Source organism: Shouchella rhizosphaerae (genome assembly GCF_900142675.1).
Taxonomy (GTDB): Bacteria; Bacillota; Bacilli; order Bacillales; family Bacillaceae_D; genus Shouchella; species Shouchella rhizosphaerae.
On the sequence record NZ_FRBS01000001.1, the window covers coordinates 345,144 to 801,830 of the forward strand.

At 44.6% G+C, this 456,687-nt stretch carries 483 protein-coding genes, 5 tRNA genes, 2 other RNA genes, 4 pseudogenes, 5 riboswitches and 1 other annotated feature (2 of these 500 running past the window's edge); of the genes and pseudogenes, 330 read left to right on the top strand and 164 right to left on the bottom strand.

What is annotated here, in order from left to right; all coding sequences use genetic code 11:
• The 8 genes from hrcA to BUC05_RS01765 all read left to right on the top strand — a co-directional run.
• A protein-coding gene (hrcA, locus tag BUC05_RS01730; protein WP_011246501.1) for a heat-inducible transcriptional repressor HrcA crosses the window boundary here: on the top strand, positions 1 to 997 show its 3' portion. Its footprint begins 32 nt before the window's first position; the window shows 997 of its 1,029 coding nt (coding positions 33–1,029); its start codon lies beyond the left edge, outside the window; its stop codon occupies positions 995 to 997.
• Between the two features lie 104 nt (positions 998 to 1,101).
• On the top strand, positions 1,102 to 1,680 hold the full coding sequence (grpE, locus tag BUC05_RS01735) for a nucleotide exchange factor GrpE (protein ID WP_011246502.1): 579 nt from the start codon (positions 1,102 to 1,104) through the stop codon (positions 1,678 to 1,680).
• Between the two features lie 18 nt (positions 1,681 to 1,698).
• Complete coding sequence (gene dnaK / locus BUC05_RS01740) at positions 1,699 to 3,534, top strand: molecular chaperone DnaK (protein ID WP_011246503.1); 1,836 nt, start codon at positions 1,699 to 1,701, stop codon at positions 3,532 to 3,534.
• 158 nt (positions 3,535 to 3,692) lie between these two features.
• Positions 3,693 to 4,811: a molecular chaperone DnaJ gene (dnaJ, locus tag BUC05_RS01745; RefSeq protein WP_035203938.1), complete on the top strand. Its 1,119-nt coding sequence runs from the start codon at positions 3,693 to 3,695 to the stop codon at positions 4,809 to 4,811.
• A gap of 23 nt (positions 4,812 to 4,834) precedes the next feature.
• Positions 4,835 to 5,782, top strand: a complete 948-nt coding sequence (gene prmA / locus BUC05_RS01750; protein WP_035203940.1) for a 50S ribosomal protein L11 methyltransferase — start codon at positions 4,835 to 4,837, stop codon at positions 5,780 to 5,782.
• Between the two features lie 14 nt (positions 5,783 to 5,796).
• Positions 5,797 to 6,543: a 16S rRNA (uracil(1498)-N(3))-methyltransferase gene (locus BUC05_RS01755; protein WP_035203944.1), complete on the top strand. Its 747-nt coding sequence runs from the start codon at positions 5,797 to 5,799 to the stop codon at positions 6,541 to 6,543.
• A gap of 11 nt (positions 6,544 to 6,554) precedes the next feature.
• Positions 6,555 to 7,892 (top strand): tRNA (N(6)-L-threonylcarbamoyladenosine(37)-C(2))-methylthiotransferase MtaB, encoded by a 1,338-nt coding sequence (mtaB, locus tag BUC05_RS01760; protein ID WP_035203947.1) that lies wholly within the window; start codon positions 6,555 to 6,557, stop codon positions 7,890 to 7,892.
• Positions 7,893 to 8,006: 114 nt separating this feature from the next.
• Positions 8,007 to 8,771, top strand: a complete 765-nt coding sequence (locus tag BUC05_RS01765) for a class I SAM-dependent methyltransferase (RefSeq protein WP_035203950.1) — start codon at positions 8,007 to 8,009, stop codon at positions 8,769 to 8,771.
• Between the two features lie 46 nt (positions 8,772 to 8,817).
• On the opposite strand, the gene BUC05_RS01770 is transcribed toward BUC05_RS01765, so the two are convergent.
• Positions 8,818 to 10,068: a dicarboxylate/amino acid:cation symporter gene (locus tag BUC05_RS01770; protein WP_035203952.1), complete on the bottom strand. Its 1,251-nt coding sequence runs from the start codon at positions 10,066 to 10,068 to the stop codon at positions 8,818 to 8,820.
• A 157-nt stretch (positions 10,069 to 10,225) separates the two neighbouring features.
• Here BUC05_RS01770 and deoC point away from each other — a divergent pair, with 157 nt between their 5' ends.
• Complete coding sequence (gene deoC, locus BUC05_RS01775; RefSeq protein WP_035203955.1) at positions 10,226 to 10,900, top strand: deoxyribose-phosphate aldolase; 675 nt, start codon at positions 10,226 to 10,228, stop codon at positions 10,898 to 10,900.
• A gap of 111 nt (positions 10,901 to 11,011) precedes the next feature.
• On the opposite strand, the gene BUC05_RS01780 is transcribed toward deoC, so the two are convergent.
• Positions 11,012 to 11,944 (bottom strand): aldo/keto reductase, encoded by a 933-nt coding sequence (locus tag BUC05_RS01780; protein ID WP_011246511.1) that lies wholly within the window; start codon positions 11,942 to 11,944, stop codon positions 11,012 to 11,014.
• An 87-nt stretch (positions 11,945 to 12,031) separates the two neighbouring features.
• A complete protein-coding gene (locus BUC05_RS01785) occupies positions 12,032 to 12,958 on the bottom strand; it encodes a Na/Pi symporter (RefSeq protein WP_035203958.1) in 927 nt (308 codons plus the stop codon).
• Between the two features lie 187 nt (positions 12,959 to 13,145).
• Between BUC05_RS01785 and rpsU the strand changes: the two genes are divergently transcribed.
• The 25 genes from rpsU (at position 13,146) to BUC05_RS01910 (ending at position 36,091) form a co-directional block, all read left to right on the top strand.
• Complete coding sequence (gene rpsU / locus BUC05_RS01790; protein WP_011246513.1) at positions 13,146 to 13,319, top strand: 30S ribosomal protein S21; 174 nt, start codon at positions 13,146 to 13,148, stop codon at positions 13,317 to 13,319.
• Positions 13,320 to 13,340: 21 nt separating this feature from the next.
• A complete protein-coding gene (locus tag BUC05_RS01795) occupies positions 13,341 to 13,799 on the top strand; it encodes a GatB/YqeY domain-containing protein (protein WP_011246514.1) in 459 nt (152 codons plus the stop codon).
• A gap of 158 nt (positions 13,800 to 13,957) precedes the next feature.
• Positions 13,958 to 15,322, top strand: coding sequence for an NfeD family protein (locus BUC05_RS01800; protein ID WP_011246515.1), 1,365 nt, complete (start codon positions 13,958 to 13,960; stop codon positions 15,320 to 15,322).
• 3 nt (positions 15,323 to 15,325) lie between these two features.
• Positions 15,326 to 16,348, top strand: coding sequence for a flotillin-like protein FloA (gene floA, locus BUC05_RS01805; protein ID WP_011246516.1), 1,023 nt, complete (start codon positions 15,326 to 15,328; stop codon positions 16,346 to 16,348).
• A gap of 16 nt (positions 16,349 to 16,364) precedes the next feature.
• Positions 16,365 to 16,919: a hypothetical protein gene (locus BUC05_RS01810; protein WP_035203961.1), complete on the top strand. Its 555-nt coding sequence runs from the start codon at positions 16,365 to 16,367 to the stop codon at positions 16,917 to 16,919.
• Between the two features lie 128 nt (positions 16,920 to 17,047).
• Entirely contained in the window at positions 17,048 to 17,341 is a 294-nt protein-coding gene (gene yqfC / locus BUC05_RS01815; protein ID WP_011246518.1) for a sporulation protein YqfC, read from the top strand.
• An 18-nt stretch (positions 17,342 to 17,359) separates the two neighbouring features.
• Positions 17,360 to 18,547 (top strand): sporulation protein YqfD, encoded by a 1,188-nt coding sequence (gene yqfD, locus BUC05_RS01820; RefSeq protein WP_035203964.1) that lies wholly within the window; start codon positions 17,360 to 17,362, stop codon positions 18,545 to 18,547.
• A 5-nt stretch (positions 18,548 to 18,552) separates the two neighbouring features.
• Positions 18,553 to 19,518 (top strand): PhoH family protein, encoded by a 966-nt coding sequence (locus BUC05_RS01825; RefSeq protein WP_011246520.1) that lies wholly within the window; start codon positions 18,553 to 18,555, stop codon positions 19,516 to 19,518.
• Between the two features lie 37 nt (positions 19,519 to 19,555).
• Positions 19,556 to 21,727: an HD family phosphohydrolase gene (locus BUC05_RS01830; RefSeq protein ID WP_035203967.1), complete on the top strand. Its 2,172-nt coding sequence runs from the start codon at positions 19,556 to 19,558 to the stop codon at positions 21,725 to 21,727.
• On the top strand, positions 21,724 to 22,206 hold the full coding sequence (gene ybeY / locus BUC05_RS01835; RefSeq protein WP_035203969.1) for an rRNA maturation RNase YbeY: 483 nt from the start codon (positions 21,724 to 21,726) through the stop codon (positions 22,204 to 22,206). Before BUC05_RS01830 ends, ybeY begins: the two co-directional genes overlap by 4 nt.
• Positions 22,181 to 22,570 carry a diacylglycerol kinase family protein gene (locus BUC05_RS01840; RefSeq protein WP_011246523.1) on the top strand — a complete coding sequence of 130 codons (390 nt, stop codon included), beginning with the start codon at positions 22,181 to 22,183 and terminating at the stop codon, positions 22,568 to 22,570. Before ybeY ends, BUC05_RS01840 begins: the two co-directional genes overlap by 26 nt.
• 18 nt (positions 22,571 to 22,588) lie before the next feature.
• A complete protein-coding gene (gene cdd / locus BUC05_RS01845; protein WP_011246524.1) occupies positions 22,589 to 23,005 on the top strand; it encodes a cytidine deaminase in 417 nt (138 codons plus the stop codon).
• Complete coding sequence (gene era / locus BUC05_RS01850) at positions 22,980 to 23,891, top strand: GTPase Era (protein ID WP_011246525.1); 912 nt, start codon at positions 22,980 to 22,982, stop codon at positions 23,889 to 23,891. Before cdd ends, era begins: the two co-directional genes overlap by 26 nt.
• A gap of 199 nt (positions 23,892 to 24,090) precedes the next feature.
• Entirely contained in the window at positions 24,091 to 24,234 is a 144-nt protein-coding gene (locus BUC05_RS01855; protein ID WP_073304015.1) for a YqzL family protein, read from the top strand.
• Between the two features lie 28 nt (positions 24,235 to 24,262).
• The gene (gene recO, locus BUC05_RS01860) at positions 24,263 to 25,033 is read left to right on the top strand and encodes a DNA repair protein RecO (RefSeq protein WP_035203973.1); all 771 of its coding nucleotides are present in this window, start codon (positions 24,263 to 24,265) and stop codon (positions 25,031 to 25,033) included.
• 311 nt (positions 25,034 to 25,344) lie between these two features.
• A complete protein-coding gene (gene glyQ, locus BUC05_RS01865) occupies positions 25,345 to 26,232 on the top strand; it encodes a glycine--tRNA ligase subunit alpha (RefSeq protein WP_035203976.1) in 888 nt (295 codons plus the stop codon).
• On the top strand, positions 26,225 to 28,306 hold the full coding sequence (gene glyS / locus BUC05_RS01870) for a glycine--tRNA ligase subunit beta (RefSeq protein WP_035203979.1): 2,082 nt from the start codon (positions 26,225 to 26,227) through the stop codon (positions 28,304 to 28,306). The genes glyQ and glyS overlap by 8 nt, the downstream gene beginning before the upstream one ends.
• 27 nt (positions 28,307 to 28,333) lie before the next feature.
• On the top strand, positions 28,334 to 28,978 hold the full coding sequence (locus tag BUC05_RS01875; RefSeq protein ID WP_011246530.1) for a transcriptional regulator CcpN: 645 nt from the start codon (positions 28,334 to 28,336) through the stop codon (positions 28,976 to 28,978).
• A gap of 24 nt (positions 28,979 to 29,002) precedes the next feature.
• Positions 29,003 to 29,818, top strand: coding sequence for a pyruvate, water dikinase regulatory protein (locus BUC05_RS01880; protein WP_011246531.1), 816 nt, complete (start codon positions 29,003 to 29,005; stop codon positions 29,816 to 29,818).
• Positions 29,819 to 30,076: 258 nt separating this feature from the next.
• The gene (locus BUC05_RS01885; RefSeq protein WP_011246532.1) at positions 30,077 to 30,541 is read left to right on the top strand and encodes a YaiI/YqxD family protein; all 465 of its coding nucleotides are present in this window, start codon (positions 30,077 to 30,079) and stop codon (positions 30,539 to 30,541) included.
• Positions 30,542 to 30,559: 18 nt separating this feature from the next.
• The gene (dnaG, locus tag BUC05_RS01890) at positions 30,560 to 32,371 is read left to right on the top strand and encodes a DNA primase (protein WP_011246533.1); all 1,812 of its coding nucleotides are present in this window, start codon (positions 30,560 to 30,562) and stop codon (positions 32,369 to 32,371) included.
• A 32-nt stretch (positions 32,372 to 32,403) separates the two neighbouring features.
• Positions 32,404 to 33,525 (top strand): RNA polymerase sigma factor RpoD, encoded by a 1,122-nt coding sequence (gene rpoD / locus BUC05_RS01895; protein ID WP_011246534.1) that lies wholly within the window; start codon positions 32,404 to 32,406, stop codon positions 33,523 to 33,525.
• A gap of 264 nt (positions 33,526 to 33,789) precedes the next feature.
• Positions 33,790 to 34,173 (top strand): c-type cytochrome, encoded by a 384-nt coding sequence (locus BUC05_RS01900; protein WP_011246535.1) that lies wholly within the window; start codon positions 33,790 to 33,792, stop codon positions 34,171 to 34,173.
• A 95-nt stretch (positions 34,174 to 34,268) separates the two neighbouring features.
• Complete coding sequence (locus BUC05_RS01905) at positions 34,269 to 34,973, top strand: tRNA (adenine(22)-N(1))-methyltransferase (RefSeq protein WP_035203982.1); 705 nt, start codon at positions 34,269 to 34,271, stop codon at positions 34,971 to 34,973.
• A complete protein-coding gene (locus BUC05_RS01910) occupies positions 34,970 to 36,091 on the top strand; it encodes a Nif3-like dinuclear metal center hexameric protein (protein WP_011246537.1) in 1,122 nt (373 codons plus the stop codon). Before BUC05_RS01905 ends, BUC05_RS01910 begins: the two co-directional genes overlap by 4 nt.
• Before the next feature lie 50 nt (positions 36,092 to 36,141).
• Here the strand turns inward: BUC05_RS01910 and BUC05_RS01915 are convergent, their stop codons facing one another.
• The 3 genes from BUC05_RS01915 to vrrA form a co-directional block, all read right to left on the bottom strand.
• Positions 36,142 to 37,086 carry a 4-hydroxy-3-methylbut-2-enyl diphosphate reductase gene (locus BUC05_RS01915; protein WP_011246538.1) on the bottom strand — a complete coding sequence of 315 codons (945 nt, stop codon included), beginning with the start codon at positions 37,084 to 37,086 and terminating at the stop codon, positions 36,142 to 36,144.
• A gap of 144 nt (positions 37,087 to 37,230) precedes the next feature.
• The gene (locus BUC05_RS01920; protein WP_035203984.1) at positions 37,231 to 37,722 is read right to left on the bottom strand and encodes a CarD family transcriptional regulator; all 492 of its coding nucleotides are present in this window, start codon (positions 37,720 to 37,722) and stop codon (positions 37,231 to 37,233) included.
• Between the two features lie 106 nt (positions 37,723 to 37,828).
• Positions 37,829 to 38,374 carry a VrrA/YqfQ family protein gene (gene vrrA, locus BUC05_RS01925; RefSeq protein WP_160162509.1) on the bottom strand — a complete coding sequence of 182 codons (546 nt, stop codon included), beginning with the start codon at positions 38,372 to 38,374 and terminating at the stop codon, positions 37,829 to 37,831.
• Between the two features lie 248 nt (positions 38,375 to 38,622).
• Here vrrA and BUC05_RS01930 point away from each other — a divergent pair, with 248 nt between their 5' ends.
• Together BUC05_RS01930 and BUC05_RS01935 are read left to right on the top strand one after the other, a co-directional pair.
• On the top strand, positions 38,623 to 39,984 hold the full coding sequence (locus BUC05_RS01930; RefSeq protein WP_011246541.1) for a DEAD/DEAH box helicase: 1,362 nt from the start codon (positions 38,623 to 38,625) through the stop codon (positions 39,982 to 39,984).
• Positions 39,985 to 40,000: 16 nt separating this feature from the next.
• A complete protein-coding gene (locus BUC05_RS01935) occupies positions 40,001 to 40,879 on the top strand; it encodes a deoxyribonuclease IV (protein WP_011246542.1) in 879 nt (292 codons plus the stop codon).
• An 86-nt stretch (positions 40,880 to 40,965) separates the two neighbouring features.
• Here BUC05_RS01935 and BUC05_RS01940 read toward each other — a convergent pair whose 3' ends face one another.
• The gene (locus BUC05_RS01940; protein ID WP_011246543.1) at positions 40,966 to 41,232 is read right to left on the bottom strand and encodes a DUF2624 domain-containing protein; all 267 of its coding nucleotides are present in this window, start codon (positions 41,230 to 41,232) and stop codon (positions 40,966 to 40,968) included.
• A 172-nt stretch (positions 41,233 to 41,404) separates the two neighbouring features.
• On the opposite strand from BUC05_RS01940, the gene BUC05_RS01945 reads away from it, so the two are divergent.
• The 6 genes from BUC05_RS01945 to BUC05_RS01970 all read left to right on the top strand — a co-directional run bounded on the left by BUC05_RS01945 (position 41,405) and on the right by BUC05_RS01970 (position 46,176).
• Positions 41,405 to 42,544, top strand: coding sequence for a sensor histidine kinase (locus BUC05_RS01945; protein ID WP_011246544.1), 1,140 nt, complete (start codon positions 41,405 to 41,407; stop codon positions 42,542 to 42,544).
• 237 nt (positions 42,545 to 42,781) lie between these two features.
• A complete protein-coding gene (locus tag BUC05_RS01950; RefSeq protein ID WP_011246545.1) occupies positions 42,782 to 43,498 on the top strand; it encodes a lytic transglycosylase domain-containing protein in 717 nt (238 codons plus the stop codon).
• Positions 43,499 to 43,721: 223 nt separating this feature from the next.
• Positions 43,722 to 44,495, top strand: coding sequence for a metal ABC transporter ATP-binding protein (locus BUC05_RS01955; protein WP_011246546.1), 774 nt, complete (start codon positions 43,722 to 43,724; stop codon positions 44,493 to 44,495).
• Positions 44,488 to 45,363 carry a metal ABC transporter permease gene (locus BUC05_RS01960; RefSeq protein WP_011246547.1) on the top strand — a complete coding sequence of 292 codons (876 nt, stop codon included), beginning with the start codon at positions 44,488 to 44,490 and terminating at the stop codon, positions 45,361 to 45,363. Before BUC05_RS01955 ends, BUC05_RS01960 begins: the two co-directional genes overlap by 8 nt.
• A gap of 46 nt (positions 45,364 to 45,409) precedes the next feature.
• Entirely contained in the window at positions 45,410 to 45,826 is a 417-nt protein-coding gene (locus BUC05_RS01965; protein WP_011246548.1) for a Fur family transcriptional regulator, read from the top strand.
• Positions 45,827 to 45,951: 125 nt separating this feature from the next.
• The gene (locus BUC05_RS01970) at positions 45,952 to 46,176 is read left to right on the top strand and encodes a DUF1540 domain-containing protein (RefSeq protein ID WP_011246549.1); all 225 of its coding nucleotides are present in this window, start codon (positions 45,952 to 45,954) and stop codon (positions 46,174 to 46,176) included.
• A 173-nt stretch (positions 46,177 to 46,349) separates the two neighbouring features.
• Here BUC05_RS01970 and BUC05_RS01975 read toward each other — a convergent pair whose 3' ends face one another.
• The gene (locus tag BUC05_RS01975; protein ID WP_011246550.1) at positions 46,350 to 46,934 is read right to left on the bottom strand and encodes a 5' nucleotidase, NT5C type; all 585 of its coding nucleotides are present in this window, start codon (positions 46,932 to 46,934) and stop codon (positions 46,350 to 46,352) included.
• 96 nt (positions 46,935 to 47,030) lie between these two features.
• On the opposite strand from BUC05_RS01975, the gene BUC05_RS01980 reads away from it, so the two are divergent.
• Positions 47,031 to 47,453, top strand: a complete 423-nt coding sequence (locus BUC05_RS01980) for a DUF4190 domain-containing protein (protein ID WP_011246551.1) — start codon at positions 47,031 to 47,033, stop codon at positions 47,451 to 47,453.
• A 41-nt stretch (positions 47,454 to 47,494) separates the two neighbouring features.
• Here BUC05_RS01980 and ispG read toward each other — a convergent pair whose 3' ends face one another.
• Complete coding sequence (gene ispG / locus BUC05_RS01985) at positions 47,495 to 48,598, bottom strand: flavodoxin-dependent (E)-4-hydroxy-3-methylbut-2-enyl-diphosphate synthase (RefSeq protein ID WP_011246552.1); 1,104 nt, start codon at positions 48,596 to 48,598, stop codon at positions 47,495 to 47,497.
• Positions 48,599 to 48,697: 99 nt separating this feature from the next.
• On the bottom strand, positions 48,698 to 49,054 hold the full coding sequence (locus BUC05_RS01990; RefSeq protein ID WP_073304017.1) for a hypothetical protein: 357 nt from the start codon (positions 49,052 to 49,054) through the stop codon (positions 48,698 to 48,700).
• Positions 49,055 to 49,148: 94 nt separating this feature from the next.
• On the opposite strand from BUC05_RS01990, the gene BUC05_RS01995 reads away from it, so the two are divergent.
• The 14 genes from BUC05_RS01995 to BUC05_RS02060 all read left to right on the top strand — a co-directional run bounded on the left by BUC05_RS01995 (position 49,149) and on the right by BUC05_RS02060 (position 60,354).
• Positions 49,149 to 50,303, top strand: a complete 1,155-nt coding sequence (locus BUC05_RS01995; protein WP_011246554.1) for an MFS transporter — start codon at positions 49,149 to 49,151, stop codon at positions 50,301 to 50,303.
• A gap of 105 nt (positions 50,304 to 50,408) precedes the next feature.
• Complete coding sequence (locus tag BUC05_RS02000) at positions 50,409 to 51,293, top strand: DUF1002 domain-containing protein (protein ID WP_011246555.1); 885 nt, start codon at positions 50,409 to 50,411, stop codon at positions 51,291 to 51,293.
• 99 nt (positions 51,294 to 51,392) lie between these two features.
• Positions 51,393 to 52,064 carry an NfeD family protein gene (locus tag BUC05_RS02005; protein ID WP_011246556.1) on the top strand — a complete coding sequence of 224 codons (672 nt, stop codon included), beginning with the start codon at positions 51,393 to 51,395 and terminating at the stop codon, positions 52,062 to 52,064.
• Positions 52,065 to 52,118: 54 nt separating this feature from the next.
• The gene (locus BUC05_RS02010; protein WP_011246557.1) at positions 52,119 to 53,168 is read left to right on the top strand and encodes an LLM class flavin-dependent oxidoreductase; all 1,050 of its coding nucleotides are present in this window, start codon (positions 52,119 to 52,121) and stop codon (positions 53,166 to 53,168) included.
• A 382-nt stretch (positions 53,169 to 53,550) separates the two neighbouring features.
• Positions 53,551 to 55,182: a Na/Pi cotransporter family protein gene (locus BUC05_RS02015; protein WP_035203988.1), complete on the top strand. Its 1,632-nt coding sequence runs from the start codon at positions 53,551 to 53,553 to the stop codon at positions 55,180 to 55,182.
• A gap of 112 nt (positions 55,183 to 55,294) precedes the next feature.
• A tRNA-Asn gene (locus BUC05_RS02020) sits at positions 55,295 to 55,369 on the top strand.
• A 2-nt stretch (positions 55,370 to 55,371) separates the two neighbouring features.
• Positions 55,372 to 55,448, top strand: a tRNA-Met gene (locus tag BUC05_RS02025).
• 30 nt (positions 55,449 to 55,478) lie between these two features.
• A tRNA-His gene (locus tag BUC05_RS02030) sits at positions 55,479 to 55,554 on the top strand.
• A 17-nt stretch (positions 55,555 to 55,571) separates the two neighbouring features.
• Positions 55,572 to 55,645 (top strand) — tRNA-Ile (locus BUC05_RS02035).
• 4 nt (positions 55,646 to 55,649) lie between these two features.
• A tRNA-Ser gene (locus tag BUC05_RS02040) sits at positions 55,650 to 55,739 on the top strand.
• Positions 55,740 to 55,908: 169 nt separating this feature from the next.
• A complete protein-coding gene (gene sodA / locus BUC05_RS02045) occupies positions 55,909 to 56,517 on the top strand; it encodes a superoxide dismutase SodA (RefSeq protein ID WP_011246559.1) in 609 nt (202 codons plus the stop codon).
• A 119-nt stretch (positions 56,518 to 56,636) separates the two neighbouring features.
• Positions 56,637 to 57,929, top strand: a complete 1,293-nt coding sequence (locus BUC05_RS02050) for an MFS transporter (protein WP_073304019.1) — start codon at positions 56,637 to 56,639, stop codon at positions 57,927 to 57,929.
• Between the two features lie 50 nt (positions 57,930 to 57,979).
• A non-coding RNA gene (gene ssrS, locus BUC05_RS02055) (6S RNA) lies at positions 57,980 to 58,161 on the top strand.
• 90 nt (positions 58,162 to 58,251) lie between these two features.
• Positions 58,252 to 60,354, top strand: a complete 2,103-nt coding sequence (locus tag BUC05_RS02060; RefSeq protein ID WP_063609093.1) for a peptidoglycan D,D-transpeptidase FtsI family protein — start codon at positions 58,252 to 58,254, stop codon at positions 60,352 to 60,354.
• Positions 60,355 to 60,523: 169 nt separating this feature from the next.
• On the opposite strand, the gene BUC05_RS02065 is transcribed toward BUC05_RS02060, so the two are convergent.
• Positions 60,524 to 61,000, bottom strand: a complete 477-nt coding sequence (locus BUC05_RS02065) for an MltG/YceG/YrrL family protein (RefSeq protein WP_063609092.1) — start codon at positions 60,998 to 61,000, stop codon at positions 60,524 to 60,526.
• On the bottom strand, positions 60,990 to 61,373 hold the full coding sequence (locus BUC05_RS02070) for a hypothetical protein (RefSeq protein WP_011246563.1): 384 nt from the start codon (positions 61,371 to 61,373) through the stop codon (positions 60,990 to 60,992). The genes BUC05_RS02065 and BUC05_RS02070 overlap by 11 nt, the downstream gene beginning before the upstream one ends.
• Positions 61,374 to 61,977: 604 nt before the next feature.
• Here BUC05_RS02070 and BUC05_RS02075 point away from each other — a divergent pair.
• The 9 genes from BUC05_RS02075 to BUC05_RS02115 all read left to right on the top strand — a co-directional run bounded on the left by BUC05_RS02075 (position 61,978) and on the right by BUC05_RS02115 (position 70,536).
• Positions 61,978 to 62,670 (top strand): hypothetical protein, encoded by a 693-nt coding sequence (locus tag BUC05_RS02075; protein WP_011246564.1) that lies wholly within the window; start codon positions 61,978 to 61,980, stop codon positions 62,668 to 62,670.
• Positions 62,671 to 62,744: 74 nt separating this feature from the next.
• Positions 62,745 to 62,894 carry a 50S ribosomal protein L33 gene (gene rpmG, locus BUC05_RS02080; RefSeq protein WP_003323811.1) on the top strand — a complete coding sequence of 50 codons (150 nt, stop codon included), beginning with the start codon at positions 62,745 to 62,747 and terminating at the stop codon, positions 62,892 to 62,894.
• 61 nt (positions 62,895 to 62,955) lie between these two features.
• Positions 62,956 to 63,519 carry a 5-formyltetrahydrofolate cyclo-ligase gene (locus BUC05_RS02085; RefSeq protein WP_063609090.1) on the top strand — a complete coding sequence of 188 codons (564 nt, stop codon included), beginning with the start codon at positions 62,956 to 62,958 and terminating at the stop codon, positions 63,517 to 63,519.
• A complete protein-coding gene (locus BUC05_RS02090) occupies positions 63,516 to 64,316 on the top strand; it encodes a DUF92 domain-containing protein (protein WP_063609089.1) in 801 nt (266 codons plus the stop codon). Before BUC05_RS02085 ends, BUC05_RS02090 begins: the two co-directional genes overlap by 4 nt.
• A gap of 54 nt (positions 64,317 to 64,370) precedes the next feature.
• The gene (locus tag BUC05_RS02095; RefSeq protein ID WP_073304021.1) at positions 64,371 to 65,384 is read left to right on the top strand and encodes a ThiF family adenylyltransferase; all 1,014 of its coding nucleotides are present in this window, start codon (positions 64,371 to 64,373) and stop codon (positions 65,382 to 65,384) included.
• Between the two features lie 267 nt (positions 65,385 to 65,651).
• Positions 65,652 to 67,037 (top strand): Na+/H+ antiporter NhaC, encoded by a 1,386-nt coding sequence (gene nhaC / locus BUC05_RS02100; RefSeq protein ID WP_073304022.1) that lies wholly within the window; start codon positions 65,652 to 65,654, stop codon positions 67,035 to 67,037.
• 19 nt (positions 67,038 to 67,056) lie between these two features.
• Positions 67,057 to 67,272, top strand: coding sequence for a hypothetical protein (locus tag BUC05_RS02105; protein WP_035204007.1), 216 nt, complete (start codon positions 67,057 to 67,059; stop codon positions 67,270 to 67,272).
• A gap of 84 nt (positions 67,273 to 67,356) precedes the next feature.
• Positions 67,357 to 68,928 (top strand): rhomboid family protein, encoded by a 1,572-nt coding sequence (locus BUC05_RS02110; protein ID WP_011246569.1) that lies wholly within the window; start codon positions 67,357 to 67,359, stop codon positions 68,926 to 68,928.
• 153 nt (positions 68,929 to 69,081) lie between these two features.
• Positions 69,082 to 70,536, top strand: a complete 1,455-nt coding sequence (locus tag BUC05_RS02115) for a spore germination protein (protein WP_011246570.1) — start codon at positions 69,082 to 69,084, stop codon at positions 70,534 to 70,536.
• Positions 70,537 to 70,548: 12 nt separating this feature from the next.
• On the opposite strand, the gene BUC05_RS02120 is transcribed toward BUC05_RS02115, so the two are convergent.
• Complete coding sequence (locus tag BUC05_RS02120; protein WP_011246571.1) at positions 70,549 to 70,944, bottom strand: YueI family protein; 396 nt, start codon at positions 70,942 to 70,944, stop codon at positions 70,549 to 70,551.
• A gap of 113 nt (positions 70,945 to 71,057) precedes the next feature.
• On the opposite strand from BUC05_RS02120, the gene BUC05_RS02125 reads away from it, so the two are divergent.
• The 12 genes and pseudogenes from BUC05_RS02125 to BUC05_RS22000 all read left to right on the top strand — a co-directional run bounded on the left by BUC05_RS02125 (position 71,058) and on the right by BUC05_RS22000 (position 79,615).
• Entirely contained in the window at positions 71,058 to 71,567 is a 510-nt protein-coding gene (locus tag BUC05_RS02125; protein WP_011246572.1) for a hypothetical protein, read from the top strand.
• 18 nt (positions 71,568 to 71,585) lie between these two features.
• Positions 71,586 to 71,798: a YqgQ family protein gene (locus BUC05_RS02130; protein ID WP_011246573.1), complete on the top strand. Its 213-nt coding sequence runs from the start codon at positions 71,586 to 71,588 to the stop codon at positions 71,796 to 71,798.
• On the top strand, positions 71,791 to 72,771 hold the full coding sequence (locus BUC05_RS02135) for an ROK family glucokinase (protein WP_073304024.1): 981 nt from the start codon (positions 71,791 to 71,793) through the stop codon (positions 72,769 to 72,771). The genes BUC05_RS02130 and BUC05_RS02135 overlap by 8 nt, the downstream gene beginning before the upstream one ends.
• Positions 72,772 to 72,790: 19 nt before the next feature.
• Positions 72,791 to 74,203, top strand: coding sequence for an aspartate ammonia-lyase (gene aspA / locus BUC05_RS02140; protein WP_011246575.1), 1,413 nt, complete (start codon positions 72,791 to 72,793; stop codon positions 74,201 to 74,203).
• Between the two features lie 55 nt (positions 74,204 to 74,258).
• A riboswitch (TPP riboswitch) is annotated at positions 74,259 to 74,370 on the top strand.
• A gap of 71 nt (positions 74,371 to 74,441) precedes the next feature.
• Positions 74,442 to 75,071, top strand: coding sequence for a thiamine phosphate synthase (gene thiE / locus BUC05_RS02145; protein WP_011246576.1), 630 nt, complete (start codon positions 74,442 to 74,444; stop codon positions 75,069 to 75,071).
• Positions 75,068 to 75,265, top strand: a complete 198-nt coding sequence (gene thiS, locus BUC05_RS02150; RefSeq protein WP_011246577.1) for a sulfur carrier protein ThiS — start codon at positions 75,068 to 75,070, stop codon at positions 75,263 to 75,265. The genes thiE and thiS overlap by 4 nt, the downstream gene beginning before the upstream one ends.
• A gap of 2 nt (positions 75,266 to 75,267) precedes the next feature.
• Positions 75,268 to 76,059, top strand: coding sequence for a thiazole synthase (locus BUC05_RS02155; RefSeq protein WP_063609086.1), 792 nt, complete (start codon positions 75,268 to 75,270; stop codon positions 76,057 to 76,059).
• Positions 76,060 to 76,064: 5 nt separating this feature from the next.
• A complete protein-coding gene (gene thiO, locus BUC05_RS02160) occupies positions 76,065 to 77,171 on the top strand; it encodes a glycine oxidase ThiO (RefSeq protein ID WP_011246579.1) in 1,107 nt (368 codons plus the stop codon).
• A 20-nt stretch (positions 77,172 to 77,191) separates the two neighbouring features.
• The gene (gene thiD, locus BUC05_RS02165) at positions 77,192 to 78,010 is read left to right on the top strand and encodes a bifunctional hydroxymethylpyrimidine kinase/phosphomethylpyrimidine kinase (protein ID WP_011246580.1); all 819 of its coding nucleotides are present in this window, start codon (positions 77,192 to 77,194) and stop codon (positions 78,008 to 78,010) included.
• Positions 78,007 to 78,564 (top strand): hypothetical protein, encoded by a 558-nt coding sequence (locus BUC05_RS02170; protein ID WP_011246581.1) that lies wholly within the window; start codon positions 78,007 to 78,009, stop codon positions 78,562 to 78,564. Before thiD ends, BUC05_RS02170 begins: the two co-directional genes overlap by 4 nt.
• A gap of 106 nt (positions 78,565 to 78,670) precedes the next feature.
• Positions 78,671 to 79,219 (top strand): annotated as a pseudogene (locus BUC05_RS21995) (DUF1385 domain-containing protein); the annotation flags it as partial.
• A gap of 78 nt (positions 79,220 to 79,297) precedes the next feature.
• Positions 79,298 to 79,615 carry an MTH1187 family thiamine-binding protein gene (locus BUC05_RS22000; RefSeq protein ID WP_041824573.1) on the top strand — a complete coding sequence of 106 codons (318 nt, stop codon included), beginning with the start codon at positions 79,298 to 79,300 and terminating at the stop codon, positions 79,613 to 79,615.
• A 22-nt stretch (positions 79,616 to 79,637) separates the two neighbouring features.
• Here BUC05_RS22000 and BUC05_RS02180 read toward each other — a convergent pair whose 3' ends face one another.
• From BUC05_RS02180 to BUC05_RS02190, 3 genes are all read right to left on the bottom strand, one after another.
• Entirely contained in the window at positions 79,638 to 80,096 is a 459-nt protein-coding gene (locus BUC05_RS02180) for a GNAT family N-acetyltransferase (RefSeq protein ID WP_011246583.1), read from the bottom strand.
• A gap of 6 nt (positions 80,097 to 80,102) precedes the next feature.
• Entirely contained in the window at positions 80,103 to 80,618 is a 516-nt protein-coding gene (locus BUC05_RS02185) for a YjcG family protein (RefSeq protein WP_011246584.1), read from the bottom strand.
• An 85-nt stretch (positions 80,619 to 80,703) separates the two neighbouring features.
• Positions 80,704 to 81,435 carry an alpha/beta hydrolase gene (locus BUC05_RS02190; RefSeq protein ID WP_073304028.1) on the bottom strand — a complete coding sequence of 244 codons (732 nt, stop codon included), beginning with the start codon at positions 81,433 to 81,435 and terminating at the stop codon, positions 80,704 to 80,706.
• Positions 81,436 to 81,588: 153 nt separating this feature from the next.
• On the opposite strand from BUC05_RS02190, the gene BUC05_RS02195 reads away from it, so the two are divergent.
• On the top strand, positions 81,589 to 81,780 hold the full coding sequence (locus BUC05_RS02195; protein ID WP_011246586.1) for a hypothetical protein: 192 nt from the start codon (positions 81,589 to 81,591) through the stop codon (positions 81,778 to 81,780).
• A 6-nt stretch (positions 81,781 to 81,786) separates the two neighbouring features.
• Here the strand turns inward: BUC05_RS02195 and BUC05_RS02200 are convergent, their stop codons facing one another.
• Positions 81,787 to 82,092: a helix-turn-helix domain-containing protein gene (locus tag BUC05_RS02200; RefSeq protein ID WP_011246587.1), complete on the bottom strand. Its 306-nt coding sequence runs from the start codon at positions 82,090 to 82,092 to the stop codon at positions 81,787 to 81,789.
• 153 nt (positions 82,093 to 82,245) lie between these two features.
• Between BUC05_RS02200 and BUC05_RS02205 the strand changes: the two genes are divergently transcribed.
• A complete protein-coding gene (locus tag BUC05_RS02205; RefSeq protein ID WP_011246588.1) occupies positions 82,246 to 82,470 on the top strand; it encodes a helix-turn-helix domain-containing protein in 225 nt (74 codons plus the stop codon).
• A gap of 99 nt (positions 82,471 to 82,569) precedes the next feature.
• Here the strand turns inward: BUC05_RS02205 and fumC are convergent, their stop codons facing one another.
• The 3 genes from fumC to msrA form a co-directional block, all read right to left on the bottom strand.
• The gene (fumC, locus tag BUC05_RS02210; protein ID WP_011246589.1) at positions 82,570 to 83,958 is read right to left on the bottom strand and encodes a class II fumarate hydratase; all 1,389 of its coding nucleotides are present in this window, start codon (positions 83,956 to 83,958) and stop codon (positions 82,570 to 82,572) included.
• A gap of 115 nt (positions 83,959 to 84,073) precedes the next feature.
• Positions 84,074 to 84,508 carry a peptide-methionine (R)-S-oxide reductase MsrB gene (gene msrB, locus BUC05_RS02215; protein ID WP_011246590.1) on the bottom strand — a complete coding sequence of 145 codons (435 nt, stop codon included), beginning with the start codon at positions 84,506 to 84,508 and terminating at the stop codon, positions 84,074 to 84,076.
• On the bottom strand, positions 84,505 to 85,041 hold the full coding sequence (gene msrA, locus BUC05_RS02220; protein ID WP_035204028.1) for a peptide-methionine (S)-S-oxide reductase MsrA: 537 nt from the start codon (positions 85,039 to 85,041) through the stop codon (positions 84,505 to 84,507). Before msrA ends, msrB begins: the two co-directional genes overlap by 4 nt.
• Before the next feature lie 513 nt (positions 85,042 to 85,554).
• On the opposite strand from msrA, the gene BUC05_RS02230 reads away from it, so the two are divergent.
• The 3 genes from BUC05_RS02230 to BUC05_RS02240 all read left to right on the top strand — a co-directional run bounded on the left by BUC05_RS02230 (position 85,555) and on the right by BUC05_RS02240 (position 88,220).
• Positions 85,555 to 86,520 (top strand): sensor histidine kinase, encoded by a 966-nt coding sequence (locus BUC05_RS02230; protein WP_073304032.1) that lies wholly within the window; start codon positions 85,555 to 85,557, stop codon positions 86,518 to 86,520.
• Between the two features lie 169 nt (positions 86,521 to 86,689).
• Positions 86,690 to 87,673 carry an aromatic acid exporter family protein gene (locus tag BUC05_RS02235; protein WP_063609079.1) on the top strand — a complete coding sequence of 328 codons (984 nt, stop codon included), beginning with the start codon at positions 86,690 to 86,692 and terminating at the stop codon, positions 87,671 to 87,673.
• A 31-nt stretch (positions 87,674 to 87,704) separates the two neighbouring features.
• Positions 87,705 to 88,220, top strand: coding sequence for a L,D-transpeptidase (locus BUC05_RS02240; protein WP_011246594.1), 516 nt, complete (start codon positions 87,705 to 87,707; stop codon positions 88,218 to 88,220).
• A 206-nt stretch (positions 88,221 to 88,426) separates the two neighbouring features.
• Here BUC05_RS02240 and prli42 read toward each other — a convergent pair whose 3' ends face one another.
• Positions 88,427 to 88,525 carry a stressosome-associated protein Prli42 gene (gene prli42, locus BUC05_RS21380; protein WP_152024044.1) on the bottom strand — a complete coding sequence of 33 codons (99 nt, stop codon included), beginning with the start codon at positions 88,523 to 88,525 and terminating at the stop codon, positions 88,427 to 88,429.
• A 71-nt stretch (positions 88,526 to 88,596) separates the two neighbouring features.
• Between prli42 and BUC05_RS02245 the strand changes: the two genes are divergently transcribed.
• Complete coding sequence (locus BUC05_RS02245; RefSeq protein WP_073304035.1) at positions 88,597 to 89,010, top strand: VOC family protein; 414 nt, start codon at positions 88,597 to 88,599, stop codon at positions 89,008 to 89,010.
• A gap of 34 nt (positions 89,011 to 89,044) precedes the next feature.
• Positions 89,045 to 90,184, top strand: a complete 1,140-nt coding sequence (locus tag BUC05_RS02250) for a M20/M25/M40 family metallo-hydrolase (RefSeq protein WP_063609077.1) — start codon at positions 89,045 to 89,047, stop codon at positions 90,182 to 90,184.
• A 291-nt stretch (positions 90,185 to 90,475) separates the two neighbouring features.
• Here BUC05_RS02250 and BUC05_RS21385 read toward each other — a convergent pair whose 3' ends face one another.
• Entirely contained in the window at positions 90,476 to 90,652 is a 177-nt protein-coding gene (locus BUC05_RS21385; RefSeq protein ID WP_156323104.1) for a hypothetical protein, read from the bottom strand.
• Between the two features lie 149 nt (positions 90,653 to 90,801).
• On the opposite strand from BUC05_RS21385, the gene BUC05_RS02255 reads away from it, so the two are divergent.
• Together BUC05_RS02255 and BUC05_RS02260 are read left to right on the top strand one after the other, a co-directional pair.
• Positions 90,802 to 91,236: a YaaR family protein gene (locus BUC05_RS02255; protein ID WP_011246597.1), complete on the top strand. Its 435-nt coding sequence runs from the start codon at positions 90,802 to 90,804 to the stop codon at positions 91,234 to 91,236.
• An 11-nt stretch (positions 91,237 to 91,247) separates the two neighbouring features.
• Positions 91,248 to 91,703, top strand: coding sequence for an SRPBCC family protein (locus BUC05_RS02260; protein ID WP_011246598.1), 456 nt, complete (start codon positions 91,248 to 91,250; stop codon positions 91,701 to 91,703).
• Between the two features lie 41 nt (positions 91,704 to 91,744).
• Here the strand turns inward: BUC05_RS02260 and cbpB are convergent, their stop codons facing one another.
• Entirely contained in the window at positions 91,745 to 92,185 is a 441-nt protein-coding gene (gene cbpB / locus BUC05_RS02265) for a cyclic-di-AMP-binding protein CbpB (protein WP_011246599.1), read from the bottom strand.
• A gap of 148 nt (positions 92,186 to 92,333) precedes the next feature.
• On the opposite strand from cbpB, the gene BUC05_RS02270 reads away from it, so the two are divergent.
• Positions 92,334 to 92,582 carry a hypothetical protein gene (locus BUC05_RS02270; RefSeq protein WP_011246600.1) on the top strand — a complete coding sequence of 83 codons (249 nt, stop codon included), beginning with the start codon at positions 92,334 to 92,336 and terminating at the stop codon, positions 92,580 to 92,582.
• Positions 92,583 to 92,630: 48 nt separating this feature from the next.
• On the opposite strand, the gene BUC05_RS02275 is transcribed toward BUC05_RS02270, so the two are convergent.
• The 3 genes from BUC05_RS02275 to BUC05_RS02285 form a co-directional block, all read right to left on the bottom strand.
• Positions 92,631 to 94,406: a S8 family peptidase gene (locus BUC05_RS02275; RefSeq protein WP_073304037.1), complete on the bottom strand. Its 1,776-nt coding sequence runs from the start codon at positions 94,404 to 94,406 to the stop codon at positions 92,631 to 92,633.
• Complete coding sequence (locus BUC05_RS02280) at positions 94,403 to 95,203, bottom strand: divergent polysaccharide deacetylase family protein (protein ID WP_073304039.1); 801 nt, start codon at positions 95,201 to 95,203, stop codon at positions 94,403 to 94,405. Before BUC05_RS02280 ends, BUC05_RS02275 begins: the two co-directional genes overlap by 4 nt.
• 101 nt (positions 95,204 to 95,304) lie before the next feature.
• A complete protein-coding gene (locus BUC05_RS02285) occupies positions 95,305 to 95,607 on the bottom strand; it encodes a MerR family transcriptional regulator (protein WP_011246603.1) in 303 nt (100 codons plus the stop codon).
• Positions 95,608 to 95,810: 203 nt separating this feature from the next.
• Between BUC05_RS02285 and BUC05_RS02290 the strand changes: the two genes are divergently transcribed.
• From BUC05_RS02290 to BUC05_RS02295, 3 genes are all read left to right on the top strand, one after another.
• Positions 95,811 to 96,104, top strand: a complete 294-nt coding sequence (locus tag BUC05_RS02290; RefSeq protein ID WP_011246604.1) for a hypothetical protein — start codon at positions 95,811 to 95,813, stop codon at positions 96,102 to 96,104.
• Between the two features lie 53 nt (positions 96,105 to 96,157).
• Complete coding sequence (locus BUC05_RS21390; RefSeq protein ID WP_011246605.1) at positions 96,158 to 96,334, top strand: hypothetical protein; 177 nt, start codon at positions 96,158 to 96,160, stop codon at positions 96,332 to 96,334.
• Positions 96,335 to 96,564: 230 nt separating this feature from the next.
• Positions 96,565 to 97,923 carry an aspartate kinase gene (locus BUC05_RS02295; RefSeq protein WP_073304041.1) on the top strand — a complete coding sequence of 453 codons (1,359 nt, stop codon included), beginning with the start codon at positions 96,565 to 96,567 and terminating at the stop codon, positions 97,921 to 97,923.
• 45 nt (positions 97,924 to 97,968) lie between these two features.
• Here the strand turns inward: BUC05_RS02295 and BUC05_RS02300 are convergent, their stop codons facing one another.
• The 4 genes from BUC05_RS02300 to proB all read right to left on the bottom strand — a co-directional run bounded on the left by BUC05_RS02300 (position 97,969) and on the right by proB (position 102,086).
• Complete coding sequence (locus BUC05_RS02300) at positions 97,969 to 98,748, bottom strand: ion transporter (RefSeq protein WP_011246607.1); 780 nt, start codon at positions 98,746 to 98,748, stop codon at positions 97,969 to 97,971.
• Between the two features lie 109 nt (positions 98,749 to 98,857).
• Positions 98,858 to 99,709, bottom strand: a complete 852-nt coding sequence (proC, locus tag BUC05_RS02305; RefSeq protein WP_011246608.1) for a pyrroline-5-carboxylate reductase — start codon at positions 99,707 to 99,709, stop codon at positions 98,858 to 98,860.
• Between the two features lie 11 nt (positions 99,710 to 99,720).
• Positions 99,721 to 100,968: a glutamate-5-semialdehyde dehydrogenase gene (locus tag BUC05_RS02310; protein ID WP_011246609.1), complete on the bottom strand. Its 1,248-nt coding sequence runs from the start codon at positions 100,966 to 100,968 to the stop codon at positions 99,721 to 99,723.
• On the bottom strand, positions 100,968 to 102,086 hold the full coding sequence (gene proB, locus BUC05_RS02315) for a glutamate 5-kinase (RefSeq protein ID WP_011246610.1): 1,119 nt from the start codon (positions 102,084 to 102,086) through the stop codon (positions 100,968 to 100,970). Before proB ends, BUC05_RS02310 begins: the two co-directional genes overlap by 1 nt.
• Positions 102,087 to 102,760: 674 nt before the next feature.
• Here proB and asnB point away from each other — a divergent pair.
• The 4 genes from asnB to BUC05_RS02335 all read left to right on the top strand — a co-directional run bounded on the left by asnB (position 102,761) and on the right by BUC05_RS02335 (position 106,630).
• Positions 102,761 to 104,611: an asparagine synthase (glutamine-hydrolyzing) gene (asnB, locus tag BUC05_RS02320; protein ID WP_011246611.1), complete on the top strand. Its 1,851-nt coding sequence runs from the start codon at positions 102,761 to 102,763 to the stop codon at positions 104,609 to 104,611.
• Between the two features lie 201 nt (positions 104,612 to 104,812).
• Positions 104,813 to 105,766: an acetylxylan esterase gene (locus BUC05_RS02325; protein ID WP_011246612.1), complete on the top strand. Its 954-nt coding sequence runs from the start codon at positions 104,813 to 104,815 to the stop codon at positions 105,764 to 105,766.
• A 76-nt stretch (positions 105,767 to 105,842) separates the two neighbouring features.
• Positions 105,843 to 106,322, top strand: coding sequence for a VanZ family protein (locus BUC05_RS02330; RefSeq protein ID WP_235360790.1), 480 nt, complete (start codon positions 105,843 to 105,845; stop codon positions 106,320 to 106,322).
• Complete coding sequence (locus tag BUC05_RS02335) at positions 106,322 to 106,630, top strand: MGMT family protein (protein ID WP_050748967.1); 309 nt, start codon at positions 106,322 to 106,324, stop codon at positions 106,628 to 106,630. Before BUC05_RS02330 ends, BUC05_RS02335 begins: the two co-directional genes overlap by 1 nt.
• Positions 106,631 to 106,705: 75 nt before the next feature.
• Here BUC05_RS02335 and BUC05_RS02340 read toward each other — a convergent pair whose 3' ends face one another.
• Both BUC05_RS02340 and BUC05_RS22005 read right to left on the bottom strand, forming a co-directional pair.
• Positions 106,706 to 107,251: a GbsR/MarR family transcriptional regulator gene (locus BUC05_RS02340; RefSeq protein ID WP_063609338.1), complete on the bottom strand. Its 546-nt coding sequence runs from the start codon at positions 107,249 to 107,251 to the stop codon at positions 106,706 to 106,708.
• A 196-nt stretch (positions 107,252 to 107,447) separates the two neighbouring features.
• Positions 107,448 to 107,546, bottom strand: coding sequence for a YjcZ family sporulation protein (locus BUC05_RS22005; protein ID WP_073304043.1), 99 nt, complete (start codon positions 107,544 to 107,546; stop codon positions 107,448 to 107,450).
• A gap of 223 nt (positions 107,547 to 107,769) precedes the next feature.
• Here BUC05_RS22005 and BUC05_RS02350 point away from each other — a divergent pair, with 223 nt between their 5' ends.
• The 3 genes from BUC05_RS02350 to BUC05_RS02360 all read left to right on the top strand — a co-directional run bounded on the left by BUC05_RS02350 (position 107,770) and on the right by BUC05_RS02360 (position 110,291).
• The gene (locus BUC05_RS02350; protein WP_011246616.1) at positions 107,770 to 108,267 is read left to right on the top strand and encodes a PTS sugar transporter subunit IIA; all 498 of its coding nucleotides are present in this window, start codon (positions 107,770 to 107,772) and stop codon (positions 108,265 to 108,267) included.
• 148 nt (positions 108,268 to 108,415) lie between these two features.
• Positions 108,416 to 108,976, top strand: a complete 561-nt coding sequence (locus BUC05_RS02355; protein ID WP_011246617.1) for a DUF2179 domain-containing protein — start codon at positions 108,416 to 108,418, stop codon at positions 108,974 to 108,976.
• Between the two features lie 190 nt (positions 108,977 to 109,166).
• Positions 109,167 to 110,291 (top strand): 2,3-diketo-5-methylthiopentyl-1-phosphate enolase, encoded by a 1,125-nt coding sequence (locus BUC05_RS02360; protein WP_011246618.1) that lies wholly within the window; start codon positions 109,167 to 109,169, stop codon positions 110,289 to 110,291.
• A gap of 54 nt (positions 110,292 to 110,345) precedes the next feature.
• Here the strand turns inward: BUC05_RS02360 and BUC05_RS02365 are convergent, their stop codons facing one another.
• Positions 110,346 to 111,179 carry an undecaprenyl-diphosphate phosphatase gene (locus BUC05_RS02365; protein WP_011246619.1) on the bottom strand — a complete coding sequence of 278 codons (834 nt, stop codon included), beginning with the start codon at positions 111,177 to 111,179 and terminating at the stop codon, positions 110,346 to 110,348.
• 92 nt (positions 111,180 to 111,271) lie between these two features.
• Here BUC05_RS02365 and BUC05_RS02370 point away from each other — a divergent pair, with 92 nt between their 5' ends.
• Positions 111,272 to 111,790 (top strand): TlpA family protein disulfide reductase, encoded by a 519-nt coding sequence (locus BUC05_RS02370; protein ID WP_011246620.1) that lies wholly within the window; start codon positions 111,272 to 111,274, stop codon positions 111,788 to 111,790.
• Position 111,791: 1 nt separating this feature from the next.
• Here the strand turns inward: BUC05_RS02370 and mciZ are convergent, their stop codons facing one another.
• On the bottom strand, positions 111,792 to 111,956 hold the full coding sequence (gene mciZ, locus BUC05_RS02375; protein ID WP_082111943.1) for a Z-ring formation inhibitor MciZ: 165 nt from the start codon (positions 111,954 to 111,956) through the stop codon (positions 111,792 to 111,794).
• Positions 111,957 to 112,029: 73 nt separating this feature from the next.
• Between mciZ and BUC05_RS02380 the strand changes: the two genes are divergently transcribed.
• The 11 genes from BUC05_RS02380 to BUC05_RS02430 all read left to right on the top strand — a co-directional run bounded on the left by BUC05_RS02380 (position 112,030) and on the right by BUC05_RS02430 (position 121,247).
• A complete protein-coding gene (locus BUC05_RS02380) occupies positions 112,030 to 112,569 on the top strand; it encodes an NUDIX domain-containing protein (RefSeq protein WP_011246621.1) in 540 nt (179 codons plus the stop codon).
• Between the two features lie 53 nt (positions 112,570 to 112,622).
• Positions 112,623 to 113,267 (top strand): stage II sporulation protein M, encoded by a 645-nt coding sequence (gene spoIIM, locus BUC05_RS02385; RefSeq protein ID WP_011246622.1) that lies wholly within the window; start codon positions 112,623 to 112,625, stop codon positions 113,265 to 113,267.
• Positions 113,268 to 113,387: 120 nt separating this feature from the next.
• Positions 113,388 to 113,879: a ferric iron uptake transcriptional regulator gene (gene fur, locus BUC05_RS02390; protein ID WP_063609339.1), complete on the top strand. Its 492-nt coding sequence runs from the start codon at positions 113,388 to 113,390 to the stop codon at positions 113,877 to 113,879.
• A gap of 234 nt (positions 113,880 to 114,113) precedes the next feature.
• Positions 114,114 to 114,335: a YqzK family protein gene (locus BUC05_RS02395; protein ID WP_011246624.1), complete on the top strand. Its 222-nt coding sequence runs from the start codon at positions 114,114 to 114,116 to the stop codon at positions 114,333 to 114,335.
• A gap of 29 nt (positions 114,336 to 114,364) precedes the next feature.
• Complete coding sequence (gene xerD, locus BUC05_RS02400; RefSeq protein ID WP_035204243.1) at positions 114,365 to 115,252, top strand: site-specific tyrosine recombinase XerD; 888 nt, start codon at positions 114,365 to 114,367, stop codon at positions 115,250 to 115,252.
• An 89-nt stretch (positions 115,253 to 115,341) separates the two neighbouring features.
• Positions 115,342 to 116,526, top strand: coding sequence for a phosphopentomutase (gene deoB / locus BUC05_RS02405; protein ID WP_011246626.1), 1,185 nt, complete (start codon positions 115,342 to 115,344; stop codon positions 116,524 to 116,526).
• Positions 116,527 to 116,633: 107 nt separating this feature from the next.
• The gene (locus tag BUC05_RS02410) at positions 116,634 to 117,941 is read left to right on the top strand and encodes a pyrimidine-nucleoside phosphorylase (protein WP_073304045.1); all 1,308 of its coding nucleotides are present in this window, start codon (positions 116,634 to 116,636) and stop codon (positions 117,939 to 117,941) included.
• Between the two features lie 176 nt (positions 117,942 to 118,117).
• Positions 118,118 to 118,531 (top strand): organic hydroperoxide resistance protein, encoded by a 414-nt coding sequence (locus tag BUC05_RS02415; protein ID WP_011246628.1) that lies wholly within the window; start codon positions 118,118 to 118,120, stop codon positions 118,529 to 118,531.
• A gap of 15 nt (positions 118,532 to 118,546) precedes the next feature.
• A complete protein-coding gene (locus BUC05_RS02420; protein ID WP_070104800.1) occupies positions 118,547 to 119,338 on the top strand; it encodes a VLRF1 family aeRF1-type release factor in 792 nt (263 codons plus the stop codon).
• A gap of 243 nt (positions 119,339 to 119,581) precedes the next feature.
• Positions 119,582 to 120,970 (top strand): MDR family MFS transporter, encoded by a 1,389-nt coding sequence (locus BUC05_RS02425; RefSeq protein WP_011246630.1) that lies wholly within the window; start codon positions 119,582 to 119,584, stop codon positions 120,968 to 120,970.
• Positions 120,971 to 121,049: 79 nt separating this feature from the next.
• The gene (locus BUC05_RS02430; protein WP_035204066.1) at positions 121,050 to 121,247 is read left to right on the top strand and encodes a DUF2188 domain-containing protein; all 198 of its coding nucleotides are present in this window, start codon (positions 121,050 to 121,052) and stop codon (positions 121,245 to 121,247) included.
• Positions 121,248 to 121,401: 154 nt separating this feature from the next.
• Here BUC05_RS02430 and BUC05_RS02435 read toward each other — a convergent pair whose 3' ends face one another.
• A complete protein-coding gene (locus BUC05_RS02435) occupies positions 121,402 to 121,761 on the bottom strand; it encodes a hypothetical protein (RefSeq protein ID WP_011246632.1) in 360 nt (119 codons plus the stop codon).
• A 144-nt stretch (positions 121,762 to 121,905) separates the two neighbouring features.
• On the opposite strand from BUC05_RS02435, the gene BUC05_RS02440 reads away from it, so the two are divergent.
• The 13 genes from BUC05_RS02440 to BUC05_RS02500 all read left to right on the top strand — a co-directional run bounded on the left by BUC05_RS02440 (position 121,906) and on the right by BUC05_RS02500 (position 132,383).
• A complete protein-coding gene (locus tag BUC05_RS02440) occupies positions 121,906 to 122,379 on the top strand; it encodes a metal-dependent hydrolase (RefSeq protein WP_035204069.1) in 474 nt (157 codons plus the stop codon).
• A 70-nt stretch (positions 122,380 to 122,449) separates the two neighbouring features.
• Positions 122,450 to 123,214 carry a polysaccharide deacetylase family protein gene (locus tag BUC05_RS02445; protein ID WP_050748968.1) on the top strand — a complete coding sequence of 255 codons (765 nt, stop codon included), beginning with the start codon at positions 122,450 to 122,452 and terminating at the stop codon, positions 123,212 to 123,214.
• Between the two features lie 165 nt (positions 123,215 to 123,379).
• Positions 123,380 to 124,546: a D-alanyl-D-alanine carboxypeptidase family protein gene (locus BUC05_RS02450; protein WP_011246635.1), complete on the top strand. Its 1,167-nt coding sequence runs from the start codon at positions 123,380 to 123,382 to the stop codon at positions 124,544 to 124,546.
• A gap of 106 nt (positions 124,547 to 124,652) precedes the next feature.
• The gene (spoIIAA, locus tag BUC05_RS02455; protein ID WP_011246636.1) at positions 124,653 to 124,997 is read left to right on the top strand and encodes an anti-sigma F factor antagonist; all 345 of its coding nucleotides are present in this window, start codon (positions 124,653 to 124,655) and stop codon (positions 124,995 to 124,997) included.
• 1 nt (position 124,998) lies between these two features.
• Positions 124,999 to 125,439 carry an anti-sigma F factor gene (spoIIAB, locus tag BUC05_RS02460; RefSeq protein ID WP_011246637.1) on the top strand — a complete coding sequence of 147 codons (441 nt, stop codon included), beginning with the start codon at positions 124,999 to 125,001 and terminating at the stop codon, positions 125,437 to 125,439.
• Positions 125,440 to 125,451: 12 nt separating this feature from the next.
• On the top strand, positions 125,452 to 126,216 hold the full coding sequence (gene sigF, locus BUC05_RS02465; protein WP_011246638.1) for an RNA polymerase sporulation sigma factor SigF: 765 nt from the start codon (positions 125,452 to 125,454) through the stop codon (positions 126,214 to 126,216).
• A 336-nt stretch (positions 126,217 to 126,552) separates the two neighbouring features.
• Complete coding sequence (gene spoVAC / locus BUC05_RS02470; RefSeq protein ID WP_011246639.1) at positions 126,553 to 127,026, top strand: stage V sporulation protein AC; 474 nt, start codon at positions 126,553 to 126,555, stop codon at positions 127,024 to 127,026.
• A gap of 14 nt (positions 127,027 to 127,040) precedes the next feature.
• Positions 127,041 to 128,045 (top strand): stage V sporulation protein AD, encoded by a 1,005-nt coding sequence (spoVAD, locus tag BUC05_RS02475; protein WP_011246640.1) that lies wholly within the window; start codon positions 127,041 to 127,043, stop codon positions 128,043 to 128,045.
• Between the two features lie 3 nt (positions 128,046 to 128,048).
• Positions 128,049 to 128,405, top strand: coding sequence for a stage V sporulation protein AE (gene spoVAE, locus BUC05_RS02480; protein ID WP_011246641.1), 357 nt, complete (start codon positions 128,049 to 128,051; stop codon positions 128,403 to 128,405).
• Positions 128,402 to 128,989, top strand: coding sequence for a stage V sporulation protein SpoVABEA (locus BUC05_RS02485; protein WP_011246642.1), 588 nt, complete (start codon positions 128,402 to 128,404; stop codon positions 128,987 to 128,989). The genes spoVAE (BUC05_RS02480) and BUC05_RS02485 overlap by 4 nt, the downstream gene beginning before the upstream one ends.
• The gene (locus tag BUC05_RS02490; RefSeq protein ID WP_035204073.1) at positions 128,979 to 130,439 is read left to right on the top strand and encodes a spore germination protein; all 1,461 of its coding nucleotides are present in this window, start codon (positions 128,979 to 128,981) and stop codon (positions 130,437 to 130,439) included. The genes BUC05_RS02485 and BUC05_RS02490 overlap by 11 nt, the downstream gene beginning before the upstream one ends.
• A 104-nt stretch (positions 130,440 to 130,543) precedes the next feature.
• A complete protein-coding gene (lysA, locus tag BUC05_RS02495) occupies positions 130,544 to 131,875 on the top strand; it encodes a diaminopimelate decarboxylase (protein ID WP_011246644.1) in 1,332 nt (443 codons plus the stop codon).
• 73 nt (positions 131,876 to 131,948) lie between these two features.
• Positions 131,949 to 132,383: a peptidylprolyl isomerase gene (locus BUC05_RS02500; protein WP_011246645.1), complete on the top strand. Its 435-nt coding sequence runs from the start codon at positions 131,949 to 131,951 to the stop codon at positions 132,381 to 132,383.
• A 63-nt stretch (positions 132,384 to 132,446) separates the two neighbouring features.
• Here the strand turns inward: BUC05_RS02500 and BUC05_RS02505 are convergent, their stop codons facing one another.
• Complete coding sequence (locus tag BUC05_RS02505; protein ID WP_011246646.1) at positions 132,447 to 133,319, bottom strand: LysR family transcriptional regulator; 873 nt, start codon at positions 133,317 to 133,319, stop codon at positions 132,447 to 132,449.
• 461 nt (positions 133,320 to 133,780) lie between these two features.
• Between BUC05_RS02505 and BUC05_RS02510 the strand changes: the two genes are divergently transcribed.
• From BUC05_RS02510 to BUC05_RS02540, 7 genes and pseudogenes are all read left to right on the top strand, one after another.
• Positions 133,781 to 134,893 (top strand): DUF3810 domain-containing protein, encoded by a 1,113-nt coding sequence (locus tag BUC05_RS02510; RefSeq protein WP_011246647.1) that lies wholly within the window; start codon positions 133,781 to 133,783, stop codon positions 134,891 to 134,893.
• An 83-nt stretch (positions 134,894 to 134,976) separates the two neighbouring features.
• Positions 134,977 to 135,261 (top strand): annotated as a pseudogene (locus tag BUC05_RS21675) (IS30 family transposase); the annotation flags it as partial.
• Positions 135,262 to 135,769: 508 nt separating this feature from the next.
• Positions 135,770 to 136,891: a citrate synthase gene (gene mmgD / locus BUC05_RS02520; protein ID WP_011246648.1), complete on the top strand. Its 1,122-nt coding sequence runs from the start codon at positions 135,770 to 135,772 to the stop codon at positions 136,889 to 136,891.
• Positions 136,892 to 136,913: 22 nt separating this feature from the next.
• Complete coding sequence (locus BUC05_RS02525) at positions 136,914 to 138,347, top strand: bifunctional 2-methylcitrate dehydratase/aconitate hydratase (RefSeq protein ID WP_035204078.1); 1,434 nt, start codon at positions 136,914 to 136,916, stop codon at positions 138,345 to 138,347.
• A 19-nt stretch (positions 138,348 to 138,366) separates the two neighbouring features.
• Complete coding sequence (prpB, locus tag BUC05_RS02530) at positions 138,367 to 139,275, top strand: methylisocitrate lyase (protein ID WP_011246650.1); 909 nt, start codon at positions 138,367 to 138,369, stop codon at positions 139,273 to 139,275.
• A gap of 196 nt (positions 139,276 to 139,471) precedes the next feature.
• Positions 139,472 to 140,377, top strand: coding sequence for an NAD(P)-dependent oxidoreductase (locus tag BUC05_RS02535; protein WP_011246651.1), 906 nt, complete (start codon positions 139,472 to 139,474; stop codon positions 140,375 to 140,377).
• Positions 140,374 to 141,834, top strand: coding sequence for a CoA-acylating methylmalonate-semialdehyde dehydrogenase (locus BUC05_RS02540; RefSeq protein ID WP_011246652.1), 1,461 nt, complete (start codon positions 140,374 to 140,376; stop codon positions 141,832 to 141,834). Before BUC05_RS02535 ends, BUC05_RS02540 begins: the two co-directional genes overlap by 4 nt.
• 197 nt (positions 141,835 to 142,031) lie before the next feature.
• Here BUC05_RS02540 and BUC05_RS02545 read toward each other — a convergent pair whose 3' ends face one another.
• A complete protein-coding gene (locus BUC05_RS02545; RefSeq protein WP_050748969.1) occupies positions 142,032 to 143,084 on the bottom strand; it encodes an enoyl-CoA hydratase/isomerase family protein in 1,053 nt (350 codons plus the stop codon).
• Between the two features lie 579 nt (positions 143,085 to 143,663).
• Positions 143,664 to 143,814: riboswitch (FMN riboswitch) on the top strand.
• Positions 143,815 to 143,946: 132 nt separating this feature from the next.
• Between BUC05_RS02545 and ribE the strand changes: the two genes are divergently transcribed.
• Genes ribE through ribH form a run of 3 tightly spaced genes read left to right on the top strand, consistent with a single transcriptional unit; the run spans position 143,947 to position 146,280 of the window.
• On the top strand, positions 143,947 to 144,591 hold the full coding sequence (gene ribE / locus BUC05_RS02555; RefSeq protein ID WP_011246654.1) for a riboflavin synthase: 645 nt from the start codon (positions 143,947 to 143,949) through the stop codon (positions 144,589 to 144,591).
• A 13-nt stretch (positions 144,592 to 144,604) separates the two neighbouring features.
• A complete protein-coding gene (locus BUC05_RS02560) occupies positions 144,605 to 145,798 on the top strand; it encodes a bifunctional 3,4-dihydroxy-2-butanone-4-phosphate synthase/GTP cyclohydrolase II (RefSeq protein WP_011246655.1) in 1,194 nt (397 codons plus the stop codon).
• An 11-nt stretch (positions 145,799 to 145,809) separates the two neighbouring features.
• Positions 145,810 to 146,280, top strand: a complete 471-nt coding sequence (ribH, locus tag BUC05_RS02565; protein ID WP_011246656.1) for a 6,7-dimethyl-8-ribityllumazine synthase — start codon at positions 145,810 to 145,812, stop codon at positions 146,278 to 146,280.
• Between the two features lie 87 nt (positions 146,281 to 146,367).
• Here ribH and BUC05_RS02570 read toward each other — a convergent pair whose 3' ends face one another.
• Positions 146,368 to 146,832, bottom strand: coding sequence for a DUF309 domain-containing protein (locus BUC05_RS02570; RefSeq protein ID WP_011246657.1), 465 nt, complete (start codon positions 146,830 to 146,832; stop codon positions 146,368 to 146,370).
• Positions 146,833 to 146,985: 153 nt separating this feature from the next.
• On the opposite strand from BUC05_RS02570, the gene BUC05_RS02575 reads away from it, so the two are divergent.
• Genes BUC05_RS02575 through BUC05_RS02585 form a run of 3 tightly spaced genes read left to right on the top strand, consistent with a single transcriptional unit; the run spans position 146,986 to position 148,915 of the window.
• The gene (locus BUC05_RS02575; protein ID WP_011246658.1) at positions 146,986 to 147,756 is read left to right on the top strand and encodes a segregation/condensation protein A; all 771 of its coding nucleotides are present in this window, start codon (positions 146,986 to 146,988) and stop codon (positions 147,754 to 147,756) included.
• On the top strand, positions 147,737 to 148,318 hold the full coding sequence (gene scpB, locus BUC05_RS02580; protein WP_011246659.1) for an SMC-Scp complex subunit ScpB: 582 nt from the start codon (positions 147,737 to 147,739) through the stop codon (positions 148,316 to 148,318). Before BUC05_RS02575 ends, scpB begins: the two co-directional genes overlap by 20 nt.
• Before the next feature lie 24 nt (positions 148,319 to 148,342).
• Entirely contained in the window at positions 148,343 to 148,915 is a 573-nt protein-coding gene (locus BUC05_RS02585; protein WP_011246660.1) for a DUF2087 domain-containing protein, read from the top strand.
• Positions 148,916 to 149,022: 107 nt separating this feature from the next.
• Here the strand turns inward: BUC05_RS02585 and adh are convergent, their stop codons facing one another.
• Positions 149,023 to 150,543, bottom strand: coding sequence for an aldehyde dehydrogenase (gene adh / locus BUC05_RS02590; protein WP_011246661.1), 1,521 nt, complete (start codon positions 150,541 to 150,543; stop codon positions 149,023 to 149,025).
• 177 nt (positions 150,544 to 150,720) lie between these two features.
• On the opposite strand from adh, the gene BUC05_RS02595 reads away from it, so the two are divergent.
• Complete coding sequence (locus BUC05_RS02595; protein ID WP_011246662.1) at positions 150,721 to 151,587, top strand: superoxide dismutase; 867 nt, start codon at positions 150,721 to 150,723, stop codon at positions 151,585 to 151,587.
• A 37-nt stretch (positions 151,588 to 151,624) separates the two neighbouring features.
• Here the strand turns inward: BUC05_RS02595 and cls are convergent, their stop codons facing one another.
• From cls to BUC05_RS02615, 4 genes are all read right to left on the bottom strand, one after another.
• Positions 151,625 to 153,091 (bottom strand): cardiolipin synthase, encoded by a 1,467-nt coding sequence (gene cls / locus BUC05_RS02600; RefSeq protein ID WP_095254705.1) that lies wholly within the window; start codon positions 153,089 to 153,091, stop codon positions 151,625 to 151,627.
• A 28-nt stretch (positions 153,092 to 153,119) separates the two neighbouring features.
• Positions 153,120 to 154,784 carry an ABC1 kinase family protein gene (locus BUC05_RS02605; protein WP_035204084.1) on the bottom strand — a complete coding sequence of 555 codons (1,665 nt, stop codon included), beginning with the start codon at positions 154,782 to 154,784 and terminating at the stop codon, positions 153,120 to 153,122.
• Positions 154,785 to 154,817: 33 nt separating this feature from the next.
• Positions 154,818 to 155,135, bottom strand: coding sequence for a phasin family protein (locus BUC05_RS02610; RefSeq protein ID WP_235360792.1), 318 nt, complete (start codon positions 155,133 to 155,135; stop codon positions 154,818 to 154,820).
• Between the two features lie 173 nt (positions 155,136 to 155,308).
• Positions 155,309 to 155,995, bottom strand: a complete 687-nt coding sequence (locus BUC05_RS02615) for a DUF421 domain-containing protein (RefSeq protein WP_011246666.1) — start codon at positions 155,993 to 155,995, stop codon at positions 155,309 to 155,311.
• Between the two features lie 181 nt (positions 155,996 to 156,176).
• On the opposite strand from BUC05_RS02615, the gene BUC05_RS02620 reads away from it, so the two are divergent.
• The 19 genes from BUC05_RS02620 to BUC05_RS02700 all read left to right on the top strand — a co-directional run bounded on the left by BUC05_RS02620 (position 156,177) and on the right by BUC05_RS02700 (position 171,605).
• Positions 156,177 to 156,608, top strand: coding sequence for a YhcN/YlaJ family sporulation lipoprotein (locus BUC05_RS02620; RefSeq protein ID WP_035204085.1), 432 nt, complete (start codon positions 156,177 to 156,179; stop codon positions 156,606 to 156,608).
• Positions 156,609 to 156,615: 7 nt separating this feature from the next.
• A complete protein-coding gene (gene spoVAC, locus BUC05_RS02625) occupies positions 156,616 to 157,086 on the top strand; it encodes a stage V sporulation protein AC (protein WP_011246668.1) in 471 nt (156 codons plus the stop codon).
• On the top strand, positions 157,086 to 158,102 hold the full coding sequence (spoVAD, locus tag BUC05_RS02630; RefSeq protein WP_011246669.1) for a stage V sporulation protein AD: 1,017 nt from the start codon (positions 157,086 to 157,088) through the stop codon (positions 158,100 to 158,102). The genes spoVAC (BUC05_RS02625) and spoVAD (BUC05_RS02630) overlap by 1 nt, the downstream gene beginning before the upstream one ends.
• Entirely contained in the window at positions 158,099 to 158,449 is a 351-nt protein-coding gene (spoVAE, locus tag BUC05_RS02635) for a stage V sporulation protein AE (protein ID WP_011246670.1), read from the top strand. The genes spoVAD (BUC05_RS02630) and spoVAE (BUC05_RS02635) overlap by 4 nt, the downstream gene beginning before the upstream one ends.
• A 146-nt stretch (positions 158,450 to 158,595) precedes the next feature.
• Complete coding sequence (locus tag BUC05_RS02640) at positions 158,596 to 159,738, top strand: D-alanyl-D-alanine carboxypeptidase family protein (protein ID WP_035204256.1); 1,143 nt, start codon at positions 158,596 to 158,598, stop codon at positions 159,736 to 159,738.
• On the top strand, positions 159,735 to 160,334 hold the full coding sequence (locus BUC05_RS02645) for a nucleoside recognition domain-containing protein (protein ID WP_011246672.1): 600 nt from the start codon (positions 159,735 to 159,737) through the stop codon (positions 160,332 to 160,334). Before BUC05_RS02640 ends, BUC05_RS02645 begins: the two co-directional genes overlap by 4 nt.
• The gene (locus tag BUC05_RS02650) at positions 160,331 to 160,861 is read left to right on the top strand and encodes a spore maturation protein (protein ID WP_011246673.1); all 531 of its coding nucleotides are present in this window, start codon (positions 160,331 to 160,333) and stop codon (positions 160,859 to 160,861) included. The genes BUC05_RS02645 and BUC05_RS02650 overlap by 4 nt, the downstream gene beginning before the upstream one ends.
• 175 nt (positions 160,862 to 161,036) lie before the next feature.
• Positions 161,037 to 161,765, top strand: a complete 729-nt coding sequence (locus BUC05_RS02655) for a pseudouridine synthase (RefSeq protein ID WP_011246674.1) — start codon at positions 161,037 to 161,039, stop codon at positions 161,763 to 161,765.
• 78 nt (positions 161,766 to 161,843) lie between these two features.
• On the top strand, positions 161,844 to 162,377 hold the full coding sequence (gene resA / locus BUC05_RS02660) for a thiol-disulfide oxidoreductase ResA (protein ID WP_011246675.1): 534 nt from the start codon (positions 161,844 to 161,846) through the stop codon (positions 162,375 to 162,377).
• A 21-nt stretch (positions 162,378 to 162,398) separates the two neighbouring features.
• Entirely contained in the window at positions 162,399 to 164,033 is a 1,635-nt protein-coding gene (gene resB, locus BUC05_RS02665) for a cytochrome c biogenesis protein ResB (RefSeq protein ID WP_035204086.1), read from the top strand.
• An 18-nt stretch (positions 164,034 to 164,051) separates the two neighbouring features.
• A complete protein-coding gene (gene ccsB / locus BUC05_RS02670) occupies positions 164,052 to 165,251 on the top strand; it encodes a c-type cytochrome biogenesis protein CcsB (protein WP_011246677.1) in 1,200 nt (399 codons plus the stop codon).
• A 124-nt stretch (positions 165,252 to 165,375) separates the two neighbouring features.
• Positions 165,376 to 166,092 carry a response regulator transcription factor gene (locus BUC05_RS02675; protein ID WP_011246678.1) on the top strand — a complete coding sequence of 239 codons (717 nt, stop codon included), beginning with the start codon at positions 165,376 to 165,378 and terminating at the stop codon, positions 166,090 to 166,092.
• Positions 166,092 to 167,885, top strand: coding sequence for an ATP-binding protein (locus BUC05_RS02680; RefSeq protein ID WP_035204258.1), 1,794 nt, complete (start codon positions 166,092 to 166,094; stop codon positions 167,883 to 167,885). The genes BUC05_RS02675 and BUC05_RS02680 overlap by 1 nt, the downstream gene beginning before the upstream one ends.
• Positions 167,882 to 168,058, top strand: a complete 177-nt coding sequence (locus tag BUC05_RS21395) for a hypothetical protein (RefSeq protein ID WP_156323103.1) — start codon at positions 167,882 to 167,884, stop codon at positions 168,056 to 168,058. The genes BUC05_RS02680 and BUC05_RS21395 overlap by 4 nt, the downstream gene beginning before the upstream one ends.
• A complete protein-coding gene (locus BUC05_RS02685) occupies positions 168,025 to 169,095 on the top strand; it encodes a FecCD family ABC transporter permease (RefSeq protein ID WP_011246680.1) in 1,071 nt (356 codons plus the stop codon). Before BUC05_RS21395 ends, BUC05_RS02685 begins: the two co-directional genes overlap by 34 nt.
• Complete coding sequence (locus BUC05_RS02690; RefSeq protein WP_011246681.1) at positions 169,092 to 169,871, top strand: ABC transporter ATP-binding protein; 780 nt, start codon at positions 169,092 to 169,094, stop codon at positions 169,869 to 169,871. The genes BUC05_RS02685 and BUC05_RS02690 overlap by 4 nt, the downstream gene beginning before the upstream one ends.
• Before the next feature lie 70 nt (positions 169,872 to 169,941).
• The gene (locus tag BUC05_RS02695; RefSeq protein ID WP_011246682.1) at positions 169,942 to 170,493 is read left to right on the top strand and encodes a cob(I)yrinic acid a,c-diamide adenosyltransferase; all 552 of its coding nucleotides are present in this window, start codon (positions 169,942 to 169,944) and stop codon (positions 170,491 to 170,493) included.
• A gap of 110 nt (positions 170,494 to 170,603) precedes the next feature.
• Entirely contained in the window at positions 170,604 to 170,747 is a 144-nt protein-coding gene (locus BUC05_RS21400; RefSeq protein WP_011246683.1) for a hypothetical protein, read from the top strand.
• 96 nt (positions 170,748 to 170,843) lie between these two features.
• Positions 170,844 to 171,605 (top strand): TerC family protein, encoded by a 762-nt coding sequence (locus BUC05_RS02700; RefSeq protein ID WP_011246684.1) that lies wholly within the window; start codon positions 170,844 to 170,846, stop codon positions 171,603 to 171,605.
• Positions 171,606 to 171,744: 139 nt separating this feature from the next.
• Here BUC05_RS02700 and BUC05_RS02705 read toward each other — a convergent pair whose 3' ends face one another.
• The 3 genes from BUC05_RS02705 to BUC05_RS02715 all read right to left on the bottom strand — a co-directional run bounded on the left by BUC05_RS02705 (position 171,745) and on the right by BUC05_RS02715 (position 175,694).
• Positions 171,745 to 173,124: an FAD-dependent oxidoreductase gene (locus tag BUC05_RS02705; RefSeq protein ID WP_011246685.1), complete on the bottom strand. Its 1,380-nt coding sequence runs from the start codon at positions 173,122 to 173,124 to the stop codon at positions 171,745 to 171,747.
• 287 nt (positions 173,125 to 173,411) lie between these two features.
• Positions 173,412 to 175,013, bottom strand: coding sequence for a phosphoglycerate dehydrogenase (gene serA / locus BUC05_RS02710; protein ID WP_011246686.1), 1,602 nt, complete (start codon positions 175,011 to 175,013; stop codon positions 173,412 to 173,414).
• A 429-nt stretch (positions 175,014 to 175,442) separates the two neighbouring features.
• Entirely contained in the window at positions 175,443 to 175,694 is a 252-nt protein-coding gene (locus BUC05_RS02715) for a ferredoxin (protein ID WP_011246687.1), read from the bottom strand.
• 136 nt (positions 175,695 to 175,830) lie between these two features.
• Here BUC05_RS02715 and BUC05_RS02720 point away from each other — a divergent pair, with 136 nt between their 5' ends.
• From BUC05_RS02720 to BUC05_RS02740, 5 genes are read left to right on the top strand one after another with little or no spacing between them, the layout of a single operon-like run.
• Positions 175,831 to 176,871 carry a YpbB family protein gene (locus tag BUC05_RS02720; RefSeq protein WP_035204088.1) on the top strand — a complete coding sequence of 347 codons (1,041 nt, stop codon included), beginning with the start codon at positions 175,831 to 175,833 and terminating at the stop codon, positions 176,869 to 176,871.
• Complete coding sequence (locus BUC05_RS02725) at positions 176,865 to 178,367, top strand: RecQ family ATP-dependent DNA helicase (protein WP_011246689.1); 1,503 nt, start codon at positions 176,865 to 176,867, stop codon at positions 178,365 to 178,367. The genes BUC05_RS02720 and BUC05_RS02725 overlap by 7 nt, the downstream gene beginning before the upstream one ends.
• Entirely contained in the window at positions 178,367 to 178,942 is a 576-nt protein-coding gene (locus tag BUC05_RS02730) for a CPBP family intramembrane glutamic endopeptidase (RefSeq protein ID WP_011246690.1), read from the top strand. The genes BUC05_RS02725 and BUC05_RS02730 overlap by 1 nt, the downstream gene beginning before the upstream one ends.
• A gap of 12 nt (positions 178,943 to 178,954) precedes the next feature.
• Positions 178,955 to 179,149 carry a hypothetical protein gene (locus BUC05_RS02735; protein WP_011246691.1) on the top strand — a complete coding sequence of 65 codons (195 nt, stop codon included), beginning with the start codon at positions 178,955 to 178,957 and terminating at the stop codon, positions 179,147 to 179,149.
• Positions 179,150 to 179,193: 44 nt separating this feature from the next.
• Positions 179,194 to 179,607 (top strand): YpbF family protein, encoded by a 414-nt coding sequence (locus BUC05_RS02740; RefSeq protein ID WP_011246692.1) that lies wholly within the window; start codon positions 179,194 to 179,196, stop codon positions 179,605 to 179,607.
• 160 nt (positions 179,608 to 179,767) lie between these two features.
• On the opposite strand, the gene BUC05_RS02745 is transcribed toward BUC05_RS02740, so the two are convergent.
• Entirely contained in the window at positions 179,768 to 180,088 is a 321-nt protein-coding gene (locus BUC05_RS02745; RefSeq protein ID WP_011246693.1) for a helix-turn-helix domain-containing protein, read from the bottom strand.
• Between the two features lie 145 nt (positions 180,089 to 180,233).
• On the opposite strand from BUC05_RS02745, the gene BUC05_RS02750 reads away from it, so the two are divergent.
• From BUC05_RS02750 to BUC05_RS03060, 63 genes are all read left to right on the top strand, one after another.
• Positions 180,234 to 180,500, top strand: a complete 267-nt coding sequence (locus BUC05_RS02750; RefSeq protein ID WP_011246694.1) for a helix-turn-helix transcriptional regulator — start codon at positions 180,234 to 180,236, stop codon at positions 180,498 to 180,500.
• An 874-nt stretch (positions 180,501 to 181,374) separates the two neighbouring features.
• On the top strand, positions 181,375 to 182,595 hold the full coding sequence (locus BUC05_RS02760; RefSeq protein WP_011246695.1) for a glycosyltransferase family 4 protein: 1,221 nt from the start codon (positions 181,375 to 181,377) through the stop codon (positions 182,593 to 182,595).
• The gene (locus BUC05_RS02765) at positions 182,592 to 183,629 is read left to right on the top strand and encodes a glycosyltransferase family 4 protein (protein ID WP_011246696.1); all 1,038 of its coding nucleotides are present in this window, start codon (positions 182,592 to 182,594) and stop codon (positions 183,627 to 183,629) included. The genes BUC05_RS02760 and BUC05_RS02765 overlap by 4 nt, the downstream gene beginning before the upstream one ends.
• Entirely contained in the window at positions 183,622 to 184,683 is a 1,062-nt protein-coding gene (locus BUC05_RS02770; protein WP_011246697.1) for a lysylphosphatidylglycerol synthase transmembrane domain-containing protein, read from the top strand. The genes BUC05_RS02765 and BUC05_RS02770 overlap by 8 nt, the downstream gene beginning before the upstream one ends.
• A 288-nt stretch (positions 184,684 to 184,971) precedes the next feature.
• Positions 184,972 to 186,159 carry a M20 metallopeptidase family protein gene (locus BUC05_RS02775; RefSeq protein ID WP_035204099.1) on the top strand — a complete coding sequence of 396 codons (1,188 nt, stop codon included), beginning with the start codon at positions 184,972 to 184,974 and terminating at the stop codon, positions 186,157 to 186,159.
• 146 nt (positions 186,160 to 186,305) lie between these two features.
• Positions 186,306 to 187,088, top strand: coding sequence for a metallophosphoesterase (locus BUC05_RS02780; RefSeq protein WP_035204101.1), 783 nt, complete (start codon positions 186,306 to 186,308; stop codon positions 187,086 to 187,088).
• Positions 187,089 to 187,102: 14 nt separating this feature from the next.
• Positions 187,103 to 188,014, top strand: coding sequence for a MerR family transcriptional regulator (locus BUC05_RS02785; RefSeq protein ID WP_050748971.1), 912 nt, complete (start codon positions 187,103 to 187,105; stop codon positions 188,012 to 188,014).
• A 111-nt stretch (positions 188,015 to 188,125) separates the two neighbouring features.
• Positions 188,126 to 188,728, top strand: a complete 603-nt coding sequence (locus tag BUC05_RS02790) for a genetic competence negative regulator (protein ID WP_011246701.1) — start codon at positions 188,126 to 188,128, stop codon at positions 188,726 to 188,728.
• A gap of 138 nt (positions 188,729 to 188,866) precedes the next feature.
• Positions 188,867 to 189,553, top strand: a complete 687-nt coding sequence (locus tag BUC05_RS02795; protein ID WP_011246702.1) for a response regulator transcription factor — start codon at positions 188,867 to 188,869, stop codon at positions 189,551 to 189,553.
• Between the two features lie 20 nt (positions 189,554 to 189,573).
• Positions 189,574 to 190,992 (top strand): sensor histidine kinase, encoded by a 1,419-nt coding sequence (locus tag BUC05_RS02800; protein ID WP_041823796.1) that lies wholly within the window; start codon positions 189,574 to 189,576, stop codon positions 190,990 to 190,992.
• Positions 190,989 to 192,005: a LolA family protein gene (locus BUC05_RS02805; protein WP_011246704.1), complete on the top strand. Its 1,017-nt coding sequence runs from the start codon at positions 190,989 to 190,991 to the stop codon at positions 192,003 to 192,005. The genes BUC05_RS02800 and BUC05_RS02805 overlap by 4 nt, the downstream gene beginning before the upstream one ends.
• Positions 192,006 to 192,092: 87 nt before the next feature.
• Positions 192,093 to 193,349 carry a Glu/Leu/Phe/Val family dehydrogenase gene (locus tag BUC05_RS02810; protein ID WP_035204112.1) on the top strand — a complete coding sequence of 419 codons (1,257 nt, stop codon included), beginning with the start codon at positions 192,093 to 192,095 and terminating at the stop codon, positions 193,347 to 193,349.
• A gap of 89 nt (positions 193,350 to 193,438) precedes the next feature.
• Complete coding sequence (locus BUC05_RS02815) at positions 193,439 to 194,407, top strand: YpdA family putative bacillithiol disulfide reductase (RefSeq protein WP_035204113.1); 969 nt, start codon at positions 193,439 to 193,441, stop codon at positions 194,405 to 194,407.
• Positions 194,408 to 194,412: 5 nt separating this feature from the next.
• Positions 194,413 to 195,372: an asparaginase gene (locus BUC05_RS02820; protein WP_035204115.1), complete on the top strand. Its 960-nt coding sequence runs from the start codon at positions 194,413 to 194,415 to the stop codon at positions 195,370 to 195,372.
• Positions 195,373 to 195,458: 86 nt separating this feature from the next.
• On the top strand, positions 195,459 to 196,106 hold the full coding sequence (gene prsW / locus BUC05_RS02825; protein WP_035204116.1) for a glutamic-type intramembrane protease PrsW: 648 nt from the start codon (positions 195,459 to 195,461) through the stop codon (positions 196,104 to 196,106).
• 111 nt (positions 196,107 to 196,217) lie between these two features.
• Entirely contained in the window at positions 196,218 to 196,382 is a 165-nt protein-coding gene (locus BUC05_RS21405) for a hypothetical protein (protein ID WP_011246709.1), read from the top strand.
• Positions 196,383 to 196,517: 135 nt separating this feature from the next.
• Positions 196,518 to 196,617, top strand: a riboswitch (SAM riboswitch).
• An 83-nt stretch (positions 196,618 to 196,700) separates the two neighbouring features.
• The gene (locus BUC05_RS02830) at positions 196,701 to 197,807 is read left to right on the top strand and encodes a methionine biosynthesis PLP-dependent protein (protein WP_073304047.1); all 1,107 of its coding nucleotides are present in this window, start codon (positions 196,701 to 196,703) and stop codon (positions 197,805 to 197,807) included.
• A gap of 11 nt (positions 197,808 to 197,818) precedes the next feature.
• Complete coding sequence (locus tag BUC05_RS02835) at positions 197,819 to 199,684, top strand: bifunctional homocysteine S-methyltransferase/methylenetetrahydrofolate reductase (RefSeq protein WP_035204119.1); 1,866 nt, start codon at positions 197,819 to 197,821, stop codon at positions 199,682 to 199,684.
• Positions 199,681 to 203,127, top strand: coding sequence for a methionine synthase (metH, locus tag BUC05_RS02840; protein WP_035204123.1), 3,447 nt, complete (start codon positions 199,681 to 199,683; stop codon positions 203,125 to 203,127). The genes BUC05_RS02835 and metH overlap by 4 nt, the downstream gene beginning before the upstream one ends.
• Before the next feature lie 131 nt (positions 203,128 to 203,258).
• Complete coding sequence (sleB, locus tag BUC05_RS02845; protein ID WP_011246713.1) at positions 203,259 to 204,149, top strand: spore cortex-lytic enzyme; 891 nt, start codon at positions 203,259 to 203,261, stop codon at positions 204,147 to 204,149.
• A gap of 18 nt (positions 204,150 to 204,167) precedes the next feature.
• On the top strand, positions 204,168 to 205,514 hold the full coding sequence (gene ypeB / locus BUC05_RS02850; RefSeq protein ID WP_011246714.1) for a germination protein YpeB: 1,347 nt from the start codon (positions 204,168 to 204,170) through the stop codon (positions 205,512 to 205,514).
• Positions 205,515 to 205,680: 166 nt separating this feature from the next.
• Complete coding sequence (cmk, locus tag BUC05_RS02855; protein ID WP_035204260.1) at positions 205,681 to 206,358, top strand: (d)CMP kinase; 678 nt, start codon at positions 205,681 to 205,683, stop codon at positions 206,356 to 206,358.
• Complete coding sequence (locus BUC05_RS02860) at positions 206,355 to 206,945, top strand: lysophospholipid acyltransferase family protein (RefSeq protein ID WP_011246716.1); 591 nt, start codon at positions 206,355 to 206,357, stop codon at positions 206,943 to 206,945. The genes cmk and BUC05_RS02860 overlap by 4 nt, the downstream gene beginning before the upstream one ends.
• Positions 206,946 to 207,037: 92 nt before the next feature.
• Complete coding sequence (rpsA, locus tag BUC05_RS02865) at positions 207,038 to 208,192, top strand: 30S ribosomal protein S1 (RefSeq protein WP_035204124.1); 1,155 nt, start codon at positions 207,038 to 207,040, stop codon at positions 208,190 to 208,192.
• A gap of 90 nt (positions 208,193 to 208,282) precedes the next feature.
• Positions 208,283 to 208,906, top strand: a complete 624-nt coding sequence (locus BUC05_RS02870; RefSeq protein WP_035204126.1) for a YphA family membrane protein — start codon at positions 208,283 to 208,285, stop codon at positions 208,904 to 208,906.
• A 78-nt stretch (positions 208,907 to 208,984) separates the two neighbouring features.
• Complete coding sequence (gene der / locus BUC05_RS02875) at positions 208,985 to 210,298, top strand: ribosome biogenesis GTPase Der (RefSeq protein ID WP_035204261.1); 1,314 nt, start codon at positions 208,985 to 208,987, stop codon at positions 210,296 to 210,298.
• Positions 210,299 to 210,320: 22 nt separating this feature from the next.
• A complete protein-coding gene (gene plsY / locus BUC05_RS02880; protein WP_011246720.1) occupies positions 210,321 to 210,938 on the top strand; it encodes a glycerol-3-phosphate 1-O-acyltransferase PlsY in 618 nt (205 codons plus the stop codon).
• 12 nt (positions 210,939 to 210,950) lie between these two features.
• Positions 210,951 to 211,973 carry an NAD(P)H-dependent glycerol-3-phosphate dehydrogenase gene (locus BUC05_RS02885; RefSeq protein WP_035204127.1) on the top strand — a complete coding sequence of 341 codons (1,023 nt, stop codon included), beginning with the start codon at positions 210,951 to 210,953 and terminating at the stop codon, positions 211,971 to 211,973.
• A gap of 99 nt (positions 211,974 to 212,072) precedes the next feature.
• On the top strand, positions 212,073 to 212,339 hold the full coding sequence (locus BUC05_RS02890) for a stage VI sporulation protein F (RefSeq protein ID WP_011246722.1): 267 nt from the start codon (positions 212,073 to 212,075) through the stop codon (positions 212,337 to 212,339).
• A gap of 210 nt (positions 212,340 to 212,549) precedes the next feature.
• The gene (locus tag BUC05_RS02895; RefSeq protein WP_011246723.1) at positions 212,550 to 212,756 is read left to right on the top strand and encodes a DUF2768 domain-containing protein; all 207 of its coding nucleotides are present in this window, start codon (positions 212,550 to 212,552) and stop codon (positions 212,754 to 212,756) included.
• A gap of 25 nt (positions 212,757 to 212,781) precedes the next feature.
• Entirely contained in the window at positions 212,782 to 213,501 is a 720-nt protein-coding gene (locus BUC05_RS02900; protein ID WP_035204130.1) for a hypothetical protein, read from the top strand.
• Positions 213,502 to 213,747: 246 nt separating this feature from the next.
• Positions 213,748 to 215,226, top strand: a complete 1,479-nt coding sequence (spoIVA, locus tag BUC05_RS02905) for a stage IV sporulation protein A (RefSeq protein ID WP_011246725.1) — start codon at positions 213,748 to 213,750, stop codon at positions 215,224 to 215,226.
• 185 nt (positions 215,227 to 215,411) lie between these two features.
• Positions 215,412 to 215,981, top strand: coding sequence for a GTP cyclohydrolase I FolE (folE, locus tag BUC05_RS02910; protein ID WP_011246726.1), 570 nt, complete (start codon positions 215,412 to 215,414; stop codon positions 215,979 to 215,981).
• 2 nt (positions 215,982 to 215,983) lie between these two features.
• Complete coding sequence (mtrB, locus tag BUC05_RS02915) at positions 215,984 to 216,211, top strand: trp RNA-binding attenuation protein MtrB (protein ID WP_011246727.1); 228 nt, start codon at positions 215,984 to 215,986, stop codon at positions 216,209 to 216,211.
• 98 nt (positions 216,212 to 216,309) lie between these two features.
• Positions 216,310 to 217,056 (top strand): heptaprenyl diphosphate synthase component 1, encoded by a 747-nt coding sequence (locus BUC05_RS02920; protein ID WP_035204132.1) that lies wholly within the window; start codon positions 216,310 to 216,312, stop codon positions 217,054 to 217,056.
• Between the two features lie 5 nt (positions 217,057 to 217,061).
• Positions 217,062 to 217,769, top strand: coding sequence for a demethylmenaquinone methyltransferase (gene menG, locus BUC05_RS02925; protein ID WP_011246729.1), 708 nt, complete (start codon positions 217,062 to 217,064; stop codon positions 217,767 to 217,769).
• A 33-nt stretch (positions 217,770 to 217,802) separates the two neighbouring features.
• A complete protein-coding gene (locus tag BUC05_RS02930; RefSeq protein WP_011246730.1) occupies positions 217,803 to 218,690 on the top strand; it encodes a UbiA-like polyprenyltransferase in 888 nt (295 codons plus the stop codon).
• Between the two features lie 11 nt (positions 218,691 to 218,701).
• Positions 218,702 to 219,559, top strand: a complete 858-nt coding sequence (locus tag BUC05_RS02935; RefSeq protein WP_035204135.1) for a menaquinone biosynthesis protein — start codon at positions 218,702 to 218,704, stop codon at positions 219,557 to 219,559.
• Positions 219,560 to 219,584: 25 nt separating this feature from the next.
• Positions 219,585 to 220,556, top strand: coding sequence for a heptaprenyl diphosphate synthase component II (gene hepT, locus BUC05_RS02940; RefSeq protein WP_011246732.1), 972 nt, complete (start codon positions 219,585 to 219,587; stop codon positions 220,554 to 220,556).
• 129 nt (positions 220,557 to 220,685) lie between these two features.
• Entirely contained in the window at positions 220,686 to 221,129 is a 444-nt protein-coding gene (ndk, locus tag BUC05_RS02945; protein WP_011246733.1) for a nucleoside-diphosphate kinase, read from the top strand.
• A 181-nt stretch (positions 221,130 to 221,310) separates the two neighbouring features.
• The gene (locus tag BUC05_RS02950) at positions 221,311 to 222,099 is read left to right on the top strand and encodes a CheR family methyltransferase (protein ID WP_306344765.1); all 789 of its coding nucleotides are present in this window, start codon (positions 221,311 to 221,313) and stop codon (positions 222,097 to 222,099) included.
• Between the two features lie 88 nt (positions 222,100 to 222,187).
• Positions 222,188 to 223,360, top strand: a complete 1,173-nt coding sequence (gene aroC / locus BUC05_RS02955) for a chorismate synthase (protein WP_011246735.1) — start codon at positions 222,188 to 222,190, stop codon at positions 223,358 to 223,360.
• 3 nt (positions 223,361 to 223,363) lie between these two features.
• Positions 223,364 to 224,440: a 3-dehydroquinate synthase gene (gene aroB / locus BUC05_RS02960; RefSeq protein ID WP_011246736.1), complete on the top strand. Its 1,077-nt coding sequence runs from the start codon at positions 223,364 to 223,366 to the stop codon at positions 224,438 to 224,440.
• The gene (gene aroH / locus BUC05_RS02965; protein WP_063609373.1) at positions 224,437 to 224,802 is read left to right on the top strand and encodes a chorismate mutase; all 366 of its coding nucleotides are present in this window, start codon (positions 224,437 to 224,439) and stop codon (positions 224,800 to 224,802) included. The genes aroB and aroH overlap by 4 nt, the downstream gene beginning before the upstream one ends.
• Before the next feature lie 263 nt (positions 224,803 to 225,065).
• Entirely contained in the window at positions 225,066 to 226,562 is a 1,497-nt protein-coding gene (trpE, locus tag BUC05_RS02970; protein ID WP_011246738.1) for an anthranilate synthase component I, read from the top strand.
• Positions 226,559 to 227,584, top strand: coding sequence for an anthranilate phosphoribosyltransferase (gene trpD / locus BUC05_RS02975; RefSeq protein WP_063609375.1), 1,026 nt, complete (start codon positions 226,559 to 226,561; stop codon positions 227,582 to 227,584). Before trpE ends, trpD begins: the two co-directional genes overlap by 4 nt.
• Positions 227,577 to 228,344, top strand: coding sequence for an indole-3-glycerol phosphate synthase TrpC (gene trpC / locus BUC05_RS02980; RefSeq protein WP_063609376.1), 768 nt, complete (start codon positions 227,577 to 227,579; stop codon positions 228,342 to 228,344). Before trpD ends, trpC begins: the two co-directional genes overlap by 8 nt.
• On the top strand, positions 228,341 to 228,994 hold the full coding sequence (locus BUC05_RS02985; protein WP_073304049.1) for a phosphoribosylanthranilate isomerase: 654 nt from the start codon (positions 228,341 to 228,343) through the stop codon (positions 228,992 to 228,994). Before trpC ends, BUC05_RS02985 begins: the two co-directional genes overlap by 4 nt.
• On the top strand, positions 228,972 to 230,171 hold the full coding sequence (trpB, locus tag BUC05_RS02990; protein WP_073304051.1) for a tryptophan synthase subunit beta: 1,200 nt from the start codon (positions 228,972 to 228,974) through the stop codon (positions 230,169 to 230,171). The genes BUC05_RS02985 and trpB overlap by 23 nt, the downstream gene beginning before the upstream one ends.
• A complete protein-coding gene (gene trpA / locus BUC05_RS02995) occupies positions 230,164 to 230,973 on the top strand; it encodes a tryptophan synthase subunit alpha (protein ID WP_063609379.1) in 810 nt (269 codons plus the stop codon). The genes trpB and trpA overlap by 8 nt, the downstream gene beginning before the upstream one ends.
• A 68-nt stretch (positions 230,974 to 231,041) precedes the next feature.
• The gene (gene hisC / locus BUC05_RS03000) at positions 231,042 to 232,151 is read left to right on the top strand and encodes a histidinol-phosphate transaminase (protein WP_073304054.1); all 1,110 of its coding nucleotides are present in this window, start codon (positions 231,042 to 231,044) and stop codon (positions 232,149 to 232,151) included.
• A 24-nt stretch (positions 232,152 to 232,175) separates the two neighbouring features.
• The gene (locus BUC05_RS03005) at positions 232,176 to 233,273 is read left to right on the top strand and encodes a prephenate dehydrogenase (RefSeq protein ID WP_011246745.1); all 1,098 of its coding nucleotides are present in this window, start codon (positions 232,176 to 232,178) and stop codon (positions 233,271 to 233,273) included.
• Positions 233,274 to 233,284: 11 nt separating this feature from the next.
• On the top strand, positions 233,285 to 234,577 hold the full coding sequence (aroA, locus tag BUC05_RS03010) for a 3-phosphoshikimate 1-carboxyvinyltransferase (RefSeq protein ID WP_073304056.1): 1,293 nt from the start codon (positions 233,285 to 233,287) through the stop codon (positions 234,575 to 234,577).
• Between the two features lie 406 nt (positions 234,578 to 234,983).
• Positions 234,984 to 236,243 carry a tetratricopeptide repeat protein gene (locus tag BUC05_RS03015; protein WP_035204267.1) on the top strand — a complete coding sequence of 420 codons (1,260 nt, stop codon included), beginning with the start codon at positions 234,984 to 234,986 and terminating at the stop codon, positions 236,241 to 236,243.
• 128 nt (positions 236,244 to 236,371) lie between these two features.
• Positions 236,372 to 236,917 (top strand): ReoY family proteolytic degradation factor, encoded by a 546-nt coding sequence (locus tag BUC05_RS03020; protein ID WP_011246748.1) that lies wholly within the window; start codon positions 236,372 to 236,374, stop codon positions 236,915 to 236,917.
• 62 nt (positions 236,918 to 236,979) lie between these two features.
• The gene (locus tag BUC05_RS03025) at positions 236,980 to 237,447 is read left to right on the top strand and encodes a YpiF family protein (protein WP_011246749.1); all 468 of its coding nucleotides are present in this window, start codon (positions 236,980 to 236,982) and stop codon (positions 237,445 to 237,447) included.
• Positions 237,448 to 237,578: 131 nt separating this feature from the next.
• Positions 237,579 to 238,070, top strand: coding sequence for a Rieske (2Fe-2S) protein (locus tag BUC05_RS03030; RefSeq protein ID WP_011246750.1), 492 nt, complete (start codon positions 237,579 to 237,581; stop codon positions 238,068 to 238,070).
• Positions 238,071 to 238,084: 14 nt separating this feature from the next.
• Positions 238,085 to 238,756: a menaquinol-cytochrome c reductase cytochrome b subunit gene (gene qcrB / locus BUC05_RS03035; RefSeq protein ID WP_011246751.1), complete on the top strand. Its 672-nt coding sequence runs from the start codon at positions 238,085 to 238,087 to the stop codon at positions 238,754 to 238,756.
• Positions 238,757 to 238,795: 39 nt separating this feature from the next.
• Positions 238,796 to 239,572, top strand: coding sequence for a menaquinol-cytochrome c reductase cytochrome b/c subunit (locus tag BUC05_RS03040; RefSeq protein ID WP_011246752.1), 777 nt, complete (start codon positions 238,796 to 238,798; stop codon positions 239,570 to 239,572).
• Between the two features lie 59 nt (positions 239,573 to 239,631).
• Positions 239,632 to 240,234: a DUF1405 domain-containing protein gene (locus BUC05_RS03045; RefSeq protein WP_011246753.1), complete on the top strand. Its 603-nt coding sequence runs from the start codon at positions 239,632 to 239,634 to the stop codon at positions 240,232 to 240,234.
• A 55-nt stretch (positions 240,235 to 240,289) separates the two neighbouring features.
• A complete protein-coding gene (gene ypjB / locus BUC05_RS03050) occupies positions 240,290 to 241,063 on the top strand; it encodes a sporulation protein YpjB (RefSeq protein WP_011246754.1) in 774 nt (257 codons plus the stop codon).
• Between the two features lie 117 nt (positions 241,064 to 241,180).
• Positions 241,181 to 241,879 carry a zinc metallopeptidase gene (locus tag BUC05_RS03055; protein WP_011246755.1) on the top strand — a complete coding sequence of 233 codons (699 nt, stop codon included), beginning with the start codon at positions 241,181 to 241,183 and terminating at the stop codon, positions 241,877 to 241,879.
• Between the two features lie 221 nt (positions 241,880 to 242,100).
• Positions 242,101 to 243,321 carry a Bcr/CflA family efflux MFS transporter gene (locus tag BUC05_RS03060; RefSeq protein WP_011246756.1) on the top strand — a complete coding sequence of 407 codons (1,221 nt, stop codon included), beginning with the start codon at positions 242,101 to 242,103 and terminating at the stop codon, positions 243,319 to 243,321.
• 99 nt (positions 243,322 to 243,420) lie between these two features.
• Here the strand turns inward: BUC05_RS03060 and BUC05_RS03065 are convergent, their stop codons facing one another.
• A complete protein-coding gene (locus tag BUC05_RS03065) occupies positions 243,421 to 244,293 on the bottom strand; it encodes a YitT family protein (protein WP_011246757.1) in 873 nt (290 codons plus the stop codon).
• A gap of 159 nt (positions 244,294 to 244,452) precedes the next feature.
• Here BUC05_RS03065 and BUC05_RS03070 point away from each other — a divergent pair, with 159 nt between their 5' ends.
• The 6 genes from BUC05_RS03070 to BUC05_RS03095 all read left to right on the top strand — a co-directional run bounded on the left by BUC05_RS03070 (position 244,453) and on the right by BUC05_RS03095 (position 248,264).
• Entirely contained in the window at positions 244,453 to 244,773 is a 321-nt protein-coding gene (locus tag BUC05_RS03070) for a nucleotide pyrophosphohydrolase (RefSeq protein WP_372513899.1), read from the top strand.
• Positions 244,770 to 245,564 carry a 4-hydroxy-tetrahydrodipicolinate reductase gene (gene dapB, locus BUC05_RS03075; RefSeq protein WP_073304058.1) on the top strand — a complete coding sequence of 265 codons (795 nt, stop codon included), beginning with the start codon at positions 244,770 to 244,772 and terminating at the stop codon, positions 245,562 to 245,564. The genes BUC05_RS03070 and dapB overlap by 4 nt, the downstream gene beginning before the upstream one ends.
• A 12-nt stretch (positions 245,565 to 245,576) precedes the next feature.
• Positions 245,577 to 246,005, top strand: a complete 429-nt coding sequence (gene mgsA, locus BUC05_RS03080; RefSeq protein ID WP_011246760.1) for a methylglyoxal synthase — start codon at positions 245,577 to 245,579, stop codon at positions 246,003 to 246,005.
• 29 nt (positions 246,006 to 246,034) lie between these two features.
• Positions 246,035 to 246,535, top strand: coding sequence for a GNAT family N-acetyltransferase (locus tag BUC05_RS03085; protein WP_073304060.1), 501 nt, complete (start codon positions 246,035 to 246,037; stop codon positions 246,533 to 246,535).
• On the top strand, positions 246,528 to 247,757 hold the full coding sequence (locus BUC05_RS03090; RefSeq protein WP_073304062.1) for an RtcB family protein: 1,230 nt from the start codon (positions 246,528 to 246,530) through the stop codon (positions 247,755 to 247,757). The genes BUC05_RS03085 and BUC05_RS03090 overlap by 8 nt, the downstream gene beginning before the upstream one ends.
• 264 nt (positions 247,758 to 248,021) lie before the next feature.
• On the top strand, positions 248,022 to 248,264 hold the full coding sequence (locus BUC05_RS03095) for a hypothetical protein (protein ID WP_011246763.1): 243 nt from the start codon (positions 248,022 to 248,024) through the stop codon (positions 248,262 to 248,264).
• A gap of 43 nt (positions 248,265 to 248,307) precedes the next feature.
• Here BUC05_RS03095 and BUC05_RS03100 read toward each other — a convergent pair whose 3' ends face one another.
• Positions 248,308 to 248,739 (bottom strand): GNAT family N-acetyltransferase, encoded by a 432-nt coding sequence (locus BUC05_RS03100; protein WP_073304065.1) that lies wholly within the window; start codon positions 248,737 to 248,739, stop codon positions 248,308 to 248,310.
• Between the two features lie 249 nt (positions 248,740 to 248,988).
• Between BUC05_RS03100 and BUC05_RS03105 the strand changes: the two genes are divergently transcribed.
• Entirely contained in the window at positions 248,989 to 249,741 is a 753-nt protein-coding gene (locus BUC05_RS03105) for a class I SAM-dependent methyltransferase (protein WP_063609383.1), read from the top strand.
• A gap of 184 nt (positions 249,742 to 249,925) precedes the next feature.
• Here the strand turns inward: BUC05_RS03105 and BUC05_RS03110 are convergent, their stop codons facing one another.
• Entirely contained in the window at positions 249,926 to 250,231 is a 306-nt protein-coding gene (locus BUC05_RS03110; RefSeq protein WP_011246766.1) for a hypothetical protein, read from the bottom strand.
• Between the two features lie 603 nt (positions 250,232 to 250,834).
• On the opposite strand from BUC05_RS03110, the gene zwf reads away from it, so the two are divergent.
• Positions 250,835 to 252,322 (top strand): glucose-6-phosphate dehydrogenase, encoded by a 1,488-nt coding sequence (gene zwf / locus BUC05_RS03115; protein ID WP_011246767.1) that lies wholly within the window; start codon positions 250,835 to 250,837, stop codon positions 252,320 to 252,322.
• A gap of 149 nt (positions 252,323 to 252,471) precedes the next feature.
• Complete coding sequence (locus BUC05_RS03120) at positions 252,472 to 252,999, top strand: ClbS/DfsB family four-helix bundle protein (protein WP_011246768.1); 528 nt, start codon at positions 252,472 to 252,474, stop codon at positions 252,997 to 252,999.
• A 147-nt stretch (positions 253,000 to 253,146) separates the two neighbouring features.
• On the opposite strand, the gene gndA is transcribed toward BUC05_RS03120, so the two are convergent.
• The gene (gene gndA / locus BUC05_RS03125; RefSeq protein WP_011246769.1) at positions 253,147 to 254,556 is read right to left on the bottom strand and encodes an NADP-dependent phosphogluconate dehydrogenase; all 1,410 of its coding nucleotides are present in this window, start codon (positions 254,554 to 254,556) and stop codon (positions 253,147 to 253,149) included.
• A 93-nt stretch (positions 254,557 to 254,649) separates the two neighbouring features.
• Complete coding sequence (locus BUC05_RS03130; RefSeq protein WP_011246770.1) at positions 254,650 to 255,369, bottom strand: class I SAM-dependent methyltransferase; 720 nt, start codon at positions 255,367 to 255,369, stop codon at positions 254,650 to 254,652.
• A gap of 431 nt (positions 255,370 to 255,800) precedes the next feature.
• Between BUC05_RS03130 and BUC05_RS03135 the strand changes: the two genes are divergently transcribed.
• Both BUC05_RS03135 and BUC05_RS03140 read left to right on the top strand, forming a co-directional pair.
• On the top strand, positions 255,801 to 256,889 hold the full coding sequence (locus BUC05_RS03135) for a peptidoglycan-binding protein (RefSeq protein WP_011246771.1): 1,089 nt from the start codon (positions 255,801 to 255,803) through the stop codon (positions 256,887 to 256,889).
• Between the two features lie 234 nt (positions 256,890 to 257,123).
• Positions 257,124 to 258,107 carry a peptidoglycan-binding domain-containing protein gene (locus BUC05_RS03140; RefSeq protein ID WP_041824584.1) on the top strand — a complete coding sequence of 328 codons (984 nt, stop codon included), beginning with the start codon at positions 257,124 to 257,126 and terminating at the stop codon, positions 258,105 to 258,107.
• A gap of 155 nt (positions 258,108 to 258,262) precedes the next feature.
• Here BUC05_RS03140 and BUC05_RS03145 read toward each other — a convergent pair whose 3' ends face one another.
• The gene (locus tag BUC05_RS03145; RefSeq protein WP_011246773.1) at positions 258,263 to 259,141 is read right to left on the bottom strand and encodes a cation diffusion facilitator family transporter; all 879 of its coding nucleotides are present in this window, start codon (positions 259,139 to 259,141) and stop codon (positions 258,263 to 258,265) included.
• Positions 259,142 to 259,546: 405 nt separating this feature from the next.
• Between BUC05_RS03145 and BUC05_RS03150 the strand changes: the two genes are divergently transcribed.
• The 7 genes from BUC05_RS03150 (at position 259,547) to BUC05_RS03180 (ending at position 265,790) form a co-directional block, all read left to right on the top strand.
• A complete protein-coding gene (locus BUC05_RS03150; protein ID WP_011246774.1) occupies positions 259,547 to 260,629 on the top strand; it encodes a branched-chain amino acid aminotransferase in 1,083 nt (360 codons plus the stop codon).
• Positions 260,630 to 260,647: 18 nt separating this feature from the next.
• On the top strand, positions 260,648 to 261,451 hold the full coding sequence (locus tag BUC05_RS03155) for an HAD family hydrolase (protein WP_011246775.1): 804 nt from the start codon (positions 260,648 to 260,650) through the stop codon (positions 261,449 to 261,451).
• Between the two features lie 34 nt (positions 261,452 to 261,485).
• A riboswitch (TPP riboswitch) is annotated at positions 261,486 to 261,585 on the top strand.
• Between the two features lie 101 nt (positions 261,586 to 261,686).
• Positions 261,687 to 262,292: an ECF transporter S component gene (locus tag BUC05_RS03160; RefSeq protein ID WP_011246776.1), complete on the top strand. Its 606-nt coding sequence runs from the start codon at positions 261,687 to 261,689 to the stop codon at positions 262,290 to 262,292.
• Positions 262,285 to 263,754: an ABC transporter ATP-binding protein gene (locus tag BUC05_RS03165; RefSeq protein WP_073304067.1), complete on the top strand. Its 1,470-nt coding sequence runs from the start codon at positions 262,285 to 262,287 to the stop codon at positions 263,752 to 263,754. The genes BUC05_RS03160 and BUC05_RS03165 overlap by 8 nt, the downstream gene beginning before the upstream one ends.
• Positions 263,723 to 264,520, top strand: a complete 798-nt coding sequence (locus tag BUC05_RS03170; protein WP_011246778.1) for an energy-coupling factor transporter transmembrane component T family protein — start codon at positions 263,723 to 263,725, stop codon at positions 264,518 to 264,520. The genes BUC05_RS03165 and BUC05_RS03170 overlap by 32 nt, the downstream gene beginning before the upstream one ends.
• Positions 264,521 to 264,572: 52 nt before the next feature.
• Positions 264,573 to 265,175 carry a DNA-3-methyladenine glycosylase gene (locus BUC05_RS03175; RefSeq protein WP_011246779.1) on the top strand — a complete coding sequence of 201 codons (603 nt, stop codon included), beginning with the start codon at positions 264,573 to 264,575 and terminating at the stop codon, positions 265,173 to 265,175.
• A 24-nt stretch (positions 265,176 to 265,199) separates the two neighbouring features.
• A complete protein-coding gene (locus tag BUC05_RS03180; RefSeq protein ID WP_211182874.1) occupies positions 265,200 to 265,790 on the top strand; it encodes an LOG family protein in 591 nt (196 codons plus the stop codon).
• 76 nt (positions 265,791 to 265,866) lie between these two features.
• Here BUC05_RS03180 and BUC05_RS03185 read toward each other — a convergent pair whose 3' ends face one another.
• From BUC05_RS03185 to BUC05_RS03195, 3 genes are all read right to left on the bottom strand, one after another.
• On the bottom strand, positions 265,867 to 266,790 hold the full coding sequence (locus BUC05_RS03185) for a C40 family peptidase (protein WP_011246781.1): 924 nt from the start codon (positions 266,788 to 266,790) through the stop codon (positions 265,867 to 265,869).
• A gap of 353 nt (positions 266,791 to 267,143) precedes the next feature.
• Entirely contained in the window at positions 267,144 to 268,349 is a 1,206-nt protein-coding gene (locus BUC05_RS03190) for a GNAT family N-acetyltransferase (protein ID WP_035204152.1), read from the bottom strand.
• Positions 268,350 to 268,381: 32 nt separating this feature from the next.
• Complete coding sequence (locus tag BUC05_RS03195) at positions 268,382 to 268,969, bottom strand: TetR/AcrR family transcriptional regulator (protein ID WP_073304069.1); 588 nt, start codon at positions 268,967 to 268,969, stop codon at positions 268,382 to 268,384.
• A gap of 133 nt (positions 268,970 to 269,102) precedes the next feature.
• Here BUC05_RS03195 and BUC05_RS03200 point away from each other — a divergent pair, with 133 nt between their 5' ends.
• From BUC05_RS03200 to BUC05_RS03255, 13 genes are all read left to right on the top strand, one after another.
• Positions 269,103 to 270,101 (top strand): LLM class flavin-dependent oxidoreductase, encoded by a 999-nt coding sequence (locus tag BUC05_RS03200; RefSeq protein WP_011246784.1) that lies wholly within the window; start codon positions 269,103 to 269,105, stop codon positions 270,099 to 270,101.
• A 132-nt stretch (positions 270,102 to 270,233) separates the two neighbouring features.
• The gene (locus BUC05_RS03205; protein WP_011246785.1) at positions 270,234 to 270,986 is read left to right on the top strand and encodes a type II toxin-antitoxin system SpoIISA family toxin; all 753 of its coding nucleotides are present in this window, start codon (positions 270,234 to 270,236) and stop codon (positions 270,984 to 270,986) included.
• A gap of 80 nt (positions 270,987 to 271,066) precedes the next feature.
• A complete protein-coding gene (locus BUC05_RS21410) occupies positions 271,067 to 271,213 on the top strand; it encodes a hypothetical protein (protein ID WP_156323101.1) in 147 nt (48 codons plus the stop codon).
• Between the two features lie 98 nt (positions 271,214 to 271,311).
• Positions 271,312 to 272,316: an LLM class flavin-dependent oxidoreductase gene (locus BUC05_RS03210; protein WP_011246786.1), complete on the top strand. Its 1,005-nt coding sequence runs from the start codon at positions 271,312 to 271,314 to the stop codon at positions 272,314 to 272,316.
• Between the two features lie 119 nt (positions 272,317 to 272,435).
• Positions 272,436 to 273,362, top strand: coding sequence for a PLP-dependent cysteine synthase family protein (locus BUC05_RS03215; protein WP_011246787.1), 927 nt, complete (start codon positions 272,436 to 272,438; stop codon positions 273,360 to 273,362).
• The gene (locus tag BUC05_RS03220) at positions 273,359 to 274,495 is read left to right on the top strand and encodes a bifunctional cystathionine gamma-lyase/homocysteine desulfhydrase (protein ID WP_011246788.1); all 1,137 of its coding nucleotides are present in this window, start codon (positions 273,359 to 273,361) and stop codon (positions 274,493 to 274,495) included. Before BUC05_RS03215 ends, BUC05_RS03220 begins: the two co-directional genes overlap by 4 nt.
• A 240-nt stretch (positions 274,496 to 274,735) precedes the next feature.
• Positions 274,736 to 275,077: an antibiotic biosynthesis monooxygenase family protein gene (locus BUC05_RS03225; protein ID WP_011246789.1), complete on the top strand. Its 342-nt coding sequence runs from the start codon at positions 274,736 to 274,738 to the stop codon at positions 275,075 to 275,077.
• A gap of 124 nt (positions 275,078 to 275,201) precedes the next feature.
• The gene (locus BUC05_RS03230) at positions 275,202 to 277,019 is read left to right on the top strand and encodes an IucA/IucC family protein (RefSeq protein WP_011246790.1); all 1,818 of its coding nucleotides are present in this window, start codon (positions 275,202 to 275,204) and stop codon (positions 277,017 to 277,019) included.
• Positions 276,991 to 278,733 carry an IucA/IucC family protein gene (locus BUC05_RS03235; protein WP_050748973.1) on the top strand — a complete coding sequence of 581 codons (1,743 nt, stop codon included), beginning with the start codon at positions 276,991 to 276,993 and terminating at the stop codon, positions 278,731 to 278,733. The genes BUC05_RS03230 and BUC05_RS03235 overlap by 29 nt, the downstream gene beginning before the upstream one ends.
• Positions 278,727 to 279,965 (top strand): AMP-binding protein, encoded by a 1,239-nt coding sequence (locus BUC05_RS03240; RefSeq protein ID WP_011246792.1) that lies wholly within the window; start codon positions 278,727 to 278,729, stop codon positions 279,963 to 279,965. The genes BUC05_RS03235 and BUC05_RS03240 overlap by 7 nt, the downstream gene beginning before the upstream one ends.
• Positions 279,962 to 280,228, top strand: a complete 267-nt coding sequence (gene asbD / locus BUC05_RS03245; RefSeq protein ID WP_011246793.1) for a petrobactin biosynthesis protein AsbD — start codon at positions 279,962 to 279,964, stop codon at positions 280,226 to 280,228. Before BUC05_RS03240 ends, asbD begins: the two co-directional genes overlap by 4 nt.
• Entirely contained in the window at positions 280,221 to 281,195 is a 975-nt protein-coding gene (locus BUC05_RS03250; protein WP_035204161.1) for a DUF6005 family protein, read from the top strand. The genes asbD and BUC05_RS03250 overlap by 8 nt, the downstream gene beginning before the upstream one ends.
• A complete protein-coding gene (locus BUC05_RS03255) occupies positions 281,192 to 282,022 on the top strand; it encodes a sugar phosphate isomerase/epimerase family protein (RefSeq protein ID WP_011246795.1) in 831 nt (276 codons plus the stop codon). Before BUC05_RS03250 ends, BUC05_RS03255 begins: the two co-directional genes overlap by 4 nt.
• Before the next feature lie 10 nt (positions 282,023 to 282,032).
• Here BUC05_RS03255 and BUC05_RS03260 read toward each other — a convergent pair whose 3' ends face one another.
• Positions 282,033 to 282,578, bottom strand: a complete 546-nt coding sequence (locus BUC05_RS03260) for a D-glycero-alpha-D-manno-heptose-1,7-bisphosphate 7-phosphatase (RefSeq protein WP_041823808.1) — start codon at positions 282,576 to 282,578, stop codon at positions 282,033 to 282,035.
• A 143-nt stretch (positions 282,579 to 282,721) separates the two neighbouring features.
• On the opposite strand from BUC05_RS03260, the gene BUC05_RS03265 reads away from it, so the two are divergent.
• The 5 genes from BUC05_RS03265 (at position 282,722) to BUC05_RS03285 (ending at position 287,638) form a co-directional block, all read left to right on the top strand.
• Positions 282,722 to 284,044 carry a D-serine ammonia-lyase gene (locus BUC05_RS03265; protein WP_011246797.1) on the top strand — a complete coding sequence of 441 codons (1,323 nt, stop codon included), beginning with the start codon at positions 282,722 to 282,724 and terminating at the stop codon, positions 284,042 to 284,044.
• A 107-nt stretch (positions 284,045 to 284,151) separates the two neighbouring features.
• Positions 284,152 to 284,934: an exodeoxyribonuclease III gene (locus BUC05_RS03270; protein ID WP_011246798.1), complete on the top strand. Its 783-nt coding sequence runs from the start codon at positions 284,152 to 284,154 to the stop codon at positions 284,932 to 284,934.
• A 191-nt stretch (positions 284,935 to 285,125) separates the two neighbouring features.
• Positions 285,126 to 285,842: a YebC/PmpR family DNA-binding transcriptional regulator gene (locus BUC05_RS03275; protein WP_035204166.1), complete on the top strand. Its 717-nt coding sequence runs from the start codon at positions 285,126 to 285,128 to the stop codon at positions 285,840 to 285,842.
• A gap of 235 nt (positions 285,843 to 286,077) precedes the next feature.
• Positions 286,078 to 286,680, top strand: a complete 603-nt coding sequence (locus BUC05_RS03280) for a hypothetical protein (RefSeq protein ID WP_035204168.1) — start codon at positions 286,078 to 286,080, stop codon at positions 286,678 to 286,680.
• Positions 286,681 to 286,753: 73 nt separating this feature from the next.
• Positions 286,754 to 287,638 carry a DMT family transporter gene (locus tag BUC05_RS03285; protein ID WP_035204169.1) on the top strand — a complete coding sequence of 295 codons (885 nt, stop codon included), beginning with the start codon at positions 286,754 to 286,756 and terminating at the stop codon, positions 287,636 to 287,638.
• A 46-nt stretch (positions 287,639 to 287,684) separates the two neighbouring features.
• Here the strand turns inward: BUC05_RS03285 and BUC05_RS21415 are convergent, their stop codons facing one another.
• From BUC05_RS21415 to BUC05_RS03305, 5 genes are all read right to left on the bottom strand, one after another.
• On the bottom strand, positions 287,685 to 287,858 hold the full coding sequence (locus BUC05_RS21415) for a hypothetical protein (RefSeq protein WP_156323100.1): 174 nt from the start codon (positions 287,856 to 287,858) through the stop codon (positions 287,685 to 287,687).
• A gap of 171 nt (positions 287,859 to 288,029) precedes the next feature.
• Positions 288,030 to 288,365 (bottom strand): metal-sulfur cluster assembly factor, encoded by a 336-nt coding sequence (locus tag BUC05_RS03290; protein ID WP_011246803.1) that lies wholly within the window; start codon positions 288,363 to 288,365, stop codon positions 288,030 to 288,032.
• Positions 288,366 to 288,516: 151 nt separating this feature from the next.
• Positions 288,517 to 288,633 (bottom strand): methionine/alanine import family NSS transporter small subunit, encoded by a 117-nt coding sequence (locus tag BUC05_RS03295; RefSeq protein ID WP_073304071.1) that lies wholly within the window; start codon positions 288,631 to 288,633, stop codon positions 288,517 to 288,519.
• 2 nt (positions 288,634 to 288,635) lie between these two features.
• Positions 288,636 to 290,135 (bottom strand): sodium-dependent transporter, encoded by a 1,500-nt coding sequence (locus tag BUC05_RS03300; protein WP_011246804.1) that lies wholly within the window; start codon positions 290,133 to 290,135, stop codon positions 288,636 to 288,638.
• A 529-nt stretch (positions 290,136 to 290,664) separates the two neighbouring features.
• A complete protein-coding gene (locus tag BUC05_RS03305; RefSeq protein WP_063609571.1) occupies positions 290,665 to 291,525 on the bottom strand; it encodes an AraC family transcriptional regulator in 861 nt (286 codons plus the stop codon).
• A gap of 460 nt (positions 291,526 to 291,985) precedes the next feature.
• On the opposite strand from BUC05_RS03305, the gene BUC05_RS03310 reads away from it, so the two are divergent.
• The 16 genes from BUC05_RS03310 (at position 291,986) to BUC05_RS03395 (ending at position 304,438) form a co-directional block, all read left to right on the top strand.
• Positions 291,986 to 292,498: a PadR family transcriptional regulator gene (locus BUC05_RS03310; RefSeq protein WP_011246806.1), complete on the top strand. Its 513-nt coding sequence runs from the start codon at positions 291,986 to 291,988 to the stop codon at positions 292,496 to 292,498.
• Positions 292,495 to 292,959, top strand: coding sequence for a DUF4188 domain-containing protein (locus tag BUC05_RS03315; protein ID WP_035204175.1), 465 nt, complete (start codon positions 292,495 to 292,497; stop codon positions 292,957 to 292,959). The genes BUC05_RS03310 and BUC05_RS03315 overlap by 4 nt, the downstream gene beginning before the upstream one ends.
• Positions 292,960 to 293,399: 440 nt before the next feature.
• Entirely contained in the window at positions 293,400 to 294,611 is a 1,212-nt protein-coding gene (locus BUC05_RS03320) for an MFS transporter (protein WP_011246808.1), read from the top strand.
• Between the two features lie 209 nt (positions 294,612 to 294,820).
• A complete protein-coding gene (locus tag BUC05_RS03325; RefSeq protein WP_063609570.1) occupies positions 294,821 to 295,558 on the top strand; it encodes a hypothetical protein in 738 nt (245 codons plus the stop codon).
• A gap of 226 nt (positions 295,559 to 295,784) precedes the next feature.
• Positions 295,785 to 296,549 carry an aminoglycoside adenylyltransferase domain-containing protein gene (locus BUC05_RS03330; RefSeq protein ID WP_063609569.1) on the top strand — a complete coding sequence of 255 codons (765 nt, stop codon included), beginning with the start codon at positions 295,785 to 295,787 and terminating at the stop codon, positions 296,547 to 296,549.
• Between the two features lie 155 nt (positions 296,550 to 296,704).
• Positions 296,705 to 297,271: a hypothetical protein gene (locus tag BUC05_RS03335; RefSeq protein ID WP_073304073.1), complete on the top strand. Its 567-nt coding sequence runs from the start codon at positions 296,705 to 296,707 to the stop codon at positions 297,269 to 297,271.
• A gap of 318 nt (positions 297,272 to 297,589) precedes the next feature.
• Positions 297,590 to 297,793, top strand: coding sequence for a PLD nuclease N-terminal domain-containing protein (locus tag BUC05_RS03340; RefSeq protein ID WP_011246812.1), 204 nt, complete (start codon positions 297,590 to 297,592; stop codon positions 297,791 to 297,793).
• A complete protein-coding gene (locus BUC05_RS03345; RefSeq protein ID WP_035204180.1) occupies positions 297,793 to 298,707 on the top strand; it encodes an ABC transporter ATP-binding protein in 915 nt (304 codons plus the stop codon). The genes BUC05_RS03340 and BUC05_RS03345 overlap by 1 nt, the downstream gene beginning before the upstream one ends.
• Positions 298,704 to 299,483, top strand: a complete 780-nt coding sequence (locus tag BUC05_RS03350; protein ID WP_063609567.1) for an ABC transporter permease subunit — start codon at positions 298,704 to 298,706, stop codon at positions 299,481 to 299,483. Before BUC05_RS03345 ends, BUC05_RS03350 begins: the two co-directional genes overlap by 4 nt.
• Positions 299,484 to 299,542: 59 nt before the next feature.
• Positions 299,543 to 300,073 carry an RNA polymerase sigma factor SigY gene (gene sigY, locus BUC05_RS03355; RefSeq protein WP_035204184.1) on the top strand — a complete coding sequence of 177 codons (531 nt, stop codon included), beginning with the start codon at positions 299,543 to 299,545 and terminating at the stop codon, positions 300,071 to 300,073.
• On the top strand, positions 300,060 to 300,440 hold the full coding sequence (locus tag BUC05_RS03360; RefSeq protein WP_011246816.1) for a YxlC family protein: 381 nt from the start codon (positions 300,060 to 300,062) through the stop codon (positions 300,438 to 300,440). The genes sigY and BUC05_RS03360 overlap by 14 nt, the downstream gene beginning before the upstream one ends.
• An 840-nt stretch (positions 300,441 to 301,280) precedes the next feature.
• Complete coding sequence (locus BUC05_RS03375) at positions 301,281 to 301,691, top strand: NUDIX hydrolase (protein WP_035204189.1); 411 nt, start codon at positions 301,281 to 301,283, stop codon at positions 301,689 to 301,691.
• A 162-nt stretch (positions 301,692 to 301,853) separates the two neighbouring features.
• Positions 301,854 to 302,777, top strand: a complete 924-nt coding sequence (locus BUC05_RS03380; RefSeq protein WP_063609566.1) for an alpha/beta fold hydrolase — start codon at positions 301,854 to 301,856, stop codon at positions 302,775 to 302,777.
• 36 nt (positions 302,778 to 302,813) lie between these two features.
• Positions 302,814 to 303,269, top strand: a complete 456-nt coding sequence (locus BUC05_RS03385; RefSeq protein WP_063609565.1) for a PH domain-containing protein — start codon at positions 302,814 to 302,816, stop codon at positions 303,267 to 303,269.
• A 217-nt stretch (positions 303,270 to 303,486) separates the two neighbouring features.
• Positions 303,487 to 303,795: a hypothetical protein gene (locus BUC05_RS03390; protein WP_063609564.1), complete on the top strand. Its 309-nt coding sequence runs from the start codon at positions 303,487 to 303,489 to the stop codon at positions 303,793 to 303,795.
• Between the two features lie 127 nt (positions 303,796 to 303,922).
• Positions 303,923 to 304,438, top strand: a complete 516-nt coding sequence (locus BUC05_RS03395; RefSeq protein WP_011246820.1) for a HEAT repeat domain-containing protein — start codon at positions 303,923 to 303,925, stop codon at positions 304,436 to 304,438.
• A gap of 362 nt (positions 304,439 to 304,800) precedes the next feature.
• Here BUC05_RS03395 and BUC05_RS03400 read toward each other — a convergent pair whose 3' ends face one another.
• The 3 genes from BUC05_RS03400 to BUC05_RS03410 all read right to left on the bottom strand — a co-directional run bounded on the left by BUC05_RS03400 (position 304,801) and on the right by BUC05_RS03410 (position 306,628).
• The gene (locus BUC05_RS03400) at positions 304,801 to 305,448 is read right to left on the bottom strand and encodes a type A-10 chloramphenicol O-acetyltransferase (RefSeq protein WP_035203840.1); all 648 of its coding nucleotides are present in this window, start codon (positions 305,446 to 305,448) and stop codon (positions 304,801 to 304,803) included.
• Between the two features lie 178 nt (positions 305,449 to 305,626).
• Positions 305,627 to 306,217 (bottom strand): YdeI/OmpD-associated family protein, encoded by a 591-nt coding sequence (locus BUC05_RS03405; protein WP_073304075.1) that lies wholly within the window; start codon positions 306,215 to 306,217, stop codon positions 305,627 to 305,629.
• 120 nt (positions 306,218 to 306,337) lie between these two features.
• On the bottom strand, positions 306,338 to 306,628 hold the full coding sequence (locus BUC05_RS03410) for an RNA polymerase alpha subunit C-terminal domain-containing protein (protein ID WP_035203837.1): 291 nt from the start codon (positions 306,626 to 306,628) through the stop codon (positions 306,338 to 306,340).
• A 207-nt stretch (positions 306,629 to 306,835) separates the two neighbouring features.
• On the opposite strand from BUC05_RS03410, the gene BUC05_RS03415 reads away from it, so the two are divergent.
• Positions 306,836 to 307,522 carry a GOLPH3/VPS74 family protein gene (locus tag BUC05_RS03415; RefSeq protein WP_051881195.1) on the top strand — a complete coding sequence of 229 codons (687 nt, stop codon included), beginning with the start codon at positions 306,836 to 306,838 and terminating at the stop codon, positions 307,520 to 307,522.
• A gap of 96 nt (positions 307,523 to 307,618) precedes the next feature.
• Here BUC05_RS03415 and BUC05_RS03420 read toward each other — a convergent pair whose 3' ends face one another.
• On the bottom strand, positions 307,619 to 308,473 hold the full coding sequence (locus BUC05_RS03420) for a YitT family protein (RefSeq protein WP_035203838.1): 855 nt from the start codon (positions 308,471 to 308,473) through the stop codon (positions 307,619 to 307,621).
• Positions 308,474 to 308,655: 182 nt separating this feature from the next.
• Between BUC05_RS03420 and motA the strand changes: the two genes are divergently transcribed.
• From motA to ytvI, 3 genes are all read left to right on the top strand, one after another.
• Positions 308,656 to 309,462, top strand: coding sequence for a flagellar motor stator protein MotA (gene motA, locus BUC05_RS03425; protein WP_011246826.1), 807 nt, complete (start codon positions 308,656 to 308,658; stop codon positions 309,460 to 309,462).
• Positions 309,440 to 310,198, top strand: coding sequence for an OmpA family protein (locus BUC05_RS03430; RefSeq protein ID WP_011246827.1), 759 nt, complete (start codon positions 309,440 to 309,442; stop codon positions 310,196 to 310,198). Before motA ends, BUC05_RS03430 begins: the two co-directional genes overlap by 23 nt.
• A gap of 115 nt (positions 310,199 to 310,313) precedes the next feature.
• Positions 310,314 to 311,450 carry a sporulation integral membrane protein YtvI gene (ytvI, locus tag BUC05_RS03435; protein WP_011246828.1) on the top strand — a complete coding sequence of 379 codons (1,137 nt, stop codon included), beginning with the start codon at positions 310,314 to 310,316 and terminating at the stop codon, positions 311,448 to 311,450.
• An 18-nt stretch (positions 311,451 to 311,468) separates the two neighbouring features.
• Here the strand turns inward: ytvI and BUC05_RS03440 are convergent, their stop codons facing one another.
• Complete coding sequence (locus BUC05_RS03440; RefSeq protein ID WP_063609559.1) at positions 311,469 to 311,993, bottom strand: TraR/DksA family transcriptional regulator; 525 nt, start codon at positions 311,991 to 311,993, stop codon at positions 311,469 to 311,471.
• Positions 311,994 to 312,246: 253 nt separating this feature from the next.
• On the opposite strand from BUC05_RS03440, the gene BUC05_RS03445 reads away from it, so the two are divergent.
• Positions 312,247 to 312,597, top strand: coding sequence for a DUF2200 domain-containing protein (locus tag BUC05_RS03445; protein WP_011246830.1), 351 nt, complete (start codon positions 312,247 to 312,249; stop codon positions 312,595 to 312,597).
• Between the two features lie 83 nt (positions 312,598 to 312,680).
• Here the strand turns inward: BUC05_RS03445 and parC are convergent, their stop codons facing one another.
• The 6 genes from parC to fadH form a co-directional block, all read right to left on the bottom strand.
• A complete protein-coding gene (gene parC / locus BUC05_RS03450) occupies positions 312,681 to 315,104 on the bottom strand; it encodes a DNA topoisomerase IV subunit A (protein WP_073304076.1) in 2,424 nt (807 codons plus the stop codon).
• Entirely contained in the window at positions 315,105 to 317,075 is a 1,971-nt protein-coding gene (gene parE / locus BUC05_RS03455) for a DNA topoisomerase IV subunit B (RefSeq protein ID WP_035202509.1), read from the bottom strand.
• 225 nt (positions 317,076 to 317,300) lie between these two features.
• On the bottom strand, positions 317,301 to 317,708 hold the full coding sequence (locus BUC05_RS03460) for a CoA-binding protein (protein WP_011246833.1): 408 nt from the start codon (positions 317,706 to 317,708) through the stop codon (positions 317,301 to 317,303).
• A gap of 6 nt (positions 317,709 to 317,714) precedes the next feature.
• Entirely contained in the window at positions 317,715 to 319,274 is a 1,560-nt protein-coding gene (locus BUC05_RS03465) for an ABC transporter permease/substrate-binding protein (protein WP_235360810.1), read from the bottom strand.
• 91 nt (positions 319,275 to 319,365) lie between these two features.
• Positions 319,366 to 320,400: an ABC transporter ATP-binding protein gene (locus tag BUC05_RS03470; RefSeq protein ID WP_073304078.1), complete on the bottom strand. Its 1,035-nt coding sequence runs from the start codon at positions 320,398 to 320,400 to the stop codon at positions 319,366 to 319,368.
• Positions 320,401 to 320,522: 122 nt separating this feature from the next.
• A complete protein-coding gene (gene fadH, locus BUC05_RS03475; RefSeq protein WP_035202514.1) occupies positions 320,523 to 321,314 on the bottom strand; it encodes a 2,4-dienoyl-CoA reductase in 792 nt (263 codons plus the stop codon).
• A 561-nt stretch (positions 321,315 to 321,875) separates the two neighbouring features.
• Between fadH and BUC05_RS03480 the strand changes: the two genes are divergently transcribed.
• Positions 321,876 to 322,469 carry a MarC family protein gene (locus tag BUC05_RS03480; protein WP_011246837.1) on the top strand — a complete coding sequence of 198 codons (594 nt, stop codon included), beginning with the start codon at positions 321,876 to 321,878 and terminating at the stop codon, positions 322,467 to 322,469.
• Between the two features lie 37 nt (positions 322,470 to 322,506).
• Here the strand turns inward: BUC05_RS03480 and BUC05_RS03485 are convergent, their stop codons facing one another.
• Complete coding sequence (locus BUC05_RS03485; protein WP_011246838.1) at positions 322,507 to 324,009, bottom strand: carboxypeptidase M32; 1,503 nt, start codon at positions 324,007 to 324,009, stop codon at positions 322,507 to 322,509.
• Between the two features lie 109 nt (positions 324,010 to 324,118).
• Here BUC05_RS03485 and BUC05_RS03490 point away from each other — a divergent pair, with 109 nt between their 5' ends.
• Positions 324,119 to 324,427: an iron-sulfur cluster biosynthesis family protein gene (locus BUC05_RS03490; protein ID WP_063609553.1), complete on the top strand. Its 309-nt coding sequence runs from the start codon at positions 324,119 to 324,121 to the stop codon at positions 324,425 to 324,427.
• Positions 324,428 to 324,596: 169 nt separating this feature from the next.
• On the opposite strand, the gene BUC05_RS03495 is transcribed toward BUC05_RS03490, so the two are convergent.
• The 6 genes from BUC05_RS03495 to BUC05_RS03525 form a co-directional block, all read right to left on the bottom strand.
• On the bottom strand, positions 324,597 to 325,157 hold the full coding sequence (locus BUC05_RS03495; protein ID WP_063609552.1) for a class I SAM-dependent methyltransferase: 561 nt from the start codon (positions 325,155 to 325,157) through the stop codon (positions 324,597 to 324,599).
• Positions 325,158 to 325,330: 173 nt separating this feature from the next.
• Entirely contained in the window at positions 325,331 to 326,584 is a 1,254-nt protein-coding gene (locus BUC05_RS03500) for an MFS transporter (protein ID WP_082111968.1), read from the bottom strand.
• Positions 326,585 to 326,650: 66 nt separating this feature from the next.
• Positions 326,651 to 326,907: a binding site (T-box leader), on the bottom strand.
• A gap of 212 nt (positions 326,908 to 327,119) precedes the next feature.
• Positions 327,120 to 327,398, bottom strand: coding sequence for a DUF2564 family protein (locus tag BUC05_RS03510; RefSeq protein ID WP_011246842.1), 279 nt, complete (start codon positions 327,396 to 327,398; stop codon positions 327,120 to 327,122).
• Between the two features lie 78 nt (positions 327,399 to 327,476).
• Entirely contained in the window at positions 327,477 to 328,997 is a 1,521-nt protein-coding gene (locus BUC05_RS03515; RefSeq protein WP_167369557.1) for a gluconokinase, read from the bottom strand.
• 126 nt (positions 328,998 to 329,123) lie between these two features.
• Positions 329,124 to 329,417: a hypothetical protein gene (locus BUC05_RS03520; protein WP_062746792.1), complete on the bottom strand. Its 294-nt coding sequence runs from the start codon at positions 329,415 to 329,417 to the stop codon at positions 329,124 to 329,126.
• Between the two features lie 271 nt (positions 329,418 to 329,688).
• On the bottom strand, positions 329,689 to 330,039 hold the full coding sequence (locus tag BUC05_RS03525) for an SH3 domain-containing protein (protein WP_062746790.1): 351 nt from the start codon (positions 330,037 to 330,039) through the stop codon (positions 329,689 to 329,691).
• Positions 330,040 to 330,310: 271 nt separating this feature from the next.
• Here BUC05_RS03525 and BUC05_RS03530 point away from each other — a divergent pair, with 271 nt between their 5' ends.
• From BUC05_RS03530 to BUC05_RS03540, 3 genes are read left to right on the top strand one after another with little or no spacing between them, the layout of a single operon-like run.
• Positions 330,311 to 331,831 carry a spore germination protein gene (locus BUC05_RS03530; RefSeq protein ID WP_063609549.1) on the top strand — a complete coding sequence of 507 codons (1,521 nt, stop codon included), beginning with the start codon at positions 330,311 to 330,313 and terminating at the stop codon, positions 331,829 to 331,831.
• Between the two features lie 16 nt (positions 331,832 to 331,847).
• A complete protein-coding gene (locus BUC05_RS03535) occupies positions 331,848 to 332,963 on the top strand; it encodes a GerAB/ArcD/ProY family transporter (RefSeq protein WP_063609548.1) in 1,116 nt (371 codons plus the stop codon).
• On the top strand, positions 332,960 to 334,033 hold the full coding sequence (locus tag BUC05_RS03540) for a Ger(x)C family spore germination protein (protein WP_063609547.1): 1,074 nt from the start codon (positions 332,960 to 332,962) through the stop codon (positions 334,031 to 334,033). The genes BUC05_RS03535 and BUC05_RS03540 overlap by 4 nt, the downstream gene beginning before the upstream one ends.
• Positions 334,034 to 334,074: 41 nt before the next feature.
• On the opposite strand, the gene BUC05_RS03545 is transcribed toward BUC05_RS03540, so the two are convergent.
• The 17 genes and pseudogenes from BUC05_RS03545 to BUC05_RS03630 form a co-directional block, all read right to left on the bottom strand.
• Positions 334,075 to 334,284 (bottom strand): hypothetical protein, encoded by a 210-nt coding sequence (locus tag BUC05_RS03545; RefSeq protein ID WP_035202542.1) that lies wholly within the window; start codon positions 334,282 to 334,284, stop codon positions 334,075 to 334,077.
• A 447-nt stretch (positions 334,285 to 334,731) separates the two neighbouring features.
• Positions 334,732 to 335,961 (bottom strand): methyl-accepting chemotaxis protein, encoded by a 1,230-nt coding sequence (locus BUC05_RS03555; RefSeq protein WP_073304084.1) that lies wholly within the window; start codon positions 335,959 to 335,961, stop codon positions 334,732 to 334,734.
• A 27-nt stretch (positions 335,962 to 335,988) separates the two neighbouring features.
• Positions 335,989 to 336,366, bottom strand: coding sequence for a hypothetical protein (locus tag BUC05_RS03560; RefSeq protein WP_011246850.1), 378 nt, complete (start codon positions 336,364 to 336,366; stop codon positions 335,989 to 335,991).
• A 63-nt stretch (positions 336,367 to 336,429) separates the two neighbouring features.
• Positions 336,430 to 336,801, bottom strand: coding sequence for a carboxymuconolactone decarboxylase family protein (locus tag BUC05_RS03565; RefSeq protein WP_011246851.1), 372 nt, complete (start codon positions 336,799 to 336,801; stop codon positions 336,430 to 336,432).
• 17 nt (positions 336,802 to 336,818) lie between these two features.
• Positions 336,819 to 338,453 carry a thiamine pyrophosphate-binding protein gene (locus tag BUC05_RS03570; protein WP_063609855.1) on the bottom strand — a complete coding sequence of 545 codons (1,635 nt, stop codon included), beginning with the start codon at positions 338,451 to 338,453 and terminating at the stop codon, positions 336,819 to 336,821.
• 396 nt (positions 338,454 to 338,849) lie between these two features.
• Positions 338,850 to 339,833, bottom strand: coding sequence for a Gfo/Idh/MocA family protein (locus BUC05_RS03575; RefSeq protein ID WP_063609854.1), 984 nt, complete (start codon positions 339,831 to 339,833; stop codon positions 338,850 to 338,852).
• Positions 339,834 to 339,897: 64 nt separating this feature from the next.
• On the bottom strand, positions 339,898 to 341,037 hold the full coding sequence (locus BUC05_RS03580; protein ID WP_011246854.1) for a THUMP domain-containing class I SAM-dependent RNA methyltransferase: 1,140 nt from the start codon (positions 341,035 to 341,037) through the stop codon (positions 339,898 to 339,900).
• Positions 341,038 to 341,070: 33 nt separating this feature from the next.
• Positions 341,071 to 341,334 carry a hypothetical protein gene (locus tag BUC05_RS03585; RefSeq protein ID WP_011246855.1) on the bottom strand — a complete coding sequence of 88 codons (264 nt, stop codon included), beginning with the start codon at positions 341,332 to 341,334 and terminating at the stop codon, positions 341,071 to 341,073.
• A 162-nt stretch (positions 341,335 to 341,496) separates the two neighbouring features.
• Entirely contained in the window at positions 341,497 to 342,603 is a 1,107-nt protein-coding gene (locus tag BUC05_RS03590) for an RNA-guided endonuclease TnpB family protein (protein WP_011246856.1), read from the bottom strand.
• Positions 342,604 to 342,614: 11 nt separating this feature from the next.
• Positions 342,615 to 342,909 (bottom strand): annotated as a pseudogene (locus BUC05_RS03595) (IS200/IS605 family transposase); the annotation flags it as partial.
• Positions 342,910 to 343,099: 190 nt separating this feature from the next.
• Positions 343,100 to 343,481, bottom strand: an RNA gene (rnpB, locus tag BUC05_RS03600) — RNase P RNA component class B.
• Positions 343,482 to 343,539: 58 nt separating this feature from the next.
• A complete protein-coding gene (locus tag BUC05_RS03605; RefSeq protein WP_011246857.1) occupies positions 343,540 to 343,941 on the bottom strand; it encodes an RNase H family protein in 402 nt (133 codons plus the stop codon).
• Positions 343,941 to 344,258, bottom strand: coding sequence for a cell division regulator GpsB (gpsB, locus tag BUC05_RS03610; protein WP_011246858.1), 318 nt, complete (start codon positions 344,256 to 344,258; stop codon positions 343,941 to 343,943). The genes BUC05_RS03605 and gpsB overlap by 1 nt, the downstream gene beginning before the upstream one ends.
• A gap of 104 nt (positions 344,259 to 344,362) precedes the next feature.
• Entirely contained in the window at positions 344,363 to 344,929 is a 567-nt protein-coding gene (locus BUC05_RS03615) for an SLOG family protein (protein WP_011246859.1), read from the bottom strand.
• Positions 344,930 to 344,967: 38 nt separating this feature from the next.
• The gene (locus tag BUC05_RS03620; protein WP_011246860.1) at positions 344,968 to 345,459 is read right to left on the bottom strand and encodes a spore coat protein; all 492 of its coding nucleotides are present in this window, start codon (positions 345,457 to 345,459) and stop codon (positions 344,968 to 344,970) included.
• Positions 345,460 to 345,649: 190 nt separating this feature from the next.
• Positions 345,650 to 346,852 (bottom strand): ribonuclease H-like domain-containing protein, encoded by a 1,203-nt coding sequence (locus tag BUC05_RS03625; protein ID WP_011246861.1) that lies wholly within the window; start codon positions 346,850 to 346,852, stop codon positions 345,650 to 345,652.
• 34 nt (positions 346,853 to 346,886) lie between these two features.
• Positions 346,887 to 349,157: a DEAD/DEAH box helicase gene (locus BUC05_RS03630; protein ID WP_035202548.1), complete on the bottom strand. Its 2,271-nt coding sequence runs from the start codon at positions 349,155 to 349,157 to the stop codon at positions 346,887 to 346,889.
• Between the two features lie 159 nt (positions 349,158 to 349,316).
• On the opposite strand from BUC05_RS03630, the gene pepF reads away from it, so the two are divergent.
• From pepF to BUC05_RS03650, 4 genes are all read left to right on the top strand, one after another.
• Positions 349,317 to 351,110, top strand: coding sequence for an oligoendopeptidase F (gene pepF, locus BUC05_RS03635; protein ID WP_063609853.1), 1,794 nt, complete (start codon positions 349,317 to 349,319; stop codon positions 351,108 to 351,110).
• 139 nt (positions 351,111 to 351,249) lie between these two features.
• Positions 351,250 to 352,683: a spore germination protein gene (locus BUC05_RS03640; RefSeq protein WP_011246864.1), complete on the top strand. Its 1,434-nt coding sequence runs from the start codon at positions 351,250 to 351,252 to the stop codon at positions 352,681 to 352,683.
• 2 nt (positions 352,684 to 352,685) lie between these two features.
• Positions 352,686 to 353,774, top strand: a complete 1,089-nt coding sequence (locus BUC05_RS03645) for a GerAB/ArcD/ProY family transporter (protein WP_011246865.1) — start codon at positions 352,686 to 352,688, stop codon at positions 353,772 to 353,774.
• Complete coding sequence (locus tag BUC05_RS03650; RefSeq protein ID WP_011246866.1) at positions 353,771 to 354,901, top strand: Ger(x)C family spore germination protein; 1,131 nt, start codon at positions 353,771 to 353,773, stop codon at positions 354,899 to 354,901. Before BUC05_RS03645 ends, BUC05_RS03650 begins: the two co-directional genes overlap by 4 nt.
• A gap of 16 nt (positions 354,902 to 354,917) precedes the next feature.
• Here the strand turns inward: BUC05_RS03650 and BUC05_RS03655 are convergent, their stop codons facing one another.
• The 5 genes from BUC05_RS03655 to BUC05_RS03670 form a co-directional block, all read right to left on the bottom strand.
• Positions 354,918 to 355,634, bottom strand: coding sequence for a hypothetical protein (locus BUC05_RS03655; RefSeq protein WP_142237508.1), 717 nt, complete (start codon positions 355,632 to 355,634; stop codon positions 354,918 to 354,920).
• A 107-nt stretch (positions 355,635 to 355,741) separates the two neighbouring features.
• The gene (locus BUC05_RS03660) at positions 355,742 to 356,362 is read right to left on the bottom strand and encodes an alpha/beta hydrolase (RefSeq protein WP_011246868.1); all 621 of its coding nucleotides are present in this window, start codon (positions 356,360 to 356,362) and stop codon (positions 355,742 to 355,744) included.
• A 7-nt stretch (positions 356,363 to 356,369) separates the two neighbouring features.
• Positions 356,370 to 357,332: a ring-cleaving dioxygenase gene (locus BUC05_RS03665; protein ID WP_011246869.1), complete on the bottom strand. Its 963-nt coding sequence runs from the start codon at positions 357,330 to 357,332 to the stop codon at positions 356,370 to 356,372.
• Positions 357,333 to 357,524: 192 nt separating this feature from the next.
• Positions 357,525 to 357,689 carry a hypothetical protein gene (locus BUC05_RS21420; RefSeq protein ID WP_156323135.1) on the bottom strand — a complete coding sequence of 55 codons (165 nt, stop codon included), beginning with the start codon at positions 357,687 to 357,689 and terminating at the stop codon, positions 357,525 to 357,527.
• Positions 357,690 to 358,022: 333 nt separating this feature from the next.
• Complete coding sequence (locus BUC05_RS03670) at positions 358,023 to 358,892, bottom strand: Cof-type HAD-IIB family hydrolase (RefSeq protein ID WP_051881139.1); 870 nt, start codon at positions 358,890 to 358,892, stop codon at positions 358,023 to 358,025.
• A gap of 134 nt (positions 358,893 to 359,026) precedes the next feature.
• On the opposite strand from BUC05_RS03670, the gene BUC05_RS03675 reads away from it, so the two are divergent.
• The 3 genes from BUC05_RS03675 (at position 359,027) to dapA (ending at position 361,051) form a co-directional block, all read left to right on the top strand.
• Complete coding sequence (locus BUC05_RS03675) at positions 359,027 to 359,542, top strand: hypothetical protein (RefSeq protein WP_073304086.1); 516 nt, start codon at positions 359,027 to 359,029, stop codon at positions 359,540 to 359,542.
• Between the two features lie 125 nt (positions 359,543 to 359,667).
• On the top strand, positions 359,668 to 359,823 hold the full coding sequence (locus BUC05_RS03680) for an aspartyl-phosphate phosphatase Spo0E family protein (RefSeq protein ID WP_073304090.1): 156 nt from the start codon (positions 359,668 to 359,670) through the stop codon (positions 359,821 to 359,823).
• Positions 359,824 to 359,874: 51 nt separating this feature from the next.
• Positions 359,875 to 360,052, top strand: a riboswitch (Lysine riboswitch).
• Positions 360,053 to 360,145: 93 nt separating this feature from the next.
• Positions 360,146 to 361,051, top strand: coding sequence for a 4-hydroxy-tetrahydrodipicolinate synthase (dapA, locus tag BUC05_RS03685; protein WP_073304092.1), 906 nt, complete (start codon positions 360,146 to 360,148; stop codon positions 361,049 to 361,051).
• 53 nt (positions 361,052 to 361,104) lie between these two features.
• On the opposite strand, the gene BUC05_RS03690 is transcribed toward dapA, so the two are convergent.
• From BUC05_RS03690 to gltB, 5 genes are all read right to left on the bottom strand, one after another.
• Positions 361,105 to 361,473, bottom strand: coding sequence for a kinase-associated lipoprotein KapB (locus BUC05_RS03690; protein ID WP_011246874.1), 369 nt, complete (start codon positions 361,471 to 361,473; stop codon positions 361,105 to 361,107).
• A 197-nt stretch (positions 361,474 to 361,670) separates the two neighbouring features.
• Complete coding sequence (locus BUC05_RS03700; RefSeq protein WP_011246875.1) at positions 361,671 to 361,925, bottom strand: hypothetical protein; 255 nt, start codon at positions 361,923 to 361,925, stop codon at positions 361,671 to 361,673.
• 142 nt (positions 361,926 to 362,067) lie between these two features.
• Positions 362,068 to 362,679: a YpjP family protein gene (locus BUC05_RS03705; RefSeq protein ID WP_011246876.1), complete on the bottom strand. Its 612-nt coding sequence runs from the start codon at positions 362,677 to 362,679 to the stop codon at positions 362,068 to 362,070.
• 94 nt (positions 362,680 to 362,773) lie between these two features.
• Complete coding sequence (locus BUC05_RS03710; protein WP_035202557.1) at positions 362,774 to 364,258, bottom strand: glutamate synthase subunit beta; 1,485 nt, start codon at positions 364,256 to 364,258, stop codon at positions 362,774 to 362,776.
• A gap of 55 nt (positions 364,259 to 364,313) precedes the next feature.
• Positions 364,314 to 368,882: a glutamate synthase large subunit gene (gene gltB / locus BUC05_RS03715; protein ID WP_084140028.1), complete on the bottom strand. Its 4,569-nt coding sequence runs from the start codon at positions 368,880 to 368,882 to the stop codon at positions 364,314 to 364,316.
• Between the two features lie 536 nt (positions 368,883 to 369,418).
• On the opposite strand from gltB, the gene BUC05_RS03720 reads away from it, so the two are divergent.
• From BUC05_RS03720 to BUC05_RS03730, 3 genes are all read left to right on the top strand, one after another.
• Positions 369,419 to 370,426, top strand: a complete 1,008-nt coding sequence (locus BUC05_RS03720; protein ID WP_073304096.1) for a toxic anion resistance protein — start codon at positions 369,419 to 369,421, stop codon at positions 370,424 to 370,426.
• Positions 370,427 to 370,445: 19 nt separating this feature from the next.
• A complete protein-coding gene (locus BUC05_RS03725) occupies positions 370,446 to 371,369 on the top strand; it encodes a hypothetical protein (RefSeq protein ID WP_142237509.1) in 924 nt (307 codons plus the stop codon).
• An 84-nt stretch (positions 371,370 to 371,453) separates the two neighbouring features.
• Complete coding sequence (locus BUC05_RS03730) at positions 371,454 to 372,458, top strand: DUF2777 family protein (protein ID WP_011246881.1); 1,005 nt, start codon at positions 371,454 to 371,456, stop codon at positions 372,456 to 372,458.
• A gap of 78 nt (positions 372,459 to 372,536) precedes the next feature.
• On the opposite strand, the gene BUC05_RS03735 is transcribed toward BUC05_RS03730, so the two are convergent.
• The 4 genes from BUC05_RS03735 to BUC05_RS03750 are packed head-to-tail and all read right to left on the bottom strand — an operon-like array spanning position 372,537 to position 375,880.
• Entirely contained in the window at positions 372,537 to 374,006 is a 1,470-nt protein-coding gene (locus BUC05_RS03735) for a PH domain-containing protein (protein WP_011246882.1), read from the bottom strand.
• Positions 373,999 to 374,481 (bottom strand): PH domain-containing protein, encoded by a 483-nt coding sequence (locus BUC05_RS03740; RefSeq protein ID WP_011246883.1) that lies wholly within the window; start codon positions 374,479 to 374,481, stop codon positions 373,999 to 374,001. The genes BUC05_RS03735 and BUC05_RS03740 overlap by 8 nt, the downstream gene beginning before the upstream one ends.
• Positions 374,482 to 374,527: 46 nt before the next feature.
• On the bottom strand, positions 374,528 to 374,746 hold the full coding sequence (locus BUC05_RS03745; RefSeq protein WP_011246884.1) for a hypothetical protein: 219 nt from the start codon (positions 374,744 to 374,746) through the stop codon (positions 374,528 to 374,530).
• A gap of 15 nt (positions 374,747 to 374,761) precedes the next feature.
• Positions 374,762 to 375,880 (bottom strand): conserved virulence factor C family protein, encoded by a 1,119-nt coding sequence (locus tag BUC05_RS03750; RefSeq protein WP_011246885.1) that lies wholly within the window; start codon positions 375,878 to 375,880, stop codon positions 374,762 to 374,764.
• 149 nt (positions 375,881 to 376,029) lie between these two features.
• On the opposite strand from BUC05_RS03750, the gene BUC05_RS03755 reads away from it, so the two are divergent.
• A complete protein-coding gene (locus BUC05_RS03755) occupies positions 376,030 to 376,755 on the top strand; it encodes a metallophosphoesterase family protein (protein ID WP_011246886.1) in 726 nt (241 codons plus the stop codon).
• 39 nt (positions 376,756 to 376,794) lie between these two features.
• On the opposite strand, the gene BUC05_RS03760 is transcribed toward BUC05_RS03755, so the two are convergent.
• From BUC05_RS03760 to ilvA, 6 genes are read right to left on the bottom strand one after another with little or no spacing between them, the layout of a single operon-like run.
• Positions 376,795 to 377,205, bottom strand: coding sequence for a TlpA disulfide reductase family protein (locus tag BUC05_RS03760; RefSeq protein WP_011246887.1), 411 nt, complete (start codon positions 377,203 to 377,205; stop codon positions 376,795 to 376,797).
• A gap of 45 nt (positions 377,206 to 377,250) precedes the next feature.
• The gene (locus BUC05_RS03765) at positions 377,251 to 377,688 is read right to left on the bottom strand and encodes a BrxA/BrxB family bacilliredoxin (protein ID WP_011246888.1); all 438 of its coding nucleotides are present in this window, start codon (positions 377,686 to 377,688) and stop codon (positions 377,251 to 377,253) included.
• Positions 377,672 to 377,998 (bottom strand): thioredoxin family protein, encoded by a 327-nt coding sequence (locus tag BUC05_RS03770; protein ID WP_011246889.1) that lies wholly within the window; start codon positions 377,996 to 377,998, stop codon positions 377,672 to 377,674. Before BUC05_RS03770 ends, BUC05_RS03765 begins: the two co-directional genes overlap by 17 nt.
• Entirely contained in the window at positions 377,991 to 378,929 is a 939-nt protein-coding gene (gene rnz, locus BUC05_RS03775; protein ID WP_073304098.1) for a ribonuclease Z, read from the bottom strand. Before rnz ends, BUC05_RS03770 begins: the two co-directional genes overlap by 8 nt.
• Before the next feature lies 1 nt (position 378,930).
• On the bottom strand, positions 378,931 to 379,455 hold the full coding sequence (locus BUC05_RS03780; protein WP_011246891.1) for a type 1 glutamine amidotransferase domain-containing protein: 525 nt from the start codon (positions 379,453 to 379,455) through the stop codon (positions 378,931 to 378,933).
• Positions 379,456 to 379,513: 58 nt separating this feature from the next.
• The gene (gene ilvA, locus BUC05_RS03785; RefSeq protein ID WP_073304101.1) at positions 379,514 to 380,758 is read right to left on the bottom strand and encodes a threonine ammonia-lyase IlvA; all 1,245 of its coding nucleotides are present in this window, start codon (positions 380,756 to 380,758) and stop codon (positions 379,514 to 379,516) included.
• A 197-nt stretch (positions 380,759 to 380,955) separates the two neighbouring features.
• On the opposite strand from ilvA, the gene BUC05_RS03790 reads away from it, so the two are divergent.
• On the top strand, positions 380,956 to 381,156 hold the full coding sequence (locus BUC05_RS03790) for a hypothetical protein (RefSeq protein ID WP_035202566.1): 201 nt from the start codon (positions 380,956 to 380,958) through the stop codon (positions 381,154 to 381,156).
• Between the two features lie 80 nt (positions 381,157 to 381,236).
• Here BUC05_RS03790 and BUC05_RS03795 read toward each other — a convergent pair whose 3' ends face one another.
• Together BUC05_RS03795 and racA are read right to left on the bottom strand one after the other, a co-directional pair.
• Positions 381,237 to 381,611 (bottom strand): YppE family protein, encoded by a 375-nt coding sequence (locus tag BUC05_RS03795; protein WP_063609846.1) that lies wholly within the window; start codon positions 381,609 to 381,611, stop codon positions 381,237 to 381,239.
• 43 nt (positions 381,612 to 381,654) lie between these two features.
• On the bottom strand, positions 381,655 to 382,170 hold the full coding sequence (gene racA / locus BUC05_RS03800; protein ID WP_063609845.1) for a chromosome-anchoring protein RacA: 516 nt from the start codon (positions 382,168 to 382,170) through the stop codon (positions 381,655 to 381,657).
• Between the two features lie 200 nt (positions 382,171 to 382,370).
• Here racA and BUC05_RS21610 point away from each other — a divergent pair, with 200 nt between their 5' ends.
• Positions 382,371 to 382,484 carry a spore protein gene (locus tag BUC05_RS21610; RefSeq protein ID WP_193760040.1) on the top strand — a complete coding sequence of 38 codons (114 nt, stop codon included), beginning with the start codon at positions 382,371 to 382,373 and terminating at the stop codon, positions 382,482 to 382,484.
• A 62-nt stretch (positions 382,485 to 382,546) separates the two neighbouring features.
• Here BUC05_RS21610 and BUC05_RS03805 read toward each other — a convergent pair whose 3' ends face one another.
• Complete coding sequence (locus BUC05_RS03805) at positions 382,547 to 383,449, bottom strand: DUF2515 family protein (protein WP_073304103.1); 903 nt, start codon at positions 383,447 to 383,449, stop codon at positions 382,547 to 382,549.
• 163 nt (positions 383,450 to 383,612) lie between these two features.
• On the opposite strand from BUC05_RS03805, the gene recU reads away from it, so the two are divergent.
• The gene (gene recU, locus BUC05_RS03810) at positions 383,613 to 384,236 is read left to right on the top strand and encodes a Holliday junction resolvase RecU (RefSeq protein ID WP_011246897.1); all 624 of its coding nucleotides are present in this window, start codon (positions 383,613 to 383,615) and stop codon (positions 384,234 to 384,236) included.
• Between the two features lie 3 nt (positions 384,237 to 384,239).
• Complete coding sequence (locus BUC05_RS03815) at positions 384,240 to 387,047, top strand: penicillin-binding protein 1A (protein ID WP_073304105.1); 2,808 nt, start codon at positions 384,240 to 384,242, stop codon at positions 387,045 to 387,047.
• A 193-nt stretch (positions 387,048 to 387,240) separates the two neighbouring features.
• Here BUC05_RS03815 and BUC05_RS03820 read toward each other — a convergent pair whose 3' ends face one another.
• From BUC05_RS03820 to BUC05_RS03845, 6 genes are all read right to left on the bottom strand, one after another.
• The gene (locus BUC05_RS03820; RefSeq protein ID WP_244153285.1) at positions 387,241 to 390,819 is read right to left on the bottom strand and encodes a dynamin family protein; all 3,579 of its coding nucleotides are present in this window, start codon (positions 390,817 to 390,819) and stop codon (positions 387,241 to 387,243) included.
• A 66-nt stretch (positions 390,820 to 390,885) separates the two neighbouring features.
• Complete coding sequence (gene nth / locus BUC05_RS03825) at positions 390,886 to 391,545, bottom strand: endonuclease III (RefSeq protein ID WP_011246900.1); 660 nt, start codon at positions 391,543 to 391,545, stop codon at positions 390,886 to 390,888.
• An 11-nt stretch (positions 391,546 to 391,556) separates the two neighbouring features.
• Positions 391,557 to 392,258, bottom strand: a complete 702-nt coding sequence (locus tag BUC05_RS03830; protein WP_011246901.1) for a DnaD domain-containing protein — start codon at positions 392,256 to 392,258, stop codon at positions 391,557 to 391,559.
• 100 nt (positions 392,259 to 392,358) lie between these two features.
• Positions 392,359 to 393,651, bottom strand: coding sequence for an asparagine--tRNA ligase (gene asnS, locus BUC05_RS03835; protein ID WP_011246902.1), 1,293 nt, complete (start codon positions 393,649 to 393,651; stop codon positions 392,359 to 392,361).
• 101 nt (positions 393,652 to 393,752) lie between these two features.
• Entirely contained in the window at positions 393,753 to 394,244 is a 492-nt protein-coding gene (locus tag BUC05_RS03840; protein ID WP_073304110.1) for a cell wall elongation regulator TseB-like domain-containing protein, read from the bottom strand.
• Between the two features lie 10 nt (positions 394,245 to 394,254).
• Positions 394,255 to 394,434: a YpmA family protein gene (locus BUC05_RS03845; RefSeq protein ID WP_011246904.1), complete on the bottom strand. Its 180-nt coding sequence runs from the start codon at positions 394,432 to 394,434 to the stop codon at positions 394,255 to 394,257.
• A gap of 125 nt (positions 394,435 to 394,559) precedes the next feature.
• On the opposite strand from BUC05_RS03845, the gene BUC05_RS03850 reads away from it, so the two are divergent.
• Complete coding sequence (locus BUC05_RS03850) at positions 394,560 to 394,739, top strand: hypothetical protein (RefSeq protein ID WP_035201187.1); 180 nt, start codon at positions 394,560 to 394,562, stop codon at positions 394,737 to 394,739.
• Between the two features lie 61 nt (positions 394,740 to 394,800).
• On the opposite strand, the gene BUC05_RS03855 is transcribed toward BUC05_RS03850, so the two are convergent.
• From BUC05_RS03855 to bshB1, 10 genes are all read right to left on the bottom strand, one after another.
• A complete protein-coding gene (locus BUC05_RS03855) occupies positions 394,801 to 396,105 on the bottom strand; it encodes an amidohydrolase family protein (protein WP_035201189.1) in 1,305 nt (434 codons plus the stop codon).
• Positions 396,102 to 398,930 carry an ATP-dependent DNA helicase DinG gene (gene dinG, locus BUC05_RS03860; protein ID WP_011246906.1) on the bottom strand — a complete coding sequence of 943 codons (2,829 nt, stop codon included), beginning with the start codon at positions 398,928 to 398,930 and terminating at the stop codon, positions 396,102 to 396,104. Before dinG ends, BUC05_RS03855 begins: the two co-directional genes overlap by 4 nt.
• 23 nt (positions 398,931 to 398,953) lie before the next feature.
• Positions 398,954 to 399,886: a tetratricopeptide repeat protein gene (locus BUC05_RS03865; protein WP_011246907.1), complete on the bottom strand. Its 933-nt coding sequence runs from the start codon at positions 399,884 to 399,886 to the stop codon at positions 398,954 to 398,956.
• Between the two features lie 73 nt (positions 399,887 to 399,959).
• The gene (gene panD / locus BUC05_RS03870) at positions 399,960 to 400,343 is read right to left on the bottom strand and encodes an aspartate 1-decarboxylase (protein ID WP_011246908.1); all 384 of its coding nucleotides are present in this window, start codon (positions 400,341 to 400,343) and stop codon (positions 399,960 to 399,962) included.
• Complete coding sequence (panC, locus tag BUC05_RS03875) at positions 400,294 to 401,202, bottom strand: pantoate--beta-alanine ligase (RefSeq protein ID WP_011246909.1); 909 nt, start codon at positions 401,200 to 401,202, stop codon at positions 400,294 to 400,296. Before panC ends, panD begins: the two co-directional genes overlap by 50 nt.
• On the bottom strand, positions 401,199 to 402,038 hold the full coding sequence (panB, locus tag BUC05_RS03880) for a 3-methyl-2-oxobutanoate hydroxymethyltransferase (protein ID WP_011246910.1): 840 nt from the start codon (positions 402,036 to 402,038) through the stop codon (positions 401,199 to 401,201). The genes panC and panB overlap by 4 nt, the downstream gene beginning before the upstream one ends.
• Before the next feature lie 213 nt (positions 402,039 to 402,251).
• Entirely contained in the window at positions 402,252 to 403,217 is a 966-nt protein-coding gene (locus BUC05_RS03885) for a biotin--[acetyl-CoA-carboxylase] ligase (RefSeq protein ID WP_063608393.1), read from the bottom strand.
• Complete coding sequence (locus BUC05_RS03890) at positions 403,214 to 404,344, bottom strand: CCA tRNA nucleotidyltransferase (protein ID WP_073304112.1); 1,131 nt, start codon at positions 404,342 to 404,344, stop codon at positions 403,214 to 403,216. The genes BUC05_RS03885 and BUC05_RS03890 overlap by 4 nt, the downstream gene beginning before the upstream one ends.
• A complete protein-coding gene (gene bshA / locus BUC05_RS03895) occupies positions 404,341 to 405,483 on the bottom strand; it encodes an N-acetyl-alpha-D-glucosaminyl L-malate synthase BshA (RefSeq protein WP_073304114.1) in 1,143 nt (380 codons plus the stop codon). The genes BUC05_RS03890 and bshA overlap by 4 nt, the downstream gene beginning before the upstream one ends.
• Before the next feature lies 1 nt (position 405,484).
• Positions 405,485 to 406,186 (bottom strand): bacillithiol biosynthesis deacetylase BshB1, encoded by a 702-nt coding sequence (gene bshB1 / locus BUC05_RS03900; protein ID WP_011246914.1) that lies wholly within the window; start codon positions 406,184 to 406,186, stop codon positions 405,485 to 405,487.
• Positions 406,187 to 406,420: 234 nt separating this feature from the next.
• Between bshB1 and BUC05_RS03905 the strand changes: the two genes are divergently transcribed.
• The 3 genes from BUC05_RS03905 to BUC05_RS03915 all read left to right on the top strand — a co-directional run bounded on the left by BUC05_RS03905 (position 406,421) and on the right by BUC05_RS03915 (position 408,954).
• Positions 406,421 to 406,723, top strand: a complete 303-nt coding sequence (locus BUC05_RS03905; protein WP_035201668.1) for a phage holin family protein — start codon at positions 406,421 to 406,423, stop codon at positions 406,721 to 406,723.
• A gap of 265 nt (positions 406,724 to 406,988) precedes the next feature.
• Positions 406,989 to 407,789, top strand: coding sequence for a nucleotidyltransferase domain-containing protein (locus BUC05_RS03910; RefSeq protein WP_073304116.1), 801 nt, complete (start codon positions 406,989 to 406,991; stop codon positions 407,787 to 407,789).
• 310 nt (positions 407,790 to 408,099) lie between these two features.
• A complete protein-coding gene (locus tag BUC05_RS03915; RefSeq protein WP_011246917.1) occupies positions 408,100 to 408,954 on the top strand; it encodes a manganese catalase family protein in 855 nt (284 codons plus the stop codon).
• Between the two features lie 123 nt (positions 408,955 to 409,077).
• Here the strand turns inward: BUC05_RS03915 and BUC05_RS03920 are convergent, their stop codons facing one another.
• Positions 409,078 to 410,190: an N-acetylmuramoyl-L-alanine amidase gene (locus BUC05_RS03920; RefSeq protein ID WP_073304117.1), complete on the bottom strand. Its 1,113-nt coding sequence runs from the start codon at positions 410,188 to 410,190 to the stop codon at positions 409,078 to 409,080.
• Positions 410,191 to 410,894: 704 nt separating this feature from the next.
• Here BUC05_RS03920 and BUC05_RS03925 point away from each other — a divergent pair.
• Positions 410,895 to 411,533: a CPBP family intramembrane glutamic endopeptidase gene (locus BUC05_RS03925; protein ID WP_073304118.1), complete on the top strand. Its 639-nt coding sequence runs from the start codon at positions 410,895 to 410,897 to the stop codon at positions 411,531 to 411,533.
• A gap of 185 nt (positions 411,534 to 411,718) precedes the next feature.
• Here the strand turns inward: BUC05_RS03925 and BUC05_RS03930 are convergent, their stop codons facing one another.
• Complete coding sequence (locus BUC05_RS03930) at positions 411,719 to 412,432, bottom strand: GntR family transcriptional regulator (RefSeq protein ID WP_073304119.1); 714 nt, start codon at positions 412,430 to 412,432, stop codon at positions 411,719 to 411,721.
• A gap of 308 nt (positions 412,433 to 412,740) precedes the next feature.
• Here BUC05_RS03930 and BUC05_RS03935 point away from each other — a divergent pair, with 308 nt between their 5' ends.
• From BUC05_RS03935 to BUC05_RS03950, 4 genes are all read left to right on the top strand, one after another.
• Positions 412,741 to 414,066: a 6-phospho-alpha-glucosidase gene (locus tag BUC05_RS03935; protein ID WP_011246921.1), complete on the top strand. Its 1,326-nt coding sequence runs from the start codon at positions 412,741 to 412,743 to the stop codon at positions 414,064 to 414,066.
• Between the two features lie 58 nt (positions 414,067 to 414,124).
• The gene (gene chbG / locus BUC05_RS03940) at positions 414,125 to 414,871 is read left to right on the top strand and encodes a chitin disaccharide deacetylase (protein ID WP_073304120.1); all 747 of its coding nucleotides are present in this window, start codon (positions 414,125 to 414,127) and stop codon (positions 414,869 to 414,871) included.
• Between the two features lie 29 nt (positions 414,872 to 414,900).
• On the top strand, positions 414,901 to 416,298 hold the full coding sequence (locus BUC05_RS03945) for a PTS transporter subunit EIIC (protein ID WP_011246923.1): 1,398 nt from the start codon (positions 414,901 to 414,903) through the stop codon (positions 416,296 to 416,298).
• Positions 416,299 to 416,731: 433 nt separating this feature from the next.
• Positions 416,732 to 416,986 (top strand): hypothetical protein, encoded by a 255-nt coding sequence (locus BUC05_RS03950; RefSeq protein WP_073304122.1) that lies wholly within the window; start codon positions 416,732 to 416,734, stop codon positions 416,984 to 416,986.
• A 111-nt stretch (positions 416,987 to 417,097) separates the two neighbouring features.
• Here BUC05_RS03950 and BUC05_RS03955 read toward each other — a convergent pair whose 3' ends face one another.
• Both BUC05_RS03955 and BUC05_RS22010 read right to left on the bottom strand, forming a co-directional pair.
• Positions 417,098 to 417,313: a hypothetical protein gene (locus BUC05_RS03955; RefSeq protein WP_035201202.1), complete on the bottom strand. Its 216-nt coding sequence runs from the start codon at positions 417,311 to 417,313 to the stop codon at positions 417,098 to 417,100.
• Between the two features lie 228 nt (positions 417,314 to 417,541).
• A complete protein-coding gene (locus tag BUC05_RS22010; protein ID WP_073304124.1) occupies positions 417,542 to 417,724 on the bottom strand; it encodes a DUF4177 domain-containing protein in 183 nt (60 codons plus the stop codon).
• A gap of 505 nt (positions 417,725 to 418,229) precedes the next feature.
• Here BUC05_RS22010 and BUC05_RS21425 point away from each other — a divergent pair.
• The 3 genes from BUC05_RS21425 to BUC05_RS03965 all read left to right on the top strand — a co-directional run bounded on the left by BUC05_RS21425 (position 418,230) and on the right by BUC05_RS03965 (position 419,585).
• Complete coding sequence (locus BUC05_RS21425) at positions 418,230 to 418,370, top strand: hypothetical protein (protein WP_167369558.1); 141 nt, start codon at positions 418,230 to 418,232, stop codon at positions 418,368 to 418,370.
• Positions 418,371 to 418,469: 99 nt separating this feature from the next.
• A complete protein-coding gene (locus BUC05_RS21430; RefSeq protein ID WP_011246927.1) occupies positions 418,470 to 418,607 on the top strand; it encodes a hypothetical protein in 138 nt (45 codons plus the stop codon).
• 240 nt (positions 418,608 to 418,847) lie between these two features.
• Entirely contained in the window at positions 418,848 to 419,585 is a 738-nt protein-coding gene (locus BUC05_RS03965) for a MurR/RpiR family transcriptional regulator (RefSeq protein WP_073304126.1), read from the top strand.
• 74 nt (positions 419,586 to 419,659) lie between these two features.
• Here BUC05_RS03965 and BUC05_RS03970 read toward each other — a convergent pair whose 3' ends face one another.
• Complete coding sequence (locus tag BUC05_RS03970) at positions 419,660 to 421,033, bottom strand: class-II fumarase/aspartase family protein (protein WP_073304128.1); 1,374 nt, start codon at positions 421,031 to 421,033, stop codon at positions 419,660 to 419,662.
• Between the two features lie 20 nt (positions 421,034 to 421,053).
• Positions 421,054 to 422,604, bottom strand: a complete 1,551-nt coding sequence (locus tag BUC05_RS03975; protein ID WP_063608386.1) for a PTS transporter subunit EIIC — start codon at positions 422,602 to 422,604, stop codon at positions 421,054 to 421,056.
• A 314-nt stretch (positions 422,605 to 422,918) separates the two neighbouring features.
• Between BUC05_RS03975 and BUC05_RS03980 the strand changes: the two genes are divergently transcribed.
• Positions 422,919 to 423,659, top strand: coding sequence for a Cof-type HAD-IIB family hydrolase (locus BUC05_RS03980; RefSeq protein WP_073304130.1), 741 nt, complete (start codon positions 422,919 to 422,921; stop codon positions 423,657 to 423,659).
• Positions 423,660 to 423,751: 92 nt separating this feature from the next.
• Positions 423,752 to 424,117, top strand: coding sequence for a hypothetical protein (locus BUC05_RS03985; RefSeq protein WP_073304132.1), 366 nt, complete (start codon positions 423,752 to 423,754; stop codon positions 424,115 to 424,117).
• Between the two features lie 166 nt (positions 424,118 to 424,283).
• On the opposite strand, the gene BUC05_RS03990 is transcribed toward BUC05_RS03985, so the two are convergent.
• The 3 genes from BUC05_RS03990 to BUC05_RS04005 all read right to left on the bottom strand — a co-directional run bounded on the left by BUC05_RS03990 (position 424,284) and on the right by BUC05_RS04005 (position 427,061).
• Positions 424,284 to 424,796, bottom strand: a complete 513-nt coding sequence (locus BUC05_RS03990) for a DinB family protein (RefSeq protein ID WP_035201670.1) — start codon at positions 424,794 to 424,796, stop codon at positions 424,284 to 424,286.
• Positions 424,797 to 425,459: 663 nt separating this feature from the next.
• The gene (locus BUC05_RS04000; RefSeq protein ID WP_073304136.1) at positions 425,460 to 425,723 is read right to left on the bottom strand and encodes a hypothetical protein; all 264 of its coding nucleotides are present in this window, start codon (positions 425,721 to 425,723) and stop codon (positions 425,460 to 425,462) included.
• Positions 425,724 to 425,744: 21 nt separating this feature from the next.
• Positions 425,745 to 427,061, bottom strand: a complete 1,317-nt coding sequence (locus tag BUC05_RS04005) for a P-loop NTPase family protein (protein ID WP_073304138.1) — start codon at positions 427,059 to 427,061, stop codon at positions 425,745 to 425,747.
• A gap of 596 nt (positions 427,062 to 427,657) precedes the next feature.
• Between BUC05_RS04005 and BUC05_RS04010 the strand changes: the two genes are divergently transcribed.
• On the top strand, positions 427,658 to 427,906 hold the full coding sequence (locus BUC05_RS04010) for a hypothetical protein (RefSeq protein WP_063608381.1): 249 nt from the start codon (positions 427,658 to 427,660) through the stop codon (positions 427,904 to 427,906).
• Between the two features lie 78 nt (positions 427,907 to 427,984).
• Positions 427,985 to 429,514 (top strand): glycosyltransferase, encoded by a 1,530-nt coding sequence (locus BUC05_RS04015; protein ID WP_073304140.1) that lies wholly within the window; start codon positions 427,985 to 427,987, stop codon positions 429,512 to 429,514.
• A gap of 305 nt (positions 429,515 to 429,819) precedes the next feature.
• Here the strand turns inward: BUC05_RS04015 and BUC05_RS04020 are convergent, their stop codons facing one another.
• On the bottom strand, positions 429,820 to 430,161 hold the full coding sequence (locus BUC05_RS04020) for a hypothetical protein (RefSeq protein WP_011246935.1): 342 nt from the start codon (positions 430,159 to 430,161) through the stop codon (positions 429,820 to 429,822).
• A 304-nt stretch (positions 430,162 to 430,465) separates the two neighbouring features.
• On the opposite strand from BUC05_RS04020, the gene BUC05_RS04025 reads away from it, so the two are divergent.
• Positions 430,466 to 431,131, top strand: coding sequence for a hypothetical protein (locus BUC05_RS04025; protein ID WP_073304142.1), 666 nt, complete (start codon positions 430,466 to 430,468; stop codon positions 431,129 to 431,131).
• Between the two features lie 746 nt (positions 431,132 to 431,877).
• On the opposite strand, the gene BUC05_RS04035 is transcribed toward BUC05_RS04025, so the two are convergent.
• Positions 431,878 to 432,624, bottom strand: coding sequence for a DUF1129 domain-containing protein (locus BUC05_RS04035; protein ID WP_073304144.1), 747 nt, complete (start codon positions 432,622 to 432,624; stop codon positions 431,878 to 431,880).
• Between the two features lie 15 nt (positions 432,625 to 432,639).
• Positions 432,640 to 432,960, bottom strand: a complete 321-nt coding sequence (locus tag BUC05_RS04040; RefSeq protein ID WP_063608377.1) for a PadR family transcriptional regulator — start codon at positions 432,958 to 432,960, stop codon at positions 432,640 to 432,642.
• A 163-nt stretch (positions 432,961 to 433,123) separates the two neighbouring features.
• Here BUC05_RS04040 and BUC05_RS04045 point away from each other — a divergent pair, with 163 nt between their 5' ends.
• Together BUC05_RS04045 and BUC05_RS04050 are read left to right on the top strand one after the other, a co-directional pair.
• The gene (locus tag BUC05_RS04045) at positions 433,124 to 433,600 is read left to right on the top strand and encodes a hypothetical protein (RefSeq protein WP_073304146.1); all 477 of its coding nucleotides are present in this window, start codon (positions 433,124 to 433,126) and stop codon (positions 433,598 to 433,600) included.
• Positions 433,601 to 433,736: 136 nt separating this feature from the next.
• Entirely contained in the window at positions 433,737 to 433,985 is a 249-nt protein-coding gene (locus tag BUC05_RS04050; protein ID WP_011246939.1) for a hypothetical protein, read from the top strand.
• Positions 433,986 to 434,025: 40 nt separating this feature from the next.
• Here the strand turns inward: BUC05_RS04050 and BUC05_RS22015 are convergent.
• Positions 434,026 to 434,142, bottom strand: a pseudogene (locus BUC05_RS22015) (peptidoglycan-binding domain-containing protein); the annotation flags it as partial.
• 123 nt (positions 434,143 to 434,265) lie between these two features.
• Here BUC05_RS22015 and BUC05_RS04060 point away from each other — a divergent pair.
• Together BUC05_RS04060 and BUC05_RS04065 are read left to right on the top strand one after the other, a co-directional pair.
• Positions 434,266 to 434,898, top strand: coding sequence for a hypothetical protein (locus BUC05_RS04060; RefSeq protein ID WP_073304148.1), 633 nt, complete (start codon positions 434,266 to 434,268; stop codon positions 434,896 to 434,898).
• A gap of 481 nt (positions 434,899 to 435,379) precedes the next feature.
• Complete coding sequence (locus BUC05_RS04065) at positions 435,380 to 436,774, top strand: hypothetical protein (RefSeq protein ID WP_063608374.1); 1,395 nt, start codon at positions 435,380 to 435,382, stop codon at positions 436,772 to 436,774.
• 67 nt (positions 436,775 to 436,841) lie between these two features.
• On the opposite strand, the gene BUC05_RS04070 is transcribed toward BUC05_RS04065, so the two are convergent.
• Entirely contained in the window at positions 436,842 to 437,993 is a 1,152-nt protein-coding gene (locus BUC05_RS04070) for an acyl-CoA dehydrogenase family protein (RefSeq protein ID WP_063608373.1), read from the bottom strand.
• A gap of 252 nt (positions 437,994 to 438,245) precedes the next feature.
• Complete coding sequence (locus BUC05_RS21865) at positions 438,246 to 438,380, bottom strand: hypothetical protein (protein ID WP_259406022.1); 135 nt, start codon at positions 438,378 to 438,380, stop codon at positions 438,246 to 438,248.
• Positions 438,381 to 438,493: 113 nt separating this feature from the next.
• Between BUC05_RS21865 and BUC05_RS04075 the strand changes: the two genes are divergently transcribed.
• Entirely contained in the window at positions 438,494 to 438,904 is a 411-nt protein-coding gene (locus BUC05_RS04075; protein ID WP_011246944.1) for a DUF2188 domain-containing protein, read from the top strand.
• Here BUC05_RS04075 and BUC05_RS04080 read toward each other — a convergent pair.
• Positions 438,901 to 439,677, bottom strand: a complete 777-nt coding sequence (locus BUC05_RS04080) for a S1C family serine protease (protein WP_073304150.1) — start codon at positions 439,675 to 439,677, stop codon at positions 438,901 to 438,903. The two genes, BUC05_RS04075 and BUC05_RS04080, sit on opposite strands and share 4 nt — an antisense overlap.
• Positions 439,671 to 439,796, bottom strand: coding sequence for a hypothetical protein (locus tag BUC05_RS21870; RefSeq protein ID WP_257006657.1), 126 nt, complete (start codon positions 439,794 to 439,796; stop codon positions 439,671 to 439,673). Before BUC05_RS21870 ends, BUC05_RS04080 begins: the two co-directional genes overlap by 7 nt.
• Positions 439,797 to 439,976: 180 nt before the next feature.
• On the opposite strand from BUC05_RS21870, the gene BUC05_RS04085 reads away from it, so the two are divergent.
• From BUC05_RS04085 to BUC05_RS04095, 3 genes are read left to right on the top strand one after another with little or no spacing between them, the layout of a single operon-like run.
• Positions 439,977 to 440,327, top strand: coding sequence for a YojF family protein (locus tag BUC05_RS04085; RefSeq protein WP_073304152.1), 351 nt, complete (start codon positions 439,977 to 439,979; stop codon positions 440,325 to 440,327).
• A 24-nt stretch (positions 440,328 to 440,351) separates the two neighbouring features.
• Positions 440,352 to 441,020: a bacillithiol biosynthesis deacetylase BshB2 gene (bshB2, locus tag BUC05_RS04090; protein WP_011246947.1), complete on the top strand. Its 669-nt coding sequence runs from the start codon at positions 440,352 to 440,354 to the stop codon at positions 441,018 to 441,020.
• 54 nt (positions 441,021 to 441,074) lie between these two features.
• Complete coding sequence (locus BUC05_RS04095; protein ID WP_073304154.1) at positions 441,075 to 441,983, top strand: 5'-3' exonuclease; 909 nt, start codon at positions 441,075 to 441,077, stop codon at positions 441,981 to 441,983.
• Between the two features lie 9 nt (positions 441,984 to 441,992).
• Here the strand turns inward: BUC05_RS04095 and BUC05_RS04100 are convergent, their stop codons facing one another.
• Positions 441,993 to 442,532, bottom strand: a complete 540-nt coding sequence (locus BUC05_RS04100) for a GNAT family N-acetyltransferase (RefSeq protein WP_035201347.1) — start codon at positions 442,530 to 442,532, stop codon at positions 441,993 to 441,995.
• An 89-nt stretch (positions 442,533 to 442,621) separates the two neighbouring features.
• On the opposite strand from BUC05_RS04100, the gene BUC05_RS04105 reads away from it, so the two are divergent.
• Entirely contained in the window at positions 442,622 to 443,101 is a 480-nt protein-coding gene (locus BUC05_RS04105) for a hypothetical protein (RefSeq protein ID WP_011246950.1), read from the top strand.
• A gap of 252 nt (positions 443,102 to 443,353) precedes the next feature.
• Here BUC05_RS04105 and ytxJ read toward each other — a convergent pair whose 3' ends face one another.
• Together ytxJ and recQ are read right to left on the bottom strand one after the other, a co-directional pair.
• Positions 443,354 to 443,692: a bacillithiol system redox-active protein YtxJ gene (ytxJ, locus tag BUC05_RS04110; protein ID WP_011246951.1), complete on the bottom strand. Its 339-nt coding sequence runs from the start codon at positions 443,690 to 443,692 to the stop codon at positions 443,354 to 443,356.
• A 78-nt stretch (positions 443,693 to 443,770) separates the two neighbouring features.
• Positions 443,771 to 445,879, bottom strand: coding sequence for a DNA helicase RecQ (gene recQ, locus BUC05_RS04115; RefSeq protein WP_035201351.1), 2,109 nt, complete (start codon positions 445,877 to 445,879; stop codon positions 443,771 to 443,773).
• A gap of 207 nt (positions 445,880 to 446,086) precedes the next feature.
• On the opposite strand from recQ, the gene BUC05_RS04120 reads away from it, so the two are divergent.
• Together BUC05_RS04120 and BUC05_RS04125 are read left to right on the top strand one after the other, a co-directional pair.
• Positions 446,087 to 446,911, top strand: coding sequence for an aldo/keto reductase (locus BUC05_RS04120; RefSeq protein WP_011246953.1), 825 nt, complete (start codon positions 446,087 to 446,089; stop codon positions 446,909 to 446,911).
• Positions 446,912 to 447,128: 217 nt separating this feature from the next.
• A complete protein-coding gene (locus BUC05_RS04125) occupies positions 447,129 to 448,715 on the top strand; it encodes an ABC-F family ATP-binding cassette domain-containing protein (protein ID WP_011246954.1) in 1,587 nt (528 codons plus the stop codon).
• Positions 448,716 to 448,773: 58 nt separating this feature from the next.
• Here the strand turns inward: BUC05_RS04125 and BUC05_RS04130 are convergent, their stop codons facing one another.
• The 5 genes from BUC05_RS04130 to BUC05_RS04150 all read right to left on the bottom strand — a co-directional run bounded on the left by BUC05_RS04130 (position 448,774) and on the right by BUC05_RS04150 (position 454,894).
• The gene (locus BUC05_RS04130; protein ID WP_011246955.1) at positions 448,774 to 448,974 is read right to left on the bottom strand and encodes a DUF6501 family protein; all 201 of its coding nucleotides are present in this window, start codon (positions 448,972 to 448,974) and stop codon (positions 448,774 to 448,776) included.
• An 83-nt stretch (positions 448,975 to 449,057) separates the two neighbouring features.
• Complete coding sequence (odhB, locus tag BUC05_RS04135) at positions 449,058 to 450,320, bottom strand: 2-oxoglutarate dehydrogenase complex dihydrolipoyllysine-residue succinyltransferase (RefSeq protein ID WP_011246956.1); 1,263 nt, start codon at positions 450,318 to 450,320, stop codon at positions 449,058 to 449,060.
• Positions 450,321 to 450,334: 14 nt separating this feature from the next.
• On the bottom strand, positions 450,335 to 453,166 hold the full coding sequence (locus BUC05_RS04140) for a 2-oxoglutarate dehydrogenase E1 component (protein WP_011246957.1): 2,832 nt from the start codon (positions 453,164 to 453,166) through the stop codon (positions 450,335 to 450,337).
• A gap of 225 nt (positions 453,167 to 453,391) precedes the next feature.
• Positions 453,392 to 453,706: a hypothetical protein gene (locus BUC05_RS04145; RefSeq protein WP_011246958.1), complete on the bottom strand. Its 315-nt coding sequence runs from the start codon at positions 453,704 to 453,706 to the stop codon at positions 453,392 to 453,394.
• 99 nt (positions 453,707 to 453,805) lie between these two features.
• The gene (locus BUC05_RS04150; RefSeq protein ID WP_051881088.1) at positions 453,806 to 454,894 is read right to left on the bottom strand and encodes a class I SAM-dependent methyltransferase; all 1,089 of its coding nucleotides are present in this window, start codon (positions 454,892 to 454,894) and stop codon (positions 453,806 to 453,808) included.
• Positions 454,895 to 455,051: 157 nt separating this feature from the next.
• Here BUC05_RS04150 and BUC05_RS04155 point away from each other — a divergent pair, with 157 nt between their 5' ends.
• Positions 455,052 to 455,684 (top strand): lytic transglycosylase domain-containing protein, encoded by a 633-nt coding sequence (locus BUC05_RS04155; protein WP_011246960.1) that lies wholly within the window; start codon positions 455,052 to 455,054, stop codon positions 455,682 to 455,684.
• A 32-nt stretch (positions 455,685 to 455,716) separates the two neighbouring features.
• Here the strand turns inward: BUC05_RS04155 and BUC05_RS21435 are convergent, their stop codons facing one another.
• The 3 genes in view from BUC05_RS21435 to BUC05_RS04165 are tightly spaced (each overlapping or abutting the next) and all read right to left on the bottom strand, a layout consistent with a single transcriptional unit that may run on beyond the window.
• Positions 455,717 to 455,887, bottom strand: a complete 171-nt coding sequence (locus BUC05_RS21435; protein ID WP_156323128.1) for a hypothetical protein — start codon at positions 455,885 to 455,887, stop codon at positions 455,717 to 455,719.
• Entirely contained in the window at positions 455,880 to 456,326 is a 447-nt protein-coding gene (locus BUC05_RS04160) for an OsmC family protein (protein WP_011246961.1), read from the bottom strand. Before BUC05_RS04160 ends, BUC05_RS21435 begins: the two co-directional genes overlap by 8 nt.
• Positions 456,323 to 456,687 carry the 3' end of a type IA DNA topoisomerase gene (locus BUC05_RS04165; protein ID WP_011246962.1) on the bottom strand. 1,783 nt of this gene lie beyond the right edge of the window, so 365 of the gene's 2,148 nt are visible here — the last part of the coding sequence; its start codon lies off the right edge, out of view; it ends in the stop codon at positions 456,323 to 456,325. The genes BUC05_RS04160 and BUC05_RS04165 overlap by 4 nt, the downstream gene beginning before the upstream one ends.

The window sequence follows — 456,687 nt, forward strand, 5'->3', positions numbered from 1 at the left end:
TGCGATCGTTGACGACTATGTTCGCTCTGCTGAGCCGGTTGGTTCGCGCAGCATCTCGAAACGAGAGGATATCCCATACAGTCCAGCAACGATTCGGAACGAAATGGCTGATCTCGAAGAACTGGGATTTTTGGAAAAACCCCATAGTTCAGCTGGCCGTGTCCCCTCTCAACAAGGGTACCGGTACTATGTCGACCATTTATTGTCGCCGCACCGTTTGACTGTAGCTGAGCGAGCTGGCCTTTCCAGGCTGACAACAGCCAGGCTCCAGGCAATGGAAGAGGTGTTCCAAGAATCGGCGCGGATTTTGTCAGAAATGACTAGCTATGTGTCGATTGTACTTGGCCCAGAATCGATAAATGAACGTTTGCGCCATATACAAATCATCCCGATGAGCAACCAAAAGGCTGTTGTGATCCTTGTAAGCGAAAACGGGCATGTTGAAAACAGGCTTGTCCAAGTGGATGAAAATGTGACGCCTTCCGATTTAGAGCGGACGGTCAATTTGTTAAATGAGCGCCTTGTTGGCACGCCGTTGTCTTCTTTGCAACGGAAGTTGAATACAGAGCTTGCCCAACTTTTTAAAGCGCATATCAATAACTACGAACATATTCTCCATATGCTTCAGCAGTCAATGGTTCCTGCTTCAGGAGAGAAACTATTCTTTTCAGGGAAAACCAATTTAATGGAACAGCCTGAATTTCAAGATGTTGAGAAAATGAGGCTTCTCTATAAAGCACTTGAAGAGGAAAATTTATTGCAAAAGTGGCTGCGCGCACAACAAACAGATGGGCTCCATGTTTCGATTGGCCAAGAAAACGAACTGGAAGCGTTCGAGTCTTGCAGTGTCATTACAGCATCTTATGCCATTGACGGCCGCCATGTCGGGACGCTAGGCGTGATCGGACCGACAAGAATGGAATATAAGCGGATGATTAAAGTGGTTGACTCCTTGTCGAAAGACTTGACAAAACGGTTAACTGGTTTTGAACGTTAGTATTTCGTATACGCAGCAGTCCTCTGCTGCTATACATAGAAGGCGCGGGCAAATGTCCAAAGCCCGCAAGCTATAGACGATGATTTTACAGGAGGTGAACAAACGTGGCAGAAGAGAAGAACGAGGAACTGCAAACAGAAGAAACAGAACAAACAAAAGAAGACGGCCACGGCGATTCCGCTGAGCAAGAAGAGACTGAAAACAATAGCGGAACTGAAGTTGAAGAACAAGAAGAGCCAGAGGTTCACCCTCTTGAAATAGAGCTAAATGAATTGAAAGACCGTCTCGCTCGCGTTCGTGCTGATTATGAAAATTTTCGCCGTCGCACAAAAGAGGAGAAAGAGGCGCAGGCAAAATACCGCGCCCAAGGCTTTATTGAAAAACTGCTCCCTGCGCTTGATAACTTCGAACGCGCTTTGTTGGTCGAACCTAAACATGAAGAAGCAAAGCAATTGCTCCAAGGAATGGAAATGGTGTACCGCCAAGTAGAAGAAGCATTAAAACAAGAAGGGGTAGAACCGATTCCTACAGAAGGTGAGCTGTTCGACCCACATCTCCACCAAGCAGTGATGCAAGTGTCAGAGGAAGGCTATGAGCCGAACCAAATTGTTGAGGAACTTCAAAAAGGGTACAAACTAAAAGACCGAGTGATTCGACACTCAATGGTGAAAGTAAATCAATAGGACTTGGAGGAACGACGCATGAGCAAAATTATTGGTATTGACTTAGGGACAACAAACTCTTGTGTGGCCGTAATGGAGGGCGGCGAAGCCACGGTTATCCCAAACCCAGAAGGCAACCGGACAACGCCTTCTGTAGTCGCTTTTAAAGACGGAGAGCGTCTCGTGGGCGAAGTGGCAAAGCGCCAAGCGATCACTAACCCAAATACGGTCATTTCCATTAAACGTCATATGGGTACTGATTACAAAGTAGACATTGAAGGGAAAAGTTACTCCCCTCAAGAAATTTCAGCGATTATTTTACAAAAGTTAAAAGCCGATGCAGAAGCATACCTTGGCGAGAAAGTTACCAAAGCGGTCATTACGGTTCCAGCTTATTTTAATGACTCCCAACGTCAAGCGACAAAAGACGCAGGCAAAATTGCTGGCCTTGAAGTGGACCGCATCGTCAATGAGCCGACAGCTGCAGCTCTTGCATATGGTCTTGAAAAAGAAGATGACCAAACGATTCTGGTTTATGACCTTGGCGGCGGTACGTTCGACGTTTCCATCCTTGAACTAGGCGACGGCTTCTTCGAAGTAAAAGCTACTTCTGGTGACAACAAACTAGGCGGCGATGATTTTGATGAAGTGATCATGGATCATCTTGTAGCAGAGTTTAAAAAAGAAAACGGCATCGACTTGTCGCAAGATAAAATGGCGATGCAACGTCTGAAAGACGCTGCTGAGAAAGCGAAGAAAGATTTATCTGGCGTTACGCAAACGCAAATTTCGCTGCCATTTATTACTGCCGATGCCACAGGTCCTAAGCACTTAGAGTTAACATTGACTCGTGCGAAATTCGATGAGTTGTCTGCCGACCTCGTAGAACGGACGCTTGGCCCAACACGCCGTGCGCTCTCTGATGCTGGTCTGTCCGCATCAGACATCGACAAAGTCGTCCTTGTTGGTGGATCGACTCGTATTCCGGCTGTACAAGAGGCAATTAAAAAGCTAACAGGCAAAGACCCTCATAAAGGCGTCAACCCTGACGAAGTAGTAGCGCTTGGAGCTGCAGTGCAAGCAGGTGTGTTGACTGGTGATGTTAAAGACGTTGTGCTTCTTGACGTTACACCATTGTCTCTTGGAATTGAGACGATGGGCGGCGTATTCACCAAACTAATTGAACGCAACACAACGATTCCTACATCAAAATCACAAGTGTTTTCAACAGCTGCTGACAATCAGCCTTCTGTTGATATTCATGTGCTTCAAGGGGAACGGGAAATGGCTGCCGACAACAAAACGCTTGGCCGTTTCCAATTAACAGACATTCCGCCAGCACCACGGGGAGTGCCGCAAATTGAAGTGACATTTGATATTGACGCTAACGGTATTGTCAATGTTAAGGCGAAAGATCTTGGAACCAACAAAGAACAATCGATTACAATCACGTCTTCTTCAGGCCTATCAGAAGAAGAAATTGATAAAATGGTACAAGAAGCCGAAGCAAATGCAGAAGCAGACAAAAAGCGTCGCGAGCAAGTAGAACTGCGTAACGAAGCAGACCAGCTCGTCTTTTCAACTGAAAAAACGCTAAAAGATTTAGGCGACAATGTTGATCAAGCAGAAAAAGACAAAGCCGAAGCAGCAAAAGACAAGTTGAAAAAAGCACTTGAAGCCGACAACACAGACGACATTAAAGCTGCCAAGGACGAACTTCAAGAAATCGTCACTGCTTTGACGACAAAGTTGTATGAGCAAGCAGCACAAGCGGCACAAGCTCAACAAGACGGCGGCAATGAAAGTGCGGATAAGCAAGACGACAACGTTGTTGACGCAGATTACGAAGAAGTGAACGACGACGACAAAAAATAAGCTTGCTTAATGGAAGAAAGTCAAAGTCAGTAGTGGCTTTGGCTTTTTTCTCTGAAAAAAGCGTCGAGATTGCAACCGCGCTTTATATGGTGGTATGATGAACGTTATGTGAGAAAACGTGAAGCGACAGACAGCTTCAGTCGGGAGGGAAACTACACGTGAGCAAACGAGATTACTATGAAGTGCTTGGCGTAGACCGGAATGCATCAGTAGAAGAAGTAAAAAAAGCATATCGAAAACTAGCACGAAAATATCACCCTGATGTCAACAAGGAAGAGGACGCTGAGGCGAAATTTAAGGAAGTAAAAGAAGCCTATGATACATTGAGCGATCCACAAAAGAAAGCCCGTTATGACCAGTTTGGCCATGCCGATCCAAACCAAGGATTTGGAGGAGCCGGCGCAAGTGGCGATTTTGGTGGTTTTAGCGACATTTTTGATATGTTTTTTGGCGGTGGAGGTGGGCGCCGCAATCCAAATGCCCCGCGCCAAGGGGATGACCTTCAATATACGATGACATTGGAGTTTAAAGAAGCAGTATTTGGCAAGGAAACCGAAATTGAAATCCCCCGTGAGGAAACATGCGGTACGTGCCATGGATCAGGGGCCAAACCAGGTACAAAGCCAGATACTTGTTCCCATTGCGGTGGGTCAGGTCAACTGAATGTTGAACAAAACACGCCATTTGGCCGCGTTGTTAATCGCCGTGTTTGTAACTATTGTGAAGGAACTGGGAAAATCATTAAGCAAAAATGTGCTACATGCAGCGGCAAAGGCAAAGTGCGGAAACGCAAAAAAATCAATATCAAAGTGCCAGCAGGGATTGATAATGGGCAACAACTCCGCGTAGCTGGACAAGGTGAAGCTGGGGCAAACGGGGGTCCTCCAGGCGACCTTTACGTTGTCTTCCAAGTGAAGCCACATGAATTTTTTGAACGTGATGGAGAAGACATTTATTGTGAAGTACCGCTCACTTTTCCACAAGTTGCTCTAGGGGATGAAATTGAAGTGCCAACTTTGACAGGAAAAGTTAAATTAAAAATTCCAGCAGGCACGCAAACAGGCACTAGTTTCCGCCTGAGAGGAAAAGGAGTGCCGAATGTGCATGGGCGCGGCCAAGGCGATCAGCATGTGCAAGTTCGTGTCGTAACGCCGAAAAATTTAACTGAAAATGAAAAAGAATTGATGCGTGAATTTGCCGGTATGAGCGGCGGAAGGCCAGAGGAGCAAAATGACGGATTTTTTGACAAACTGCGCCGTGCGTTCAAAGGCGATTGAAATCAAGCGAGGTGGCCGAACAAATGAAATGGGCTGAATTTCGCGTCCATACGACGCAGGAAGCGGTGGAGCCTGTATCAAATATTCTCCATGAATTAGGTGCCGCAGGCGTAGCGATTGAGGATCCCCAGGACCTTGTGACAGAGTGGAGTGTAAAGTATGGGGAAGTGTATGAGCTCTCCCCGGAGGATTACCCCGATGAAGGTGTGATGGTTAAAGCCTATTTTCCAATGGGCGCCACTTTTAAGGAAACGATTGCTGAAGTAAGAAGGCGCGTCCATAATCTCGTTTCCTTTCAAATTGACATTGGCCACGGGACAATGGATTATACAGAAGTAAAAGAAGAGGACTGGGCAACGGCATGGAAAAGCTTTTACCACCCTGTTCAAGTAACGGAGCAAGTCACCATTGTGCCGACATGGGAAGAGTATAGCGCCCGTCCAGGGGAAATCGTCATCGAATTAGATCCAGGGATGGCGTTTGGCACTGGGACACATCCAACAACGATTCTGTCGCTTCAAGCACTTGAGCATGCGGTCAAGCAAGGGGATGCAGTCATCGATGTTGGCACCGGTTCAGGTATACTTGCAATTGCTGCATGGAAATTCGGCGCCGAGTCTATTACAGCGTTGGACTTGGATGAGGTTGCTGTGAATAGCGCGAAGGCGAATGTCGCCCTAAACAGCGCTAGTGACTTCGTGCATGTGCAGCAAGGCAACCTCCTAGACGATGTTGCTAGCGAAAGCGCTGATGTGCTTGTTAGCAACATTCTAGCAGAAGTCATTTTGCAGTTTACGGCCGATGCTTACCGTGTTGTCAAACGAGGCGGGCTCTTTTTAACTTCTGGAATCATCTCTAGCAAAAGAGAAGCTGTCGAAGGGGCATTAAAGGCAGTAGGTTTTCTGATTCAGGAAGTGAACGAATTGGACGACTGGGTAGCGATTGTTGCGCAAAAACCCAGCCAAGCGTAGGTAGGTGCAAAGGCATGCAGCGTTACTTTATTAAAAATGAACAGTTGACAAATGAAGTTGTCGAAATAACTGGCGACGACGCCGCGCACATTACAAAAGTGATGCGTATGCAAGCAGGCGATGAAGTCATTTGCGTCAATGAAGACGGCAAAGCCGTGCTTGTTCAGCTTTCGCAATTCGACCCATCTAGCGTCAAAGGCACCGTTCTCAACGAAATGGACAACGAGACAGAATTGCCAATCCGTGTGACGGTCGCGCAAGGCCTGCCGAAAGGCGATAAGCTTGAAACCATCGTCCAAAAAGGAACAGAACTCGGCGCGTACGCATTCGCGCCTTTTTCTGCGAGTCGATCTATAGTAAAATGGGATGAAAAGAAGGGCACAAAAAAAGCGGAGCGTTTGCAAAAGATTGCTAAGGAAGCCGCAGAACAAGCACATCGCCTTTTCGTGCCAAATGTGGCCAAGCCTGTGCCGCTAAAAGTGGTTGCCGAGGCCCTTACTCATTACGATGTCTGCATTGTTTGTGATGAAGAAGAAGCGAAGCAAGGTGAAAAGGCAAACTTAAAGCGCGCTTTTGCTATGCTCAAACCAGGCATGTCTCTTTTGGTTATTGTCGGTCCTGAAGGCGGGCTGACTCGTGAGGAAGTAGCGCTTTTGTCGGCGAAGGGCGCGGTCTCTTGCAGCATAGGCCCTCGCATTGTCCGTACTGAAACGGCTGCTATGTACGTGTTAGCTGCTCTTTCGTACCAATTTGAATTATGAGGTGAATCCAGTTGTCAACTGTTGCGTTTCATACATTAGGCTGTAAAGTAAACCATTACGAGACGGAAGCGATTTGGCAGCTGTTTAAACAAGAAGGCTATGAAAAAGTCGAGTTTGAACAGACTGCAGACGTCTATGTCATTAATACATGTACGGTCACCAATACAGGTGACAAAAAAAGCAGGCAAGTCATTCGCCGCGCGATTCGCAAAAACCCAGACGCTGTTATTTGCGTAACTGGCTGTTATGCGCAAACGTCTCCTGCTGAAGTGATGGCCATTCCTGGGGTCGATATTGTTGTCGGTACGCAAGACCGCTCGAAAATGCTTGGTTACATCGACCAATATAAAAAAGAGCGGCAGCCAATCAACGCTGTCGGCAATATTATGAAATCACGGGTATATGAAGAATTGGATGTGCCTTCATTTACGGATCGGACACGGGCGTCTTTAAAAATTCAAGAAGGCTGTAACAATTTCTGCACATTTTGCATTATTCCTTGGGCGCGAGGGTTGATGCGTTCCCGCGATCCACAAGAAGTCGTGCGCCAAGCCCAGCAACTTGTTCATGCTGGCTACAAAGAAATCGTGTTGACTGGCATTCATACTGGCGGCTATGGCGAAGATTTGAAGGATTATAGCCTTGCCCGCTTGTTAGAGGATTTGGAAAAGGTAGAGGGGCTGAAACGGCTTCGTATTTCGTCGATTGAGGCGAGCCAATTAACCGACGAGGTCATTGCGGTGATCGGCAAATCAAGCAAAGTGGTCCGCCATATGCACATTCCGCTCCAATCTGGATCGGATACGGTGCTGAAACGGATGCGCAGGAAGTATACGATGGCCGCTTATGAAGAACGGATTGAAAAGTTAAAACAAGCCCTTCCACGGCTTGCGATTACGTCCGATGTCATTGTTGGGTTTCCTGGCGAGACAGAAGAAGAGTTCCAAGAAACATACGACTTTATCGCCAAACATAAGTTCAGTGAATTGCATGTCTTTCCTTATTCGATGCGCACAGGTACGCCAGCTGCTCGGATGACAGACCAAATCGATGAGGCCATAAAAAATGAACGTGTGCACCGCTTAATTGAACTGTCAAACCAATTAGCGAAAGAATATGCCTCAAGTTTTGAGAATGAAGTGCTTGAAGTCATTCCAGAAGAGCGAGATAAAGACAACCCTGAAAGTGGCTTGTTTGTCGGCTATACAGATAACTATTTAAAAGTAAAACTAGAAGCTGATGAAACGATGATTGGAAAATTGGTGCGCGTAAAAATCAAAGAGGCGGGCTATCCATATAACCATGGCGAATTCGTCCGCGTTTTAGAAGATTACAAGCAAATTGTGTAAAAAACGCATTCCGGAAAATTCCGGGATGCGTTTTTTTTATAGAGGGTGATCATTTATTCCGAATATCTTTCCCTACCAGCGCGTTTTATACTAAAAGCAAAAGGAGGGGAAGGCATGACACAAAAAGCAAGAGATACGTTTGGACCGAATGCGAATGCCTATGTAACAAGCAAGAATCACGCAAAAGGAGAAGATTTGGAACTGCTAAAGGCGCTTATTAGCAACAGCAAAGCGAAGACGGCACTTGATATCGCGACCGGGGCGGGGCATGCTGCTAAAACGATTGCCCCTTATGTGCAAAACGTCATAGCTGTCGATGTGACGCCAGAAATGCTAGCTGCCGCTCAAAACGTAGCAGCAACAAATCGCTTAACCAATATTGAATTTGTCGAGGCTACTGCTGAAAAGCTACCATTTTCCGCTTTTGCATTTGATCTAGCCGTTTGCCGCATTGCCGCCCACCATTTTGACGAAGTCTCTGCTTTTTTAAGGGAAGCTTACAGAGTCCTCAAAGAAGGAGGACGGCTCTATTTGCTCGATAATGTTGCCTTAGAGGAAGACGCCCTTGACCGCTTTTATAATAAGCTTGAAACATACCGCGATCCGAGCCATGTTCGCGCTTATAAAAAATCAGAATGGTTAAAAATGGCAGAAGAAGCGGGTTTTACCGTTAAACAGCTGCACACGTTTTGCAAGCAATTTGATTTTCATGACTGGACAGCGAGGGTGCAGTTGAATGGAGCAAAAAAACGTGATCTAGGAAAGTGGATGTTAGCGGCAGGAGAAAGAGAGAAACAAGCATATGCGATCAAAGAAGTAGACGGAGCGGTCTCTACTTTTTGTGGGCAATCGATTTTGCTTGAGCTTCAAAAAAACTAAAAAGCAGCATGGCGCAAGGGGATCCTTGCGCCATGCTCGTATGCACTTATGATCGCTGGGTACTGAGCCATTGTCGCCCTTCAACAAAACGGGCAGTCAACATCGAACAAACGGTGTTGCCACATGAGTTAAGCAGTGTAGCCGGGGCGTCAATAATCGTTGAAATGACAGCAATTAGCGGCAATGCTTCTGGTGGAAAGCCAAAAATGCTAAGAATAAGCATTTCACCAACAAGGCCGCCGCCAGGAATAGCTCCCATCACGGCGCCAACTAAAAAAGCGACTGCCAAGATGCTTAAAACCGCGGTAGGGCTTGCCATCTCCTTACCAAATAGCGTAAAGAGAAAGACAATCTTTAAAACACCGCCAATCACAGACCCGTCTTTATGGGTATTAGCTCCTAAGGGAATCACTGTTTCAGCAATGTCCTTGGGGACGCCCATCCGTTTTGCTGCCTGCAAATTAACGGGAATGCTCGCTGCACTTGAACATGTGGCCAGTGCAGTTGTCGATGGGGCGACTGCATGTTTCCAAAATGTCTTGGTGCCAAGCTTGCCGCTGGCAACGTATGCATATAAAGTAAAAAAGCCAAAAAAATAAACCGCTGTAATGCCGATATATAGGAGGAGTACGCGTAAATATCCACCAAGAAGTTGGCTTCCGAGTTCGCCAATAATTGCGGCAAAATAACATCCTAAACCGATCGGAGCGTAATACATAATATAAGAAATAATTTTCATCATGACAGCCTGACCTGAACGCAAAAATTGGGCGAACGGCTTGCCCTGTTCACCAATGGCTGTAGTGGCCAAACCAACAAATACAGATAGAACAATCAATTGTAGCATGTTGCTTCGCGAAAAGAGATCGGCGAAGTCTGGGACTGTGACTGTTTGGACAAGCTCTTCAAGCAAATTGAACTCTTCATTCGCCTCTTCAGGCGTATAAGAAGAGAGCTCTCCTTGCAACGAAGCTGTTTCAGTCTCTGATAAAGGCGGGACAAGGGAAGACCCAAAAAGTGCCAAAACGCCGGCAATTGCCGCTGTCACAAAAAAGACTGCAAACATAGTGCCCATGATTTTTCCTAAGCGCTTCATCCCGTTCATCGTTGCAATCGCTGAGGAGATGCTGAAAAACACAAGTGGGACGATCATCATAAACATGAAGTTTAAAAATAAATCGCCAAATGGGCGAACGATTGTCGCATCTTCCCCAAAATAAAGGCCACATGCCCCTCCTATAGCAACGGCTCCTAGTAAAATCAGTGAAAAGCGGTACTGCTGTAAAAATTGTCTCATCATCATTTCTCCTTACAAATGTACATGGCTGCTCTCTAATCATACATAGGAAAAGACAAAACGACAATCGCCAATTGCTCGTCTAGTTGGCTGTTCGTTTTGTCTTTTTTCATGGTATGATAGCTAGGCACGTACAAATCAGGAAAGGGTGGGTTCAATGGCAACCGATATCGCAAGGTTGATTGACCATACACTGCTTAAGGCAGATGCGACAAAGGAACAAATTCTCCAATTATGCAAAGAAGCACAAACATACCAATTTGCCTCAGTCTGCATTAACCCCTATTGGGTAAAACTCGCCGCTGAACAATTGAAAGAGGACAAACATGTTGCAGTTTGTACAGTAATTGGCTTTCCTCTAGGCCAATCAACGCCTGAAACGAAAGCGTTTGAAACAAAAAACGCGATTGCCAATGGCGCCACTGAAGTCGATATGGTTATCAATGTTGCGGCTCTTAAAGATAAACAAGACCAAATGGTGTTAAATGATATTCGAGCGGTTGTCGATGCTGCAAAAGATAAAGCACTGACAAAAGTCATTCTCGAAACATGCTTGTTGACGAACGAAGAAAAAGAGCGTGCATGTGCACTTGCTGTTCAAGCAGGAGCCGATTATGTCAAAACGTCTACAGGCTTCTCAACAGGAGGAGCTACGGTGGAAGATATTGCGTTAATGCGCCGAGTTGTCGGTGCGGATGTCGGTGTGAAAGCTTCCGGGGGTATTCGTGATTTAGCAGCTGTGAATGCGATGGTAGAAGCAGGTGCCACTCGTATTGGCGCAAGTGCAGGGGTAGCGATCGTAACAGGTGCCACAGGAAGTAGCGGCTACTAATACACAAAGGCGCTAAGTGCTCTAACGGATATGCCTGTCCAATGATGAAGTATACGAGCATTTGTCTACAGTCTGAAAGGCGGAGAGATACTCCGCCTTTGTTGTGTCTTTTTAAGAAAACAAGTCGCTTATAAACGCTTTTTCTGTGTCTGTTAACTGGATGTCAGCGGCCTTTTTGTTAGCTATCCATTGTTCAGCACGTTTTGCTCCAGGGATGACAACATCAATTTCTGGACGCGTCAAATACCAAGCCAGCACTACATGGGCGATGTCGGCGCCATGGTTGTCGGCGATAGGCTGTAGTTTGTTGACCTTGTCGATGTTTTCCTTAAACGTTTCTCCTTGGAAATGCTTTTGTGAATTGCGCAAATCGCCGCTAGGAAAAGTGGTTTCTTTATTATATTTACCAGCAAGCAAGCCTGATACGAGTGGAAAATAAGGGACGAATGAAATTCGGTGCTCTGTGACGTACGGAAAAATCGTCTCTTCTGCCTCCCGGTTCAGTAAATTGTATTCGCCTTGGTAAACATCGACATCCCCGTTTTTATTTGCCTCTTTTAATTGTTCCAAACTAAAGTTCGACACACCTATTGCTCGAATTTTCCCTGCCTTTTTTAATTCAGCCAATGCTTGGACGGCCTCATCTTTTGGTGTTGATTCATCAGGGAAATGAATATAAAACAAATCAATATAATCCGTTTGCAGCCGTGTTAACGCCTCATCGACTGATTTTATTAAAAAGGACGGAGAATGATCAAATACGTAATCGTTGCCTTGTTTTTTATGGGCAGCTTTGGTGGCAATAATGACATCGCTTCGCTTAAACTCTTGCAGAACTTCACCAATTAATTCTTCTGAGCGCCCTTCGCCATAAATAAATGCTGTATCAAGAAAATTGCCGCCATGTTCAATGCTTTGTCGCACCAAGTCTTTACCAGCGTTTTCATTTAAGTTCGGGTAAAGGTTGTGCCCGCCAACAGCATTGGTGCCAAGACCAATCGGATAGACGCGTAGCCCTGATTTTCCGAGAATCGACTGTTTCATTCAATCTCCTCCTTAAAAATAGTTCTTTCATGCTATTTCCCTTATAATCGCCCCTTAAAACGAAGACATGGACATGCAAGAAAGAAGTCATCCTTTTGCCACATGTTCGACAAACTGGGCAAATTTAGCTGTGAAAGGGAGGACAAGGAGTGAGCAAGCAATATTGTACAACGTACTTGCATGGGCCAATTGGACGCTAGCCGTTTTTGCAAGCAAATAGGACACATCGGCCAAGTAAGGGATCAAAGCATAAAACAAAACCGCCCCCAATAAGTTGAGCCAAATGTGGGCATGGGCTACAAGCCTAGCCGTGTGCCCTGCGCCGATGCTTGCAATGTATGCGGTTAAGCAAGTGCCGATATTGGCGCCGAGCATAATAGCGATTCCAGATTCCATTGAAAGTCCTTGATCTTGGATAAAGCCCATTGCCATGCCGATGGTAGCTGTACTGGACTGAATGATGGTCGTCACAATAGCACCGACTCCGATGCCTGTTAAGTGGCTGTCGTTTGTCCATTGAAAAAAGTGATGAGTGACAGGGAAAGAGGCGAGTGGATCTGCCAATGATTCTAGCCCTGTCATCGCTAAAAAAATGCAGCCAATTCCAAATGAAACACATCCTGCTGTGTAGGAGGCCGCACTTTTGAACATAAGCAAAACGAGCCCGAATAGCAGCAGCGGCACTGCCAGGTCGGATAGTTGGAAGGCAACCAGTTCTAATGTAAAGCAAGAGCCGATATTTGTCCCTAAAATGACACCGATCGTTTGCCTGAATGAAATGATGCCAGCAGCAACAAGCCCAACTAAAAGCACCATTACAACAGAACTTGACTGAAAAAGCGCTGTGATAAGTGTACCTGCAATCAGCCCTTTCCAAGGGGAGTCAGTCGCTTTCAACAAAAGCGTTTGGACTTTTTCTACCCCTATCTGTAATAATCCGGCTCGCAAGATGAACATGCCGAACAGAAAAAGCGTAATAAATACAGCCATGACTGTAAACAGTTCTTTTCCCATGCAACCACCTCGTCCTTACACTATATGGACAAGTGAAAATAACATGACAGCAACTTTTGCTGGGATAGGCGAAAGCGGAAGTTTGCGGATTGCAGTTGACTTAAAAAGAGCCACTGTATTATAATGTTAAGCAGACGTGCTTTATGTACGTGTTGAGTTTGGTTGTTTTCGGAGGGAGGGAAATAAAATGGCAGAAACTCGTGTTCGCAAAAACGAATCGATTGATGCTGCACTTCGTCGCTTTAAGAGATCACTCTCTAAAGAAGGAACGTTAGCTGAGGTAAGAAAACGCAAGCACTTTGAAAAGCCAAGTGTAAAACGTAAAAAGAAATCTGAAGCGGCTCGTAAACGCAAGTTCTAATTTTTGAGAGGGTGGTTTCCCTTGGATCTTCTTGAGAGGTTAAACCTAGATATGAAGACTGCGATGAAGAATAGAGATAAAGACAGGCTTTCTGTCATCCGTATGGTGAAGTCCTCATTGCAAAACGAGCAAATTAAGCTTGGGCGCGATTTGGCTGAAAGCGAGAGCTTAGCTGTTCTTAGCCGGGAAGTCAAACAGCGTAAAGAATCCCTCCATGAATTTCAACAAGCGAATCGTGAAGATCTAGTAAAAAAGCAGGAAGCGGAGCTATCCGTGCTGAACGAATATATGCCTGCGCAATTGTCAGACGATGAATTAGAAGCAATTGTAAAAGAGACAATTGCACAAACAAATGCTACCTCAAAAGCTGATATGGGGAAAGTCATGGGCGCAATCATGCCAAAAGTAAAAGGCAAAGCCGATGGTGCCCTCGTTAATCGCCTGGTTATCAAGCATTTAACGAATGAATCGAACCAATAAAACCTCTGCTGTTAAGCAGAGGTTTTTTACTATCCTAATAATAGAATTGTTTGGTTTTCTCATGATGGCGTGATACACTTTTTTATGAAGGAACTGAAACCTTTAGGCGAATGGAATCGTACATAAAGTAATACCTGGAAAAGGAGGAGGATAGACGAGTGGGCAAGTGGATGAAATTCGCCTTAGTGTCCTGGCTGCTGGCGTGTGTGCTTTTGCCGTTTCAGGTGCTTGCCAACCAAGCCGACTCAAAGAACGCGTCCATTTATGTAATTCCGATTGAACAAACGGTCGAACGGGGCCTTGAAGCCTTTCTTGAGCGCTCATTTTCAGAGGCTGAAGAAAACGGGGCGGACCATATCATTCTGAATATTAACACCCCAGGAGGCGCTGTCGACGCAGCTGGCCATATCGCCAATATTATTAATAGCACTGATATTCCTGTTACTGCCTTTATCAATAGTGAAGCCATTTCAGCAGGCGCTTATATTGCTTTAAATGCAGATGAAATCATCATGGTACCGAATGGCCAAATTGGGTCTGCTGGCGTGATTGATGGGGCTGGCAATGCAGCAGAAGAGAAAACCCAGTCTCTTTGGATCAGCCGCATGAAGACTGCCGCTAGTGAACATGGCCCTGAAGGCGGGCGGAATCCTGATTATGCCGAGGCGATGGCAAATGCTGAATTTGATGTAGAAGGGTTCCCTTCCGGTTATCTGACGCTAAACGCCAAACAGGCATATGAAGTTGGCTATGCTGAAGCCATTAAGGATGATTTAGCAGGTGTACTTGATTATTTGGGCTACGATGAAGAGGAAGTCCATGTGACAGAAGCGAATGTGAGCATTGCTGAACAGATTGCTAGGTTTGTGACGAATCCAATTGTCATTCCGATCTTGCTTTCGATTGGCAGTTTAGGCTTAATTATGGAACTGTATTCGCCAGGGTTTGGCATTCCTGGCACTATGGGGATTAGCGCACTGCTACTGTTCTTTTTTGGCCACATGGTTGCCGGTTTTGCTGGCTGGGAGTCCCTCATTTTAGTTGTTATCGGAGCAGTGCTACTTGGTGTGGAATTTATGGCGCCAGGGTTCGGCATATTTGGCCTTCTAGGAATTGGTTTAATTGTCGGCGGATTCTTTATGGCCTCTTTTTCGACGACGGTCATGGTTTTTTCAGTCGGCATTGCCTTGTTTGTGTCTATAGTGGCGGTCATTGTCTTGTTCGTATTCTTTGGGGACAAAGGACCTTGGAAAAAGCTTGTCTTATCCGCCCAAACGACAGCAGCAGAAGGGTATCTCTCTGCAGAAACGAACAAAGCACTTATTGGAATGGAAGGCAAAGCGCTCAGCGTCCTTCGACCAGCTGGCATTGCTCTAATTGGAGACGAGCGGCTTGACGTGGTTTCTGAAGGGGGCTATATTGAGAAAGGCAGTTCACTTAAAGTGATTCATGTATCCGGTGCCCGTGTTGTTGTGCGGAAAGTAGAGCCGGTACAGTCATTAAAGAAGGAGGAGACAGACTAGATGATGAACGATTCAACGATTTTCGTTTTGATTGCCATTGCACTTGCAATCATTTTAATTGCGATCTTGTTTACGTTTGTGCCAGTCGCACTGTGGATATCCGCCATTGCGGCAGGAGTGAAAATCGGTATTTTTGAACTTGTAGGGATGAGGCTTCGTCGGGTTGTGCCAGCGCGTGTCGTAAACCCGCTCATTAAAGCAGTGAAAGCGGGCCTTGATTTGGATACATCCCGATTGGAAGGGCACTATTTGGCAGGGGGGAACGTCGACCGTGTCGTTAATGCCTTGATTGCAGCCCAGCGTGCCAATATTGATTTAAGTTTTGAACGTGCAGCAGCAATTGACCTTGCTGGACGTGACGTTCTTGAAGCTGTGCAAATGAGTGTAAACCCGAAAGTCATTGAAACGCCGTTTATTGCCGGTGTAGCAATGGATGGAATTGAAGTGAAAGCGAAAGCGAGAATCACTGTTCGTGCCAACATTGATCGCCTCGTCGGTGGCGCCGGTGAAGATACGGTTATTGCCCGTGTCGGCGAAGGCATTGTTTCAACGATCGGTTCACAAAACGATCATAAAAAAGTGCTTGAAAATCCTGACATGATTTCTCAGACCGTTCTTTCAAAAGGGCTTGATTCAGGAACAGCTTTTGAAATCTTATCGATTGATATTGCGGATATTGATATCGGCAAAAACATCGGTGCAGAATTGCAAACAGACCAAGCGCAAGCAGACAAAAACATTGCTCAAGCGAAAGCAGAAGAGCGCCGTGCAATGGCTGTAGCGAAAGAGCAAGAAATGAAGGCCCGCGTCGAAGAAATGCGTGCGAAAGTGGTGGAAGCAGAGGCAGAAGTGCCAATGGCTCTTTCCGAAGCACTCCGTCAAGGCCATATGGGCGTCATGGATTATATGAATTACCAAAATGTAATGGCGGATACGGATATGAGAGATTCGATCAGCAAAGCATCTGGAACGAAAGAGGAACAGCATTCGAAAAATGACCCTCGCAACCGCAACGTCGACAAATAAACAGGAGGGGAATTGAATGTCCGGTTTATTTGATTTTCTGTTTGCCAATCCGTTCCTTGTGATTATACTTGTTGGTGGACTGGTCAGCCTTTTCTCGCGAATCGGTCAGGCGACTCAACAACAGAACAATAGAGGCGAAGAATCAGAACAGCCTCCTGTCGAACAACGGCCGCAACGAGAACCGGTACAAACGCAGCCTCGCGTCGATCATAGACAGCCGAAGCAGCAGGAAATACGCTGGGAAGACTATTTTCCGCAAGAATCTGCTCCGCCTGCTCAACCAAAACCAGACATTCAACCTGCACGTGTTGAAGCAAGTGAGCGCGCCCTGGAGAAAACAGAAAAACTCCAGGAGCGCAGACGCCAATTGCAAGAACGTGTCAACAGGTTTAAAGAGGCTGAACAGGATTTAGCTTCTAAAAAAAGGGACGAGGCGAATGCTGGTGATCCCCTTGATTTAAATCTGTCTCATCTTTCTGGTAAGGAAGCGATGAAAGCAGTTGTTTTGGCGGAAATTTTAGGCCCGCCTAAAGGAAGGAAATTGGCAAAATACCCTCGTAGACAGTATTAATAAACAGCATTTCAGCTTGATATTGTCGACTTTGTCGGCAACCTCGCCGCAGCCCCCTATAGGGCTGCGGTTTTTTGTGCTATTTCCCTTCATTGATTCATAGACTCGTTAGGAGAGGGGGCTGCCAAATGAAAAAGATGACGAGCCGAATGAAAAACTGGATTGCCCATCACATGCAGCTTCCTGCTGATGTCCTCATGGATTTGCCGCGAATCACAATGATCGGCCAGCTGCATATCTACATTGAAAACCATCAAGGTGTACTCCGTTTTTCGAACCAGGAGCTTCGCCTTCTTTTAAAGCAAGGTCAGTTGCTAATAAAAGGAGATGGGTTTGTATTAAAAACGATTTTGCCCGAAGAGTTATTGTTGGAAGGGCGGATCGATGAAGTGCTGTTCATTGATGACAAAAAGAACCGTTAAGAAAGGAGCCAGACGGAGATGCGAAATGATTTCCTTAAATCATTTATTGGGTCTGTTACGGTAGAAGTGGCTGGCCAATATCCAGAAAGGCTACTGAATGCATGCCTAAAGAACAACATCCATGTCTGGAATGTCCGGCATGGAGGCAATGACAACATTCAGTTTGATGTAGCGTTGAACGATATTGCAAAAATCCGTGTTCTCTTTCGGCATTCTGGATGTAAGACAACCTTTACAAAACGATCTGGTTTGCCTTTTTTTATGAAAAAAGTAAAAATCCGCGCCGGGTTTGCCATTGGGATGGTGGCCTTTTTCATGCTCATGTTGTTTTCGTCGAGCATGGTATGGGGGATTCACATTAAAGGAGCGTCCCCCCACGTCGAACAAGAGCTGAGGGAAGTGATCGACGAAATTGGCATTAAACGAGGCGCTTTTCAGTTTAAATTACCCCAACCCGACGAAGTGCAACGCATTGTAACGGAGTATATCGATGAGGCCACATGGATTGGAGTGCGCAAAAAAGGGACGACCTTTGAATTTGAGGTAGTCGAGCAAGTACGCCAAGAAGCGCCTGAGTTGTTGAGTCCCCGTCATCTTGTTGCCGCAAAGAAAGCGGTCATCCATAAAATGTTTGTTGAAGATGGCAAAGCGGTGAAAAAAACCAATGATTTTGTAGAAGAAGGCGAATTGCTTGTATCCGGATTTATTGGCGCTGAAGGAAAAGAACAGACTGTAGCGGCAAAAGCATCGGTAATCGGTGAAATATGGTATACTTCTTCTGTAACTGTTCCACTCGAAAACACATTTGCTTCTTTGACAGGCGAGCAACAAAGCAAGCGTATGCTTGTATTAGGGGACATAGAGATTCCTTTTTGGAACATAAAAGAACCGGATTATGAGACGTATGAGACGTTTGAACAGAAGACGGAGTGGTCTTTGTTTGGCTATCGTTTGCCGATTCAGTTCCGTACGATCGATCAGCGTGAAACTTTGGAATTTACTCGCACGTATACAAAAGAGGAAGCTGTTGCAGTCGCGAAAGAGGAAGCGCGCCGGGAGTTAAGAGAGAAAATTCCAGAAGATGCGGAAATCATGTCTGAACATGTTTTGCAAGAAGCGGTCGAAAATGATAAAGTTTCTTTAATGATTCATTACCAAGTTCTAGAAGAAATTGCACGTGAAAAACCAATTATCCAAGGAGACTGAGGCGATTGTCTGAAACATCTTTAATCCAGCTAGGCGCAAAAGACGCTCGTATTACACAAGCGCTATACGGGCCAAATGACCAGCATTTGAAACGATTGGAGGAAGAGTTGTCGATCCAACTTGTTACAAGAGGCGAAGCAATATTAGCGATTGGTGAAGCAAGTGAAATCGAGCGTGCCGCCAATGTCCTTCAAGCGCTTGAACAAGTGGTGGAACGGCAACAGCAAATAAGTGAGCGTGATGTCTTGTATGCTGTACAGCTAGAAGCGGCTGGCAAGCTGGAGGAACTTCATGATTTATACGACGAAAATATTGCAACGACTGTAAAAGGGAAAAATATCCGCGCAAAATCACTTGGCCAAAGGCACTATGTATCGACGATTAAAAAGCATGACATGGTTTTTGGTGTCGGCCCAGCGGGGACGGGCAAAACCTATTTAGCTGTCGTCATGGCTGTTGCTGCCTTAAAAGAGGGCCATGTGCAACGAATTGTTTTGACTAGGCCTGCTGTTGAAGCCGGAGAGAGCCTTGGTTTCTTGCCAGGGGATTTGAAAGAAAAAGTGGACCCTTACTTGCGTCCCATTTATGACGCACTCCATGAAGTTTTAGGCGTGGAGCATACAGCAAGGTTAATGGAAAGAGGGACGATCGAGGTTGCGCCGCTTGCCTATATGCGAGGGCGTACACTGGATGATGCATTCGTCATTTTGGACGAGGCCCAAAACACAACCGAAGAGCAAATAAAAATGTTTGTTACTCGGTTAGGTTTTGGTTCGAAAATGGTTATAAACGGGGACTTGACACAAGTGGACTTGCCAAAAGGCAAGCGGTCTGGCTTACAAGCAGCATTGGCAAAGCTGAAAACCGTGAAAGGCATCGGTTTCGTTTACTTGCAAGCAAGCGACGTGGTCAGGCATTTGCTTGTCCAACGAATCCTTGAGGCGTATGAACATACAGAAAACGAGCAGTAACCAAAACGTTTTTGGGTAGAAAGCGAGGTGACCAGCTATGGCTGCAGACAAACGTAAAGCGCCTTCCACTCGTGCATGGTGGCGAAAAATAAAACACCAACCTTATATTCGTGTAACCATTCTTGCAATACTAGGCGTTCTGATTTATGTATCGATGTTAGACAACGTCATACCAGAGCGGCTAAACGTAAATTTGTCCGAGCCAGCGGAGCAAGATATTCGTGCACCTATGACGGTAGTGGACCAAGCGGCAACGGAGCAGCGAAGGACAGAAGCGATCGCCAGCATTGATTCCCAAATGAAGCACAATACAAAATACGAAGAAGACAGAGTTCAGCAAGTCAATGATATCTTTAGCGTAATTGGAAGTGTGAGGGGAGACTCAGCCGAGCTGGAAGGAGAGGAGGACAGCGATGACCAGGACGTGCCTCTTGAAGATCAAGTTGAACGTGTGCGCGCTGATTTCTCTGATACCACAAATGCTGATTTGCAAGATGAAACGATCGTCGCCTTGCTTGAGGCTACGGATGCCCAATTTCAATTAGCCCTTGACACCTCGGTAAATACAGTTCATGAAACCATGAGCCAACAAATTCGCGTTGGCGATTTGCAGGAGGTAAAACAAGAAGCGCGAGACCAAATTGATAGCATTTCGACGCTCGTTTCTGATGTGCGCCATGCTGTCGCTGAAATTGTTGACATGGCAATTGTGTTCAATGTTACATATGATGCTGAAGCAACACAACGATTAAGGCAGGAAACATCTGAAGCGATCGAGCCTGTTCTCATTCGCGAGGGGGAGCTAATTGTAAAACAAGGGGACATCGTTAACCATCAAGTTTACGAACAGCTCCGCCTTGTCGGCTTGCTTGATGATTCTTTAATCATTTATCCATACATAGGGCTAGCCCTATTTGTTTGCATTTTGATCGCGGTTTTAGCCTATTTTTTAAACGATTCGCAAACGACCGTTGCCACTGACAACTCCCATTTGCTCATGTATGCGATCGTCTTTACCGTGATTGTGGCATTAATGAAAACATCGAGTTACTTAGAGAGCCTATTGATGATAAACGGATTTGGGTTTGTTGTCCCAGCTGCAGCAGGAGCAATGCTCCTTACATTATTGTTGCAGCCAAAAATCGCGATTGTTTCTAGCTTTTTGTTTGCGATTATTGGCAGTGTTTATTACAATCACGATTCGACGAGCACATTTTCATTTACGTATGGCTTCTATATATTTATAAGCTGTTTAACGGCTACTTACTTTTTAAATAGCACGAACAAAGCTACGCGGATTTTGCGTGCCGGTCTGTTTGTTGCTTGCGCGAATATTATCACGGTACTTGCGCTATTATTAATGAAAAGCATCCATTTAAATGTAATGGAGATTGGCTTGCATTTTTCAGCAGCATTTTTGTCTGCATTTGTAGCTGCAGTGCTGACAATTGGATTGTTGCCATTTATTGAAACAGCTTTTGGGATTTTATCAGTTACAAGGTTAATCGAACTCTCGAACCCGAACCATCCGCTTCTGCGGAAAATCTTGACTGAAGCTCCCGGGACATACCATCATAGTGTGGTTGTCGGCAATTTGGCTGAAGCCGCTTGCGAGGTGCTCGGGGAAAATGGGTTGTTAGCCCGTGTTGGCTCTTATTACCATGATCTCGGGAAAACACGGAGGCCCCACTTCTTTATTGAAAACCAACTTAAAGGCGAAAATCCACATGATAAAATTTCGCCCCAACTTAGCAAGACCATTATCATTTCCCATCCTTACGATGGGGCAGAATTGCTTAGGCAACATAAGATGCCTAAGGAGATTATTGACATTGCCGAACAGCACCATGGCACAAGCTTGCTGAAGTTTTTTTACCACAAAGCAAATGAGGATGCGGAAAAACCTTTGCCAGAATCACAATTTCGCTATCCTGGGCCAAAACCGCAAACGAAAGTGACGTCAATTATTTCGATTGCGGACAGTGTAGAAGCAGCAGTTCGTTCTATGCAAAAACCGACCCCTGATAAAATTGAAAACTTGGTAGATAAAATTATTAAAGATAAACTGGAGGATGGGCAGTTTGATGAGTCCGATCTGACGCTAGCCGAATTAAACGCCATTAAAGTTTCCTTATGTGAAACGTTAAATGGCACATTCCATCAACGAATCGAGTATCCAGAAGAAAAGCCTAAAGGAGAAAAACCATGATTGATGTGGAATTAAATGATGAAGGGCAGTTTCTTTCAAGCGAGCAATTGCAACTAGTTAAAGACGTGCTAAACCATGCTGCGCAAGAAGTGAGCTTGTCCCAGCAAAGCGAAGTGTCGGTGACATTTACTACGGAAGAGGACATTCACGAGTTAAACCGCGAACATCGAGGGATTGACCGCCCGACGGATGTACTGTCATTTGCTTTAAATGATGAAACAGGCGATTTTGATCCAACCTTTCATGAGGAGCTGGGCTTACCTAATTTGTTAGGGGACATCGTCATTTCAGTCCCCCATGTCGAGAGGCAGGCTGCTGATTATGGCCATTCGTTTGAACGGGAACTTGCTTTTCTTGTTGTTCATGGCTTTCTTCATTTGCTTGGCTACGACCATATGAACGAGGAAGAGGAAAAGCAAATGTTTACTAAACAAGAGGAGATTTTACAATCCTATGGGCTTGGGAGATCGGAATCATAAAGGAATCCGCCGCTTTTTGCATTCGTTCCGTTATGCAAGCGCAGGGCTCATTGATGTCATTAAGCATGAGCAAAACATGCGTATCCACTTAATTAGTGGGGCGGTTGTATTGATTGCTGCTTGGGCGTTGTCTGTTTCCATTGAGCGGTGGCTCGTGCTTTTGCTTGTGGTCGGCGGTGTATTGTCATTGGAAGTGATGAATACGGCAATTGAACGTACCGTCGACTTAGTGACGGAAGAATACCGCCCTTTAGCAAAGCGTGCAAAAGACATTGCTGCCGCCAGTGTGTTCGTGTTCTGTATCTTTGCTGCGGTAATAGGAGTGATGATCTTTTTTCCGTACTTGCTCGAATTATTCCAGTAAGAAGGAGTCGGTGCTAAAATGGATGCCGAAACATTAATGCAACATGCGATCACAGCAAGGAAGGACGCCTACGTCCCTTATTCATCGTTCGCTGTAGGAGCGGCTTTGCTCCTTGAAGACGGTTCAGTTGTCTTAGGGGGAAATATTGAAAATGCAGCATATAGCTTAGCGAATTGCGCTGAGCGGACTGCTTTGTTTAAAGCATATCGAGCGGGGCAAAAGCCATTTAAAGCAATGGCAGTTGCAGCAGACACACCAGGACCAGTCTCGCCGTGCGGTGCATGCAGGCAAGTGCTGGCCGAATTGTGTCCACCAGAAATGCCTGTGTATTTATGTAACTTAAAAGGAAATGTGAAACAAACAACAGTGGAAGAATTGCTGCCTGGATTTTTTAAAGCGGAGGATTTATATGAAGCAAAAAACAACAACATTTAAATCAGGGTTTGTGTCCATTATTGGCAGGCCAAATGTTGGAAAGTCAACCCTTTTAAACCGGGTGATTGGCCAGAAAATTGCCATTATGTCAGACAAGCCGCAAACAACACGGAATAAAGTGCAAGGCGTGTTGACACGAGACGACGCGCAACTTGTCTTTATGGACACGCCTGGCATTCACAAACCGAAACACCGGCTAGGCGACTTTATGATGAAAGTCGCAAAAAATACGCTCCGCGAAGTGGATTTGATTTTATACGTGGTGGAAGCGGATGCGAAATTCGGCCCTGGTGAACAGTATATTATCGAACGACTTCAGGAAACGAAAACACCGGTGTTTTTATTGATTAACAAAATTGATAAAGTTTCTCCAGAAGAATTGCTTAAAGTGATTGATTTGTACAAAGATCGTTATCCATTTGCAGAAATTATCCCGATTTCCGCATTGGAAGGGAATAATGTGCCAACGCTTGTCGAACAAATTGTGGAGCACATGGAAGAAGGGCCGCAATATTACCCGGCAGACCAAGTGACGGACCACCCAGAACGGTTTATAATTGCTGAGCTTATTCGCGAAAAAGTGCTTCATTTGACGAAGGAAGAAATTCCACATTCTGTCGCTGTAGTCATTGAACAAATCAAAAAGCGGGACAATGGCAAAGTATATGTTGGCGCCACTGTCATCGTCGAGCGTTCGTCGCAAAAAGGCATTATCATTGGCAAACATGGTGCCATGCTAAAAGAAGTCGGCCAGCTTGCCCGAAGCGACATTGAAGCGCTGCTTGGTTCTAGCGTCTATTTGGAACTGTGGGTGAAAGTCCAAAAAGACTGGCGTAACCGACCGTCTCAATTAAAGGATTATGGTTTTAATGAAAATGAATATTAACTGGGAAAACAATGGGTTCAAACTGGGCGTTTGACCATTGTTTTTTTATGTCGCCTGATTTATGATTAAACAAACAATCTGATAAAATTAACCAAATTAAAAAAGTCAAGCGCAGGCAATTAACAATATTTCCATCGAATGGGCGATGCGGATAAGGGAATGATACAACCGAAGACTTAAGGAGAGGGAGGCGTTTAACATGCTTGTTCTAACATGGAAAGTGTTTTCGCAAACGGGCAACGTTGAAACATACCTGCTTCATAAAGAGTTGGAGCGGGACATGGAAGTGCAAGACGAAACGGCTTATGAACCAGATGATTTATCGGATTCAACCTTATCTTAAATCCTGTTGCTTGCTGTAAGGATGGACCATGTTAAAAAAACAAGATGCAATCGTGCTAAAATCAATTGATTACGGCGAAACGAATAAAATCGTAACTCTTTTTACAAAAGAAGACGGCAAACTTGCTGTTTTGGCGAAGGGGGCAAAAAAGCCTAACAGTCGCTTTGCCGCTGTCACACAGCCGTTTGTTTATGGAAGTTACTTATATTTTCAAGGAAACGGTCTTCCCTCTTTAAGCCAGGGGGAGGCCGTCGATTCATTTAAAGAACTACAATTTGATATCGTTAAATCGGCTTATGCGGCTTATATAACGGAACTTGTCGACAAACTGACGGAAGAGCGCAAACCGACGTTCTTTTTATTTGATTGGCTTCTGCTGGCGTTGCGGCAAATCAACACCGGACAAGACGCGGAAATAATTGCACGAATCATGGATATGAAGATGCTTCCACTAGCTGGAGCAAAACCGGAGCTAGATTGCTGTGCCTGTTGCCGCTCGGAGACCCGTGATCCTGTTGCTTTTTCAGTTGCTTATGCTGGTTTTTTGTGCAGGAATTGTATTCATAAAGACGAGCGCGCTTTCCCAATCACTCTACCATTTGCCAAGTTGTTTCGAGTGCTTTATTACGTCGATTTGACGAAAGTAGGCACCATTTCTGTGAAAGCTGAAACGAAGCGGCGGTTAGAATGGATGATCCGCACCTACTACGATGAGTATGTGGGGGTACAGTTAAAAGCGCGCCGCTTTATTAGCCAACTAGACAAAATTGGCGGCTTAAGCAGTGACGTTGACAAGTAGGGGGAGCAAGCGTATAATGTGGATACGATTATAGGTGCAGTGACGGAAAAAAACAGCATTTGCCGTCTGGTTTGTAGCGACTTTGGGAGGGTGGAAGCCAAAGAGCCAGAAAATGTTGGAGGCGCTTCCTGAGCACATTCGGAAGAAAGAGATTAGACGCTTATATGAAGTTGAGGCCTCTCAGGCTGATGTCCGAGGCGCACTTAAGCGTTTAATAAGTAGGGTGGAACCGCGGGTGAACCTCGTCCCTACGCCAATAGGCGTAGGGGCGCTTTTTTGTCTTCTACGCTGAAAAAGGAGGAAGTTGATCAATGAATGTACAAACAATGATTTTAACGCTCCAATCATTCTGGGCGAAACAAAATTGCATTATTTTAAATGCGTATGACACCGAAAAAGGGGCAGGCACGATGAGCCCCCATACGTTGTTGCGCACCATTGGCCCAGAGCCTTGGAATGTTGCGTATGTGGAGCCATCCCGACGTCCTGCTGATGGGCGTTATGGTGAAAACCCGAACCGGCTTTACCAACACCACCAGTTTCAAGTCATTATGAAGCCGTCTCCATTGAACATCCAAGAGTTATATTTGGATAGTCTTCGGGCATTAGGCATCGATCCTTTAAAACATGACATTCGGTTCGTAGAAGACAACTGGGAAAACCCAACGCTCGGGTGTGCGGGCCTCGGCTGGGAAGTATGGCTAGATGGGATGGAAATTACCCAATTTACGTATTTCCAGCAAGTAGGCGGCATGGAGGCCAATCCTGTTTCTGCAGAGATTACTTATGGATTAGAACGATTGGCCACATATATACAAGATAAAGAAAATGTATTTGACTTGGAGTGGGTCGAAGGGTTCACCTATGGCGATATCTTTTTACAGCCAGAGTATGAACATTCTACGTATACATTCGAAGTTTCTGATGTAGATATGTTGTTTGATTTATTTTCTACTTATGAAAAAGAAGCAGAAAGAGCGCTAGCCCGCGATCTTGTTTTTCCTGCGTATGACTATATTTTAAAATGCTCCCATAGCTTTAACTTGCTTGATGCTCGGGGCGCCATTTCCGTAACAGAAAGAACCGGCTATATTGCCCGGGTTCGCACACTCGCTCGAAAAGCGGCGCGCAAGTACTATGAAGAGAGAGAAAAGCTTGGCTTTCCTATGCTTAAAAAGGAGGACGCCCACGATGAATAAGCCATTTTTACTTGAACTAGGATTGGAGGAGTTACCGGCTCGTTTTGTTACGCCTTCCATTACACAGCTCGCTGAAAAAGTGCAAGCATGGCTTGATGATAAAGGCCTTTCGTACGGAGAAATCCACTCTTACGCTACGCCAAGAAGGCTGGCTATACTCGTTGAAGATTTGGCGGACCGGCAGCCTGATATACATGATGAATCGAGAGGGCCTGCCTTAAAAATTGCCAAAGACGAAAGCGGCGCTTGGACAAAAGCGGCGCTTGGATTTGCGAAAGGACAAGGAGTAGAAACGAGCCAGCTGGAAATAAAAGCGGTAAATGGCACTGATTATGTGTTTGCCAAAACACATAAAAAGGGTGAAAAAACAAGCGTGCTATTGCCGGAACTTAAAGAATTGATTTCGGGCTTAACATTTCCAAAAAGCATGCGTTGGAACACCTACTCCCTTCGCTATGCTCGGCCGATCCAGTGGCTTGTCGCTCTCTATGGCGAGGACGTCATTCCTTTTTCAATTAACGGTATCGAAACAGGTCGAAACACGACTGGACACCGTTTTTTAGGGGCTGACTTTCCATTAGACAATCCAATCGAGTATGCGGACGCCCTGAAACGTCAATATGTCATTGCCGATGCTGAAGAGCGAAAAGCAGCGATTGTAAGTCAGTTAAAGCAAATGGAGGAAGAGCATAGCTGGGTTGTGCCAATAGATGAAGCGCTTCTTGAAGAAGTGACACAATTAGTCGAGTATCCAACTGCGCTATCAGGCTCATTTGACGATTCGTTTTTAGCTTTGCCGAAAGAAGTATTAATTACAACGATGCGTGAACATCAGCGTTATTTTCCAGTAGAAGCGAAAGATGGCCGTTTGCTTCCGTACTTTATTACAGTGCGAAACGGAAATGAAGAATATATTGAAAATGTCGCCAAGGGCAATGAAAAAGTGTTGCGTGCTCGCTTGTCTGATGCTGCCTTTTTTTATCATGAAGACCAAAAGATTTCTCTTCAGGCAGCAAACGCTAAACTAGACAACATCGTTTTTCATGAAGCGATTGGTACAATGGGCGAAAAGGTAGCCCGTATCGGCGAATTGTCCAAATGGCTTGCAGGTGAGGCGAACTTGGGTGCCCAAGAAAGGCAAACAGTGGAGCGTGCTGCCGCTATTGCCAAGTTCGACCTTGTGACTTACATGGTTGGCGAATTCCCAGAACTACAAGGAAGAATGGGTCAGGAATATGCGGAAAAAGCAGGAGAGACCCCTCAAGTAGCGAAAGCGATTTATGAGCAGTACTTGCCTCGCTATGCAGGGGACAAAGTGCCTGAAACTGAAGCGGGTGCAGTGTTGGCGCTTGCCGACAAACTCGATACGGTCGTCTCTTGTTTTTCCATTGGCTTAATCCCCACTGGCTCACAAGATCCGTATGCGTTGCGCCGCCAAGCAACGGGGATCATCCACATTCTTCTCCAAACTGAAATGCCTTTGACACTTGAAAACATGGCTGTTCATGCGCTTGATTCCATTGCAAAAAAAGGGTTTATGACAGAAAAAGTCGAAACGACCAAGCAGGAATTAATCAGCTTTTTTGCGAATCGCTTGAAGCATGTCATGCTAGAAGCTGGCTTTCGCTATGATATTGTTGATGCGGTGCTTGCCGCTCCGCTTGTCGATGTTTATACGATGTTCGCCAAGGCAAGGCTGTTAACTGAACGTGCGGAAGACCGGGAGTTTAAAGAAGTGACCGAAAGCTTGAGTCGTGTCACAAATTTGGCTAAAAAAGCGCCAAAAGGTGTTTTCGTTTCCGAAAATCTGTTTGAAAATGAAACGGAGTCACGCTTGCTTGCTGCTACGCTAGAGGTCGAGTTCGGCTTGGCTGAGGCTTGGAAGGTCAAAGATGCGTATGCCGCTTATCAAGCGTTGGCTCAGTGTCGTGCCACGATCAACACGTTCTTTGACCATACGATGGTGATGGCTGACAATGAAGCCACTCGCAATAATCGCCTTGCGCTGCTTGACCGATTGGCGAAATCAATCCAGTCCTATGCTGATTTTCAAAAGATCGTCTTCTCGGCCTAAGATTATTGGCACTGGCTTAAAAAAGAGGTGAGTCCAATCGAATTATCAACTAGGCAACAGCAAATCGTCGATATTGTAAAGGAAAATGGCCCAATTACCGGCGAACACATTGCAGAACGTCTATCCTTAACGAGGGCGACTCTACGTCCAGACTTGGCTATTTTAACAATGGCCGGGTTCCTGGACGCCCGGCCTCGGGTAGGCTACTTTTATACGGGGAAAAGTGAAAGCCCCGTTCTTGCCGATAAACTCCAGGAAATCAAAGTTCACCATTATCAATCGAGGCCCGTTTTAATTGAGCAATCAGCTTCTGTATACGAAGCGATTTGCACGATGTTCTTAGAAGATGTAGGCACACTTTTTATTGTTGATAGCGATGCAACATTGGTTGGAGTCGCTTCTCGAAAAGACTTGCTACGGGCAAGCATGGGCGGACAGTCGATTGAGTCTATTCCTGTGAGTGTCATTATGACGCGAATGCCAAACATTACGATGTGTGAAAAGGATGATTCGGTAATTGAAGTCGCACAAAAGCTCATCTCCCGGCAAATTGATGGATTGCCAATTGTAAAAAAAGTAGACACTGGATCAGGTTTCGAAGTGGTGGGGCGTATTACCAAAACCAATATTACTCAGCTGCTTGTTGATCTAGCCAGCAAAGACGGAATGTAACTTCAAAAGAAAAGGGGCGCGCTTATGACAAACGACACAGAACGCCTAGTGGTTTACATTGTTTCCGATTCCGTAGGGGAAACAGCCGAGCTTGTTGTAAAAGCTGCTGTCAGCCAGTTTAGTGGCTCCAATGTGGAGCTTAGAAGGATTCCCTATGTAGAGGACAAAGGGACGATCCAAGAAGTGGTGCAAATTGCACGCAAAGCCAAGGCGCTGATCGCGTTTACGCTTGTCGTCCCAGAAATAAGGGACTTTTTGTTGGAAAGCGCAAAGGCGGCGAATGTAGAAACGGTGGACATCATTGGGCCAGTACTTTCAAAAATTACCGACTTAACCAATGCGAAGCCACGCTATGAACCTGGGTTGATCTACCGGTTGGACGAAGATTATTTCCGCAAAGTTGAAGCTATTGAATTTGCGGTCAAATACGATGACGGCCGGGACCCCCGTGGTATTATTCTTGCCGACATTGTGCTGATCGGTGTTTCCCGTACTTCGAAAACGCCGCTCTCTCAATACTTAGCCCATAAACGGCTAAAAGTGGCGAATGTCCCTCTTGTTCCTGAGGTCGAGCCACCAGAAGAATTGTTCAAAATCTCTTCCAAAAAATGCATTGGCTTAAAAATCAGCCCAGAAAAACTAAATAGCATTCGCACGGAACGATTAAAAGCGCTCGGGCTTAAATCGGAAGCCAACTATGCAAACATCGATCGTATTAAAGAAGAACTCGAGTATGCGAAAAAGGTAATGGATCGAGTCAATTGCCCTGTTATCGATGTTTCAAATAAAGCAGTTGAAGAAACAGCCAATTTAATTTCAAGCATGTTTCAACGAAATTAAGTAGCATTGATATTTCTTACTGTTCAAATGATCCCCAATCAAGTATAATTGAACATTGGGGATTTTATCATTGATGTTTCATTGTTTTTATGTATAAAATCCTAAGAGAACAAATAAATTTAAAAAGTCAAGACTTATTCTTATTTTTTTGGCAATGATAGAACTGAAGGAAGGATAGCTGTAGCGCTTTTTTCGACACATTTTTATTTTTTTCGCCAAGGAAGAAGGAGATCTGTTGAAAATGTTGAATGATAGTGTATGGTGATTCCATCTAACACGACTGTCTACGTTGATGCGGATTCTTGCCCAGTAAAAGAAGAAGTCATTTCACTTGCGCGGACATTCGGCAAAAAAATGGTCTTTGTTTATTCTTATGCGCATACCATGAGTTTGCCAAAGGATGTAGAAACGGCTATTGTCGATACGAGTAAAGAAGCAGCAGATCTTTATTTGCTGCAATCTGTCAACCGCGGAGATGTCTGTGTGACGCAAGATCATGCGTTAGCGTCGCTCCTTCTTGTAAAAGGTGTGATCGTGTTGTCGCCCCGTGGGCATGTGTATAAAGAGGAGGAAATGCCAGCTATGCTTGCATGGAGGCATACCTCACAGAAAGCCCGGAGAGCTGGGAAAAAGACGCGTGGCCCAAAAAAATTTACAGCATCTGACCGAGCCGCGTTCTATCATGCTCTATATGCTGTACTTGAAAAGATAGCAAAGGAATAGAATTGTGGTGATTGCCTAGTGGCTGTGAAAATACCCGATGAAAAACTTACAGAGGTCAGGGAAGCAAGTGATATTGTTGAGGTCATCGGCGAATATGTGCAGCTAAAAAAGCAAGGGCGTCAGTACGGAGGCCTTTGCCCGTTTCATGACGAGAAAACGCCGTCTTTTTCTGTATCGGAAGACAAACAAGTGTACCATTGTTTTGGCTGTGGAGCCGGTGGGAATGTGTTTACTTTTTTGCAGGAATTGAAGGGCTGGTCTTTTTCTGAAACCGTCTCCCACCTCGCAGAACGTGCAAAAATAGCTTTGCCGCAAATGCAAAAAACAGAGACGGACAAACCTGAAGATGCGCGCATCAGGCAAATGAAAAAAGGCCACGAGCTCGCTGCCTCTACTTACCATAGCATTTTGACGCTAACAGAAGAAGGGGCTCCAGGGCGTGTTTATGCACAAGAGAGGCTTTTCACGCAAGACCAGATTGAACATTTCCGAATCGGCTATGCCCTTAATGATTGGGAAACGCTCGCTGTGATCTTTGAAACAAATGGCCTTGACTTAGCTGTAATGGCAGAATCAGGCCTTTTGGCGAAACGCAAACAAGGAACGGGTTATTATGACTTGTTTCGCGAGCGACTTATGTTTCCGATTACGGATAGTCAAGGAAGCGTAGTGGCATTTGGCGGTAGGGCCATTGGCGAAGGCCAACCGAAATACTTGAACAGCCCGGAAACGCCGATTTTCCACAAAGCAAAGACGTTATTCCATATGCATGAAGCTCGTCCGAGCATCCGTAAACAAAACAAAGCCCTGTTAGTAGAAGGGGCATTTGACGTAATGGCCGCTTGGAAAGCTGGAGTGACAAATGTTGTTGCTACGCTAGGCACTGCTTTAAGCAGCGATCATGCCAAACTTCTTCGCCGCAATGCAGAAGAAGTCATTTTATGTTATGATGGCGACCGTGCCGGGAGAGAAGCGATTCGCAAAGCGATTCCCGTGTTGGAGGAAGCTGGCTGCAAAGTGTCGATTTGCCTACTTCCCGAAGGGCTCGACCCAGATGATTATGTGAAGCAGCATGGCGAAGAGGCATTTGTGCGCATACTCGACAACGAATGTTTATCCGTAATGGCCTTTCGAATGTTGGATTTAAAGCAAGGCAAGAATATGCAAAATGAAGGAGATCGGCTCCAATATATCGAAGAAATCGTACAGATGTTGGCAAAACTCGAGCATTCTGTCGAACAAGAATACTATTTGCAGCAACTTGCAGAAAGTTTTACACTGCCGATGGATGTGTTGCGCCAAGAGTTAAGCCGGGCCGAACGCCTACTCAAACAAACAAAAGAGACACCTAAAGCGCTGCCGCGAGCGGAAAAGCCAACTTCCGGCCGAAAGCAAGGAAGCGCACGGCCTGTACCAGCTCATGTCAAAGCCGAACGGATCTTGCTAGCTTATATGCTCCAAGATACGGAAATGGTGTGGCGCGTCTCAGAAAAGCTAGGAACTGGCTTTAACCTCGAAGAACACCAAGCCCTTTATGCTTATTTGCTTTCATTTGTAACTAGAGAGCCTGATGCGAGCATGAAGCGTTTTGTAGAAAGCCTTGAAGATCGAAGGCTTGCAAAGCTGGCGGCATATTTGCTCATGCAACCATTAAAAAATGAGTGTTCAGACGAGGAGCTTGCTGATTATATAAAGCGGATTGAGCAATACCCAAAATGGGTAAAACTGAAAGAACAGCAGCAGGCTGCGCGGTTTGAACAAGACCCAATCCGGGCGGCAAAACTGCAAATGGAGTTGATTCGCTTAAAAAAAGAGCTCCAAAGCCAGTAATGTATGGTTTAATTTTGGAAGGAGGGGATCGAATGGCTGACAAACCGTTGCGTCCTGTAACAGAAGGTGACCTTACCATCGATCAAGTAAAAGAACAACTGGTGGAAACTGGGAAAAAACGTGGTACATTGACGTATGCCGAAATTACAGAGAAAATGGCTGCGTTTGAACAAGATTCAGACCAAATGGATGAATTTTACGAGTATCTTGGTGAACAAGGCGTGGAACTTTTGAACGAAAGTGAAGACGACGTGCCATCGCTTGCACAAGTAGCCAAAGACGAAGAAGAGTTTGATTTAAATGATTTAAGCGTCCCTCCAGGGATTAAAATAAATGACCCAGTCCGTATGTATTTGAAAGAAATTGGCCGTGTTCCATTGCTTTCAGCGGAAGAAGAAATCGATTTGGCTAAACGAATTGAACAAGGCGACGAAGAGGCGAAAAAACGGTTAGCGGAAGCGAATTTGCGCCTCGTTGTTTCGATTGCAAAACGTTATGTTGGCCGCGGCATGCTATTCCTTGATTTAATTCAGGAAGGCAATATGGGTTTAATTAAAGCTGTTGAAAAGTTCGATTATGACAAAGGCTTTAAATTTAGCACATATGCCACTTGGTGGATCCGCCAAGCAATCACACGGGCCATTGCAGACCAAGCCCGTACGATCCGCATTCCTGTGCATATGGTTGAAACGATTAATAAGCTGATCCGTGTACAGCGCCAACTTTTACAAGATTATGGGCGCGAGCCAACCCCAGAAGAAGTCGGCAAAGAGATGGATTTAAGCCCCGACAAAGTAAGAGAGATTTTAAAAATTGCCCAAGAGCCTGTATCGCTAGAGACGCCAATTGGCGAAGAGGATGATTCCCATCTAGGCGACTTTATCGAAGACCAAGAAGCTCTAGCGCCATCGGATGCAGCCGCGTACGAGCTGCTGAAAGAACAACTCGAAGACGTCCTCGATACACTAACTGACCGTGAGGAGAACGTATTGCGCTTACGTTTCGGGCTTGATGACGGCCGGACAAGAACGCTTGAAGAAGTAGGCAAAGTGTTTGGCGTTACGAGAGAGCGAATTCGCCAAATTGAAGCAAAAGCGCTCCGTAAATTGCGCCATCCTAGCCGCAGCAAGCGTTTAAAAGACTTTCTTGATTAATTAAAGAGATCGCTGATCGTTTGGCTTGCCCCTTTGCAAGCCAAACGATTCTATTTTGCTTAATTCCTATTTTACTGGGTATGAAAGGGAAATGCAAATCGCCATTTGAAATTTTCTTAATAGTATCATCTGGCAAATTGTTGGTTTTTCAATTAAAATAGGGACGAGCCCTTTTCAGAAGTGTCCATATACAGTAAACTAAAGAAGATTCGTGCTTTTTTACATAAGAAAAAGACCTCTAACTTAGAAAGGAGAGCACTGTTAATGAAAGGACGCCCATTAATCCCTTTTGCCATTATTGCATTGCTTGGTGTCGTTTTAATGGTTGCGCTTTCAGCTGTTGGCAACCATATGCGCAACATCGCTGAGGAAGGCGGAGAAGGGGCACAAGAGGAAGTCGTGATTGATGATCCAATCGAATACGGCGAAACAGTTGTCTCAGAATCGTGCATTGCCTGCCATGCCAATGACTTATCAGGCACCGGAAATGCTCCGGCTATCAATAATTTAGAGGGACGTTTGTCTCATGAAGAAATTGTTGAAATTGTCACCAATGGGCTAGACGGCGGCATGCCGGCTTTCGGAGGCCAATTGCAAGAGAATGAAATTGAAGCCGTAGCAGAGTATTTGCTTGACGCTTCCCAATAAGAGCAGGGGAAACCTTGCTCTTTTTCCATTTCGCTTTAGCGTTCTTAGGAACGGTTAGAGATTTATTGCAATCCGTATACATTGGGGGTTCCAAAATGAATGACAAACAGCTATCCTTGCGCCTTGAGCGGGTAGCCTCTCACCTATACCATTTTAAGCGCATAGCAGACATCGGATCCGATCATGGGTACCTCCCTTGCTATCTGGCATTGCGGTGCCCCGGTTTGACTGCAATTGCCGGTGAGCTGAATGAAGGGCCGTATCAATCGGCCTGTGCGCAAGTGAGTCGCTCAGGTCTTTCTGATGCGGTAGAAGTCCGTAAAGGAAATGGCTTAGAAGTACTGAGAAGCGATGATAAGGTTGAAGCTATTGCGATTGCAGGTATGGGTGGGCCGTTAATTGCTTCGATCTTAGAAGAGGGCAAAACAAAGTTGCGAGGTGTTCAAACCCTTGTGCTTCAGCCCAATATCGCCGCCCATGCAGTGCGGGAGTGGCTTTCACATCACGAATTTTCGATTTCAGCCGAAGAAATCATAGAAGAAGACGGCAAAATATATGAAATTATTGTGGCGGTTCCAGAAAAAGGCACACCGTCTCTTACAGAAGCAGACTTGCTGCTTGGCCCGATTTTGCGGCGTGAAAAAGGGTCGGCTTTTCAAAAAAAGTGGCGCCGTGAACAACAAAGCTGGCTTCAAGTATTAGAGGAACTAAAAAAAGGGAAACAGACAAAGGAAATGAGCGACAAACAAAGAAAGCTTGAAAGAAAGTTGCAGCTTGTGAAGGAGGCATTGGGAGAATGAAAAACACGATTGCAGCAAATACGCTTATTCAATACTTTGAGTCGTTTGCCCCAAAGTCTTATGCGCTGGAAGGCGATAAAAACGGTTTAATGGTTGGGTCACTGAAAAAAAAGGTCAAAAAAGCAATGGTCGCCCTTGATGTACTGGAAAAAACGATCGATGAAGCGATTGAAAAGGACGTTGACTTTATCCTGGCCCACCATCCGTTGTTGTTCCATCCTCTTAAACAAATCGATGTAGACACGCCGATGGGGAGAATGATAAAAAAAGCAATTGAACATGAGATTACTATTTATGCTGCCCATACGAATCTTGATGTGGCCGAAGGGGGCGTTAATGATTTGCTTGCAGAACGCCTTCAAATCAAAGATAGCAATGTGCTGGCGCCGACCTATACAGAAACATTGCAAAAGCTCGTTGCTTTTGTTCCGGCTTCCCATGCGAAACAAATCCGTGAGGCCCTTGGCGCTGCTGGTGCTGGCCACATTGGCCACTATAGCCACTGTTCCTTTTCGGCGGAGGGAATTGGGCGTTTTCGTCCACAAGAAGGAACAAACCCTTATATTGGCACGATAGGGAAAGAAGAAGAAGTAGGCGAAGTACGCATTGAAACCATTGTACCTGCCAATAGGAGCGGCAAGGTCATTGCGGCTTTGGTTAAGGCGCATCCGTATGAGGAACCTGCCTACGACTTGTATCCACTTGATCAACCACAATTTCAACGAGGACTCGGTCGTATTGGAAAAGTGGAGGGCGACCATACGCTAGCCTCATATGTTGAATTTGTTAAACAGGCGCTAGGTGTAAAAACGGTCCGTGTTGTTGGTGAGTTGGATACGAAAATTAGAAAAGCCGCTGTGCTCGGAGGCGATGGCAATAAGTATGTGATGCAAGCCAAACGAGCTGGCGCAGACGTGCTCATCACTGGAGATTTGTATTACCACGTTGCTCAAGACGCATTAATGGCAGGCATGTGTGTCATTGATGCTGGCCATCATATCGAGGCGATTATGAAAGAAGGCGTTGCGGAGAAAATTGCAGCATTATTGAGCGAAAACGGCTACCACATTGATATATTCGCTTCTGCCCAGAGCACAGAGCCTTTTCAATTTTTATGAGAATAAAAAAACAAGCAAGCCGCGCTTTCGCGTCGCTTGCTTGTTGAACGTTATTTTTTGACACGCACTTTTGGAAGGATTTTCTCGATCGGCACTTTTTTCGCCGTGTCCCATGTCGATTCATCATTTGGGTCATAGTTCTCGATAAAGGTTATCACTTCTTTTGTAATTGGTGTCGGCGTTGACGCGCCTGACGTCACACCGACTTTCTTGGCTTCTTTGATCCACTCTAGCTTTAGTTCAGACAAATCGCCAATACGGTAAGCGGGTGTACCGGCAATTTGCTCGGAAACTTGCGCCAATCGGTTGGAATTGTTGCTTTTTGGATCGCCGACAACAATCACGATGTCACATTGAGAAGCTTGTTCCGCAACCGCCTCTTGGCGGACTTGCGTTGCTAAACAAATTTCATTGTGTACTTCTGCGTTTGGATAGAGCTCCATAGCGCGCTTCATAATATCGGCTACATCCCATTGGCTCATCGTCGTTTGGTTGGTAATAATAATGTCACGGTCATCCAATGTCAGCTGCTCCAGGTCTTCCATTGTCTCGACAAGGTGCACAGAGTCAGGAGCAACACCCATTGCCCCCTCTGGTTCAGGATGACCTTGTTTTCCGATGTAAATAAACTGATAGCCTTCTTCTGCTTTTTCCCGTATTAAATCATGTGTTCGCGTCACGTCCGGGCATGTCGCATCAATGCAAGTCAGTCCTTTTTCTTTAGCGAGGCGGCGAACTTCAGGAGATACACCGTGCGCTGTAAAAATGACCGTTCCATGAGTGACGTTTTTTAAAATTTCAAGGCGGTTCGGCCCGTCTAATGAAATAATGCCATCCTCTTTAAAAGCGTCCGTCACATGTTGATTATGAACAATTTGCCCCAATATATATAAAGGCCTTGGTAAGTCCAAGTTTTGCGCCGCTTGTCTCGCCATCACCATTGCATCCACTACGCCGTAACAGTATCCTCTTGGCGAAATTTTTAAAACGTCCATTTAATTAGAGGCCTCCTAAAAAAACGGGGCTGCTTACTTTCTGAAAAAGTGAGAGCCCTGTTTTGATGATTTCTCTTCTATTGTAATGGAGATCAATGAGCCTGACAATCAGGAAGCCTTATGATTTCGTCGAACAATAATGGCTTAATTAGCGGTATCGAGCAAATTGTTGTCAATAAATTCATAGGCCTGTTCTTCCGAAAAATCTTGGACGGCTACAAGTTCGCTGGCTAACACTTGCCGTGCTTTTTGCAAATGATGGCGATCTTGGATATGGAGTCCATTTGACCGTTCTGCCTGTTTTTTCGAGAGTGACGACACTAAATGAGCAGCGTCGATAATGCTGCCTGTCTTTAATAAATTTTCCGTATCTCGAGAAAATTGACTCGTTGAAGGCGGCGTATCAGGCCCGTTTTGCAATGCTTTTGCGACCTTTTCAAGATCAGAGGAGGGAATGACCTTTCGGAGCCCTGATTGCTCGATTCGAGACTCTGGAAGCATAAGCGTTATATCTACCAATGGGAAATGAAGGATGAAATACAAATGCGTCTCACCCAATACATCTTTCTCCTCCACCTCTTGGATCGTCCCTGCACCATGGTAGGGGTAAACAACTTTGTCGCCAACTTTAAACATGGACATTCCTCCAATCAAGTGATAGAAGTCAGTATACCACATTTAAAGATAAATTTCAAATTATACTACTGTGGGCAGAAACTTGTCAATAACCAAAATGAAATTTTTACACATAAAGTTTAGGCTTTGGAAGTTCATCTCCAGCAGGCTTCTTTCTTTTTGTGACAATCACCGCTGTGTCTAAAGGTTTGGCTTGCGTTTCGACGTCAACTTGTCGTTCTGTTTCCTCACTGTCAGCAGAAGCGGTTTTTAGTTCGGCTGTTTCTTCACCGCCAGTCGATTGGGCTTCTGGCTCTATTGTTTCTTCCGTGCCTGTTGGATCTTCATCTGCCGACTGAGAAGAAGAACGCAAAATCCGCCAAAGCGTCGGCGCATTTTTAATTAGTGGCCCGTACTGTTGGATCATCGGTGCGACTTGTTGGGTGATGCCTAACACACGTTGCGTATTATTCAGGATCGTGGTTAAGTTCATGCCACTACCGAACAACCTGCTGCCAGCTGTAAAGCTGCCAGCGCCAACACGAGAGGCGGCGCCGCCAAATAAGCGCGATAATAAACCACCGCCGACTCTTTGCGTCGCAAAGGAAGGCGCCACCTGCCCAGGAATGGTTGCCAGAGGCCGGGCGGCAGACTGGACCAATCTTGGTGCCATGCCTGACCCCATCATTGAGCTAGGCCCAAAAAAAGGATTGGGTGTTGCCGGGAACGGTTGCATCGGAAGGGAACTTGCAGGAGGGCCTAAAAAAGAGTGCATGTCAATTTTCCCCCATCTTTATATAGTCTCTTACCTGCAACCTATGCAGCAGTCGTATAAATCGTGTCTTTAAATGCAAATGGACGAATTACATGCCAGTGTGGTAAAATGAAGTATTGCAATCGAACGGAAAGTAGGAGTTAAAAATGAATGCTGAACATTTTAGCCGTTTAGGTTTAAACGAGCGACTGCTCAAAGGATTGAGCGCTATTGGCGTCAAGCGGCCAACTGAGATTCAGGAACGATTGATTCCAGCGATTTTAAATCGAAAAGATGTGATTGGCCAGTCGCAAACAGGGACAGGAAAAACATTTGCGTTTTTGCTGCCGATCATCGAACAGCTCGATATCGAGCAAAACGAGGTACAGGCAGTGATCACTGCTCCTACACGAGAACTTTGCGCCCAATTATTTGATGAGTTAAAAAAGCTGATTGTCTATTATGACGGGCAAGTTGATGCGCAGCTTTTCGTTGGCGGCACGGACAGAAAACGGCAAGCACAGCGGTTGTCCACTAAGCAACCGCACATTGTCATCGGCACGCCAGGCCGGATTGCTGACCTTGTCAATACATCTTCCTTGCTTGTATATACGGCTAAGACGCTTGTTGTTGACGAAGCGGATCAGATGCTTGATATGGGCTTTTTAGAAGACGTGGACAAGGTTGCCGGAAGGTTAGCCGAGGACCTGCAAATGCTTGTCTTTTCGGCAACCGTTCCTGAAAAGCTGCAACCATTTTTAAAAAAATATATGAATAACCCACGGCATGTTCATGTTCAACCAGAAAAGCTGGCGGCAGAGCGTGTTACCCACCAGCTTGTTCCAGTGCGCCACCGGGACAAGTTGACTGTGTTGAAAGAGACTATTCGCGGCTTAAACCCGTATTTGGCGATCATCTTTACCAATACAAAAGAGCAAGCCGACGAAGTGACAGCAGCTTTAGCTACTGAGGATATACTTGTTGATTGCCTCCATGGTGGCCTGGCACCGCGGGAACGCAAAAAAGTAATGAAACGGGTTGAGGATTTATCAATCCAGTATTTGGTTGCAACCGATTTGGCTGCGCGAGGCATTGACATTAAAGGCGTGACACACATCATCAATTACGCGTTTCCACAAGACTTGGATTTTTATGTCCATCGTGTCGGTCGGACAGCGCGGGCTGGCGCAGACGGCATTGCCTTGTCGCTGTATGAGCAAAGTGATGAAGCGGCGTGTGCGAAGCTTGCCAGTCGGGGGATTGTTTTTTCATTTGTGGAATTCAAAGATGGTGAATGGACAGAGCTCGTTAAGCCTCCTGTGGGAGCGGGTCGGATCAATCGAAAGCAACCAACAGACAAAGGGAAAGCTACTGTTGAAAAGCAAACAGGTAATCGGCCCATTCGGACCGGCGGCAAGGCAAAAGCTAGGCCTAAAAAAGTAAAGCCTGGGTATAAACAAAAAGCGAAAGCCGCTATTGCCAAACAGAAAAAACGGGAGAGACGCTTAAACGCGCGTAAAGAGAAATAATACGGAGGGAGATTTCATGTCATTGTTAATTGGTTCCCATGTGTCGATGAGCGGAAAGAAAATGTTGCTGCAATCGAGTGAGGAAGCAGCCTCTTACGGTGCAACGACATTCATGATTTATACAGGGGCGCCTCAAAATACACGGCGCAAAGCGATTGAGGATTTAAACATTGAAGCGGGGAAAGCCCATATGGCGGAGCATGGCCTATCAAACATTGTCGTCCATGCTCCATATATCATCAATATTGGCAATACGCAAAAGCCAGAAACCTTTCGCCTCGGCGTTGATTTTTTGCGATCTGAAATCGAACGCACTGAAGCGATAGGTGCAAAACAGATTGTACTTCATCCAGGTGCTCATGTAGGTGCAGGGGCAGAGGAAGGCATTAAAAAGATCATTGAAGGTTTAAACGAAGTTCTTACTGAAAAGCGCGATGTACAAATCGCTCTTGAGACGATGGCTGGGAAGGGGTCTGAGTGCGGCTGTACGTTTGAGGAACTTGCTAAAATTATAGACGGCGTTACGCACAATGAGCGTTTATCGGTTTGTTTCGATACATGCCATACGCACGATGCAGGCTATGATATTGTCAATGATTTTGACGGCGTGCTTGATGAATTTGACCGGATCATCGGAGCAGAACGGATTAAAGTCGTCCATATCAATGATTCTAAAAATGAACGCAGTGCTCGGAAAGACCGCCATGAAAACATTGGCCATGGCCATATTGGCCTTAAAGCGCTTGATTATATTGTCCATCATGACCAATTTAAAGACATTCCTAAAATTCTAGAAACGCCTTTCATAGGCAAAGACAAGAAAGATAAAAGGCCTCCATACAAACATGAAATTGCGTTGTTGCGCCGGGAGTTGCTAGAACCTATTGAAAAATAAAGTTCCCAACACAAAGATTTTTTAATAGGCGGTGTGGCCAAAATGTTTCAAGCTCACGTTCTTATATAAGACGTGAGCTTTTTGTGTTAATCCAAATAATGTTGAAATTGCTCAAACAATTCGTCGACAACACCGGCAATATACGGGTCTGTTTCCGTTCGCAGCCTCTCTAAAATTTGGTCGATTTGTGATCGGTTTCCGATGTCGATCCGTTGTGCCTTTATGATTTTGAAAATTGCTTTTGTTTGTGCTGGCGTTACTTGGTAACCATGTTTGTGCGCTAATTGAATAAATTCGGATTCAGTAATCGAATTGATTTTTTGGTTAATGAGCTGCTGCATAATGATATTCACTGTGCAAAACCGCCCCCTTTATAAAGAAAGTCTTGTTACTATATGATCGGGAATTTTAATTAGAACAAAAACAGGAAAAAACGCCATTATCTCGAATAAGAATAGAGTAGCGGGGAATGTTTACGGCCATGGTTGTTAGATAAGGATCACTACTGAAGAAGGATGTGCAAGGATGTGCAAGCTTTCCCAAAATCAAAAAGCAGCCCCTATAGGGAGTAACCAAGTGCGGCAAATGGCAAAAAGCGTAGATGTACACGATGACCATTTACTTTACATAAAAGAACCGCCTGACGTCGCACATTCAATGTTTTCTTTTATTAAAGCAATGGATATTCCTTACTTAAAGGTAGACGAGTGCTTTCGACAGCTCCACTGGAGCGAATCCTTTGTTCATCTCACCGATTTGGCAGAAAAAGACCTTGAAGAACAAACACTGGCAGAGTTAGGCGTTTCTGATCATTTGCTGCATTTTATTAATGAACAATTAAGCATCTCAGTCGGGCGAGGCAACCAGATTGTTAAAAACTGTTATGAAGATGACGATGCGACAATCAAAGTGACTGTATTTCCTGAGAGAGGGACGTATGCTTTTGTGTACTATGTGCTTTTAGAAGATTTGACGGTGAAACGGAAATTCGAGGAATTAGTCACATTTCAACATCAAATGCAAGCAGTATCGCATATTGCTGCCAGTGTCGCCCACGAGCTCCGGAACCCGTTGTCTGTCATTAAGGGTTTTTTGCAATTATCCCATTTGACGAGCGATTTTCAGAAGTATTACAATACGATTATTTCAGAGCTAAACCGTATGAATGTCATTATTGAAGATTTTCTATCGGTTTCACGCAAAAAGAACGACCGTAAATGGCAATCGCCAGCACAGTTGCTCCAATCACTTGCTGAACTGATGCGGGCAGAATGCTCTCTGCACAGTGTTGAATTTCAACTTGACATTGAAGAAACGTTTGCGATATGCCATGTAAACGAATCGATGTTTAAGCAAGTTATGCTTAATTTGTTGCGCAATTCAATTGAAGCTTATGAAGAGCAGTCAACTGGACGGCGGCTGGAAATAAGAAGCAGGGAAGTTGGCGAGCAAGTCGTTATTGAGCTGATCGATAATGGCAAAGGCATGCCTGATACTGTTTTAAGCCAACTTGGAAAACCATTTTTTACGACAAAAGAAAAAGGCACGGGCGTCGGTATCCCGTTATGCAAAAAGATTATTGAAGACCATGGAGGCACATTTGATATTCAGAGTGAAGCCAATGTTGGGACGCGAATTGAGATGATATTGCCATTATTAGTTTGAAAAGGATATTTATTGGTTTTGTTCCAATCATTTTTCGAGCCTGAATGAGCCTTTTATTGGCGCGGATCAAGTGAAATAAGGCAGCAATTCGCCCTTTGAGAGAGTATTGTGGAGGAAATGCAAGGTTTTTAATTGATTTTTAGGTATTTGCCGCTTCTAGCCACTGTTTGTCTCCTTGTTCCTGATGGCGCAATCGCTTATGCTTTCAGCGTTCAAAGAACAAAGGAGTGAGACAGTGTGAAGCGAACAATGAAAGTACTGTTGGCAGCTGCTTTAGCGGCTTTAGTTGGTGGCGCCTTTTTACTTATACATGATTACCGCGAAACAAACAAGGAGCTGGCCAAGGAAAATGAGGAAATGAGACAGCTTTTTGGCTCGATGGAAGAGGAGTTGCAAGAAACAGGTGCTGTTGCCGAAGAATTGTCATTTGAAGACAATCATCAAGTCTGGTCCGAAGCAATGAAGCTTGCGGATGAATTATATGAAGACAGCGATGGCCATTTTAAAAAAGAGTGGGGGATGTATTTAGCTCATTTAGCAGAACAAAAGCAAATGAATCCCTACCTTGTGTATGAATTGCTCAAAGTTGAGAGCGGAGAACAGTTTGATACAAATGCGGTCGGTCCAAAGACAAAATATGGTCATGCTTATGGAATGGCGCAGTTTATGACTAATACGGCTCCGTGGATTGCTGAAATGGCTGGCGTAGAATATCGCCAAGAACTGCTTTTTGATCCATTCTACGCGATTCAGCTTTCCGTTGAATATTTGGATTTTCTTTATGATCAATATGGCGATTGGGATAAAGCATTGACTGCTTATAACCGCGGCATGGGTGGTTTAGAATCGTATATCAATGAAAACGGCGATGCAAAAAGCAGTTACGCGGTAAAGATCCAAACGGCAGCAGAACGACATGGAGCACCTGCCGTCGTTTACGCAGGCGATGAGTAACAAGCAACATGAGTCGAATGGAAAGGACGAAAAACGTATGTATCGGGCACACGAGCGGGAAAACAACGACGTATCGAGCGTTTGTCTACAGTCTTAGAGCGCCTAGCGCTCTTTTTTTAATGGTCCAACCGATTGTTTTTTTCTCTAGACATTTAAAAAATAATCGTTATAATAGGAGAAGGATTAAATCGGAAGCATTCTGAATAAGTAGGACGGTGAAAACATGGACCGCTATGCTCCGCTGGCAGAGTTAAAAAACGTATCATTTCATTACGGGAAGCGTCCCGTTTTAAGCAATATTTCGTTAACAATTGAAAAAGGCGCCTTTTTAGGGATTGTCGGTCCCAATGGGTCAGGGAAATCAACGCTAGTAAAATTGCTTCTTGGGCTTCTGCGCCCAGATGAAGGCAGCATTTCTTTATTCAATCAACCACAAGACAAGTTTAAACAATGGGATAAAATCGGCTATGTTTCCCAAAAAGCAAATAGCTTTTCTAGCGGCTTCCCGGCGACTGTTTTTGAAGTAGTGTCAATGGGATTGTACGCCAAAGTCGGGTTGTTTCGCTTTTTGCGCAAACAGGATAAAGACAAAATTAATGAGGCCATTCGCCAAGTAGGCATGTCAGAGTATATGCATGAAAACATCGGTGAATTGTCAGGGGGCCAACAACAACGCGTCTTTATTGCGAGAGCCCTTGTGAGCGACCCAGAACTCCTTATTTTAGATGAGCCGACCGTTGGGGTCGATGCCAAAAGTGTTAGTGATTTTTATGGGTTATTAAGAAAGCTGCATAAAGAAGACGGGAAAACATTGCTGTTGATTTCCCATGATATTGGAGCAATGACGCAATACGTAAACGAAGTTGCCTGCTTAAATAAAACAATCCATTTTCATGGGACGTCAGATGAATTTGTTGCCAAAAACGATAAACTTGAATTTTATGGGCATGACGTTCAACTTCTAACCCATAACCATGAAGGAGTTGCCCATGTTTAGCGCGTTCTTGACTTATGATTTTTTACGATATGCTTTTTTTACAGGGATGCTCATCGGTGTGTTAGCCCCACTTCTAGGAGTATTTCTAGTGGTCAGGCGGATGTCGCTCATCGCTGACGCTCTATCACATATCACCCTTTCAGGAATTACATTTAGCTTATTGCTTGGCAGTTACTTTCCGTTTATGAGCGGGGCGAACCCTCTTTACTTAGGAATGGCATTTTCTGTAGGCGGGTCCCTTTTTATTGAGAAACTTCGCCAAGTATACGTCCATTACAAAGAAATCGCGATTCCAATTATCATGTCTGCTGGGATTGGTCTTGGGGTTATTTTTATTTCTTTGGCCAATGGCTTTAACAATGACTTGCTCAATTATTTGTTTGGTTCAGTCATTGCCGTCAATCGCAGTGACTTTATTACGATCACGATCATAACGGTTGTCGTTTTTGTTGTGCTGATCCTTTTTTATAAAGAATTGTTCTTTTTGTCGTTTGATGAGGAGCAAGCAATTGTTTCAGGAATTAACCGGCACCTGGTCCATCTCGTGTTTATGGTAATGGTTGCCCTTGTGATTGCCGCTTCGATGCGGGTTGTGGGGATTCTGCTTGTTTCCTCGCTTATGACACTGCCTGTTGCGAGCGCCATGCGTTTTGCTAAAGGGTTTAAACAATTGTTTGTGTTTGCTGTTGCCTTTGGCGAAATGGCCGTGATTGGCGGTTTAATTGCTGCTTACCAACTGCAAATAGCACCAGGTGGGGCGATTGTCATGATTGCTGTCATCATTTTGCTTTTGTCACTAGCATTTGGGCGAAATCGCAAAAAAGGCTTATTCTTATTCGGTAGGGGAAACACACCTAGTCAAGCTTAAAAAAATCCGTTAAACTAAAAGAAAGTCTAAAAAGAGGGTCGATTGCATGGATGTATCAACTGCACTTAATCGTCTAAAAGAAGAAGGGTATAAGTATACGGGCAAGCGGGAAGAGATGCTAAAGCTGTTTGCGGCTAACTCCCGTTATTTAAGTGCACGAGGGGTGTTGGAAGCAATGCAAGACCGCTATCCAGGACTAAGTTTCGATACCATTTATCGGAACCTCTCCCTTTTTGCTGAGATTGGTTTGTTGGAAACGACAGAGCTGGACGGGGAAAAACGTTTTCGATTCAGTTGCGAAACGTCGGACCATCATCACCATCTTATCTGCTTAGAGTGTGGGAAAACAGAGCATTTTCACAATTGCCCAATGGACGAGTCGCTTGCAAAACGATTTCCCCATTTCCATGTTACTGGACATAAATTTGAAATATACGGCATGTGCGAACAATGCCAGCAGTAAAAGCTTAAGGGAGAGCCCTTAAGCTTTTTTACGTTTGGGAGGAAAGTCGTTTAAGAAATAGGCAAGCGTTGCCATGTATTCCGGCTTGTTTTAGCGCGAAAGCTAAGAGCAGGAGGGGATAATCAATGAGTCCAATTGTCCATTGCCGAGTATCTAACTGCACCTTTTGGGCAGAGGGAAACAAATGCGGCGCTGAAGAAATTCTTGTGGAAACCGATCCTTACGCAGCAGACTATGATATCGAGGCAAGTAGTGAATGGCATGCCGATGCAAAAGAGGACGTACACGAACATGCCGAACAAAGCGCAGAGACGTGTTGCCAAACCTTCAAACCAAAAAAAGAACACTAAGGCTTACCAACTAAGTCAATAACCGCTCAAACGCTTGTCAGACGAGGAGTGCGGCCGAGGGAAGATGCGAATAGAACGGGGGTTCATGAGCAGCGGTTTTCTTGCGCATGAAACGACCGTTTCAAAGCATATGAGTGACTACAGTCTGAGGGGCTTGCCAAGCAAGCCCCCTTTTATATAGGAAACGCCTCCCCGCTTTTAAGCCAGCGTTCCATCCAATGATATGCTTCTTGCCAGTTTCGCACGCGTACGACAGATTGTGGGGTTGGCATTTGGTTGTATGGCGTATCGAATAAGAGGACAGGAATCGCAAATTCTTCAGATATCATGACGGCATTATCATGTTTGTCTTCAAGAAAAACGTCAAGCTTTTGCGCTTTAACGGCCTCAAGTTTATCATGCTTGCCGACAAGTTCAATATGGTGATAAGGCACTTGGCGATTCGCGAACCAAGAGGTCGTAACGTCTGTTAAGTGTTTACGTCTGGCTGTGATGTAAATGAGCTCATGTTCTTTACTCCAATTTAGAAGGGCCTGTTTGGCACCATAAGCGAGCTCTGCTTCAGCATAGATTGTAGGTTCATTTATTTCCATCCAATCCCAAAATTCTTTGTCTGAAATGCGAAGGATTTTAGTCAAGTCGTATTCAGACAAATCAGCTAGTGTGAATTTCTTATTAAAATCTTTATTTAAATAAGGGACAAACGTAGCTGGGTCTGTAATCGTACCGTCAATATCGAGTCCAATCCGTTTTTTCATTACAATTACACCTCTTTTAGTAATACTTGGCAGCATGTATCGTTTCCTTTTACGGCAAACTAACGACAATCTTCATAAGAAAGCGGGGGAAGCATTTTGGCAGAAAACAAACAGAAAGAAACGGTTAAACTAGTCGATGAAAATGATCCGTCGCTAACCTTTTTAAATACGCATGTGGATGGTCATGATGGCGAAGAAGGCTCAGACTACTTGCTGGACAATCAGGATGAAAACCGTTTTAACGAGGAAACGGCAAGTGAATTTTCGGCGGACGAAAGGTTGCGAGAACAAGATACAGAAGAAGAGACAGACCGAACAGATGCGGGGAAAGGGATAGGTACGTTAGCGCTCGTCCTCTCGCTTACTTCCTTGTTTCTTGTCCCATTATTGTTAGGGACAGCCGGCATTATTTGCGGCGCTGTTGCCATTTCAAGAGGGGCAAGAGGGTTAGGCATTTGGGCCACCGCAATCGGCATTGTTTCTGTTCTCTCTACGCTTATCTTTTCACCCTTTTTTTAAACGAAAAAGCCGGCTCGGACCCGAGTCGGCTTTTAAATGGTTTAATTCGGCTGAGCTTCGCGTTGTTTTGCATAATGCTCTTCTGCAAGTTTATCGATTTCTTTCTTTAGCTCTTCCACCATTGTTTCTTCTGGAACTTTACGGACAATCTCGCCTTTCATGAACAAAAGTCCTTCGCCCCGTGCTCCGGCAATGCCGATATCTGCTTCTCGGGCTTCGCCTGGGCCATTTACGGCGCAACCGAGAACAGCGACTTTGATCGGTGCTTTAATTTTTGAAATGTATTCTTCCACTTCGTTGGCAATGCTAATCAAATCAATCTCAATCCGGCCGCACGTCGGGCAGGAGATGAGTGTCGCTGCATTAGCAGCTAGGCCAAACGATTTCAAAAGTTCACGTGCCACTTTTACTTCTTCAACCGGATCAGCCGACAGCGATATCCGCAATGTGTTGCCAATACCCATATGCAGAAGAGCACCAATTCCAGCTGCGCTTTTGACCGTCCCGGCAAAAAGCGTGCCTGATTCAGTAATGCCTAGATGGAGCGGGTAGTCGAATGCTCTGCTCGCTTTGTCATAAGCTTCGATTGCTAAACGCACATCCGAGGCTTTCATCGATACGATAATATCGTAAAAATCGAGTTCTTCTAAAATACGGATATGGTGCAATGCACTTTCGACCATCGCGTCAGCAGTTGGATAGCCGTATTTCTCAAGCAAATGGCGTTCCAACGAGCCGGCGTTGACGCCAATACGGATCGGAATGCCTTTTTCTTTTGCTGCCTTTACGACTGCTTCTACATTTTCGCGCTTGCCGATGTTGCCAGGGTTGATACGGATTTTGTCAGCGCCGCCTTCAATTGCTTTAAGCGCAAACTTGTAGTTAAAATGAATATCAACGACAAGGGGGATATTGATGCGTTTTTTTATTTCAGAGATTGCTTCTGCAGCTCGCATATCTGGACAAGCTACACGTACAATCTGGCAGCCCGCTTCTTCTAATCGATTAATTTCCGCAACAGTCGCTTCGACATCATGCGTTTTTGTTGTCGTCATGCTTTGGATAATAATTTCATCATTTCCCCCTATTGTCAGGTTTCCTACCTTAACAGGGCGCGTATTTTTGCGGTGAACTCTCTCGGCCATAGACCTAATCGCTCCTTTGAGGGGCAGTTGTGCCCATCTTTTGTCTCCTATGGAGTCTGTTCTATTCTATCAATGATTAACTAGGGCTGGCAAGGATATTCACTCAGGTTCACCATCATACAAAGGAAATCGGTAACGGTGGCCGACTTGAAGCGCGTTTGGCTCCATTTGTTCATTTAATTCGCGGAAGTCTGCGATGATTGATTCGATTGGACGGTCGACTTGGCGGCCATGCAAATGTTCAACGACAGAGAGGACAGTTTGCCCTGGCTCAATAATCACTTCTTGATAGGGGAGGGATGGCTCATCCTCTCCTTGATCCTCTTTCACGTGAACGGCTAAAGAGGCAGGAGGCGTACTAGTCCCTTTCTCTTCTGCAAACGTACCGCCAGTTAAATCATGGTGTATGCCAAGAATAACAATAATCAAGACAATCCCGTAAAAGATCCGTTTCACAGCGCAGCCGCCTCCTTTTTGCATGAATGGCTTCAATATGTATAACCTATAGAATGGACGTTTGCTTAAAATCTATTCATTCGTGAGGGCTCTAATGAAAAAGAATGATTATTCAGGGCTGTTTTTACTTCCGACACTGATCGTCTTAGGGAATTCGATGTATGTGCCGCTTTTGCCCGTTATTCAACAAACATACGCATTTACACAAACGGAAAGCACGTGGTTTTTAAGCACTTTTACGCTCGCAGGTGTGGTGGCGATTCCATTTGCCCAACAATTGGCCCGGCGTACGAATATTCGCAAGGCTATGGTCATAAGCTGTTTTTTAGTCATGGTAGGGTCGCTTGTCAATGTATGGGCCCAAATGAATGAGGCTGCTACACTTTTATTTGCTGGACGGATAGTTTCCGGGATGGGAGCAGGTGGCGCAACTTCTCTTGCTTACACATATGCAGGCGCTTTTGCAAAAGGCAACGAAAAGTTGGTTCTCTTTGGGCGGCTTGAACTTAGCAATGGCATCGCAAAAGTAAGCAGTCCACTAATTGGGAGCTTGCTATTGTATTTGTCTTGGACACTAAGCCCATACCTGTTTCTCTTATTGGCTGTTGGCAGCATCTTTTTTGTCTGGCGCAATATTGCGCCGCTAAAGTGGGAAAATCCAAAAGTGGGACAACGCTCTTTCCGGCGCTATTTTTTCGTTGCCGCCTCTGAGTATATGTTAAGCCTTGTTCATTTGTTTTTATTATATGGTTTGTTTTTTTATGCTTCTTATTTATTCTCGCTATTTGGTTTTTCTCCTGCCGTTCGGGGTGTGCTGTTAGCGCTGCCGTTTTTGGCAATGGTGCTGTGCTCAGCGAATATTCGCTTTGTTGCCAACGTGGGTCAAACAGCAATACGTGGCGTACTGTTAAGTTTGCTGCTATGTTGCACACTTTTGCTGCTATTCTTTAGTGAGCAAGCAATTGTACTTTGTATCGTACTTTTGATTTGCGGCGGATGTACAGGGGTCGCCTTGCCCCTTGCAAGCAATGCCTTAGGGGAGAAGACGGCAGGGGCTGTCCGTGAACGTTTAATTGCATATCTGTCGATGGCAAGGTTTTTAAGCATTGCGGCAGCGCCGCTTTTTTATCAAATGTGGATAGGCAATGGCATGGTTGCACTTGGCAGCCTAGTTGCCGTTTTGGCGGCTTCCCTTATAATAGGAATATGCCTCCACAGGGAAAAAAACCAACATATCACACAAATTTAAGCAGCGAACCAGGACTTTAGACCCTTCTCGGATGAACAAAAAAGAGGTTACCTATTTGAGAGGGCTGTAAAAACAGCTGCCTCACGAACAGGAGTGATCAGTTTAATGAGAACAACATTAAAGAAAATAAGCATCGCTTTGACTGCGTTATTGCTTGTTATTTCCTTTATGCCAAAACTAGCGTTTGCAGACGCCGTCCCTGGTGATGTGATAGTCACCCTTGGACAAAACTTGTCTGAGGAGCAGAAGAAGGATGTTTTAAAACGGATGGAACTGCCTGATGAGTATGAAACCATTTATGTAACCAATGAAGAAGAGCACTTATACTTAGGTCAGTATATTAGCGCCAGCCAAATCGGCAATAAAGCCTTGTCTTCATCGAAAATAACAATTGCCCCTGCTGGCACTGGCATACAAGTGACTTCTGATCGAATTAGCTGGGTTTCGAATGAAATGTATGCCAATGCTTTAGTAACAGCTGGCGTACAAGACGCTGAAGTGTATGTCACAGCTCCGTTTGAAGTTTCAGGTACGGCTGCTCTAACTGGGTTGATTAAAGCATATGAGACAGCTGCTGACTTGGATATTCCAGAGGAACAAAAGACCGTTGCCAATGAGGAAATGATCCGAACAGCAGAGCTAGCTGAATCGATTGGCAGCGAAGAGGCCAATGAGTTAATTACCCGAGTGAAAGAAGAAATTGCTAGCACCGACATTAAAACAGAAGAGGAAATGCGAACGATTATTATTAAGCTTGCCGATGAAATTAACGTGACGCTATCGGATCAGGAAACGGATGAACTTACAGCATTATTTATGAAAATGAAAGATCTTGATATTGATTGGGATCACTTAAAGGATCAGCTATCGAAAGTAAGGGAGAACTTTGGCAATTTTGTCGAAAGCGAGGAGGCAAAATCATTCCTCGACAGTTTTATTGATGCAATGAAACGCTTTTTTGATTCCATTGCTGACCTATTTCGTTCATAATAAGAGAGGAGTGAGCTCCTCTCTTATTATTATGGGCATGAAACTTTTTGAAGGGCTGCACGTAGAAAAGGTATAAGTGATGATTGGGAGGTCGATTTTATGATTGATTGGCTCGATTCAGCTTCGATTGGATTTATCGTAGTTGCTTTTGGGACATTATTTTTAATTGGCGAATTGCTAGTTAGGGTAAGGGGTCTATTTGGCCTTCTCGGCATTGGGTTAATATGCATGTATTTTATTTACCATTTAAACGGGGACGTCGGCACTTGGGTAATTGTTTTTTATTTAATTGGCCTTGGACTCATTATCTTTGACGGCAACGTGACATCAGACGGAACAATTGCTGCGATTGGGGTTATACTAATGATCGTCGGCCTAGCGATCCCTGCCCCAGATTTCGTTTATGGCGTGCTTGTTTCATTTGCGACCGTAATCGGTGCCTTTGCGTCTCTTTTGTTCTTAAAAGTTTTTCCCCATCGGAATATGTGGGCGAAAATGACATTAAAAGACCAACTTTCTTCTGAAAAAGGCTATAACTCTATGAACGAAAGCTACAAAGAACTTGTTGGAAAAAAAGGAATAGCTTTGACTGACTTTCGTCCTACTGGAACCATTGACATTGAGGGGAACCCATACAGCGCAACAAGCGGGGGCCGTTGGATTAAAGCCGATACAGAAGTGGAAGTGGTTTCCGTCGACGGAACGAGGATTTTAGTCAAAGCCGTCGAAGTGGAGAATGAAGATGCAAATCAAAGTAAGGATCACCAGTAAAGGCGAAGCTTGTCTCACGGCAGCTAGGGGGAAAGTAAATATGGAGGAAAGACTATGGAATTAGGCATTAGTACCTTTGTAGAAACAACTCCGGATATAAAGACGGGGGAAACAATCAGCCATGCCCAACGACTCCGGGAAGTCGTTGAGGAAATAGTCCTTGCTGACAAGGTTGGACTCGATGTATTCGGCGTAGGAGAACATCATCGCCAAGATTATGCTGCTTCTTCCCCTGCTGTCGTATTGGCTGCGGCGGCTTCGCAAACAAAACGAATTAGGCTGACGAGTGCGGTGACTGTGCTTTCATCTGCTGACCCCGTACGCGTCTTCCAAGATTTCGCAACGCTTGACGGACTTTCAAATGGGCGGGCGGAAATAATGGCAGGCAGGGGCTCTTTCATTGAGTCGTTCCCGCTATTTGGCTATGACTTAAATGATTATGATGAGCTGTTTGAAGAGAAACTTGATTTGCTTTTGCAGCTGCAACAGTCAGAAAGGGTAACGTGGAGCGGCAAACATCGCCCTGCTATTCAAAATTTAGGTGTGTATCCACGGCCTGTACAAAATCCACTGCCTATATGGATTGGGAGCGGAGGCAATCAGGAATCTGTTATTCGCGCAGGGCTTCTCGGTCTCCCGCTTGTCCTCGCGATCATCGGTGGAAATCCACTCCAGTTTGCTCCTCTAGTGGAACTTTATTATAAAGCGGCTGAGCATGGGGGACATGACCCCTTAAAACTCCAAGTTGCCTCTCATTCACACGGGTTTATAGCCGAAGATGTGGTAACTGCTGCAGACACATTCTTTCCTTCTACCCAGCAGGCGATGAATACGCTTGCCCGGGAGAGAGGCTGGGGAGTATACACCCGCTCAAGCTTTGATGCTGCACGGAGCTTTGAGGGAGCTCTTTATGTCGGAGATCCTGAGACGGTGGCAAAAAAGATAATTCACCTGCGTAAATATGTAGGAATTACAAGATTTATGCTGCATGTGCCGGTCGGTTCGATGCCCCATGAAGATGTCATGAAGGCAATTGAACTTTTCGGAAAAGAAACGGCGCCACGTGTGAGGGAGGAAGTCTTCCGATGGGAAACGTCCCAATAAAGGCATACCCACGTCCAGTACATGGTTGATCAAAAGAGAGTGAGACCTGAAAGGCCAGTTGACTGAACTTGCTCTTATTCCGGTTTTTTATCATGCAATCACAGACGGTGTATCCTTTTCAAGTCAATAAATGAAACGTCAGCGCTGACCATGTGGCCAAGCAGCGGTTCATTTATTGGCTGTCTTTTTGTATAAGACTAAACAAATCACATATTATAACGACAAGTTAGGTGCCTATAGCCACTCATTTTTTCGTTTTGTAAAGAAAACATTAAGAAACGGTAAATATCATTTACAAATACTCAATAATTGTTTAATAATAGACACGGACCATAATGTTGAGGTTTGTCGAAAGACGCCCAAAAATGAGTTGGATGAAGGGATGAGATGCGTGGGAGAGTTTCAAACGTTGCTGTTTACGTTTCTTGGAGGAATAGGGATCTTTCTATTTGCCGTCAAGTATATGGGTGACGGACTCCAAAAGACAGCAGGAGACCGGTTGCGGGATTTGCTAGACAAATACACAACGAATCCTTTTATGGGTCTAATTTCGGGGATTGTCGTCACGATTTTACTGCAGAGCAGCACAGCGACAACGGTGTTGACGATCGGACTTGTTAATGCAGGCTTTATGCGGCTTAGGCAAGCGATTGCTGTTATAATGGGCGCAAATATTGGGACAACAACAACAGCCTTTATTATTGGACTAAATTTAAAAGAATACAGCTTGCCCATTATGGCAGTAGGGGCCTTTTTAATTTTCTTTTTCAAAAAGAAAAAAGTCAATCATATCGGTCAGATCGTGTTTGGGTTTGGCGGGCTTTTTTATGGTCTAGATCTTATGGGAAGTAGCTTGCGGCCGCTTAGCAATTGGGAACCATTTGTCGATTTCACCGTTAGGATGGGAGATAACCCATTTTTAGGAGTGATTGTAGGGGTGATTTTAGCTGTCGCCTTGCAAAGCTCGACTGCAGCAATCGGTCTGGTTCAGCAATTGTACGAGCAAGGAGCAATGGAACTACAAGCTGCGCTTCCCGTTTTAATTGGCGACAACATTGGTACTACCCTTACAGCTGTATTAGTTGCGATTGGTGCGACTGTAGGAGCACGAAGGGCTGCGCTCACCCATGTCGTGTTTAATGTCATTGGTGCGGTGTTAGTCATGATCGCGTTTCCTATTTTTGTAAACTTTATTGCTTTTTTAGGCGAACAATTCAATTTAGGCCCTTCCATGCAAATTGCATCAGCTCACGGTGTCTATAATGTCGCAAATGTGATCATTCAATTTCCGTGTATCGCTTTACTGGCCTATATCGTTACGAAGCTTGTTCCAGGAGATGAACTTGCTTTAGATTACAAACCAAAACATTTAGATCCGATCTTTATCGGAAACTCGCCAGCAATTGCTTTAGGACAAGCCAAACAAGAAATTATCCATATGGCCGATTACTCAAAAAAGGGATTAGAGCAAGCGATTCGCTATATGGAAACAGGCGAAAAGAAGGACGCCGAGTTGGCACTCCAGTATGAACAAGCGATTAACAATTTAGACCGCGAGATCACCGACTATTTGGTTAAAGTGTCGGCACGTTCCTTGTCGCCGACGGATTCCAATCTCCATTCAACGCTATTAAATGTTGTTAGGGATATTGAACGGATTGGCGATCATATGGAAAACATTGTTGAACTGAAAGATTATCAAAAAGCGAATAAAGTGAAAATGAGCGATATTGCCTTAAATGACTTAAACGAGATGTTCAAATTAACGTATTCGACATTAGAAGAAGCAATGGATTCCCTTGAACGGGATGACCTTGATAAAGCCCATGACGTTTTAAAACATGAAGATTTAATTGATAGCATGGAAAGAAAGCTAAGAAAACAACACATTAAACGGATAAATGAGGGCAAATGTTCTGGTTCGGCGGGGATTGTCTTTGTCGATATTATTAGTAATTTAGAACGAATTGGCGACCATTCGGTCAACATTGCCCAATCGGTAATTGGCGATTAGCCTATATAACGGCCGGAAGTAAAAGCCGGCCGTTTTTTCTTAAATAATCGTTGCATCAAAGAGAAAAACGTGGTAATATAATTTTTGTCCGAATGAGGAGTATGGAAGACGATCCACAGTAGCTCAGTGGTAGAGCTATCGGCTGTTAACCGATCGGTCGCAGGTTCGAATCCTGCCTGTGGAGCCATTGGCGGTGTAGCTCAGCTGGCTAGAGCGTACGGTTCATACCCGTGAGGTCGGGGGTTCGATCCCCTCCGCCGCTACCATATCTATACATAACGAATCAAGCTTTTATGGCGGTTGTGGCGAAGTGGTTAACGCACCGGATTGTGGTTCCGGCATTCGTGGGTTCGATTCCCATCAGCCGCCCCATTTTAAAACATACTTGCGGACCCTTAGCTCAGTTGGTTAGAGCAGTCGGCTCATAACCGATTGGTCGTAGGTTCGAGTCCTACAGGGTCCACTTTGGAGGAATACCCAAGTCTGGCTGAAGGGATCGGTCTTGAAAACCGACAGGCGGGTCACACCGCGCGGGGGTTCGAATCCCTCTTCCTCCGTTTTAAAAAAACGCCTAAATAAAAAGGCGTTTTTTTTATGTTTAATGATAAGGGAATAGGGAATAAAAAATAAATGAGAAAGCGCGAGCATTTTCTTTGCGGAGCGCTGTCTTTAATGGTAATCTAATTGAGAATCGAAGACTATTTGAAACTGAGGAGGAATTAAAACATGGCTTACAAACTACCAGAATTGCCTTATGCTGCAAATGCACTTGAGCCGCATATTGATGAGGCGACAATGAACATTCACCACGGCAAACACCACAATACGTATGTAACAAACTTAAATGCTGCATTGGAAGGGCATGCAGCCCTTGCAGAGAAGAGCATTGAAGACTTGGTGGCAAACTTGGATGCTGTTCCAGAAAACATTCGTACAGCGGTTCGCAACAATGGCGGAGGCCATGCAAACCACACATTTTTTTGGCAAATTTTAAGTCCAAATGGTGGCGGCGAGCCGACTGGTGCTCTAGCAGAAGATATTAAATCAACTTTCGGCAGCGTTGAAGAATTCAAAAACAAATTTGCAGACGCAGCAAAAGGGCGCTTTGGTTCAGGATGGGCTTGGCTAGTTGTCAACAACGGCAATTTAGAAATTACAAGCACGCCTAACCAAGATACACCTTTATCTGAAGGGAAAACGCCTATCCTCGGACTTGACGTCTGGGAACACGCTTACTACTTGAACTACCAAAACCGTCGCCCAGACTACATTGCAGCTTTCTGGAATGTCGTCAATTGGGACGAGGTTAGCAAACGTTACGAAGCAGCAAAATAAATACATGCCAACGAGCCGTGAAGCATTTCGCTTTGCGGCTTTTTCATTGGGCAAAGGCAGAAAAAACGTGCATAGCAGGCATTAAAACAGATCACACTACCGACTAAGGTGGTGAGGTCATGCAAAAGAAATTGGCAGATAAAGTGTTCGGCCATGTAGAAGCATCAAAAGATTTGAAATTGCTCCTTGTCATTGGCGGCCTTTATGCGCTAAGTGTGGCGCTTTCCAATACATTTGTAAATATATTCTTGTGGAAACAGTCTGGGAAATTTATGGACCTCGCTTTATACAATTTAATGTCTGTCATGTTGCAGCCACTCGCCTTTATCCTTGCAGGGAAGCTAACGAAGAGGATCGACCGTGTGTTTATTTTGCGCCTAGGCGTAAGCATTATGTCGCTTTTCTATATTACGGTGCTTCTAGCCGGGTCACATGCCGCCGATTATTTGCTTTTGCTTGGTGCGTTGCTTGGTGCTGGCGCTGGTTGTTATTGGCTTGCATTTAATGTGCTGACGTTCGAAGTAACAGAGCCCGATACACGCGACTTTTTTAACGGCTTTTTAGGGCTGCTAACCTCTTTTGCTGGGATGACCGGCCCATTGTTGGCTGGGTTTATCATTACGAGAATGACTGGTTACCGCGGCTATTTCCTCATTTTTGCCTGTTCGTTGACGCTATTTCTTATCGGTGTCATTTTAACAATGTGGCTTTCCAAACGGCATGCGAAAGGAAAGCTACAATTAGGGGAAGTGTTGAAAGAACGACGCCGAAACAAAGATTGGGCGAGAATACTTTGTGCCCATTTATTCCAAGGTTTTCGGGAAGGGACGTTTGCTTTTGTCATCGTCGTATGGGTATATGTGACAACTGGCAACGAGCTTGCTCTTGGCACATATGGGCTTGTCACTTCCAGTGTGCAGTTGGTGGTTTATTATTTAGCAGCTCGGCTGTTAAAGCGCGCTTTCCGAAAGCGGGCCATATTAGTAGGCGGTTGCATTTTATATGGAGCGATTTTCATCCTTCTGTTTCACTTAAGCTTTGCTAAACTCATCACGTATGGCGTGTTTATTTCCATCGCCTATCCATTGCTGCTCATCCCTTATATTTCGCTTACGTACGATGTAATTGGCCGTTCGTACAATGCAGCGGAATTGCGGGTTGAATACATCATCATCCGTGAATGTGTGCTAAATACAGGGAGAATATTATCGATTCTTTTATTTATTGCTGCGATTAGCTTGTTTCCAGAAAAACAGGCGATTCCGTCTGTATTGCTTCTTGTTGGTTCAGGTCATTTATGGATCTATTTTTTTGTGCGAAACATTCAGTTAAGCCCCCAAGATCCTGAGCCTAGCCATGTGCAATATGCAGGGGACCCAGACGGGGAAAATAGCGCTGGAGGCTCGGTGTAACTTTTTCTCGGCCTTTGACAGATTGTGTCGTCCATATTATAATAAACAAGAATTGCCTGCTATGTTCGTGTGCTTTTTTATGTTTCGAACCTTGAATGTAAAAAAGGGAGTTCTATATGATTGACTCTACGTCATGCCGACTGGTTCGGACTTCGGAACGTGAACTGCGAACACCCACCTGCGAGAGTAGGTTCATGAAACATTTACTGCTAACGGCACCCGCGGGTAAAGAGTAGAAAAGGCATCCGCTTGCCGGGTGTCTTTTTGTGTTGGGAATTTATAAGCTGTTAGGCGATACATAAATGATGATGGAGGGGAAATGATGGCTGAGAAAAAAAACAAAGCGCGCAGCCAAGTATCCGCCAGGCTAAATATTTTGTTTCTTGGCGTGTTTTTGTTGTTTTCTGCATTGATTTTGCGTCTCGGCATGGTCCAAATAGTCCAAGGCGAATCTTACGAAGAAGAGTTAACACATGTATCGAACCAAACGGCCCGCATCGACGCGCCCCGTGGACTGATGTATGATAGCTACGGCAATGTGGTGGTCGACAATTCCATGGAGTTGTCTGTCACTTACACCAATCCTGGGAACCAAAAAGCCGAAGATATTCTTGAATTAGCGATAAAGCTGTCTGATTTCATTGAAGTCGACACAGAGAATCTCCGTTTTCGCGACAAACAAGAATATTGGTATGTCACTCATAGCGAAAAAGAGCGGAAGGCGTTAATCGAAGGAAAAAAAGTCGACGATAAAGACGAGTACCAAACGATTATAGATGAAATTACAGAAGAGATGGTCGATGGCTATTCGAAAGAAGAAGAACAAGTCATTGCAATTTTTACACATATGCTCCGCGGTACTAGCGGCACGCCACAACGAATTAAACAATCGATTACGGAAGAGGAAGCCCATGTGTTAAGTGAGCACTTGGACAAGCTGCCGAACATCGACTTGCAGCGGGATGCGACAAGGGAGTACGTATATGGCGACACGTTGCGGCAATTGTATGGCAGCGTTGGGTCAATCCAATCGGAAAAAGTCGATGATTATTTGGCAAACGGCTATGCCCGCTCTGATCTTGTCGGCAACAGCTATTTGGAGCTTCAATATGAAAATGTGCTCCGTGGCACAAAAGCGGAAATTTCGCGGACATCCACACGGACTGGCGGCGAGGAAGCCGAAAGCGTCGTCGAAGAAACACTTGGCAGCCGTGGCAATGACTTAGTATTAAGCGTTGATATGGAGTACCAGCAACTGCTTGATGAAGCGGTAGAAAAACATGTCATGAAAAACCGCGGCTACTACTTGCAGCAGCAAGAAGGCAGCGCCTATGCGATTGTGATGAATCCAAAAACAGGTGAAATATTAGCGATTAGCGGTTTTGTCGATCCTGCCGGAGAAGATGAAAGCTATTTGCACCCAACCGGAGCTGTGAACAATGCGTTTGAGTTTGGCTCTGTCGTCAAAGGGGCATCCGTGTTAACCGGCATGCAAGAGGGCGTTGTCACTCCTGATACGGTTGTTAATGACCGGCCGTTGCATTTTAATGGCACGCCTGAGAAAAAGTCGGTGTCCACTATGGGGCCTGTTAATATGGGTACTGCGCTGGAACGGTCTTCGAACGTCTATATGTTTGAAATTGCGATGCGAATGGGCAACTATACGTACAACAGCAACATCCCCCAAAGCCAACGTAGCTTGTTTGGCCTGTCCGTCGCCAATGATGTGTTAGAGCGTTCACGTTATTATTTCAGCCAATTTGGCTTAGGGACTCAAACGGGAATTGACCTTCCCCATGAAGTAACAGGTATTACTGGCGTTCCACAAGAGCCAGGGGCTTCACTTGACTTTATGATCGGCCAATTCGACACTTATACGACGTTGCAGGTTGGCCAATACGCGAGCACGATTGCCAATGATGGCGTGCGCATGCGCCCTCGTCTTGTCAAAGAAATATTGGAGCCTTCTATCAATGGAGAAGAAGCGACCGTTGTAAAGGAATTTGCGCCTGAAGTGCTTAATGAAGTCGACATGTCTAAAGACAAACTTGACGTGGTGCAAAATGGCTTCCGCCGCGTGGTGACAGGCAGCCGCGGTACAGCTAGTTCAATTAAAACGGATGTGCCGATTGCTGCTAAGACTGGGACAGCAGAGATTTCCGTGGCGATTGGCGAAGGCGATAATCGCCAAGTTTTAAACGGAAACAACCAAAGCTTTATTGGCTATGCTCCCTATGACGATCCAGAGATCGCCTTTGCTGTCATCGCTCCAAAAGTGCAAATTCCAAGGGGAACATCGTATAAAATTGCTCAAAGCATTGCCCAAGACTTAGTCAATGACTACTTTGATTTACAGGAAAACCGAGAGGGCCCTAAATCAGTCGATTCAGTCATGGATGAAGTTGATTTGTTTGAAAATGAGTAAATAAAAATCCAGCGAGCAGATAAAGCTCGCTGGATTTTTATACTAGAAAAACACTTACTCGATTTTCAGTTAGAAAGGTTGCCGACAAAATCGGCAACCTTGTCTGGCCTTTATATAAGAAATTTGCTAAATAAAAAGGAATGAATGTAAGATGCGTCGAATGTTGTACTTAGAACAATTCATCTAAGATTTCGTCCATGCTCATTTCACTTGATAATTCCCCGGTGACTTGCGGTTTTAGCTCATTTGATAAGCCACGTTCATCCACGGCATCAAAAAAATCATGGGCGTTGTCAACAATGCCTGCCTCTTCAAGCATTTGGCCGACGTCAATGCTTGTCATTCCCGATTGAACATGAAGAATGGTTCTGTAAACAATTCGCTCTTCACTATCCCCATCTTCGTTTTGCGTTGCATCCTCTAAGGCAGCTTGTGCTTCTTGTAAATCGCTTTCCATCTGATCCCATGTGTCTTGTTGTTCGATGACATAGCCTGCCTCTGCGAGTGATTGCTTCATCTCATCTTCAGTTAGTTCTGGTGCAGCAGCGGAAGAGGCCCCGTCTCCCTGGATAAAGTATACTGCGCCAAGAGCCACAGCAGCTACGAGCAAGCCACAAGCAAAACTGCGCAATGATTTAGGACTCATTTGCAGCCTTCTTTCTTTCTTTTGTGCCATTGTAAACGTACGGGGCCAACAGGCGCTCTACTTCATGGGTTTCAAGCTCTGTTTCGATTGCAATGCCTTCAACTGAATAGCCGCGTTTATGCAGGTCAAGAATTTCTCTAAGCAATTTTTGATGCGATGATGATCGCGCTTGCGCTCCTGGCTCATGTGCAGCGATTTCAGCGTCGAGTTCCATATCGCGAATTTGGTTCTTTAGCTGATGCAGCTCTTGCATAAAGGAAATGGAAAGCTGCTCGATTTGCTCGTCCACTTTCGATGGTTTTTCCGTTTTGAAAAACGAAAGCACAAGCAAGGCAATCGCAACTGCGAGTAAAATGGCCAATGTCCATTCCATTGAAAACGTACCCTCCTACTTTATCAACTGTGTTACATCCTATTATTATACATGAAATTGCTGATTTTTCATTTCAAAATCTTAAATTTATGGCACGATGCGGTGATTTTTGACAAAATCAGACATGATTCCAAGTAATGGCTATGATAACAGGCTAAAGAGAAAGGGAAATACTTGCTGCAACTAGGGAATTGGTTCTACAAAATTATACAATTTGCACTTCTTGTGGGATGCGAAAAGAAGGGGTATGCTGTTAGTAGAGCTTTTATTAGGCGAAACGATTTGTCGTTATGCCGTGTGGAATGGTTACGGCTATTTTAAAGTCGTATGGAATGCAAGCTTTACATAAGCCAAACGGCTGTATATAAGACGAAAGCAGCAGTAGGCTAGAGGCTGAAGCGAGAGCGAGAAGAATATAGGCATTAATAAGCCGCATTCGCCTATTGTCGAAGGGACCTAAGCATGGGAGCTTGCAACAAACGAGCATTAGCCAAAATTAATTTTTGCAAATTTAAAATGTTGTCTCTGTTTGGGGAGTTTTTTGAAAATGAAATTTACGATCATGCATGTTGACAAAAAATGAGCTGAATAAAGGAGAGATTCGATGTACGTTTTGCCAGACTTTTCGCGAGAATTAAATACGGACTCCGCTACAAAAGCGTCTTTTTATGTAGACATTCATGCTAGGTTGAAGCTATGTGAGGGCCAACAGGCACTCTCGCGTATTGGGCTTTGGCAGGATGGGAAGACCTCTTGGGTGGGGGACGGCGATTGGAGTGTTCAAGCTGCGTTTTCAAAAACGGCATTATCGATTATGAGCCAAGCATTTCATAAAGTATGGAATATCCTTGTGACGATCATTGATCGTGAGTCACCAGATCGCCTTGGCTGCTTGAGAGAAGTAAGAATCGAAAACCAGGGCTCCGACACCAAACAGGTGAAATTGTTGTTTCACCATTTGCCTTTAATGCAGTCGCAAGGCATTGCTTTTTATTCCCCTCAAGATAAAGCGCTCATCCATCACGCAGAGAATCAATTTTCGCTGTTTTCCTTGACGATGCGTGACGCGGCTTTTATTCAGCCAGGAGCCGGAAGCTTGAAGAAAAATTGGAATTCTCAAGAAGGTAAATTGTTTTTTTCGCCGTTCTCAGCTACGAGCTTAGAAAGCGTGTTGGCCGCGAGTTGTGTCCTCTCTTCTCAAGCAAGCGTAAAAGGCCATGCCTGGATGCTTTCTTCCCAAAGCTTGGAAGCGTTAAAACAATCCCATAAAAGGCTGCAGGCCGCTTATGGGCAATGAAATCGAAGCTTGCAAAATATGATGGAATTTGCTATCATAGCTGAGTATGTAGGACGAGTTTGGAGGGATAACAGATGCGTGTTCAAGTTACACTTGCTTGTACGGAGACGGGTGATCGCAATTATATCACGACAAAAAACAAGCGCACAAATCCAGAGCGTATTGAACTTAAGAAATATAGCCCGCGTTTAAAGCGCCACACACTTCATCGCGAAACAAAGTAAGCAGCCGGTCATCCGCTGCTTATTTTTTTGCCGTGACCATGATACTTGGAGTGATGCCGATATGCGTAGTAAACAGAACATTCGAAATGACGTCTCTAAACAGTTGAACATGTTGCCAGCGCATGTGTATAAGCAACGATCAACCAAGCTTGCTGATTTGCTTATGCAACAGGATGTTTGGAATCAGGCAACAACCATTGCGCTAACGGTCTCTCGCTTTCCGGAAGTAGAGACAGCGCCTTTGATTGCTGGCGCATTAGCTGAGAATAAAAAAGTGGCCTTGCCGCGTATTAACATGAAAGAGCGGACAATGGCGTTCTTTTACATAACCTCTACTGAGGAATTGGTAGAAAACAAGTATGGCCTGTTTGAACCAAAACAAGAGGAAGCGTGCCTCGTTCGCCCTGACGAGCTAGAGCTCATTGTTGTCCCAGGTGTGGCATTTACAAAGGCGGGAAAACGACTCGGTTTAGGCGGCGGTTTTTATGATCGTTTTTTGCCAAGCTGTTCAGGCTTAACCGTTGCGTTATGTTTCCGTGAACAACTGTTTTCTGATTTGCCAACAGAACCCCATGATGTTCTGATTGACAAGGTCATCTCTGACGACAGGGTCGATGCTTCATGATCTCCCTTTTGGCTTATATTGGGATTGGGATAGCGGCACTCCTTTTATACAAGCTGGACAAGCTGACTGCTTCTGGTATGTGGGCCGCGTGTGTTGTTGGGTGGCTGACAATAACGGGCGTTGGTGTAGGGGGGTTAGTGGTGATTGCCGTTTTCTTTGGCAGCTCCATTGTATGGGGACGTCTTGACTCTTCAAAAGTGGATGTCGATGTGGTTGCCAAACACGGAGCTCGTGATGCATGGCAAGTATTGGCAAATGGTGGCGTTGCTGGTCTTTGCTCGTTGTTGGCTTGGTTGTTTCCTGGCTATGCTGCCTTTGCCTTTGCTGGATTTATTGGCAGTTTAGCTGGCGCTACTGCCGATACTTGGGCATCGGAGCTTGGAAAATATAGCAGAGAGAAACCGATTCATCTATTGACTTTGAAGCGCGTTTCTCCTGGTGTATCAGGAGCTGTATCAGCGCTTGGTATGGCTGCCGCTTTTGCAGGCAGTTTTCTTGTCGCAGCAACGGCGATTTTAATATGGTGGAGATATACGCCATTGAGCCATATCTGGTTACTAGTCTATTCAGCAATCGGCTTTCTCGCCAATTTAGCTGATTCTCTATTTGGTGCTGCGATTCAAGTGTTGTACCGTTGCCCTGTTTGCGGGTTAGAGACAGAAAGACTAAACCATTGTGGAGAGAAAACGGAAAAGATAAAAGGGTTCCGTGTGGCAACAAACGACACGATCAATTTTATTTGTACGTTTACAGGAGCGGCGCTTGGCGTTTTAGCAGTCGCATTGATTGGGCGATAACGGGGCGGTTGCGATGGCTGTTAACATAATTGGTGGAACAAGGAGGAAGCGCGCATGGCTCATTTAGAACGTTATTCAAGACAGCTATTGTTTTCTGGAATTGGTGAGGAAGGGCAACAACGGCTATTAAACAGCCGTGTGCTAATTGTTGGCGTTGGCGCCTTAGGAACGGTCCTTGCTAACCACATGGTCCGTTCTGGCATTGGCCATATCCGCATTGTCGATCGTGACTACGTGGAAATGAGCAATTTGCAAAGGCAAATGCTGTTTACTGAAAGCGATGTAGAACAAGCATTGCCAAAGGCGGTCGCTGCAAAACAAATGTTAGAAAAAGTGAACGGATCGGTACATATTGAAGCATTTGTAGAAGATGTAACGGTACAAAATGTGGACAGGCTAATGGAAGGTATGGATCTCGTCTTAGATGGGACGGATAATTTTAAAACGCGTTTTTTGCTTAATGATGCCTGTTTTAAGAAAGGCATTCCTTTTGGGTATGGTGGAGCTGTAAGCGCCAGGGGCATGAGTGCTTTCCTAGTTCCTGAAAAAACGCCATGCTTGCGCTGTTTTATCACAAGCGGTGCCTCTCCAGGGGAGACGTGTGACACAGTCGGCGTCATTGCTCCTGTTGTTGATATTGTGGCCTCTTACCAGGTGGTCGAGGCAATGAAATACTTGGTCGGAGCAACAGATCAATTACGGCGTTCTGTACAGACATTTGATTTGTGGGGCAATTATGACCATAAGCTCAAGTTTCAGGCTCCGAAACCAGACTGCCCGACTTGCCAATTGCATGAGTATCCGGCATTACAAGTCGAGCAAGAAGCAGAGACAACATTATGTGGTAGAGACACTGTACAAATTGCGACTGGCTCGCGGTTTCAGTTAAAAGAGTGGGCAGCGAAGCTTCAACCAATCGCCACTGTGAAAGAAACGCCCTTTCTTCTCCGTGTCTCTCTCCCAGAGGGTGAACAATTGGTCCTATTTCCTGATGGGCGAGTGCTTGTACAAGGAACGGAAGATATTAGCCGCGCCAGAACGCTTTTCAGCAAATATATTGGCGACTAAAAAAGTCGGCTGGATAAAAAACATACAGCTAGTACCGGAGCGCCCCTGTCGTTCTTTCTCGTTTCGTGCCATTCAAATTCAACACCTTAGGCTACCTGTTATAGAGAATATTTTTTAGGGCATCTCTAGGCACTTTGCATAATCGTAAAATCGTGGTTGGGGCTTGACGAAAAAAAGGAAGACATTTAAGCTAGCAGAAGTTGTTGCTAATTCGCACCGACGCGGTAAAGTGACATAGAATGAAGAAAAGGACTTCGGTGTTTTATTATGGGAAAGAAACCTAGCTTATTAATGGTTATAGTCTTTTTGCTATTTTTTATCGCTATATTAGGCGGTTGCATATTCTTCCTTAAAATTGATCCCCATCTTCCAATTTTGTTGGCGCTTATTGTGACAATTATTTGGGGTCGGTTATTGGGCTTCTCTTATAAATCATTAGAAGGGGCGCTCATCAAAGGCATACAAGGGGGCGTTGCCCCATTATTGATCTTAATGCTTGTTGGGGCAGTCATCGCCGTGTGGATGATGAGCGGCACAGTACCAACGCTATTGTATTTTGGAGTACAGTTGTTGACGCCTGAATGGTTTGCCATTAGCGCTTTAACCGTCTGCATTCTCGTTTCCACTTTTACAGGAAGCGCGTTTACGACTGTTGGCTCAGTTGGCGTGGCGATTATGGGCGTCGGCATTGCCTTGGGCGTGCCAGCCCCACTCGCTGCTGGAGCAGTTGTTTGTGGCGCTTGTTTCGGCGATAAAATGTCGCCTTTATCCGATACAACCAACTTTGCACCTGCAGTGGCCGGTGAACAGCTTTTTGCCCATATTAAGCATTTAATGTGGACGACCGTACCAGCGCTTTTCATCACTTATTTGTTGTTTTTTATAATCGGTGGGCAACAAAGCGGACAGCCGTCTGATCTTGCCGGGCTCTTGGAAGCATTAAAGGCATCGTTTACGATTAGCTGGCTCACGTTGCTATCGCCTTTGCTCGTTGTTCTGTTGGCGATGCTACGGTTGCCGGTGCTGCCTGTTTTAGTTGCCGGAATTGTTTCAGGCTTGTTGTTGACTGTCGTGGTTCAGCAAGAGTCGTCACTGGCTTATATGTTAACCGTATTGCAGTCGGGCTTTGAGGGAACGACTGGCAATGAACTATTGGACGGCATTCTCAATGCTGGCGGAATTCAATCGATGATGTGGTCCGTCTCATTAGTGTTGCTGGCGCTTGCTTTAGGCGGCGTGATTCAACACATCGGTTTTATTGAAGCGTTGTTTGCAAACATGAAAAAGCTATTGGCAAAAAGGGGGCATTTAATTGCTTCAACAGCATTAGCCTCGATCGGCACTAATGCTGTAACGGGGGAACAATATTTATCAATCTTATTACCAGGCAGTTTTTTCAAACGTTACTATGAACAGGCAGGGCTTGCCCCGAAAAATTTGTCGCGGACACTTGAAGATGCGGGTACACTTGTCAATCCCCTTATTCCATGGGGGGTGAGCGGCGCTTTTTTTGCACAAACACTTGGTGTATCTGTGCTTGAATACGCTCCTTTTGCTTTTTTCCTTATTTTATCTCCAATGCTTACGGTTGCCTTTGGCTATTTAGGAATCGGCATAGCTCCTTTGGATAAAAACAAACAAAAGTCGGTATAGTAAGAGTGGAGGTGACGTTATGCGTCAAGTGTTAGTCGCTGTCTCGACGTTTATTGCCATTCTTGCTATTTGTAAATACCGATATCGGCTGTTAAATGCGTTTTTGCGCCAACCACTGCTCAGGCGGCTGGCCGTTAGGGCAGTGTTAAGAATGCCATTTGTTCGTAACCGTATTATGCCCACTCTCTTTACTCGACCAGCTGAGCCGACGGAATTATACAAAGAAAAGTTCTGACGTGTTGTCAGGGCTTTTCTTTCGTTTCTTTTTAGGCAAACTTGTTATAATAAAAGAACTGGCAGAAATAAGGAGGAATTAGGCTTGGATACGGTTGTACACCGCTATTTTTTCTGGAAGATCGTGGAGCATTATGCACTAAAGAAACAGTTCCGCGTCCTTGCGCTATACAATACGCAAGTATGGCTAGAAGACGATACCGTGAAACCGCGGCGTGTGATTCGCATTGTGCTCTCTGAAGTCGATTGGGCGAATCGCCTGAAACGGGATATCGGCCATGCCAAGCAGCAATTCAACACGATTTATAAACAGCTTGGCGTTTGGGAAATTCAAGGAGAAAACGTCTATGTGATGAGCTTGCCTCCTGTTGACTCATGGGAAGAAACGATGGAACCTTTTACGATCGGTAACCGAAAAGGAAAAATCCGCAACATTGCCTTGCATACAGATACGGATACATACAACGAGATTACTGAACAAACATTAGGGAATGACGGACTGCCACCGTTTGAGGCTTTGGATTCTCACGAGGCGATGGAGCAGGAGATTTTGCGGATTCACGAAAACGTAAAACGCACGAGCGTTGGCCGCCAGACAAAAGAACGGCAAACGTTGTTTTTTGGAAAACCTCGCGTGATCTATGCGCTGTTAATTTCGATATTGATTATGTTTAGCGTCCTTGAAGCAAATGGAGGAAGCACCAACATTGAGACGTTAATTGACTTTGGCGCAAAATACAATCCGCTCATTGTGGAAGGGGAATGGTGGCGTCTATTTTCAGCGATGTTTTTGCACATTGGCTTTTTTCATTTGTTTATGAATGGCATGGCGCTTTACTTTTTAGGCAGTGCAGTGGAGCAACTTTTTGGTTCGATACGGTTTTTGGTCATTTATTTCATGGCTGGCTTATTTGGATCTGCCGTTAGCTTTGCCTTCACCGACTCTTTGTCAGCAGGTGCGTCAGGGGCTTTATTTGGTTGTTTTGGCGCTTTGCTTTATTTCGGCATTAAACAGCCTTCTTTGTTTTTTCGCACACTGGGCCGCAGTGTGATCGTGCTCTTGATCATTAACTTTTTCCTTGGTTTTATTGTTCCTGGAATTGACATTGGCGCCCACGGCGGCGGCTTAGTCGGTGGTTTTTTGGCAGCTGCAGCTGTACGTATGCCAAAGGAAACAAGAAAAACAAATGTGCTATGGTCATTATCTGCATTGGCAGGTTATATCGTCCTGGCAGCTAGTTTGCTGTTTTTTGGCTATCAGTCGGCCGCAGGGACAGTCAACCCAGATATGGCCGCGCTAGAAGCAAATCGCCTGTTTCAGCAAGGGAATTGGGAGGAAGCACGGCCTCTTGTAGCAGAAGGGCTTGAACAAGATAGTGAGCATGTAGAGCTGCTGTTTTTGCAAGCCTATTTGGATATGCAAGACGGCAAAGATAAGGCCGCACAGGAGAAGCTGGAGTTTGTCACTTCTGAAAATCGCCACTTCCATCAAGCGTGGTTTAATCTGGCCCTTATTTATTGGCAGCAAGGGGAAATTGAGCAAGCTCAGCACGCGGTGGAAGAGGCAATTAAACAAGGAGAGCAAGACGAGCATCCAGATGTAGAAATCGATCGTTATCGTGAAGTGCAGGAAGAAATTGAACAGCAACAGCACTAGCACGTATTAGGAAGTCAGTGTGCTGTCAAGCAGCCAGTTGAGTAGTGGAACTGGCTTTTTTTGTTGTTCGCTTTTCCTGACGGTGACTCACATATTTTTGGAAAGGAAAGCCAAGCTATGTAAAAGGACTGGACGATTGAAAGGGTGACAAGAATGCCTGGCCAAAAACAGCAAAAGTTGACTTCTTATGAAAAAGGGCTTGCCTTTTTGAAAAAGGAATTGGCGGTTGAAGACAACTTTGATTTGATTTGTTTGGAAATGCGGCATGCAAACAAACGGATGGCGCTTTTTTTAGTTGATGGTTTTGCCAAAGACATTGCGCTGACACAAATTCAACGGGAACTTTCCCACACGACTGAAGAGGAATTGCAAGACCGATATGATGCCTTACTACAAAGCCGGATTCCTTATGCAGAAGTTGAAACCGAAAGAGACTTGAACCAAGTCGTAGAGCAAGTGTTGGCTGGGCCAGCAGCTTTGCTCGTCGAGGGCCTTGACTATTGCCTGCTGATTGACACGAGGGAGTACCCTGTTCGAAGCCCGGAGGAGCCGGATACAGAGCAAGTTGTTCGTGGTTCTAGAGACGGGCTTGTCGAAACACTTGTTATGAACGCAGCTCTCATCCGCAGAAGAGTTCGTGACCGGACGCTCCGCGTTGTGTTCAAGCAAGTTGGGCGACGCTCTAAAACAGATATAGCCTTAATGTATATTGGCGATATTGCTGATAAGCGTTACGTCGAGCAAATGACCGCTGCCCTTGATGCAATTGACACCGATGGTGTACCAATGGCAGATAAATCAATTGAAGAATTTATCTTTAAAGAAAGCAGCAATCCGTACCCACTTGTGCGTTATTCAGAACGGCCAGACGTGTGTGCCACCCATTTATTTGAGGGCCATGTCCTTATTCTTGTCGATGGGTCGCCAAGTGTTATGATTACACCTACTACTTTCTGGCACTTGCTTCAACATGCAGAGGAGTACCGTCAAAAACCAATCATAGGCGCAATGCTGCGGCTAGTCAGATTCGCCGCTGTTTTTTCGTCGATCTTCTTGCTGCCGTTATGGTATTTATTCGCGACAAATCCATTTTTGTTGCCAGATAGTTTGGCCTTTATCGGCACAGAAGAAAAAGGGAGCTTGCCACTGTTTGTCCAGTTTGTCATCGCAGAAGCAGGGATTGAAATGTTGCGGATGGCGTCGATTCATACACCGAATGCAGTTGCAGAAGCGCTCGGGCTTGTAGCTGCCTTATTGATTGGCGATATTGCCATACAAGTCGGTGTCTTTTCCCCAGAAGTGATCCTCTACTTAGCGATTGCCGCTGTCGGTACGTTTGCAACACCTAGTTATGAACTTTCCCTTGCCAACCGATTTATGCGTGTACTTTTGTTGGTGGCTACTGCCGCCTTTCAGTTGCCAGGGCTTATGATTGCCTCGACCATTTGGTTAGTGATGCTTGTCCGTTTAAAGGGGATGGATGTTCCTTATATGTGGCCCTTTATTCCTTTTAATGCAAAAGCATTACGGGACGTCGTGTTTCGAGTGCCAATGCCTGTAAAAAACCGCAGGCCAGTCATTATTCATCCCCAAGATCCGGACCGTTAGCAAATCGGGGTTTCAATCAGCAGCCATGTCTATTTCGTACAAATCATCTTTTATAAAACGGTCTGCTTTTTGCACTGGCTGGCTTTTGTCAGCTAAAACAAGGGCAAAGGGTGTCGGCGTTGGCGGGTTCACAACGGTGTATGGAACGTTCTGGCTAACCGCTATTTTAATGTAAGCTGCATAATCGCTATAAGCCAGGTTGCCATTTAAAAACAGATGGAGGTTGTTAGCCTTAGCCATCGTTTGTTCAACTTCCCTGTAAACCGGGGCAGCCTGGACTTGCTTTTTCGTTAAAGCAATATAGACCCTTTCAAAGATGGTCGTCAAAAACAAACGGCGTTCCGCTGGTTTTGTTTCTGGATTTCCGTAAATTGCTTTTTCTAATAGGTCGTTTACATCTCTTCCCATTTTCCCACTCCTTCTTTATATCTCCATCATGGCATTCATGTCCTTATTTTTCAACCAAGCACATAAGCTATAGTAGTACAATTGTTTAACAATTTTCATGAGGGGTTGATCACATGGGGTTTGCATTTATGGTGGCCGCCTTTGTGTTTGTGTTGGGCGCCGCAATTGGCGGGATCGTCGCCACGATGAAATTTGTCCCGCCTATTTTAGGGCTATCCGTGTTTAGCATTAGCTTTTTCTTTTTTGCTTATGTCGGTATGTTTCTTGCGCTGATTGGCCCGAATTGGCTTGGCTTGCGGTTTTTGGACATTGTAATCGCCATGTGCTCGTTTTTGTTTATCATCGCTTTGTTCCGTTCGTATCATCCTACTTGCGGTTACCGTCCCCGTGTAAGTCCAGTCGGGTTCATTGCTGCTATTCTGTTTTTCTTGATGGGCGTACAATGGGGAACGGCAGGGTTCGGCACGTTTTTTACATTAGGAATGGCAATTTTGTTTACAGGAAGCGTTTTTTTAGGCATATTGCTGTATAATACGATATTGGGATGGCTACGAAATGTTTACATTGCGGCATTCTTGCCTCTCATCTCATTTCTTTTTATTGCAGTACTGAAACTGATATAATAAGCTAGAGGTGAGTCAATGAAAACGCTTTTCGAAGTTAAGCAGTTGTTAAAGCAATATGGCGCTTTCATTTATACAAGGGATTTGGATGCAGACATGCAGTTGATGCAAATGGAAATGGAGGAACTTCATCGACTTGGCCTAATCGAACGTGGCGAATTCCAACAAGCAATGCTTGTATTAAAACGTGAACAGCGGGCTGCAAAAATGGGGGAGAGAGCGAATGACTGAGGACTACTATGCGGGAATTGACATTGGCGGTACGACCGTAAAGTTGGCGTTTCTTACGGAAACAGGCGAGTTAAAAGATAAATGGGAGATTCCCACAGACGTGAGCGAAAACGGCAAACATATTGTCGATCAAATCGCCGCAAGCATTCAAAGCCGGCTGCCGCAACATGCAACCTTGTTAGGGGCTGGAGTAGGTGCACCAGGATTCATTGAAATGGAAACTGGTTTTATTCACCATGCCGTCAATATCGGCTGGCGAAACTATCCACTAAGGGAAGAACTTGAACGCGTCCTTGGAGTGGTTGTCCGCGTCGACAATGACGCTAATTTGGCAGCACTTGGAGAGAAATGGCGCGGCGCAGGAGATGGCGCTGAAGAAGAGTTGTTTATCACACTTGGTACAGGTGTCGGCGGTGGCATTATTACAAGAGGGCAAATTCTCCACGGGTCAAGTGGAATGGGCGGCGAAATTGGCCACATAACAGTTATCCCTGAAGGTGGGGCACCGTGCAATTGCGGCAAAACAGGCTGCCTGGAAACGGTATCTTCGGCAACGGGCATTTTACGGATGGCCAAGGAAAAGTTAACAACAAATAAGGACAGCGCTTTGCATCGCTTTGAAGAAGGGGCGTTAACGACAAAAGATATTTTCGATGCTGCTAAAGCTGGCGATGCACTTGCTAAAGATGTGGTAAGTGAAGCAACCTTTCACCTTGGTTTTGCAATAGCGAACCTGGCTAATGCGCTCAATCCAAGCAAAATCATTATTGGCGGTGGTGTTTCTAAAGCGAAAGAAAGCTTGCTTGCTCCGCTTCGCCTCGTATTTAAGCAATTTGCGTTGCCCCGTGTTTCTGAGAGTGCTGAGATTAAATTGGCTCATTTAGGCAATGACGCTGGGATTTACGGTGCTGTTTGGCTTGCTATTCAGGCAAAAGCAACACAGGAAGATGAGATGTTAGGAAAAAGTGAATGAGTAAAAGGAGTCGCATGAAATGGAGTACCGGGTTGAACGAGACTTACTAGGAGAAAAACAAGTACCGAAACATGCTTATTATGGCATCCAATCGCTGCGGGCAAAGGATAATTTTCCGATTACCGGCTATCCGCCCCACCCTGAACTTATTCGCGCTTTCGGCTATGTGAAAAAAGCGGCTGCCCTTGCAAACCGCGATGTCGGTGTACTGCGCCCCCACATTGCTGAAGCGATTATTAAGGCAAGCGATGAAGTAATTGAAGGGCGTTTGAATGATCATTTTATTGTCGATTCGATCCAAGGAGGCGCCGGCACGTCGTTTAATATGAATGCCAATGAAGTCATTGCTAACCGGGCGATTGAGATTCTTGGCGGCGAAAAAGGCGATTATTTAAAAGTCAGTCCCAACACACACGTCAACATGGCCCAGTCTACCAATGATTCATTTCCGACGGCGATTCATATTGCCGCTTTAAATATGACAAAGGGCTTGACGGAAGAATTGCAGAAATTGATCAACGAAATGGAAGCGAAAGCCGAAGAATTTGACAGCGTCCTAAAAATGGGGCGGACCCACTTGCAAGATGCAGTCCCTATTCGACTAGGGCAGGAATTTGGCTCGTACCGCAGAGTGCTAGCCCGTGATCTAAAACGGGTAAGCCGTTCGGCAGACCACCTCCACGACATCAATATGGGTGCAACCGCTGTAGGAACGGGTTTGAACGCCAAACCGGAATACATTGAAAAAGTTGCAAAACATTTGGCTGACTTGACTGAGCTGCCGTTGAAAACGGCGGAGGATCTTGTCGATGCCACCCAAAATACAGATGCCTATACAGAGCTTTCTAGTTCGTTAAAAATTTTAGCTATTAATTTATCGAAAATCGCAAATGACTTACGTTTAATGAGCTCGGGCCCGCGGACCGGATTGAATGAAATCAATTTGCCACCGCGACAGCCGGGTTCATCGATCATGCCTGGAAAAGTAAATCCGGTTATGTGTGAAGTCATTAACCAGCTTTCTTTTCAAGTTATCGGCAATGACCATACGATCAGCCTTGCTTCAGAAGCGGGCCAACTTGAACTAAACGTGATGGAGCCTGTACTCGTTTTTAATTTATTGCAATCATTAACGGTGCTACAAAATGGTATGCGCGTCTTTAAAGATTACGCAATTGCCGGCATTACCGCTAACGTGGAGCGATGCCGGGAACTTGTAGAACATAGCGTCGGTATTGTAACGGCAATCAATCCCCATGTCGGCTATGAAGTAGCTACTCGTGTAGCTAAAGAAGCAATTGAAACAGGGCGGCCGGTCCGGGAAATTTGCCTTGAACGGGGCATCCTTTCAGAGGAAGAATTGAATGAAATTCTTGATCCAAAAGAAATGACAAAACCCGGTATCGCGGGCTCCCGTTTTTTGCCGTTATAACAACGAAAGAGCGACTTTTGTTTTTGCAAATGGATCAATGTATGCGATAATGATATAGAAAGACTAGGGGTGCCTAATGAAGTTAGGCTGAGAATAAGAACGTATTTCTTTTACCCTAATAACCTGATCTGGGTGATGCCAGCGGAGGGAAGTCGGTTTGCAGTGATTGAATGACATGCTTGCATGTGGCCGAAGCTCCTCGCTTTGGCCTTTTTATTTTGCAAAAGGAGGGAACAACATGAAGCCTTTTCGACTTTACGCGATCACAGGAGAAGAATTCCATCCTGGACGCGATGTCGTAGAAGTGATGGAAGAAGCTATCCAAGGTGGGGTTGACATTATTCAGCTTCGTGATAAAACGAGCAGCAAAAAGGCTGTGTTGGAAAAAGCCCGTAGGCTAAAAAAGCTTGCAGCTGATTATGGAATTCCGTTTATTGTCAATGACCATATCGATGTCGCCCTTGCCGTCGACGCAAGCGGTGTCCATGTTGGACAAGATGATTTACCCCTTCCAGAAGTAAGAAAATTGCTGGGACCAGACAAAATCATTGGCGTTTCTACCCACAAGTTAGAGGAAGCGCTTGAAGCTGAAAAGAACGGAGCCGATTATATTGGCGTCGGTCCGATTTTTCCAACAAACAGCAAAGCGGATGTAGTAGACCCAGTTACAACGGCTTATATTCGCGAAGTAAAGGAACATGTGACGATTCCATTTGTGGCCATTGGCGGCATCAAACGCCATAATGTCCGTGAAGTGATCGAAGCGGGTGCTGAAGCCATTTGCGTTATAACCGAAATTGTTGCTGCCCGTGACGTAAAAGCAGCTAGTCAAGCGTTGCTTGCCGCGATGGAGGAGGCAAGTCAATGAGATTAGTCGTAAATGGTGAAGAACGAATTTCAGAAAGCACAACGCTGAGCGAACTAGTTTCTGAATTTGGCTTAGCGAGCCAACTAGTGGTGGCGGAAGTCAACGGGACGATTATTGACCGTGTTGACTGGGAGGCCACTTCTTTGAGTGAAGGAATGAAAATCGAGCTAGTCCATTTCGTAGGGGGAGGATAAACATGAAAAAAGCACCACTTGTCATTGGCGGAAAAACGCTCTCATCGCGGTTTTTCATTGGGACAGGCCGTTATCCAAACCCGGTTGTTCAAAATGAAACCATTAAAGCCTCCGGAGCGGAGGTTTTAACATTTGCCATTCGCCGTATTAACCTAGAACATCCTGATGAGGATGCAATTTTACAGCATTTAGAAGGGCGTACTTTTCAATACTTGCCAAATACATCAGGAGCGAACAATGCGGAAGAGGCAATCCGTATTGCTCGTTTGGCCCGAGCGGCTGGGCTGAGCGATTGGATCAAAGTCGAAATTAGCGTATCTGAAAAAACGCTATTGCCTGATCCGGTCGAGACATTAAAAGCGACAGAAGCTTTAGCGAAAGAAGGCTTCACTGTATTGCCGTATACATCAGATGACCCAATTCTTTGCAAAAAACTTGAGGAAGTCGGCGCAGCCGCAGTTATGCCTGGGGCTTCTCCAATTGGCACAGGCCTTGGCATATTAAACCCGTATAACCTTGGCGTCATTGTCGAGGAAGCTTCTGTACCGATTATTGTGGATGCTGGTCTCGGTTCTGCAAGCGATGTTGCCAAGGCAATGGAATTAGGGGCAGATGGAGTATTAATGAATACGGCAGTAGCTAAAGCAAAGGATCCAGTAAAGATGGCGCTGGCAATGAAGCAAGCGATTGAAGCCGGTTTGCTGTCCTACGAAGCAGGGCGCATTCCGATGAAGCGCTATGCGACAGCAAGCAGCCAGCTTGACCATTTATTGTCCAGTCACAGTAAGGGGTAGTCAAAATGGAGCATACAATTGTTTTAGGAGGCGGCGTTATCGGGCTGTCTGTTGCTTTTCAGTTAGCAATGGACGGCAAGACCGTTTCTGTCCTAGAAATAAACACATGCGGCGGGCAGGCATCTGGTGCAGCTGCAGGCATGCTTGCCCCGTACTCAGAAATTAGCGAGGATCCAGATGATTTCTTTCGCCTTTGTTTAGCAAGTTTGCGCGCTTTTAAAGAATGGCAAGCATCCGTAAAACAAGAGTCAGGCATGACGTTTGAATTTACAGAATCAGGGAGTCTTCATTGTGTGTATCATGAAGCTGATTTGTTGTCACTTGCCACTAGAAAAGCATGGCAAGAGGAATTTGGTGCCAAAGTCGACGTATTGACACGCGAAGAGTTAAAGAAAAAAGAGCCTGAGCTTGCCGAAGACATAATTGGTGCGATCCACTACCCAGAAGAAGCTCATGTCTATGCGCCTGATTATGTAAAGGCGTTGCAACAGGCTTGCAGAAATCGCGGCGTCCACATTTATGAGCAGCTCAAACACGTTTCGCTCGTAAAAACAGAGCCCCACATCGAGCTACAGAGCGCTTCAGGGCAGCGTTTCACAGCAGACCAGCTCGTTGTGGCGACAGGTGCATGGGCGAAAGAGCTAGAAAGCCAGCTTGGCTTGAACTTGCCCATTTACCCAATAAGAGGGCAAATTTGTGCTTATAACATTGAACCAGGCCGTATTCGCCACATTTTGTACACAAGCCAAGGGTATCTTGTCCCAAAAGCAAATGGCACACTTGTTAATGGCGCTTCAGAAGATATTGCTGGCTTTCAAACAGAAATTACCGACAAGGGCATTCGCCGTCTAACAAATTGGAACCATAAGATAGTGCCCTTTTTAGCTGAACTCACGCCGTTTCATAAATGGGCTGGCTTAAGGCCGGCGACACAAGACGGTTATCCGCTTATCGGTTTTCTTCGCAACCATCCCCGCGTTTTTATGGCTTGTGGCCATTACCGGAACGGCATTTTATTAAGCGCGATTACGGCAAAAGTGGCGAGTGCGCAGTTGGCTGGGCAGAAGCCGCCTGTACCAATCGCCCTTTTTGATCCAGACCGTTTTTCGTAGTCAGAGAAGGAGGCGTACGAATGCCCATTCCAACAGTCCTCTCCGTTGCTGGTTCTGATTCCAGCGGCGGTGCTGGCATTCAAGCAGACATAAAAACGTGTCAAGAGCTTGGCGTTTATGCTGCTACTGCCATTACTGCTATTACAGCCCAAAATACAACTGGCGTACAATCGTGGCAAGGACTTGACGCTTCACTCGTACGGGACCAAATCGAAGCAGTATTAAGTGATATCGGAGTGCATGTCATCAAGACAGGCATGTTGGTCAATGCAGACATTGTCACAACGGTGGCTGAATTGGCAAATACGTATCGAGTAGCTAACATTGTCGTTGATCCCGTCATGGCCTCGACAAGTGGAACAGCGCTTCTTTCGGCAGAAGGCCAACAGGTACTTGTACAGAAGCTTTTGCCACTTGCGACTGTTTTTACGCCTAATTTGCCTGAAACGGCCATGCTTCTTAATAAACCAGAATGTAAAACCGTTGCTGAAATGAAAGCAGCCGCGGTACAATTGCATAAAATGGGGCCTAAGCTAGTCATTTTGAAAGGCGGCCATTTGCGACAAGGGGAAGCCATTGATTTATGCTACGATGGCCAAGCTTTCTTTGAGTTAAAGGCAAAACGGCTAGACAGAAAGCATACTCACGGGACTGGTTGTACGTTTGCTTCAGCGATAGCAGCAGAACTCGCAAAAGGGGCCAAGCCAATCGAAGCAGCTAAAAAAGCGAAAGCATATGTGACGGCCGCGATTTCGGAAGGAATCCCATTAGGAGCCGGAATCGGCCCGACGGATCATGCTGCTTATCGCCGCCTTGGCCAAGAAGGGGGTTGCAATTGAGAAAGCATATAGTCGTATTAATATTGCCAGTCATTTTAATGATCGCGATCGCTTTGAGCGGTATTTATTACTTGAATCAAGAAGAAACGATGACAAATGAACAGCTGAAAGCTGAAATTGAACTGGTAGCTGAACGAGGAGAAGACGGTACATTGTTACTTGAATGGAGCTGGCCGCAAATGCCAGCAGAAGGCATGTATGGAACCGACTATATTGGCATTGCGTTTACTGGGGCAGACGAAGTGGAAGTTGGCGAGGCAGTCCTTGATACGGAAGAACAACATCGCTATATAGGCGAGCGTGTCGATAACGGTATCATTTTTGCATATCCGACGGAAATGGCAGAACATCAAAGCATTGGCACGAAGGGCACAATTGTCCAACCATTGCCTGCTTCTGCGGACAACATCACCATTTCTGTCCTACATACGTGGACGAACCATGAAGCATTGACGATGGAAGACGCCACTTTTGAAGCACCTGCTTTTGGTAGCGCCAAAAATGTTCAGCATTGGGTAAAAACGGTGGAATTAGGTGAGTTGCTTGCGAATTAGCGGCATGTCGTTTAATGCGGGGAATTTTTACAGCGGGGCAGGCTTTTTGGCTTGTGCTTACTATGATGAACAGGGCAAGCTGCATTCATGGGCAAAGCCTGCCGGAATGCAAGCCTATTTACAAGCTGGCAAACTGATTGTAAAAACAATGCCATTTCGATTTGTCGCACTCATTATCGCTCTGCTGTGTTTGATTATTGTGCCCAAAATCATTCCAACCAGCTGGAATGGATTGCCTGTTTATACGTTCTTTTATTTATTGTTTGCCGGGCATTTTCTATTTCCTGAGCCGTTAAAAAAGTACCATGGCGCAGAACATAAAGTGTTTAGTGCAAAAGGGCGCATTTGTACAGAACGGTTACAGGCGATAAAAAGAGCGGATATTCGCAATCGTGGTTGTTCCACCGGGCTAGTTGTCGTTTATTTTTTAAGTGTCTTCCTTCTAAGTGGAAGCCTTTCTTTGTTCACGCCATTTCAACAAGCGCTAATGGTTTCTTCTTATGCGGCTCTGGCTGTCGTGGCCCTTTATCAACTTTTTCATCGCAAGCCGTGGCTAAAAGGGCTTGAAAAGAGCGTTTTAGTTCTTTCTTACTGGTTGCAACTTCATGTGACAACGAAAGAGCCTGACGAGAACCATCTTCAGTGCGCGATTTCCGCCTATCAACAGTTAGGCTATGTGGCTTTTCCAGAAAACATAAAAAAGCGGAGGCTTCCGCGAAAGGAGAACAAGGGAATGGCAATTGCAGACGTATCGATCATTCCAATTGGTACTTCCTCGACAAGCGTTAGCGCTTATGTAGCATATATCCAACAAGTGCTTGACCACTATGAGAAAGAAAAGCAAATCCGTTACGAGCTTACGCCTATGAGCACGTTGATTGAGGCAGAGCTGCCTGTGTTGTTTGAAGTGATCCAGAAAATCCATGAAGCGCCGTTTGAACAAGGAGCCTTGAGGACGGCAACGTCGATTCGCATTGACGACCGCCGCGATCAGCCTTTAACGATGGACGGAAAACGTAAATCTGTGCAAGAGAAGCGAATAGAACAATAGCTGGAGACTCTATCTCCAGCTATCAGTCAGCTATTAAGCCAGATTTACTCGTAAGAGGTTTGCTCATCGTGACATGGGGGATGCCAGCATCGATAAATTCAGGGGAAGTTACTGTATAACCAAGCTTTTCATAAAAATAGCTCGCGTGTGTTTGGGCATTGAGCTTTGCTGCTTTTGCTCCCATTCTCGCGCTCGCTTCCTCAAGCGCTGTCATTAATTGTTTCCCTGCCCCTGACCGGCGCTTTTCTTTGACCACACAAACCCGTTCAATTTTCGCCTCGTTATGAGCCAATAAGCGGACACGCCCTGTACCAATCGGTGTTTTTTCGTCGTACATGATGATGTGTGTAGCGGACTCGTCATGCTGATCCCGTTCAATCGAAGGGGAGACGCCTTGCTCTTCAATGAATACATGATGCCGCACACTGGCGCAGTCCGAGTGTTCTTGCTCACTAGTGGCTACTTTCGTCCAATAAGTCATTTCCTCTTAATCTCCTTCTAGCAAAAATGTCTCGTAAACGGCCCATGAACCATTGTCAAGTTGTTTGAGCAATTGAAAGCGATCAATTGTTTCTTGATGGGAAACATCGATCATTTTCAATTGACCAACGATATCAGCATGCTCTGATTGGGGCAGTCCCTGGGCAATGGTAATGTGGGGAACAAATACAGGATGCGCCCGTTTGCGTGGAAACGGATCGCGGTGTAGCGCTTCATAAAGAGCAAGCAAACGATCGTTTTCTTTAATTTTATAATAAATGGTTGTTGACTGCGGGTAAAACGTGTCGACTTTATAAACATCAATCGCAATTGGTTTATGGGTTTGCCCAATGGTCCGTAATGCCTTGATGATTTTAGATCGTTCCTCCTCGGCAATTGAAAACCGTTCTTTTAAGGTGATATGTGGCGGTATGTTTGCGTAATGGGCATCATAACGCCGCCTATAGCCGTTAGCCGTGTCTTGGAACGGTTTGGATGGGAACATGACAATGCTGTAATTCAAGTAAAAAACCCCCCTCGATTTTTAGATGATATCACAACGGTTTTGCTTGTGCAGTGAAATATGATCGCATACTTTCTCTTGTGAGCTAAGCAAGCGGCAACACGGTTTGAAGCGCCCGAGGCAAATCCTTTTGCCAATATGTCCACGTATGATTGCCTTGGAACTCATGGTACGTATATGAAAATGGGCCTTGTTCAAGCAGTTTATTTAATTTGCGGTTAGGCGTCAAAAAATCAGCTACATCCCCGTTTGTTAAAGTCACTTCTGTCTCCTCTAGCCCAATAACATGGTAGATGGTTAACGAGTGGCTGTTAGAAAACTGATTTACTTGTTCAAGTACTGGCTCAGAAACAAAGGGAGAATGGAGCACCACTTTTCCGAAAATGTTTGGATATTCAAGCGCCGTTTGCAACGACACGGTTGCAGCAAGGGAATCCCCCGCAAGTATGCGTGCTTCTGGAAGTGGTTCTGTCGACAATTCTTGTTCGAGAAAAGGGAGTAGCTCACATGCGAGAAAGCGTCGATAGTTTTTGGCGTCTTCTCCTTCTGGGTGGTACCATTTTCTTCTAGTAGGCACAGAGGGGTAAGGGACGCCTACAATAACCGCTTCCTCAATATCTCCTTCTTCCATTAATGCCTCCGCTTGGCGCGGAATGCGCCCTAAGCGGAAATAGTCTTGGCCATCTTGGCAAATCAGGAGTCTGTACGATTTTAATGGTGTATAATGGGGCGGTTTATAGATCGATATAGGAATCATCTCCGCCAAATATGTACTTTCAATTTTCAGCTCAGATAACTGTCCATTTAAACCTGCCATGATGCAACGTCCTTTCTTAACGGGCTTTAGCTTAGTTTAACATACTTTTGTCAAAGCCAGTTAATTTCGTCTAGTCAAGCGTCTGTCTATGATAAAATAGAAAAAAATGGACAACCTAAAAAGGATGACGCATGTGACGAATGGAGGAGTAAAATGATCAAACGTCGAAAACCCCACTGGGTTTATTATAAAGAAATTTTCCGTTCCAAATTTCAAGCTGGTTGCGTAAAAGCGAAATTGGAGGATAATTGGCAGAATGGATATGAAATTGGCCCTTTAGTTGAAGTTAAAAAACTACGATCCAATAAGTATGTGGTCCGTTACACGTATGATGAAGTCATGTAAATTCGTTTATACCTTGTTTGTTGCACAATGTTTTCTGTATAGCTGCAAGCAATCTGCTAGAAACAATTTTTCATCGCTAGTGAGCTGATCAGAATGGAGTATAAAGGAATCGTTTGAGTCCAGTCGGCCTACCAAATAATCAGTGCTAACATTAAAGTAGTCGGCAAGGCGGGCCAAATTGTCTAAGTCAGGTTTTCTTGTGCCATTCTCATAACCTGAAATTGTAGATTGTGCCATATTTAACGCTTGGCCCAGTTCTTTCATTGTCAACTGTTTTTTAATGCGGCATTCTTTTAATCGTGATGCAAACATGCCGTCCATTCTCCTTTCATTGAAGCTTGTTCCATTATACTTTGCAATCTGTAAAATAAAGAAGTAATACGCGAAATGAATTGAAGGAATTGCTGATTGCGTAGTAAAATAGGTAATGATGTGTTTTATTGAAGAACTCAAGGAGGAAGAACGATGAGTGAAAGTAGCATTCGAATTTTGCGAACCAAAAAAGGCTATAGCCTTGAGGAAGTAGCAAAAGAGGTAGGGATTTCAGCGGGGTATTTGTCGCAAATTGAATCAGGCAAGCGCCAAGTCAGCGCTGAAATCGCGAAGCTAATTGCAAAATTATTTAGCGTTGATCGGGAAGAACTTTTTGAAGCAACGCGTTTTAAAGCCATTCGCCAAGAAAAGAAATAACTATTTTCTTGTTTAAAGAAGAGCCCGCACAGTTTGATTCAGCCTCCTTGAGTCCGCTCTTCCAATAAAAAAAGCAGGCGAACATGCCTGCTTTTTTGTTTATTTTGGAGCAATCATTTCCTTTGGTACTACATATTCATCAAATTGCTCTTCAGTCAGCAACCCTGACTCAATAGCAGCTTCTTTAAGTGTTGTGTTTTCAGCATGTGCTTTTTTCGCAATTTTCGCGGCATTTTCGTAGCCGATGTGCGGGTTTAGAGCAGTTACAAGCATAAGGGATTCATTTAGCAATTGCGTCATTTTTTCTTCATCTGCTTTTAAGCCAACTAAACATTTGTGGCGGAAGTTGTTGAGCCCGTCTGCAAGAAGGCGCATCGATTGAAGGACGTTGTAAATAATGACTGGTTTAAATACATTTAGCTGAAAATGGCCTTGGCTAGCAGCAAAGCCGACTGCTGCATCGTTCCCCATAACTTGGGCGGCTACCATCGTTAACGCTTCACTTTGTGTCGGATTGACTTTGCCAGGCATAATCGAGCTTCCTGGTTCATTGGCCGGAATCAACACTTCGCCAATGCCACAACGTGGCCCACTTGCAAGCAAGCGAATGTCGTTTGCAATTTTAAATGCATCAGCAGCAAGTGCTTTCAGTGCGCCATGAAAATGGACAAGCTCGTCATGGCTTGTCAAGCCATGAAAAAAGTTTTCTGATGCTTTAAAAGCAACGCCTGTTTGGTTTGTAAGTTGAGCAGAAACTTCTTTGCTAAAACCAATTGGCGCGTTTAAGCCAGTGCCAACAGCGGTTCCGCCGATCGTAAGAGAACGTACATGTTCAAGTGCTTCGCTAACCAGTGTTTCGCATGTTTGCAGCATATGTTTCCAACCGCTAATTTCTTGCCCAAATGTGAGCGGAGTCGCATCTTGCAAGTGTGTACGGCCAATTTTCACAACATCCGCAAAGGCCTCTTCTTTTTCAGCAAGTGTGTCTTTGAAGGCACGAATCGCTGGCAGGAGGTTTTCTTCCGCAAAAACGACAGTAGCGACATGCATTGCAGTTGGAAATGTATCGTTTGAACTTTGTGAGTGGTTGACATCGTCGTTTGGATGGACACGAACATCATGATGTCCATTTTCATCCAAGTATTGGTTCGCTAAGTAGGCAAGCACTTCATTCATATTCATGTTAGACTGCGTGCCGCTGCCTGTTTGCCAGACAACTAAAGGGAAATGATCTTCGAGTCCGCCTTCAATAACTTTATCGGCTGCATATGTAATCGCTTCAACTTTGCGAGAATCGAGTCCTTTTAAGCGCCCATTGACAATGGCTGCAGCTTTCTTCAAGTGGGCGAAGGCAAGAACCACTTCAAAAGGAATTTTTTCGGTGCCAATTTTAAAGTTTTCCAGGCTACGCTGTGTTTGTGCACCCCAAAAACGGTCTGCTGGCACTTCGATTTCGCCGATTGTATCTCTTTCTGTACGCGTTTCCATTTTTCATCACCCTTTTTTATGATCGAAATGAATTACAAACTCCAAATCTATCATACCAGAATTACCGGGAAAACTTAATGAAAACAGCAGAGGAATTTTTCCTCTGCTTCAGACTTTAGTCAAATAGTTTTTCGTAGGCGCCGTAGCCCGCTTCTTTGAGTTTTGCTTTAGGAATAAACCGCAGTGCGGCAGAGTTGATGCAGTAACGAAGTCCATTTGGCCCTGGGCCATCTGGAAAGACATGCCCCAAATGGGAGTCAGCATTTTTACTTCGTACTTCTGTACGGACCATAAAATGGCTCCTGTCTTCTTTTTCGATGATTTCTGCTTCATCAATCGGTTTGGTGAAGCTTGGCCAGCCGCAGCCTGCGTCATATTTATCCTTTGACGAAAAAAGCGGTTTACCTGAAACAACGTCTACATAGATGCCTTCCTCTTCTGTTTCATAATATTCATTTTGAAAAGGCGGTTCCGTGCCGTTTTCTTGAGTTACGAAATATTGAATTGGCGTCAATTTCTTTTTTAATTCGTCTTTTTGTGGCTTGGTCATGTCGTTTCTCCTCCCCAATGCTTTTGAATAAACGCTTCACGCCCTGAGCCGCGGCGATACATTTGATAATGGAACGGGTTTTTTTTGTAATAATCTTGGTGATAGCCTTCTGCAGGATAAAAAGGCTTTGCAGGCAATATGAGCGTAGCGATAGGTTTGCTAAATTTGCCACTTTGTTCTAGCTGTTCTTTTGAATGTTCCGCTTCTTTCTTTTGTGTTTCGTTATGGTAGAAAATAGCTGTCCGGTAGGAATCCCCACGGTCATGGAACTGGCCACCAGGATCAGTTGGGTCGATTTGTTGCCAGAAAATCTCCAGAAGTTTGCTGTATGGAAAAACAGCAGCATCATAAACAATTTGTACCGCTTCAAAATGGCCGGTTGTTTCACTGCATACCTCTTTGTATGTCGGGTTTATCGTATGCCCACCAGTATAGCCTGATGTGACCGTTTCAATCCCATCATAGGAGTCAAATGGTTTCACCATACACCAAAAACAACCGCCTGCAAATGTTGCTTTTTCTAGTTTTGCCAACCTGCACTCCTCCTTAAAGCGTGTTTCTTTAGTATACCATACCCACAAGCTGGGTATCTTATCAGCAGCATTCCATTTCCATAAGCTGTGCTAGGATAACTACTTAGTGCCGTGCATCCATTGAGCGGGTGAGGTTTGGTATGCTGCTTTTTCTACACTTGCTTTATCGAATGTAGGGTGATTTGGTTAACCCAAAATAGCAGAAGAGCAGAAAGATGGCAACTAGTCGACATGGTGATGTCGGCTTTTTGTTGTTCTTGTCAAAATTTCTTGATCGAAAAAGAAAGAATGAAGAAGGATTCATTTTGGCAATTCACGAATGTTTTTGTAGATTGCTGTCTCTTGATTTCAAAATAAGGGAGGTTCCAAGCGGAAGTTTTGTAAAAGGAGAGAAAAAGAAAACGATAAGTCCAGAAAGTGGGTTTTAAAAATGAAATCAATGAATGAAAATGGTTTTATCTCAATTTTAGTAGGAGCTGGCGCTTGTCAACAAGGGAATCAAGGAAGATCGCAATGGAGATAGAGGAGCTGTTCGGTTTGTTGGATTTATCAGAAGATTGCTACTTCATTCACGATAGGGCAACCATTTTATTTGCGAATCGAGCTGCCCATGAGTGTTTAGGAAAACCGATCGGCTATTTGCACGGGAAACGGCTAAAACAGCTTATTTACGAAGAAGACATCGTATGTGCCGGGAAACCATTTCAGTTGGGCAAAAAACGTCTTTATGCGTCCGTATTAAAGCAACCTTTTAAACAAGCGCACAAACGAAAAGAAGCAATGGAAGTTGTCTCTCGCTTATCGGCGGGGGTGGCTCACGAACTCCGCAATCCACTGACAACGATAAAAGGATTTATCCAACTCTATTCGGAAGTTGGCGAGTTGAGTGCAAGCCAGATCAACATCATGAATATAGAATTGGAGCGAATTGAAAACATTATTAATGACTATGTGCTGTTAGCTGAAGAACCTCTTGCACGTGAAAACGAATCGATTCAAATGGCAGCCTTTTTGCAGTCGCTCTTAAAAAAGAACAAAGTGAAGCGGCTTACCGACGGTCACCCTATTAAGCTAAACATCAGCGAGGAAGCAACCGTATTGGGGTCAAGAAAAGAGCTTTTTCTATTGTTTTACAATTTGCTTGAAAATGCGATTGATGCTAGTGTGAAACATTCGCCTGTGCATATTACTATGTATGCGGAAGGCCCGAATGTTTGTGTGGAAATAACAGACTTTGGTTCTGGAATGCCCGCGGAGAGACTCAATTATATAGGCCAGCCCTTTTATTCGACAAAAGAAAAAGGAACAGGCCTTGGCTTAATGATTTGTTACCGCGTCGTTGAAACGCATGGCGGCTTGATTGATATTGAGTCGAAAGATAAAAGGGGAACGAATGTGAAAGTCATCTTGCCAATGACAACGAAAAACAGGGCTGGCTCAATGGTACGCGAAAAAGCGGCGATGTTAACCTATGGATAAAGCGTGCTCAATCGTTAACCATTATTGCAAGCATAAGAACATCGTTGTCGTGTTAACGCAAAACAAAGGAAAAGGAGAATAGATCCCGCAAGTTGGGCATTCCCCAGTCGATTTTCGGCCGTTTCCGTGGTACACTACAACCATAACGACTGGAGAAAAAAGGGATCAAATGCCATTTAAAATTGGTTATCGCACGTTAAAGACTGCTGTTGGTGTCGTGATTGCTTTAAGCATGGCTGAAGCATTGAAATTGGATTATGCCAGTTCTGCAGCAATCATTACAATTTTATGTATTTCGGTTACGAGGAAAAACTCACTATTGGTTTCTTGGGCACGTTTTGTTGCCTGTATGATCGGCATTGTTATGAGTGCGGTCATGTTTGAAACATTGGGCTACAAACCAATCATTGTTGGTCTGTTTATTTTATTGTTCATTCCTGTTGTCCTCGTTGCAAAGTCGGCGCAAGGCATAGTCACCAGTTCTGTTATTGTCATGCACCTTTACACGCAAAAGCAGGCGACATTCGCGTTTTTCTTGAACGAACTTCAGCTAATAGTGATTGGTATTGGCACAGCGCTGCTTATGAACTTATACATGCCGTCTAAAGACAATGTGCTTCGCCGCTATCGGATTGAATTTGAGCAAAAACTGGCTGTTATTTTGCAGGAATTGGCTGCCTTTATTCGAGAAGGGGAGAGCGACTGGGATGGCAAAGAAATTTCCGAAGCAGACCATTTGTTAAAAGAGAGCAAGACAATCGCACTTCAGGCAATGGAGAACCACTTGTTGCGGGAAGAAGACCATTATTATCACTACTTTGCCATGCGCGAAAAGCAATTGGAAATCATTGAACGGATCATGCCCCACTTAGCTAGCCTTGAGGGAGCAGTAACGCAAAGCGAGCCAATTGCCGATTTTTTAAGCGAATTGAGCGCTGCCGTCAGTCCGACTAATTCTGTCCCTTATTTTATGCTGCGGCTTGAAGAACTAAAAGCAGCCTTTCGCGCTATGCCATTGCCGGCTACGCGGGAGGAGTTTGAAACAAGGTCATCACTTTTGTATGTGATGAATGAATTTGAACAATATTTACAAGTGAAAGATGCGCTTTGGAGCAACAAGCAGGATAAAAAAAGACCATTTCGCAAAGCCTAATGAAAGATCCGTAAAAGGAGAGGCGTATGAAGTGAAATGGTCTTTTTTGTGTATTTTTTTAGTTATGTCGCTACAGCCCTTGCAAATGCCTGGTGACACGGATTGGGAGGTTGAAAAAGCGAGTGTCATCGTCAATGTCCGTACCAATACGCTCGCGTTAATTGAAGCCAACCATATTGCAGAAATTCATCCTGTCGCCACTGGGAAAAAAGGGGATGAAACGCCCCTTGGACAGTTTACGGTTTTAGTGAAAGTAGAACAGCCCTATTACCGCAAAAAAAATATTCCCGGTGGAGATGCTCGTAATCCATTAGGAAGCAGATGGATCGGTTTTGATGCCTTAGGCACGGCAGGCCGGACATATGGGCTACATGGTACTAACCGACCAGGCTCAATCGGTTATAGCGCCTCTGCAGGCTGTATTCGCCTCGCAAATCCGACAATTGAACGACTTTACCAAAAAATCGACATCGGCAGCAAAATATTCATTGTCAACGAACATCGCTCCTTCCAAGCGATTGCGAAGGAAGCGGGGCTAATAAATTAGAACAGTGCGCTTCTCGCGCACTGTTCAGACTGTAGACAAACGCTCGCATACTTCGTCGTTTGCCTCACTCATATGCTCATGAACCTCCGTTCTATTCGCATCTTCCCTCGGCGGCACTCCTCGTCTGACAAACGTTTTCTATCAGTCTGAGTGCGGTTATCGACTTTGTCGACAACCTTAACAGTGCGCTTATCGCGCACTGTTTCTTAGAAAAAGCCGAGTCCTGCTGCTCCTGTTAGAATCGTGCCAATAACTAAGGTTGCAATCATGATATACACTATCAAGCGCTGGAATTTACGCGGCATCTCCATTCCTCCCCAAATCAACTACTTTTTAGTTTACCCGAAGAAAACACAAGCAATCAAGGGGTGTTTTTATGGACCATTTTCAAATTGACCATATTGCTATCGCCGTTCCTTCCTTAAACACCAGCCTTCCTTTGTTTGAACAAGTGCTTCAAGCGACTGCCAGCCATGAAGAAAGGCTGCCACACCATCAGGTTAATGCTGTTTTTATTAATGGGATGGGAGTGGGGTATGAACTGATTGAACCTCATCCTAGCAACGTATCGTTGCAACGCTTTCTAGCGAAACAAAACAATCGACCTGCTTTTCACCACATTGCTTTTTCGGTTGCTAATATAGAGACGGCCATAGGAATGTTGAAAGAAAAGCACGTCCGCTTGACGAGTGAGTTGCCGCTTATCGGAAGCTTCGGACGGAAGGTTGCTTTTATTCATCCGAGCAGTACAGGCGGTTTGCTCGTTGAACTTTGTGAGGGAAAAACGTGAAATCAATTAGCAAATCAGCTATAGTAAAAAGGAAATGGAAAAGCAGCGATGGAGTGATGACGTGTATTCAAGAGTAGTCGAAGAGTTTTTGGAACTTGTGCAAATCGATTCTGAAACAAAACATGAAGAAAAAATGGCAAGTGTTTTAAAAGAAAAATTCACATCACTAGGCTTAGCCGTAGTCGAAGATGATGCAAAAGAAAGAACGGGCCATGGCGCAGGGAATTTAATTTGTACGTTGCCTGAAACAAGCAGCGGATTTGATCCACTTTATTTCATTGCCCATATGGATACAGTTGGCCCAGGAAAAGGGATTCAACCAATTGTAGAAAATGGCTATATTCAAACGGACGGGACAACCATTTTAGGAGCAGACGATAAAGCGGGAATTGCGGCAATGTTAGAAGCAACTCGTGTTCTGCAAGCATCGAAAGAACCACATGGCCAAATTCAGTTTGTCATTACTGTAGGCGAAGAGGCTGGCTTAGTTGGTGCGAAAGCGTTGGCCAAAGATGCGATTTCTGCTTCTTATGGCTATGCTCTTGATAGCGACGGAGAAGTAGGGGGCATGATCACGTCAGCGCCTTCGCAAGCAAAAATCTTTGCAAAAGTATATGGCAAAACGGCTCATGCTGGCGTTGAACCTGAAAAAGGAATATCAGCTATTGCAGTTGCTTCCAAAGCTGTTTCAAAAATGCCGTTAGGAAGGATTGACGCAGACACGACAGCCAATATCGGCCGATTTGAAGGCGGTACACAAACCAATATTGTTTGCGACGTTGTTACAATCACCGCCGAAGCCCGTTCCCTTGTAGAAGAGAAGCTAAAACAGCAAGTTGAAGCGATGAAACAAGCTTTTGAACAAGCCGCATTAGAAATGAGCACAAGTTGCGATGTACAAGTGACATACAGTTATCCTGGCTATCGGGAGTCAGAGGACACAAAAGTTGTTCAGACTGCAATTCGCGCAATTAAAGCATGTGGGTTGACGCCTATGACTACTTCAAGTGGGGGAGGCAGTGATGCCAACATCATTTCTGGATACGGCATCCCGACCATTAACTTATCAGTAGGTTATGAAGGGATTCATACAACAAGCGAACGAATTTCGATTGAAGCGCTTGAAAATACAGCAAAACTTGTCGTAGAAATTGCCCGCTCAGCTAGGAAATGAAATAAAAAAAGAACGGGAGTAGAGAATGGACTTGATCTCTACTCCTATTTTTTCATGGATGGTTGGTGAGGATCCATCAAGCAGAAAACGCAGAGAGGGGAGGCGACTAGCAAGGTTAGAGGAAATGTCTTCTGTGGTGGCTGCTTCCACTATGACAAGGGAATGTCATCAACTTCGTGTCTTTTGGAGCCTTTTATAGCAGCACTCAAAAGGAGATAGGGTTGATCTGTTGAAGTAATTTCACAGAAAAAAGGCTGATCCATTGAATCAGCCTTTTTTGTACGTGTCGATTTAACTATACTCCATCGTTTCTAAAATCATTTCTTCCGTTATGCCACTCATCATAGATAGGGTGCGCAAATCAGGAGAGGCATTGTGCTGGCTCCAGTAAGCAAACAAACATTCAATAATGCGCTGCTTATTTTGCTGGTACATGGTCCGTTTTGTTTGTAATAATGGGTTCACCATTTTTGCGCCACCTCCGATATAAGTAGAGGGTATACATGCAATCTACTATATTATCATGATAACTTATTTTTAAACAAGTTTCAAACCGATTCCAGGCGGTTTCCCTTCAGTGCCCTTCGTGCTAAACTTAAAGAAAGGTGGCGATCAACATGCTAGATATTGAGAGAGTCCGTGAGCAACAAAGACCTTTACCAATCAGCAAAATCCGAGCGCAACAATCGCACACTTCCTTTCAAGGTGTGTTTGAAGAGATTGCCGGGCATAAAAGTGAGAAAACGGTTTATGCCATACTCGAAACGTTAGAAAAAGATGGCGAGCGCTTGGCAAAACATCGGACTGCGGCAGAACTGCACGCATTTAAGCGAAGCGTGAGGCAGTGTGTAAGCCATTTGCTGGAATCATTAAAAGTGGAAACAGCGTCAAGTGCGGCGAGTGGACAAGTGAGGCAGTACAAATTGGTGAAAGAAATCGATAAAGGGCTTGTGGAACTGACGAACGCGGTCTTTGACCAAAGCAAGAGCGAACTGGATTTGCTCAACAAAATTGGAGAACTGCAAGGGCTAATTATCCAGTTGTATTTATGAGGTGAGCAAAAATGGATACATTTGTATTTACGTACAGAACTCGTATCAATGCCACGATGAAACAAGTTTGGTCGTTCTTTTCGGATGCGACAAATATTGAAAAAGTGCACAAGCGACCGAAAGTGAGAGTATGTAAAAAAGGGGAGAAGGATTTAGAATCAGTGATTATGTTAGCCGCTTTTCAAATCAAATGGAAGTCGGTCATCACTGAGGAGCGCAAAGGCCATTATTTTATCGACGAAGCGGAGAATCCTCCTTTCCCTTTTTCGTATTGGCGTCATAAGCATTCGTTTGAAAGGGAAGGGGACACTATTTTAATGGTGGATGAAGTTTCCTTTCGCGCTAAACTGCCGGCCAGTATAATCGCTAAAGGGTTAAACGTTATGTTTAAGGCTCGTGAAAAACACATACACGCTTATTTTCAAAACAAAGCTTTAACGGAAACCGAGGTCGAATCACCACAATAGCATTCGACTTCGGTTTTCGTCACTTGATAAAATGGCCACCATTAGTGTTGGTGAAGGTATTTGCTGATTAGGGCGAGTGTTGAGCGCCTTGTCAAAATGCCAGAAAACGCTTGTTCTTCATCAACGACACATAAAAACGAATGGTTGATCAATAAAGAAAGCGCTTTTGAAAATGGGGCATCCGGTCGGATACACGGCACATCTTTTGCCATCACATTGTTTACTGTTAATGTAGACAGCCTCTCAAGTTCAAAATCTTCATCGCCAAGCATCGCATCTAGGATCAGCGATTTGCTGATTAAACCACGAAGGCGGTAGGAGGCATCGAGAACTGGAATGGCTGTATAACCTGATTTTATTAATACAAGTAGGGCATGCTGCAAAGGGTTGTTCATTTGTACATGAGCCACTTTATCGGCAGAAATGATGAGTGGCGCAATGTCTTTATCCGAAAGAGGAAGGTCTTTTAATGTATGTAACAATGGAATCACTTCTTTTAATAGATTTGTTCGACTGCTGTCGCTCTTCTTTAATGGTAAACGCTGCAGCACAACCAGTCAAGGCAGGAACAGCAATCGTTATAAGAGTGAAGAATTTGGCCAAAACTTATAGTAAGAAAGGGGTTTGGCCATGCATTCAAAACAAACAGTTAAATACATTTGCGAGCAATTTTCTTCAGGACATGAGTATTACTTTAAGCAAGAGTATATCACTCATGACAAATGGAGCAATTTAGACTCAGTCGCTTGGTCTGCTCCAAGGCCAATTCGGAAGGAAACATTTCTTAAACGGAAAAAGCAAGGATATTTGTGTGAATATGTGCAAAAGCAAACGGCTGTTATTTTGCCGTTTCATAAGAAAGCCAACGCTTCTAAATAAAAGCGTTGGCTTAAACCACTGTATTTCCATTTTCCTTCAACCTGTCTTCTATCGGGGCTGATTTTGGTTAAGCGAAGCTTGTACATTCATTTCCCCGTAGCCATAATAGACGTTATAGTCGCCATCGCCAAGCTGATCGCATGCGCCAAGAATGATGTCGCCAATTTGATCGTTGTTTAAGTCTGGATTCGCTGAACGCAATAAGGCGGCAAGTCCGGCAACGTGTGGAGAAGCCATTGATGTTCCTGACAATACGGCATATTGGTTGTCTTTGTATGTGCTCGGAATATTTTCTCCAGGGGCAGCAAGATCGACATGGTCTCCAAAATTGGAGAAGAAAGAACGGTTGCGGTCTTGGTCTACTGCAGCAACGGTGATGACTTCCGGGTATACTGCAGGGTACATTGGTTCTTCTGAGTTATCGTTACCTGAGGCGCTAACAATGACAACATCATGTTTATCTGCATATTGGATTGCTTCATATAAAAGATCAGAGTGATAATAATCGCCAAGGCTCATATTAATGACGTCCGCTCCGTGGTCGACTGCCCAATAAATTCCCCTTGCAACGGAATAAGAGGAGCCTTCGCCATTTTCGTCAAGCACTTTTATAGGCATGATTTTGCTTTGCCAAGATACGCCAGCAACGCCATCGATATTATTCGTAACAGCGGCGGCAATGCCAGCAACGTGGCTGCCGTGTCCGTTTGTGTCTTTATAATCCGAACTGTCGTCAATAGCGTTGTACCCTTCTGTGAGCTTCCCTTTTAAATCTGGATGATTAGGATCCACACCCGTATCAATGATTGCAATTGTTGTATTAGTGCCATTGGCGAAATTCCAGCCATCATCTGCGTGAATTTGTTTAAGGTTCCATTGGTATGGCTTGAAATATTCGTCGTTTGGCTCCACTTTCTTTTCTACTGTGCGGACTTGATTCGAAAAGGCATAGTTCGGTTCGGCAAACAACACAGTTTCGTCTTGCTGTAAATCTTCGATTAGTCGCTGAAGCGCCTTATTACTGTCCTTCACAATATAAAAAGGGTGGTTGTCGGCTAGCAATTCGTATCCCTTTTTTTGTGCCCATTCGTTACCATTTATTTGCGGCGGCAATTTCACCACTGCTTGGTTTTCGTGAAAGGACTGGATGGCCACATTGTCGTCAGATTTGACGTAAATATTCCATCCTAGTCCAGGGACTGTCTGAGCTTCCAGTTCGTCTGGAAGTTCATCAATGGACGAGAATTGGACATTTGGGTCGCTTCCATTGACAAAAAACGTTCCGGAACTGTCGGCGATCGCTGCTGTTTTAGCCAGGTAGGATTGGATAAAGCTGAGGTCGATTTCCCCAATGATACGTTGTCCGTCATCTTTGTCCTTGCCCATAAGCATAAAAGTGTTACCGTTTTTGTTATAAGGATTCGAATAATGCATGCCGTTATCTTGATGGATCAATAGGCTTGTATCGATGGTGGAGAGCGTGCCGGCAGCTAAAAGCGGCGAACCTCCTTTATCCAAAACGGAAAAGCCGGAAATATAAGGGTGTTCATTTAATTCTTGTTGAAATTCATCCGTCAGGCTCTCTCCCTGGGTATTGGCCCATTTTTCTAATTGCCCGGATAGGGAGGAGATAAAAAGCGTTGTTGTTTTTGCCAAGTCTTCTGCCATTAACCGGTCTTTGGAAGTAGAGTGGACACGGCTTTTAGGCTGATGTGAATCAAAAACGGCTGTATGTGGCTGGCTTTGTTCGACTTGGCTTGTGAAAACCATGCCAGCAATAGCAAGGGCAGCCAGTGCGATTCCCCATATTGCAGGTTTTTTCATTTGTTACCATTCCTTTTTTGTAAAGTCTGTTCTATTTGTGAATTTGTCCAAGCAGATGGAAAAACAAGCTTGTAGCCTTGTTTCTTCAAATGCGGCAGGCCAGCTTTAATGCCTGCATAAGTTTGTTCCCCTTTAACTCCGACATGTCCAATGGCGATTGGGTGTTGATGCATGTTTCCCTTTGCTGCGAAAGTTTGCATTTTTGCCTGTACTTGTTGGGTAGTGGAGAGCGTATCGTCTAAAAATAGCTTGTTCTCAAAACAAGGGATTTGTGCTTTTAAAGCAAGTTCTGGCATGACGGAATGAGGGGTGGTCTTGCTGTCAACAAGGTATAACCCATTGGTTTTGGCAAATTCCACAATTAAACCAACAATCCGTTTGTCTTCCATTGCTTTTGACCCCATATGGTTGTTTAAACCAACGGCATAGGGGATTTGTTCGTAAGCTTCGCGTAAGCGTTTATTAATTTCTTCGTTGCTTAAATCCACAGTAATCCCATTTGGCCCGAGCCATGAAGCTTTGCCGCTTTTAGGTTCAAGAGGTAAGTGAATGATCACTTCTAACCCGTTCTCGTGTGCTGCAATTGCTTGCTCGGTTGTGTAGGGCATATTCGGCATAATAGCAACTGTAACGGGAATATCCCCTTGTAAAAATGCGTCTACTCCTTTCACATTGCCGCCAAAATCATCAATAATAATAGCGACATCTTTATTGGCGGCATCGCAAATAGTGTTTGGACAAAACATCACTAGGAAGATGAGCAAACAGACAGTGCGAGTGACAATGTTAACTGCCATGAATAGCACTCCTTTGTTTTTTTTAGTTTCTATTGGCAACGTCTTGTTCATGCGTGGAATGTATAGGAAATAAAAAACCAGTCCCCGTGAAGGAGAACTGGTCATTTACGAATATTAAAGGCGGCGTTCAGCTGGCCTCTTAACATGCGCTCACGGACTTCCTGTTTACGCAATGCTTTTTGTTCCATTTTTCGGATTTCGAATGTTTGCATACCGTCTTCCATCTTATTGGCAATGTCAACCAATCGTTCGACATCAAGAAAAGAATATTTGCGTGTGCCTCCTTTTGAACGTTCAGGAAACAGCAATTTCCGTTCTTCGTAATAGCGAATTTTTCGTTCTGAAAGACCGGTAAGTTCACTTACAACGCCGATTGTAATTACTTTTTTATCTTTATAAGACACGCCATTCCACCTCGCTGTAATGGATAATCGCCATGTTGTTTGTAACAATATATCACACAAAAACGATTGATGTGCATTTTGATGTAAGAAAATCTAACAAAATACGTTTGGTGAAGTCTCCATAATCGCGCCTGTCAAATTTCCTTGCTTCCGTTAAACAAAATAGGTAGACTAAAAATGGATTGAGGAGAAGGAGGAAAACAATGCGTCGATATCGTTGGCTATTCGGAGTCGCGGCAAGCATTCTTATTATTGCATTAGGGTTTTTGATTCAAGTCGAGTACGGACCGTCGGATAGTGAGCGCGTGATCGTTGATTACAGTAAAAATGCCTACTCGTCACCTGCTTGCTTTGACCAAGCTGGGTTTACAAACAATATAGGCGAGTCCACATACGGAGAAGTTGCCAATGACTCCACCTATGTCCCTGAATCATCCTGTACAGCTGTCGAATTTGCTACAAAGCGTGGGCCTCTCTGGTTTGCTTGGTTTATGTAGGTTTTTTCTAGCATGAAAACGGGTACATAATGGACAAAGGAGGCGTTTTGTCCATGGGAAAACAAGGGAAAGAAACAAGTGAAAATTGGAAAGAACAGCAAAACCGCGACCAAGTGGAACAACCCTTTGATGAATTGCCTCTTGAAGATATTGAAAAAGAGGAAGAGGAGCGCAGAGAGAAAGAACGGACGAAAGACGCTTCCGAATCAGAGGATGCGTACAAGCCATAAAGAGGGTTGAAGGAGCCAGAATAGAAAAAAGGGCTCCTTTTTTCAGGCCTAAGTTGTAGCGATATTTTGAATATGGTATTATGAATAATTAACGAACGTTTTTAAGCGTTTGAGGTCGATAAAATCACTCAGACTGATAGAAAACGCTTGTCAAACGACGAAGTATGCGAGCGTTTGTCTACAGTCTGAAACGTTTTTTAGTTTAGAAAGAGAGTGGGGCTGGAGAGAACGTGAAAGTAGCAAAATTTGGCGGTTCATCCGTCGCAAATGCAGAGCAAATTAAAAAAGTGGCTGCCATCATCAAAGCGGATAATAAACGGAAGATCGTGGTTGTTTCAGCACCAGGAAAGCGTTACGCTGATGATGCAAAAATGACAGACTTGCTCATTGCCTTGGCCGAAGCTAAAGTGGCAGATCAGCCAGTAGAAGCAGCATTTAATGCTGTGATGAACAGGTATGAATCGATAGCAAACGATTTAGAGCTTAATCGCGATGTGATCGCTGAAATTGAAGCAGATTTGAAAAACCGTCTTGAGCAAACAGTGGCGGGCAAAGGGCGCTTTCTTGATATAATGAAAGCTAGCGGAGAAGACAACAATGCAAAACTCATTGCTGCTTATTTAAGCAAAATCGGTCTAAAAGCTACGTACATAAACCCGAAAGATGCTGGACTTCTTGTTAGCGATGAACCAGGGAATGCCCAAGTGTTGCCTGAAGCATACGAGGCGCTTGCCAAGTTGGCTGAAATAGACGGAATCGTCGTGTTTCCCGGTTTTTTTGGATTCTCAAAATTAGGAAATCTTGTTACTTTCCCAAGAGGCGGTTCCGACATTACAGGGGCTATATTGGCCGCTGCTGTTCAAGCCGAGCTTTATGAAAATTTCACTGATGTTGATTCTGTTTACGCTGCGAATCCATTTATCGTTGAGGATCCAGTTGAAATCAAACGAATGACTTATCGGGAAATGCGCGAACTTTCTTACGCGGGCTTTTCCGTCTTTCATGATGAGGCCTTGATTCCGGCCTTCCGCAACGACATTCCTGTATGTGTGAAAAATACAAACAATCCTAAATGCAGTGGCACATTAATTTTGGCGGAACGTGAGCGATCACTTAACCCTATTATTGGCATTGCTTCCGATGAAGGGTTTGCCACCATTTATGTACGAAAATATTTAATGAACCGCGAAGTCGGATTTGGTCGCCATCTATTGCAAATTTTAGAAGATGCAGGGATTTCTTATGAGCATATTCCTTCTGGAATTGATGATACATCTGTGATTATCCGGCAAACGCAACTTTCTGATCAGTTGGAAAACGCCATTATTGAGCGTATTAAAGAGGAGCTTAACGTAGACGACGTCCACATTGAGCATGATTTTGCGATGGTCATGCTCGTTGGAGAAGGCATGCATAATACAGTAGGTGTAACAGCTAGAGCTTCATCTGCTTTGGCAAAAGCGGGGGTTAACATCGAAATGATTAACCAAGGCTCGTCTGAAGTTAGCCTTGTGTTCGGCATTCATTCAAAAGATACTAAACAAGCTGTCCGCGTGCTTTATGAGGAGTTTTTCGGACAAAAGCAATAGCCATATGTATGAAGACCAGTTGGTGCCAACTGGTCTTCGGTTGTTTTATGACGAACGTTCTTTTTTAAGCATTTCTTTTAACTCATCCAATTGCCGTTGGATCGTTTCTAGCTCTTGTGAATGGGCATTGTCGGCCTCTTCTTTATTGGCTTTTTCAACATTATTGACGATGACGCCGATAAATAAATTGAAAATGATAAACGTACCCACTAATACAAAGGAAACAAAATAAATCCAAACCCACGGATTAAATTCCATGAGTGGTCTCATCAAGCCGCTCGACCATGAGTCAAGTGTAACGATTTGGAACAGCGTTAAAATCGTGCGCTGCAAATTTCCAAAGTACTCTGGGGATAGCTCGCTAAATAGCATTGTGCCAATGACTGCAAAAATATAAAGAAAAATCCCCATTAAAATGAGAATATTGGCGAGCGATGGGATCGTCATGATAAGGGCATCGACAAGGCGCCGCAAAGAAGGGACAACGGATACAGCACGAAGGACCCGAAGGACGCGCAAAATGCGAAGCACCGTCACAAAATGCCCACCAACAAATACATGGCCAGCTAATACAATGACAACGTCAAACCAATTCCAGCCTTTTCGGAAAAAAGACCGCCCTTCTGCTGCAAAACGCATTGCTATTTCAATCGTAAACAGCCAAAGCAACATTCGGTCCAGAAAGTGGAAAAAATGGCGGTTGGTTTCATAAATACTTGGATACGTTTCTAGTCCAACTAAGATTGCATTAAATAAAATCAGGATGATAATCGTTGCTTGGAACGTCTTATGGTTGACAACCAGCGCAAATTTGTCTTTCAGCAATTTGTGGTTCTCCCCTTAAATAATTGGTACAGCGAATCAGAGCGCGTTTTCAGAAAGGTGCTCTTCTATCGTACCAGCAAACGATCAAAAAAGGGAAGCAGCAATTCCTTTATTGGTGCTTATGAATGGGATCGCGTTCAAACGAAGCGCCAATTGCAGCGGAGCGCTTGACAGCTTGATGAATCGCCTGTTGAAACAATTCTTGAGCGGAAGAATGATCTAAATGGGCAATCGCTGCTTCCGTCGTCCCATTTGGGCTCATGATTTCTTTATAAAGGTCTTTAGGCGATTTGCTGCTATTGGAAAGCTGTTTGGCGGCGCCACCAATCGTTTGGTTAATCAATGCCCGTGCCTCAGCTGGGGAAAGCCCTTCCGCAATGGCGGCATTAAGCATGGCTTCGGCGACGTAATAAATATAAGCAGGGCCGCTCCCAGCTATGCCAGTGGCTGCATCCATTTGTTGTTCGTCTACAACTGTCACTGTGCCGATAGATGAAAAGAGCGTCTTGGCGAAAGCAAGTTGCCACTCTGTCGCGTAAGTGCCAATTGACAAAGTTGTGGCCGAGGCAAGCACACGGGCCGACGTATTCGGCATCGCTCGTATCACCGCTGTATCCGCAGGCAGCCAGCTTTCTAGCGTTTCAAGCTTGATGCCTGCCGCAACGGATATAACGAGCTGTTTCTGCGGATCGAGCAGTGAAACAAGCGAATCGGCCACTTCTTGGACGTTATGAGGTTTGATTGCTAGTACAATAACGTCTTTGCCTTTAACTGCCTCTTCATAGGATTGCGCCGCGTGGACGCCATAGGCAGCGTGGAGCTGATTAAGACGTTTGCGGTTGTTCGCGTTTAATACGGTGATGTGGGGCGCTTTGCCGCCGTTAGTTTTGGCTATACCGCCTATAAGCGCTTCAGCCATTGAACCGGCGCCTAAAATGGCGACGGTTGTCTGATGTGTCATGAATAAGCCTCCTATTCTTTCACTTGTCCTTCCCCATAAATGCCATACTTGCTCGTCGTTAAAGCTTTTAAGCCCATTGGCCCTCTCGCATGGAGTTTTTGAGTACTAATGCCAATTTCAGCGCCAAACCCAAATTCAAACCCATCTGTAAAACGAGTTGAGGCATTATGGTATACACAAGCCGCATCGACAGTGGCGAAAAAGGTGTCCCGTTCTGCCAATGATTCTGTAATAATTGCTTCAGAGTGTTTTGTCCCATATTGATTAATATGAGCAATCGCTTCATTTGTATCAGCGACAACACGAATGGCTAAGCGCAGATCCAAATATTCAGTCGACCAGTCGTCCTCATTCGCTTGTGCGATGCGTGGATCAAGGGTGCAAGCTCCTTCATTGCCGACAAGTGAGACCCCTTTTGCAGACAAGCGTTCGACTAGTGCTGGCAAATGAGCTTTTGCAAACGACTGTTCAACAAGCAGTGTTTCGCATGCATTGCATACAGACGGGCGTTGCGTTTTAGCGTTGACGACAATATCAAATGCCATATCAGGGTCGGCAGAGCTAGCGACATACACATGGCAGTTGCCAACGCCAGTTTCAATAACAGGAATGGTCGCCTCCTGCAACACCGTTTGAATTAAATTGGCCCCGCCGCGAGGGATCAGAACGTCAATCGTTGATTTTAACTGCATCATGTTGGCCGCTTCCTCTTTCGACGTGTCTTCGAGTAATTGAATGACGTCAGGATGAATAGGCGAGTTTTGAAATGCTTTTTTCAATGTGTGGACAATCGCTTTGTTGGAGTGGAGAGCGCTGGCGCTTCCACGCAAGACGACAGCGTTGCCCGTTTTGACTGCTAATGTGCAAGCGTCGACGGTCACATTTGGCCTTGCTTCATAAATCATCCCCACTACACCGAACGGTACGACCATTTCCTTGATAACAAGCCCGTTCGGCCGTTTGATCTCCTCTTTTACTGCACCAATCGGCTCAGGCAATTCAATTAAGTGGTCAATCGCTGTGGCCATCGCGTCAATTCGCGCTTTTGTTAACAACAATCGGTCAATTAAGTGGTCGCTAAGCCCGTTTTTCTTAGCATTGGCAATATCCAATTGATTGGCTTGGAGCAATACGTCTGCGTCTGCTTTTAGTTGTTGGGCCATCGCTTGAAGCACGCTGTTTTTTTCTGCTGTAGTTGCTTGTGAAAGGGATGGGGCATGCGCTTTTGCTTTTTGTGAGATCAATTTTGCAGTTGCCATTAATAAGAACACTCCTTTTTTGTCGCCACCCAAAAGTCGCGGTGAATAACAGCTTTTTTTGAACGTTTTGTTAGAGACAAGGCTTCCTCGCTATTGAGTCCTTTAATAAGCTCTAGTTCATGTTTGCTAAAGTTGGTTTTCCCCTTGCCGATGGGGCGGTTGTTGAAAAACACTTCAATGATGTCGCCGGCTGAAAAATCGCCTTTAGCTGAGAGTACGCCTGCAGGCAGCAAGCTTTTGCCCCTTTTTAACAACGCGGTTGAAGCGCCGCTGTCGATTTCAATGCTTCCAGCCGGTTCGCTATGGAAGACAATCCATTGTTTTGTCGTCGACATCGTTTTATTTGTAAAGGGGCCGAGATACGTACCATCGCCTTTACCAAGTAAAACATCTGTAAACGTTTCCCTTCCTTTGCCATTGCCGATAAATACATTTGTACCAAGCTCAATCGCCGTTTTCGCAGCAAGCAGCTTCGACTTCATGCCTCCTGTTCCAACAGCAGAAGTATCAGCGCTCACCCGATCAAGCAATGCTTCAGGTACGCTTGCTAAGTAATGGTATTTTTTGGCGTTAGGCGAGTCGTTTGGGTTTTGGTCATATACACCGTTGACATCGGTATACAAGCAGAGCATATCTGCGTGAATGATGCCGCTAACGAGGGCAGACAAGCGGTCATTGTCGCCAAACGTCAGTTCATCAACTGAAGTCGAGTCGTTTTCGTTAATGACTGGAATAGCACCTCGCTTTAAGAGTTCACGCAATGTTTGTGAAATGTTTGAAAAACGTGCTGGATCCGCAAAGTCGGCTCGTGTTAACAGCAGCTGCGCTGCTGTGTAGCCATGCAAGCGGAATGCATCCATATATGCTTGCATGAGCAAGCTTTGGCCAACGGCTGCTGCCGCTTGTTTTTGCGAAATGGATTTCGGCCTCTGGTGATAGCCAATGAGCGTAAAACCAGCCGCGACTGCGCCAGACGTCACGACAATCACATTTATGCCTTGATGGCGCAGCTCGCATATGGCTTCGACATGGCCTCTTAACCGTTCCGTGCTTAAGGCGCCGTTGCCATCTGTTAAACTGCTGCTGCCAATTTTAATGACAATCGTTCCTGTGGCCATTGGCCGCACCTCCTACTATAGCCATTTTTTCTACTGGTGCTTGCATTGTTCATGGGGTGAAAAAAGGTTCGAGCAAATAAAAAGAGCTTTTCCCATCCTCAAAAAGGACGGAAAAAGCTCCGCGGTACCACCTTCATTGGCATTGATTATGCCCACTTTCCCATTCTTTAACGCAGAATGCTACGCTGGTTTTTGCCAGCAGCGTCGTGGGGTAGGTTTCAAACGCAGAAGGGATGGTCGGTTTTTTCAGCCGGTGAAACCAACTCTCTTTACATATTCTGCCTTTTACTGGTCCCAGTCATCACTGCACCGTACATATCGAATTGAAGTGATTATATCGAGCCTTGCGAAGAAAGTCAATTCCTTTTTTCTGTCTGCGGCTCGGTGTACGGTGAGAGAAAGCCCACAAACGATAAAGCAGATGTAATTTAGCTCTAGTGCCAATCGGAAGCAGTTATGTTGACAAGGCGTTTCTCTTTTTAAAAGGCAAAAAGCTAAAAGGTTCTTTTTCTTCGTAGCAAGCGTTTCTTTTCCTAATCTTTGTGACGTTCGTCCAAAAGATCGCGCCATAAAAGAAGCACTTTTGTGATTTGGGCTGAATACGATAGGTTAGGAGTGAAGGGATAGGTAAGGCTGAGGTTTTACTTACTTCCTAGAAAGGGCTGATGGAATCGATGTGTGGCATTACTGGGTGGGTTGACTGGCAAAGAAACCTACGCACGGAAACGAAACAGATGAAAAATATGGCAAACACGCTGAATCGGCGCGGCCCTGATGCGCTCGAAACATGGACGTCCGACCACGCTGCGTTCGGGCATGCGCGGCTTGTCGTTGTTGATCCAGAGGGCGGCAAACAGCCGATGACCCGCACTGCTAAAGGCAATACATGTACAATCGTGTACAATGGCGAACTATACAACACAGAAGAGCTACGCAAAGAACTTCTTGCCCATGGGCACACATTTGCTGGCCATTCAGATACGGAAGTGTTACTTAAAGCGTATATGGAGTGGGGAGCCGCATGCCTTGAAAAATTGAATGGCATTTTTGCGTTTGCTGTTTGGGATGAACAAGAACAAACATTATTTATGGCAAGGGATCGCCTTGGTGTTAAGCCGCTATTTTATACAGAAAAGGATGGCATGCTTCTCTTTGGATCAGAACTTAAAGCGTTGCTGGCCCACTCGCAAATCGAAGCGGTTGTTGACCGTAGCGGATTAGCTGACGTGATGGGGCTTTCACCTTCACGGACGCCAGGCCACGGTATTTTTAAAGGAATTGTCGAGTTGCGTCCGGCCCATTACTTGCAATTTAGTAAAAATGGTTCCGCAGTAAAACGTTATTGGCAATTGCAAAGCAATATCCATACAGAAACGGCACATGAAACCGCTGCTCACATTCGTGAACTTTTGGAAGATATTGTTGAGCGCCAGCTTTTTGCTGACGTTCCCGTTGGCATGTTTTTGTCAGGGGGTGTCGATTCTAGCGCGTTAACGGCAATCGCTGCACGCATCTACGAAAAGCAAGGGAACGCTCCGATTTTTAGTTATTCCATTGACTATGAGGAAAATGAAAAATATTTTAAGGCAAGTACCTTTCAGCCAAATGCCGATGCCGATTGGGTAGAAAAAGTCGCAGCTCATTGCGGCACCAACCATAAAAATTGCATTATCGGCAACGATGTCCTGGCCAATTTGCTAAAAGAATCTGTCCTTGTAAGGGATACACCGGGAATGGCCGACGTCGACTCATCCTTGTTGTGGTTTTGTAAGCAAATTAAAAATGATGTGACTGTTGGTTTGTCCGGGGAGTGCGCTGATGAAATATTCGGTGGCTATCCATGGTTCCATAAAGCAGAAGTGATGGCCATAGACGGTTTTCCTTGGATGCGCTCGCTTGATGAACGGATTCAATTGTTGCAGCCTGATTGGCAGAAACGCCTTAATCTCCAGGAATACGTGTATGATCGTTATAAAGAAACGATTCAAGAAACACCGCGGTTTGACGGAGATTCTCCTGAGGAAGCTAGGCGGAGGGAAATTTCTTACTTAAATATGATTTGGTTTATGACAAACTTGCTAGACCGCAAAGACCGGATGAGTATGGGCGCTTCCCTTGAAGTCAGGGTTCCTTTTTCAGACCATCGCTTAGTCGAGTATGTGTGGAACATTCCTTGGGAGATGAAAACATATGGGGGCAGAGAAAAGGGGATACTACGCAAAGCATTGCAAGGATTGCTCCCTGACGATGTACTCTTCCGGAAAAAAAGCCCTTACCCGAAAACCCATCATCCTTTATATACGGCGGCCGTAACAAAGGCGATCCAGGAAGTCGTTCGCCAAAAGGACGCACCATTGTTCACTTTTATTAACCGCGATCGCCTTAAAGAAATTGCAGATAAAGGTGGTTTCGACACAGGGAAACCTTATTTTGGCCAATTAATGGCAGGGCCACAACTCCTTGCCCATTTTGTCCAAATCGATTACTGGATGAAGGCATACAACATTCAAATTGATGAATCGTGAGTACTTCGCTCAGTAAAGCGCTCATTGGGAGTGCTTGTGCCAGCGAAACGGAAGCAAAGCAAGTGCATGCAGGTTAAGGTCACAGTCTAGCCTCCTGCCCTTGGTTTGCTTTTTGTGTACGAATACGAGTGTGGGTCACGCTTTTTGAACCCTTTGAAAATTGGTATACTATACATAAAACGAAAAAGGGAAGGGACGCTTATGCCATTAGTCGATATGCCGTTGCGCGAGTTGTTAGCTTATGAAGGAATAAACCCTAAACCAGCAGATTTTGACCAATACTGGAACCGGGCCAAAACGGAAATTGAAGCGATTGATCCCGAAGTCACTCTAGTCGAATCTTCTTTCCAGTGTTCGTTTGCAAACTGTTACCATTTCTATTATCGAAGCGCTGGAAATGCAAAAATCCATGCGAAATACGTACAGCCAAAAGCAGGGGAGAAGACGCCAGCAGTTTTTATGTTCCATGGGTATGGGGGGCGTTCAGCCGAATGGAGCAGCTTGTTAAATTATGTAGCGGCGGGTTTTTCTGTTTTCTATATGGACGTGCGTGGACAAGGTGGAACTTCAGAGGATCCTGGGGGCGTAAGGGGGAATACATATAGGGGCCACATTATTCGCGGCCTCGATGCCGGGCCAGACGCACTTTTTTACCGCAGCGTTTTCTTGGACACCGTCCAATTGGTTCGTGCTGCTAAAACATTGCCTCACATCGATAAAACACGGCTTATGGCCACAGGGTGGTCGCAAGGGGGCGCCTTAACGCTTGCCTGTGCTGCCCTTGTTCCTGAAATCAAGCGTCTTGCTCCAGTATACCCGTTTTTAAGCGATTACAAGCGAGTGTGGCAAATGGATTTAGCGGTTCGTTCGTATAAAGAATTGGCTGATTATTTCCGTTCATACGATCCGCAACATAAACGCCATGGCGAAATTTTTGAACGCCTTGGCTACATCGATGTCCAGCATCTTGCTGACCGGATTCAAGGAGATGTCCTAATGGGAGTTGGTTTAATGGATACAGAATGCCCGCCGTCTACCCAATTTGCTGCTTATAATAAAATAAAGGCTAAAAAATCGTATGAGCTCTATCCTGATTTTGGCCATGAGCACCTTCCAGGAATGAACGATCATATTTTTCGCTTTTTCACTAGTTGAACGAAGTCGTTTTTCCCACTCCATTCATGGGCTGTCCAAGCTTTGCATATAAGTGGATGGAGGGGAGGCTTTGATCGTGAATGTCCGAATGTTAGGGCGGTTGCTGTTCGCTGCTTATATGGCAGTACTGTTTTACATCACACTGGTTGCATGGAATTATGGATCTTCGTTTGAACCTAGTGAGTTGGCCGGGCGTAATTATAACTACATCCCATTCCGCAGTATATATCGCATTGGCTTTTTTAGCTCTACAATTCGTGATCCCCTTTTTATACTTGGCGGGAACGTATTACTGTTTGTCCCATTTGGGTGTTTGTTGCCTTTGTCAGTTCGGTGCTGCCGACAAATAGGAAAGACAGTGATTGCCAGCTTTTTAGTCTCCAGTTCGATTGAGCTATGCCAGCTAGCCTTTACCCATCGTGTAGCTGACATTGATGACATCCTCTTAAATACTGCGGGTGGGGCTGTAGGCTATTGTTTATTTCGATTGGCCTTTTTTATAAAAAAACAGGTCGTGTTTTTGCCAATAATAAAAAGCGAGAGGAGGGGAAAATGATGGATGCCTTCTTTGAACATGTTTATACGGCCGTTCGCCGTATTCCCCGGGGGGAAGTCGCTTCTTATGGGCAAATTGCTCGCTATTTGCATGCGCCCCGGCATGCGCGAGTGGTTGGCTGGGCGATGCGGCAATCGCCGCCTGATGTCCCGGCGCACCGTGTCGTAAAGCAAAACGGCGAGTTGGCCTCAGGCCTTTTGTTTAATGGAAAAACACAAAAGGAACGGCTATTGGAAGAAGGGGTTACGTTTTCACAAGATGGCCGCGTCGCAATGGAATTGCATAGTTGGACGGCGTGCCCGCTATAAGCGAAGGCACGCAATGGAAAAACGTTTACTGAAGGTGAATCTGATGATGGGATGTGGGTCTAACGCAAGGAGTGTTTAGTCTGGCTTGGGCACATGGTGAAATACATCGCCGCTCTCAAAAAAATCAACAAGATCGTCTAACCATTTGTAATAATGGAGCCACTGCTCCGTTTCTTTTAACAAATGGTTTAATTGCTCCATTTCGTCAGCGGACAAGTTGTCTGCTTCTGCCTCCATAAACCGTCTAACCTCATTTTGAATTCTTTTTCCAACTGCTCGGTTTTTAGCAATCACAGCTTGCCAATTCGCGACGAAAATGGAAATGAACGTTTGGTAGTAATCTTTTTCGACATCATATAAATCTTTGCGGACGCCTTTTTCAAACACTTTATGGGCAACATTTAAAGACAGCATTTCCCGTACAACTTGGCTCATCCGCGTTTTACTCATACCGGTTTCATCGGAAAGAGCTTCAAGCGTCATTGGCTTCCGGTTCATATAAATGATGCCGAGCACACGCCCTACCGTAGTAGAAACGCCATACGTCCGCATGTTTTCGGCAATGCGGTCAACAAACTGTTCTTCCATTCTTTTAATTGTATCAAGTGTATGTTGTGCCAATTCTTCATCCCGCCTGCTCAATATATTTATGTACTATATACACGTATCGTCTTAAAAACAAACATACTTTACCATATCTACGCGCAAAAGAAAACTGCTTGTTTTTGCATTGTTAGGTGCTCTATTTTGTTGTTGCCAATAAAGCCAGCGGGCAAACAAAAAACAGGCGAACTTGTGCCTGTTTTTTGTGTTTTTTTTAACAACAGATGTAAGCAGAGCCTACAATCACGAGAAGAATGAATAACACCACAATAAAAGCAAAACCGCCGTCATGTTTAAAACTCAATCGAATCACCCCATCTATTTTTTGTTCACGACAGCTTATGCAAATAAGCGGAAAAGTGCGTGGGCGGCTCCCTATTTTTAAAAACTAACCTGTTAGTAAAGCCTAGCGGCTGCTGTTCTTAGCTGTTGCAAGGGAAAGGAAGAGTGAGTCGAAATTTGACAGGGTGCAAACAGGATTATTACAATAATAAATGAGATGAGTGTGACGCTTATCGACAGTAAGGAGTGGTCATATGTTTAAAAAACTATTTGGAAAGAAAGAGACAGCGCCAGCGGAGGAAACCATTACCGCGCCGGTGAATGGAAAAGTTGTCCCAATAGAAGAAGTGCCTGACCCAACATTCGGTCAAAAAATGATTGGCGATGGATTGGCTGTTGAGCCGACGGATGGGCATATTGTCGCGCCTGTTAGTGGAAAGATTGTCCAAGTGTTTCCGACAAAGCACGCTTTTGGAATTGAAACGGCATCTGGGGCAGAATTGCTCATCCATATTGGCCTTGAAACAGTGGCGATGAATGGAGAAGGATTTACTGCCCATGTAAAAGAAGGCGATACCATTTCCGTCGGCGACCCGATCATTGACTTTGACGTAGAGCTTGTCAAAGAAAAAGCTGCGCACACGATTACGCCAGTTGTGCTAACCAACCCAGATCGTTATTCGCTTGAAAAACAACAAAACAGCGAAGCGATGGCTGGAAAAACAGCGCTTTTTACAATAAGAGCCAAATAATAGGGAAGAAACGCGTGGGCGCTTAGAGTCTGCGCGTTTTTTTATACTAGACTTTCCAGCTGTTTTAGGCATATTTTAGCTAGCGTTCGCCAAAGGAACCTGGTAAACTACCCTTTGATTGATCTGGAACAGAGGCGAGGTGAAGGAGTTGGTTTTACAAGCGCTTATTATCTTTTTTGCCCAGTTGATTTATGTGCCGATTTTAACATTGCGGACAATCATGATGGTTAAAGGGCTAAAGCAAAAGGCTGCGGCAATGGGCATGCTTGAAGGGGTTATATATGTAGTTGCCCTTGGCATTGTGTTTAGCGACTTATCGAATTATTACAATATGGCTGCTTATGCGCTTGGCTTTGGCATAGGGCTATATATTGGCGCAGTAATCGAAGAAAAACTGGCAATCGGCTATGTGAGCATTGAAGTAAATATCCCACAAAAAAACCAACCATTGATTAACCGCCTTAGGGAAATGGGTTTTAGTGTTTCCAGTTCTTCCGTCGAAGGTATGGCGTCAACGCGATGCCGCCTTGACTGCACGGCGCGCAGGGATAGGGAGAAGGAGTTTATTAAAATTGTGTCAGAATATGAGCCGCAAGCGTTTATCGTCTCGTTTGAACCACGCAATTTTAAAGGCGGCTACATTACAAAAGCGATGAAGAAGCGGCGAGAGAAATATTTAAAACGAAAAGCAAAGGAAGACGCCCATTAAAAAATGATCCAGGCTGATAGGAAACGCTTGTGAACCGATTGAAGGTTGACCAAACCAGGTGTTTATGAACAACGAAAGATGCAATTGCTTCAATCTGGACGCTGCTTGGCCTGAGCAGCGTTCTTGACATGGTAGCGCTTTATTTGTAATGTTGATATAAAAATCATCTTGTCGATGAGGAGGTTTGGCTGTGGCACAAATAAATGCGGTGTACTATGTAAGTGATTCAAATGAATTTATTGAGGAAAAAGCAGAGAAAATGGCCACTGGGCTCACGGCTAAGCCTTGGCAAGAAATGCCTGAAGCTGAGAAACAAGAAAGCTTTGCTTATAAAGGAAAAGTCGTTTCCATTAACGAGGACCCCTCTTACGGGGAAGGCAGCATTGTGACGATTTCATTCCCCGTTGCCTATGAAGTGCCAGACTTTCCCTCCATTTTAACAACGACATATGGCCGGTTGTCTTACGAACCGAATGTAAAACTGCTTGATTTGCAGTTTTCAAACGACTTAGTGGAGAGATTTCCAGGACCGCTCTATGGCATTGAGGGAATCCGTGATCTCGTGGAAGTAGAAGGGCGCCCGCTTGCGATGAGCGTTGCAAAAGGGGCGATTGGCCGTTCAATTGATTCCTTCCATGAACAAATGCTCGCCCATAGCTATGGCGGCATTGACATTATTCAAGATGATGAGCGGCTATTCGAACACAATTGGACGCCTTATGAACAACGGGTGCCCGCTGGGTTAGCCGCAATCGCCGAAGCAGCAGAACGGACAGGGCGAACGCCGCTGTATGTCGTCAATCTTACTGGCAAAACATTTGAGTTAAAAGAGCGGGCAAGAGAGGCAATTGGCTTAGGAGCGCCGGCACTGATGCTAAATGTATATGCGTATGGGATTGATGTGCTCCAAGGCCTTCGTGAAGATCCAGAAATTGACGTACCGATTTTTGCCCATTCCTCACTGACGGGAATGATGACACGCTCCAAACAACATGGCATAGCCTCTCGTCTTTTGTTAGGAAAGCTGCTGCGCATGGCAGGGGCAGACGCCGTTCTATTTCCTTCTCCTTATGGCAGGATCGGCATAAATCCAGAAGAAGCGCAACGGGTAAAAGACCAGCTGACAATGACGACTCAAATGAAGCGTGCCTTTCCAATTCCTTCTGCTGGCATTGATTTTCAAACGATTGCCACTGTCCGCCAAGATTTTGGCGAAGATGTCATTATCAATCTCGGCGGTAGCGTCCACCGTTATAAAGGCGGCGTAGAAGCAGGAGGCAAAGCATTTATCGAAGCACTTAACAGCGCGAACTAAAAAACAAACGAGTTGGGCATAGCCCAACTCGTTTTATGGTGTGTCTTACAAAATTTAAATGTCTGCATGTCCCAATGCATCTTGGAAAATAAAGACGAGTATGGCGACGATGAAACAATAGACGGCAAAATAGACAAGTTTGCTTTTGCGGACAAGGTTCAAGAAAAAGACAATCCCAAGCCAAGAGGCAATAAACGTGACAACAAAGGAAGCAGCAAGCTCAAATAAGCCTGTGCTCGCGAGCAAATCCCCTGAAATCAAATCATCAATTGCCAACACGGAAGACCCTAAAATAACCGGGATGGACAGCAAAAAGGAAAAGCGGACAGCTGTTTCCTTTGTCAGACCAGCAAACATGCCGACAATTAACGTCGTTCCAGAGCGTGAAAGCCCAGGAATGAGCGCTAGGCATTGGCCAAGCCCCACGATAATTGAATCCCAAATCGTCATTTCTTTTTCTGTTCGGTTTCCGTGGCGGACAAAACGTTCTATAATGATTAAGAATAGACCGGTGACCGCAAGTGCTAAGGCAATAAAGATAGGTGCTTTAAACGTTTCGCTTATGTAATCTTCGAACAAAATACCGGCAACACCTGTAATGCCTGTGGCGACAACTAAATAAATAGCAAACCAAAACATCGCTTTATTTTGCGGTGTTCGCTTTGTGAAATAGGCAAAAAAACCGCGAATAATCTCAATCAAATCATGGCGGTAGTAAAGAATAACCGCAAGAACAGAAGCGAGATGAAGAAGAATTTCAAAGCTAAAGCCGGCAAATGTCATGCCGAACAATGCTTGGACAAGAATGAGATGGGCGGAACTTGAAATCGGCAAAAACTCTGTAATTCCTTGAACAAGACCAAGGATGACTGCTTCTAGTAAACTCATAAGTGAATTCCCTTCTGCTTATTAGTTTGATATAAATCGAACTGTTTCATTCTAGCAAACTTTTGGCCAATCGGAAAGGGGCAACCGCATCAATGAAAAAACGGAGCTGGACATTGGCTGTGCTTGTTGGAGCATGCGTAGCAATTGTGTTTTTTGTGTGGCAATTTAATGGAGAATCAAAACCGGTACAGGCAGGGGATCATTTATTGGACATGGAGCTTGACGTATATAAGGGCGCAAGTGCTTCTTTTAGCGATTACCAAGACGGCGTGCTCGTCTTAAATGTGTGGGCATCATGGTGCGAACCGTGTATACGGGAGATGCCGGCATTGATGGAAGTGGCAGAGGACTATCGAAATAAAGGAGTGTCTGTCATCACTGTCAACAGCCAGTCAAAAGAATTGCGCCCTGAAGATGCGATCGAGTTTATCGAAGAGCAAGGCTTGACGCTGCCGGTATTCTTTGATTCGGAAGGGGCATTTATGCAAGCGTTTAAGCCTTCATCATTGCCCACGACTTACATTATTGATCAAAACAACGTTGTCACAGACGTGCTCGTTGGCGAAGTAACGAAAGAGATGCTTGATAACAAATTGCAGGAACTTCTCTAAACTATTTTATTCGCTTTAGAGGAGGACTGTTTTTTTCTACGGGCTTCCACGCTGAATGCCAAGCGGCGACAGTGTCAAATGTTTTAGCAGCCTGTTTTAAAGCAGTAAGCACTTCCCACTTTTGCCCAATGAGTATGATGCTATTTTCGCGATTGTATCGTTTCATAAAAGCACCTCCCGTTCAAGTATGATACACTTTTATGCGCTACATACATCAAAGATGACAAGGTGGGTACCAAATGAAAGAGTTGACTGAACAAACGATTGCTAAGCAAACGATTCATAAAGGAAAGTTGATTCAGCTTGATGTAGAGGACGTCAAACTTCCAGACGGAACCATCGCAAAGCGGGAGTTGGTGCGCCATCCGGGCGCAGTAGCTGTAGTCGCCATTACCGAAGATGGCAAAATGGTGCTAGTGGAGCAATACCGTAAAGCACTCGAAAAGGCGATTATTGAAATCCCAGCTGGCAAAATGGAACCTGGTGAAGCACCCGAAAAAACAGCTAGGCGTGAACTCGTTGAGGAAACAGGCTACCAAGCCGAGGCGCTCACATTGATCACGTCATTTTATACATCGCCAGGCTTTGCAGATGAGCTTGTTTATGTATATGAAGCTACAGGGCTAAAAAAAGGCGATCAACGCCTTGACGAGGGGGAATTCGTCCGCGTGCTCGAGTTGACCGAAATGGAGTGTGACCGGCTTGAGCAGGAAGGGCGGATTCATGATGCGAAAACTAGTTACGCTTTGCAATACTGGAAATTAAAAAATCGCCGCTAAACAGTCATAGCCTGCTTTTGCTGCTCATAAAGTAGAGCAGGAGGGGACAGGCTATGAACAATCCAAATCGTGTCTATGAAGCGATTGCTAGACATGTAGATAACAACCGGTCGATTTATATTTTTACAATCGTTCTATTTCTCATTGGCATTGTTTTCGGGGCAATTGTCGTTAACAGCCTCAGTTTATCGCAGCGGCACGACTTGTTTACATATTTAAGTCAATTTTTTAATGAAATGAAAAATGGTTCTGTGGTCACATCGCCAAGTGAGTTGTTTGTCCACAGTTTTACTCATTATGGCAAATATATCGGTTTAATGTGGATCCTTGGCATTTCATTAATTGGATTGCCGGCCATCTTTGTGCTTATTTTTGTCAAAGGCCTCGTTATTGGCTTTACAGTCGGGTTTTTGGTGAACCAAATGGGCGCACAAGGATTTCTGCTTGCGTTTGTGTCTGTCTTGCCACAGAATGTGGTGTTGGTTCCTGCTTTTATTGTCGTTGGCACAGCGAGTGTGTCGTTTTGCTTGCGTTTAATCAAGCAAACGTTTGCTAAAGGGCTAAAAGAGCCGATTTTTCCTCCTTTTTTCCGGTACACGACACTCGTTTTAATTGTTGGCGCATTTGTTACTGTCGCTTCTGTGTTCGAAGCATACGTATCGCCAATACTAATGAAATGGGTCTTGGCCTCTTTTTAGAATAATTCCAACATGATAAATGATATTCATTTGCAGATTGGAATCATTATTAATTGACAACTGTTCTCTTCTCATTTATAATGAGTGTACATTTAGATCGCTTTTGAGTAGGAGGCCGTTATGGAAAATCGATTAGAGCGGATTAAAAAGCAAATGCATGCTCAGAGCTATAAATTAACGCCTCAGCGTGAAGCGACAGTAATGGTTTTACTTGAACATGAAGAAGACCATTTAAGTGCTGAGGACGTCTACCTCCTTGTTAAAGAAAAAGCGCCTGAGATTGGTTTGGCGACGGTTTACCGTACACTAGAGCTATTGACAGAACTCAATGTGGTTGACAAAATCAACTTCGGCGATGGCGTTTCCCGTTTTGATTTGCGCAAAGAGGGAGCCAATCATTTTCACCACCATCTTGTTTGCATTGAGTGTGGCGCAGTTGATGAAATTACTGAGGATTTGCTTGGTGATGTCGAAGCGGTGGTAGAACGAGATTTTTCCTTTAAAATTAAAGATCATCGCTTAACGTTCCACGGAATATGCTATCGTTGTCAAGAACAGCCTAGTCAAGAACAGCATGGCCAAGGCAGCAAACAATTAAATGAGCAAATGTAAAAAAGGATTTTCTGCTAATGGAGCCCAGTACATAGAGGCTTCCGTTTAATCGGTCAATCGGCGCGCGGGTATTGTCCCTGTCGGTTGGCCTTTTTTCGTGTTCTCTAATGGGACGATGCCATCTGAACCGCCTTTCTATGTCTATGAACGTGTGATAAATCACGTTTGCACGTATAGAATGAGGCAAAACCGGCATAGGTTAATAGTATAACGACCGAATAATGGAGTGATGAGATGGCAAAGTCCTTATTGCAGATGGCGAAGGCGGCGATCCTGTTTACGTTGTGCACGACTATCTTTTATTATGGTATTCTATGGGTGAGCCATGAATTTAGCGAGTACCATAAGTATGATGAGCCTGAAGGAAAAGCGTTAAAAGTAATGAGCATGAATGTTGGCGAATCAGACTTATCAATCGACGAGCGGATAAAAAGGTTCTTATGGATGGGAGAATAAGCGGTTAAAGGAGCAAATTCCTCATGGCAATGGAACACGATATTCAAGAGTTTATCCATTTTATTAAAGTAGAAAAAGGGCTGTCGCCAAATACAATTGAGTCGTATGCTAGGGACTTAAAGCAATATGGCGCCTATTTAAAGAAACGAGGGATCGATCAATTTGCCAAAGTGGACAGGTCGACGTTGCAGCATTATTTATTCACGCTAAAGGAAACAGGCAAGTCTTCAGCGACGATTGCAAGGAACGTCACAACGCTTCGAGCGTTGCATCAGTTTTTGTACCGTGAAAAATGGACAGACCATGACCCGACATTATGGATCGAGACGCCGCGCATTGATAAAAAACTGCCAGGTGTCCTTTCCATTGAGGAAGTGGATGCACTGCTAGCTGCACCAGATTCATCTACGCCGTTTGGTGTGCGCAATAAAGCGATGCTAGAGCTTCTCTATGCATCTGGGATGCGTGTCACAGAATTGATTTCTCTTGGGCTTGATGACGTCCACTTGTCCATGGGGTTTGTCCGTGTCATCGGCAAAGGGAATAAAGAGCGGATCGTGCCTTTGGGCAAAGAAGCGACCAAAGCGTTAAACACCTATTTAGAGCGGGGCAGGGGTGCGTTGCTTAAGCATGAACGGCATGATAAATTGTTTGTCAATCACCATGGCCGCCCCATTAGCAGGCAAGGGTTTTGGAAAATCATGAAGCAACTAGCAAAAACGGCGAACATAGAAAAAGATTTTAGCCCACATACGCTTCGCCATTCTTTTGCAACGCATTTGCTTGAAAATGGGGCTGACTTGCGTTCTGTCCAAGAAATGCTCGGCCATGCCGATTTATCGACAACCCAAATATATACACATGTAACTAAAACGCGCATGAAAGATGTTTATTCTCGCTACCATCCTCGCGCTTAAGCCTGAATGGAAATTATTGTGATATCCGAGATAATGGGCAAGAGCAGATGGGAAGCTAAAGGTTGAATACAGTCGAGAGAAGGGAAATTATGAAGAAACGATTTGAACGGATTTTTTTAATTGTCATGGATTCAGTCGGGATTGGCGAAGCGCCAGATGCTAAAGAGTTCGGCGATGAAGGAGCGAACACGCTCGGTTCCATTGCAGAGGCTTTTAATGGCCTACATGTGCCTGAGCTAGAAAAGCTTGGCCTTGGAAAAATTGCTCCTTTAAAAGGGGTAAAAAATGTCCCAACTCCACTGGCAAGCTATGGAATTATGCAAGAAGCGTCCTTAGGTAAAGATACAATGACAGGTCATTGGGAAATAATGGGCTTACATATTACTAAACCATTCCAAGTGTTTCCAGATGGCTTTCCGACGGAGCTCCTTGAGCAACTCAAAAGCGAAACAGGACGCGGTATCATTGGCAATAAAGTCGCATCCGGTACAGAGATTTTAGATGAGTTAGGCGAAGAGCATGTGAAAACAGGTGATTTAATTGTCTATACGTCAGCTGATTCAGTTTTGCAAATTGCCGCCCATGAAGAAGTCGTGCCTTTGGAAGAGCTTTATGACATTTGCGAGAAAGCTCGTAAGTTGACATTAGCCCCAGAGTATATGGTCGGCCGTGTGATTGCAAGGCCGTTCGTTGGCGAACCAGGCAAGTGGAAGCGGACAGCAAACCGCCATGATTATGCATTAAAGCCATTTGGGCGCACAGTGATGAATACGCTTGAAGATGCAGGGCTTGCTTCCATTGCATTAGGCAAAATTTCTGACATATATGATGGGGAAGGCGTGACAAAAGCAGTCCGCACCACTTCAAATGAGGATGGCATGGACAAGCTAGCAGAGCAAATAAATACGTCTTTCGAAGGGCTTTGTTTTTTAAATTTAGTCGATTTTGATGCACTTTATGGCCATAGACGCGATGTGATCGGGTATGGAGAGGCCATTATGGCATTTGATCAACGACTTGGGGAAATCTTGCCCCAATTAGGAGACGAAGACTTGCTGATTGTTACAGCCGATCACGGCAATGACCCTACCCATACAGGTACGGACCATACAAGGGAATACGTACCATTGCTCGTGTACAATAAAGGGATAAAACCAGTCAATCTTGGGAAACGCCGCACATTTGCTGACATAGGGGCAACCGTAGCCGACAATTTTCAAGTGGAACGGCCTAGCAACGGAACGAGCTTTTTAACAGAACTAAAGCCTGAGTAAAAGGTTATTCAGTTAAAAAAGTCGGATCTTAAGCAGGGCAGGCTAGCAAAAAATTATGGCAAGGAAACAGCAGCTGCTTTTCTTTGCCGTTGGAGGGAGAATGAGCGATGAGAATGGTCGATCTAATCGATAAAAAGCGTGATGGCGAAGCTCTCACAAAAGAAGAAATCCGCTGGGTCATTGATGGGTATACAAACGGCACCATTCCTGATTACCAAATGGCAGCGCTATCAATGGCGATTTACTTTAAGGACATGAACAAAGAAGAACGGGCAGAGCTGACGCTGGCAATGGCGGAATCAGGGGATATGATTGATTTGAGCGCGATCAAAGGAGTAAAAGTTGATAAGCATTCTACAGGAGGTGTAGGCGATAAAACGACGATCGCGCTTGCTCCACTCGTTGCTTCTGTTGGCGTTCCAGTTGCGAAAATGTCAGGAAGGGGGCTCGGCCATACTGGCGGTACGATTGATAAGCTCGAAGCCATTCCCGGTTTTTCTGTTGAAATGGATACAGATACGTTTCTGAAGCAGGTGAATGAACAACGTCTTACCCTCGCAGGCCAAACGGGCAATTTAACGCCTGCCGACAAAAAGCTTTATAGCTTACGCGATGTCACTGGCACAGTCAACTCAACCCCGTTAATCGCAAGCTCGATTATGAGTAAAAAAATTGCTTCAGGTGCTGATGCGATTGTACTAGACGTGAAATGCGGATCGGGCGCTTTTATGAAGACGTTGGACCATGCCGTTGAGCTTGCCGAAGCCATGGTGGAAATTGGTTCGAGCGTTGGCCGTGAGACGATGGCAGTCATTTCCGACATGAGCCAACCTTTAGGAAGGGCAGTCGGCAATGCGCTAGAAGTGAAAGAAGCTTTTGCTGTTTTGAAAGGCGAAGGCCCAGCTGATGTCCGGGAGCTTTGTCTTGTATTAGGCAGCCATATGGTTTATTTGGCTAAACGAGCAGAGTCTGTTCAAGCGGCGCGGCAACTTCTTGAAGAGGCGATTCAAAACGGTGACGCGTTGGAGAAGCTGAAAGCATTTATCGCTTCACAAGGCGGTGACCCATCGGTCGTAGAAAATCCAGCACAAATGCCTCAAGCATCCGAGCAAATCGCTGTCTCAGCTCAAAAAGCAGGCTATATTAAAGAAATTGCAGCCGATAAAATTGGCACAGCCGCCATGCAGCTTGGCGCAGGAAGGGCAACCAAAGAAGACCAAATTGATTTAGCTGTCGGCCTTGTGCTTGAAAAGAAAACAGGCGATTACGTAGAGGAAGGGGAAACGCTTGCAACCCTTTTTGCCAACGAACAAGGGATAGAGGAAGCAAGAAAGCTTGTAGAACAGGCTTATCACATTGTCGATGAGAAGGTGGAACAACCAACGCTTATTTATAAAGAAATCTACGGCCAATAGTTCGCTAAAATGTTCCTCATTTTGTCATGAAGCATACCCGCAGCGAATAGATTAACTAACACCTAAAGAGGCGCCTTTCACTGCTATAAATAATGAGGTTTAGCAAAATTTGATGTTTAAATGACAGCATAAACGTGTATACCATTCATAAAGCAGATGAAAAGGGGTGCATATAGGTGGCAGACATTGTTTACACATCATCCGCAACAGCACAAGGCGGACGTGAAGGGCATGTAAAATCAGATGATGCAACCATTGATTTAGACCTTGTCAAACCAGGTTCGAAAAAGGAAGGCTCAAATCCAGAGCAGTTGTTTGCGGCTGGGTATGCTTCCTGTTTTGACGGCGCATTGAATTTAATGGCAGAGAAAGCGAAAAAAGAAATTGACTCGACCACAACCGCCCATATCTCTCTCGTTAAAGACCCGTCTGACGGAGGGTTTCAAATAGGCGCTGAACTTGAAGTCGTAGTCAAAGGCGTATCGGAGGAAGAAGCACAGGAACTTGTCGAAAAAGCACATGAGTTTTGCCCTTATTCAAAAGCAACACGTGGTAACATCCAAGTGAAGCTGACTGCGAAAGCAGAATAAAAGGAGGGTGACCCATTGTCACTAGCAAAAGATATCGAGCGGTTCAAACAAATCCATTGCGATGACGGCTGTCTTTCAATTTACTTGCGCACGTCCTTGTCCAGTACGGATCAGCAAAAAGGTGAGTGGAAGATCCGTTTGAAAAATGGGCTAAAAAAACTGGAAGAATACCTGGAAGCTAGTGAGAATGATGCGGAACTCAAAAGTTTTAAGAGACTGAAAAAGCTTGCCGAAAAAAACATTAAAGAATTATCGCCTAACCTGCCGAAAAGCATCGTTTTTATCGGTTCTGCAAGCGGTGACCTGTATGTGAAGAAGCTACAAGTCCCGGTAGAAAATGATTTTAGGTGGGAGCACTACCCTGTAGTCGATCAACTTGAGAACTTAGAAGCAAAATACCCTCTTTCTGGCATTGTGATGATCCAGAAAACAGATGTCTTAGCAGTTGAGACAAGTTTAGGGGAAGTAAACGATGAATTGCATTATGCTTGGGATGTAGAAGCAGAAGATTGGAAAGAATATATTGGCGCACGCCCTGAAGGCGAGACGGGGGCTGCCCTTCATCGCGAGTCGTACGCAAATCGATTTGATGCCAACCAGCAACGCTGGTTTAAAAAGATTGCCAATAAAATCGAGAAACAAGCTAGAAAGCGAAATTGGCAAACGATTCATGTTGTTGGCTCACCAGACCAAACGACAGCGTTTGTCAAACAATGTTCGACGGCGGACGTGGCCATCTTAAAAAAGAATTTGGCTAAGTTAAAAGCACACGAAATCGTCAGAGAAGTAAATGAATCTGCGGTATAAAAAACAAAACCCTGCTTCACTACCCATGGAGCAGGGTTTTTAATGTGTAAAAATTCGTGAGGCGAAACAAATGTTTTGACAAACGAAGAAAATCGTCGCTATAATCAATGGGTAAAAAGCTGTCTGCCGTCCAAATATGCCATTACATAAAAGCAGTTCCCCTCGCACGTCCATTTCGTTCGTCCTCAGTAAAACAATGTTTATTACCGACGTTTTAAATTGAATGATAAAGAAGGGTAAAAAATGGAGTCTACACAAACAGAAGAGTCAACGTTTAATAAAAAGCCGCTTGTGGCGGTTATGCTAGTAGGCGCATTTATCGCCATTTTAAATCAAACATTGCTGACAACTGCATTGCCACACTTAATGGTTGATTTGCAAATTAATGAAAACAAAGCTCAATGGGTGACGACGATTTTCATGCTTGTTAATGGCATTATGATTCCTATTAGCGCTTTTTTAATTGAGAAATTCAGAACCCGTTTCTTGTTTTTAACAGCAATGTCGCTTTTCGGCATCGGTACGCTCATTTGCGCTCTTGCTCCTTCCTTTGCTGTTCTTATGGGTGGCCGTGTCATTCAAGCAGCAGGAGCAGGCATTATGATGCCACTTATGCAAACGGTCTTTTTATTAATTTTCCCAGTTGAAAAACGCGGAGCAGCAATGGGGATGGTTGGACTTGTCATTTCCTTTGCCCCAGCTATTGGTCCAACATTGTCTGGCTGGCTAGTCGAAATGTTTCCATGGACGATCTTATTCTGGATTTTGATTCCTGTCGTTGTCGTTGATATCATTGCCGCCATTTTTGTCATCCGCAATGTGACAGAATTGCGTTCGCCAAAACTTGATCTTTTATCGATTATCCTATCAACGCTTGGATTTGGCGGTCTGTTATTCGGTTTTTCAAATGCTGGGCAAGCTAGTTGGACGAGTCCACTTGTATTTATTCCACTTGCAATCGGCATTTGTGCACTCGTGATGTTTATCAAGAGGCAGCTTTTGTTAGAACATCCTATACTGGAGTTCCGTGTCTTTAAATACCCGCTGTTTACATTGACGACTGGAATCGGCATGCTCGTTTTTGTCTCGCTTGTGGGCCCGGCAACGATTTTGCCACTCTTTATTCAAAATATGCAAGGCCATTCCGCCTTAGAAACAGGACTGACGATTCTCCCTGGTGCTGTTTTAATGGGGTTAATGTCGCCGATTACTGGCCGTATTTTTGATCGGATTGGGGCAAGGTCTTTGTCCATCATAGGCATCGCCCTACTTGTTGTCACATCACTTTTATATACGAATTTAAGCGAGTCAACAAGTCTAGTTTATTTAACAGTCGTTTATGCAGTTCGCATGCTCGGGCTTTCGTTAGTGATGATGCCGGTAACAACCGCAGGACTTAACGTACTGCCACGCGAGCTTATTCCACATGGAACAGCGATGAATAATACGATGCGGCAAGTAACTGGCTCAATCGGTACAGCTATTCTTGTAACGATTATGACGGCATCCGCATCGCTTCACACCAATGAAGCAATGATCCAAGGAGTCAACAACGCCTTTATCGTAGCGACCGTGTTAAGTTTTATCGGCTTACTACTATCTTTCTTCATTAAGAAGCCTGCGGCTGTTTAACGTTTAATGGGGTTGGTTCCCGGGTATGGTTCACTATACACGACAGCCATAGTTGAAAGGGAGAAAGGAGCCGGTAAGGGTGAAAAAGTATACAGTTGTTCCAAATAAGGACGCGACTACATGGTTATTAAAAATAGAAGACGTCGCTCCTTATGAAGAGTTTGACAAGCAATCAAAAGCAATTGAAGCAGGCATGAAGTTGGCTGAAGCCAACCGGCCAAGCCAGTTAATGATTTTTGATGAAAACCATGAACAACAGGGAATTCAAACATTTTAGTGTGCACACCAGATTGATGGAAAAGGGGGATCAGTCGAGGCGGTAGATCGACGCGTCGCCCCATGATTGAAAAGGAATTCTGAATTATACAGTTCCAATGGATGCCAAGGAATGGGAGAGGGCTTTGTAACAAGAGACAAGCCCTCTCTTTTTATTATGCGGTTTTCGAGAGCTTCCAAGCTGGAATAAGGGAATGGAAACGGAAAAGGGAGCTTGCTATCATATGGATGATGATATAAAAAGCCAGTGTCAACACATAGGTGAGCAACCACACCGGCCATGTGCTTCTTAAGAACAAAAATAGCAGCGTCATGCCGACGGGAAACGGAGTGACGATAATGAGCCACATCGGCGAACGGAGCTTTTCAACCACTGCTCCTAACACGACAACACTAGCTCCAATGAAAAGGGGATGCCAGATTGCTAGAGCTTGCTCCAAGAAGAAATCGCCAAGAAAGTAAGCAAAACTAGTAAGAAGAATGGCTGTGAGTAGACTGATTATGTAAGGCAACATGATCCCTCCTGAAGAGTTTCCTACGATTAGTTTAGTACAATCGTCGGGTTGCGTCACGAATTATGTAAATGAGCGTGATAAGCGAACGTATGTGTGTTATGATGGAGGAGCACTTGATGCAACCAATACATAAAGGAGTCAATGATGACAGGAAAAACCCATATGATTGGCGGCGTAGTAGCATGCCAAGCGATGGACACAATCGTTTTTGCAGGAGCCCATGGGTGGGCCTACTATGCAGCTGGGCTTGTCGGTGCCATCTTGCCTGATATATGCCACACCCATTCTAAAATCGGCAGAAGATTCCCGGTATTGTCGAAAACGATTGCGACTATTTTTGGCCATCGCACATTTACCCATAGTTTGCTGTTCCTGCTGCTAGCAAGCATTGTCTTGCGCTGGCTGTTTCCGGACAACGAGGCTGTGCAAACAGGCGTGTTAATAGGGATCGCTTCTCATTATTTGCTCGATGCTTTAACAGTACGGGGAATTCGTTTTTTTTACCCCGCCAACATCCGTGTCCGCATTGCTCGGATTCGTACTGGAAGCTGGCTTGAGACCGTTGTGCTTGCTGCCTTAACAATCGCAATGGGATGGTTTTACTGGGGGTTTGTTTAATCGCCTGTGCATAAATGATTTATTCTCCTCTCATACTAGGAAGATCGACTAGTTGAGAGGGGTTTTTCACGTGAACAAGAAATGGCTAACCGTTGTTCTGTTTCTTGGCGTTAGTTCACTTCTTTTTGGCGGAAGATTTAGCGATGCCCTTTCTTATCAAGCGATTGAAAGGGATGGCCCAGCGCTTGTGCAAACGACTGCCCTTACACAGATCGAACGTGAAAAAATTCAATTTCAAGGGCCAAATGACGAAAAAAGGCTCGCGTTAACATTTGACGATGGCCCTGATCCCGTTTACACAGAACGTCTACTTGATTTATTAAAGGAAGAAAATATCAAAGCCACTTTTTTTGTACTAGGTTATAAAGCAAAGCAACATCCGTCGCTCTTAAAACGAATGGTGGCAGAAGGGCATAGCATCGGCAATCACAGCTTTACCCATCAAGAGTTGACCAAGCTTGAACAAAGCGAGGTGCTAGACGAAGTGGAACAGACACAAGCGGTCATTGAAGAAGCAACTGGCGTCACTACCCATTTGGTGAGGGCCCCCTATGGGAGCGTGAATGACATGGTTGTCAAAACACTCACAAGAAAAAGTTACCACCTAATTGGTTGGAGCATTGATTCCTTAGATTGGCAATACCAACTGCCATTTTCGATTGCGATGAATGTAGTCGACGATGCCCATTCTGGTGGAATCATCCTTCATCATGACGGCACGGCTACAAGCTACCAACTGTTTGATGATCTGCCGGCAGAAATTGAATGGTTGAAAGAAAAAGGCTATACATTTGTAACGGTCCCCGAGCTGTTGCATTTGCCCGAAGCAAGTTAAGCCAATGGCTTGACTTGCTTTTTTGTTCCTTTTCAAGATGGTTCGGCAAAAACGGGAACGGAGTCAGCGTTTTAAATATTGTTTGGGCAAATGTATAACCTTTCCAGTAAATGGAGACACTAGCAAATAGTTTTTTTATGATGACGGCCTAGTGGAGGGAAAAACATGAAAAGAAAATGGAACGTATCGATGCTCCTGTTTGTTTTGTTGTTTGCATACGCTGGTGAAGCAGCCTTTGCAAAAGAAAAGGAACTGCCTCAGTTAGCTGAAAATGCCGCGTCCGCGATATTAATCGAACGGGATACAGGCGAAGTATTGTTTGAAAAAGACAGCGACAACATGCTTCCCCCGGCTAGCATGACGAAAATCATGACCATGCTGCTTATTATGGAAGCAATTGAAGAAGGCACGATTAAGTATGAGGATATGGTGACCGTTAGCGAGAACGCTGCTTCCATGGGCGGATCGCAAGTCTTTTTAGAACCTGGGGAAGAAATGAGTGTGGATGACTTATTGAAAGCCATTGCCATTGCTTCTGGGAATGATGCAGCGGTAGCGATGGCTGAACATATTGGCGGCACAGAACAAGAGTTTGTAAAAATGATGAATGCAAAAGCGGCAGAGCTTGGTTTGGAAAATACACAGTTTCAAAATCCGAATGGCTTGCCTGAAGCGGACCATTACTCTTCTGCACATGATTTAGCTGTTATGGCGAAAGAGTTGCTTAAATATGAAAACATCACTTCGTATACAGGGATATACGAAGATTATTTACGAAAAGGTACCGATAAGGAGTTTTGGCTCGTAAACACGAATAAGCTCGTCAAGTTTTACCCTGGAGTCGACGGCTTGAAAACTGGGTTTACACAAGAGGCAAAGTATGGGTTGACAGCCACAGCAGAGAAGAACGGGATGCGTGTTATTGCCGTCGTTATGGGGGCGAAAACGCCGAAAGAGCGCAATGCTACAATAACGAACATGCTTGACTATTCATATAGCCACTATTCAACGGAGCGGTTGCATGAGCGAGGAGACCTTATTGGGGAAGTCCCGGTTATAAAAGGCAAGGATAGGCATGTACAAGCCATCACGCCTGAGCCCGTTTCATTGTTGTTGAAAAAAGGCACGAAGCTTGAGGAAATTGAGACGAAAATCGAGCTATTTGAAAACGTGGAAGCACCTGTCACAAAAGGGGATGCAGTTGGCCAGCTAATTATTGTAAGAGATGGCGAAACACTTTCAAGAACAGACCTTGTGGCAGCTGAAGATGTAGAAAACGCTTCGTGGTGGACGCTGTTTAAACGGATGTTGTCATCATTTGCTGGAAAATAGCTAATCACAAAGGAAAAGCAAACTTTGCCACTAGTTTTGTCATGTACAAGGAATCTGTCATTTTGCAGGCGAATGAATTACTAGCAAAACGACGGAGGTGCAGTTTGTGAACTTGAAAATCGGATTGGAGCAAAAGGAGCATGTGTTGTTGGTTCGGCTTGAAGGGGAATTGGACCATCATTCTGCCAAAGAATTGCGCAGCCAAATAGAAGCACGGCTAGAAAACATCCAGCATATTGTGTTGAATTTGGCTGAGCTGTCTTTTATGGACAGTTCGGGGCTTGGCGTTATACTGGGCAGGTATAAGCAAATTAAGGCAAATGGCGGCGAAATGGTCGTATGCGCGATTTCGCCAACGATTGAGCGGTTGTTTGAGATGTCGGGCCTTTTTAAAATTATCCGGTTGGAAGAAAGCGAACGATTCGCATTGCAAAAATTGGGGGTGGCATAAAGTGGCCAATAAAATGAATTTAGCGTTTTCGGCTTTAAGTGAAAATGAATCTTTTGCCCGAGTGACAGTCAGTGCCTTTATTGCCCAACTCGATCCGACGATGGAGGAATTGACGGAAATCAAGACGATTGTCTCAGAGGCGGTCACCAATGCGATTATCCATGGCTACGAAAATGATCCAAATGGGCAAGTTTATATTACAGCTGAACTGAAGGATCGTGAACTCGAACTCATTATCCGCGACGAAGGGGTAGGCATATCAGACTTGGATGAAGCAAGACAGCCGCTTTATACCTCGAAACCGGAACTAGAGCGCTCTGGAATGGGCTTCACGATTATGGAAAATTTTTGCCAAGAGTTGAAAGTAATCTCCGAACCAATGATTGGGACAACCGTTTACGTGAAAAAACAGCTGACCACGACGAAAGCAATGTGCAGATAAGGGGTCTTGCTTATGAGTGCAGAGGTGAAAAACGGCGGCAAAAAAAAGCCACTATCCGATAAACAAGTGAAAGAGCTGATTGCAAAAAGCCAGGAAGGCGACACAGAAGCACGGGATTCGATCGTCAACCATAACACACGTCTCGTCTGGTCAGTCGTCCAACGTTTTTTGAATCGCGGTTATGAGGCAGACGACCTTTTTCAAATTGGCTGCATTGGTTTGATTAAGTCTGTCGACAAATTTGACCTTTCCTATGATGTGAAATTCTCCACGTATGCTGTGCCAATGATTATTGGGGAAATCCAACGTTTTTTGCGGGATGATGGTACGGTGAAAGTAAGCCGGTCCATTAAAGAATTAAGCAATAAAATTCGCAAAGCAAAAGACGAGCTGACGAAAACGCTGCGCCGGGCGCCGACCATTAATGAGATTGCCGAACATTTAGGCGTGACGCCTGAGGAAATTGTATTTGCTGGAGATGCCAACCGGAGCTTGTCTTCAATCCATGAAACGGTCTATGAAAATGATGGCGACCCGATTACACTGCTAGATCAAATTGCCGACCACTCACAAGTCAAGTGGTTTGACAAGATTGCTTTAAAAGAAGCCATTTGCGACCTTGGCGAAAGGGAGCGGCTGATAGTATACTTGCGTTATTATAAGGATCAAACACAATCAGAAGTGGCTGAACGCCTAGGCATTTCGCAAGTGCAAGTTTCTCGGCTAGAGAAAAAAATATTGGAACAAATGAAAGAAACAATGTCAGACGCCACTTAAAAAAGCAAGCTCAGAAGTTTAGGAGCTTGCTTTCTTTTTTGTCTAGGGGCCTATGTAGAGGAATGTGTAAGTATGGTACAGACAATCCAGGTGGCAAGCTTTGAACAGTAAGAAAAAGGCTGGAGGAAAAATGTTTGAGGAAGACCCACCTGAGGAAGCAGAGCGAAGATGTTACCGCAAGTATACCGTTGACTAAAATCATTGTCAACACTAAATGTTTCGAATAGTTTATTTTATATACTGTCATATCACATGCTGTCAAATCGTGAAAGCATGTGGCTTTTTTTGTTTCTACGCATGAATAGGTTGATTCGATACATACTAACAGGAGAGCGAATGAAGGAGCCATCCATTGTGAATGCGAATAAACAAGAAGAGTACAAAGAGAATATTGTCTTGTATAAACCGAAAAGCCGCTATCTAAAACATGGGTCTCTGGCTTTTTTTTCAGGTGGGCTCATTTGTGTAATCGGTCAACTAATTTTCCGAGGGTATCATGCTTTGTTCCAATTATCCGATGAAACGGCAACGAGCTATATGCTTATCACGTTGATTGCCATTGCCGTTTTAGCAACAGGCATGGGCTTTTATCGCAAAGGGGCACAACTGTTCGGCGCAGGACTACTTGTCCCGATTACAGGGTTCGCCAATGCCATGGCTGCTACAGCCCTTGAACATCGGACAGAAGGGTTATTAACGGGCGTAGGCTCCAATTTATTTCGGCTTATTGGCCCGGTGCTTGTTTTCGGCATCAGTACTGCCTACCTCGTCAGTTTTTCCAGACTGTTGATCCGCATGATTTTACACTAGAAAAGAGGGAAACTATGGGCCTTTCACATCGGACAATGACATTCTCAAATCCAGTGTATATCCAATCGAGCGGCACGGCAGTCGGCCCAAAAGAAGGAGCAGGGCCGCTGGCTGGCTCTTTTGATTACCGATACACGGATATTTATTGTGATGAAAAAAGTTGGGAAATGGCAGAACGTGCATTGATGAAACAAGCGATTAAACAATGTTTAACCAAAAACCATTTATCGATAGACTCTGTTGATTTGTTTGTTGCCGGAGATTTAAGCAACCAGACGACTGCTTCTAGTTTTGTCGCCCGTGATTTGCAATTGCCATACATCGGTACATATTCAGCATGCGCCACCTCTGTTGAAACGCTAATCATTAGCGGCGTATGGGTGTCTAGCGGGTTAGCTGATTTGGTGCTCGCAGCGGCAAGCAGCCATTACGGCGCCTGTGAAAAGCAATTCCGCTATCCGACTGAATTTGCAGTCCAAAAACCAGAAACGGCTCAGACAACTGTAACTGGAGCAGGCGCTGTTCTACTGGGGAAGAAGCGCACGGAAATTCAATTAACGGAAGCAACGATTGGCCGTGTCCAAGACCTGGGCATCACTGATCCGATGAGTTTAGGGGCAGCGATGGCACCAGCTGCAGCAGAGGTGACAATCGGTCATTTGCACAAAACGAATCAGCAAGTAAGTGACTTTGATTTAATTGTGACAGGTGATTTAGCGATATCTGGAAGTGAAATTTACCGTAAACTATTGCGAGAGCAAGGCATTTATATAACCGGGCGCTATGAGGATTGTGGTGTTATGATGTACCACTCTGAGCAACAAGTACTAGCCGGGGGGAGTGGCGCAGGTTGTTCCGCATCTGTTGTATATGGGCATATTTACCATCGCCTTCTCGCTGGGGAACTAAAACGTGTCCTTGTCGTTGCCACTGGGGCCCTTTTAAGCTCGATGACCGTTTTGCAAAAGCAATCGATCCCAGCAATTGCCCATGCAATTGTCCTGGAAAGGAGGAGTTAGCAAATGGAGTTTTTATGGGCGTTTTTAGTCGGTGGAGCCATTTGTTTAATCGGTCAGGTTTTGCTTGACGCCGCAAAGCTGACCCCTGTTCAAATGCTCGTCGTGATGGCAATAGTAGGAATCGTCCTTGACGGCTTTCATTTGTACGAGCATTTGGTTGAGCTTGCTGGAGCAGGCGCTACCGTGCCTTTAACCGGGTTTGGTTATTCACTTGTTCATGGGGCGATGGAAGAAGGGGCAAAGGGTTTGTTTAAGATTACAGACGGAGTGTTTGAAATTGCCTCAACCACGATTGTGTTTTCGATCTTGTTTAGCGTGGCAGCGGCCTTGTTTTTCAAGCCTAGGGGTTCGACAGGATGAAGAGGAAAGTTATTTTTGTGACAGACGGCGATTTAGCAGCTAAAAAAGTCCTTGAGTTCCTCTCGGCAGAGCTTGGTTGCCGATGCATTAGCGCTTCATCTGGCAATCCTTCGACGTTAGCGGGCGAACAGCTTGCTACGTTGATCTTGTCTGCCCCCGACGTACCAATTTTAGTGATGTTTGATGATTGTGGCTGGCGTGATAATGGCCCGGGAGAAGAAGCGATGCGCTATCTTGCGAGCCACGACCAGATCGATATCATCGGGGCAGTAGCGGTTGCTTCAAAAACACATGCAAAAGAGTGGGCCCATGTCGATGTGTCTGTTGACCGAACAGGTGAATTGACTGGGTACGGGGTCGATAAAGAAGGGGTGCCTGACCTGGAAATCGGGCGTATTTATGGCGATACCGTTTCTATTCTTGATGAACTGCAAATTCCTTATATAGTCGGCATCGGCGATATTGGCAAGATGGCACGCTTTGATGATGTCAAACGCGGAGCGCCTGTGACGAGGCAAGCGCTAGAAATGATTTTAGAAAGGAGTGGATACCGTGAAGTCCCCGAGGAAACCGATGAACTTTAGCCATGACTTTTCTGAGAATGAAGCGATATTAAAGCAACGGCTCGGCCTTGATCAATCCTTTGATGTTGGCGTTCGCAAGCTAAATATTTTTAATAGAGAAGTCGGCATTTATTATTTGACAGGTCTTGTCGACAATTTATATATCATTGAAATTTTACGCGAGCTCATGGAAGTTGAAGGCAGGTTACGCCGCGTCGAACAACCGTTTGTCACGATTAAAAATCATTTGGCCCATATCCAAGTGGAAGAAACGGAGTCAATGGACCACGCCATTACGCAAGTGCTCTCAGGGTTAATCTTCGTCATTGTTGACGGCGAGGCAAAAGCACTTGTGGCCGATGTCCGTTCCTATCCAGGAAGGGGCCCCGAAGAGCCGGATACAGAGCGTGTTGTCCGCGGTGCACGGGATGGCTATACGGAAAATATTATCTTTAACACGGGGTTGACCAGGCGCCGCATTCGGGACGAGCGGCTTCGGCAAGAAATCATGCAAGTTGGCGTCCGCTCCAAAACCGATATTTGCCTTTGTTATATAGATGGAATTGTCGACCCAGGCTTTATTAAAATCATTAAAAAAGAATTAAAAGCGATCAACATCGACGGCTTGACAATGGCAGACAAAGTCGTCGAGGAATACATTGTCAAACAAGGGCTTAACCCTTTTCCTTTAGTGCGTTATACTGAACGGCCTGATGTAGCCGCTACCCATATTTTAGAAGGGCATGTCGTCATCATTGTCGACACATCGCCGTCTGTGGTCATAACGCCGGCGACGATTTTTCACCACGTTCAGCATGCGGAAGAATACAGGCAGGCTCCAGCAGTGGGGACGTTCCTGCGCTGGATGCGTCTAATCGGCATTTTGTTTTCCCTTTTAATTGTGCCGTTTTGGTTGCTTCTCGCCATCAATCAAGAAATGGTGCCCCCCGCTCTTGATTTTATCGGCGTCAATGAAAATAAAAACATTCCAATTGCACTGCAAGTTATTTTTGCCGAAGCTGGCATTGAATTGTTGCGGATGGCCGCTATCCATACGCCTTCGCCATTAGCGACTGCACTAGGGCTAGTCGCCGCTTTGCTGATTGGCGAAATCGCGATTGAAGTTGGTTATTTTACGTCAGAAGTGATTCTCTATGTTTCGCTTGGTGCAATCGGCATGTTTGCCACCCCAAGCTATGAGCTCGGTGTAGCGCTTCGGATAGCACGCTACGGCTTAATTTTATCAGTCATCTTTTTGGACGGAATGGGCTTCGTCGTCGCAATGACACTGCTGTTTTTCTCACTTGTGCGCCTTGCCCCTTTGCAGCGCCCTTACTTATGGCCATTTTTGCCGTTTGACCCGCCGGCATTATACCAAGTATTGTGCAGGGCTTCTGTGCCAACACTCAGGTGGAGGCCAAGCATTGTCCATCCACAAGACAAAATTAGGCAAACGCCAACAAGCGAGTAGCCAAACGAACATGGATTTGATACACTAATGGAAAAACGCGAAAAAGCAGCTTAGCCTTTTTGGCCGAAGTTGCTTTTTTTAAAGGGATACAAGGGAGTGGAGCCATGTATTTACACGGGACAATGACGATTAACGAAGCTGGCCATTTGGAAATTGGCGGCGTCGATACAGTGGATTTAGCAAAAAAATACGATACGCCCTTGTTTGTTTATGACACAGCCCTCATAAAAGAACGAGCCCGCGCTTTTAAACAAGCATTTGAGGCAGAAGGGGTTTCCTATCAAGTGGCCTATGCGAGCAAGGCTTTTAGCTGCATTGCCATGTACCAACTAGCCGCCTCGCTTGACTTAAGCATTGACGTTGTTTCAGGTGGCGAGCTGTATACTGCCCTAAAAGCAGGCGTCGAGCCAGGAAAGATCCATTTCCACGGCAACAACAAAAGCCATGGAGAATTAGAAATGGCCATTAAAGCAGGAATCGGCTGTATCGTCGCGGACAATTTTTACGAGCTAGAATTGCTTGAGGAACTCGCCGCAAACATGGAGCAAACAGTTTCAGTTTTGCTCCGTTTAACTCCAGGGGTTGAAGCCCATACCCATGAATTTATCGCAACAGGGCAAGAAGACTCAAAGTTCGGATTTGACATTGCTAGCGGACAGGCGGACAAGGCCGCGCAGATTGCTGAACGCAGCAAATTCATTGATTTGCTTGGCGTCCATAGCCATATCGGTTCGCAAATTTTTGAAACAGAAGGTTTTGTGCTTGCAATTGAAAAAGTCTTTAACCAGCTTCAAGCTTGGCAAGAAGAATTCGATTTTGTCCCGCGTGTGCTCAATTTCGGAGGTGGCTTCGGCATTCGTTACGTAGAGGGAGACAAGCCGCTAGAGCCTGAAACGTACATTCGAGAAATTGTAAAGGAAACAAAAAAACATGCTGACCGTTTAGGGTTAGCGATCCCAGAAATTTGGATTGAGCCTGGGCGTTCCCTTGTCGGAGATGCAGCTACAACGCTGTATACAATTGGGTCAACGAAAGATATTCCCAATGTCCGGCGCTATCTATCTGTAGATGGGGGAATGAGCGATAACTTGCGCCCAGCTTTGTACGATGCGAAATACGAAGGGTTGCTTGCCAACCGCGCCCATGACAAAGCAGAAGAAACATTTTCTGTAGCCGGAAAATGTTGTGAAAGCGGCGATATGCTTGTTTGGGATATGCCTCTGCCAGAGGTGCAGCATGGCGACGTCCTGGCGATGTTCTGTACTGGTGCGTATGGATACTCAATGGCAAATAATTACAACCGTATTCCGCGCCCGGCTGTAGTGTTTGCAGAAGACGGGGCAGATCAACTAGTGATTCAACGGGAGAGTTATGAGGATTTAACCAAGCTCGATCTTGCTTATCAAGCGAACGTAAAAGAAACGAGTGACGTTTGAGAATTACTGGAGATTTGTGTACAATGGAACAAGCGCTTGCCGCTACTTCATAGTTGAGAGTGAGGGTTTTTGGATGAAAAAAGGAAGCATTGAATTTGAAAACGGTGAAAAGATTGTCATCGAATTTTATGAGGACGCCGCGCCTGGTACGGTAGAAAATTTCGAAACACTGGCCAATAAAGGGTTTTATAATGGTCTTACATTCCACCGTGTCATCCCTGGATTTGTGGCCCAAGGGGGAGACCCGAATGGAAATGGAACAGGTGGTCCAGGCTATACGATAAAATGCGAGACAGAAGGCAACCCACATAAACACGTCCCAGGCGCGCTTTCAATGGCACACGCCGGCCGAGACACAGGTGGCAGCCAATTCTTTATCGTCCATGAGCCTCAACCCCATCTTGATGGTGTCCACACAGTGTTCGGGCAAGTTGTTGAAGGACTAGACAGTGTGTACCGCATTAAACAAGGCGATGTGATGCTAGAAGTGAAAGTTTGGGAAGAATAAGTGTACAGCAGAAAGCCCTGTCGTGATGACAGGGCTTTACTTCACGCCACGACCGTTCTATTTCTAATTAGACGTTGTTTTAAGAGGAGATGGCGGCAGCGCCTCTTGTAAAAACATTAAAAACGCACTTACTTGTGGAAGGGAACGGTGGCTTTCTGGGCAATGAAGCCAAGTGCTACGCATCGTTTCCTTGCCGTTTACGTCCAATGGCATACGTATATAGTCGTTTCCGTTCAAGTCGCGGACAGCAACCTCTGGAAGAATGGCAGCGCCAATGCCGTTTGCCATTAATTGTTTGCATGTTTCAATTTGGTCAACGGTGATCGTTTGTAAGGGCGAGTGGGCAGCCTCCGCATACAGCCATTCTTCAATGAGCGATTGAAAGGCATCGTCGCTTTGAAAAGAAATGAACACAGTTGGTTTTTCGGTATCGGCGCGGCGGACATAGTAAAGCCGTTCAGAAAATAGCAGCGTAAGCCCTTCTTTATCATCGACATCGCCGCGGATAATCGAAAGATGCGTATGATGCCTGTTTTGATAAATAGCAGAACTAAGGCCGGTGTGCAAATCAATTTTGACATCGGGATAAGCGTTTACATAGGCACGCAATGGCTTTGGCAATACGTATTGGGCAATGACAGATGAGATCCCTAGTGAAAGCGTACCGCGTACGGTTCCTGTCAACTTGCTAAGACGATCTTGTAGTTGTTTTTCCTCCTGAACACGGCGTTTGGCAAAGGCAATCACTTCTTCCCCGACTGGCGTTGGAATCAGTGATTTATGGGTGCGGATAAACAGCGGCTCCCCAAAGCGTTGTTCAATTTGCTTAAGCCGCTGGCTGAGAGCGGGCTGGGATATGTATAACTTGCGGGAAGCACCACGAATGGTCCCTTCATCGCTTAGCGTTGCAATCAATAAGTCCTCTTCGAGTCGCATCCAACCATCTCTTTTCCAAGCAATGGGTATCATTGCTTTTTTCATTAGTTTACAAAAACAGGCGTTTTGCAGCAACAATGGAAGTGTGGAATGCCATGAATGCAATAATAAGGGGATTGGATAAATCGAAAAACAGGAGCGAGGTGGCGGTCGCGCTACGGCGATTGGTACAAAAGTTGTTTATCTATAGTATTTGAAGAAATATTAGGAATATCACCGGCTTTGGAATAGAAGCCCGTTTCTTTGAACTTGGTAAAGATGCTATTAAAGCAATTAAGGCAGTTTCGAAGTTATGGAGAAAATTAATTATTGAAATCATAAGAATAGAAGGGACGGAGCAGAGAATTTTACTAGACGAAACTAAGTATGTGAATGGTTATATATTGGTAGCGCGGAACATTATACGAAAACTTCTATCACAGATATATTAATGAAAACAAACTCCTATTGGAGGGATCATTGTGTTAAATATAAAAAAGCTTTTACTTAAAAGATTGCCGTGGATCTCACTTGGAGTTATAGCTTATATACTGACAAAATACGCGCAGAACCATCAGGATTGGGCGGAAAAATACAGTAAGTCTGTATATCCGTTATTGTCAAAAACAGTAGGATTTGTACCTTCTTGGGTCAAATTTTCTGTTAGTGAATGGCTCGTAGTGTTGGTAGTGTTCCTTTTGCTATTTTATATAGTTTATTATGTGCGCAAGGTTATCATGAGTAAAGGTGTACGTAGGATGGTAGTTTATCGTGGTACTTTAGGAATAGTTACGATCTGTAGCGTGATATATTTTTGTTATACTATTTTGGGTGGAATAAACTATCACAGATATTCTTTTTTGTCTTATACCGAATATAATAAAGAAGAAAACTACAGCAAGGAGGAACTGGTCAAATTGAGTAAGTCGCTTGCCGTTGAAATGGAATTGGCAAGGGAAAAGTTAGCGGATACTGATCTTTTGGTTCAAGTACCAGAGGTTTTTGATTACTATGCACAACAAGCAGTGTTCTCGATGCAAATGTTATCAAAGAAATATCCCATTTTGGAGCATTCTTTATATTCAACACCAAAACCAGTTGTGATGTCAAAACTAATGTCGCATGCAGGGATACATGGTATTTTTGTCCCTTTTACTTTTGAATCCAATATCAATGTTAATGTGCCAGTTTTCTTGGCGCCTGCTACTATGGCACATGAATTGGCACATCAGAGTGGTTTCATGCATGAGGATGAGGCAAATTTTATAGCCTATCTAGCATGTAAGCAGCAGGACGATCCAATGATGCTTTATAGTGGTTTTTTTCTAGCATTTGATTATTCTATATCTGAGCTAAAAAAGGTTGATCCAGATAAGGCGTCTGATATAATGTCCAGTCTGTCCAAGGCGGTGCAGCATGATATAGAACAAAATGAGCAATACCGGGATAAGTATGAGGGTGTTATTTCAAGTATTTCAAGAAATGTAAATGACTTATATCTGAAGGCGAATAATCAGTCAGACGGTTTGAATAGCTATAGTGATATGGTAAATTTATTGCTGGCAGAGCAGCGAGGGATAGAGAAGTATAATTAAATAAAGTATGGATATTATTAGGAGTGAGTGAAATAAACAAAATAAGAGTATTCCCCATTCCTTTGCTGGAGCATCGGTAAAATCAGAAACCCTATGAAAACCGTGGGCGCTTCACCGTCTGGACATCCATCAAGCAGAGAAGAGATCCGAAAACGAGAGACCTTCGGTCATTGGGAACTGGATACGGTCATATCGGGTCATGGGAAAAGCAAAGGCTGCCTGGCGACCTTTATCGAACGAAAAACCCGTTGGTATTGCGCTATCCCCATGCCCGACCGAACGGCCGTCTCTATGGAGGGCTGGAAATCTCTTTGCCTAAAAACGCCATTCAAACAGCCACCGTAGACCGCAGAAAAGAGTTTGCCTGTGTTATACCCCCGATTTTGCCCGTCATGCCGACTGATAAGAAGTATCTTAACCTCCTCATCTCAAAAGATGAAATTAGTGTAAACGACTACAATTTTCTTTTGTATAAAGATTCTAAACAGGAAATATAAGGATATGAAACTGGGATCGACCGCTGTGCCTATCTTTTTCAGAGCAGTTAATCGGACCCGCCTAAACATACATCTTACGATACTCCTTGGATGTTAATCCCTTCCTTTTTTGAAACAGGTGTGCATACTTCCTAATAGAAAAAGAGAAACGCGTGCCATGAGCGAACAACAATCTTTGTGGGTAGAAGGTTGTTTCCAGAATCGCAGCAAAAAGTAAATGATTATTGCCGAGTGAATTTAGAGTATGTTACATTTAAGTAGACGGATGAACACATCGAAGTCGTAGACGGCAGTTGGAGGTGAGTTTCGTCGAATTATGTAAGCGCTTTATTTAATTAGACTTATCGTTTTACTCGGAAAAAGAAAAAGGAGGGATCGCATGCAAGTTGAACAAACGTATCATCCAGGATTGGACGGAGTGATTGCGGCAGAAACCGATTTATCTTTTCTCGACACGGAACAAGGACAAATCATCATCCACGGTTACGACTTGATTCAATTATCAAAAACAAATGGCTATTTGGATATTGTCCACTTATTGTTAAAGGGTGAATTGCCGTCGGAACAAGAACGGCTAGCATTAGCAGAACGTTTAAGCGGTTCGTATGACTTGCCTGAAGCTGTTTTGGACGTTTTAAAACGGCTACCTGCATCGACACACCCAATGGATGCACTGCGGACAGGCGTTTCTGTGCTAGGGGGTTTTGATACACGGCTAGATGACCGCAGTGAAGAGGCAAACCGTGAACGAGCCTATGAATTACTGGCCAAGCTGCCGGCGGTTGTTGCTAACAGCTACCGCATCCTTGAGAAGAAACAAGTGTTAACGCCAAAAGATTCTCTTTCCTATAGCGCCAATTTCTTATACATGATTACAGGAAATGTGCCAAGTGAATTAGAAGAGCGTGTGTTCGACCAATCGCTGTTGCTCTATTCTGAGCATGAAATGCCTAACTCCACTTTTGCAGCGCGAGTCATTGCCTCCACGCTTTCAGATATGTACGGCGCCTTAACGGGGGCAGTCGCTTCTTTGAAAGGGCATTTGCACGGCGGCGCCAATGAAGCAGTTATGTATATGCTCCTTGATGCAAACTCACCTGAAGAGTTTGAAACGCTTCTATCGAATAAGTTAAAGAAAAAAGAGAAAATAATGGGATTTGGCCACCGAGTGTATATGAAAAAAATCGACCCTCGGGCTCTTATTATGAAAGAAGCGCTTGCTGAACTTTCACAAGCTGCTGGAGATGACAGACTCCTGCAAATGTGCGAGGCGGGAGAGGCTCTTATGGCTAAAGAGAAGGGGCTTTATCCTAATTTAGACTATTATGCTGCCCCGGTATACTGGATGTTAGGCATCCCAATCAGCTTGTATACCCCGATTTTCTTTTCGTCCCGGACAGCCGGGCTAAGTGCCCACGTAATCGAGCAACATCGAAACAACAAGCTATTTAGGCCTCGGGTTAAGTATACAGGGCCACGTTATACATCTGTACAGAAATGAAGGGACAACGGAGGTTTTTTGCATGGACTTGAAAACGGATACAAGAAAAACAGACTTGCTTTTAGAGGAAATTGCTGAGTATGTGCTAAAAAAGGACATTACAAGCGAGGAGGCGCTGGAAACCGCGGCGCACGTCCTTGTTGATACGATTGGCTGCGGCATTCTGGCCCTCCGCTATCCGGAATGCGTGAAAATGCTCGGCCCGGTTGTGCCGGGGACGATTGTTCCAAATGGGGTTAAAGTTCCTGGCACATCCCATGTTTTAGACCCGATTCGGGGCGCTTTTAATATTGGTACGATGATACGGTGGCTTGATTACAACGATACGTGGCTTGCTGCTGAGTGGGGGCACCCATCGGATAACCTTGGCGGCATTTTAGCGACGGCCGACTATATAAGCAGAAAAAACATAGCAGAAGGCAAAGCGCCTCTAACGATCCATGATGTGTTAATCGCGATGGTAAAAGCCCATGAAATCCAAGGCGTGCTTGCATTAGAAAACAGCTTTAACCGAGTTGGCCTCGACCATGTGCTCCTCGTTAAAGTAGCGACTACCGCTGTGGTTGCCGGGATGCTTGGTGGTACAAAAGAAGAAGTCGTAAACGCCGTTTCCCATGCCTGGATTGACAATTCCTCGTTGCGCACATACCGCCACGCTCCGAACACAGGCTCGCGGAAATCATGGGCGGCTGGCGACGCGACAAGCCGAGGCGTCTTTTTGGCAATGACAGCTTTAACAGGCGAGATGGGCTATAAAACGGCGCTGTCTGCTCCTGGATGGGGTTTCCAAGACGTGCTTTTTAATAAGAAGGAAGTCGTGCTCGCCCGTAAGCTGGACTCATATGTCATGGAAAATGTGTTATTTAAAGTGTCTTATCCAGCTGAATTCCACGCGCAAACGGCAGCTGAAGCGGCAGTCACGTTACATGAGTCAGTCCGTGACCGTCTGGATGAGATCGACCGTATTGAAATCCATACCCATGAATCGGCGATCCGCATCATTGACAAAAAAGGGCCGCTGTACAATCCTGCTGATCGGGATCATTGTTTGCAATACATTACAGCAATTGGCCTGTTAAAGGGTGCAATTGTCGCAGATGACTATGAAGATGAGATGGCCCAAGATCCCCGTGTGGACCAACTTCGCGATTTGATGGTGGTTACGGAAAACAAACAGTTTTCAATAGACTACTTAGATCCAGAAAAACGGTCGATTGCCAATGCTGTGCAAGTCTTTTTTAAGGACGGTACGAAAACGGACCAAGTAACAATCGAATATCCACTTGGCCATCGTTTCCGCCGCGAAGAAGCTGTTCCTGCTATTCAGGAGAAATTCGCAGCAAATATCGCTAGCCATTATCCGCAAAAACAAGAAAAAGCAATCCTTGAGGCTTGTACAAACAAAGACTTAGGCAACATGTCAGTACCAGCTTTTACAGACTTGCTTGCCTTATAGAAAGAGAGGAGGGATTGCAATGCCTTGGATTGTAGACGAACCGCGCTCACAACAAGAACTAGCAACGTCTTTTTACAAACAGATGACGGAAAAGGGAATCTTACAAATTCCAGGTGCACATGATGCTATGGCTGGCTTAATCGCAAAACAAACGGGCTTTACTAGCCTTTATTTGTCAGGAGCTGCTTATACGGCGAGTTTAGGATTGCCTGATCTTGGAATTGTCTATTCAAACGAAGTGGCTGTCCGAGCCCGGGAAATAGTCCGGGCTACAAACCTGCCGCTTTTAGTCGATATCGATACTGGATTTGGCGGTGTGATGAACGTTGCTCGAACAGGGGTGGAAATGGTTGAAGCTGGGGTTGCGGCTGTACAGATGGAAGACCAAGACTTGCCGAAAAAATGTGGCCATTTGAACGGAAAAAAACTGATTCAGGCTGAAGAGATGGCGCAAAAAATTGCTGCTTTGAAAAAAGCGGCTCCGTCGCTTGTCATCATTGCCCGGACCGATGCAAGGGGCGTGGAAGGGCTTCAGTCAGCAATTGACCGCGCCAAGCTTTATCTCGATGCCGGCGCTGATGGCATTTTCCCAGAAGCGTTGCAAGGTGAAGAAGAGTTCCGTGCCTTTGCCGAAGCAGTCGAAGCGCCTTTGCTTGCGAATATGACGGAGTTTGGCAAAACGCCTTATTACAAAGCAGAGGAATTTGAACAGATGGGGTTTGCGATGGTCATTTATCCCGTCACATCGCTTCGCGTAGCGGCCAAAGCATATGAACGTGTGTTTACTGATATTATGGAGAATGGTACGCAAAAAGCGAGTTTGGCTGACATGCAAAAGCGCAGCGAATTATACGAAACCATTTCATATGATGAATTTGAAGCGTTGGATGCGTCTGTCGCCAAAACGATTTTAACAAGCGACCAGTAATACGTTGCAAAGTCATACGGGTTGGTAGAAAACGCTTGTCTGTTAAATACAAATAACACGGGTGTGCTTACAGAAATGATCGTTTCAAAGTATATGAACGAATCGATGCGAGCGTTTGTCTATAAATGTGAGAGCCTGCTTGGCAGGCTCTTGAGCTTATGCTAAAGTCGACAAAATCACCAGAGGGGGAGATGTCGTGAAAGTCGGGTTCATCGGTTTAGGCAATATGGGCATGCCAATGTCGAAAAATTTGCTTGAGTCTGGATATGAAGTAGTTGGTTATGACATCAATGAAACTTCGCTTTTAGCGTTTGAACAGGCTGGGGGAAAGCGGGCCCGTGATTTGGCAGACATCGTGCTGGCAAGCGAGCTCATCTTTACAAGCCTCCCTTCTTCGGAAGCGGTTGAAAATGTGTATTTAGGAGAGAAGGGTGTATTCGCTTCTGCCCCTTCAAGCATTCTATTTGTCGACACGAGCACAGTCGCCCCAGAGCTTGTAATGCGGATTGGGCAAGCGGCAGAAGAAAAAGGGTTATCGTTTTTGGCTGCTCCTGTTAGTGGCGGTGTCGTTGGAGCGGAAAACCGTACCTTGACGTTCATGGTGGGCGGTCCAAAAAAACTGCTTGAGTCAGTATCCGATCATTTAATGACACTAGGAAGCCATGTCTTTCATATTAGTGAAAGTTATGACAGCGGCATCAATGCAAAGTTGATTAATAATTTGTTGATTGGCTTTTATACGGCCGGTGTCGCAGAAGCATTGGCACTTGCCAAAAAGAGCGACTTAAACTTGGATTTTTTGTTTAATGTCCTAAATGTTAGTTATGGCCAGAGCCGCATTTATGAGCGAAACTACAAGTCGTTTATGGCAACAGGCAATTATGAACCTGGATTCGCTTTAAAGTTGCTTAATAAAGATTTGCGTTTTGCGATGGATCTTGCAAAAGAGCGTGGCGTGAAATTGCCGATTAGTGAAGCTTTAGTTGAACTGTATGCCGACGCTGAGCGAGCAGGACTTGGAGAAAAGGACATGGCCGTGCTGTTTGAACGGATTGGGGAACAGACAATTTCCTTTAAAGCGGAAGGAGTGGCTAAACGATGACAACTACGAAAGTGAAAACGGTGAAAAACTGGATTGACGGCGCTTGGGTCGAAGCATCTACGGCTGATACGGAAGTCGTACCAAACCCGGCGACGGGAGAAGCTATTGCTTACGTGCCGCTTTCAGGCGAACGTGATGTGGAGCAGGCGGTGGCGAGCGCAAAGCGTGCCTATGAAACATGGAAAACAGTTCCTGTTCCCGAGCGTACTCGGTACATGTTTGCGTATTTGGAGCAACTAAAGAAAAATAGGGAGCAATTGGCGCAGCTGATTACGCTAGAAAACGGCAAGACGATCAAAGATGCTAGAGGGGAAGTCCAACGTGGCATTGAGTGTGTGGAGCTAGCTACGTCGACACCGACAATGATGATGGGCGACGCTCTTCCCGATATTGCCAGCGGGATTGACGGTTCGATTTGGCGCTATCCTTTAGGGGTTGTTGCTGGCATTACGCCGTTTAATTTTCCAATGATGGTCCCGTTATGGATGTTTCCACTTGCGATTGCAGCAGGGAATACATTTGTTCTTAAAACCTCTGAACGGACACCGCTTTTAGCTGAACAACTTGTCTCGCTTATGCATGAAGTCGGTTTGCCTAGAGGTGTGTTGAATTTAGTGAATGGCGGCAAAGCAGTGGTTAATGGCTTGTTAAACCACCCTGACGTTGAAGCGATTTCGTTTGTCGGCTCTGAGCCAGTGGCTCGCTATGTATATGAAACAGGTACAGCAAATGGCAAACGAGTTCAGGCCCTTGCAGGCGCAAAAAACCACGCTGTCGTTTTAGCTGATTGTGAACTAGATAAGACGGTCCAAGGGGTCATCGGCGCCGCCTTTGCATCGAGTGGCGAACGGTGTATGGCTTGTTCCGTGGTCGCCGTCGTTGAAGAAGTAGCGGATGCCTTTATTGAAAAACTAACGGCAGAGACGAAGAAATTGACAGTCGGCAACGGCAAAAACGATGAACATTTTGTCGGCCCGCTCATTCGCCAAAGCCATAAAGACAAAGTTGTTAAATACATTGAACAAGGAGTAGAGCAAGGGGCAGAACTGTTGGTTGACGGACGCAACGCAACGAGTGAGGAAGCGGGCTATTACCTTGGCGCAACTTTGTTCGACCACGTGACACCAGAGATGACGATCTGGCAAGAAGAATTGTTTGCCCCAGTGCTCAGCATTGTCCGTGTGCGAGATTTAGAAGAGGCAATTGCTTTAACGAACCGATCTCGCTTTGCGAACGGGGCCGTTATTTACACATCAAGCGGCAAGGCGGCACAACACTTTCGAAATGCAATCGATGCCGGGATGGTTGGCATCAATGTGAATGTGCCTGCTCCAATGGCATTCTTTTCATTTGCCGGTAATAAAGCATCGTTTTTTGGCGATCTTGGCACGAATGGACGTGACGGCATCCAATTTTATACAAGGAAAAAAGTCGTTACCGAACGCTGGTTCAATTAATAAAGGGAACGTTGTTATCGCTTAAAAACCAGTGTCTACTTTTAGAGCCACCCGCAAAAGGCAGGTGGCTCAGACTGTAGGCAAATCGTTCGTTGCTTCTCAAATGTGTTGGAACAGCCTGTGCCAAGTTAAAAAACATAGCTAACTGTACGGCATCAGAGAAGCATTTTCTATCAGTCTGAGTGATGGAAGCGACTTCACAGTTCACGGAAAAAGGAAAGCGCTAATTCATCAGGTACCTCTTCGATTGTTTTATATTGATAATTGGGCATGCGCGTTTTATCGATTAATACAGACCGAACGCCTTCATAAAAATCATCGGAACGTAAAAAGCGCAAAGCGAGACGCTTATCGGTTTCATACGTTTCTTCAAGAGTAGACGTCTTTGATTGTTTTAAGTGGGCAAGTGTCACTTTTAATGATAAAGGCGATTTGCTGCGCAATATGGTGGCGCAATCTTGGGCAAATGGATCCCCTTTTGCTTCTTCAAGTGAAGCGATAATCGCTTCAACCGTTTTATGGGAAAAATGTTGGTCGATTTTCGGTTGCAGCATCGCCAATTCGCTTTTTGGCGGTTCTGCAATGAACGACTGTAAAAAAAGGTGCAGTGCTTGATTCAGATCTTGTTCGCTATTGGTCCAGTCGGTGTTTAGCAATTGACTGCGAAGAGGTTCCATCGTTTCTTTTTTCGTGTAATAGTCGGCGCACCCTAGGAAAATCGCATCTTCTCCAGTTAGCATTGCAGCAGTCAACGCTGCATAGCGCCCTGTGTACCCAGGAGCAAGGCTTAGAAAATAACAGGCCCCTACATCGGGAAAGAAGCTAATGTTCATTTCAGGCATAGACCACTTCGTTGTATCTGTGACAATGCGGTGACTTGCACCGTAACTAAGGCCAACGCCTCCGCCCATCACAATGCCGTCAAGAAGGGCGACAATCGGTTTCGGATAGGTGGCAACGAGCAGATCAAGTTCGTATTCATGGGCAAAAAAATGTTTGGCTTCCTCCAGGCCGTTTTTGCTGTCCCGGGCGCTATAAAGCGCTTTAATATCTCCGCCAGCACAAAAAGCTTTGCTCCCCGCCCCTTCAAGAAGAACGAGCGCAACCTCATCATCCTGTTTCCATTGTTGCAATTGTGCCAACATGCCACTCACCATGTCATAAGACAGTGAATTCAACGCTTTTTCACGGGCAAGTGTGATGACTCCTACCCCAGTATCTGATTTTTCAAATCGCATATTGGTCGACATTGCTTCACCTCATCATTAAAAAGTAATCGCTTCTTTTTCTATTTTGACGCATTTTTAGCGGAAATGCAAAACATTTCAACTTGCATTGTGGTGTCTTTTTCGTTATAATAACTATTTATATAAGGCTAGGCTACTTTTTTCTGCCTGCGGGAGTTGATGCCTCCCGTCTATTACTACTTACGCCGCCCCCTTTCAGGCGCAGGGAAAAGACTTTTTGTACATGCAATTCAAACTGGCGCGGCCTCGGAGCCGCAAGGACGATCGAGAGGAAGGGCTTTCGTTGTCTTGTGAGCAAAAAATTCCATAGAGTCTAGCTTTTTGTCTCTTCTAACGGAACAAGAAGATAGAATACAGAAGCTTATAAGCAGGCAAAGCACGGAGAATGGCGTTGATGACCAAGTGCTTTGCTTTTTTGCGTTGTTCGAACTTTATTTAATACGAGCTCTAATGTCAACGACAAGATCAATCGATCAGCAGGTCGACGTTATGAACGTTAAGCAAGGAAGCAAAGTCCTTGCTTTTTTTATTTTCCAATGATAATCTTGGTTTACTTGATGAACCAATTACAAGTGAAATAATACTCAACTTCGGGGCAGGGTGTAAATCCCGACCGGCGGTGATAAGGCAATCGCCTTTTAGTCCGTGACCCGCATAAGCATTACTCGTGCGTGCGGTGGATCTGGTGCAAATCCAGAGCCGACAGTAATAGTCTGGATGGGAGAAGTTCGAGCGCAAACGTTTAAAAAAACGGTTATGTTTGCTTTATTTGTTGTGCGCAAAAACGTATGAAACCATACGTTTCTTTCCTGTACCCTGAAGGCGTGTTCTTCAGGGTTTTTTCTATTTAAAAGGGGGCATGACTATGTTTACAGGTATCATCGAAGAAATGGGCAAAGTTGCTTCTGTGTCAAAAAAAGGCAAAGCGATGACATTGGCTGTTAATTGCAAAACCGTTTTGGCGGACGCCGCAATTGGCGACAGCATCGCTGTGAATGGAGTTTGTTTAACGGTTACGGCAATATCTGAAAGCCAATTTCAAGCGGACGTGATGCCAGAGACATACGAAGCGACAACGATTAAACAGCTTGTTCCAGGGCAATTTGTTAATTTGGAACGGGCGATGGCTGTCGGCAGCCGCTTTGGTGGGCATATCATTTCTGGCCATGTCGATGGCGTTGGCACGATTCAAAAAAGACAACCAGTTGAGAATGCTGTGCTATTCGAAGTGGAAGCAGACCGAGAACTTGTTCGCTATATCGTTCAAAAAGGGTCGATTGCTGTTGATGGAACAAGTTTGACGGTGTTTGCCGTTACTGATACAAGCTTTACGATTTCAATTATTCCGCACACGCTTGAGATGACGATTATGGGCACAAAGAAACCTGGTGACCATGTTAATTTGGAATGCGACATTATCGGCAAATACGTTGAGAAACTTCTTGCCCCGAAAGAAAGTGCCGTTCGTACGCCTTTGTCGCAGCTTCTTAAAGAAAATAGCTATATGTAAAGGGGAGAACAACGTGTTTGAATCGATTGATGAAGCGATCACACAATTAAAAGCGGGGGGAATGATCCTCGTTGTAGATGATGAAGACCGGGAGAATGAAGGGGATTTTTTGGCTCTTGCTGAAACAGCGTCCCCTGAAACAATCAATTTTATGGCAACGCACGGACGCGGTCTCATTTGTGTGCCTTTGACGGAAGAACAGGCTGAGCGCCTGCAGCTTGGGCAGATGGTGTCTCACAGCACAGACCCACATGGAACGGCATTTACTGTCAGCGTCGACCATTCACATACGACAACAGGCATCTCTGCTTTTGAGCGGGCAGAAACGGTCCGCGCTTTAGCAGATGCCAATGCGCAGCCAAGTGATTTTAAACGGCCAGGGCATGTTTTTCCGCTTGTTGCCAAAAACGGCGGTGTGCTGCGCCGGGCTGGCCATACCGAAGCCGCTGTTGATTTTGCAAAACTTTGTGGAGCAAAACCGGCAGGCGTTATTTGCGAAGTGATGAACGAAGACGGATCGATGGCTAGAGTGCCTGAGTTGCGCATCATTGCCGATCAGCACAACCTGCCACTGGTGACGATTAAAGATTTGATCGCTTACCGCCGTAAAACGGAGAAAGTTGTGACGAGAGAAGTGGCTATTTCGTTGCCGACTGAGTATGGCGACTTTAAAGCAGTTGGCTATACGAATACCATCGACGGCAAAGAAAGTGTCGCCCTTGTTAAAGGGGACGTTGGAAATGGTGAGCCTGTTCTAGTCCGCGTTCATTCCGAATGTCTGACTGGTGATGTATTTGGCTCTAAACGATGCGATTGTGGTCCACAATTGCACGCAGCGCTAAAGCAAATTGAAGCTGAAGGACGAGGCGTACTGCTCTATATGAAGCAGGAAGGCCGTGGGATTGGGCTAATCAATAAATTCCGCGCCTATAAGCTGCAAGAAGAAGGCTACGATACAGTGGAAGCGAATGAGCGCCTTGGGTTTCCAGCGGATTTGCGCGAATACGGGATTGGGGCGCAAATCCTACGTGATTTAGGCATCCGTGACATGCGGCTTTTGACGAATAACCCTCGAAAAATTGCAGGGCTAGAAGGCTATGATTTAAACATTGTTGAGCGTGTGCCACTGCAAATGGAAGCTGTAGCCGAAAATGAACGTTATTTGCATACGAAAAGAGAAAAACTTGGGCATATGCTCAATTTATAGGAGGGCTTTAAATGGGGAAAAATTATGAAGGCCATTTGGTGGCATCTGGATTAAAGGTTGGAATTGTTGTGGGTCGTTTCAATGAATTTATTACAAGCAAACTTCTCGGCGGCGCTCAAGATGGGTTAATCCGCCATGGAGCAGATGAAGGCGATATCGATGTGGCTTGGGTTCCAGGAGCGTTCGAGATCCCGTTTGCAGCCAAAAAAATGGCTGAAAGCGGCCGATACGATGCGGTCATCACTTTAGGGACTGTCATACGAGGGTCGACGCCTCATTTTGACTACGTTTGTAATGAAGTGGCGAAAGGCGTCTCTTCATTGGCATTAACAACTGGGATTCCCGTCATTTTTGGTGTCTTAACAACGGATACAATCGAACAAGCTGTTGAACGAGCAGGCACAAAAGCAGGAAACAAAGGATGGGAAGCAGCAAGCGCGGCGATTGAAATGGCGAATCTAGCAAAGCAGTTTGAGGAATAACAGCTAGCATTTTCTATCAGTCTGAGTGATTTTGTCGACAACTCAAACGGCCCTGAAGGGGCCGTTTTTTTCTGCTGTTTTACTTCCTTATTGGCCATTTCGATTGCGTAAAATGTGCTTATGAATAAGTTGGGCATCAGCGAGATTGCTTGGAGCACACCACGATTTCCCAGCGTGGCGTTGACATGCGGCAAGTAAGGCTGTGTCCCAGAGCGGAAGGTTGTAGTCCTCAAAACAGCTAGAGCCTAAATGGGCCAGCCGTGCTTTCATATCTTGTTTTAGCGCACGTGCATTTATGCCTAGTTCGTAAAGGGCGTTTGCCTCAGCAGGAACGCGTTTGAGTAAGCGGCGATACAAAATTGCAGCTCCTTTTATATTGCCTCTTCGCTCATGATAAAGAGCGACCGCTAATTGGATAAGCGTAACCCAATAAGAAGCGCGCTTGTCTTTCGGAACGGATTTCCATTCCGCTTCTAACACTTCGTGGCATTCGAAGTAATCCCGTTTAGCATGAAAATAATAGAGGAAATCAAGATAGCGCTGTTTGTACATCGTTTGTTCCCCTTTGCTGTTGCAAAAAAGTGGTTTATGGTATACTTCTAGCGTGAGTCGACTTTTAGTGGCTAGAAACGGATTGGCCACAAAAGCAGAGGACCGTTGTTTTCGATGTTGATTTAAGATGTCCAAATCTAATGTGGTGATTGAGTGAACACAACAACTTATAACGTAAAAACAGATTCTTTTGAAGGGCCCCTCGATTTGTTGCTCCATTTGATCGCGCAGGCGGAAGTGGACATTTATGATATTCCTGTAGCAAAAATTACAGACCAATATTTACACTATATCCATACAATGCAAGAACTTGAGCTTGACTTAGCAAGCGAATATTTAGTCATGGCGGCCACGCTCTTGCAAATTAAAAGTCAAATGCTTTTGCCAAAGCCCGAGGAGTTGTTTTACGAAGACGAGGGGATGGAAGCAGAAGACCCTCGGGATGAACTCGTTGAGCAGCTTTTGGAATATCGGGCTTTTAAAGAAGCGGCTGAACAATTAAAAGAAAAAGAAGCACAGCGCAGCTTAGTCCATACGAGGCCTCCAAACGATTTGGACGCTTTTTTAAGCGCAGAAGAAGAACGGAAGCTCCAAATCGAAGGCGTCACACTTGCTGATATGCTTGGCGCGTTTCAAAAGCTTCTCCAGCGCAATGCATGGAATGCACCAAAAACGAAAACGGTCCAGAGTGAAGAACAGTCAATTGAACTTCGTATGAACGAACTGTTGGACGAGCTATCGGCCCATTCAGGCAAGGCTCCGTTCCATACGCTGTACGAGACTGGCAATGTGTCTCAGTTGATTGTCACGTTTTTGGCCATGCTTGAGCTCATTAAAACACGGGCGATCCATTGTGTGCAAGAGGAGAGCTTTGCTGAAATTATGATTTACTTATGGGATGGGGATGAGCATGCAAGCAAGTAAGCTCGCAAAAATCGAAGGTTTGCTGTTTGTCACAGGTGATGATGGCATTTCGCCAACAGAAATGGCCGAACTGGTTGAAATTAGTGAAGACGAAGTCATTCAATTGCTTGAAGTGCTTTCAGAACAAATGGCAAAAGAGGAGCGCGGCATTCGGTTAGCGCGTCTTGCCAACCGGTATCGGCTGACAACAAAAGTAGAACATGCTGATATGTATAAAAAGCTGGCTTCATCGCCGATACACGGCGGTCTTTCCCGTGCAGCCCTTGAAACGTTAGCGATTGTTGCTTACAAACAACCAATCACACGGGCTGAAATTGACGAAGTACGGGGAGTCAAGTCGGAGAAAGCGTTGCAATCACTTGTATCAAAACTGTTAATTGAAGAGTGCGGTCGGGCGTCTGGGACAGGCCGGGCAATCCTCTATGGCACGACGCCGTATTTTTTAGACCATTTTGGTTTAGAGTCGTTAGCGGACTTGCCTGACTTAAAAGAGCTTGATTTAAATGAAGAAGAACAGGATGAAACGGATTTGTTCTTTGAAAAGTTGAACGCTGACTTGTAAAACAGCAATGAAGGAGTTTGCGCGATGCAATTAAACCGGCTTGTCAATTTTCACAAAACGCTTGGAGACAAAACTCGTTTGCGCATCATTGCTTTGTTAAAAGATGGGCCTCTTCACGGGCAGGCGATCGCAGAAAAACTTGGCTTAAAACCGCCAACCATTTCTCATCACATTGCCAAACTGCGCGACATTGATTTAATTTACCAAAGGCGTGATAAAAACACGATTTATTTCTATTTGCATGAAAAGAAATTAATGCAAATGGCGCAAGCGATTGTGTTGCTTGGTAGTGAAGACATGTTTGGAGCAATCGAAGTAGATGAGGAAGTCAAACAAAAAGTCATCGGAAATTTTTTGCTGGCAAATGGCAGGCTGAAAACATTGCCTGCACAGCGGAAAAAGAAACTGATTATGCTTGAATACATGACAAAGGGACTGCGGACTGGGAAAGTTTATACGGAAGAGGACATTAACAATCATATTCAACAGTTTTACGATGATTATGCCACCGTCCGACGCGAATGGGTCATGTCCCATTTTATGTTCCGGGAAGACGGGAAGTATGAACTAAACCCTCGGGAGATGTGGCCTGTTTAATCACTTGTTCCACACTAGCACGAACGATCGCCCCGTGAAAACGAGCCCCAGCCAAAGGCATGTGCCTCTGGCTGGGGCTTATCGGTTTTAACAGCCGCGAACATTAATTAAAAGAATCCTTGCGAGTCGTCATTATAGCTGACAAGCATGTTTTTCGTTTGCTGGTAATGGTTAAGCATCATCAAATGTGTTTCACGGCCTACACCTGATTTTTTATAACCGCCAAACGCAGCATGTGCTGGATAAGCATGATAACAATTCACCCAGACACGGCCGGCTTCGATCTGACGTCCAAAGCGGTAAGCGGTGTTGATGTTGCGTGTCCATACGCCTGCACCAAGACCGTAAAGGGAATCATTAGCAATTCGAAGTGCTTCATCTGCATCTTTAAATGTCGCAACGGAAACAACAGGACCAAAGATCTCCTCTTGGAATATCCGCATATTGTTTGTTCCTTTGAAAACGGTAGGCTCTACATAATAGCCGCCGCTGTAATCCCCGCTTAACTGCCTTTGATTGCCGCCTGCAAGAACTTCTGCCCCTTCTTCTTTGCCAATAGCTAGGTAGGACAAGATCTTTTCCAGCTGTTCTTCAGATGCTTGGGCGCCCATCATCGTTTCCGGGTCCAGTGGATTGCCTTGCTTGATGGCAGCAACACGTTGGAGCGCCTTTTCGATAAACGCATCATAAATCGTTTCGTCAATGAGCGCTCGAGATGGGCATGTGCACACTTCACCTTGGTTTAACGCAAACAACACAAACCCTTCAATCGCTTTATCTAAAAAGTCATCCTCTTTCTCCATAACATCTCTGAAAAAGATGTTCGGTGATTTCCCACCTAATTCAAGCGTGACAGGAATCAAGTTTGCAGATGCGTACTCCATAATTAACCGGCCCGTTGTCGTTTCTCCAGTAAAGGCGATTTTTGCGATTCTTGGTGAAGATGCAAGTGGTTTGCCTGCTTCGAGGCCAAAGCCGCTTACCACATTAACGACCCCTGGAGGCAGCAGATCAGAAAGGAGCTCCAGCAGAACAAAAATTGATGCAGGCGTTTGTTCGGCCGGCTTAAGGACGACGCAATTACCAGCCGCCAGTGCAGGCGCTAGCTTCCATACGGCCATTAGAATCGGAAAGTTCCAAGGAATGATTTGACCAACAACACCAAGTGGTTCTTGGAAATGATAAGCAACTGTATTTTCATCAATTTGGCTAAGCGTCCCCTCTTGGGCACGTATCACGCCAGCAAAATAGCGAAAATGGTCGACAGCGAGAGGAATATCGGCGTTTAATGTTTCTCGAATCGGCTTTCCGTTATCCCATGTTTCGGCTACCGCAAGCATTTCCAGGTTTTCTTCGATCCGATCGGCCACTTTATTTAGCAAATTGGCCCGTTGGGCTGCAGGCATTTTTCCCCAGCTGGCCTTCGCATTATGGGCAGCATCAAGGGCTAATTCAACGTCTTCGGCACTGGAACGGGCTACTTCACAAAATGGCTTCCCTGTCACAGGGCTGCGGTTTTCGAAATAGCGCCCGTTGACAGGAGCAACCCATTCGCCTCCAATGAAATTGTCGTAGCGCTCCTTAAAATGGACAAGTGCCCCTTCCGTATTAGGTTGTTGATAAGCCATGGAAAGTGCGTCTTCCGTACTAGATGGTTGATAAGCCATGAGAAATTCCTCCTTTTATGTGGTTTATACGTAGTTTCGAGATAAAGAAAGCGTTTCCCTTCAAATTTATACTTTTTTCGCAATTGGCCAAGAACAGTTGCATATACGTAGGGAGAAAAGGAAAAAGGAGGGAATAATGTGGATTCGCATGAGCAAGCATTAAGAAAATGGAAAGATGAGCTTGCCAGGCTTTGGAAAGAGCAGGAAAGCGAGTTTGTCAGGTCCATAGGAGAAGAGCAAACACAGCCTTTTACAAAGTCGTTAAGCCAATTGGAATATGCGCTTGAACACGATCCTACACAAGCAAACGAACATGCTCAACACGCCTATGACTCATGGGTAGTAATGGCCGATTTAAGAGGAAAAGGGAAAAATAACAGCGTCCCCATCGGCGGTCATAGGCTACCACCAATGCCTTATTCATATAATGCGTTGGAACCGTACATTGATGCAAAGACCATGCGCCTTCATCATTTAAAGCATCATCAGACGTATGTCAATGATTTAAATAAAGCAGAGAAAGAAATGGAAAAGGCGAGACGTACTGGAAATTATGATTTGATTAAGCATTGGGAGAGGGAAGCGGCGTTCAATGGGGCGGGTCATTATTTGCACACGCTTTTTTGGCATGTCATGTCACCAAATGGGGGCGGAGAGCCGCAAGGGCTGCTAAAAGCAAGAATAACAGAAGACTTTGGCTCCTTTCAAAAAATGAAAGCCCATTTTTCCAATGCTGCTGAAAAAGTCGAAGGCGGCGGCTGGGCGATGCTCATTTACGCGCCGAGGTCCCACCGGTTAGAAATTCTTCAGGCGGAAAAGCACCAAAACCTTTCCCAACAAGACCAAGTGCCGCTGTTGGTGTTGGATGTATGGGAGCACGCCTACTATTTAAAGTATCAAAATGAGCGTAAAGCGTATATTGAGGCATGGTGGAATGTTGTGAACTGGAAGGAAGCTGAAAATCGTTACCGCCAGGCCTCGCAGTTAAAATGGGTGCCCTATTAAAAAAACAAACCTAGGAGGGACCTAGATTTGTTTTTGTTTATAAAATCGGCGACAACAGCCGTGAAATTGACTCTTTAAAGCGGACGCTTATTGGCCTGTTTTCATACATTTCTGGCGTAATTTGAGTAGAGTGTTTTACATCATTCTCAAAGTCCGCTATTAGCTGGCCAGCGATTTGACTGTCATAAATAAAGGCATTCACTTCAAAATTGAGCTTAAAGCTCCGTTGATCAATGTTAGCGGTACCGACAGAACAAACCGTTTCATCGACGATCAACACTTTATTATGAATAAAGCCATTTTCATACTGATAGACCGTTGCGCCAGCTCTTAGCATTTCGCCAATATGGGAAGTGGTTGCCCAGTAAACAAACATATGGTCCGGTTTGTTTGGAATCATCAGTTTTACTTCTATGCCTGTTTGTGCAGCGACACGAAGGGCATCAAGCAACGTTTGGTCGGGAATAAAGTAAGGCGTCTGGATTAAAATCGACTTTCGCGCATCCATGATCATTTTTAAATAGCCATTTTTGATTTGTTCAAATTCCGAGTCTGGTCCGCTTGAGACAATTTGTACAGGCGTATCGCCAGCAGGCTGCACTTCTGGAAAATAACGATCATGGTAGGAAATATGGTATTGTTTGGAAGCCTGGTTCCAATCTAAGATAAAGCGTGTTTGAATCGCTTGGACAGCAGGCCCGACGATACGCAAATGGGTATCGCGCCAGTAGCCAAATTTTTTGCTTTTTCCTAAATACTCATCTCCAACGTTAAAGCCGCCGACATAACCGCATTTGCCATCTATGTTAACGAGTTTACGGTGGTTGCGGAAGTTCAAACGCAAGTTAACAATCGTAAACCTAGATGGGAAAAAAATCCCGATTTCTCCGCCTGCTTCACGAAACGCTTTTAAATACTTTTTGCGCAAAGACCGGGAACCGAGGTCATCATAGAGCAAGCGGACTTTTACGCCTTGGCGCGCTTTTTCTGTCAGCGCATCCACGATCGTTTTTCCGATCTCATCGTAACGGAAAATATAATACTGGATGTGGATGAACGTCTCGGCTTGTTTGATGTCCTTTAACAATTGCGCAAATTTTTCTTTGCCGTCGCTGAAAATATCGACACGGTTCTCTTTTGTTAGCAGCGCGTCGTTGCTCATTAGATGCATATAGATCAATTCGCGATTTTTATCAACAGTAGGGCTATAAAAGCGGAACGAAGTGTCTAAAAGGTCACGCTTTTGTTCTTCAATGAAATGCTCGAGTCCTACTTTTTTTATTCCTTCCCATTCAAACATTTTCCTCCGTGTTAATGTTTGCCCGAGGAAAATGTAAATAATAAAGCCGCCTAGTGGAATAAAAAACAGAATAAGCAGCCATGCCCAAGTCGCCTGTGCATCTTTCCGTTCAATAAAAATTAAAATGGCGGCAAGCAAGATATTGACGATCATGAGGGCGACAAGCAAATATGTTGGTATTGCAATTGCAGATTCAATCATCATAAGTATCACTGCCACTTTCTCTTACGATCTAAAAACGCCCCGACCTAAAAATTGCCCAGATAATCCAAAAAAACATTAGTGAGGTAATTACAAGCCCTATTTCAATAGCAGGGATTTGCAATAAGATGGTTGGCTCTGCCGTTAAGGAGCCACCGATAATGACTCCAGCCATAATAATGCTAAATGAAAGGAGCACGATCGAAAAAGCAAGCTTATTGCTAATTCGGTCCACTTTTTGAATCAGATGGTGGATTTCACGAATCGAGATATTGACTTTTAATTTTCCGCCGCGGATATCTTTTAACGTGTTGCGCATATCTCGTGGGAAATAGCGCAATGTTTCCATCCCTTCTTGAAATTCGGCTTGAACTTTTTTAGCAAAGTTGCGTGGATCATAGCGCTCTTTAATCAAGACACGCCCAAACGGTTCCACAATATCAATAATGCGCAATGTCGGAGCAAGTGACGAGACAATGGCTTCCACTGATAATAGGGCTTTTCCGAGCATTGTCAAATCGACAGGGACAATGCAATCATGTTTATTGGCGACGTTGAACAAGTCTTGAACAGCTTCGGCAAGAGAAATGTCAGCCATTGGGATGTCGTAATATTTTAACCGCAAATGGTCAAGGTCATCCCAGAGGCGGTCACGGTCGACGTGGTCGTGAACAATATCCATGCGGAAAAGAGCTTCCATGACGCGGTCGGTATTGCGGCCTTTTAAACCAAGGACAAGCAATGCTAAATTTTGACGCATATCAGTTGTCAAGCGGCCTACCATGCCAAAATCAATCAAAATGATCTCGTTCTCTTTCGTGACAAAGACATTGCCAGGGTGTGGATCGCCATGAAAAAAGCCATGCACAAAGATTTGCTCAAACATCCCAGTGGCAAACCGTTCAGCCACAATCTCTTGGTTAAAGCCTTTGTCGTATGTAGCATCGGTAATTTTCGTGCCATCCACATAGGTCATCGTCAACACCTTCATCGTTGAATGAGACGAGTAGACAACCGGTGTAAAAAGATGTTGTGTTTCCGAGTTTTGCCGCCTAATCCGTTCTGCGTTTTGCGCCTCATTTTTATAATTGATTTCTTCTTTTAGCGCTTCGGCAAACTCGTGGAACAAATCGACGAGACGGAAGCGTTTAACCCAACCGATCCGCTCTTCGGCTAACTCTAGCAAATCTTGCAAAATGGCAAGGTCCGTTTCAATCGTGCGCTCGATTCCTGGGCGCCGTACTTTCACGACGACCTTTTCGCCAGTAGGCAGTTCAGCCCGATGGACTTGTCCAATCGATGCTGCTGCCAACGGGACTGGCTCAAAGGAACGGAATAACTTCTCAAGGGGGGCTTCCAGTTCTACTTCAATGATGTCTTTCACCTCTTGATAGGCAAAGCTCGGTACATTGTCTTGAAGGTTCTCCAGTTCGGTTAGCACATAAGCAGGAAAGAGGTCGCCCCGTGTACTCGCAAGTTGTCCAAGTTTAATGAAAGTAGGGCCAAGCTCTTCTAAAAGCAGGCGAATCCGCTTGGCGACCGAAAGCGAAGAGTCTTGGGCACGTTTTTTTTTGGTTCGTTTTTTAGTGCGATCTAGCAGCCCTAAATCACGGACAATTTGGCCAAAGCCATAGTGATAAAGGGCTGTAATAATATCTTGGTACCTAGAAAGGTAGCGAATGCGCGTTTTTAACATAGGTTTCGTCCTTTCCAGTCCTAGTTCGTTCTGTTACTTTTCTGCGTCCTTCTCGCTAAGGGCTTTTTCGAGGGCAGCGACACGCGCTTTAAGGGCGTCGACCTCTTCCTTTGTCGGCACATCTAGAGACGATAAGAATTGTTTCGTCCGCTCTTGAATCATGTTTTCCATATTTTCCTGCGCCTTTTGCCCCTTTGCCAGCAAGTCATCGATAAGTTGGTTCGATTCAGACCGTTTGACTTCACCGCGTTGCACTAAATCATTGACTGTTTTTTCAATTTGTTCTTTGCTCGCGGCAGCAGCGCCTACACCTAAGGAATACATATTGTTTAAAAGATCTTTCATTGCCATTTTTTCACCCTCCTAATGCAATTTAATGTTGTAGGTTCATTGTATACAAAAGCAGTTGGCAAACACAATCAATATATAATATGTGTTTCCTTGTTTTACGACAAAAGCAAGCACGATGTTTCATGTTCGTTTATCAAAACATAACAATTGTTTTTATTAAGCAATTGTTGCTTTTACTCGGCTCTGTATGTTTGCAAGAAAAGTGGTTCGCCATCAATCCATTCAGCATACAGGACGTCTTTATATGATAGGATGCCTCGCTCTTTTAATTGATCTTTAAGCCAGGTTTCATCTTGACCAATTTCCTTTAAAGCTTTTTTGATGATTTCCCCATCCATAATTAACAGGATTGGCATTGGCAAGTTTTTTGGGTTTAGGGAAAGGTCACGGTTAGTTGGCTGTGCGTAAAGCGGTTTGAGTTGGACGTTTACTGTACCGTTTGTTTCTAAAATGCCGTATTCGACTTGACGGACTGAGAACACACTTTTTTCACGCAAAAGATGTTGGAGCTGGTTCAAATCAAGTTTATTTTTGCGGAGTTCCTCATATTGAATTCGGCCTTTAGCAATCACAATCGCTGGCGTGCCTTCAAGGAAACCCCGAGTGAAACGAAATTTTTGCGTGATGATTTCAATACAATAAATAAGTGAGCCCCATACGAAAATGGCATAGAGCACATACTGGAGGCCAATATCTTTATCATAGATGGCATTGCCGACTAATTCGCCGATAACGAGTGCCGAAATAAAGTCAAACGGTGTTAATTGTGTAATTTGGTTTTTGCCAAGAACTTTTGTTAGCAACAGCAGAGCAAAGAAGCCAACAATGAGCTCGGTTGTGAGAAACAGATACCCGTCCATCGTCTACCATCCCCCAATTTCAAGATCTGTTCGTATATTAGAGTGCAGCAAATGCAGATAATGATGTAGTGCTAAATAGGCAAGCGAAAAATTTACAAAAATTTCATGTTTAAACGATTTCTAACTAAAACAACCTAAGTGTGTGTCTAGATATGATTTGTAGGTGGAGGTGAAACTAAACATGAAAAGAAAATTGGTTTCGATACTTGCTGTTCTCCTCTGTTTAGGAGCTTGTACTCAAGCTGAAGATGAACGAGGCAGCGCCTTCAAACTCCAGGAAGCCGCAGGCCATGGCCAAGAAGCTTCGGATAGGGCGAAGGACGAGATTCTGGCGATGGAAGAAGTGATCAGCGTCAGAGGCATACAGTATAAAGAAGAAATGGTCATGGCGATGCATGTCAAGCAAGTGGATCGCTTTCAATTAAAAGACGTACGAAAAAAAGCATTTGACCGGATCAAAGCATTATATCCAGATTATACGATCCACATTTCCACAGATAAGAAAATCTACAAAGAATTAGAGGACGCTGAAAACAAAGTGAAAGCTGGCAATTTAAGTGAAAAAGAGCTAGAAAAAACGATCAATGTCATTGAAAAGCATTCGAAAGGATAGGGCACATATGGCAAAAAAACAGCTTACGCCGCAGCAACAAGAATACCAGAAACTGCATAGTTCTTATGAGAAAAAGCGGCCTGTACTTAAAAACTGTATTTACGCCTTTTTTATTGGCGGTTTTATTTGTTTAATTGGACAATGTTTGCACGTTTTTTTTTATACGAATTTTAATTTTACCGAAAAAACGGCCGGAAACCCGACAGTCGCCGTATTGATTTTTTTGTCGACGTTAATGACAGGCCTTGGCTTTTATGATCGGATTGCGCAAATTGCAGGGGCTGGGACAGCAGTGCCAGTGACTGGTTTTGCGAACTCGATTGCATCGGCTGCAATTGAGCATCGGACGGAAGGGTATGTGCTCGGCGTCGGTGGCAACATGTTCAAATTAGCTGGTTCGGTTATTGTTTTTGGCACTGTGGCCGCTTTCTTTATTGCGCTCATTAAAACGATTTTAATGAAAGTGGGGGTGCTTTAATGCTCGCAGGCAAACAGAGTTGGATTTTTGACAGCAAACCAGTCATAACGGCGACAGGAACTGTGGGGGGCCCGTTTGAAGCAAATGGCGCCATTCCAGAAGCGTTTGATTTATTGCATGACGATTTATGGATCGGCGAAGATTCTTATGAAAAAGCGCAGACTGTTCTGATTGAAGGCGCGGTAACAGAAACGTTGAAAAAAGCGTCCCTAAAAAAAGAAGACGTCAACTTTATGCTTGCTGGCGATTTGGTTAATCAGCTTACGCCTTCCAGTTTTGCCGGCCGTACCATTGGCATTCCGTATTTAGGCATGTTTGGTGCTTGTTCAACATCGATGGAAGGGCTAGCGATCGGTGCGATGATTATGGAAGCGAACGGAGCCAGGCATATTATTAGCGTCGCTTCAAGCCATAACACAGCGACTGAAAAGCAATTCCGCTACCCGACTGAGTATGGGAGCCAGAAACCGCCTACCGCGCAATGGACAGCAACAGCCGCCGGGGCGTGCCTGCTTGAAAAAACAGGCACAGGGCCAGTCGTTACAAAAGCAACAATTGGTCGCATTGTCGATATGGGCTTATCCGACCCTTATGATATGGGAGGAGCGATGGCGCCTGCTGCTGCTGACACGATTGCCGCCCATTTTCGCGACACGAACAGCAAACCCGATGACTATGATTTAATTGTATCGGGCGACCTTGGCCAAATCGGCTTGCCGATCTGCCGTGACTTATTAAAGCAACAAGGGTATGACCTTGACCACAGCAAGTTTCAGGATTGTGGCTTAATGCTCTATAAAGAAGACCAGCCTGTTATGGCTGGCGCAAGCGGGCCAGGCTGTTCTGCTGTCGTCACGTACGGGCATCTTTTGAAAAAAATGCAAAAAGGGGAGTTAAAACGGTTGCTCGTTGTGGCAACGGGCGCATTGCTTTCTCCTTTGTCTTATCAGCAAAAAGAGTCGATTCCTTGTATCGCTCATGCGGTGTCGATTGAAGCGAACGGAGGGATGTCATGATTTTTTTGTGGGCCTTTTTAGTTGGCGGTGTCATTTGCGTCATTGGCCAACTGCTTATGGATGTCGGCAAGCTGACACCAGCCCATACGATGTCGACGCTCGTCGTATCAGGGGCGATTTTAAGCGGCTTTGGTTTATATGAACCGTTAATTGATTTTGCTGGCGCAGGCGTGACTGTACCTATCACAAGTTTCGGAAATTCCCTTGTACAAGGGGCGTTAATGGAAGCAAATCGCGTCGGCTTGATTGGAATTATTACCGGCATTTTTGAAGTGACGAGCGCCGGTATCTCTGCTGCGATCATCTTTGGATTTTTGGCTTCCCTTTGTTTTAAACCAAAAGGCTAAACTGTTTGTATGTAAGAATAAAAACCTTTTCGCCGTTCAAAACAGGTGAAAAGGTTTTTGGTCGTGGTTGAATTCGAACAAGCCCGTCATATTCATAGCTTGTTCGCATAAAGTGGTACTAAACGGAGTGGAGGCTGGAGGGTATGATGAAAAAAACAATCGTTCACTGTTTATTGGTCGGGTTCTTGTTTTTTTTCCAGAGTAGCGAGGTGCTTGCGAATGAACCTGCAACATTTCCTGTTTCTGGACAGGCCGCTATTTTGATGGAACAGTCTTCTGGCCGTGTTCTGTATAGCAAAAATGAACATCAGCCTTTGAAAATCGCCAGTATTACAAAGATAATGACGGCCATCTTAGCGATTGAATCAGGCAAGCTAGACGAGACAGTAACCGTATCTAAACGTGCTGAGGGAACAGAAGGTTCCTCCCTGTATTTAGTGGCTGGTGAAAAATTAACGCTCCGCGACTTGGTGTATGGGCTTATGCTACGGAGCGGCAACGACGCAGCTATAGCGATTGCTGAACATGTTGGCGGCAGCGTCGAAGGCTTTGTATTTTTAATGAACGAAAAGGCAGAGGAAATTGGCATGTCTAATACGCTATTTCGCAATCCACACGGACTTGATACAGATGAGGACCACTTGTCGAGTGCGTACGACATGGCGCTTTTAACGCAATATGCGATGGGGAACGAAGAATACCGAGATATTTCATCGACAAAAGACTACCGTTCAAAAGGCGATAAAGTCCGTGTATTTCATAATAAAAACCGCCTCCTTACCGAGAAGTACAGTTACTCAACCGGCGGGAAAACAGGTTATACGAAATTAGCAAAACGAACGCTTGTGTCTACCGCTTCCAAAGACGGGCTTGATTTAATTGCCGTTACGTTAAATGCCCCTGATGACTGGGACGACCATATGCATATGTTTAACTGGGGCTTTGAGCATTACAGCCTTGAACGGCTCGTGTCAAAAGGGAAACTGAAAAGCAAAGTCGATCCATTTTACGAAGGCAATTTGTATGTCCCGTATGATGTTGTGTATCCGCTAACGAGAGAAGAGAAAAGTCAGTTGCAGTCTGCTTTAACGCTGAAGAATCCCCCGAAAAGAGGAAAGTTTACTGACCAGGAGCTGCTTGAACCAATTGGAAAGTTAGCGTTTACGGTTGATGGCAAAACAATTGAATCAATCCCTCTTTATTATCAGGCTCAAGAAGAGGAGCACGTGTCTTTGTTTCAAAAGATTGGGCGGTTGCTAACATTCATCATTGGGGTGCGGCCTTTATGATTAACGTGATTTGGGCCGGTATGCTATTGATCGGTCTTATCTATGCAGGTGTGAACGGGACAATGGCAGAGGTGACAGAGAGCGTCTTCACCGGGGCGAAAGAAGCGGTAACGATATGCATCGGCTTGATTAGCGTACTGACATTCTGGCTTGGGCTGATGAAAGTCGCAGAAGCGGCCGGGCTTCTCAAGGCATTGGCGAAAATGGTCCATCCCCTTGCAAGGCGTCTTTTTCCAGAAGTGCCAAAAGATCACCCAGCAATGGGTTATATATTGTCAAACATGACCGCTAATGTGTTTGGTCTTGGCAATGCGGCAACACCGATGGGCATCAAGGCGATGGAGGAGTTGAAACGGCTAAATGGCGGCAAAGAAGAGGCGAGCCGTTCTATGGTCACGTTGCTTGCGTTAAACACAGCATGCTTAACGCTCGTGCCGACAACGGTCATTTCCATTCGTATGTCGTACGGTTCTGCGGCGCCTACAGATATTGTCAGCACGACGATTTTAGCTTCTGGCTGCGCCATGCTAGGGGCGATTTGCATTGACCGCCTTTTTTATATGCGCCGGGCGCGAAAGGAGCGTAAAAAGAAATGACCTATTTAACATCGCTTTCCGTGTGGCTCATCCCGTTGCTCATCGGTTTTGTCGTCGTGGTGGCTTCGTTTAAGCGCGTGCCGACGTATGAAACGTTTGTATCGGGTGCAAAAGAAGGGTTTAGCATGGCTGTTTCGATTATCCCTTATTTAGTCGGGATGCTCGTCGCGATTTATGTGTTTCGCGCTTCAGGGGCGATGGAGGCTCTTGTCGGCGCCATGGCCCCGGTACTAAGCTGGGTCGGCATTCCTGCCGATATTGTGCCGCTCGCGCTAATGCGTCCAATTTCTGGAACAGGTGCTCTTGGGTTAATGACTGATCTAACTGCTGTCCATGGTCCCGACTCTTACATTGGCCGCTTAGCTGCTACGCTGCAAGGAAGCACAGATACAACGTTCTATATTTTAACGGTATATTTTGGTGCAGTCGGCATCAAGAAAATGGGCGATGCCCTCAAAGTCGGACTACTTGCTGACTTAGTCGGCATGATTGCTGCTGTTGTCGTCGTTAGCCTCGTCTTTGGGTAAGCGAGGAGAAATACATGACAAGCAAAAGAGCGTGGCTGGCAAAAGCTGGACGCGTTTTTTTCTATTGGGGAAATGTTATGTCATTTGTTTGATTTTTCGAGTCTGATTAAATCTCTACTTTCGCCTACTTGTATCAGCTGCTTGAAGGCGGTATGATGGCAAAGAGGTGAACACGATGGAACGATTGCAAAAAGTTATCGCCAAAGCAGGAGTGGCTTCGAGAAGAAAAGCAGAAGAATATATTGTTGAAGGTAGAGTGAAAGTAAACGGCGAAACGGTTACAGAATTAGGAACAAAAGTAAATCCAAGCAAAGACGCTGTTGAAGTGGACGGCGTTCCCCTTGATAAAGAAGAGCCTGTCTACCATTTGTTGTATAAACCGACTGGCGTCGTGTCAACATCAAATGACGAGAAAGGGCGGAAAGTCGTCACAGATTTTATTGAAAGCGAACAAAGAATTTATCCGATTGGCCGGTTGGATTATGACACATCTGGTTTGCTTCTGCTTACAAATGATGGAGAGTTTGCCCATCTGCTCATGCATCCCCGTTATAAAATTGAAAAAGAGTACATTGCCAAAGTGAAAGGAATCCCTGAACGAAAACGGATCAAAGAACTTGAAACCGGGATTGTCTTAGAAGATGGCAAGACTGCCCCGGCGAAAGCAAAAGTCCTGTCGATTGACAAGAAAAAGCAAACAGCAATTGTGCGGCTCATTATCCATGAAGGCAAAAACCGCCAAGTCCGCCGGATGTTTGAAGCAATTGGCCATCCTGTTGTAAAGTTAAAGCGCGAGCGCTACGGGTTTTTAACGCTTGGCCATTTACATCCAGGCGAATCAAGGCCGTTAAAGCCGATTGAAGTCAAACAATTAAAGGAACTGGCTGTCACGAAACCGTCATAAAATTGCAGGCGGACAAAACGAAGAAAGCGCTATAATGTAAGAAAACGTTCACATTTTCGCGAGAGGAGGGGACGTCGCTTGGGTAAAAGCAAAAAGAAAAGGAGCATTATCCGTTTTACGGTGTTATTTGCAATCGTGTGTGCAATTGGCTACACGATTTATGCGAATGCCGCCTCTGAACAGGGAGCAGTTAAAGTCGGAGAACCGGCGACCAACTTTGCGTTAGTCGATCTGGAACAGGAGCGGTTTGAGCTTGGCCAAAATCAAGGCAAAGGTGTATTCATTAACTTTTGGGGCACGTTCTGTGAGCCGTGCGAGCGGGAAATGCCTTACATTGAAAATGCATATGAGCAATACAAAGACGAAGTTGAAATGATTGCCGTCAATGTTGATGAGGCGCCCCTAACGGTCCAGTCATTTATCAATCGCCATGGCCTTACTTTTCCAGTCGCCATTGATGAGCGCCGGGAAGTAACACGGGCGTATGGAATCGGCCCGCTTCCAGCTACAATTTTAGTGGACGAGCACGGCATTGTGCAAAAAGTACATACAGGCGCAATGACAGAGGAAATGGTCCACGAATTTTTCCAAAGCATTGTTCCTGACGCATAAGGGCATCTGGGGGGATTTGTCATGAACGAACAGACGCACGTATGTGAGTGCGGACATAAAAACAGAGAAGGCACCGAGATGTGCGCTGCATGTGGGAAGCCTCTGACGGAAAAAGCGCGCACAGAAGGCGTGAACATGCGCTACGAGGGGGCAGCGATCCGCTCAAAAAAGCGGAAAGTAACGGTACTCGATCGGATTTGGGGTTTCTTTTCTTCCGTGAAAGTCGGCGTATGGATTATTGTTTTGCTGCTGCTTGCCTCGGGAGTCGGGACGATCTTGCCGCAAGAAAATTTAATTGGCGAAGACCCAGCAGTATTTTATGAACAAGAGTATGGCAGCTTAGGACTGCTTTATTACAATTTGGGCTTGCATGAACTGTATAGTTCGTGGTGGTATATTGCTTTAATTGCCGCACTTGGCATCTCTATTATTGTTGCCAGCATTGACCGTGGCGTACCCTTGTATAAAGCGTTAAAGTCGCAACGGGTAACGCGCCATAAGCATTTTATGACTCGGCAGCGTTTATTTTCAAAGACAGAAATCGTGCCTTCAGAAGCGGAGCGAGCGATTTCTGAAGCGGCAGAAAGGTTAAAACGTAAACGCTACCGCATTCGCGTCGAGAATGGGAATGTACTTGCGGAAAAAAACCGCTTTGCCCGTTGGGGCCCGTACGTTAACCATCTAGGCTTAATTTTGTTTCTGATCGGTTGTTTGCTTCGCTACATTCCGGGCATGTATGTAGATACGCAAATGTGGGTCCGTGAAGGAGAACAAAGCCCTATACCAGAAACAGAAGGTTATTTTATCGAAAACCGTGGCTTTACGGTAGAGCTATACGACGAAAATGATGAGCGCTTCCAAGATGCGTTTGCATCAAGCAATGCAGTCGTTCCGGAGACGTTTGAAACCGATGCCGTTCTTTATAAACGGCAAGAATCAGGAATTGTCGGAGAGAGCGGCGAGCTTGAACAGGTGCAAGAAAAGCAAATTCGTGTCAACGATCCGCTCAAATTTGATTCATTTTCCCTTTATCAAACGGATTACCGCTTAAATGAGTTGCATGAAATGACGTTTACATTGGAACATAAAGACACTGGCGATACATTTGGCGAATTAACCGTTCATTTGCTTAATCCTGAGAAATCTTATGACCTTGGCGACGGGTATTCCGTGGTGCTTGATGAATATTTCCCTGATTTTTATATGAATAGTAATGATGAACCATCTACACGTTCAAGTGTGCCGAATAATCCGTTCTTTATTTTTACCATGTATACACCTGATACCCCAGATGGTGAAACAAGCATGGTCGGTATTCAACAAAATTTAGAACCGTTAGGGGAAAATGAATATAAAATGACATTTGTTGATGTCGATTTAGTCAATGTCAGCATTTTAACGGTCCGAAAAGACTTGACGATGCCACTTTTAATTGCTGGAGGGTCGATCTTTATTATTGGGCTCATTCAAGGGTCGTACTGGGCTCACAGGCGTGTGTGGCTGCAACAAGTTGGAGGGGAAGTTTGGATTGCTGGCCATACAAACCGGAACTGGCTGTCTTTTAAAAGGGAAATTGACGATGCATTGGAAGGCAATGCGCTTATACCTCCTGTCGATCAAGAGGATGAAGCGGAGAGCCGCCCAGAAGGAGCATAATAGAAATAGGGGGACGTTATGGTCAATCTTAGCTTTAATTTACTGCTGTTTGCTTTTTTTGCTTATTTAATAGCAACGGTATTTTTTGCGTTCTCCCTTCGAAAACGGAAAAAAGAAACCGAATCAAGCAAAACAGCATCAAAAGAAAGCAGGCGAGGGTTCGTGTTTGCCTCTTTAGGCTTGCTTCTAGCTTTAGGCTATTTTATAACGCGCTGGTATGTAGCAGGCCATCCGCCTGTCAGCAATATGTTTGAGTATATGACTTTTCTCGGAATTGCAATGAGCTTGGCTTTTGTCATCCTTTATTTTATTTATCCGAGCAAGGCAGATGTGATTGGCTTTTTTGCGATGCCGACTGTAATGTTGTTGATTGTTTACGCGTCAACATTTGAAACGGCGATTTCTCCACTTGTGCCGTCATTGCAAATGCCGCTCATGCTAAAGCTTCACATTATAACAACTTCGATTGGACAAGGGTTATTAGCGATCGGCTTTGCTGCAGGGCTTGCTTATTTGATCCGCACAATCGACTTGACGACGAAAAGTTGGAAGCCACGAGCACTGGAAGTCATCATGTACAGTATTCTTTGTTTTCTTGCCTATTCGAGCCTTTCCCATGGGTTTGCAGCAGCAGGATATGAAGTCGAATTTCAATATGTTAACGAAGAAGGCGTCGTTTCAGAACAGCCGATGGTGTACAATTTGCCAGCGATTGTCGGGCCTAATGAATGGGAACTATTAACGGAGGGCGCGATGGAGCCATGGGTTTCAGTACCAGGCAATATCGAAGCGAGTGATTTGAATACATTGCTTTGGTCATTTGTTGCTGGTTTGGTGCTTTATTGGCTGCTGCGGTTGATTTTGCGCAAACGGCTCACAAAGGCAATCCAGCCGCTTTTGAAAAATATTAGCCCGCAAACAACGGATGAGTTAAGCCACCGCGCGATTGCAATTGGTTTTCCTGTTTTTGCTTTAGGCGGACTTGTGTTTGCGATGATTTGGGCGCAAATTGCGTGGTCACGTTTTTGGGGATGGGACCCGAAAGAAGTGTGGGCGCTTATTACGTTTTTATTTTATGCTGTTTATCTCCACTTACGCTTAAACAAAGGCTGGCATGGCGAAAAATCGGCGTGGTTATGCGTTATCGGTTTTGCGATTATTATGTTTAACCTTGTATTTGTCAATTTGGTCATAGCGGGCCTTCATTCTTACGCTTAATTTTGGCGGAATTGTTACAGCCGGTGCTGGAACAATTCCGCATTTTTAGTCGTACGAATGGCAACTAAAATTTCTTCCGTGGTACACTACTAAGGAGAGCAGTATCGATAAGGAGGTTTCCCAAATGGAATACAAGCCAACATTGCTTGTTGTTGATGATGAAGAGCGGATTCGCCGCCTATTGCGAATGTATTTAGAAAGGGAAGAGTACCAAATTGAAGAAGCAAGCAATGGCGAGGAGGCACTTGAACTCGCCCTTGCCAAAGAATATGACTTGATTTTGCTTGATGTGATGATGCCTGGGATGGATGGCGTCGAGATGTGCCAAGAGCTCCGTAAGAAAAAAGCGACGCCTGTAATGATGTTGACGGCCAAGGGAGAAGAAGCAAACCGTGTGCAAGGGTTTGAAGTAGGAGCCGACGATTACATTGTCAAACCGTTCAGCCCCCGGGAAGTGGTGCTCCGTGTGAAAGCTTTGTTGCGCCGTGCATCTGCTACTAAGTTTTTGCAAACTGACACACAGACAAAAGATGTGCTCGTGTTTGGGCCACTCACGATTGACAATGATGCCCATCGAGTGACTGTTGACAAGACGGAAATTAGTTTGACGCCAAAAGAATATGAACTGCTCTTTTATTTGGCGCAATCACCAGATAAAGTGTTTTCTCGTGAACAGCTATTAAAGGATGTTTGGAACTATGAGTTTTTTGGCGACTTGCGAACAGTCGATACACATGTCAAACGGTTACGCGAAAAATTGAATCGCGTTTCTCCAGAAGTAGCAGCCATTATTTCAACCGTTTGGGGGGTTGGATACAAGTTTGAGGCGACGCGTGGGTGATGCTGTGGCAAAGTGTAGTCGGGAAATTATGGTTTACCATCCTTTTGCTTGTCACAGCTGTATTGACAATTCTAATGGTCCTGCTGCTTCGCTTTACAGAAGGAAATGCGATTGAGGAAGCTGAAAGCCGCTTAAACAGCTACGCAAATATGGCAAAAACGATGTATGAAACCCATACGGATGAAACAAGCACATATGATTACTTGCAATCGTTAAGCAATGAATTCCAAATTAATATCACCATTATTAAAAATGGCGCAAAAGCGTGGAGTGCCCAAGGCAACCGTTCAGGCGAGATCAATGTTGCGACATTGCTGGAAGAGTGGTCGGTAGAAGGACTTGAAAAAGGCGAGCGGATTGTAACAGAGGCCAATTATCCTGCCAGTGGACAGGAGCAAGACCCGATTGAAATGATCGTTGTCGGTGTGCCGTTATCAGAAGATTATTTAACGAGCAGCGGCATCATTTTATACCAACCACTGTCTGCCGTCGAGGAAGCAGCTGCAGAAACGCGACGGATTATCTATTTGTCAGCAGGCATTGCGTTAGTGTTGACGACTGTTTTTGCGTTTTTTTTGTCAAGTCGGATCACGGCACCGCTGCGAAAAATGCGGCAAGCGGCATTGGAAGTGGCACAAGGGCAGTTTCATACGAAAGTGCCGATCCTTACACAAGATGAGATTGGCCAGCTAGCGATTGCCTTTAACCGGATGCGCCGAGAGCTCAATCGCAACATTTCCGAGTTGAATCAAGAAAAAGAACAGCTTTCCCATATTCTCGCCTCAATGGCTGACGGCGTGATTACACTAGACCGACAAGGCAGAATCTTATTGACCAACCCCCAAGCAGAGGAAGTGTTAGCGCTGCTCTTCTATGAAGAGGGGCAAAAGCCAATAACGGGTGAACGGAAAACATTGCCAGTATCGTTAACACCTTTGTTTGAACAAGTCGTTTCAGCGGAGAAAGAAGAGCTGCAAGAACTGTCCGTTCAAGGGCGAAGTATGGCTGTGTTGATGGCGCCTCTCTATGCTGAAGAGCATGTCCGTGGTGCTGTAGCTGTTGTCCGTGATGTAACGGAAGAGCGCCGGCATGACAAATTGCGCAAAGATTTTATTGCCAACGTGTCGCATGAGCTCAGGACGCCAATCTCAATGTTGCAAGGCTATAGCGAAGCCATGGTTGACGGGGTAACATCAAGTGATGAGGAACGAAAAGAAGTCGCGCAAATCATTTACGATGAATCGCTACGTATGGGCAGGCTCGTCAATGAGCTTCTCGATTTGGCACGTATGGAAGCAGGCTATATTGACTTGAATCTGGAAGAAGTGGATCTCGATTCTTATTTAGAACGGATTACCCGCAAGTTTGCAAGCTTTGCCCGCGAATATGACGTAACAGTCGAATTGGCCAAGCCAGGAAGAGGACAGATTGCTGTATTTGACCCTGACCGGATTGAGCAAGTTTTAACCAATTTAATTCATAATGCGATCAGGCATACAAACCCTGGTGGACTGATTACCGTTGTACATGAACAAGAAGAAGAACGTGACACATTTGCTGTAGTTGATACAGGGAGGGGCATTCCTGAAGAAGACCTTCCTTATGTGTTTGAACGTTTTTATAAAGCGGACAAAGCGCGGACAAGGCAGCATGGCGGAACAGGGCTGGGCCTTGCTATTGCGAAACATATTATTGACGCACACCAAGGGAAAATTACTGTCCATAGCCGCTTAGGAGAAGGGACAACATTTCATTTTACGTTGCCTAAACAGCAAGGCGATAAAGGGAAATGAGACATTCTGTGATTAAACAGAGGCAAGCAATGGTATTGCTCAAGTGGATGTGGGCAATGCAGACGGATGCAGCGTTTGTCGGAATCGACAAGGCGCTGCATTTGCCGTTAGGAAGAAAAATGGCAGGAGGAACGCTACCTTGTTACCGCAGCGCACATTGCAACGATTCTTAAAAACGCATAAAATCGCCGTTTACGCTGGAGCGATAGCGATCACTCTGTTTGTAGTGATTGCTGCTGTTCGCTTTGGCAGCGTCGGCCTTTCATTCCCAACGGTTTTCTTCGTCCTTGTCCAAGAAGGGCTGAACATCCCTCTTGGACAAGAATTAGATCCAGGGCATGTACAAATTATTTTACACATTCGCCTTCCTCGAGTGCTGTTGGCGCTTTTCGTTGGCGCCTGTTTAGCTGTAGCTGGTGCTGCTTTTCAAGGGCTGTTGCGGAATCCACTTGCAGATCCTTATACGTTAGGCGTTTCCTCTGGAGCTGCGCTTGGGGCAGTCGCCGTGCTATTCTTTCAATTGGCCTTTTTCGGAGCGTGGACATTGCCGCTTGTCGCAATGGGATGTGGCTTTTTGACGTTAGTGGCTGTCTTGTATTTCACAAAGATCCTTTCCCCATCTTTGCAAAATGAAACCGTTGTGCTTGCAGGGATCATTGCCAGTGCTTTTCTAGGGGCAGGCCTTTCGCTAATGATAGCCATGTCGCAAGATGAACTACGGCAAGTCATCAATTGGTTGATGGGCAGCGTTGCAATGAGAGGTTGGGCCCATATTGGCTTGTTGCTGCCGTTTTTTGTGGGTGGGTTCACATTGTTGTTTTTTTGTAGGAATGAGTTGAATGCTTTTATGTATGGAGAAGAAACGGCGCAGCATTTAGGCGTTTATGTGGTACAGAAAAAATACATCATCCTTATTGCCGCGACGATTTTAACAGGAAGTGCCGTTGCCGTCTCGGGTACAATTGGCTTCGTTGGTCTTGTTGTCCCCCATATGTGCCGAACGCTTTTTGGAAGCGACTATTCACACTTGCTGCCCCTGGCAGCCATCGTTGGCGGCAGTTTTTTAGTAGTATGCGACATGGCAGCCCGTGTCGTCGTTTCTCCTGCAGAACTGCCAATTGGCGTTGTAACCGCGCTCATTGGTGCCCCAACCTTTGCGTGGATGCTATATAGAAGCCAGCGAGCGAAAAGGAGGGACCAGGCGACATGATTGCGGCAAATAACCTTTCCGTTAACCGGGGGGGGCGTCTAATCCTCGATCAAGTAAGTTTCCAAGCAAAGAAAGGGCGAATGCTTGGCATACTTGGAGCAAACGGCAGTGGCAAAACGACGTTGTTAAAAACGGTGACAGGTTTTTATCCTTATCAGGCAGGTTCAATTGAAATTGACGGAAAGCCACTAGCTACACTAAAGCCAAAAGAGCGGGCGCAGCGGATGGCTGTGCTATCCCAAGATGAGCATGTTTCCTTTGACGTGCCTGTCTATGAAGCCGTCGCCCTTGGCCGCTACGCCCATCAACAAGGCTTGTTTGCTGTTAAAGGAAAAACAGACGACGACATCATTCGGAAAGCGATGGAGGAGACAGGTATAAGCGACATGGCTGAACGGTCGTTGTTAAGTTTGAGCGGCGGCGAAAAACAACGTGTCTGGCTCGCTCGGGCGCTAGCGCAACAGCCTGACAGCTTGCTACTTGATGAACCGACAAACCATTTGGACTTGGCTCGCCAAGTTGCGCTCATGGAGCATTTAACAAAACTGCTGGCATCACGGCAATTGACGGTTGTGTGCATTCTACACGACATTAATCTGGCAAGTTTGTATTGTGATGATGTGTTGTTACTGAAAAACGGAAAAGTGATATGCCAAGGTGAAACGCAATCGATCTTGACACGGGGTGCTCTTGAAAATATTTACGGAACAGCTTTTCATGAATGGAAAGAGCCTGTAAAAGGAAGGAAACAATTTTCGGTGGTCACACGCGTCTAAAGCGTGGTGTCAAGTGAGCAAACGTCCGCAAATCGAAGACGTCCAAAATAGGCCTTAAGGAGAAGGTAGAATGAAGATTTATACGAAAAGGGGAGATCGGGGCGAGACGAGCATTGTCGGAGCCCGCTTGCAAAAAACAGATGCACGCGTTGAAGCAATTGGTGCAGTTGATGAATTGAACAGTTCACTTGGCTTTGCGATATACAGCTGTAAAAAGCACGGCCTTAGCCAACTAACAGAGGAACTGATTGTGTTATCACACCAATTATTTGATGCAGGGGCCGATTTGGCCCAAGCGAAAGAGGCGGAATGGAAGATCACGAGCGCCCATACCGATGCGTTGGAGCGTTGCATTGACGCCCATACGGCTAAGTTGCCGCCACTGTCCGGGTTTATTCTTCCAGGAGGGTCTGAACCTGCTTGCGCATTGCATCGTTGCCGTACAGACGCCCGCAAAGCAGAACGTAAAATCAATAGCGTCGCTAATGTGTCCCAAGCGTTGTTGCCTTTTTTTAACCGCTTGTCGGACTGCTTTTTTACAATGGCGCGTAGTGCTAATCACGAGTTAGCCGAACAAGATGTCCTCTATGTTGGCGAGCAACGCCTGCAAAGGGAGGAATAAAACCGGAAATGAAGCCATATGGATAGTACTGACGAATGTTTAAAAGAGCGATAAGAAGGCGCTATTTGCCGGCTTAGTGGCTCTTTTTTAGCGACTTGAAGGAGGCCAATATGGTTGGTTTTATCGATTTTGTAAGGCGGATCGGGATTGTGCTTGTGCTGGGGCTAGCCATTAGTTTGCTTTTTTTTAGCTTGAAAAGTCCTGTCACAGACGAAGTCATAATGGAGCGAAACATCGAGCGGCAAAAGCAATAACTTGCCAGTTCATTGCTTTTAGCTGAAAGAAGCGTACATAGTTAAAAAGCCGTTGGCAACCCTAAAGGGAGCAACGGTTTTTTAGGAGGGAAACATGTGCCGCTTCTTTTAGAATATGGTTGGGTTTTGCTTGTTTTAATTGCTCTAGAAGGGATTTTAGCTGCTGACAACGCAGTGGTGCTGGCAATGATTGTTCGCCATTTGCCAGAAAACGAAAGAAAAAAAGCTTTATTTTATGGGCTTGCAGGTGCTTTCTTATTTCGCATCATTTCTTTGTTCTTTATTTCTTTGCTTGTCGACGTTTGGCAAATTCAAGCAATAGGCGCTATTTACTTGTTGTATTTGTCGATTCACTATTTGTATCGAAAATGGGTCAAGAAGAAAACAAAGAGTGCAAAGGCGATGAAAGCGCCTGTAGGATTTTGGAAAACAGTCGTAAAAGTCGAGCTTGCCGATTTTGCATTTGCGGTCGATTCCATTTTAGCGGCCGTCGCCCTTGCCGTCACATTGCCAGCGACAAATTGGCCAAACATTGGCCAACTGGACGGAGCACAATTTGCTGTTGTCCTAAGTGGTGGGATCATCGGCATTGTGATTATGCGGTTTGCAGCAGGCAAATTTATTAAATTGCTTGAATGGCGGCCAAGCCTTGAAACAGCCGCTTATTTAATCGTTGGCTGGGTTGGCGTAAAACTTCTTGTTTATACACTTGCCCATCCTGATTTGCACATTTTACCAGAGCATTTCCCAGAATCTTCGTTATGGAAAACGATCTTTTGGACCGTATTTGCTGGAATTGTCCTTATCGCTTGGTTCAAGTCGTCTAAGGATTTGAAAAAGGCTTCTCTACAACCTTAAAGATTGTCGACCAACTTTGTTGTTGTGTTGGAGCTGGCGGTGCACGCTTTCGAAAACGCTGTTCTAGCACCCGGTTGGCATTGGCTTGACGGACAAGTAAAAAAGCAGCCACTCCTTGAAAAGAGGGCTGCTTTGTCATTTAAGTTGATACGCGTACTTCTGCTGTTTTTTGCATTGGTTCCCTTTGTTCAAGAATGTTAAGGGCGAGCGAGTTCAGCAGGTGAATAGGCTTGCTATAATGTGGTTGGAAGAAGAAATCAGCAAACGCTAAATCAGTCACCGTCATCTGCTGTTGGATGCAAACCGATACGGTATTCATTAGGTGTGTCTGATCGGTCTTGCTCATAACTTGGGCACCGACAATACGAAGCGATTCCTGTTCGAAAACAAGCTTTATGCGAACTTCCTCAGCAGAAGGCATGAATGTCGGGCGTTCATGGTCGGTGAATGTAAACGAACGGACATCAAGGCCATAGATCGCTGCTGCTTCTTCCGTTAAACCAGTAGAGGCAATGTTTAGGTCGTACAATTTTAGTCCAGATGTTCCTTGTGTTCCTTTATAGGCAAAGGTCGGGCGCTTAATATTGTACGCCACAAGCGTGCCCATTTTGGTTGCATTGGTGGCAAGAGGAATGTACGCCATGTGGTTGGCAGAGTTGTGAAATACTGCACAATTGTCTCCAGCAGCAAAAATGTTAGGATCGCTCGTTTGCATATATTCATTCACAAGTAGAGCGCCATTTTCAAGTGTGTCGACTTTATCTTTAATGAGATCTGTTAGTGGCTTAAAGCCGACGCAAAGCAAGACAAGGTCTGCTTCGTGTGTCTGTTTGCTTGTTTGTACAGCTTGGACGCCCCCTGCCGAGTTTCCGATAAATGACTCGACTTTTTCGCCTAGCGCAAGCGTCACATGATGTTCACGTAATGTAGTTTCAATCTTATCAGTAAATTCATGGTCGAGGTATTTGTTTAAAATACGGTTGGCACCTTCGATAAGGGTTACGTCCTTGCCGTTTGTTGCAAATGCCTCCACGAGTTCAATGCCAATGTAGCCCGCACCAATGACAGCTATTTTTTGGGCGTTCGTTGCTTTTTTAATAATTTGCTGTGCTTGGTAATAGTTTTTGCAAAGCTGAATGTTCTTTAAGCCGACACCAGGAATAGACGGTATGACTGGAGCGGACCCTGTCGTAAATACGAGTTTGTCATACTTGTCCGTAAATTGTTCACCTGTTTGAAGGTTACGAACACGAATTTTTTTATTTTCATTATCAACGTTAATCACGTCGTGAAGGACGTGCATGCTTGCGCCAAGAGCAGCCAATTCTTGTGGAGATGAATAAAACAAGTCTTCAGCATGCTCGACGACACCGCCGACGTGCAAGGCAATTCCGCAAGACAAAAAGGAGACTGTGTCGTTTCGTTCATAGACGGTTATGTCAGCGTCAGGATGGAGCCGGAGCAAATTTTTAACGGCAGTCGTACCCGCGTGGGTACAACCAATCACAATTATTTTCATTGTTGTAGCCTCCTGTATAAGAATGTGAGTAATTTCACAAGAGTGGTCTTTATTTGTGAACCATTGAGCAAAATCCTCAAGTTGATCATATCATATTGTGAACTGGTGAGCAAATGTTTTTTGAAGCTGACATGCTGGTTTGTTTTTAGAATCGCTATGGAAGTAGGGGAAGTAGAAGAAAACGAATGCCACCTCGTTGAAAAACGAGGTGGCCAGGCAAGTGATCGTTCATTTATGCTATCGGCGAATCCTGCCTAGTAGCAAAAGCTGTCTATGTTTTTCAAGACTTATAAATCAATGACGTTAGCAATAGCGATTTCGTCAAACGTTAACAAACCGTCGATCACAGTTTGATCGACATGTTTATCGACTTGGACAATCATAATCGCTTCGCCGCCGGCTGATTTCCGGCCTACTTGCATCGTTGCGATATTGACGTCATGCTTAGCGAGAAGTTGGCCCATTTTGCCGATAACGCCAGGACGATCAAAATGTTGAATGTATAAAATATGCCCTTCTGCGACGACGTCGACTGAAAAACCGTTGATTGATACAATCCGTGGACCGTATTCATGGATGTAAGTCGCCTTCATTTCAAACTGTCTGCCTTCGCCGTGGACAACCGCTTGGATGAGGTTAGAGTAGCCGAATGTTTTCGTCACATGCTTTTCGCCAAAGGAAATGCCACGTTCTTTGGCAATAAGGGATGCGTTGACATCATTGACAGCCGCATCAACGCGTGGTTGAAGAAAACCGGAAATAAGGCTTCTCGTTAGCACGCTCGTATTTTGTTCGGCCGTTGTGCCGCTGTAGAACACTTCAATTTCTTGGACAGGGATACGCATCAATTGTGATAATACGGAGCCCATTGTCCTAGCAAGGTCGTAATAGGGCTTGATTTTTTCGTAAACGTCTTTTGGCATAGCTGGCAAATTAATCGAGTTTAATGCCGGCTCACCGTTTAAAAATTGTAGCACTTCCTGAGAAACTTGGGCAGCCACGTTTAGCTGCGCTTCTTTCGTAGAAGCAGCAATGTGAGGCGTTGCCACTACGCTAGGATGGCCAATCAATTCTTTGTCTGTCGCTGGTTCTTCTGTAAACACATCCAAAGCAGCCCCGGCAACATGGCCGTTGTTTAAGTAGTGTTTTAATGCCTGTTCATCAATAATGCCACCACGGGCGCAATTGATTAAAAACACTCCTGGCTTTGTTTTCGCGATTGTTTCCATATTCAAAAGCCCTTTTGTGTCTTTCGTTAATGGCGTATGCACAGTAATGATATCAGCAACTGATAAGACATGGTCCAACTCGCCTTGGGCAATCCCAAGTTTTTCTGCTCGTTCAGCCGTTAAAAATGGATCATACACAAGCACGCCCATTTCAAACGCTTTGGCCCGTTTGGCTAATTGCGTACCAATACGGCCAAAGCCAACAATGCCGAGTGTTTTTCCCCGAAGTTCAGTCCCTTGGTACGCTTTGCGGTCCCATTTTCCTGATTTGACACTAGCGTTAGCTTGTGGAATGTTGCGCAACAGGGCGCACATCATCGCAAATGTGTGCTCCGCCGTTGAAATCGTGTTGCCGTCAGGTGCGTTAATGACGACAACGCCATGTTTGGTTGCCGCTTGTATGTCTACATTGTCAACACCGACGCCGGCACGAGCAACGATTTTCAAGCGCGGCATACGGCTGAGGAGCTCCTCGGTGACTGTAGTGGCACTGCGGATTAACAGGGCGTCGTATTGCTCCAATGGCCCAGCGTTGTCGACGCTTGCTTGTGTAACCTCGACATGGTCAGCCTCAAGCAAAGGCAATAGGCCTTCTTCGCTCATGGTATCGGCTACGAGAATATGAAATTGGGCTGTTTTTGGCTCTGCAACTTGGTTCATTGTACTCCACTCCTTTTATGGTTCTTCCTACATAAATGAAAAACGCCCCCCACAGCGGCAGAATTTTGCTGTGAGGGGCGAATGTTCGCGGTACCACCCTCGTTGTTTGCACAAGATGTGCATCTTTACTGGTAACGGCAGAAGCCGGCACACGTCTACTGTTTTTCGACGTGACAACTTAGAAGGGCTATCCAAACAGGCTGTCACTGGTTTGCAGCTCCCACCAGCTCTCTGAATCGGCCTTGCTTTTCATGTCTTCATCATCGTTTTTAGCAATTTGATTTGTTAGATAATTTATCATGGCAACGCAGAAAAGTCAATCGTCATAACCAAAAAAGTTCGGTTTTTCTTGTAATCGCTAATCCCCGTTTGTTATAAAAAAGAAAAATACCGAAAAAAGACAGATAACTTTAATCAAAAGCGAATCTTTTATTCGTATTTAGTCGGATCGCCGTTAAAAGGCTTGTCGGAAATTTTAATCGAGTCTGTTGGGCAGCCATCTTTTGCATCGATTGCATCGTCAACGAGCAAGTCGGGAAGTGGCTTATTTCCAGTATTATGATCAAGGAAAGCGTAAGCTAGCCCTTCTTCATTGTAATCATACACATCTGGGGCAACGAGCCCACAGGCGCCGCAAGCAATGCATGTATCTAGTTCGACAATCGTATAACAGTTTTTCATGGCAGAACCCCTTAAGCCTAAACTGATTCAATTGTAGCGCGCAACAAGCAAAACTGCAATTGACAAACAAGGACAAAAACAAGGCTGTTTTGATACAATGAGGAAAACCAAGGCACGATTGAAAGAGGGAAAAATCGTGAAAGAACAGCTTTTTATGCTTGCCTGCCATCGTTTTCAAGGCGAACGCTCTTTATTCGGGGCGTATCATTTATTAAAAGGCAAGCGTTCCGCCCAAACGATACAAGATGGCGCTTTGTTCAACGCTCTTCCTTTGTTTGGTCTTTTGCCCCAATTGTCCTATACCGAAGCGGAACAAGTCGTGAACGCGTTGCTTGAAAATGGGAAAGTCCGCGAAACAGACGGGGCGCATCAGCTGACTGAGAAAGGCGAGATCCAGTTGGATGCCTGGCTACATGACCATTCTTACGTGCACCATATAAACAATGGGTTGTTCCAACAAACGGATGTGCTTTTTTGGAACCGCCTCGCTCTACTTGTGCAGTCATTAAATGCATTAGCAACGGGGACTTCTTTTATTCCTGTCGTCGGTGATTTAGATGTACAACGATTCGTCAAAAGCGCACTCCCAAAACCGGCCGAACGGCATCGATACAGGATGAAGGTATATAAAGAATGTGCCGCTTTTTTAAGAAAGCGCGACCGGCTGCAAGCTGAACTATTTGTTCTCCAGCTTTCAAGGCAAAGGCGGATCGGGGAGACGAGGCAACAGCTTGCCTTGCGCTATCGTCTTTCCTTAATGGAAGTTGAACTACGCCATAAAAGCAACCTCCATGCACTGATGGCTGAGATTAGTGAAAATCCGCACGATTACGAAGTGCTTTTACATTTGCTTCCAACAATACAAAGCCGGACAAGCACTGCATCGGCACGAAAAACTGCCTCTTTATTGTCGAGAGTTGATTCCGTGCAAGAGCTCGCGCATATACGCGGCTTAAAGCCGGCGACGATTGAAGATCATCTTGTCGAAATTGCTTTGTTTGACCGCTCTTTCCCGATAGACCGCTATGTGAGCGAAGAAACGCAAAAGAACATTTTACGCGTCAGCCGCGAACTCCGTACATTAAAGTTAAAAACGATTCGAACAGCGCTTAACAATGAAGTCACGTATTTTGACATTCGGCTTACGCTGGCGAGGAAAGGATTCATACAATGTTAGAACGCCATTTGCAGGCTTTGTTTGGTTTTACTTCATTTAGGCAAGGGCAAAAAGAAATCATTGAAGCGCTCATAAATGGGGCAGACGTGTTGGCTATGCTCCCGACAGGACGGGGCAAGTCCCTTTGTTACCAGCTGCCTGCTTTTCTTGCCAACGGGGTTACGATTGTCGTTTCACCGCTGCTCGCATTGATGGAAGACCAAGTCCAGCAGTTGAAATCAATCGGGCTGAAACAAACGGCCGCTCTCAACAGCTTTACGGAAAAGGCAGAACGGAGACGTTTGCTCCGCAATCTTGCAAGAGTGAAACTGTTGTACACGTCGCCAGAAATGTTGCAATCACGAGAACTGCTCGCTGCTTTGGCAAAGGTCAAAGTCGCTTATATTGTCGTCGATGAAGCCCATTGCGTGTCTTATTGGGGGCATGACTTTCGCGCTGATTATTTGCGGATCTGCGACATTAAACAGGCGCTCGGTTCACCGCCTTGTTTAGCGATTACAGCCACAGCAACGAAAGAAGTCCGCGCTGATATTAAAAAGCAGCTTGATTTACGGACACCGTTTGAACATATTGAGAGTGTCAACCGCTCCAATATTGTGCTACTAGCTGAGGAGGCTGCTGACCAAGCACAAAAACAGCAGCGCCTTGTGGAAATGGTCGCTACTTATCAAGCACCAGGAATTATTTATGTTCAGAGCAGAGCCCAGGCAGAAGCATGCAGCGCTTATCTTGCTCAGGAAGTGAAGCATGTTCGGACGAGCTTTTATCATGGCGGCATGGAAAACGCTGACCGCTTGCTTGTCCAACAACAATTTATGAATGGCCAACTGGATGTGATTTGTGCGACGAACGCATTTGGGATGGGGCTTAACAAAACAGATGTGCGTTATGTCATCCATTTGCATTACCCACTTGACATCGCCTCCTACATCCAAGAAATTGGTCGCGCTGGGCGCGATGGGGCTTTAAGCTTTGCTTTGCTTCTAACTGCTCGAGAAGATCGTGTACAAGCGAAAAATTTACTTAAAAAAAACGATTTTACTGCCGATGAATGGGTATGGGCACTTTCACAGTTAAAAGTAGGAGAGCCGCTTGATTTTCCATCATTTGAGAACCGGCTTTTAGCCATGCAATCCGATCAAGCACGGACGGTTGGCTATTTGTTAGAAAAATGGGGTGTAATCAAGGGAGGGCTTGTCCAATCCTTTTCAATGGCAAAACTAACAAGTTTGCTCCACCGCCATTTTAAAGAGCAAATCGCCGCCAAACAGAACCGGCTGTTACCGGTGTTTCACTATGGTCGTGATGACCAAACTTGCCGGCGCCAACAACTACTTTCTTATTTCGACGAGGTTCCAGCCCCCCATAATCCGTGCTGTGATGTGTGTGGCCTTACCCTTGACTCGTTTAAACGGACGCCTGTTAACGTAAATGAAGCGCCGTTTTTGTGGGAAGAAGAGCTTAAAGCCGTTTTTGCAGTGGCGGAGGGAAAATGATGAAAGCAAACCGCCGCGCCACCACTCAGCTGGATAAAAAAGATTTCTACATCAGCCTATACGGTTCGCAATTGCTGCTTTTGGTCATTGGCATCGCGTTAAGCTTTTTCTATACAGGCGGACCAGTTGGCATTTGGCACAGCCTTGAATTTCAGTGGGCTACGGGAATAGGGAACGGAAGTTTGTTTGCTGTTGCCGCTCTGCTTCTAAATTGGCTGCTTGTCGTGTTGCTGCCAAAAGGCTGGCTTGATGATGGGGGATTGAATGAGCGTGTTTTTACCGGCATGGGCCCTGTCCATATTGTCTGTTTTTGCTTGTTGGTGGCCTTCTGCGAGGAATGGCTATTCAGAGCGGTTTTGCAACAGCTCGTTGGGCTGCCGCTGGCGAGTCTGCTGTTTGCGATTGTCCATTTTCGCTATGTAACAAAGCCTGTGCTGTTTGCTTACGTACTCGTTATAAGCATAGGGCTTGGCTGGACGTTTGAGGTGACAGGGAACTTTGCGACTGTAGTATGTGCGCATTTTTTCATTAACGCTGTTCTTGCCTTTGTTTTAAATGCTAAGAACAGAAAGTAGGAGGGGATGCCAATGAGCGAACAGCCGATTGATTTAGAAAACCAAGGAGAACCTGAAACGCTGCCTCCCCGTTCAAAAGTACGGCACCATAAAAAGAAACATAAAGACAAGAAAAAAGCAGTGGTCTCTCCCATTGCCCATATGCTCGCTGTTCTTTTCTTTTTGCTTGTTTTCACAAGCTTAGCAGTCTCGTTCTATTTGTTCTAAAAGGACAGCCTTTCCCATAGATTACGTATGGGAGGGGTCAGGCGATGGGAGGACAACTGGCACTAGAGATGATTACGAAAGAGTTGATTAAACGTAAAGCAGAGTGGGACCGCTTGGAGAAACAACACTTGTTTTGCGGGTGGGCTGCACTCATTAGTGGGTGCACATTTGTAATTCTTTTGAATGAACCTCAAACTGGGCGCACGGTCTTTCCCAAAGCGTTGCTGGCTTCGCCATTGTCAACAACTTTACTCGTCGTGCTCTTTTTGTCTCTTATTGGACTTGTTTATTTATCAAAGAAAGCGGCAAAAAAAGAAAAGGAATTTGAGGCGCTGCGCAACGAGTTTATCGAGCGCAGCGAAGAGTTTTGGCCAGCTGAGCGTAGCGCAGCCGAGAAAGAAGCCTATTTAAAAGAAATGCAAACGCGCTACTCCATCAACTTGTTTTATTTCGAATGAGATATAGATAAACAGATAAGCTAAAAAAAAACAGCCTGCTTAGCAAGCTGTTTTCGTTTGTAACAAACATACATTCATAGATGTCGGTCGTCTACCTCGTTCATCTGCTTTAAAACCGCTATGCAAAGGCCTCTGCACACTTGCCTGCACATCTCGTTTATTAGTCTGTTTCACTTTCCTTTTTATTGGCCTGGAAGCGGATAAAGGCAAGGTGTTCACGCAATAACTGTGCCTCTTTGTGCGTAAGTTCGTTGTCATAAAAGAAAGAGCCATTTTTCTCTTTGGAACGCCCTAGCAGATAATCGGTTGAAACACCGAAGACATCTGCAAGGCGGCGTAATGTATCGGTGTCAGGGGTGCGGTTGCCATTTTCATAACCTGATATGGACACTTTTGTTACATTGATCAGCTCGCCTAGCTGTTCCTGGGTAAGCTGTCGTTCTTTCCTTAATGTTTTTAGCCGCTCTGGAACAATTGTCATATGCACAACCCTTTCTGCTCGGTCTACCTGTATTATATGTTAACAAATCGCTAACGTAAATTCGGTTAACTAAATAGAAACAATTGTATTTACAGAAGAAACTGGGAAGGATATACTGTAGTTAACTTTTAGTTAATCAAATGAGGTGATCGTATTGCAGCGGGAAACATTGAAAAAAGTTCGATTGGAGCACCAAATGACGTTAGAGGCAGTAGCAAAAAAAATTAACGTGAGTACCCCATTCTATTGGCAAATAGAAAATGGGAAAAGAGGGCTTTCTTATGAACTTGCTTACCGAATTGCGGCTGTTTTTTCCTTAAAGCCCGATGATCTCTTTTTTGACGATGTGTTAACTAATGATTTACAAAATGGAAAAGAAACAAAAAATGATAAAAGCCAGTCTAACAAATAAAAAAGACGGATTCCTTTTTATATGGGGACATGTGTCCGTTATAAAAAATAGTAAGTCTTTCAAGCGCCAACTTTGGCGTTTTTTTATTCAATCGAAAACAATCAATTGCAAAGAAAATAAACATAGTAAGCAGGAACAAGACCATTTTTTAGCCAATGAAGACAACAGTAATATCAGGCTAGAGACTGAGTGCAAGACCATTCTAAAGGGTATCGCGCTTTTTGGGACGGATTGTTAAAATAAATGCGTAGGTGGCAATGATTTTCAAAAGGAATTAAGATGGTGATGAGTTCCTAAACGTCCAAATGCAAGTCGTTCATTCGATTCTATCGAACATATTGTTGGTTTTCCGGGTTTGTAAGGGTGACCGTTTATTAGCACAAAAGTTTGTATGTGAGGTGAAAGGAGACAGATAAAATAAAAAGGCATTTAATCGGTTATCGATAGTCAATAAGTCAGCGAAGGGATAAACAGCTACTGGCAAGCTGGCAACACGGGGCAAAAGGAGGAGAGGCCGTCGATGGCGTCTATTGAACCAATTGTTATAGCAGAGCGAATGGATGATATGGTGTATGATGTCAAAAAGAAACTTCGGCCCACTTATGCCGGTATAGCCTTTTAAGACAGACTTAAAGAGCGAAAAAACTGGCAAACGACACAATGTATTTGCAGATATCATAGTATTAGTGTACTATTTGAATAGAACACTAGAACAAGATTGATTCGCCTTTGATTGAAAAGGAAATGGGCTTAATTCTAAAATTTTTATAAAAAGAAATGGGATCTTTCTTCTTTTATTGGCAAGAAGCTTTATACTTTACTAGTGTTCTATTGAGAAAGTAAGCTCCATTTCAGAAAAGGAAAGAGGAATAACATGAATATTGGGATCTTTACCGACACCTATTTTCCGCAAATTAGCGGGGTGGCTTCGTCTATTGCAACACTTGAAAAAGAATTGAGCGCCCGGGGTCATCGCGTTTACATTTTTACCTCAACGGATAAAGCGGCAGATCCAGAACAGGAGGAGGGGAAGGTTTTTCGGTTTTCAAGCCTTGCTGTTGGATTTGTGCCCGAACGACGCTTAGCTTACGCTGGGATACGCAGAGCGACAAAACTGATGAAGGAACTAAACATCGAAATCGTCCATACCCACACAGAATTTACAATGGGATGCTTAGGAAAGCATCTTGCACATAAATGTAAGCTTCCTCACATTCATACATACCACACGATGTATGAAGACTATGTTCATTACATTGCACGAGGAAAGCTGTTGTCTCCGAAAATGGTTGGCCGTTTAACAAAATGGTTTTGCCGCGGTGCTGATGCTGTCATTGCACCTACGGAAAAAGTGAAGACCTATTTGCGCCGTTATAAAGTGAGCGAACCAATTTATGTCATCCCGACAGGCGTCTCAGTGAAGCAGTTTAAACGTTCTGAAGCAAGCTTGGTGGATGTGTTGGCGTTAAGGAAAAAACTTGCGATCAATGAAAGTGACAAAGTCATTATTAGCATTGGCCGGATGGCAGAAGAAAAAAACATGGAGGCGCTCTTGTACGCAATCAAATCATTGGAGAGCGAATTGGATCATGTGAAAACGGTGATGGTTGGAGACGGGCCTGTCCGAAAGTCTCTTGAAGCGCTGGCTGTATCCCTTGGAATTAGCGAGCATGTCCGCTTTACTGGTGCTGTTGAGTGGAACCAGATCCACCATTACTACCATTTAGGTGATTTGTTCGTAAGTGCGTCGACGACTGAAGCGCAAGGCCTTACCTATATTGAAGCAATGGCTTCAGGCTGCATTGTAGTGGCCAAGTCTGATCCAAGTATTAAACGGATTGTCTTAGACGGCACAACTGGTTTTGTATTTAAAGAAGATGAGGATCTTGGACCACTTTTGCGCCGTTTGCTGCACTCATCCCATTTATCGAAAGTGCGCAAAGCTGCCAAGAAACAAATTCAGCCATTAACCGCAGAAGCGTTTGGCGCCAAAGTAGAACAAACTTATTTTGAGCTCGCCAAAAACAAAAAAATCGAAAACAGTTCGCCTAAACTTAGGCAAGCAATCCTTTATCGAAAAGAGCAGTCATTATGATTAAACTCGAAATGTTATCGTCTGCAGAAAAAGTAAAAGGGCAGGGGGTCGCCTCTGCCTACCGGGAACTAGTCAACGTTCTGGAGCGAAAAGCACAACATAAATACGATCTTCAATTGAATACATTTCAAGCTGCGGATATTACTCATTACCACACTATTGACTTAAAGTTTTACCTTGCGTCATTCTCGCGGAAAAGAGGCATAAACGTAGGCTACGTTCATTTTTTACCTGAAACGGTTGACGATAGCTTGCAGTTGCCACGCTTCTTTCGACGTGTGTTTTACAAATACATTCTCGCCTTTTATAAGCGGATGGACCGACTTGTTGTCGTAAACCCTTCCTTTATCGACAAGTTGGCTCAGTATGGAATTGAGCGTGACCGGGTATCCTACATTCCAAACTTTGTGTCTAAAGAAGGGTTTTCTGAAGGGACGGAGGAAGAGAGAATCGCGTTTAGACAGCGGTTCAATATTCCGGAGCAGGCGTTTGTCGTGTTAGGTGCAGGGCAAATCCAACACCGAAAAGGCGTATTGGATTTTCTGGATGTCGCCAAACGCCTTAAACATATACATTTCGTTTGGGCAGGCGGTTTTTCGTTTGGGCAGTTAACTGCTGGATATGCCGAGTTGAAAAAACTAGTGGAAAACCCGCCGGAAAATGTCCATTTTACAGGAATCCTTGAACGCCATGAGATGAAGCATTGCTACAATGCAGCGGATTTGCTTTTTTCGCCGTCTTATCATGAGTTGTTCCCGATGACAATTTTAGAGGCAATGAGCTGTAATAAGCCGTTGCTACTTAGAGATTTGCCTTTATATGAAAACATATTATTTGATTTTTATGAGCGGGCTGGAACGAACGAAGCGTTTGCGGCGACGATAGCACGTTTGGAGGCCGACCGCAGTTTTTATGAGCAGACGGTCGAACGAGCTAAAAAAGGGGCAAGCTTCTACTCAGAAGAACGTTTGCTTAACGAGTGGGACGCCTTTTATTCAAGCCTCCTCAAAATAAGGGAGCCAGTGCATGAATAAGAAACAAATATTTTTACAACTAGCGCTAGTCATTTTGCTCGGCGCCCTGTGCGTGTTTTTCCTGGCGCGGAATGTTAGCTTGGAGGCAGCTATTGAAGGCATTCGCCAAGCCCACTTAACTTGGCTTGCTCTTGCGGCGGTTATTCTGTTGTTGTCATGGCTCTTGGAAGCAGCTGTTCTAAAAGTGATGGTCGGAAAAAGAGCAAAGCTGGGGTTATTCGACAGCTTTTATTCCACAATGATAGGCCAAATGTTTAATCAAATTACACCAATGGCAGCAGGGGGGCAACCTGCACAGCTTTACGTATTAGTGAAAAAAGGTGTGCCTGGTGGAAGTGCCACGTCGATTTTGTTAATGAAATTTCTCGTCTTCCAAGTCGTGCTTGTGTTAAGCTTTTCCGGAATTTTAATCGTAGGCTATGGAGCGTTGGCGCAAGCAATGCCACAGTTGAAACTGCTCATGCTGATTGGTTATGGAGTCCATGTTGTTGTGATTGTGGCGATGTTGCTCGTCGTGTTTTACCGGAAGCTGGCGGAAAAACTTGCCTACGGGATTCTCTACCCTGTTCGCTTTTTTAGCAAGCGTAAGGCAGTTGAATGGAAAATCAAATTAGGCGGGGCGTTAGTCGATTTTCATGAAAAAAGCAGGCAACTTGTGCGGAGCAAGCGTGCTCTCTTGGTTACATCTTTATTAACTACTGCACAACTATTGCTGTTTTTCAGCGTGCCTTATTTTATTTTTCAGGCACTTGGTGCGCCGAATATCACCCTTTTAATTGGCACAGTGTTCCATGCGTTTGTGGTCATGTTTGCAACAGTTGTGCCGACCCCTGGCGGCAGTGGTGCGGCTGAGATGACGTTTAGCGGGCTGTTCCAGTCTTTTGTATCGCCAGCAACATTGTTAATTGCACTCGTGTTTTGGCGGATCCTTACGTCATACAGCTCAATCTTAGTTGGCTTTGTGCTCATATTAGGGGAGAGTCGCAAAAAAATTAGGCGAGTTAAGGAGAAGGCTGTGGAAGGGGTATCAATAAGGAGGCGGCAGAGGTCGTAACAGGAAAATGATAAGCGCTTGTTGGATAGCCTTTCAAAACCGCCTCCCGTTATGCTATACTGGAGATGTATTCGTTTTCTTTAAGGCAGATAAAGCAAGGAGTGGACAAGAATGAGCGGGTCTCAATTAATTTCAATTCTCGGCATCGGTCTAACTGCCATTGCTGTGGCGGTTTCGATGGCGTTTATGCTTTTGAAAATGTCCCAGAACTCTGATTAAGGCAGTATGTTTTATTTGATGGTATCCTTTTAGGGTACCTTTTTTGTACATAAATGAGGAGGGGTGTCGGTGCAAGAGTCGTTGTTTAAAAAACTTGAATCACTTTACCCAGAAATGGTGGAATTGCGCCGGGATTTTCATGCTGAGCCTGAACTGGCCTTTGAAGAAGAAGTAACACCAAGAAAAATTGCTTCCTATTTGCAAAATCTTGGTATTGACGTGCGCACACAAGTAGGGGGACGTGGTGTCGTCGGGACGATCAAAGGCAAAAAACCAGGCAAAACAGTAGCATTGCGGGCTGATTTTGATGCGTTGCCAATCCAAGAAGAAACAGGGCTGCCGTTTGCTTCGAAAATTCCTGGGAAAATGCATGCTTGCGGCCATGATGGCCATACCGCTACATTGCTCGTATTGGCAAAAGCGCTTGTGGCGATGCGTGATGAGTTAGAAGGGACGGTTGTTCTCATCCATCAATTTGCAGAAGAATTTGCCCCAGGCGGTGCGATTGCAATGATTGAAGATGGTTGTTTAGATGGGGTGGACGCCATTTTTGGCACCCATTTGTGGAGCCCTCTTCCTTATGGGGAAGTTGGCTATTCATATGACCGTTTGATGGCTGCTTCAGACCGCTTTGAAGTAAATATACAAGGAAAAGGCGGGCACGGAGCTCTTCCCCATGAAACAGTCGATGCTGTCATGGTCGGCTCGTCTGTAGCGCTGATGCTCCAACAGCTAGTGAGCCGCAATGTCAACCCTTTAGAACCGGCAGTTGTCACAATCGCTTCTTTCCACGCCGGAGGTGCTTTCAACGTCATTAGCGATACGGCGAAATTAGAAGGGACGGTAAGGACGTTTAGTGAAAACGTACAAGACCAATTAATTGCCCGTATGGAAGAAACGATCAAAGGGGTATGCGAGGCGAGCGGAGCGACTTATTCGTTTACTTACGCAAAAGGGTATCCAGCTGTTGTGAATGACAGTAAAATGACGGAACTTTTAATGGAAACAGCGGCATCGTTTCACCCAGCAGAAAAGTTGCATGAAATCGAGCCTGTTATGGGTGGAGAAGACTTTTCTTATTATTTACAACGTGTTCCAGGCGCGTTCTTTTTCACTGGTGCTGGAAATGAGGAGAAGGGGATCGTTTATCCTCACCACCACCCTAAGTTTGATATTGACGAGCGGGCTATGCTTGTGGCCGCCAAACACCTAGGCGCAGCTGCTTTATCCTTCTTAGGCACTGGAGATAAAAAGTAACACGGAGGCGAATCATAAGCCTCCGTTTTTTTGTTCGTTTTGTTCAAGCGAACAATTGGCCGAGAAAAGTTGCCAAATAAGGCAATTATGGCAGGAATGTGGTATGATACAACTATACTTTTCGAATGACAAGGAGCTTAATGGAAATGTGGAAATTCTGGATAAAAACCGCTGTTGCTTTTGCTGGGGGCGCCTTGGCGATGCATATGGTGAGACAAGCCCAAGAAAACAATGTCCGCTTCCACACTTTCTCAAGCACGAAAATCCCAACAAAAGCAGATCCAATCGAGCTTTTGTTTATTTCGGATATCCACCGGCGGCGAATTGCCGATGAAATATTGGATATGGCGAGAGAGCGTTGCGATGCGGTATTGATCGGTGGAGATCTAACAGAGAGAGCTGCTCCAAAAGCACGGACTGAAGAGAACTTACAAAAATTAGTTGAATTGGCGCCTGTTTATTTTGTGCGAGGCAACAATGACGATGAAGTCGATCAACAATGGCTTGCTGCAAGCCTTCATAAATATGGCGTAAGCTATTTAGACAATAAACGAACAACGATAACGATAAAGGAAACTCCTGTCACAATCATTGGACTTAGCGACAGAGACTATAGCGAGGAAGAACTGGACAAGCTTTTTGCCGACAAACAGGACACTTATACAATTGTCCTTTGCCATTACCCAAATGTAAGCCATTCCCTACATGGGAGGGATGTGGACGTGATGCTTTGTGGACATACGCATGGCGGGCAAATCCGTGTCTTTGGTTTCGGCTTAGAGAAAAAAGGCGGACTTGTACAGGAAGGCGGATTTTTGAAACTCGTGAGCAATGGGTATGGAACGACATCTGTGCCCCTTCGTTTGGGCGCGGCGCCTGAAGTTCATGCGATTACGATCAAACCAAGCACAGCAAAGGTGGAGGAATAGGGGGCAAAGGCAGGATGATGACCTCTAAAGATGGGAAGTATAACATAAAGGCCGTTTCCAAGAAATTAGGGATTCACCCGGGAACGTTAAGGGCGTGGGAAAGGCGATACCAGGCGATTAACCCGGATCGGAACGAAAGCGGCCATCGTTTGTATACAGACGAACACATTGCCGTGCTCCGCTGGCTAATTGAAAAAGTCAATGAAGGATTTTCCATTAAACAAGCCGTTGAACTAAAAGAGGCTGACAAAGCGAGCGGGGAATGGAGTACAGCAACGGATAATTCGAGCTATATAAGCCACCTTGCCACGGATTTTCTAAAAGCTTTGCTCGCCTTTGACGAAGAACAAGCCCAAGAATGGCTGAACCGCGCTTTTAGTATGTATTCGATGGAACGTGTGGCGATTGAACTGTTCAGCATCGCCTACGACATGCTTGAACAGGAAAGAAGGCAAGGAACGATTACACTTGCTCATCAACAATATGCTGTACGAGCCATGGAGGCGAAAATCACAAATTTGGCAATGGTGCTACCTGCTGACAAGTCGAAGCAAAAAATTTTGTTGTTTTGCGGCCCTCATGAACAATCGGCTTTGCCGTTAAGGATCTTTGCCTTTTATTTGAAACGGAAAGGCTTTAGCACAATCTGTTTTGGGACAGGAATTTCTGTTGAAGATGCAGAATTGGTTGTGCAGCAATGCGCGCCTATTCTTGTTGCAGTTTCTTGCAGAGACGAACAGAATATGCAGGCTGCTGAGGACTGGTTGAAACAAGTGATAAAAAAACAGCCTAACACGAAAATAGGGTTGCTTGGAAAAGGGTTTCCCGAGCTCCCTGACAACAAGAAAGCAAACTGTGAGACGATGTTCATCGGCAAGTCAAGAGCAGACTGGGAAATTTGGGTTGAACGAATGCTGCAACCTTAAAAATTGGATTTAGGAAAAATAATGATTTTGAGAACCATCTTTTGCGTATCCACATACCGTATCGTATAGATACGCGCGAGAGAACCATACGGGCATAAAGGAGGGGCTGGTATGCGCTTAGAGCGTTTAGCAATCGATAAATTTAAGGTTTTTTTAACCTATGATGATATGGACGAAAGAGGGATTACAAAAGAAGACTTGTGGCAAGATGTTCCGAAAGTCCATGACTTATTCCGGGATATGATGCTGGAAGCAGATGACGAGCTAGGTTTTAAAATCGATGGGCCGATTGCGGTTGAAGTGTTTGCGATGCCAGCGCAGGGCATGGTCTTTATTATTACGAAAGGCGACCCTGCTGACGAGTATGATGCCGAAGACTATGAAGAAGGATTCATTGAAATGCAATTGACTTTAGACGAGACCGACGAAGTTTTTTATGAATTTTCTTCGTTTGAAGATGTCATTGGTCTCGCATCTCGTCTACATGCCATTGACATGCTAGGCGGCGAATTGCATTCCTATCAAACGCGCTTCTACTTAAAGTTTAACGAAGCAGAGCTTGAAGAAGTGAATGAAGCAGCCCTTATAGCGATTTTATCAGAATTTGGCAGCCCGGCAACGACCTCTTTCCATCGTATTTGCGAATATGGAAAAGCGTTAATGCCGGCACAAGCGATTGAACAGCTTTATCGGATTTTTTATCTGAAAACGTAGCTAGGTGTAGCGAAAGGCATGAAACCTTTCGCTGCTTTTTTCGTAAACAAAAATAACAAGTACTTGAGCGAAAAGCATCAAACGAAATGAAACCTTGGTTTGATAAGGGGTAGCATTTTAGGAGTGTGAGAACGGTTTATGGCAATATTGTTAATCGAAGATGATCGATCAATTGCAACGATTGTGAAAGAGTATTTAGAGAGGGAATCCTTTAAAGTCGTATGGCAAGCTGATGGGGAAAGCGGCTACCATGCCTTTTGTGAAGGTGCGTACCAGCTTGTATTAATCGATTTGATGCTTCCGAAAATGGATGGGTTTGCTTTGTGTGAGAAAATTCGTGCCAGTTCAGAAGTGCCCATTATTGTTGTTAGTGCAAAGCAAACTGATTTCGACAAAGTCCAAAGTTTCGGGTTAGGCGCAGACGACTATGTGACAAAGCCATTTAGCCCCCTTGAACTAACGGCAAGGGTGAAAGCGCAAATTCGCCGTTATGAACGGTCGTACCCACAGCAAGAAGACAGGCTTCAATTTATAGATGTAGAAATCGACATAAAAGGCAGGCGTGTTTTCGCCCGTGGCGAGCAGATTTCTCTTACAGCAAAAGAATTTGAACTGCTGCTGTTTTTAGCCAACCACCCAGGGCGCGTTTTTACAAAAGAAGAGCTGTACGCAGCAGTATGGAATGGCGATGGCTTTGACAGCAGGACGGTTACAGTCCATGTGAAAAATGTCAGACACAAATTAAAAGACGGGACGAAGCATCCGAAATACATAGAAACGGTATGGGGCGTTGGTTATAAATTTATAGGACTTGGGAACCGATGAAGCTTAGGGGGCAGTTAAACTTGCTCTTGCTCGCAACCGCGCTTGTCCCGTTTATCGCGACAAGCTTATTTTCATACCAACTAAACCGTGTGGCGAAAGAAGAGTCAAGTAACCATTTAGAATCGATGATTGTCGCTAAAAGCATAAGCCGAACGCTAAATCAGAATGCACAAATGTTTGATGGCTCGGCAAAGGAGCTTGGCCGCTTGGCGCTCAAACAACATGAAAACGTCCAGTTAGGTCTTTATTCAAAGGATCGGGCTTTGCAATTCCAAAGCTCCTCTGAGGAAGGGGGATTTGCCACCCACCTTACGCCAGAGGCCATGTTCAGCAATTTGTATAGTTGGCAATCAAGTGATTCGGCCTACATTTACAAGGAGCCGATTTTTTTGCAAGACCAAATTGCAGGCTACTTTGAGCTTCACTTTGACAAAAGCGGCATACGCAAGGAAACGAAGGAAGTCTACATGCTGACGATCCTGTTTTTCCTTATAACGGTAGGTATCACGCTTTTCATTGTCCAGCACTGGTTTAAACGGAATATGCTCGTTCCTTTTGCTTGGATGAAAGCGGAAATGGACGAAGTGGCTTATGGGAAACAAAATCGTACGACTCCAGTGAAGCGTGGCCGCACAGAAGTTGGCCAACTGATGGACAATTTTGCGAACATGGCAGCGCATTTGCGTGCAATTGATGCCCAAAAACAAAGTGATGACGAAGATCGCAAAAAGCTGATTGCGGCGATTTCACATGATTTACGGACGCCTTTAACATCGATACGTGCGTATGCGGAAGGGATGAACGCCCACCCTGACAAAAGGGAAGAGTACAGCAAGGTTATTTTAGCAAAGACTGAGTATATGCAACGATTGATTGAAGATTTGCTGATTTTCTCCCAAGTTCATTCAACGAGCTTTAGTTTGTCGTTAAAAAAAGTCGATGCAGAAGAGCTTGTCGAATTGTTGTTTGATGGCTACGACCTTGAAAAAGAGCAGCTAAGGTTAAGTACGAGCATGGAGATAGAGCCGGCTGAAGTCGATGCAGATGCAGGCCGCCTTGTTCAAGTCATGGACAATTTGGTTACCAATGCCATTTGCTATTCGCCTGAAGGAGGAGCGATTTCCTTGTATGCAACAAACAAGCAGTCTTGTTTGCCACCATTCGTGGAACGGACAAATGAACAGCGACTCTATATTTTTGTTAAAGATGAAGGACAAGGCATCCCAAGTGGCGTACAACGCCAGCTCTTTGACCCGTTTTTTCAAGTAGAACAGGCGAGAAGCCAAACAAACGACAAGGGGGTAGGCTTAGGACTGTCTATTTGCCGGGAGCTGATTCATCAACATGGAGGCACAATTGATGTCTATTCGTCGCCACCACATGGAAGTACGTTTTTCTTTTCCATTCCGTGCATAAAAACTGAGGGGGGAAATGAATGAAACGGCAACCGCTTTTTTTAGCGGCTATAACAGGGTTGTTGTTTACAGGCGGGTGCAGCTTTATGAGCATCAATGCTGAAGAGGTGCTAGAACAAGCCCTTGCAAGAGAAGAAAAGTTTGTTCCTTATACGCTCATTAAAGAATTTGATGATGGCTACAGCGAGTCGGTCTATGCAAAAGACGAGCAAACGCAACGGGTCGACTTTGCCCAAGACGGCCAACTGTTGTCCACTTCTTTATATGTTGATGGCCATATTTATGAAAAAGACTATGAATCAAAATTAATTTACGAAGCAAACGCAGAAGAAGCGATGAACCCGCTTACTCCAAAAGAAGCATTGCTTGATGAAGTGAATTATTTGTTGAAAAACCATGAGATCGAAGTTGTTGAAGGCGAACGCTTTTTAAAACGGGATGTGTTTAAACTCCATTTTTATTCTGAGACTGACCACGTCTTGGAAGCGGAGTTATGGGTCGACAAGAAAACGTACCTCCAACTAAAGACGGTGTATACATACTCTGATCAAGTCGTGGCAGGGGAAGCCGTCGAGGTTCGTTTTAAGCCTGACTTTCCTGAGGGTTGGTTTGATGTGGAGGAAGATGGATTTGTTTTAGTAAGTGAAGAGGAACCTGTCCAAATAGAGAAAAACGAATTAGCTGACGCCTTTGACAAATCGCTACGCTTGCCAAACGAGGTAAACGGCTTGAAGCTGGAAAACATTGAGCTGTATGACGGCGGCAGTGAGGATGCTTCTGTGGTTGCGTCGTATGTCGATAGCGAAGGCAAAGAAATTGGACTGACCGTCTCAAAAAGCCACGGTTTGGAATGGATTGGCGAAAGTGAGACGGAGCCCGTTCGTGGCATTGAGGTCCATTTTAATTGGGAACCGTCAAGTCATTATGCAAATTGGACGGAAGACGGGCTTCTCTATGAACTGTTCACGATGAGGGATTGGTCGCAACAACAGGCAGTCGAACTGATTGAAGGCATGGAACTTGTTTCAGAAGACTAATTGGTTTTTAGAAAAAAGGATGGCAATTATGTGAGCATTTCATTAAGATAAAGATGTGAGCAGCTGACTTCCAAAGAGGTGGAAAAGATGGACGAAAACCAAGAGGATAAATTAGATGTTCTTGCAGCGACTCAGTCCATTATACATAAGGCGCTAAAAAAACTAGGCTATCCAGATGAAATGTATGAACTACTTAAAGAGCCTGTACGGATGTTGACCGTCCGTATTCCTGTAAGAATGGATGATGGATCAACGAAAATTTTTACAGGCTACCGTGCCCAACATAATGACGCTGTTGGTCCGACAAAAGGAGGCGTACGGTTTCATCCAGATGTTAGTGAAAAAGAAGTCAAGGCGCTGTCGATTTGGATGAGTTTAAAAGCAGGCATTGTCAACTTGCCATACGGTGGAGGAAAAGGAGGCATTGTTTGCGACCCAAGGCAGATGTCGTTTAGAGAAGTGGAACGTCTAAGTCGTGGCTATGTCCGCGCGATTAGCCAAATTGTTGGCCCGACAAAAGACATTCCTGCGCCAGATGTTTTTACCAATTCGCAAATCATGGCGTGGATGCTTGATGAATATAGCCGAATTCGCGAATTTGACTCACCCAATTTTATTACGGGAAAGCCGCTTGTGCTCGGGGGGTCACATGGCCGAGAGGCAGCGACTGCAAAAGGTGTGACGATTTGCATCATGGAAGCGGCAAAAAAGAAAGGAATTGACCTTGAAGGGGCGCGCGTCATCATTCAAGGGTTTGGCAATGCAGGGAGCTTTTTGGCGAAGTTTATGGCCGACGCAGGGGCATTAGTAGTGGGAATTGCCGATGCATATGGCGCTCTTTATGCAGAAGAAGGTTTAGATATTGACTATTTGCTTGATCGCCGCGATAGTTTCGGGACAGTAACAAATTTATTTAAAGATACGATTACAAATGAGGAGCTATTAGAAAAAGATTGTGATATTTTGGTTCCGGCAGCAATTGAAAACCAAATCACCTCACACAATGCAGGCAAGTTAAAAGCAGCGATTGTCGTCGAAGCAGCTAATGGCCCGACTACGCTTGAGGCCACGCAAATCCTTGCAGAACGGGGCATTTTGCTTGTGCCTGATGTCTTGGCAAGTGCTGGGGGCGTAACGGTCTCTTACTTTGAATGGGTGCAAAACAACCAGGGCTACTACTGGACGGATGAAGAAGTCGAAGGTCGGTTGCGGACAGTGCTGACGGAAGCGTTTAACAACATTTACAACCTTGCTTTACGTCGTAAAGTCGACATGCGTCTCGCTGCCTATATGGTCGGTGTGAGACGCATGGCCGAAGCTTCTCGGTTCCGTGGATGGGTTTGATCTGCTATACTATGATGAGAAAATAAGTGCCCTTGTCCAAAGTTGCCTTTGAGGACAAGGGTTTTGAATGTTTTGATGAGGTGAGGAATGTGGTAGATGCAGTCATTATTGGCGGCGGCCCTTGTGGCCTTGCTGCGGCAATTGCATGTCAAGAAAAGGGGTTGTCTGCTGTTGTTGTGGAAAAAGAGAACATTGTCCACTCAATTTACCGCTATCCAACGCACCAAACCTTTTTCAGTACAAGCGAACGCTTAGAAATAGGCGGCGTCCCTTTCATTGTGGAGGACCGCAAACCCCGGAGGAACCAGGCGCTTGTCTATTATCGGAATGTAGCAAAATTAAAAAGGCTCCACATTCGTGCATTTGAAAAAGTGCTCCGTGTAGTAAAACGGGCTGATCGTTCATTTGAAGTGACGACGACAAAAGGAACACTTGATGCGAAGCATGTGATTGTGGCCACAGGCTATTATGATTCTCCCAATATGATGGGAATACCAGGTGAAGATAAAAGCCATGTGATGCACTATTTTAAAGAAGCCCATCCTTATTTTGACCATGATGTGGTTGTGATAGGTGGCAAAAATTCGGCTGTTGATGCGGCGCTTGAGTTAGAAAAAGCGGGTGCCCGCGTCACTATGCTTTATCGGGGCAGCGATTATTCGGCAAGCGTAAAGCCGTGGATTTTGCCAGAGCTTGTGTCCCTTGTGCGTAATGAAAAGATCAAATTGGCCTTTCATGCCGATGTGTATGAGATTACGGATAGCCACGTACACTACCGGATAGGGAAACAAGAGCACAAAGCTAAAGCGCAGTTTGTGTTTGCGATGACGGGCTATCACCCTGATCACTCCTTTATTCGCAGTCTTGGTGTACATGTCGATGAAGCAACAGGACGGCCTGTATATGACGAGCAAACGATGGAAACAAATGTGGAAGGCATTTTTATCGCCGGCGTCATTGCTGCTGGAAACAATGCTAATGAAATTTTTATTGAAAATGGTCGTCTCCACGGCCCTTTGATTGCACAAGCAATTGCGCGCAGAATCGAAATGGAGTGATGAATATGCGCCATGTGATGTTGCTGACAACTGGAGGCACGATTGCAAGCACTACAAGCGAAAGCGGCAAATTGGTTGCTGGTGAACTTTCTGGAGAAGAGTTGGCAAAGCTATGTGGTTTGCCGGAAGACATCCATGTAAGCGTGCGCTCTGTATTGCAAAAGCCAAGCGTTCATATGACACTCGCCGATTGGCTGTTGTTAAAGCATGAAGTAGAGCGTGCTTTTGCAGACGAGACGATTAACGGGATTGTCGTCACACACGGCACAGATACGCTTGAAGAAACAGCTTATTTTTTAGACTTAACGAACAAAGACGAGCGTCCCATAATCGTCACAGGTTCTCAACGGGGACCAGAGCAAACAGGCAGTGATGCGTTTATGAATTTGCGTCATGCCATTTATGCTGCTTGTGAACCTGATTTAAAGCACACTGGCTGTGTCGTCGTGTTTAACGAGCGGATTTTTGCAGCCCGTTATGTCAAAAAAGAGCATGCCTCCAATTTGCAAGGGTTCAATGCCTTTGGTTTCGGCTATTTAGGAATTATAGACAACGATGTGATTTTTACGTATCAAAAGCCTGTTCGCCGGGAGTTTTATGAAATTGGCAATACGCCTCTTAAACAAATTGGCATTGCTAAAGTTTATTTAGGCATGAGCGCAGACATGCTGGAAGGGATGATTGCAGTATGCGACGGGATGGTGGTTGAAGGCGTTGGCCGCGGCCAAGTTCCTCCAAACCTAGTAGCTACGTTGGAACGAGCGGTTGCCAACAAGAAGCCAATCATTGTGACGACCGCCTCAGAAGAAGGGAAAGTATACCCAACGTATGACTACAAAGGAAGTGCCCACCAACTCGAACAAATGGGCGTTATTCTCGGCTCCGATTATGACAGCAAGAAAGCACGGATTAAAGCAATGGTCATGCTGGCAGCGAACAAGGAACTAGCAGCTGGGTTTACGTGATGGCGCTTGCTGATCGGAACAAGCCGGTTTTATACTAGAAAAAAGGAATGTTCTATTAGCGAACCAAAGAGAGTAGGCGGTCAGCCATGGTATCCCTTGTTCTAGCTGCACTGGCTCCGGCCATGGCATTGTTTTCATATGTCTATTTGCGCGATGTATACAGCAAAGCAAAAATGTTTCTCGTTCTCCGGATTTTCATTATCGGCGCACTGCTAGTCGTGCCGATTTTGGTGATCCAGTTTGCCTTTACTGAAGAAAATGTCTTTCCCCATCCAGCGGCTAAAGCGTTTTTGCTTTACGGGTTTCTGGAAGAAGGGTTAAAATGGCTCATGTTGTTTGTATTTGCCTACCAACATGGACAGCTTCAGCGCCCAGGGGACGGCATTTTGTTCGGTGTTTCCGTCTCCCTTGGCTTTGCTACAGTTGAAAATGGCTTATACATGATCGCTTATGGGTTAGAGGCAGCTATCCCACGAACTGTTTTGCCAACAACGGCACATGCTGTTTACGGGATTGTGATGGGCTATTACATTGGACAAGCGAAGTACAAAGAAGACCATAAAAAAGTGTTTTTACTCCTTGGGGCGATTCTGCCAATCCTATTGCATGGCGGATATGATTTTATTTTATCAAGCTTTGGCCATTACGTCCTTTATGCGATGATTCCATTTATGGTCATTCTTTGGCTTCTCGCGATATGGAAGCTGAAAAAAGCAAGCCGTTTTACTGTTTAAAATCACAAGACCGATACGCTTGTCAAACGATGTTGTATGCGAGCGTTTGTCTACAGCCTAAAAGCCGTTTCACTGTGTAAGCGAACATTTAACACGAAGGGGGATTCAATTATGTCTACAGCCAACCGCTATCGCATCGTCATTCGCTGCCCTGTATGTGGGGAGAAATACATTTTGCGCGGCAAGCGCAATGAGCAAGGTGAATACGAGACCGGGTTTAAACAGTGCGTCTGCGGAAATGAAGATCAATTGATTGTTGAAGCAAACCCGGAATAATCGCCATCATTAGTGGCGATTTTTTTTTCGCGTTATAAACGATGGAGAGAGTGGCACTGAAATAATGGTTGCACTTGCGTGAAAGTTGCGGTAAAGTGGAAGAAACTTATAAATGGTGTTCAACAATTGAATAGGTTCTTATCAAGAGAAGTGGAGGGAATGGCCCAATGAAGCTTCAGCAACCAGCCAACCATGGTCAGGTGCTAAATCCAGCAGTTTATCTGCAAGATAAGAGAAGCATGCACGTAAGCAATCCCTTCTTCTAATCTTGGAGAAGGGTTTTTTGTTTGGCAATAGAACACATTGGGGGGAACTAGAATGGAAAAACGAGCTGAAACCATATTAGCGCAAATTGGCAATCGCCGCGATGAACCTACTGGCGCAGTAAACACGCCTGTTTATTTTTCAACAGCATATCGCCATCCAGGTATTGGCGAATCGACTGGGTATGATTATGCCCGTACAGGCAATCCGACAAGGGACGTGCTCGAAAAAGCGATTGCGGAATTAGAAGAAGGTGAGCGCGGATTTGCGACTAGCTCTGGCATGGCTGCTGTTCAAATTGTGCTTTCGTTGTTTGAGCAAGGCGATGGGATCATCTGTTCGAAAGATTTATATGGCGGTACGTACCGTCTGTTTGAAGGAGGCTGGACAAGGTGGGGCGTGTCCTTTACATATGTGGATCCACGGAATTTGCAAGAAGTCGAACAAGCCATTCATTCTAACGTGAAAGCCATTTTTATCGAGACGCCGACTAACCCACTTATGCAGGAAGCCTCGATTCCAGCGCTGGCTGCTCTCGCCAAAAAACACGATTTGCTGCTCATTGTCGATAACACATTTTATACGCCGCTTTTGCAGAAGCCACTAACGGAAGGAGCAGACATCGTGATCCATTCGGCGACAAAGTACTTAGGAGGCCATAACGATGTCGTTGCTGGGCTTATCGTTGCGAAAGGAGCCGATCTTTGTGAACGGCTCGCTTATTATCATAATGGTGCTGGCGGTATTTTAGGTGCATTTGATTCTTGGCTGCTTATTCGAGGAATGAAGACATTGGCATTGCGGATGGCCAAGCATGAGGAAAACGCTAAAAAAGTGGTGCAGGCATTGGAGCAAACAGAGGGCATTGTAGACGTGCTTTATCCTGGGAGAGGCGGAATGCTGTCGTTTCGTGTTCAAAACGAAGCTTGGGTCAATCCGTTGCTAAAACATTTGCAATTAATTTCGTTCGCGGAAAGCCTCGGTGGTGTCGAAAGTTTAATGACATATCCAGCAACACAAACGCACGCTGATATTCCAGAAGAGATCAGACTTGCAAATGGAGTGGATGACGGATTGCTCCGTTTCTCAGTCGGCATTGAAAACGGAGAAGATATTGTAGCTGATTTGCTGCAAGCAATTGCGGCCGCTAAAAAATCCTAGGAGGGAATACGATGGAACTTCGCGATAAGTTAAAAACGAGCTTAATCGTTGGAGATGGGGCTATGGGCACGCTTTTATACGAGCAAGGTTTTGATTTATGTTACGAAGAATTAAACCTTTCCCAGCCAGACGCTGTTTACCATGTGCATCGATCGTATATTGAGGCAGGTGCGAAACTGCTACAAACCAATACGTATGCAGCAAATGCCGTCAAACTTAAAAAATATGGATTAAACGAAAGTGTGGCAGACATCAATAGCGCCGCCGTCGGCATTGCGAAAAAAGCGATTGGCAACAACGAACAGCTTGCGTTAGTTGGCACAATCGGCGGGATTCGCGGGTTCCTCCATGAAGATACGGAAAACAAGGTGATTACAGCTGCTTTACTTGAACAAATAACGGCCCTCTTGGAAGCAGGCGTTGACGGGTTATTGTTTGAAACGTTTTATGATTTTGAAGAGGCAAAAGAAGCAGTAGCCCTGGCAAGGCGTCTTACAGACAAGGCGATTATTATGAACGTGTCGATGGGCGATATCGGCGTCTTAAATGGCGGCATTCCCCTAGGTGAAGCGCTCGAGCAACTGCATGAATTAGGAGCGGACGTTTTAGGAATCAATTGCCGTATGGGCCCTTATCATATGCTCCGCTCTTTGGAACAGCTTGAATTATCGTCAGCTTTTCCACTTGCTTGCTATCCAAATGCCAGTTTGCCAGGTTACCGGGACGGGCGCTTTGTTTATGCTTCCAATACCGATTACTTTTATGAAATGACAGGGGCGTTTATTGAACAAGGCGTCCATTTGATTGGCGGCTGCTGTGGCACAACGCCTGCACATATTGCCGCGATCGCCAAAGCAGTGGAAACGAACACGCCGAAAACACGCTCGCTCATTGTCAGGCGACCAAGCCAACTTCAGGAGGAAGGACCAGGAAGGGGAGAGCGGCTCAGTGAGCCGTTGGACCAATTGGCAAGGCGCAAACAAACAATTATTGTTGAACTTGATCCGCCGAAAAAATTAACGATTGCGAAATTTATGGAAGGAGCCAAAGCGTTAAAAGAGGCAGGGGTAGATGCGTTAACGCTTGCCGACAATTCTCTTGCTAATCCTCGTGTTGACAACCAAACGTTGGCGATGTTAGTAAGGGAACAGTTAGGGTTGCGTAGCCTTGTCCACTTAACATGCCGTGACCGCAATTTGATTGGCATGCAATCACACTTAATGGGGCTCCATCTAGCGGAGCTTCATGATTTACTTGTTATCACTGGCGATCCAAGCAAGATCGGTGATTTTCCCGGAGCAACATCTGTATATGATGTATCTTCGTTAAAATTGTTGCCTTTAATTAAGCAAATGAATGAAGGGATTTCATTCTCTGGAAACTCCCTTGGCAGTAAAGCAACTTTTTCGACAGCGGCAGCGTTTAATCCCCATGTTAAGCATCTTGATAAAGCGGTGCGACGTTTAGAAAAGAAAATCGAAGCTGGCGCTGATTATTTTCTGACACAGCCCATTTTCGATGAACAACAATTTGAACAATTGTATGACGCAACGAAGCATTTGCCTGTGCCGATTTTTGTTGGCATTATGCCGCTAACAAGCAGCCGCAATGCGGAGTTTCTTCATAATGAAGTGCCAGGAATGACATTGAGCGACGAGACAAGAGCACGGATGGCGGCATGTGGAAACGACAAAGAAAAAGCCGAGCAAGAAGGCTTGCAAATTGCGATGGAGCTAGCAGACGCAGCTAGTGCCTATTTTAACGGCTTGTATTTAGTCACACCGTTTTTACGTTATGAATTAACTGCAGCACTTGCCACCCATTGCCGAGCGATAGCGAACCCGATAAACCACACGATGGAAGGCGAACGAATATGACAGAATCTCTATTTGAAAAGCAGCTAAAGCAATCGATCCTTGTGCTAGATGGAGCAATGGGGACGATGTTGCAAGAAGCAAACTTGACCGCAGCCGATTTTGGTGGAGAAGCATATGAAGGCTGCAATGAGTATTTAAATCAAACGGCGCCTCATATTGTATCTGACATTTATAAAAAATATTTAGAGGCAGGGGCAGACATTATTTCCACCAATACGTTCGGTTCTACGAGCATCGTTCTTGCGGATTACGACCTTGCCCATTTAGCCTATGACCTTAGCAAGGAAGCCGCTCGACTAGCCCGGATCGAGGCGGATCGCGCATCAAAACCAGAAAAACCCCGTTTCGTTGCTGGAGCGATGGGCCCGACGACAAAGTCATTGTCTGTAACTGGGGGGACGACATTCCAAGAACTAATTGAAGCGTACGAAGAACAAGCCCGTGCTTTAATTGATGGAGGCTGTGACGTTTTGTTGCTGGAAACGAGCCAAGATATGCGCAATGTTAAAGCCGCGTATCTTGGGATAAGCGAGGCATTCAGACGTACCGGGCGAACGTTGCCACTCATGGTATCGGGAACGATTGAACCGATGGGTACGACGTTGGCGGGACAGACAGTGGAGGCCTTCTATTTGTCGCTTGAACATATGAAGCCAGCCGTCGTTGGCTTAAATTGCGCAACTGGGCCGGAGTTCATGCGCGACCACATTCGCTCCCTCGCAGAACTTGCTGAAACGAATGTGAGCTGTTACCCAAATGCTGGGTTGCCCGACGAAGATGGTGTTTACCACGAGACACCAGATTCGCTTGTGAAAAAACTTGAAGGATTTGCTGCCAAAGGTTGGTTAAATGTAGTTGGCGGCTGCTGTGGGACGACGCCTGCCCACATTAAAAAAATGGTTGAAGTGATCAAGAAGTACCCGCCCCGCAAGGCGAAAACACGTCAAACCCATGCTGTATCAGGGATTGAGCCGTTGTTGTATGACGACTCGATGCGCCCGCTTTTCGTTGGAGAACGTACAAATGTAATTGGCTCACGGAAATTTAAACGGCTGATTGAAGAAGGGGAATATGAACAAGCAGCGGAAATCGCAAGAGCTCAAGTGAAGCGTGGGGCACACGTCATAGACATTTGCTTAGCAGATCCAGATCGAAACGAGCAAGAGGACATGGCTGCTTTTCTGAACTATGTCGTCAACAAAGTCAAAGTGCCGCTAATGATTGATTCTACTGATGAAGCGGTCATCGAACGAGCGCTTACCTATTCCCAAGGAAAGGCGATTATTAACTCCATTAACTTAGAAGATGGCGAAGAGCGATTTGCCGCAGTGCTGCCACTTGTGAAAAAGTATGGCGCCGCCATTGTAGTAGGAACTATTGATGAAATAGGGATGGCTGTCACAGCGGAAAGAAAATTGGCCGTGGCGAAGCGATCGTATAAGCTGTTAACCGAAAAGTACAACATTCCGCCTCATGACATCATTTTTGACCCGCTTGTGTTTCCTGTAGGAACAGGAGACGAACAATACATGGGCTCGGCAGCAGCGACCGTTGAAGGGATTGCCCTTATAAAAAAAGAGCTGCCCCAATGCCTAACGATTTTAGGAGTCTCGAATGTCTCTTTTGGCCTTCCGCCAGTTGGCCGTGAAGTTTTAAACGCAGTCTTTTTGTATCACTGTACACAAGCAGGGCTTGATTATGCGATTGTCAATACCGAAAAGCTGGAACGTTATGCGAGCATTCCTGATGAGGAGAAACAGCTAGCCGATCGGCTGTTGTTTCAAACGAATGATGCCCATTTGGCGGCGTTTACTGATTTTTATCGTGGGAAGAAAACTGAGAAAAAAGTCGAGTATGCAAACATGTCCTTAGAAGAGAGACTCGCTGCCTATATTGTCGAAGGGACAAAAGAACGACTTGAGACAGACTTAGCTGAAGCTTTGCGCCTGTATGACACGCCACTTGCCATTATAAATGGACCGCTGATGGCGGGCATGGATGAAGTTGGCCGGCTGTTTAACGCCAATGAATTAATCGTTGCAGAAGTGTTGCAAAGTGCAGAAGTCATGAAAGCGGCCGTTGCTTATCTTGAACCACATATGGAAAAAAGCGAACAAGAACAAGGAAAAGGCAAGATCTTGCTCGCTACGGTTAAGGGAGATGTTCATGACATCGGCAAAAACCTTGTCGACATTATTTTGAGCAATAACGGTTTTTCTATCGTCAATCTTGGTATTAAAGTTACCTCGAATGAATTGTTAGATGCGATTAAAAAAGAACAGCCAACAGCCATTGGGTTGTCAGGGCTGCTTGTTAAATCCGCCCAGCAAATGGTGTTAACAGCGCAAGACTTACGGCAACAACATGTGGACATCCCGATTCTCGTTGGTGGGGCTGCTTTAACGAAAAAATTTACGGATACACGGATTGCTCCTGAATACGAAGGATTAGTCGTTTATGCAAAAGATGCAATGAACGGTTTAGAGCTTGCCAATCGCCTTACTACTCCAGAAGGGCGAAATGAACTTGCCCTTGAACTAGCTACGGCAAGACAACAAAAAGCGGAGTTTAATGATCAGCGAAAAACGAAAGCGCCGACGCTTGCTAAGAGGGAAAAGTCGGATATCGCCCATCATCATGCTGTCTTTAAACCAACCGACCTTGATGAGCATATAATCCGTGATTATAAAATCGACCATATTTACCCATATGTGAATATGCAAATGCTTCTTGGCCGTCATCTTGGTATCCAAGGGAAAGTGAGCCGCCTGCTTGCTGAGAAAGACCAACGCACCACGAGTCTAAAAGCCCAAGTTGATGCGTTCTTCCAAGAGGCGAAAACGAAGAAAACGTTACAGGCAAATGCGATATACCGTTTCTATCCTGCTAATGCCGATGGCGATGAGCTCGTGATTTTTGATCCTTATGATGTTGGCCGTGAACTTGAACGCTTTGCGTTTCCACGGCAAACGCAAGCTCCGTTCTTATGCTTGGCAGATTATGTCCGCCCTGTTGGCGAAGGGGTTGATTATGTTGGGTTTTTAGCGGTTACTGCTGGAGCTGGTGTGCGTGAGGCAGCAGAAGCGGCAAAAGCAAAAGGCGATTATTTGTATAGCCATTTAATTCAAGCGGCTGCATTAGAAACAGCTGAGGGTTTGGCGGAACGCGTCCACGAGCAAATGCGTGATCGGTGGGGGTTTCCAGATGGCGCTGATTTTACAATGAACGAACGTTTTGCAGCGAAGTACCAAGGCATCCGCGTATCGTTTGGCTATCCTGCCTGTCCAAATTTAGAGGACCAAGCCAAGTTGTTTCAATTGCTTCGTCCAGAAAAAATTGGTATCGAATTGACCGATGGGTACATGATGGAACCAGAAGCATCTGTCACAGCGCTTGTATTTTCTCATCCTGAAGCCCGTTATTTTAATGTAGGAAGCTTATAAGAAAACAGACGCAAATGAGCGAAAGCGGATTTGCGTCTGTTTTTTTTGCATAAAAACACCCCAGCAAAACAAAGACTAGCAGTAACGACCAATTTCCCCACAAAAAAGTGGGCATAAGGAGGAACGAAAATATGTTTCGAACAAAGCGAATCGCTCGGTGCCTTCTCGGTGCAACTTTAGCGTTTGCGGTTCTTTTTTTTAACAACGAAATGGTTGATGCCTTTAGTGACCAAGTCATTCAAAAAGGGGCAACAGGCGACGATGTCGTCGAATTGCAATCTCGTTTGCAGTATGTAGGGTATTATAATGGCAAAATTGATGGTGTTTTCGGTTGGGGGACGTACTGGGCTGTGCGGCATTATCAGTACGAATATGGGCTTGAAATTGATGGATTGGTCGGAGACGACATGAAAGCAAAGCTGGCAAGCACAACCGACTACGATAAAGCCTTTGTGACAAAAGCACTGAACGAGGGCAGAAAGTTTTCTCACTATGGCGGCACACCAAAAGACATCCAGAAAGGGCCAAAAGGTTCTGCAGATAAGCAAAAACAAAAAAAGGAAGCAGCAAAAGGTGGCGAGGCACAGCAGCCAGCTCCGAATCAGCCTGAAACTGGAAATGAACAAGAACCGATTATTGAAAAAGCAAACAATGTGCCTTCAGGTTATTCATCGAATGATATTCAACTGATGGCTCAGGCAGTGTATGGCGAGGCCCGTGGTGAGCCTTATGAAGGACAAGTCGCGGTGGCAGCAGTGATTGTCAACCGTTTAAATTCAGCAACTTTCCCAGATACAGTCGCTGGCGTCATATATGAAGACCGCGCTTTTACGGCGGTAGCTGATGGGCAAATCAACTTAGGCGCAGATGAAACGTCAAGGCAAGCTGTGCTTGATGCGTTAAATGGGCAAGACCCGACCAACAATGCGCTTTATTATTTCAATCCAGATACAGCGACATCAGATTGGATTTGGTCGCGGCCACAAATTAAACGGATTGGCAAACATATATTCTGCTATTAAAACGGAGGTGCTATTTGCATGTTTCGCAATCTTTTAATCGCTGCTTTAGCCGTTGCAGTAGTTGGCACAGGCGTTTGGGGCTACCAGCAAAAGCAAGAAAAAAACCAGCTGCAAATTACAGCGAACAATACGTACCAGCGAGCATTTCATGATTTGACTTACCATATTGACCAAATTGAAGACGAACTTGGCAAGACACTTGCGATGAACACACAAAGGCAATTGACGCCTTCACTGGCTGATGTTTGGCGAGTGACGAGCCTTGCCGAGAAGAGTTTGGCTGAACTGCCTGTTCAAGAGTTAAACATGGACGACACGGAAAAATATTTGTTTAAAATCGGCGATTTTACCTACCGTACGTCTGTCCGTGACTTAAACAAGGAGCCGCTGACGGACAAAGAATATGAGACATTGACCCAATTGTATGAGCAAGCAAGTTCCATTAGGGAATCAATGAGAAAAACACAGGCAACTGTTATGCAAGGAGGTATGCAATGGCTCGCTCAAAATGATGAACAGCGAGAAGACGAGCCAACCCAATCATCATCGGTTGCTGGCCATTTTGAAAGACTAAATAAATCGGTGCAAGGGTTTAGTGAAGTAGAATGGGGCGCTACTGATTCAGCGATTCGCAACTTAAATGGTGAGCTAAAAGAGGCGTTGGCAGGAAAAGAAAAGATTTCAAAAGAGGAAGCAAAGCAACGAGCGCTTGATTATTTAAAATTAGGCGAAGGCACGAGCGTGCAAATCAACGATTCGCCAAAGGCGCTAGAATATCCAGCTTATTCTCTTTCGATTGATGACCCTGATAACCAAGCCAACTATGATATGGATATGAGCGTTGAAGGCGGCGAACCGATTTGGTTTTTGCAAGACCGGCAAATTGATAAAGCGAAAATCAGTTTGAATGAAGCGGTCAATAAAGCGCAAAACTTTCTTGAGCGTGGCGGCAAAGAAGGCATGCAACTTGTTGAAAGCACGCAATACGACAACGTCGGCGTTCTCGAATTTGCCTATGTCCAAGACGGAGTCCGCATATACCCGGATAACGTCATGATTGAAGTAGCTTTAGATGACGGGGACGTTATATCTTATGTCGGCCGTGGCCATCTGATCCACCATCAAGAAGACAGGCAAATCCCAGAACCAAAATTGACAAAAGAAGAGGCGCAAGCCAAAGTCAATAAACATGTCGAAATCCAAGAAGACCACCTTGCCGTCATTGAAAATGACATTAATGAAGAAGTGTTTGTTTATGAATTTTACGGAACAAGGGATAACGACACATACCGAATTTTCATTAATGCGTTGACAGGCGAAGAAGAAAAAGTCGAACGAATGAAGGATTCAGAACCAGAATATTGATTCAGAAGGCTCTCTGGAAAGAGAGTCTTTTTTTCGTCTCGTGCTTGCCATTTATGCAAATTATGAGATAATAAAAAGAAAGATACGGGAAGTGAACGTTAGGATTGAAAAGTCTGCTGCTTTGTCGTATCGTAAGAAAGAGAATGCAGGAAAGTGTTGTGAACTTATGGCAAAAGGATTTAATGTGGCAATTGATGGACCTGCTGGCGCCGGAAAAAGCACAGTGGCCAAAAAAACAGCTGAAAAATTAGGTTTTCTATATATTGATACTGGGGCCATGTATCGGGCGATCACATTCGCGGCGTTAGCTGAGGGCATTGATTTGCACGACGGGAAAGCGCTCGGCAAACTTCTAGAAAAAAGCGAGCTGCGTTTGGAATCATCCAATGAAGGGACAGCTGTTTTTTGGAACGGCGCTGACATTACCGCAGCGATTCGCACAAACGAAGTGAACAGCAATGTGTCGCTCGTAGCGAGCCACCGAGAAGTACGGGAAGGTATGACGGCGATGCAGCAGGAGCTTGCCAAATCGAAAAACGCCGTACTAGACGGGCGCGATATTGGAACTCACGTGCTTCCAGATGCCAATGTAAAAGTGTTTTTGACTGCTTCAGTCGAAGAACGGGCTCGACGCCGCCATCTTGAGCAATTGGAAAAAGGGCTCCCGTCGGACTTCGAACAACTAAAAAAAGATATTGCTAAGCGTGATGAACTTGATTCAACACGAGCGATCGCTCCCCTTAAGCAGGCAGCCGACGCACAAGTCGTCGATACGACCAGCATGGGAATTGATGAAGTCGTTGAGACGATTCTTGATTTAGTAAAGGAGCATTCGCGCCAATGACACTTTACCAATTTGGACAAGCCGTTTGCCGCCTTTACTTAAATGCGCTGTTCAAAGTTCGTATTTACGGGAAAGAAAACATCCCAGACGAAGGTGCGGTGTTGCTTTGTGCAAACCATATAAGCAACAATGATCCGCCTTTGCTAGGTGCCTATATCAAACGGCCAGTACGTTACATGGCTAAAAAAGAGCTGTTTAAAGTACCTGTTTTGAAAACGCTGCTGAGAAAGCTAGGCGCTTTTCCAGTCAATCGCGCCGGTGGCGATAAACAATCGCTCCGCACTTCTTTAGATATTTTAAAATCTGGGGACATGGTAGGCATCTTTCCAGAAGGAACGCGCTCTAAAACTGGTGAGATCGGGAAGGGGCTGACGGGCGCTGGTTTTTTTGCTTTAAAAAGCACCGCCCATGTTGTCCCGTGTGCCATTATTGGCCCTTACAAAATGAGGGGCCGTGTTACCCTCGTTTATGGAAAGCCAATCTCGATGGAAGAGCACCGGGCGAACCGCACTTCAGCAAAGGAAGTCACTGAAATCATCATGGATGAAATTCAAAAGCTGAAGGATCACTATCAAGATCTATCATAAAACGTCCTTCATTCGTTCTCAGAAACATTGGAGGCTGTTTATAAAAAAACGCAAGATGCCCGGCGTTGCCGGATTGAAGGAGGCAAAAGTCAATGGTCGAAGAAATGAATGACGGCATGGATGAAATCAAATCTTTTTCTGTAGGGGATATTGTTACAGGGAAAGTAACAAAAGTTGAAGACAAGCAGGCATTTGTGGATGTCGGCTTTAAAGTAGACGGCATCGTGCCCATAAGTGAATTGTCGAGCCTGCATGTAGAAAAGGCAAGCGATGTCCTCTCTGTTGACGATGAATTAGAACTGAAAGTCACAAAAGTCGAAGATGATGAATTGATTTTGTCGAAAAAAGCGGTTCAAGCCGAAAAGGCGTGGGAACAGCTTGAGGAAGCGTATGAAAAAGGCGAGGTTATTGAAGCAGAAGTAGCCGAAGTTGTGAAAGGTGGCCTTGTCGTCGATGTTGGCGTAAGAGGGTTTATTCCTGCTTCATTGGTAGAGCGCCATTATGTTGAAGATTTTTCTGATTACAAAGGCAAGCCATTGCGTTTAAAAGTAACAGAAATTGACAAAGACAACAATAAGTTGATTCTATCACAACGGGCTGTTCTCGATGCCGAAATTGAAGAAAAGAAAAAGCAAGTGTTGCACTCCCTTTCAACTGGCGATGTCGTTGAAGGAAAAGTTCAACGCTTGACCAGCTTTGGCGCTTTCGTCGATGTCGGTGGTGTGGATGGGCTCGTTCATATTTCACAAATTGCCCATGAGCGTGTTGAGCATCCGTCGGATGTGCTGTCAGAAGGGCAAGAAGTGAAGGTTAAAGTGCTTTCCGTTGATCCTGATAGCGAACGCGTTTCCCTCTCCATCAAAGAGATGCTAGCTGGCCCATGGGAAAACATCGAAAGCAAATTTTCAGCTGGTGATATCGTTACTGGTACAGTGAAGCGCCTCGTATCGTTCGGTGCTTTTGTGGAAATTGCCCCAGGGGTAGAAGGGCTCGTCCATATCTCGCAAATTTCCAAACGCCATATCGGCACTCCGCAAGAAGTGTTGGAAGAAGGGCAACAAGTGCAAGCAAAAGTGCTCGAGGTTAGCGAAGCAGATAGACGCGTATCTCTTAGCATTCGCGAAGCGTCTGAAGAGCAAGAACGAAAAGAAACATGTGCTTATGAAAAGCCAGCCAACGACGAGCCATCAGGCTTCTCGCTTGGAGATATGATCGGCGATCAGTTAAAAAAATACCGTGACCAATAACACATGATCCGGCGCAAGCTGAGCTGCGCCGGTTTTTTTATGTCTAAATGTTGGTGAAAGCGCCGATACTGTCCAATGAGGTGATGAGAAATGGACGGTGTATTTGTTTACTGGTTTGGTTGGCTCGCTTGGATTGCCGGAACGTTTTTGTTGCCGAAAAATGAACTGCGGCAAGTGATGTGTGCAAGCATTTTAGCGCTATTATGCTTCATTCCTTTGAACGTGATCATTTCAGGCAATCAAATTAGCATTGGCTATGTTTTTAGTCTATTGATCTGTTATTTACAGCTAGGAAAGCTTAAATTCATTGGCATCATGTATCCAGCTGTTTGCTGTATACTCGTGGCGGCCACCTACATAGGCATACAAGAATTGATTCGTCTCGATCCGGTTATTTTACTCATTGACGGTCGTTTTCTGTCTGCAGGTGCTGTGCTTTTAACCATTTTTATTATAAAAAGGAGAGCAAACCGTACTGCTGCATTAGCGACTGGCCTCCTTTACGGCGACTTGTTTTTGAACGTGTATCGCCACGGACTTAACGGAGGAATGGAGCTTGGCTCGCTTGCGTTTTTTGACGTTTTTGCCATTAGCGTCTCCATGAGTACAGCCGCTTTGGTCTTTTCGGTTGCCATGGAGAAATGGCGCCAACATGTGCTTGCGAATAATAGACAGCCGAAGCCAGTGCCAACAAGGATAGACAAGCATGCATGAAGATAGTAAAATGGTTAAGCTGGAGAAGAAAACGAACGCTGTTTTTTAAGTAGTTTGAAGGAGAAAGGGTGTGTGATTGTGACTAAACCAGTTGTTGCAATCGTTGGCCGGCCGAATGTAGGGAAGTCAACTATATTTAACCGGATTGTCGGCGAGCGTGTCGCCATTGTTGAAGACTTACCGGGGGTAACACGTGACCGTTTATATAGCAAAGGCGAATGGCTTAACCACGAATTTTATGTAATCGACACAGGCGGAATTGAACTCGGCGATGAACCGTTGCTCGTGCAAATGCGCCAACAGGCGGAAATTGCTATTGACGAAGCGAATGTGATTATTTTTATGGTCAATGGACGAGAGGGAATCACTGCCGCAGACCAAGAAGTGGCAAACATGCTTTTCCGGTCGAAAAAGCCGGTTGTGCTTGCTGTTAATAAAGTTGACAACCCAGAAATGAGGGAATTGCTTTACGAGTTCTATTCATTAGGGGCGGGTGAGCCTTACGGCATTTCAGGCTCCCACGGATTAGGGATTGGCGACTTGCTTGATGAAGTGGTTCGCCATTTTCCTGAAGAAAACGACGATGATTATGCAGATGATACGATAAAAATGGCACTGATCGGCCGTCCGAACGTCGGCAAGTCTTCGCTTGTTAATGCGCTTCTTGGTGAAGAGCGAGTGATCGTCAGCCAAATTCCAGGGACGACCCGTGATGCGATTGATACATCCTTTACGCGAGATGGCCAACATTATGTTGTAATTGATACTGCCGGTATGCGGAAGCGTGGCAAAGTTTATGAAGCCACTGAAAAATATAGTGTGCTCCGTTCACTAAAGGCGATTGAGCGGTCTGATGTCGTTCTTGTCGTCTTAGATGGTGAAGAGGGGATTATTGAACAAGATAAAAAAATAGCCGGTTATGCCCATGAAGCGGGAAGGGCAATCGTCATCGTCGTCAACAAATGGGACGCCGTAAAAAAAGATGACAAAACGATGCAGACATTTGTCGAAGACATCCGTTCCGAGTTTCAGTTTCTTTCGTATGCGCCGATTTGTTTTTTGTCCGCCAAGACGAAGCAGCGCCTTCATTTGTTGCTGCCTGAAGTGAGGAAAGTGTCAGAAAGCCATCATCTTCGTGTGCCGACTCATGTCCTCAATGATATGATTATGGATGCGGTAGCCATGAATCCAACCCCAACGGATAAAGGCAAGCGCCTGAAAATCAATTATGTGACGCAAGTGGCCGTACAGCCGCCGACATTCGTGTTCTTTGTAAACGAACCCGAACTGATGCATTTCTCTTATAGGCGCTTTTTAGAAAACCGATTGCGTGCTACTTTTGAGTTTGAAGGAACGCCTATTCACATCATTGCACGAAAAAAGAATGATTAATAATTGGCAAGGGGGAAACTGAATGATCGTTTCATTAATTGCGACGGTGTTGTTCGGTTATTTGCTTGGGTCTGTCAGCTTTAGCTATATCATTGCGAAGAAAATCAAGAAAATCGATATACGCAGTGAAGGAAGCGGCAATGCTGGAGCGACAAATACATTGCGTGTGCTTGGAATCGGACCTGCCATTTGTGTCCTTTTACTTGATGTCGCGAAAGGGGTGGCCCCTGCGCTTCTTGCCATTGCCCTCACGAATGGGGACTACCCTCTTGTGCCGGCTTTGGCTGGCTTAGCGGCGATTCTCGGACATAATTGGCCTATTTATTTTGGCTTTCGCGGCGGAAAAGGAGTTGCTACTTCGATTGGCGTTGTGGCCACGCTTTTATTTCTTCCTGCCCTTTGTGCCGGAATTGTAGCGATTTTAAGCATTGTTTTCACAAAATATGTATCCCTTGGTTCGCTTTTATTTGCAGTGTTAACGCCAATTGCTGCGCTCATCATGCTGCCGTTTTTTCATTACCCACTAGAGTATATTTATTTAGCTGTATTATTGGCCATCTTATCTTTATGGCGGCACCGCACGAACATGGGGCGGCTTATTGCAGGCACGGAAAACAAATTAGGGAAAAAACATGCATAGGAGGAGTTCATAATGCAAAAAATTGCGGTGATTGGAGCGGGAAGCTGGGGAAGCGCTTTAGCGATGGTTCTCGCGGATAATGGCCATGATGTTCGCCTCGTCGGGCGCCGACAAGAACAAATGGACGAATTGAACGAACGTCATACAAATGTATCATATTTGCCGAACATCGAATTGCCAACAACGATTCGCGGTTATACAGGGATGGAGGAAGCGCTTGGTGGAGTTGAAGCTATCGTACTAGTCGTTCCGACTAAAGCGATGCGTGAAACTGTCCGTAAAATCGTGCCCTCTTTGCAAAAGGCGGTACCGGTTATTCACGCAAGCAAAGGGATTGAACCTGCGACTCATAAGCGGATATCTGAAATGATCGCTGAAGAAGATGCAAGCACAAATCGCATTTCTTCTATCACCGTTTTATCTGGTCCCAGCCATGCCGAAGAAGTCGCATTGCGCCAACCGACAACCGTTACAGTTGCTTCAGCGGATGATGAGGCAGCCAAGTATACGCAAAATTTGTTTATGAACCAACAGTTTCGTGTCTATACCAACCCTGACTTGGTCGGCGTTGAAATCGGAGGGGCACTAAAAAACATTATTGCACTAGCCTGTGGTGTGACAAATGGCCTTGGTTACGGGGACAATACAAAAGCAGCGATCATGACGAGAGGGTTAGCGGAAATCTCTCGCTTAGGCACGACAATGGGCGCCAAACCATTAACGTTTTCCGGTTTGTCAGGGCTCGGCGATTTAATCGTTACTTGCACAAGTGTGCATTCACGTAACTGGCGTGCTGGACGAATGATTGGCGAAGGTTTGTCCATGGATGAAGTGCTTGAAAAAATGGGAATGGTAGTCGAAGGAATTCGAACAACCCAGGCAGCCTATGAACTATCCGAAAAGCTGGAGATTGATATGCCAGTGACCAAAGCGCTCTATAGTGTCCTGTTTAACGGAATCGACCCTTACCAAGCGGCTGAAGAATTAATGGGACGTGTAAAACGACATGAAGTGGAGTCGCTTTACCGTTCGTAAACGTGGTGGTTAGTTCGTTTTGATTGCGTCTAAATTGCGCACACTCTTTTTTTCTCATGCATACGATAAGGAGAACCGTAAGCATGAGGAGGGATTTAGGTGTTTAAGAAAAATGACTCATTTTTTGATCAAGTGCATAAAACTACAAAAGTGCGCCCTGATGAGCTATTAAAGCTGGCAAACTCTGTTAGTCAAGCCAATTTGAAAGATGAGGCAACGGTGCGCCAATTGATTGGAAAAGTGGCTGCCCTTGCAAACAGGCCAGTCTCTAAACAACAAGAGGATCAAATCGTTGAAGCGATTTTAAACAACAATATGCCAACTGATATGGCTTCATTGGCTAAAATGTTTAACAACAAAAAATAAGACAAATTAGTCAAACATCTAGACCAAAACCTGGAGCCTGCATATACTTTAATAGAACACCTACTATTAAAAGAGAGGGCTAAGAATTAGGATTTAGTCAAGCTAGAGAGGAGAGCCCCACTCCTGTCTAGCTTTTTTTATATCTATCTGCTTGTCTTCCCTTATGGTATACTTGCCTATGTACCAAATTGAAAAGAGGGGTGTCTCGCATTGTCGCAAGCGATGTTAAATATGTACATATCTTTTGGCGGTCTGCTGCTCATGTTCATTTCTGCAGGTACCGCGCTTTTAGCGCGAACAAAACTAAGCGGCTTCTTTTCAAAAGTTGTGTTAACGTTTTCTTTTTGTTGTCTGCTCGTTTCAGGGATCATTGTCGCCTATATCGTTCTTGGCGGTCCGACATCAACGGGCAGGTAGCCATTTTGCAAGGAGGAATGAATCAATGAAGCAGCTTCTTGCTTCCTGTATCGCAATTTGTGCCGTTCTTTTCCTTAGTGCTTGTTTTTTGCCACAGGAGCAGAGAGCAGAAAATCAAATTGCTTACCCAGACCAACTAGCGGCTGTGCAAACAGCGGTTGACCAATTTCGTGAGGATACCGGAGTCCTCCCAATTACTAATTTTGATGAGAATACACACGAGTACCAGCGCTATACGGTTGATTTTAGGCAGTTGGTTCCCCGGTATATGCAACAGCCTCCGGGAACAGCCTTTGAAAATGGCGGTACACACCAATATACACTCATAAATGTAGAAGAGGACCCAGAAGTAAAAGTCTTGGATGTTACGGCGATGAATGTCGTTCGTGACCTTCAGCAACGGATTTACGATTATATGCGAGAACATACATATGCGCCAATTGGAGAGGCGCTAGACTACAATTTGTTTACGCTCGATTATAAAGCACTTGGTTATTCAGAAGAGCCGTATGTAGCAAGTCCTTATAACCAAACATCGCTGCCGTTGTTATTTACAAACGAGGGCGAAGTGGTAATCGATTATTTACTCGATTTAAAGATGGCAGAGCAGGAAAAGGATTTTGAGGAAGGTGTCGACCTCCGCCGTTATTTATATGAAGACTCTCCTTTTTTGCCATTGTATTCAGTGCCGTACTCCCTTGATGAGGAAGGCAACATTCAATACGACACACGTTTCTACGATTAACTCCCCGATTGCAAAGTCCTTCCCATTCGAATTGATAAAACAGGTCTAATCTGCCCCTTCCATCCATATAGTTACATTGGAAGGGGCATGTTGCGGGAGGCTCCCCTTCTCAAGCATTGGATGCAGGCACAATTTAATTTTTCCTAGTCAGTCATAATAAGTGGACAATGTCATAGAAATGATAGTGGTTAGATATGAAAGACTCGGCTGCATCAAACTTTACTTGACCGGGAGGGGATTCTTTTGTTGGAAAAAGTAGATATCTTTAAAGATATCGCAGAGCGGACCGGAGGCGACATTTATCTCGGTGTTGTAGGGGCGGTTCGCACTGGAAAATCGACATTTATTAAGAAATTCATGGAGCTAGTCGTGCTGCCGAATATTGAAAATGAGGCTGACAAAGCGCGTGCCCAAGATGAGCTTCCGCAATCGGCAGCAGGAAAAACAATCATGACAACAGAGCCGAAATTTGTTCCGAATCAAGCTGTTTCGATTCATGTGGATGAAGGGCTCGACGTCAATATTCGCCTCGTTGATTGCGTCGGTTATGCTGTTCCAGGCGCAAAAGGCTACGAAGATGAAAATGGACCACGGATGATCCACACCCCATGGTATGAAGAGCCGATTCCGTTTCAAGAAGCGGCCGAAATAGGGACGCGCAAAGTCATTCAAGAGCATTCGACTTTGGGTGTTGTGATCACAACCGATGGAACGATAGGCGATATTCCACGACAAGACTATCTCGAATCAGAAGGGCGAGTTGTTGAGGAACTTAAGGAAGTCGGGAAGCCATTTATCATGATTGTGAACAGTGTACGCCCAAGCCATCCAGAGACGGAAGAGCTGCGTACATCACTTGCAGAAGAATACGATATTCCAGTGCTGGCGATGAGCATTGAAAGCATGACCGACCATGATATAAATAGTGTGCTTCGTGAAGTTCTTTTTGAATTTCCCGTTCACGAAGTCAATGTCAATTTGCCAAGCTGGGTCATGGTTCTAAATAATGAGCATTGGCTGCGGCAAAGCTATGAAGAATCTGTACGAGAAACTGTCAAAGATATTAAACGTCTTCGTGACGTTGATCGGGTTGTCAGCCAATTTACGGAATTAGAGTTTATTGAAAAAGCGAAATTGGCCGGAATTGAAATGGGCCAAGGAATTGCCGAAATTGATTTATATGCTCCTGATGCCTTGTACGATCAAGTGTTGAAAGAAGTAGTTGGGGTTGAGATACGAGGAAAGGACCATTTGCTATCGTTGATGCAAGACTTTGCCCATGCCAAGTCCGAGTATGACCAAGTTGCAGACGCTCTTCGCATGGTGAAACAAACAGGGTATGGCATTGCCGCGCCGTCTTTGAATGACATGAGTTTGGATGAACCAGAAATTATTCGCCATGGCTCAAGATTTGGTGTCCGTTTAAAAGCAGTAGCGCCATCCATCCATATGATTAAAGTCGATGTCGAATCGGAATTTGCGCCAATCATTGGCACCGAAAAACAAAGCGAAGAACTCGTTCGCTATTTAATGCAAGATTTTGAAGAAAACCCGCTTTCGATTTGGAACTCCGATATTTTCGGCCGGTCCCTAAATTCGATCGTCCGTGAAGGGATTTCCGCTAAATTGTCGTTGATGCCTGAGAATGCCCGCTACAAACTGCAAGAAACATTAGAACGTATTATTAACGAAGGCTCTGGCGGATTGATTGCCATTATTTTGTAACCGGGCATAGGCGGCCCTTTAGGTATTTGCTGTTTTAGCATCTGTTATGTTTGACTGTTAAACGGAGAGTGCTTTCGACTAACTCATTGCCAAATGCGATGAGTTCTTTTTGCTTTTCCACTGTTCTTTTGCTACTCTTTAGAAGAGATTTATCCTTTATAAAGAGTTTTGGTGGAGGGACAAGAATGGTTGACCACGATAAATTGCAGCAAGCAGTGCGTATGATATTAGAAGCAATTGGCGAAGACCCTGAACGGGAGGGGCTTGCTGATACCCCTAGAAGGGTAGCGCAAATGTATGAAGAAATGTTCAGCGGTCTCCACGAAGATCCTAGCGAGCATTTAAAAACGGTGTTTGGCGAAGAGCATGAAGAACTTGTCCTTGTTAAAGACATCCCGTTCTTTTCGATGTGCGAGCATCACCTTGTACCGTTTTTTGGGAAAGCTCATATTGCTTACATTCCCAAAAATGGCATCGTGACAGGGTTGTCGAAGCTGGCGCGCACTGTCGATGGCATAGCAAGAAGGCCGCAAGTACAAGAAAGAATGACAAAAACATTAGCGGATGTGCTCATGTCTACTTTAGATGCAAAAGGGGCAATGGTCGTTTTGTCAGCAGAACATATGTGCATGGCAATGAGAGGCATTAAAAAGCCAGGTTCGAAAACGGTGACAACAGCGGTGCGCGGCTCATTCGCCAATGACGGGGAAGCGCGTGCGGAAGTATTGCAACTAATCCAAACGAAGGAGGTATAACGATGGGGCATGAGAATGATTTTTTTGTTATAAAAGCAAAAGAAAATGGTGTTCAGGTTATTGGCCTTACCCGCGGTTCGGATACCCGCTTCCACCATTCGGAAAAACTCGACAAAGGCGAAGTCATGATTGGCCAATTTACAGAACATACGTCAGCTGTCAAAGTCCGCGGCAAAGCGATTATCCAAACAAGCCATGGTACATTGGATACGGAGGAATCAGGCGCTTAAATGCGAGCGCTTTTTTCTTTGTGTTCATTGGATAAGGGCGTATGCTATACTATATAAAGAACATTAGCGGGTTGCACGCGATAGAGGGGACATGAACAATGAGCAATACAACGTTGCCGGAGATGCGATCGGCGCTTGAAATAAAACAGCGCTTTGAACGGATATTGCAATACGATTATTTGCAAGGATACATTGACAACACCCGCCCCGACGCCGATGAACTTTGGCTGGTTTATACGATTTTGACTGAATCGGAACCGCCAGATCGTGCCGGGGCGATCACGCTTGCATGGGGCTTTGCCCATGCCGGACTATTGATCCACGATCTTGTGTCCTTACATAACACAAATGAAGAGTTTGCCAAAAAGAAGCGCCAACTAAATGTGTTGGCTGGCGATTTTTATAGCGCCCTCTACTACCAAGCTTTGGCTCGAGTCCATGCGGTTGATATGATTGAACTGTTTGGCAGCACCCTTCAAGAAGTATATGAAAAGAAAATCGCAAGCCACCTAGACAAAGACAACTCGTTTGAAATGCGTCTCGCTCAAACGGAAGAGATTGAAGCACTACTAGCAGTGGCGATAGCCAACGAAATTGGTCAGGAAGGATACGAGCCGTTGCTTAGGCCGTTTTTTCTGTATAAACGCTTAGAAAAAGAAAAAGAAAATGCTGAGGCGGGTTGCTTATCGCCGCTCATTGAAGCTTGGATGGCTGAGAATAAACAAGGTTCTCTTTTTAAAGTTGAACAGCAGAGGCAATTAGAACAGCTACAAGAAGCAGTGGACAAGCAGAATAATAAAGCAAGTGCGTTTATAAAAACATTCCTTGAAAAAGCAAGGAGGTAGCAGGAGTGGCCCAATCGAAAGAACAACGCGTTCATGACGTATTTCAATCGATTTATAAAAAATACGATGTGATGAATTCTGTTATCAGTTTACAGCAACATAAAAGCTGGCGTAAAGATACAATGAAGCAAATGGATGTCCAAGCAGGAACGAGTGCTCTCGATGTATGTTGTGGCACAGGCGATTGGACGTTGGCGCTGTCGGAAGCCGTTGGCGAGCAGGGGTCCGTGATTGGCCTTGATTTTAGCGAAAATATGCTCGCGGTCGGACGTGAAAAAGTTGCAGCTGCTAAGCGCACTAATATCTCACTCGTCCACGGAAACGCAATGGCGCTTCCGTATGATGACAACACGTTTGATTATGTGACGATCGGTTTTGGGTTGCGGAATGTTCCTGATTACATGCAAGTGTTACAGGAGATGTGCCGAGTAGCGAAGCCTGGAGGCAAAATTGTTTGTCTCGAAACGTCGCAGCCAACCATACCAGTCTTTAAACAACTATACTTTTTTTATTTTAAGCGGATTATGCCCCTTGCAGGAAAAGTGTTTGCAAAAAAATACGAAGAATATTCGTGGCTCCAAGAATCAACATTAGCGTTTCCAGGAAAAGACAAACTTCGGGACATGTTCGTTGAAGCTGGAATGAAGGATGTTACAGTAAAGAGCTACACAGGCGGTGTTTGCGCTATGCATATGGGGATAAAACCGATATAGAAATGTGTGATATTGGAGAGGAGTAAGGCAGTAATGGCTACTGCATCTTTAAATAAAACGAAAATCTTTTTGCGAATGATTAAATTTGAACATACAATTTTTGCATTGCCGTTTGCATTCCTAGCAATGTTGCTTGGCAGTTTAATTGCCTACGGCCAGTTTCCTTCGTTGCTTCAGTGGCTTTGGGTGACATTGGCGATGGTCGGAGCAAGGAGTGCCGCGATGTCGCTTAACCGCGTCATAGACGCTAAGTTTGACCGTGAAAACCCTAGAACGGCTAACAGGGAGATACCAGCAGGGCTGTTATCGAAGGCGGATGTCTGGATTTTTATTGTCGCTTCTTTTGCACTATTGTTTTTGGCTGCTTCGCAGTTGAATATTCTTTCCGTCTATTTGTTGCCAATTGCTGTATTCTTTCTTGTGTTTTATTCCTATACCAAACGTTTTACGTGGGCATGCCACTTAATTTTAGGGATAACGATCGGGATTGCGCCTTTAGGCGGATGGGTTGCTGTAACTGGCCAGTTGCCATTGGCTAGCTTTTGTTTGTTTTTGGCTGTCATGTTTTGGCTTGCTGGTTTTGACACCGTGTATGCAACACAGGATGCTGAATACGATCAAACACACGGGCTCCATTCGATTCCAAGCCGTTTTGGCATCAAAAAAGCGTTATGGATCGCCCGTTGTTTTCATGTCGTCAGTTTTGCGTTTTTTGTTGGTCTCTACTTTTTAACGCCTTTGACATGGATTTACTTGGTGGGCGTCGCCCTTTCAGGAATGATTATGGTTTACCAGCATTTAATTGTTTCTGAGAAAGATTTATCGAAAGTGCAATTGGCGTTTTTTCCGATGAATGGGACGCTTAGTGTCGTCATGTTTTTATTTGCTTTTGCCGATATGCTTGTCATCCGGTTTTATTAAAGGAGGTTCCTATGAGCTTACATGTTGGAGAAATTGCATATACCAACACATTGCCGTTTTTCTTCGAGCTGGACCGTAGCTCATTAGAGCAACACGGCATATGCATAACGCAAAATGTACCAGCGAATATCAACCATATGCTAGCCTCTGGCGAACTTCAAGCTGCCGCCATATCGTCTTTTTCCTACGGCAAAAATGAAAAAGACTATGTGGTGTTACCGGATCTTTGTGTTGCTTCGGCTGGCATGGTTCACTCTCTGCTCTTGTTTTCAAAAGTGCCGATTAATAAGCTTGAGGGCGAGTCGGTGGCTTTGACAACAAGCTCAGAGACAACGGTTCATTTGCTGAAAATCGTATTAAAGCGTTTTTATCAGGTAACACCTTGCTATAAACAAGAAAAGCCTGATTTGGCAAACATGCTTACATCCCATACAGCAGCCCTTTTAATAGGCGATGACGCCATTCGAGAGCGCCACGCTGATGCCCCTTATGTGTATGACCTTGGCCAGCTGTGGTATGAATGGACAGGCTTACCGATGACGTACGCGTTATTTGCAGTTAGGAAAGATGCGCTCGAAAGCAAAGCGGAAGAAATTAACATGCTACACCAATCCTTAAGAAAAAGTTATTTGCGAACAGCAGCGGATGGGTATAGGCAGATAAGCCGTTATTTAGAGCGTAAAGGAATGGCAAGCCTTTCTTTCTGGGACATGTACTTTGAGGCACTGCTTCATCAGCCAACAAGCAAAACGGAGCAAGGTTTGCTGTATTATTTTCAGCTTTGTTATGAAGAAGGCTTTCTTGAACGGGAAGTGCCTACATTGAGTAAGTGGAGGCCGACCACGTCTGTTATAAAATATAAGCAGTAACAGTTTCTGCACGAGGGTGGCGTTGATGAAGTTAGCAGATATTTATAAAGCATTTCAAGGAGATATAGAATTTATTGAAGCGGAATTGGAACGAACCCTTTCGGCTAAACACCCTGTTTTAAAAGAAGCATCAACGGGGTTGTTAAAAGCCGGTGGGAAACGAATCCGTCCTGTGCTCGTGCTTTTGGCCGGGAAGTTTGGCGATTATCAATTAGACAGATTAAAGCACATTGCCGTTACGCTTGAACTCATTCATATGGGTTCCCTTGTCCATGATGATGTCATTGATAATGCGCCGCTAAGGCGTGGGCGGGAAACAGTGATGTCTCGTTGGGATAACCGTGTAGCGATGTATACTGGCGACTACATTTTCGGGCACGCGATTGAAACGACAAAAGCCTTCAGCGATAAACGAGTCCATACGATTATTTCCGACGTCATGAACCAAATATGCCGAGGCGAAATTGAACAAATCCGAGACCAGTACAATTGGGATCAAGGTTTACGCATTTACTTGAGGAGGATTAAACGTAAAACGGCATTGTTGATTGCCGTTAGCTGCCAGCTGGGTGCCATCGTTTCAGGCGCGACAGATGAACTCCAAAAAAACCTTTATTACTTTGCTTATTTTCTTGGGATGTCTTATCAAATTATGGACGACATACTCGATTTTGTAGGCACCAATGAACAGCTAGGCAAGCCAGCCGGGGGCGATTTACGCCAAGGCAATGTCACGTTGCCTGCGCTGTATGCGATTGAGCACACGCCTGGATTTAAACAACGGCTAGAGAAGTCATTAACGAAAGAGTCTTCTTTAGAAATGGACATGGAGCCGCTATTAAATGAAGTCCGCACATCAGGCGGGATTGAATATGCACAGGCAATGAGTGATCGCTATTTGCACAAGGCAAACACGCTTTTAATGGGATTTCCCGACATTGATGCCAAAAGGCATTTAATTGAAGTGGCCAGTTACATAGGACGGAGAAAATACTAAGCCAGCGGCAAGCTGGCTTTTTTGTTTGTAAAAAAGCCCCTCTATTCTAAGAAATCTTATTGTTAGCGTTTTCCTAATTTGCTATACTTGAAACGTTCGGTGTAAACATTCATAAAGCGAGGTTAGACAATGGAACGTACATACGTAATGGTTAAGCCTGATGGCGTACAACGTAATTTGATTGGAAACATTGTATCGCGGTTTGAACAAAAAGGGTACACGCTTGCTGCAGCTAAGCTGGTCACTTTAAGCAAAGAAACGGCGGAAACGCATTATAGCGAACATCGGGAACGCCCGTTTTTTGGCGAGCTTGTTAGCTTTATTACTTCCGGACCTGTGTTTGCGATGGTTTGGGAAGGAGAAGGAGTTATTAAAGCAGCTAGACAACTCATTGGCGCCACCAATCCTAGCGAGGCTGCTCCAGGGACGATACGCGGCGACTTAGCAGTCAACGTTGGCATGAATGTCGTACACGGATCTGATTCCCCAGAATCAGCTGAGCGTGAAATCGCTATTTTTTTTAAAGAAGAAGAGCTAAACGATTATCAAAAAGACAGCAATAAATGGGTTTAAAACAAAGCCAGTTGGGTTCTGCTCAACTGGCTTTTTTATGTAAAACGAACGCGTTTTAAAAAGAAGTCTGCTTGACTGTGTCGAGCTACCGTTAAACATGGTACACTCATTTTAAGAGTAAAGTATTACATGGAAAGGAAGAACGTTTTTTGGCAGACGTATCTGCCAGAAAAACGGCAACATGATGAGAATAGATGAAGATTATGAACAATTCGTTTCTGTTTTTTTCAAACTGAGTGGCATTCATTTGCAAGCATATAAAGAGACGCAGATGAAACGGAGGCTCACTGCACTTCGCGATAAACGGCATTTTTCAAGCTTTTCAAGCTATGCGGACGCGATGGCTAATGATCCTTTGCTGCTTACAGAATGCGTAGATCGTGTCACAATCAATGTGTCTTCGTTTTTCCGCAATCGTACTCGTTGGGAGACATTACGTACAGAGATTTTGCCACGACTAGCGACGAAAAAAAGTGGATTGAACATCTGGAGCAGCGCCTGTTCGACTGGAGAAGAACCATATTCATTGGCGATGCTCATCAAAGAAGCAGATATTCCTTTACAAAATAAAACGATTCTTGCGACCGATATCGACTCGGCCATACTAGAAAAGGCACGGTTAGGCCGTTTCCGCCAGGATGCATTTAAAGAAATGAATAGCCAGTTCCAACATGCTTATTTTCGTAAGCAAGGGGACGATTTTGCCATCATAGAAGATGTGAAAAAGCTTGTGAATTTTAAGCGCCTTAACTTACTTGCTGACGAGTACCCGACACGCTGCGATTTGATTATTTGCCGCAATGTGCTTATTTACTTTACAGAGGAGGCAAAGCAAACGATTTTCAAAAAATTTAGTGAGTCTTTGGTTCATGGCGGAGTTCTGTTTGTCGGCAGTACGGAACAAATTTTTGATCCCCAACAATATGGTCTACAAGCAATAAAGCCGTTTTTTTATGAAAAAGTAACATGAATGTACAGACAATTGCTCCAATACATGCTATAATTTAACGCATAAAAGCGATAAAGTATTGCCGGCAAGATAGGAAAGGGTGTTAACATTGAGATTTTTAACAGCAGGAGAGTCACATGGACCACAACTGACTGCGATTATTGAAGGCGTGCCAGCGCAATTGCCGCTTTTGGCAGAAGATATTGACCGTGAATTGGCTAGGCGCCAAGGCGGTTACGGCCGTGGTCGCCGTATGCAAATTGAAAAAGACCGCGTTCAAATAGTAAGCGGCGTACGCCATGGCATGACGACTGGTGCCCCTATCACATTTGTTGTCGAAAATAAAGATTGGAAAAATTGGACAAAAATAATGGGCGCTGAACCGATAAGTGAGGAAGAAGCGGAAAAAATGAGACGGAAGTTAACACGTCCCCGTCCAGGTCATGCTGATTTAAATGGTGCAATCAAGTACGGGCACCGCGATATGCGCAATGTTTTAGAGCGTTCATCAGCGCGGGAAACGACTGTCCGTGTTGCCTGTGGAGCATTGGCAAAGGTCATCCTTAAAGCTTGTGGCATTGAAGTTGCCGGACATGTCCGCGAAATTGGCGGCATTCGGGCTGAGGAAACAAACTATGCCACGATCCAAGAATTGCAAAAGCGCTCAGAAGAGTCACCTGTACGCTGTTTAGACGAGGATGCAAGCAAAAAGATGATGGCAGCCATTGACAAGGCAAAACAAGATGGTGATTCGATTGGCGGCATAGTTGAAGTCGTTGTTGCTGGCGTGCCTATTGGCCTCGGCAGCCATGTCCATTATGACCGCAAATTGGATGGCAAAATCGCTGGCGCAGTCATGAGCATCAACGCGTTTAAAGGTGTAGAGATTGGCATTGGCTTTGAGGCAGCGCGGCTTCCAGGCAGCCAAGTTCATGATGAGATTACTTGGAGCGAAGAGGAAGGCTATAAGCGGAAAACGAATCGCCTTGGCGGTTTTGAAGGCGGGATGACCAACGGTATGCCGATTGTCGTAAAAGGTGTGATGAAGCCAATCCCAACGTTGTATAAGCCGCTGCAAAGCGTAGATATTGATTCGAAAGAACCATTTGCCGCAGGTGTTGAACGTTCCGATAGCTGTGCCGTTCCCGCTGCATCGGTTGTCTGCGAAAATGTGGTAGCGTGGGAAGTTGCCAATGCCTTGCTTGATACATTTGGTTCTGACCAGCTTCCTCTGATCCAGGCAGCTGTCGAACGTCACCATGCCGCTTCAAAGGAGTTTTAAACGATGTTTGTAGACATTCACACCTCTTCAAAACAATACAAGGCTGAAGTGGGGTCAGGAATTTTGCGGGAGGCAGGCAAAACGATTGAAGCGCTTGCCCCGGCTTCTTCCTATTTGATCGTTTCAGATGAAAATGTCGCAAACCGTTATCTTGATGTGTTGGTTTCTTCTTTTTCAAAGGAGCCTCATACGTTTGTCGTGAAAGCGGGGGAACAATCAAAGTCTTTTCATGTGTATGAGCAGCTTGCCGCTTTTTGTTTGGAAAAACAGCTTGACCGCCAGTCGGTTATCATCGCTTTTGGAGGCGGCGTTGTTGGCGATTTGGCCGGGTTTGTAGCGGGGACCTATATGCGTGGCGTTCGCTTTATTCAAGTTCCAACTACTTTGCTTGCCCATGATTCAAGCGTTGGCGGAAAAGTAGCAGTCAATTTGCCTGCCGCTAAAAATATGATTGGTGTTTTTCATCAGCCTGAAGCTGTCTTGTTTGACACAGAATTGTTGGCAACTTTGCCGGAACACGAATGGCGTTCTGGTTTTGCAGAAATCGTTAAACTTGGTTTTATAGCCGACGCATCTTTTTTAGCTTGGCTGCGTGAAACAGTGCCTGCACTAACAAGTATAAAAGCAGATAATTTGCAAAAAATGGTGGCCAAGGCGATTGCCATCAAAGCCGACATTGTTGGCAAAGATGAAAAAGAGCATGGCATCCGCGCCCATTTGAACTTTGGTCATACACTCGCTCATGCGATTGAAGCAGAACTAGGGTATGGAAAGATAACCCATGGCGAAGCGGTGGCAATCGGCATGCGTTTTGCTTTTCGTCTTAGCCTCCGTTTTACAAAAGAGGATTTGCGGCTTGCCGATTATGAAGAGTGGTTTTCTGCCCTCGGTTATGACCTTCGTTTGCCAGCAGGGCTTTCAGCACAACGGTTGCTTGCCCGTATGAAAAGCGACAAAAAAACGAATGCAGGAAAGATTGTCATGGTGTTGCTCGCTCAGCTTGGAGCCGCCTATACAAAAACAGTCGATGAACATTTGCTTTTAGAGTTGTTAGAAGAAGAACTGGGAGGAAGATCATGATTCGTGGCGTCCGAGGTGCAACAACCGTAACAAAAAATGAGGCGCAAGAAATTGAACAGGCTACAGAAACACTCGTGCGGGAAATGGTCAGTCAAAATGAGTTGCAGCCCGAGCAAATCGCCCAAGTGATTGTGACGGCTACAAACGATATTGATGCTACATTTCCGGCGAAGGCGGTCCGGCATTTACAAGGATGGCAATACGTTCCTGTAATGTGCGCTCAAGAAATTCCGGTAAAAGGAAGCTTGCCCCTTTGTATCCGTGTAATGATGACAGTGAATACATCTTTAAAGCAAGAGGAGATCAAGCATGTTTTTTTAGAAGGGGCAATTGTGTTGCGCCCTGATTTATTAAAAAAATAGGCGCTTAGGGCGTTGACGGGAAACGGGGATTTGCGTTACACTACTGGGCAAGAGGAAATAGCAAGATAGTTGAGTTTGAGTATAATAAGAGACTAGTTGAGAATGAGTTGAGCGGAGCGGAGAAGAGTAGAGAAGAGTCAAGAATGGCAAGCATGGTTGCATAAACATGCTTTTATATGTTTTTTTCCATACCTTCACCAGAGGCGAATCCCCTTTTTTCGCCACCCCCGCTCTTCATTTTCACATCACAAGGAGTGAGTGAGATGAAGAAAACCCCTTTTGCATCTTTTCAGCAAGCCTACAACCGTTACGGTACATGCTTTTATAGCGAAACGGTATTTGCCGATGGCTTGACCCCTATTCAAATGTTTCAAGCATTGCAAGAAGAAGCGACCTATTTGCTCGAGAGCAATGACGTGCAGTCGGAATGGTCCAATTACTCCTTTATTGGGTTGAGCCCAATTTATGAGTGTGTAGAAGAGAACGGTTCATATAAAACCATTCATTTGCAGACTGGTAACGTAGTTGCCAGTGCGGTAAATTTCGAAGCGTGTTATCAGAAAACCGTTTCACACATCGACCCGCAACCGAGCGAAATGGAGATTCCTTTCCAAGGAGGCGCCGTTGGCTACGTCAGCTATGACGCGGTCGAAGAAATAGAGCCTGTCATCAAGCGGAGCGATCAACGCAGCTGCCCGTATTATCATTTCATTTTTTGTGAACAGTTGTTAAGCTTTCATGAACAAACAAAGCAATTGACGCTGATTCAATTAGTCAAAAGTGGCTTGCAGCCAGCAGAACAAGCTTTTGCTGAAGCGCAAGCGAAAATTCGTACACTAATCGGTAAATTGGAAAGTGCGAAAGCGCCTGTTTTGCCACATATGGTCACGAAAAAGCAGCTGCCGATCGAGGTTCGCTCCAACTATTCGAAACAAGGCTTTATAAACGATGTAAACCGGATTAAAGCTTATATTCAGGCAGGGGACATTTTCCAAGCTGTTTTGTCACAACGTCTAGAAATGACCGTTTCTGTTGGCGGGCTCGATTTGTACCGTGTGTTGCGCTATGTTAACCCTTCGCCGTATTTGTACTATATTAAAATTGGAAAAAAAGAAATCATTGGTAGTTCGCCAGAAAAGCTTGTCCAAGTACGCGGTGACCATGTCGAAATACATCCAATTGCAGGCACGCGCAAGCGTGGGCAAACGGCGGCCGAAGACGAAGCATTAGCCCGCGAGTTGCTAGCCGACGACAAAGAACGGGCGGAGCACCATATGCTTGTTGACTTGGCGCGCAATGATGTTGGCAAGGTTTCAGTTTATGGAAGCGTAGAAGTTCCATCCTTGTTGGAAATCGGGAAATTTTCCCATGTGATGCATCTCGTCTCCAAAGTAACAGGCAAATTGAAGCCTGAAGCAACGCCTTATGACGCGTTAAAAGCGGCATTTCCTGCTGGGACTCTTTCTGGTGCACCGAAAATTCGCGCCATGCAAATTTTAAATGAGCTAGAACCGACTAGACGGGGCATCTACGGAGGCGCCATTTGCTATATGGATTTCAACGGCAATATCGATTCTTGCATTGCGATTCGTACGATTGTTCTGGAAGGCAATTGCGCCACCATCCAAGCAGGAGCAGGCATTGTCGCAGATTCAGACCCGGAAAAAGAATACGAAGAAACATTAAACAAAGCAAAGGCACTTATTCATGCGATTGAACAGACAGAAGCATTGTTTGCAAAGGCGGTGCGTTTGTCATGATGAAGCACGTGCTGAACAAATGTTTAATGGGCGAATCCTTGTCTGTACAAGAAGCAGAGCAAGTGATGGAACAAATCATGTCAGGGCGCGCAACCGCCAGCCAAGTGGCGAGCCTCATTACGATGATGCGCGTTCGCGGCGAGACTGCGGAGGAAATTCTCGGCTTTGCCAAAGGGATGCGCGCTTATGCGCGCAAATTCCCTGCTGTCATTGAGGGGACGATTGATACGTGCGGCACAGGAGGAGATGGACTTGGAACGTTTAACATTTCGACTGCGTCAGCGCTCGTTTTGGCGTCGCTCGGTGTCCCTGTCGCCAAACACGGCAATCGCTCTGTCTCTTCCAAAAGCGGCAGTGCTGATGTGTTGGAAGAGCTCGGCATCAACATTCAAGCTTCCGTTGAAGAAGCTTGCCAAATGCTTGAAACAACAAACTTGTGCTTTTTATTTGCGCCGCTGTACCACCAGTCAATGCGCCACGTCGCTGGCCCACGGAAAGAAATTGGCTTCCGTACCATTTTTAATTTGCTAGGCCCGCTTACGAACCCAGCCGGTGCCCGTTACCAGCTTCTCGGCGTTTACGATGAAGCGGCCGCTTTGAAAATGGGAGAAGCATTGCGCCAGCTTGATAGCGAGCACAGCCTTTTAGTTACAGGCGCTGATGGCCTTGATGAATGTGCCATTCATGGCGACACACACGTAGTAGAAGTGAAAGATGGTAAGTGCGAAACGTATCGGTTCTCGCCTGACGACGTAGGCTTGCCGCTTGGAAATCTTGCTGATATCCAAGTAGATACGCCTGCTGAAAGTGCTGCGTTAATCCGCGCGATTTTTTCAGGCGACGGGCCACAGGCAGCGAAAAACATTGTTGCTTTAAATGCCGGGGCAGCGTTGTACGCCTGTGGAAATGCCAGTCACATTGCTGAAGGCGTTCACTATGCCAGCAAAGCGATAGAGAGCAAACGAGTGTTCCGCTATTTGCAATCATTGCAACAACAGGGAAGGGGAATCAAGCATGCTTGAGAAAATTTTGGCGACAAAACGAGAGGAAATCAGCCAACTCCAGTTGCCTGAAAAGCAGTATTTTCCAAAAAAAAGCCTGAAAGCGTCCTTACAAAAAACATCTTTGCCACTAGGGCTAATTGCAGAAATTAAACAGGCCTCCCCTTCGAAAGGGGTTTTATGTGAGGCGATTTCGCCAACAGCGATTGCACGGGTTTATGAAGAAGGCGGAGCAAGCGCAATTAGCGTTTTGACAGACCGTACGTATTTTCAAGGTGACACTGCTTATGTGGCTGAAGTGAAAAAGACCGTGTCTTTGCCGGTATTGCGGAAGGATTTTATTCTGTCGCCCCTTCAAGTAGAGGAAACAGCGTGCATTGGCGCAGACGCTATGTTGTTAATAGCCGGTGCAATGGAAGCGAAGCAGCTCCACGAACTATATGAATTAGCGTATAGCAAAGGGTTGGAGTGTTTAGTTGAAGTCCATAGCGAAGAAGAGCTAGAGTCGCTTCTCGCTGTTTTTACCCCAGAAGTGATAGGCATCAATAATCGCAATTTAAAAACGTTCCAAACGTCGGTTTCCCAAACCGAGCAGATTGCAAAAATGGTGCCGAAAGAAGCGTTGCTTGTGTCCGAGAGTGGCATTCATACACCTGATGACATTGCGCGTGTGAAGAAAGCCGGAGCGAACGCTGTGTTGATTGGCGAACAGTTGATGCGTAAAGACGATAAAAGGCAAGCGATCATCGACTTGTTTTCTGAAAGTGCGATAAACCAATGAAACTAAAATATTGTGGACTGCATCAGCAAGAGGATGTCGAAGTGGCAGCAGCTTCTCATTGTGATTACATGGGCTTCGTATTGGCAAACAGCAAGCGCAAAGTTGCCCTTCATGACGTGGCGCAATGGTTGGCTACAACTGACATGAGCACGAAGCAAACGGTAGCACTTTTTGTGAATGAATCACTTGACACAATCGCACAGGTTGCAGGCAGTGGCCTATTTGATGTGATCCAGTTACATGGCTCCGAAACGCCTGCTTTTTTGCAGGCCGTTAAGGACCGCACGCATAAGCAGGTATGGAAAGCGATCCATCATTCAAGCAGCGCGCTCAGCATCATGCAGGCTTTTGCAGGCATCGCCGATGGCTATGTAATTGATTGTAAAAGTGCCAAAGGCTGGGGCGGAACAGGCGAATCATTCGACTGGAAACAGATACCTTCTTATAAGGAAGAAGGAGTCAGGCAAGGTACGCAAGTGCTTATTGCAGGCGGGATTACGCCTGAAAACGTCGTCGAGCTTGCCCGCTACCAAGTAGACGGACTGGATGTATCGAGCGGAATTGAAGAGAACGGAAAAAAAAGCGTCGCAAAAATAGCGCGCCTTGAACAAGAAGCGGGGGTCCATTATGCAGGAAACAATACCAGATAGCCGCGGCCGTTTTGGCGAGTTCGGCGGCAAATATGTTCCCGAAACATTAATGTCGGCAATTGAAGAGTTGGAAGCTGGGCTGGCAAAAGCGATGGTTGATCCCGCTTTTATAGGAGAGCTAAAAGCTGACTTGGCTGAATATGCAGGCAGGGAAACACCGCTGACGTTTGCGAAAAACATTAGCGCAAAATTAGGCGGAGCCAATATCTATTTAAAGCGGGAAGATTTGCTTCATACGGGGGCCCATAAATTGAATAATGCAATTGGCCAAGGGCTCCTTGCAAAACGAATGGGCAAAAACAAGCTTGTCGCCGAAACAGGGGCAGGCCAGCACGGCGTCGCCACGGCAACGGTTGCTAGCCGCCTTGGCATGGAATGCAAAGTGTTTATGGGCGTGGAAGACATGAAGCGGCAAGAGTTAAATGTATTTCGCATGGAATTACTTGGCGCCGAGGTTGTGCCGGCGGAGACGGGGAGCCGAACGCTAAAAGACGCTACCAATGAAGCGATTCGCTATTGGGTCTCCCACGCAGATGATACGTTTTATCTAATCGGCTCCGTAGTCGGCCCGCATCCTTATCCGAAAATGGTCCGCAATTTCCAGCGCGTGATCGGCGATGAAGCCAAACAGCAGATGGCAGAAAAGACAGGGCGACTGCCTGATACAATTGTTGCTTGTGTTGGCGGTGGCAGCAACGCAATCGGTATGTTTTACCCGTTTCTCGACGATGAAGTGGAGCTTGTCGGCGTCGAAGCGGCAGGACGGGGGCTTGATACAGCCGAACATGCTGCCACGATCAGCAAAGGTTCGAAAGGAATTATCCACGGCTCGCTTACGTACTTGCTTCAAGATGAATCTGGGCAAATTAAGGAGCCTTATTCGATTTCCGCCGGACTGGATTACCCTGGCGTTGGCCCTGAGCATGCCTACTTGGCCGCCCAAAAGCGAGTTCGTTATGAAGCTGTAACCGATAAGGAGGCGCTTGATGCACTTGCGCTTCTAGCCAAAGAGGAAGGAATCATTCCCGCAATTGAATCGGCTCATGCGTTGGCTAAAGCTTTTCAAATGGCGAAAACGATGACGCCAAACCAATCTGTGCTCGTATGTTTATCAGGCAGAGGCGATAAGGATATGCACACATTGCAACGGGTTTATAAGGAGGGGTACGATGAATAAGCGGCTTCGTGATGCTGTAAAAAAGGGCAACTTGTTTATTCCGTTCATTACCGCCGGAGACCCGGTGCCAGAAGCAACCATTGCCCTTGCACTCTCATTACAGAGAAGTGGGGCGGATGTGCTGGAGCTTGGCATTCCTTATTCTGACCCGTTGGCAGATGGACCGGTCATACAAAACGCCTCCAAACGTGCACTAGCAGGGGGAATGACGCTGGCTAAGGCGATGGCGCTTGTCCCGGAAATGAGAAAAGAGGGGCTTACAATTCCTGTTATTGTCTTTACTTACGCCAACCCTTTGCTACAATTTGGGTTTGAACGTTTTTGTGAGACCGCATGCGACTACGGAATTGACGGCCTCCTCGTTCCTGATTTGCCGTTTGAAGAGAGCGAAACATTGGCTAATGAGTGTGAAAAACAAGGGCTTGCCCTTATATCACTTGTGGCGCCAACATCTCAGCAACGGATCAAAGCGATTGCCAGCCGCGCCCAAGGGTTCCTATACTGTGTGTCCTCGCTAGGCGTAACTGGCGCGAGAAAAACACTTCATCCACAAGTAGAAGCTTTTTTAAAGCTGGTAAAAGAAGCATCGCCTGTCCCATTTGTAGTTGGATTTGGCATTTCCAGCTACGAACAAGTTGAGGAAATGGGGCGCCATGCTGACGGTGTTGTGATCGGGAGTGCGATTGTTGAGCAAATTGGCCTCAGATGCGAGGCGTTAAAACAGGCGGAATCACGCGATGAAGCAGTCAAAGAAATTGAGCAATATGTCAATTCTCTTCTTCATCCCGCTCCGACCTATTAAACAGTTGCTAGTACGCTTAATTTTGCGTAGGATAGCTAGTAAGACTAGGGAAAGCAGGTGCAGACACGATGTTAGCAAAAAAACAAATACAAGGGTTGCCGCCTTACGCCCCAGGCAAGCCGATTGAAGATGTAAAAAGGGAATACGGTTTAGAGACCGTCATAAAAATGGCATCGAATGAAAATCCGTATGGGGCGTCTCCTGCTGTCGCAAAGGCGATTGCCGCTGGAGCATCAAAAACGTTTTTGTATCCGGATGGCTATGGCACAGCCTTGCGCAAAGCACTTGCTGCCAAACATAAAGTAGATGAAGGACAGCTTATATTAGGAAATGGCACTGATGAAGTTATTCAACTATTATGCAGAAGTTTTTTAACGCCTGAGACCAACACGGTTATGGCGACGCCCTCTTTTTCTCAGTACAAGTTAAATGCAACGATTGAAGGGGCAACGATAAAAGAAATAACCGTTAAAGAAGACGGCTCTCACGATTTAGATGCGATGCTTGCAGCGATTGACGACCAAACGCGAATTGTATGGGTCTGCAATCCGAACAATCCAAATGGGGTCGCACTCGGTGAAGCCGAGTTGAAAACGTTTTTAGACGCCGTGCCAACTACATGTTTGGTCGTTGTCGATGAAGCTTACTATGAATATGTAGAATTAGATGACTTCCCAAACAGCGTCGCGCTGTTAAATGCATATCCGCAACTAGTTGTGTTGCGGACGTTCTCAAAAGCATATGGACTTGCAGGCCTCCGCGTCGGCTACGGCATTAGTCAGCGTGAAATCGCTCGTCAAATTGAACCTGTGCGATTGCCCTTTAACAACAACATCTTTGCTCACACAGCCGCGCTCGCAGCGCTGGAAGACGAAGCGTTTATTGCGGCGTGCAAGCAAAAAAACAGTGTCGAGAAGGCAAAATTGCGCGCTTTCTTTGAGGCCAGAGGGATGTTTGTGTTTCCGTCGGAAACAAACTTCTTGCTTGTGGAAACAGGGATTCCGGGAGATGTTGTCTTTCAAGCTTTTCTTGAAAATGGCTTTATTCTCCGTTCAGGTGAAGCGCTCGGTTACCCGACGGCAATCCGAATTTCCATAGGCAATGAGGCCGAAAATGATGCCTTTATAGAAAAAGCTCCTGAGATTTTGGACCAGCTCCGTGCAAGCTTAGGCGCATAAAAAGAGTAGGAGAATAGTATTGACATGAAGCGTACAGCATTTGTTGTCGGGATGGGGTTGATTGGCGGCTCCATCTCGCTTGCAATTAAGCGCGACCAAGACATCCATTTGGTTGGCTACGATATTTCAGCCGAACAGCTCCATATGGCTAAAGCACTTGGCGTAATTGATGAGGCTGCCTCAAGCCTAGAAGAAGGGGCACAAGCAGCTGATTTTATCATTTTAGCAGTGCCAGTAAGCAAAACGATTGAATTGATTGAGCAGCTTAGCACGATCCCGTTGAAACAAGGTGTCATCGTTACGGATGTCGGTTCAACAAAGCAAGATATTGCCGCGGCTGCTGATAACCATTTCGGTGACAACGTCTGCTTTATTGGCGGCCATCCGATGGCAGGGTCACATAAATCGGGCGTCGAGGCAGCAAAAGCCCATTTGTTTGAAAATGCGTTTTACTTGCTAGCACCTGGCAAGAATAGTGAGCCACGCCATATTATCGCCTTGCAAAATTTATTGAAAGGCACGAAAGCGCGTTTTTTGCAAATGGAACCACAACAGCATGACAAACTGGCAGGCACAGTGAGCCATTTCCCCCATATTATTGCAGCTAGCCTAGTCCATCAGCTCAAAAAGCTTGAAAAAACCGATCCAGAGGTAGCCCAATTAGCGGCAGGCGGTTTCAGGGATATTACGCGGATTGCCTCGGCGAGCCCGGTCATGTGGCGTGATGTGCTTTTGCATAATAAAGAAGAAATGCTGCGCCTATTTGCCGAATGGCAAATCGAGATGGATTCCGTAAAAGAAATGGTTGAACGCTGCGACGGCAAAGCCATTCATGCTTACTTCCAAGAAGCAAAAGCATTCCGTGAAGAGTTGCCACAGCGCGAAAAAGGAGCGATACCGGCTTTTTATGATTTGTTCGTCGATGTTCCTGACCATCCAGGCGTTATCTCCGATGTGACAAGGATACTTGCTAATAAAGAAATTAGCATTACCAATATTCGAATATTAGAGACGCGGGAAGACATTATGGGCGTTTTGCGCCTTAGTTTCCGTTCAGAAGACGATCGAGTATATGCCCAGGAAGAACTGAAACGGCATATGTATGAAACTTACACGATATAAGGAGAAGAAGTATGGACGAGACGATAAAGCTGCTAAACAAAGCAGAATCGGGTTTGTCAGGGACAATTGTCGTACCTGGCGATAAATCGATTTCACACCGCGCTGTCATGTTTGGCGCTATGGCGAATGGTACTACAAACGTCAGCGGATTTCTTCCTGGCGATGATTGTTTAAGCACGATTGCCTGTTTCCGGAAAATGGGTGTAGCGATTGAACAAGAAGGCGACAAAGTCACGGTTGAAGGCAAAGGGTTAGATGGGCTGAAGGAGCCAAATGGTGTGCTAGATGTCGGCAATTCCGGTACAACAATCCGTTTGCTATTGGGCGTCCTCTCTGGCCGGCCTTTTCATTCGGTCGTTGTCGGTGACGATTCGATTGGCAAACGCCCGATGGCACGGGTGACGGCGCCACTTCGGCAAATGGGCGCGCAAATCGACGGACGGGAAACGGGAAATAAAACACCGTTATCGATCCGTGGTGGGCAAACGAAAGCAATCGAGTATACGATGCCTGTAGCAAGCGCACAAGTCAAATCAGCGCTTCTGTTAGCGGGATTGCAAGCAGAAGGGGAAACATCTGTTACAGAGCCGCAAACAACAAGAGACCATACAGAGCGAATGCTCCATGCTTTTGGCGTGAAAGTGACGACAGCGGGCAAGACCATTTCCATTCAAGGCGGCCAGTCCCTTCAAGCAGCTGACGTCGTTGTTCCAGGGGATATTTCATCGGCGGCGTTTTTTCTTGTCGCAGGCTGTATCGTTCCAGGGAGTCGCGTCCACTTAAAGAATGTAGGCTTAAATCCAACGCGTGCCGGCATTCTTGAAGTCTTAAAGCGGAGTGGAGCAAAGCTGTCGATTGACGAGCAAGTGACGACAGGTGGTGAACCACGGGGAGATATGACGATATCAACAAGCGAGCTCTCACCGTTTGTCATTGAAGGAGAGGAAGTGCCTACGCTAATTGATGAAATACCGGTGTTAGCAGTGCTTGCTACGCAAATTTCAGGCACCACTATTATCCGTGATGCTGAAGAGCTAAAAGTGAAAGAAACGAACCGCATTGATACGGTTGTAGGCGAATTGGCTAAGCTTGGGGCTGACATTGAAGCGACCGATGACGGCATGATTATCCGTGGCGGCAAGCCGCTTACAGGCGGAAAAGTGGATTCCCATGGCGACCACCGTATTGGCATGGCGCTTGTCATTGCCTCTTTATGCGCAAATGGGCCGGTAGAATTAGCAAACATAGGTGCCATTTCTGTATCGTATCCTCAGTTTTTTGAGCATTTACAGTCGCTACAGTAGAAGAGCGTCCAAGCGAATCGAAATCGATTGTAGCAGAGGCGTGTAGGCATGGAGAACGAGGACAGGAGCAAATGGTTCCGTCTGCGTGAACAGTTGTAAATCAAATCAACGGGCAGTGTCCACCTTTGAAAGCAAGCCATGTGCTTGCTTTTTTGCCCAAAAAAAGAATCCATCTGCAAACGAAAGCGTTTACAAATGGATTTAGCCATAATAGCTAAGAATGTATGGATAGGAGTGGAGAGAAACCATACGCTAATTAGAGAATAAACGAAAACGCTTCCATTGTCAACAGGTTTTGCCATAAAAGATTTTTTTAAAAACGATGGGCAAACAGAATGGTTGAAAGGGCGCAATTGCTTACTATAAAATAAAGGCAAGAAGCATGCAAAAGGAGCATGATGTTTTTGTGGACATAAAAAAGAAAATTTATGCGTCAATTGAATCTGGGAATGTAGAAGAAGCACTCCGTTTGCTAAATGCGTTTGCGGATACAACGAACCATGACCAGCTCTACCAAGCAGCAGAGCTTTATTATGAGCTAGGGCATGTCGATAAAGCACGGCCGCTCATTGAACAATTGCTCGAATTATACCCTGATGAAGGGGAGTTGTACGTTTTGGCAGCAGAAATGATGATTGACGCCGACCAAGAAGACGAAGCGATTGAGTATTTATTAGAGATCGGCGAAAACGATCCAAGTTTTTTACAAGCACAATTGCTGCTTGCTGATTTATACCAGTTGCAGTCTCTTGATGAAGCAGCCGAGCAAAGACTGCTCGCGGCCCATAAAAAAGCGCCTAATGAGGTCATCATTACGTATGCACTCGGTGAATTTTATCTTGAACAAGGTTCATATAATAAAGCTATCCCGTATTTAAAACAGGCATTGCATGCAAAAGAGGAACTCGGTGACATAAATGTCGGTTTGGCGCTTGCCGAAGCTTATGGGGCTAATGGCCAGTTTGAAGACGCGCTCTTGCTATACCACCAGCAAAAACAGAATGAACTGCCGCCGAATGCATTGTTTAATTTTGGTTTCACCGCTTTTCAGCAAGGTGATTACACGGTGGCGATTGAACAGCTTGAGGCTGTAAAAACACTCGATCCTGATTTCACAAGTGTCTATGTGCCGCTTGCACGCGCTTATGAAGCGGAAAAGCGTTATGAGGAAGCATTTGAAACATTGGCCGCGGGCATGCGTATGGATGAATTTAATGATGCGCTGCCATTGCTTGCCGGGAAACTGCTGTATAAACAACAGGATTTTGTCGGTGCTGAACAATACTTGCGCCAGGCAATTGCTTTAAATCCAACAAATACAGAGGCGTTGCAAACATTAGCAGCGTTTTTGCGGGAACAAGAACGATTTGACGAGCTGCTGGAGCTTGTCGAACATGCGAAGTCCTACGGGGAAACAGATGCGCTGCTCGTTTGGTACGAAGCACTCGCTCATAAAGAGCTGGAGTATTATGAAACGGCACGGGAAAAATACAAAGAGGCCTATATTGCTTTTCATGAAGATGCAGATTTTCTAAGCGAGTATGGTCACTTTCTCTTGGAAGAGGGAGAGCGAAACAAGGCAGTAGAACTTTTTCAAAAAGCGCTGCAACAAAGCCCTGAGCGGAGTGATTTGTCAGAACTCCTCGATGAATTGCAAGCAGAGTAGCATGTTACAGCGTGATTTGTAGAAAACGAATTGTGGCTAGAAAAAGGATTCAGGCAATGGCAAGGCGAATTTACAGGTATGCAGGAGCTAGGAAAGTTTCCAACGAATTCAGAAAGGGGGAGTGAGCAATGAGCAATATGGTTCCAGTCATGGACAAAAAAGCATTTTTGCGCAGCTTTCTCAAACGCCATCAACTGAAAAGGCGAGAATGTGCTTGGCTTTTGAACTACTTGATGAATGATGATACGCTAATGGAACGAGTTCACTTTTTAAACCATTCTGAAGGCACGCCAAAAGCTTTGGTTATTTCTGCTCAAGGAATTGAACAAATCCCATTTTCTTTCCGCAAAAAGCATCATGTTACAACGGATTGCGAAAAAGCGTTCCACGACATTCGCTTAAACCAAACAGAAGACATATATATTGAGCTCCACTTCCAAGAGCGCTTAACGTGCCCGCAATACTTAGCGGTGCTCGAAGACAATCCGTACTTGCCAGAAACGCAAGAAAGGGCTCAGGCATTTGAGCGAAAAGCAGAAGCGCTTTTACAGGAGTCGGTTCGCTTGTTCCAACTCAAAAAGCTGTCTGAAGCGATTGACGAGGCGCTTGACAATGGCGATAAGGAGACGTTCATGGAATTGAGCGAACAGTTAAATCGCTTAAGAAAATCTTGAAAACAGGGCCAACTGGCTCTGTTTTTTTGCTATACTATAGAAGGACAAAAGGAGAGGATGATATGCGGTTTCGTGCAGCAGACATTGATACATATTTAAAAGCGGCTGACTATGTAGACACAGCTCTTATTCCGCTAATGAAAACAACGTGGGATACTGAGGTGAAAACAGTGACGCAAGCGGTTGAGTTTACTGCGCAGCTAGCAGATGAAATGGAACGGCAATTTCACGGGCGGATCATGCAATTTCCTGCTTTCACTTATGCCCAATCAGAACCGTTGTCAAGCCGCATTGACAGGCTGTTAGGATGGGCAGCCGATTTAAAAGCAGCCTCATTTTCTCACATTTGTTTGCTGACAGCTGACGGGGAATGGAAAACGGCTGAAAACGAGCTTGACGAAATGGCACTGTTTTTTGTGCCAGCGCTTCCCCTCGAATTTGTTGAAGCGAAGCACCGTAAAGAAGTGATGGACGGGCAGTTAAAACAGCTGATCCCCTTTTTATCGCAGCTTTGGCAACAAAAAGTCTGAAAGCGCTCTTCTAACTTATATTGCGCAATGTAGGCGGTTTATAGTATGATGGTATCGTCCTAGTATTAGTCTTGTTAAGAATGCTCAGAATAAAAGGAGCACAATTATGAACGTTGTTAGGAGGGAAAATAGTGAGCGAGAGAGACCACAAAGTATCAAGACGGCAATTTTTATCGTACACGCTCACTGGCGTCGGCGGTTTCATGGCTGCTGGCATGTTAATGCCGATGATTCGCTTTGCCCTTGATCCTGCCTTAAAAGCAGGTGCGGAGTCGGATATGCAGCTCGTTTGTGAACTGGATGATTTGACAGATGTGCCGCAGCGGTTTACGTGGAGCTTCACGCAAGTTGACTCATGGTACGAGTCACAAGTAGAGCACGAAGCTTACATCTATTTGGACGGCGATAAAGTTGTCGCTCTATCTTCAGTATGCACGCATCTTGGTTGCACAGTTGCGTACAATGAGGATGCGAGCGAGTTCCAATGCCCATGCCATGGGGGGCGTTTTGAAGAAGACGGTACGAATATCGCCGGAACGCCACCAACGCGACCACTTGATGTTTTTGAAGTCGTGGTGGAAGGCAATCAAGTTTATCTTGGACAGGTGAGTCAAAGAACTTAGGAGGGGCGCGAGAAATGCTTCAAAAAATTTATGATTATGTGGACGAGCGTCTCGACATAACGCCAATGTGGCGGGATATCGCTGACCATGAAGTGCCAGAGCACGTCAACCCAGCTCATCACTTTTCGGCGTTTATTTATTGTTTTGGCGGTTTGACGTTTTTTGTAACCGTTATTCAAATTTTGTCGGGAATGTTCCTTACCATGTACTACGTACCGGACATTGTGAATGCCCATGCATCTGTTTACTTTTTGCAAAACGATGTAGCAATGGGTGTCATAGTCCGCGGCATGCACCATTGGGGCGCCAGCCTTGTTATTGTCATGATGTTTTTACATACGTTGCGCGTGTTCTTTACCGGCTCGTACAAAAAGCCACGTGAATTAAACTGGGTTGTAGGAGTATTGATTTTCTTTGTGATGCTTGGCCTTGGCTTAACAGGCTATTTGTTGCCTTGGGATATGAAAGCATACTTTGCAACTGTCGTCACACTTCAAATTGCTGAAAGCGTACCGATCATCGGCGACTTTACAAAAGCGTTGCTTGCCGGAGGCGAAATTGTCGGTGCTGCGACGTTGACGCGCTTTTTTGCTATCCATGTCTTCTTCTTGCCAGCAGCATTGCTTGGTTTGCTTGGGGCGCATTTTATCATGATTCGCCGTCAAGGCATTTCTGGCCCGCTATAATTGTTAGCTAATATGTGATTATACTAAGGGGGGAAACCCATGCATCGAGGAAAAGGAATGAAGTTTGTCGGCGATTCCCGTGTTAAAGCGGATGGCCGAAAACCAAACATTCCAAAAGACTACTCGGAATACCCTGGAAAAACGGAAGCTTTTTGGCCAAACTTCCTATTGCGGGAATGGATGGTAGGGGCAGTCTTTTTAATGGGCTTTTTATGTTTAACTGTGGCCCATCCTGCGCCGCTTGAAGCAATTGCTGATCCATTGGAAGCCTACATTCCGCTTCCAGACTGGTATTTCCTGTTTTTATATCAATTGCTTAAATATGAGTTTGCTTCTGGCGACTTTAATGTACTAGGTACGGTGGTTATTCCAGGCGTTGCATTCGGCGCTTTGCTGCTTGCTCCGTGGTTGGATACATCAAAAGAACGTCGGCCACACCGTCGCCCGATTGCTACCTCTATTATGCTTCTTGGTGTTGCATCCGTTGTTTACTTGACATGGGAGTCAGTGGACCAGCATGACTGGGAAGCTGCTGCCCAGCAAGGGAAGCTAGTAGAAGGAGCCGAAATTGATGAGGAAGCAGAAGGGTTTGAAATTTATTCAAGCCAAGATTCGTGCATCCAATGTCATGGCGACCAAATGACAGGCGGTGCGGGAGCGCCGAACTTGCTTGAAACAGAAAAAACACCTGAAGAAGTCATTGAAATCATTCAAAATGGGCAAGGAGCGATGCCTGCCGACCAGTTCACGGGTTCTGAAGAAGAACTGCAAATTTTGGCAGAGTTCATCGCAAACCATGGTCAAGATCCTGAATGATTGTGTTATACTAAGAGCTGCCCAAATGGGCGGCTTTTTTCATGAAAGGAAGGGCTGGCATGCTAGCTTATTTGTATGGGCTTTTAACGAAACGCATCAGCTTATGGTTGCTGCTAATCATTAATGTGTTAGGCACGATCTATGGGTTTTACTGGTATGGCGACCAGCTTGCGGCCACTCCGCTGCATTTTATCTGGTTTGTGCCTGACAGTCCGACGGCAAGTTTGTTTTTTGTGTTTGTGTTGATTGGCTTTTTGAGCCGTAAGCAATCTGGCTTAATCGAAGCGCTTGCTGCCGTAACGTTACTTAAATACGGCGTGTGGGCAGTTGTCATGAATACGTTTCAAGTGATGGAAGGCGCCCCGCTTCATTGGCAAATTATTATGCTGAATGTCTCCCATGCAGGCATGGCTTTACAGGCACTTTTATTCATGCCATACTTCCGCATCAAAAAAGGACATTTGGCTGCAGCGTTATTATGGACCGTCTTCAACGACTTTATCGATTACCATTTTCATATGCACCCGTGGCTAAGTGCTCGAATTATGCCTTATATTGACGGCATTGGTTGGTTTACATTCTTGTTGGGACTTGTCTGTGTAGCGACCGTCTACTTCCTAAATGTGCGCCAGCGCGCGCTTCGTATTAATTTGCCACGCTAAGGTCTACTCTTGTCCTTTTGTTCATAGGATGTTTAGAACAGAGGAGGGACAAGAAATGCGTCATTGGATGATGCTCGTTTTGCTTGTTTGTATCGTAGTGATGCTGCCTATGCCTGGCTCTGCTAATGATGCCCAAGCGTGGAAAGAATTGAATCATACGGCAAATCAAGTGCTGAAGCTAACGAAAGAACAGCGTTATGAAGATGGAAAACGGCTAATGAGTGTGTTTGCTGATTTTTTCCTTTCTTATGATTTTGAAGACCAGGAATGGACAATGTCTTCGTTACGCACACTAACGACAACGTTTGAAAATGCTGAAGATGCATTAACGGCTACAAATATGCCTGATGATGAACGTATTCGCCTCGTCACAGCGTTTCGCCTTGCGATTGACGCGTTTGCCAAAAACAGCGAACCCCTTTGGAAAAGCACGGAAGCGCAAGTGATGGCGTCACTAGACGATCTAGAGGAAGCGGCTGTGTCAAAAGATGCCCAAGCTCTGAAACGCCAAATAAATGCATTTCATTCCCTATACGGCATGATTCGTCCGTCTATCCACATAAGCACAACTGAACAAACCGTCGTACGTTTTGACTCGTATTTTGCTTTATTAGAAAACCAATCCGTATCCCCTGAGCAACTGGAAGATCATATTGAAACGATGCGTGGCGCTTTTAAAGAACTTTATGATGGTAGTGGCGAGGATGGGATAGACCCATCGCTTTTATGGGCGATTCTGTCTATCGGTGGACCGCTTGTTGCGTCCTTATCTTATGTTGGTTATCGGAAATACCGGGCTGAGAAACGGCGAGTAAAAGCAAAAGAATAAAATGTGTCAAAACTGTGACGGTCGTTCAAAAAAGAGCTTGCAACCATAGCGGGAAGTTTGACTTTCTTTGACGTTTTGATTACGATAATAGTATTAAGATAAAGTGAGGTGATTTCAATGAGTCTCGGTGTTTATTTGTTTTATTTAGCGTTTCTCATTCTAATCCCGCTTCTGGCTCAAGGAAAAGTAAAACGGGCGTATAAAAAATATTCGCGCATCCGTAACAGCGCAGGAATGACAGGTGCAGAAGTAGCCCGGAAAATTCTTCATGACAACGGCATTTATGATGTTGAAGTCGAAGAGGTAAAAGGGGAGTTATCTGACCACTACGATCCACGTGCCAAAGTTGTACGGTTGTCAACAGACAATTACCGCAACGCTTCAGTTGCCGGGGCGGCCATTGCTGCTCATGAAGTAGGACACGCGATCCAAGATGCAGAAAACTACTCATTCTTGAAATTTCGCAGCGCTTTGGCACCGGTTGCTTCCATCGGCAGCAATTTAGGCCAATGGCTGATTTTGGCCGGTTTGCTCTTCGGCGTCGGTGCTCAAGTCGGCGGAAACCCTGTTTTGCTAATGGGTATTATCTTTTTTGCCACCGCTGTGTTATTTCAAGTGGTTACGTTGCCAGTTGAGTTTAACGCTTCCAACAGAGCAATGGAGCAAATGGTGGCAAGTGGGATTATTGTAAACAACGAAGAGCGGGAAACAAAGAAAGTCCTTGATGCCGCTGCTTTAACTTACGTGGCAGCAGCGCTTGTCGCTTTGCTCGAACTAGCACGATTCATTATGATTTACTTGGCACAACGCGACTAATGGTCGGAACAAATCGGCTTAGTCTGAAACCAGCTCATTCACTTGGGCTGGTTTTTTCGTGTTAACTTAATTTGGGAGCAGGCATGCCCCGAAAAAGCGCTTTAACAGTGAGCTAATGCACAAATGTCAACAGACCATGCTCGTTTTTTGGGGCAAAGCCCTTTACAAACATGGTTTCCCTAAAGTAGACTGAGTTTGTTTATCAGAAATGGGGAGACAGAATGAAACAGAATCCAACAGGAATGGAGAGGTTGGCGCTTGCGTTTTTGCTTGGAATGCTAGCTGTCCTTGGGCCGCTCAATATTGATATGTATTTGCCGAGCTTTTTGCAAATTAGCGAAGATCTGCATGCGCCCGCTTCGCTTGTACAACTAAGTTTAACAACGTGCTTAATCGGTTTAGCGATCGGGCAACTTGTCGTCGGCCCGATCAGCGACGCAAAGGGAAGGAAACGGCCATTGCTCATTTCAATTACGTTATTTGCCGCTGCTTCGCTTTTATGTGCGTTTGCTCCAAATATTGGCGTTTTGATTGCTGGCCGCTTTTTACAAGGATTTACGGCAGCAGCTGGGATTGTCGTGTCTCGTGCGGTTGTCCGTGATGTTTTTACAGGCCAAGCATTAACAAAATTCTTTGCGTTGCTTATGGTGATCAATGCCGTGGCGCCGATGTTAGCACCAATGGCGGGCGGGGCGATTTTGCTGTTGCCAGGGGCGCGCTGGGGGTGGATTTTCTTGTTTTTGTCTTTGCTCGGGGTCTTAATCGTTCTCGTTGCAGGAATAAAGCTAGAAGAATCGCTTCCACCAAGCAAGCGAGTGCCAAGCTCTTTGTCGCATATCCTATGGACATTCAAAGATTTGCTTAAAGACCGTTCTTTTATCGGCTATGCACTTACACTCGGGCTCGCTCATGGCGGCAGTTTTGCCTATGTGGCGGGCACTCCGTTTGTTTATCAAGGCATTTACGGTGTAAACGAACAAGTTTATAGTGTGTTATTTGGCATCAATGGTCTAGCGATCATCACCGGTACATTCGTGGTTGGCCGTTTAGCCGGCATAGTTCATGAACGAACGTTGTTGAAAACAGGGGTGATGGTTGCGAGCTCAGCTACAGCTATTCTTGTCTGCATGGCGGCCATTCAAGGGCCATTATGGACAATTGTCGTTTCCATTTTTATTTACATGACGTCAATGGGAATGATCACAACCTCTTCCTTTACGTTAGGAATTGCCAAACAAAGCCATCGTGCCGGCAGTGCTAGCGCGATGCTCGGCATGTTGCCCTTATTCCTTGGAGCGATGGTTGCACCGCTTGTCGGCATCGATGAATCAACAGCAGTGCCGATGGCAGCGATTATGTTTGCCACAAGCGTGTTGGCCCTTAGTACATGCCTTGGTTTGACGAAAAAAGAGAGCAGTCCTAGCCAAGTCGAAAAACGGTAACGGTCCAAAGCAAAATAGCGCTAAATGAAGAAGGGGAATGGCCCTGGAAAAGAAAGAAAAGCAACAGAGAAGGGACAGGCTCTGTTGCTTTTTTACTGCTTAGCCAATTCGAATCGGTTGCTTGTTGTCATCGAGTGTAAACCCTTCACCGGCCGCTTCGGAAACATCGTGGATGGTCATGAACGCATGGGGGTCAATGCGATGCACAATATTGCGCAACCTCACCGTTTCATTGCGGGCGACGACGCAATATAAAATTTCTTTTTCGTCGCCAGTAAATGTGCCTTTTCCTTGTAGCGTCGTTGCGCCTCGGCCCATTTCACGTAAAATCGCTTCTGAGATCTCCGTAATCGACTCGGAGATGACAAAGGCAGCTTTCGCATTGTAGGATCCTTGTTGGATAAAGTCAATGACTTTGGCGGCAATAAACACATAGACAATCGTGTACATCGCTTCACGCAAATCAAGATAGACGAGAGAGATAGCAATGACACACGAATCAAATACAAAAAAGGTCCGCCCGATGCTCCAGCCAAAATAGCGCAAGCATAGTTTCGCAATGATGTCTGCGCCGCCGGTTGTGCCACCAAAACGGAAGACAAGCCCAAGCCCTGTACCGACGATGGCCCCGGCGAACAATGCGGCCAGCATTAAGTCATTGCCAAGGAAAATATGTAAGTTGATACGCTGGAACAAATCAAGGAATAGCGATAAACTGAATGTGCCTACGAGTGTATAGTAAAAAGGAATCCGGCCTAACATCCGCCAGCCTATAAAAAACAACGGAATGTTAATTACGATGTTGGTGATTGCCGGGTTGATCGTAAATAAAAAGAAAAAAAGCAATGTAATGCCTGTAACGCCGCCGTCTGCCAATTGGTGTTCCATATTAAAGTAAACGAGGCCAAACGACATAAGCGCTGTGCCGAGCAAAATGAAAAAAATGTTTTTAACGTGCCGGTTGACTGCCAAGCAATCGCCTCCTTTTCGCGTCCATCCTTAGTTTACTCAACTTCACGGAAAAAAGAAATATCACGTCATTATTTTTAAATTGCGCAGGCGCGTGCTTTTCGCTAGGATAGAAGGGGAAAGGAAGTGCCAATGATGCCTGAAGGAAAAACAATCGCAGAAATGCAAAAAGAAGTCGACTCGTACATAGGGCAGTTTAAAGAAGGATATTTTAGTCCACTGGCAATGTTGGCCCGCTTGACGGAAGAATTAGGCGAGCTAGCAAGGGAAGTGAACCATTACTATGGCGAGAAGCCCAAAAAAGCATCAGAAGAAGACAAAACGATGGAACAAGAGATCGGTGATATGCTGTTTGTCCTCATTTGTTTGGCGAACTCACTTCAAATCGATTTAAGCGAAGCGCATGATCTTGTCATGCATAAATTCCAAACAAGAGACAAAGACCGCTGGACGAAAAAAGAAAAAGGAGAACAGAATCAATGACACGTATTGTAATTGCAGGGCCACGTGGCAACATGGGCCAAGAAGCAGTCAAACTTTGTCTGCGAGAAGAATCATTTGAACTGGTTGCTGTAGTTGATTCAAAAAATGACGGCAAGCAATTAAAAGATTTGCAAGAATTCCAACAAGGTGATGTGCCAGTATATACCGATATGGCACGCTGTTTTGCGGAGCATGAACCAGATGTATTAATTGATTTGACGGCACCTGCCTTTGGTAGAAAACATATGGAAGTGGCGTTTGAGCATGGCGTCCGTCCGGTTGTAGGAACGACAGGGTTTAGTGATGAAGATATTCGCGATTTAACGAAACTGGCTGAAGCAAAAGAGCTGGGCGCCATCATCGCTCCTAACTTTGCTATCGGCGCGATCTTAATGATGAAATTCGCGCAAACGGCAGCACGGTACATGAATGACGTTGAAATTATTGAACAGCACCATGACCGCAAGCTAGATGCGCCATCGGGTACAGCGGTAAAAACGGCACAGCTCATTGCAGAGGTGCGGGCTCCGAAAAAGCAAGGCCATGAGCAGGAAAGAGAAGAGATGGCAGGCGCAAGAGGAGCTGACTTCGATGGTATGAAAATCCACTCTGTCCGTTTACCTGGGCGAGTGGCCCATCAAGAAGTGCTGTTTGGTGGAGTGGGGCAAACGTTATCGATACGCCACGATTCGCTAAACCGTGAAAGTTTTATGCCTGGCGTAAAGCTTGCCGTTGAACAAGTGGTCAAGCTCTCGACGCTAGTTTATGGTCTTGAAAATTTAATCGATTAAGGGGAGAACGACATGAAAATCGCTTTAATTGCCCACGACAAGAAAAAACAAGAATTGGTTGATTTTTGTGTTGCTTATGAGCCCATTTTAAAAGAGCATGAGCTGTACGCGACTGGTACAACGGGCACTCGGATCATGGAGGCGACTGAGTTGGTTGTGACCCGTTTTAAGTCTGGCCCATTAGGGGGCGATCAGCAAATTGGGGCGCTCGTTGCTGAGAATCAATTCGATTTGATCTTGTTTATGCGTGATCCGTTAACGGCGCAGCCCCATGAACCAGATGTCACTGCTTTAATTCGGTTATGTGATGTGCAAAGTGTGCCGCTGGCGACAAATATGGGAACCGCTGAAATTTTAATCAAAGGGCTTGAGAGAGGCGATTTTGCTTTCCGTGATATTATCCATGAACAAGAAAAAGCAAACCCATTAAAAGAAGGCTGAACGCCTTCTTTTAATGTTGGAGGGAGCAAATGAAAACAAGGAAAGCAGAAAAACAAGACATTGTCCTTATCCAAGAGATTGCCAAGCGTTCATGGGAAGACACGTATAAAGACTTGGTTCCCGCTGATATCCGCCAAGTTTACATCGAGCAAGCTTATTCGCGTCAAAGCTTGTCGGTTAAGATCAACTCTTCTGCTGCTTTTTTTGTGGCGGAAGAGGCTGGTAAAGTCATTGGCTTTGCCCAGCTGACTAGAAGTGAAAACGAAACCGATTTGGCCGCCCTTTATGTCGATCCTAAAAAGCTTGGTTGTGGAGCAGGGACATTGCTTTTTGAAACAGTCGTACACGAACTAAAACAAGGCGAACCACTTGTTGTGTACCTTGAAAAAGGCAATTTTCGTGCTGAACGCTTTTACACAAAATGTGGTTTTGCTTACAAAAACGAATTTAAAGAGCGGCTATTTGGCCATGTCTTTCATACAGTAAAAATGGTATTCAAACAGGATGGAGAGGGAAACACATATGTATAAAACGATCGATGGTGTCCGCGTGTGGGGAGATCCACTTGAAAACGCTGTTGAACAGGCTGTTCGCTGCAGCCAGCATGGCGATGTTGTCCAAACGTTATTAATGGCTGACCACCATAAAGGCTACAGCCAACCGGTAGGAGGCGTTGTCGTCTATGACGGCCAAGTATCCCCTTCTGGAGTCGGTTATGATATTGCCTGCGGCAACAAAGCAGTGCGCACAAATGTTACTTTTGAGGAGATTCGCTTGGCGCTGCCTCAGCTTCTCGACGAAATTTACGAAACGCTCTCGTTCGGCATTGGCCAAAAAAACAAGCAGCCAGTTGACCATGAACTGTTTTCTGATCCTGCCTGGCATGTGTTTTCGGAAATTGAACCGGGGCTTACAGACACATTACAAACATTGGCGCGTAACCAACTCGGAACGATTGGGAGCGGCAACCATTTCGTTGATTTGTTTGTGGAAGAAGAAACAGGCATTTTATGGGTCGCGAACCATTTTGGCAGTAGGGGGTTAGGCCATAAAACAGCTAGCGGTTTTTTGAACTTGGCGAAAAACAAGCCGTTTGCTAGCAAAGTTAGCGGGGAGAGCATGGAGGATGTACCGACTTTGTTTGATGTTGCCTCCGAGTTAGGTGACATGTACATCCGAGCAATGAACTTAGCCGGAAAATACGCATATGCCGGCAGAGACCATTGTATTGCTAAAGTGCTCTCCATTTTGCAAGCAAAAGAAACGTTCTCTGTTCATAACCATCATAACTTTGCTTGGAAGGAAACGCACAATGACAAAGACGTTTACGTTGTCCGCAAAGGAGCAACGCCTTCTGCTCCAGGACAGCTTGGATTTATCGGTGGCAGTATGGGTGATTATTCAGTCATTGTTGAGGGCATTGATAGCAAGGAAAACAAGGACGCTTTTTACAGCACCGTCCATGGCGCTGGCAGATTAATGAGCCGTACACAGGCGGCGGGCCGTTTTACAGGGAAAGGCAAGAACAGACGCCGTAGCGGCGGAGCAATTAGCTCTGAGCAAATGGCAGCTGCGCTTGCTGCGTTTGGAGTAGAATTGCGCGGCGGAGGCACAGATGAAAGCCCGTTCGTATATAAAAAATTAGATACGGTCCTCTCTGCTCATAAAAATACGATTAAAATAAAACACCGCTTAAAGCCTGTTGGTGTTTGTATGGCTGGCGAAAATGAATTTGATCCATACAAAGATTAAGGGTGTTACAGCTGTGCAATAAAAGCATTACCTAGGCGAGATGAGAAAAACGCTTAATTATTCTCCTGCTGTTTATGGAAACTGAAACGTTGTCGATGGGCATCGCTGGCCATAAGGAATTTGGTACGCCGTTGCTTTCCTAATAGTAGATTCCCCAATGAAAACCGTGTTTCTTGTTGTGCTTTTTCGGCTTCCTTCAATAAACGGCATGCCGTTAAACAAAAGAACATAAAATAGATAAATTGGAATATAGGGGGAAGCACGATGATCGTTGAATTTGTTGATATGGATAATCACGATCTTCTTCATCAAATTAAAGGCGAGGAAGCAAAACAATTTTTAGATTATGCGGGGACCATTAATAAAGTCCATTTACGAATCAGCAAAGATCTGTCTTTTCAAGGGGCAATTGCTGAAATGATTTACGACTTGGATTACATTCGTGGGACACCTAGTCAACGAATAGAAGTGCGCTTAGCAAACATTCAAATCAGACGGCTAAATTAAAAAAGCCAGCAAAAGAATGAAAACAGGCTGGCTTTCATAGATGCTAAACTTCTTTTTTCATTAACAAATGGGGAATACCGTCTTCCATAAAGACGTCAGAAGCCGTTTCGTATCCAAGACGATGATAAAACCCTTCTGCATGTTGTTGGCCATGAAGCAACAACGAGGCAGCGCCTTTTTGCAAAGCAATGGCTTCCAATGCTTTTATGATTTCTCTGCCGACGCCTTTTTGGCGCCAGTCTTTTAAAATGCAAATCCGTTCGAGTTTCCCGGCGTTTTCGACTAAACGGATACGGCCTGTCCCGACTGCTTTATGCCCGTCATAAGCAATGACATGTGTACAAGCAGCATCAAGATGGTCATATCGGTCAAACTCGTCTTCAAGTGGGCAATGTTGCTCCTGGACAAACACCCTTTCCCTAATATGAAAGGCTTGTTCTAACTCTGCAAGTGTCGTGGCGATTTTTATTTCCAAAGGTCATTCCCCTTTTTTGTAACATGATTTTTCATTATCATTATTTTACCTTGAAAACGTATGTTCTGTAAATGGTTTAAGTCGAATAAATGGAGCTATGTTACAATAGGAAAAAACAAAGGAAGCTGAAAAAGGAGTGACATAGTTGCTGCTCAAACTAGGGTTTACGTAACAACGGTGCAGAGGACCTCCACATAAATCGGGACAAATCGGCATATATCTGTTTATTTATGGGGAGGAGTCAAAAAGATGGCATATAGCAAGACCTTTTTAGAACAAGTAGAAACAGCAATGAAGCAGTCATTTAGCGGTTGGAATTTTGAGCAGTTAAGAGGGCGAGTGAAAGAGGATGAGCTCGACTGGTCTTATCGGGAATGGGTCAAGGAGTCACTTAAGCAACGGACAGTGCTGGATATGGGCACAGGCGGCGGCGAATTTTTGTCTTCGTGTGCTCCATTTCGAGGAAAGGTCTATGCGACAGAGGGGTATGAGCCCAATGTAGAAATTGCGCAAAAAGCATTAGCTCCGTTTGGCGTCAGTGTACGTTATATAGAAGATGATGACAATCTGCCCTTTTCTGATGAGGCTTTTGACAGCATTATCAACCGTCATGAATCATACAGCGAGCAAGAATTAGCCCGTATATTAAAACCAGGTGGAACGTTTATTACCCAACAGGTTGGCGGTGATGATTGCAAAGAAATCAATGAGGCGCTTTCACTTCCTTTAAATACTGAATTTGCAGAATGGAAGCTGGAAGTGGCCGTTGACCGCTTAGTTGCACACGGCTTCAGCGTTGAAGCTAAGAGGAAGGCTTTCCCAAAGCAGCGTTTTTTTGATATTGGTGCGCTTATTTATTACTTGCGGGCGATTCCCTGGCAAGCACCAGGCTTTTCTGTGGAACGCCATCTGCCCCAGTTGGATCATATCAGCCAGGAAATAAAAAAGAACGGGTATTTTGAAACGACACAGCATCGCTTCATCTTGAAAGCGAGAAAATAAAAAGGGCGGCTTTGTGCCGTCCTTTCAGACTGTAGACAAACGCTCGCATACTTCGTCGTTTGCCTCGGCCATATGCTCATGAACCCCTGTTCTATTCACATCTTCCCTCGGCTGCACTCCTCGTCTGACAAACGTTTTCTATCAGTCTGAATGATTTTGTCGACTAAGTCGGCTACCTCACCGTTTAAGCATGAGAATGGTGAGCGTTGCTTAATTCGAGAAACCATTGCTTGTCCTTAGTCAAAAGGGCAATCTCTTGAAGTGCGCGAATATCATCGGCTTTCAGTTTGGGGGAACATGTTTGCAAGTCATCTTCATTTGCCAAAAGCGGCTGCTTACCATTTAAGACACGCTGCTTGGTATGGAATTGGTAAATTGTTTTGATGGGGGTGTTCGCTGAATTGGACGCCACCACTTTTGCTTCGCTAATCCAACCAAGAATGCGTGCGCGGCCTGCTTTGTAAATAACCCATTCGCCATTTCCGTACATGCCAATCAGCTCCTTTTAAAGAACGTATTCACTGTAAAGAGAAAATATGCGCGAAGAATCAAAAAAGCAAAGCCATTTGTTTCTTAATTTCACGTACTGTATTAAATAGCCCAACTACAGCTTCTCCAAACCAGAAAATTTCACATACCGTATTTAAAAACGAAACAATAAGCTACAACAAAAACAAGCAAAGGAAAGCTTTTTGAGGAAAAGGAGTATGTATTGGAAAATGGGAAAAAACTATGAGAGGAAGACGCTGAACATAAAAAAACATTCTGCTGGGAAAAGGCAGAATGTCGGGGAAATTATTAAGGCACTTTCTACTATAACACAGCTTACGCCTATTGTATAGCGGAATGAGGCTGTTAAATCAATCCAAACACAAAAAAACAAGGAGTGCAATTGCCGTTAATCAAGTGTATAATAGAAAAAATCTTTTTAGATAAGTACAGCAAAGCATTAAAGCAAGGAAAGTTAGATGGTTGCTAAGCAAATTTTAGCTGTCTGAGCACCATTTTCGGTATAATGGGGAAGGGCAACAAACACCTATTGCCAATTGCTTATCAAGAGAAGAAAAAGACAGTCAAGAAAAGAGGTAAAAAGATGAACCAGATCGAACAAGCGGAAGCGGTTTTTGTTATTTTTGGCTCTACAGGTGATTTAGCAAAACGAAAATTGTTTCCTTCTATATACAATTTATACAGAAAAGGCAATTTGAACGAACATTTTGCTGTAGTAGGTTTAGGGCGCCGTGAATGGGATGATGAAAAACTAAGAACAGTCGTGATGGAATCGATCCAAGAAGAACTTGGCGAGCAACGTCCTGAAGTGACTGAATCATTTTTAAAGCATTTTTCCTATCTATCATTTGATGTCACCAACAAAGATTCCTATAGCGAGCTCAATGACAAGTTGCATATTTTGGATGAGACATTCCAAATTCCTGGGAACCGTATTTTTTATATGGCAATGGCACCTGAATTTTTTGGGCAAATTGCACAGTCAATACATAACGAAGGGCTAAAGGACACGCAAGGATGGACGCGTCTTGTGATTGAGAAACCGTTTGGCACAGACTTGCAATCGGCTATCCGTTTAAATGACGAAATACGCCAGGCATTTTCAGAAGATGAAATTTATCGGATCGACCACTATTTAGGCAAAGAAATGGTGCAAAACATTCAAGTGATCCGTTTTGCCAATGCCATATTTGGTTCATTGTGGAACAACCGGCATATCGCTAATATCCAAGTGACTTCCAGTGAACAGCTCGGTGTCGAAGGACGGGGCGGCTATTATGAAAAATCAGGAGCCCTTCGTGATATGGTACAAAACCATATGCTGCAAATGGTGTCTCTCTTGGCAATGGATGTACCTCTTCGTTTGTCCACCGATGATATACGTAGCGAAAAAATTAAAGTGCTACGCGCATTGCGCCCGATTGTCGGCGAGAGCATCAAGGAAAATGTGGTACGCGGGCAATATGGCCGAGGGGAAATCAATGGGCAAGAAGTGATTGGCTATTTAGAAGAAGAAAATGTGAGTGATTCGTCAAAAACAGAGACTTACGTTGCGGCAAAGTTAATGATTGACAATCATGTTTGGGCAGGCGTCCCTTTTTATATCCGCACTGGAAAGCGGATGGCGGTGAAGTCAACGAAAATCGTTGTTGAATTTAAGGAATTACCTTTAAATCTGTATAGCAAGGAAAACAAACAGACTGGGCCGAATTTGTTGATCATCCATATCCAGCCTGATGAAGGCATGACGATTGTTTTGAACGGCAAAAAGATTGGCTCCGCAGATACAACGCCTGTCCATTTGCAATACAGGCATGATAGCGAAGACCGGTTTAACACGCCTGAGGCATATGAGCGGCTCCTCTTTGATTGCATGATGGGCGATGCCACAAACTTTGCCCATTGGGATGAAGTTAGTTTGTCATGGTCGCTTGTTGATGCGATCTCCAAAGCGTGGTCAGAAAGCGGAGAAAAACTGCCAACCTATCGAGCTGGGTCGATGGGGCCGAAAGAAGCGGATGAGCTTCTTGAAGCAGACGGCTTTTCATGGTGGCCTGTTGAAGAAATGTAAATAAAAAAGCTTGGCTGAAAAATTGAATAGACTAAACGAATAAGCGGATATTATGTTCTTTATATGAGCATATATCCTCTTTTTTTGTTAGTTAGATTAGGTTGTACATATTATGATAATATATAGTAAAAAGGGAGATTTTAAGGGGAATGAAAAGTAAAAAAGAAAATCTATTATTGGATAGCGACAAAAGTTTTAAAGCGCTGCTTGAAATAATTGAATCAGTGCCTAGCAGAAAACGAACTATTTCTATTGAAACTCAAGAAAGAGACAAGAATTTCCGTGATATAATTATGCACCTGTATGAATGGCACACAATGCTTGAAAGATGGTATAGAGAGGGTATGGATGGAGATGTTCCTTTTATGCCTGCACCAGGTTATAAATGGAGAACAATCAAGTTACTTAATATGCAAATTTGGGAAAATTATCAAGATGTAACATTAAATCAAGCTATAAAAAAGTTGAAGTTAAGTCATGAAAGAGTAATGGAGCTAATTCGATTACATACAAATGAAGAAATCATGACAAAGAAATATTATAAATGGACTAAAACAAGTAACTTATATAGCTATTTTGCAGCCAACACTTTTAATCATTACAATTGGGCTATTAAAAAATGTGAAGTTATTGCCAGCTCCATAAAAGAAGGAGAAAAGCAAGAGTTTGTGAAATAAATTAATTAAACATCGGCGTGTTCGCTGAGTGAGAGAGGACATAACATATTCGTCATATACAATATGTTATGTCCTTTAATTATCTAACTTTTTCAGTTTAGGTCTTGATAATAGTTAGACCAAGCTTTTTTGTTGTTACTAGCCGCCTTAGTCAAGCCAATTTGTATGGAAAACGCCTTCTTTGTCAATGCGTTGATACGTATGGGCGCCAAAGTAATCACGCTGTGCTTGGAGCAAGTTAGCTGGCAGGCGCTCACTCCGGTAACTGTCATAGTAAGAAATGGCACTCGAAAATCCAGGAACGGGGATGCCATATTCAACTGCTAGAGCTACCACTTCACGCAGTGCTTGTTGATACTTTCTGGAAATGTTTTCAAAGTACGGATCAAGCAGCAAGTTGTCTAAGTTGGCATCTCGCTCAAAGGCATCCGTAATGTTTTGTAAAAAGGCAGCGCGGATAATACAGCCGCCGCGGAAAATTTTCGCGATCTCTCCATATTGAAGGTTCCAATTCATTTCTAAGGACATCGATTTCAACTGCGAAAATCCTTGGGCGTAGGAAAGCACTTTGCTGAAATACAGTGCTTGGCGAATTCGTTCAATTAATTCCTGCTTATCGCCTGTGAATTGTTTTTTCTCTGGGCCTGACAATATTTGGCTCGCTTTAACGCGTTCTTCTTTCATAGCGGAAAGGAAGCGGGCAAAGACCGATTCAGTAATAACTGGAAGAGGTACGCCTAGATCAAGTGAGCTTTTGCTTGTCCATTTTCCAGTTCCTTTTTGACCGGCTGTATCCAAAATCACATCAACCATCGGTTTTCCTGTTTCTTCATCGACTTTTGTGAAAATGTCGGCGGTAATCTCTATTAAATAACTATCAAGTTCTCCTTCATTCCATTCCTTAAATACACTGTGCAAGTCTTCAGCATTAAGGCCAAGCACGTTTACTAATAGCGAATAGGCTTCACAAATCAATTGCATGTCCCCGTATTCAATGCCATTATGGACCATTTTTACGTAATGGCCAGCACCATCGGGGCCGATGTAAGTCGTGCAAGGTTCGCCATTTACTTGCGCCGCAATTTTTTCAAACATTGGCTTGACGAGTTCATAGGCTTCTTTCTGCCCACCTGGCATAATGGACGGGCCTTTTAGGGCTCCTTCTTCACCTCCGGAAACGCCTGTGCCGATAAAGTGAATCCCATGCTCAGCTGCTGTTTGGGAGCGGCGTATTGTATCGGTATAATAAGTATTGCCGCCATCAATGAGAATGTCTTTTTTATCTAATAGCGGGATCACGGAATCAATTACTTGATCTGTGACTTGGCCAGCTTGAACCATAAGCATAATTTTGCGCGGCTTTTCCAAAGAATGAACAAACTCTTCTAATGAAAAAGTACCGACTAAACGCTTGCCTTTGTTGTGGTCAAGAATTTCGTTGATCCGTTCTTCTGAGACGTCATAAAGAGAGACAGAAAACCCTTTGCTTTCCAAGTTCAAAGCTAGGCTGCGTCCCATGACACCGACGCCGACGACGCCAATATTCTGCTTTGCCATATTCTTCTTCCTTTCCAAACTTGCTTTCATATAAATCGATATGAACATACCATATGTAAGCGTTTTTCAGCAAGCTGGTCAACTTAAGAAACCTTAAGTTGACCGACTTGCGATGATCCAAGCATGGCCAAGTTTTGTCCTGAACTTTTCCATCCTCATTTGGTGCTGTTGCATTTGCGCAAAACAATCAGGGGAAAGAAGCGGTGACGGCATAAGGTCATTGCCTTTATCGCTTTCATCTTGTTGGACCGCTTCTGCTACTGCTTCTTTTACAACTTTTACATGGCTAAATCCATTCTCTGTCAAAGCTGCTATCCAATCTTGTGCGGTGAAGAGTGACCGAAAGCCATAACCTTCTTTCAATTCGGCGATTTCCTCTGACGTTAGAGATTGTGTGCATATAAGCTCATTTGCATACATTTTTCCATCAAAGGCTAAGACTCGCTTTATTTCTTTTAATGCTTTCTCTAAATCAAGGAAAGCTAGCACCGATTCCGATAAGACAATATCGACGCTATTACTAGGGAAATCCATCGCTTCAATTGATCCTTCATGTAAAGATACAGCCACATTTTGTTCAGAAAAGCGCTGTCTCGCTTTTTGCAGCATGACAGGGTGTCGCTCAATCGCCCAAACGTGGCAGTCATAAATTTGTTTTAAATAAGCAGCAGTTTGCCCGGTACCGCAGCCACAATCAAGGATGACGGTATGATCATCAATATCCATATTGACGATCATTTTTTTAGACTCCGCAAACCCTCCCGGGTGGGCACTGCCAATGCCAAATGCAGCTAACATATCTGTATAATCCATAATCCCTCTTTCCGTCCTCTTTAGTTACATGACCTAAAGGGGACTTTATTAGAATGGGCCATTAGGCGTTTATTGCAGATTATGCAGCCGCTCGCTTAGTGTGCTTATATGACAGCTATGTTTCAATTGTAATCGCAAAAACAAGCGAAATAAGCAGATTTAAGCAAAATATAAGCGGAATTTGTATCTGTGTTCTTGGCTATAGCGTCTTTTCATGACAAGAACGATACAAAAATGTACAAAAGCGGCTAATTGTGAGTAATTATGTAATAAGGCGGAAGGGTTAGGGAAGAAAGTGCCAGTTATATGTCCCTGAATTAACTTTTATTACAGTTTGATTTCGTGTTGTTTAAGAAGAGCGCAAGACGATTGTCTCCTAGCCTGAAGACTGTTACTATCCATATCAGCAAGTAATTGAAGGAGGCACTACTTTGAAAAAACAAATTCCATTCAAAGTCTTTCGCAGCATCGGGCTGCCAGTTGTGACTGCAGGAGTTATTTTCTTCAGTGCACCAACAATGGCTAACGCCATGTCAGACCGCACCCTTTCGCAAGGCGACAGTGGCGAGCAAGTGGAACAATTGCAACTACTTTTGACAGACAACGGGGTTTTTGATAAAGAAGATATAAACGGAACATTTGGAAACTCCACGGCATCAGCGATTAAGGAATTCCAAGCATCTGAGGATTTGCTTGTGGATGGCATCGCTGGATTGCAAACACTAGGTGCCTTGCATGCCCTTGAGCATGGCGATGAAGGCAAATTAGTTGAAGAACTGCAAAAACAATTACTAAACTTAAACTATTATAAAGGCGAAGTGGATGGACTTTTCGGTTCCTTAACGGAACGGGCAGTGGAAAACTTTCAGTCTGACAACGGGATTGCAGTAGACGGTATTGCTGGCCCGGCTACATACAGCAAGCTCTATTACAATCAAAAGGCAGCTTCAGCCGAGCCAATTAAAGTAGAAGAAAAGCAAGCTGAACCAAAACAACAGTCAGAAGAAACAAGCGAAGAACCGAAAGCAAAGCAAAATCAAGAACCGCTTGAAACAGTAGAGGAAGAACCGGTAGAGGAACCACAAGCTGAACCACAAGCAAAAGCAGAACCAGAAACACAGCAAGAAAGTAAGAAAGAAGAGCCAGCAGAAGAATCGGCTTCTGCTAAAAGCGAACAACCAGCTGAAGAAGCTCCTAAAACGGAAGAAGACTCTAAGACTACAGAAGGTACAGCTACGTATCAAATGGAAGCTACCGCTTATTCAGCCGATTGCAATGGCTGCTCAGGTGTAACAGCAACAGGGATTGATCTAAAAGCGAATCCAAATCAAAAAGTGATCGCGGTAGACCCAAGTGTCATCCCTCTTGGCAGCCGTGTGTACGTGGAAGGTTATGGTGAAGCCATTGCTGGAGACACTGGCGGTGCGATAAGCGGCAATAAAATTGATGTCTTTGTCCCATCTCAAAGCGACGCCATTAATTTTGGCCGTAAAACTGTCAAAGTGACTGTTTTAGACTAGTAAGAGAATGCGAACGATGCGCCCTATGGGCGCATCGTTTTTTATGTTACAGCTAAGTTACATTCAGATTAAAAAGCTTGTAACGTGGGTTAAAGAGGGACACGAGTGAGTAGGTATGGTAGCAGATTACGAGAAAGCGAGGCGAACAAGATGAATATTGCTTACGAGGAAAGACGCCGCCGCCACTTAGGAGAACCTGTTGAAAAAAGCGCTAAAATTAAGGGGAGAGTTACCATGCCTATAAAACTTTGTTTCTTCTTTATGAGCGTACTCTTGTTTAGTTTAATTAGTGTACCTGAACAGGCAGACGCTGACACATTCAGTCCAATACACGAAGGTGAAAAAAGCGAACGCGTTGAGAAACTACAAGACTATCTTGTAGAGAGCGGCTACTTAGAGGATCAAGATCGGTCCCATACATATGACAGTAAGGTAGTAGCAGCAGTTAAGCAATTCCAACAAGACAATAACTTATTAGTAGACGGCATTGCTGGGGTGCAAACCCTTGGTTCAATGGCTGTTTTACAAGAAGGAAGCGACGGGCTTCTTGTTAACATGCTCCAAAAAAAATTAGCGCAGTTGCAATACTACCAAGCAGACATTGATGGGTACTACGGTGTATTGACAAAAGCTGCGGTGACCGCTTTTCAAAAACAGAACGGCTTAGCAGTAGATGGTATCGCTGGCCCGCTAACCTTTAAAGCATTGTATTACAGTGAGGCAGAACCTGCTGAACAGCGAGAAAAGAAAAGTGAGAAAGCCAATGAAAACAATAATGGAGTAGAGAAAAACGAATCAAACAAAAGTGAAAATGGGGAAGAAGAAAACGAACTAAACGAAAGTACAAATGGTGACGTAGAGCAGCCAACAGAGAAAAAAGAGGAAGAGCCAGCCAACACGGCTTCTTCTACACACAAAAGCGAAGGCAAAAAGACTTTCCAGATGGAAGCAACCGCTTATACAGCGTATTGCCATGGTTGTTCGGGTACAACAGCGACAGGCATCGATTTGCGTGCCAATCCAAATCAAAAAGTAGTAGCCGTTGATCCAGCAGTCATCCCTCTTGGCAGCCGTGTGCATGTAGAAGGGTATGGAGAAGCGATTGCTGGAGATACAGGTGGGGCCATTAAAGGACAAAAGATCGACCTTTATATGCAATCAGAAGCGGATGCTTATGCATTCGGCAGGCAACAAGTGACTGTCACTTTGCTTGAATAACAGGCTCTGCGTTGGCTACCATCATGTCGTCTAATAGAAAACCGTTGTTAGACGAGGAGTGCAGGCATAGAAAAGGATCAATAATTTGAGGCAACTTGCGACAGACTTGAGTGTTTGTCTATAGTCTTAAAGGAAGCGCAGTGCGCTTCCTTTTTCTATTTATCCTCTTTTTTCGGTTCGATGTGCACGGTCGTATGCAGGATATTATGCTTTGTGCGCAAATCCCGTTCGATTTGGTCCGCAATGTCGTGGCTATCTTTGACCGTTAAAGTAGGTTTTACCTCAATCGTTACATCGGCGTAAACGGAGCTGCCAACTTGGCGTGCTTTTACCATTTTTAATAGATGGACTTGCTCATTTTCCTCAATGGTATCTCTGTACACTTCAAGCATCTTTTCATCAAAGCCATCGGTTAATGAATGGGTGGCATCTCTAAAAATGGTCCAAGCTGTATAGCAAATAATGAGGCCAATCAGCAACGCAGTCAATGAATCAAGCCAACCTAAATGGAAATGGGAAGCGATAATGCCGATGAGCGCCCCCAAACTGACTAGTGCATCGTTTTTATTGTCTTGCGCGGCGGCAGCGAGAGCTTGGCTATTGATTTTCTCAGCGAGCTGTTTATTGTAGCGATAGACAAAAAACATGATGACCGTGCCTCCTGCCGCTGTCCATGCAGCGACCATGCTTGGCGCTTCTGTTTCATTTGCGCTAAGAAGGGTCGTCCCTGCCTCAATCAACACTTGAATGCCAATTATTACCATCAGGAACGCGGCCAACAAGGCGGAAATATGTTCTGCACGGAAATGGCCATACGGATGGTCTTTGTCAGGCGGCTTTTGGGAAATGCGCAAGCCAATTAAAACAGCAATTGAAATAATAATATCAGAAGCATTGTTGTATCCATCAGCGACGAGCGCTTGCGAAAAAAACAAGTAGCCGATTGTCAGCTTTACCGCTGCCAAAAAGATATAAGCGCCTATACTAAGCCATGCGCCGGATTCCCCTTTTTTTAGTTCTTCATATCGTTTCATCAAGGCTAACCCTTTCTCCAAAAAATATGGTGTTTCTTTGCGTTTCTTTATCCTATCAAACAGGCAGCGAGTGGGTCTACAGCAACATGTTTCGCTGCTCGCAGCACTATGGCTTATATGGAACAATGTTTCCCGAAACCAACATTTCGCCCAGCAAAAAAACGAAATCATAGATGAAGAATTACAGGTGATAGCAAAAAGCTGTTTGAATATGTGATATTATGATATAGTAAAGGGATAATAATAACTTGTTTTATTGCCTAGTATAGACAATTAAGCAGTTTTTATTGGGGAGAATAGACGATTCGATCAATTTCATAAAGGGTAAGCATTTTTTTGTTTGTCGTCTTGTTCCTAAACCATATCATCGATGTTACTAGAGAAAAAATGAAGGAGCGCTCGTTCATGACAACACAAAAACTCGAAATTATGAAATGTACGCACAAAAAACAAAAACCCGAGTCTTCTGCTTTAGAGTTTGGCAAGTATTTTACAGACCATATGTTTATCATGGATTATTCAGAAGAGAAAGGCTGGTACAGTCCCCGTATTATTCCTTATCAACCATTGACCCTTGATCCTGCCGCAATGGTATTCCATTATGGGCAAACGGTTTTTGAAGGCTTAAAAGCGTACCGTTCTGAAGATGGGAGCGTCCGCTTATTCCGCCCAGAAGAAAACTTTAAGCGTTTGAATCAATCAAGCGACCGTTTGAGCATCCCGCCGATTGATGAAGCACAAATGCTCGCTTATTTAAAGGAATTGATCCGTATCGATAAAGACTGGATTCCAACGATGCCAGGAACTTCCCTTTATATTCGCCCATTTGTTATTGCGACAGAACCTACATTAGGCGTAGCGCCTTCACGTAATTATAAATTTATGATTATCTTGTCACCAGTCGGAGCTTACTATAAAGAAGGAATCAACCCAATTGGCATTTTTGTAGAAGACCAATATACACGTGCCGCACCAGGGGGGACTGGGACCGCGAAAACGGCTGGCAACTACTGTGCTGCTTACAAAGCACAAGAGCGGGCTACAGCGAACAAACAAGCACAAGTTCTATGGTTGGACGGGATGGAAAAGAAATACGTCGAAGAAGTAGGCAGCATGAATGTGTTTTTTAAATTGAACGGAGAAGTGCATACACCTGGATTATCAGGCAGCATTTTAGAGGGCATTACACGCAAAAGCGTGATCGAGTTGCTGAAAAGTTGGGATATCCCAGTGTTCGAACGGCGGATTTCAATTGAAGAAATTGTGAGCGCAAGCAAAAGCGGTACGCTTGAAGAAGTCTTCGGAACTGGTACAGCAGCGGTCATCTCTCCAGTCGGAGAACTTTTGTGGAAAGACCACAAAATCGTTGTCAACAACAATGAAACAGGAGCGTTGTCCAAACGTTTGTACACGGAATTGACAGGCATTCAAACTGGAGAACAAAAAGACCCGTTTGGCTGGACTGTCCGTTTGGAAGACGAGGAATAACCAAACCCGGAGGCAAGTATGATACGAGCTATTTTCTTTGATTTAGATGATACGTTATTATGGGATAAAAAAAGCATAAAGGAAGCGTTTAGGCAGACATGTGCTTTGGCGGCAACGGTCCATACAGATATTGACCCAGACGCGCTAGAGGAAGCGGTGCGTACTCATGCCACGGAGCTATATCAATCCTATGAAACGTACGAGTTTACAAAACTGATTGGCATAAATCCATTTGAAGGCTTGTGGGGAGCTTTCCGTGATGACACGGAAGACTTTAACCGTCTACGGGAAATTGCCCCTGTGTACCAACAAGCTGCTTGGGAAAAAGGGCTAGCAGAAATAGGCATAGAAGATGGGGAATTAGCGAACCAATTGGCGAGCCATTTTCCATCAGAACGGCGAAAAAACCCGTATGTGTTTGAAGATACGTTTGCAGTCCTTGATGAGCTGCAACATTCTTACAGGCTTTTGCTTTTAACAAATGGCTCTCCTGATCTGCAAAATACGAAATTGGAGATCACTCCTCAACTTGTCCCTTATTTTGACCATATTTTGATTTCTGGCGCTTACGGGAAAGGCAAACCGGATGTAGCAATGTTTAAGCATGCGTTGGAATTGTCAGGGACAGCGAAAGAGGAAGTGCTCATGGTTGGCGATAATTTGCATACAGATATTCTTGGCGGAAACCAAGCTGGAATCGAAACGATTTGGCTAAATCGTGATGGAATTGAAAACACAACCGACATTCGTCCAACCTATGAAATTCGTCGTTTAACCGAAATTAAAAATGTAATTGCCGAAAAAAAAGATTGCAGCTTGTAAAAACATATGGTTAACTTTAAATAACATGATAAATTACAACCACTAGGGGTGCGTTTATGCTGAGAAAGGCGTTTAGCCTTAACCCTTTACCTGATCTAGGTAATGCTAGCGAAGGGAAGTGCGGTGTACAATAGGCGCTGCTTTGGTTTGCCCATGGCAGGGTCGTGTGCGTCGCTCCATCCGTTTCGGGGGAGCGTTTTTTTGTGCCCTTTCCAGTGGAAAAAGGAGACAGAAAATGAACAAGAATCGCTTACGTTTGACAGACATGATTGTGACGATTTTGATTTCGGTTGTGTTTGCGGTCGTATACCGCCTATGGACGCCGGTCACGGACTTAGTCAGCCTCCCAGGGTTGCAAGCAGACCAGCTGCTGTATGGCATGTGGTTTATTGCCGGAACAATTGCAGCATTGCTGATTAAAAAGCCAGGGGTTGCGTTGCTTGCCGAAACCGCGGCCGCTTCAGGGGAATTTTTTGCTGGGTCCCCATACGGACCGTTGTTGCTGTTGTACGGCGCTTTGCAAGGGCTTGGAATTGAGTTGGCTTTTGCCCTATTCAAATACCGCGTATATACAGTATGGACAGCTAGCCTTGGTGCTGTTTTCGCTTCGTTTGCCTCCCTTGGGCTCGATTATTTTAATGCCTATTTGAGTGATTTAACGACTTGGAATATCACATTGCGCGTTGTTTTTCGCACGCTTGGCTCCATTATCATTGCTGGCTTTTTAGCCTCTGCGCTTGTACGGGCACTGGAAAAGACAGGCGTCAGTACGCTTTTGCGCCCCGTTTCCCAAGCCGATTACGACTTGTTTGCTTCGAAAAGGAGTAAAAAGGATGAGTAGAGAACAGGCTGTGTCCATCAAGCAGCTGTCGCTGTCTTATCCGAATAGCGGCACGTTATTATTTGAAGACTTGTCCATTGATATTTACTCAGGGGAGAAAGTGCTTCTGCTTGGTCCAAGTGGCTCAGGAAAATCGACGTTAGCGCATATGATGGCGGGCCTCATCCCCAGTGCGATTGAGCTCCCTTATCATGCTGAAGTGCTTGTTCCCGCCAAGCAGCCTGCGATTGTATTCCAAGATCCAGATACGCAATTTTGCATGCCTTATGTCGATGAAGAAATTGCGTTCGTCTTAGAAAACCGCCGCATGCCCCGTGACCAAATGGATGTGGCGATCGAGCGCCTTTTAGCACAAGTAGGCCTTGATTTACCTGAGCGCCATTGGCCGATTGCTGCAATGTCACAAGGGATGAAACAACGCCTTGCTATTGCTTGCGCACTAGCGGCTGAAAGCGATGTTCTTTTTCTTGACGAACCGACAGCGTTGCTTGATCCGGAGGGGACCACGCAAATATGGCAGACTGTCCGTCAAGCGTGCAGCGGCAAAACAATTATTATTATTGAACATAAAATTTCTGAAATCATTGATTTTGTGGATCGGATTGTGTTGTTTAATGAAGAGGGCCAATTGCTTGACGACGGCGCTCCACAGGAATTGTTTCAGCGCTATCGCCGCCAACTTGATGAATATGGAATCTGGCATCCATATTCATGGAAAAACTATTTGTCCCAATACGCTCCAGGCAAAATAAAGCAGAAGAGGCACACGCCGCTTCTGTTGCTTAACCATTGGGCTGCTTATCGTGGCAAACAACGAGTAGGAAAAGTGGATGAAGCGGTTGTCCATGCTGGCGACTGGGTTTGCATTACGGGCAAAAACGGCGCTGGGAAATCGACCTTTCTGTATGCTTTGATGAATTTGCTCAAATGGAAAGGCACCTATCAGCTAAATGGGGAAGCTGTCAAACCAAAGCAGTCCCTGTCTGAGCAAATTGGTTTTGTTTTTCAAAACCCAGAATTTCAGTTTGTCGCTGATTCTGTTTGGCAAGAGTTATTGGCGGGCTGTAGTAGGGAATCAGCCAATGCCCAAGCACAATCGTTGCTTGAGATGTTCCAATTAGAAGGCAAACAAGACAACCATCCCTATATGCTTTCCATTGGCCAAAAGCGCCGCCTTAGTGTCGCAACAGCCTTTATGGAGCCGCGGCCGCTTTTGCTGTTCGATGAACCGACATTTGGCCAAGATGCAAAAAATACATTCTTGTTGCTTGAAGCGCTAGAAGAGCGCCGCAGGCAAGGGACTGCGATCTTAATGGTGACACATGATGAAATGATTGTTGACCATTTTGCCACGCATGAATGGACGATTAAAAACGGAACCCTTGATACAATAATGGCGCGCACGCGAAATGGAACAGGGGGTGACGTAGGTGGAATACAAATGGAAAGAGACATGGCTTAGCCGTGTGAATCCGAGTTTAAAATTAGTGACAACAATTATTGGTTTTATTGCGATTATTTTCGTGCATAATCCTAACGCATTGCTTGTCTTGTTTCTGGCATCGCTATTTTTGCTTTTCTGCTTTTCTGGCCATCCTCGCAAGTTTGTGTTGTTATACTGTCTGCCATTTTTGTTGTTGTTCATTTCCTCTTCCAGCGCGATGGTTTTATTCGGAAAAGGGGAGACGACGTGGTTTCATTATGGGCTGATCCATATAACGGAGGAAAGCTTTTACCGGGGCATCCATTTAGGTTTACGTGCGTCTACATTCGCCGTGCTTGGTCTATTGTTTGCTTTAACAACAAAACCTGTGCTGCTGTTTTATTCGCTCATGCAGCAACTAAAACTTCCGGCAAACATAGCCTATTCGTTTATGGCTTCGATTCGAATGCTGCCTATTATGGTAAGCGAGTTTCAAACGCTTCACTATGCGTACCGCATAAGAGGCCTTGATCTTGGAAAAGGCGCAACAGGCTTTTTAAAGAAAATGCGTTTTTTTAGTGTTCCATTATTGGCGCAGGCCATACGGCGTGCGCAACGGATCGCGATTGCTATGGAGGCTAAACAGTTTAACGCGGCAGCGAAACGAACGTATTTTTATAAAATCGGCTACTCAAAATGGGATGTCCTTTTCCTTACTACATGCCTTGCGTTCGTAAGCGCAAGTGCCTTGCTTGGTGGGCTAGAATGGTTTTTGCCTGTAGGAGATGTACGTCACTATGAATAACGGCCAATCTGTGCTTAAATAAAGGAGGATGACTGGAGAAAGGACTGTCACAATGGAACAACAAAAAGCGCTCGATCTGTCTTTTTTTGAGCAATCAACAATCGAAGTGGCAAAAGGGCTCATTGGCATGCATTTGGTACATGAGTTAGACGGCGTAACGTTGATTGGCCGAATAACAGAAACCGAGGCATATCTAGGAGTGCTTGACCGAGCGTGCCACAGCTATGGCAGGCGTCGGACAAAACGGACAGCTATTTTGTATGAAGAGGCTGGAAGATGTTACACATATACGATGCATACCCATTGTTTGTTAAACGTTGTATGTGAACAAAAAGGACAACCTGAGGCTGTGCTCATTCGTGCCATTGAACCTATTAGCGGCGTTAAAGAAATGGAGCGGCTACGAGGCAAACCACATACAAGCCGTGAATTTGCAAATGGACCAGGTAAATTAACAAAAGCAATGGGGATTACAATGGCAGACTATGGCCGGCTTTTAACCGAACCTCCGCTTTATTTTGCGAAAGGGGACCACACAAACGCATCCATTGTGGCGACAAAACGTATCGGCATTAAAGGCGCTGGTCCATGCAGCCACCACCCATGGCGGTTTATTGATGGGAACAGTCGTGCTGTATCGGCTTATCGGCCTTGATCGAATGTGAGGACAGAGAAAGGAATGGGAGAATTGGAAATACAATCGTTAGCGGTGTTTTGTGGGTCTAGTGCTGGCAAAGATCCAGTTTATATCGAACAGGCGACAGCCTTTGGCAAACTCCTCGCCGAAAATGAAATAACCCTTGTTTATGGGGGAGCCCAAGTAGGTTGTATGGGGGCCGTTGCCAATGCTTGCTTGCAAGCAGGGGGACGTGTCATAGGTGTAATTCCCAAAAAACTACAAAATGTAGAGATTGCACATGACAAATTGTCTGAGCTATATGTTGTCGATACGATGCACGAGCGGAAAGCGCTTATGGCTGAGCATGCAGATGCCTTTGTTGCCTTGCCAGGAGGAGCGGGAACGCTTGAAGAATGGTTTGAAGTGTTTACTTGGATCCAGCTAGATTACCATCAAAAGCCATGCAGTTTGTTAAACGTAGCCGATTTCTTTAATCCGCTTTTGGCCATGCTTGATCATACGATTGAACAAGGGTTTATGGCTGAAGCGTATCGAGATTTGTTTATCGTCGAGAAAGAACCGCAAGCGTTATTGGAACGGTTAAAAGGGTATCGTCACAAGCATGTATCAAAATGGACAGAGAATGGATGAAAGAGAGGGGCGGATGCTCCTCTTTTTTTGAGGCGCCATCAAAGAGAAAACAAGCCCTCAATATGAGGGCTTGTTTTTAACGGAGGCTTCCAGCGCCAACGTAGTGGCTGCTCCAGTAAGAGCTGCTCAAGCTTGCAGTTTGCACACCGCTAGAACCAGCGTGAACAAATTGACCGTTTCCTACATAAATGCCAGCGTGCGTTATGTACGAACCAGAATTGTATGTGCCTGTGAAGAAGACAACATCTCCAGGGCTAGGGTCAGACGTTTTAGCAGATGCATCGTAGATGGCTTGTGCTGTTCTTGGAATAGAAATTCCTTGAGAATTATAGACATAGTTGATGAAGCCACTGCAATCAAATCCACTTGGAGTCGTTCCGCCCCATACGTAAGGAGCACCAATTTGGCTTTGCGCAACTCCTACTAAACCGCCACTGTTGCTAGGAGCACTTGTAACAGATGTACCAGCAACGGAAGTGCTTACTTCTTCATTTACTTCATTAGAAGAAGAGTCAGATTCAGATGTTGAAGCAGTTGAAACAGAAGCAGTTGACTCGCTTGAAGCTGTTTCATTTGAAGTAGTGCTTTCTTCAGAAGCAGAGGCAACTTGTCCACCGTTATCAAGAGCTTTCTTAGTAGCTGGACCTACAATGCCGTCAGCTGCAAGGCCGTTATTTGCTTGGAATTCGCGAACTTCTTTTTCTGTTTGCGGTCCGAAAATCCCGTCAGCAGGGATGCCTAATTTTGCTTGGACTTCACGAACAGTTTCGTTGCGGTCGCCGAAACGGACAGTCGTAGAAGTTGATTGTTCTTGAGAAGCTGTATTTGATTCAGACGTTGTTTCTGATTGTGCTTGGTTTTGGTTCTTTTCTGCTGCGTTTACTTTGTTCATGTCAACGCTAGCGTCTGCAGATTGGCTTGTGGCAACAGAAGCTGCGCCAGCTAGTCCAACTACAACAGAAGTACGTACGATTAATTGTTTCATATTTGCCTTAAACATATTATTATTCCCCCATAAGTAAATTAATAAACTTGATTTGATTTCATATAATCTTTTTCCCAAGTCCTAATTTAACGTATGAACATCACAGTTTCTTTTAAATAAAATTACAATACGGTTACAAATGGTTTTCTTTACCTACAATTCTCGTAATATTCCAGCATGAATAGACACGGATTTTCTGGAAAAATATCATATTAGTAGGGAAATTCTTGTTTTAATATGGTAGAAATGCTCTATATTTGGCGGGGGATAAGGAGAGAGATTGCTATATCGCTTGCTGTTTTTTAAAATCTACTTTTTTAACATGTTGGCCGTACAAAAGAGGCAACGTGTAATAAAACGCTGCCCTTTCAAAAGTAATCTGAAAACCAAGGTTTGTTATCCGGAATGATCGCTTCTAAATAGGCGATCGTTTCTTCGTTCGCTTCGAGACGGCCTATTTCTTTTAAAGTGGATGCTCTTTTATAGTTTAACAAAAGCGTAACGAGTGTTTGGATGTCGGTTTTAACGTCTGCCTTTACACCGTTTTCGATGGTTACTCTCTTTTGGTCGGCAAATGATAGGACGAACGTTCCGTTGTTCCACTCTAGCAGCGGATCAGAAATGGCAAAAGCAAGTTTGCCGCTCGCGTGCGAGGTAAATGGAAATGAGGCAAGGAAACGATCTACTTCGACTATGCGCGCCATGTAATAAGGAGAGATTTTCTCTTCAATTTCACTGTCTTCCAAAAAGAAGGATAACGGCTCGTTTGTAAAGATCTTTCCTTTTACGTAATAAACCATGGAAAAATGGGCACCAATGAAATTCCAAATTCCGCGACGGGCTTCTTCGTTGTTATAAATCATTTCTTTGACATAAAACGTTTCGTTTTCAACTTTGTAATACATATAGCCTGTCGGGTTGTCGTGTTCATCATAGTAAACACAACCTGTCAGTTCGTCGCGTTCCCATTTAAAATGCTCCTCCCAAGCAAGGCGATTGCGAATCATCGCGCCGTTTGCTTTATGCGAGAATTGGGCATACACCGTGCGGATGTCTTTGTCTGCAAATTCGACCCGTTCAATTCGGCCTGGAACATCATAAGGTTTAGGGATTTGCGTGTCTCTTACCGTGTAAGTAATGACATCAGAAATGATCTCCCAGCCTTTTTTGCGGTAATAGGGAATCGAGTAAGGGAAAAGGTAAGAAATCGTTTGGCCGCGGTTTTTCATGTTTGTTAAGCTTTTCTTCATTAAGTCATTCATTAAGCCAAGGCCTGCATATTCAGGATAAGTGCCCACTCCTGTAACGCCACCCATTTGAAAAGGTTGGCCATGGATGTTAACCGAAAATGGGTAGACGACCATTTGCGAAACGAGTTGATCGCCTGAGAACCAGCCTATCACATCACAGTGTTCAATAATTGGCTTTTTCCATGCTTGCATTTGTTGTTGGCCTATTTCGGAAACATCTTGGTTGGTCACTTGGAAGACATAGTTCAACAGATCAATAGATTGCTGCATGTCCGCACTCCTAACAGGGCGGATTTCCAGTAAATCTCTGCGATTACTAGCCATGATTGTCAAATCCTTTTCTACATGTAATTTTTCTAAAAAGATGCTGGTTTATCAGCGCAGAGTGTGCGCGTTAAGAAAACATACGTGTCTGCAATTGTTTTGCATGCTTCTTGTTCACTCCCGCTATCATACAAATACGTTTGTTCTGCGGCTAATTCAATTAAGCCAATAGCTAATTTGGCAAAACGGGTGGCAGGAAGGGGAAGGCGGATTGTCGCTTGTTTGTCGGCTTGCTCAAGAAAAGCGGTCATCCATTCGTAATAAGGTTCATAAATCAGCTCCCATTGCTGCAAATAATCGCTTGCTGCTAGGCCTGTGTAAATGATCGCGAAAATCCCCCGGTATTCCTTTGTCAACGAAAATGTGCTTTCAATTAACTGATGCAGCTTGCTATGAAAATCCTCTTTCTTGGTGACATCTTGTTCAATCCGTTCCAATGTCTTGCCAACCATTATTCGGGCAAGTTCTGGCATAAGTGCAAGTTTGGACGGAAAGTATAGGTAAAACGTTCCTTGGGCAACGCCCGCCCGTTTCACAATATCGGATACTTTCGTTTTTTCGACGCCATTCGTTTGGAACTCTTCGAGTGCGGCAGCAATGATTTTTTGTTTTTTATCCATAGCCAACTCCTCTGACTGATTATCAGTCATTTTATCGCAACTGAAGCGGCAAAGTCAATTCGTCTACATTGAAACGTCTCGTTACCTTCGCTACAATAAAGACGAAGCGCACATATAGAAAAGAGGGCTTATAATGAAAACAAGTGTGACATTATCGGTTTTAAACTTGGCTCCTGTCCGCGAAGGATTGGGCGTGAGCGACGCGCTAAGGCAATCAATCAAATTAGCCCAGAAAATAGAAGAATTCGGCTACCACCGGTTTTGGGTGGCAGAGCACCATAATATGCCAGGGATTGCAAGCTCTGCTACGGCTGTACTTATTGGGCAAATTGCAGGAGCCACGAAAGCGATTCGTGTCGGTTCTGGCGGGATCATGCTTCCGAACCATGCCCCACTCACGATTGCAGAACAATTTGGAACGTTAAACGCCCTTTACCCAGGGCGCATTGACTTAGGCCTTGGACGTGCGCCAGGGACCGACCAGCTAACGGCCCATGCGCTTAGACGCCACGGCCAAGATGCAAATGACTTTCCTGAGCTTGTAGAAGAGCTGCAAGCGTATTTCCAACCAGAAAGCACGACAAAACGCGTCCGCGCTTATCCAGGAGAAGGAGAAAATATTCCCATTTGGTTGCTTGGTTCCAGTGGGTTTAGTGCTAGGCTTGCAGGTGAAATGGGGTTGCCGTTTGCTTTTGCTGGCCACTTCGCACCTCAACATATGATGCCAGCATTAATGGTTTATAAAGAATCCTTTAAACCTTCTGCTGTATTGGCTGAACCATACAGCATGGTGGCGGTTAACGCGATTGTTGCGGAAACAGCCAAAGAGGCAGAAGTGCTTGCTTCGAGTCTGTACCAGCAGTTTTTGGCGATGATCCGCAACCGGCCAGGCAAGCTGAAACCTGCTGTAGAAAATATCGATGACATATGGACACCTTACGAAAAACAAATGGTGATGGAACAATTAGGTGGCTCTTTTATTGGCACAGCTGCTGATGTCCACGACCGGTTGCTGCGATTTGCCGAAAAAACAGAAACAAACGAGTTCATGTTGCATAGCACTATTTACGATGAGCAGAAACAATATGAATCGTTTCGTCTCCTTGCTGAGCAATTTGGGCTCCTTTCCTAATAGTGTTATTGAAAAAGCTTGATCAAAATGGTCAAGCTTTTTTTGTATGCAAATCCATGTTGGGAAATATTTCTATTTGTCCAGTTGCTGTCATAGACTTTATAACAGCATGCAAAAATAGGGGGTGAGCACATGCTTCTGCTGTACCAATTGCTTGTGTGGTTGACCGTATTAGGGCTGGGGCTATATGTATTTGCGTCTTGGCGGTGGGAAGAGGAGACGAAAAAACGGCTCCCGATCATACGAAGATTATGGTATGCATGGTTTGTCACTGGAGCAGCATTTACATGGACGTTTTACCCGGAAAGTATTTTTACTGAATGGAATCACTATCTGATTGTTGCTTTGCTTTTCGTTGTTGTCGATGCCTTTGTGTTTTTGAGCGCGTACGTGCAACGAATTGGTTCCAATGTGTTTACAATCGATACCGGCCAACTGATTGAAGCAAACGACCAAGTGCTCAAAGCGCAGCAAGACAGGCTAAAAGCTTTTTTTCGTTTACTAAAAAGTGACTCGATTAACGTCTATTACGGAGGGCAGCGTGCATATATTACCGGTGTGAGAGAAATTCTAGCAAGGTTGGCCGACAAGACGGAAATCCAAGCAAGTGTCTTTCCTTTCATGACACAAGGCGATAAAGACCATTTGCTTGTGCATTTCAAAGACCGCACGACGGTAAGAGCGACATTGGAAAGACAGGATGTTTACTACGGAGAAAAAGATAAACTTGTTTTCATTCCTGTGATTTTACAAGGGGAGAGCCATGTCATTAAACTGTCTTCTGAAGAGCGGCTTACCGAATTCGATGCACTCTTGTTTGCCTCACTTGTGGCCATTTATGATCTTCTGTCTCAAGGCGGGGATGAAGAGCAGTATGAAGAATGAAAAATAGGCATAGCCATTCTCACCGATGAAAGCATGCAGGAATAGTCTATCTTATAATGAGTTGAGTGGGTGAAGGGTTGATGAAGAAGACGACAAAGAAATCAACTAACAGCGTGCTTCCTGGATTTGCTACCTCTCCGTACACGGCTGATTTGCAAAAAAAGAACAAAGAAGCGATTCAGCTATTTAAGAAATGGAAATCGGACAAAAAACGGAAAGCGCGCTAGGCAGAATGGGATCATCCATTCTGCTTTTTTGTGTTTAAGTTGCCAATCCCTATAAAATTCGATACGGTAAAGGAAGACTAAATGAAAGAAGGATTCTTGTGATAAAACTTAGTGTCCTAGACCAAGTTCCTCGCTCCAGTGAGACAACAAATGAAATTGCCTTAAAGGAAACAGCCGACTTGGCTCAAGCAGCTGAAAGCATGGGCTATTTCCGTTACTGGGTGGCCGAACACCACGATTTGCATGGCTTGCTTTCGCCAAGCCCAGAAATTTTACTAGCCTACATCGGTGCTAAAACCAACTCAATCCGCTTAGGAGCTGGAGCAATCTTGCTTCCTCATTATGCCCCTTTTAAAGTGGCAGAGTCTTTTCACATGCTTGCCAACCTTTTTCCAGGGCGGATCGACCTTGGCTTGGGCCGTTCGCCAGGGGGTTCGGCAGAGGCTGCGGAAGCCCTTTCTGGCAACTTTATCGAACGCATTCATACGATGGACGAGCGTATGACGGAGCTAATGCACTTTCTGAAACGTGACTTTCCAGAAGGGCATAAATACGCTTCCTTACAAGCTGTGCCTCTTCCTTATGAACAGCCGGCGGTGTATATGCTTGGAACGTCTAAGAAGAGCGCTGCCTTAGCGGCTAAACATAACCTCCAGTATGTTTATGGCCATTTTATGGATGATCAAAACGGCCAAGATGTCATTGCCCACTATCGAAAGCGTGCGAATCAGGCTACGAAGCCAATTGTTTGTGTGTTTGTTTTATGCGCCGAATCGAACGAAAAAGCGAGGCAGCTTTACCGCTCTGTGCGGCTGTGGCAAACAGCCAATCAACAAGGGAGGATGATGGCCGCGATCCCGACTGAAGCGGAAACGGCTTATTTTCTCACCCAATTGAACGAAGAAGACCGTGCTGCTGTAATGAATGTGCCATCAACCGCCATTGTGGGCGACAAACAGCATGTGAAAGAACGCATGGATGCCATTGCTAATTCGCTTCATGTCGATGAGTTGATGGTGTTGACGCATGCGCCTGAGCTTAGCGATCGCCTTCATTCATACCGGCTATTGGCTGAAATTTACCCACAACTTGTTTCCTTATAGGTCCCCTATAAGCGCTGCCCATGTGTCCTGGCGGCGCTTTTTCTCTTCTTCAAAAGTAGGCACCAATCCAAATTCGCGACATACGTTGAAATAAACGGCATTGCAAATGAGGTGGTTAGATGGAAGTGTACCGCCATATCCATGAACTCATAGGTTCAACCCCCATGCTTGAACTGACGGCCTTTCCGCTCCCGCGCCGTGTGCGTTTATTTGCAAAGTTGGAGTATACCAATCCTGGAGGAAGCATTAAAGACCGTTTAGGCATCAAACTCCTCAAGGAAGCAATTGCCACCGGTAAAATCACACCGAAGGGCACATTGATTGAGCCAACGGCTGGAAATACAGGGATTGCTCTTGCGCTCGCAGCGATTGGCACGGATGTAAAGGTCATTTGTGTCGTGCCAAAGGCATTTAGCATCGAAAAGCAGCAGCTGATGCGCGCCCTTGGAGCTGTCATTGTCCATACACCGAGTGAACATGGGATGAAGGGAGCAATTGCAAAAGCAAAAGCGTTAGAACAAGAGCTTGATGATGCTTATTGCCCGCAGCAGTTCAGCAATAAAGCGAATCCACTCGCTTATTATGAGACGCTTGGCCCAGAAATCGTTCACGAGCTTGATGGCAAAGTTGATGTTTTTGTTGCAGGCGCTGGAACAGGAGGGACATTTTCAGGAACAGCCGCTTATTTAAAAGAAGTGATCCCTGGCATTCGCACTGTTGTGGTGGAACCAGAGGGTTCGATTTTAAATGGTGGGGAGCCAGGACCGCACCGGACTGAGGGAATTGGGATGGAATTCATCCCAGACTTTGTAAACAGGTCTTTATTTGAAGCCATTTATACGATTTCAGACAACCAAGCGTTTAAGCGGACACGCGAACTCGCTGAACATCAAGGTGTGCTTGTCGGCAGTTCTTCAGGTGCTGCTCTTGAAGCTGCCTTGCGAGAGGCTGAAATGGCCGACGAAGGTGCCCATATCGTCACTGTCTTTCCTGACGGGGCGGAACGGTATTTGAGCAAAGGCATTTATGAGGAGGAACCTTTGTGAGGAAAAAGACACAGCTTATCCATGGTGGCATTGGAATGGATGCTGAAACAGGCGCAGTCACGCCACCGATCCATCCAGCCAGCACATTTAAACAAAAAGGAATTGGCAACTTTCAATATGAGTATGGGCGAACGGGCAACCCGACGCGCCATGCGCTTGAGTCTTTGCTTGCTGATATAGAAAGCGGGGCCCATGGGTTTGCCTTTGCCTCAGGATTGGCTGCGATCACCGCAGTGATGAAGCTTTTTTCATCTGGTGATCATATCATTGTAACCGACGATGTGTATGGCGGGACATACCGGCTATTTACAAAGATTTTGCAAAGGGAAGGGATTGCAGCTACTTTTGTCGATACGGAGGATCAAGCGGCTGTCGCAAGGGCAAGAACAAGCAAAACGAAAGCGATTTTTATTGAAACGCCAACAAATCCATTGCTGAAAGTAACGGATATACGGAAACTGGCCAGCTATGCGCAAGCGGAAGAATTGCTTCTTATTGTTGATAATACGTTTGCCACCCCTTATTGGCAAAACCCTCTTGTATTAGGAGCGGATATCGTCGTCCATAGCGCTACAAAATATTTAGGCGGCCATAGTGACGTTGTTGCTGGCGCGGTAGTCGTTAAAGACGAAAAACTAGCTGAAACGCTCGCTTTTATTCAAAATGCGACAGGCGCTGTTCTTGGCCCAACTGACAGTTGGCTATTGATGCGGGGCATCAAAACGCTCGGTGTAAGAATGGAAGAAATTGAAACGAATGCGCGTATGCTCGTGAAATTTTTGCTTGGCCATCCAAATGTCAGCCGGATTTACTATCCAGGTTTAGTTGAACATCCTGGCCATGCAACGCATGCTTTGCAAGCGAGAGGGTTTGGCGGCATTATTTCTTTTGAGGCTGCGAGTGAAGAAATTGCTGACAATGTGTTAAACAAAACGACCTATTTTACTTTAGCAGAGAGTCTCGGAGCAGTTGAAAGCCTGATTTCATTGCCAGCTAAAATGACTCATGCCTCGATCCCAGAAGACAGGCGCAGTGCCCTTGGCATTACAAATACACTCGTTCGTTTGTCTGTTGGTTTAGAAGACTTTGAGGATCTGGCCGAAGATTTGGAAATAGGGCTTACAGTGTTTTAAACACGTGCGATACGCGCGTGTTTTTTTATGTAACTAGGACGTTTGTCACGTTTTGAGGAAGCAAAAATGAGAGGATAAAACGACAATGTATGTTTTTCAGGTTAATCGTGGAAAACAAAAGGCTAGTGTTCGTCATCGGAGTCGCTCTTCTATGAGCAAATGGAAGCAATTTCAAAAAAGCAGTTGAAAATGAGAATCGTTATCAATATAATGAGAATAGAGAAGACGAGGAGGGATTGAATGTTTTTTTTGCAAACGAAAACGCTCATTGTCGAAGAAGGACATGGAGACAAGATGGTCGAAAAATTCGCTGCTGACGGAATCATTGAAGAGCAGCCAGGGTTTATTGATTTACAAGTAATGAAACAAAAACCACGAAAAGGCCAAGAAGAGATTTTAGTGCTGATTCGCTGGGATTCAGAAGAGTCGTGGAAGGCTTGGGAAAAAAGTGATGCCCATCTGGCTGGCCATCGTGCCAATCGTGGCAAGCCTAAACCTTCATTTATCATTGATTCCAACCAAAAAGTATACAACCACTTAGCTGGCAAATCGTTTCGCAAACCTGTTAAACACGAAAGCTAATGGACTATTGGAACGTTAAAAAGAAAGGCGATGAACCGGTGTTGTACAAGTATAACGGGGCAACCCGTTTTTTTAAAACATAATTGAGAATAAATCTCATTGGATTTCCAGAAGGGATGAAAACATGGCTCCATCAACGAAACATATTGCCGAAAGTGCGTCATTTCAAGCATTTGTAAACGGCTTTATTCGTGAGACGGGGGCAGGGTGCATAAAGGCATTAACAACTGTCGATGAAGTCGAATTACAACAAAAGATGCACGGCCCTTTCATCATGGAACTGCATTTGCCAATACAGAAAACAACGTTATGGATCGATGTGCCTTACAGGTCCCTTGTCGGCCGCCACACGTTTGGGGATGTTTTTCGAATTAAGCAAGGAGGAAAGTGGCAGCAAGAAGAGCCTTTTTCAGCCATGATTTTGCTTGTACAAGAGTTGCATGCACAAGCGAAATCAAATCCGGAAAAGCGAAGCTCTTGTTTTGAAGAATGCTTGTTGCGCATGATCGATAGTCTTCAAACGATGCACTCCTATATCGAAGTACGTCAAAAAGACGGGGGGGAACTATACGAAAGTAAACAATGTTTTATTGATTCGGAACAGTCGCTCTTGTATGGCCATTGGTTCCATCCAACACCGAAAAGTAGGCAGGGTATGGCTTATTGGCAACATTCATTATATGCACCGGAGTTAAAAGGACGGTTTCAGCTCCATTATTTTCTTGTCCACCATGACCTTGTTGAACACGGCTCGTTGCTTGAGAGCAGCGCCTGTGAATTGGTGGCACAAGACGTTGGCGCTCCGTCATTTCGAAATAACGATCAAAATTGGATTGTCTTTCCGATGCATCCGCTCCAAGCCCAATACTTGCTAAAGCACACTTCTGTTATAAAGGCAATGGAACAAGGGTTGATAAAAGACATAGGACCAGCGGGGAAGCTTTTTAGCGCAACCTCTTCGATACGAACGGTTACAAGTGAATCAGGAAAATGGATGTATAAGTTTTCGATTCCAGTAAAAGTCACCAATTCACTCCGATTGAACCGGCGTCATGAACTTCAAGCAGGAATGTTGGTAGCAACGTTGCTCCACCACTCGGAGACGCTCCGGATAAATAAGGGGTTTCACATGATCGGGGATCCAGCTTATATGACGGTACGTTTGCCTGGAATGGAAGAAAGCGGGTTTGAAACGATCATTCGTGAAAATCCGTTTCAAGATGGCGGTGCCGGCGTCACTTCTATTGCTGCTCTTACCCAAGATCCATTGCCTGGCTATGATTCAAAGCTTGCGGGCTTAATGAAAAAGGTCGCGGTGCGCGAATGCCTACCAGTCTCCACAGTTAGCATTCATTGGTTTAAACACTATATTGACGTGGCTGTTCGGCCACTTATCCATTTGTACGACGAACTTGGTTTGGCACTTGAAGCACATCAACAAAATAGCCTAATCAACATTTATAGCGGCTACCCGAGCGCTTTTTATTACCGTGACAATCAAGGCTATTACTTGGCAAATTCTTATAAAGACGCTCTGTTGGCAAAAGAGCCTAAATTAAAGGACGTCGATGGACTATTTTACAAGGACGCCCTCATTGACGACCGATTTGCGTACTATTTGATCTTGAACCAAGTGTTTTCATTAATCTGCCGTTTTGGTGTTGACGGTCTCCAGGAAGAAGCGGTTTTGCTTGAAGTGTTGCGTTCAGCGCTCGCTGAACTGGAGGTTACTTTAGTTGGAGCAGGCAAGCGTTTTGTACAAGGGTTACTGGGAAACGAACAGCTTGCTTGCAAAGCAAATTTACTAACGCGCTTCCACGATGTCGATGAACTAGCCGAAGAGTTAGAACAAGCGGTCTATACGTCAATCAAAAACCCGTTTAAAAGCACGGGTAAAAAAGAAGGTGTCGCCTATGCACATGCAGGCAGCGCCATATTCTAAGGCAGCGTTGCGGGTACGACGTCAATTGATGGAAGCGATCCTATTTGAAAAGTTGCTGGACGTCGAGGAAACGAATAAAAGCAATGGGGATACGGTATTTACCGTGTACGGTCGTTCGTGTTTGTTCCAATGCATAGGAAAGCGGTCTGCTTTTGGGCGGATTCGTTTGCGGCAAGGACCGTACCGACTCATAGGCGAACGCCAAGTGCGGCTGGCGAGAATAGAGGAAATCGTCAATGAACTGACTGCCGAAGAAACGAGAAAACAAGCGCTGATAGAAGAACTTTTCCAAACGATAAAGCTAAGTGATTGGAATGAAACGAAGCTTAGAAAGACAGTATCGAGAAGGGGATTGGCTTATGAACAATTGGAAGCAGCGCTAATCGAAGGCCATCCTTACCATCCTTGTTTTAAAGCACGAAAAGGGTTTTCGTTTGACGATCATGATCGTTATGGGCCCGAAGCTCAACAATCATTTCACCTTGTCTGGCTTGGCGTTCGCAAGCAAGACGCGATTGTCCATTATCCTCAGGAAGCAGGTTCCTTTTTGCAGCAGGAATTAGGCGCTCCCGTCTGGCAAGCGCTCGTAAAAGCATTATCTGAAGCGGGCGGCCAACTTAGTGAATACGAGTTCGTCCCTGTTCATCCGTGGCAATGGCAAGCGCTTAATGAACATTTGCTCCAACAAGCGATCAAAAGGGGAGACGTGTTGTACTTAGGCCAATTTGGCGACGCATACTGTGCGACTCAATCTTTAAGAACAGTCATGAATGTCGAGCATGGAACGAAAGCGCAATTAAAATTGCCGTTAAATGTCGTCAATACCTCTTCGGTTCGTACAATCCCGCCTCATTTGATTGCAGCGGCTCCAGCTATTTCCGTGTGGTTACAACGCATCATTGACAGTGACCCGTTTTTAAAAGACGAAATCGGCGTTGAGCGCCTAGCAGAGTATGCCGGGGTGGCGTACGAACCTAAAGGCAAACAATGGAACAAAGCGATCCTTGGCCAGATCGGTTGTATTTGGCGCGAAAGCGTTCCCTCCAAACTGAGGCCAGGGGAGCAGGCGATTCCAATGAACGCTTTACCACTGATAGAAGAAGACGGCGCGTTGTTTATCGCCCCTTTTATAGAGCGGTTTGGGATAGAGGCGTGGCTTATGCAGTTATTCAGAATAAGCGTAATCCCTGTAATCCATTTCCTAGCTGAGCATGGAATCGCTCTCGAAGCACATGGGCAAAATGTCATTCTTGTAACTGAAAAAGGGTGGCCAAAACGCGTGATTTTGCGTGACTTTCATGAAAGTATCGAATACAAAGAGAGTTTTGTGAAAGAACGTGCTTGGATCCCGCACTTTTCCACATTGCATCAAGCATTTCAATCAGGGAAAACCGACGAGTATTATTGGATGTCTTCCCTTGAAGCACTAAGGGAACTAGTGATGGATACTGTTTTTGTTTATCAGCTCACAGAACTATCGTGGCAACTGGAACAACATTTTCACTTTAGCGAGCAGCAATTTTGGTCATTGGTCGATTGCGTCATCCGTGATTACGCTGCCAGGGAACTCGTACCGCCAGAGCGTTTGCAAGCTTTACGGTTAGCTGCTCCTGTTATCGCTACAGAGTCACTGCTAACGAGCAAGGTGACAGGGAAGGAGAACTGTCGCCATTTGGTCAACAATGAACTTGGGAGGGAAAGCCGTACATGTTAACTGTAAACGATTGCACCTATACAAAAGATGATTTGAAGCGGTGCGAACAACAGTTTGCTATGCACTCCATCTGGAAAACAGCTGAACAATGGCGGATTGCTGTCTGCCCACAAGAAATTGAAAAATGGATTGCGCTCCTGTTATACGTCAAAAAAAGAGGCGGCAGTATAGTGCCGATCCATCCAAGTACGCCTCTTGCTGCAGCGAAGAAGATTGCTGTGCAAGCTCGTTGTGCTTACTTATTCTTTCATACGTTTGAAACGCCATTGACGCTCTCAAACCCGGTCAGCACCTTTCCTCCAGGGCTTGTCCAGTTTAGTTCAGGCACGACCGGGGTACCAAAACAATTGGAGCGCAGTTGGTCATCGATTGATGAGGAGCTAGCCGCTTACACCGAGCGTATGGCTCGTGTGGACGTCGATACGGTCGTGGTTGCCTGTCCAGTCACCCATTCCTATGGACTCATTAGTGGGGTGTTAGCCGGACTGTCCCAGGATAAGGAGGTAGTTGTGTTAACTGCGCAAAATCCAAAATATGTACTTAAAAAACTAACCGATTATCCCAACCATTTGTTGTATGGTGCCCCGCCACTTCTGTACGCATTGGCAAAGCTAAGCAATGGGGACACGCTTCAGGCCGTCATGACCTCGGGAACACGTTTGCCAGAGGAATGGTTTCAGTCAATCCAATCAAACAGCCAAATGCTGCTGCAACAATATGGTTGCTCGGAAGCTGGCTGTATTAGCATCGCTATGCCACTTCGTTTTTCTGAAGAATTGGGCGTGCCCCTTCGCCATGTACAGGCCAAAGCAGGGACGGCGAGAAACAATCCTAGCGAGATTCAAGTCACCATTGGCAGACGCACAATCAACACAGGCGATCTAGGCTACATCGATCAAGATGGAGCTCTTTGCTTTCGGGAACGACTGGACGACATGATTAATGTCGCGGGATTGAATGTTTATCCTCACGAAGTCGAACACGTATTGCGCGAACATCCTAGCGTAGAAGATGCGGTCGTCTATAAAAAGGCAGATTCCTATGCAGGAGAGCGTGTTTGCGCGCAAGTGTCTGCCAGAACGGAGACGTTATCCCTTCCTGAATTGCGGAGCTATTGCATAAGCCGGCTAGCGCCTCATCAAGTTCCACATGAAATGACCATTGTTGAAGAGATTGCAAAAAGCGCGAACGGAAAAGTAAGCCGCGTAAAGTTAGGAGAAGCAAAAGGATGACGAAAAAGGAAGCTATGGATGCGATTTACACGATTTTAGAGCATGAATTAAAATTGCCAACGCTTGAACAGTTTCATCAAGACGCGCGAATGAACGAAGATCTAGCGCTTGATTCCATTATGATTTTGCAGCTTTTGCTTGAACTAGAGATGAAATATGGCGTTGCCATCCCAGATGAGCACATTGATATAAAAGCATTTTACACAGTCGGCGCATTGGCTGCGTTTGTTGCCGACAAACAGGAAGAGCCGCTTTATGATTAAAGTCCACTGTTTTGTCAGTTGCATATGCGAAGTTCTTAAAAAAAGAGGCATTGACCATCGTCCTTATTATTTTGGTGTGTGGGATGCTGATTTTGCCATCGACGATTCGTATGCTTTAGCTTATCATTCCGAAACAATCGACCATTCCTTTTTGAAAAACTGGTATCGTCATTTGTACGGAATTGACATGCACGAGTGGTATAAAAAGGAGCAAACGAAAGAAGCCAATATCGCCAAGCTTGAAACGTTGCTTGAAACGAGGCCTTCTTTTCGCAACGTAATGGTGATGCTTGATTTGGCGCTTTTGCCAGAACGGGAAAATAAATTCCATCAAAAGCCGTTCCCTCATTATGTGCTGTTAGAAAAAACAGGCACGGAAAGCCAATGGCTTATGCTCGATCCCGACTACCGTTGGGAAGGCGTCATAGAAAAAGAGCGGATTTTAGAGGCGATCCGTTCCCCTGACGTAGGGGGTGGCTTTTATTTTGATGCGAAACAGATCCATCAGCCGACGCCAGAAACAGTCGAGGCCTATTTTCAAACATGTATGAAGTTGCATTCGAATCCTCTTACCGAAGGGGTGAGAACGATTGTTGAAGCCTATGTGAACGGAAGTGAAAAGGCGCGTTGTTCAGCGCTTGCCGTAGCTTTAAAACAGTTGCCTGTGCTGGCGATTCGCAAATATGCGTATGAACATGCGTTTGCTTACTTTTGGAAGGAACTTGGCTTTAAGGAAGCTGAATTTGAAGAGTGGTGCGATGAAATCGAGAAATTGGCGAAAGGCTATACGACGATTCATTACCGGGCAATGAAACTTTCTCGAACCAAACATGAGCGGGATTATCAAGCGGTGCTTGCTCAACTGGAAAAACAAGATCTACGGGAAAGGCGAATCAAACACAGGCTATACGATTATTTTAGGGAATGGCAACAATTACAAGAAATGGCTAGGGGGGTGAACGCATGAATGTGTCGATTTGTACCATTTCTTTTCGCCATGCATTAGTGTCGATCGACCAGCTTGCTGATTGGGCGAAGGCCCACGATGTCGATGGAATTGAATTGTGGGCCCCTCATGCCCGCCACTTGTTTGCCACTCCATCCTACAATGGCGACTGGCTTAAAAAACAGGGCCTGATCGTACCAATGGTAAGTGATTACTTTCCGCTTTATGAGGAATGGAATACATTAATAGAGGCTGCCAAACAGGCATCACGTCTATTGACGAGATGGAATACGAACCACATCCGCACATTTGCCGGTGCAAAGGGAAGCAAGGATACGACAAAAGCAGAACGAGCCTATCTTGTAAAACGGTTAGCTTGTCTTTGTGACTACTTTTTCGACAAAGGGCACTATGTGTTGGTTGAAACACATCCCCATACGCTATGTGATACAGTCCCATCCACGCTGCAATTGTTGGCGGAAGTCGATCATCCAGGGTTAGCAATCAATTTTGATGTCCTTCATGTATGGGAAAGCGGAGCGGATGTAAACGGTGCGTTTAAACAATTGCAGCCTCATATCCGCCATCTGCATGTAAAAAACATTCGCTCGCCAGAAGACTTAGATGTATTTGCGCCTGAAAATGTTTATGCTGCTGCCGGATCTAGAGAGGGAATGGCCGGGCTGTTTAATGGATGCGTTGATTATGAGTCCTTTCTGTCAGCGAATCAATTGGACGGCGTCAATGTATCGATTGAATGGTTCGGGAACGAACCGTTTCACGTGTTAGAGCAAGACTGCCAGCAATTAATGAAATGGAAAACAGTCCCCAATAGAGTGGTGCATTAGAAGAATTGCTTTAACGGGCCGCAGCTCTCTTTTGGGCAATGATCCATGGAACGGCGGCACGCAAGTCCGGGAAGCGTGCGTCTGCTTGGAAATCGTCCTCAGTGCGTGCATGAACTAAGACCGTTTGGCAGCCTGCCTTTTGGCCCGCGCGAATGTCTGGCTCGCGGTCGCCTACCATGACACTCGCGGGCAAGTCAACGTGATGTTTGTCCGCTAGTTTTTTGAGTAAATAGGCTTTTGGTTTACGGCAAGGACATCCTTCATTAGGTTTATGGGGGCAATAAGCGATATCGTCGATTGTTGCCCCTTGCGCTTTTAAGTCGGCCTCCATTTTTTCATGGATGCGCTCGAGCTTTTTTTCTTTCATGTAACCAAGTCCAATGCCGCCTTGATTGGTAACAACAAAGACGAGAAAGCCAGCTTTGTTAAAGAAGCGGATCGCTTCGGCCACACCATCCAGCAAGTGGAAGTCGTTTGCATCGTTAACGAATTTGACACGCTTGGATAATACTTCGTTAATGACTCCATCACGGTCTAAAAAAACGGCTTGTTTCAAGTTGATCCTCCCTTTCATGTTTTTAAATCCTCAGAAGTGCAAAAGTGTCGTTCCCATTTACGATGTGCATTTACAAACAGGAATATCCCGAGCCGGATTGTTCTTACATGTGCTAAAGTTAAAGAAAAAAGGAGGGGATAAACGTGGACATAGCAGGCAAAAACAGAGAGCAATGGTTGGCAGCTTACCCACTTTTACAACAAATTGTATTGACAAAGGAAGTGTGGTGGGCCAATCCGAACAGGCAGCCTGCTAGCGAAGGGCTAGCACGCCTTTCTTTAAAGGAAGAGGACGTGAAGGAAGCAGAACAGCGGTTGCGACGCTTTGCCCCATACATAGCAAGCGTGTTTCCGGAAACGAAAGGGGCAGGGGGCTTGATCGAATCGCCGCTTATCGACATTCCCACAATGAAGCACAAGCTTGACCAACGATTTGGCCAAAACGTGCCAGGCCGACTTTTGCTGAAAGGCGATCACGCGCTGCCTATTTCAGGCTCCATTAAAGCGCGGGGCGGTATTTATGAAGTGTTGAAACATGCGGAAAGCTTGTTGGTCGACCAACAAATTCTCACTAAACAAGACGATTATTCATTGATCGCCACTGACGCAGTCCAATCGTTTTTCTCGTCTTATGCCATTGTTGTTGGATCAACAGGTAATTTAGGATTAAGCATTGGCATCATTAGCGCAAAGCTAGGTTTTCGCGTGACGGTACACATGTCAGATGATGCAAAGCAATGGAAAAAAGACATGTTGCGAGAAAAAGGCGTGCGTGTGGTCGAACATTCCGCCGATTACAGCAAGGCAGTCGAAGAGGGAAGAAAAGAATCAGACGCCGATCCGAACAGCTATTTTATTGATGACGAACATTCAATTGATCTATTTGTAGGGTATGCTGTCGCTGCATTTCGCTTAAAAGAACAGTTGCAGGAAAAGGGAATTGCCGTCACAAAAGACCAACCGCTCCACGTCTATCTTCCATGTGGCGTTGGCGGCGGTCCTGGCGGGGTTGCTTTCGGCTTGAAGCTCGTTTTCGGTGACGCTGTCCGCTGTTTTTTCGCAGAGCCTACCCATTCGCCATGTATGTTAATTGGTATGTTAACTGGAAAGCACCAGCACATTTCTGTCCAAGACTTTGGAATCGACAACCAAACAGCAGCCGACGGTCTTGCGGTAGGGAGACCGTCTGGCTTTGTTGGCCGCATGATGGCTCCATTGCTTGAGGGCATCTACACAATCGCCGACCCGATGCTTTATACACTCTTGGCTGATCTCGCCGACGCAGAAGGCCTCTATTTGGAGCCATCAGCAGTTGCGGGATTATACGGCCCTGTACAGCTTGAAAAGAGAGGGCTATATACCGATGCAGCGACTCATCTTGTCTGGGCGACAGGAGGAAGCATGGTGCCTAAAGAGATCATGGAAACGGATTACCAACTAGGTGTCAACTTACGGACTGAGCAGTAGATTGAGTGCAAATACTCACGCCGAGGTACAGAAAGCAAAACGGTACTGGTTTTCTCTTATCTATGCTACACTGGGCACTGGATAAAGAGAGAGGGAGTACGACAACTATGAAATTCGTATCGTGGAATGTCAATGGCCTGCGCGCATGTGTAAAAAAAGGCTTTTTAGATTTTTTTCAACAAGTGGATGCGGACGTGTTTTGCTTACAAGAAACGAAGCTGCAAAAAGGGCAAATCTCGCTTGAGTTGCCTGGTTATGAACAATACTGGAACGATGCGGAGCGTAAAGGCTATTCAGGGACAGCGATTTTTACTAAACACTCTCCGCTGTCTGTCACATATGGAATCGGCGATCATTTTCCAGAGAACGAAGGGCGGGTCATCACCCTTGAGTTTGAGACCTACTATGTCGTAACGATGTATACCCCTAATGCCAAACGAGACTTAAGCAGGCTGCCATACCGGCTGCAGTGGGAGAAAGCCGCTAGGGAATACCTGACTCTATTAGCGACACAAAAACCAGTTGTCTTCTGCGGTGATCTCAATGTCGCCCACCAGCCGATTGATGTTCGAAACGACCGAGCGAATGTCGGCAATTCAGGTTTTACGGATGAAGAAAGAGCCGAGTTTGGCAAACTGCTGGAGGCAGGGTTTGTTGATACATTTCGCCATTTTTACCCTGATGATGAGGATGCCTTTACATGGTGGTCGTACATGGCCAATGTCCGAGCCCGTAACATTGGCTGGCGCATTGATTATTTCCTTATTTCCAGGGCGTTGATGCCTTATCTTGTCGACGCTTCTATTCATTCATCGGTTTTGGGCAGCGATCACTGTCCGATAGAACTATGCCTCGATTTGCAACCAAATGAATCATCGCGACCGTTTTAAAGCGAGTTGCTCGTGCTCGTGCAACTCGCTTTTTCGGTCTTCCTATCGATAGTGTGTCATTGCTGACAATGAAGAACACTGGGATAATTCGCCACTTCTGCTTATGCAAGTTGGTCATTATGCGTTATAATAACGTGGAGAACCAGCGCTTTGGCCTGGAATTGAATAAGGGAAAGAGAGTGGGTACCGCTATGGGCCGTAAATGGAATAATATTAAAGAAAAAAAAGCTTCTAAAGATGCCAATACAAGCCGGATTTACGCCAAATTTGGCCGTGAGATTTATGTAGCTGCCAGACAAGGAGAGCCTGATCCTGAATTAAACCAAGCTTTAAAAGCAGTACTAGAACGGGCGAAGACGTACAATGTCCCGAAGTCAATCATTGACCGCGCGATTGAGAAGGCGAAAGGCGGCTCTGATGAAAGTTATGAGGAACGTCGTTATGAAGGGTTTGGGCCAAACGGGGCGATGGTGATTGTCGACGCTTTAACAAACAATGTCAACCGCACCGCATCTGACGTTCGCGCTGCTTTTGGGAAAAATGGCGGGAACATGGGCGTCAGTGGTTCAGTCGCCTATATGTTTGACAGAGTAGCTGTGATCGGTTTTGAAGGAAAAACAGCCGATGAAGCACTAGAGATTTTAATGGATGCCGATGTTGACGCCAAAGACATCATCGAAGAAGATGACACGGTGATTGTTTATGCAGAACCAGACCAGTTTCATGCTGTCCAAGAAGCGTTCCGAAACGCAGGGATAGAGGAGTTTTCTGTGGCCGAGTTTTCAATGATTGCCCACAACGAAGTGACGCTTTCAGAGGATGTGCAAGCACAGTTTGAAAAAATGATTGACGCGATTGAAGACTTGGAAGATGTACAACAAGTTTTTCACAATGTTGACTTGGCTTAGGAGGGACAAGGAAGACTAACCATGGCTTTCTGCTGCCTAAATATCCTTTTAGGAGCATGCTGATTTACTGAGATGTCAGGCTATTAGTGGCGCCCGTTTCTGCTGATTGACGCTAGCGGAACGGGAAAAGCCATAGCCGTCGTGTTCTCTTCCCATACACGTTGCATTGTTGGTACCATTAACAGATATTTCGGAATAGGGGAGAATACCGAAAAATTTTTGGGGAGGAAACAAAATGAAAAAAAGCGCATGGTTTCTCATAAGCACATTGTTAACATTAGTGGCATGCCAATCAGAGGAAACAGGGATTTTGCCGAAAAAGGCATTGTCCGAATCGGAAGAACGGTATTTGCAAATCGGTACCACTTATTCGTTTTCCTTTGATTTAAGCAATGCTGGTCACCAAGAAATAGAAGAGCTAAGCTTTTATAGCAAACGGTATCAAGACGGTGAACCCGTAGAAGAAGACTCTAATGAGTTGTTCACACTGTTTTTTGACAAAGACACGCCTTTCTCGGCTTACGAAGAACTTACGTTAGCGATAAAGGAACAAGAATTGGATGAGACGTTATACTATACATGCTGGATAGAAGGTGTAGAGAAAGAAGGGGATCGGGTCATGTACTCGACTGGCCCTCTAGCAGTGCCTGCGCTTTCTGGAGTAGACGGGAAAGTGGCGCTAGAAGCAGAGCAGCTGGATTTGCAAATGGAAGATAATCCCCTTGTTTTGATCCATTCAGGCAACAGTGGCGCATCGAATTGGTATGAACCAAAGCAGCTTCAACAAACGATTGCCGACGAACAAGATGTGCTCGTTTTCGGCCTTATTTGGCATTAGGCAAGGACGGCTCAAAAAGAGCGTATGGCCTTATGATGATTTAAGACAAATAGAACGATTGGAGCGATGGACGATGCCGATGGCGATTGTGTTCGTGCTATGTGCTGCGATGCTATGGGGAACAACAGGGACAGCGCAAGCATTTTTAATTGGCGCCCATCCGTTAGTAGTGGGGGCTGCGCGGCTATTGCTCGGGGGAATGAGTTTACTCATGTTTGCTATTTTGACTGGCAAATCGCTAAATATAAAGGGGTGGCCGAAATGGCCATTTTTTGTGAGTATTGCGGCTATGGCTGCCTACCAACCATTCTTTTTTACGGCTGTGTCAATGACTGGCGTTGCGGCAGGAACCGTTATCGCCATTGGCAGTGCCCCAATAGTAGCAGGCTTGTTGGAGTGGGCCTTTTTTAAGCGGGTTCCAGGAAAGCGTTGGATGCAAGCAACAGCCTTGGCGATTGCCGGCTGTGTGTTGCTAATGACCGCTGGCGATCAGTCCGTAGTTGTGTCACCGCTAGGGGTTTTGTTTGCTATAGGGGCAGGGCTTTCCTTTGCTGCTTATACATTAGCAAGCAAAGGGCTTCTAGCCAAAGGGGAGCCTGAAGTCGTCGTCGCATTTATCTTTTCTTTCAGCGCGATCGTGTTGTTGCCAACGTTCTTTTTATTTGAGGTCAGCTGGCTGCTTCATTGGCAAAATGGGCTCGTTGTTTTGCATTTAGGCTTGCTTGCGACTGGCTTGGCCTACATGCTTTTTGCGAAAGGACTAAAAGAAATTCCAGGCTCTCTTGCTGTAACGCTTGCATTAGCCGAACCGCTTACTGCGGCCCTTCTAGGAGTCAGCCTTGTGGGGGAGTCGCTCTCTTTCTACTCATGGGGCGGCATTGCGTTGCTGTTGCTTGGCCTTTTGCTTGCTTCTATTGCGCCAAAACAAACACAGTCAAAACGGAGTATATCGCAGTAGGCGAAAAAAATAAGCAGGAGGGGGCCTGCTTATGAACGGTGTTCCTTTATGTTGTTCCCACTTTCAACACATGCCATTTGCCACTTTCGGTTAAACGAGCATGTACTTGTCGAGCCAATTCTTTTGCTGCCATCACATCAGTAAAAGCCTTGATGGGGCAATAGCGCTGGCTGTGAAGGACAGTTACCGAGCCGTCATGCAAACAAGCAAGGGTATACATATGGCCGACCTCCATTTGTTGTAGTGGATACAATGTTAGTTTGCTGCAAATGGCGGTTTAAGGCAATCTTTATTGCAAAGACTTTATTCTTTTTTAATTGTTGTCACATAACATGGGTCTTATTTCGCCCTGCAAAAGCCATATCTATCTTTTTAGGCGGAAAAGTACAGTTTAATCAGGAAGGCCGAGAGCAATTTTGGCGTAACGTGACATTCTATCTTTTGACCAAGGCGGGCTCCAAACGATATTCACATCAACTTTTCCAATCTCCCCAAGTTCTTGTAATTCGGAAAGGGCCCGCTTGACGTCCGCTTGAATTGTTCCTGCAAGTGGACAGCCCATGGTCGTTAGCGTCATTTCTACCGTAACGTTGAACTCATCGTCTAGTTCAATGCCATAAACGAGGCCGAGATTGACAATATCAACACCAAGCTCAGGGTCAATCACTTCTTCTAATTGCGCCATTACCCGTTCTTTCGTTTCGTTTCTTTCTTCTTCTGTAGGCATAAGCTCACCTCCGCTAGATGTTTCCTTCTATTGTACAGACGGACAAAGAATGTTACCAGCAATCTGCTTATGGGCTTAGTCTGTCCAAATCATCCTTCTTTATTGACCACGAAAAAAGACGGCGCAAAAGATGCGCCGTCCTCATACATGGCTAGTTTGTCTTTTTACGACGTTTGGAGACAATGTACGCATAGGCAATGCTTGCCACCATACCACCCCATAGAATAACCATACCAAGAATCATCATGACAATGGCGCTTCCACTCATTGTTAATCATCCTCCTTCTTATAGGCTTCCAATTTGCCAGGAGGCCATTTAATCAGGCTAAGTAAAAGGCCGACAACAAAAGCTGCCCCGGCAACGCCCCAACCTGAAATAGCTAAGAAAGAAAGGGGCATATCCTCATAAGGTGCGCGAATGTTATTAATGAACGCAAGAATGATATTGGCGCCAAGGACGAGGGGAGTAATAAACATTAAGCTGAATTTCCACCATGAGCCAATACGGAAATCAGATACTTCATTCATATGCCCTTGCAAGAAATCGAGCTTGCGCAAAATCCAAGCAACGATAATGACAGAGACAAGGCCAGCAAATGCAATGCCGAACTGGTTAATGAAGTTATCGACAGCATCTAACACGTTAATGCCCCCACGCGTCGCATACAACAACGAAATGATTGCCGATAAACCGCCGCCAACGATAACCGATTTCGTTCGTGATACTTTGAATTTGTCTTGTACGCCAGCTATATACGTTTCTGTAATTGAAATCAACGACGTAATACCGGCCAATACGAGGCATCCGAAAAACAAGACGCCGAACAAACCGTTGAATCCTGGCATCGTATTAATGATTTCAGGAATCGCGATAAAGGCTAGACCAATGCCGCTCGTTGCCACTTCTGCCACAGGAACACCGAGATTACCAGCCATAAAACCTAGCGTCGCGAAAATGCCGATGCCTGCAAGTAGCTCGAAGCTTCCGTTGCTAAAAGCAGTAATAAACGCACTATTGTTCAAATCTTCTTTCTTAGGCAAGTAGCTTGCATAAGTAATCATAATCGCAAAGCCGATTGAAAGGCTAAAGAAAATATGCCCATAGGCGGCAACCCAAACACCAGGTTGGGCTAACGCTTGCCAATCAGGTCGGAAAAAGACATCCAATCCATTGACAGCACCTTCTAATGTGAGGGCACGTACAACAATTGCTAAAAACATCACAACAAGTAAAGGAATAAAAATGCGGTTTGCCCATTCGATGCCTTTTTTCACACCAGCTAACATGATCACAAATACGCCTGCCCATACAACGATAAGCGGAATTAACACATTGCCATTCAATCCACCAAGCACACCAGCTTCAGTGGCTTCAAGGTAGTCCCCTAAAAAGAAACCTTGGGTGTCGCTGCCCCAACTTTGATTAAATGAAAACACCATATAGGACAGAGCCCAAGCGATAATAACCGAATAATATGTGGCCACAACAAAAGAGATCGCGACTTGCCACCAACCAAGCCATTCCGTCTTTTTATTGATGCGCGCAAATGAAAGCGGGGAAGATCCTCTGAATTTTTGGCCGATTGAAAATTCCATTAATAATAGCGGGATCCCTGCTGTAAGCATGGCAAACAAATATGCGAGAAAAAATGCGCCCCCTCCATTGTCATAAGCTACATAGGGGAAACGCCATATATTTCCCAACCCAATTGCGGATCCAATAGCGGCCATAATAAAGCCGGCTCTTGTTCCCCATTGTTCTCGAGCCAAGTGTACTCCTCCTTTTAAAAAATGATGAAATGTTTAAAAAACATTCTTCTCCAAGAGTCTACCGCTTCTGACTTCATTTGAAAAGATATTTTCTGAAAAAAATCAAAATAAATGGCTTTGGTTTCCCAAATTATCAAGCAACTGGGGGAGGGGTAGTGTCCGTTTTGACCGTCGGGCGGTTAAGAGAATACCGTTTTTTGTCAGTCCATTAGCTGACCTCCTCTATTTGTAATCGCTTTCATAACTATCGTGATTGAATAATGTCCATATAGAATCATACGAACTGGCAGTGCCGTTTATGAAAGATGGAGTGGGGATATAGACTTAAAGCTAGAAGAATTATTAAAAAAGATCTTATCTGTGTCAAGGACAGTAGCCAACAAGCCTATCTGTTTTTAATTTCCGATATGTTAAACATTTTTACCATGTTGGCATTTACGGCTTTATGTATCGCTTCACTGATAGTGTTGGGCTTTTTGGGGGGACAAACAGCGCATGGACAAAGGCTGTCTCATGCGCTGTTTATTTGTCATTTTTTTACTGGAACCCATATCTCGCTGTAATAGTCCTTTGAATAAGGATCAGCATCACTAACGTATACTTCCATTTCGGGTCCACCTGAATGTTCATATCCTGTTGCCGGAAACCATTCAGAAAAGATTCGCTCCCATACTTTTGGCATTGCATTAGGCATTGCCCCGTGTACCGGAAAAATAGCCCAAGTTGCCGCAGGAATTTGTCTTGTTTCCCAATCAACAGGAATTTGATCACTATTCTTTTCTGCAGCGATGAGGTAGGTTAAATTTTCCTGCTGTTTGTCAAAATCAATGCAAATACCAAGCAATCCAAGAGGGCCGCAATTTTTAGCAAGTTGTTTTGACAATCCATTCCGATTCGATTCATTCCAGAAAGCAGCAATCTTTCGGTTGTTCTCTCCGCCAATTGTAGTCGTACGAATGCTTTTTCCTACAACGGTAAACGCGTCTTTCTCAACAATTTTGTAATCCATTTCCACATCACCCTTTAATTGAATTTGAAAAGAGATCTTTGGGTAAGCCTTCAAGGATTGACTATGTTTTTTAGCATCGGATGGAGAGATACCATGTATTCGCCGAAATGCTTTCGTAAAAGATTCTGGGCTTTCATACCCATACTTCATTGCCACATCGATTACTTTAGATTTGGAATGAACGAGTTCTTGTGCAGCTACTGTAATACGGCGATTCCGAATATATTCAGATACGGCATAGCCGGTTAACATACGGAACATCCGTTGAAAGTGAAACCTAGACATACAAGCAACCGCAGCAATTTCGTCAAGCAAAAGCTCGTTATCTAAATGGCTTTCTATATACTCAATGCTATCAAGCATTCTTTGAAGGCTTTTCATCGTATGTTCTCCTTTCTGTACTAAGTCTACGAATATTGTGTTAGTCGTTCCTGTTCATCTGTGCTCAATTGTGACAGATTATTACCGCCAAATTCATTAGAGAAAGTATGCCATCATCATAGGGAAAGCTGTATGAATGGGGATTTGTGTATTCAATGGGATCGCTCGTACAGATAGAGGTGAACACTATGTAGCTATGTAGAAGGGCATGATAAAACTTTACCACGAGAAAAGGCGGAGATCAAAAACATGTAAGGCTCATCCATGCATGTCAGAGCAAAACGGAGTCAAAAAGTCTGTAAAACTAGTTGAATGCAATCGTATTAGTAATAAAAAAGGATCTCAAATACTCCGATTTAAAAAGATGGGAGACGCTTTTCGTTAACTCATTATTGCTGTTGACAAATGGATCGAGTCCATATATCTTTTAGATATATCTTAAAGATATATGGAGGGCGAGATGAAAACAGAGGCTAAATGGATTGTGCTTGGCATACTGTCAGGAGGATGTAGAACGGGATACGAAATAAAAAAGGTCATTGATAATAGTTTTGAGCATTTTTGGAAAATGAGTTATGGACAAATTTATCCCGCGCTTAAAACGTTAGTTAAAGAGGGGTATGTTAGTCAAATCGGAAGCGATGGGGATCGGAAGGAGTATGAGATAACGGAGGCAGGAAAGCATAAACTTCATGATTGGCTGGTGGCTCCTATTTACGATAGTGGACTTCATAAAAATGAACTGCTCGTAAAACTGTTTTTTGGAAACGAAATGAACCGAGAACACGCTTTTCACCACATTTGTGAACATGAACGGTTGTTACAAGGAAAAATGAAAGTTTACGAACAAATGGAAAAACAGCTAAGTATCCACCCCGGCGCTGAATTTTGGTTATATACGTTAGATTATGGAAAAGAAGTAGCTAAAGCCGAGCTGCAATGGTGCAAAAAAACAAAGGAGAAATTAAAATGACAAAAGCGAAGCGAGTTAGTGCTCCCAATGACCAAGATGTAGTCATTTTTATCGTTGGCATGAAAATCCAGCAGTGGTGGAATATCAAAGCATGGGGACCCGTTTTTAGTGCCATGCCACCGATGCTAAAAGAACTTTCCAGCAAAAAAGGCACTGGTTTTCTTCATTATGAAGCTGGTTGGAATGGCAGGAATATTGTGATTACTCAATATTGGGAAAACATAAAGTCGTTACATGATTTCGCCCATGGAAAAACGCATATGAATGCTTGGACGCATTTTTATAAAAAAGCGGCTGACTCAAAAGGAGTTGGTTTTTTCCATGAAACCTATGTCGTGAAAGCAGGTAGCTATGAATCCATTTATGTCAATATGAATAAACCGAGAGGGCTGGCAGCTGCATATTCTTCTTATGCAACAGAAACGGATTCCACAATGAGAAATCGATTAAAGAACGTATAGCTTGTTTAACGCATGACCCGACCACTTTTAAAAGGATTTTCAAGGTCTATGGAAAAGTTGAATATTGGCGCCCTACCCATTAATCGTTTGCAGAAAAGTATGATATATTGTAAAGAGACGGAGGATTAGATACTAGAAAGGAAAATAAAATGATCGCCGTCTCATGTACAAATAATGTATTGGAGAATCACCACGACGAGTGGTGAATTTAAAGTAAGGGGCGTATATCGATCAAAATCTATGATTGATGATTATTTGCTCGAGTGAAAGGACAATTTTGCCACTGAACAAACCATTAAATCGGGCGCCGATTTTAAAGCTGGAAAACTATCCAGAACAACTGCTGATAGAGGCTCTTAGAAAATAAGCTCCGTAAATAGTAATGATATAGAATCATTGTATAGATAGTCATGAGAGAAGAATTCGGAGGAATTTGTAGAATGAAGGCATTGGCAACAAGAAACAGAGGGGCTATTTTATTGCTCATGTTTAATATCTTTATAGGATTTGTAGGCGTTGGCTTGGTTATCCCGATTATGCCGACATATATGAACGTTCTTGGCATCTCTGGAACGATCGTTGGCCTTCTGGTCGCTGTATTTTCATTAACTCAATTTCTAGTGGCGCCTTATGCAGGCAGTTGGTCTGATCGTTATGGGCGAAAGTGGATCATTGTCGCCGGTCTGCTGCTTTTTGCTGTATCCGAGCTGCTTTTTGGCCTGGCTACGAATGCAGTGTTGCTGTTTATCTCAAGACTGCTTGGCGGTGTATCCGTTGCCTTTATTATGCCCGCCGTCATGGCCTACGTCGTTGATATTACGACAGAAGAGGATCGGGGAATGGGAATGGGCTGGATTAATGCGGCGATTTCAACAGGTTTTATCATCGGTCCGGCGATCGGTGGTTTTTTAGTCGAGTACGGTATGCGAGTGCCTTTCTTCGCCGCAGCTGGAGCTGCCGCCTTATCCGCTGTCGTTTCAATGAGTATTTTGCCAGAGTCACTGGATAAGAACAAGTTGCCTGCTCCAGAGGCACGTATGGACCGAAAAGAGTCTCAACTCGCACAGCTTGCCAAATCTTATCGCACCCCTTATTTTACAGGGCTGTTGATCATCTTGATCACTTCGCTCGGATTGTCCCAATTTGAGACGGTGTTAGGACTTTTTGTTGACCATAAGTACAGCTATACGCCTAATGAAATTGCCTGGTTAATCATGATCGGGGCGATCGTTGGCGCTGTGATGCAGCTGACGCTCTTCGGGCGGCTGATCAATTGGATTGGGGAGAAGAAGCTGACGGTCTATTGCTTATTAGTGATGGCTGTTTTTATGGTTGCGACCATCTTTTCGGCCCAATATTGGATGATGGTTGTATCGGTCACGCTTGTTTTTCTGGCAGTTGATTTTGTACGCCCGGCGATTAGCACTTATTTTTCCAGAATTGCCGGCAACGAACAGGGGCTTGTTGCCGGTTTGAATGCTTCCTATACGAGTCTAGGGAACATCGGCGGCCCGATCCTTGCCGGGGCCTTGTTTGATGTTCAAATCAACTCCCCATTCCTGGTCGGCAGTCTGATTGCTTTAGGCGGCTGGATCCTTAGTCTGCGCTGGATGCGTAAACAAACGGAACGGTCGCCAGGCACGACCGTTTAATAGACCGTTTTGGCTGTCCAAATTTTAATTGGTTTTATTTACTAATATTCAAATAAAGAAATGTTCAAGTGAGAGGCATTCAATGAACTGCCGGATCCATAATCTTTCAATGCCCGCAGACAGATGGAATGGGCCGGAGATTTCACAATGATCTTTGTTCCTTATTCGGGAGCTATCTATTCAAGAAGAAGAATGAAGGAGAGAGGGCAATGAAAGCGTCTCAGAGTGTGATTGACATTTGGAGAAGATTCGACGACTTTCCGATGGAAACCTTAACTAAAGCTTGGTATAGCCAGATTGCTTCGGTTAACAAGCAACGAACAGTGGATTTAATGAAATTACATCGGGAGGAATATGGAACGTCTGGCAACTGTTTTGATTTAGCGATTTGGTTAATTAACGAATTTAGGGAGAATAAATTACAAGCTTATGCCGTGTTTACTCCTCATTTCCATGTGGCGGTAGTCGTTATTGATGATGAAGGTTATAAGTATTTGTGCGATCTTGGAGATCAATGGGTTCAGCCTATACTGATAGACCGGGAACATGAGGAATATACCGAGGAATTTGTGGAAGGGTTCTTTCCAGGCGCTCAAATTAAGCTGACAACACAGTTGGAAAACCTTATTGTGACTTATAGAAGGCCGAGTGGCAAGGAAAGCAATCAGTCATTTAACTTGACCCCGGTTTCCGATAGTGAATTGATTGCGGCAGGAGAAAAAACGCAGAGAAACATCACAAGCCCCCTTGTTGAGAAACGTTTGTTTATGGACGATCAAGTCGGTCATTGGGAATTTGATAATTACAAAAGTTTTATTAGTCGTAATACTGGCAGGGAAATCGAAGATCAGTTAAGTGGTATAGAGGAATGGGCCAACCGAATTAGTAGGGTAAGTGGAATAAATGAGGCGGTTGTATTACGAGCATTGGAAGTGTATTCGCGATGACATGCATCAGGGGAAGGCGTAAAGTCAAATTGATCGATTTCACAGAGCCCCGTGTCCCCATTTCACCTCATCCTATTTTTAGAGCTAGGGCTATCCTTTCGATTTGCAAGAAATGTTTAGCAGAGAAGTTCAATAAGCGAAACTGAGACTCCGTTCGCGAGTTCCTCGGGTTCAATGACGACTATTAGAGGAAATCAGCTCCCGCTTTTATTCAAGGAGAATTAATATGAATCAACAAGTTGTCTTAGACAAGGTAACTAGTCTTTTAAAGAAAAAATTATCTGGCTCTCTTATAGGAATTTATTTACATGGTTCTATGGCAATGGGGTGTTTTAATCCGTTACAAAGTGATGTAGATATTTTAGCAGTGGTTAAAGAAAAGCTATCTGTTGATACTTACAGGAAAATTGCTAATAAACTTATTCGCCTTGAAGAAGAATGGAAGATGGTGAGAGGATTTGAAATCAGTATAGTATTAGAGACATATACTGTTGATTTTGTATATCCAACCCCTTTTGAATTTCATTATTCTTCATTCCACAAAGTAAAGTATCTAACGGATGAGACCTATTTCTGCGGAGGATATGAAGATCCTGATTTAGCAGCTCACTTTGTTGTGACATATAATCGCGGGAGTGTACTTTTCGGAAAACCAATTAAGGAAGTATTCAAGGCTATTGATCACAACTATTATATCGATTCAATTAAGTCTGATGTTAATGGAGCATTTGAAGGAATCATTGATAATCCAGTTTATTATGTGCTTAATCTAGCAAGAGTACTTCTGTATGTAAGGGAATCCGCCATTTCTTCCAAAAAAGAAGCAGGTGAATGGGCTTTAAATGAATTGCCCAATCAGTATAAGTATACAATTGCGCAGTGTCTTGCAAAGTATGAAAATGGATTAGAGACCTTAAATCTCGACGAGGATATGCTCCTAAACTACACAGAATACATGTTTAAGGAAATTGAACAATTCAGTTATAGGTAAAAGTTCCAAGTATCCTCCACTCCCACCCGTTTGAACTGAAGTTTGCTTTGATTTATTATTGTGGTACTGCCGTCAGAACTACTTACCGCTCTAGAGGCTGAGTGGTAAGTAAACATTAGTGAGACGCATAAAACTTGTACGGAGTGGCATTTGAAATGTTTAAAAACAACAAGCAAGAAATAAGAACAAATTACGAATTGGCATTATTGGAGAAAGCACAAAAAATGATTCCACAAGTGCCTCCTCTACCGTGGAGACAACAGACCGTACTCTCTGCCTCTGGAGTAATCGCAGCAGGATGGGACTCAAAAGAGAATATCATCCTAATTAGCTCAAATTCAGGTTATAGCATCAACCATTCAATGACTGGAGAGAGAATCCTAAGGGACAGGGACACCGACAGAACTGAAAACAATATCATAGACAGGGGATTGAAATTTATCATTCCAGAATCGGCGGAGGAGATAGAAATTTTTGGCATAGAAGCGGGTGACGGAGTGCATTTAACTGATGAAGGATGGAGTTTAGAGGTGATTTATCCTTGGTGGCCGCGAGCATCCGTCATCATCGACCATGTGTTTGTTCAAGGGTATGAATACTTGCTGAATGCGACAATGTTAGACATTCCCCGTTTGGATGGTTGGATAAAATGTGGTTTTGCTCCATCAGGTAATCAATTTATGGTAATTGGGTCTGGTGGCGCAGTTGTCTATGCGAAATGATAGCAGGGGCAGAGAAGGCGCTATCATACGCACCTTCTCATCCTTGTATGCCGTTGTTTTCTGCAGACTAGTTTGATTGAAACGGGTTTAATTTGCGGATTTATATTGGCCTTATTGATAATTTCACGTACCAAATTAATTGAATAGAAAACACCAATACACAAAATCAACTAAGGGAAGCTTCAGTTGCTGTTAAAAAGATGCAAAATGAACACGAGATGATAGGGGTCTTGTGTTTTTTATTTTTTCATGAACGATTTTATCATCTACTCCGTCTTATATGTGAACTTACATTTACGATTAAAGGGGAAGGATAAGATGAATACAGATTTTGCTGATGTTCCTTGGGGGCTGCTTGCGCCCGTTATCATTTTGAATTTAATTTTGGTCATTGTCGCGCTCATCGATTATGTGAAGCTAGCAAAAACGAAAGGCGCCCACCTGTTCTGGATTCCGGTTATTTTATTTGTTAGCTTTTTCGGACCGGTAATGTACTTGATTTTCGGGAGGAGGAACCACTAATGAGTTTCGTATCTGTTCGGCACTTAACGAAGACATATACCGGGCAACCTGCAGTCGATAATCTTTCTTTCGAACTGCAGCCGCATTCCTGCATCGCTTTATTAGGAGTGAATGGGGCTGGCAAAACGACAACATTAAAGATGTTATCAGGATTAGTCAAACCTACATCAGGCACCATACAGTTCCACCAGCCAACACCACACGGAAAGGGCCACATTCGTGCCGATATCGGCTACTTGCCCCAGTTTCCCGTCTTTTGCGATTGGATGACCGGTTTTGAATTTCTCCTCTATGTCGGGCAACTCGCTCATTTGCCGAGACGGGAAGCGAAACGTAGAACCAAAGAATTACTAGACAAGGTGGGGCTGACCGAAGCGGCTCATCAGCGTATTGGTCAATATTCAGGTGGTATGAAGCAACGTCTTGGCATTGCCCAAGCTCTGATTCACCAGCCTAAACTGGTCATGCTAGATGAACCGGTATCTGCTCTTGATCCCGTCGGACGCCGGGAAATTCTCCAGCTGATGCAAACATTAAAGGAGGAAGCAACGGTTCTTTTCTCGACCCATGTCCTGCATGATGCGGAGGAAGTCAGTGACGCAGTGCTCATTATTGATCAAGGCCAGCTAAAGTACGGGGGGACGCTCGATTCGCTTCAGCAAGAATGGCAAGATGCGGCCATCATAATCGAAGCCCAGGATGACCTGACTAACCAGCTCAGGAACTGGCGGGAACAAAAACGTATTGTTGACTTTGTTACAGAAGACGATGGTTACAAAATATTGGTAGAGGATATTGAGTTGGCGGTGCCCTTCCTTTTACACGCTTTTGCTCAGCGCCAGGTTCGGTTAACGAAATTCGAAGTAGCTAAAATGTCTTTGGAAGATTTATTTTTAAAGGTGGTGCAAAAATGAAGCAATGGCTCGTGTTGTTTCAAAAAGAACAGGTAGAACTATGGAGGAATTACAAGTGGATATGGGTTCCTGTTGTGTTTCTATTATTAGGAAGTTCGACGCCGCTCTCTACCTACTTTATGCCACAAATCTTAGAGGACTTCGGCGGGTTACCAGAAGGGACCGTCATCGACATTCCAACGCCAACAGGAACTGAGGTGCTCGCGCAAACGTTATCTGATTTCGGATTGCTCGGCGTCCTTGTCTTGACGTTGGCGTTGATGGGGATTGTATCGGCTGAACGGCGGAGCGGAGTAGCTGCGATCATTTTACTGAAGCCAGTACCCTACTTTTCTTATCTCACAGCCAAATGGGCGGCGATTATTTGTTTTACGTGGGTGTCACTTGGCCTTGGTTACGGGTTAGCGATGTATTACACGACCCTTCTTTTCGATGCGGTTTCGCTTGAACGTTGGGTCAGTAGTTTTTTTCATTTTGGATTGTGGTTAACGTTGGTTATGACGATTGTTCTGTTTTATAGCACCATTCTTAAACAAACAGGCGCAGCAGCCTTTTGTGCATTAGGTACCATTCTTCTCATCAGCCTGCTTTCATCGTCCTTTCCAGCCTGGTTCTCGTGGAGTCCTGCACAGTTGGCCAATCACGCCACATTGGTTTTATTGGAAGGAGAGGGTTTGGCTGATTATACACCTGTTTTGTTGTCGACTTTGTTTGGGATCATCGGCTTGCAGCTTGGAGCAATCGCCATTTTTACACATAAAGAGCTTGTTGACTAGCTTCAGTATCAATGAGCATGATAGAAAGGAACGATCTGCCTTGTTTAAGGAGACATGCTATGGATGAAACTGCACTTATTCGTAAAGCCCAAAAGGGAGACCAAGTGGCGCTAGCTACTCTCCTGCACGAGAATTATTTATTTCTGAGGAGATATGCGTTAAAGATTACATTGAAACCATCATTGGCCGATGACTTAACACAGGAAACGATGACCAAGGCGATCGAAAAAATTCATCTTTATAAAGGGCGTTCTAAGTTTTCAACATGGTTGATTTCCATCGCTTCTAACCTATATATTGATATGTGCCGCAAGCAGAGCAAAGAGGAACTAATGGCAGATACAGAAACGCCATTGCACCAGTTGAAGTGGGAATTTGCCCACCGTCAGCTTGAATGGATGGATGTTGTAGATGAGTTAGGGAAATTATCAGAAGGGTATCGTCTGCCCTTGATTTTGAAGCACTATTACAGCTATAGATATGAAGAAATAGGCAAGATGTTAGGCATACCAGAAGGAACTGTGAAATCAAGGGTTCATCACGCATTAAGTCTGTTAAGGAAGGAGTTGAACGTGAATGACGAAGGATAAGAGGCAGAATAAATCGGAGACGGAAGAGAAGGGGAAAAACGGAAGGCCCTCAGCACAGCTAACCGACAAACAGACGATTATCGAGCTGCGTTCGGGTTTAGAACGTCTTGATCAGCTCGATGCAGCGGATGAGCCAGACCTTTCTTTTTTCCTACAGCAAGTAAAGGAAACAAAAGCCAATAGCAGGAAAAAGTTGCTTAAGGAACTAGTGGGATTGTGGGGGCTCGCTCTTGTTATTTTAGCGCTTTGGACAACAACCTACTTTCATTCGCCAACGGTCTTCCTGATCTTACAAGGGATCGCTGTTGTTATACTGCCGTTCATCGTATATTTTACGACGAAAAAAGAGGTGAACAAACGCTCATGACGAACACGCATCCTTCTGACGTTCCTTTCTATCTATGGGTAATCTTAGCCGCTATTTTATTTACGCAAAGTACGGTTCTATTTATTAACGCCAGGCGGCACGGCCATAATTACTGGTTATGGGGAATGATTGGCCTGCTGAATTTTCCAACCGCCACTCTGCTTTATTTGATTTTCGCAAAACGGATGCCCAGAAAGCTATGGAAAAGGCAGTAGAATGGTAGAAAGGGGCAGTTACTCTCTCTGTAAAAGATTGATTTGTAAAAGAAAAGCTAAGAAAACTAACATTAAAGGGATTGAAAGCTGATCCATCTAAGTATGTCCAAGATTCAGTAGCCAATTGGTTGAATGATGCCGCAAAGTCGCAGCCGGATTGGATCGTTCAAGTATGTCATGCATGGCTGGCAGTACCAGATACAAAAGCGATGAAACGAATGACAACACGGGCACAAAGGGCTAGAACGGAGAACTTCGGTAAGCAATCATGATGTGGGGGCATTACAAGTTAGCCTGCCCCCGCTTACTTGATAGAAGACCTATATTCCATAACAGTGATGCAATGATCCGCAAGAGCCACTAGCAACTTGCTACACATCGCTTCGTCCTAATTGCTGTAAATCGCCTGAACCAAGTTCAAAATACTCCGCTTCCTGAGCTGCAGCAGTTTGCTTATCGTTACTACCTCTGTCGGAACGACCTATTATATCGGAAGCTTTCCCTATGAAGTATCGTATAATTATTGTATATATTTGAAGGGATGGATGGAAGTCGTTGACGTATAATACCCGAAAACAGAACAATGATAAAAGTTCTTACCTTCAGTATATAGGAGAGGTTAGATATGCTACCTAAACATCGATTAACTGCAGGAGCTTTAGTACGTAATGAAAACAATCACATCTTACTCGTCAAGCATCCCAAGCGAGGATGGGAACTGCCTGGCGGTCATGTCGAAGAAGGCGAATCGATCACCAATGCGTTAAAAAGAGAGGTGATGGAAGAAAGCGGGGTGGAAATTGAGATTGGTCCGTTTTGTGGAATCAGTCAGGATGTAAACAAGGCAATTTGTCATACATGGTGGTTGGCAAGGGCCACCACCTCGAAGCTTAAAACAAGTGAGGAAAGCATAGAGGTTAAATTTGTGACAGAAGAAGACGCCATAACGATGATGGCCAGGGAAGATTTTAAAAAGGAGTTAAAGAGATTATTGATCCCGCAACTGCATCCGTTTTATCTCGTTTTTTACGGCTAAGGCAGATTATCTTGTTTTTGGCTTGGTATCTTTTATTATTAATTTGATAATCTGATGTTGTGATTATATCCGCTAATTTTATTGACTCGGGCCTTTTCACCGCAAATAATAAGTATAGGACACACAATACGAATGATTGCATGTGAAGAAGGAGCCACAATCATGAATACATATATAGTACGAGGCAAAAAAATCCATGTAGAGATTTTCGGAGATCGGTCACTACCAGCTGTGCTTTTTCTTCATGGCGGGCCTGGAGAAAGCTGCTACGAATTTGTTTATCATCAGTCCAACCGTTTTTCAGATCAATTTCAATTGGTAGCGATTGACCAAAGAGGGGTTTGCCGCTCGGAAGGTTTATCAGAAACTGAACCATTCGGGCTTCAAGATTTAGTGGAAGACTGTGAGGATTTGAGGAAACAACTGGGCATTAACCGATGGGCAGTCATTGGCCATTCGTTTGGTGGGTATCTTGCTTTGCTTTATGCCTCAGTTTATCCAAACGCTATCACAAACGTTGTTTTTGAATGTCCAACCTTTGACTTTGCATGGACGGCAAAAAGTTTGTTGCGCAGAGCAGCTTCTGTCTTTTTAGAGCTAGGAATCGAAACGAAATCCGAGGAATGTCTAAATCTAGCAACCAGCAACTTATCAAGTGAGCACCTATTTGATTCGTATTTACGCCTAGGAGAGGAGCTAGGGGAACATAAAGAGGATATTTACCGGGTAAATGCCGATACTTCAATAGATTATTCGGCATATACGGATGAAGAATGGGAGGCGTTTGATGACCGAACGGACATTCATCTTGAGCGTTTACGAGAAGAGGGAAGGATCTTCCAATCGATCGTCTCCTTGCTTCCCAGTCTTTCGGTTCCTTCTTTGCTTGTGATAGGGGACGCGGACCCGGTCACATGCGATAAACATGTGGAAGCTTATAATCAAATGGCAAACGGTCATAAAGTGGTGATTAAGAATTGTGGGCATACTCCCCATGCCGAATATCCAGATGTCTATTATCGAATTGTGTCTGCGTTTTTGTTACAGGGTGAATGGCGCTTTGTAGAAATAGGCAATGGAGCATAGAGCATACACGTACTTTAACAAGGATGTGAGTAAATAATGGTTTTTCATGCGAAAATAGCGATTGTTCCTATGATTATATTTATATTTTTATTGGTAGGCGCCATGGTCGCGATGGCTGTTTTTCCTCTCACTTTTATTCTCGGAGAGGTGTCTTCATCCCTTATTTTTTTCAATTCGGTTGCGATGTTTATTGTTACAGTTGGCTTTCTCTTGTGGTATATAACCTCCATTAAATTTGTTTTGACAGAGGAACATCTTCTAATTAAAGGAGGTCCATTTAAACGTAAAATATTGTACCCAAACATAATAAAAGTCGTCCCAACAACTGCTCGATTCACCGGTTATCAAATTTCTTCGTCTGATAAGGGAATTGAATTGCGTTACAAAACAGCCAATGCTACTAGAACGATAAAAATATTACCAAAGGATAAATTGAAATTTATTGCCGAGTTGAGAAAACGGTGTCCAAATGCACAGATTAGTGAATTTTAAAGAGGGAATGGGGAGGCAATGTAGAAGTAAAAGAAAATAGGGGAATAGGCTCTATATGCAAACGAAGAAAATGATTGATCTGGATTTGTTACCTGCATCTGCATGATCAAAGCGGGTAGACATACAGTGAATACGCATATTAGATAGCCAGTAGTGGATGTACGTTAGACGCCTTTGCAATACATATGATATGGATAGTAGAAAGCAGGTTATCTTAATGAAAGTAATTACTTTATGCGGCTCTACAAAATTTAAGGAACAATTCGAGAAAGCAAATGCTTATCATACATTGCAAGGAAATATTGTGATAAGTCTCGGGTTTTTCGAGCAAAGTGAAGGTATAAAAATCACACAAGAGCAAGCAGAATTGTTGGAGGAAATTCATTATAAAAAAATAAATATGTCTGACGAAATTTTTGTGATTGATGTTAATGGCTATATGGGGGAAAGCACAAAAAAAGAAATTGAGTATGCAAAACAACAAGGTAAATTAGTAAGTTACTATTCTGAGAGCGATATAAAGTAATAAATCACCTATTTCACTAAACTGCGGCAGGTCAAGGGTATAACCCATCGCTCACTGCTGTATTTTTTGATAATAATGTTATTGTAATTTTGAGGCGGAATATGTAATACAAAAGGATGGTGTCTCTATGGACAAGAACGAGGAAGTATCTCTATCGCTTAGAAAGATTGCGAATTCCAGTGAAATGAACCAGGTAGCTGCGGCGATGAAAGAAGTGAGGCGGTCTGGTAAAGCTGCTTTGCCACTATTGATAGATGCGCTTCATGGTGAGGATCCGATGTTGCGTGACATTGCATGTGCCGTTCTCGGAGAGCTAGGTTCAGACGCAGGAGAGGCAGTGCCGAAACTGATCGAGCTGATGCAAACAAGCTCTGAGGAGACAAGGATGGCCGCAGCTCTCTCGTTGATGCGCATCGGCCCTGACAGTCTACCATTATTGGAAGAGACAGCCAAGAAATCAGTAGGTTTAACGAAATTCTGGGCTTGTTGGGCTATATCTTGGCTCGATCCTTCTCGGTTGGATCAGGATATGATCGTATGTCTAAAAGCTGAGCAGGAACAACCAACGAGTGAAGTAACGCCATTCGCGGCAGCGGAAGCAGTCGGGAAAGTGATCGCATGGCAATTGAAAGAAGCTGACTAAAATGATTGTTTATCCTTTCTAAGATAAGACGGCGGGCATCTTAAGTACAACAAATGCCCGCTGTTCCTGTCAATGAGGGCTCGGGTTCGGGGAGGAAGCAAAGTATTTGTTAGACCCGTTCAATTCAATACGTTGTTTCTGTTAGTTTACATAATATACATTACAGGAACCAATTGGATGAAAAAGAAAGATCGTCTCGAATGACAAGTTTACTTCAGTTTTCGAGACAAAAAATCTTTTCATTGCTAGCGCTAATCACTTACTTATTATCATATCTTAATTATTTGTCCAACAGAAACCAAATTAAAAGGAACTGTTGCACACAGTTCCTTTAATAATACGATTCATCCACTAACGACCAGTTAAATCCAGTCTTCACTTTCATCAGCAAGTTTTTGTAAGTCATTGATAAAAACACTTGCATGGTAGCCATCACAAATAGCATGATGCATTTGGATAGAGACAGGCAGGAATAATTCATCATTTACTTGTGAATACTTCCCTCCAGTTATTATGGGTAAGAGAAAATCTCCGCCATTATTTATATTTAGATTAAATGCTGTAAAAGAACTCCAAGGAATCATAGAAATCGGAATAGTGTTATCTGGTATTGGTTTTTTTGGAAATAATCTCCTCGTGCCATTGTATCTTTCTGCATCATTTTCATATTTAGAATGAAACTCAGAAAAAATAGTTAAGTTTGGTGACCAGATGCCAGAAAATGTGTGTGATTTGTTATCAAAAATGGTATAGAGTGGGCAAATCTCCGTCCAGTAACCTAAATTTCCTTCTGAGTTAAAATTTATTCTAAATTCTCTATGGGCGTTCACGATTTTTGTCACCATAAAAATAAACGCAGGATATAACTTATAATGCTTTTTCTTTAAGTTCTTCATAAGTATAGTTATATTAATTTCATTCGTCAGACTGAATGTTGTCTGCTGCTGTAAATAGTGTTCAAAATATTCTTTTCGATCCCATGTATCACGATTAATAGTGTTAAATTTCATAATCAACGCCTCCTAATATAATATAATTAAATTTATCTTAGGAGGCTATTTTCACTGCTTTTTTCATGACAGTCATCCTTTTTTATAGGCAATTTCATGCCATCATATTATCAAGTATCTATAACAAGAGTCAACAAACCTTCCAAATACATATACATTCATAGAATAAACCTTTTAACTAATCCTTCAATCCTAATCCATCTAGAATTTTCTGGACGTACTTTTCCACCCTTGCTGCTCGTGTTTTTGGTTGCTTGGCACCAGAAAAATAAAGAATGTATGCTCGTTGCCTTCCTGGCGTCAATGCCTCAAAAGCGGTTTTCAAGGCGGGCATTTCATCGAATTTATTTTGCAGCTCTTCTGGAATGTTCAAGTTGGTATTATCTTGATTTACTTTCAATCCGGCTTTCTCTACTGCAATTGCTTCATCTATATAGTCTTTTAAAATAAGCTCTTTTTCAATGATTTCCTCAATATTTGTAAAGCGAATTTGGCGGGCCGCTTGTACGTTCTCTGTTTGTTGGATGAGTATCCCGTGGGCATCCTTTAACAAGGCACCTTTATGAAAAAGCAGCGCGCAGTAGTCTTTAAATCCATGTATTAATACGATGTTTTTGTTTTCAAATGTATAGCAAGGGTGCATCCACTTAAATTCTTCAGTCAGGTCGCAGTCCAGAATAATCTCTCTTAACTTCTTATATTCTTCCTTCCACTTTTTAGCGTTATTTAAAAATTCATCAACCTTAGGATTCGTACTGTTATTTGGCATTGAGGGCTACACTCCTTCTATTTTTGGCGATATCATTAGTAATGTAAGCGCTGCAAAAATCTTATCATGTCACTTTTTGAAGTTCAACATACACTTATGAGTTCAGAAGTTCACTACAATTTAACGTTTAAATGAGAGTTGTTTTTCTTCCAATGCAGCTCTAAGAGTTGGCAAGGATGCTGGTCCTATTCCATGAATCTTTAAAATTTCCTTTTCACTAAAGCGTGATAGCTGCTCTAATGTCGTGATTCCCTCGTGTATCAATGCATTTCTAGCGGGAGAAGAAAGCTTTGAAAGAAATCCGCTACTTGGTTTGCTTTCTTGTTGACACGTTGGACAGCTTGGACAATCTGTACTTTTATAATATTTGTGTCCTTTATCGCACGTTTTTAATTCTTTTGAAGTGTTCATCTCATCCTCCCCATTCTAAGCATCCCTGCTTTTTACATTTAGCTGTTCTAATTTTATAATTTTTTTCAAGTCCTGCATACTACCAATAACAAACTCCAGTTGATTTTTGGTTTATCCTTATCTCGTTGTTGATGTGGGAACGAAACTTTTTTTGTGTTGGCTCGTAAATAAGAGTAAGAGATAGATAATAAAAAGGAGTGATGGGACTTGCCTTTTATTGCTGAGCAATTGTTGCTATTAGCGATTAATCCGCAAACTGCGAAGCCTTATTACCGAGCTTCGACGGCTCTGCCTTATGCGCTTAATGGCGCCCTATTGGCTGAATTGATGATCAATGGCAATATTGAACTACAACATAAGAAAGCAGTTGTTGTGAATGAAAATACGAATGATCCTTTGCTTAAGCAAACACTTGCACGTATGAAGGAGAAAAAGCCTCGCTCTCTCAAGTATTGGGTGCAAGGCCTCTCTTCTTCCCGCACTCAGCAAGAGGTGGCAGCATTGCTTGAGGAACAGGACCAGCTAACGGTTCGTAAAACACGTTTTCTAGGCCTCTTTCCAAGTTATGAATACCATTTAGAACGAAACGACTTACACGCCCACGCCTATCGTTTGTTCCGGGCGGTGTTGGATAAAATGAGTAGTCAAGAGCCCCTCAACCGAGAAGAAGAACGATACGCAGTGTTGCTTGCCTTTTTGCATACGAGCAAGCTTTTGCCTATTATCTTTAAAAAACGAGCTGAGGTACGAGAAGCAGCAGCGCATTTGAAGCGGATCAGCAAAGACTTACCTGTCTCTGCTGAAGTTAAAAAGACAATTGATGCCATGGAAACAGCAATGATTGTAGCGATGACTACGATAGTGGTCACATCAAATTCCTCTAACTCTTCGTGACGGAGAAGCTTCGCCTGAAATCTGTAAAACAATTAGCCTGTAGAAAACGTAGGTGTTTTTCTACAGGCTGAGGTGCCGTTTTACCGGTATCTTTTTTTAATGGTCCTCTTCTCCTTTGAATGCAGCCCCTCTCGATTCATGGGCATCGATAATGGTGAAAAAGGCGTTTCGGTCATGTTCATAGATAGTATTTTTAAGTTGCATGATCTCCAGTCTTCCTACTACCACGTACAAGATGTCTTTTTCTTTTCCTTGATAGCCCCCCTGCCCTTTTAGCCTTGTTACACCTTTGCCCAGTTTCGCCGTAATTGCTTCAGTAAGTTGTTCATAGTGGTCCGAGACAATCATGACCGCTTTCGTTTGGTCGGGCCCCTCTACCACTGCATCGATCGTTTTGGCGGCTACGTAATAAGTTAGAATAGAGTACATGGCGTTTTCGAAGCCATACACAAAAGCAGCCCAAGCGAAAACGGCCACGTTAAAAGCGAGTACACATTCACCGACTGTAAAGGGAATTTTACGAGTTAACAATAATCCTAATACTTCTGTGCCGTCCAGCGCGCCTCCACTTCGAATGACCAACCCTACCCCAAGTCCTAATAGCAGTCCGCCAAATATGGTTGCTAGCAAAGGCGTCGTCGTCAGAGGTTCTAAATGCCAATGATGCAAAAGCGATTCTGATACAGCGAGGATAATGTTTCCAGTCAAAGAATAGATTAAAAAACGTTTGCCGAGGTAGAGAAAGCCAAAATATAAAAACGGGACATTTAAAAGAAGGACGAGAATGCCAAAATTAAAAGATGTAATCGCATTTAAAATCAACGAGATGCCGATAATGCCTCCATCGATAATACTGTTTGGCAATAGGAACCATTCAATCGCTATAGCGGCTAAAATGGCACCTGCCATCACAGTGAATATTCGAAAGCTCAGTTGCTGTGAAGCTGGCATAGACAGTCCCTCCATCTCATTACTATGGACAAAATTGAATTTTTTTATGCAAAAGGACCCAATTGTAAAATGAGACTTTCGGCTTAAAAGAGTGACAGATTGACGAAATTGCGAAGAGCGCTTCAAGCATGGGCTTCTTTATCCGAATTAAGTAGTAAGGACAGATTTAAAAGGAGACTCACATGGACAAGACATCATTTATCGGCATTTTTTTAGGAATAGGTACAGTTATATTTGGAGTCATTTTAAAAGGCTCTAGCTTAGAGGTGCTCCTGAATCCCGCCGCTATTGTCATCATCATAATTGGTACGATTGCAGCTGTTTTAATCGCCTTTCCTTTTTCAGACATTAAACGAGTTCCAAAATTGTTTGGCGTGTTGCTGTCTGAACGGAAAGAAACCTCTCAGCATGAAATCGTGGAAAAGTTCGTAGAGTATGCGACCATTTCTCGTCGTGACGGGATGCTTGCCCTTGAAAGCAAGATTGAAGATATAGACGATCCGTTTTTTCAGCAGGCAACACGGATGATGATCGATGGCCAGGACCCTGACTTTATTCGCCATACATTGCATGAGCGGATTGATGCCATGCAAGAACGCCATGCAACAGGAGCGGCCATTTTCAGCCAAGCTGGCACCTATTCGCCAAGCCTTGGCGTACTCGGGGCGGTGCTGGGGCTTATTTCTGCACTTGGCAATTTGGATGACATTAACAAATTAGGCGAGTCGATTGCAGCTGCTTTTGTTGCAACACTGCTTGGGATCTTTTTTGGCTATGTGCTTTGGCATCCATTTGCCAATAAACTACGGCGTAAGTCAAAAATTGAAGTATTGAATCAGCATATGATTATCGAAGGCACGATTGCCATTATTAATGGCAGCTCGCCTCGGGCGGTTGAAGAGTATTTGTCGGTTTATATGGAGGAAAAGAAGCAAAAAGCATACAAAGAAGGAGCAGAACAACGACATGTCACACAAGCGGAGGCCTAGGCGGCATGACAGTAACACACATGTAGACGAAACATGGCTTCTACCTTATGCCGATATGCTTACTTTGCTTGTCGCCTTGTTTATTGTCCTATTTGCGATGGGCCAAATTGATCAAGCCAAGTATGACCAACTCAAAATTGTGCTTTCCGAAACGCTTGGCGGACAAGGGATTCTTGATAATCAAAATGCCCTTGACGAAGTGGATGAACAGGCGCGGAATACCCTTGAAAGCGATCCTTCTGAATTAAGCGAAGCCTCAAAACTGGAACGAAGTGAATTGGAACAGCTTCAGGCACGCTTAAATGGGTATATTGAAGAAAAGCAGTTGGCGGATCGGCTACAAACGGAACTTGGTGCTTCCGGATTGTTAATTACGATCAATGACGGCATCTTGTTTGCTTCAGGGAGTGCCGAGCTTAAGAGCGATTCGATCGAACTAATCGAGCAACTATCAGCTATGCTTGCTTCTGACCCACCTCGCTATATTCAAATTTCCGGGCATACCGACAATGTGCCGATGGGAAACAACGAATTTGATTCGAACTGGGAATTAAGCAGCGCCCGTGCTTACAATGTCATGAAACTGTTTTTTGAATACGATCATTTTGAGCCGGCGCAACTGTCGTTTGCAGGTTACGGTGAGTATCACCCGATTACTTCAAACGAGACTGCTGAAGGAAGGCAAGCCAACCGACGCGTGGAAGTCCTCGTTCTCCCGTTGGAACCAATCGAATAAAAAACGGAGTGGGTTCCGCCCCACTCCGTTTTTTTAGGTGCCATTTGACAGCATGCTTTGTCAAGAACTACAATAATCTCGTTACCTGTTTTGGCGATGTTTACATGAAAAGAAGGTGAACCTGTTGTCGCGAGACGTTGCTTGGATGATTGGCCGAACGATTGCCATTGTTGTTTTTCTTATAGGTTCTTTATGGGTGTTCGCAAAGGTCTTCTCGCTTACATACCCTTTTTGGTTTGCGGCTTTGTTTGCCTGGATGCTACAGCCAGTCGCCCGTTTCTTTCAACAAAAGCTGCGCTTCAGCCGTGGTTTTGCCAGTTTGTTTGGTTTGCTAGGCGGAATCTTGGTCATTAGCGCGATTCTAACGGGGTTGGTTTTTCTTATTTATTTTAGTTTGCGCCAATTTTTTGAGCAAGTACCAACGTGGATTGAAGAAGGCTCTGAAAAAATGCAAATCTTCTTTAATGAGACGGTTTGGCCGTACTGGCAACAAGTACTTGGCTTGTTTGATACGATCGATGTAGGCACACACAATGTTCTGTCGGAAGGAATTGACCAGTTAGGGACAGTGCTTGGCAATTTTCTTGGCGATATCGGGCAGGGGGTTGTTGACTTTTTAACAACCGCGCTCTTAGGGTTACCGAACTTTTTGGTGGCGTTTCTGTTTATCATTTTGAGCATTTATTTTATGGGGAAAAGTTGGAGTTATTACCAGGATGTTTATGATCGCCATGTGCCACTACGGTTGCGTAAAAAAGGCAAAGAGTTCGTACAAGCGATCCGGCGGAGGCTGTTTGGCTTTCTTCGAGCCCAGTTCATCCTCATGTTTGTCACCGCTTGTATTGTCTTTGTCGGCCTTTTGATCATTCAGATTGACAATGCGTGGATGCTTGCCATTGTCGTCGGAATTGCTGAGCTGCTTCCTTATTTAGGGACTGGCACGATCTTAATTCCTTGGTTTATTTACTTGTTTATCACAGGCGATGTGTCTGGCGGTTTCGGGATTGCGATTTTATACATCATTGTCGTCATCATCCGGCAACTACTTGAACCAAAAGTGCTTTCAAGTCATATGAACTTAAATCCAATTGCAGTCTTAATTTCTTTGTTTGCCGGCCTCCGCTTGTTCGGTGCATTCGGCTTGTTTTTAGGCCCTGCTATTTTGGTGTTCATCGTAATTTTGAATGACATTGGCTTTTTTCGAGCCGTCCTTCAGTTTATCCGCAACGGTTTTACTGAACCCGAGCAATAGCCCGCTCATCGGAGCGGGCTATTGCTTTGGCCAATCTTGTTCATTTGTTGAATGGGAGAACGCGTCCTCCCCTGATTGATGGCTTGCCTGTTGTTCTTGTTCAAGGGCACGCGTTGTCTCTGTATCGCCCTCCATTCGCACATAGTCCACTCCACTAGCTTCTTGACGATCCTCCGCTAAAAGCGTTTCTTTTTCTCGTTGCGCTTCCGGTGTTCGCTTCGCATAAGGGAGTGCTTCCAGACGTTCATAAGGAATCGGTTGCCCTGTATCGATGCAGATTCCGTATGTCCCTTCTTCGATTCGCTCTAGCGCTTCTGTGATGTCTTGAAGGCGTTTTTGGTCCGCTTCGTTAAGTGATTGTTGGATGACACGGTCTTCGTATTCAGAAGCCGTTTCACCAATATGGTTATCGGCGCCCCGGGCAATGTCGCCGCGGCTGTCCGACATTTCGCCAGTGGTTCGTCGCTTCTTTGTTTCAAGCTCGTCTTTCATTTCTAGCAATTTGTGTTTTAAATGAGCAAGTTGTTTCTCTGAAAGTCCCATGTTTACTAAACCTCCCTCTACATCCTTATACTGCTCCTTTCCCGAAAAGGCGGTTAGGCAAACAATGAGGGTGCAATTGGCAGATTCACAATGTTGTAGATGACAGGCAAAACGGCTCGCTACGGAAGCCATTTGCATCATTGCCCGAATTCCATACCAATACAACAAATTTCTAATATTTGGTAAATTCCCTAGGTGTTGTTCGACTAAGTTTCGTGCTAAAATAAAGAAAAACCGTAAGCGAGGAAGCATGATGGCCAAACATCGGATTTATACAACGAGTGTCGCGAGCGTCTATCCCCATTATGTCGCGAAGGCAGAAAGAAAAGGGCGCACCAAAACCGAAGTCGATGAAATCATTTGTTGGCTGACCGGATATAGCCAAGAAGAGTTCGAAGCGCAACTGGAAAAACAAACAGACTTTGAGACATTCTTCGCAGACGCTCCAAAGCTAAATCCTTCGCGCCATTTGATCAAAGGCGTCGTCTGCGGTGTCCGAGTGGAAGACATTGAAGAACCAACGATGCGGGAAATTCGTTATTTGGATAAGTTGATCGATGAGCTAGCAAAGGGAAAAGCAATGGTGAAGATTTTACGAAAATGAGACGCTACACAAAGAAGCTGAAAAAAGAAAAATAGTCTACTAAAAAAGCCTTGAAGCTCATGCTTCAAGGCTTTGAGGTTTCCTTATTGAATCACACGTACTAACGTAAGCGCGTCGCCGCTTTCGTGTTGGTCAAAAGCATAGGAGCCGTTGGAATAGCGATCAGCACGACGATAGTCCCTTGGCGAGATGGCAATCATGTCTCCTTTTGCCGTTTCGATAGCAAACGTTTCATCTTGAGAGCGGACCCGCTTGAGCCCAACTAATCGATGAGGGTTGTTTTTTAATTCCCTTAGCATTAACACGCCTCGTTTGGCGCGGCTTGACTTTTCAAATTCAGTAATGGCCATTTTCTTGACCGCTCCACGATGTGTGGCAACGAGAAATTCAACAGAATCTTCAAGGCCAAATGCTTCGGCGCCAATGCAGTAATCACCTTCTTTTAAATTGATTCCCTTTACACCAGCGGCACGTTGGCCGACTAAAGAAACATCTTCTTCCGAAAACCAAAGGCCATACCCAAAGGCAGTGGCTACGAACAGTTCTTGCTGGCCGTCTGTCAAAAGCACGCGAACGACTTCGTCCCCTTCTTTTAGCTTTAAGGCCATCAGTGGTTTGGAATAACGTTGGGCTTGGTATAAGTTTAACGTTGACCGTTTGGCCATTCCTGCTCGCGTCATAAAGAGCAAATACTTCGTCTCAGCAAACTCGCGAATGATTTGTGCAGCAATAATTTCATCATCGGCATCAATCGCAACGAGGTTGGCAACATGTTGGCCGTCGTCTTTCCAACGGATGTCTGGCAGCGAGTGGACAGGCACGTACAAGTAACTCCCCCGTTTGGTAAACAGTAGCACCACATCAGTTGTATTGGCTTCTTGGGATAATAAGAGACGGTCTCCTTCTTTCATTCCTGGCCCATCCTGGCTAGAGGCTGAGTAGGAGCGCAGGCTTGTCCGTTTGACGTAGCCTGCCTTTGTGATCGTCACGCGCACGTCTTCCGAGGCAATCAACATGTCCATGTTGATTTTGATTTCTTCAATTTCCGCTCGAATTTCGGTACGGCGCGGAGAAGCAAATGTCTTTTTAATTTGGTTTAATTCCTTTTTAATGACGGAAATGAGTTTCTTTTCGCTGGCCAAAATCGCTTTTAATTCGGCAATTCGCTTTTCAAGCTCCTCTGCTTCTTTTTGAAGCGTCGTAATGTCGGTATTGGTCAGACGGTAAAGTTGGAGTGTGACAATTGCTTCTGCTTGTGGTTCAGTAAAGCCAAACTGGCTTTGCAAATTGGCTTTTGCGTCTTTTTTATCTTTTGAAGCACGGATCACAGCAATGACTTCATCCAAAATGGAAACGGCTTTGATAAGGCCTTCGACAATGTGGGCGCGGTCAACGGCTTTTTTAAGCTCGAATTGGGAGCGTCGCGTAAACACTTGCTTTTGATGGTCGATGTACGCTTGCATCAAGTCGAGCAGCCCCATTAACTTAGGTGTTTTATTGTGTATCGCCACCATATTAAAGTGGTACGTCACTTGCAAATCGGTATTTTTAAACAGGTAATGGAGAATCGCTTCTGGATCAGCTTCCTTTTTCAGTTCAACGACAATGCGCATCCCGGTACGGTCTGTATCGTCGCGGACTTCGGCAATACCGTCCACTTTTTTGTCAAATCGGATTTCATCCATTTTTTTAACTAAGCTCGCCTTTACTACTTCGTAAGGAATTTCCGTAATGACGATTTGCTTGCGGCCGCCACGCGTTTCTTCAATCGCTGTCCGGCCGCGGACGACGATTTTGCCTTTCCCTGTTTCATAAGCTTGGCGGATGCCGTTTGAGCCTTGGACAATTCCGCCAGTAGGGAAGTCAGGGCCTTTAATAATTTCTAACAATTCATCAAGGCTCGTATGTGGCTTTTGCATCAACAACGTAATGCCGTCAATGATCTCTGGCAAGTGATGAGGCGGTATGTCTGTCGCGTAACCAGCCGAAATACCTGTTGAACCATTCACAAGCAAATTTGGAAACATCGCTGGCAAGACGACGGGCTCTTCAATTGAATCATCAAAGTTCGGGATGTAGTCGACTGTGCCTTTATCTAAATCACGCATCAACTCTGCACTAATCGCCGATAGCCGCGCTTCCGTATAACGCATGGCCGCCGGTGGATCGCCATCCACTGAACCGTTGTTGCCGTGCATGTCGATTAATTGTTCACGCACTTTCCATTCTTGGCTCATGCGGACCATTGCTTCATACACGGAACTGTCGCCATGGGGATGGTAATTGCCGATGACGTTTCCAACCGTTTTGGCTGCCTTTCGATACGGTTTATCGGCCGTATTGCCTTCATTGTACATTGCATACAAAATACGGCGTTGCACAGGCTTTAGTCCGTCTCTGGCATCAGGCAATGCCCGTTCCTGGATAATGTATTTGCTGTAGCGGCTAAAACGGTCGCCGATGACATCTTCTAAAGGAAGGTCGAGATAACGTTCTGATTTTGCCACTTACGCTTCCTCCCCTACTTGCAGATTCTCGTTTTCCAAAATGTTTGTGTCTTCTTCTAGCCCAAAGGCGACATGGCTTTCAATCCACTTACGGCGCGGTTCGACTTTATCGCCCATAAGCGTGGCCACATGTTTCTCAGCCCGTGCCGCGTCTTCCAAACGGACGCGGATCAACGTCCGTGTCGCTGGGTCCATCGTTGTTTCCCATAGCTGGGTGGCGTTCATTTCGCCGAGCCCTTTGTAACGTTGGACAGTCGATCCCCTGCCGACTTTCTTTAACGCAGCCTGGAGCTCGTTTTCATCCCATGCATACTCGACTTGCTCTTTTTTGCCGCTGCCTTTGCTTACTTTGTATAAAGGAGGCAAGGCGATGTAAATTTTCCCTTCGTCGATGAGCGGTTTCATGTAGCGATAGAAAAACGTAAGCAACAGCACTTGAATATGAGCGCCATCTGTATCAGCATCTGTCATAATGACAACTTTGTCGTAATTACAGTCAGCACTATCAAAATCGGCTCCTACGCCAGCGCCAATTGTATGGATAATTGTGCGGATTTCTTCATTTTTCATAATGTCATCAAGCTTAGCTTTTTCGGTGTTGATGACTTTTCCTCTAAGAGGAAGAACAGCTTGGAATTTGCGGTCACGCCCTTGTTTGGCTGAGCCGCCAGCAGAGTCGCCCTCGACCAAGTACAGTTCATTGCGAGCTGGGTTCCGTGACTGAGCTGGCGTTAACTTGCCGCTCAGCAACACATCTTTGCGCTTGTTTTTCTTGCCGTTGCGCGCATCTTCCCTGGCTTTACGTGCCGCTTCCCGTGCCTGTGCTGCTTTCATTGCTTTTTTAAGCAGCATCGTTGCCACAGCTGGATTTTCTTCGAGAAAATAACTGAGGTTTTCCGAGACAATCGCATCAACAGCAGAACGGGCTTCTGGAGTCCCTAGCTTGCTTTTCGTTTGCCCTTCGAATTGCAGTTTTGCTTCCGGGACGCGAACGGAGACGACCGCAGTGAATCCTTCTCGTATATCCGATCCATCTAAGTTTTTGTCTTTCTCTTTTAAAACGCCAATTTTGCGTGCGTGTTCATTCATGATGCGGGTCATCGCTGTTTTCGCGCCTAGCTCGTGTGTGCCGCCGTCCCGTGTACGGACATTATTAACGAAAGAAAGCACATTTTCCGTATAGGCATCGTGAAATTGAAAGGAAAAGTCCATTTGGATGTCATTGGCGCTTCCGGAAAAGGACACGACTGGATGAAGCGCTTCTTTTCCTTCATTTAAATAGTCGACAAAGGCTTCAAGCCCCGTATCAAACTTAAACACTTCATGCAGCTCTTTTCCAGGACGCTTGTCCGTTAATTCAATCTGGACGCCTTTCAACAGAAAAGCCGCTTCTCGAAGTCTTTCCGCCAATATTTCGCTGTTAAACTGAATGGTTGAGAAAATGCCTTCATCTGGCTTAAAACGGACAGTCGTGCCTGAGGCGCGTGTTTTGCCTTTTTTCTCAAGCGTTGTGACCGGCTTGCCGCCTTGTTCGAAACGTTGTGTGTATCGATAGCCATCCCGTTTAATCTCCACTTCAAGCCATTCCGATAAGGCATTGACAACGGAAGCACCAACTCCGTGCAGCCCGCCACTTGTCGCATATCCGCCTTGGCCGAATTTGCCTCCAGCATGAAGGACGGTGAAAATGACTTCCGGTGTCGGCTTTCCAGAACGGTGCATGCCGACGGGCATCCCCCGCCCTTCATCCTCAATCGAGACACTCTGATCTTTATGGATCGTTACTTTTATTGTATTTCCGTAGCCGCCGAGTGCTTCATCGACGGCATTATCGACAATTTCATAAACAAGATGGTGCAGCCCGCGTACATCAGTTGAGCCGATGTACATGCCAGGCCGCTTGCGTACCGCTTCAAGCCCTTCTAAGACTTGAATGGCATCCTCATTGTATTCCACGTGCTGTTTTGCCATTCCGTTCTCCCTTCCATTTATCTATAAATCGATTATACCATAACGAATACGAATGTTTGTTCTGTATAGGTGAAATAATGGCTGCCCTTCTTCATTTTAACCATTGTTTTCCTGTATGCAACAGTTTTTTCTAATAGCACCTTACCATGTTTATCTTTGTTGTTGCAAATGCCTGGCTACCTTGTTTGACAAAATCAAGCCCGCACCTATGATGCGGGCTTGCGCTCATTTAAACTTAGCATGCTCTACTTTGATGCAACGGTCCATGACTGTTTCAACCCCATGTGCTTGCAAATAATCATATGCTTCCTCGTTAACGACGCCTAATTGCGACCAAAAGACGCCAATGCCTGCTTTGACTGTGTCTCTGGCAATCTCAGGGAGAAACTCGCTGCGGCGAAAAACGTTAACGAGATCGACCTCACCCTCAATATCGAGGAGCGATGGGTACGCTTTTTCACCGAGCACTTTATCGACGCGGGGGTTGACAGGAATAATGGTGTATCCTGCTTTTTGCATCGCCTCGGATACCATGTAAGACGTGCGTTCCGGATTGTCAGATAAGCCAACAACGGCAATGCGTTTTTTCGTATGAAGCAGTTCTTTCATTCGTTCATCACTTGGGTTTTTCATCTGTGTTCACTCCTTTTCGTCTTTCAGCAGGCCTTTCTCTTGCAAAAATTCGCCTGCTACTTGATAAGGGTCTTCGTCGTTAATGTCCACGCGATAGTTCAATTCAGATATTTCTTCGACAGAACCAAGTCCAGCGAGTTGGTTTAAAATCGACTCCAATTCAGGATATTCTTCGATCGCTTTTTTGCTTACTAGCGGCGCTGCTTGGTAAGGCGGAAACAACGACTGGTCATCTTCTAAAACAACCATATCATACTGGACAAGTTGCGGGTCTGTCGAGAAAACATCGCTTACTTCTATGCTCTCGTTTGCGATCGCTTGGTAGCGAGTGGAAACGTCAATCGATGTGACATGTTCAAACGAAAAGCCATACGCTTCCTCAAAACCAAGATAGCCATCTTGTCTGTCCATGAATTCAAAGCTGAAACCGACGTGAAGTTTAGTAGCGTAAGGGCTCAAATCGCTTATTTTCTTGATGTTGAGTTGTTCAGCCTGTTCCCGTGGCATCGCCAGCGCATACGTGTTTTGAAAGGCCATCGGCTTAAGCAATACGTCACCGTATTCAGCAAGGAGGCCATTGCGCGCTTGTTCGTAGGATGTCTGTTCATGATAACTGAAATCTTCTGTTCCCAACAAATCACTAAGAACCGTCCCTGTAAATTCCGGATAGAGATCAATATCTCCAACACGTAAGGCGTTGAAATTCACGCTTGTCTCACCAAGAGGAGCGACCACTTCAACAGTAAGGTCAGTGTCTTGTTCGATTAAATGTTTATACATATTGGCGAGGATTGGTGGTTCAGGGCCGAGTTTTCCGCCGATAACTAAATCTGGTTCATCGCTTTGAATAAAGGAAGCGATCGGCGAAATCGCGACGATGGCAATGGCAACAAGGAGCACGCTCGCAAGCGGCTTATACGTTGTTCCTTGTGCGTGCGCTGCACGCTTCTCGCTGAAGCGCAACACAAAATCGAGTGCTAGCGCAAGCAACGCAGCTGGAAGGGCGCCGAATAAAATGTATTCATTGCTTGTCCGCTGAATACCGGTCATAATGATTTGCCCAAGTCCGCCGCCGCCAACAAGCGCTGCCAGGGTGGCAGTGCCGACAATCAGCACCATTGATGTACGGATGCCTGCCATGACTGTTGGCATGGCGATGGGTAGTTCTACTTTCAGCAAACGGCGGTATGAATTCATGCCTATTCCTTTCGCCGCCTCGATCAGGGATGGGTCAATGCCTTTAATTCCTGTATATGTATTGCGCAAAATCGGCAGTAACGCGTAGGCAGTAAGCGCAATGATAGCTGGAGTCGTGCCAATCCCGACAAAAAGGACTAAAAAGCCAAGCAAGGCGAGCGATGGGATCGTTTGCAAGACGGCAGCAGTGCCGATCACCCACTCCGATATTCGTTTATAACGAGTAAGCAAAATCCCTAGTGGCACGCCAATCGCCACTGCAATTAGCAAGGAAGCAAGCGACAATTGAATATGTTCCCAAAATGCGCGTATTAATAAATCGGAACGCTCGTGAAAAAGGTTGATATAAGATGTCCAAAAGGTAGCCATATGTTTTTGCTGCATGCTTAAAGCGCGCGAACGCTGTCCTGCTTAAGCTTGCAGTTCTTCCCCATTTTGTATGCACGCGGACAGTGCTAGATTAAAGTGTTTTTAGGCTCAGTTTGGCCAAGTCTTCATAAGAAATGGTGCCAATTAGGTGATTTCCTTCCGTGACTGGAAGGGCTGGCACACCTTGTTTTTGTAAAGCTTCAAACGCTTGCTCAAGCGTGCTGTCCCGATTTAAAGTCAACGGGTCATCAAGCAAAACGCCATGATAAAAAGCGCGGATTAGTTCCTGCTTATCGTTGATTTCATATTGCAACTCGGCTTGATTCGTGTTCACTCTTTCTTTTACGTAGGCGCTTTGGTAAACAGGCATCATTACGTCTTTTAGTGGCAAGTGCCCAGGAGAGATCGTGTGCCCCATCATTTCTTTCACAAGGTTTGTGCGCGGATTTTCCCTTAGTTCCTGAGGCGAGCCAATTTGCACGATTTCTCCTTTTTCCATTACCCCAATGCGGCTGCCGAGTTTCGCCGCCTCTTCCATATCGTGTGTGACAAACACAACTGTTTTCTGAATGGTTTGTTGCAACGCTTTAATATCGTGTTGGAGCTGGCTCCTTGACAACGGGTCAAGGGCGCTGAATGGCTCGTCCATTAACAAAATATCTGGATCAGCCGCAAGTGCTCGAGCCACCCCTACACGTTGTTGTTGACCGCCGGACAAATCACTTGGCATGCGCTCCCGGTAAATCGTAGGTTCAAGTCCGACTAAATCAAGCAATTCATCGACGCGCTTTTCAATCGTCGACTTCTTCCATTGTTTCATTTCTGGCACAATCCCAATGTTGTCTGCCACAGACATATTCGGAAATAACGCGATTTGTTGTAAAACATAACCAATGTTCCAGCGCAATTCATGAATGTTTGCTTGAGCGGTATGTTGGCCGTCGATGAAAATCGCGCCAGAAGAAGGTTCAATGAGACGATTAATCATTTTAAGGGTTGTGGTTTTCCCACAGCCGCTCGGGCCAATTAACACAAAGAATTCCCCTTTTTCGACTTTAAAGGAGAGCTTGTTTACAGCTGTTGTGCCGTCAGCATATACTTTAGAGACTTGCTCAAAGGCAATCACGTTATCCTTCTCCCCCTTATGATTAGGCGCTTTTTAGTTTATACCCGATTTTATGTTTTTTAACCACAGCATCCCTTCCGAGGAAAGAATAATCCCCGCAAGGTTGCCCCTGCGGGTTGAGGTTATGTGCGAAAAGTAGCAGCGCCTGTTTGAAAGCCAGACTGGCCAATGTGTTGACCCCCATCAATCGTGATACAAGTGCCGTTAATATACTCCCCGTCTGGAGACAACAAATAAGAAGCAAGTTTGGCCACTTCTGTCGTCTTGCCAAAGCGGTTCAGGGGGATGCTTTTTACCGCTTTAGCATGAGCATGCTCATCGTGAAGCAGTTTTTCAACGCCGCCTGTGTTTTCAATCGGGCCAGGCGCAATCGCATTGACGCGTATCCCATACTGGCTTCCCCATTCGACGGCCAACGTTTTCGTCATCGCTAGGACGCCCGCTTTGGCACTGGCTGAATGGACGACTCCTGGGCCGCCTGTCCATGCATAGGTGGCGACAATGTTGATGATCGACCCTTTTGCATCGTCAGCAATCCAGCGCTTTCCAACTGTTTGCGTGACATGCCATGTTCCATGTAAAACGATGTCAATGACCGCTTTCCAACCATTTTCAGACAAGTCCTCAGCTGGACATAAAAAGTTCCCAGCCGCATTGTTGACAACTCCGGTCAATGGCCCAAGCGATTCGTAAATCGCGGTTACCATCTTTTCGACATCGGCCCGGTTCCGCACATCGACTTCATAGGTCGCCACTTGACCAGGGAATGTTTCAATTTCCTGTTTGGCTTGCGTTAATTTGTCGCCATTTCGTGCACAAATAGCAACAAATGCCCCCTCCTCAGCAAACTGTTTAGCAATCGCTTTGCCCATGCCACTGCTTCCGCCTGTAATTAATAGGACAGGCTTGTCCATAACGGCCTCCTTCCTTCTCGCAAGTCGGCTTCCTCTCACTTTTATTATCCTAAATAAGACTCGATAATGAAAGAGATATGGACTAAAAACGAAGGATTTTATAACGGATTGGCGTCGCCTCGCAAAAATAGCCGGTTAACACTGTCCGTTTCTATCGTACGCGCAAAGGTGAGGAAGCGACCATGGCTAAATGCCGCTTATCATCAGCAATCAGTACATTGCCATTATGAACCTAAATCTTCTCCGTTTGTACCCTAAACTGTCGCTCAACTGTTGTAGAAACTTTTCGTCACGTCCTCACCCCACTGATAAACTGTTAAACGTGATTAATTTCAGTGGTTAGAAAAAAGTATTATCGCCGAACTCGAAGGCTGAAATGTTTCCAACTCATCGGCCATCGTCGTATCAAAGGGAAGCTTTTGTTTGGGAAGGAAGCGGATGGTAGCGCCCTTCTCCCCTTCCCATTTGGGAGCGCTAATTTTTTTGAATTTAGCTGTATAGCCGAGAAAAAACAGGGCAAACTACGAGCAGCTAACTCATAATAAAAAAGGAGCGTTTGGCATGGTGTCGTTTTTCATCCACGCGTTCGTTTCAATTTTTGCGATTCTTTACCCCATAGGCAATCTCTCTGTGCGGCTAGGGCTCGCCCATATAAAAGGGGATACTCAACGAATACATAAAGCAGCAAAAGCCATCCTTGTTGTTTTAGGAGCCTTAACTACGTTGTTACTGCTGGAACAATGGCTGTTACTGCTTTATAACATTTCCATTGAAGCCTTTACGATTGGCTGTGGGCTATGTTTATTAGTGATTGGTTGTAAATTGCTGCAAGGGAAAACGAGGTATCGCAGCAAGCAAAAAACCATTTTCGCTACAGTTGCTAGCCAAGGCGCTGCCGGTGCAACGATGTGCTTAACGGCGAATCAGAATCACCGCTGGTTTTATGTGCCGATTACCTTTTTAGCATTCGTGAGTGTGCTCGTTTTATCGCTTTTGCCCCTCTTGGTTGCGAATTGGCTTCGTGGGCGCACGGGGCAAAAGGGCCTATCGTTGGTGAAACGAGCAACAGGTGTTGCCTTAACGGTGATTGCGATTGAAATGGTCGTCATGGGCTTTGCCGATATCCTTCCGTCTTTTGAACAAGAAGCAGCATAAAGAAAAAGATTGCCGGCTAAGGCAATCTTTTTTGTTGTTAAGAAAGTTCGTATAGGTTGCTGTATTTCTCGGTTAAATAGGATAGTAAAGGCTTGGCGTCGATCGATTTCCCAGTAATATCAGCAATGATTTCTTGCGGTTTTTTTAAGCTGCCATAACGGTGAACGTGCTTTGTCAGCCATTCGCGAATAACGCCGATCTGTTCTTGTTCAAGCAATTGATCGAAATTTGGCAAATCGTTTAACATCGCTTGCTTCATTTGTGCCGCGTATATGTAGCCAAGTGCATACGAAGGAAAATAGCCAAAGGACCCGGATGACCAGTGGACGTCTTGGAGGACGCCTTCTCCATCGTTTTCAGGTCGAATGCCTAAATATTCTTCCATTTTATCATTCCATAGACGTGGCAAGTCTTTGACTTCAATTGTCCCTTCAAACAGGCCTTTTTCTAGTTCATAGCGCAAAATAATGTGTAGGCAATAGGTAAGTTCATCTGCTTCAATACGAATGAGGGATGGCCTAGATTCGTTTAAAGCAAAGTAAAAGTCCTCAAGCTCGACATCGTCAAATTGGCTGCCGGCATGTTGTTTTAAAAGGGGATACACGTTTTTCCAGAAAGGAAGCGATTGGCCGACAAATTTTTCAAAGAACAATGATTGCGACTCATGTATACCCATAGAAGTGCCACCAGATAGAGGCGTTCCGATGAACTCGTGATCGATGTTTTGCTCATAAAGGGCGTGGCCGCCTTCATGGATTGTGCCAAGCAAGGCAACGCGGAAGTCATGTTCGTTGTATTTAGTCGTGACGCGGACATCATTTGGGTTAATGCCAATCGCAAATGGATGGACCGTTTCATTTAGGCGTCCTTTGTCAAAATCGTAGCCAATATGTTTTAGTACAGCGTGGCTAAGTTTTTCTTGGTCCGCCTTCGGGAAATAAGCATAGAGCGGCGCTGTATTTGGCTGTTTCTTAGCGTTAGACACCTTTTTTACAAGTGGAATCAATGCTGCTTTTAGTTCTGCAAAGACTCGGTCGAGTGTATCGGTGAAAACGCCTGGCTCATAATCATCGAGGAGCGTGTTGTACGGATGACCTTCATAGCCACGGTACTCAATAAACTTCTTGTTGTATGAGACTAATTCTTCCAAGTAGGGCTGGAACATCGCAAAGTCGTTCTTTTCCTTCGCCTCCTCCCACACCGACTCGGCTGTCGATTGCAACATGACATATGCTTTAAACTCGTCAGCAGGAATTTTCGTGTTGCGGTCATACGTTTTCTGGCAATGTTCCTTTGATTTTAACACTATATCCGACAAATCCGTAGCTTTATCCAATGCAGCGAGCATGTCTTTCATCTGATCGGACACAGACATAGCAAACACTTCAGCGGATAACGTACCAAGCACTTCAGCACGCTGTGGGACGCCTGCTTTTGGCGCGCCCGTACGACCATCCCAAGCCATAAGCGCCATTGCTTGCTTATAGTGGTTGATTTTTTTTACGTATTCAAGAAACTTTTTTTGGATATCGTTTTCCATTTTGCTTATTACCACCTTTCTATTTTCTACAATAGCAAGGCTTGTATCGTTTGGACAACTATTTTATAAGCGATATGGTACACTAAACAACGGATAGGAGTGGAAACAAATGAACATTCATGTATCGAAGCAAGCGGCTGCTTTCTATAAAAGAGAAATGGAATTGCCTGCAGGCGCGATTCTTCGCCTGTATGTTCGTGTTGGTGGTGTTGGCTCTGGCGGTTTTTCAGTTGGTATTATGAGAGAAGAGGAACTTAATAACCGCTATTATATCGAATCTGGCTCGCTTTATTTTACTGTTTCAGAAGATGATTTCTGGTATTTGGACGGCATGACCATTGATTATGACGCTGACTTGGAGATGATCGTCTTTCAGCAGCCACGTTTTGCTGATTTGCACCATCCACTGGAAACGTGACAAGGTTGTTGATGTAGATGGCAAAGCTGGGTTTTAAACGAAATGGACTTTTTATAAACGGGTAGCGACCTGAATCTACGAAATTTAGGCGCTTTCCCGCTTACGGCGATAAGCCAAAAGGATTCCCCTTCTGATCTTATGCTCCTTTTTTGCAATACGGGTAAAAGTTTTAGTCATTCTTTTGGGCCACAATGATATACACGGGTTGATTAGCCACTTTAGCTTGAAGATAAAAAGCTTGGACGATATCAAAACCAGCACGAAGAATTTCTTCTTTCATCTTTTCCGATGAAACTCGCGGGCCAGTTGATAACTCTGCCTCCTCTAATTCAATACAGAGAAACACGCCTTTGCTTTTTAAGACCCTATATATTTCACCTAATGCGAGCGAAAGTGGTTTCACTTCGTGAAGCGATATGGAAGCAACTGCCTTATCGACTTTTTCGTCATCTAGTTGTATATCTTTGAAATCTGATACGAGCGTTTTTATATTGGTTATGCTTTGTTCCTTCGCCTTCATTTCCAAGTACTTTAACATCTCTTCATCAAAATCGAGTGCAATGACTTCATCTACATACTTAGAAATGGGAAGACTTATATAGCCTGCTCCTGCTCCAAGATCTAATAATGTATCCTCTTTATGAAGGGATATAAACTGAAACAGCTCATCAGCAGAGGGACGCTTTATCTTCTCCAAATTAGTTATTTTTCTATTTAATTTCTGATTCATGGTCATTCTCCTTTTATTATAGATATTTAGACTCTGTTATAACTTTAATTAAGTCATGACTTATTGTCAACATTTTTGTCTATTGAACAAAGAAACCCCCATGCCTGATGATAAATGGGGCATGGGGGTTTGTGACATCTTCTTTTTTATAACGTTGTTTATGTTGCCCTTTTCTAATTGGTATCAGAGGCTTGCAGTGCATGTTCCTCAGAATAATATGCTGCTTTCGATGGTTGTGTATTGCAAATAAACAATATTATTGTCACAACAAACATAAGGAGGCTTCCGCACACAAGGATGAAGCGAATAGAGATGAATTCAGCCATCATTCCAAAAATGATCGTGCCAATAATGATGAAAAACGCCTCGATGAAACCATAAACACTACCAACACGCCCCATCATGCTAATTGGAACATTATTTTGGTAAAATGTGTAAAATCCTGTATTCATAAACGCCATTGAAAATGATAAAGTAAAAAAGCCAATTGCTGCCGTTAAAAAAATAGTTGAAAAAGCATATATGATATAACCGACGGAAATCATCAAGGCTCCAAGACCGATTAGCCAAGAGGTAGCTACTTTTTTAACAATGAGTATGTTTACAAAGGAGCCTACAATGATGCCAACACCCGCAATACTTACTAGTAATCCATAATCTCTTTCTGATAAAGAAAGCACTTTTGTTGAAAATGCCGCTTCCAATGAATCGATCGCAGTTGCCAAAACCATTACCCCACTAAATAGGAAGTAAATGACCATAATATACACGTGTTTACGACTAAAATCTACGACTAATTGCCAATCAAGTTTTAAGATCTTCAAGCTTATTTTTTCTACTTCCGCTTCCATAACATCATCTTTTTCAAGATTAGGCATGAATAATGTGAGTAGTGCTGATAAAAACAGAGCGATGGCATTCATGTATACCGCAAAATTGGGGGTGCCAATCATAAACATCATCCCTGCAATAGCAGGCCCAATAACAAATGCCCCAGAATCGATGAAGCTTCGAAGAGAATTAAACCGTTTTCTTTGGTCCCGTGGGATTAACTTCGTAATATAAGTCATGGATGTAGGCTCATACATGGAACTAGCTATATTTATTAAGAAGACAATGCCGTATATTGCCCAAAGAGAGGATAATGAAGGAAGTACAGCAATAAACACTGCTTGGAATATAGCGCACCATACCATAAGGTGCTTTTTATTTAATCGGTCAATTAGACTCCCTGACCAAAAGGTGGTAAACAATGCAGATAAAGCGCGAAGTATATATAGACCCGAGACAGCCATTACGCCCATCCGGTCAAGAACAATTAAATTTAATGCGATAAAATACACCCATTCTCCTATACTGGAAATGCCAATACTAGACAATAAAATGGACGGGTATTTCCACGACTTTATAAACTTTTTTATACGCATTTTTATTTCCACTCCTTTGAAAATCTAAATTTGGAAAATAAAAAAACTCACCCCCAAGACTATTGTCTTGAGGACGAGTTGTTGCGCGCCGTGGTGCCACCCCAGTTTGGCAATATGTCACCATATTCCCCTCATTAGGTACGGTATGAAGTCCATACGTATACCCTAGCTCTATAACAGGAGCTCCTGTCACACTATCACCTACATGGGATCCAATGTGCCGCTCTGAGGCTTGCTTCCAACCATTCCTCCTTACTCCTTTTCACCAACTGGAGCTCTCTTTGAAGAATTCCTGATTGTACTCTTCTCTTCATCGCATTTTTTTGATTGTCGCTTAATGAATGTTAGACAATCATAGCAAATCTTCACGTGGGAAGTAAAGTACTTTATACGTCAAATTATCCTTGTTTCAAGTGAATGGTCGTCGGTGGTATCCCCCACTGCAACAAGGTTTAGCTTGTTCCTGTCGCAAAGTGGAAAATTGGATGGGGCCTCTTTCCCTTTGTTGTTTGTTTTAGACCATATATAGCGCTGCCTAGTCTTGCAAGTCTTCTTCTGCCTCATGCAATTGATGAGCCGCTTGGTCGAGCAAAGCCGATGAATGAGCTGCAAAAGCGTTATCCATGTTATGCTGGTGAGCAAGTGCATGTGTAAATTGTTCGCGTGCTTGCTTTAATGCCGCATTTGCATTTTCAATTTGGTCAGGGTCCATGCTATGGGTAGCTTGGCCAACCGCATGTTGTGCAGCTTGGATGGCAAGTTCAATTTGCTTGAGATCGCTGTAGCCATATACATCTTTAGGGTAATTGTTCATGAGTCTGCCTCCTTTATGGCTAGCATGAACGGATTTATACCCATTTATTCAAATTAGTTAACATAATAAAAATACGGTTTACTTACTTTGAAAGGCTGCAATGGCGCTAAATTCTGTTTCTAGTTTTTGGTACAGGCGTTCATACATAGCAAACAGCTCTTGGTATACTTCTGTATGCTGAAGGTTAGGCTTAAAAAGGAGTGCCTGCTCTTTTTTCTCTGTTTTTGCTGCGGCAAACATATCGAGTTCCCCAATGGCATGTTTGGCAAGCAAAACAGCTCCTAGCGCTGAAGCATGGTGAGACGGAGGCAAAGAGACATCTTGGCCAATGATATCCGCCAGCATTTGGACCCATTCAGGCGAGCGAGCAAATCCGCCTGAAGCTTGGACGCGGTCGATTGTGCCAAGGGATTGCTTCAATGCGTTTACAACGGAGCAAATGCTATAGAGGACTCCTTCCATTACAGCTCTTGCAAAGTGAGAATGTTGATGGTGCATAGAAACGCCGAAAAAAGTCCCTCTTGCATCCGGGTCCCAAAATGGAGCACGCTCCCCATTTAAAAATGGAAGAAACAGCAAACCTTCGGAACCAGCAGGAACATTGGCCGCTGACTTAATAATCGATTCATGGATAGAGCGTCCATTTGCTTCCGTTTGCATTCCTTTTGAAAATTGGTCAATAAACCATTGCAATGCCATACCACCGTTGTTGGTCGCACCGCCTGCGATGAACTTTCCTTCTGTAAGCGCATAACAAAATGTTCGCTGTAACTCGTCCGTCACTACGTCATCTACAAGCGTTCGCACAGCTCCACTTGTCCCAATAGTAATCGCAACCGTTCCTTTTTCTAGCGCGTCAGCGCCAATATTGGCCAATACGCCGTCCCCTGCGCCAATAAAAAAACGGCAATCCGTTCCAACTGGAAGCAGCGCTTGTGCCTCTGCTGTTAGCGGCGGCAATTCGTAAGTTGTGGGCACGAGCGAAGACAACTTATCTTCACTAATTTCAAGAAAAGCTAATACGTCTTTATCCCATGCTTGTTTCCGTAAATGATAAAGGCCTGTCCCACTCGCCATTGAATGATCGACCACATAGTGGCCAGTCAATCGCAAACATAAATATTCTTTCATCGTGATAAATTTATACGCTTGTTTAAAAACAGATCGCTCATTTTCTCGTAACCAGTGGATTTTGCCAATCCAAGACATCGGATGAATCGGTATTCCTGTATTTTCATAAAAATGTCTTCCTTGGCTTGTCCCTTTTAACGTTTTTATAAAAGGGGCGCAACGATTGTCTGCCCAAGTAATCGCAAGCGTCAGCGGTTTGCCGTTTTGGTCAACGGCGATGAGTGAATGCATGGCTGAGGACAAGGCAACCAATGAAACATCTTTTCCTTGTATTTGCCCTTTATTTATAACGTGGTGAAGGACTGTAAAACAAGCATCAACGACGACATCTGGATCTTGCTCTGCATAGTTTACCTTCCGTTTTAGCAATGGATAGGCAATTTCACATGCGCAAATTTCTTCGTTGTTCGCTGTATAGAGCACGGCTTTTGCGCTCGTAGTGCCTATGTCTAAACCAATTGAATACACGAAAAAAATCCCCCTCTCCCTTCTTATCATTACGCAAATTCGCTTTTTTGTCACGGCTTTTGTGGGAATTACGTGTAGGGTAAGATGGTCAGTATTTCTGTTGATTATCTCATAAGTAGAAGGATTTCAAAAAGGAATTTCTTTTCGCCGCTCCCCTATTTCAGAAAACCAATTGGCATCTTTCAATTCCAGTGCAAGTAATTGCATCGTATGGTAATCCTCGTCTTCTAACGTCAATTCGGCTTTATGTATGTCTTTATAGTAAATTAAAATCGGCGCTTTTGACCGTTCGGGATGAAGCGTATGGAAATAGTACGTTTGGTATAAAGGATCTTTGCAATGAAAGGATTTGTTTTTTTCAATCCACCCTAAAATCGTGTGATTGCCTCGTTTTATTGTTACCCACGAACCATCTAGCATAGCGTGCACTCCTTTAGGTGTAGTGTTGTTTATTTTGTTTTTTTTATGTGAAATACGATAAGTGAAATTATGAGGAAAGTGGTGGAAAAGTAGAGCTACACGTATCAGTCATGGAAAGACATATGTGGCTCCACGGGGGATCTATCAACGAACAACCTATTGTTTGCGCCCGTTTATCAACATAGCGGACTTCGTGATTCCAGGCAGTTTTATTTATGCATCATTTTTGAATGAGTTCTTGCCGGTCATTGATTCGCTCTTTCTATTTTGCCTATTGCTGCTTTAACAGCATGGCAGCTGGGATCCAGCCTTCCTCGCCTTTTTCAGTACGAGCAAACAGCCAGCCGTTTAATTCTTTATTGACAATAAGCCGTTGTCCTACTGCAACTGTCAACTCGTGTGCAGTATAGGATTCCAACAAATAGGCCTCTCCCTTTTCATTTGGAACTGTTAAAAATTGTTTCGGTACCCACCCCTTCTTATGCGATTTGTCCGCTTCACAAAAAATCCACTTTGGGTAATCGGTATCTTCCTCGCCATATTGGACGCTCTCGCCTTTTTCTAAAATGAGTGGATCAGGATAACACGTTTGATACCTTTTAGTAACAATATATAATGACATCTGACGACTCCTCTTCCATTTTTTTTTATTATAGAAGCCAGATAACATTTCGTCAAAATTAAAAAAACATCTCCACAGTGGCGAACAATCCATGTGAAATGGCCAATAAAAAAACGCCCTGCCTAGTGGTTACTATTACCCGGCTTAAACGATGTACATGCCATGAACAGTGAGCTTATCAATCTTTTTCCCACCCCACATTCTCTTTTTCATGCATAAAAGAAGTGGCTCAACACAGACTAATGGACATGCCAATCTCGGAGTGATGCCAATGCCTAAACAAAGCAAACAAGGCCGTTTCGAACGAAAAATTCGTAAACAAAAACGTTCAAGCGCGAAGACGCTGGAAGAGCTCCTTGACTTGTGTCGGCGATCAAATGATTTTCATTCCTTTAAACAGGCGGACGACAATCCTTTTGAGATTTATTATTTTTCATCGATCGTCAAACCCAACGTCATCCATGAACAGATTTTGCCAGTTCTTGCTAATAAGCAACTTAAAACACTCGTTGGTGTAAAAGAAGCGATTAGAGTAGAAGAAACGAAAATTGAACATCAGTTAGCTAAAATTGAACAAGCTTTAATGCGCGGCGAAGTCCTTATTTGTCTTCAACAGGCACCGACAGAAGCGTTGCTTGTCCCAGCACAGCAAGCTGAAACTCGTTCGATCAATCCGCCTGAAGTCGAGTTTAGTGTAGTTGGGCCAAAAGAAGCGTTTGTTGAACCGCTGTCGACCAATATTAACTTAGTGCGCAAGCGGCTGCCGATTCCAGACCTTGTCATAACCGAACGAATCGTTGGCCATTTAAGTAAAACAAAAGTAGCAATTTTACATATAGACGGCATTACAAATAATCAAGTCGTACAAACGGTCACACAACGCATTGAAGACATCGGCTTTGATGAAATCATCGATAGTTCTTATATCGCGCAATTGATTTCAGATGACTCCAATTCGATTTTCCCGCAACTGATTGATACAGAACGCCCCGACCGAGTTGCTGCGATGCTCGCCGAAGGAAAAGTTGCCGTAATTGTTGATGGCTCGCCCCATGCACTTACTGGGCCAACTTCATTTGTTGAATTTTTTTCTGCTATTGAAGATTATTTTTTGCCATGGCCACTCGCCTCTGCTTTTCGTCTTATCCGGCTATGTGCTGTATTGTTTTCGATTTTGTCGACAGCCTTGTATGTGGCTGTGATGACGTACCATTATGAAATGATTCCGACACAACTGCTGAATACACTCGTTTCCTCGCGAAGCGGCATTCCCTTTCCGCCTATTTTTGAGGCGTTGATTCTCGAACTTGTCATTGAGTTGCTAAGAGAGGCTGGAGCACGATTGCCGAATAAAATTGGCCAAACGATTGGGATCGTTGGCGGTATTGTTATCGGAACTGCTGCCGTCGAAGCAGGCCTTACAAGCAATATACTCTTAATCATTGTTGCTTTGACTGCGCTTGCTTCCTTTACGACACCTATTTACCAAATGGGCAATACAATCCGGTTGATTCGTTTTCCTTTTATCCTTGCTGCCCAGTGGCTTGGCTTTTTAGGAGTAGCGGCTTGTTTCGCCCTCATTCTAAGCCATTTACTTGTTTTAACTTCGCTTGGACAACCTTATTTAGCACCAATTTATCCGTTGAGAGTAACTGATTTGAAAGACTCCTTTTTTAGGTTGCCGTTTAACAAACAGAAAAAGCGCCCCGTAAGCGTACGAGCTAAGAAACGCAAGCGCTTTAGCTCCAGCCACGACGGCAACCATCTAAAAAAGCGCGACATCGAGGAGTAAAAAAAGGAGTGGACCAATGATGCCAGCTACACACACTCAAGCCCCAAGTGAAAGTCGGCTACTCTCGCCGTTTTTCAGCTTTTTTATCGTTGTCGGCGCTCAAATCAGCGTTGGCGTCCTTGGTTTTGAGCGAATTATCGCTACGTTTTCAGGCCAGGACGCTTGGTTATCTGTGGTGCTGGCAGGGATGACAGTCCATGTACTCGTGTGGCTTCTATACGGCATATTGAAGCGAGGGGAAGGAGACCTTGTCGCGATCCACAAAGCCGTGCTTGGAAAAGCAGTTGGTGGTTTGCTGAACCTTTATTTTATCGGCTATTTTGCCTTGCTTGCTTACACGGTCATTCGTACGTATATCGAGATTATTCAAATGTGGATGTTTGTCGAAGTGTATGTATGGGTATTGTTTTTGCTGCTCGTCTGCCTTGCCTATTCTTATGTAACAAATGGGCTGCGTGTCGTTGTCGGTCTTTGTGTGATTGGCCTCTTTGTTTCAGCCCCATTGCTTTTGGCAAATTATTTTGCATTTACACATGCGAATGTTAGCAATCTGTTCCCTTTGTTCGAACATTCACCGCAAGCCATTCTCCTCGGCAGCAAAGCAATGACGCTTAATATGCTCGGCTTCGAGGTTTTATTGGTTGCCTATCCCTTTTTAAAAAACGGTCCTGCATCGCAAAAATGGAGCCATTTAGCGGTCTTCACAACCACACTCATCTACACGCTTGCAATTGTGTTAACGACTATCTATTTTAATCAAAATCAACTTAATCAAACGATTTGGGCCACAATTACCTTATGGAAAGTCGTCGATTTGTCCGTCATCGAACGCTTTGAGTACATTGGTATTTCGACTTGGCTATTTGTTGTGTTGCCTACCATTTGCTTGCTGCTTTGGGCAGCAAGCCGCATTGCAAACCAAGCCTTCTCCATCAAACAACGCACCGGATTGCGCCTGTTAATTGTCTTGCTGTTTGTTTGCTCCTTTTTCGTCGTAGGGCGTAAGGAAGTCAATCAATTGAATGATATGACAGCCGCAATTGGCTTTTGGACCATTATTACTTACGTCCCATTCTTATACATTGCCCAAAAAGTAAAGCTTGCTGTTATTAAAGGAGGGAACAAACGATGAAAAAATGGCTGCTTGCCCTTTGCTGCGTTTTAGTGCTAGGAGGATGCGCGCCTCGTACAAAAGTGATTGAAGACATTCAGCTCATTCAAGCAATTGGCTATGATTATGTGAATAAAAACGAATTCAGGAGCGTAGCGAGTTCACTCATCGTCCTTCCTAGCGAGGAAACGCTGCCGCAAACAAAAGTATTTACTGCTACCGGAAATACTTCCCGGATCACACAAAAAAAAATGCAAACAGAGTCTTCCAAATACATGGTTGTCGGCCGGATTGGGCTCATGTTGTTTCAAGACCGCCTTGCCGAAGACGGCATTTTTTATTTTTTAAATGTCCACCAACGGGATTCAATGATCGGACGCAATCTTCGCCCTGCGATTGTTGAAGGAAAAACATTCGATTTGCTCTCTAAAAATTACCATTTAGACACGACTGTTTATCAATATTTAAATGAATTACTTGAACAGAGTGAACGGGAAATTTACCCACGTGTCACACTGCATACCGCCTTATACCAATATTACGCAGAAGGCACTGATATGTTTTTGCCCATCATTAAAGGCAATGATGATCACGCTCGTGTAACAGGCTTGGCATTGTTTAAAGAGGACCGTTATATCGATAAGCTGAATGTCCATGAAGCTTCCTTTTTTAAATTGCTTTCAGAGCCGTTCCGAGGTGGTTTTTACCAAGTGCAAATTAGCAGTGATTCGTTTGCAAGCCTTGAGAATGTCCAAGCAACACCGCAATACACGATTACCAAAGACGATAACGGCTTACATGTTTCTATTCTCGTCTACATGAAAGGCGTTGTTAGTGAAAGTGGCGGCTTAAGCATGAGTGCCAAAGACCTCACTAAAATAAAAGAGCTCGGCATTCAACAGTTCGAAGAGCAAATGCAAACACTAGTTAACAGGTTCCAACAGCGCGGCATCGATCCGATTGGCCTTGGCGACGTGGCCAGTAGCAAAATCCGCCATTTGAATATGGAGCAATGGCATGACACTTACCCATCTCTTGATATTGATGTCAACGTCGATCTAACCGTGATCGGAAGCGGCATTACAGATTAAAGCGTCAAACCCGTATCTGTCTTTAGGCACAACTTGGTGATTTAATAAACTGCAACTAAAAAATCGCTCTTGCTGTATACTCGGATTGGAATATCAGGATACTCTTTTTTCAAAGAAGGAATTTGTTGCAATGCTTTTTCCTTTTTCTTGTAATACTCAGGCTTACCTACCCGCTGCCCTGCTTCATCAATGAGCGTAATCAGCCACATTGCCTCAAATACGTCGTATGTGATTTCAATTCTGCTATCCATAAAAACAAGCCTCCATTTATTCATTGATACTGTTTCATATCATTGTAGCAAAAAAGCAAGAAAAATGTCGATTTTTCTTGCTTTTTGTTCCTACTGCGATTAAGAAAATGGATTCTGCAAGCAAAAAAAGCCTTTGCCGCAATGGCAAAGGCTTCAAAGGAAAACTTTGAAAAGGGATAAGGGGGATCTTACAAACTAAATGATAATGAATATCATTTTCAATGTCAAGCCCTTTTTGTGCTTTCTTCTTTAAAATGCCTTTAAAAAAGGAGCTGATTTTGGTCAGCTCCAATCATGGCTCACCCCACTACCAGAAAGAAGGGAGATAACTGTATTATAACGAATTGCATTTTTGCTGTAAACAAAAAAAGTTGACCGAAGGAAACTTTTTGACCCACAACTAAAAATGGCAACAGCACCGATCAAGGGCTGTTGCCATTTTATTCATTAAGCCAACTGCGTATCGAGTTCGTAAACAACATCTGTTAAAACAGTCGCTGAAGCGGAGATTTCTTGCATCGATGCGCTCAGTTCTTCCACCACTGCCGCTACATGTTGTACGCTGCCATTTGCTTGTGCCGCTATCGCAGAAATGTCGGCAATCGTGCCCGAAATGCTGTCCATATGGCTAGAAACTTCGCGGATAGATTCTGAGACATCTTGGATGAACTCATCGACTTCCAGAGCATTGTCGTAAATGTCTTTAAAGACAATGCCAACTTCACGGCTCATCGTTATCCCGTCTTCCACAGAAATAGTGCTTTTTTCAATCACTTCGGCTGCTTGTCTGCTTTGCTGGTGAATTTCAGAAATGATCTCTTGAATATCGCTTGTCGCAACATTTGTTTGTTCTGCCAATGATCGTACTTCGTTAGCGACCACAGCAAATCCCCTTCCATGTTCGCCTGCCCGCGCTGCTTCAATTTCTGCATTAAGGGCCAGCAAATTGGTTTGCTTTGAGATGCCGACAATAAACGTGAGAATGTGTTCAATTTGCTCTGTCTTTTTTCCAAGCTCACGAATGACTTCGTGGGAATGCTGGACATGATCGCCAATCAGATCAATTTGGGCCGTAATATTTTCGACGGCTTTGTTCCCGTTTTTAGTATGGGTTAAAGCCGTTTGCGAAGATTGGGCGACAAATTCGGTGCTCTCTAATACTTCTTTTACGTTAAAGACAATTTCCGCAGCTGTGCTATTCACGTTTTGGATAGCTTCTACTTGTCCTGTGTTGCCTGCCGCTACTTCCTGCATCACTTCTGCAATCTCCGCTACGCCTTCGCTAGTTTCAGCGGCAGATGCTTGCAATTGGGCGGAAACGGTAGTTGTTTTTGCAGTTAGCTCGTTGTTCTTTTCTTGATTGTCTTTTACCGTTAGCGCCTCAAGCAGCATATCGAGCTGACTCGCAGCTTTCCCTTCTTTAATTGCACCAAAATTGACCTGTTGTTCTGCTTTTTTTAAAGGGGCAAACATACGCTTAGAGAAATAGCTAGCAAGGAGCACGGTGAGTCCGCTGGCAATTATAAGGCTCACCCATAGTTCAAAACGAGCAAACGAAAGGGGATAACTAAGTTGCCCGGCAAGCGCCAGCACAACAACCGGAACAATCATTGCTATAAGGGTGCAGCCAGCTAATCGAATTTGCAGTTGCTTATAAACTGAACCTTTTCTTTTCATATTTGCTAACCGTGCCTTTCCGTGTGTTTACATTTTAAAATCGGGAGCGCCGATAAATGCAAGCGCCTGGTCTAAATCGGTAAATGCCCGCACGCTTTCATATGTTCCGGCCTTTTTTGACAAGCGGTTTAACTGCATTTTCAACGTAACACTTGGCGTAATTGTTGCATTCTTATCAACATTGCTAGCTACCCACTCCATTAATTCTCCCCATATTTCGCTCACTTCTGGTTTGGCAACCGTTTTAATATGGCTATTGTCATTTAGGAATTTCTTTATGCCTGGCTTGCTTAGTTCGCTTTTGACAAAAGCTGCTTGTTCTTTCGCTTCCTCCACAGTCGCAGCCATTTCCAAATACTTAAAGTAAAAAACGTCATCTTTTATTTTCGTTTCAAATTTTGCCATTTTTGCTTCCCCCAATTCAAATGTTGTTAAACCGAAAAATCAGTCTTGATATGTGGCTAATTGCTATGGTGTGTATTCATCCCATACTTGCTTAAATACAAATAAGGCATGGATGGCTTTTGGAAATCCGGCATACGCACTACAATGATTAATGACTTCCAAAATCTCTTCCTTTGACACCCCGACACGCAATGCTGCTTTGTAATGATAGGTTAGCCCCCTGCCTTGGTCCCCTTGTGTAATTAAAGAAGAAAGCGTAATTAACGCCCGTTGTTTTAAGTCAAGTGCGTCTCCCGCATATACATCGCCATAACCAAACTCAAGCGCTAGCTTCGCAAGGCGCGGCGAAAACGCTTCGACTGCCTCCATGGCCTCGATCCCTGCTTCGCCCGCCATCTCTTCAATTTGTTTCCATCCTAATTGTGCTTTTTCCATGGTTTGAGTTCCTTTCTTTACCCTCGTCCGAGCGTTGGCGGCGTCTCTTCTTTGCTGACCATGACTTCAACCACTACCGGCCCCTCAAATCGGTTCCCTTTTTGCACCGCTTCTTTCACTTCTGCAACAGTGTTGCAGCGAAACCCTTTTGCCCCTAAAGATTCTGCAAATAGGGCAGCATTGATTTCCTGTTCATACCTTGTTCCTGCTGTCCGACCTAAATTATGCTTCATTCCTTTGTCAACCATATCAAGCATGCCATTATTAAAGACAACGAATAGGACATTCGTTTTTTGGTCGACTGCTGTAGCGATTTCTGTCCCGTGCATGTATAAGCAGCCATCTCCAGTAAAACAAGCAATTGGTCGTTGAGGTTGAGCCATCTTTGCCCCTATTGAAAGACCGATCGCATGGCCCATTGCCCCAAACACATCATCGAAGTAAAACGTTCCCGGCACCAATGTACGAAAATGCTTAATTGCATAAAACGTGTGGCTGCCGTCATCTCCATAAACAACAGTGTCTGCTGGCAGCACTTCCCGAAGTGCGCCCATTGTTTGCGCAGTAGAAAGTCGATCACAACCATCGACTGGCGCGCGGTTCCTGTCTCTGTACTCTCGCAAATCAACCTGTTGCCGTTGTGGAAACTCCTTTGCCTCAAGCAACAGTTGCTGTAAATTGATTTTGGCGTCTCCTTGGACAAATAGCGTATCAGCAGGCAGCGATTTCCCGACAAATAGCCCTTGATAATCAAAATGGAGCACTTGACTTGGCATTCCTCCTGCTGTAAGCCCTACTGTTGACATATCGCTTAGTTTTGAGCCTACTACAAGAAGCAAGTCAATCGGCTTGTCTTTTACATAAGCAGCAGCTCCTTCTGTACCGCCTAATCCGAGACTGCCAAGAGAAAGAGGATGATCGGTCACAAACGTCCCTTTTCCACCAGGAGTCGTCACAACAGGTATACTCCACTTTTCCGCTACTTGTTCCACTTCCTTGTAAGCACCAGAAAAATGGGCACCTTTCCCAACTAGCATGAGTGGACGTTTTGCTCTATTCAACGCTTTAATGGCTAGTTGAATGTTTCCTGAGCGTATGTGGTCTTGCACCGGTAAACGAGAAAGCGTAAATTCATCCACTTCCTCAATCAAAATATCCAACGGAACGGACAAATGGACCGGCCCCTTTGCTCCTGTCAACGCCTGTTCTTCCGCATGCTGTAAATAGCGCTTGAGCATTCCTTTGCTTTCGACTTTCGCACTGAATTTTGTAACAGGCTTGAACAAAGCTACTAAATCAGTGCCAAACATGCTTGAATCTTGGCCAAGCGCCATCCCTGATTGTGAAAGTGGCGGATGTCCTGTAATGAATAAAACGGGTGCATGGAAGGCTTGAGCCTGGGCAGCCGCAGTAATCATGTTTGTGCCACCTGGACCAGACGTCCCAATTGCCACTCCTAGTCCGCCTGTTTGCAGGGCATATCCAGTAGCCATAAAGCCTGCGCCACCTTCATGTCTAGCCAGGACAAACGATACTCCACTTTCCTCCATCGCCAAAATCAGTGGAACAACCGGTTTTCCAGGAACGCCAAAAACTGTCTTGCAACCTTTTTCCTTTATAAATTTCACTATCATTGACGCAACTTTTGGCATTCATACTCCTCCCTACGCACTATTACAGCTTCAGTGGTACCTCTCAAACAAATCTCGATAAATGTACTCTCCAAGGTAAGTGAGGTTAGTGCTGTACTTATTTACATATTATTTCTTATGGTAATTAAATCGTTGTATACACCACCTTCATTACACCTCATTTGGTCGTGTTTAAACCAAGCTCCTCTTTTATATCGGAAACGGACCGCTATCCTTTAAGGCAGCACCTGTGAACAGATTGTAAAAAAGTAAGGCATTATGAAGAAAATTTTGAGATGGCCCCATCGAGCAGGTGTATGGAAAAAAGCTCACCACTCTTATTCACACAAACAGCCGACGACGTCCCTTACGTTATTGAAGTAGGACGCTATCGGCTCGAATAAATTCTGATCCTGTTTATTGCTGATCAGCCGCAAACACAATATTGGCTGACTGTCTTGCTTTTTCAAATACTTGCATAACAGAATGCGAATGCTTTAGTAATTCTTCACAACGGTCATATCGCTGGTTGTCATAGATGTCTTTAAATGCACGAAGTTCATAATACATCAGGTTACTGCTCGTTTGTTCATTCAAATCGATTGCTTGGTCTTGTAAATGCACGCTCACATTGCGGCACCCATTTGCGCCATTTTCCACATGAATGTACCCTTTTTCTCCTTGTATCAAAACGAAATTTTTGCTTCTCGTATCTTTAGCGCCCACACACTCAGCTACCAAATCGCGGTATTTTAATACAACGACTCCTGAAGTGTCTATTCCATTTGGATGTTTGTTTGCTGTGTAGTCAACTGACTGAGGCGCTCCAAATAAATGTAGGACAAAGTGAAGATTGTAAATATTGATGTCAGCTAATGCACCGCCAGAAAATTGCGGATTAAACACATTTGGAGTTTCACCAGCCTTTAGGAGATCATAGCGGCTAGAATATTGACTATAATTACATTGAATGAGCTTAAGCGGGCCTAATTCGCCAATCTGTTCTTTAATAAGGTGATAATTGGGCAAATGAATGGTCGTAATCGCTTCAAACACCATTAATCGTTTTTCGCGAGCAAGTTCCATGATTCGTTCTGTTTCTCGTACGGTCGACGTAAATGGCTTTTCACAGATAACGTGTTTTCCATTTTGTAATGCCTCGTACGTATGGCTAAAATGGAAACTGTTTGGTGAAGCTACGTAAATAAAGTCGATTGCTGGATCCGCAAACATGTTTACTAAATCCGTGTAGATCATTGTTATCTTGTGTTTCTCAGCTAATGGCTTCGCTGTTTCTTCTTTTCGAGAGTACATGGCAACACATTCAGCACCGTCTATGTCTTTTAAAGCGGATAAAAATAAATCTACAATCGAACCAGTACCAATCGTTCCTATCTTCATCTTGATCCTCCCTGATAAGCACCGTTTTTAAAAAAGCCCGCTTATGCGCGGGCTTTCGTTAAAACTACTCTTGTTTTGGCGGGCGTGGCCCAAAAAATTGATAGAAGTCTGTCTTAATGTTACCGTTATAAAGTTTGCGTTTTTTGTTCGCTTTTTTGCCATATAGCTGTTCAAACTCCTCGTGGGAAGTTAAAACATAAACAGACCACGTATCATGTAATGCCATGACTTGTCCCATTTCTTTGTACAAATGCTCGACTTCTTTTTGCTCCCCTAACCGTTCGCCGTAGGGGGGATTGCCAACTAAAATTCCGTATGGGCGCTTATGGCGAAAATCTTTCATTTGCATTTGTTTAAATTGAATCACATCGCCTAACCCTGCTTCTATTGCATTCCCTTTTGCCAGTTCAACCGCACGGTGGTCAATATCTGATCCAATGATATCAAGAGGCTGGTCATAATTAGCCAAATCTTCAACCTCTTCACGCGCTTGTCTCCAGCGCTCTTCCCCAATCCAGTGCCACTCCTCGGATACGAAGTCACGGTTAAACCCCGGTGCAATGTTTTGGCCAATCATGGCTGCTTCGATCGCAAGCGTCCCCGAACCACAAAAAGGATCAGCGAAAGGACGGTCTTTCGTCCATGTCGTTAACTGGATCATCGCCGCAGCAAGCGTCTCTTTTAATGGCGCCTGATTATGTAAAACACGGTATCCCCGCTTATGCAAACCTGTTCCGCTTGCATCTAATGTTAATGTCGCCACATCTTTTAATAACGCTACTTCTATTCGGTATAGCGGCCCATTTTCATCAAACCAGCTACGTTTATAGCGTTTTTTCAAGTTTTCGACGACTGCTTTCTTTACAATCGCTTGGCAATCTGAAACGCTAAATAGCTTTGATTTGACAGATCGCCCAATAACAGGAAATTCCGCATGGGGCGGCAACAAATCCGCCCACGGGAGCGCCTTTGTTTTCTCAAACAATTCATCAAAAGTCATGGCTTTAAATTCGCCAATGCGGATTTTGATCCGATCTGCTGTGCGCAGCCATAAATTTGCCCTTGGAATCGCTTCAACTGCTGCTTCAAACAACACACGGCCGTTTTCAACGGTTACGTTTTCATAGCCAAGCTGGCGTACTTCCCTTGCAGCAATTGCTTCCAGTCCCATTGTGGTTGTGGCAATGAGCGTCACTTTATTCATCGTTCATGCCCCTTTCTCTTCTCTTCACTGGCGCTAATGCCATAAATAGCCGCCTTGCGTATAAGCAAAAACAGCTCCTGCAGCAGCAATGACGCCAAAAGCAAACATTAAAAATGTCGCGAGCTTTCGCGTACGTAAGGAGCGGTGGTGCAAAAAGACAATCAGCATGTATAACGCAAAAAACAAGACAAGGAATACTCCACCTGCAAGTAAATCACCTTGAATCGCAAAGCCAATCCCAGTTAACAGGAAAAGCACAACGCCTATGAGATACATCGTTTTTGCTTGGTTGTCCATTTTTCTTCCCTCCTGCCAAACAGTGTTCCCCGTTTATTCTATCAGATTCCAGTGAACTACCGCCACCTACGCTTCGCTTAAAGGTGGAGGCTTCTAAGGTAATCGCACCTAATGGTACGAAATTGACTTAGCTATCGAGCCTGTTCCATGCTCTATTGATAATTATACGAACCGTCGTAACCCTTCACGTTTGATATTGATAGCAGCGTTCCAATCTCGATCTGCCACAAAACCACAATCACAATGGAAGATGCGCTCTGAAAGAGCGAGAGACTCCCTTACTTGACCACAACATGAACACGTTTTGGATGATGGAAACCACTTATCTATTTTGATAAGCTGTTTCCCCTGATCCTCTAACTTGTATTGGAGGAATGTCGTGAACATGCCCCATGCATGATCAGCAACGCTTTTGCCGAAATGAAGGGCTTGTGCCATTCCTTTCATGTTGAGGTCTTCAATCACCACGCAGTCATACCGTTTCGCTAATTTGTGTGATGCCTTATGTAGAAAGTCTTTTCGTTGGTTCGCCATTTTTTCATGTAGCTTCGCTACTTTCAGACGCTGTTTGTGCCAACGATGAGAGCCTTTCTTTCTGCGTGATAAAATACGCTGTTCCTTCGCTAACTTTTCCAAGGCTTGGCAATAGAAACGAGGGTAATTGGCTGTCTTCCCTTCTTCGCTATCGACAAATAAGCCATTCATGGAAAAATCTAAGCCAACAACAGCTTGTATGTCTTTTTGTGTAGGTTGATGTTCGTATTCAGTGAGAATCGAAACATTGTATTTTCCTGTTTTTGTTCGAGAAACCGTACAAGACTTGAGGACATGGTGGGACGGAATTTCCCGATGTTGTTTCATTTTTACAAGTTTCAGTTTCGGTAATTTGATATAGCCATCCAAAAGCATGATGTTTCCGTTGACCACATTGGTTGTGTAGGACTGTCTTGCCTTGCGGCTTTTGAACTTCGGAAACTCACCACGACCAGAGAAGAAGTTTTTGTATGCCTTCTGCAAATTCAGTTGGGCGTTCGCCAATGCGAGACTATCGACTTCTTTGAGCCATACAAACTCCTTTTTGTACTTGGCAGGAGTCGAGAATTTTTGCTTTTTCAAGGCTTCTTTGTCGTCCTTGAACTTCTCATATGTTTCCTTTCGTTCAGCCAACATTTTATTGTAGACGAAACGAACGCAACCGAAGGTTTTCACAAGAAGCTGCTCTTGTTCTCGCGTTGGGTACAGACGGAACTTATATGCTTTGTTTGCCATATCGAATCACCTCACTTCATCCCTTGATTTTCTATATTCTTTATCCCTTCGATGGGCGAACCACCCGTTGTAAGTAAGCAAAAGCTTCTTGACCAAACATACTCTTTCAACGTTTTCTTTCCACTTATGGAACATGCTTTTTGATAAGTCGAGAACTTGCGCTTTTATAAGCATTTCACTATTCGGATGAGCTTTGAACAAAATAGGTACATGGCCAACATCGTGATTCCATTCTGTCAAGGAAATATTAGCATTTCCCTCCAGTCTAGCAAACCTTTCTTTTACATAGTGAGATATGGCATCATCAACCTACGATAGTTTACGACCAGGAGCTTTTCATTATCATAGCACAAAAAAGAGAAACTTTAGGCTATGCCTAACCGAAATTCATCTCCCACTTTCACTCCGTTTAGAAGTGGGAGATGAATTTCGGAGGAAAATTAAAAAAAACCCTTGTAAAGGGTTTTGGCTCGCTTATAACGTTCATCTCCATGCCATCGATAAGCCATGTTCTGTACCTTTGTACTACAAACGGTGATGAGCCTCGTACTCCGGCGACAACCATCTATCTACGAATTGCTTCGTTTTTTCAGTTCCGTTCATTTTCAGACTGAAAAATGCCCCTACCATTGTTTGGGTTTCTCGCTCGAGGGGTTTACCGCGTTCCACTCTGCCCGTTTCCAAGCAGACTACGTCACTGTGGCACTTTCAAGGAGTGCATGCCTTATCCATTTGGACGTAGGCATCTCTCCTGCCGTCAGCTGCACAGCAGCTGCCCTAGCTTATGGATTAACTAGGCACGAACACTACCGGCCTCTCAGCCGGTGCGAGCATGGACTTTCCTCTACACATAAAATGCGCAGCGGTTGTCTGAAGACATGTATCTGTCATAAGCGACTTGTTCAGTTTAACACATTTGCGCCAACTTAGCAATCATTATCGAAATAACCGCTTTGGTTCACGAATGGCCAAGCGTGCAAGTTCATCGGCTTTTTTGTTTTGTTTGCTTGGCACCCACATAATAAAAAAAAGCTCCAGTTGTGCAATTTTATCCAAAATGGAACAAAGATAGCCAGCATATGCTTTTGTTTTCACATGGGCCTTTTCGATGCTGTCACTGACAAGCTTTGAATCCGTACGCACCGACACTTGTTGCCATTCCTTTTGGAGGCATAGTTCAAGGGCAATATCCACTGCGGCAAATTCAGCTTCATGGTTCGTTTTGTCTCCAAGGTGAAAACGAAATTCTTGTGCTTCGCCATCCTTTATAAAAACAAGCCCAGCTCCAGAAGGACCTGGATTGCCAGCACTGGCGCCATCCGTATAGACATGGATCATTACTCGTACATTTTGCTGCCAAACACTTTTTTCTCCAAATTGGATAGACGTTGCAAAATGTCATAATTGGTACTGCCAGCCGAAGGCGTCGTAACGGTTTGGCTCCGTTGCGGACGTTCTGTTTGCTTTTTTAAATCTTGTTTTAACAGTTCATTTTCTCGTTCAAGTTGCTCGATTTTTTTTTGAAATGCTTCATAATCTTGAATGACGGTATCGAGAAATTTATCGACTTCGTCTTGGTTGTACCCTCTCATGCTTTGTTTAAAATCTTTATCTAAAATTTCTTTTGCTGTCAGCTTAATCTCCATTTGGCTCATCTTAGATCACCTCATGTCCTATTCCACGTTACTACTTCTATTTTTTCAAAACTCGCGCCTAAAGTCAATTTAAACCGAGTCAATTCACAAACTTTTACAACGCTTTAAAGAAAGTCGTCATATTGGTCTTGACGAACCGTTTCCTCGACCTCTTCAGGAGAAATGTAAAAAATCGGCTTTCCCTGAGCTTTGGCGCTAGCAATATAGTATAATGGTGAACCTTGCTTTTCTTCATCATAAAGAACAAGCAGACCGTCCGTCCGTTGAACTAGAAAATCGTTTTTTTGCCTAAGTTGGCCGACATGCTCATATGGGCGCTTCGAGATACACTCTACAAAATCAGCCATGGCTAACCTTGCCGCATAGCGTTCTTGGGCTGCTTGGGACCAGTTTGCCTCTTGCCCTTCAAAAGGAGGCAATATCGCCAGTTTTATGTGTGGATAAGCAGTCTCCTTTAAGGAAAAGACCACATCTGCCGCCCATTGTTCAACGCCAAGTTGGCCGCTTGTAATGATCCATTCCGTCCCTTCTTCGATAAAAGGGCGCAATCGGTTTTCAATCGTTTTTTTTAAATAGTGGACCCCCTGATGACTTTCCTGAAAAATCCCCAATTCATGGGCTTTATAACCTGTTACAAGCAGTGAATGGATAGCTCGTCCCTCCTTATTCAATACGTAAGGCAGGCTCGCGCCCGCCCAACGTATTAACCTTAGTACTCGTAGCCATTAAATGGCATCATGCCACTAGGCTTCATTTCTGATTTTGTTTTTGCGGTTGGTTTTGTGCTTGCCGGCTTTGTATTTGTTGGCATCACATTGCTTGGCATCATATTGCCTGGCTTTGCATTTGACGGCATAACGTTTGCTGGCATCGTCGCTTGCGGCTTTTCGCAGAACTGCAAATTTTGCACATTCTCTTTCACGCTTTCACTATGCGGGAATTTATGAATGTGTTTGTACACATGGTTATTGACATGTGTCGTATGAGTTGGATGGATTTCTGGCACAATGTATTCGTTCGTGCTTTCAACGACATTGTGCTTCGTCGGATGGACTACTGCTGGAAGCTCATGCGTTTGCGTTGGCAACGTCATATTCGGCAAATTTGGCGCCTCACACCCACAGTCTGCGGCAGGTTTTACATTTGGTTTGCATACTGGTCTTGGTGGCGGGCAGCAATGCGGTGGACGTTTATGAAACATAAAGTAAGTTCCTCCTTTTAATATTAGAGTCACTAATACCTTATGTCAGACTATCAGCAGGTGTACTAGTTCGATTACCTATTTTTACAGCCTCCAGCCATCGGCGTTTTGCAATCGAAGTCAAAAAACGTCGCATGCTTGCGCATTTTACAGCGAAACCCGTCGACTATTGCGCTTCCCCGGGAAATGCTTATCGTTTTAATTTCCCGCTAATGCGTGTTGCCCGCTTTAACGCAGCCTCCCTTTCCTTGTTAGAGGAAGAAGACTCTAATGCCCGGTAGGCATAGATTTCCGCTTTGTCCCTTTCTTTTAAATAATGCTCATAAATAAGCGACAGCTCCGTCCAACAATGGTAGCTGGCAAACCCTTGCCGCACACAGGCATGGAACTGCTCTGCCGCTTCTGTGTAGCGCCGTTGTTTTTTCAATAAGTCGCCAAGGTGGCGCCTGGCTAAAAGGGGAAAATCTTTGCTATCCAATAAGCTTTCATATAAAGAAAACGCAGCTTGTTGCTGGCCGGTCGCTTCATGCCATCTAGCAATTTGGTAGCGTTCCGCGTCACTCGCTTGCCTCTTTGCATCTAAAATCAAGTCGCTTAACTTGGCATACAAAGCAATTAAAGACAGCATATCCGCTTCATGATGGGCAAACACAGATTCCATGAATGCTGGGTTCCCTTCCCTGACAAAGTCAAAATAAAGCATTGGCACTAGGTAGGACGGTGTATCTGCTGTACGCTTGATCCCAAGCTTTTCTGCTTCAAGCGTACTCAAATTGCATGAGGGAAGTTCGTTTTTCCACAGCCTGCGTGAACCATGGAGCAAGTCAAAATGACCGAACTTCGGCAATGCAGGCACGGCTTCCCGCAAATATGAATGGCGTGTTTTTAACCTTGGCCAATCAAACGCCTTGCCATTAAAAGTGACAAGATGGTCAAGCTTTTTGGCATCGGCAAGAAAAAAGTGATACAAAGCCACCTCGGCATCAGGTTTAGACAGCAAATACTGTTTAACCTCTACTTCTTTTTCTGTAAAAGAAGCAAAGCCAAGCAAAAACATTTGCGTGCCTGCCCCACTGCTTAATCCAGTCGTTTCCGTATCAAAAAACAACAGTTTTTCAGTAGGAATGCCCTTCTTAGACAATGGATGGGCTAAAGCACTCGAATCCCAACGATCAATTGCGGCTTTCATTTCAGCAAATGTTTTAGGGCCATGTTTTTCTTGCAAAGACATTCGCCTCGTCCGAATATAACAAATCATACCGTCAAACGAGCAAGCCTCGGTATTCAATTGTTCCCAACTTCCTTGTTCGTTGGTGTTCGCCGCCGATCCCTTCTCTTTTTCGGTGGTCGACATATGAGATTCAAACCGTTTTAATTTCGCCTTGATCGACATAGCCGCCTCCTTCCATTTAATACGGTATGTGAAATTATATAGTCATACTCCCCTTTTGTAATTGCCGAACAAGCATTTTAACGAGAACTTTTATGTTTTTTGCTGAAGAGGCGCTGCCGACACAAGACGGACAGCCTGATTCGCACTCGCATGAATCAAGAAGAACGGCAACATCGCTTAAAATGACATTTGTCCGCTCATATACTTCCTTGGCAAGCCCGATTCCTCCTGGGTAAGAATCGTATAGAAATATTGTCGGCAAGCCGGAATGGGTCGCCTTCCGTTGCGGCACAACATGAATATCACCCCGGTCACACATAATGCGCACAGGTGCAACGTGGTGAAGCAAATGAGCCAATGCTACTAATGCTTCTTCAAAGTCGCTTTCGCCGATTGTCTCTACCAACTCGGATTTAAACGATAACCACATCCCATTCGTGTGTAACTCTTCCTCTGGCAAATGAATCGGCCCTGAACCGATATTTTCCAACGTGCTAATACGTAGCTTTTTAAAAATCGTTGCTTTGCCTGTCACACTAACATCACCAAATGAAAGCTGGACATCGCCCTCTTCCCGACTCTCGTCTTCTTCAAGAACGCGGAGAGATACAGCCAGGTTCGCGTCCGTAAAATATTCAACGCTCACTTCACGGACAAACGCTTTTTTTTCATCCCAATCTAACTGTTCCACTTGATATTGAACACCTTCATGTAAATAAATCGCTTCCTCATGCAAGAGCGTCATTGCGCTAAAGCGGTCCATTTCGCCAATAACGCGATGATTGGTCACATCTGATTGGTCAATGATGACGACGTTTTCTTGTGAAGCTGAGCGCAAACTGATCCCATGGGCCGGAAAAGCGTCGCTCATCCAATGCCATTTGCCATTGTTTGCATGAAGTACATGCTGCTCTGTCAAGTAATCTAAATAGTCGTCAACGACCTCATCGCCAAAGACGTCTCCCATTGAAAACGGCAGCTCGTAGGCAGCACATTTTAAATGGTCGATAAAAATCACAAGATTATGAGGGTTTAACCTTGCTGTTTCAGGCGGCCGTTCAAAAAAATAGTGTGGATTTTTGATTATATATTGGTCGAGTGGCGTGGAGGCGGCCACCATAATCACACACGACTCTTTTTGTCTCCGCCCAGCACGGCCTGCCTGCTGCCAAGAGCTGGCGATGCTACCAGGATAGCCAGTCATGATGCAAACTTCCAGTTGGCCAATGTCAACGCCAAGCTCCAACGCATTGGTGGATACGACTCCTTTAATCTCACCGGAACGGAGCCCTCTTTCAATTTCACGGCGTTGTTTCGGCAAATAGCCGCCACGGTAGCCTCGGATTGCTGAACGATTAAATGTCCGTTTCGTCAATTCTTGGAGCCTGCTTAAAATTAGTTCAACACGCACTCTACTTTTCGCAAACACAATCGTTTGGATTCCTTCTTTCAAAAACATTCCTGCCAGCTCATTCACTTTGGCAACAGCGCTTTGCCGAATTTGCAAAGGCTCATTCACTAACGGCGGATTGTAAAACAGGAAGTGCTTTTTTCCACGCGGCGCCCCATTGTCATCAATTAAGTCAAACGTTGACCCAGTTAACTCTTGAGCCAGCTCTTTCGGATTCGCAATCGTTGCTGAAGTGCATATAAATTGAGGGTTAGCGCCGTAATATGCACAAATTCGCTTGAGCCGGGCAATGACATTGGCGACATGGCTGCCAAAAACGCCGCGGTACGTATGAAGTTCATCAATGACAATATAGCGCAAGTGCTCAAAAAACGATACCCACTTTGTATGATGGGGCAAAATCGCCGCATGAAGCATATCCGGGTTTGTTAATACGATATGGCCTGCTTTGCGAATCGACGTACGGATTTGCGGAGCAGTGTCGCCATCGTATGTATGGCATTTGATATCCATCCCTATATCGGCAATCATGCCGTGCAAATCGCTCATTTGGTCTTGTGCAAGTGCCTTTGTCGGAAATAAATACAGCGCCCGGCTATGTGGAGAAGCAGCGATCTCCTGTAGGACAGGCAAATTGTAGCATAGCGACTTTCCAGACGCTGTCGGGGTAACGGCAACAAAATGTTTGTTTGCTAATGCCTTTTCAAAGGCTTCTGCTTGGTGTGTATACAGTTCACCAATCCCCTTTTTTCGCAAGGCTTGGCAAATGTTAAAATCCAATTCAGCTGGAAAAGGCACTGTCTTCGCTTCTAGTGGCGCAATTTCTTTCCAGTAAGATACATGTTCATCTTTCTTTAATTGGTTCAATAGCTGTGGCAAACGCCGTTTAAACATGGAACCACCTCATTTATTGTCTATCCCCATTTTAGCGAATGGTTGTTCTCTTGGCTATACGTAACCATTCATAAAAAAATTCTGAAAGATGGCTGGCAAAGGCCGGGCATTCATGTATAATGGAAATATATTTCGATTAACGAAACATAGGAGGCTATTATGGATTTAACTAAACGTCAAGATGTGCCTGTAGAGGAAATGTGGGACTTAACGGCCCTGTTCCCTAATGATGAAGCATGGCAAGCAGCGCTTGCCGAAGTAAAAGAACAAAGCGCCAAGCTTCCTGTTGGCGAAAAACTTGGGGAACGCCCTGAACATTTGCTAAACGGTCTCCAAGCAAGAGAAGCGCTATTGGAAAAAGCGGTTCTGGTGATCACTTATGCTTCTCTTTCTTTAGCAGGAAATGGAGCTGATGAGGCCGCTCAAGCCAATGCAAGCCGCGTTGAAGAAGCACAAGCGCTCATCCAAGCGAAATTAGCAAAGCTAGAAGCGGATATTATTGCATTGCCGACTGGATTAATCGAGCAATTCCGTAAGTCCCTTCCTGAGCTTGAGCGGTTTAGCGTCTATTTGGACAAACTGTTGGCGAATCAGCCTTATACCCTTTCTGCCGAAACAGAAGAAGCCCTTGCTTCTCTGTCGCCTGTGTTGTCAGCGCCATACAGCACATATTCACAAAGCAAAGCTGCTGATATGTCGTTTCCTCCTTTTAAAGGGGCAAACGGCCAGGATAAGCCCCTTTCATTCGCCCGTTTTGAAGACCAGTATGAGCTTTCGCCCAATACAGAAGAACGAAGAAATGCGTTTCACGTTTTCGACGAGACGTTGAAAGCATATGAACATACATACGCGAAATTGTTTGCAACCGAAGTGTCGAAGAATGTCACAATCGCTCGCCTTAGAGGCTTTAAGTCAGCCGAAGCCATGCTTCTTCACGATCAGGACGTCAGCGAAACGATGTACCATAACCAGTTGGACACGATTTATGAGGAACTAGCTCCTCATATGCGCCGTTACGCCACGCTAAAAAAAGAGGTCCTTGGCCTTTCTGAGCTTCGTTTTGAAGATTTAAAAGCGCCGCTCGACCCAGAGTTTGAACCAGAAACAACCTATGACAACGCATTTGCAACCATCATTGACGCACTTCGCGTATTTGGCGACGACTATGTTGACATGTTGCAAAGGGCAAAGACAGACCGTTGGGTTGACCGGGCTGACAATATCGGCAAAGCGACAGGCGCTTTTTGTTCAAGCCCATATGGGGCACACCCTTACATTTTGCTGACTTGGAAAAATACGATGCGCGGTGGTTTTATTCTTGCACATGAACTAGGGCATGCAGGGCATTTTTATCTTGCCAATGCCCATCAGCCTCTCAGTGCAACTCGCCCATCGATGTATTGCATTGAAGCGCCGTCCACAATCAACGAATTGTTTTTAGGGAACCACTTGCTTAAGCAGACAGACGATCCTCGGATGAAACGCTGGGTGCTGTTGCAATTTATTGGGACGTATTATCATAACTTTGTCACGCACCTGCTTGAAGGAGTTTTCCAACACCGTGTCTATCGTTATGCTGAAGAAGGCGTGCCACTGACCGCTGTTTTGCTTCGTCAGACGAAGCAAGAGGTTATCTCCGGTTTCTGGGGCGATGCCGTTCACATTGACGAGCGCGCCGGACGGACGTGGATGAGGCAGCCTCATTACTACAAAGGCCTTTATCCGTATACGTATTCTGCTGGTTTAACAGCAGCCACCAAAGCGTACTCCCTTTATGAACAAAACGGCCAAGTAGTCATTGACCGCTGGCTAGACATGCTCAAAGCTGGCGGCACCAAAAAACCACTGGATTTATTTAAAATCGCCGGAGTCGACATGGAAAACAAAGAAACCATTCGAGCTGCAGTTGCCTATGTCGGACGTCTCATCGAAAAACTTGAGCAAAGTTATTAAACATCAGTTACGCTGTTAGCCGAGTCGAACGTAAGGTTTGGCTACAGTTTAAAAACCCGCCTGCTATGGAGGCGGGTTTTTTCATGCATAAGCACAGCTAATTATTGCACACTAACAGTAAAAGAAGGAGGCTCTGGTTGTGGCAACAGATTATATAGGCATTTCATATGACGATATCAAAAGCAACATCCAGGCCGCCTTTCAAGAACAAGGCGATTTTGTTAGCAAAGAGATTACCATTCCTGATTATGGGCGGAAATGTTGCTTATTCTTTCTCGGATCACAAATAAGTTGGAAAGTCATTGCCGAAGTCGGCTTAAATATTGAGAAACTGAGTGGTTCCGAACGTTTCGACGCCGCTTTCTGTTCTTTGCTTGCGCCGACATTAAGCAAAACGACTCTATTTCAAGATGAAATGGTGATGGCCATTTTTGAAGGCAATACAGTTGTGATCGCCGAACACTTATCAATTGCCTTTATTCTCCGTACACATGCGCCTAAAAAAAGAAGTTTTGCTGAGTCGACAACTGAAAAAGTCGTCCGTGGGCCAAAGCTCGCTTACATAGAAGACTTAGACGATAACATCGGCCTAACAAGGCAAATGGTGAACAGCAAAAATTTAAAAGTAGAAGAGCACCAAATTAAAGAAAATGAGAGCATTAAAACATTGTCGCTCCTTTATATCAAAGGGGTCGCCGATGAAGGGATTATCGCTGATATTACCGATCGCCTCCATAAAATTAAAACAACCGAAATTCAAGATTCAGGCATGATTGAAGAGTTGATCGAAGATGCGCCTTTTTCCCCTTTTCCCCAAATGCAAAGCACAGAGCGTCCTGACCGTGTTACCGCAGCCTTAAATGATGGCCGCCTTGTTCTTTTTGTCGCTAATTCGCCGTTTGCCTTGATTTTGCCGACTACGTTCGATATGTTGTTGCAGTCTCCAGATGACTATTATGAACGTTGGATTGCGAGCAGTTTTCTCCGCCTCCTTCGTTATATGTCCTTGTTTATAACCGTGTTCCTATCATCGCTGTACATTTCATTTGTTTCGTTTCACCATGGGCTTTTGCCAACAGACGTAGCCATGACGATCATCGCCACCAGGGAAGACATTCCTTTCCCGCCTATTTTGGAAGTGTTGATTATGGAAGTGACAATTGAATTGCTGCGTGAAGCGGGCATCCGCTTGCCTTCACCACTCGGGCAAACGATTGGCCTAGTCGGTGGCGTTATCATCGGCCAAGCGGCAGTAGAGGCCAATATCGTCAGTTCGCTCATGGTCATTATCGTCTCAATTACTACAATTACATCGTTTACCGTACCGAGCTACAGCTTTGGCCTATCGTTTCGGCTCCTTCGTTTTGGGGCGATTATCATTTCAGCGATTTTAGGGCTCGTTGGCGTGATGTTCTTCTTTTTGTTCGTGTTAATCCATTTGTCAAAACTGACAAGCTTTAACCAGCCTTACTTGTCAGGCAAGTTCTTTTTTTACAACCAAAAATGGAAGCAAATTTTCCTGTTGTTATCAAAAAAGAGGGCGCTTAAAAAGCCAAAAGGGAGCGGAGCTTAGCCATGATTCCCAAACAGACGCTATCTACTGTACAGTTAACCGTCTTAACTGCAATCACATTACTCGGCGTGCAATTTTTGATTCTGCCACGCGTGCTAACGGTAACGGCAAATTCAACAGACGGCTGGCTCACGATTGTGGCTGGAGCGCTCTATACATTCGTTCTCACTTGCTTAGCGCTCTACTTCATTGGCCGCCACCATGCAACTGACCTTTATACTTACGGGTATATGACTTTTGGCAAAATCGGCGGCACGTTGCTTCTTTTTTTAATCAACGTTTACTTTTGGGTAGCTTCAAGCTATCAAATTGCCGCTATGGCAGAAATGATCCGTTTTTACTTACTGCCATCAACACCGACATCGCTAATTAAAGTGCTCACTTTTTTATTAATTGCCTACTTGCTAAGCGGAAATTTGCAAACGATTTTGCGTGTCTCGTCGATTATCTTTCCACTCACTCTTTTAGTGGCAGGGACGATTTTAGTGTTTAGCTTTAAAGAAATGGACATCGGTCATATGAATCCGCCTTTTACGAACGGCGTTGCCAATGTAGTCTTTAATCCTAATGGTGTCCTTTTTCCGTTTGAAGGAATTGAAGTAATCTATTTCTTGCTTCCTTTTGTTAACAAAAAAGCTAAACCAAAACTTGCTGTTTTTAGCACGCTTGTGCTTATCTCCATCATTTACATTATTACGTATTTGATCGTTGTCTTAAATTTAGGGGAACGGGAAGTCAAAACACTTGTATGGCCAACGATTTCGTTTATCCAATCGTTTGAAACAGAGGGGATTTTCATTGAAAGAATGGAAGGGTTTTTGCTCAGCACATGGATCATGCAATTTTTTTCTACGAGCGTCATTTATAGCTTTTTGTCAGGATATTCCCTTCGTAAATATACAAAGCTAAAAAAGTCTTTCTCTGGGATGGCAGTTGCTGTCGCTATTAGCATGGTTATTTCCTTATGTTTTCAACATACGCTCGATACAAGGATCCTCCGTCTGATAAGTTTCTATGGGTTTGAAGTGATGTTGTTGCTTCCATTTGTCTATTTTCTCATTTACTCGGTTAAGAGGAAGGTGGTCCGATGAAACGCCTGTTTTTAGCAAACGTTGCAGTTATCCTGTTATTGTCAGGTTGTTGGGACAGCCGGAATATGGAGGATGTAACGTTAAACCTTGGCATTGGTGTGGATGTGACAGAAGAAGGACTCATTTCGGTCCTAAACCAAGTGATCGTGCCTCCAGCTCAACAAGGCGGTTCATCAAGCTATAACAACGTCATTGGTGAAGGCCCGACCTTTCACGCTGCCATCCGAGATATCACAACGTTGGAATTCCCTGTGTTCAGCCAACATCAGTCGATCGCTGTTTTTAATGAAGGCGTTTTACGAGGCAAACGGACGTTAGAGAGTTTGATTAACCAAATGATTCGCGACGACCATGTACGCCGCAGTTCACTCGTGCTTCTTACAAATGAGCCTACAAAAGAGGTGCTTGTCGCTCCCGACGAATCGACGATTCCAGCTCGTTTTATTGCCGAGCTGTTTGGCAACCGCACCCATTCGTCTGCGATTTTAAAAGCATCTACGTTAAGCTCCATTTCCTCGGACTTGCAAGAGGATTTGACGTTTCCTATGCAAATGGTCGTCAATGATAACGGCAGTGCTTCATTAAGCGGCTCTGGCATCTTTAAGAAGGGCCATCTATTAAAACCGTTGTTGAACGAGCAAGACAATGTCCATCTTAACTGGCTTTCTGGGGAACTCGAAGGCGGCATCGTCGTTTCTGAATGTAATGGCGATCCCCTTACTTTTGAAATTCTTGAAGTCAAAGTTCCTGAGATCAAGCCAACGTATCAAAACGGCCACTTTCACTTCCACATTCACCAACATTTTTCAGGGAGAATTTCCGAAAACTGGGACACACGGGATGAAAGTTTTTCCGCTGATTACTTGCAAACATGCATGGCCGCAGTAAAGAAGACGGTCGAAGACGGGGCATCGAACATGATGGAGCGGTTGCAAAAAGAGTACAAAGCGGATGCGGCGCGGCTCTATTTGGAAGCACAACTGGCTTACCCAAAATTATGGCAACAAATTCGCGACGATTGGGATGATGTTTACTTTGCCAATGCTTCTTTTGACTATGAGCTAACAATTGAAGTCATTGACTTAGGGGCGAAAGCTAGCCGTCGCAATAATCCGCAAATAAAGTGAAGACAAGCAAACGTCGTTACGTTTGCTTGTCTTCGCTCGCCTGCAACAATGCTTTATAGCCGGAACGCGTTAACTGGTTGTCTTCATCAATAAAGTCTGATTTCGCTAACGCTTCGGCACTTTCTTTAGAAAGACGCGGAATTAAGCGCTGAATTTCTTCGTTCAATGCTGTAAACGACCCTGTTTCTAATACGTCCTGGTCGATGGAAGCAGCGATTTCTTTCATCGGCGATTCACGCACAAAAAATCGTTTCGTGCCGCGCATCAACGTCATTAGCCGGCTCGACGCAGTCAGCCATTCTTGCCGGATTCGTGAAGTTTCCGTATCGGCTTGCTGAAGACGTTCGCGTATTGTTGATTTCTCAGCTTCTTCGAGCTCGGCCTTATTCAATAGCTCTTCAAATAACCGCGTCCGGTCAAGATCTAATTTTTGCAGTTGGAATTCCTTTTCTTCCAATGCTTTTAAATCATGTTCTTTTGTTTTCTCAAGCTCCGTTTGTTCCTGTCGGGCAAGCTCAGCTGATGAAGCTTGCTTTCTTTTCATTTCTTCCAGTTCCCGCTCAATTTTTTTCGTTTTTGCAATAAACACATACATAAGGGCAACTAAGCTTGCTAACACAACAATTTTGTACCAAATATCGCTCCAGATGGCTACAACGATAATGGCTACAAGAGCAACCCCTGCAAAAATATAGGAGCTTGTAGGATATTTTCCTTTATTTTTTGTAGTCAATTTCAATCGACCTCACTTTTCTCGCCCATCTTTTTTGCATTCTAGCGGGTTCACCCCTGTTTGTCTAGAAAAAGATTATCAAAAAAAGCGGCAGAGTAACCTGCCGTTTATTCTGGAAACATTCGATTGTACCATGTTTTGGCTGCATGGATTTCTTCAATAGCCAGCTCGTGTCCTCCTTCTGTCCAATAAACATCAGTGGCCGCGCCAGCTGTTTGCAAATCCGCTCGCAATTGTTCTGTTAAAGGGGCAGGTATGAGTGGGTCACGCTTGCCTGCCCCTAGAAATACAGCGGTCTTCTCCAAGGAAGGCAACGACTCTTTTTCTTGAGGCACCATCGCGTGGAACAACATAGCCCCTTTAAATGGGTTGCTGTATTCATACATTAAATTAGCGGCAATGTTTGCGCCATTTGAATAGCCGATTACAATGACATCATTACGGTTAAAGCCATACATGGCTGCTGCTTGATCAAGAAAGGTGTACAATTCACCCGTCCGCTTTTGTAAATCGTCCTTGTCGAACACGCCTTCAGCCAATCGCTTAAAAAAGCGAGGCATCCCATTTTCGCTCACATTGCCGCGCACGCCTAAAACAGAGGCATGCCCGTCAATCATCTCCGCAATTGGCAATAGGTCACGCTCGTTCCCTCCCGTGCCGTGAAGCAACACCAGTGTGGGAGCAGCGCTATTTTTCGCTTGTTGGAAAATATGTTTGTGTTCAGCCATTTGTCTCCTACTCCTCTCGTTTTACAAACAACGGCCGTAAATTCGCCTCTATTTCTCCACGCTTCGCCTCTAAATAAGGTGGAAGTGCAAGGCGTTGGCCAAGGGACTCATATGGTTCGTCTGCTTCAAATCCTGGACCGTCTGTCGCTAGCTCAAACAAAATGCCATTCCGGTCACGTGTATAGATGGATTGGAAGTAGTAGCGTTCGACAATGCCTGAATGAGCTACTCGGTTCCCCGAAAGCCAGTTTTGCCATTTTTCAAGTTCCTCTTTTGATTGTACACGGAAAGCTACATGGTGGACACTCCCCCGCCCAGGGCGTTCTTTATGTGATTCTGTGTCTTCTTTTAAATAGATTTCTGCCCCTGCTCCACCTTGGCCTGTCACGTAGAGTGAAGTGCTTTTGCTTACTTCACGTTCTAGTCGGAAGCCAAAGATATCCGTAAGCACGTTCGCCGTGACGGTTCGATCAGAAACGGTTATTTCCATAGGGCCCAGTCCATAAATGCCATATTGTTCCGGCACAGGGCTGTGCAGCCATGGTTTTCCATCGTTGTCTGTCCGTTCGTCGGCCACAAGCAACAAACGCTGCCCTTCAAAGTCTTCAAACAAAAGGCTGCTTCTCTCCCCTTCCGTTTGAATCCCTTCATGGGTGACACCTAGTCTACTAAACCGCTCACTCCAATAGGACAGCGCTTCATAGGAAGGTACCCTTAACCCTGTTCGTGAGATACTATTTGTGCCACGATACGTTCTGCCTGCCATCGGAATTTCAAAAAACGTCAACTCCGTGCCAGGATTGCCCCTTTCATCTGCGTAAAACAAATGGTACATTGAGGGATCGTCTTGGTTAACCGTTTTTTTCACAAGCCGCATCCCTAGCACGTTTGTGTAAAAATCTACATTATTTTTAGCATCAGCCGTGATCGCTGACACATGATGATGACCTATTAATGGGAGCATGTCCATTGCTCGTCTCCTTTTTCAGCGCTTTCGCCCTAACATTTTTTGGTACAGAAAGATGAACACATTCAATTACCCGAATCATTGACCTTGTTATTCCCCTTTTTCTCCTTTTCAGTTTACCATTATACGGGCGTGTTGCAACTAAAACGAGCCACGCTGTTCATAGAACAACATGGCTCATACAAGATTGACTGTCTAAGGTCGCTTTGCTGATTTTAAATGAGCAATCTCGTCTTCCAATAGCGCCACATATTGTTCATATATGTCAATAAACGCTTCGCGGCGGTATTGTCGTTCTTCTGCCTTCATCTCCTCGATTTTATGCTTTAGTTCTTCTTTCGAAGGATGGCGCTGCTCCATTCTATTCCCTCCCAACCAATTCTCCTTCTTACGCTCCCATTCCCGTTGCAAAAAAAATAAAACGCCCACTTGTATTACAACAGGTACACATTCCAGAGCAAAAAAAAACAGGGCGTGTGCCCTATGCATGGTAATCGTTAATCATTTCTAGAATGGTCATCTCTTCTTCCCGTTCTTGTTCCACTTGTTTGGTTTGCTCTCTCATGATTCACACTCCTTGAATGGTTTTAAAGCTGTTTCTCTCTATAACAATAGTATATGTACTTGTATCATAACAGTCAATATATTTTTCTGTTTGTTTTATAACAAATGACAAAATAAAAAAACAACCCCTTAGAGAAGGGATTGTTTTTTTAGCGCATAGTTTCGAATGGCGTAAGCAACGCCATGCTCATCATTTGTTTTGGTAACAAGATCAGCTTGTTTTTGAATCTCCCCTGGCGCATTTCCCATTGCAACGGCCAAGCCTGCTTTTTGAAACATCGACACATCATTAAAATTATCGCCAACGGCCATCACATCTTTTGGAGAAATGCCTAGTGATTGAGCTAATCGTTCGACCGCAATGCCTTTTTGGGCATTTACATCGGTAATTTCAAGATTGTCTGCTGCAGAGGCGCTGACGGCAAAGTTTTTGTCTAACTCTAGCCTGTCTCTCGCACTCATGAGCCGTTCAGCGTCTAGTGAAAAAGCAAGGAGTTTAAGCACAACCGCTCCGTCTTCAAGCAGTTTTTCGTAACAATCGATCAATTTGATTGAGCCGTTGTCAAAACGGTCTTTGGCGAATGTCATAATTTCTTGTTCAGACAATTTCGCGCCTGTTGATTTTAAGACATCGACTACTACGGCAAGGCCTGCTTCAAAATCGTCCGAATACACGCCTTCATTCGTATACACTTCAAAATACACATTTTCATTTTTTAAGACAGCCATCGCATGCCGGGCTTGGTCTGGACTGAGAACGGCTTCATGGAGAAGTCGTCCGTGTTCATCATGGATTTGCGCGCCATTCGCACTAATGATCGGCAATGATAACCCTGTTTTTTTCAAAGGGACTGTTGCCTCGTAAAGATCTCTCCCTGTTGCAATCGCGACAACCGCGCCTTGCTTTTGTGCTGCCTTGATCGCTTCTTCGTTCTCTTTTGATACAGAGCGTTTTTCATCAAGCAGCGTCCCATCCATATCAGTGACAATTAACTTCACGCGCTCACTCCTTTCCCATTTATTTTAAGGGAAACCAAATGCTATTTGCAAATACGTGCTTTTGCTTAATGGAATAGTTTTGTGTTTACGCGACATACTACAGGCAACACAGAATGAAAGAAAGGATGGACGAAATGGGAAAGAAACCGTTTGTCGCTCTCTTATTTGCATTACTTGCTTTATCCGCTTGCGTCGATGGCACTTCTCCTAGCAAAGCATCTGATGAAATCAAAGGGCTCTCGAGCCAATTGGATGTCAATCATGAGCAAAAAGAACAGTCAAAAGCAGCAGAAGACTATGCCCGTGCCTTTGAACAGTATGTTGATGAAGCTGCCCCTGTCTTGGTACAATTACAAGAGGCGGTCATGACAGGAAATAACAGTGAAGCAGCCGCACTTACAGAACTTCTCGCCGATAAAGCAAAAGCACACGAGCAAACAAACACGTTTCCGCCGCCATTTGCCGGAGGGTTTGAGGATATCCACCATTCCTATACGGTAAGCTTAGGCGAGCTTGAACAGGCGCTAAACAACCATTCCTATGAGGCCGAGCAACAACATTACAGCAATGCTTCTTTATCGTTTCGATTAATGAGGCGTGAATTTGAGTCAATTATTACGGAATATGGCATTAAGGCTAACCCCTCGTAGCAATTTGTCGAAGCTTGACTCTTTTTCCTTTTATTTGACTAGTTTTGTTAATGCATTTTTCTTCTTGCTTGATTTTCGCTATAATACGAAATGGAAGATGAAAATGTAAAGGCGGAGTGGCAAAAATGATTTATATTGATATTGAAGTGAAACGCAACGAAATGCATTTAATGGCCGGCAAATACGGCATGACGTCTAAAAAAACCGTTCAATGTTCACAGGAACTAGATGTTCTTTTAAATTGCTTGGAATCCCACCGTTATAGAAAGACTGATAAATAGTTTGCAAACCGGAATAAAATCTGATAAGGTTAAGCCATAAAATTGAACAGATGTGAGAGTAGAGGCGCGTAAACGATCAGTACGGCTGCTGAGGAATTGGGATCTGTTTGAACCAGCCGGAAAGGGGTTTATGCCGAAATGGGCGGTTTTTCCCAAAGGCCGTACCATTGGGGCTGTTTCTGAATAAGGGCAGCACTGTCATACGAACGTATGGGGGGCTATCTCAAACTTGGAAAACGACCCGTTTGCCTAGTGCAACAATGAGCCTCTGTCATTGTTGTTTTTTTGTGCCTCTACTCGCCACCTATTTAGGAGGATTCCCATGGATTTTGGCTACCTGATGACGGCAATGGTCACACCTTTTACAAACGAAAATGCTTTAGATGTGAATGGCATACGTACGCTCATACACCATTTAGCAAATAATGGGACGGATACGGTCGTTATCCATGGCACTACAGGCGAAGCCCCAACACTAACACTTGAAGAAAAACAAACGCTCCTTTCAGTCGCGGTGGAAGAAGCAGCCAATGCAAACATAAAGGTGATTGCCGGCATCGGCGCAAACAGTACACAACAGGCGGTACAAATGGCACAGTTAGCTGAGCAAACAGGAGCGGATGGGCTGATGGTCGTTGTGCCTTATTACAACAAGCCATCCCAAGAAGGGATTTACCAACATATTGCCCAAGTGGCTCAATCCACTCCTTTACCTGTCCTGCTTTATAACGTACCAGGCCGTACAGGTGCTGACATGAGTGCGGAAACAGCATTGAGGCTGGCTGAGATCGACCAAGTATTTGCGATTAAAGAAGCGAGCGGAAATATCGATAAAGTCACGGAGATTCTGCGTCTCGCCCCGGAAGGCTTTTCGGTATACAGCGGCGATGATTCGTTGACGCTGCCAATGATGGCAGTTGGCGCTAAAGGCGTTGTCTCCGTTGCCTCCCATATTGTTGGCCGTGAAATGAAGCAAATGATCGATGCTTTTGCAAGTGGCGAGCTGCAGCTTGCTGCCTCGATCCACCATAAGCTTTTCCCTGTCATGAAAGCGATGTTTATGGCACCGAGCCCTGCTCCTGTCAAAGAAGCGCTTGCTCGTTATCGGTTACCAGGCGGCGGGGTGCGTTTGCCGCTAATTGGCCTTAATGAAGCGGAAAACATGGAGCTCACAGCGGTTCTTGAACCGTTTTTGCCAATAGCGAGTCGTTCGGTTGCCTCTTCATAAAAAAAGTTCCCTCATGTACGTATGAGGGAACTTTTTTATATCGTTAACCTTTTTTAAAAACGGTATTCCTTCCTAACTTCTTGAAGCAGCTGCAAACTTTTAACAGCCCAGTCACTGTCGTCGCTCCGCAAACGTTCGCAAGCAGCTTCCCAGGCAGCTTTTAATGATGATCCATAGTCTGGCAGCTCCCCTTCATACGGTTTCACAGTCGAAAACGGCACCCATGCCTTTTCCAAATAAGCAAGCGCTTTCCGCTCATGAAAAAAGGGAACGTCTATTTGTTTAGGATGATGCAAATCACCTTGGTTCGGATGGGTAAGAACAGCAAGCACTTGAAACAGCGCCCTATTTTCTTCCTTCCTCACCTCTAGCACGTTGCCGATATAAATACCCGATTTATACTTTGCCTGTGACAGTTCCATTGTATCTCCCTCCTATCAAACGAGTTGAAAAATCAGCACTAAAAAAGCAACGGCGCTACAAAGGGCGCAAGGGGCAGTCCAATACAGCAACAGCCTTTTATTTCGCATAACTCCAAGGAGCGCTAGTCCGCCAAAAAGGCCTGCCGCGAAAAAACAGCCCAGCAAGGCAACCATGTAAGCCAGATCTGACGCACCCATTATAGGCCTGGCACAAGTGCCGTGAATAAGTTCCAAAGAAACTCAGACATAGGCACAAAATATTGGTAATTAAATTCCTGAAGGCGGTCATTTTCAACAAATAGTTCTAGAACAACAAGCAAAAATGTGCCACTCATAGACAAAATCGCGGCAGCTAGCACGACAACGAGCAACCCAATATAGGCGCACACAAGGCGGACTAGCCATTTTAGCCAAAATGGACGGGGCTTTCTGAATTTTTTATCAGCTTCCATCTAACAATTCCTCCATCACTAGTCTCTTCCTCTACTGTACCAAAGAATGAGCGGATAAGGGAATTGAAAATCTACTAATTGGCGACAATTCTAGTAACAAAAAAACCTCACGCTAACTGGAAGCGGAGGTTCCCTTTAAACTTTAGGCTGAATAAAGCGGGGGCTCATTTTTTCCCCAATAAATGGTTCCAAGTTCATAGTGGCCGTGGAAATTGTCCTGTAGCACATGATAATGAAATTGAAACACGTGCCCTTTTTTGGGCGGTCGGTTCAGCCGCACATGGAAACGGAGCAAATCATCGCCTGTTTTTTTATTGTAAACATGCATGATTTTCTCTCCGCGCCCTGGAGCTGGTGCGTGGGAAACGGTGATTTCAGCTAAATCATCGATTTGTACACTGCTTAGCAATTGTGAGACTGCTTGTTTCAAGCTAGGCATAATGAGTTCCTTATAAGCAGGCTCAATTTTAGGTGAAATTGCCTGTCCAAACTTTTGCAAGCCTTGTTTGTACGCTTCGTCCATAATAAAACGTTCCGTAAGCCAATAATGAGTTAGCTCAATGTCTTCGTATTGATCCGAATAGCCGACTACTACATCAAGCAAATGATATTCTTTGGCGTCAGCTTTCTGAACTAGCGCTTTTGCATCAGCTCTCTGTTTTGTCTCACGGTCAAACAAAGGATCAAATATTGGTAGATGAAAAGATAGAAAGGTTAGCATGACCATCATCATGCTTTTTAGACGACGAATCATGCCTACACCAGCCTTTCACATGTCCCTTTTTTCCTCATTATCGCACGCATCCACCTGCTTTGCCTATAGGAAAATAGGAAAAAAGCTAAAAAAATTACGGCAACCGTGTGCTTCCCATTAAATAGCGATCACATTCCCGTGCTGCTTCACGCCCTTCATGGATAGCCCAAACGACGAGACTTTGGCCGCGGCGATTGTCGCCTGCAGCAAAAATGCCGGGCTTCGAAGTCGTATATTTACCGTATGGCGCTTTTACAGTCGTCCGGCTTGTCGTTTCAATACCGAGCTGTTGCAATAGTTCTTGTTCTGGGCCAGTAAAGCCGATGGCAAGGAGAATGAGATCTGCTTTCCACGTACGCTCGGTTCCAGGAATTTCCGTCCTGATTTTCTGACCGTTTTTTAGTTCAGTTGTTACTTCGACTGTCTGTAAGCCAGTCACTTGGCCGTCTTGATTTCCGAAAAACGCTTTTGTTTGCAACATGTAAGAACGAGGGTCTTTTCCGTAAACAGCCATCGCCTCTTTATGAGCATCTTCAACTGTATGGATGATCGGGTACAATGGCCATACATTGTCTCCACTTCTCATGGCGCCTTTTTGCTTGTTAATATCAAATTGGGTAACGGAGGCGGCCCCATGGCGAATAGAGGTGGTAATGCAGTCTGCGCCAGTGTCACCGCCACCAATGACAATGACATGTTTGCCTTTTGCAGAAATAAACTCTCCGTCCGCAAATTGCGAGTTTAATAGGCTTTTTGTGTTAGCCGTCAAAAAGTCCATCGCGTAATGAATGCCATTTAACTCTTTACCAGGCGCCTGGACTTCTCGTGGCTTTGTGGCCCCTGTCGCTAGAATCACTGCATCGAATGACGTTTCAAGTTCTTCAGCGGTGATGTCTACACCGATTTCAACTTCCGTTTTAAAGGTAATGCCTTCTGCCTCAAGAAGCTGAACACGCCGCTCGACCACCTCATTCGCCAACTTCACATCCGGAATTCCATAAGTCAGCAAGCCGCCAATGCGGTCATCGCGCTCGAATACCGTTACCGTGTGACCAGCTTTGTTAAGCTGGGCTGCTGCAGCTAAACCGGCGGGGCCAGAACCGACAACAGCCACATGTTTCCCAGTCCGCGTTTTTGGCGGCTCCGGTTGAATCCAGCCTTCTTGAAAGCCACGCTCAACGATATGGTATTCAATTGATTTAATCGTTACAGGATCGCCGTTTAGGGCAACCGTGCAAGAACCTTCGCACGGTGCTGGGCAGACACGCCCTGTAAATTCGGGAAAATTGTTCGTTTTATGGAGCCGGTCCAATGCTTCGCGCCATTTCCCCCGATAAACGAGGTCATTCCATTCTGGAATAAGATTGTAAACAGGACATCCAATTTCTCCTGAACCTGCCATCGTCGTTCCCGCTTGGCAAAACGGAATTGCACAATCCATACATCGTGCCCCTTGTTGCCGCAGTTTGTCTTCTGGCATAAATAGCTGGAATTCCTGCCAATTTTTCGTTCGTTCAAACGGATCCTTCTTTTGTGGTGCTTCCCGCTTATATTCTAAAAAACCTGTCGGCTTCCCCACTGTTCTTCACTCCCTGCTGTTAAACCTGACGGGCTGGGCTAGGTTGCCCACCCCGTCAAACTTTTGATCGATCTCGCTTTGATTCGTCAAATGCAGCCATTGCAGCCTCTTCCTCAGTCATGCCTTGCTGTTTCAATCTCTCAATCGCGGTTATCATGTTTTTATAGTCTTTTGGAATAACTTTTACGAAGTTTGTTTTGACTTGCTCCCAGTTATTCAAAATCTCTTGCGCTTGTTCACTTCTTGTTTCGGCAACGTGCTCTGTTAAAAGAGCCTGCAATAGCCTCTCGTCCTCAGCTAGCACGTTTTCGATCAACACCATTCCTTGGTTGCATTTGTCTGTAAACGTCCCATTTGCATCATAGACAAACGCGAGACCGCCAGACATGCCGGCTGCAAAGTTTTTGCCGACTTCACCAAGAGTGACAACAATGCCGCCTGTCATATACTCAAGCCCGTGGTCACCCATTCCTTCGACAACGACTTGCGCTCCAGAATTACGGACGCAAAACCGCTCGCCGGCTTGACCGGCGATAAATGCCTTGCCAGACGTAGCGCCATAAAAAGACGTATTGCCGACAATCACGTTGTCTTTAGCAGCAAATGCCGCATTTTCGGCAGGAGAGACGGCAATCTTTCCACCTGATAAGCCTTTGCCAATATAGTCATTTGCATCACCTTCTAGCCGAAGGGTAATGCCTTGTGGGATAAATGCGCCAAAGCTTTGTCCGGCCGACCCTTTAAAGGAGAAAGAAATCGTATTTTCCGGCAAGCCTGTTGCGCCATATTTTTTGCTTACTTCACTACCGACAATCGTGCCGACTACCCGATCCGTGTTGCGAATAGTCGTCGCGTACGTTATTTTTGTGCGATTGTCAAGTGCCGGTTTAGCTGCTTCTAGCAGCTCTCTTGCATCGAGTGACTGTTCCAATTTATGATCTTGCGCTTTTGTTTTGATGCAAGCTTTTGTTCCACTTGATTCTGGTTTGAAGAGAAGGTTCGATAAATCAAGTTGTTTCGCCTTGTCATTGTTAATATGTTCGTTTACTTCTAGCAAGTCGGTTCTGCCTACCAACTCATCTACCGTGCGGACACCTAGCTCTGCCATCAGTTCACGCATATCTTCGGCAATGAATGTCATAAAGCGGACGATATAGTCTGCTTCTCCTGTATACTTTCGCCGTAATTCTGGATTTTGAGTCGCAATTCCGACTGGGCACGTGTCTAAATGGCATACACGCATTATCACACAACCGAGCACAACTAAAGGAGCAGTCGAAAACGCATATTCTTCGGCACCTAATAGCGCAGCAACGACTACGTCTTTGCCCGTCATGAGCTTTCCGTCTGTTTCCAGCGTCACCCGGTCACGCAAATTGTTCAGCAACAGTGTCTGGTGCGTTTCCGCCAACCCAATTTCCCACGGTAAACCAGTATGTTTAATACTTGTCCGCGCCGCTGCTCCTGTACCACCATCATAGCCGCTAATAATAATGCCATCAGCGCTTCCTTTGGCGACCCCTGCCGCAATCGTACCGACCCCTGTTCCAGCTACCAGTTTAACGCTCACTTTCGCAGACGGGTTGGCGTTTTTCAAATCGTGGATAAGCTCAGCTAAATCTTCGATTGAATAAATGTCATGATGAGGTGGCGGTGAAATCAAGCCAACCCCTGCCGTCGAGCCACGCACTTCTGCCACCCACGGATAGACTTTTTCGCCTGGAAGTTGCCCGCCTTCCCCAGGTTTTGCTCCTTGTGCGACTTTAATTTGGATTTCATCTGCATTTACAAGATAATGGCTCGTGACCCCAAATCGACCGGACGCTACTTGTTTAATAGCGCTGCGGCGCAAATCGCCATTTTCATCAGGCGTAAAGCGGCGTGGATCTTCCCCACCTTCGCCCGTGTTGCTTTTTCCACCTAAGCGGTTCATAGCAATTGCAAGCGTTTCGTGTGCTTCTTTCGAAATCGAGCCGTATGACATCGCACCTGTGCGGAACCGTTTTACAATTGATTCTGCTGGTTCGACTTCGTCTAACGGAATGGCGTTGCCTTTTTTGAACCGGAAGAGACCACGCAACGTTGTCTGCTTTTCTGTTTGCTCATTGATCGCCTGCGTATATTGTTTGTAAAGCTCGTAATTGTTCGTGCGGCACGCATGCTGGAGCATATGAATCGTATGGGGGTTGTATTGATGCTCTTCCCCATTACGGCGCCATTGCAAATCATCTCCTGGTTCAAGCTCACCATCATCGCCTTCACGAGGTGAATAAGCACGTTCATGGCGGGCAAGAACTTCGTTCGCAATTGTCGAGAAGCCGATGCCCCCTATCCGAGATGCTGTCCACGTGAAGTGGCGGTCAATTAACTCTGGATCAATGCCAATCGCTTCAAAAATTTGTGCGCCTCTATAACTTTGAATCGTTGAAATCCCCATTTTAGACAGAACTTTCATGATTCCATTCGTTGTACCATTCACGTAACGCCTACAAGCTTCCACATAATGGAAGTCTGTTAAGAGCTGCTTTTGAATCCAGTCGTCAATTGTGTCGAACACGAAGTACGGGTTGATTGCTTCCGCGCCGTATCCGATCAACAATGCATGATGGTGGACTTCACGTGGCTCCGCTGACTCTACTAGCAAGCTCACTTCTGTGCGGGTGCCGCTGCGGATCAAATGATGATGCAAGCTGGACACAGCCAGAAGTGCTGGAATTGGTGCTTTTTCTGCTGAAATATTACGGTCACTTAAAATGAGCAATGTCGCGCCATTTGAAATGGCTTGATCGGCGTTGGCAAACAATGTGTCAAGGGCCGCTTCAAGGCCTTGGCCGCCTTTTTGCGCTTCAAAAACCATGTCAAGCGTTTCGGCTTTAAAGCCGTCCATTTTGTTTGAGCGGAGTTTTGCTAATTCTTCATTATTAAGAATCGGCGAAGGCAAATAAATATGCCTACAGCTCAACGGCTCCGGCTCAAGGAGGTTCCGCTCTGCGCCAATTGTCGTCCCTACAGCTGTTACCGCTTTTTCACGAATCGCATCAATAGGCGGATTCGTCACTTGGGCAAATTGCTGCTTAAAATAGTTATAGAGAAGCTGTGGCTTTTTCGATAGGACTGCAAGTGGCGAATCATAGCCCATCGAGCCGACTGGGTCATTTTCATCTTTAATAAGCGGCATCAGCATTTTTGTTAATTCTTCGTACGTGTAACCATAGACAAGTTGGCGTTCATGGATGCGCTCAAATTCCGTATCAACCACATCCGCTGTTTCCAGGACGTCATCTAGATGAATTAAATGGTCTTTGACCCACTTTCCATATGGTTTTTCTTCGACAATCGCTTGTTTGGCTTCCGCATCTGGAATGATGCGCCCTTCTTTTAGATCAACAAGCAACAGCTGTCCAGGATGGAGCCGGTCTTTTTTTACAATCGATTCTGGTGGAAAATCAAGGACACCGACTTCAGAGCTCATGACAATATAATCATCTTCTGTCACATAATAGCGCGATGGGCGCAAACCATTGCGGTCAAGGGTGGCACCGATTTTTTCTCCGTCCGTAAACACGATTGCTGTTGGTCCGTCCCATGGCTCCATGAGCGTGCTATGGTATTCGTAAAACGCCCGTTTCTTTTCGTCCATCTGTTTATTATTTTGCCAAGGTTCAGGGACCATCATCATCGCGCAATGGGCGAGAGAACGCCCAGATAGCGACAAAAACTCCAGCGTGTTGTCAAACATAGAGGAATCACTGCCATTTTTGTCGATAACGGGATGAATTTTTTTAAGGTCGCTTCCAAATGCGGCACCGGCAAATTTTGCTTCCCTTGCGTGCATCCAATTGACGTTTCCTTTAATCGTATTAATTTCGCCATTATGGATCATATACCGATTGGGATGGGCACGTTCCCAGCTCGGAAATGTGTTCGTGCTAAAACGGGAATGGACAAGCGCCAGCGCCGACTCAAAGGCTTCATCAAGCAAATCCAAATAAAACATACTTACTTGAGCTGTCGTCAGCATTCCTTTATACACAATCGTGCGGCTAGAAAAGCTGGCGAAATAAAATGACTCTTCTGGCAAAAGCGTTGGTTCAATTTCGTGTTCCGCCACTTTCCGCGCTACATAAAGCTTACGCTCAAACGCCAATTGATCAAGAGGCTTCGCGCTCTTTACGAATACTTGCTCAATGACAGGCATGGAGTCATGCGCTGCCTTTCCAAGCATAGACGGATCTGTCGGTACATTCCGCCAGCCTAAAAGCACCAACGATTCTTTTGCAAACACAGCTTCCACTTTTTGTTTGCACGCTTTTCGTGCTGCCTCTGCTCGTGGCAAAAACAGCATCCCAACTGCATACGTTCCTGCTGTCGGAATTTCAAAAGGGAGCACTTTTCTAAAAAAGCGGTCTGGCAGCTGGACTAATATGCCAGCACCGTCGCCGGTGTTGATTTCATCTCCTTGTCCGCCCCGATGCTCAAGGTTTTCAAGCATCAACAAAGCGTCCTCTACAAGTTTGTGAGATTTCCTTCCTTTCATTTGCGCAAGAAAACCTATTCCGCAGTTATCATGCTCAAACTCCGGATCGTATAGCCCTTGCTTTTGTGGAAAACCTACATTACGCATAGACACCACCCTTTCCTCCATTTCAATTGTTCTTCTCTCTCTAAAGGCCGGACTGCATTTTCGGCGGAAACAATCGCCTTGCTTCTAAATTCATAGTTATGCAACCATCCTGTTAAAAACAGGCATTGACGTCTTGTTTTTATGTTCATTTTTGACAAAAACGAAAGGATACAGCAATATCAACAGCGAATCTTCTTATCTCCAAAAGGCAAAAACGAATATAAAAACAATACTATGAATAAAAATCCAACAATATGTGCGAAAACCAATGCCCGCCTCGTCATACATTCGTTTATAGACGAACATTCCGATACGGCCTAAAAAAATATTCCGTGTTAGAAGTTTAGCGATAATTTTGGCATCCGTCAAGATTGAACCTCATTTTTGCTTATAATTTTGTCGTTTAGCCTGCAAATAAATTGCCACTCAAGGAAATTTCGTTCATAATAGAAAGGAGAAAACTGAAACATATTTCATTTATCCAACGTATATAAACTAGAACCGATAAATCCGATCACTTGTTGGAGGTTAGGCGAATGACCGAACAGAACAATGCACAAGACAATGAAATAGACGTGTATAAAAACGAAACTGATATCCACACTCTTTTGCAAAAGCTAGACTCCTTAGGAGAAACAGAGCAAAAACAAGCAGGCGAATCACTCGAGGCGCTCAAGCGCCCTGTCAAACAAATGATGAATGACGAAGCCAATACCCTTCCAAAGCAATTGCATGAATTGCGTGAAGTCGTTGGCCAGCTTGAACCGGACTACTTGCATGATTCTTCGTTCAAAAAATTTTTAAACAAACTTTTAAAGAAAGACCCAATCGAGCAATACGCCAAAAAGTACCAAACAGTCGAAGCACAAGTTGACCATATTATTGAGGGGCTTCTAACTGGAAAAGATAAACTGCAAGAAGACAATGTCATGCTTCAAGAGTTAAAAGTTGTCGCCAGAGAACGGATTGAAAATTTGAACAATCAAATTGCGATTGGGACAGAACTCCACGAGATGCTGGAACAAGAAATGACTTCAGAACGTTGGGCCGATAATGCGAACGAACTGAAAAAAGGACAAGTAAAAGTGACGACGCGCATTAAAAATATGCAGCAAGCTGTCATGGTCCTTCAGCAATCCCTCGCCTCTGTCGACTTGATCATGGAAAACAATGAGAAGTTGGAAGAAGCGATTTTCAACGCGATCACGATGACGAAAAACATTATTACGGTAACAGCTTCGATCCAGCTAGCGCTCACAAACCAGAAAAAAGTGATTACTGCGGTGCAAAACGTTAACCAAGCGACTGAATCGATGCTTCTTTCGAACGCAGAATTGTTGAAACAAAATACAGAGGAAACATTAAAAACTCTTGAAGAACCAGCAATTGCACTTGATGCGTTCCGCAAAGCATACGATAATGTATTTAAAGCAATTGAGTTGACGGAGCAATCCAATGAACGGATTGTCACGAGCGGAAAACAATTCATTAAAGAAATGGATCAGCTCAATTCCGAAATGCAAACGAAATTGTTAAATCGATAGCAGCAGGAGGTTGACTCCGTTGAAGTTTTTTTCAACATCTCGCTTGGTTGAGTTTTTTACGCCAGCGCATAAGCGTCCTGTTGATGACCATATTATCCAAGATGACACTACTATTAATTTCATCAACGATACGGAACGCTTACTAAAACGCATGGCAGACAATGCCACAGGTAAAAATGAACGCAAAAACGTCCGCAGGCGGCAAAAAGATTGGGATATTCGCATTAAAATTACCTATAATCAGATTCGGCTAGTAATTGCAGACACAAAACAATCGAGTTCGCCTGTCCACAAACGGCTCCGCATCGTCTGTTTCCGTAAATACGTCAAGGCTTCTGATGGGGTTGGGAAAATAAAAGAAGCAACAATCCATTATTTGAAAGACGGGCGCATGCACGTTCGTTCTCTCCTCAATGTCCCTGCTTTTCAAGGAATTTTCCACGGCATTCACCGTCTTGATTTAGCGTACGTGGGAACGAAATTGACAGATGACGTCTCGCTTGATCGCTTAAATGGCCAGGAAAAACAGTTGAAACGGGAACAAGCCAATGATATTAAAGTGCTTGCCCAAGAAGCGAGACGTTACGTTCAGGCAATGGACACATTATCAATCGATCCACTGCTCGACAACCGCTTAAAACGAATCCTTGCCCATGTCGAAAAACTAGAAGACGACTTTCAACTGTTTGGTTTTGAACAAAAACACACCGTTAGGAGATTGCTCCGTGACGACCTTCCTAACTTAATGGGCGCTTATTTCGCTTTATCGAAAAAGAACCAACTTGAACAGCGTGATAATGTGTTTGTTTCGTTATCGCAAATGGAACTTACTTTAATCCACTTGCAAGATGAACTTGAGCGAACAAAAATAGAGCGCATGGAACATGTGATGCGATTGCAGGAACTCCGCTATGGAGGACAAAGCGACCAACGAAGCGAATAAAGGCCGCGCTTGCAGAAGCGTGGTTTTTTTCGCTATAATGAAATCCAGCACAGTATTTAAAACAAGCTAAAAGGTGAGGATTGTATGGACCGGAAGGAAGCCCAACAGTTGGTTGGCCAGTTGCTTATCGTCGATCTCGGGGTCGACGGCGTTTATTTAGGCGAACTCGTCAACGTTGTTACAGAACCGAAAAAGCCTTGGCGTGGGGAAGTCCGGATATTCTCTGTTTTGTCGTTGCCTGATTCCATCTTTCGGGATGATACGATTGCCTTGCACGAAGTTCCATACGACGAAGGCGATATTGACCTTTTCAGAAGCCAACAGCTTAAAAGAAGGCCACAGCAAATTCAAATTGAGCCTTACTTGGATTCCGTTTTAACTGATTTGAAGCGCCGCTACATCCGCTTGAAAAACGATGTTTCCGCCCCTTCAGCTGAACTAGAGGCGTTAGAAGTATACATCAAAACGTTGACCAGCCAGAAACGGCGGACAGAACGGACGAAAGGCCATAACGCTGGAAATGACGAAGCACCCTTTTATAATGAATACACATTCCATTTTCGCGATAACCACTATGTGCTTGTTGACAGCAAAGGGGAAAGCCTTTATTTGACTCCTTCCCATTTTGAATATGTCTGGCACCAACAAGGCAAACTCGTTTCAGGCCGCTATGAAGGCGATGGCGTGTTTGTTCGTGACAATGGCGTCCGCTATATCCCTGAAGAAAATTCCGTTATGTTAATCGACCAAAAGCAATTTGACCCTTATTACATTTTGCGCAAGGAACTTGACCCTGTCGCCTTGCAAGGGTTCGAATACAATTTACAGCTTCACGATGTTTCACACCGCGATTTGATTCATTGCTATAATTCCTTATTGGAACAACTGTTGAATCGAGAAAATGAAACCTCATTCCAAGGGGTCAACTTCCTTACATTCCAAACAGATGAACATTTTGTCCTTGTGCAGCATCATTTCAAACGAAATTTGACATTTGAAAGCGGACAGCCTGTGTACGACCGCTTTGAGTTCACAACCGATAAAGGCAAACGAACCATCTCCCTATACACAAACGCATTTCGGTTTTAAAAAAGCCAAGAACCTTTGTCAGGTTCTTGGCTTTAAACTGTGGCTCGTTACGTTGTTCCCCTCTTACGTATGCCTCTATTAGTCTGATTGATGAGAATACCACTGAAACAACGCATCAGCGTTTTCATCGCTTACGTTCGGCACGTAAAAGGACTTGCCAGCCAAACTCGACTGGACAAATATTTCAAAATGGGCCAGCTTGCTCCGCCTCTGCAAGAAGGAGACTCGTTTCGTTACTGACTGGACTTTTTGTTTCGGCGAGATGACGAGCGTTTGTCCAATTGTCCGAGAGCGCAGCCAAATAAACGTGTCATTGCTGCCCGCTCCAGCATCTCGGTATTGGAGCCAAGCAAACAACGCCGCAATCGCTACTACTACCGTTCCTCCGATCAGTCCAATCGCACCGAAAAAATAACTTGCTACACAAGTGGCTACAACCGGAACGATGAGCATTCGCAAAAAGAAGCGGATCGCTGCTCGTTTAGGAGCTGTTTTGATTGGGCGTTCAAACACATATTCAGGCAGTGTCTGCTCCAAAAAAGCAGGCAAGTCACGTTCGTGAATTAACGGCACAAGCATAGTCGAGCCTTGCTCTTTGTTCGTGCCTCCGCCTGCTGACTCGACATACACAGAAACAAAGCCAAACGGTTGGCGAATGATGCTTTTAATAATCCGAACGGCCGTAATACGACGGTAAGCTAACGTAAGTTGCCGCTTTTCAATGAGCCCTCGCTCAATCACCATTTCCTTTTCATATGTGCTCACTTTGAAATTTCCATATGTTAAAATCGTTAGCACGCTTGAAATGATCCATGATAGGAGCAGCACAGCGACAACAAGAATGAGAAGCAGAAAAAGGCCTAAACTAAAGATATAATCAAATGTATTTTCGTATATATCATCTGGGATAAATGATAGAAACTGGCCAACTTGCGACAATAGCGCTGCTACTGCAGAAAGGACGAGGCCGATTCCACTTGACGTTAAGGCTGCATAAATGAGCCGCCTTGTGCCCAAATGCCAAACTGCTAACGGCTTGGTTTCTGTTTCGGCTTCCGTTTCGATGTCATTTTGTGCTTCGTTAAGTTCTCCGTCGTTTTGACTGCTATCGGTTTCTTTTACTTCCTTTAACAGTTCAGCCCGAATGCGGACTGCCTCTGCCCTCGTTACCGCCACAAACTCAGCTTCTGCCTCCATGCCTCCGCCGGCGGTATCGATGCTTACTTTCACAAGTCCAAATACGCGTTGCCACAAACCTGCGGAAATATGAATTGCTTGCACGCGTTTTTTTTGGATATAGCGTTTTTTCTTGATGAAAACGCCCCGTTCAACGTATAGCTCCCCTGCTTCAAGGCGGTAGCGGAATTTGAACCAACTTAGCCAACTGAAAACGGCAGAAATGACGATAAGCGCACACAAGGCGATGAAAAAATAAAACAGCATTTGCTGCAACAACGCAACAATGGCAAAAGGAACCGCGATTTGCCAAACCCCTTTTGTGGACTGGATCAAAATTGCAGCAATATGTTGGCGCTTTAACTCATTCATCTTCATGCACCGCAGCCAGTTTAGAAATTTGATCGCGCAACGAGTCCGCATCGATTAAAAATAAAGTTGGAATCCGATGTGTGGTCGCCGCAGTCGTTATCGAAACTGTAGCCATTTTGTAACGCCTGAGAATCGGTCCTTGCTCCGTGTCGACATGTTGGACACGCACCATTGGCACGAGCGTCCGTCTCACTACTAATACGCCTTGTTGGATGTCAATTTCATCGTCAAAAATCTCGTAGCGGAAACGACGCCACTGCACGAGCGGCCAAATTCCGATGCGCACGATGCCATAGATTACAACAGCTCCTGCTAACCACCATGTTAGCCAGTCGTAAAAGGACAAAAATATGTATCTTTGTGCAAAATAGTAGCCGATCGGAACCAAAGCTAGCAGCAGTGTATCGATTGCATGTTGCAGGCGCCACACGTTGATCGCCTTTCTCGGCAGTCGCAATTGCGGTTGCCCTCTCATGCTTGTGATACCTCCTTTTTGACCAACTGGCCGGCTGGCAAGTTGGTCACTCTTCATCATCTGTTACATAAATGAGGTTGACACCTTGTTGTTCAAACCAGTTTAACAGCCGCTTGTTCTCCTCTAAATCGACAAGCAGTCCGATCGATTCAACCAACTCGATTTCTTCAAGCTCGCCGTTTTTTGCATCTTCAATGAGCTCAAGGATATCTTCTTTTCCTTCTGATTCAAGTTTCTCCACTAAATCATCAATGGTCGTTCCCACTTCCATCCTCCTTTCTTACCCTTTACGCGCCTCTGTCATTTGTTTCCAAACAGAACCTTTTGCTTCTTCGCCGCCTTGAATTCGCGCTAACGCCATTTTCACTTGCAGCGCCACTTCAAATTCAGGGTCGTCTTCTGCTTCTTTCAAAGCAGGGATCGCTTCTTCCGTGCCTACTTCATACAAAAACATTGCTGCCCGCCAACGGACGATTTTGCTTTCATCTTTTAAAGACTCGATCATGGCTGGAATCGCTTTTTCTGAGCCGATGTCTGACATGCAATCGCCGGCTGTACGGCGTACAGTGACAGAAGGGTCTTTCAACGCTTTTTCAAGCAATGGCAAAACCGATTCTGTCTCGATCATCCCTAAATACATCGTAGCCAAACGACGAATCGACGCTTTTTCATCAGTGAGCGCTTTTTCCAACACCGGCAAGTCTTTCTCTTTTGGATCCATTTGTTCAAGCGCAGCGTAACGGTCACGCCAATCTTCTGCTTGCAGCATTTCCAATGTTACTTCTTTGAAGCGGGCGGCAAAGCTTTCGGCTGCCGCTTTTTCTCCTTTAGCAAGCTTGATTAAGCTGTCGAGCCTTGCTTCTGGGTAAGCAGCGCTTATTTCAGCTGCTACTTCTTTTGCAATCGTTGCTAGCTCGCCATAACGAGGCGCTTGTTCTTCCCATTTCCGCTCTAGCACCACATTGTCGTTTGGTAGCTGTGCTTGCGCTACAGCTTGGGCAAAGCGGTCAGGAAGCCCTTCTCGCACTTCTTCTTCACCATCTGATACCTTTACTTGCATGGGAATGCCTTTAAACATTTGGATCTGCACGTGAACTTCGCCATAGCCATCATGTAGGGTGTTGCCTTTAGCTTGCTCGTCTGGTTCTTCGCCAAATTGTTTACGAATTTGCGGCAAAATCGCTTTCCAATCCGCTTTTGGATAGCGATCCACTGCTAAAAAGTCACCAACATGGTAAACTTGCTTGATCCCTTCTATGTCAAAAAGCTGTTGAATAAACGTTGGCGCCTCTGCTTTGTTTTTTTCTTGGTACGTGGTGCTTGTACCGGCAGCTGCTTCACTTAAGTTGATTTTCATTGTGTTCGGGCTTGGTGTCGGTTCAATTGAGCGAATATACATCCATGTTTCCTCCTTTATCACCATTTCCTCTTTTTCCATACTACCACAGCCTAAAAAGCGATTGCTAGCGCGACGATTATGCTTGAAATGTTCTAGTACACATTTTTGCACCACATCTGTTACAATATGATAAAAGGAGGCTTAAAATTATGCGATTTGCTTTTTTATCGGATATTCATGGAAATGCTACAGCGCTTGAAGCTGTCTTGAATGACTTGCAAACGAAGCAAATTGATCAGACGTACATATTAGGAGACCTTTGCTTTCGTGGCCCAGAACCAAAACGGGTGCTGGAACTTGTACAAGCTTCTGGCGCACGTGTCATCAAAGGAAATGCAGATGAGTGGCTCGTGCGGGGCTTTAAAGATGGCGAAGTGCCCGTTGAGCGCCTTGAAATGTTTAACAAAGAAAGAGATTGGACACTGGGTCGCCTAAGCCAAGAAGACTTGGACTATTTAAAAAACCTTCCGACAGAACTTGTCATTGACGATGGGCAAGATTTGGTCATCCACGCTTTCCATGCAAGCCCCTCTGGCTTATTTACAGCCATTGATGGGGATGAAACAGAAAAAATCGAAAATGAGCTCATGGTGCGCGATGAAGCAGACATTTATATTTACGGCCATACCCACCATCCTTATGTCCGCTCGCTCCATGGCAAAAATGTCATTAACACTGGTAGTGTTGGCATGCCATTCGATGGTCATCCTCTTGCTTCTTATATTATTTTGGACATAGAGGACGGCAGCCACTCCGTCCAATTAAATCGCGTCCCTTATAACCGTGAACATGTGGTTGAAATTTACAAGCAAAGCGGCTATCCGAATATTGAAGCAATGAGCGCAGTTATTTATTACGCGGTGCGGCCTAATTAAAAAAAGCAAGCCATTTCGGCTTGCTTTTTTTAATAGGAGCTAATCGATTAGCAGGGCTAGCTCTGCGAGAATGTCAGGTAACTTCGCCTGTTCTCCAAACTGGGCTGTTTGTTCATGGCGATTGTTGAGCAGGACCGTCGTCGGCACGCCTTTACAGTTGAAATGGTCGTACAAAGCGGTGCCGCGGTCTTGCAAAACTAAAAAGTCCCATCCTCTTTTTTGTAAGTAAGCTTGTAAATCGACATTGCCTTCGCGGCCCGTTACATTGACTGTGACAAATTGCAGCTTGTTTTGATCGGCATGGGCAGCTAGTGGCATTTTCGCCGCTAAATCCCGTTCAGAATCGGGGCACCAACTCGTCCAAAATGTCAGCATCACCGCACGCCCTGCCGCTTCTTTGCTTAATTGCCATGTTTGGTTAGTTGAAAGTTGCGGCAATGAAAAATCCATCGCCTTCCCCCCTTAGGAAAACGCTCTTACCGTTTGTCGACAACATTATTTTTGGCAATGTTCGTTGTATGCGAGTGCTAAATTGCGGACAATCGCCTCTGGTTCTGCTCCTTCAATGTCTTCACGGGGAATAAAATGGACAACTTCTGTTCCCTTTAATAACGCCATTGATGGTGAAGATGGCGGATAGTCAGGAAATTTACTGCGCATAGCTGCTGTTGCCTCTTTGTCTTGGCCAGCAAAGACTGTTACCAAATGGTCAGGCGTATGGTCATGCTGCAAAGAGTAAATCGCAGCAGGTCGTGCTAGTCCAGCAGCGCAACCGCAAACGGAGTTGATAAAAACAAGCGTCGTTCCTTCAGCGTCAGCGATATAGTCTTCCACTGCTTCGGCGGTAGTCAATTCCTTAAATCCTGCATCAGTCAGTTCTTGGCGCATCGGCAAAACAACTTGGCGCATATATTCTTCATAAGCCATTGACATCGTTTTCTACCTCCTTCATGTTCGATAGGATCTCCATGACAGAGAAAAGTCGGTACATTTTCGCTTGCAAGCGACCCTTTTTATAATAAAGCAACGCAGGCACACTTTCAATTTGTGCGCTCCTCGCCCACTCTGGCGCAAGTTGGATGTTGACTTGCCAAAACGAAAACGTTTCTTTGCTTTCCTCGATGATCGACAGCATCTGCTCGGCCTTTTTACAAGCACCGCAAAAAGGTGAATGGACATAGACCCATCCATCTTTGCCTGCGTCAAGGGCTGCGCGGAGCTCGGAATAAGAAATATTAATCACGTTTTTTCCGGCCTGCCTTTTCGAGTTCAAACACGAACAGATCTTCCGCAATAATGACATTAGGAAGGAGCGCTGCCGCTTCGTCGCGGTATTCGTTTTCATTTCGGGCATACCTAGAGGAAACATGGGTTAAAATGAGCTGGCCAACGGCTGCGCGCTTAGCCAACGCACATGCATCGGCAATTGTCGAGTGCCCATATAGATGGGCATCGTCTTTTTTGTTCGATGCAAATGTCGCTTCATGGACAAGAACATCGGCACCAGAGGCAAACGCCTCCATCGCCTTTACAGGCGCCGTGTCTCCAGCAATGACGACTGTCCGTCCACGAATCGATTCATCTAAAAACGCGCTTCCATTAACGATGCGGCCGTCAGCGAGTTTGACTGTTTCCCCTTTTTTTAGTTGCGCATAAAGGGGGCCAGGGGGAACGCCCATTGCTTTTAACGCTTCTGCATCGAGTGTTCCAGGCTTATCTTGTTCTTTTATTCTAAAGGCGTAACTTTCCACAGGATGATCAAGCGCCAATGCATCAACGCTCAATTTTTCTTCGTCACGGATACGGCCTTCTGCAAGCACGTGGAAGCGAATCGGGAAACGCAATTTTGTTTTGGTCGTTTCCAATGCTTGTATAACAAAGGCCTCTAGCCCTTTTGGTCCATAAATGTCTAACGGTGTTTCCGCCCCTTGAAAAGAGCGGGAACTTAACAATCCTGGCAACCCTAAAATATGGTCGCCATGCAAATGGGTAATAAAGATCGCTTCAACAGCCGCCAAAGACAACGGAGAATGAAGAAACTGATGCTGTGTCGCTTCGCCACAATCAAACAACCACACCGTCCCGTCGCCCTCTAAAAACCGAATCGCCAAGGCACTGACATTGCGTTTTTTTGCAGGCACACCGGCACCTGTTCCTAAAAAGTGCAGTTCCATTTTATCGGCCTGCAAGTGCGTCGGCAAATGCTTTGCCATATGGAGCCAAATCTGGAGGGCGGCGGCTTGAAATCACATGCCCGTCAACAACAACTGGCTCATCATGCCAAATGGCGCCAGCGTTTTCCATATCATCGCGAATGCCTGGCGTGCTCGTCACTCGCTTGCCATTCAGAATACCTGCTGAAATGAGCACCCAACCTGCGTGGCAAATTTGCCCTATCGGCTTTTTCTGCTTGTCCATTTCCTTAATGAAGGAAAGAAACTCTGGATAACGGCGGAGCTTGTCTGGCGCCCAACCGCCAGGAACTAAAACACCATCAAATTCGTCCGTTGATGCTTCGTTAAAGGCAATTGTACTCGTTGCTGGTACACCGTATTTGCCTATATACGTTTTGTTCGCTTCAGCCCCTGCAAAAACAACATCCGCCCCTTCTTCTTGCAACCGAATGACCGGATACCAAAGTTCCAAATCCTCAAATTCTGCATCAACTGCAGCTAAAACGCGCTTTCCTTTTAAACGCACGGGCCATTCCTCCTCTGAATTCATTTCTAATTCGTGCTCCTGAGTGTAACCGGCGAACTCAAATCAGCAAAGAAAACAAATTTTCATCCTTGTTGACTTCATTATAGGCAAATCCAATCTTTTCCATTCTTTCGATTAACCCATCATAATCTTTGCTGCATTTCAGTTCAATCCCAATTAATACTGGACCGTTCGATTTATTGTTTTTCTTTGTATATTCAAAGCGAGTAATGTCGTCTTCCGGGCCGAGCACATCGGTAATAAACTCACGTAGCGCCCCAGCTCGCTGTGGAAATTCAACGATAAAGTAATGCTGCAATCCTTCATAAATGAGCGAACGTTCCCGGATTTCCTCCATGCGCCCGATGTCGTTGTTGCCGCCACTAACAATACAGACAACGACTTTTCCCTTAATTTGTTCCGTGTACAAATCAAGAGCAGCAATAGGCATAGCCCCTGCCGGTTCAGCGACTAGCGCATTCTCATTGTAAAGGTTTAAAATCGTCGTGCAAATTTTACCTTCTGGAACAACAATAATGTCATCTAGCAGCTCTTTGCAAATCTCCAGTGTTTTGTCGCCGACTTTTTTCACAGCCGCCCCATCGACAAATTTATCGATTTCGTCTAACTCAACAACGTGGCCTTGTTTAATTGATTCCGTCATCGATGCAGCACCGGCTGGTTCACAGCCAATCATTTTCGTAGTTGGGCTAACGCTTTTTATATACGTAGCCATCCCACTAATAAGCCCACCACCGCCGATTGATGAAAACACAAAGTCTGGCGTTTCCTCAATGTCATTCATAATTTCAAGCCCGACTGTTCCTTGCCCGGCAATCACTTTGTCTTGGTTAAATGGGTGGATGAACGTCATTTCCTGCTCTTCGCAATATTGAATAGCGTCCGCATAAGAATCATCAAACGTATCGCCAATTAATCTAACGTCCACATAGTCCCTGCCAAAAAATTTCACTTGTGCGACTTTTTGCTTTGGCGTGGTAGTCGGCATGAAAATAACACCTTTGACTTTTAAAGCGCGGCAGGAGTAGGCAACCCCTTGTGCATGGTTTCCAGCGCTTGCGCATACAACGCCAGCGGCAAGTTCTTCTTTTGAAAGAGAAGAAATTTGGTAATAGGCGCCGCGAATTTTAAAAGATCTGACAACTTGCAAGTCTTCTCGTTTTAAATAAACTGTGCAATCATATCGTTCAGACAAAACCTGATCTTTTTGCAAAGGTGTATGCGTCACGACATCTTTAATTTGTTGATTTGCTCGAATAATATCCTGTAAATGCGTGGTCATTACAAACGTCCTTTCGTCGTGCACATTCCCTCGGGTATGTGTATAGATACAATGGTATTTATTCTAACATACGTCCACCAATTCTGAAACCCTTAGCTAAGGAGTTCTTGCACAAGCTCAAACGATCTTTTATAATAGGAGTGAGAACGTTTGCAGATGAGATACATATCCGTTTTTATTGGAAAAGGAGAGGTCTGATGTTAAAGAAAGGACTCTTTGCTGCCGCTCTTATAGTAGCCATTGTTGTGCTTGCTTATGAGCCTGCTGTGCTTGCCGCTGCGGCGGAATCAACTGAACAAGTTGAAGAGAATGACGGTTTTTTACGCGTTATCCTCAACATTTTGTCTGTCGCTACACTTGCCTTTCTCGCTTTTTTAACTATCACTGATAAAGGCTAAATTGGAAAAGAAGCAAGCTCACACAAATGTGTGGGCTTGCTTCCATTTGTCGCGCCTGGGGTCATTCCAATCAAGCGCGTTTATTGTTCAGACGCAACTCGTTCCATTTCAGCCAACAAACCGCTTAGCACATAACGAACCGATTTAAACGTTTCACGCTGGCGCTTCATCCCAGATGAAGGATAAAACGACTTAATCGCAACTACATCTAAATTCTCAACCGTTTGTTCAAGCTGACTGACATGCAAATCTCTAGGATTGGTTTTCACTAAGAATGCTTTGGCGATTGGTAGCCATGCTGCTGCTAAGGGCTGAACTTTATCGGCAAATGGCTTGACCTGATGATGAAAATCGACTTCATAGGTCGAATCTTGCTTCACCACTTCAATATAGTATCGTTCGGCTTCCTCTGTTAAAGCAAGGAGCTCCTCTGTTAATGACTTTAAAGTATCCACTGGCTACACCTCCCACAGCAAAAAGTGTAGCATATCTTTTCGTTTAAAAGGCAAACAAGTTCATAAACGATCTCCACGGTCCGCGCTTTATCTTCTTCGGCGTATGTTCATTGACTACTTGCTTTTCCTGGTGATGATGGCTCATCATCCGCTTTTCAATGAACAACAGTCTGTCTTCAAGAGTTCCGACTAGTTTCATCATTTCATCGAGCTCGCTTCGATGCTTGAGCAATTGGTAACTGACAACGTCATCGGCTTTTGTCGCTAGCTTTTCTTCGAGGGCGTCCACTTGCACCAACATCTTTTCAAGCTTTGCTTCATATTGCTTTGTAGGAACACTCGGCTCCCCTTGGCCTTGGCGTTCATTCAAGTTGATCTCCTTCATGCGCTTCCCTTCGTCAAGCTCACGCTTTATTTTTCTAAATAGTTGCAGATGTTTTTCGGTATAAAGAAAGTGCCCTTGTTCCGTTACGTCGCAATCAATTTTGAAATATTTGGTCCATCTTTGAATCGTGGTCGGATTTACGCCAATCGCCTCTGACATTTCTTTCGTTTTCATGCAATGACCTCCTTTAACTCCATTTGTTTAAAAACTGATTCGCCCAACATTTTGTTTCTCCTACGCTGTTGACAAAACTAGAACGGATTCAACAAAGAAAGTCGTTCTTTTCTAGGATTAGCAGCGGTCATTCACTCCTTTTCGACAACACATAAACGAATCGGTTTTTATCCATACTGAAAGAAAGGAGGTTTTCCGTAATGAAAAAAGATCATCGCCAAGGAAAAACAAACGCTAAGACCCAAACCAACAGTGAAAAAACACGCTATACAGGCGATAAAAAATTAGGCGGGCCAAACCGGCCAGCTGAATGACTAGCACAATCAAAAACGTCGATGACTAAAAAAATGAACTGCACCGGAAAAGGGTGCAGTTTTTATTTTGCTCGCCAGCGGGCAACTTGGGCTAGCAATGCCAATTCCCATTTTGCCCATTTTCGCTGTTTCTCTGCCAATACAGGCTGAACACGAATTGGTTTAAAGAACGATTCCACTTCCTCTAGGTCGTGGCTATCGGCCCACTCGGTGCGAGGTGCTGCTTTGTGACGAAAACGCGGATAAACAAGCCGTAGCGGCAACGCTTTCTCTAATCGGTCATACTCTTTCCGCGACCCGGTTGGCTCTTGTTTGTTTGTAAATTGGAAGATGGTTGACTCGGTCTCTGCATCGTAAAGTACAGCGGCAATTCGCTTGCCAAGGGCAATACGCGCTGTTGGATCGGCAAAATTCGTCACCCGCTCAGCATATCCTGAGCTCGTTGGCGTTGGCAAAATAACATGGCTAAAATGAGCTAGCTCGTTTAACGTATAAAAAACAGAATGGAAAAAAGATTCCAATGCTGGCTCATCTAAAAAACGCCTCTGCAACATGAGCTGTTCGTTGATAATCAAAGCAGTCATTAACCTGATTTCATCACGTTCTTCCCAAAAACGACGCCATTCTGCGATCATAAAACGAGACACAAAGAATTGTTCCAACTCTTGAAAACGAGGGTTCTTCGTTCGTTTCCATTTTGCATATAATTGCAATTGAGGAAAGGCATCTGCAAAAATCAGCCAGTTGGCACGCTCATAAACAGAGACAATCGCTTGCCTCGTCTCTTTAGGTATGATCGAAGCAAGTGGGCCACAGGCAAGGTCAGTCATATTCCAGCCTGCATTCCGGGACACGATTCCAGCAAGCCGTGCCCAGCGAATTTCAGGATGACGCCTGCCGAATGCCTCGTATGCTTTCGTCCTGGCAATATTATCGACATTGTTAAAACGAATGATCCCTTTCATCCCATGCTTTCCCTCATTTTTTCGTTAATTTTTCAACAGATCGCGTGTTCTGTTCCGCTACTCGGACGACAAATATGCTAAAATGAAAGAATGACTATGCTTTGTTACCTTTCCGCATATAGACAAAAAACATACAAAAGCCATTTGGAAAGGATGTGGGCAAATGCCAATTCGTTACCCGAATGGACAGCCCTACTCACGCAGCCCTAAACAAGGGCAAGCAAAAAAGCCACTACCAGCCGATACATATAGCGGTCGCGGCATGACACTCGAGCAGGACATTGACGAGGCAAATTTATATTATTTGAGCCAACAACGGGCAGTCGTCCATAAAAAACCGACACCGGTACAAATTGTCAAAGTTGATTACCCAAAACGAAGTGCAGCTGTCATCCGTGAGGCTTATTTTAAGCAAGCTTCAACGACAGATTATAATGGCGTTTACCGAGGCGCCTATATCGATTTCGAAGCAAAAGAAACAAAAAACAAAACGTCGTTCCCGCTGAAAAACATTCATCCCCACCAAGTTGATCACATGCGGGAAGTCAGCAAACACGGCGGCATTTGTTTTGTGCTCATTCGCTTTTTTCAATCGGCAGAAGTTTTTTTACTTGATGCCAAACATTTAATTGATTATTATGACAATCAGGACGTACGGAAGTCGATTAAAAAAACAGAGATTGAACGACTTGGACACCAAGTAAAAACGGGCCTGCATCCGCCCATTGATTATTTGCGGACGCTTGACGCCGTTTACTTTAATGGGGATGCAAAGGAGAGGACGTAAGACATGTCAGATGAGTATAAATCAAGGCAGGAGCGCAAAAAAGCCCAAAATCGCAGCAAAAATGGCACAACGCCAAAAAATGGTGGGAAGAAACGAAGCGTATGGAAAAAAATCTTTACCACGATGGCGATTTTAATTGGCTTAGCAATTATTGGCGGCGGGATTACCGTTGCCTCTATTGTAGCTGGGGCACCTGATATTGACGAAGAGCGCTTGACGCTGCCACAATCATTGCAGATTTTTGATATGAATGATGAGCAAGTTTATACGCTAGCCTCTGGGGAAAAGCGGATAAATGCCAATATTGACGAAATGCCTGACCATTTAAAAAATGCCTTTATTGCTGTAGAAGACCACCGCTTCTATGACCATTTTGGAGTCGACTTGAGGCGCCTCGGCGGGGCCGTTGTGGCCAATTTCCGCGAAGGTTTTGGCGCTGAAGGCGCATCAACGATTACCCAGCAACTAGTTAAAAATTTATTTTTGTCTAATGAAAAAGCATTAACGAGAAAAATCCAAGAACAGTATTTGGCCATTCAGCTGGAGCGCCGTTATACGAAAGATGAAATCTTGGAAATGTACTTAAACCAAATCAACCTTGGGCCATCGGCTGGTTACGGCGTACAATTAGCAGCAGAAAAATATTTCAACAAAGAAGACTTAAACGATTTGACCGTTGCCGATGCAGCCGTGCTTGCAGCCATTCCCCAGCGGCCGAGCTACTTTGATCCACACCGAAATCCGGAGAACAATGAAAAGCGGCGCAATGTCGTCATTGATCGGATGGAACGGGAAGGTTTTATTACAGCTGAAGAAGCTGAAGAAGCACGCAATACACCGATTGAAGAGCAACTGGATTATGTAGAAAGCGAAAACAGCGACTATTTAACGTTTTACGATGAAGTATTAACCGAACTGGAAGAAATGAGCGACTTGTCGACAAATGACATTTACAATTCAGGCTTAAAAGTTTACACAACACTTGATATGGATGCGCAAGAACATGTCGACCATGTCATGAAATCGGGAGAATATGCCGATCTCGTCTTCCCAGAAAGCGAAGATTTCCGTGCTGGCGTTACGCTGCTTGAAACGCAAACAGGTGCGATTCGCGCAATGGGAAATGGCATTGACGAAAACGATCCCCGTGTCGAAAACTATGCGACCATCCGTAGACAGCAAGGGTCGGCGATGAAACCGCTGCTCTCTTACGCACCTGGTATTAACGATCAACAATGGTCAACAGCTAAAATCTTTGTTGATGAAGAGTACACTTATCAATCTGATGCCAGCAAAGAGATTCGCAACTATGACCGGACGTATAAAGGGCCGATGACGATGCGGCAAGCATTGGCAGAATCACGAAATGTCCCTGCTGTAAAAGCCATCAATGAAGAAGGCGTCGACAATGCCTTTGCCTTCCTTGATAAAATGTTTGTCGTAAATGAAAATGACCGTTATGAATCAGCGGCACTCGGTGGTGCTGAAGTTTCTACAAAAGAAATGGCCGGCGCGTATGCCGCTTTTGGAAACAACGGCGAATACCATGAACCATATACAATTCGCAAAATCGTGTTTCCAGACGGCCGGGAACTCAATACAGAGCCTGAACCAACGCAAGTGATGGAAGACTATACTGGCTACATGATTACTGATATGTTAAAAACGGTCGTCACTGCCGGAACAGGCAAAGAAGCCCAAATTCCTGGCGTGCCAATCGCCGGAAAAACAGGAACAACGAACTATGTACCTGAAACGATGCAGAAGTACAACATCCCTTCTGGGGGATTCCCGGCTTCTTCCTTTACAGGCTATAGCACCAACTATACTGCCTCTGTGTGGATTGGATTTTCGCAAAATGGAGAAGGCAACTACTTGACGAGCGCCCATAGCAAAACGGCGCAAAGAATGTTTAAACACATTATGACGGAAGTCCATCAAGGCATCGATACGCCTGATTTTGTGAAGCCCGATTCGGTTGTAGAGATGCGTGTCGAACGCAGCACCGGCAAGCTGCCTAGTGCAGGGACGCCAAGCAGTGAAATTGTCACAGAGCTATTTGTCAAAGGCACTGGTCCTACAGAAGTATCGCAGGAATTTGCTAGTATTTCTGACCCAACCAACGTCAGCTACTCGTATGACGAAGAATCGAACAGTGTGACATTCTCTTGGTCTTATCCTGCCGATGAAGTTGATGACGTCAAGTTCTCCACTTCTGTCAGCAGCGGTTCCCTTAATGTAGATGAAGGCAGCATGGAAGCTGTCTTAACGGGAGTCACACCAGGTGAATCTTATACCTTTACAGTCCGAGCCCAGGCAACGGACGGAACAGGTCTACGAAGTGCGGCTGTTTCAGTAACAGCAACAATTCCAGGTGGGACCGAAGAAGAGGAAGAGGAAGAAGAACCAGAAGAAGAGGAAGAGCCAGAAGAAGAGGAAGAAGAGCCAAACGATGGCGAGGAAACACCGCCTGATGAAGATGAAGGCAACGATGATGAAAACAACAATGGCGAGAACGATGGTTCAGACTCTGATTCAGACACAGGTTCAGATACAGACCCTGCGGATGGCGGCAATGACCACGATGATGGCAACGGAGACGGAACAGACAATGGCGGTAATGACGGTTCTAACCCTGGTTCCGATAATGGAAACAATGATAATGGGAACAGCGGGGGGAACGGCAATGACAATACGAATGGCGGCGGGAACGGCAACAATAATAACGGAAACGAAACGCCGCCTAATGAGCCAGACAATTCATCCGATGGAAGTTCATCGACTCAAAGCGACAGCAGTTCTGAGGAATAACAAAAGGCGCAGCTTATAGCTGCGCCTTCAGACTGTAGCCAAACGCTCGCATACATCGTCGTTTGTCTCGGTCATATGCTCATGAACCCACGTTCTATTCGCATCTTCCCTCGCCTGCACTCCTCGTCTGACAAGCGCTTTCTATCAGTCTGAGGGGCGGTTATCGACTTTGTCGACAACCAAAAGGCGCAGCTTATAGCTGCGCCTTTTGGTTTGCTGTCTCTTGTTCAAGCCAGTTTTGTAATGCGGTGCTTTCTTGTTCCATTTGCTGGGCAAACTCCCGGCTACTAACGGTTTCAAGCCGCTGCAACTGTAATGCAATGGCGCTTTCCATCCGATCTTTCTCTGCCATAAAGGCCGTCTGTACCGCTTGGATGACTGCTTCCTTGCAACGCACTTCCTCATCGCGTACATAAGCAACAGCTGAAGCAGCTAGTTCTGCTGCCGCTTGTTCTTTTACATGGTCCAGTTCTCCGCCTTCAAACAGCGATTTAAGCGATTGAAAGTTCTTTGCATATCGCTCAGTATCAAATCGAATATCAGGAGGTTCCACTTGAAAAGCAAACGGAATTGTTTCTTGCTCTTCCAAATAAAATGCTTCATAAGCTTGCTGAATCGCTTGCTCCCACTCTTTTAACCAACGCCTATAATGGCGTTTAAATGATAGCGTCAAACGAACGGCAGTGGCCCTCGCTTCTTGGGCAAGAAATGAACTGCTGTCTTCTCCCCACTCGCGCAACGCTTTTGCTAGTGATTCACGCTGTGCTTTTTTTGTCGTTCCCTGTACAGTCGCGACATTTACATGTTCGCCAAACCCATCACGTAACATGTATTGCATTCGTTCGCGCAAATAAAGAAACAATTCGCTAGCTTCTTGCTGGAGCCGCTGTTTAAGTGGTTCCCCTGCTTCCCGGCAAAACGCATCGTACATTTGCGCAAGCGATTCGCTTATTTCGTCTTTATGTTGTTTTTGGCTCCCTGCCCCCGCTTTTGCATAAGTAGCCATTTGTTGTAAGTAGCGGTTATATGCTGCGACTTCTTCATAAAGAATGTCTACATTCAGCTGTTTAAACGTTTGCAGCATTCCTCCGTACAATTCATTTTCAAATGCAGCAAACAATCCAGTTACAGGCTTGCCTGCTCGCTTTTCGGCCAAGGCAATTTTGCTCGATATTGGGTACAAAGCAGCGTTTTCTACCCCCGCGCTTTGCAACGAACGTAACACATATGCCTCAACCCCTTTTTGCTCGCTTTGGTTAGCGGCTAAATCAACCGCATTTAAAACGAAGTAAAGCTTGTTGCTTGTGAATTGTTTATTAATTTTACCAAGTTGTTCAATAAAGCGGGCATCGGTTTTAGAAAACGAATGGTTGTAGTACGTTACATAAAAAATTGCATCCGAACGCCTTACTTGTTCGTAAGCAACATTTGTATGACGGCCATGAATGGAATTGACGCCAGGTGTGTCAACGAGCGTCAGTCCTTGCGTTGTCAACAGGCAATCGTAGTAAATGCACACATCGGCAATTAAACAAGCATGGGCTTCGTTGGCAACAAGTTCACTAAGTTCTGTTAATGGAACAGTGGTTGTTGTCGATAACAACATTTCTCTTTGCTTCAAGCTAGCGGCAAGCGTCTGTAAATAGGCACGCGCTTGCTTTTTGGCAGCTGTTTCAGTTTTGACACCTGCCAGCTTAAAGGATGTTAATGTTTCTGGTGTAAGAGTGAGCGACAATAGTTTGCCGATCGAGGCAATTTCTTGTTCGAGCTCTTGATAGCCTTTATACCGAATTTGGACAGTGCCATGGCTAAATGAATCGGTTGCTTGCTGCACACGGGTGACCGTCGCCGTTGTTGGATGTGGGGATGTTGGCAAGACATCCGCGCCAAGCAGAGCGTTGGCAAAACTTGATTTGCCAGCGCTAAAAGCACCAAACAAAGAAATGGTAAACTGCTGTTCTTCCATTTGCTTGAGGCGACGTTCAAGGCGCTCTCGCCACTCGCTGCCCCATATGTTCGCTTGATATTGACGGAGCAGCGTACGCAAAGCGCTTTTGTTTGCTTCATGCCTAAAACGCAGCCGCTCTGTTGGCTTCTCTTGCTCCTCTGCAGCGAAAAGCGCCTCGTCTGAAAAGACGATGTCTTTTACCCAATTCGTCTGTTGCTGCTCGTCTTCTGGCAGCTGCTGTTTTCGCGCTTCCTGCAACGCCTGTTCAAATGCACCGTTGTCGCTCACTCTTTTCGCAGCACTTTCAAGGCTTTCCACTTGATTCGCATAGGCTTGGTTGAGTTGTACCCATTTTTCGACAAGTGGTTTTAAGCGTTGATGCTGTTCAAGTTCAGCCTTTCCTTTTTCCAACGCCGCTTGATCTGCTGTTCGCAAGCCAGCTTGTGCTTTTTCTAAAGCAGCATTAGCCCGTTTTTTTACCTCACGGATAATCTCGTCTGTGCGTTCTTTCGCAAATTGGTAGGCGTACTCTCTCCCGACGGTTTCCGTCGGTGCGTGCTTGCTTACAAACGACTCATCAATGTGGAAAGCGGTGCGCTCAACCGCTTCAAGAAATGCTTCTTTATTTGCTAAACGGTCTATTGGAATCGTTTGCAAAGAACGTTTGACATGAAAAACAAGCTGCGACTGGATTTGATCGTCTAACGCTCGTGTTAACTGTTTAAGGAGCCGCATCCGCTCTTCTTCGGTTTTCTTTTTAGAAAAAAACCAACCGACACGGAAGTTTGGCTGAAGGGTTTCCAGCCATTGTTGCGTTTGTTCCATAAGCGCAGCATTAAACAATGTCGCTTGTCGGAAAAGCGATTGCCACTCACCCTGGAATTGACTCTGCCTGTTTTGATGCGCATCCTTTAAGCGCTCAAGGCGCTCGTACTCTTCTTGGTAAGAAAGCAGCGTTTCGAAAGAGGCACCTTGGGCAGCTGCCTGTTCATCAAGGAGATGAACCGCTTCGTCTTTTTCTTCCTGGAGACGCCGCTGCACAGATTTATAAAAACTGTGTTTCAACCGGTTTTTGCTTGCTTCAGCTAAGCGGTTGCCGGCTAAAAGCAATGCTTTCATTTCCTGTTTAAACCGGACTAGTTCGTTTTCAGGGATACCTGTTTTTTTCATGCTCGTATAATAAATCGTTACATACCGGATGCCCCATTCTTTAAGCGTGCTTTCAATACTTTCCCTGTATGCAGCAAACGAAAGTTCTCCTTCTTCATGTTTATCAATTTGGTTAATCACTAAAAACAGAGGCTTTCCTTCTGTGCTAAGTTGTTTTAAAAAATAGAGGTTCGTTTCCGCTTTTACATGGTTATAATCCATAACAAATACAATTGCATCGGTTGTATAAAGGGCATCTAATGTCACACGTTGATGAGTAGGATCCGTCGAGTCGACGCCAGGTGTATCCATAAGTTCGCTGCCATGTTTTAAAAAAGGAATGGGGGCATAAATGCGCAGCCGTTTGATTTTAGTGCCGTCCATGCCTGAACGTTTGACAGCATCCCAATCAATTGCCCCTTGCCAGTTTTCCTCTTCGCCACTTGCTTTCTCTAATACAACACGAATGTCGCCTTGGCCAATGATTACTTGGTTTGCGCTTGTCGGAATCGGGCTCGTTGGCAACAGAGGCGCACCGAGAAGCTCATTCAGAAGCGTCGATTTCCCGGCGGAAAAATGGCCGCTAAAAGCGAGGCGAAACGATTGCTTTGTCTCAATCGCCTGCCAATTTTGCTTTTCTTTTTCTGTCCACTCTACAGTCGTCGTTCCAGTCATTCCGCTCACTTCTGTCTTCCTTTCTATTTTCTCTATCGTATTTGCAAATTTAGCGCATCCGTCTGTTCATGCTTCAACCATGCTTTTTTTCATGCGCTTTTTTCCTTCCCTACACATGTCTAACAGAGGACATGTCGGGCATTTCGGCGCTTGCGCTTTGCAATGGTAACGGCCAAAAAAAATCAGTCGATGGTGGGCATCGGACCAATCTTCTTTTTTAATTTTTTTCATTAGCGTCTCTTCAACTTGGCGGACATTGTCTTTCCAACGACAAATGCCAAGGCGTTTTGAGACTCGCTCTACATGGGTGTCAACGGCAATGGCTGGCTCGCCAAAAGCGACACTTGTCACGACATTTGCTGTTTTTCTACCGACGCCAGCAAGGGACTCAAGCTGTTCCCTCTCTCTAGGCACTTGTCCATCAAAATGCTCAAGCAGTGACTGAGACAACTTTTTAATGTTTTTTGCCTTGTTTCGATAGAGGCCAATGGAACGGATATCTTCTTGTAGTTCTTCTAAAGGGACTTGCACGTAGTCTTCTGGCGTTTTATATTTGGCAAACAACTTCGGTGTTACTTTGTTGACGAGTGCATCAGTACACTGAGCAGAAAGGACAACTGCAATTAACAACTCAAACGGATTGGAATGGGTTAGCTCGCATTCAGCTTCTGGAAAAAGCTCTCCCATTTGATCAATTGCATATTGTGTATCTTTTTTTGACAACATCGCGAAACTCCTTATAAATTTTCGAGCCAATGAAAACCAGGAATGTCTTGCGTATTGGCCGTTTCTCTTCGTGGTTTAGACGTGCTTTTTTTACGGAACCGCTCGCTATGGGCTTTGGCCTCTTCTACCGTCTTAATGCTATTGCGCTTCCATTCAAACAGAATTCGGTCAATATAACGGAAATTGAGCTTTCCAGAAACAACGGCTTCTCGCAAAGCGGCGCTAATTAATTCAGCCGAGTGCTTGTCTTCGTCGAGCCACATGGACAATGTTTCAGCCTCGATTGGGGAAAGCGGCCTGGCGAATTCCTGTTCAAACTGTTGATACAGCTCCCCTTCTTGCTTTTTTTGCGTTTTTGTCTGCACGTCTCTGCCTTTTTGTTCGAGCAAACGGATCAACGCGGCCCACAATGGTTCAAGCGTATAGTTCTCATAAAAAACCCCTGTATCATCAAGGCGATTCTCAATGGCAAGCAGCTTTTTTTTCACGAGTGCACCGATTAATTTGGCGCAATCATCGAGGTTGATTGACATGCGTTCGCTTAATAACTGTGGAGTTGGAAACGCATCGCCTCCATCTAAAAACGACTGAATGTGCAAAATAGCAACGAATTCATACTCGTCTAGTTGTAGATCGGTATAATGTTCTAGTAGCAGCGAAGGGATCGATAAATGCTTTTGCTGCGCCCATTTTAAAAATACGTGCTGATTCATTCAAACCACCTCTTGAAGCTATAGTATACCATGGGCTAAGGGACGGTTGGGAAAAAACAAAAGGCCGGCTTGAAAAATTCCAAGGCCAGCCTCGTTCTGTTTATGGGTACAGGCGGTTCAATAACCGTGGAAACGGAATCGTCTCCCTGACATGTTCCGTACCGGACAGCCACGCTACCGTACGTTCGAGCCCTAAGCCAAAGCCTGAATGGGGAACAGACCCGTATTTACGCAAATCCAAATACCATCCATACGCATCTAACGGCAAATTGTGCTTTTCCAGTTCTTGTTTAAGCAAATCGTAATCATGAATCCGTTCAGACCCGCCAATGATTTCTCCATATCCTTCTGGAGCAATTAAGTCTGCACAAAGGACAACATCGTCACGATCAGGGGCAGGCTGCATGTAAAACGGCTTTAATGACCTTGGGTAACGTGTAATAAACACCGGTTTGTCGAAATGCTCAGCAATCGCTGTTTCATGCGGAGAGCCAAAATCATCGCCCCATGAAATGTCATCAAACCCTTTTTCTTTGAGCAAATCAAGCGCTTCATCATAGGTGATCCGCGGAAACGGTGCTTTGATTGCTTCCAGTTTCGTTACATCCCGGCCAAGTTGCTTCAATTCCAGTTGACAATGGTCAAGAACAGCTTTGGCCAAGTGGGCCACATACTGCTCTTGAATCTCTAAGCTTTCCTCGTGTTCCACAAATGCCATTTCCGGTTCAATCATCCAGAACTCAATTAAATGGCGTCGTGTTTTTGATTTTTCAGCGCGGAATGTCGGGCCAAATGTAAAAACGCGCCCTAACGCCATCGCTCCTGCTTCAGCGTAAAGTTGGCCGCTTTGGGACAAGTACGCATCTTCATCAAAATACTTTGTATGGAAAAGCTCTGATGTCCCTTCAGGCGAGCTGCCTGTTAAAATCGGCGAATCCAACTTTGTAAAGCCACGCTCACTGAAAAAGTCATACGTCGAACGAATGATTTGACTGCGGATTTTCATAATTGCATGTTGCCGTTTTGAACGTAGCCATAAATGGCGGTGATCCATTAAAAACTCGGTTCCATGTTGTTTTGGTGTGATCGGGTAGTCAGTCGCTTGGTGAATGAGTTCGATCTGTTCTACCGAAAGCTCATAGCCTGACGGCGAGCGTTCATCTTCACGAACGGTGCCTGTAACATAAAGAGAGCTTTCTTGCGTGATCGATTTCGCTAACGCAAATACATCCTCAGGCACTTCCGCTTTGACGACGACTCCTTGAATGAAGCCTGTCCCGTCTCGCAGTTGCAAAAATGCGATTTTTCCACTTGACCGTTTGTTAGCAATCCATGCGCCGATCGTTACTTGTTCATTGACATAACGTCCCACTTGGGCGATTGTTGTTTTCACTCGTGACTCCTCCTGCCAAACGACATTTTCCGTTCTCTAAAAAAGACTTCATTATTATACCTTCATCTGTTTTTCGCCGTCAATTGGCGAATGAATTAGCATTAATTCGTGCGAATACTAAAGCTTTTCATATATTCGCCTGTTTCAAAAGCGGTGTAATAAAATAATTTCCCTTGCGTATCCGATGTATACGTAAATTCATAAACCGCTTGGCCGTTTTCATACCCAAGGCGCACGGAATCAAAAGCGGTAACGCCTAATTCTTGGGCAACGGTTTCTTTCATTTCCTCTATAGGCACACCTGCATGTTGAGGGAGCACAAGCGTTGACTCCCGTTTTTCGGGATCGTCGTTTACCCACGCAAACAGGACTTCTCCCTCATCGCTCGTGCCAGATACGATCCAATAGCTTTCTTCTCCATGGTAAAAAGACACGTCGTCCACTTCGGCCATCATCCCTTGCTCCGTCACAAAAGCAGTTGCTTCTTTTGCTCCCTCGGTTAATGGACTACGAATCGCCGTATACAGGTAAATCCCAAGCCCAATTACAATAAGTAAAACAACAGAAAAAATGATGCTTAGCTTTTTTTTCATTCGCTTCCACTCACACTTCATAAATCGTCATTGTTATTTTTGAATGATCCTTTTCATCAAGCGCGTAGCCAAATGTCAAACCCTTGTCTTTTAAGGTTCGATTTAGTTGGTCCACTACTTTATAAAAATCATCTGTTTTCTCCACTGTCACAGTCGACAGCACTTTCATTTTCATATCTGAACGCTCCAAAACGATACGCCCCTTCCTTCGTTTATACACGCCAATATCTACACTCACCCACAATCATTGCTAAACATAGCCCCGACCCTTCGTGCCATACTAAGGATACGCCAGTTGAAGGGGGGCGTTTTTAAATGAATCAATATGGCTTAGCCGAGTGGTTTCAGCAGAACAAAGACAAAGCTGCTTTGCTTTGTCGGGCCAATGAGTCCATTGAAGACGTCTGGCCGTTCACACTAAAACAAACCGCATTTCCGGCGATGTTTGTCGCAACCTCTGCTCAAGGAGCAGACACGCAGGCTGAAACTGACTAAAAACCTTCTACCCACACCTCAAAACGCTGCGGACGCCGCAGCGTTTTTTAACTGCGCGTGTTCATTGTTGCAAGCGGCGAAGCTGTTCGTTCGCTTCCTTTAAAATTCGTTCTTTGTCTAGCGTAAGCAACTGCTTGTCTTTCATTAACGGCGCCCCTTGGACATACACGTCCGTTACATCAGACCCTTTCGCGGCAAAGACAAGATGTGAAACAGCCTGGCTGCTTGGGTGCAAGTGGGCTTGTTCAGGGTTAAGCATAATAAAATCAGCTTGCTGACCTACTTCGATCGTCCCTAGATTGGCAAAGCGCAATGCTTTCGCACCGTTGGACGTAGCCATATTCAATCCTTCCCATGTCGTGACAATGTCAGCTTGTTCATTAATGCCCCGCTGCAGCAACACGGCTGTGCGCATTTCTTCAAATAAGTCGAGAGCGTTATTGGAAGCAACCGAATCCGTGCCAAGGGAAACAACGATGCCGTGTTTTTGCATACTTGCTACTTGGGCAATGCCAGAGCCAAGTTTCAAATTGCTTTTCGGATTGTGGGAAACAGCTGCTTGATGAGCGCCCAACAGTTCATAATGCTGCTCATGCATATGGACGCCATGGGCAAACAGCCATTCTGTCCCGCTAAGTAGATCTCTTTCTTGCAAAAGCTCAACTGGATGCATGCCATATTCATCCATATAATCGTGGATTTCTTTTCTTGTTTCAGCAAGATGCATATGGACAGGCAAACCTTCTTGGCGAGCAGCTTCCACAATGCGCTCGATGTAATCAGGCGGGCATGTATACGGGGCGTGAGGGGCGAGCATCGTTTGAATTCGCCCATTTGCCTGTTTATGCCATCTTCTTGCAAACCCAAGAGATTCTGCTAATTTTTCTTCCTGTTCTTCTTTTGAACAGAGGCCGATCACAGACCGCATCAATGTTGCCCGCATGCCTGCTTCTTCAACCGCCGCAGCGAAATCGTCCAGATGCAAATGGTACATTTCTAAAAACGTCGTTGTTCCAGATTCAATCATCTCCACCATACTTAAAAGGCGGGCTGCTTCTACTGCTTTTTGGTCAAGTTTTTGTTCCAGTGGCCAAATGTGTTCTGCAAGCCACTTAGACAGAGGCAAGTCATCGCTAACGCCACGGAACAAAGACATTCCTGTATGGCCGTGCGTGTTGATTAGCCCTGGCATGAGCCACTTTTTATCAGCATTGACTACATTCGCTCCTTTTGCAGCCTCTTCTGCCGGCTCCCCGTGCTCAATCGCCGTAAATACGCCGTCTTCAATGATGACATAGCCATGCTCGTGTATCGTCCTTGCTTCATTCATCGTTATTACTTTTGCATTTTTGATGATCGTCTTCACGACTGTTCCTCCCTAAAGTCAAGGTGGTCTTCAAGCAACCTTTCCAGCTTCCCTTCGTATACTGGTACATCCGGCAGCGAATCGATGAATGTCCGACCATAACGGGTTGTTACAATCCGCCGGTCAAAAACAAAGATGAGCCCTCTGTCTCCTTTCGTACGAATTAACCGCCCAAATCCTTGTTTAAAACGAATGACTGCTTGAGGGAGAGCCAAATCAGTAAAAGGGTTTTTCCCCTCTGCTTTTGCTCGCTCCATTTGTGCCCGGTTTAATGGCAAATTCGGCGGTGCAAATGGAAGCCTGACAATAATGAGGCACTCCAACTCGTTGCCTGGGAGGTCGATTCCTTCCCAAAAGCTATTTGTGCCAAACAGCACCGCCCTTTGCTCAGCTTGTTTGAATAACTTTAACAGCCTCATCCGCGAACCGCTGGTCACTCCTTGGCCAATTAACGCCAATTTGCCTTCGTCGTTTAAGTCCTTTACATAATAAAATACCTTTTTGAGCATATCATAAGAAGTAAAGAGGACAAGCGCTTTTCGTTGCATCACTTCCGTAATTCGCCATATTTTAATGGCGATGTCCTGTGCAAACAGCTCATCATCTGGGCCACGGACATCGGGAATATCATAAGGAATAAGCAATTTTGCTTGCTGCGCATAAGAAAAAGGAGACTCAATTTGTTTCGTTTTCACACCAAAATCAACTAAGCCTAGCCTGTCAATTTGGTAATCAAATGATTGGTTGACTGTCAAAGTCGCCGATGTCAGAACGACGCTTTTCTTTTTGGCAAAAAATTGGTCAGCCAGCCTTTCTGAGACTTCAATCGGCTTTGCATACAAATAAGTAGCATTTTTTGCCCCTTTTGGCTCCACTTCAATCCAGTAAACATAATTGTCGTCGTATTCAAGGAGGAGCTCATACAGCAATTGTACCGTTTCCTCAAAAGCAGCAATTGCCCCTTGTGTATCAGCTAGAAGAGAACGGCTTTCGTATTCCGCTTCCACTTTTTCCTCGACTACTTGATAAGCCGCCTTTAAAGCCGCCAGCACTTGCTCGCCGTGAAGCTGCAAGCGCATCGCGCACTCAAGAATCGCTTGCCAAAGCATGCCTTCTTCTGAAAAGCTTTTATATACATAACTAATACGCCCTACATCTGTCGCATTGCTTTCTTGTGCGTCTAAAGCAAACACGTGGATCATTCGGAACAGTTCATCGGTGTCTTCTCGAAAGCGAACAAGCCCTTCTTTTGCGTCGTCAAGCGCTAGCGGCTGCTTCATTTGTTCCCCGAGCGTTTCTAAACGCGCGATGGCACCGTATTCGTGATGGTCATCACCGATGCGTTGAATGGCAAAACTAACCGATAAAAAACTAGCCGTTAGCCCAAAGTAAGCGCTCGCCGCCTCTTGGAAATGATGGGCTTCATCAATGACCGCGTGGCTATAGGAGGGCAAAACCGAATGAGTTTGCACAACGTCTGTTAACAGCAATGCATGGTTCGTAATAATTAAATCTGCTTTTTTCGCTTGCCGGCGAGAGCGATGGTAAAAACACCGGGAAAACCACGGATTGTACTTGCCTAAATCAGACTCGGGGTCGCTTTGGACCATTGGCCAAAAGCTGCGCCCTCCTGTTGTCAAATTTAACTCTTCCACATCGCCATAATCTGTTTCAAGCAGCCAAACAAGCAATTGGGCTTTCGTTAAACAAACGTCATAAGAGTCGTTTTCTAGCTGTTGCAACGCCTGTTCAAATTTGCGTAAATCGAGATAATGGCTCCTTCCTTTGAGGACAGCCGTACGTAGTGGAAAAGGAACAATGGAAGCAAGCAAGCGCAAATCTCGTTGCAATAGTTGCTCTTGCAACGGAATCGTATAGGTCGACAGCACCACTGGCTTTTTCTTGGAGTAAGCAAAGTAAGCGCTCGGTACTAAATACGCCAACGTTTTCCCAGTGCCGGTACCGGCTTCAATAAGCGCATGAGCGTGTTCTTCAAACGCAGCGTAAACTTCTTTCATCATCTGCTTTTGCCCTGGACGATCTTCAAATGAGTCAAAGACACGGGCGATGGCGCCACTACTAGAAAAAAGCTCGTCCTCTACTTCAACAAACGGTTTATGGTCGGATGACTCGCTGCTTTCGCTCTCCTCTGCCACGCGTTTAAGCGCCAGTTGCCGAAACAAGTCATATTCTCTTTCGTCTTCGTCTACTTTCATCCATTTTTTTTGAATCAACGGCCGCGTTAATACGTCCCAGTCGCTTTTCAATCCCTTTGCGACTTGCTCTAATGATTGCAATGTCACAAGCGGCAGCCGTTCTAGTTTATGTAAGAGTTTAATAAACAGTTCTGCTGTTATTTCTGCGTCGCTATCAGCGCGATGGGGTCGATCGTGGTCCATATCAAGGCTGCTTGATAGCTCTGACAATTTGTAGCTTTCCTGCGTCGGCAACAATACCCTTGAAAGTTCAACGGTATCAAATTGGCAACATTTTGGAAGCCTTAATCCTTCTGTTTCCAATTGCGCTTCTAAAAAGCCTTTATCAAAAGGCACGTTATGGGCAACTAAACTGGAGCCTTCCATAAAGGCAAGCAAATCGGTTGCAATTTCTCGAAAAACAGGCGCCCCCTCCACATCTTTATCCGTGATGCCTGTTAATTCTGTAATAAAAGGCGGAATGCTGCAACCAGGATCCACAAATGTTGAGAACCGATCCGTAATCGTGCAACCTTCCACCTTAACCGCTCCAATTTGTATCATTTTTGCGCCTTGATCTGGCGAGTTTCCGGTTGTTTCCAAATCAATGACAACAAACGATTGAGACACGTTTACACCTCTATTCGGAAGCCTTACCCTCCTTGGGCAGCCTGCAACATGCACCATGATTCATACGCTTGCTGGCTTGTCTTGCCAAGCTCGAACAATAAATCAACAGCACGGCTATCTCCTGACAATGCTTGGTTCCAGGCAAAGCCATGAAGCAACTCCGGCGTTTTCCCGTTAATAAACATTAACTGTTCGTAACTGTAGCATGCCAATTCATGTTCGCCATACCATTCAGTTAGCTTTGCCAGCGCCAAAAGCGCTTCGCTCGAATCAACGTTCTCTGCGCAATCAAGCCATACGCCACGCGCTTCCTCAACCATTCCACCTTTATAAAGCGAAAGACCAAGCAACATCAAAGCATCGGCATCGTCGCGTACTTGCGTATAAGAGTGAAAATAAGCTGCAGCACTATCGTAAGCTTCCAACCAATAATAACATATGCCTAAATTATACACGACATCAGGGTTGTCTGTTAATGAATTTGCTTTTTCTAAAAACAATATCGCTTCTTCTGCTCGGCGGGCAACCATTTCGATGATGCCAATGCCTAGGTAAGCAAAGTGGGTGACGAGCGGATCAAAAGATACTTGCAATACATATAAAAAGCCGCTTCTCGCTTCTTCAAATTTCTCCGTGTATAAGAAAGCATAGGCAATATACAACAGACGAATATTTTCTCTTTCCCCTTCAGCCTCTTCGTTTTTCAAACAACAAAGCGCTTCCTCAAACTGATGGGCATCGAACAGAATCGTCCCTTTTGATTCGTACACAAACATTGGAGCCGTTTCTTTTAACCGCTGCCGCAATTGGTGCAACGCCTCATCCATCGCCCCCCAAACATCCAGTACTTGCTGCGTCATCTGTTCAAGCACGATCACATCATCCATGCTTTTGCTAGTCGGCGACTGCCAAATATTTTGGTAAAGTGCTTGCCACTCGTTAATCCATGAATGCAAAAAAATCCCTCCCCCTATTGGCAAAATGCCTTGTTTCATTCAGTGTGTATCACCAGGGGAGGGAATATGCGTGCTAACGGACGGTAGAAGCTGGCTCTGTGCCTAACATTTCCACAATTCGGTTGTTCTCATCCAAAATCGCCACTTTCGGCTGATGGGCTAGGGCTTCTGCGTTTTCCATCATCGCATAAGACAAAATGATGACGACGTCTCCAGGTTGGACTTTTCGCGCGGCGGCACCATTTAAACAGATGCCCCCTTCTCCTCTTGGCCCTTTAATGACATACGTTTCAAACCGTTCACCATTGTTGTTGTTCACAATTTGTACTTTTTCATTTTCAAGCAAATCAACTGCATCCATGAGGTCTTCATCTATGGTGATGCTGCCCACATAGTTTAAATTTGATTCAGTCACCCGTGCACGATGCAATTTTGCTTTCATCATTGTCCGATACATCGTTCAACCCTCCGTTGCGATTGTTCATGTCAATTAAGATGTGGTCAATTAAACGTGCTTTCGAAAATTGGTAAGCGAGAGCCAAAATGACAATGCCGTCGCTTTGCTCAACTTTTTTAAGAGATGGATACTCATACGCTTCGACATAGTCTATGCAGCCTAGAGGCAATGCAGCAAGATGTTGCCGTACTTGTTGGACAAGGTCGCTTAGTTGGCTTGTCGGCGACTTTGCTGCATCACGTAGGGCAGCATATAACTTCGGTGCGACTTGGCGTTCTGCTGGCGTCAAATTGGCGTTGCGGGAGCTCTTCGCCAAGCCGTCGTCTTCGCGAACAGTCGGACAAGCCACAATCGTTACAGGAAGGAAGAACTCCTTAACAAGTTGTTTAATAATGGCGACTTGCTGCGCGTCTTTTTCACCAAAAAAGGCAAAATCAGGCTGAACAAGCATAAACAATTTCAACACAACGGTAGCTACTCCATCAAAATGGCCAGGGCGGCTTTTGCCGCATAACACGTTGGCACCTTGTTTCACATGAACCGTTTGCGTATACCCATCGGGGTATATTTCTTCATCCGTTGGGCAAAACAGCACATCGCACCCTGCCTCTTCTGCTAACACGCGGTCTTTTTCCAATTGTCTTGGGTATTCATGATAGTCCTCATGAGGGCCAAATTGCAGGGGGTTCACATAAATGCTGACAACGACCAAGTCGCATGTTTGCGCACAGGCACGCACCAACGACTGGTGACCGCCATGCAATGCACCCATCGTTGGCACAAAGCCAATCGTTTTCCCTTGTTCACGTGCGTCCTGCAACTGTTCTTGCAACTGGCTTGTTGTTTGCACTTCGATCATTTTTTGTCGCCCCCATACACAGCCAACCAGCCTGTGTCGTTCGTTGTATACGTATGGGCTTCTTCAGGAAATGCCCGTTGTTTTACATCGGTGACATAAGAAGCGAGCCCTTCCTCAATGATTGGCGATACAGCCGTATATTGTTTGACAAATTTCGCCACTCGTTCCGACTCGTAGCCAATCACGTCGTGATAAACAAGGACTTGGCCATCTGTCTCTGCTCCAGCGCCAATGCCAATAATCGGCACGTTGATTTCTTTAGCCAACAGGGCACCAAGCTGCTTTGGCACACACTCAACGACAATGGCAAACGCGCCTGCTTGTTCCAATGCCTGTGCGTCAGCAAGCAATTGTTCGCCTTCTTCTTGCGCCTTTCCTTGCACGCGATAGCCGCCTAAAACACCGACTGATTGTGGCGTCAAGCCGATATGTCCAACGACAGGCACACCCGCTGCCGTTAGACGTTGCACAGTGCTGGCAATGTCTGTGCCTCCTTCCAGCTTTACCGCATCGGCTCCTGCCTCTTGCAACAGCCTGCGCACATGGCCAGCCGTTTCAGAAAAGGAGCTATGGTACGTTAAAAACGGCATATCCGTGACAACAAATGTGTTCGGCGCCCCACGTTTGACTGCTTTCGTATGCAACACCATATCATCAACGCTTACAGGAACCGTGGAGTCGTAACCAAGCACTACCATTCCGAGGGAATCTCCGACAAGGATCATGTCTACGCCAGCTCGTTCTGCCAAGCGGGCAGAAGGAGCATCATAAGCCGTAAGCATCGCAATCGGCTCACCATCTCGCTTCATTTGTTTAAACGTTTTTGTTGTTTTCACATCGGTCCTCCTGTTTCATGTGTTCAAATTTTGAACTGCATGAAACGGCAAAACTCCTTGCGCCTAGTGCAAGGAGCCGAAGGCAACGTGAAGCTATGTCCCGGTCTCCGAAAGATCCAGGCAAGCTTTCGTTACGTTACAATCCCATACCTCTTTTGGGTGCCGTTCTAGCAGATACAGCCCTTGCGCACCTAGTATAGCACACGTTTGCCATCAGTTGTCGAGTTCAATGTCTGCAGAATAAATCAAGTGTTCTTGCCCGTCCTCGTCTTGAATGCGCAAGCGTCCGTCATCGGTAATGCCTAATGAATAGCCTTGTACAATCCGAGAAGGCGTTCGAGCAGACAGTTTCGTATGGAGGCTGACTGAGCGTGCTTCCCAGAGCGGGCGAATCGCAGCAAATCCGTTTTTTATATATTCATCGTACAGCCATTCAAATTCATTCATCACAGCGGCTACTAGCTTTGCCCTTTGAACCGGATTGCCTGTTTCTAGCTTAATCGACGTGGCGATTCCGGCTAAAGTTTCTGCGAAATCATTGCTCTCCTGATTGCAATTGATGCCGATACCGACAATGCAATAGTTCACTCGGTCAGGATCAGCAGCCATTTCCGTCAAAATGCCTACTAATTTTTTGCCGCCATACAAAATATCATTTGGCCACTTGATGTCACAAACTAACCCACTTACTGCCTCAATTGCCCTTGTGACGGCTACAGCAGCCAAAAGCGTTAACTGCGGCGCTTGGCTAACGCTAATGTCTGGCCGTAAAAGCAAGCTCATCGACAGGCTTGTCCCCTTCGTAGATTGCCATTGGCGTCCAAGCCTGCCCCTTGCCCCTTGTTGTTCATTGGCGACAATAAGCGTTCCTTCTCGGGCTTCGCGGGCTGCCTCTTCATGGGCAAGAGGTTGAGTAGAGGCGACCGAATCATAACTGTGGATGTTTCGCCCAAGCGTTTTTGTTTGTAAATGTGCTTCGATATCATGCGCAAGCAAAGTGTCTGGAGAAGAGAGCAATCGATAGCCCTTCTTCGGTGCTGATTCAAGTTCGTAGCCTTGTTCTCGCAGCGCAGACAGCTGCTTCCACACGGCTGTACGGGAAACGCCGAGCTTACGGCTCATTTCCTCGCCAGAAATGTAAGCACCTGACTGAAGCAGCGCCAATAACTGTCCTTTCATTTTCCATCCTCCCTCATCGTTAAAAATGCCAAAATCGCCGCCTTTTCATTTGGGCACTTTTTTGTCACAACGGCCTTTTCTGCTGCTTGTAGCGCCTCCTTCATCCACGGGCCTGGCGCAGCTTTTGCATGAAGCAAGTCACGGCCTGTAATCGCCAAATCGCTTTTTGCTTTTATCGGTAAGGCAGACCACTGTTCAGCCAATTCTTCTTTCTGAATGCTCGGCAATTGGCGCCCAGCACGAATCTCTTCGATTTGCATAGCGATCGCCAGACCGGAAATGTACAGCTGCCAGTCGCTCCAGCGCTGTTGTGTTTGGCGATATTCAAACGCCTTTAGTCCTGCTGCCACTAGCTGTTTTCGCTTTTTCGGCAATGGCAAAGCCGCAATGCTGCTTGGTCCGCCTGTGCAAATCGCAAATTCAAGCCAGGCTCTGTCGCCACTGTCCCACTGTTGTTTTGGCAGTCGCATCAGTTCAGCTAATTGGCTGTCAGTAATTTGAATGCCTGGAAGGCTGTGAATGGCGCCTGTCTCCTGTAAAAACGCAAACGCCGCCTCTGTCTCCATTCCTTTTAACAGTTTTTCCAGTTCAACGACGACCCGTTCACGAGCGCAACGTTGCAAAGCTGCTTTTTGTACAGTTGTTTCCTTTACCAATTGCCGATCAGCCTCAAAGCCTAATGAACTAATAAACCGCGCCGCCCGCAACATTCGCAAAGGGTCTTCGCTTAAACGCTTTTGAGCATCATATGAACGTAATAGGCGTTTTTGTAAATCCTGTCTGCCTCCATAAGGGTCAATGACCTCTCTCGTTTCCGTCATTGCTAGTGCGTTAATCGTAAAATCGCGTTTTTGCAAATCTTCGGCAAGTGTCTCGCCTTTATATGTCGTTATTTCGATTGGGCCTTTTTCTCCGGGAATAAGCACCGTCTTGTGTTCCTGGTTAATGTGCACGCCTTTAGTAAAGATGTCGGCAACTTGATGAGGGGATGCTTGCGTCGCAATGTCAACGTCGTCGACATCCTTGCCAAGCAAATAGTCGCGAACAGCTCCGCCGACAATGTAGGCTTCGAAACCGGCGGCGTTTAATGTGCGAACGGCTTTAAATCCTTCCATCCAAATGCTCATAACGGCTCCTCTTTAAGCATGGCTTCATATAAATGCTCATATTGACTAACGATGTGCTGCGAATCAAACGATTGCTTTACTCGATTAAGTGCCGCTCGTTTAAAGGCTTGGCGCTTTTGATCATCTGCCAATAAGGAAATCGCTTTTGCAGCTGCCTCCTCAATGTTCCCAAGGGAGCATAAATAACCAGTTCCTTCATCTTCAACAACTTCCGGGATGCCGCCAATGTTTGTTGCGATCACTGGCACACCGCATGCCATCGCTTCAAGCGCCACTAAACCAAAACTTTCTTTTTCGCTTAACAACAACATTAAATCGCTCATAGACAACAATTCCGCCACATGCTTTTGGTTGCCTAGCATGAGGACATCGTTTGTCAAGTCGTTTTCTTCCACAAACTGCCTTGCAATCGGCAATTCTGGCCCATTGCCGATTAAAAGCAACTTCGCATCTCTGCTTTTAACAATGAGTTGAAATGTTTTCAACACGTCCATAATCCGTTTCACTGGTCTGAAATTCGAAATATGGATGATGATATCATCCGTTTCCGAAAGGCCGTAACACGCCCGCAATTGTTCCACTTGTTTTGGGTAATACACTTGTTCGTCAATAAAGTTATAAACGGTCTGAATCGGCTTATCAGTACGTACTAACTCGTTTGTTTGCCGGGCCAGATCATAGGACACAGCTGTGACAATGTCTGACTGTTCAATCCCATAGCGAATAAGCGGTCGCAAAGACGGCTCAAATCCAAGTACGGTAATATCTGTACCGTGGAGCGTCGTCATGATCTTTATGTCTTTACCACTCATCTCCCGTGCAAGAATCGCACAAATCGCATGGGGTACAGCATAATGGACATGGAGCAAATCAAGATCATGAGTTAAGATCACTTCAGCAATCTTGCTGGCCGCACTCAAGTCATGGGGCGGATGTTTAAATACAGCGTATTGGTTGACTTCAACTTGATGAAAAAAAATGTTTGGGTAAACTTTATCATCAAGGCGGAAGGGGATTTCCGTCGTAATAAAATGGACTTCATGCCCCCGAGAGGCCAGTTGTTTTCCCAGTTCTGTCGCCACCACGCCTGATCCTCCGACTGTTGGGTAACAGCTAATGCCAATTCGCAATTTTTCCACGTCAGCGCCCGCACCCTTCTAATAAATTTGCCATCACAAGTGGCTTCTCGGCAACAAACCCTTCAGCTAATGCCACCCCTACTTCTTTGCCAAACAAACGATCTCTCGCAATCACCGCTTCAATATAACCATCAGTTAATGGCGTCTGCACTCCGCCTTGTGCAACAAATTGGCTTTTGTATGCTTGAAGTGCCGCCACTTTAGCTGAGTGGTTATCTGTTACATCAACAACAAAGTCAGGCTTGGCAAAGCCATTAATAAAATAGCTGTACGCTGCTTTTACTTTATGGGGTTCACCATTGCCGTAACGGCGAATGCCCGCATTAAAAATGGCTTCTTTGATTAGAGCCCCACACTGACCGTGATCGGGATGGCGGTCAGCTGCCGGCATAAAGACGAGCGTTGGCCTTGTCAAGCGGATAATGTCAACCACTTCCTCCAGTTTTTCCTCGCCTATGTACGTTAGTCCCCTATCAGGCAATTCCAATTGATAACGTGCGCGCACTCCTAATTGTTCTGCAGCTGCTTTTGCTTCCTGCTGCCGGCTCGCTATATCGCCATTCGACGACAACTCAGCAAGCGTTAAAGTAAGAAAAGCGACGTTGTACCCTTTTTGTATGTAAGTTGCAACCGTTCCCCCCATGCCGATTTCAATATCGTCTGGGTGGGCGCCGCAAGCTAAAATATCAACCGTTTCTGCCATTCTCCCTTATCCCTTCTTTCCATCTCGCTAACACTATACCATATTACCAAAACAGACAAAAAACAGCGCGCTTTTCGCGTTGCCTACATACGAACTTATGGCTGCTTTATTTGCTAAAAAGGAGTGCTCTAAAGCATGTTCGCCCAGTAAGAATCGCATAAAATGAGACAATTGCCGCACACTAAAATGATTCGTTCATCGTCTACACATGTAAAAAAGAAAGGCGGCATCCTTTTGGACTTTCCAATTATCCATACAAACATATGGGACGGAGTCATTGCCATACCAGGCATTGTCCTATTTATCCAAATAATAAAGTTTATGACGCCAATCAAACACCGCTATTTGCCAACGCTTGCCACAATAGCCGGCTTATTGCTTTCCATATTTGTCAGCCATCGCCACAGCTTGTCAGCGGGCCTATTTATGGGTTTCCTATACGGCAATGGGGCAGTAGGATTATACGCATCCTTCAAAACGGCTTGGCTTGCCTTTCGAAAAGACAACAACCGTCCAGACGAATACCATCCATACTAGTTCTCATCTTTTTAGTAAACCTGCGCCCAGCTGTAGCAGCTCCTTTTCTAATAGGATATGACCTTCACACAAGTGGACTGACCAACTATTTCCTCTCAGCTAACCGATCCTCCTGCGGCTTGTTCCACATTCGATTGCGTTTTTTGATACGCCCAGGCTGTATGAGCGATGCAGCCTTTGGGAGAAGGCCGTTAGCGTTTTATGATAAAAATAAAAGCAACCAGTAATCGTTTTTGGTATAGTAAAGGGAAAAGGAGGACATAAAATGACGTATTTGCAAGCAGGGTATGGACTCGACGACAATGGCTATATTTCAAGTGATGTCTCCATACATAAAATTCCCGAAGTATACGAGCCATGCATTCAACACTCTGTAGAACAAATATCTCGCTTATTTCCAAATCAATTACACAGTGTCTATGTTTATGGCAGCGTCGCAAGAGGAGATGCGATCGCGATTAAGTCAGACCTAGATCTTTTAGCTGTGTTCAATAGTAGACTAAATGCTAGTGAGAAAATGAAAGTAAAAAAACTCTCAACGACACTGTCTGAAACATACCGCTATTTAATCCGCGATATTGGTATAGCAGTTGCAGATCTCGATCACGTGATGAACCCAATCAATTATTACGAACAGGCTTTTCTAAAAGAACTCTGTGTTTGTATTTACGGAACCGATCTTCGAGACTGCTTCGGCCCCTACAAACTTACTGCAGAGATCGCCATAAGCTTTAATGGTGACATTGGTGATGTTTACGACCGAACCATTGACCGGTTACAGTCAGCCCCCACAGAAGAATTTGAAAAACTTTCGAAAAATTTCGCCCGCAAGCTTATTCGCACATACTATTCAATGGTGATGGCCCGCTCTCAAGTTTGGACGACAAAACTTGATGAACAGTCCGATGTTTTTATTCAATATTATCAGGATAAAGAACCTATCGTCCGCATGCTGCAGAAATGGATCGAAGAGGCGCCAACAAGCCGTGAACATGTCCTTAAACTGTTTATGAGCGAAGGCACATGGCTCGCTGCACATTTCGAACGTGAAGCACGAATGACTTAATGTTTCTTATCTTACGGATGATTTCTCCTCATATAGGAAATGGTTTTGATGTTGTTGTATCATCTCTACCTTCACTTTCCGCAAAATCAGCAACAACAGACGGGCGTTTTTCTCTCTCCTAAGACGTCCGTGTTCCTTTTTCATTTCCACTCTCATGTTTTTCAAGAACAATTGCCTCCTCTAAGACAATATTCCCTGGACAACTTCAGCATTTAAGCGTAAAAAACGGTTGTAGATTTAGTGTATATTTGGAAATCATTTGTTCAAACTAAAAAAGCAGTTAACGATGATCCGATAAGGAGGAATACCTTTGTATTATTACAAAGAAGAATTAATTAACATCATTAAGCCTGATAAACCGGATCCAGCGGCAGCTAAAGTCCTTCAAGAAATCCTCGGAGGGCATTATGGAGAAATGCGCACGATGATGCAATATTTCTTCCAAGGGTCCAATTTCAGAGGGAAGGATAAACAATATCGTGATTTGTTGCGAGGCGTTTTCCTAGAAGAAATTGCCCATGTAGAGCTCGTCCAAACGACCATTAATGCATTGCTTGACGAATCAGGGGAAGCAGGAGTAGGAAATCAAGCCCCCAATCATGCTCCTCTCGATACGGCCTTACAAGATGCCAATCCCCACCACTATATTATAGGTGCCCAAGCTTCTCTTCCTTTTGACGCATCCGGGAACCCATGGAATGGCTCGTGGGTGTACAGCCATGGAAACTTAGCAGCGGATATGCTCAATAACGTTGTATTGGAATCCACAGGCGTGCTCCAAAAAACTCGCATTTATGAAATGAGTTCCAATGCAACCTTTAGAGAAACACTTGGATTTCTAATTGTTCGGGATAATGCCCATCAAAATGCATTTGCGAAAGCACTTGAAACACTTGGCGTAGAATGGGGCAAATTATTCCCTATCCCAAATTACGACATTAATAAATATCCAGAATGCCGAAAATTTGTTGATATGGGCTACCATAACATCCAGTTCAATTTCAGATTAGACGAAACCCGAATTGGAGAAATTCTTCAAGGGAAGTCCCCGAGCAGAAACGAAGGCGCATTTTCAGTCACTCCTCCTCCAGAAGGTTTCCCTGTTCCACAATTTCCTGAAATGCCGAATGAACACAGCCCTGGAATTAGTGATTTAAATAACTAACTTTCACCCATTCCACGGTTTTGTTTGCATGAACGTTTACAGTCACTCCTGAAAAAAGGCAAAAAGAAACGCATCTATATTTATAGATGCGTCAAACTTCCTAAAGGCTTGTGGCGAAACAATTTAATGTTGCAATGCACGCCTTACTGCCTCGCCAACTTGAATTTGAAATTGTTGTGACTGCAACAGTGCAGCATCTGCTTGGTTGGACACGTACCCTAATTCAATTAAGAGTGACGGAGTTGAGGTATTTCTAAGTACATAAAAATTCGAGTCATAATGGCCTCGGTAAACAGCGTTTGGCAAGTCACGGAACTGATTTTCTAGTTGTACGGCTATGTTGCTTGGCGCAAACGAATGAATTTCCATGCCTCTTATAAGCGAATTTTCATGGGCATTTGCGTGAATGCTCAGAAAAAGATCTGCTTGGAACGAATCAGCGATATTAGCCCGTTCTTGTAAATAAACATACTCATCGCTAGACCTTGTTAAATAAACCTCTATACCATTCTCTTGTAAAGATTTTTTTATTTGTTTAGCGAACAAGAGCGTAATGTTTTTTTCGATTAGCCCATTTCCTTTCGCGCCAGGGTCTCTACCGCCATGCCCAGGATCAATGACAACACGGGAAATGGTTCCTGTTACAGCTGCTTGCTGGTCGACAGTTTTGCTTTCATTACTGGTCGATCCAGATATACTTTCATTGCTAGTAGAACCAGATAAATACGAGGTATCAATAAACGCCCGTTGCCCATTATACGTAATTTGACCCCAACCATCCGTTGAGATTCGATACTCGACCATTGAACCATAATCAATTTTCCCTAACATTGCGGAATTAGTGCTTGCTTGTGCACGAACGATCAGACCGTTTTTTGCTGTTACCTTACCAACGTTCACACCAGAAACAGCAGGTGGTTGATGGCTCTCTGCTTGATGACTCGTTGCTTGGCTGGTTGGCCGGTTTTCCTTAATAAAAAGGCTGTTAAGGTATCCGGCTTTTCCGTTGTATGTAATTCGAACCCAGTCATAGCCAACATCCACGTACTCTATCTTGGCCCCTGACTGCAACTGGCCAATTACAGGAGCATCATTGCTAGGGTTCTCGCGTACATTTAAACTCGTATTTGTGATCACTGTCCCTGTTTGGACAGTATAAGCAGAAGCATATGATTCCAAGAAGATAAAAAATGTGCTAAATAGGAGTGCAACAACAATGAACGACTTTCCCTTCAACCTCTTCACCTCTTTTCATGGATTTTTAATTCTATCATATTAGGACAGAAAAATAAGAGAGTCCATTTCCCTAGCTGATTAAACCGGTTTCACATGGATCAGCGCCCAAGAGGCTTTGTTTTTACAAGTGTATCCTTAACTACTTTTTTTAAGATATCATCTAAATCTATAGACACAAGACTTTAGACCCTAATACGCATCACCCTGTCGAATAAACATCTATATAGACCCATGCCCATTGTTCTATTTATAAAAGAGCGCTCTTATTAAACAAAAAAAGAATAGTCTTTTTTATATACACTGTTGACGTATTCCCTTTAAACAGTCAATCTATGCAAACCTGACCTAACACAACCTCAGCTATAGCTATTTTATTTTTTCTTTCAGTCTATTAAATACTGTGGCCCAATCGGTTCATGCAATAGTTCGAGTTTTAAGCCACAATAGCTTAAACAGATAAACAATGAAAGGTGCACAGCAGCCATGAAGGCTTGCACCTTTTTTAACATGCCGGCATTTTACCGAGAAGTCGCTCTTTTGAAGACGTTACAGCCATACATGATGATAGTCGGAAAAGACCGTTTGAGTAACGAGTGACTTTAGTCAATTTTTTAACAGAGACTTCATGACTCCAGACAATAGTATTTGTAATACCGGAAAACTATAATGAGTGAAGAAAATAGCTGAAAGTGAGGAATGATAGGTTGTCTAATTTAACTACACATCATGATAGAGTAAAAACGGGTTGGATTTTGGCTAGTACCTCTCTATTGTTAACCACCAGTATTCTTTTTTGGTTTATAGGAAACCCTAAGCGCTTTATCGAAACAAGGATGGGGATTCACGAAGGTGTATTTGCAGACTTTTACGTATGGCTATTCACCTTCATCATTGTATTAGGTTATGTTGTCTATACAATCATTGCCTTACCCTTTGTTAGAGCACACCTTTTTCACATGTCCTGGCTTAAAATCATTGGAGTGTGGGCAGCATTGGCTACAGGTATAGTCGAGGAAGTCTTGTTTAGACATCTATTGATGGATTTCTTACAGTCTCTCCATGTTTCTGATGTTCTGCAAATCATACTTTCAGGAGCGGCATTTGGCTTCGCCCATGGGGCTTGGGGAATTTTAAGACGTGACATGAAAATAGTCTTGCCTGTCATTATTTCAACTACAATTTTAGGGTGTTTTTTGGCAACACTGTACATTATGTCAGGAAGAAGTACGTTTGCCCCAATCGTTGCTCATGTGTTGATTAATTTAATTATTGAGCCTTGGCTTATGTTATCAGCCATTTCAGGAAAGTGGACAATGAGTAAGCAAACACAAGAAAATACGTAAAAACGAACTATTCTCTTTTATTACAGTCATTCGGTTTGCTGCGTGGCCTGTCAACATACTATTTAGTTTTGCTCCAGTACCACGTTATCAGGATACAATCGCACCACGCAGCATCCATTCACCCTTTCATAATCACTTTTTGAAAAGAGAAATCCCCTTTCGCAAAGCGTGTGAAGGGATAACATTCAGATTCGTTTTGAAGTGAACTTAAACGTGTATTTTTCACTCCTAAAGTATAATTTCGTGTATTCAAAAATCGTATCGTTTTCGAAATAAGCCCATAGATCCATGAACAATACGAGCTCTCCTTCTTCCAGCTTCAACGTTTGCTTAAGCTGTTCATCCGGCAGCAACGGGAAAATCTCCCCCTGTCTTTCCTTAATACGGTACCCTTTCTTTTCTACGTAGGCATATTTAGAACGGGTCATTACTTCGACGGATAGGTCAGGAAACAGCGTAACTGGCATATACGTCTCCTCCAAAATGAGAGGTTCGCCATCAGCTAGCCGCAATCTTCGAATAAAAAATACCTTTTCTCCGTCTTCCAGTTGTAATGTTTCTCTCACTTTCCCAGTTGGTTCTTGCATGGAAAAATCAAGAATTTCGTTAGCAGGCTGTTTGTTTAAATAAATCATCTCTTCGGTAAAGCCTTGTAAGCGATAGATGTCCTGCTCGATTTTCCCCGTTTTTACATATGTGCCGGAACCCCTGATGCTGTATAAAATTCCCTCCTCGACCAGAAGTTTAATCGCCTGCCGTATTGTAACTCTGCTGACTTGATACTTCTCTACCAATTTATTCTCGGAAGGAATGGCTTCATCTTTTTTTAATTTTAATGCAAAAATATCCTTTTTAATTTTTTCCGCTACTTGTTTATATAGAGGAGAGTGAATAGCCAAGAAAAAAATACCTCCGTTTTTCTATCTTTAATTTGTATTGTCTTAAATACAACTATACCTAAAAATCATTTTGTTTTCATCTTTTCCGTTTAAACTTCTATCTTTCCACTCGCAGCATACCTGAAAACGCCTATTCAATCAGGAATATTGTCTCCTAACTGAAGCATTCATTTGTTTGTCAATTACACGCTTAAATTGGTTGCGTCAAATAAATAATACAACTTTAATACAAGATTAGTATTGATTTTGTATCACCATGGTGCTATAACAGAATTATAAGACAAGCAACCACGCGAGGAGGAGCTAACATGAAAAGACAGCGATTGGTTATTGCCGGAAGTGGAAGCACTTACACGATGGGAATGATGATGAGCTTAATTGAAGAGAAGGAACGCTTTCCGCTAAAAGAATTGGTTTTTTATGACATTGATGCAAAACGTCAGGAACGTACAGCCAAAGCAACGGAGATTCTTTTCAAGGAACGCTATCCTGAATTGACGTCATTCTCTTATACAACCGACAAAAAAGAAGCTTTTAAGGATGCAGACTTCGTATTCGTTCAAATTCGTACAGGCGGCTTAGCCATGAGAGAGCAGGATGAACAAATTTCATTAAAGCACGGCGTTGTCGGTCAAGAAACATGCGGTCCCGGGGGAATGGCTTACGGGCTGCGTTCGATTAGGGATATGATTGAGCTCGTAAAAGACATCCGCCGCCATTCTCCGAATGCTTGGATTTTAAACTATACAAATCCGGCCGCCATTGTGGCTGAGGCATTAAAGCGGGAATTTCCGACAGATACACGCTTGCTGAATATTTGCGACATGCCAATTGCAATTATGATCAGCTACGCGAAAATTCTTGGTCTGGACGTATGGGAGCTCGTCCCTGAATATTTTGGCCTTAATCACTTTGGCTGGTTTACGAAAATATACGACAAAAGCGGTACCGACCATACGGAACGATTAAAGCAACTTATTATTCATAATGGTTTCAAACCAGAAGATAAAGAAATCGCCAATGACAAATCATGGCAGGAGACGTTTGCGATGGCTCGGCAAATGCTCATTGATTTTCCAGAGTTTCTCCCTAATACGTACTTACAATATTATTTGTATCCTGACAAAATGGCGGCGAAAGAAAACCCAAACCGCACTAGGGCAAGACAAGTGATCGAAGGCCGTCAAAAACGCATCCATGATCTTTGCGACGAAATCATCCAAAATGGCACAGCTGCTGGCGCGGACCTCCATGTCGATATCCACGGCGTGTTTATGATTAAAGCCGCTGAATCGCTAGCTTACAACTTGAGCAAACGATTCATTGTGATGGTAGAGAATCGCGGCATTATCTCCAACTTACCGGCAGACGCCATGGTCGAAGTGCCAGCTCTTTTAACGAGCAACGGCGCCCAACCATTCGTAGTAGGCGCTATTCCTACTTTTTATAAAGGTTTGCTAGAGAGCCAATTCGCTTATGAAAAATTGGTAGTGGACGCATACTTTGAGAAGAGCTACCAGAAACTGCTACAAGCCCTTACTTTAAACCGTACTGTTATTAATGTATCTACAGCCAAAGCAGTATTAGACGATCTCATTGCCGCCAACAAAGAATACTGGCCAGACCTAAAATAAATCGTCCCTCTGTTCGTAGACCTTTACTAAATTAAAGAGAAGGAAAGGATGAACGGCTATGAAAAAATTAATTATTAACGCGGATGATTTCGGCTATTCAAGAGGCGTTAACTTCGGAATTGTGGATGCGCACCGTTTAGGTATTTTAACTTCAACGACATTGATGACAAACATGCCAGGAGCGGAACACGCAGCCGAGCTGGCCGACCAATTCCCAGACTTGGGAATTGGCGTTCATCTTGTACTGACTTGCGGCAGGCCTCTCCTTCGTACCCACAAAACGATCGTGGATGTTCAAGGAAACTTCCGTAAACTCGATTTCTATAAAGGAGCGTTCACGATTGATTACGACGAGGTTTATGCTGAGTGGAAAACGCAGATCGAAGCGTTTCTGTCCTACGGCCTGGAACCGACGCACTTAGACAGCCACCATCACGTCAATTCCTTTGGCAGCATCCCCGACGTATTTTTGACGCTTGCCAAAGAGTATCGACTACCGGTACGAAACAATATGGGGGAGAAAACTGCAGCGGAACTGAAGCGGAAAGGAATCAAAACAACGGATTCCTTCTCTTATTTGATTGAAACGACGTTAAAAGATGATGAGGCGCTAGACAATCTGTTTAAAAACCATGATTCGGTTGAAGTCATGTCTCATCCGGCCTATTTAGACAAGGAACTTCTGGCTAGCTCTTCGTTTACCTTCCCAAGAGTGGACGAACTGGAATTTTTAACTGATGAGGAAATCGTTACACGTGTTCGGTCACGTAAAGATATTCAACTGGTCACGTATCAATCGATCTAAATACTATGGACGATAGGGAGGCTTCTATGATGAAAAGCTTTTTGCAGAAGTTTGGAAAATCGCTGCTGATACCAATTGTTGCTTTGCCAATTGCCGGACTGCTCCTTCGATTAAGTGCCGAGGATTTGCTGGACATCCCTCTATTCCAAGCATCCGGTGTCATTTTGGCTCAGATGGATGCGCTGATTGCGATCGGAATTGCGATGGGGCTTGCAAAAACAAAGGATAAAGGAATACCGGCACTCACAGGTTTTCTGGCCATTCTTGTCTTAAAAGAAGGATTAACAATTATGGACCCAGAGCTCAATATGAGCGTTTTCGGAGGCGTATTGGCTGGTTTAATCGCAGCCTTCATCTATAATAAGTTTAAAGATACAAAGCTACCAAGTATGCTGGCCTTTTTCAGCGGAGAAAAATTCCCTATTACGGTTATTATCTTTACGATGATTCCAGTAGCTGGACTAATGTCATTAATTTGGCCATACGCACAGTCCGGTATTGATACGTTCAGTAAAACGTTGATGGGGCTTGGCGCGCTAGGCGTGTTCATATTTGGATTCTTAAACCGCTTCTTACTGCCATTTGGTTTGCACCATGTTGTAAATACGTACGTCTATTTTGGCTTGGGGGAATATGAGACGCCTTCTGGAGAAATTGTGAATGGTGAAATCACCCGCTTTTTAAGCGGCGACCCTACAGCCGGATACTTTATCGGCGGATTTTTTATCACGATGATGTTCGGTGTACCGGCCATCGCTCTCGCCATTACCCGGGCTGCGAAGAAAAAGAAAGAAGAAACGAAGTCTTTAATGGCTTCAGGTGCCGGAACCTCTTTTATTACAGGGATTACAGAACCAGTGGAATTTACATTCTTGTTTACATCTCCGCTGTTGTACTTTATGCATGCGGTATACACTGGGCTGGCAGGAGCTGTGCTTTATCTGTTGCAAATCAGGCACGGATTTTCATGGGGAGCCGGTGTCATTGACTTCGTCTTAAACTTGAACCTCGCAGATCGAGGGTTGCTCATCATTCCAGTTGGCCTTGCCTTTTTTGCACTGTACTATTTCACGTTTTATTTTATGATTGTTAAAAAGGACATCCCCCTTATTGGCCGAGAAAAAGAGCTGGACTTTGGCGAACAATCTTCAGAGGACGAGAAAGAGTTGAAGTTGTCCCATTCCAATCACGAGTACATGGCCAAGAAAGTATTGCAATTTATCGGCGGAAAAGAAAACGTTATCACGAATGATAACTGCATGACGCGCCTTCGTCTCGAACTCCATGATACAGAAGTCGTAGACGTCGATCGCATTAAGCAAACAGGTGCCCACGGCGTCATCAAAATCGACAAAAACAACGTACAAATCGTCCTAGGCTCCGAGGCCACCATCGTCAAAAAAGAACTAGACAAATTATTGGAGTAATGTCTCCAGTTAAAGAACTTTTCGTATAATAAAAAGCCCGCGCCTGTAAAAAACAAGGGACGGGCTTTGCTTTTTCAATGTTTCGAACTCATATTTATTCGAATAGTACTTATTGCTCTAGCAAATTTCATAATTTGATTTTTCTCTAAAGCGGAGCGTTTTTACAAAGTCTATGAATAGCTTCGCTTCTTCAATAATACTCTTTTTTAATACATCGAAATTAACTTTTGAAAGATCTTTGTTTTTGTTGCCGGTCATCTAATAAACTCAAGTAGTTTGCGTGGTATACGACGCCCATCATATCGGTATCAGCATATTGAGAAGTAATTTTCGTTTGCTCTTTATGAGCCGCTGCTTCCCCTCCTCACCAAGCTTATAGACAATCGATTGATGAACATTTACAATGAAAGTATCCATAATTTGGAGGATACTGATGCGAAAAATTACAAACATTGTCGGAATGACAATTGGCCTCTTTATCTCTTATCACAGCTCGGAATACATCCTTTACTTGCAAGGAAAAAGAGATTCTTTTGAAATAGAAGCTCTTATAGCAATTTCAGCTCTACCAGTTGCTTTACTAGTAACCTTTTTTAGATCTTTCCCAAGTGAGGTAGGAAAACCGCGTGAATGGGATAGAGAAGATTGGGTGGATCCACTTGCTGATGAAGATGAAAAAACCAAATAATCAACCTAGAGCACCACTTTCACACCTAACCCTTACAAAGAAAAAGATGATCATTGCCTACCCTATACCACGTTAAGCTTCCAATAGAGCAGCCACATGGCTACCCTCGTGTCACTCTTTTTGAAGGGCTGTGATTTCAATATGTGTTACATTGCGAGAGCCCACAATAACCTCTTCCTCCCCCATCATACCGAAAGACACAAATTGGTTTTTCGATAAAGATTCATCAATCGCCCTAACTGCTTTTTTCACATCATCATCCGGCCGCTCTGATTCATAAACAGGTTTGTCTCTCCCAACAACGTATACTTTCATTAAATACGGCATGTTTAACAGTCTCCTTTTAAGTAGATTCCTTATTCTTTACCCAAAATTTACAGTTATTACTCATAGTTGTAGTCCTTTCAATTAAAAAAGCGCATATGACTTATCATCATACACGCTCTTTGTTCTTAGCATCTGGATCGGGTAGCCTCAAATCTTCATGAAACTTGTTTTTAGAGGGAGAACCTTTTCAAACTTGTCACGGAGAAAAAACGGAGTAGAAACCTTGCTTTATGGATTCCGTTTAAATACAGCTAGATTCCCGTCAGTTCCACCATAACTTTGTTGGGCGACCAGCGAGATTAGCTCCCAACCTTCCTTGGCCAATTCATTTAGGGTGTCACCGATCCGTGCCGCATTTTTGTTATTATTTGCCACCGGTAACAATATTGTTTTATATTCTATTCCAATCACCTCTTATGCCTTATGATAACACATAAAAAAGACAACGGCCTAGGCTTCCGTCCCTTTTAGAAACGTCGTACGAAGTTTGTCATGGCATTAACTAAAACTGAATTTTTCCATCTCAAGATGGCTTTCGCTAATTTATCCAATTGTGTCCTTTTTTCTTTTCATTATTACGAATAGAATAGCGTAGCCAAAGCCTGAAATAAGGACAGCATATTGCGTTACTGGATGTCGTATCTCTTCACCTATCCCAGTAAAGGTCGATATTAGTAGTAATACTAGCACTACGATCATGGCAATGATGAAAACTCGTCTCATAATAATATACATGCATTCAGTTTAGCATAAATACTCTTCATGCAGCCAACAACTAGACGTCGTTACTCTCGTTTCGATTACACAACTTATTAAAGATTTATATAAACCTTTTCACTGTTTTGTTTATAACTTTGTGCCTTTTTGTCATTAGATTAATCTACTCAGTTACGATGTCGAAAAAAGAGGTGATTTTATGAATATTTTTTCTGCTGTTGCTCCAGTTATAACAGGAGCTGCATTTGCTGTATCGGCTATTGCCTTTACTTATGCCAAAACACAAGATGGAAAAATCAAAGATTTAGAGCAGCGAATCGAACAGTTAGAAAAGAAATAACTGCTTTTTTCCGTTTGGATACTAAGCTACGAAAAGTTGGAGTGACAGTTGACAGTTCCCTTACGTCACACACTATCCTTTGGATAAGGAGGTGTGATCATGAAAAATGTTTTCGTTTTCGGCCGGATGAAAGAAGACGATCCTAGACGTGAAGAGGTAGAAGCGATGACTGAATCCATCTTTTGCGCGATCGAACAAGAAATCGACGAAATCACACATGCATTTAACGGAGAATAAACTTACAGGCGGCTCTTGCCGCCTACCCATCCCGATTTCGCCCAAGTCATTGACGTCATTCTTTGGGTACAAAGCCTAATCTCACACACTCCACCATCAGCAAATAAGCCAAACAACCATACACGGCAACATTCTCCTCCAAAAACATACAAATACAAGGGCTCTGTTAAAATGGTCCCATCCGGTGTACTATATTTACAATATGTATTGCTTTTAGAACTTTGATTGGATGGAGAGAATATGTTTGATATTTTGAAGAACTATGAAGAACTGACCGTAAGTGAAAAGAGAGTCCTGAGCTACATCATGGAAAATCAAGATCAAATTCCCCATATTAAAATTAATGATTTGGCAGAGGCAACGTTTGTTTCAAAAACGGTCATTATCAATTTGGCGCAGAAATTAGATTTTTCCGGTTTCCGAGAAATGAAATATTATATCAGACAGAAAATCATTGAAAAAATGTCTGCACAGGAAACAAGCACGGTCCTGTATCGGGAGATTTTAAAACAGTCTATGGATAAGACATTCTCCCTTGTCACGGAAGAGCAGCTGCAAAAAACAGCTGCCAAAATTAAAGCTGCGAAAAATGTATTTATTATGGCGAGAGGAACAAGCAAAGCTGTCGGTTATTATTTGGAGCATCTCTTATTGACAATTGGCATCCAATGTATCTTTATAAAGGATTACAATTTATCGGAAGTGTTTACGGATTTTGTGGCCGAAGAGGATATTGTCATCTTTATTTCCTTATCGGGAGACACGAAAAAAATTATTAATACTGCGAAAAAAATTCATTTAAAAAAAGCCGAGATCATTAGTATCACTTCATTCAAAACAAATGAATTGACCCGGTATACGACGAACAACCTATTTTGTTATACCGACAAAACGAACACAAGCAAAAATGACACCATTTCAAGAACTGGTTTTTTCCTTACGATTGACTTGTTGGTTGATAAATTGGCCAACCTTTAAATCGTGTAGGCAGTGGTGCTAAAAACGACAAAAATAACGCTCTTCCATAAAAGAAGAACGCTATTTGTCGTTCATTAATGGCTGTAGTTTTCGCGGATTTTTTCTGCAGTTTCTTTTGCCCGCTCCGCCTCTTTTTCCGCTAAATGAGCTGCTAAGCCGGTATAGTTCCCAGGTTCAATCATATGCTTTATTTCTTTATCTGTGAAGTTTGCCCGGACTTGTTTGTTTCCTCTTAAGTTATCATAGAATTCCTGCCCTTCGGCAGCTGTCTTCATAGCAATCTCATACATAAGAGAATGGGCCTGATCCTTGCCTAATTTCTCTGCTAGTTTCATCATGACGTATTCACTATTATCAAGGCCTTTGTTGCGTTTGGCGTTATGGAGCATTCTCTCTTTATGCACGGTCAGTGTACGGGTCAATTCTTCACAGCGGATCAAAATTTCTGTCATCAATTCCATCGACTCTTCCAACAATCCTTCAAATAGCATATAAGAACTACTGTCCCCTTCATATGGACGTGCAGCTGAATACATCCCTATACTAGGAAGAGAATAGAGTTTCTGGGCATTTGCGATAATTCCCTTAGCAAGTTTTGGGTTGATTTTATGGGGCATGGTACTGCTGCCGACAGTCCCTTTACTGAACCCTTCGGATACTTCAGCGATTTCTTCCAAGGTTGTACTGTATACTTCCTCAGCTATTTTATGGCAGCAATTTGCCAATAGGGCCAAATTCGACATGTATTCCAATTTATGTGTGTTAATATTTCTAGATGGCACAGTCATTGGATACATGCCAACTAAGGCAGCCACACGGTTTTGAACGTTTATTCCTATCTCCGGCATTGAACTGAACGTGCCGACTGCCCCACCCATCATTACTTGAAAAACTCTTTTTTCCGCTTCAGCCATGCGTTGATGACAACTGATCAATTCGCTTATCCAAGCGGACACTTTATACCCGTATGTGATCGGAATCGCATGTCTCCCATGCGTTCTACCGGGCATGACCGTATGTTTGTTATCCGAGGCCAGAATGCTTAAGTTTTCTAAAATCTCACCAATCAGGCGCATAAATATCATATGAGCTTTTTTCAAAATATAAAGCTGCGAACTTTGCTGTATATTTTGTGTTGTTATTCCGTAGTGAACATATTTTCCGCTATCTGGTGGACATGCTTTGACGAGAACTTTTAAGAAAGGGACAAAGCCATGGCCAATTTCTTTGTAAATACGGTCCATTTCTTCGAGATCAAGGTTTTCAAGTTTGGCGGCCTCTTTAATTTCCTGCGCAGCTTTTTTTGGAATAAGCCCATATTCAGCCTGTGCCTCAGCCAATGCCGATTCAAACAAGAGCCAAGTTTTATATTTTTCCTTCTCTGTAAAGAGGTTTTTCAGACCACGATCGTCAATTGTTTTACTTTTAGAATCATATAACGCTTTCATACTATCACTCCTTTATGCCTCTAAACTTTTTCATCGACTGCATTTTTGATAAATTCTACCTGCGTCCCATAGACGATATGAATATGCTTCGCTGTTGGGAAAAAGAAGCCGGAGCAGCCAGTGCTGTTCAATAACTCTTTGTCAATCTCCCTAACTTCTTTTAGATCAATCCGAAGCCTGGTAATACAGTTATCCACGTTCAGAATGTTTTCTTTTCCTCCCAACGCTTCCACTACTTTACTGGCAATCTCCTCGTAGCGCTTTTCTTTAAGCAGGGTACTGTCAACGTTTTGCAGTTCTTCCCTGCCTGGTGTTTTAATATCAAACCGGATAATCGCCCAATAAAAAATGAAATAAGTGACGACAGCTAATCCTAGACCAATTAACACCAAAAAGAGCCATCGTGAGTTTTCATAAAGGAGTCCAAAGATCGTAAAATCAAAAATGGTCCCCCGGATATATCCAATGGAAACATCTGCAAGCGACAGCAATACAGCACCGATGCCAACGATACATGCGTAGACGATGTATAACAACGGAGCAAGGAAAACAAAAGTGAACTCAAGCGGTTCTGTTACGTTACCTAGAACAGCCGTGAGCACCATAGTAACCAACATCGATTTCACATAGACTTTATTTTCCTTGTAAGCAGCCTTGTACATAGCAAAGGCAATGGCAGGGAATAAAAACAGGACGACAAGCATTTGCTGCTGAGCCATGAATCGGGACAGCTTTGGCATCATGGACCAATACTCACTGTTTGGCCCCTGATTAAACAAAATTTCCGTAATCGCTGGGACAACACCGACATACGTTTTCCCATCAATGACATAGGACCCACCTGCTTCCGTAAATCGGAACAAGGCATTCCAGACATGATGAAGACCAAACGGAATGAATAGCCGTTCGCCCGCCGCTGTAAAGAAAGGACCGACCACACTTAAAAAGATGGTAGACAAGTTCGTCAATAAACCTACAAAATAGGTCCAGACAAACGGAAGCAACATCCCAACGGTAGCCATCAATCCGATCGTGATGATTGGAACTGATTTCTTCCCAGAAAAGAACGCCAGTGCAGCCGGTAGTTCTAGGTTATAGAACCGTTCCGTGGCCCAGGCCGCGATTAGACCGGTTAGAATCCCTCCGGCAGCACTAATATTGACCGTTTGAATGCCAAGTATATTGATCTGACCCTGCTGCGTCATCACATCGGGATCGGCCATCGTTCCTGTGATGGTCAGCCATACATTCATTGCAACAATTAAGGTCAGATATCCTGCCACAGAGGCAAACACCGAAATACCTTTATCCTTTTTCCCCATTCCATAAGCGACACCCATCGCAAACAATAAAGGGATATTATCGAAAACAACATTACTGATTGTTTTTATACTTACCAAGATAGTATTGACGGCCTCGTTACCGAGGAAAGGAACTTTTTCTACCATATAGTCTTGCGTAAGCGCTCCGCTGATCCCCAAAAGCATCCCGATCGGAGCCAATACCCCAATCGGGAGAAGCAACGTTCTGCCGAATTGCTGTATGGAGTCACCAATTTTTCTTTTATTCATCCCTCAAAACCTCCCTTGTCTCTATGATCTAATTTACGTTTTGGATAAAAAATCAAATGAACGAGTGTATGCATACTTGGATTTTTTTATCTGCTATTATTCTATCAGCATAAAAAATTAGTTGAAGCGCTTCCGTTTCCTATTAACTTATTTAGGTAATGGAAAATGACCTAGGTCATTCAAAAAATGATTTTCGGAGTAATGAATTATTCGAACCGAGGTGATATGGTGAGAGTGTTGCTAGACGAAACCGAGCAGCCCTTCTCCTTTTCCTAAACCCAAAATACAGAAACATACCTACGGAGGTTGAACGGATGACAGATATAAAAATGATTGCGCTGGATATGGATGGTACGCTGTTGAATGATAACAAAGAGATTACAAGTTGGACGAAAAACCAAATCAGGAAGGCACAGCATGCAGGTATCACTGTCGTCTTATGCACGGGACGCCCCTTTCCCCACTGCCACACTTACATTCAAGATTTGCAATTACATTCCCACTCGATCACATGCAATGGCGGACAAATTTACGCAGTCGACCATTCTGTTATGATAGAACATCTTTTCGATGCAGCCACGCTGGCTAATTTATATCACTTTGCACAAGGACTCGGAATGAATACATGGACGATCTCCACAAAGGAAGCGTATTATAACGATTTACCGGAAAACTGCAGCGCATACCAGTGGCTGAAATTCAGCTGCTCCCATAAGGATGAAGAAGTTTTAAATAAGATGGCAGAGAAAGTGCAATCGATAGACGGCGTAGAAGTTAGCAACCGGACAGCCTTCACGGTTGAAGTCAATCCTACCGGCGTGAATAAAGCTGCAGCACTTGAATGGGTTTGTGAAAAGTTAGGAATAACGATGAAGCATGTAATGGCAATAGGAGACAGCCTCAATGACATAAAAATGATTCAATCTGCCGGTATCGGCATAGCGATGGGCAATGCCCAAAAAGCAGTGCAGCAAGTAGCCGATGCTATTACTGATACAAATAATAATGATGGAGTTGGAAAAGCAATTGAGAAATTTATTTTTGGTGGAGAATGAGAATGAGGGGTGTTCAGGCATGTGTATCGAGGCGCTTATGTATAGGAGAAAAATATGCGTGTAAGGACGATTAAATGGGGAGTCTGCATAACATGAATAAAGAACAATTTGTTCACTTTATTAAAATGCATATTCGAGATGAAGCGAGTGCAGGACTCATTCAAAAGTTGGAAAAACCCCCTGGAAGAAAACCAAGGGCCAAACTTGTAGCACAATCTAAATGGTTTAATAACCTAGATTCAAAAGATAAAGAAATGGTTAGCCAAATCATCCACGAAAGTATAGACGAAGCACTTTTTGGGCTCCTGGCCGTTTTAGATGGCGTAAGTGCCATTGACGAAAAACCCGGAAGTGAATGGAAGCTTATTTATAAAAATAAAGATCAAGAAAAATTGCTAAATGACATTGAAACTGAATCCTTACATGACTTATACAACGATTTAACACTAGAAGATTAACGGCTAAAATAGCTCTGCAAGTGGGCATATCCTTTAAACCGTTTGGGGCAACACGAGGCAGAGCTATTCGTTCCCACCTTCCCGGAATTGTCCCTATCCGGTAGGACTATTCGCAACAAGATGTAAGGAAAAAGAAGATGTCTTTATATAAATATTTCATCTTCTTTTACCTAGCATCTAAAAGTAATTTTATCTCTTTTATTTGTTCGATGTGTCGCTGTTCATGCAAATATATCTGTTCAATCCATTGATCAAGAGGCAATTCGCCAAGCGCAGGATGTTTCATAGATTTTTCGGCTAATATGGACTTATCTTCAATAGTATTAAGAAAATTCATCAATTTTTCCCTTGAATCATTTAACCAATTAACTACTTGCTCCACTTCAAAAGGTCCTTCATCTGGTTCAACGATTTTTGGAGCTATAATCTTTTTGGTTCGATCTAATAATATAAGGGGAACATTCTTCCGTTTATTTTCATTACTATTCGATCCTTTCAATCCCCAAGTAATTGCCTTTAATGATGCCTTTTCCACTAAAACTAAGTGATGGCAAACTTGCGCTATACTCCATTTATTTACATCAGCCTTACTATTAAATTGAGCATCACTTAATGACGCCAATTCTTTTACAAGTTTCTTTCTAGTTTTTTCTAGATGGCCATTCACTAATTGATTCAATAGCGTTCTCCCTTCATTCTTATTCAATACGATATACGACAAAAAAAGAGTGGTTCCTCCCATTCCCATAAAAAATACACAGATCTCCCTTCTTTTTAGGCACAGGGCGATTAAACACAAAAAGCTAACGACTTTTCAGCATTTCAGGTTAGATTGTGGAACAGCTCCCGTAGGCCTTTGCCTCTGTAAATAGGAATGTCAATGTCAACACAAAACTGGGCAGTGTCATTTGCTCGTAAAAAGAGCGCGTATTGCCTTATGGCTCATACACGCCCTTTATATAATACGGTGGGCATTCTCTTCCATACTTACTTATTACTAGAGTTTCGACTACAGAACTACAAAAGACATGGGCTTTTTTCTACTTGCCCCCCACTATTTGTCCTCCTCTTTATCCTTGTCTTTCCATTCAAAGAAAGCGATAAGAAGATAAGAAATTATAGCTAACGGTAAAGTAACAGCGAGTACAAACGGAGAAAAGCTAAATGTCCAAAATAAAGCGTTGTTGCCGACCTTATTTTCCACTATTTGATAATAGAGATCCTCTACAAGGAATATTAAAAATAAGGAACCTACACTAATTACAGTCGTCCATAGAATCGTCTTAAATAGCATCTTATGGCTCCTACACGCTGTTAATTTAAGAACTTATTGGGTATTTTTTCATTTCTTACTCTTATTCTTTTCTTTACTATCTTTTCGTTCAAAAAACACAATAAGTGCATGAGTAACTATTGCCAAAGGTAGTGTCACGGCTAGTATAAAAGGAGTAAAAACGATTATCCAAAATACACCCATATAATCATTGGCATCACCAAAAATCAAAAAGTATGTGTCTACAACAAAAGCAATTAATAGTAAAGGAACAATACTTAATAGAATTGTCAATATAATCGTTTTTAATAGACTTTTTGAATATTTTTTCAATATAATCAGTTCCTTACTTGTTTAGAAAGAAGCATTAAAGTTTTGATTTCCATGAGTTGGAAAAAGGTTGTGAAATCCTTCGTTATCTCTTGTATAAATCATGAAATGCATACTTGATTCTGGTATATATACCGCAATTTCATGTGCAGGTGCAAGATCATGTATCCCAGATATCCTTCCAGATCCGTTAGCAGTAATGTTTACAGCATAATTATAATCAATATTTGGTGGAGCCTCATACAAAAAAGGAATACCAATAGAATGTTCGAGGTTCCAAGATGCTCTACTCGAATTAATACTCGTATTTGTACGGGAAAATTTATCTGGTTCTGCAAACTTCTCGTCAATAATATCTTTACTAGAATTATATCTTACAGTTGAATTAATACCTAGTCCTTGACTGTTAATCCATTCGACTGAGTTATCCCCTTCTACACGATTGTTCGTAAAGTCGGCTCTTATTGCAGTTCTCGTTCGATATTTGTTACTAAATGGATCAAATTGAGCATTTCCGGAAGAAGTCATCCGATTGTCACCACTTACATATCCACCTACCCCCCAAAGGATCGCTACATAATCATCAGGAATAAAAGTAGTATATTGAATGCCGAACCTGTTAACAGAATTTTTTTGACTTGCTAACCTTTGCTGAAGGTCTGTTTCTGGTACTTTTACATATCTGTTTAAAAAATAACTATCGTAAGAAACTGACTCTTCAATCTCTGGAGTGATTTCCACACTCATATCTTCAAGTTCTTGAAGGCGCTTTGCTTTTTCATCTTCACTGACTTCTATAACACCCTCTATCTCATAAAGATACTCCTCTCCGGGATCAATTTCCTCATCAAATAATTGATTTTCTGTTATCTCTCCAATAGACTCACCATTTTTTGTAACATTATATGTATCTTCACTATTTGGAATTTCATTATCCCATGTTATTACAAGTCCCTCCTGTGACTTGACTTTGTGTTCTACAGTAATTTCTTCAAAAGAATTATCGTTTGACTTGTAGTTTCTTGCTAAAGCCTCTTTTTCTGTAGAAACCTTAACTTCCTCAAATCCAATGAGTTCATCATTATTATAGCTAGCTATAATAAAATTGTACTGTACATCCGGATCAAGATCGTCCGCCTTATAAATATGGTCTGATCCTCGCCAAATTTTTTCTCCGTCTTTAAATACTTCAAAGTATTCCGCATCATCTTCCCAAGAAAAAGTAACGCTGTCTTGAGTAACTTCATGCTCAACCCCTTCATATTGGGCAAACGCATTAGCGGAATACAACATGGAAGATATTCCTGCAATGCTAGCTGAAATGATAACCTTTTTCTTCAAAATCAAGCACTCCTTTTAAAGTTATTTATTAACCGTCCCAAATGGTAACACTCTTATACACAGTTTTCCAAGACAATAAAAATTAAACGGAATATTACTATTATTTACTTTATATAAACTTTAATGTAGGGAAAATAAAGAACTATTTAATTTAGTACTTTCAGATCATACAAATTAATTCTTATTTATATACTATTGATTTATGAGTCTATTATACTACTCACCCTATTCTATTTGTTATAGGTCGGGAAACAGCAAAGATTAAACTAAACATGCTCGAAGGCTGATTTTTGTTTTTTTAGCTGCTTCAAGCTATTTTCCTAGGTGTATTAGGAAGCATTTTTTCTCTATTAAGCCTAAAAAAGACAACATATTAGATTTAGCAGAAAACTACACAGTTTATGGAATCCTGAGTGCCAAAAACCTTTCCCCTTTTATATCAACTTGTTGGTCACATTGGTCACAGCTAGATAATTTTGTGACACTTGCCCAAACTTCACTTTATACGTGTACAATGTCACTAACAGCCTATATAGTCCAATAAACGCTATATCATTCGATAGTGGCGACGTTACTTTTGGAAGGCGGTGAAAAAAATGAATGAGCCTACTAAAAAGCAAATTATGAATAAGCTAGAGCTTGTGCTTAAAAATCAGCTAACCAGGGAGGAAGTTGCTGATTGGGCAAGTGAATATACGATGCAAGAAAAATACGATGTATCTGACATGGAAGTATGGAAAATGTTGATGACTGTCTCAGGGTTGGACCTTCAGGACAGCCCAGGCGAATATCTACATAATGACGATGACATTCGAGATTGGATCAAAAAGTTTTCAAACAATTGATTATGTAAGCAGCCACACTAAGGGTTATTACTGAATATAGACTAAAAGTATGGTAAGCTGGGTTCGAGGAGGATTAAAATGGACAAGTTACATTTTTTTTTAGTTACTCACAATATCCTGTCTGATTCTGGCGGTTTAACTATTGCCGCATTTAACCAATCAAAGTTGTTTTTGGATAATGGGCATAAGGTCACCGTCACTACATTCGATTATCAACCTAATTATCAATCTATTTTTCAAGAGCTAACGGATATGGGGAGAATTTATCCCAGCCTAGAGCATTTAAACAAATTTGAGTACTATAGAAATCAGAACACACTGCCTGACTCAAAACCAACTGCTGCTTTATATGAAGAAGAAGCGAATGAAGACGTAGCCTTTTTTTATGACAGCGACAATAACCGCTATTGCTTTGTGGATGGGACATTAAAAAAAGTGAAAACGTATAGTGACGCTAGACTAACAGCCGTCCGTTATTTTGAATTTGGAAATCAGCCTTATTTAGAAGTGAACTTTAATAAACAGGGATTTGTCGATAGAAAAGTCTGGTTCAACCAAGACGGACACCCTATTCAAGAGTCTTTCTATACAAATGACGATTTCTGTTATTCTACAAGGCACTTTAAGAAGAAAGGCGTTTCTGGGGAATTTTATTTGTTTAACCGGAAAGATGAAAAAGTTTATGCTTTTAAAGGCGCCAAAGCCTTTGATCGACATTGGTTAAATGAACTAGCTGCCAATAATGCCGCCAATCAAACAAAACCCATTTTCATCGCCCATGGGCAAAATTGCGGCACAAAAGTTGCAGCCATTAACCCTGACCATGCCTTGCGGTTTTTCACCGTCCATAGTAACCACCTTGAGGCTCCTTATACATCAGGAAGTCATGTGCAGTCTAAGTACAAACCAGTTTTTGAAAACAGACAATCGCTAGACGGCCTAGTGGTTTTAACCGAAAAACAAAAACGAGATATATTAGCAGACTTTCCAGGTGAGGATAATATTTATGTCATTCCTAATCCTCTCTCAGTACCAGAGCTCTATAATGAAGCCAGAAACCCCCTTAAGGTGATTATGGTTACACGACTAGAGAAAGAAAAACGATTAGATGAAGCACTGCATGTCTTCTCACTCGTTGTTAAACAACTTCCAGAAGCTACTTTATCCATTTTCGGAAAAGGCATTGAAGAAGAAAACCTACGGAACCTTATTAAGCAGTTAAAACTAGAGAATAACGTCTTTTTAGAAGGATATTCGAGTAATATCCCAAAGGAATTTCAAAAAGCAAGTATTAGCATGTTAACATCTGATTTTGAAGGGTTACCTTTAGCAGGAATTGAATCTCTTATGAACGGAACGCCGATTGTATCTTACAACTTTAACTATGGCGCTTCCGATATTATCAAGAATGGCATAACAGGATACATTATTGAGGATAATGACAAACAAAAGATGGCCGAAAAGATTATTTACCTATTAGAAAGTCCTGGAGTAGTGGCGGAAATGAGTAAAATAAGCAGAGAAAACATGATTGAAAAATATACAGGGGACGTCGTATATAGCAAATGGACGAATGTCCTTAAAAGTCATGTTTCTATTCAAGTATAAAGAAACCGACAACGGATCTTCCCTAAATTTGCAGACGAGTCTTTCAAATAAAACGCACAGGACAGCAAAAACATAAATGGTTGCTGTCCTGTTTATAATACGGCTAGTCATTTTTTATGTGCAAACGCCATAAACCTAAATCATGTTTTGTAAGGTCATAGATTTACCAACTTTAAGATGGTAAGTTGGTCAGGTCTATTACTTAATTCCCTTGTCCCCGTTAGTTGCTTTCCTCGTGCGTTCTAGCATATTTTAATAATAAAAGCGCATACGGCCTTATGGCTCATACACGCTCTATATTCAGGTTAATATGTCATCATAGAGAAATAAAAATCAGCATAACGGTCTTTTCTGTACAGTAATCTCAAGAATCGACCTGTATCCGGTAAACGGTATAATAATTCCGCTGACTTAAAATTTTCATTTTGGGATATTACACGGGATGCAACCAACTCCGCTTTCATCTCTTTAAATTCTTCACCGGTACTTTTATGAGTTGTTAAAGTTGGTGGGTTCGTATCAACATTTTCACTTATTGACCTATAACGACTACCGTCAATACCATTTACAAAGTGATGTTCTTTATACACGTCCCCTTCATACTCTAGAATGTAAGTAACCTCTTTTTCCCATTTTAATTCTTCCATGTTTCTCATCCCCTTAAGTATTAGTTGTGCTTCATTCTTAATAGAGAACAAAAACAGCATTTATCAAAAAAAAGTACAATGTTTTTGTTTTTTGTCACTTGATGAGAGGAGAAGAGCGCCGCCCTAAGGGCCCTAAGGCTTGCTTGTTTCCTGGCTACTTGTCCTTTCTTAGCTCTAAAGCCTCCATGAAACTTTGAAGCGTAAGTAAATTAAATACCACTTTTTGTCGAATGATTGTACTTGATGTCACATTCCCTTTATAATAGATTTGCATCAAATTTACATACAAATAAAGGAGAAAGAAATGAAGAAAAACAACCTACTTGCTACCCTCGGTTTAGTAAGTGTCATTACTTTAGCAGCTTGTGGGAACGACGCTACTAATGCATCAGAAAAAAACAACGACACGAAACAAGAAACAACCGAAAAAGAAACAGATTCTACTCGTGATGACAGCGAAGCGGAAGACAGTGAGGAAGATGCTAATGAGGGAGATTGGGAATACCAAGTCGGAGATATGAATGAAGATGGCAACTTTAAATTGTTAGCGCGTAATGATACATCTGAGACAATTGAAACAGCATCAATTTCTCTCCATTTCCCACAAGTAACAGTAGCAGAGGTTGTGGAATGGCCAGAGGAACTAGCTGATTCCTACGACTTCGAGCCAACTGGAGTTATCCAAATAGATATGGAAGTATCGAATTCATCTGAGGACACCATTAACTTTTATATGGACCAAGCCACGATCACTACTAATACAGGAGAACAACTAGAACCAGATTTATTGACTAGTGATCACATCGGTGGAGTGTTTATTGGGGCTGTTAATAAATCAGGCAGCGTTCGTTATATGCTCGAAAGCTCTGATCCTAATGAGATTGAGTGGGTGAGAGTCCTAATCAACGCACCACACGATGCAAATTTTGAAAGCTTGGGCCATGACATAGATGTTCAAATTGACTTTTAGTATAGAGCCCCGCCTACTTTTAAGGCGGGGCTCTTAGTTTATTCATAACAACGTGGCCATATCTTATTGCCGCCCCAGCCTTCTTGCCTACGATTCATATAATATATCGTCTGGAAAATAACGTTTTTTCTTGTTATTATATAAATATGTAAGTCATATTTATAAATTTATTTATGTAAAACGTACAGTTAATAACCCTGTTTTTGCTTTTGAGATCAACCCTGCTATTGTCAAGGATGTGCTGAAACCAAAACGGCTAAATATATATGCAAATCGCTATAAGGAGGTGTCGTTCTTGAAGAAAACAAACTGGTTTTTATCTGTGTTTATCACTGCCTTGGTTACGTTTGTGATTCAAACGGGATTAAGTAATTTCGGCGTAATTAACATGTCCAATGTTTGGACCGATCTAATCAGCTGGGTTGTTATATTCTTTGTCGTCTTCATATGCGTTGAAGCGTCCTTTAGAATATCCCATAAAATGAGACATCGAACTGAATAAGAACAATCAAGTGCCCTTCAAAATTGGAAGGGCTTTTCATTGTTCCAATTAAAAATGAATCCTTTTCACAAGAAGTCGTTAACTTTTTAGAGGTAAAGTCTATTGTTAGGTAAGCTCATACACTATCGCATCCATATACAGGTATGGTAACTTAATTCTACTAGAATAGAGCTCCCTTTTTCCATGCAAAATAACGTTTACCATACCTTTTAATAATCCATTTTTAACAGCTAATAATCATATTTTATTGCTGATCAAGTAATATTTTCCTTCCGTAAAATCGCCACATTAGATAAGTAAGAACACCTGGGAGTACAAACCTTAACTCACTATACATCACTTGCTCTAATTTGAAATACTCAAACAGCCATAAGCTGCCAAAGACCAAAACCACGTAAAGAAAACTAAATTTTAAATTAAACAAAACTGCGAAGTTAATAATCATAACTATTATTAAAATACTCCCAAGTACATATCTTGGAATACCTTCTATAGTTAATATTGTTTCATTATAGCTTTGACTATAGATTAAGACAGCAACGGTTACGGCACTCGGTATTAACGCACATAAAAACGTTAGTAATAATTCATTTGTTTTACTCTTAAATGCTGTCATACGAAGTGTGGCAATTGCAAAAGCAATCCAAAGTATAAAGCTGACAGGGTACCCCACCAATTCAAGTACAGATAATTCTAATGGTCTATTAATAAGGATAGCTGTTATAATGAATCCAAAAGTTCCGATAATCAGGTTAATAATATGCTTGATATTTTCCTTTATTGAAATTGTCGATACAGCCACGATTTCTTTAGCATATTTTTTGGGTGATTTCCCAAAAATATCTTCAATGGTTTTTCCGTTTCGTTCACCTTTTATTAAATGTACCTCTGCTTCCTCTAAAAATTCCTCCATTTCTGATTCCTTCACTCCATGAGAAATTAGATAACCTCGCATACTTTCAATATATTGCTTACCCTCTTTTGAAATCAATTTTAACACTCCTTTTTATTTGAGAACTTTATTTACTGAATGATTTAGTTTTTCCCATCGCTTCGTAAACTCTAATAGTTCTTGCTCTCCTTTTCCCGTGATGGAATAGTATTTTCTTTTTGGTCCAGCTGTAGACTTTTTCAATGCTGTACTTAACAAGCTTTCTTTTTGCATTCTTATTAACAATGGGTATATTGTCCCTTCACTAAATGAATGAAAGCCATATTCTTCTAATTTAGTTGCCAACTCGTATCCATAAATCTCACCTTCTTTTTTAATAATTGCTAGTAGGCAGCCATCAATAATTCCTTTTAACATTTGTGTTGAACTTGACAATTTATACCCCCTTCCCAATACCATGTATTACAAGGTATTTACCAAAAAAATGTTTTGCAATGCAAGTTATATACGTATTATATAAATTCATATCTTGTATTGCAAGGGTTTAACTTAAATTTTTATTCTTTACTTTTGTATTTATACTAGTAGGAGAGCGTAAATGGATAGGATACACTTAATTGGACATATGCTCTTAGGTCTTTTATTATCCATTCAAAGATGGAGATATGCTAAACGGCACGTACAGTGTATTAACCCCTATCATCACTTTAAAGACCATGCCGTACATACGCAGAACTTTTCGTTTTTGCCAAACCCGTTTGGATTTATCTATTTTAGTAACCCGTTCATCGTAAACATTGCTAATTGGTTTTACTTGGCTAGCGGACATATTGATGTTGTCCACCATTATTCGCCAGATCACCAAATTGCCGGGACAATGCTAGATGCGAATGGGAACGAAATACAAAATATATCGCAGATACCGCAAGAAAGATATATTAACGCCTGTGCCAGCCCATCCCTACTACAAGACAATGATGAGCTTGCTTCTGGCATTGAAGATGCCTCTACCGGCGGTAGGAAAGGAAACAGAATCAACCATTCTCGATTTCATTCCCGTGGTTGGCAACATTAAGCCTGGAAGCTGTAATAGGAAAAGATTTAATTACAGGCCGAGAATTAGAAGAATGAGAAGGATACCTAGCAGGTGCTACTAGATTCCATTATATTTTTGATAAACATGACAATTCCATAGGAAGGTTGTAAAGTAAATGAGAGAACCTACTTTAAAGGAGATTATTGATAAACTGGAGCTCGTACTTCAAAATAAACTTACTAAAGAGGAAGTAGCTGACTGGGCCGCAGAATATGTGATGACATACGATCACCTTGTAACTGATTTGGTTGTTTTCGATTTTTTAACAGTTGTCTCAGGCCTAGATACTCTAGAAAGCCCTGGAGAATACATGTATGATGATGAGGATATTAGGGATTGGATTAACCAGTATTCGGAAAAGTGATTATGTAAGCTCCCCTCTGTTTCAGCGGGGACTTTTTGTATTAATTCACCACTTTATCCCATTCGCGATAAGTGTTCAGCCCTGCAACTCCATCAACTTCTCGAGGAAGATATACCTTTTGAAAGTGTCGGACCGCATCCTCAGTCAGTTTACCAAAGTCACCATCTACTTAAATTTGCAGCATCTAACGCTGTCTTGTTTTGTCGAATGAGTACACCCTATGTCACATTCCAGTTATACTAGAATTATACAAAATTACATACAGGTAAAGGAGAAAGAAATGAAGAAAAATTACTTACTCGTTACCCTCGGTTTACTAAGCGCCCTCACTTTAGCGGCTTGCGGGAGCGGCAACGATACTAGTGCATTAAAAAACAACAATAACACTGAACAAAAAACAACAGAAACAACAGAAACAACAGAGAAAGAAACAGATCCTACTAGTGATGAAAGCGATACGGAAGACAGTGAGAAAAAGTCGAAAGAGACTAACAGCATGACCGCTGAAAATGACTCCAACGAAACAGCAAGAAAAGATACTGATACAAATAAGTCTGCTGGTGATGATGCCAATGATGCTGATACGTCGGACGAGCACTCATCCGATTCGGACGATCTCTTTCAGTCTTACGAAGAAGCTAAGTCCGAATCGAACTATAGTATGTCGCAGATGAAAGACATTATCTACTCAGGGATGGATTATAATACATACATTGAAGAGACTATGTTTGAGTTCATGCTTTCCGAAAGCTACTTTAATGAATCCGATTCCGTATCTTTCGACGTATGGATTGCTCAAGATGGTTTTCTCGGCGTAGAAGTTACCCCGGAAAACGGCGTTGGTGATATGCTTGAGTTTAATACGATGGTAGAAGCAGATGAATTTGGATTAACTAATTACGGAGCCTTTTAGGGGTTCATCCCCTTTTGTATAGAAAAAAGCGTATACAGCCTTATGGCTCATACATTTAATTTAAATTGTTGTCTTTAACTTGGTGCAACACTTTCCAATATGGTTAATCATTTCTTCGTCTTGCTCTTCAGAACCAGCTTCATATAAAGAGTATATAAAAATATAAAAGACATAATTGGACACACTCATGGTTGTAGCTTTATAGATTATACTTTATACCTAAAAAGAGATCCTACACGCTGAGTGGGTCTCTTTTGATTTAGAAACAAAACTATTGACGTTATTTCATAAAAAATTCTTAATATTATTTTCCCTTTTTTCTCTTTTGACGATATAACAAATTAAGGTCTCCATTTTTAAAAGTCTAAAATTAATTTTAGAGATATTAACTTCTGTTAGCTTTTCTTTAGATTTAGGCTATTCACCTATTGTTAGGTAAGCTCATACACTATCGCATCCACCTACGAAAGAAGGATGCCTAATGGACTTAACTGCACCGCATTGGCTGTATTTTGTCGGGATTTTGCTAATCATTGGTACTATGCTGATGCGCAAAAATGTCGTTGTCCCTGCAATCCTTATGACGTTTTTAGTTGGTTATGCTTTTAGCGGTTCAATCGCAGCCGCCTTACAAACCATTTTCTCGGCGAGCCTTGTCGCAGCTGGAGAATTATTTAGCATTTTTTTGATCATCGCTATTATGACGGCATTGTTGCAAAGCCTCGACTCCCTAGGGGCAAACGAACAAATGATTAAGCCATTTGGGAAAGTCATGAAAAATGCTACTCTTTCTTACCTCATTCTCATTGTCATGACTTATGTGATATCGCTTTTCTTTTGGCCTACCCCCGCTGTGCCGCTTGTAGGCACGTTGTTGCTCCCAGTGGCGATCCGCGCGGGCCTGCCTCCTCTAGTGGGAGCGGCAGCAATTGCCATCGCTGGGCAAGGTATGGCTCTTTCAAGTGATTATATGATTCAAATTGCTCCTATGCTAAGCGCCACGGCCGCAGGCGTCCCCGTATCTGATGTTGCTGACCGGGCTTTGGTGCTTTCTTTGATTGCAGGGGGCACGGCTATGATCGTGCTGTATTTACTGGCACGGAGACGGAAAGAACGGCTTCGTGCGTCTTTCCCTAAGGAATGGATGCAGCCTTATAAGCAAAGGTACACAGCAGTGGTCTCGTGGAAGGCTAAACTATTTGCCGCTTTCGTGCCATTGGCTTTTTTAGCAGTGATTTTGTATATGCTCTATACGTCTTTTTTTACAAATTTGCAGTTGGAAGGCGGCAGTGGAGCTGCATTGGTTGGTGGAGCGGCGCTCTTGCTCTTGCTAGTGGCAGGCTTGTTTTACCGGCCAAGACAGTTGTTTGAAGATGTTAGCAATCATTTAGTCGATGGCTTTTTGTTTGCTTTTAAAGCCATGGGGCCGGTTATTCCTATTGCCGGGTTCTTTTTTCTCGGTAGCAGCGATTTCGCTCCGGCCATTCTTGCTATTGACGAAGCGCCCGCGTTTTTATTTGAATTAGTTAAAGCAGGCGAATCCTATATTCCTACCGAACCAGGTTGGACTGCATTTGGATTGTTAATGATTGGCATGATTACAGGTCTTGATGGCTCTGGATTTTCTGGTTTGCCGTTGACTGGAGCTCTTGCTGGTGCATTGGCGCCTGTTTCAGGGATCGATCCAGCCACTTTGGCGGCAATTGGGCAAATGGGGGCGGTCTGGGTTGGCGGCGGTACGTTGATCGCTTGGTCTTCTCTCGTTGCTGTGGCAGGAATTGCTCGCGTTCATGTTCAAGATTTAGTGCGGATCTGTTTTATCCCTGTAATTGCCGGCTTGCTCGTTTCAACGATACTCGCGCTTGTGATTTGGTAGGTGAATGGAAAATGCCAGCCTTCTCGTTAGGCTGGCTTTGTGTCGCTATGCAATTCCATCCGAGCTGCTACGATTCCCTCTGCAATACGCTTTCCGCGGCGGCTTGGACAACCATGTCGTCCATGGGCGGATTGTGGAGACCGGCACGGACATTTTTATAATACCGTGACAATGGCGACTGATTGGATAGGCTATGGGCGCCAACAGCTCTCATCACGGTGTCGACGATTCTGTTTGCGTTGTTGACTACTGCGTATTTGACCATTTTTAATTCTGTGTTTAACTGCATACGAGTTTCTTTGTCACTATTGTCCCATTTATTAGCCACGCTGTACAGGAAGTGGCGGCTTTGTTCATATAGAATCACGGCTTCACCAAGTTTTTGTTTGACGTGTGGCAATTGAGCAATCGTTCCTTGAATGCTATTAGGGGAATACGAATTGGCAAACTTCGCTGCTTCTCGGATGGCAGCACGGGCTATTCCCAAATAGCAGGCAGGAATGTGGAGCAGCCATGCTGTTGGCAGGCCATCCTTTTCTTGCTTTTTAATAAAATGGTCACTTGGCAGCTTGACATTTTTCAAGTGCAAATCTTCGCTTCCAGTAGAACCCATTGCCATCATGTCCCATGTTTTTTCGACGGTCACTCCTGGCGTGTTTTGCGGTACGATAAACAAGCCTACCTGTTTTTCCGGTTCGACAGTAGCAAGAATTAAATAATAATCTAAGTGTTCGGCAAGCGTCGTAAAGGTTTTTGTACCATTTAGGACCCACTCCCCTCGTTCATACTTGGCTGTCGTTTGAAAAGCTCCTCCTCGTGTCGGGCTCCCTGTCGCTTTTTCTGTTGCAGCCGTGTTGAGGAGAACCCCTTTTTCAACAACGTCACAACTGATCTGTTCGTGCCAATGCTTAGGCCAATTTTTCTCCTCGACCAACTGGTACATCGTCCCCATATGCCAGCCGATGCACAAGGCGGTTGGACCGTCCTCTTCGGCAATCAATTGTTGAAGGTATAGCATTTCGCTAAGGGAAATCTGTCTCCCTCCATATTTCGTTTCTACAGGCAACGCTGTATAGCCAGATTTCTTGAGGGCGGCAATATTTTCAATTGGCACCGTTTGTTGGTGGTCGTGGATGGCGCCAATTTCAGAAAAACCTGTTAGAATGTGGCGCAATGCTTGTTCCCGGCCCACCGCTGATTGTTCATCCAAAATTGACAACTTTGCCTCATCCTTTTCTGTGTATTCCGATAAATTATACCATATATAAAAAGCATGTGGATCTACCACATGCTTCAGACTGTAGAAAAACGTTCGCATACGTCGTCGTTTGCCTCACTCATATGCTCATGAACCCACGTTCTATTCGCATCTTCCCTCGGCTGCACTCCTCGTCTGACAAACGTTTTCTATCAGTCTGAGAACAGTTATCGACTTTGTCGACAACCTTAAGCATGTGGATCTGCCACATGCTTATTTTTTCTTTTGCTGTTTTCTTTTTTGTTTGTCGTCCTCGGATGTTCCTTGGTGCAACGACTCGTTAAATTGGCGTTTGACAATGTCCTCGCCTTTATCTTCTTGGTTATTGCTTTGTTTTTGATCATTCATTTGTCTACACTTCCTTTCTCTTCGTTGCTGCCTGTATACCCTTTGTGCATGAAAACAAACCATGTTTAAATGTCAGCAAAATGGAAATACAAAGGAAAAAGGAGGTGTTGGCTATGCCATGGACAATGGATGACTACCCCTCATCTTTAAAAAATTTCGATAAGGCCATCCGCAAAAAAGCGATTGAAATGGCCAACTCGATGGTTAAAGACGGCTACTCTGAAAGCCGCGCCATTCCAATTGCCACTGAACAGGCGAAAAAATGGAAAGAAAACGCTGACGATAACGAAATCGCCCATTTTTTGAAACATGGCAAAGTAACTCCGTCTAAACATGATTCTTCCTCGTCTTCACCAGAAACAGCCGACAAGCCTGAACATGTTGTCAAGCGCGAAGATGGATGGGCTGTTTATGCGGAAGGAGCAAAGCGCGCTTCCTATGTGGCAAATACAAAAGAAGAAGCGTTGCAAAGAGCACGCAAAATTGCAAAAAACAAAGGAGCAGGCGTTAAAGTCGACGATTAAATGCCTGAATCATCCTCGACAAATGCATGGATTTGGCGGAGCGGCACAGCAAGCCCTTCGCCATTTCCGTTTTCCCCACTACTGCGGGCATAGACCACTCCTATGACCTCTCCTTCTTCTGACAACACCGGCGAACCGCTATGTCCAGGGAAGACAGCATTGGTAATTGCTAAAACTTGGTAGGCATCATGGCTTTCTTTTACTTCCCCTTTGTTTGTGATGTAGGAATGCGTCATCGGATGGCCAATTACGTATACCGTGTTTCCAGGTTTCGCTGCCGTATCGGCAAGCGTTAATGTCGGTAAATTGTCTGGCTGCCCTTCAAGCGCCAACATGGCCAAGTCATTCGTTTCGTCTGTTTTCGTCTCAGTCGCTTCGTAACGCTCTCCATCTGGCAAATGGACATAAATGGACGAAGCTCCACGAATCACTTGTTCATTGGTGAGCACGTCGCCGCTTTCTGAAATGATGAAGCCTGTCCCGTGGCCTCTGTCTGTTTGCACAGCAACGACCGCTTCTTTAAATGGTTCAAAATCGCCTTCTTTTTCCAATTGTTGGCTTTCACTTGTAAAGCGGAGTGCGTCTAAACTGAAATGCTGAAACAAAAAGGCACTTCCTTGCACAAGCATAGCCAACGCGACAACAGCTGCTACAATGATAACGACCGCTTTTCGTAGAGGTCTCGTTTTTTGGGGCGGCTCTTCTTCCATAAATGCCTCAAGTGGCGGCTCTTCTTCAAATCGTTCTTCTTCTGGCGGATGGTTGTTTACCATTGGGCCAATGTGCCTTTTTCGCTGTTAGTAGCTGCCCATTCTTTGTACATAGCAACAGCTTGGTTGGGTTCAACCCATTCCCTCGTTATACGAGGCAAAGTCAATGTAATTATGGTCAATAGCCGCACACCCTTTCGCAAAAAATGACCTCGACGTTGTCTTCTCTTACATTCAGTATACCATCGCTCGTCCCTTTGCTACAAAAATGACTGTCCTGCCTGTCAAGTCGTTGCCGTTGCCAGCCTTGGATCGTTCACTTATAATGTGGATACATAGATGCTACTTGCTGGAGGTTTATTATGGAACCGATTGAGAAAGAACGCCTTCAATCGTTGCTTGATTCTTTTCTGAACGAAGACGTTTACTTGCATTTAGAAACGACAAATGGGGCTTACGCTTCCCATTTTGATGAATCGTTTTTTTCAGCCAGCGCCTACATCCGCAATGCCCTTATTTCGTACGAACATGGCGTTGTCGCGGGCAACGGACCATACAGAGTTGGGTTAAAATTGAACATCGGCTGGGTATATGGCGAAGGATTAACCCATTTTGAGCTAGACAAAAGGGGGCGGCTACTAATGGCTGGCCATGGCCCTGACGGAAAACTTGGCGTCGCCTTTGAACTTTCACGCACGCCTTTTGACGATTAATTGATTGCTGGGAGTTGAACGAGCATGAAAAAACAAAGCCATGTCCTTGTCATCTTTCCTCATCCAGATGATGAAGCATTCGGTGTTTCAGGAACGATATCTGCTTATATTGATGCAGGAACGCCCGTGACATACGCCTGCCTGACGCTTGGGCAAATGGGACGCAACTTAGGGAACCCTCCCTTTGCGACACGGGAATCATTGGCAGACATTCGCCGCAAAGAATTGCAGCAGGCTGCCGCCGTGATGGGCATCACCGATTTGCGGATGATGGGCTATCGCGACAAAACGCTTGAATTTGAACAACCAGGACGCTTGAAACAGATGGTGCTTGACCTAGTTGCTGAACTTAAGCCTTCCCTCGTTATCTCGTTTTACCCAGGATATGCTGTTCACCCTGACCATGACGCTACTGGCCTTGCCGTCGCGTCCGCACTAGCAGAGTTACCAAAGAGCGAGCGCCCTACTTTTTACGCAGTCGCGTTCTCAAACAACCACGAAAAAGAGATTGGCCCAGCGGATATCGTCCATGATGTTTCAGCGTACGCCATCCGCAAGCTTGATACGTTACGCGCCCATGCTTCCCAGTTAGCATGGACGCTGCCAAGCTTGGAAAAAGCCTATTATGACGGCGTCGAAGAAGCGAAGGAACGGCTTTGCAACGAACGTTTCTGGACGTATCCGTTCGCGTGAATCGCCTCCCAATTTCAGGGAGGCGGCTTTTTCCATTAAAAAGGAGGAACTGTTTTGGCCAATGAACAGGCTCTGCTATTAGTCGACGGCTTTAACTTATTGAGCCGCGGGTATTTTGCGACGAGCTATAACCGCCCGATTGAAAAGTTAGAACGAAACGAAGAAGGCTTATATGTGAACGGCCTTCGTGTGTTTATCCAAAAACTATTTAAGCTAGTTACCGATTATTCGATTTCCCATTGCATCGTCACTTGGGATGTGCCTCGGGAGGAAGCCTTGCGAAGAAAAACGTTTCCCGACTACAAATTGACGCGAAATGAGCTTCCGGAACCATTAATCCAACAATATCAACAATGTGTGAAAACACTTTCCTACATCGGGGTTGAGCAATTAAAAGTGCCGCCATATGAGGCAGATGACATTATCGGTGCTATTTCGGCCAAATGGGAAGCTGAAACGAGCGGTCCTTGCTATATTTACAGCAACGATAAAGATTTGTTTCAATTGCTGAGTTCCCGCACCACTCAAATTGTTGCTAAAAAGCAAACAGAAGTGTTATTGGATGAAGCATCGTTCAAAGCCAGTTACGGCCTCTCCCCTACCCAGTGGGTGGATGTAAAGGCGCTCGTCGGCGATACAAGTGATAATATTCCAGGCTGTCCCGGAATAGGCGAAAAAACCGCCCTTCCTCTCATCGCTGCGTACGGGTCGATTGAATCGCTATATCAACAAATCGACACAATCCAGCCGCCATTAAAACGGGCACAGAAAAAACTACTAGCTGGACAAGCGTCTACTCAGCTTTCAAAAAAGCTTTCTGCCATTATCTGCGACATTCCCGAACTCCGCCACTATTCTATCAATGACGCTGTTCTTTCTTTGAATCGGGGCGAAGTTGACAAGGAACTTTCACGTCTTGCTATTCGTGTTAAATTGGCGGACGAGTTGGCTTTTATTTCTTAACAGACGCCTTTACCGTTGGTTTTGGCGCGTATTCCATTCTTCGCGTGTTAGCCCGTAACGAATTGAGTCATAATAGACTCCTTGGTAATAGCGAACTTTGCGAATACGCGCTTCACGGCTAAAACCTAATTTTTCGCCAACTGCGATCATTCGCTTATTGCCTGACCACGTTGTAAAACCTACACGTTCAATTTGCGGATGCATGTGAAACACAATAGCTGACCACCGCCGCAGCGCCTCAGTGCCATAACCGCCATTCCAATATGCAGGATTAAAGATGACAATGCCTAGCTCGAGCCAGCGGGTTTTTTCGCATTCCCAATAATACGACACCGTCCCAATTAATTCGTCTTCTACAAAAATTCCTTGCACGTCTTGGCGATTGACCCAGTTTTCTGCTTTTTCACGGAACGCATCATAAGGGAGCGAATGATGCTCAAAATAAGGAGCATCCCATTGCTTCCATTCTGGGTCGTCTTGAGAAAAGACCCATTTCCATAAATGTTTTGAATACTTTATGCTTATTGGCGCGATCGCCATTTCTTTCATTCCCCCGCCCTCCTAGCCACATTTTTTTGCACCTATACACTTCTTCCTTTATACTAGAACACGGTGTCAAATTCAAGAGGAGTGATTCTGTGACAACAATCGATATACGGGGTGCTGATCAGACAGACATTCAGCTCATCCGTATGCAGCAACAAGTTCGGGAAATTGCGAAAGAAGAACAGAAAGAAGTGATTGGCGTTGAACAAACGCCCAACGAAGAATGGGTGATTGTGTCCAAAAAAGAACATGGGCGCACGCTCCAGCTCATGGTTAACGATTGCCATTCGCCCTATGATGGCCATTGGGATTTTGCCCTCCAAGCAGAATACGTTAACGCCCATCGTCTCTTTATTGACGATATCAAAGGTGACCCGAACCGTGGTTTTGGTTCCATTTGCATGGCATACTTAAAAGATGCGGCCTGGCAACACAATTGTTTGATTGAAGGCAAGCTTGCCAAGCGTGATTGGGATCATTTGGATAGACTCATCCATTTTTACAAAAAACACCATTTCCATGTCTCCGTCAATAAAGAAACACAATCAGGCCACGTTATTTGGCATGGTTAACTGCAAGGACCGAACCCTACAGGACTCGGTCCTTCAAACTGTAACCAAGTGTTTTCTATCAACTTGAGTGCCGTTGTTTTTTCTTTCAGAATAAATTCGCCTGTGAGCGGGAACCTACATGCAAGGAGGCGGAAAAATGGATTGGTTTTCTGTCATTCAGCGGATCTGTTCACTGCTCGTGATTGGGTTTGTTTTATTCACATATGGTTGCATCCTTAAACAAGACAAGGCGGCAAAAAGCAGAAACGAGCGCTAGCGCTCGTTTTCGACATGTTCGGCAATTGTTTGCTTTTTAATATTCCAGTGCGATTCTGTCCATCGCACGGATTTGTTTTTTAAAACAAACACTTGTGGAGATTTATGAACGGTATCTAAGTCTTCGGCAATTTTGTTTGAAACCGGCCGGGATTCGATCACTTTTACGAACCCGTACCGGTAGGAATTGTTTTCATTCGCAAATTGCTTGTACTCTTCAAATGCTTCTGCCGATACAGGGCATTGCGTACTATGTTTAAATAGCAGCGATAGGGTGTCCCCACTTCCCTGTAAAAATGTTTGCCATTCTGCTTCTGTTGTTAGCTCTTCAATCATGCGATCATCCCCTTTAGCGTTCTCATTTTGTTGTACCATACCACACCTGTAAGCCGCAACCGCTCATTCTTAAATCCGTCACCCTAATTCAATGACAATACGTATCTCTGTATAAGATACCCCATCACCGGCATGTTCCTTAATTGGCTTTAAATAAGAAGAGCCGACTTCTTTGATTGCTTGGCGGATCAAGGCCGCCTTCTCTTTCTCAACGAGATTGGCGACACCTGTCGTCTCGTTGTTCTTCTCAGCAGCAATTAAATGTTTCACAATCGTTTGTTCGCTAAAACCGAGTGTTGCCGCGATTTGAGCTGGTGCTTGTCCAGCTTCAAAGTGCTTGATGACTTCCTCACGACTTACACGTTTGTGCCCGGTAGACTGTGCCTTATCCAAAGGCAAACCCGCGTTTTCTTGCTTCTCAAATTGGGTAAGGGTTTTTAAAAAAGCTTCTCCGTATTTGCTGAGCTTGTGTTCGCCCACGCCAGAAATCGTAGCCAATGTTTCCAATGACTGAGGGGCGACAGCGGCCATTTCTCTTAATGTTTTATCGGAGAAGATCAAATAAGGAGGAATTCCTTGCTCATCAGCCAATGCTTTCCGCTCAGCACGGAGTGCGGCAAAGATGGGGTCTTCGTCACTTACTGTTCGTTCAACCGTTTCTTTGTACTGATAAACTTGGCCTTCGCCTTTTAGAACCGCCGCGCCTTTTGGCAGCAATTGAATGGTCGGATACGAAGCAGGCGTTAACCCAATGTATTGTTCTGCTAGTAAAAAGTCGATAAATGCTTGGACTTCTTTTGCGGATCTGTCTTTCATCAGCCCGTATGTCGACAATTTATCTAAACCGAGCTGTTCAATTTTCTTGTTTTTTGAGCCTGTCAACACTTGGGCAATCACTGTTTTTCCAAATCGCTCTTTGACACGAACAACGCAAGAAAGCACTTTTTGCGCATCGCGTGTGACATCTTGCTGTTCCCCTTCCCGTTTGCAATTGCTGCATTTCCCACACGGTTCACCTGCATCCTCGCCAAAATAGCTTAAAATAAATTGCTCTAAACATTGGTTGGTATGGGCATAACGGCTCATCCATTGCAGTTTTTCAAAGTCATGTTTCCGTTTCTCTTCAGAGGCGTCGGACTGTTCAATAAAAAAACGTTGCGTTTGAACGTCTTGTGCTTGGTATAGCAACATGCACTCGCTTGGCTCGCCATCTCGACCGGCACGCCCGGCTTCTTGATAATAAGCTTCGAGCGTCCCTGGCATATTGGCATGAAGCACATAGCGAACATTGGCTTTATTGACGCCCATGCCAAACGCATTTGTGGCAACCATGACATCAGCCCGGTCATAGACAAACGCTTCCTGGCTTTCGGTCCGTTCCTTCTCTGGAAGGCCGCCATGGTAGAGAACAGCGTTTGTTTTTCCATCGATGGCTCTGTAAATCGCTTCTGCTTCTTTCCGCGTTGAGGCATAAATAATACCTGGAACCCCTTGGTTTGCTTCAACGTATTGCTGTAAAAAGGCGGTTTTTTTCTGTCCTTTCAACACACGCAATGTCAAATTGGTTCGTTTAAACCCAGTAAGATGTTGGTTGTTTTCATCAATGTGAAGGCGCCTGCATATGTCGCGCGCCACATCCGGTGTCGCCGTCGCCGTAAGCGCTACAACTTGCACTTTTTCTGGTAGTGAATCAATCCAGTCGGCCATCGTCAAATAGCTTGGCCGAAAGTCATGCCCCCACTGTGACATGCAATGGGCTTCATCAATGGCGATTAAGGCAAGGGGTTGCTTTGCCAACGCTGCTTGAAACGATGGCTCATAAAGGCGTTCAGGTGCAACATACAACAACGAAATGTTTCCGTCAGCGACATCTTTCAAACGCTTTCGTTCTTCTGCTTTCGTCAATGAACTATTAATGTAAGTAGCAGGTATGCCGATTTCATTGACAGCGTCTACTTGGTCTTTCATTAACGCAATTAAAGGAGAAATGACGAGCGTAACGCCTTCAAGCACGGCAGCCGGAATTTGATAGCATAGAGACTTGCCGCCGCCAGTTGGCATGACGACAAGAGCATCTTCCTTATTTAAAATTGACTCAATAATTTTTTGTTGGCCAGGCCGAAAAGCCGTATAGCCATACAATGACCGCAACACGTGCTCCGCTTGATCCAATAACGCCTGTCCCATTTGAACACTTCCTTACATAGACTGATCTGTTCTATTTAGTATAGTACGAGGCTAATAATAAAGTCGACTCCCTCTTAAGAGAAATCCTTTAACATAAAAACAACATTCAGTTGTCTTAACACAAGCAAGCACAAAAAAGGACAAGTATCGGTAAATGTCGTATACTATCATAGAGTTGATCCAATTCCGATAAAGGAGTGTCTGAACATGAAAATGGTGACATTAAACAACGGTGTAAACATGCCGCAGCTTGGTTTTGGTGTTTGGCAAGTGCCAGATGAAGAAGCAACGCCCGCTGTTGCTAAAGCGCTCGAAGTGGGATATACGTCGATTGACACAGCGATGATTTACAAAAACGAAGCCGGCGTTGGGAAAGCCATTAAAGAATCGGGCATTGATCGAGAAAAGCTATTTATTACAACGAAAGTGTGGAATGCAGACCAAGGGTACGAGCAAACACTGAAAGCGTTTGATGCGAGCCTGGAGCGCCTTGGCCTTGACTACATCGACCTCTATTTGATTCATTGGCCGACGCCTCATTATGACCAGTACATTGAGACATACAAAGCGCTTGAGAAATTGTACAACGATGGCCGCGTCCGGGCAATCGGCGTTTGTAACTTCGACATTGACCACTTGGAGCGACTCCTTGACGAGTGCGATATAACGCCTGTATTAAACCAAGTGGAATGCCATCCATACTTTGCCCAAAATGAACTAAAAGACTTTTGTGCCAAACACAATATTTATGTGGAAGCATGGAGTCCCCTTGACCAAGGCGGCGAGGTACTAACCGACGAAGTCGTTGAAAAAATTGCCAAAGCACATAACAAAACTACGGCACAAGTCGTCCTCCGCTGGCACTTGCAAAATAATACAATTGTGATTCCTAAATCAGTCACGCCATCGCGGATTGAAGAAAACTTTGATGTGTTCGATTTTGAACTGTCCGATGAAGAAATGGATGCGATTAATCGCCTTGACCGCAACCAACGCCGGGGCGCTAAACCGAGCGAAATGAATACGCGTTAAAATCCAACCAGCAAGCCCTTTCGGGTTTGCTGGTTGTTTCCTTTTTGACATTTCCAGTGATCGTAAAAAATAGGGATTTCTATGATTTTCGTGAAAATCGCTGCTTTTCGTTTACATGCAACGGTTTAAACGGTAAACTACGTAGTAGTAGTAGATGAAAGAGATAGGGATCCGACAGCGGCATCCTTTTATGCTCAATGTGTAGGAGGCTTTTTTTATGATTACTGTAGCGAACGTTGGTTTGCAATATGGCGGACGCAAACTATTTGAAGACGTTAATATTAAATTTACGCCAGGCAACTGTTATGGTTTAATCGGCGCCAATGGAGCTGGCAAATCGACCTTTTTGAAAATCCTTTCAGGGGAAATCGAATCTCAGACAGGGCATGTTTCGATGAAAGAAGGTTCGCGCCTAGCTGTTCTTAAGCAAAACCATTTCGAATATGAACATGAAGAAGTGTTGCAAACCGTCATTATGGGACATGCACGCCTCTATGAAGTGATGAAAGAAAAAGACGCCATTTATATGAAAGCTGAGTTTTCAGATGAAGATGGCATGAAAGCAGCTGAGCTAGAAGGCGAATTTGCAGAATTAAACGGTTGGGAAGCTGAGTCAGATGCAGCCGTCCTATTAAAAGGGCTCGGCATTGGCGAAGACCAACATCATAAAACGTTGTCTGAGCTTGCTGAATCAGACAAAGTCAAAGTGCTTCTGGCACAAGCGCTATTTGGCAAACCGGATGTGCTTTTACTGGACGAGCCGACAAACGGCCTCGATTTAAAAGCGATTCAATGGTTGGAAGATTTTCTTATTAATTTTGAGAATACGGTCATTGTCGTTTCCCATGACCGCCATTTCTTAAATAATGTCTGCACGCATATTGCCGATTTGGACTATGGGAAAATTGAGCTGTACGTTGGAAACTATGATTTTTGGTATGAATCGAGCCAATTGGCCTTAAAAATGGCACAAGACCAAAACAAAAAGAAAGAAGAAAAAATCAAAGAGCTTGAGAACTTTATCGCTCGCTTTAGCGCCAATGCCTCCAAATCCAAACAGGCGACTTCGCGTAAAAAGCAATTAGAAAAAATCACCCTTGACGACATTAAACCTTCCTCGCGCAAATACCCATACATCCACTTTTCGCCAGCACGTGAAATTGGAAATGATTTGCTTTTGGTTGAAGGGTTGTCAAAAACCGTTGATGGTGAAAAAGTGTTGAACAATGTGTCGTTCCGCATGAACAAAGACGATAAAATCGCTCTTGTTGGTTCAAACGATGTCGCCAAAACGACGCTATTTAAAATCTTAATGGGTGAAATCGAGCCTGACGAGGGCACATTTAAATGGGGAATTACGACAAGCCAATCGTATTTTCCGAAAGACAACTCTGCCTTTTTTGAAGGAAACGAGCTAAATCTTGTCGATTGGTTGCGTCAATACTCTCCTGAAGATGACAGTGATACGTTCTTGCGTGGTTTTCTTGGCAGAATGCTCTTCTCTGGCGAAGAGGTGCTTAAACAAGCAAACGTTTTATCAGGTGGCGAAAAAGTCCGTTGCATGCTGTCAAAAATGATGCTCTCTGGCGCGAATGTGCTGCTGTTGGATGAACCGACAAACCATCTGGACTTAGAGTCGATTACAGCGCTCAACAACGGGTTGATTAATTTTAAAGGGTCGCTCTTGTTCAGTTCCCATGACCAACAATTCATTCGCACGATTTCAAATCGCGTCATTGAGTTGACAGCGGATGGCATCATAGACGAAGACTCGTATGAAGATTACTTAAAACATGTAAAATAAACATCGAACCCCCCGTTGCCTTAGCACGGGGGGTTCCTATTGCGACAATAAGCGCCTACTAGCCTTGAAAATACTCTTTATAATAGCCGCCCACTTTTCCAGTATTGTCAATGACAAAATAAAACTCGTCGGTTTCATTTTTAAGCGGATATTCTTTCCCTGCTGTCAAAGCACGGTTGACAATATATTTTTTCGCATCGGTATGTACACATTTCACCATGCGTATCGTCGGTGCATTCGTCCACGTTTGGTGAATCACTACTGATCGTCCCTCCTTGTGCTGCGTTCCTTTATTGTACAGCAAACAGGGCTGGTTCGCCAGCCCTGTGCTGTCTTATCTTCTTAGCCTTCCAGCAACAATTGTTCAGGATCTTCAATCAGCTGTTTAATTTTCACGAGGAAGCTAACAGCTTCTTTGCCATCGACAATGCGGTGGTCATAAGAGAGCGCCAAATACATCATTGGCCGATTTTCGAAACGTTCGTTGTCAATCGCTACTGGGCGCATTTGAATTTTATGCATACCGAGAATGCCTACTTGCGGCGCGTTCAAAATTGGCGTTGACCAGAGGGAGCCAAACACCCCGCCGTTCGTAATCGTAAATGTACCACCTTGCATATCTGCCAGTTGCAATTTATTGTCCCGTGCTTTTTTGCCAAGTTCGCCAATGCCTTTCTCAATGCCAGCAAAGCTGAGGCGATCGGCATCCCGCAATACAGGGACAACGAGACCGCTATCTGTCGAAACAGCAATGCCAATGTCATAAAACTTCTTGATGAGAAGCTCATCGCCTTGAATTTCCGCATTTAGAAGCGGAAACTCTTTTAAAGCGCCAACAACGGCTTTTGTAAAGAAAGACATAAATCCTAACTTCACACCATGTTTTTCAGAAAATGCATCTTTGCGGCGGCTACGCAAATTCATAACTGCGCTCATATCGACTTCGTTAAAAGTCGTCAACATCGCTGTTTCATGTTGAACATCAACAAGTCGCTTTGCAATCGTTTGCCGGCGCCGTGACATTTTTTGCCGTTCAACAGGTTTGCCTGCTTCCCCTTCGCTTACTGGTGCAGAAGACGGCTGTGCTTTCGGCGCTTCTGTCTGTTTTGGTTTTGCTTGATGGGCTTCGATATCTTGGCGGCGAATTTTTCCTGTTGGATCCGTTGGCGTAATCGCATCAAGGGAAATGCCTTTTTCACGCGCCAATTTCCGTGCTGCTGGCGAGGCAAGCGGGCGGTTGTTGCTGACAGCTTCCTCTTTTTCTGGCTGTTGCGTTTGCTCAGCTTGCTTCTCTTCCTGCGGTGCTTCCTCTTTTGCCGTGGCTTCTTCCTTTGTGCTTTCGCTTGTTGCAGAGGAGCCGCCGGCAGAGCCGCTTTCATCGATAATCGCGATGACTTCGCCAATTTCTACGGTATCGCCTGGTTCCCGTTTGAATTCTTTAATCACGCCAGCCGTGTCCACGGGAATTTCAGCATTGACTTTGTCTGTTTCAAGTTCAGCAATAAACTCCCCTTGCTCGACATAATCGCCTACTTCTTTCAACCACTGGGAAATGGTGCCCTCTGTAATCGATTCTCCAAGCTCAGGTACTTTGATTTCAGTCACGTCAAAAAGCCTCCTTAGTTTTTGCGAGTCAATGACTCCGTTACGATGCGTTTTTGTTCTACTTTATGGGCATTGGATACGCCTTCAGCTGGGCTTGACCGGTAGGTGCGGCCAATATAGCTCAACGGAACCCCTGAAGGCAAGATTTCGCGAATGCGCGGCTCCATAAAAGTCCAAGCACCCATGTTTTTAGGCTCTTCTTGTACCCATTTGACTTCTTCTAAGTTAGGAAACTCTTTTAATCGTTCGCGAATCGCGCGGCGCGGAAACGGGTACAGCTCTTCTACCCGGATAATGTGAACCCAACTCCAGTCCTCATCGTTTTTGTTCACATAATCTTGCAATTCAATTGCTAGTTTTCCACTGCACAATATAATCCGTTTAACCGCATTCGGATCATGACCAAGCGTTGGCTCTTCCAAAATCGGCTGAAACTCGCCTTCTGTAAAAGCAGACGTTGGCGAAGCAACCACTTGGTTACGGAGCAAGCTTTTTGGCGTCATGATAATAAGTGGGCGCACTGTATTCTTTTGCAAAATCTTCGCCTGGCGCCGCAAAATATGGAAATATTGTGCGGCTGATGTGCAGTTGGCAACTGTCCAGTTATTCTCTGCTGCCGAGCTCAAGAAGCGCTCGACACGCCCACTTGAATGCTCAGGGCCAGCCCCTTCATAGCCATGAGGCAACAAGACAACAAGACCTGACTTTTGCCCCCATTTTGCTCGCCCAGCCGACACCCACTGGTCAAACATTACTTGGGCGCCGTTGACAAAGTCGCCAAATTGAGCTTCCCATAACACAAGCGTCTCTTTTGAAAAGACATTGTATCCGTATTCAAAGCCCACGCATGCCTGCTCCGTAAGAGGGCTGTTGTAAACGGCAAAGGATGCGTTGGCATCTTTAATCGTTTGCAGCGGTACATGCGTTTCATTGGTTTCCCGGTCATGCAAGACAAAGTGACGGTGCGCAAACGTGCCACGCTCACTATCTTGGCCACTCAAACGGACCGGTGTGCCATCATGGAGAATCGAAGCAAACGCAAGGATTTCAGCCAATCCCCAATCGACATTGCCTTCGCCGTCAAATGCATTGGCACGGCGCTTTAAGATTTTTTCAAGCTTTTGGTTTGGTTTAAAGGAGCTCGGCCAGTCAAGCAACTGCTCATTCATGGCAACAAGCTTTTCTTTTTCGACAGCGGTTTTCACTTTTGGCAAGCCGTCCACAATAAAGTCAGGAGGGCTCAGCTCATACTTTTTCTCTGATTTATCGCTGTTGACTTTGTTGTATTCTTCCAGCAAGTAGTTGTACATATCGGTATCTAGCTTCTGTGCTTCTTTAGCTGTAATCACTTGTTCAGCTTCAAGCTGTTTAGCGTAAATGGCGCGCACGGTTGGATGTTTGCGGATTTGCGCGTAGAGATCAGGCTGTGTCACCGCTGGCTCATCGCCTTCATTATGGCCAAACCGGCGGTAGCCAATTAAGTCGATTAAAAAGTCTTTTTGGAATTTACGACGGTACTCGACTGCAAATTTAATCGCCCTCACGCAGGCTTCCGCATCATCTGCATTCACATGCACAATTGGAATTTCAAAGCCTTTAGCCGGATCGCTTGCGTATGTAGTTGAACGCGAATCATGCATTTCAGTCGTATAACCGATGTTGTTGTTGGCGATAATATGGAGCGAACCGCCGACATGATAGCCGTTCAAACGGCTTAAGTTAAGTGTTTCCGTCACGACGCCTTGCCCTGGAAATGCGGCATCGCCGTGGATAAGGATCGAATAAGCCCTTGTCGTGTCTTGTTTAGGTGCGCCTTTGCTGCTGCGATCCTCTTGGGCAGCCCTTGCATATCCTTCAACAATCGGCGAAACAAACTCCAAATGGCTTGGGTTGTTAGCAAGGGACACAATCGTTTGCGCGCTTTTGTCGTCGCTAATTTGCCGGTCGGCCCCTAAATGGTATTTTACATCGCCAGTCCAGCCTGTATAGGTTTCTCCAAGGCCTTCTGACGGGGCATTTAATTTGTTAGGCGCTTGCAGGAATTCCGAAAAGATCGCTTTATATGGTTTCCCAAGTGTATGGGCTAAAACATTGAGACGTCCTCTATGTGCCATGCCGATCATAACGTGGTCAGTCTTTTCTTTTCTGACTTCCCTAATCGCTTTATCAAGCATCGGCACAAGCGTATCAAGTCCTTCAATTGAAAAACGTTTTTGCCCAACAAAGGTGCGGTGGATAAACTTCTCAAAGCCTTCTACAGACGTTAGTCGTTCAAGCAGCGCTTTTTTCTCCTTATTTGGCAACTCATCGGCATACGCTTCAGACTCCACTTGCTTGCGGAGCCAATTGCGTTCCTCTTCATCTTGAACGTGTCCAAATTCAAATGCCATCGTCTGCGTATACACTTTTTTCAAATGTTCGATCGCTTCGAGCCCATTTTTTAAATGCGGCGGAGCATCCTTGCAAATCAGCTTGACAGGTACTTTTTTCAATTCTTCTTCCGTTACGTTAAAGCGGTCATAGTCTAGCAAATTGCTGTTTTTGTCGGTTTTCCAAATCGGCTGTATGTCAGACACCAAATGACCTTTGGCACGGATATAATCAGCCAGCCTCACCGCTCCTACTACTGCGCTTATCATGTCCGCCCCGATTGTTTCCTTTGCATTAGACGAGCTGACGTTCTCTTCTAAAGCTGGCGGACCCCATTTCTCAAAGTGGGCACGCGTTTGTTCATCTACGGAGTTCGGGTCTTCCACATATTGATCGTACAGCTCAATCACGGCTCCAAGGTTAGGACCATAAAATCCTCGCCAAGGCTTTTCCGGGCTGTGTTCCTTGCTGGACATGTGATATAAACCTCCTAAAACGTTTCATTCGCCAAAGGCGAATTCTTTTTCAAGCGCTTACAAACCTATTTTACCATTTTCCAGCCTGTATCTCAAAAAAAATGCATAATAATTGACGAATTATGCCACATTTTTTGGATCGTCGACAATGGAAGCGGTCACTTCGATTTTAGCGCGTTTGCGCGCGAAAATCCAGTGTTTTTATCGAGCATTCTGCCTATTTCGTCAAAAAGCGTTTCCGTCTTTCGGATTAGGTATGAGTTCCCAATTTTTTGCCGCGATTGATTGTAGCTGTTTCGCCTCCTCTTCTTCTAGTTGAATGGTCGGTTCATCACAGCGCTCTTCTTGAAATGTTGCTTCTATTAAAGAGCCGTCTTTTGCAATAATGAGCTGTGCCCCTGGAGCCTCCATATCAGCAAGGGGCGGATCCAGTTCAAAAGCAAGCTGAACAACGATCCAGTCTGGCAATACATCAACATGAAATAGCGAGACATTCGTAAATGCGGCTTGATGGCGCGTATACGTATCTATTCGAATCATCTATTGCTCCCTCCCCCCTCTTCATCATACCAGTGGCAGCGTGTGGTTAAAAGCCAACAAGTTGTCAATCGTCTTTCCTAGCGCTTAAACTGCATTCCTCTAGTGCTTACCGCGTTGCTCAAATAAAAGAAAGTGCCAGCCCCCTTCTTTGACAATCGTCTTAGCAGACAGCAAACGAAAATGAGCCTGTTTGCTTGCTTTGACCAACTCTTTCTTTGAAGGAAGAGGGTGCATTTTTTTATGGGCGCTCATGAAACTGTTAAAAGCACTAGCGAATCGCTTGCCGTGCTTCCCATCGGTTATAGGGCTAATGACAATGAGCACTCCGTCGGTTGCTAGCTGCGCCGCTGCCCGTTTAAACATCTCAACGCGTGTTTCAGTCGAAAAGTAATAGAGGATATTGTTGAACATTAAAACGTCATAAGGACGCTTGCCTTGAAAGTGAAAAAAATCACCTTCGATAATGGTAGCATTTTCGTTTACATTGTTTTTTCTAGCGGAAACGCACACTTCGTGGTCGACTTCAATCCCGTCAAATTGTGTACCGGGAAATGTGTGCGCCAACCGTTTTACATAGCCACCGTAGCCGCAGCCGACATCGAGCACAGATTCGGCTTTGCGTTTTTTTATGACGGCAGCAATTTTTGGCACAGCCAATGCTTCAAGGAGACTAGAGGTGCCCGCCACCATATCGGCCATCTCAGGAGGAGGATCTTGCTCTTTGTTGGGAAGTTGTTCTCGGTAGCTTAAAAGGGTAGGCATATGCAATTCAAACAGCTCCTCGAGCAAGATACCGACTGAATGCTTGCTTTCTTTTGTTAAATATTTGCCCATCTTTGGTTTGGTTTTGATTTTGCCGCCTTTGCTTTCACGCAAGTGGCCGACCGCAACGCCCACTTCGACCCAGCGCGACAACAATTCGGGTTTGAGGCCGTGTTTATCCGCTACGTCGACGACTGTAGCGCCACTCTTAAAATAAGAAAATAAATTTAAGCTATAGCCCAAATAGGCATGCCACACCTTTAAAAACGGTTCCGCCTCTTTCAGCCACTTTCGAGCATTCCATACTTTTACATATTCATTTACCGCCATTTGCCCACCCCTTTGCTTCCTTTTCGCATCTAATTCGCTTAGTATATGGTGAATTCGTTTTTGCGGGGCGAAAGCGAACTTAACGTCTGTCTCCATTTATTTTCCACCAATAGAATTCTAGCCTTACAGCAACCGGTGTTGCCCCTCCTTGCCATTCCCAAAATCGTCAACATTGAAACGATTCTTTCTATGTTCTTTTTTCAATTGTCATGTTACGATAAGAGGGTAATTTGTGCAGAAAGAGGCTCGATTCATGCGAAAATGGTTTTTAGGTATTTCGTTGTTTTTTCTTGTTTGCTTGGTCGCAATCGTGTTGTTGTTTGAACAAAATGACCGCTTTCGCCAAAATGTTTACAAAACCATTATTGCCGAAAACCAAATTCCTGAAGATTATGTGCCTATATACAAAGAGGCAGGCGAAGAGTATGGCGTGCCTTGGGAACTGCTTGCTTCCGTTCATCGCGTTGAAACGATCTTTTCAACAATGGATCCGCTCGAAAGCCCTGTTGGCGCCCTTGGGCATTTTCAATTTATGCCCCGTACATGGGTCGGCTGGTCTTACCCAGGCACTGACGACATCGGCAATGTCGCTGAAGATGTTGACATTACGGATACCGATTTAATTGAAGCCCATAACGGATATGGCACTGACGCGTCAGGTAGCGGCAAAGCCGATCCTTTTGACCTAGCCGACTCCGCCTACTCAGCTGCTCGGTATTTGGCTGACCACGGCGCACGTGAAGGCAATTATGAAGAGGCGCTTTTCTCTTATAACAAAAGCGAAGATTACGTAGAAGAAGTAATGGGGTACTACCACACGTATACAGAGGAAGGGTACGAGCTTATACAACTTCCACTAAACAGGCACAAAGCAGCAGGAACGTAAAACGCACACCTCCATTTGTAGGTGTGCGTTTTTTATGAAGCTGTAATCGGATCTTCTTCGACGAGCTTTACTGGAATAGGCTCCACATAGCCTTCTGGCTTGTCATTCGTCTCAGAATGTTCGTCTTCCCCTTGACAGCCAGCAAGCAGCGAGAGCGAAAGGAAGGCAATCACAAAAAAGACAGACGCCAGACGCTTATTCATCCCTATCCACTGCTTTCACATTCGGTGTAACAGACACGGCGACATTGCCTGCGACTGCTTTTGTAATCATGCAAGAAGATTCTGCTTTAAACGCTAAGCGTTCCGCCTTCTCCAGCTGGGTTTGCTCTTTTAATACCACTGTCGGAAAGTGGCGGATTGCTCGGAATTCAAAGATGTTATTCGTCACATCCACATCGGCCTCTGCATGAAGTGTCAATGACTCCACCTCGATTTGAGCCCGCTCAAGCATGGCAGCATACGTGATCAAAAAACAAGTAGCGGCAGCACCGAGCAGCATTTCGTCTGGATTCGTGCCAATCCCAGGTCCGCCCATTTCTTTCGGAATCGATATGGAATGAGATAAGTTGCCTGTTTGGATAGTACCAGTGCTATTACGGCCGCCGTTCCAGGTGGCATCCAATAAAAATTGGTGGATCATTGTCCATCACCTCGCTTAGGAAATTCAAGAACCCAACTAAAATAGTTGCCTTGCTGCTGATAACGCAACGTAGCGGAAAACGTTTTGCCGTTTTTTGATTTTAGCCCTTTTACGTTGACGAAGCCATGTTTTAGCAATGATTTAACCATCGTTTTCGTTGGCTTCTTTTTGAAGCGAGCCAAATACTTATCATTTTTCCAAATGACAAAGGGGCAGCCGCTTTTCCAGCCACTGCAGCCAAACGCTTTGTTTGTTTCAATCACAGGCTTTTCGCATAGTGGGCATTTGCCAAGCGTTTCCGTTACTTGGCGTTTTTTCGTTTTCGCCATTGATTCGATCTTGCCTGTCTCATCGGCTTTGA

Excerpts from the sequence above, each read along its gene's own strand:
- BUC05_RS21415 (WP_156323100.1), bottom strand. The coding sequence starts at position 287,858 with ATGTATACCCTTGCTTGTTTGCATGACGGCTCGGTAACTGTCCTTCAC.
- BUC05_RS03830 (WP_011246901.1), bottom strand. The coding sequence starts at position 392,258 with ATGAATCAGCACGTATTTTTAAAATGGGCGCAGCAAAAGCATTTATCG.
- BUC05_RS04080 (WP_073304150.1), bottom strand. The coding sequence starts at position 439,677 with ATGGTAAACAACCATCCGCCAGAAGAAGAACGATTTGAAGAAGAGCCG.
- asbD (WP_011246793.1), top strand. The coding sequence starts at position 279,962 with ATGACGAAAAAGGAAGCTATGGATGCGATTTACACGATTTTAGAGCAT.
- bshB1 (WP_011246914.1), bottom strand. The coding sequence starts at position 406,186 with ATGGCAGAAACGGTTGATATTTTAGCTTGCGGCGCCCACCCAGACGAT.
- BUC05_RS01840 (WP_011246523.1), top strand. The coding sequence starts at position 22,181 with ATGGGCTTGGGAGATCGGAATCATAAAGGAATCCGCCGCTTTTTGCAT.
- BUC05_RS01755 (WP_035203944.1), top strand. The coding sequence starts at position 5,797 with ATGCAGCGTTACTTTATTAAAAATGAACAGTTGACAAATGAAGTTGTC.
- BUC05_RS02425 (WP_011246630.1), top strand. The coding sequence starts at position 119,582 with ATGGAGTCTACACAAACAGAAGAGTCAACGTTTAATAAAAAGCCGCTT.
- BUC05_RS02765 (WP_011246696.1), top strand. The coding sequence starts at position 182,592 with ATGATTAAACTCGAAATGTTATCGTCTGCAGAAAAAGTAAAAGGGCAG.
- BUC05_RS02325 (WP_011246612.1), top strand. The coding sequence starts at position 104,813 with ATGCCATTAGTCGATATGCCGTTGCGCGAGTTGTTAGCTTATGAAGGA.
- BUC05_RS03240 (WP_011246792.1), top strand. The coding sequence starts at position 278,727 with ATGTTAACTGTAAACGATTGCACCTATACAAAAGATGATTTGAAGCGG.
- BUC05_RS03380 (WP_063609566.1), top strand. The coding sequence starts at position 301,854 with ATGAATACATATATAGTACGAGGCAAAAAAATCCATGTAGAGATTTTC.
- rpsA (WP_035204124.1), top strand. The coding sequence starts at position 207,038 with ATGGTCGAAGAAATGAATGACGGCATGGATGAAATCAAATCTTTTTCT.
- BUC05_RS02805 (WP_011246704.1), top strand. The coding sequence starts at position 190,989 with ATGAAACGGCAACCGCTTTTTTTAGCGGCTATAACAGGGTTGTTGTTT.
- BUC05_RS21410 (WP_156323101.1), top strand. The coding sequence starts at position 271,067 with ATGAAGAAGACGACAAAGAAATCAACTAACAGCGTGCTTCCTGGATTT.
- BUC05_RS02705 (WP_011246685.1), bottom strand. The coding sequence starts at position 173,124 with ATGAAAATAATTGTGATTGGTTGTACCCACGCGGGTACGACTGCCGTT.
- BUC05_RS21610 (WP_193760040.1), top strand. The coding sequence starts at position 382,371 with ATGAAAAAAGATCATCGCCAAGGAAAAACAAACGCTAAGACCCAAACC.
- BUC05_RS03910 (WP_073304116.1), top strand. The coding sequence starts at position 406,989 with ATGACGTATTTGCAAGCAGGGTATGGACTCGACGACAATGGCTATATT.
- BUC05_RS02250 (WP_063609077.1), top strand. The coding sequence starts at position 89,045 with ATGGAAAAGCAGCGATGGAGTGATGACGTGTATTCAAGAGTAGTCGAA.
- BUC05_RS03565 (WP_011246851.1), bottom strand. The coding sequence starts at position 336,801 with ATGGAAAAAGCACAATTAGGATGGAAACAAATTGAAGAGATGGCGGGC.
- BUC05_RS04010 (WP_063608381.1), top strand. The coding sequence starts at position 427,658 with ATGAATGAGCCTACTAAAAAGCAAATTATGAATAAGCTAGAGCTTGTG.
- recO (WP_035203973.1), top strand. The coding sequence starts at position 24,263 with ATGTTAAAAAAACAAGATGCAATCGTGCTAAAATCAATTGATTACGGC.
- BUC05_RS02245 (WP_073304035.1), top strand. The coding sequence starts at position 88,597 with ATGGACCATTTTCAAATTGACCATATTGCTATCGCCGTTCCTTCCTTA.
- BUC05_RS02105 (WP_035204007.1), top strand. The coding sequence starts at position 67,057 with ATGCGTCAAGTGTTAGTCGCTGTCTCGACGTTTATTGCCATTCTTGCT.
- BUC05_RS01905 (WP_035203982.1), top strand. The coding sequence starts at position 34,269 with ATGAATGACAAACAGCTATCCTTGCGCCTTGAGCGGGTAGCCTCTCAC.
- BUC05_RS02545 (WP_050748969.1), bottom strand. The coding sequence starts at position 143,084 with ATGTCGACCAATATGCGATTTGAAAAATCAGATACTGGGGTAGGAGTC.
- chbG (WP_073304120.1), top strand. The coding sequence starts at position 414,125 with ATGAAAAAATTAATTATTAACGCGGATGATTTCGGCTATTCAAGAGGC.
- BUC05_RS03045 (WP_011246753.1), top strand. The coding sequence starts at position 239,632 with ATGCTAGCTTATTTGTATGGGCTTTTAACGAAACGCATCAGCTTATGG.
- BUC05_RS01855 (WP_073304015.1), top strand. The coding sequence starts at position 24,091 with ATGCTTGTTCTAACATGGAAAGTGTTTTCGCAAACGGGCAACGTTGAA.
- BUC05_RS03950 (WP_073304122.1), top strand. The coding sequence starts at position 416,732 with ATGCGAAAAATTACAAACATTGTCGGAATGACAATTGGCCTCTTTATC.
- BUC05_RS03520 (WP_062746792.1), bottom strand. The coding sequence starts at position 329,417 with ATGCTAGATGGTTCGTGGGTAACAATAAAACGAGGCAATCACACGATT.
- BUC05_RS03495 (WP_063609552.1), bottom strand. The coding sequence starts at position 325,157 with ATGAATCAGAAATTAAATAGAAAAATAACTAATTTGGAGAAGATAAAG.
- BUC05_RS02930 (WP_011246730.1), top strand. The coding sequence starts at position 217,803 with ATGGCTACTGCATCTTTAAATAAAACGAAAATCTTTTTGCGAATGATT.
- BUC05_RS01930 (WP_011246541.1), top strand. The coding sequence starts at position 38,623 with ATGAATGCTGAACATTTTAGCCGTTTAGGTTTAAACGAGCGACTGCTC.
- BUC05_RS03320 (WP_011246808.1), top strand. The coding sequence starts at position 293,400 with ATGAAGGCATTGGCAACAAGAAACAGAGGGGCTATTTTATTGCTCATG.
- motA (WP_011246826.1), top strand. The coding sequence starts at position 308,656 with ATGGACAAGACATCATTTATCGGCATTTTTTTAGGAATAGGTACAGTT.
- BUC05_RS03885 (WP_063608393.1), bottom strand. The coding sequence starts at position 403,217 with ATGAAAGGACAGTTATTGGCGCTGCTTCAGTCAGGTGCTTACATTTCT.
- cdd (WP_011246524.1), top strand. The coding sequence starts at position 22,589 with ATGGATGCCGAAACATTAATGCAACATGCGATCACAGCAAGGAAGGAC.
- BUC05_RS02435 (WP_011246632.1), bottom strand. The coding sequence starts at position 121,761 with ATGTTGCCTTACATAATCAGTCTACTCACAGCCATTCTTCTTACTAGT.
- adh (WP_011246661.1), bottom strand. The coding sequence starts at position 150,543 with ATGGCTTATCAACAACCTAATACGGAAGGGGCACTTGTCCATTTTAAG.
- BUC05_RS01975 (WP_011246550.1), bottom strand. The coding sequence starts at position 46,934 with ATGAAAAAACGGATTGGACTCGATATTGACGGTACGATTACAGACCCA.
- trpE (WP_011246738.1), top strand. The coding sequence starts at position 225,066 with ATGAAGAAAACCCCTTTTGCATCTTTTCAGCAAGCCTACAACCGTTAC.
- BUC05_RS03690 (WP_011246874.1), bottom strand. The coding sequence starts at position 361,473 with ATGGAACTGTCACAGGCAAAGTATAAATCGGGTATTTATATCGGCAAC.
- ispG (WP_011246552.1), bottom strand. The coding sequence starts at position 48,598 with ATGGCCGAGAGAGTTCACCGCAAAAATACGCGCCCTGTTAAGGTAGGA.
- BUC05_RS02830 (WP_073304047.1), top strand. The coding sequence starts at position 196,701 with ATGGAAAAACGAGCTGAAACCATATTAGCGCAAATTGGCAATCGCCGC.
- BUC05_RS03225 (WP_011246789.1), top strand. The coding sequence starts at position 274,736 with ATGTTTTTTTTGCAAACGAAAACGCTCATTGTCGAAGAAGGACATGGA.
- BUC05_RS04015 (WP_073304140.1), top strand. The coding sequence starts at position 427,985 with ATGGACAAGTTACATTTTTTTTTAGTTACTCACAATATCCTGTCTGAT.
- BUC05_RS03740 (WP_011246883.1), bottom strand. The coding sequence starts at position 374,481 with ATGAGAGGGCAACCGCAATTGCGACTGCCGAGAAAGGCGATCAACGTG.
- BUC05_RS04150 (WP_051881088.1), bottom strand. The coding sequence starts at position 454,894 with ATGGAGACAGACGTTAAGTTCGCTTTCGCCCCGCAAAAACGAATTCAC.
- BUC05_RS01920 (WP_035203984.1), bottom strand. The coding sequence starts at position 37,722 with ATGTTTAAAGTTGGCGACAAAGTTGTTTACCCCTACCATGGTGCAGGG.
- fadH (WP_035202514.1), bottom strand. The coding sequence starts at position 321,314 with ATGGACAAGCCTGTCCTATTAATTACAGGCGGAAGCAGTGGCATGGGC.
- BUC05_RS02585 (WP_011246660.1), top strand. The coding sequence starts at position 148,343 with ATGCAATTAAACCGGCTTGTCAATTTTCACAAAACGCTTGGAGACAAA.
- BUC05_RS03890 (WP_073304112.1), bottom strand. The coding sequence starts at position 404,344 with ATGAGCATTTGGATGGAAGGATTTAAAGCCGTTCGCACATTAAACGCC.
- BUC05_RS04125 (WP_011246954.1), top strand. The coding sequence starts at position 447,129 with ATGATTACTGTAGCGAACGTTGGTTTGCAATATGGCGGACGCAAACTA.
- rpsU (WP_011246513.1), top strand. The coding sequence starts at position 13,146 with ATGGCAGAAACTCGTGTTCGCAAAAACGAATCGATTGATGCTGCACTT.
- BUC05_RS03330 (WP_063609569.1), top strand. The coding sequence starts at position 295,785 with ATGAATCAACAAGTTGTCTTAGACAAGGTAACTAGTCTTTTAAAGAAA.
- BUC05_RS04100 (WP_035201347.1), bottom strand. The coding sequence starts at position 442,532 with ATGAAAGAAATGGCGATCGCGCCAATAAGCATAAAGTATTCAAAACAT.
- spoVAE (WP_011246641.1), top strand. The coding sequence starts at position 128,049 with ATGGAGTTTTTATGGGCGTTTTTAGTCGGTGGAGCCATTTGTTTAATC.
- spoVAD (WP_011246640.1), top strand. The coding sequence starts at position 127,041 with ATGGGCCTTTCACATCGGACAATGACATTCTCAAATCCAGTGTATATC.
- BUC05_RS01955 (WP_011246546.1), top strand. The coding sequence starts at position 43,722 with ATGGACCGCTATGCTCCGCTGGCAGAGTTAAAAAACGTATCATTTCAT.
- qcrB (WP_011246751.1), top strand. The coding sequence starts at position 238,085 with ATGCTTCAAAAAATTTATGATTATGTGGACGAGCGTCTCGACATAACG.
- bshB2 (WP_011246947.1), top strand. The coding sequence starts at position 440,352 with ATGAAAAAACAAAGCCATGTCCTTGTCATCTTTCCTCATCCAGATGAT.
- BUC05_RS03700 (WP_011246875.1), bottom strand. The coding sequence starts at position 361,925 with ATGGAAGCTGATAAAAAATTCAGAAAGCCCCGTCCATTTTGGCTAAAA.
- BUC05_RS03440 (WP_063609559.1), bottom strand. The coding sequence starts at position 311,993 with ATGGGACTTTCAGAGAAACAACTTGCTCATTTAAAACACAAATTGCTA.
- BUC05_RS21430 (WP_011246927.1), top strand. The coding sequence starts at position 418,470 with ATGAAAAATGTTTTCGTTTTCGGCCGGATGAAAGAAGACGATCCTAGA.
- BUC05_RS03385 (WP_063609565.1), top strand. The coding sequence starts at position 302,814 with ATGGTTTTTCATGCGAAAATAGCGATTGTTCCTATGATTATATTTATA.
- BUC05_RS02095 (WP_073304021.1), top strand. The coding sequence starts at position 64,371 with ATGGCTCATTTAGAACGTTATTCAAGACAGCTATTGTTTTCTGGAATT.
- dapB (WP_073304058.1), top strand. The coding sequence starts at position 244,770 with ATGACACGTATTGTAATTGCAGGGCCACGTGGCAACATGGGCCAAGAA.
- BUC05_RS03975 (WP_063608386.1), bottom strand. The coding sequence starts at position 422,604 with ATGAATAAAAGAAAAATTGGTGACTCCATACAGCAATTCGGCAGAACG.
- BUC05_RS03580 (WP_011246854.1), bottom strand. The coding sequence starts at position 341,037 with ATGAATAAAGTGACGCTCATTGCCACAACCACAATGGGACTGGAAGCA.
- BUC05_RS03070 (WP_372513899.1), top strand. The coding sequence starts at position 244,453 with ATGCAAAAAGAAGTCGACTCGTACATAGGGCAGTTTAAAGAAGGATAT.
- mtrB (WP_011246727.1), top strand. The coding sequence starts at position 215,984 with ATGGGGCATGAGAATGATTTTTTTGTTATAAAAGCAAAAGAAAATGGT.
- BUC05_RS04145 (WP_011246958.1), bottom strand. The coding sequence starts at position 453,706 with ATGATTCGAATAGATACGTATACGCGCCATCAAGCCGCATTTACGAAT.
- panD (WP_011246908.1), bottom strand. The coding sequence starts at position 400,343 with ATGTATCGGACAATGATGAAAGCAAAATTGCATCGTGCACGGGTGACT.
- BUC05_RS02690 (WP_011246681.1), top strand. The coding sequence starts at position 169,092 with ATGATTGCGGCAAATAACCTTTCCGTTAACCGGGGGGGGCGTCTAATC.
- BUC05_RS01880 (WP_011246531.1), top strand. The coding sequence starts at position 29,003 with ATGACAAACGACACAGAACGCCTAGTGGTTTACATTGTTTCCGATTCC.
- BUC05_RS02005 (WP_011246556.1), top strand. The coding sequence starts at position 51,393 with ATGATTGATTGGCTCGATTCAGCTTCGATTGGATTTATCGTAGTTGCT.
- BUC05_RS02270 (WP_011246600.1), top strand. The coding sequence starts at position 92,334 with ATGCATTCAAAACAAACAGTTAAATACATTTGCGAGCAATTTTCTTCA.
- BUC05_RS03230 (WP_011246790.1), top strand. The coding sequence starts at position 275,202 with ATGGCTCCATCAACGAAACATATTGCCGAAAGTGCGTCATTTCAAGCA.
- BUC05_RS03105 (WP_063609383.1), top strand. The coding sequence starts at position 248,989 with ATGGCATATAGCAAGACCTTTTTAGAACAAGTAGAAACAGCAATGAAG.
- BUC05_RS01970 (WP_011246549.1), top strand. The coding sequence starts at position 45,952 with ATGAGTCCAATTGTCCATTGCCGAGTATCTAACTGCACCTTTTGGGCA.
- BUC05_RS03360 (WP_011246816.1), top strand. The coding sequence starts at position 300,060 with ATGACGAAGGATAAGAGGCAGAATAAATCGGAGACGGAAGAGAAGGGG.
- dapA (WP_073304092.1), top strand. The coding sequence starts at position 360,146 with ATGGATTTTGGCTACCTGATGACGGCAATGGTCACACCTTTTACAAAC.
- trpD (WP_063609375.1), top strand. The coding sequence starts at position 226,559 with ATGATGAAGCACGTGCTGAACAAATGTTTAATGGGCGAATCCTTGTCT.
- mciZ (WP_082111943.1), bottom strand. The coding sequence starts at position 111,956 with ATGAAACGATACAATCGCGAAAATAGCATCATACTCATTGGGCAAAAG.
- BUC05_RS03820 (WP_244153285.1), bottom strand. The coding sequence starts at position 390,819 with ATGACTGGAACGACGACTGTAGAGTGGACAGAAAAAGAAAAGCAAAAT.
- BUC05_RS02860 (WP_011246716.1), top strand. The coding sequence starts at position 206,355 with ATGACACTTTACCAATTTGGACAAGCCGTTTGCCGCCTTTACTTAAAT.
- BUC05_RS03295 (WP_073304071.1), bottom strand. The coding sequence starts at position 288,633 with ATGAGTGGAAGCGCCATTGTCATGATGATTCTTGGTATGGTTATTCTA.
- BUC05_RS03160 (WP_011246776.1), top strand. The coding sequence starts at position 261,687 with ATGAACAAGAATCGCTTACGTTTGACAGACATGATTGTGACGATTTTG.
- BUC05_RS04085 (WP_073304152.1), top strand. The coding sequence starts at position 439,977 with ATGGAACCGATTGAGAAAGAACGCCTTCAATCGTTGCTTGATTCTTTT.
- BUC05_RS02810 (WP_035204112.1), top strand. The coding sequence starts at position 192,093 with ATGGACGAAAACCAAGAGGATAAATTAGATGTTCTTGCAGCGACTCAG.
- BUC05_RS02760 (WP_011246695.1), top strand. The coding sequence starts at position 181,375 with ATGAATATTGGGATCTTTACCGACACCTATTTTCCGCAAATTAGCGGG.
- rpoD (WP_011246534.1), top strand. The coding sequence starts at position 32,404 with ATGGCTGACAAACCGTTGCGTCCTGTAACAGAAGGTGACCTTACCATC.
- BUC05_RS02070 (WP_011246563.1), bottom strand. The coding sequence starts at position 61,373 with ATGGAATGGACATTGGCCATTTTACTCGCAGTTGCGATTGCCTTGCTT.
- BUC05_RS03535 (WP_063609548.1), top strand. The coding sequence starts at position 331,848 with ATGATGCCAGCTACACACACTCAAGCCCCAAGTGAAAGTCGGCTACTC.
- BUC05_RS02120 (WP_011246571.1), bottom strand. The coding sequence starts at position 70,944 with ATGGGAAGAGATGTAAACGACCTATTAGAAAAAGCAATTTACGGAAAT.
- BUC05_RS02725 (WP_011246689.1), top strand. The coding sequence starts at position 176,865 with ATGTTAGAACGCCATTTGCAGGCTTTGTTTGGTTTTACTTCATTTAGG.
- BUC05_RS21420 (WP_156323135.1), bottom strand. The coding sequence starts at position 357,689 with ATGGAGCAGCGCCATCCTTCGAAAGAAGAACTAAAGCATAAAATCGAG.
- cmk (WP_035204260.1), top strand. The coding sequence starts at position 205,681 with ATGGCAAAAGGATTTAATGTGGCAATTGATGGACCTGCTGGCGCCGGA.
- BUC05_RS03815 (WP_073304105.1), top strand. The coding sequence starts at position 384,240 with ATGTCAGATGAGTATAAATCAAGGCAGGAGCGCAAAAAAGCCCAAAAT.
- BUC05_RS02180 (WP_011246583.1), bottom strand. The coding sequence starts at position 80,096 with ATGACTTATTGGACGAAAGTAGCCACTAGTGAGCAAGAACACTCGGAC.
- BUC05_RS03290 (WP_011246803.1), bottom strand. The coding sequence starts at position 288,365 with ATGCCTACAGAAGAAGAAAGAAACGAAACGAAAGAACGGGTAATGGCG.
- BUC05_RS02335 (WP_050748967.1), top strand. The coding sequence starts at position 106,322 with ATGGATGCCTTCTTTGAACATGTTTATACGGCCGTTCGCCGTATTCCC.
- ndk (WP_011246733.1), top strand. The coding sequence starts at position 220,686 with ATGGAACGTACATACGTAATGGTTAAGCCTGATGGCGTACAACGTAAT.
- BUC05_RS03970 (WP_073304128.1), bottom strand. The coding sequence starts at position 421,033 with ATGAAAGCGTTATATGATTCTAAAAGTAAAACAATTGACGATCGTGGT.
- lysA (WP_011246644.1), top strand. The coding sequence starts at position 130,544 with ATGTATTTACACGGGACAATGACGATTAACGAAGCTGGCCATTTGGAA.
- prsW (WP_035204116.1), top strand. The coding sequence starts at position 195,459 with ATGGTATCCCTTGTTCTAGCTGCACTGGCTCCGGCCATGGCATTGTTT.
- BUC05_RS03255 (WP_011246795.1), top strand. The coding sequence starts at position 281,192 with ATGAATGTGTCGATTTGTACCATTTCTTTTCGCCATGCATTAGTGTCG.
- BUC05_RS02365 (WP_011246619.1), bottom strand. The coding sequence starts at position 111,179 with ATGAGTTTACTAGAAGCAGTCATCCTTGGTCTTGTTCAAGGAATTACA.
- BUC05_RS04020 (WP_011246935.1), bottom strand. The coding sequence starts at position 430,161 with ATGGAAGAATTAAAATGGGAAAAAGAGGTTACTTACATTCTAGAGTAT.
- BUC05_RS02770 (WP_011246697.1), top strand. The coding sequence starts at position 183,622 with ATGAATAAGAAACAAATATTTTTACAACTAGCGCTAGTCATTTTGCTC.
- BUC05_RS02790 (WP_011246701.1), top strand. The coding sequence starts at position 188,126 with ATGCGCTTAGAGCGTTTAGCAATCGATAAATTTAAGGTTTTTTTAACC.
- BUC05_RS02655 (WP_011246674.1), top strand. The coding sequence starts at position 161,037 with ATGGAACGATTGCAAAAAGTTATCGCCAAAGCAGGAGTGGCTTCGAGA.
- BUC05_RS03060 (WP_011246756.1), top strand. The coding sequence starts at position 242,101 with ATGAAACAGAATCCAACAGGAATGGAGAGGTTGGCGCTTGCGTTTTTG.
- thiO (WP_011246579.1), top strand. The coding sequence starts at position 76,065 with ATGGAGCATACAATTGTTTTAGGAGGCGGCGTTATCGGGCTGTCTGTT.
- nth (WP_011246900.1), bottom strand. The coding sequence starts at position 391,545 with ATGTTGTCAAAAAAAGATACACAATATGCAATTGATCAAATGGGAGAG.
- BUC05_RS02835 (WP_035204119.1), top strand. The coding sequence starts at position 197,819 with ATGGAACTTCGCGATAAGTTAAAAACGAGCTTAATCGTTGGAGATGGG.
- BUC05_RS03025 (WP_011246749.1), top strand. The coding sequence starts at position 236,980 with ATGCGGTTTCGTGCAGCAGACATTGATACATATTTAAAAGCGGCTGAC.
- aroB (WP_011246736.1), top strand. The coding sequence starts at position 223,364 with ATGTTTGTAGACATTCACACCTCTTCAAAACAATACAAGGCTGAAGTG.
- BUC05_RS03560 (WP_011246850.1), bottom strand. The coding sequence starts at position 336,366 with ATGGCAAAATTTGAAACGAAAATAAAAGATGACGTTTTTTACTTTAAG.
- BUC05_RS03570 (WP_063609855.1), bottom strand. The coding sequence starts at position 338,453 with ATGCCAAAAGTTGCGTCAATGATAGTGAAATTTATAAAGGAAAAAGGT.
- BUC05_RS03205 (WP_011246785.1), top strand. The coding sequence starts at position 270,234 with ATGCTTCTGCTGTACCAATTGCTTGTGTGGTTGACCGTATTAGGGCTG.
- sigF (WP_011246638.1), top strand. The coding sequence starts at position 125,452 with ATGAGTGCAGAGGTGAAAAACGGCGGCAAAAAAAAGCCACTATCCGAT.
- trpC (WP_063609376.1), top strand. The coding sequence starts at position 227,577 with ATGCTTGAGAAAATTTTGGCGACAAAACGAGAGGAAATCAGCCAACTC.
- BUC05_RS03165 (WP_073304067.1), top strand. The coding sequence starts at position 262,285 with ATGAGTAGAGAACAGGCTGTGTCCATCAAGCAGCTGTCGCTGTCTTAT.
- BUC05_RS03750 (WP_011246885.1), bottom strand. The coding sequence starts at position 375,880 with ATGTATATTCGCTCAATTGAACCGACACCAAGCCCGAACACAATGAAA.
- aspA (WP_011246575.1), top strand. The coding sequence starts at position 72,791 with ATGGAGTACCGGGTTGAACGAGACTTACTAGGAGAAAAACAAGTACCG.
- BUC05_RS03055 (WP_011246755.1), top strand. The coding sequence starts at position 241,181 with ATGAGTCTCGGTGTTTATTTGTTTTATTTAGCGTTTCTCATTCTAATC.
- ribH (WP_011246656.1), top strand. The coding sequence starts at position 145,810 with ATGGGGAAAAATTATGAAGGCCATTTGGTGGCATCTGGATTAAAGGTT.
- BUC05_RS21865 (WP_259406022.1), bottom strand. The coding sequence starts at position 438,380 with ATGAATGATCAAAAACAAAGCAATAACCAAGAAGATAAAGGCGAGGAC.
- zwf (WP_011246767.1), top strand. The coding sequence starts at position 250,835 with ATGAACCAGATCGAACAAGCGGAAGCGGTTTTTGTTATTTTTGGCTCT.
- fumC (WP_011246589.1), bottom strand. The coding sequence starts at position 83,958 with ATGGAAACGCGTACAGAAAGAGATACAATCGGCGAAATCGAAGTGCCA.
- trpA (WP_063609379.1), top strand. The coding sequence starts at position 230,164 with ATGAATAAGCGGCTTCGTGATGCTGTAAAAAAGGGCAACTTGTTTATT.
- BUC05_RS03140 (WP_041824584.1), top strand. The coding sequence starts at position 257,124 with ATGCCTATAAAACTTTGTTTCTTCTTTATGAGCGTACTCTTGTTTAGT.
- BUC05_RS02680 (WP_035204258.1), top strand. The coding sequence starts at position 166,092 with ATGCTGTGGCAAAGTGTAGTCGGGAAATTATGGTTTACCATCCTTTTG.
- BUC05_RS03110 (WP_011246766.1), bottom strand. The coding sequence starts at position 250,231 with ATGTACGGAAATGGCGAATGGGTTATTTACAAAGCAGGCCGCGCACGC.
- BUC05_RS03575 (WP_063609854.1), bottom strand. The coding sequence starts at position 339,833 with ATGAAGATAGGAACGATTGGTACTGGTTCGATTGTAGATTTATTTTTA.
- ybeY (WP_035203969.1), top strand. The coding sequence starts at position 21,724 with ATGATTGATGTGGAATTAAATGATGAAGGGCAGTTTCTTTCAAGCGAG.
- BUC05_RS02570 (WP_011246657.1), bottom strand. The coding sequence starts at position 146,832 with ATGTACAAACAGCGCTATCTTGATTTCCTCTATTATTTTCATGCTAAA.
- BUC05_RS04065 (WP_063608374.1), top strand. The coding sequence starts at position 435,380 with ATGGACTTAACTGCACCGCATTGGCTGTATTTTGTCGGGATTTTGCTA.
- BUC05_RS21390 (WP_011246605.1), top strand. The coding sequence starts at position 96,158 with ATGGGAAAACAAGGGAAAGAAACAAGTGAAAATTGGAAAGAACAGCAA.
- BUC05_RS03935 (WP_011246921.1), top strand. The coding sequence starts at position 412,741 with ATGAAAAGACAGCGATTGGTTATTGCCGGAAGTGGAAGCACTTACACG.
- BUC05_RS03215 (WP_011246787.1), top strand. The coding sequence starts at position 272,436 with ATGGAAGTGTACCGCCATATCCATGAACTCATAGGTTCAACCCCCATG.
- BUC05_RS02015 (WP_035203988.1), top strand. The coding sequence starts at position 53,551 with ATGAGATGCGTGGGAGAGTTTCAAACGTTGCTGTTTACGTTTCTTGGA.
- BUC05_RS02935 (WP_035204135.1), top strand. The coding sequence starts at position 218,702 with ATGAGCTTACATGTTGGAGAAATTGCATATACCAACACATTGCCGTTT.
- BUC05_RS03175 (WP_011246779.1), top strand. The coding sequence starts at position 264,573 with ATGGAACAACAAAAAGCGCTCGATCTGTCTTTTTTTGAGCAATCAACA.
- BUC05_RS03765 (WP_011246888.1), bottom strand. The coding sequence starts at position 377,688 with ATGTCAATGGCTTATGAAGAATATATGCGCCAAGTTGTTTTGCCGATG.
- BUC05_RS02130 (WP_011246573.1), top strand. The coding sequence starts at position 71,586 with ATGAAAACGCTTTTCGAAGTTAAGCAGTTGTTAAAGCAATATGGCGCT.
- spoIIM (WP_011246622.1), top strand. The coding sequence starts at position 112,623 with ATGAACAATCCAAATCGTGTCTATGAAGCGATTGCTAGACATGTAGAT.
- BUC05_RS02505 (WP_011246646.1), bottom strand. The coding sequence starts at position 133,319 with ATGCGACTCGAAGAGGACTTATTGATTGCAACGCTAAGCGATGAAGGG.
- BUC05_RS03120 (WP_011246768.1), top strand. The coding sequence starts at position 252,472 with ATGAAAAGTAAAAAAGAAAATCTATTATTGGATAGCGACAAAAGTTTT.
- BUC05_RS03530 (WP_063609549.1), top strand. The coding sequence starts at position 330,311 with ATGCCTAAACAAAGCAAACAAGGCCGTTTCGAACGAAAAATTCGTAAA.
- BUC05_RS03345 (WP_035204180.1), top strand. The coding sequence starts at position 297,793 with ATGAGTTTCGTATCTGTTCGGCACTTAACGAAGACATATACCGGGCAA.
- BUC05_RS03315 (WP_035204175.1), top strand. The coding sequence starts at position 292,495 with ATGACAAAAGCGAAGCGAGTTAGTGCTCCCAATGACCAAGATGTAGTC.
- BUC05_RS01770 (WP_035203952.1), bottom strand. The coding sequence starts at position 10,068 with ATGAGACAATTTTTACAGCAGTACCGCTTTTCACTGATTTTACTAGGA.
- BUC05_RS02310 (WP_011246609.1), bottom strand. The coding sequence starts at position 100,968 with ATGGCAACTGCAAAATTGATCTCACAAAAAGCAAAAGCGCATGCCCCA.
- plsY (WP_011246720.1), top strand. The coding sequence starts at position 210,321 with ATGATCGTTTCATTAATTGCGACGGTGTTGTTCGGTTATTTGCTTGGG.
- deoC (WP_035203955.1), top strand. The coding sequence starts at position 10,226 with ATGGCAACCGATATCGCAAGGTTGATTGACCATACACTGCTTAAGGCA.
- BUC05_RS03040 (WP_011246752.1), top strand. The coding sequence starts at position 238,796 with ATGCATCGAGGAAAAGGAATGAAGTTTGTCGGCGATTCCCGTGTTAAA.
- BUC05_RS03285 (WP_035204169.1), top strand. The coding sequence starts at position 286,754 with ATGCCGATGGCGATTGTGTTCGTGCTATGTGCTGCGATGCTATGGGGA.
- BUC05_RS02275 (WP_073304037.1), bottom strand. The coding sequence starts at position 94,406 with ATGAAAAAACCTGCAATATGGGGAATCGCACTGGCTGCCCTTGCTATT.
- BUC05_RS02695 (WP_011246682.1), top strand. The coding sequence starts at position 169,942 with ATGAAGATTTATACGAAAAGGGGAGATCGGGGCGAGACGAGCATTGTC.
- BUC05_RS03540 (WP_063609547.1), top strand. The coding sequence starts at position 332,960 with ATGAAAAAATGGCTGCTTGCCCTTTGCTGCGTTTTAGTGCTAGGAGGA.
- BUC05_RS04050 (WP_011246939.1), top strand. The coding sequence starts at position 433,737 with ATGAGAGAACCTACTTTAAAGGAGATTATTGATAAACTGGAGCTCGTA.
- msrB (WP_011246590.1), bottom strand. The coding sequence starts at position 84,508 with ATGACCAAGCCACAAAAAGACGAATTAAAAAAGAAATTGACGCCAATT.
- fur (WP_063609339.1), top strand. The coding sequence starts at position 113,388 with ATGGAAAATCGATTAGAGCGGATTAAAAAGCAAATGCATGCTCAGAGC.
- BUC05_RS03650 (WP_011246866.1), top strand. The coding sequence starts at position 353,771 with ATGAAACGCCTGTTTTTAGCAAACGTTGCAGTTATCCTGTTATTGTCA.
- ypeB (WP_011246714.1), top strand. The coding sequence starts at position 204,168 with ATGTTTCGCAATCTTTTAATCGCTGCTTTAGCCGTTGCAGTAGTTGGC.
- thiE (WP_011246576.1), top strand. The coding sequence starts at position 74,442 with ATGAAGCCTTTTCGACTTTACGCGATCACAGGAGAAGAATTCCATCCT.
- BUC05_RS03545 (WP_035202542.1), bottom strand. The coding sequence starts at position 334,284 with ATGGATAGCAGAATTGAAATCACATACGACGTATTTGAGGCAATGTGG.
- aroA (WP_073304056.1), top strand. The coding sequence starts at position 233,285 with ATGGACGAGACGATAAAGCTGCTAAACAAAGCAGAATCGGGTTTGTCA.
- BUC05_RS03620 (WP_011246860.1), bottom strand. The coding sequence starts at position 345,459 with ATGTTTCATAAACGTCCACCGCATTGCTGCCCGCCACCAAGACCAGTA.
- trpB (WP_073304051.1), top strand. The coding sequence starts at position 228,972 with ATGCAGGAAACAATACCAGATAGCCGCGGCCGTTTTGGCGAGTTCGGC.
- BUC05_RS03350 (WP_063609567.1), top strand. The coding sequence starts at position 298,704 with ATGAAGCAATGGCTCGTGTTGTTTCAAAAAGAACAGGTAGAACTATGG.
- BUC05_RS03485 (WP_011246838.1), bottom strand. The coding sequence starts at position 324,009 with ATGGAAAACGATATCCAAAAAAAGTTTCTTGAATACGTAAAAAAAATC.
- BUC05_RS02050 (WP_073304019.1), top strand. The coding sequence starts at position 56,637 with ATGCAAAAGAAATTGGCAGATAAAGTGTTCGGCCATGTAGAAGCATCA.
- proB (WP_011246610.1), bottom strand. The coding sequence starts at position 102,086 with ATGGCCACAGGAACGATTGTCATTAAAATTGGCAGCAGCAGTTTAACA.
- BUC05_RS04045 (WP_073304146.1), top strand. The coding sequence starts at position 433,124 with ATGGATAGGATACACTTAATTGGACATATGCTCTTAGGTCTTTTATTA.
- yqfD (WP_035203964.1), top strand. The coding sequence starts at position 17,360 with ATGCGAAATGATTTCCTTAAATCATTTATTGGGTCTGTTACGGTAGAA.
- BUC05_RS03965 (WP_073304126.1), top strand. The coding sequence starts at position 418,848 with ATGTTTGATATTTTGAAGAACTATGAAGAACTGACCGTAAGTGAAAAG.
- BUC05_RS03705 (WP_011246876.1), bottom strand. The coding sequence starts at position 362,679 with ATGATTCGTCGTCTAAAAAGCATGATGATGGTCATGCTAACCTTTCTA.
- serA (WP_011246686.1), bottom strand. The coding sequence starts at position 175,013 with ATGAACCAAGTTGCAGAGCCAAAAACAGCCCAATTTCATATTCTCGTA.
- BUC05_RS03945 (WP_011246923.1), top strand. The coding sequence starts at position 414,901 with ATGAAAAGCTTTTTGCAGAAGTTTGGAAAATCGCTGCTGATACCAATT.
- BUC05_RS01945 (WP_011246544.1), top strand. The coding sequence starts at position 41,405 with ATGTGCAAGCTTTCCCAAAATCAAAAAGCAGCCCCTATAGGGAGTAAC.
- floA (WP_011246516.1), top strand. The coding sequence starts at position 15,326 with ATGAACGATTCAACGATTTTCGTTTTGATTGCCATTGCACTTGCAATC.
- recQ (WP_035201351.1), bottom strand. The coding sequence starts at position 445,879 with ATGGGACAGGCGTTATTGGATCAAGCGGAGCACGTGTTGCGGTCATTG.
- dnaK (WP_011246503.1), top strand. The coding sequence starts at position 1,699 with ATGAGCAAAATTATTGGTATTGACTTAGGGACAACAAACTCTTGTGTG.
- BUC05_RS03760 (WP_011246887.1), bottom strand. The coding sequence starts at position 377,205 with ATGGATTTTTCATTGCCGCAACTTTCAACTAACCAAACATGGCAATTA.
- BUC05_RS02115 (WP_011246570.1), top strand. The coding sequence starts at position 69,082 with ATGCCTGGCCAAAAACAGCAAAAGTTGACTTCTTATGAAAAAGGGCTT.
- BUC05_RS02090 (WP_063609089.1), top strand. The coding sequence starts at position 63,516 with ATGATCTCCCTTTTGGCTTATATTGGGATTGGGATAGCGGCACTCCTT.
- BUC05_RS03585 (WP_011246855.1), bottom strand. The coding sequence starts at position 341,334 with ATGGACAACCAAGCAAAAACGATGTATCTCATAGGCGTTGTGCTTTTC.
- BUC05_RS03790 (WP_035202566.1), top strand. The coding sequence starts at position 380,956 with ATGTTAAAGAAAGGACTCTTTGCTGCCGCTCTTATAGTAGCCATTGTT.
- BUC05_RS02075 (WP_011246564.1), top strand. The coding sequence starts at position 61,978 with ATGTACGTTTTGCCAGACTTTTCGCGAGAATTAAATACGGACTCCGCT.
- BUC05_RS21385 (WP_156323104.1), bottom strand. The coding sequence starts at position 90,652 with ATGGTGAACCCATTATTACAAACAAAACGGACCATGTACCAGCAAAAT.
- BUC05_RS02280 (WP_073304039.1), bottom strand. The coding sequence starts at position 95,203 with ATGGCAGTTAACATTGTCACTCGCACTGTCTGTTTGCTCATCTTCCTA.
- resB (WP_035204086.1), top strand. The coding sequence starts at position 162,399 with ATGAACGAACAGACGCACGTATGTGAGTGCGGACATAAAAACAGAGAA.
- BUC05_RS01915 (WP_011246538.1), bottom strand. The coding sequence starts at position 37,086 with ATGGACGTTTTAAAAATTTCGCCAAGAGGATACTGTTACGGCGTAGTG.
- BUC05_RS01935 (WP_011246542.1), top strand. The coding sequence starts at position 40,001 with ATGTCATTGTTAATTGGTTCCCATGTGTCGATGAGCGGAAAGAAAATG.
- BUC05_RS03625 (WP_011246861.1), bottom strand. The coding sequence starts at position 346,852 with ATGTCGATCAAGGCGAAATTAAAACGGTTTGAATCTCATATGTCGACC.
- pepF (WP_063609853.1), top strand. The coding sequence starts at position 349,317 with ATGGATTTAACTAAACGTCAAGATGTGCCTGTAGAGGAAATGTGGGAC.
- BUC05_RS04160 (WP_011246961.1), bottom strand. The coding sequence starts at position 456,326 with ATGATCCACCAATTTTTATTGGATGCCACCTGGAACGGCGGCCGTAAT.
- BUC05_RS02065 (WP_063609092.1), bottom strand. The coding sequence starts at position 61,000 with ATGAGTCCTAAATCATTGCGCAGTTTTGCTTGTGGCTTGCTCGTAGCT.
- BUC05_RS04155 (WP_011246960.1), top strand. The coding sequence starts at position 455,052 with ATGCGAAAATGGTTTTTAGGTATTTCGTTGTTTTTTCTTGTTTGCTTG.
- BUC05_RS03590 (WP_011246856.1), bottom strand. The coding sequence starts at position 342,603 with ATGGCAAACAAAGCATATAAGTTCCGTCTGTACCCAACGCGAGAACAA.
- ilvA (WP_073304101.1), bottom strand. The coding sequence starts at position 380,758 with ATGACCACGCATTTACAGGATATTATTCGAGCAAATCAACAAATTAAA.
- BUC05_RS21435 (WP_156323128.1), bottom strand. The coding sequence starts at position 455,887 with ATGAATAAGCGTCTGGCGTCTGTCTTTTTTGTGATTGCCTTCCTTTCG.
- panC (WP_011246909.1), bottom strand. The coding sequence starts at position 401,202 with ATGATCGAAGTGCAAACAACAAGCCAGTTGCAAGAACAGTTGCAGGAC.
- scpB (WP_011246659.1), top strand. The coding sequence starts at position 147,737 with ATGAGCATGCAAGCAAGTAAGCTCGCAAAAATCGAAGGTTTGCTGTTT.
- BUC05_RS02200 (WP_011246587.1), bottom strand. The coding sequence starts at position 82,092 with ATGTTTGCATCACGATTAAAAGAATGCCGCATTAAAAAACAGTTGACA.
- deoB (WP_011246626.1), top strand. The coding sequence starts at position 115,342 with ATGAAGAAACGATTTGAACGGATTTTTTTAATTGTCATGGATTCAGTC.
- proC (WP_011246608.1), bottom strand. The coding sequence starts at position 99,709 with ATGACACATCAGACAACCGTCGCCATTTTAGGCGCCGGTTCAATGGCT.
- mmgD (WP_011246648.1), top strand. The coding sequence starts at position 135,770 with ATGCAAGTTGAACAAACGTATCATCCAGGATTGGACGGAGTGATTGCG.
- BUC05_RS03390 (WP_063609564.1), top strand. The coding sequence starts at position 303,487 with ATGAAAGTAATTACTTTATGCGGCTCTACAAAATTTAAGGAACAATTC.
- BUC05_RS02155 (WP_063609086.1), top strand. The coding sequence starts at position 75,268 with ATGAAAAAAGCACCACTTGTCATTGGCGGAAAAACGCTCTCATCGCGG.
- BUC05_RS03720 (WP_073304096.1), top strand. The coding sequence starts at position 369,419 with ATGACCGAACAGAACAATGCACAAGACAATGAAATAGACGTGTATAAA.
- aroH (WP_063609373.1), top strand. The coding sequence starts at position 224,437 with ATGATTCGTGGCGTCCGAGGTGCAACAACCGTAACAAAAAATGAGGCG.
- BUC05_RS21395 (WP_156323103.1), top strand. The coding sequence starts at position 167,882 with ATGAGACATTCTGTGATTAAACAGAGGCAAGCAATGGTATTGCTCAAG.
- BUC05_RS03500 (WP_082111968.1), bottom strand. The coding sequence starts at position 326,584 with ATGCGTATAAAAAAGTTTATAAAGTCGTGGAAATACCCGTCCATTTTA.
- BUC05_RS02620 (WP_035204085.1), top strand. The coding sequence starts at position 156,177 with ATGAAAAGAAAATTGGTTTCGATACTTGCTGTTCTCCTCTGTTTAGGA.
- BUC05_RS02610 (WP_235360792.1), bottom strand. The coding sequence starts at position 155,135 with ATGGCAATGAAAGATCTTTTAAACAATATGTATTCCTTAGGTGTAGGC.
- BUC05_RS02450 (WP_011246635.1), top strand. The coding sequence starts at position 123,380 with ATGAAAAGAAAATGGAACGTATCGATGCTCCTGTTTGTTTTGTTGTTT.
- BUC05_RS03680 (WP_073304090.1), top strand. The coding sequence starts at position 359,668 with ATGATTTATATTGATATTGAAGTGAAACGCAACGAAATGCATTTAATG.
- vrrA (WP_160162509.1), bottom strand. The coding sequence starts at position 38,374 with ATGGCACCAAGATTGGTCCAGTCTGCCGCCCGGCCTCTGGCAACCATT.
- BUC05_RS21425 (WP_167369558.1), top strand. The coding sequence starts at position 418,230 with ATGAATATTTTTTCTGCTGTTGCTCCAGTTATAACAGGAGCTGCATTT.
- BUC05_RS03275 (WP_035204166.1), top strand. The coding sequence starts at position 285,126 with ATGGGCCGTAAATGGAATAATATTAAAGAAAAAAAAGCTTCTAAAGAT.
- BUC05_RS02785 (WP_050748971.1), top strand. The coding sequence starts at position 187,103 with ATGATGACCTCTAAAGATGGGAAGTATAACATAAAGGCCGTTTCCAAG.
- BUC05_RS03235 (WP_050748973.1), top strand. The coding sequence starts at position 276,991 with ATGCACATGCAGGCAGCGCCATATTCTAAGGCAGCGTTGCGGGTACGA.
- prpB (WP_011246650.1), top strand. The coding sequence starts at position 138,367 with ATGCCTTGGATTGTAGACGAACCGCGCTCACAACAAGAACTAGCAACG.
- BUC05_RS03400 (WP_035203840.1), bottom strand. The coding sequence starts at position 305,448 with ATGAAATTTAACACTATTAATCGTGATACATGGGATCGAAAAGAATAT.
- BUC05_RS21405 (WP_011246709.1), top strand. The coding sequence starts at position 196,218 with ATGTCTACAGCCAACCGCTATCGCATCGTCATTCGCTGCCCTGTATGT.
- BUC05_RS03180 (WP_211182874.1), top strand. The coding sequence starts at position 265,200 with ATGGGAGAATTGGAAATACAATCGTTAGCGGTGTTTTGTGGGTCTAGT.
- prli42 (WP_152024044.1), bottom strand. The coding sequence starts at position 88,525 with ATGCCGCGTAAATTCCAGCGCTTGATAGTGTATATCATGATTGCAACC.
- BUC05_RS02410 (WP_073304045.1), top strand. The coding sequence starts at position 116,634 with ATGAGAATGGTCGATCTAATCGATAAAAAGCGTGATGGCGAAGCTCTC.
- BUC05_RS02000 (WP_011246555.1), top strand. The coding sequence starts at position 50,409 with ATGAGAACAACATTAAAGAAAATAAGCATCGCTTTGACTGCGTTATTG.
- sigY (WP_035204184.1), top strand. The coding sequence starts at position 299,543 with ATGGATGAAACTGCACTTATTCGTAAAGCCCAAAAGGGAGACCAAGTG.
- BUC05_RS03525 (WP_062746790.1), bottom strand. The coding sequence starts at position 330,039 with ATGTCATTATATATTGTTACTAAAAGGTATCAAACGTGTTATCCTGAT.
- BUC05_RS02525 (WP_035204078.1), top strand. The coding sequence starts at position 136,914 with ATGGACTTGAAAACGGATACAAGAAAAACAGACTTGCTTTTAGAGGAA.
- BUC05_RS04075 (WP_011246944.1), top strand. The coding sequence starts at position 438,494 with ATGCCATGGACAATGGATGACTACCCCTCATCTTTAAAAAATTTCGAT.
- BUC05_RS03155 (WP_011246775.1), top strand. The coding sequence starts at position 260,648 with ATGATACGAGCTATTTTCTTTGATTTAGATGATACGTTATTATGGGAT.
- BUC05_RS03445 (WP_011246830.1), top strand. The coding sequence starts at position 312,247 with ATGGCCAAACATCGGATTTATACAACGAGTGTCGCGAGCGTCTATCCC.
- BUC05_RS03130 (WP_011246770.1), bottom strand. The coding sequence starts at position 255,369 with ATGGATTATACAGATATGTTAGCTGCATTTGGCATTGGCAGTGCCCAC.
- hisC (WP_073304054.1), top strand. The coding sequence starts at position 231,042 with ATGTTAGCAAAAAAACAAATACAAGGGTTGCCGCCTTACGCCCCAGGC.
- BUC05_RS02235 (WP_063609079.1), top strand. The coding sequence starts at position 86,690 with ATGCCATTTAAAATTGGTTATCGCACGTTAAAGACTGCTGTTGGTGTC.
- glyS (WP_035203979.1), top strand. The coding sequence starts at position 26,225 with ATGAATAAGCCATTTTTACTTGAACTAGGATTGGAGGAGTTACCGGCT.
- BUC05_RS02615 (WP_011246666.1), bottom strand. The coding sequence starts at position 155,995 with ATGGACGGGTATCTGTTTCTCACAACCGAGCTCATTGTTGGCTTCTTT.
- BUC05_RS01960 (WP_011246547.1), top strand. The coding sequence starts at position 44,488 with ATGTTTAGCGCGTTCTTGACTTATGATTTTTTACGATATGCTTTTTTT.
- BUC05_RS02735 (WP_011246691.1), top strand. The coding sequence starts at position 178,955 with ATGAGCGAACAGCCGATTGATTTAGAAAACCAAGGAGAACCTGAAACG.
- BUC05_RS03660 (WP_011246868.1), bottom strand. The coding sequence starts at position 356,362 with ATGGCTGAACACAAACATATTTTCCAACAAGCGAAAAATAGCGCTGCT.
- BUC05_RS03270 (WP_011246798.1), top strand. The coding sequence starts at position 284,152 with ATGAAATTCGTATCGTGGAATGTCAATGGCCTGCGCGCATGTGTAAAA.
- BUC05_RS02135 (WP_073304024.1), top strand. The coding sequence starts at position 71,791 with ATGACTGAGGACTACTATGCGGGAATTGACATTGGCGGTACGACCGTA.
- BUC05_RS02440 (WP_035204069.1), top strand. The coding sequence starts at position 121,906 with ATGACAGGAAAAACCCATATGATTGGCGGCGTAGTAGCATGCCAAGCG.
- BUC05_RS03090 (WP_073304062.1), top strand. The coding sequence starts at position 246,528 with ATGTATAAAACGATCGATGGTGTCCGCGTGTGGGGAGATCCACTTGAA.
- BUC05_RS03840 (WP_073304110.1), bottom strand. The coding sequence starts at position 394,244 with ATGAAAAAAAAGCTAAGCATCATTTTTTCTGTTGTTTTACTTATTGTA.
- BUC05_RS03405 (WP_073304075.1), bottom strand. The coding sequence starts at position 306,217 with ATGCCAAATAACAGTACGAATCCTAAGGTTGATGAATTTTTAAATAAC.
- BUC05_RS02920 (WP_035204132.1), top strand. The coding sequence starts at position 216,310 with ATGAGCAATACAACGTTGCCGGAGATGCGATCGGCGCTTGAAATAAAA.
- BUC05_RS02010 (WP_011246557.1), top strand. The coding sequence starts at position 52,119 with ATGGAATTAGGCATTAGTACCTTTGTAGAAACAACTCCGGATATAAAG.
- BUC05_RS03630 (WP_035202548.1), bottom strand. The coding sequence starts at position 349,157 with ATGTTTAAACGGCGTTTGCCACAGCTATTGAACCAATTAAAGAAAGAT.
- BUC05_RS22000 (WP_041824573.1), top strand. The coding sequence starts at position 79,298 with ATGGCAATTGCAGACGTATCGATCATTCCAATTGGTACTTCCTCGACA.
- BUC05_RS02290 (WP_011246604.1), top strand. The coding sequence starts at position 95,811 with ATGCGTCGATATCGTTGGCTATTCGGAGTCGCGGCAAGCATTCTTATT.
- BUC05_RS03465 (WP_235360810.1), bottom strand. The coding sequence starts at position 319,274 with ATGGCTACCTTTTGGACATCTTATATCAACCTTTTTCACGAGCGTTCC.
- BUC05_RS03395 (WP_011246820.1), top strand. The coding sequence starts at position 303,923 with ATGGACAAGAACGAGGAAGTATCTCTATCGCTTAGAAAGATTGCGAAT.
- BUC05_RS03420 (WP_035203838.1), bottom strand. The coding sequence starts at position 308,473 with ATGCCAGCTTCACAGCAACTGAGCTTTCGAATATTCACTGTGATGGCA.
- BUC05_RS04120 (WP_011246953.1), top strand. The coding sequence starts at position 446,087 with ATGAAAATGGTGACATTAAACAACGGTGTAAACATGCCGCAGCTTGGT.
- BUC05_RS04025 (WP_073304142.1), top strand. The coding sequence starts at position 430,466 with ATGAAGAAAAACAACCTACTTGCTACCCTCGGTTTAGTAAGTGTCATT.
- BUC05_RS02950 (WP_306344765.1), top strand. The coding sequence starts at position 221,311 with ATGATGAGAATAGATGAAGATTATGAACAATTCGTTTCTGTTTTTTTC.
- BUC05_RS03310 (WP_011246806.1), top strand. The coding sequence starts at position 291,986 with ATGAAAACAGAGGCTAAATGGATTGTGCTTGGCATACTGTCAGGAGGA.
- BUC05_RS01765 (WP_035203950.1), top strand. The coding sequence starts at position 8,007 with ATGACACAAAAAGCAAGAGATACGTTTGGACCGAATGCGAATGCCTAT.
- folE (WP_011246726.1), top strand. The coding sequence starts at position 215,412 with ATGGTTGACCACGATAAATTGCAGCAAGCAGTGCGTATGATATTAGAA.
- BUC05_RS03305 (WP_063609571.1), bottom strand. The coding sequence starts at position 291,525 with ATGAAAAGCCTTCAAAGAATGCTTGATAGCATTGAGTATATAGAAAGC.
- sleB (WP_011246713.1), top strand. The coding sequence starts at position 203,259 with ATGTTTCGAACAAAGCGAATCGCTCGGTGCCTTCTCGGTGCAACTTTA.
- BUC05_RS01900 (WP_011246535.1), top strand. The coding sequence starts at position 33,790 with ATGAAAGGACGCCCATTAATCCCTTTTGCCATTATTGCATTGCTTGGT.
- BUC05_RS02885 (WP_035204127.1), top strand. The coding sequence starts at position 210,951 with ATGCAAAAAATTGCGGTGATTGGAGCGGGAAGCTGGGGAAGCGCTTTA.
- BUC05_RS01810 (WP_035203961.1), top strand. The coding sequence starts at position 16,365 with ATGTCCGGTTTATTTGATTTTCTGTTTGCCAATCCGTTCCTTGTGATT.
- BUC05_RS03805 (WP_073304103.1), bottom strand. The coding sequence starts at position 383,449 with ATGAAAGGGATCATTCGTTTTAACAATGTCGATAATATTGCCAGGACG.
- BUC05_RS03980 (WP_073304130.1), top strand. The coding sequence starts at position 422,919 with ATGACAGATATAAAAATGATTGCGCTGGATATGGATGGTACGCTGTTG.
- spoVAE (WP_011246670.1), top strand. The coding sequence starts at position 158,099 with ATGATTTTTTTGTGGGCCTTTTTAGTTGGCGGTGTCATTTGCGTCATT.
- BUC05_RS02500 (WP_011246645.1), top strand. The coding sequence starts at position 131,949 with ATGAAAAAAGGAAGCATTGAATTTGAAAACGGTGAAAAGATTGTCATC.
- gpsB (WP_011246858.1), bottom strand. The coding sequence starts at position 344,258 with ATGAGCCAAATGGAGATTAAGCTGACAGCAAAAGAAATTTTAGATAAA.
- BUC05_RS03200 (WP_011246784.1), top strand. The coding sequence starts at position 269,103 with ATGAAAACAAGTGTGACATTATCGGTTTTAAACTTGGCTCCTGTCCGC.
- BUC05_RS02820 (WP_035204115.1), top strand. The coding sequence starts at position 194,413 with ATGCGCCATGTGATGTTGCTGACAACTGGAGGCACGATTGCAAGCACT.
- BUC05_RS03985 (WP_073304132.1), top strand. The coding sequence starts at position 423,752 with ATGAATAAAGAACAATTTGTTCACTTTATTAAAATGCATATTCGAGAT.
- BUC05_RS01830 (WP_035203967.1), top strand. The coding sequence starts at position 19,556 with ATGGCTGCAGACAAACGTAAAGCGCCTTCCACTCGTGCATGGTGGCGA.
- BUC05_RS02605 (WP_035204084.1), bottom strand. The coding sequence starts at position 154,784 with ATGTTAAAAACGCGCATTCGCTACCTTTCTAGGTACCAAGATATTATT.
- BUC05_RS03665 (WP_011246869.1), bottom strand. The coding sequence starts at position 357,332 with ATGGACATGCTCCCATTAATAGGTCATCATCATGTGTCAGCGATCACG.
- ribE (WP_011246654.1), top strand. The coding sequence starts at position 143,947 with ATGTTTACAGGTATCATCGAAGAAATGGGCAAAGTTGCTTCTGTGTCA.
- BUC05_RS03185 (WP_011246781.1), bottom strand. The coding sequence starts at position 266,790 with ATGTTTAAGGCAAATATGAAACAATTAATCGTACGTACTTCTGTTGTA.
- BUC05_RS02195 (WP_011246586.1), top strand. The coding sequence starts at position 81,589 with ATGATCAAACGTCGAAAACCCCACTGGGTTTATTATAAAGAAATTTTC.
- hepT (WP_011246732.1), top strand. The coding sequence starts at position 219,585 with ATGAAGTTAGCAGATATTTATAAAGCATTTCAAGGAGATATAGAATTT.
- xerD (WP_035204243.1), top strand. The coding sequence starts at position 114,365 with ATGGAACACGATATTCAAGAGTTTATCCATTTTATTAAAGTAGAAAAA.
- BUC05_RS01965 (WP_011246548.1), top strand. The coding sequence starts at position 45,410 with ATGGATGTATCAACTGCACTTAATCGTCTAAAAGAAGAAGGGTATAAG.
- nhaC (WP_073304022.1), top strand. The coding sequence starts at position 65,652 with ATGGGAAAGAAACCTAGCTTATTAATGGTTATAGTCTTTTTGCTATTT.
- yqfC (WP_011246518.1), top strand. The coding sequence starts at position 17,048 with ATGAAAAAGATGACGAGCCGAATGAAAAACTGGATTGCCCATCACATG.
- gltB (WP_084140028.1), bottom strand. The coding sequence starts at position 368,882 with ATGCGTAATGTAGGTTTTCCACAAAAGCAAGGGCTATACGATCCGGAG.
- BUC05_RS02485 (WP_011246642.1), top strand. The coding sequence starts at position 128,402 with ATGAAGAGGAAAGTTATTTTTGTGACAGACGGCGATTTAGCAGCTAAA.
- gndA (WP_011246769.1), bottom strand. The coding sequence starts at position 254,556 with ATGGCAAAGCAGAATATTGGCGTCGTCGGCGTCGGTGTCATGGGACGC.
- BUC05_RS02740 (WP_011246692.1), top strand. The coding sequence starts at position 179,194 with ATGGGAGGACAACTGGCACTAGAGATGATTACGAAAGAGTTGATTAAA.
- thiD (WP_011246580.1), top strand. The coding sequence starts at position 77,192 with ATGCCCATTCCAACAGTCCTCTCCGTTGCTGGTTCTGATTCCAGCGGC.
- BUC05_RS02650 (WP_011246673.1), top strand. The coding sequence starts at position 160,331 with ATGACCTATTTAACATCGCTTTCCGTGTGGCTCATCCCGTTGCTCATC.
- BUC05_RS02900 (WP_035204130.1), top strand. The coding sequence starts at position 212,782 with ATGAAGCAGCTTCTTGCTTCCTGTATCGCAATTTGTGCCGTTCTTTTC.
- BUC05_RS02085 (WP_063609090.1), top strand. The coding sequence starts at position 62,956 with ATGCGTAGTAAACAGAACATTCGAAATGACGTCTCTAAACAGTTGAAC.
- BUC05_RS02730 (WP_011246690.1), top strand. The coding sequence starts at position 178,367 with ATGAAAGCAAACCGCCGCGCCACCACTCAGCTGGATAAAAAAGATTTC.
- BUC05_RS03605 (WP_011246857.1), bottom strand. The coding sequence starts at position 343,941 with ATGATCCATGTCTATACGGATGGCGCCAGTGCTGGCAATCCAGGTCCT.
- BUC05_RS03335 (WP_073304073.1), top strand. The coding sequence starts at position 296,705 with ATGTTTAAAAACAACAAGCAAGAAATAAGAACAAATTACGAATTGGCA.
- BUC05_RS21400 (WP_011246683.1), top strand. The coding sequence starts at position 170,604 with ATGGTTGGTTTTATCGATTTTGTAAGGCGGATCGGGATTGTGCTTGTG.
- spoVAC (WP_011246668.1), top strand. The coding sequence starts at position 156,616 with ATGGCAAAAAAACAGCTTACGCCGCAGCAACAAGAATACCAGAAACTG.
- BUC05_RS03195 (WP_073304069.1), bottom strand. The coding sequence starts at position 268,969 with ATGGATAAAAAACAAAAAATCATTGCTGCCGCACTCGAAGAGTTCCAA.
- BUC05_RS02675 (WP_011246678.1), top strand. The coding sequence starts at position 165,376 with ATGGAATACAAGCCAACATTGCTTGTTGTTGATGATGAAGAGCGGATT.
- BUC05_RS02870 (WP_035204126.1), top strand. The coding sequence starts at position 208,283 with ATGGACGGTGTATTTGTTTACTGGTTTGGTTGGCTCGCTTGGATTGCC.
- recU (WP_011246897.1), top strand. The coding sequence starts at position 383,613 with ATGCCAATTCGTTACCCGAATGGACAGCCCTACTCACGCAGCCCTAAA.
- BUC05_RS03020 (WP_011246748.1), top strand. The coding sequence starts at position 236,372 with ATGAGCAATATGGTTCCAGTCATGGACAAAAAAGCATTTTTGCGCAGC.
- BUC05_RS02370 (WP_011246620.1), top strand. The coding sequence starts at position 111,272 with ATGAAAAAACGGAGCTGGACATTGGCTGTGCTTGTTGGAGCATGCGTA.
- BUC05_RS03325 (WP_063609570.1), top strand. The coding sequence starts at position 294,821 with ATGAAAGCGTCTCAGAGTGTGATTGACATTTGGAGAAGATTCGACGAC.
- ytxJ (WP_011246951.1), bottom strand. The coding sequence starts at position 443,692 with ATGATTGAAGAGCTAACAACAGAAGCAGAATGGCAAACATTTTTACAG.
- BUC05_RS03410 (WP_035203837.1), bottom strand. The coding sequence starts at position 306,628 with ATGAACACTTCAAAAGAATTAAAAACGTGCGATAAAGGACACAAATAT.
- ccsB (WP_011246677.1), top strand. The coding sequence starts at position 164,052 with ATGGTCAATCTTAGCTTTAATTTACTGCTGTTTGCTTTTTTTGCTTAT.
- cls (WP_095254705.1), bottom strand. The coding sequence starts at position 153,091 with ATGATGATTGAATCTGCAATTGCAATACCAACATATTTGCTTGTCGCC.
- BUC05_RS02205 (WP_011246588.1), top strand. The coding sequence starts at position 82,246 with ATGAGTGAAAGTAGCATTCGAATTTTGCGAACCAAAAAAGGCTATAGC.
- era (WP_011246525.1), top strand. The coding sequence starts at position 22,980 with ATGAAGCAAAAAACAACAACATTTAAATCAGGGTTTGTGTCCATTATT.
- BUC05_RS03555 (WP_073304084.1), bottom strand. The coding sequence starts at position 335,961 with ATGAAAAGAAAAGGTTCAGTTTATAAGCAACTGCAAATTCGATTAGCT.
- BUC05_RS02715 (WP_011246687.1), bottom strand. The coding sequence starts at position 175,694 with ATGAAAAACTGTTATACGATTGTCGAACTAGATACATGCATTGCTTGC.
- BUC05_RS03005 (WP_011246745.1), top strand. The coding sequence starts at position 232,176 with ATGAAGCGTACAGCATTTGTTGTCGGGATGGGGTTGATTGGCGGCTCC.
- BUC05_RS03460 (WP_011246833.1), bottom strand. The coding sequence starts at position 317,708 with ATGAAAAACCCAAGTGATGAACGAATGAAAGAACTGCTTCATACGAAA.
- BUC05_RS03280 (WP_035204168.1), top strand. The coding sequence starts at position 286,078 with ATGAAAAAAAGCGCATGGTTTCTCATAAGCACATTGTTAACATTAGTG.
- rnz (WP_073304098.1), bottom strand. The coding sequence starts at position 378,929 with ATGGAACTGCACTTTTTAGGAACAGGTGCCGGTGTGCCTGCAAAAAAA.
- BUC05_RS02645 (WP_011246672.1), top strand. The coding sequence starts at position 159,735 with ATGATTAACGTGATTTGGGCCGGTATGCTATTGATCGGTCTTATCTAT.
- BUC05_RS03675 (WP_073304086.1), top strand. The coding sequence starts at position 359,027 with ATGGGAAAGAAACCGTTTGTCGCTCTCTTATTTGCATTACTTGCTTTA.
- BUC05_RS03375 (WP_035204189.1), top strand. The coding sequence starts at position 301,281 with ATGCTACCTAAACATCGATTAACTGCAGGAGCTTTAGTACGTAATGAA.
- ypjB (WP_011246754.1), top strand. The coding sequence starts at position 240,290 with ATGCGTCATTGGATGATGCTCGTTTTGCTTGTTTGTATCGTAGTGATG.
- BUC05_RS02745 (WP_011246693.1), bottom strand. The coding sequence starts at position 180,088 with ATGACAATTGTTCCAGAGCGGCTAAAAACATTAAGGAAAGAACGACAG.
- BUC05_RS01785 (WP_035203958.1), bottom strand. The coding sequence starts at position 12,958 with ATGGGAAAAGAACTGTTTACAGTCATGGCTGTATTTATTACGCTTTTT.
- BUC05_RS02190 (WP_073304028.1), bottom strand. The coding sequence starts at position 81,435 with ATGGCAGGTTTAAATGGACAGTTATCTGAGCTGAAAATTGAAAGTACA.
- spoVAD (WP_011246669.1), top strand. The coding sequence starts at position 157,086 with ATGCTCGCAGGCAAACAGAGTTGGATTTTTGACAGCAAACCAGTCATA.
- BUC05_RS02125 (WP_011246572.1), top strand. The coding sequence starts at position 71,058 with ATGGGGTTTGCATTTATGGTGGCCGCCTTTGTGTTTGTGTTGGGCGCC.
- rpmG (WP_003323811.1), top strand. The coding sequence starts at position 62,745 with ATGCGTGTTCAAGTTACACTTGCTTGTACGGAGACGGGTGATCGCAAT.
- BUC05_RS02795 (WP_011246702.1), top strand. The coding sequence starts at position 188,867 with ATGGCAATATTGTTAATCGAAGATGATCGATCAATTGCAACGATTGTG.
- racA (WP_063609845.1), bottom strand. The coding sequence starts at position 382,170 with ATGAAAACGAAAGAAATGTCAGAGGCGATTGGCGTAAATCCGACCACG.
- BUC05_RS02640 (WP_035204256.1), top strand. The coding sequence starts at position 158,596 with ATGAAAAAAACAATCGTTCACTGTTTATTGGTCGGGTTCTTGTTTTTT.
- BUC05_RS02780 (WP_035204101.1), top strand. The coding sequence starts at position 186,306 with ATGTGGAAATTCTGGATAAAAACCGCTGTTGCTTTTGCTGGGGGCGCC.
- BUC05_RS02060 (WP_063609093.1), top strand. The coding sequence starts at position 58,252 with ATGGCTGAGAAAAAAAACAAAGCGCGCAGCCAAGTATCCGCCAGGCTA.
- BUC05_RS01910 (WP_011246537.1), top strand. The coding sequence starts at position 34,970 with ATGAAAAACACGATTGCAGCAAATACGCTTATTCAATACTTTGAGTCG.
- thiS (WP_011246577.1), top strand. The coding sequence starts at position 75,068 with ATGAGATTAGTCGTAAATGGTGAAGAACGAATTTCAGAAAGCACAACG.
- BUC05_RS01885 (WP_011246532.1), top strand. The coding sequence starts at position 30,077 with ATGGTGATTCCATCTAACACGACTGTCTACGTTGATGCGGATTCTTGC.
- BUC05_RS03095 (WP_011246763.1), top strand. The coding sequence starts at position 248,022 with ATGATCGTTGAATTTGTTGATATGGATAATCACGATCTTCTTCATCAA.
- BUC05_RS02350 (WP_011246616.1), top strand. The coding sequence starts at position 107,770 with ATGTTTAAAAAACTATTTGGAAAGAAAGAGACAGCGCCAGCGGAGGAA.
- parE (WP_035202509.1), bottom strand. The coding sequence starts at position 317,075 with ATGGCAAAACAGCACGTGGAATACAATGAGGATGCCATTCAAGTCTTA.
- BUC05_RS03250 (WP_035204161.1), top strand. The coding sequence starts at position 280,221 with ATGATTAAAGTCCACTGTTTTGTCAGTTGCATATGCGAAGTTCTTAAA.
- BUC05_RS03480 (WP_011246837.1), top strand. The coding sequence starts at position 321,876 with ATGGTGTCGTTTTTCATCCACGCGTTCGTTTCAATTTTTGCGATTCTT.
- BUC05_RS03510 (WP_011246842.1), bottom strand. The coding sequence starts at position 327,398 with ATGAACAATTACCCTAAAGATGTATATGGCTACAGCGATCTCAAGCAA.
- BUC05_RS02395 (WP_011246624.1), top strand. The coding sequence starts at position 114,114 with ATGGCAAAGTCCTTATTGCAGATGGCGAAGGCGGCGATCCTGTTTACG.
- BUC05_RS03730 (WP_011246881.1), top strand. The coding sequence starts at position 371,454 with ATGGACCGGAAGGAAGCCCAACAGTTGGTTGGCCAGTTGCTTATCGTC.
- sodA (WP_011246559.1), top strand. The coding sequence starts at position 55,909 with ATGGCTTACAAACTACCAGAATTGCCTTATGCTGCAAATGCACTTGAG.
- BUC05_RS02490 (WP_035204073.1), top strand. The coding sequence starts at position 128,979 with ATGAACTTTAGCCATGACTTTTCTGAGAATGAAGCGATATTAAAGCAA.
- BUC05_RS03490 (WP_063609553.1), top strand. The coding sequence starts at position 324,119 with ATGAACATTCATGTATCGAAGCAAGCGGCTGCTTTCTATAAAAGAGAA.
- BUC05_RS02230 (WP_073304032.1), top strand. The coding sequence starts at position 85,555 with ATGGAGATAGAGGAGCTGTTCGGTTTGTTGGATTTATCAGAAGATTGC.
- BUC05_RS03955 (WP_035201202.1), bottom strand. The coding sequence starts at position 417,313 with ATGCCGTATTTAATGAAAGTATACGTTGTTGGGAGAGACAAACCTGTT.
- BUC05_RS03755 (WP_011246886.1), top strand. The coding sequence starts at position 376,030 with ATGCGATTTGCTTTTTTATCGGATATTCATGGAAATGCTACAGCGCTT.
- BUC05_RS03150 (WP_011246774.1), top strand. The coding sequence starts at position 259,547 with ATGACAACACAAAAACTCGAAATTATGAAATGTACGCACAAAAAACAA.
- metH (WP_035204123.1), top strand. The coding sequence starts at position 199,681 with ATGACAGAATCTCTATTTGAAAAGCAGCTAAAGCAATCGATCCTTGTG.
- BUC05_RS03735 (WP_011246882.1), bottom strand. The coding sequence starts at position 374,006 with ATGAATGAGTTAAAGCGCCAACATATTGCTGCAATTTTGATCCAGTCC.
- BUC05_RS02540 (WP_011246652.1), top strand. The coding sequence starts at position 140,374 with ATGACAACTACGAAAGTGAAAACGGTGAAAAACTGGATTGACGGCGCT.
- asnB (WP_011246611.1), top strand. The coding sequence starts at position 102,761 with ATGTGTGGCATTACTGGGTGGGTTGACTGGCAAAGAAACCTACGCACG.
- BUC05_RS04060 (WP_073304148.1), top strand. The coding sequence starts at position 434,266 with ATGAAGAAAAATTACTTACTCGTTACCCTCGGTTTACTAAGCGCCCTC.
- BUC05_RS01995 (WP_011246554.1), top strand. The coding sequence starts at position 49,149 with ATGAAAAAGAATGATTATTCAGGGCTGTTTTTACTTCCGACACTGATC.
- spoVAC (WP_011246639.1), top strand. The coding sequence starts at position 126,553 with ATGAAGGAGCCATCCATTGTGAATGCGAATAAACAAGAAGAGTACAAA.
- BUC05_RS02985 (WP_073304049.1), top strand. The coding sequence starts at position 228,341 with ATGAAACTAAAATATTGTGGACTGCATCAGCAAGAGGATGTCGAAGTG.
- BUC05_RS02380 (WP_011246621.1), top strand. The coding sequence starts at position 112,030 with ATGAAAGAGTTGACTGAACAAACGATTGCTAAGCAAACGATTCATAAA.
- BUC05_RS03085 (WP_073304060.1), top strand. The coding sequence starts at position 246,035 with ATGAAAACAAGGAAAGCAGAAAAACAAGACATTGTCCTTATCCAAGAG.
- BUC05_RS03430 (WP_011246827.1), top strand. The coding sequence starts at position 309,440 with ATGTCACACAAGCGGAGGCCTAGGCGGCATGACAGTAACACACATGTA.
- mgsA (WP_011246760.1), top strand. The coding sequence starts at position 245,577 with ATGAAAATCGCTTTAATTGCCCACGACAAGAAAAAACAAGAATTGGTT.
- BUC05_RS03340 (WP_011246812.1), top strand. The coding sequence starts at position 297,590 with ATGAATACAGATTTTGCTGATGTTCCTTGGGGGCTGCTTGCGCCCGTT.
- BUC05_RS02260 (WP_011246598.1), top strand. The coding sequence starts at position 91,248 with ATGGATACATTTGTATTTACGTACAGAACTCGTATCAATGCCACGATG.
- BUC05_RS02255 (WP_011246597.1), top strand. The coding sequence starts at position 90,802 with ATGCTAGATATTGAGAGAGTCCGTGAGCAACAAAGACCTTTACCAATC.
- BUC05_RS04140 (WP_011246957.1), bottom strand. The coding sequence starts at position 453,166 with ATGTCCAGCAAGGAACACAGCCCGGAAAAGCCTTGGCGAGGATTTTAT.
- BUC05_RS03850 (WP_035201187.1), top strand. The coding sequence starts at position 394,560 with ATGAATCAATATGGCTTAGCCGAGTGGTTTCAGCAGAACAAAGACAAA.
- BUC05_RS03145 (WP_011246773.1), bottom strand. The coding sequence starts at position 259,141 with ATGAAACGATATGAAGAACTAAAAAAAGGGGAATCCGGCGCATGGCTT.
- prmA (WP_035203940.1), top strand. The coding sequence starts at position 4,835 with ATGAAATGGGCTGAATTTCGCGTCCATACGACGCAGGAAGCGGTGGAG.
- BUC05_RS01780 (WP_011246511.1), bottom strand. The coding sequence starts at position 11,944 with ATGAAACAGTCGATTCTCGGAAAATCAGGGCTACGCGTCTATCCGATT.
- BUC05_RS03190 (WP_035204152.1), bottom strand. The coding sequence starts at position 268,349 with ATGGCTAGTAATCGCAGAGATTTACTGGAAATCCGCCCTGTTAGGAGT.
- glyQ (WP_035203976.1), top strand. The coding sequence starts at position 25,345 with ATGAATGTACAAACAATGATTTTAACGCTCCAATCATTCTGGGCGAAA.
- BUC05_RS03645 (WP_011246865.1), top strand. The coding sequence starts at position 352,686 with ATGATTCCCAAACAGACGCTATCTACTGTACAGTTAACCGTCTTAACT.